The sequence below is a fragment of the Isoptericola sp. NPDC057559 genome, assembly GCF_042801555.1.
Lineage (GTDB): Bacteria > Actinomycetota > Actinomycetes > Actinomycetales > Cellulomonadaceae > Isoptericola.
Window position 1 is genome coordinate 1 of sequence record NZ_JBHVFQ010000001.1, and the last position, 452,322, is coordinate 452,322.

Annotated in this window: 404 protein-coding genes and 2 tRNA genes (1 of these 406 only partly in view); 183 read left to right on the plus strand and 223 right to left on the minus strand. The window is 74.2% G+C overall.

The window, feature by feature from the left end; all coding sequences use genetic code 11:
- From ACFU5J_RS00005 to hemL, 3 genes are all read left to right on the plus strand, one after another.
- Positions 1–432: uroporphyrinogen-III synthase (locus ACFU5J_RS00005; protein ID WP_430577392.1), on the plus strand; the 432-nt coding region annotated here is incomplete at its 5' end.
- Positions 429–1,433 carry a porphobilinogen synthase gene (gene hemB / locus ACFU5J_RS00010; protein WP_430577393.1) on the plus strand — a complete coding sequence of 335 codons (1,005 nt, stop codon included), beginning with the start codon at positions 429–431 and terminating at the stop codon, positions 1,431–1,433. The genes ACFU5J_RS00005 and hemB, both read left to right, overlap by 4 nt.
- Before the next feature lie 53 nt (positions 1,434–1,486).
- Positions 1,487–2,818, plus strand: coding sequence for a glutamate-1-semialdehyde 2,1-aminomutase (hemL, locus tag ACFU5J_RS00015; protein ID WP_430577394.1), 1,332 nt, complete (start codon positions 1,487–1,489; stop codon positions 2,816–2,818).
- 76 nt (positions 2,819–2,894) lie between these two features.
- On the opposite strand, the gene ACFU5J_RS00020 is transcribed toward hemL, so the two are convergent.
- A complete protein-coding gene (locus ACFU5J_RS00020; protein ID WP_430573251.1) occupies positions 2,895–3,452 on the minus strand; it encodes a TetR/AcrR family transcriptional regulator in 558 nt (185 codons plus the stop codon).
- Positions 3,453–3,593: 141 nt separating this feature from the next.
- Here ACFU5J_RS00020 and ACFU5J_RS00025 point away from each other — a divergent pair, with 141 nt between their 5' ends.
- The 9 genes from ACFU5J_RS00025 to ACFU5J_RS00065 all read left to right on the plus strand — a co-directional run bounded on the left by ACFU5J_RS00025 (position 3,594) and on the right by ACFU5J_RS00065 (position 16,840).
- Positions 3,594–5,426, plus strand: coding sequence for an ABC transporter ATP-binding protein (locus ACFU5J_RS00025; RefSeq protein ID WP_430577395.1), 1,833 nt, complete (start codon positions 3,594–3,596; stop codon positions 5,424–5,426).
- A gap of 204 nt (positions 5,427–5,630) precedes the next feature.
- Entirely contained in the window at positions 5,631–6,770 is a 1,140-nt protein-coding gene (locus tag ACFU5J_RS00030) for a LacI family DNA-binding transcriptional regulator (protein ID WP_430577396.1), read from the plus strand.
- Positions 6,771–6,915: 145 nt separating this feature from the next.
- A complete protein-coding gene (locus ACFU5J_RS00035; protein WP_430577397.1) occupies positions 6,916–8,580 on the plus strand; it encodes an ABC transporter substrate-binding protein in 1,665 nt (554 codons plus the stop codon).
- Between the two features lie 96 nt (positions 8,581–8,676).
- A complete protein-coding gene (locus ACFU5J_RS00040) occupies positions 8,677–9,657 on the plus strand; it encodes an ABC transporter permease (protein WP_430573255.1) in 981 nt (326 codons plus the stop codon).
- Positions 9,658–9,662: 5 nt separating this feature from the next.
- A complete protein-coding gene (locus tag ACFU5J_RS00045; protein ID WP_430573256.1) occupies positions 9,663–10,643 on the plus strand; it encodes an ABC transporter permease in 981 nt (326 codons plus the stop codon).
- Positions 10,640–12,343, plus strand: a complete 1,704-nt coding sequence (locus tag ACFU5J_RS00050) for an ABC transporter ATP-binding protein (RefSeq protein WP_430577398.1) — start codon at positions 10,640–10,642, stop codon at positions 12,341–12,343. The genes ACFU5J_RS00045 and ACFU5J_RS00050 overlap by 4 nt, the downstream gene beginning before the upstream one ends.
- Entirely contained in the window at positions 12,340–13,260 is a 921-nt protein-coding gene (locus ACFU5J_RS00055) for an alpha/beta fold hydrolase (protein ID WP_430573258.1), read from the plus strand. Before ACFU5J_RS00050 ends, ACFU5J_RS00055 begins: the two co-directional genes overlap by 4 nt.
- 52 nt (positions 13,261–13,312) lie before the next feature.
- Positions 13,313–14,488, plus strand: a complete 1,176-nt coding sequence (locus ACFU5J_RS00060; RefSeq protein WP_430577399.1) for a glycoside hydrolase family 1 protein — start codon at positions 13,313–13,315, stop codon at positions 14,486–14,488.
- A 111-nt stretch (positions 14,489–14,599) separates the two neighbouring features.
- On the plus strand, positions 14,600–16,840 hold the full coding sequence (locus ACFU5J_RS00065) for a glycoside hydrolase family 3 N-terminal domain-containing protein (protein WP_430577400.1): 2,241 nt from the start codon (positions 14,600–14,602) through the stop codon (positions 16,838–16,840).
- A 38-nt stretch (positions 16,841–16,878) separates the two neighbouring features.
- On the opposite strand, the gene ACFU5J_RS00070 is transcribed toward ACFU5J_RS00065, so the two are convergent.
- Positions 16,879–23,214 (minus strand): hypothetical protein, encoded by a 6,336-nt coding sequence (locus ACFU5J_RS00070; protein WP_430577401.1) that lies wholly within the window; start codon positions 23,212–23,214, stop codon positions 16,879–16,881.
- 104 nt (positions 23,215–23,318) lie between these two features.
- Between ACFU5J_RS00070 and ACFU5J_RS00075 the strand changes: the two genes are divergently transcribed.
- The 3 genes from ACFU5J_RS00075 to ACFU5J_RS00085 all read left to right on the plus strand — a co-directional run bounded on the left by ACFU5J_RS00075 (position 23,319) and on the right by ACFU5J_RS00085 (position 26,770).
- Complete coding sequence (locus tag ACFU5J_RS00075) at positions 23,319–23,663, plus strand: metal-sensitive transcriptional regulator (RefSeq protein WP_430573262.1); 345 nt, start codon at positions 23,319–23,321, stop codon at positions 23,661–23,663.
- A gap of 25 nt (positions 23,664–23,688) precedes the next feature.
- Entirely contained in the window at positions 23,689–24,060 is a 372-nt protein-coding gene (locus tag ACFU5J_RS00080; protein ID WP_430573263.1) for a heavy-metal-associated domain-containing protein, read from the plus strand.
- Between the two features lie 190 nt (positions 24,061–24,250).
- Complete coding sequence (locus ACFU5J_RS00085; protein WP_430577402.1) at positions 24,251–26,770, plus strand: heavy metal translocating P-type ATPase; 2,520 nt, start codon at positions 24,251–24,253, stop codon at positions 26,768–26,770.
- Positions 26,771–26,843: 73 nt separating this feature from the next.
- Here the strand turns inward: ACFU5J_RS00085 and ACFU5J_RS00090 are convergent, their stop codons facing one another.
- From ACFU5J_RS00090 to ACFU5J_RS00105, 4 genes are read right to left on the minus strand one after another with little or no spacing between them, the layout of a single operon-like run.
- Positions 26,844–27,641 carry an ABC transporter permease gene (locus tag ACFU5J_RS00090; RefSeq protein ID WP_430573265.1) on the minus strand — a complete coding sequence of 266 codons (798 nt, stop codon included), beginning with the start codon at positions 27,639–27,641 and terminating at the stop codon, positions 26,844–26,846.
- The gene (locus ACFU5J_RS00095; RefSeq protein WP_430573266.1) at positions 27,638–28,597 is read right to left on the minus strand and encodes an ABC transporter ATP-binding protein; all 960 of its coding nucleotides are present in this window, start codon (positions 28,595–28,597) and stop codon (positions 27,638–27,640) included. Before ACFU5J_RS00095 ends, ACFU5J_RS00090 begins: the two co-directional genes overlap by 4 nt.
- Entirely contained in the window at positions 28,594–28,896 is a 303-nt protein-coding gene (locus tag ACFU5J_RS00100) for a transcriptional regulator (RefSeq protein WP_430573267.1), read from the minus strand. The genes ACFU5J_RS00095 and ACFU5J_RS00100 overlap by 4 nt, the downstream gene beginning before the upstream one ends.
- Positions 28,889–29,560 (minus strand): hypothetical protein, encoded by a 672-nt coding sequence (locus tag ACFU5J_RS00105; RefSeq protein ID WP_430577403.1) that lies wholly within the window; start codon positions 29,558–29,560, stop codon positions 28,889–28,891. The genes ACFU5J_RS00100 and ACFU5J_RS00105 overlap by 8 nt, the downstream gene beginning before the upstream one ends.
- A 170-nt stretch (positions 29,561–29,730) precedes the next feature.
- On the opposite strand from ACFU5J_RS00105, the gene ACFU5J_RS00110 reads away from it, so the two are divergent.
- The gene (locus tag ACFU5J_RS00110) at positions 29,731–30,570 is read left to right on the plus strand and encodes a CPBP family intramembrane glutamic endopeptidase (protein ID WP_430577404.1); all 840 of its coding nucleotides are present in this window, start codon (positions 29,731–29,733) and stop codon (positions 30,568–30,570) included.
- 43 nt (positions 30,571–30,613) lie between these two features.
- Positions 30,614–31,852, plus strand: a complete 1,239-nt coding sequence (aroA, locus tag ACFU5J_RS00115; RefSeq protein WP_430577405.1) for a 3-phosphoshikimate 1-carboxyvinyltransferase — start codon at positions 30,614–30,616, stop codon at positions 31,850–31,852.
- Positions 31,853–31,866: 14 nt separating this feature from the next.
- Here aroA and ACFU5J_RS00120 read toward each other — a convergent pair whose 3' ends face one another.
- The 5 genes from ACFU5J_RS00120 to ACFU5J_RS00140 are packed head-to-tail and all read right to left on the minus strand — an operon-like array spanning position 31,867 to position 37,859.
- Complete coding sequence (locus ACFU5J_RS00120) at positions 31,867–32,322, minus strand: DUF3592 domain-containing protein (RefSeq protein WP_430577406.1); 456 nt, start codon at positions 32,320–32,322, stop codon at positions 31,867–31,869.
- A gap of 10 nt (positions 32,323–32,332) precedes the next feature.
- On the minus strand, positions 32,333–34,051 hold the full coding sequence (locus tag ACFU5J_RS00125; protein ID WP_430577407.1) for a dipeptide ABC transporter ATP-binding protein: 1,719 nt from the start codon (positions 34,049–34,051) through the stop codon (positions 32,333–32,335).
- Positions 34,048–35,148, minus strand: a complete 1,101-nt coding sequence (locus ACFU5J_RS00130) for an ABC transporter permease (protein ID WP_430573274.1) — start codon at positions 35,146–35,148, stop codon at positions 34,048–34,050. Before ACFU5J_RS00130 ends, ACFU5J_RS00125 begins: the two co-directional genes overlap by 4 nt.
- Positions 35,148–36,191, minus strand: a complete 1,044-nt coding sequence (locus ACFU5J_RS00135; protein WP_430573275.1) for an ABC transporter permease — start codon at positions 36,189–36,191, stop codon at positions 35,148–35,150. Before ACFU5J_RS00135 ends, ACFU5J_RS00130 begins: the two co-directional genes overlap by 1 nt.
- A 21-nt stretch (positions 36,192–36,212) precedes the next feature.
- On the minus strand, positions 36,213–37,859 hold the full coding sequence (locus tag ACFU5J_RS00140) for an ABC transporter substrate-binding protein (protein ID WP_430573276.1): 1,647 nt from the start codon (positions 37,857–37,859) through the stop codon (positions 36,213–36,215).
- A gap of 207 nt (positions 37,860–38,066) precedes the next feature.
- Between ACFU5J_RS00140 and ACFU5J_RS00145 the strand changes: the two genes are divergently transcribed.
- Both ACFU5J_RS00145 and ACFU5J_RS00150 read left to right on the plus strand, forming a co-directional pair.
- On the plus strand, positions 38,067–40,772 hold the full coding sequence (locus tag ACFU5J_RS00145; RefSeq protein WP_430573277.1) for a flippase-like domain-containing protein: 2,706 nt from the start codon (positions 38,067–38,069) through the stop codon (positions 40,770–40,772).
- Positions 40,769–41,686 (plus strand): helix-turn-helix domain-containing protein, encoded by a 918-nt coding sequence (locus tag ACFU5J_RS00150; RefSeq protein ID WP_430573278.1) that lies wholly within the window; start codon positions 40,769–40,771, stop codon positions 41,684–41,686. Before ACFU5J_RS00145 ends, ACFU5J_RS00150 begins: the two co-directional genes overlap by 4 nt.
- Here the strand turns inward: ACFU5J_RS00150 and ACFU5J_RS00155 are convergent.
- The 3 genes from ACFU5J_RS00155 to ACFU5J_RS00165 all read right to left on the minus strand — a co-directional run bounded on the left by ACFU5J_RS00155 (position 41,593) and on the right by ACFU5J_RS00165 (position 44,325).
- The gene (locus ACFU5J_RS00155; protein WP_430577408.1) at positions 41,593–42,879 is read right to left on the minus strand and encodes an MFS transporter; all 1,287 of its coding nucleotides are present in this window, start codon (positions 42,877–42,879) and stop codon (positions 41,593–41,595) included. The genes ACFU5J_RS00150 and ACFU5J_RS00155 overlap by 94 nt on opposite strands.
- A 185-nt stretch (positions 42,880–43,064) precedes the next feature.
- Positions 43,065–43,346 carry an HU family DNA-binding protein gene (locus tag ACFU5J_RS00160; protein WP_430573280.1) on the minus strand — a complete coding sequence of 94 codons (282 nt, stop codon included), beginning with the start codon at positions 43,344–43,346 and terminating at the stop codon, positions 43,065–43,067.
- A 232-nt stretch (positions 43,347–43,578) separates the two neighbouring features.
- Positions 43,579–44,325, minus strand: a complete 747-nt coding sequence (locus tag ACFU5J_RS00165) for a copper resistance protein CopC (protein WP_430577409.1) — start codon at positions 44,323–44,325, stop codon at positions 43,579–43,581.
- A 141-nt stretch (positions 44,326–44,466) separates the two neighbouring features.
- Here ACFU5J_RS00165 and ACFU5J_RS00170 point away from each other — a divergent pair, with 141 nt between their 5' ends.
- The gene (locus tag ACFU5J_RS00170; protein ID WP_430573282.1) at positions 44,467–46,515 is read left to right on the plus strand and encodes an NAD(+) synthase; all 2,049 of its coding nucleotides are present in this window, start codon (positions 44,467–44,469) and stop codon (positions 46,513–46,515) included.
- A 2-nt stretch (positions 46,516–46,517) separates the two neighbouring features.
- On the opposite strand, the gene ACFU5J_RS00175 is transcribed toward ACFU5J_RS00170, so the two are convergent.
- Positions 46,518–47,105 (minus strand): histidine phosphatase family protein, encoded by a 588-nt coding sequence (locus ACFU5J_RS00175; protein ID WP_430577410.1) that lies wholly within the window; start codon positions 47,103–47,105, stop codon positions 46,518–46,520.
- A 96-nt stretch (positions 47,106–47,201) separates the two neighbouring features.
- Here ACFU5J_RS00175 and ACFU5J_RS00180 point away from each other — a divergent pair, with 96 nt between their 5' ends.
- Together ACFU5J_RS00180 and ACFU5J_RS00185 are read left to right on the plus strand one after the other, a co-directional pair.
- Entirely contained in the window at positions 47,202–48,566 is a 1,365-nt protein-coding gene (locus ACFU5J_RS00180) for an AAA family ATPase (protein WP_430577411.1), read from the plus strand.
- A 50-nt stretch (positions 48,567–48,616) separates the two neighbouring features.
- Entirely contained in the window at positions 48,617–49,870 is a 1,254-nt protein-coding gene (locus tag ACFU5J_RS00185; RefSeq protein WP_430577412.1) for an amidohydrolase, read from the plus strand.
- A 47-nt stretch (positions 49,871–49,917) separates the two neighbouring features.
- Here ACFU5J_RS00185 and ACFU5J_RS00190 read toward each other — a convergent pair whose 3' ends face one another.
- A complete protein-coding gene (locus ACFU5J_RS00190) occupies positions 49,918–51,324 on the minus strand; it encodes a glutamate decarboxylase (RefSeq protein ID WP_430577413.1) in 1,407 nt (468 codons plus the stop codon).
- Between the two features lie 161 nt (positions 51,325–51,485).
- Here ACFU5J_RS00190 and ACFU5J_RS00195 point away from each other — a divergent pair, with 161 nt between their 5' ends.
- Both ACFU5J_RS00195 and ACFU5J_RS00200 read left to right on the plus strand, forming a co-directional pair.
- A complete protein-coding gene (locus ACFU5J_RS00195; protein WP_430573289.1) occupies positions 51,486–52,103 on the plus strand; it encodes a TetR/AcrR family transcriptional regulator in 618 nt (205 codons plus the stop codon).
- 80 nt (positions 52,104–52,183) lie between these two features.
- Entirely contained in the window at positions 52,184–52,963 is a 780-nt protein-coding gene (locus tag ACFU5J_RS00200) for a glucose 1-dehydrogenase (RefSeq protein ID WP_430573290.1), read from the plus strand.
- Positions 52,964–52,969: 6 nt separating this feature from the next.
- On the opposite strand, the gene ACFU5J_RS00205 is transcribed toward ACFU5J_RS00200, so the two are convergent.
- Positions 52,970–54,961, minus strand: coding sequence for a penicillin-binding transpeptidase domain-containing protein (locus tag ACFU5J_RS00205; RefSeq protein ID WP_430573291.1), 1,992 nt, complete (start codon positions 54,959–54,961; stop codon positions 52,970–52,972).
- A 38-nt stretch (positions 54,962–54,999) separates the two neighbouring features.
- Here ACFU5J_RS00205 and ACFU5J_RS00210 point away from each other — a divergent pair, with 38 nt between their 5' ends.
- Complete coding sequence (locus ACFU5J_RS00210) at positions 55,000–55,749, plus strand: M15 family metallopeptidase (RefSeq protein ID WP_430577414.1); 750 nt, start codon at positions 55,000–55,002, stop codon at positions 55,747–55,749.
- Here ACFU5J_RS00210 and ACFU5J_RS00215 read toward each other — a convergent pair.
- Together ACFU5J_RS00215 and ACFU5J_RS00220 are read right to left on the minus strand one after the other, a co-directional pair.
- A complete protein-coding gene (locus ACFU5J_RS00215; protein ID WP_430577415.1) occupies positions 55,746–56,987 on the minus strand; it encodes a MalY/PatB family protein in 1,242 nt (413 codons plus the stop codon). The genes ACFU5J_RS00210 and ACFU5J_RS00215 overlap by 4 nt on opposite strands.
- Positions 56,988–57,079: 92 nt before the next feature.
- On the minus strand, positions 57,080–57,787 hold the full coding sequence (locus ACFU5J_RS00220; protein WP_430577416.1) for a hypothetical protein: 708 nt from the start codon (positions 57,785–57,787) through the stop codon (positions 57,080–57,082).
- Positions 57,788–58,089: 302 nt separating this feature from the next.
- Here ACFU5J_RS00220 and ACFU5J_RS00225 point away from each other — a divergent pair, with 302 nt between their 5' ends.
- From ACFU5J_RS00225 to ACFU5J_RS00270, 10 genes are all read left to right on the plus strand, one after another.
- Positions 58,090–58,392: a hypothetical protein gene (locus tag ACFU5J_RS00225; protein ID WP_430573295.1), complete on the plus strand. Its 303-nt coding sequence runs from the start codon at positions 58,090–58,092 to the stop codon at positions 58,390–58,392.
- 97 nt (positions 58,393–58,489) lie between these two features.
- Positions 58,490–61,441, plus strand: coding sequence for an AAA family ATPase (locus tag ACFU5J_RS00230; protein WP_430577417.1), 2,952 nt, complete (start codon positions 58,490–58,492; stop codon positions 61,439–61,441).
- 150 nt (positions 61,442–61,591) lie between these two features.
- Positions 61,592–63,856 (plus strand): SpoIIE family protein phosphatase, encoded by a 2,265-nt coding sequence (locus tag ACFU5J_RS00235; RefSeq protein WP_430573297.1) that lies wholly within the window; start codon positions 61,592–61,594, stop codon positions 63,854–63,856.
- A 75-nt stretch (positions 63,857–63,931) separates the two neighbouring features.
- Complete coding sequence (locus tag ACFU5J_RS00240; RefSeq protein ID WP_430577418.1) at positions 63,932–64,990, plus strand: sigma-70 family RNA polymerase sigma factor; 1,059 nt, start codon at positions 63,932–63,934, stop codon at positions 64,988–64,990.
- Between the two features lie 54 nt (positions 64,991–65,044).
- Positions 65,045–66,322: an AI-2E family transporter gene (locus ACFU5J_RS00245; protein WP_430573299.1), complete on the plus strand. Its 1,278-nt coding sequence runs from the start codon at positions 65,045–65,047 to the stop codon at positions 66,320–66,322.
- Between the two features lie 2 nt (positions 66,323–66,324).
- Positions 66,325–67,539 carry a cation:proton antiporter gene (locus ACFU5J_RS00250; RefSeq protein WP_430573300.1) on the plus strand — a complete coding sequence of 405 codons (1,215 nt, stop codon included), beginning with the start codon at positions 66,325–66,327 and terminating at the stop codon, positions 67,537–67,539.
- A gap of 34 nt (positions 67,540–67,573) precedes the next feature.
- The gene (locus tag ACFU5J_RS00255) at positions 67,574–68,029 is read left to right on the plus strand and encodes a universal stress protein (protein WP_430573301.1); all 456 of its coding nucleotides are present in this window, start codon (positions 67,574–67,576) and stop codon (positions 68,027–68,029) included.
- Positions 68,026–68,460: a fluoride efflux transporter FluC gene (locus tag ACFU5J_RS00260; RefSeq protein WP_430573302.1), complete on the plus strand. Its 435-nt coding sequence runs from the start codon at positions 68,026–68,028 to the stop codon at positions 68,458–68,460. Before ACFU5J_RS00255 ends, ACFU5J_RS00260 begins: the two co-directional genes overlap by 4 nt.
- Positions 68,457–68,861 carry a fluoride efflux transporter CrcB gene (crcB, locus tag ACFU5J_RS00265; RefSeq protein ID WP_430577419.1) on the plus strand — a complete coding sequence of 135 codons (405 nt, stop codon included), beginning with the start codon at positions 68,457–68,459 and terminating at the stop codon, positions 68,859–68,861. Before ACFU5J_RS00260 ends, crcB begins: the two co-directional genes overlap by 4 nt.
- A gap of 58 nt (positions 68,862–68,919) precedes the next feature.
- Entirely contained in the window at positions 68,920–69,894 is a 975-nt protein-coding gene (locus tag ACFU5J_RS00270) for a 5'-3' exonuclease H3TH domain-containing protein (RefSeq protein WP_430577751.1), read from the plus strand.
- Positions 69,895–69,910: 16 nt separating this feature from the next.
- Here ACFU5J_RS00270 and ACFU5J_RS00275 read toward each other — a convergent pair whose 3' ends face one another.
- The 5 genes from ACFU5J_RS00275 to ACFU5J_RS00295 all read right to left on the minus strand — a co-directional run bounded on the left by ACFU5J_RS00275 (position 69,911) and on the right by ACFU5J_RS00295 (position 76,487).
- Entirely contained in the window at positions 69,911–70,600 is a 690-nt protein-coding gene (locus ACFU5J_RS00275) for a VOC family protein (RefSeq protein WP_430573304.1), read from the minus strand.
- Between the two features lie 21 nt (positions 70,601–70,621).
- Entirely contained in the window at positions 70,622–71,797 is a 1,176-nt protein-coding gene (locus ACFU5J_RS00280; RefSeq protein ID WP_430573305.1) for a macrolide family glycosyltransferase, read from the minus strand.
- A gap of 150 nt (positions 71,798–71,947) precedes the next feature.
- The gene (locus tag ACFU5J_RS00285) at positions 71,948–74,620 is read right to left on the minus strand and encodes a phosphoenolpyruvate carboxylase (RefSeq protein WP_430577752.1); all 2,673 of its coding nucleotides are present in this window, start codon (positions 74,618–74,620) and stop codon (positions 71,948–71,950) included.
- Between the two features lie 138 nt (positions 74,621–74,758).
- Entirely contained in the window at positions 74,759–75,424 is a 666-nt protein-coding gene (locus ACFU5J_RS00290) for a CatA-like O-acetyltransferase (RefSeq protein ID WP_430573306.1), read from the minus strand.
- Positions 75,425–75,467: 43 nt separating this feature from the next.
- Positions 75,468–76,487 (minus strand): LacI family DNA-binding transcriptional regulator, encoded by a 1,020-nt coding sequence (locus tag ACFU5J_RS00295; RefSeq protein ID WP_430577420.1) that lies wholly within the window; start codon positions 76,485–76,487, stop codon positions 75,468–75,470.
- A gap of 151 nt (positions 76,488–76,638) precedes the next feature.
- Between ACFU5J_RS00295 and ACFU5J_RS00300 the strand changes: the two genes are divergently transcribed.
- The 3 genes from ACFU5J_RS00300 to ACFU5J_RS00310 all read left to right on the plus strand — a co-directional run bounded on the left by ACFU5J_RS00300 (position 76,639) and on the right by ACFU5J_RS00310 (position 79,352).
- On the plus strand, positions 76,639–77,346 hold the full coding sequence (locus ACFU5J_RS00300; protein WP_430577421.1) for a ThuA domain-containing protein: 708 nt from the start codon (positions 76,639–76,641) through the stop codon (positions 77,344–77,346).
- Positions 77,331–78,419, plus strand: a complete 1,089-nt coding sequence (locus ACFU5J_RS00305; protein WP_430577422.1) for a Gfo/Idh/MocA family protein — start codon at positions 77,331–77,333, stop codon at positions 78,417–78,419. Before ACFU5J_RS00300 ends, ACFU5J_RS00305 begins: the two co-directional genes overlap by 16 nt.
- A gap of 156 nt (positions 78,420–78,575) precedes the next feature.
- On the plus strand, positions 78,576–79,352 hold the full coding sequence (locus tag ACFU5J_RS00310; protein ID WP_430577423.1) for a metallophosphoesterase family protein: 777 nt from the start codon (positions 78,576–78,578) through the stop codon (positions 79,350–79,352).
- Positions 79,353–79,362: 10 nt separating this feature from the next.
- Here ACFU5J_RS00310 and ACFU5J_RS00315 read toward each other — a convergent pair whose 3' ends face one another.
- The 14 genes from ACFU5J_RS00315 to ACFU5J_RS00380 all read right to left on the minus strand — a co-directional run bounded on the left by ACFU5J_RS00315 (position 79,363) and on the right by ACFU5J_RS00380 (position 98,627).
- The gene (locus tag ACFU5J_RS00315) at positions 79,363–80,397 is read right to left on the minus strand and encodes an NADP-dependent oxidoreductase (protein WP_430573311.1); all 1,035 of its coding nucleotides are present in this window, start codon (positions 80,395–80,397) and stop codon (positions 79,363–79,365) included.
- A gap of 31 nt (positions 80,398–80,428) precedes the next feature.
- Positions 80,429–81,634, minus strand: a complete 1,206-nt coding sequence (locus ACFU5J_RS00320) for an MFS transporter (protein ID WP_430577424.1) — start codon at positions 81,632–81,634, stop codon at positions 80,429–80,431.
- Entirely contained in the window at positions 81,631–82,611 is a 981-nt protein-coding gene (locus ACFU5J_RS00325) for an acetylxylan esterase (RefSeq protein ID WP_430577425.1), read from the minus strand. The genes ACFU5J_RS00320 and ACFU5J_RS00325 overlap by 4 nt, the downstream gene beginning before the upstream one ends.
- 57 nt (positions 82,612–82,668) lie before the next feature.
- Positions 82,669–84,153 (minus strand): polysaccharide lyase 6 family protein, encoded by a 1,485-nt coding sequence (locus ACFU5J_RS00330; RefSeq protein WP_430577426.1) that lies wholly within the window; start codon positions 84,151–84,153, stop codon positions 82,669–82,671.
- Positions 84,154–84,226: 73 nt separating this feature from the next.
- Positions 84,227–85,804, minus strand: coding sequence for a polysaccharide lyase 6 family protein (locus ACFU5J_RS00335; protein WP_430577427.1), 1,578 nt, complete (start codon positions 85,802–85,804; stop codon positions 84,227–84,229).
- Positions 85,805–85,832: 28 nt separating this feature from the next.
- Entirely contained in the window at positions 85,833–88,310 is a 2,478-nt protein-coding gene (locus ACFU5J_RS00340; protein ID WP_430577428.1) for a polysaccharide lyase 8 family protein, read from the minus strand.
- Positions 88,311–88,421: 111 nt separating this feature from the next.
- Positions 88,422–89,780 (minus strand): GDSL-type esterase/lipase family protein, encoded by a 1,359-nt coding sequence (locus ACFU5J_RS00345; RefSeq protein WP_430577429.1) that lies wholly within the window; start codon positions 89,778–89,780, stop codon positions 88,422–88,424.
- Positions 89,777–90,460 (minus strand): DUF624 domain-containing protein, encoded by a 684-nt coding sequence (locus ACFU5J_RS00350; protein WP_430573317.1) that lies wholly within the window; start codon positions 90,458–90,460, stop codon positions 89,777–89,779. The genes ACFU5J_RS00345 and ACFU5J_RS00350 overlap by 4 nt, the downstream gene beginning before the upstream one ends.
- Complete coding sequence (locus tag ACFU5J_RS00355; RefSeq protein ID WP_430577430.1) at positions 90,457–92,580, minus strand: DUF4962 domain-containing protein; 2,124 nt, start codon at positions 92,578–92,580, stop codon at positions 90,457–90,459. The genes ACFU5J_RS00350 and ACFU5J_RS00355 overlap by 4 nt, the downstream gene beginning before the upstream one ends.
- On the minus strand, positions 92,577–94,595 hold the full coding sequence (locus ACFU5J_RS00360) for a heparinase II/III family protein (protein WP_430577431.1): 2,019 nt from the start codon (positions 94,593–94,595) through the stop codon (positions 92,577–92,579). The genes ACFU5J_RS00355 and ACFU5J_RS00360 overlap by 4 nt, the downstream gene beginning before the upstream one ends.
- Positions 94,592–95,350, minus strand: coding sequence for an SDR family NAD(P)-dependent oxidoreductase (locus ACFU5J_RS00365; protein WP_430573320.1), 759 nt, complete (start codon positions 95,348–95,350; stop codon positions 94,592–94,594). Before ACFU5J_RS00365 ends, ACFU5J_RS00360 begins: the two co-directional genes overlap by 4 nt.
- A gap of 47 nt (positions 95,351–95,397) precedes the next feature.
- A complete protein-coding gene (locus tag ACFU5J_RS00370) occupies positions 95,398–96,327 on the minus strand; it encodes a carbohydrate ABC transporter permease (RefSeq protein WP_430573321.1) in 930 nt (309 codons plus the stop codon).
- Positions 96,314–97,264, minus strand: coding sequence for a carbohydrate ABC transporter permease (locus ACFU5J_RS00375; RefSeq protein WP_430573322.1), 951 nt, complete (start codon positions 97,262–97,264; stop codon positions 96,314–96,316). The genes ACFU5J_RS00370 and ACFU5J_RS00375 overlap by 14 nt, the downstream gene beginning before the upstream one ends.
- Before the next feature lie 79 nt (positions 97,265–97,343).
- Positions 97,344–98,627 (minus strand): ABC transporter substrate-binding protein, encoded by a 1,284-nt coding sequence (locus ACFU5J_RS00380; RefSeq protein ID WP_430577432.1) that lies wholly within the window; start codon positions 98,625–98,627, stop codon positions 97,344–97,346.
- 243 nt (positions 98,628–98,870) lie between these two features.
- Between ACFU5J_RS00380 and ACFU5J_RS00385 the strand changes: the two genes are divergently transcribed.
- A complete protein-coding gene (locus tag ACFU5J_RS00385) occupies positions 98,871–99,926 on the plus strand; it encodes a LacI family DNA-binding transcriptional regulator (RefSeq protein WP_430573324.1) in 1,056 nt (351 codons plus the stop codon).
- 13 nt (positions 99,927–99,939) lie between these two features.
- On the opposite strand, the gene ACFU5J_RS00390 is transcribed toward ACFU5J_RS00385, so the two are convergent.
- From ACFU5J_RS00390 to ACFU5J_RS00400, 3 genes are read right to left on the minus strand one after another with little or no spacing between them, the layout of a single operon-like run.
- The gene (locus ACFU5J_RS00390) at positions 99,940–100,677 is read right to left on the minus strand and encodes an anti-sigma factor family protein (RefSeq protein WP_430573325.1); all 738 of its coding nucleotides are present in this window, start codon (positions 100,675–100,677) and stop codon (positions 99,940–99,942) included.
- The gene (locus ACFU5J_RS00395) at positions 100,674–101,189 is read right to left on the minus strand and encodes a sigma-70 family RNA polymerase sigma factor (RefSeq protein ID WP_430573326.1); all 516 of its coding nucleotides are present in this window, start codon (positions 101,187–101,189) and stop codon (positions 100,674–100,676) included. Before ACFU5J_RS00395 ends, ACFU5J_RS00390 begins: the two co-directional genes overlap by 4 nt.
- Positions 101,186–101,995 (minus strand): YceI family protein, encoded by an 810-nt coding sequence (locus ACFU5J_RS00400; protein ID WP_430577433.1) that lies wholly within the window; start codon positions 101,993–101,995, stop codon positions 101,186–101,188. Before ACFU5J_RS00400 ends, ACFU5J_RS00395 begins: the two co-directional genes overlap by 4 nt.
- A 38-nt stretch (positions 101,996–102,033) precedes the next feature.
- Between ACFU5J_RS00400 and ACFU5J_RS00405 the strand changes: the two genes are divergently transcribed.
- Complete coding sequence (locus ACFU5J_RS00405) at positions 102,034–102,612, plus strand: hypothetical protein (protein ID WP_430577434.1); 579 nt, start codon at positions 102,034–102,036, stop codon at positions 102,610–102,612.
- Positions 102,613–102,618: 6 nt separating this feature from the next.
- Here ACFU5J_RS00405 and ACFU5J_RS00410 read toward each other — a convergent pair whose 3' ends face one another.
- Positions 102,619–103,443, minus strand: a complete 825-nt coding sequence (locus ACFU5J_RS00410; RefSeq protein WP_430573329.1) for a hydroxymethylpyrimidine/phosphomethylpyrimidine kinase — start codon at positions 103,441–103,443, stop codon at positions 102,619–102,621.
- Positions 103,444–103,513: 70 nt separating this feature from the next.
- Between ACFU5J_RS00410 and ACFU5J_RS00415 the strand changes: the two genes are divergently transcribed.
- The 4 genes from ACFU5J_RS00415 to ACFU5J_RS00430 all read left to right on the plus strand — a co-directional run bounded on the left by ACFU5J_RS00415 (position 103,514) and on the right by ACFU5J_RS00430 (position 106,320).
- On the plus strand, positions 103,514–104,206 hold the full coding sequence (locus ACFU5J_RS00415) for an ANTAR domain-containing protein (protein ID WP_430573330.1): 693 nt from the start codon (positions 103,514–103,516) through the stop codon (positions 104,204–104,206).
- Positions 104,203–104,901 carry a GAF and ANTAR domain-containing protein gene (locus tag ACFU5J_RS00420; RefSeq protein WP_430573331.1) on the plus strand — a complete coding sequence of 233 codons (699 nt, stop codon included), beginning with the start codon at positions 104,203–104,205 and terminating at the stop codon, positions 104,899–104,901. Before ACFU5J_RS00415 ends, ACFU5J_RS00420 begins: the two co-directional genes overlap by 4 nt.
- 46 nt (positions 104,902–104,947) lie before the next feature.
- Complete coding sequence (locus tag ACFU5J_RS00425; protein ID WP_430577435.1) at positions 104,948–105,745, plus strand: deoxyribonuclease IV; 798 nt, start codon at positions 104,948–104,950, stop codon at positions 105,743–105,745.
- A 125-nt stretch (positions 105,746–105,870) separates the two neighbouring features.
- Entirely contained in the window at positions 105,871–106,320 is a 450-nt protein-coding gene (locus tag ACFU5J_RS00430; RefSeq protein WP_430577436.1) for a helix-turn-helix domain-containing protein, read from the plus strand.
- Between the two features lie 474 nt (positions 106,321–106,794).
- Here ACFU5J_RS00430 and ACFU5J_RS00435 read toward each other — a convergent pair whose 3' ends face one another.
- Both ACFU5J_RS00435 and ACFU5J_RS00440 read right to left on the minus strand, forming a co-directional pair.
- Positions 106,795–107,466, minus strand: a complete 672-nt coding sequence (locus ACFU5J_RS00435) for a response regulator (protein WP_430573334.1) — start codon at positions 107,464–107,466, stop codon at positions 106,795–106,797.
- Entirely contained in the window at positions 107,463–108,722 is a 1,260-nt protein-coding gene (locus ACFU5J_RS00440; RefSeq protein WP_430577437.1) for a sensor histidine kinase, read from the minus strand. Before ACFU5J_RS00440 ends, ACFU5J_RS00435 begins: the two co-directional genes overlap by 4 nt.
- A 130-nt stretch (positions 108,723–108,852) precedes the next feature.
- Here ACFU5J_RS00440 and ACFU5J_RS00445 point away from each other — a divergent pair, with 130 nt between their 5' ends.
- Positions 108,853–109,764 (plus strand): ABC transporter ATP-binding protein, encoded by a 912-nt coding sequence (locus ACFU5J_RS00445; protein WP_430573336.1) that lies wholly within the window; start codon positions 108,853–108,855, stop codon positions 109,762–109,764.
- Complete coding sequence (locus ACFU5J_RS00450) at positions 109,761–110,567, plus strand: ABC transporter permease (RefSeq protein WP_430573337.1); 807 nt, start codon at positions 109,761–109,763, stop codon at positions 110,565–110,567. The genes ACFU5J_RS00445 and ACFU5J_RS00450 overlap by 4 nt, the downstream gene beginning before the upstream one ends.
- 33 nt (positions 110,568–110,600) lie before the next feature.
- On the opposite strand, the gene ACFU5J_RS00455 is transcribed toward ACFU5J_RS00450, so the two are convergent.
- The gene (locus ACFU5J_RS00455; protein WP_430573338.1) at positions 110,601–112,508 is read right to left on the minus strand and encodes a cation:proton antiporter; all 1,908 of its coding nucleotides are present in this window, start codon (positions 112,506–112,508) and stop codon (positions 110,601–110,603) included.
- Between the two features lie 204 nt (positions 112,509–112,712).
- Here ACFU5J_RS00455 and ACFU5J_RS00460 point away from each other — a divergent pair, with 204 nt between their 5' ends.
- Complete coding sequence (locus tag ACFU5J_RS00460; RefSeq protein ID WP_430577438.1) at positions 112,713–113,438, plus strand: PadR family transcriptional regulator; 726 nt, start codon at positions 112,713–112,715, stop codon at positions 113,436–113,438.
- On the opposite strand, the gene ACFU5J_RS00465 is transcribed toward ACFU5J_RS00460, so the two are convergent.
- The 7 genes from ACFU5J_RS00465 to ACFU5J_RS00495 form a co-directional block, all read right to left on the minus strand.
- Positions 113,409–115,124 (minus strand): PQQ-binding-like beta-propeller repeat protein, encoded by a 1,716-nt coding sequence (locus ACFU5J_RS00465; protein WP_430573340.1) that lies wholly within the window; start codon positions 115,122–115,124, stop codon positions 113,409–113,411. The two genes, ACFU5J_RS00460 and ACFU5J_RS00465, sit on opposite strands and share 30 nt — an antisense overlap.
- A gap of 9 nt (positions 115,125–115,133) precedes the next feature.
- Positions 115,134–116,780, minus strand: a complete 1,647-nt coding sequence (locus ACFU5J_RS00470; RefSeq protein WP_430577439.1) for a hypothetical protein — start codon at positions 116,778–116,780, stop codon at positions 115,134–115,136.
- Between the two features lie 57 nt (positions 116,781–116,837).
- Positions 116,838–117,077 (minus strand): hypothetical protein, encoded by a 240-nt coding sequence (locus ACFU5J_RS00475; protein WP_430573342.1) that lies wholly within the window; start codon positions 117,075–117,077, stop codon positions 116,838–116,840.
- A gap of 119 nt (positions 117,078–117,196) precedes the next feature.
- Entirely contained in the window at positions 117,197–118,183 is a 987-nt protein-coding gene (locus ACFU5J_RS00480; RefSeq protein WP_430577440.1) for a cytochrome d ubiquinol oxidase subunit II, read from the minus strand.
- Positions 118,180–119,496, minus strand: coding sequence for a cytochrome ubiquinol oxidase subunit I (locus ACFU5J_RS00485; RefSeq protein ID WP_430577441.1), 1,317 nt, complete (start codon positions 119,494–119,496; stop codon positions 118,180–118,182). The genes ACFU5J_RS00480 and ACFU5J_RS00485 overlap by 4 nt, the downstream gene beginning before the upstream one ends.
- A gap of 138 nt (positions 119,497–119,634) precedes the next feature.
- Positions 119,635–120,879 carry an ABC transporter permease gene (locus tag ACFU5J_RS00490; RefSeq protein WP_430573345.1) on the minus strand — a complete coding sequence of 415 codons (1,245 nt, stop codon included), beginning with the start codon at positions 120,877–120,879 and terminating at the stop codon, positions 119,635–119,637.
- Positions 120,876–121,769: an ABC transporter ATP-binding protein gene (locus ACFU5J_RS00495; RefSeq protein ID WP_430573346.1), complete on the minus strand. Its 894-nt coding sequence runs from the start codon at positions 121,767–121,769 to the stop codon at positions 120,876–120,878. The genes ACFU5J_RS00490 and ACFU5J_RS00495 overlap by 4 nt, the downstream gene beginning before the upstream one ends.
- A gap of 207 nt (positions 121,770–121,976) precedes the next feature.
- Between ACFU5J_RS00495 and ACFU5J_RS00500 the strand changes: the two genes are divergently transcribed.
- Positions 121,977–122,420 (plus strand): nitroreductase/quinone reductase family protein, encoded by a 444-nt coding sequence (locus ACFU5J_RS00500; RefSeq protein WP_430577442.1) that lies wholly within the window; start codon positions 121,977–121,979, stop codon positions 122,418–122,420.
- Between the two features lie 117 nt (positions 122,421–122,537).
- The gene (locus tag ACFU5J_RS00505) at positions 122,538–123,518 is read left to right on the plus strand and encodes a hypothetical protein (RefSeq protein ID WP_430577443.1); all 981 of its coding nucleotides are present in this window, start codon (positions 122,538–122,540) and stop codon (positions 123,516–123,518) included.
- Between the two features lie 39 nt (positions 123,519–123,557).
- On the opposite strand, the gene ACFU5J_RS00510 is transcribed toward ACFU5J_RS00505, so the two are convergent.
- Together ACFU5J_RS00510 and ACFU5J_RS00515 are read right to left on the minus strand one after the other, a co-directional pair.
- Positions 123,558–124,190: a response regulator gene (locus ACFU5J_RS00510; RefSeq protein ID WP_430577753.1), complete on the minus strand. Its 633-nt coding sequence runs from the start codon at positions 124,188–124,190 to the stop codon at positions 123,558–123,560.
- Positions 124,191–124,258: 68 nt separating this feature from the next.
- Positions 124,259–125,701, minus strand: a complete 1,443-nt coding sequence (locus ACFU5J_RS00515; protein ID WP_430577444.1) for a sensor histidine kinase — start codon at positions 125,699–125,701, stop codon at positions 124,259–124,261.
- A 63-nt stretch (positions 125,702–125,764) separates the two neighbouring features.
- On the opposite strand from ACFU5J_RS00515, the gene ACFU5J_RS00520 reads away from it, so the two are divergent.
- Positions 125,765–126,616, plus strand: a complete 852-nt coding sequence (locus ACFU5J_RS00520) for a hydrolase (RefSeq protein ID WP_430577445.1) — start codon at positions 125,765–125,767, stop codon at positions 126,614–126,616.
- 46 nt (positions 126,617–126,662) lie between these two features.
- Positions 126,663–127,652 carry a DMT family transporter gene (locus tag ACFU5J_RS00525; protein WP_430573351.1) on the plus strand — a complete coding sequence of 330 codons (990 nt, stop codon included), beginning with the start codon at positions 126,663–126,665 and terminating at the stop codon, positions 127,650–127,652.
- A gap of 100 nt (positions 127,653–127,752) precedes the next feature.
- Here the strand turns inward: ACFU5J_RS00525 and ACFU5J_RS00530 are convergent, their stop codons facing one another.
- On the minus strand, positions 127,753–129,153 hold the full coding sequence (locus ACFU5J_RS00530; protein ID WP_430577446.1) for an LVIVD repeat-containing protein: 1,401 nt from the start codon (positions 129,151–129,153) through the stop codon (positions 127,753–127,755).
- A gap of 142 nt (positions 129,154–129,295) precedes the next feature.
- Here ACFU5J_RS00530 and ACFU5J_RS00535 point away from each other — a divergent pair, with 142 nt between their 5' ends.
- Positions 129,296–130,015, plus strand: coding sequence for a DUF305 domain-containing protein (locus ACFU5J_RS00535; protein ID WP_430577447.1), 720 nt, complete (start codon positions 129,296–129,298; stop codon positions 130,013–130,015).
- A gap of 24 nt (positions 130,016–130,039) precedes the next feature.
- On the opposite strand, the gene ACFU5J_RS00540 is transcribed toward ACFU5J_RS00535, so the two are convergent.
- Complete coding sequence (locus ACFU5J_RS00540) at positions 130,040–130,867, minus strand: type II CAAX prenyl endopeptidase Rce1 family protein (protein WP_430577448.1); 828 nt, start codon at positions 130,865–130,867, stop codon at positions 130,040–130,042.
- A gap of 91 nt (positions 130,868–130,958) precedes the next feature.
- Between ACFU5J_RS00540 and ACFU5J_RS00545 the strand changes: the two genes are divergently transcribed.
- Positions 130,959–132,704 (plus strand): SpoIIE family protein phosphatase, encoded by a 1,746-nt coding sequence (locus ACFU5J_RS00545; protein ID WP_430577449.1) that lies wholly within the window; start codon positions 130,959–130,961, stop codon positions 132,702–132,704.
- 47 nt (positions 132,705–132,751) lie between these two features.
- Here ACFU5J_RS00545 and ACFU5J_RS00550 read toward each other — a convergent pair whose 3' ends face one another.
- The 8 genes from ACFU5J_RS00550 to ACFU5J_RS00585 all read right to left on the minus strand — a co-directional run bounded on the left by ACFU5J_RS00550 (position 132,752) and on the right by ACFU5J_RS00585 (position 142,234).
- Positions 132,752–133,786: a WxL protein peptidoglycan domain-containing protein gene (locus tag ACFU5J_RS00550; protein WP_430577450.1), complete on the minus strand. Its 1,035-nt coding sequence runs from the start codon at positions 133,784–133,786 to the stop codon at positions 132,752–132,754.
- A 7-nt stretch (positions 133,787–133,793) separates the two neighbouring features.
- The gene (locus tag ACFU5J_RS00555) at positions 133,794–135,479 is read right to left on the minus strand and encodes an HtaA domain-containing protein (RefSeq protein WP_430577451.1); all 1,686 of its coding nucleotides are present in this window, start codon (positions 135,477–135,479) and stop codon (positions 133,794–133,796) included.
- 59 nt (positions 135,480–135,538) lie between these two features.
- Positions 135,539–136,927 carry a hypothetical protein gene (locus tag ACFU5J_RS00560; protein WP_430577452.1) on the minus strand — a complete coding sequence of 463 codons (1,389 nt, stop codon included), beginning with the start codon at positions 136,925–136,927 and terminating at the stop codon, positions 135,539–135,541.
- Positions 136,924–138,291 carry a hypothetical protein gene (locus tag ACFU5J_RS00565; RefSeq protein ID WP_430577453.1) on the minus strand — a complete coding sequence of 456 codons (1,368 nt, stop codon included), beginning with the start codon at positions 138,289–138,291 and terminating at the stop codon, positions 136,924–136,926. Before ACFU5J_RS00565 ends, ACFU5J_RS00560 begins: the two co-directional genes overlap by 4 nt.
- A complete protein-coding gene (locus ACFU5J_RS00570) occupies positions 138,288–139,154 on the minus strand; it encodes a heme ABC transporter ATP-binding protein (RefSeq protein WP_430573360.1) in 867 nt (288 codons plus the stop codon). Before ACFU5J_RS00570 ends, ACFU5J_RS00565 begins: the two co-directional genes overlap by 4 nt.
- Positions 139,151–140,197: a FecCD family ABC transporter permease gene (locus ACFU5J_RS00575; RefSeq protein ID WP_430577754.1), complete on the minus strand. Its 1,047-nt coding sequence runs from the start codon at positions 140,195–140,197 to the stop codon at positions 139,151–139,153. The genes ACFU5J_RS00570 and ACFU5J_RS00575 overlap by 4 nt, the downstream gene beginning before the upstream one ends.
- Before the next feature lie 50 nt (positions 140,198–140,247).
- On the minus strand, positions 140,248–141,372 hold the full coding sequence (locus tag ACFU5J_RS00580; RefSeq protein WP_430577454.1) for a hemin ABC transporter substrate-binding protein: 1,125 nt from the start codon (positions 141,370–141,372) through the stop codon (positions 140,248–140,250).
- A gap of 214 nt (positions 141,373–141,586) precedes the next feature.
- Complete coding sequence (locus ACFU5J_RS00585) at positions 141,587–142,234, minus strand: heme oxygenase (biliverdin-producing) (protein ID WP_430573362.1); 648 nt, start codon at positions 142,232–142,234, stop codon at positions 141,587–141,589.
- Positions 142,235–142,394: 160 nt separating this feature from the next.
- On the opposite strand from ACFU5J_RS00585, the gene ACFU5J_RS00590 reads away from it, so the two are divergent.
- The 3 genes from ACFU5J_RS00590 to rlmC all read left to right on the plus strand — a co-directional run bounded on the left by ACFU5J_RS00590 (position 142,395) and on the right by rlmC (position 144,769).
- On the plus strand, positions 142,395–143,015 hold the full coding sequence (locus ACFU5J_RS00590; protein ID WP_430573363.1) for a DinB family protein: 621 nt from the start codon (positions 142,395–142,397) through the stop codon (positions 143,013–143,015).
- Positions 143,012–143,446 (plus strand): VOC family protein, encoded by a 435-nt coding sequence (locus tag ACFU5J_RS00595; protein ID WP_430577455.1) that lies wholly within the window; start codon positions 143,012–143,014, stop codon positions 143,444–143,446. The genes ACFU5J_RS00590 and ACFU5J_RS00595 overlap by 4 nt, the downstream gene beginning before the upstream one ends.
- A 69-nt stretch (positions 143,447–143,515) precedes the next feature.
- Positions 143,516–144,769, plus strand: coding sequence for a 23S rRNA (uracil(747)-C(5))-methyltransferase RlmC (gene rlmC / locus ACFU5J_RS00600; protein WP_430577456.1), 1,254 nt, complete (start codon positions 143,516–143,518; stop codon positions 144,767–144,769).
- Between the two features lie 15 nt (positions 144,770–144,784).
- Here the strand turns inward: rlmC and ACFU5J_RS00605 are convergent, their stop codons facing one another.
- From ACFU5J_RS00605 to ddaH, 4 genes are all read right to left on the minus strand, one after another.
- A complete protein-coding gene (locus tag ACFU5J_RS00605; protein WP_430577457.1) occupies positions 144,785–146,281 on the minus strand; it encodes a zf-HC2 domain-containing protein in 1,497 nt (498 codons plus the stop codon).
- A gap of 130 nt (positions 146,282–146,411) precedes the next feature.
- A complete protein-coding gene (locus ACFU5J_RS00610; RefSeq protein WP_430577458.1) occupies positions 146,412–147,551 on the minus strand; it encodes a hypothetical protein in 1,140 nt (379 codons plus the stop codon).
- Positions 147,552–147,731: 180 nt separating this feature from the next.
- Positions 147,732–148,919, minus strand: coding sequence for an ornithine cyclodeaminase (locus tag ACFU5J_RS00615; protein WP_430573368.1), 1,188 nt, complete (start codon positions 148,917–148,919; stop codon positions 147,732–147,734).
- Entirely contained in the window at positions 148,916–149,845 is a 930-nt protein-coding gene (gene ddaH, locus ACFU5J_RS00620) for a dimethylargininase (protein ID WP_430573369.1), read from the minus strand. The genes ACFU5J_RS00615 and ddaH overlap by 4 nt, the downstream gene beginning before the upstream one ends.
- A 115-nt stretch (positions 149,846–149,960) precedes the next feature.
- Between ddaH and ACFU5J_RS00625 the strand changes: the two genes are divergently transcribed.
- The 3 genes from ACFU5J_RS00625 to ACFU5J_RS00635 all read left to right on the plus strand — a co-directional run bounded on the left by ACFU5J_RS00625 (position 149,961) and on the right by ACFU5J_RS00635 (position 153,766).
- Positions 149,961–150,464, plus strand: a complete 504-nt coding sequence (locus ACFU5J_RS00625) for an Lrp/AsnC family transcriptional regulator (protein WP_430577459.1) — start codon at positions 149,961–149,963, stop codon at positions 150,462–150,464.
- 1 nt (position 150,465) lies between these two features.
- Entirely contained in the window at positions 150,466–151,416 is a 951-nt protein-coding gene (locus ACFU5J_RS00630) for a hypothetical protein (RefSeq protein WP_430577460.1), read from the plus strand.
- A gap of 172 nt (positions 151,417–151,588) precedes the next feature.
- On the plus strand, positions 151,589–153,766 hold the full coding sequence (locus ACFU5J_RS00635) for a hypothetical protein (RefSeq protein ID WP_430577461.1): 2,178 nt from the start codon (positions 151,589–151,591) through the stop codon (positions 153,764–153,766).
- A 94-nt stretch (positions 153,767–153,860) separates the two neighbouring features.
- On the opposite strand, the gene ACFU5J_RS00640 is transcribed toward ACFU5J_RS00635, so the two are convergent.
- The 3 genes from ACFU5J_RS00640 to ACFU5J_RS00650 form a co-directional block, all read right to left on the minus strand.
- Entirely contained in the window at positions 153,861–156,137 is a 2,277-nt protein-coding gene (locus tag ACFU5J_RS00640; protein WP_430577462.1) for a bifunctional metallophosphatase/5'-nucleotidase, read from the minus strand.
- Between the two features lie 130 nt (positions 156,138–156,267).
- On the minus strand, positions 156,268–156,654 hold the full coding sequence (locus ACFU5J_RS00645; protein WP_430577463.1) for a DUF3817 domain-containing protein: 387 nt from the start codon (positions 156,652–156,654) through the stop codon (positions 156,268–156,270).
- Between the two features lie 108 nt (positions 156,655–156,762).
- Complete coding sequence (locus ACFU5J_RS00650) at positions 156,763–157,347, minus strand: hemerythrin domain-containing protein (protein ID WP_430577464.1); 585 nt, start codon at positions 157,345–157,347, stop codon at positions 156,763–156,765.
- A 49-nt stretch (positions 157,348–157,396) separates the two neighbouring features.
- Here ACFU5J_RS00650 and ACFU5J_RS00655 point away from each other — a divergent pair, with 49 nt between their 5' ends.
- The 3 genes from ACFU5J_RS00655 to ACFU5J_RS00665 all read left to right on the plus strand — a co-directional run bounded on the left by ACFU5J_RS00655 (position 157,397) and on the right by ACFU5J_RS00665 (position 159,929).
- Positions 157,397–158,269, plus strand: coding sequence for an endonuclease/exonuclease/phosphatase family protein (locus ACFU5J_RS00655; protein WP_430577465.1), 873 nt, complete (start codon positions 157,397–157,399; stop codon positions 158,267–158,269).
- A gap of 78 nt (positions 158,270–158,347) precedes the next feature.
- Positions 158,348–159,244, plus strand: coding sequence for an alpha/beta fold hydrolase (locus ACFU5J_RS00660; RefSeq protein WP_430577466.1), 897 nt, complete (start codon positions 158,348–158,350; stop codon positions 159,242–159,244).
- A 19-nt stretch (positions 159,245–159,263) separates the two neighbouring features.
- Positions 159,264–159,929 carry an MBL fold metallo-hydrolase gene (locus ACFU5J_RS00665; RefSeq protein WP_430573378.1) on the plus strand — a complete coding sequence of 222 codons (666 nt, stop codon included), beginning with the start codon at positions 159,264–159,266 and terminating at the stop codon, positions 159,927–159,929.
- 7 nt (positions 159,930–159,936) lie between these two features.
- Here the strand turns inward: ACFU5J_RS00665 and ACFU5J_RS00670 are convergent, their stop codons facing one another.
- Positions 159,937–161,082: a GNAT family N-acetyltransferase gene (locus ACFU5J_RS00670; protein WP_430577467.1), complete on the minus strand. Its 1,146-nt coding sequence runs from the start codon at positions 161,080–161,082 to the stop codon at positions 159,937–159,939.
- Positions 161,083–161,177: 95 nt separating this feature from the next.
- Here ACFU5J_RS00670 and ACFU5J_RS00675 point away from each other — a divergent pair, with 95 nt between their 5' ends.
- From ACFU5J_RS00675 to ACFU5J_RS00685, 3 genes are all read left to right on the plus strand, one after another.
- On the plus strand, positions 161,178–161,729 hold the full coding sequence (locus ACFU5J_RS00675; protein WP_430573380.1) for a GNAT family N-acetyltransferase: 552 nt from the start codon (positions 161,178–161,180) through the stop codon (positions 161,727–161,729).
- 84 nt (positions 161,730–161,813) lie between these two features.
- Positions 161,814–162,410 (plus strand): SigE family RNA polymerase sigma factor, encoded by a 597-nt coding sequence (locus tag ACFU5J_RS00680; RefSeq protein WP_430577468.1) that lies wholly within the window; start codon positions 161,814–161,816, stop codon positions 162,408–162,410.
- Complete coding sequence (locus tag ACFU5J_RS00685; RefSeq protein ID WP_430577469.1) at positions 162,407–163,933, plus strand: hypothetical protein; 1,527 nt, start codon at positions 162,407–162,409, stop codon at positions 163,931–163,933. Before ACFU5J_RS00680 ends, ACFU5J_RS00685 begins: the two co-directional genes overlap by 4 nt.
- Positions 163,934–164,041: 108 nt before the next feature.
- Here the strand turns inward: ACFU5J_RS00685 and ACFU5J_RS00690 are convergent, their stop codons facing one another.
- Both ACFU5J_RS00690 and ACFU5J_RS00695 read right to left on the minus strand, forming a co-directional pair.
- Positions 164,042–164,968: a ribokinase gene (locus ACFU5J_RS00690; RefSeq protein WP_430577470.1), complete on the minus strand. Its 927-nt coding sequence runs from the start codon at positions 164,966–164,968 to the stop codon at positions 164,042–164,044.
- Positions 164,965–166,410 carry an MFS transporter gene (locus tag ACFU5J_RS00695; protein ID WP_430573384.1) on the minus strand — a complete coding sequence of 482 codons (1,446 nt, stop codon included), beginning with the start codon at positions 166,408–166,410 and terminating at the stop codon, positions 164,965–164,967. The genes ACFU5J_RS00690 and ACFU5J_RS00695 overlap by 4 nt, the downstream gene beginning before the upstream one ends.
- A 127-nt stretch (positions 166,411–166,537) precedes the next feature.
- On the opposite strand from ACFU5J_RS00695, the gene ACFU5J_RS00700 reads away from it, so the two are divergent.
- A complete protein-coding gene (locus ACFU5J_RS00700) occupies positions 166,538–167,608 on the plus strand; it encodes a LacI family DNA-binding transcriptional regulator (protein WP_430577471.1) in 1,071 nt (356 codons plus the stop codon).
- Here ACFU5J_RS00700 and ACFU5J_RS00705 read toward each other — a convergent pair.
- Both ACFU5J_RS00705 and ACFU5J_RS00710 read right to left on the minus strand, forming a co-directional pair.
- Entirely contained in the window at positions 167,596–168,528 is a 933-nt protein-coding gene (locus ACFU5J_RS00705) for a nucleoside hydrolase (RefSeq protein ID WP_430577472.1), read from the minus strand. The two genes, ACFU5J_RS00700 and ACFU5J_RS00705, sit on opposite strands and share 13 nt — an antisense overlap.
- A gap of 90 nt (positions 168,529–168,618) precedes the next feature.
- The gene (locus ACFU5J_RS00710; protein ID WP_430577473.1) at positions 168,619–169,026 is read right to left on the minus strand and encodes a YybH family protein; all 408 of its coding nucleotides are present in this window, start codon (positions 169,024–169,026) and stop codon (positions 168,619–168,621) included.
- Between the two features lie 67 nt (positions 169,027–169,093).
- Between ACFU5J_RS00710 and ACFU5J_RS00715 the strand changes: the two genes are divergently transcribed.
- Positions 169,094–169,693, plus strand: a complete 600-nt coding sequence (locus tag ACFU5J_RS00715) for a GNAT family N-acetyltransferase (protein ID WP_430573388.1) — start codon at positions 169,094–169,096, stop codon at positions 169,691–169,693.
- Positions 169,694–169,706: 13 nt separating this feature from the next.
- Here the strand turns inward: ACFU5J_RS00715 and ACFU5J_RS00720 are convergent, their stop codons facing one another.
- The 14 genes from ACFU5J_RS00720 to ACFU5J_RS00785 form a co-directional block, all read right to left on the minus strand.
- A complete protein-coding gene (locus tag ACFU5J_RS00720; protein WP_430577474.1) occupies positions 169,707–170,498 on the minus strand; it encodes an SDR family oxidoreductase in 792 nt (263 codons plus the stop codon).
- A 78-nt stretch (positions 170,499–170,576) separates the two neighbouring features.
- A complete protein-coding gene (locus ACFU5J_RS00725; protein ID WP_430573390.1) occupies positions 170,577–171,095 on the minus strand; it encodes a VOC family protein in 519 nt (172 codons plus the stop codon).
- Between the two features lie 63 nt (positions 171,096–171,158).
- Complete coding sequence (locus tag ACFU5J_RS00730; protein ID WP_430577475.1) at positions 171,159–171,842, minus strand: helix-turn-helix domain-containing protein; 684 nt, start codon at positions 171,840–171,842, stop codon at positions 171,159–171,161.
- Positions 171,843–171,846: 4 nt separating this feature from the next.
- Positions 171,847–172,632 (minus strand): YidC/Oxa1 family membrane protein insertase, encoded by a 786-nt coding sequence (locus ACFU5J_RS00735; protein WP_430577476.1) that lies wholly within the window; start codon positions 172,630–172,632, stop codon positions 171,847–171,849.
- Positions 172,633–172,762: 130 nt separating this feature from the next.
- Positions 172,763–173,050, minus strand: coding sequence for a hypothetical protein (locus tag ACFU5J_RS00740; protein ID WP_430577477.1), 288 nt, complete (start codon positions 173,048–173,050; stop codon positions 172,763–172,765).
- A 94-nt stretch (positions 173,051–173,144) separates the two neighbouring features.
- Positions 173,145–175,535, minus strand: coding sequence for an ATP-binding cassette domain-containing protein (locus ACFU5J_RS00745; RefSeq protein ID WP_430577478.1), 2,391 nt, complete (start codon positions 175,533–175,535; stop codon positions 173,145–173,147).
- A gap of 70 nt (positions 175,536–175,605) precedes the next feature.
- Positions 175,606–176,199 carry an MOSC domain-containing protein gene (locus ACFU5J_RS00750; RefSeq protein WP_430573395.1) on the minus strand — a complete coding sequence of 198 codons (594 nt, stop codon included), beginning with the start codon at positions 176,197–176,199 and terminating at the stop codon, positions 175,606–175,608.
- 22 nt (positions 176,200–176,221) lie between these two features.
- Complete coding sequence (locus ACFU5J_RS00755; protein WP_430573396.1) at positions 176,222–176,656, minus strand: YdeI/OmpD-associated family protein; 435 nt, start codon at positions 176,654–176,656, stop codon at positions 176,222–176,224.
- Between the two features lie 61 nt (positions 176,657–176,717).
- A complete protein-coding gene (locus ACFU5J_RS00760; RefSeq protein ID WP_430577479.1) occupies positions 176,718–177,182 on the minus strand; it encodes a nitroreductase family deazaflavin-dependent oxidoreductase in 465 nt (154 codons plus the stop codon).
- A gap of 5 nt (positions 177,183–177,187) precedes the next feature.
- Positions 177,188–177,607: a VOC family protein gene (locus ACFU5J_RS00765; protein ID WP_430573398.1), complete on the minus strand. Its 420-nt coding sequence runs from the start codon at positions 177,605–177,607 to the stop codon at positions 177,188–177,190.
- A 5-nt stretch (positions 177,608–177,612) separates the two neighbouring features.
- Positions 177,613–178,059: a helix-turn-helix transcriptional regulator gene (locus ACFU5J_RS00770; RefSeq protein ID WP_430573399.1), complete on the minus strand. Its 447-nt coding sequence runs from the start codon at positions 178,057–178,059 to the stop codon at positions 177,613–177,615.
- 46 nt (positions 178,060–178,105) lie between these two features.
- The gene (locus tag ACFU5J_RS00775) at positions 178,106–178,687 is read right to left on the minus strand and encodes a GNAT family N-acetyltransferase (RefSeq protein ID WP_430573400.1); all 582 of its coding nucleotides are present in this window, start codon (positions 178,685–178,687) and stop codon (positions 178,106–178,108) included.
- Positions 178,688–178,748: 61 nt separating this feature from the next.
- Positions 178,749–180,263: a multicopper oxidase family protein gene (locus ACFU5J_RS00780; RefSeq protein WP_430577480.1), complete on the minus strand. Its 1,515-nt coding sequence runs from the start codon at positions 180,261–180,263 to the stop codon at positions 178,749–178,751.
- The gene (locus ACFU5J_RS00785; protein ID WP_430577481.1) at positions 180,260–180,712 is read right to left on the minus strand and encodes a hypothetical protein; all 453 of its coding nucleotides are present in this window, start codon (positions 180,710–180,712) and stop codon (positions 180,260–180,262) included. Before ACFU5J_RS00785 ends, ACFU5J_RS00780 begins: the two co-directional genes overlap by 4 nt.
- Before the next feature lie 138 nt (positions 180,713–180,850).
- Here ACFU5J_RS00785 and ACFU5J_RS00790 point away from each other — a divergent pair, with 138 nt between their 5' ends.
- Positions 180,851–182,017 carry a sensor histidine kinase gene (locus ACFU5J_RS00790; RefSeq protein WP_430577482.1) on the plus strand — a complete coding sequence of 389 codons (1,167 nt, stop codon included), beginning with the start codon at positions 180,851–180,853 and terminating at the stop codon, positions 182,015–182,017.
- The gene (locus tag ACFU5J_RS00795; RefSeq protein WP_430573404.1) at positions 182,014–182,670 is read left to right on the plus strand and encodes a response regulator; all 657 of its coding nucleotides are present in this window, start codon (positions 182,014–182,016) and stop codon (positions 182,668–182,670) included. Before ACFU5J_RS00790 ends, ACFU5J_RS00795 begins: the two co-directional genes overlap by 4 nt.
- 15 nt (positions 182,671–182,685) lie before the next feature.
- On the opposite strand, the gene ACFU5J_RS00800 is transcribed toward ACFU5J_RS00795, so the two are convergent.
- The gene (locus ACFU5J_RS00800) at positions 182,686–183,342 is read right to left on the minus strand and encodes a DNA-binding response regulator (RefSeq protein ID WP_430573405.1); all 657 of its coding nucleotides are present in this window, start codon (positions 183,340–183,342) and stop codon (positions 182,686–182,688) included.
- 96 nt (positions 183,343–183,438) lie between these two features.
- Here ACFU5J_RS00800 and ACFU5J_RS00805 point away from each other — a divergent pair, with 96 nt between their 5' ends.
- The 8 genes from ACFU5J_RS00805 (at position 183,439) to ACFU5J_RS00840 (ending at position 190,551) form a co-directional block, all read left to right on the plus strand.
- Entirely contained in the window at positions 183,439–184,386 is a 948-nt protein-coding gene (locus tag ACFU5J_RS00805; protein ID WP_430577483.1) for an oxidoreductase, read from the plus strand.
- 136 nt (positions 184,387–184,522) lie between these two features.
- Positions 184,523–184,900 carry an ArsR/SmtB family transcription factor gene (locus ACFU5J_RS00810; protein WP_430577484.1) on the plus strand — a complete coding sequence of 126 codons (378 nt, stop codon included), beginning with the start codon at positions 184,523–184,525 and terminating at the stop codon, positions 184,898–184,900.
- Positions 184,897–185,814, plus strand: coding sequence for a cation diffusion facilitator family transporter (locus ACFU5J_RS00815; RefSeq protein ID WP_430577485.1), 918 nt, complete (start codon positions 184,897–184,899; stop codon positions 185,812–185,814). The genes ACFU5J_RS00810 and ACFU5J_RS00815 overlap by 4 nt, the downstream gene beginning before the upstream one ends.
- Before the next feature lie 85 nt (positions 185,815–185,899).
- A complete protein-coding gene (locus ACFU5J_RS00820; RefSeq protein WP_430577486.1) occupies positions 185,900–186,508 on the plus strand; it encodes a winged helix-turn-helix domain-containing protein in 609 nt (202 codons plus the stop codon).
- On the plus strand, positions 186,505–187,755 hold the full coding sequence (locus ACFU5J_RS00825; protein ID WP_430577487.1) for an MFS transporter: 1,251 nt from the start codon (positions 186,505–186,507) through the stop codon (positions 187,753–187,755). Before ACFU5J_RS00820 ends, ACFU5J_RS00825 begins: the two co-directional genes overlap by 4 nt.
- A 61-nt stretch (positions 187,756–187,816) precedes the next feature.
- A complete protein-coding gene (locus ACFU5J_RS00830) occupies positions 187,817–188,551 on the plus strand; it encodes a VIT family protein (protein WP_430573411.1) in 735 nt (244 codons plus the stop codon).
- A gap of 43 nt (positions 188,552–188,594) precedes the next feature.
- A complete protein-coding gene (locus ACFU5J_RS00835) occupies positions 188,595–190,211 on the plus strand; it encodes an alpha-amylase family glycosyl hydrolase (RefSeq protein WP_430577488.1) in 1,617 nt (538 codons plus the stop codon).
- A 49-nt stretch (positions 190,212–190,260) separates the two neighbouring features.
- Positions 190,261–190,551: a DUF1905 domain-containing protein gene (locus ACFU5J_RS00840; protein ID WP_430573413.1), complete on the plus strand. Its 291-nt coding sequence runs from the start codon at positions 190,261–190,263 to the stop codon at positions 190,549–190,551.
- On the opposite strand, the gene ACFU5J_RS00845 is transcribed toward ACFU5J_RS00840, so the two are convergent.
- Both ACFU5J_RS00845 and ACFU5J_RS00850 read right to left on the minus strand, forming a co-directional pair.
- A complete protein-coding gene (locus ACFU5J_RS00845; protein ID WP_430573414.1) occupies positions 190,532–191,104 on the minus strand; it encodes a DUF2127 domain-containing protein in 573 nt (190 codons plus the stop codon). The genes ACFU5J_RS00840 and ACFU5J_RS00845 overlap by 20 nt on opposite strands.
- A gap of 129 nt (positions 191,105–191,233) precedes the next feature.
- Positions 191,234–192,211, minus strand: coding sequence for an alpha/beta hydrolase (locus tag ACFU5J_RS00850; protein ID WP_430577489.1), 978 nt, complete (start codon positions 192,209–192,211; stop codon positions 191,234–191,236).
- 123 nt (positions 192,212–192,334) lie between these two features.
- Here ACFU5J_RS00850 and ACFU5J_RS00855 point away from each other — a divergent pair, with 123 nt between their 5' ends.
- Together ACFU5J_RS00855 and ACFU5J_RS00860 are read left to right on the plus strand one after the other, a co-directional pair.
- Positions 192,335–193,873, plus strand: coding sequence for an alpha-N-arabinofuranosidase (locus ACFU5J_RS00855; RefSeq protein WP_430577490.1), 1,539 nt, complete (start codon positions 192,335–192,337; stop codon positions 193,871–193,873).
- A 76-nt stretch (positions 193,874–193,949) separates the two neighbouring features.
- Positions 193,950–195,206: an MFS transporter gene (locus ACFU5J_RS00860; RefSeq protein WP_430573417.1), complete on the plus strand. Its 1,257-nt coding sequence runs from the start codon at positions 193,950–193,952 to the stop codon at positions 195,204–195,206.
- Between the two features lie 81 nt (positions 195,207–195,287).
- Here ACFU5J_RS00860 and ACFU5J_RS00865 read toward each other — a convergent pair whose 3' ends face one another.
- Positions 195,288–197,492 carry a heavy metal translocating P-type ATPase gene (locus ACFU5J_RS00865; RefSeq protein WP_430577755.1) on the minus strand — a complete coding sequence of 735 codons (2,205 nt, stop codon included), beginning with the start codon at positions 197,490–197,492 and terminating at the stop codon, positions 195,288–195,290.
- A 358-nt stretch (positions 197,493–197,850) separates the two neighbouring features.
- Between ACFU5J_RS00865 and ACFU5J_RS00870 the strand changes: the two genes are divergently transcribed.
- Together ACFU5J_RS00870 and galE are read left to right on the plus strand one after the other, a co-directional pair.
- On the plus strand, positions 197,851–200,145 hold the full coding sequence (locus ACFU5J_RS00870; RefSeq protein ID WP_430577491.1) for a HelD family protein: 2,295 nt from the start codon (positions 197,851–197,853) through the stop codon (positions 200,143–200,145).
- 90 nt (positions 200,146–200,235) lie between these two features.
- Positions 200,236–201,339, plus strand: a complete 1,104-nt coding sequence (gene galE / locus ACFU5J_RS00875; RefSeq protein WP_430573419.1) for a UDP-glucose 4-epimerase GalE — start codon at positions 200,236–200,238, stop codon at positions 201,337–201,339.
- 25 nt (positions 201,340–201,364) lie between these two features.
- Here galE and ACFU5J_RS00880 read toward each other — a convergent pair whose 3' ends face one another.
- From ACFU5J_RS00880 to ACFU5J_RS00895, 4 genes are all read right to left on the minus strand, one after another.
- On the minus strand, positions 201,365–202,354 hold the full coding sequence (locus tag ACFU5J_RS00880) for a TAXI family TRAP transporter solute-binding subunit (protein WP_430577492.1): 990 nt from the start codon (positions 202,352–202,354) through the stop codon (positions 201,365–201,367).
- Entirely contained in the window at positions 202,351–203,733 is a 1,383-nt protein-coding gene (locus ACFU5J_RS00885; protein WP_430577493.1) for an ATP-binding protein, read from the minus strand. Before ACFU5J_RS00885 ends, ACFU5J_RS00880 begins: the two co-directional genes overlap by 4 nt.
- Before the next feature lie 6 nt (positions 203,734–203,739).
- Complete coding sequence (locus ACFU5J_RS00890) at positions 203,740–204,465, minus strand: response regulator transcription factor (protein WP_430573422.1); 726 nt, start codon at positions 204,463–204,465, stop codon at positions 203,740–203,742.
- Positions 204,466–204,557: 92 nt separating this feature from the next.
- The gene (locus ACFU5J_RS00895) at positions 204,558–205,535 is read right to left on the minus strand and encodes a CorA family divalent cation transporter (protein ID WP_430577494.1); all 978 of its coding nucleotides are present in this window, start codon (positions 205,533–205,535) and stop codon (positions 204,558–204,560) included.
- Between the two features lie 164 nt (positions 205,536–205,699).
- Here ACFU5J_RS00895 and ACFU5J_RS00900 point away from each other — a divergent pair, with 164 nt between their 5' ends.
- Entirely contained in the window at positions 205,700–206,596 is an 897-nt protein-coding gene (locus ACFU5J_RS00900; RefSeq protein ID WP_430577495.1) for a hypothetical protein, read from the plus strand.
- A complete protein-coding gene (locus tag ACFU5J_RS00905) occupies positions 206,593–207,027 on the plus strand; it encodes a GntR family transcriptional regulator (RefSeq protein ID WP_430577496.1) in 435 nt (144 codons plus the stop codon). The genes ACFU5J_RS00900 and ACFU5J_RS00905 overlap by 4 nt, the downstream gene beginning before the upstream one ends.
- Before the next feature lie 10 nt (positions 207,028–207,037).
- On the opposite strand, the gene ACFU5J_RS00910 is transcribed toward ACFU5J_RS00905, so the two are convergent.
- Entirely contained in the window at positions 207,038–208,315 is a 1,278-nt protein-coding gene (locus ACFU5J_RS00910) for an MFS transporter (protein WP_430573424.1), read from the minus strand.
- Positions 208,316–208,374: 59 nt separating this feature from the next.
- Between ACFU5J_RS00910 and ACFU5J_RS00915 the strand changes: the two genes are divergently transcribed.
- The 4 genes from ACFU5J_RS00915 (at position 208,375) to ACFU5J_RS00930 (ending at position 212,061) form a co-directional block, all read left to right on the plus strand.
- Positions 208,375–209,388 (plus strand): DUF5937 family protein, encoded by a 1,014-nt coding sequence (locus tag ACFU5J_RS00915; protein WP_430577497.1) that lies wholly within the window; start codon positions 208,375–208,377, stop codon positions 209,386–209,388.
- 141 nt (positions 209,389–209,529) lie between these two features.
- Positions 209,530–210,669: an ABC transporter permease gene (locus tag ACFU5J_RS00920; RefSeq protein ID WP_430577498.1), complete on the plus strand. Its 1,140-nt coding sequence runs from the start codon at positions 209,530–209,532 to the stop codon at positions 210,667–210,669.
- A complete protein-coding gene (locus tag ACFU5J_RS00925) occupies positions 210,666–211,406 on the plus strand; it encodes an ABC transporter ATP-binding protein (protein WP_430577499.1) in 741 nt (246 codons plus the stop codon). The genes ACFU5J_RS00920 and ACFU5J_RS00925 overlap by 4 nt, the downstream gene beginning before the upstream one ends.
- A gap of 52 nt (positions 211,407–211,458) precedes the next feature.
- Positions 211,459–212,061, plus strand: coding sequence for a TetR/AcrR family transcriptional regulator (locus ACFU5J_RS00930; protein ID WP_430573428.1), 603 nt, complete (start codon positions 211,459–211,461; stop codon positions 212,059–212,061).
- A 9-nt stretch (positions 212,062–212,070) separates the two neighbouring features.
- On the opposite strand, the gene ACFU5J_RS00935 is transcribed toward ACFU5J_RS00930, so the two are convergent.
- Positions 212,071–212,643 (minus strand): TetR/AcrR family transcriptional regulator, encoded by a 573-nt coding sequence (locus ACFU5J_RS00935; RefSeq protein ID WP_430577500.1) that lies wholly within the window; start codon positions 212,641–212,643, stop codon positions 212,071–212,073.
- A 112-nt stretch (positions 212,644–212,755) separates the two neighbouring features.
- Here ACFU5J_RS00935 and ACFU5J_RS00940 point away from each other — a divergent pair, with 112 nt between their 5' ends.
- Together ACFU5J_RS00940 and ACFU5J_RS00945 are read left to right on the plus strand one after the other, a co-directional pair.
- Positions 212,756–213,070 carry a DMT family transporter gene (locus ACFU5J_RS00940; protein ID WP_430573430.1) on the plus strand — a complete coding sequence of 105 codons (315 nt, stop codon included), beginning with the start codon at positions 212,756–212,758 and terminating at the stop codon, positions 213,068–213,070.
- Between the two features lies 1 nt (position 213,071).
- Positions 213,072–213,467: a DMT family transporter gene (locus tag ACFU5J_RS00945; RefSeq protein WP_430573431.1), complete on the plus strand. Its 396-nt coding sequence runs from the start codon at positions 213,072–213,074 to the stop codon at positions 213,465–213,467.
- A gap of 56 nt (positions 213,468–213,523) precedes the next feature.
- Here ACFU5J_RS00945 and ACFU5J_RS00950 read toward each other — a convergent pair whose 3' ends face one another.
- Positions 213,524–215,041 (minus strand): MFS transporter, encoded by a 1,518-nt coding sequence (locus ACFU5J_RS00950; protein WP_430577501.1) that lies wholly within the window; start codon positions 215,039–215,041, stop codon positions 213,524–213,526.
- A 153-nt stretch (positions 215,042–215,194) separates the two neighbouring features.
- On the opposite strand from ACFU5J_RS00950, the gene ACFU5J_RS00955 reads away from it, so the two are divergent.
- A complete protein-coding gene (locus ACFU5J_RS00955; protein WP_430577502.1) occupies positions 215,195–215,839 on the plus strand; it encodes a TetR/AcrR family transcriptional regulator in 645 nt (214 codons plus the stop codon).
- 8 nt (positions 215,840–215,847) lie between these two features.
- On the opposite strand, the gene ACFU5J_RS00960 is transcribed toward ACFU5J_RS00955, so the two are convergent.
- From ACFU5J_RS00960 to ACFU5J_RS00970, 3 genes are all read right to left on the minus strand, one after another.
- Positions 215,848–216,603, minus strand: a complete 756-nt coding sequence (locus ACFU5J_RS00960) for an SDR family NAD(P)-dependent oxidoreductase (RefSeq protein WP_430577503.1) — start codon at positions 216,601–216,603, stop codon at positions 215,848–215,850.
- A 115-nt stretch (positions 216,604–216,718) separates the two neighbouring features.
- Entirely contained in the window at positions 216,719–217,549 is an 831-nt protein-coding gene (locus tag ACFU5J_RS00965) for an aldo/keto reductase (RefSeq protein WP_430577504.1), read from the minus strand.
- 47 nt (positions 217,550–217,596) lie between these two features.
- Entirely contained in the window at positions 217,597–218,790 is a 1,194-nt protein-coding gene (locus tag ACFU5J_RS00970) for an MFS transporter (RefSeq protein WP_430573436.1), read from the minus strand.
- Between the two features lie 151 nt (positions 218,791–218,941).
- On the opposite strand from ACFU5J_RS00970, the gene ACFU5J_RS00975 reads away from it, so the two are divergent.
- Positions 218,942–219,388, plus strand: a complete 447-nt coding sequence (locus ACFU5J_RS00975) for a MarR family winged helix-turn-helix transcriptional regulator (RefSeq protein ID WP_430573437.1) — start codon at positions 218,942–218,944, stop codon at positions 219,386–219,388.
- A gap of 25 nt (positions 219,389–219,413) precedes the next feature.
- Here ACFU5J_RS00975 and ACFU5J_RS00980 read toward each other — a convergent pair whose 3' ends face one another.
- From ACFU5J_RS00980 to ACFU5J_RS00990, 3 genes are read right to left on the minus strand one after another with little or no spacing between them, the layout of a single operon-like run.
- Positions 219,414–219,884: a macro domain-containing protein gene (locus ACFU5J_RS00980; protein ID WP_430573438.1), complete on the minus strand. Its 471-nt coding sequence runs from the start codon at positions 219,882–219,884 to the stop codon at positions 219,414–219,416.
- Between the two features lie 32 nt (positions 219,885–219,916).
- The gene (locus ACFU5J_RS00985) at positions 219,917–220,570 is read right to left on the minus strand and encodes a transcriptional regulator (RefSeq protein WP_430577505.1); all 654 of its coding nucleotides are present in this window, start codon (positions 220,568–220,570) and stop codon (positions 219,917–219,919) included.
- The gene (locus ACFU5J_RS00990; RefSeq protein WP_430577506.1) at positions 220,567–221,031 is read right to left on the minus strand and encodes a DNA-binding protein; all 465 of its coding nucleotides are present in this window, start codon (positions 221,029–221,031) and stop codon (positions 220,567–220,569) included. Before ACFU5J_RS00990 ends, ACFU5J_RS00985 begins: the two co-directional genes overlap by 4 nt.
- 99 nt (positions 221,032–221,130) lie before the next feature.
- Here ACFU5J_RS00990 and ACFU5J_RS00995 point away from each other — a divergent pair, with 99 nt between their 5' ends.
- From ACFU5J_RS00995 to ACFU5J_RS01010, 4 genes are read left to right on the plus strand one after another with little or no spacing between them, the layout of a single operon-like run.
- Entirely contained in the window at positions 221,131–222,327 is a 1,197-nt protein-coding gene (locus ACFU5J_RS00995) for a PEP/pyruvate-binding domain-containing protein (protein WP_430577507.1), read from the plus strand.
- Between the two features lie 54 nt (positions 222,328–222,381).
- Positions 222,382–223,515 carry an RDD family protein gene (locus ACFU5J_RS01000; RefSeq protein WP_430577508.1) on the plus strand — a complete coding sequence of 378 codons (1,134 nt, stop codon included), beginning with the start codon at positions 222,382–222,384 and terminating at the stop codon, positions 223,513–223,515.
- Positions 223,512–224,141: an SRPBCC family protein gene (locus ACFU5J_RS01005; protein WP_430577509.1), complete on the plus strand. Its 630-nt coding sequence runs from the start codon at positions 223,512–223,514 to the stop codon at positions 224,139–224,141. The genes ACFU5J_RS01000 and ACFU5J_RS01005 overlap by 4 nt, the downstream gene beginning before the upstream one ends.
- Positions 224,138–224,833 carry a DUF4166 domain-containing protein gene (locus ACFU5J_RS01010; protein WP_430577510.1) on the plus strand — a complete coding sequence of 232 codons (696 nt, stop codon included), beginning with the start codon at positions 224,138–224,140 and terminating at the stop codon, positions 224,831–224,833. The genes ACFU5J_RS01005 and ACFU5J_RS01010 overlap by 4 nt, the downstream gene beginning before the upstream one ends.
- Positions 224,834–224,865: 32 nt before the next feature.
- Here ACFU5J_RS01010 and ACFU5J_RS01015 read toward each other — a convergent pair whose 3' ends face one another.
- Both ACFU5J_RS01015 and ACFU5J_RS01020 read right to left on the minus strand, forming a co-directional pair.
- Entirely contained in the window at positions 224,866–225,360 is a 495-nt protein-coding gene (locus ACFU5J_RS01015; RefSeq protein WP_430577511.1) for a pyridoxamine 5'-phosphate oxidase family protein, read from the minus strand.
- Positions 225,361–225,475: 115 nt separating this feature from the next.
- Complete coding sequence (locus ACFU5J_RS01020; protein WP_430577512.1) at positions 225,476–226,141, minus strand: DUF4097 family beta strand repeat-containing protein; 666 nt, start codon at positions 226,139–226,141, stop codon at positions 225,476–225,478.
- A 230-nt stretch (positions 226,142–226,371) separates the two neighbouring features.
- Here ACFU5J_RS01020 and ACFU5J_RS01025 point away from each other — a divergent pair, with 230 nt between their 5' ends.
- Positions 226,372–227,130: a MarR family transcriptional regulator gene (locus ACFU5J_RS01025; protein ID WP_430577513.1), complete on the plus strand. Its 759-nt coding sequence runs from the start codon at positions 226,372–226,374 to the stop codon at positions 227,128–227,130.
- A gap of 10 nt (positions 227,131–227,140) precedes the next feature.
- Here the strand turns inward: ACFU5J_RS01025 and ACFU5J_RS01030 are convergent, their stop codons facing one another.
- Positions 227,141–227,656 (minus strand): LURP-one-related/scramblase family protein, encoded by a 516-nt coding sequence (locus ACFU5J_RS01030; protein ID WP_430573448.1) that lies wholly within the window; start codon positions 227,654–227,656, stop codon positions 227,141–227,143.
- 106 nt (positions 227,657–227,762) lie between these two features.
- Between ACFU5J_RS01030 and ACFU5J_RS01035 the strand changes: the two genes are divergently transcribed.
- On the plus strand, positions 227,763–228,827 hold the full coding sequence (locus ACFU5J_RS01035; protein WP_430577514.1) for a YihY/virulence factor BrkB family protein: 1,065 nt from the start codon (positions 227,763–227,765) through the stop codon (positions 228,825–228,827).
- A 12-nt stretch (positions 228,828–228,839) separates the two neighbouring features.
- Here the strand turns inward: ACFU5J_RS01035 and ACFU5J_RS01040 are convergent, their stop codons facing one another.
- The 3 genes from ACFU5J_RS01040 to ACFU5J_RS01050 all read right to left on the minus strand — a co-directional run bounded on the left by ACFU5J_RS01040 (position 228,840) and on the right by ACFU5J_RS01050 (position 231,265).
- A complete protein-coding gene (locus ACFU5J_RS01040; protein WP_430577515.1) occupies positions 228,840–229,250 on the minus strand; it encodes a nitroreductase/quinone reductase family protein in 411 nt (136 codons plus the stop codon).
- Between the two features lie 34 nt (positions 229,251–229,284).
- The gene (locus ACFU5J_RS01045; protein ID WP_430573451.1) at positions 229,285–230,430 is read right to left on the minus strand and encodes a VanZ family protein; all 1,146 of its coding nucleotides are present in this window, start codon (positions 230,428–230,430) and stop codon (positions 229,285–229,287) included.
- Positions 230,431–230,506: 76 nt separating this feature from the next.
- A complete protein-coding gene (locus ACFU5J_RS01050) occupies positions 230,507–231,265 on the minus strand; it encodes a GH25 family lysozyme (protein ID WP_430573452.1) in 759 nt (252 codons plus the stop codon).
- Between the two features lie 57 nt (positions 231,266–231,322).
- Between ACFU5J_RS01050 and ACFU5J_RS01055 the strand changes: the two genes are divergently transcribed.
- Entirely contained in the window at positions 231,323–231,505 is a 183-nt protein-coding gene (locus tag ACFU5J_RS01055; protein ID WP_430573453.1) for a hypothetical protein, read from the plus strand.
- A gap of 9 nt (positions 231,506–231,514) precedes the next feature.
- Here ACFU5J_RS01055 and ACFU5J_RS01060 read toward each other — a convergent pair whose 3' ends face one another.
- Together ACFU5J_RS01060 and ACFU5J_RS01065 are read right to left on the minus strand one after the other, a co-directional pair.
- Positions 231,515–232,183: a Type 1 glutamine amidotransferase-like domain-containing protein gene (locus ACFU5J_RS01060; RefSeq protein WP_430577516.1), complete on the minus strand. Its 669-nt coding sequence runs from the start codon at positions 232,181–232,183 to the stop codon at positions 231,515–231,517.
- Positions 232,184–232,217: 34 nt separating this feature from the next.
- Complete coding sequence (locus tag ACFU5J_RS01065; protein ID WP_430577517.1) at positions 232,218–233,228, minus strand: phosphotransferase enzyme family protein; 1,011 nt, start codon at positions 233,226–233,228, stop codon at positions 232,218–232,220.
- A gap of 37 nt (positions 233,229–233,265) precedes the next feature.
- Between ACFU5J_RS01065 and ACFU5J_RS01070 the strand changes: the two genes are divergently transcribed.
- Positions 233,266–233,790: a GNAT family N-acetyltransferase gene (locus tag ACFU5J_RS01070; protein WP_430577518.1), complete on the plus strand. Its 525-nt coding sequence runs from the start codon at positions 233,266–233,268 to the stop codon at positions 233,788–233,790.
- Between the two features lie 3 nt (positions 233,791–233,793).
- On the opposite strand, the gene ACFU5J_RS01075 is transcribed toward ACFU5J_RS01070, so the two are convergent.
- Positions 233,794–236,475, minus strand: a complete 2,682-nt coding sequence (locus ACFU5J_RS01075; RefSeq protein WP_430577519.1) for an MMPL family transporter — start codon at positions 236,473–236,475, stop codon at positions 233,794–233,796.
- The gene (locus ACFU5J_RS01080) at positions 236,468–237,163 is read right to left on the minus strand and encodes a TetR/AcrR family transcriptional regulator (RefSeq protein WP_430573456.1); all 696 of its coding nucleotides are present in this window, start codon (positions 237,161–237,163) and stop codon (positions 236,468–236,470) included. Before ACFU5J_RS01080 ends, ACFU5J_RS01075 begins: the two co-directional genes overlap by 8 nt.
- Before the next feature lie 170 nt (positions 237,164–237,333).
- On the opposite strand from ACFU5J_RS01080, the gene ACFU5J_RS01085 reads away from it, so the two are divergent.
- The 3 genes from ACFU5J_RS01085 (at position 237,334) to ACFU5J_RS01095 (ending at position 241,269) form a co-directional block, all read left to right on the plus strand.
- The gene (locus ACFU5J_RS01085) at positions 237,334–237,753 is read left to right on the plus strand and encodes a transferase (RefSeq protein WP_430573457.1); all 420 of its coding nucleotides are present in this window, start codon (positions 237,334–237,336) and stop codon (positions 237,751–237,753) included.
- A gap of 382 nt (positions 237,754–238,135) precedes the next feature.
- Complete coding sequence (locus ACFU5J_RS01090) at positions 238,136–239,221, plus strand: AI-2E family transporter (RefSeq protein WP_430573458.1); 1,086 nt, start codon at positions 238,136–238,138, stop codon at positions 239,219–239,221.
- Positions 239,218–241,269, plus strand: a complete 2,052-nt coding sequence (locus ACFU5J_RS01095) for a bifunctional lysylphosphatidylglycerol flippase/synthetase MprF (protein WP_430577520.1) — start codon at positions 239,218–239,220, stop codon at positions 241,267–241,269. The genes ACFU5J_RS01090 and ACFU5J_RS01095 overlap by 4 nt, the downstream gene beginning before the upstream one ends.
- Before the next feature lie 72 nt (positions 241,270–241,341).
- Here ACFU5J_RS01095 and ACFU5J_RS01100 read toward each other — a convergent pair whose 3' ends face one another.
- Positions 241,342–249,192, minus strand: a complete 7,851-nt coding sequence (locus ACFU5J_RS01100; protein WP_430577521.1) for a DUF5979 domain-containing protein — start codon at positions 249,190–249,192, stop codon at positions 241,342–241,344.
- Between the two features lie 307 nt (positions 249,193–249,499).
- Between ACFU5J_RS01100 and ACFU5J_RS01105 the strand changes: the two genes are divergently transcribed.
- Together ACFU5J_RS01105 and ACFU5J_RS01110 are read left to right on the plus strand one after the other, a co-directional pair.
- Positions 249,500–251,188 carry a SulP family inorganic anion transporter gene (locus ACFU5J_RS01105; protein WP_430577522.1) on the plus strand — a complete coding sequence of 563 codons (1,689 nt, stop codon included), beginning with the start codon at positions 249,500–249,502 and terminating at the stop codon, positions 251,186–251,188.
- A gap of 103 nt (positions 251,189–251,291) precedes the next feature.
- Positions 251,292–253,100, plus strand: a complete 1,809-nt coding sequence (locus ACFU5J_RS01110; RefSeq protein WP_430577523.1) for an alkyl/aryl-sulfatase — start codon at positions 251,292–251,294, stop codon at positions 253,098–253,100.
- Between the two features lie 52 nt (positions 253,101–253,152).
- Here ACFU5J_RS01110 and ACFU5J_RS01115 read toward each other — a convergent pair whose 3' ends face one another.
- Positions 253,153–253,824 carry a GAP family protein gene (locus tag ACFU5J_RS01115; RefSeq protein WP_430577524.1) on the minus strand — a complete coding sequence of 224 codons (672 nt, stop codon included), beginning with the start codon at positions 253,822–253,824 and terminating at the stop codon, positions 253,153–253,155.
- Between the two features lie 162 nt (positions 253,825–253,986).
- On the opposite strand from ACFU5J_RS01115, the gene ACFU5J_RS01120 reads away from it, so the two are divergent.
- Positions 253,987–255,876 carry an alkyl/aryl-sulfatase gene (locus ACFU5J_RS01120; protein WP_430577525.1) on the plus strand — a complete coding sequence of 630 codons (1,890 nt, stop codon included), beginning with the start codon at positions 253,987–253,989 and terminating at the stop codon, positions 255,874–255,876.
- On the opposite strand, the gene ACFU5J_RS01125 is transcribed toward ACFU5J_RS01120, so the two are convergent.
- The 3 genes from ACFU5J_RS01125 to ACFU5J_RS01135 are packed head-to-tail and all read right to left on the minus strand — an operon-like array spanning position 255,866 to position 257,292.
- Positions 255,866–256,519 carry a Pr6Pr family membrane protein gene (locus ACFU5J_RS01125; protein ID WP_430577526.1) on the minus strand — a complete coding sequence of 218 codons (654 nt, stop codon included), beginning with the start codon at positions 256,517–256,519 and terminating at the stop codon, positions 255,866–255,868. The two genes, ACFU5J_RS01120 and ACFU5J_RS01125, sit on opposite strands and share 11 nt — an antisense overlap.
- A 48-nt stretch (positions 256,520–256,567) precedes the next feature.
- Entirely contained in the window at positions 256,568–256,924 is a 357-nt protein-coding gene (locus ACFU5J_RS01130; protein ID WP_430573466.1) for a DUF202 domain-containing protein, read from the minus strand.
- 5 nt (positions 256,925–256,929) lie between these two features.
- A complete protein-coding gene (locus ACFU5J_RS01135) occupies positions 256,930–257,292 on the minus strand; it encodes a YidH family protein (protein WP_430573467.1) in 363 nt (120 codons plus the stop codon).
- Positions 257,293–257,404: 112 nt separating this feature from the next.
- Here ACFU5J_RS01135 and ACFU5J_RS01140 point away from each other — a divergent pair, with 112 nt between their 5' ends.
- The gene (locus tag ACFU5J_RS01140; RefSeq protein ID WP_430577527.1) at positions 257,405–258,202 is read left to right on the plus strand and encodes an isocitrate lyase/phosphoenolpyruvate mutase family protein; all 798 of its coding nucleotides are present in this window, start codon (positions 257,405–257,407) and stop codon (positions 258,200–258,202) included.
- Here ACFU5J_RS01140 and ACFU5J_RS01145 read toward each other — a convergent pair.
- Positions 258,177–258,644, minus strand: coding sequence for a hypothetical protein (locus ACFU5J_RS01145; RefSeq protein WP_430577528.1), 468 nt, complete (start codon positions 258,642–258,644; stop codon positions 258,177–258,179). The genes ACFU5J_RS01140 and ACFU5J_RS01145 overlap by 26 nt on opposite strands.
- 135 nt (positions 258,645–258,779) lie before the next feature.
- Here ACFU5J_RS01145 and ACFU5J_RS01150 point away from each other — a divergent pair, with 135 nt between their 5' ends.
- Complete coding sequence (locus ACFU5J_RS01150) at positions 258,780–259,436, plus strand: TetR/AcrR family transcriptional regulator (RefSeq protein WP_430577529.1); 657 nt, start codon at positions 258,780–258,782, stop codon at positions 259,434–259,436.
- Here ACFU5J_RS01150 and ACFU5J_RS01155 read toward each other — a convergent pair.
- Entirely contained in the window at positions 259,411–259,626 is a 216-nt protein-coding gene (locus tag ACFU5J_RS01155) for a hypothetical protein (RefSeq protein ID WP_430577530.1), read from the minus strand. The two genes, ACFU5J_RS01150 and ACFU5J_RS01155, sit on opposite strands and share 26 nt — an antisense overlap.
- Positions 259,627–259,667: 41 nt before the next feature.
- On the minus strand, positions 259,668–260,708 hold the full coding sequence (locus tag ACFU5J_RS01160; protein ID WP_430577531.1) for a S66 peptidase family protein: 1,041 nt from the start codon (positions 260,706–260,708) through the stop codon (positions 259,668–259,670).
- A gap of 115 nt (positions 260,709–260,823) precedes the next feature.
- Here ACFU5J_RS01160 and ACFU5J_RS01165 point away from each other — a divergent pair, with 115 nt between their 5' ends.
- The gene (locus ACFU5J_RS01165) at positions 260,824–261,255 is read left to right on the plus strand and encodes a hypothetical protein (protein ID WP_430577532.1); all 432 of its coding nucleotides are present in this window, start codon (positions 260,824–260,826) and stop codon (positions 261,253–261,255) included.
- Positions 261,256–261,293: 38 nt separating this feature from the next.
- On the opposite strand, the gene ACFU5J_RS01170 is transcribed toward ACFU5J_RS01165, so the two are convergent.
- The 12 genes from ACFU5J_RS01170 to ACFU5J_RS01225 form a co-directional block, all read right to left on the minus strand.
- Positions 261,294–262,547 carry an arginine deiminase gene (locus ACFU5J_RS01170; RefSeq protein ID WP_430573474.1) on the minus strand — a complete coding sequence of 418 codons (1,254 nt, stop codon included), beginning with the start codon at positions 262,545–262,547 and terminating at the stop codon, positions 261,294–261,296.
- Between the two features lie 34 nt (positions 262,548–262,581).
- Positions 262,582–264,042, minus strand: a complete 1,461-nt coding sequence (locus ACFU5J_RS01175) for a basic amino acid/polyamine antiporter (protein WP_430577533.1) — start codon at positions 264,040–264,042, stop codon at positions 262,582–262,584.
- A 79-nt stretch (positions 264,043–264,121) separates the two neighbouring features.
- Positions 264,122–264,661 (minus strand): hypothetical protein, encoded by a 540-nt coding sequence (locus ACFU5J_RS01180; RefSeq protein WP_430573476.1) that lies wholly within the window; start codon positions 264,659–264,661, stop codon positions 264,122–264,124.
- On the minus strand, positions 264,658–265,113 hold the full coding sequence (locus ACFU5J_RS01185; protein WP_430577534.1) for a DUF2255 family protein: 456 nt from the start codon (positions 265,111–265,113) through the stop codon (positions 264,658–264,660). The genes ACFU5J_RS01180 and ACFU5J_RS01185 overlap by 4 nt, the downstream gene beginning before the upstream one ends.
- Before the next feature lie 71 nt (positions 265,114–265,184).
- Positions 265,185–267,986 carry an HAD-IC family P-type ATPase gene (locus ACFU5J_RS01190; RefSeq protein WP_430577535.1) on the minus strand — a complete coding sequence of 934 codons (2,802 nt, stop codon included), beginning with the start codon at positions 267,984–267,986 and terminating at the stop codon, positions 265,185–265,187.
- A 51-nt stretch (positions 267,987–268,037) separates the two neighbouring features.
- Complete coding sequence (locus ACFU5J_RS01195; RefSeq protein WP_430577536.1) at positions 268,038–268,550, minus strand: flavin reductase family protein; 513 nt, start codon at positions 268,548–268,550, stop codon at positions 268,038–268,040.
- Entirely contained in the window at positions 268,547–269,974 is a 1,428-nt protein-coding gene (locus ACFU5J_RS01200; protein WP_430577537.1) for an LLM class flavin-dependent oxidoreductase, read from the minus strand. Before ACFU5J_RS01200 ends, ACFU5J_RS01195 begins: the two co-directional genes overlap by 4 nt.
- 48 nt (positions 269,975–270,022) lie before the next feature.
- Entirely contained in the window at positions 270,023–270,904 is an 882-nt protein-coding gene (locus ACFU5J_RS01205; protein ID WP_430577538.1) for an ABC transporter permease, read from the minus strand.
- Complete coding sequence (locus tag ACFU5J_RS01210; RefSeq protein ID WP_430577539.1) at positions 270,901–271,770, minus strand: ABC transporter ATP-binding protein; 870 nt, start codon at positions 271,768–271,770, stop codon at positions 270,901–270,903. Before ACFU5J_RS01210 ends, ACFU5J_RS01205 begins: the two co-directional genes overlap by 4 nt.
- Positions 271,767–272,900 (minus strand): ABC transporter substrate-binding protein, encoded by a 1,134-nt coding sequence (locus tag ACFU5J_RS01215; protein ID WP_430577540.1) that lies wholly within the window; start codon positions 272,898–272,900, stop codon positions 271,767–271,769. The genes ACFU5J_RS01210 and ACFU5J_RS01215 overlap by 4 nt, the downstream gene beginning before the upstream one ends.
- Before the next feature lie 215 nt (positions 272,901–273,115).
- Positions 273,116–273,574 (minus strand): nitroreductase family deazaflavin-dependent oxidoreductase, encoded by a 459-nt coding sequence (locus tag ACFU5J_RS01220; RefSeq protein WP_430573483.1) that lies wholly within the window; start codon positions 273,572–273,574, stop codon positions 273,116–273,118.
- Complete coding sequence (locus tag ACFU5J_RS01225) at positions 273,571–275,283, minus strand: FAD-dependent oxidoreductase (RefSeq protein WP_430573484.1); 1,713 nt, start codon at positions 275,281–275,283, stop codon at positions 273,571–273,573. Before ACFU5J_RS01225 ends, ACFU5J_RS01220 begins: the two co-directional genes overlap by 4 nt.
- A gap of 156 nt (positions 275,284–275,439) precedes the next feature.
- Between ACFU5J_RS01225 and ACFU5J_RS01230 the strand changes: the two genes are divergently transcribed.
- Positions 275,440–275,829 carry a hypothetical protein gene (locus tag ACFU5J_RS01230; RefSeq protein WP_430577541.1) on the plus strand — a complete coding sequence of 130 codons (390 nt, stop codon included), beginning with the start codon at positions 275,440–275,442 and terminating at the stop codon, positions 275,827–275,829.
- Here ACFU5J_RS01230 and ACFU5J_RS01235 read toward each other — a convergent pair.
- Positions 275,805–276,608 carry a response regulator gene (locus ACFU5J_RS01235; RefSeq protein ID WP_430577542.1) on the minus strand — a complete coding sequence of 268 codons (804 nt, stop codon included), beginning with the start codon at positions 276,606–276,608 and terminating at the stop codon, positions 275,805–275,807. The genes ACFU5J_RS01230 and ACFU5J_RS01235 overlap by 25 nt on opposite strands.
- A 137-nt stretch (positions 276,609–276,745) precedes the next feature.
- Between ACFU5J_RS01235 and ACFU5J_RS01240 the strand changes: the two genes are divergently transcribed.
- Together ACFU5J_RS01240 and ACFU5J_RS01245 are read left to right on the plus strand one after the other, a co-directional pair.
- Entirely contained in the window at positions 276,746–277,030 is a 285-nt protein-coding gene (locus ACFU5J_RS01240; protein WP_430573487.1) for a UBP-type zinc finger domain-containing protein, read from the plus strand.
- Positions 277,031–277,200: 170 nt separating this feature from the next.
- Entirely contained in the window at positions 277,201–280,554 is a 3,354-nt protein-coding gene (locus ACFU5J_RS01245) for a family 16 glycoside hydrolase (RefSeq protein ID WP_430577543.1), read from the plus strand.
- Positions 280,555–280,656: 102 nt separating this feature from the next.
- Here ACFU5J_RS01245 and ACFU5J_RS01250 read toward each other — a convergent pair whose 3' ends face one another.
- Both ACFU5J_RS01250 and ACFU5J_RS01255 read right to left on the minus strand, forming a co-directional pair.
- On the minus strand, positions 280,657–282,429 hold the full coding sequence (locus ACFU5J_RS01250; RefSeq protein WP_430577756.1) for a CotH kinase family protein: 1,773 nt from the start codon (positions 282,427–282,429) through the stop codon (positions 280,657–280,659).
- Positions 282,430–282,546: 117 nt separating this feature from the next.
- The gene (locus tag ACFU5J_RS01255; protein WP_430577544.1) at positions 282,547–285,105 is read right to left on the minus strand and encodes a family 78 glycoside hydrolase catalytic domain; all 2,559 of its coding nucleotides are present in this window, start codon (positions 285,103–285,105) and stop codon (positions 282,547–282,549) included.
- A gap of 133 nt (positions 285,106–285,238) precedes the next feature.
- Between ACFU5J_RS01255 and ACFU5J_RS01260 the strand changes: the two genes are divergently transcribed.
- On the plus strand, positions 285,239–286,357 hold the full coding sequence (locus ACFU5J_RS01260) for a GntR family transcriptional regulator (RefSeq protein ID WP_430577545.1): 1,119 nt from the start codon (positions 285,239–285,241) through the stop codon (positions 286,355–286,357).
- Positions 286,358–286,361: 4 nt separating this feature from the next.
- Here ACFU5J_RS01260 and ACFU5J_RS01265 read toward each other — a convergent pair whose 3' ends face one another.
- From ACFU5J_RS01265 to rpmG, 7 genes are all read right to left on the minus strand, one after another.
- Entirely contained in the window at positions 286,362–287,513 is a 1,152-nt protein-coding gene (locus ACFU5J_RS01265; protein ID WP_430577546.1) for a glycoside hydrolase family 76 protein, read from the minus strand.
- Positions 287,510–288,775 (minus strand): ABC transporter substrate-binding protein, encoded by a 1,266-nt coding sequence (locus tag ACFU5J_RS01270; RefSeq protein WP_430577547.1) that lies wholly within the window; start codon positions 288,773–288,775, stop codon positions 287,510–287,512. Before ACFU5J_RS01270 ends, ACFU5J_RS01265 begins: the two co-directional genes overlap by 4 nt.
- A complete protein-coding gene (locus ACFU5J_RS01275; protein WP_430573494.1) occupies positions 288,759–289,661 on the minus strand; it encodes a carbohydrate ABC transporter permease in 903 nt (300 codons plus the stop codon). The genes ACFU5J_RS01270 and ACFU5J_RS01275 overlap by 17 nt, the downstream gene beginning before the upstream one ends.
- Positions 289,658–290,608, minus strand: a complete 951-nt coding sequence (locus tag ACFU5J_RS01280) for a carbohydrate ABC transporter permease (RefSeq protein ID WP_430573495.1) — start codon at positions 290,606–290,608, stop codon at positions 289,658–289,660. The genes ACFU5J_RS01275 and ACFU5J_RS01280 overlap by 4 nt, the downstream gene beginning before the upstream one ends.
- Positions 290,609–290,645: 37 nt before the next feature.
- The gene (locus ACFU5J_RS01285) at positions 290,646–291,974 is read right to left on the minus strand and encodes a glycoside hydrolase family 125 protein (protein WP_430577548.1); all 1,329 of its coding nucleotides are present in this window, start codon (positions 291,972–291,974) and stop codon (positions 290,646–290,648) included.
- A gap of 130 nt (positions 291,975–292,104) precedes the next feature.
- The gene (locus ACFU5J_RS01290) at positions 292,105–292,377 is read right to left on the minus strand and encodes a type B 50S ribosomal protein L31 (protein ID WP_430573497.1); all 273 of its coding nucleotides are present in this window, start codon (positions 292,375–292,377) and stop codon (positions 292,105–292,107) included.
- On the minus strand, positions 292,377–292,544 hold the full coding sequence (gene rpmG / locus ACFU5J_RS01295; protein ID WP_430577549.1) for a 50S ribosomal protein L33: 168 nt from the start codon (positions 292,542–292,544) through the stop codon (positions 292,377–292,379). The genes ACFU5J_RS01290 and rpmG overlap by 1 nt, the downstream gene beginning before the upstream one ends.
- A gap of 218 nt (positions 292,545–292,762) precedes the next feature.
- Between rpmG and nhaA the strand changes: the two genes are divergently transcribed.
- Positions 292,763–294,586 carry a Na+/H+ antiporter NhaA gene (nhaA, locus tag ACFU5J_RS01300; RefSeq protein WP_430577550.1) on the plus strand — a complete coding sequence of 608 codons (1,824 nt, stop codon included), beginning with the start codon at positions 292,763–292,765 and terminating at the stop codon, positions 294,584–294,586.
- 20 nt (positions 294,587–294,606) lie between these two features.
- On the opposite strand, the gene ACFU5J_RS01305 is transcribed toward nhaA, so the two are convergent.
- Positions 294,607–295,116: a GNAT family N-acetyltransferase gene (locus ACFU5J_RS01305; protein WP_430577551.1), complete on the minus strand. Its 510-nt coding sequence runs from the start codon at positions 295,114–295,116 to the stop codon at positions 294,607–294,609.
- A 76-nt stretch (positions 295,117–295,192) separates the two neighbouring features.
- On the opposite strand from ACFU5J_RS01305, the gene ACFU5J_RS01310 reads away from it, so the two are divergent.
- From ACFU5J_RS01310 to ACFU5J_RS01325, 4 genes are all read left to right on the plus strand, one after another.
- On the plus strand, positions 295,193–295,792 hold the full coding sequence (locus ACFU5J_RS01310; RefSeq protein ID WP_430577552.1) for a TetR/AcrR family transcriptional regulator: 600 nt from the start codon (positions 295,193–295,195) through the stop codon (positions 295,790–295,792).
- Between the two features lie 37 nt (positions 295,793–295,829).
- Entirely contained in the window at positions 295,830–296,339 is a 510-nt protein-coding gene (locus tag ACFU5J_RS01315) for a nucleoside deaminase (RefSeq protein WP_430577553.1), read from the plus strand.
- A 19-nt stretch (positions 296,340–296,358) separates the two neighbouring features.
- Positions 296,359–297,222: a hypothetical protein gene (locus ACFU5J_RS01320; RefSeq protein ID WP_430573503.1), complete on the plus strand. Its 864-nt coding sequence runs from the start codon at positions 296,359–296,361 to the stop codon at positions 297,220–297,222.
- A gap of 70 nt (positions 297,223–297,292) precedes the next feature.
- On the plus strand, positions 297,293–297,727 hold the full coding sequence (locus tag ACFU5J_RS01325) for an arsenate reductase ArsC (RefSeq protein WP_430573504.1): 435 nt from the start codon (positions 297,293–297,295) through the stop codon (positions 297,725–297,727).
- A gap of 14 nt (positions 297,728–297,741) precedes the next feature.
- Here the strand turns inward: ACFU5J_RS01325 and ACFU5J_RS01330 are convergent, their stop codons facing one another.
- Positions 297,742–299,157 carry an FAD-dependent oxidoreductase gene (locus tag ACFU5J_RS01330; protein WP_430577554.1) on the minus strand — a complete coding sequence of 472 codons (1,416 nt, stop codon included), beginning with the start codon at positions 299,155–299,157 and terminating at the stop codon, positions 297,742–297,744.
- A 100-nt stretch (positions 299,158–299,257) separates the two neighbouring features.
- Here ACFU5J_RS01330 and ACFU5J_RS01335 point away from each other — a divergent pair, with 100 nt between their 5' ends.
- The gene (locus ACFU5J_RS01335; protein ID WP_430573506.1) at positions 299,258–299,647 is read left to right on the plus strand and encodes an ArsR/SmtB family transcription factor; all 390 of its coding nucleotides are present in this window, start codon (positions 299,258–299,260) and stop codon (positions 299,645–299,647) included.
- On the opposite strand, the gene ACFU5J_RS01340 is transcribed toward ACFU5J_RS01335, so the two are convergent.
- A complete protein-coding gene (locus ACFU5J_RS01340) occupies positions 299,622–300,926 on the minus strand; it encodes an MFS transporter (RefSeq protein ID WP_430573507.1) in 1,305 nt (434 codons plus the stop codon). The genes ACFU5J_RS01335 and ACFU5J_RS01340 overlap by 26 nt on opposite strands.
- 116 nt (positions 300,927–301,042) lie before the next feature.
- Here ACFU5J_RS01340 and ACFU5J_RS01345 point away from each other — a divergent pair, with 116 nt between their 5' ends.
- Positions 301,043–302,113, plus strand: a complete 1,071-nt coding sequence (locus ACFU5J_RS01345; protein WP_430573508.1) for a hypothetical protein — start codon at positions 301,043–301,045, stop codon at positions 302,111–302,113.
- 124 nt (positions 302,114–302,237) lie between these two features.
- Positions 302,238–304,961 (plus strand): M4 family metallopeptidase, encoded by a 2,724-nt coding sequence (locus ACFU5J_RS01350; RefSeq protein ID WP_430577555.1) that lies wholly within the window; start codon positions 302,238–302,240, stop codon positions 304,959–304,961.
- 77 nt (positions 304,962–305,038) lie between these two features.
- Here ACFU5J_RS01350 and ACFU5J_RS01355 read toward each other — a convergent pair whose 3' ends face one another.
- Positions 305,039–305,884 carry a LysR family transcriptional regulator gene (locus ACFU5J_RS01355; RefSeq protein WP_430573510.1) on the minus strand — a complete coding sequence of 282 codons (846 nt, stop codon included), beginning with the start codon at positions 305,882–305,884 and terminating at the stop codon, positions 305,039–305,041.
- An 89-nt stretch (positions 305,885–305,973) separates the two neighbouring features.
- On the opposite strand from ACFU5J_RS01355, the gene ACFU5J_RS01360 reads away from it, so the two are divergent.
- A complete protein-coding gene (locus tag ACFU5J_RS01360; RefSeq protein WP_430577556.1) occupies positions 305,974–307,248 on the plus strand; it encodes an MFS transporter in 1,275 nt (424 codons plus the stop codon).
- Here ACFU5J_RS01360 and ACFU5J_RS01365 read toward each other — a convergent pair.
- Positions 307,221–308,699, minus strand: a complete 1,479-nt coding sequence (locus ACFU5J_RS01365; protein ID WP_430577557.1) for an SH3 domain-containing protein — start codon at positions 308,697–308,699, stop codon at positions 307,221–307,223. The two genes, ACFU5J_RS01360 and ACFU5J_RS01365, sit on opposite strands and share 28 nt — an antisense overlap.
- Positions 308,700–308,824: 125 nt before the next feature.
- Between ACFU5J_RS01365 and ACFU5J_RS01370 the strand changes: the two genes are divergently transcribed.
- The 3 genes from ACFU5J_RS01370 to ACFU5J_RS01380 all read left to right on the plus strand — a co-directional run bounded on the left by ACFU5J_RS01370 (position 308,825) and on the right by ACFU5J_RS01380 (position 310,886).
- Complete coding sequence (locus tag ACFU5J_RS01370; RefSeq protein ID WP_430577558.1) at positions 308,825–309,610, plus strand: alpha/beta fold hydrolase; 786 nt, start codon at positions 308,825–308,827, stop codon at positions 309,608–309,610.
- 125 nt (positions 309,611–309,735) lie between these two features.
- On the plus strand, positions 309,736–310,320 hold the full coding sequence (locus ACFU5J_RS01375) for a hypothetical protein (protein WP_430577559.1): 585 nt from the start codon (positions 309,736–309,738) through the stop codon (positions 310,318–310,320).
- Positions 310,321–310,469: 149 nt separating this feature from the next.
- Positions 310,470–310,886, plus strand: coding sequence for a VOC family protein (locus tag ACFU5J_RS01380; protein ID WP_430573515.1), 417 nt, complete (start codon positions 310,470–310,472; stop codon positions 310,884–310,886).
- Between the two features lie 24 nt (positions 310,887–310,910).
- Here the strand turns inward: ACFU5J_RS01380 and glmS are convergent, their stop codons facing one another.
- From glmS to ACFU5J_RS01400, 4 genes are all read right to left on the minus strand, one after another.
- A complete protein-coding gene (gene glmS, locus ACFU5J_RS01385; RefSeq protein ID WP_430573516.1) occupies positions 310,911–312,749 on the minus strand; it encodes a glutamine--fructose-6-phosphate transaminase (isomerizing) in 1,839 nt (612 codons plus the stop codon).
- Positions 312,750–312,776: 27 nt separating this feature from the next.
- On the minus strand, positions 312,777–313,037 hold the full coding sequence (locus ACFU5J_RS01390; RefSeq protein WP_430573517.1) for a hypothetical protein: 261 nt from the start codon (positions 313,035–313,037) through the stop codon (positions 312,777–312,779).
- A gap of 87 nt (positions 313,038–313,124) precedes the next feature.
- A complete protein-coding gene (locus tag ACFU5J_RS01395) occupies positions 313,125–313,370 on the minus strand; it encodes a DUF2180 family protein (protein ID WP_430573518.1) in 246 nt (81 codons plus the stop codon).
- Positions 313,371–313,487: 117 nt separating this feature from the next.
- Positions 313,488–313,943: a MarR family winged helix-turn-helix transcriptional regulator gene (locus ACFU5J_RS01400; protein WP_430577560.1), complete on the minus strand. Its 456-nt coding sequence runs from the start codon at positions 313,941–313,943 to the stop codon at positions 313,488–313,490.
- 150 nt (positions 313,944–314,093) lie between these two features.
- Here ACFU5J_RS01400 and ACFU5J_RS01405 point away from each other — a divergent pair, with 150 nt between their 5' ends.
- Entirely contained in the window at positions 314,094–315,587 is a 1,494-nt protein-coding gene (locus ACFU5J_RS01405; RefSeq protein WP_430573520.1) for an MFS transporter, read from the plus strand.
- Between the two features lie 25 nt (positions 315,588–315,612).
- Here ACFU5J_RS01405 and ACFU5J_RS01410 read toward each other — a convergent pair whose 3' ends face one another.
- Complete coding sequence (locus ACFU5J_RS01410) at positions 315,613–316,665, minus strand: YdcF family protein (RefSeq protein WP_430577561.1); 1,053 nt, start codon at positions 316,663–316,665, stop codon at positions 315,613–315,615.
- Positions 316,666–316,770: 105 nt separating this feature from the next.
- Here ACFU5J_RS01410 and ACFU5J_RS01415 point away from each other — a divergent pair, with 105 nt between their 5' ends.
- Positions 316,771–317,190 carry a VOC family protein gene (locus ACFU5J_RS01415; protein WP_430573522.1) on the plus strand — a complete coding sequence of 140 codons (420 nt, stop codon included), beginning with the start codon at positions 316,771–316,773 and terminating at the stop codon, positions 317,188–317,190.
- A 14-nt stretch (positions 317,191–317,204) separates the two neighbouring features.
- On the opposite strand, the gene ACFU5J_RS01420 is transcribed toward ACFU5J_RS01415, so the two are convergent.
- Together ACFU5J_RS01420 and ACFU5J_RS01425 are read right to left on the minus strand one after the other, a co-directional pair.
- The gene (locus ACFU5J_RS01420; RefSeq protein ID WP_430577562.1) at positions 317,205–317,765 is read right to left on the minus strand and encodes a TetR/AcrR family transcriptional regulator; all 561 of its coding nucleotides are present in this window, start codon (positions 317,763–317,765) and stop codon (positions 317,205–317,207) included.
- Entirely contained in the window at positions 317,758–318,366 is a 609-nt protein-coding gene (locus ACFU5J_RS01425) for a sugar O-acetyltransferase (RefSeq protein ID WP_430573524.1), read from the minus strand. The genes ACFU5J_RS01420 and ACFU5J_RS01425 overlap by 8 nt, the downstream gene beginning before the upstream one ends.
- 156 nt (positions 318,367–318,522) lie before the next feature.
- Between ACFU5J_RS01425 and ACFU5J_RS01430 the strand changes: the two genes are divergently transcribed.
- Together ACFU5J_RS01430 and ACFU5J_RS01435 are read left to right on the plus strand one after the other, a co-directional pair.
- The gene (locus ACFU5J_RS01430; protein WP_430577563.1) at positions 318,523–319,383 is read left to right on the plus strand and encodes a CPBP family intramembrane glutamic endopeptidase; all 861 of its coding nucleotides are present in this window, start codon (positions 318,523–318,525) and stop codon (positions 319,381–319,383) included.
- 29 nt (positions 319,384–319,412) lie between these two features.
- A complete protein-coding gene (locus ACFU5J_RS01435; protein ID WP_430573526.1) occupies positions 319,413–320,261 on the plus strand; it encodes an alpha/beta hydrolase in 849 nt (282 codons plus the stop codon).
- On the opposite strand, the gene ACFU5J_RS01440 is transcribed toward ACFU5J_RS01435, so the two are convergent.
- Positions 320,200–321,429 (minus strand): low temperature requirement protein A, encoded by a 1,230-nt coding sequence (locus tag ACFU5J_RS01440; RefSeq protein WP_430573527.1) that lies wholly within the window; start codon positions 321,427–321,429, stop codon positions 320,200–320,202. The two genes, ACFU5J_RS01435 and ACFU5J_RS01440, sit on opposite strands and share 62 nt — an antisense overlap.
- Before the next feature lie 57 nt (positions 321,430–321,486).
- Between ACFU5J_RS01440 and ACFU5J_RS01445 the strand changes: the two genes are divergently transcribed.
- The 5 genes from ACFU5J_RS01445 to ACFU5J_RS01465 all read left to right on the plus strand — a co-directional run bounded on the left by ACFU5J_RS01445 (position 321,487) and on the right by ACFU5J_RS01465 (position 324,786).
- Entirely contained in the window at positions 321,487–322,152 is a 666-nt protein-coding gene (locus ACFU5J_RS01445; RefSeq protein WP_430573528.1) for a hypothetical protein, read from the plus strand.
- Between the two features lie 84 nt (positions 322,153–322,236).
- Complete coding sequence (locus ACFU5J_RS01450; RefSeq protein WP_430577564.1) at positions 322,237–322,716, plus strand: DUF2975 domain-containing protein; 480 nt, start codon at positions 322,237–322,239, stop codon at positions 322,714–322,716.
- The gene (locus ACFU5J_RS01455) at positions 322,716–322,967 is read left to right on the plus strand and encodes a helix-turn-helix domain-containing protein (protein WP_430577565.1); all 252 of its coding nucleotides are present in this window, start codon (positions 322,716–322,718) and stop codon (positions 322,965–322,967) included. Before ACFU5J_RS01450 ends, ACFU5J_RS01455 begins: the two co-directional genes overlap by 1 nt.
- A complete protein-coding gene (locus ACFU5J_RS01460) occupies positions 322,960–324,135 on the plus strand; it encodes an NAD(P)/FAD-dependent oxidoreductase (protein WP_430577566.1) in 1,176 nt (391 codons plus the stop codon). The genes ACFU5J_RS01455 and ACFU5J_RS01460 overlap by 8 nt, the downstream gene beginning before the upstream one ends.
- A 9-nt stretch (positions 324,136–324,144) precedes the next feature.
- Positions 324,145–324,786, plus strand: a complete 642-nt coding sequence (locus ACFU5J_RS01465; protein ID WP_430573532.1) for a LysE family translocator — start codon at positions 324,145–324,147, stop codon at positions 324,784–324,786.
- A gap of 2 nt (positions 324,787–324,788) precedes the next feature.
- Here ACFU5J_RS01465 and ACFU5J_RS01470 read toward each other — a convergent pair whose 3' ends face one another.
- A complete protein-coding gene (locus ACFU5J_RS01470; RefSeq protein ID WP_430577567.1) occupies positions 324,789–325,808 on the minus strand; it encodes a zinc-dependent alcohol dehydrogenase family protein in 1,020 nt (339 codons plus the stop codon).
- Positions 325,809–325,834: 26 nt separating this feature from the next.
- Positions 325,835–327,097, minus strand: coding sequence for a multidrug effflux MFS transporter (locus ACFU5J_RS01475; protein WP_430577568.1), 1,263 nt, complete (start codon positions 327,095–327,097; stop codon positions 325,835–325,837).
- Positions 327,098–327,209: 112 nt separating this feature from the next.
- Between ACFU5J_RS01475 and ACFU5J_RS01480 the strand changes: the two genes are divergently transcribed.
- The 4 genes from ACFU5J_RS01480 (at position 327,210) to ACFU5J_RS01495 (ending at position 330,900) form a co-directional block, all read left to right on the plus strand.
- Positions 327,210–328,088, plus strand: a complete 879-nt coding sequence (locus ACFU5J_RS01480) for a helix-turn-helix transcriptional regulator (RefSeq protein WP_430577569.1) — start codon at positions 327,210–327,212, stop codon at positions 328,086–328,088.
- Positions 328,085–329,296, plus strand: a complete 1,212-nt coding sequence (locus ACFU5J_RS01485) for a winged helix DNA-binding domain-containing protein (protein ID WP_430577570.1) — start codon at positions 328,085–328,087, stop codon at positions 329,294–329,296. The genes ACFU5J_RS01480 and ACFU5J_RS01485 overlap by 4 nt, the downstream gene beginning before the upstream one ends.
- Before the next feature lie 60 nt (positions 329,297–329,356).
- Positions 329,357–330,061 carry a hypothetical protein gene (locus tag ACFU5J_RS01490; protein WP_430577571.1) on the plus strand — a complete coding sequence of 235 codons (705 nt, stop codon included), beginning with the start codon at positions 329,357–329,359 and terminating at the stop codon, positions 330,059–330,061.
- A gap of 62 nt (positions 330,062–330,123) precedes the next feature.
- Positions 330,124–330,900 (plus strand): thioesterase family protein, encoded by a 777-nt coding sequence (locus ACFU5J_RS01495; RefSeq protein WP_430573538.1) that lies wholly within the window; start codon positions 330,124–330,126, stop codon positions 330,898–330,900.
- A gap of 216 nt (positions 330,901–331,116) precedes the next feature.
- Here the strand turns inward: ACFU5J_RS01495 and ACFU5J_RS01500 are convergent, their stop codons facing one another.
- From ACFU5J_RS01500 to ACFU5J_RS01540, 9 genes are all read right to left on the minus strand, one after another.
- A complete protein-coding gene (locus tag ACFU5J_RS01500; protein ID WP_430577572.1) occupies positions 331,117–331,479 on the minus strand; it encodes a DUF5808 domain-containing protein in 363 nt (120 codons plus the stop codon).
- 79 nt (positions 331,480–331,558) lie between these two features.
- Positions 331,559–332,755, minus strand: coding sequence for an MFS transporter (locus ACFU5J_RS01505; protein ID WP_430577573.1), 1,197 nt, complete (start codon positions 332,753–332,755; stop codon positions 331,559–331,561).
- A gap of 26 nt (positions 332,756–332,781) precedes the next feature.
- Positions 332,782–333,774, minus strand: coding sequence for a DUF5937 family protein (locus ACFU5J_RS01510; protein WP_430573541.1), 993 nt, complete (start codon positions 333,772–333,774; stop codon positions 332,782–332,784).
- Positions 333,775–333,789: 15 nt separating this feature from the next.
- Positions 333,790–335,136, minus strand: a complete 1,347-nt coding sequence (locus ACFU5J_RS01515; RefSeq protein WP_430577574.1) for an ABC transporter substrate-binding protein — start codon at positions 335,134–335,136, stop codon at positions 333,790–333,792.
- An 11-nt stretch (positions 335,137–335,147) separates the two neighbouring features.
- Positions 335,148–336,107, minus strand: coding sequence for a carbohydrate ABC transporter permease (locus ACFU5J_RS01520; protein ID WP_430577575.1), 960 nt, complete (start codon positions 336,105–336,107; stop codon positions 335,148–335,150).
- 13 nt (positions 336,108–336,120) lie between these two features.
- Positions 336,121–337,035 (minus strand): carbohydrate ABC transporter permease, encoded by a 915-nt coding sequence (locus tag ACFU5J_RS01525; RefSeq protein ID WP_430577576.1) that lies wholly within the window; start codon positions 337,033–337,035, stop codon positions 336,121–336,123.
- Positions 337,036–337,117: 82 nt separating this feature from the next.
- Positions 337,118–338,365, minus strand: coding sequence for a Gfo/Idh/MocA family protein (locus ACFU5J_RS01530; protein WP_430577577.1), 1,248 nt, complete (start codon positions 338,363–338,365; stop codon positions 337,118–337,120).
- Positions 338,366–338,388: 23 nt separating this feature from the next.
- Positions 338,389–339,567: an ROK family protein gene (locus ACFU5J_RS01535; RefSeq protein ID WP_430573546.1), complete on the minus strand. Its 1,179-nt coding sequence runs from the start codon at positions 339,565–339,567 to the stop codon at positions 338,389–338,391.
- 85 nt (positions 339,568–339,652) lie between these two features.
- The gene (locus ACFU5J_RS01540; RefSeq protein WP_430577578.1) at positions 339,653–340,498 is read right to left on the minus strand and encodes an alpha/beta fold hydrolase; all 846 of its coding nucleotides are present in this window, start codon (positions 340,496–340,498) and stop codon (positions 339,653–339,655) included.
- 62 nt (positions 340,499–340,560) lie between these two features.
- Between ACFU5J_RS01540 and ACFU5J_RS01545 the strand changes: the two genes are divergently transcribed.
- The 3 genes from ACFU5J_RS01545 to ACFU5J_RS01555 all read left to right on the plus strand — a co-directional run bounded on the left by ACFU5J_RS01545 (position 340,561) and on the right by ACFU5J_RS01555 (position 341,992).
- Entirely contained in the window at positions 340,561–341,205 is a 645-nt protein-coding gene (locus tag ACFU5J_RS01545; protein WP_430577579.1) for a TetR/AcrR family transcriptional regulator, read from the plus strand.
- 122 nt (positions 341,206–341,327) lie between these two features.
- Positions 341,328–341,699 carry a cupin domain-containing protein gene (locus ACFU5J_RS01550; protein WP_430577580.1) on the plus strand — a complete coding sequence of 124 codons (372 nt, stop codon included), beginning with the start codon at positions 341,328–341,330 and terminating at the stop codon, positions 341,697–341,699.
- Positions 341,699–341,992, plus strand: coding sequence for a DUF4287 domain-containing protein (locus ACFU5J_RS01555; protein ID WP_430577581.1), 294 nt, complete (start codon positions 341,699–341,701; stop codon positions 341,990–341,992). The genes ACFU5J_RS01550 and ACFU5J_RS01555 overlap by 1 nt, the downstream gene beginning before the upstream one ends.
- A 15-nt stretch (positions 341,993–342,007) precedes the next feature.
- Here the strand turns inward: ACFU5J_RS01555 and ACFU5J_RS01560 are convergent, their stop codons facing one another.
- Positions 342,008–342,325 carry a DUF4235 domain-containing protein gene (locus ACFU5J_RS01560; RefSeq protein ID WP_430577582.1) on the minus strand — a complete coding sequence of 106 codons (318 nt, stop codon included), beginning with the start codon at positions 342,323–342,325 and terminating at the stop codon, positions 342,008–342,010.
- A 128-nt stretch (positions 342,326–342,453) separates the two neighbouring features.
- Here ACFU5J_RS01560 and ACFU5J_RS01565 point away from each other — a divergent pair, with 128 nt between their 5' ends.
- The 3 genes from ACFU5J_RS01565 (at position 342,454) to ACFU5J_RS01575 (ending at position 345,056) form a co-directional block, all read left to right on the plus strand.
- Positions 342,454–342,912 carry a hypothetical protein gene (locus ACFU5J_RS01565; protein WP_430577583.1) on the plus strand — a complete coding sequence of 153 codons (459 nt, stop codon included), beginning with the start codon at positions 342,454–342,456 and terminating at the stop codon, positions 342,910–342,912.
- An 89-nt stretch (positions 342,913–343,001) separates the two neighbouring features.
- Entirely contained in the window at positions 343,002–343,625 is a 624-nt protein-coding gene (locus ACFU5J_RS01570; protein ID WP_430577584.1) for a DUF305 domain-containing protein, read from the plus strand.
- Positions 343,626–343,847: 222 nt separating this feature from the next.
- Positions 343,848–345,056 (plus strand): D-alanyl-D-alanine carboxypeptidase family protein, encoded by a 1,209-nt coding sequence (locus tag ACFU5J_RS01575; RefSeq protein ID WP_430577585.1) that lies wholly within the window; start codon positions 343,848–343,850, stop codon positions 345,054–345,056.
- Between the two features lie 93 nt (positions 345,057–345,149).
- On the opposite strand, the gene ACFU5J_RS01580 is transcribed toward ACFU5J_RS01575, so the two are convergent.
- On the minus strand, positions 345,150–345,932 hold the full coding sequence (locus ACFU5J_RS01580) for a hypothetical protein (protein ID WP_430577586.1): 783 nt from the start codon (positions 345,930–345,932) through the stop codon (positions 345,150–345,152).
- Between the two features lie 464 nt (positions 345,933–346,396).
- Between ACFU5J_RS01580 and ACFU5J_RS01585 the strand changes: the two genes are divergently transcribed.
- Together ACFU5J_RS01585 and ACFU5J_RS01590 are read left to right on the plus strand one after the other, a co-directional pair.
- Positions 346,397–347,395 carry a phosphotransferase family protein gene (locus tag ACFU5J_RS01585; protein WP_430577587.1) on the plus strand — a complete coding sequence of 333 codons (999 nt, stop codon included), beginning with the start codon at positions 346,397–346,399 and terminating at the stop codon, positions 347,393–347,395.
- On the plus strand, positions 347,392–348,771 hold the full coding sequence (locus ACFU5J_RS01590; protein WP_430577588.1) for an MATE family efflux transporter: 1,380 nt from the start codon (positions 347,392–347,394) through the stop codon (positions 348,769–348,771). Before ACFU5J_RS01585 ends, ACFU5J_RS01590 begins: the two co-directional genes overlap by 4 nt.
- Before the next feature lie 33 nt (positions 348,772–348,804).
- Here ACFU5J_RS01590 and ACFU5J_RS01595 read toward each other — a convergent pair whose 3' ends face one another.
- Both ACFU5J_RS01595 and ACFU5J_RS01600 read right to left on the minus strand, forming a co-directional pair.
- A complete protein-coding gene (locus ACFU5J_RS01595) occupies positions 348,805–349,971 on the minus strand; it encodes a trans-sulfuration enzyme family protein (RefSeq protein ID WP_430577589.1) in 1,167 nt (388 codons plus the stop codon).
- On the minus strand, positions 349,968–351,833 hold the full coding sequence (locus ACFU5J_RS01600; RefSeq protein WP_430577590.1) for a glycoside hydrolase family 2 protein: 1,866 nt from the start codon (positions 351,831–351,833) through the stop codon (positions 349,968–349,970). The genes ACFU5J_RS01595 and ACFU5J_RS01600 overlap by 4 nt, the downstream gene beginning before the upstream one ends.
- A gap of 54 nt (positions 351,834–351,887) precedes the next feature.
- Here ACFU5J_RS01600 and ACFU5J_RS01605 point away from each other — a divergent pair, with 54 nt between their 5' ends.
- Positions 351,888–352,919 carry a LacI family DNA-binding transcriptional regulator gene (locus ACFU5J_RS01605; RefSeq protein WP_430577591.1) on the plus strand — a complete coding sequence of 344 codons (1,032 nt, stop codon included), beginning with the start codon at positions 351,888–351,890 and terminating at the stop codon, positions 352,917–352,919.
- A 33-nt stretch (positions 352,920–352,952) separates the two neighbouring features.
- Here ACFU5J_RS01605 and ACFU5J_RS01610 read toward each other — a convergent pair whose 3' ends face one another.
- Genes ACFU5J_RS01610 through ACFU5J_RS01625 form a run of 4 tightly spaced genes read right to left on the minus strand, consistent with a single transcriptional unit; the run spans position 352,953 to position 358,591 of the window.
- Complete coding sequence (locus ACFU5J_RS01610) at positions 352,953–355,370, minus strand: TIM-barrel domain-containing protein (RefSeq protein WP_430577592.1); 2,418 nt, start codon at positions 355,368–355,370, stop codon at positions 352,953–352,955.
- A 44-nt stretch (positions 355,371–355,414) separates the two neighbouring features.
- A complete protein-coding gene (locus ACFU5J_RS01615) occupies positions 355,415–356,320 on the minus strand; it encodes a carbohydrate ABC transporter permease (protein ID WP_430573562.1) in 906 nt (301 codons plus the stop codon).
- A complete protein-coding gene (locus ACFU5J_RS01620; RefSeq protein WP_430573563.1) occupies positions 356,317–357,252 on the minus strand; it encodes a carbohydrate ABC transporter permease in 936 nt (311 codons plus the stop codon). Before ACFU5J_RS01620 ends, ACFU5J_RS01615 begins: the two co-directional genes overlap by 4 nt.
- Before the next feature lie 37 nt (positions 357,253–357,289).
- The gene (locus tag ACFU5J_RS01625) at positions 357,290–358,591 is read right to left on the minus strand and encodes an extracellular solute-binding protein (RefSeq protein WP_430577593.1); all 1,302 of its coding nucleotides are present in this window, start codon (positions 358,589–358,591) and stop codon (positions 357,290–357,292) included.
- A 224-nt stretch (positions 358,592–358,815) separates the two neighbouring features.
- On the opposite strand from ACFU5J_RS01625, the gene ACFU5J_RS01630 reads away from it, so the two are divergent.
- The 3 genes from ACFU5J_RS01630 to ACFU5J_RS01640 all read left to right on the plus strand — a co-directional run bounded on the left by ACFU5J_RS01630 (position 358,816) and on the right by ACFU5J_RS01640 (position 360,819).
- Positions 358,816–359,208, plus strand: coding sequence for an ArsR/SmtB family transcription factor (locus ACFU5J_RS01630; RefSeq protein WP_430573565.1), 393 nt, complete (start codon positions 358,816–358,818; stop codon positions 359,206–359,208).
- Positions 359,208–360,146: a cation diffusion facilitator family transporter gene (locus ACFU5J_RS01635; protein WP_430577594.1), complete on the plus strand. Its 939-nt coding sequence runs from the start codon at positions 359,208–359,210 to the stop codon at positions 360,144–360,146. The genes ACFU5J_RS01630 and ACFU5J_RS01635 overlap by 1 nt, the downstream gene beginning before the upstream one ends.
- 205 nt (positions 360,147–360,351) lie before the next feature.
- Positions 360,352–360,819 (plus strand): hypothetical protein, encoded by a 468-nt coding sequence (locus ACFU5J_RS01640; RefSeq protein ID WP_430577595.1) that lies wholly within the window; start codon positions 360,352–360,354, stop codon positions 360,817–360,819.
- Here the strand turns inward: ACFU5J_RS01640 and ACFU5J_RS01645 are convergent.
- Together ACFU5J_RS01645 and ACFU5J_RS01650 are read right to left on the minus strand one after the other, a co-directional pair.
- Positions 360,816–361,562 (minus strand): sulfite exporter TauE/SafE family protein, encoded by a 747-nt coding sequence (locus tag ACFU5J_RS01645; RefSeq protein WP_430573568.1) that lies wholly within the window; start codon positions 361,560–361,562, stop codon positions 360,816–360,818. The genes ACFU5J_RS01640 and ACFU5J_RS01645 overlap by 4 nt on opposite strands.
- Positions 361,563–361,599: 37 nt before the next feature.
- The gene (locus tag ACFU5J_RS01650) at positions 361,600–361,929 is read right to left on the minus strand and encodes a hypothetical protein (RefSeq protein ID WP_430577596.1); all 330 of its coding nucleotides are present in this window, start codon (positions 361,927–361,929) and stop codon (positions 361,600–361,602) included.
- Positions 361,930–362,100: 171 nt separating this feature from the next.
- Between ACFU5J_RS01650 and ACFU5J_RS01655 the strand changes: the two genes are divergently transcribed.
- Positions 362,101–362,769, plus strand: coding sequence for a Type 1 glutamine amidotransferase-like domain-containing protein (locus ACFU5J_RS01655; RefSeq protein WP_430577597.1), 669 nt, complete (start codon positions 362,101–362,103; stop codon positions 362,767–362,769).
- 19 nt (positions 362,770–362,788) lie between these two features.
- On the opposite strand, the gene ACFU5J_RS01660 is transcribed toward ACFU5J_RS01655, so the two are convergent.
- Entirely contained in the window at positions 362,789–364,093 is a 1,305-nt protein-coding gene (locus ACFU5J_RS01660) for a threonine/serine exporter family protein (protein WP_430577598.1), read from the minus strand.
- 180 nt (positions 364,094–364,273) lie between these two features.
- On the opposite strand from ACFU5J_RS01660, the gene ACFU5J_RS01665 reads away from it, so the two are divergent.
- Positions 364,274–364,939 carry a TetR/AcrR family transcriptional regulator gene (locus ACFU5J_RS01665; RefSeq protein ID WP_430573572.1) on the plus strand — a complete coding sequence of 222 codons (666 nt, stop codon included), beginning with the start codon at positions 364,274–364,276 and terminating at the stop codon, positions 364,937–364,939.
- A 64-nt stretch (positions 364,940–365,003) separates the two neighbouring features.
- On the opposite strand, the gene ACFU5J_RS01670 is transcribed toward ACFU5J_RS01665, so the two are convergent.
- From ACFU5J_RS01670 to ACFU5J_RS01680, 3 genes are all read right to left on the minus strand, one after another.
- Positions 365,004–367,349: a carboxypeptidase regulatory-like domain-containing protein gene (locus tag ACFU5J_RS01670; protein WP_430577599.1), complete on the minus strand. Its 2,346-nt coding sequence runs from the start codon at positions 367,347–367,349 to the stop codon at positions 365,004–365,006.
- A gap of 152 nt (positions 367,350–367,501) precedes the next feature.
- Positions 367,502–368,248 carry a phosphotransferase family protein gene (locus tag ACFU5J_RS01675; RefSeq protein ID WP_430577600.1) on the minus strand — a complete coding sequence of 249 codons (747 nt, stop codon included), beginning with the start codon at positions 368,246–368,248 and terminating at the stop codon, positions 367,502–367,504.
- A 94-nt stretch (positions 368,249–368,342) separates the two neighbouring features.
- Positions 368,343–368,684 carry a hypothetical protein gene (locus tag ACFU5J_RS01680; protein WP_430577601.1) on the minus strand — a complete coding sequence of 114 codons (342 nt, stop codon included), beginning with the start codon at positions 368,682–368,684 and terminating at the stop codon, positions 368,343–368,345.
- Between the two features lie 264 nt (positions 368,685–368,948).
- Here ACFU5J_RS01680 and ACFU5J_RS01685 point away from each other — a divergent pair, with 264 nt between their 5' ends.
- Together ACFU5J_RS01685 and ACFU5J_RS01690 are read left to right on the plus strand one after the other, a co-directional pair.
- A complete protein-coding gene (locus ACFU5J_RS01685; protein ID WP_430577602.1) occupies positions 368,949–370,196 on the plus strand; it encodes a hypothetical protein in 1,248 nt (415 codons plus the stop codon).
- Between the two features lie 77 nt (positions 370,197–370,273).
- Positions 370,274–371,176 carry a hypothetical protein gene (locus ACFU5J_RS01690; RefSeq protein WP_430577603.1) on the plus strand — a complete coding sequence of 301 codons (903 nt, stop codon included), beginning with the start codon at positions 370,274–370,276 and terminating at the stop codon, positions 371,174–371,176.
- A 131-nt stretch (positions 371,177–371,307) separates the two neighbouring features.
- Here the strand turns inward: ACFU5J_RS01690 and ACFU5J_RS01695 are convergent, their stop codons facing one another.
- On the minus strand, positions 371,308–371,694 hold the full coding sequence (locus ACFU5J_RS01695; RefSeq protein WP_430577604.1) for a hypothetical protein: 387 nt from the start codon (positions 371,692–371,694) through the stop codon (positions 371,308–371,310).
- 76 nt (positions 371,695–371,770) lie between these two features.
- Between ACFU5J_RS01695 and ACFU5J_RS01700 the strand changes: the two genes are divergently transcribed.
- Together ACFU5J_RS01700 and ACFU5J_RS01705 are read left to right on the plus strand one after the other, a co-directional pair.
- Positions 371,771–372,976, plus strand: coding sequence for an SAVED domain-containing protein (locus ACFU5J_RS01700; protein WP_430577605.1), 1,206 nt, complete (start codon positions 371,771–371,773; stop codon positions 372,974–372,976).
- Positions 372,973–374,313 carry a cyclic GMP-AMP synthase DncV-like nucleotidyltransferase gene (locus ACFU5J_RS01705; RefSeq protein WP_430577606.1) on the plus strand — a complete coding sequence of 447 codons (1,341 nt, stop codon included), beginning with the start codon at positions 372,973–372,975 and terminating at the stop codon, positions 374,311–374,313. The genes ACFU5J_RS01700 and ACFU5J_RS01705 overlap by 4 nt, the downstream gene beginning before the upstream one ends.
- Positions 374,314–374,489: 176 nt before the next feature.
- Here the strand turns inward: ACFU5J_RS01705 and ACFU5J_RS01710 are convergent, their stop codons facing one another.
- The 4 genes from ACFU5J_RS01710 to ACFU5J_RS01725 all read right to left on the minus strand — a co-directional run bounded on the left by ACFU5J_RS01710 (position 374,490) and on the right by ACFU5J_RS01725 (position 379,725).
- A complete protein-coding gene (locus tag ACFU5J_RS01710) occupies positions 374,490–375,914 on the minus strand; it encodes a Shedu anti-phage system protein SduA domain-containing protein (RefSeq protein ID WP_430577607.1) in 1,425 nt (474 codons plus the stop codon).
- Between the two features lie 99 nt (positions 375,915–376,013).
- Positions 376,014–377,048 carry a hypothetical protein gene (locus tag ACFU5J_RS01715; protein WP_430577608.1) on the minus strand — a complete coding sequence of 345 codons (1,035 nt, stop codon included), beginning with the start codon at positions 377,046–377,048 and terminating at the stop codon, positions 376,014–376,016.
- Positions 377,038–378,714 (minus strand): N-6 DNA methylase, encoded by a 1,677-nt coding sequence (locus tag ACFU5J_RS01720; protein WP_430577609.1) that lies wholly within the window; start codon positions 378,712–378,714, stop codon positions 377,038–377,040. Before ACFU5J_RS01720 ends, ACFU5J_RS01715 begins: the two co-directional genes overlap by 11 nt.
- 708 nt (positions 378,715–379,422) lie before the next feature.
- Positions 379,423–379,725, minus strand: coding sequence for a hypothetical protein (locus tag ACFU5J_RS01725; RefSeq protein WP_430577610.1), 303 nt, complete (start codon positions 379,723–379,725; stop codon positions 379,423–379,425).
- Positions 379,726–380,015: 290 nt separating this feature from the next.
- Here ACFU5J_RS01725 and ACFU5J_RS01730 point away from each other — a divergent pair, with 290 nt between their 5' ends.
- Complete coding sequence (locus tag ACFU5J_RS01730) at positions 380,016–380,711, plus strand: hypothetical protein (protein ID WP_430577611.1); 696 nt, start codon at positions 380,016–380,018, stop codon at positions 380,709–380,711.
- A gap of 74 nt (positions 380,712–380,785) precedes the next feature.
- Complete coding sequence (locus ACFU5J_RS01735; RefSeq protein WP_430577612.1) at positions 380,786–381,202, plus strand: hypothetical protein; 417 nt, start codon at positions 380,786–380,788, stop codon at positions 381,200–381,202.
- A 103-nt stretch (positions 381,203–381,305) separates the two neighbouring features.
- Here the strand turns inward: ACFU5J_RS01735 and dnaB are convergent, their stop codons facing one another.
- A complete protein-coding gene (dnaB, locus tag ACFU5J_RS01740) occupies positions 381,306–382,676 on the minus strand; it encodes a replicative DNA helicase (protein WP_430573576.1) in 1,371 nt (456 codons plus the stop codon).
- A 434-nt stretch (positions 382,677–383,110) separates the two neighbouring features.
- Between dnaB and ACFU5J_RS01745 the strand changes: the two genes are divergently transcribed.
- A complete protein-coding gene (locus ACFU5J_RS01745) occupies positions 383,111–384,415 on the plus strand; it encodes an MATE family efflux transporter (RefSeq protein WP_430577757.1) in 1,305 nt (434 codons plus the stop codon).
- Positions 384,416–384,457: 42 nt separating this feature from the next.
- On the opposite strand, the gene ACFU5J_RS01750 is transcribed toward ACFU5J_RS01745, so the two are convergent.
- Positions 384,458–385,156, minus strand: a complete 699-nt coding sequence (locus tag ACFU5J_RS01750) for a winged helix-turn-helix domain-containing protein (protein WP_430573577.1) — start codon at positions 385,154–385,156, stop codon at positions 384,458–384,460.
- A 389-nt stretch (positions 385,157–385,545) separates the two neighbouring features.
- Between ACFU5J_RS01750 and ACFU5J_RS01755 the strand changes: the two genes are divergently transcribed.
- Positions 385,546–389,517, plus strand: coding sequence for a carboxypeptidase regulatory-like domain-containing protein (locus ACFU5J_RS01755; protein WP_430577613.1), 3,972 nt, complete (start codon positions 385,546–385,548; stop codon positions 389,515–389,517).
- A 70-nt stretch (positions 389,518–389,587) separates the two neighbouring features.
- Here ACFU5J_RS01755 and ACFU5J_RS01760 read toward each other — a convergent pair whose 3' ends face one another.
- The 5 genes from ACFU5J_RS01760 to ACFU5J_RS01780 all read right to left on the minus strand — a co-directional run bounded on the left by ACFU5J_RS01760 (position 389,588) and on the right by ACFU5J_RS01780 (position 395,821).
- Positions 389,588–390,589: a phosphotransferase family protein gene (locus ACFU5J_RS01760; protein WP_430577614.1), complete on the minus strand. Its 1,002-nt coding sequence runs from the start codon at positions 390,587–390,589 to the stop codon at positions 389,588–389,590.
- A 118-nt stretch (positions 390,590–390,707) separates the two neighbouring features.
- Positions 390,708–392,648 (minus strand): beta-L-arabinofuranosidase domain-containing protein, encoded by a 1,941-nt coding sequence (locus ACFU5J_RS01765; RefSeq protein ID WP_430577615.1) that lies wholly within the window; start codon positions 392,646–392,648, stop codon positions 390,708–390,710.
- An 11-nt stretch (positions 392,649–392,659) separates the two neighbouring features.
- Complete coding sequence (locus ACFU5J_RS01770; RefSeq protein WP_430577616.1) at positions 392,660–393,580, minus strand: carbohydrate ABC transporter permease; 921 nt, start codon at positions 393,578–393,580, stop codon at positions 392,660–392,662.
- Positions 393,577–394,521, minus strand: coding sequence for a carbohydrate ABC transporter permease (locus tag ACFU5J_RS01775; RefSeq protein ID WP_430577617.1), 945 nt, complete (start codon positions 394,519–394,521; stop codon positions 393,577–393,579). The genes ACFU5J_RS01770 and ACFU5J_RS01775 overlap by 4 nt, the downstream gene beginning before the upstream one ends.
- A 10-nt stretch (positions 394,522–394,531) precedes the next feature.
- Positions 394,532–395,821, minus strand: a complete 1,290-nt coding sequence (locus ACFU5J_RS01780) for an ABC transporter substrate-binding protein (protein ID WP_430573583.1) — start codon at positions 395,819–395,821, stop codon at positions 394,532–394,534.
- 163 nt (positions 395,822–395,984) lie between these two features.
- On the opposite strand from ACFU5J_RS01780, the gene ACFU5J_RS01785 reads away from it, so the two are divergent.
- A complete protein-coding gene (locus ACFU5J_RS01785) occupies positions 395,985–396,983 on the plus strand; it encodes a LacI family DNA-binding transcriptional regulator (RefSeq protein WP_430573584.1) in 999 nt (332 codons plus the stop codon).
- Between the two features lie 93 nt (positions 396,984–397,076).
- Here ACFU5J_RS01785 and rplI read toward each other — a convergent pair whose 3' ends face one another.
- From rplI to ACFU5J_RS01810, 5 genes are all read right to left on the minus strand, one after another.
- On the minus strand, positions 397,077–397,526 hold the full coding sequence (gene rplI / locus ACFU5J_RS01790; RefSeq protein ID WP_430573585.1) for a 50S ribosomal protein L9: 450 nt from the start codon (positions 397,524–397,526) through the stop codon (positions 397,077–397,079).
- A 19-nt stretch (positions 397,527–397,545) separates the two neighbouring features.
- Complete coding sequence (rpsR, locus tag ACFU5J_RS01795) at positions 397,546–397,782, minus strand: 30S ribosomal protein S18 (protein WP_100422261.1); 237 nt, start codon at positions 397,780–397,782, stop codon at positions 397,546–397,548.
- An 89-nt stretch (positions 397,783–397,871) separates the two neighbouring features.
- Complete coding sequence (locus ACFU5J_RS01800) at positions 397,872–398,423, minus strand: single-stranded DNA-binding protein (protein WP_380318860.1); 552 nt, start codon at positions 398,421–398,423, stop codon at positions 397,872–397,874.
- 104 nt (positions 398,424–398,527) lie between these two features.
- Positions 398,528–398,818 carry a 30S ribosomal protein S6 gene (gene rpsF, locus ACFU5J_RS01805; protein ID WP_430573586.1) on the minus strand — a complete coding sequence of 97 codons (291 nt, stop codon included), beginning with the start codon at positions 398,816–398,818 and terminating at the stop codon, positions 398,528–398,530.
- Positions 398,819–398,975: 157 nt separating this feature from the next.
- Positions 398,976–401,528 (minus strand): transglycosylase domain-containing protein, encoded by a 2,553-nt coding sequence (locus ACFU5J_RS01810; protein WP_430577618.1) that lies wholly within the window; start codon positions 401,526–401,528, stop codon positions 398,976–398,978.
- A gap of 312 nt (positions 401,529–401,840) precedes the next feature.
- Here ACFU5J_RS01810 and ACFU5J_RS01815 point away from each other — a divergent pair, with 312 nt between their 5' ends.
- Both ACFU5J_RS01815 and ACFU5J_RS01820 read left to right on the plus strand, forming a co-directional pair.
- Positions 401,841–402,515 carry a PadR family transcriptional regulator gene (locus ACFU5J_RS01815; protein ID WP_430573588.1) on the plus strand — a complete coding sequence of 225 codons (675 nt, stop codon included), beginning with the start codon at positions 401,841–401,843 and terminating at the stop codon, positions 402,513–402,515.
- The gene (locus tag ACFU5J_RS01820) at positions 402,512–403,603 is read left to right on the plus strand and encodes an inositol-3-phosphate synthase (RefSeq protein WP_430573589.1); all 1,092 of its coding nucleotides are present in this window, start codon (positions 402,512–402,514) and stop codon (positions 403,601–403,603) included. The genes ACFU5J_RS01815 and ACFU5J_RS01820 overlap by 4 nt, the downstream gene beginning before the upstream one ends.
- A 138-nt stretch (positions 403,604–403,741) precedes the next feature.
- Here the strand turns inward: ACFU5J_RS01820 and ACFU5J_RS01825 are convergent, their stop codons facing one another.
- From ACFU5J_RS01825 to ACFU5J_RS01855, 7 genes are read right to left on the minus strand one after another with little or no spacing between them, the layout of a single operon-like run.
- On the minus strand, positions 403,742–404,800 hold the full coding sequence (locus tag ACFU5J_RS01825; protein WP_430577619.1) for a Gfo/Idh/MocA family protein: 1,059 nt from the start codon (positions 404,798–404,800) through the stop codon (positions 403,742–403,744).
- Positions 404,797–405,879, minus strand: a complete 1,083-nt coding sequence (locus ACFU5J_RS01830; RefSeq protein ID WP_430577620.1) for a Gfo/Idh/MocA family protein — start codon at positions 405,877–405,879, stop codon at positions 404,797–404,799. The genes ACFU5J_RS01825 and ACFU5J_RS01830 overlap by 4 nt, the downstream gene beginning before the upstream one ends.
- An 8-nt stretch (positions 405,880–405,887) precedes the next feature.
- Positions 405,888–406,775 (minus strand): carbohydrate ABC transporter permease, encoded by an 888-nt coding sequence (locus ACFU5J_RS01835; protein WP_430577621.1) that lies wholly within the window; start codon positions 406,773–406,775, stop codon positions 405,888–405,890.
- On the minus strand, positions 406,768–407,742 hold the full coding sequence (locus ACFU5J_RS01840; protein ID WP_430573593.1) for a carbohydrate ABC transporter permease: 975 nt from the start codon (positions 407,740–407,742) through the stop codon (positions 406,768–406,770). The genes ACFU5J_RS01835 and ACFU5J_RS01840 overlap by 8 nt, the downstream gene beginning before the upstream one ends.
- On the minus strand, positions 407,739–409,040 hold the full coding sequence (locus ACFU5J_RS01845; RefSeq protein WP_430577622.1) for an ABC transporter substrate-binding protein: 1,302 nt from the start codon (positions 409,038–409,040) through the stop codon (positions 407,739–407,741). Before ACFU5J_RS01845 ends, ACFU5J_RS01840 begins: the two co-directional genes overlap by 4 nt.
- A 29-nt stretch (positions 409,041–409,069) precedes the next feature.
- Positions 409,070–409,219, minus strand: coding sequence for a hypothetical protein (locus tag ACFU5J_RS01850; protein WP_430573595.1), 150 nt, complete (start codon positions 409,217–409,219; stop codon positions 409,070–409,072).
- Positions 409,219–410,472 (minus strand): ROK family protein, encoded by a 1,254-nt coding sequence (locus tag ACFU5J_RS01855; protein ID WP_430577623.1) that lies wholly within the window; start codon positions 410,470–410,472, stop codon positions 409,219–409,221. The genes ACFU5J_RS01850 and ACFU5J_RS01855 overlap by 1 nt, the downstream gene beginning before the upstream one ends.
- A gap of 211 nt (positions 410,473–410,683) precedes the next feature.
- Between ACFU5J_RS01855 and ACFU5J_RS01860 the strand changes: the two genes are divergently transcribed.
- Both ACFU5J_RS01860 and ACFU5J_RS01865 read left to right on the plus strand, forming a co-directional pair.
- Positions 410,684–412,036 carry an MFS transporter gene (locus ACFU5J_RS01860; protein WP_430577624.1) on the plus strand — a complete coding sequence of 451 codons (1,353 nt, stop codon included), beginning with the start codon at positions 410,684–410,686 and terminating at the stop codon, positions 412,034–412,036.
- A gap of 370 nt (positions 412,037–412,406) precedes the next feature.
- Positions 412,407–413,870 carry an MDR family MFS transporter gene (locus ACFU5J_RS01865; protein ID WP_430575323.1) on the plus strand — a complete coding sequence of 488 codons (1,464 nt, stop codon included), beginning with the start codon at positions 412,407–412,409 and terminating at the stop codon, positions 413,868–413,870.
- Between the two features lie 82 nt (positions 413,871–413,952).
- Here ACFU5J_RS01865 and ACFU5J_RS01870 read toward each other — a convergent pair whose 3' ends face one another.
- Positions 413,953–415,260 carry an MFS transporter gene (locus ACFU5J_RS01870; protein ID WP_430573598.1) on the minus strand — a complete coding sequence of 436 codons (1,308 nt, stop codon included), beginning with the start codon at positions 415,258–415,260 and terminating at the stop codon, positions 413,953–413,955.
- 99 nt (positions 415,261–415,359) lie between these two features.
- Entirely contained in the window at positions 415,360–416,841 is a 1,482-nt protein-coding gene (locus ACFU5J_RS01875) for a CCA tRNA nucleotidyltransferase (RefSeq protein ID WP_430573599.1), read from the minus strand.
- 83 nt (positions 416,842–416,924) lie between these two features.
- On the opposite strand from ACFU5J_RS01875, the gene ACFU5J_RS01880 reads away from it, so the two are divergent.
- The 6 genes from ACFU5J_RS01880 to trxA all read left to right on the plus strand — a co-directional run bounded on the left by ACFU5J_RS01880 (position 416,925) and on the right by trxA (position 425,442).
- Positions 416,925–417,575, plus strand: a complete 651-nt coding sequence (locus ACFU5J_RS01880) for an NUDIX hydrolase (RefSeq protein ID WP_430577625.1) — start codon at positions 416,925–416,927, stop codon at positions 417,573–417,575.
- A 10-nt stretch (positions 417,576–417,585) separates the two neighbouring features.
- The gene (locus ACFU5J_RS01885) at positions 417,586–419,868 is read left to right on the plus strand and encodes a DUF6049 family protein (protein WP_430577626.1); all 2,283 of its coding nucleotides are present in this window, start codon (positions 417,586–417,588) and stop codon (positions 419,866–419,868) included.
- Entirely contained in the window at positions 419,865–421,829 is a 1,965-nt protein-coding gene (gene murJ / locus ACFU5J_RS01890) for a murein biosynthesis integral membrane protein MurJ (RefSeq protein WP_430577627.1), read from the plus strand. The genes ACFU5J_RS01885 and murJ overlap by 4 nt, the downstream gene beginning before the upstream one ends.
- 148 nt (positions 421,830–421,977) lie before the next feature.
- Positions 421,978–423,915 carry a hypothetical protein gene (locus ACFU5J_RS01895; protein ID WP_430577628.1) on the plus strand — a complete coding sequence of 646 codons (1,938 nt, stop codon included), beginning with the start codon at positions 421,978–421,980 and terminating at the stop codon, positions 423,913–423,915.
- A 109-nt stretch (positions 423,916–424,024) separates the two neighbouring features.
- Positions 424,025–425,074 (plus strand): thioredoxin-disulfide reductase, encoded by a 1,050-nt coding sequence (trxB, locus tag ACFU5J_RS01900; RefSeq protein WP_430573604.1) that lies wholly within the window; start codon positions 424,025–424,027, stop codon positions 425,072–425,074.
- A gap of 35 nt (positions 425,075–425,109) precedes the next feature.
- The gene (gene trxA, locus ACFU5J_RS01905) at positions 425,110–425,442 is read left to right on the plus strand and encodes a thioredoxin (protein ID WP_430573605.1); all 333 of its coding nucleotides are present in this window, start codon (positions 425,110–425,112) and stop codon (positions 425,440–425,442) included.
- Positions 425,443–428,197: 2,755 nt separating this feature from the next.
- On the opposite strand, the gene ACFU5J_RS01910 is transcribed toward trxA, so the two are convergent.
- The 8 genes from ACFU5J_RS01910 to rpmH form a co-directional block, all read right to left on the minus strand.
- Positions 428,198–429,631, minus strand: coding sequence for a ParB/RepB/Spo0J family partition protein (locus ACFU5J_RS01910; RefSeq protein ID WP_430577629.1), 1,434 nt, complete (start codon positions 429,629–429,631; stop codon positions 428,198–428,200).
- Positions 429,632–429,794: 163 nt separating this feature from the next.
- A complete protein-coding gene (locus tag ACFU5J_RS01915; protein ID WP_430575324.1) occupies positions 429,795–430,739 on the minus strand; it encodes a ParA family protein in 945 nt (314 codons plus the stop codon).
- A 306-nt stretch (positions 430,740–431,045) separates the two neighbouring features.
- Positions 431,046–431,711 (minus strand): 16S rRNA (guanine(527)-N(7))-methyltransferase RsmG, encoded by a 666-nt coding sequence (gene rsmG / locus ACFU5J_RS01920; protein WP_430573607.1) that lies wholly within the window; start codon positions 431,709–431,711, stop codon positions 431,046–431,048.
- 78 nt (positions 431,712–431,789) lie between these two features.
- Positions 431,790–432,323 (minus strand): protein jag, encoded by a 534-nt coding sequence (locus ACFU5J_RS01925; RefSeq protein WP_430577630.1) that lies wholly within the window; start codon positions 432,321–432,323, stop codon positions 431,790–431,792.
- A gap of 22 nt (positions 432,324–432,345) precedes the next feature.
- Positions 432,346–433,278 carry a membrane protein insertase YidC gene (gene yidC / locus ACFU5J_RS01930; RefSeq protein WP_430573609.1) on the minus strand — a complete coding sequence of 311 codons (933 nt, stop codon included), beginning with the start codon at positions 433,276–433,278 and terminating at the stop codon, positions 432,346–432,348.
- Between the two features lie 61 nt (positions 433,279–433,339).
- Positions 433,340–433,669, minus strand: coding sequence for a membrane protein insertion efficiency factor YidD (yidD, locus tag ACFU5J_RS01935; protein ID WP_430573610.1), 330 nt, complete (start codon positions 433,667–433,669; stop codon positions 433,340–433,342).
- Complete coding sequence (rnpA, locus tag ACFU5J_RS01940) at positions 433,666–434,055, minus strand: ribonuclease P protein component (protein ID WP_430573611.1); 390 nt, start codon at positions 434,053–434,055, stop codon at positions 433,666–433,668. Before rnpA ends, yidD begins: the two co-directional genes overlap by 4 nt.
- 3 nt (positions 434,056–434,058) lie before the next feature.
- Positions 434,059–434,196, minus strand: coding sequence for a 50S ribosomal protein L34 (gene rpmH, locus ACFU5J_RS01945; protein WP_013840089.1), 138 nt, complete (start codon positions 434,194–434,196; stop codon positions 434,059–434,061).
- A gap of 405 nt (positions 434,197–434,601) precedes the next feature.
- Here rpmH and dnaA point away from each other — a divergent pair, with 405 nt between their 5' ends.
- The 5 genes from dnaA (at position 434,602) to ACFU5J_RS01970 (ending at position 440,558) form a co-directional block, all read left to right on the plus strand.
- Positions 434,602–436,017, plus strand: coding sequence for a chromosomal replication initiator protein DnaA (gene dnaA, locus ACFU5J_RS01950; RefSeq protein ID WP_430573612.1), 1,416 nt, complete (start codon positions 434,602–434,604; stop codon positions 436,015–436,017).
- Positions 436,018–436,648: 631 nt separating this feature from the next.
- The gene (gene dnaN / locus ACFU5J_RS01955; protein WP_380321040.1) at positions 436,649–437,782 is read left to right on the plus strand and encodes a DNA polymerase III subunit beta; all 1,134 of its coding nucleotides are present in this window, start codon (positions 436,649–436,651) and stop codon (positions 437,780–437,782) included.
- Between the two features lie 41 nt (positions 437,783–437,823).
- Complete coding sequence (gene gnd, locus ACFU5J_RS01960) at positions 437,824–438,720, plus strand: phosphogluconate dehydrogenase (NAD(+)-dependent, decarboxylating) (protein WP_430577631.1); 897 nt, start codon at positions 437,824–437,826, stop codon at positions 438,718–438,720.
- Between the two features lie 31 nt (positions 438,721–438,751).
- Complete coding sequence (gene recF / locus ACFU5J_RS01965) at positions 438,752–439,948, plus strand: DNA replication/repair protein RecF (RefSeq protein WP_430577632.1); 1,197 nt, start codon at positions 438,752–438,754, stop codon at positions 439,946–439,948.
- A 100-nt stretch (positions 439,949–440,048) separates the two neighbouring features.
- Positions 440,049–440,558 carry a DUF721 domain-containing protein gene (locus ACFU5J_RS01970; protein ID WP_430575325.1) on the plus strand — a complete coding sequence of 170 codons (510 nt, stop codon included), beginning with the start codon at positions 440,049–440,051 and terminating at the stop codon, positions 440,556–440,558.
- An 84-nt stretch (positions 440,559–440,642) separates the two neighbouring features.
- On the opposite strand, the gene ACFU5J_RS01975 is transcribed toward ACFU5J_RS01970, so the two are convergent.
- Entirely contained in the window at positions 440,643–442,199 is a 1,557-nt protein-coding gene (locus tag ACFU5J_RS01975) for an LPXTG cell wall anchor domain-containing protein (RefSeq protein WP_430577633.1), read from the minus strand.
- Between the two features lie 448 nt (positions 442,200–442,647).
- On the opposite strand from ACFU5J_RS01975, the gene gyrB reads away from it, so the two are divergent.
- The 8 genes from gyrB (at position 442,648) to ACFU5J_RS02015 (ending at position 450,166) form a co-directional block, all read left to right on the plus strand.
- Entirely contained in the window at positions 442,648–444,747 is a 2,100-nt protein-coding gene (gene gyrB, locus ACFU5J_RS01980; protein ID WP_430577634.1) for a DNA topoisomerase (ATP-hydrolyzing) subunit B, read from the plus strand.
- A gap of 103 nt (positions 444,748–444,850) precedes the next feature.
- Complete coding sequence (gene gyrA, locus ACFU5J_RS01985; protein ID WP_430573617.1) at positions 444,851–447,457, plus strand: DNA gyrase subunit A; 2,607 nt, start codon at positions 444,851–444,853, stop codon at positions 447,455–447,457.
- The gene (locus ACFU5J_RS01990; protein WP_430573618.1) at positions 447,457–448,374 is read left to right on the plus strand and encodes a DUF3566 domain-containing protein; all 918 of its coding nucleotides are present in this window, start codon (positions 447,457–447,459) and stop codon (positions 448,372–448,374) included. The genes gyrA and ACFU5J_RS01990 overlap by 1 nt, the downstream gene beginning before the upstream one ends.
- Positions 448,375–448,491: 117 nt before the next feature.
- A tRNA-Ile gene (locus tag ACFU5J_RS01995) sits at positions 448,492–448,565 on the plus strand.
- Between the two features lie 47 nt (positions 448,566–448,612).
- Complete coding sequence (locus ACFU5J_RS02000; RefSeq protein WP_430577635.1) at positions 448,613–448,750, plus strand: DLW-39 family protein; 138 nt, start codon at positions 448,613–448,615, stop codon at positions 448,748–448,750.
- Between the two features lie 33 nt (positions 448,751–448,783).
- A tRNA-Ala gene (locus ACFU5J_RS02005) sits at positions 448,784–448,856 on the plus strand.
- Positions 448,857–448,971: 115 nt separating this feature from the next.
- Positions 448,972–449,724: an MBL fold metallo-hydrolase gene (locus tag ACFU5J_RS02010; protein ID WP_430577636.1), complete on the plus strand. Its 753-nt coding sequence runs from the start codon at positions 448,972–448,974 to the stop codon at positions 449,722–449,724.
- 73 nt (positions 449,725–449,797) lie between these two features.
- Positions 449,798–450,166 carry a YciI family protein gene (locus ACFU5J_RS02015; protein ID WP_430577637.1) on the plus strand — a complete coding sequence of 123 codons (369 nt, stop codon included), beginning with the start codon at positions 449,798–449,800 and terminating at the stop codon, positions 450,164–450,166.
- A 36-nt stretch (positions 450,167–450,202) separates the two neighbouring features.
- On the opposite strand, the gene ACFU5J_RS02020 is transcribed toward ACFU5J_RS02015, so the two are convergent.
- From ACFU5J_RS02020 to ACFU5J_RS02030, 3 genes are all read right to left on the minus strand, one after another.
- Entirely contained in the window at positions 450,203–450,418 is a 216-nt protein-coding gene (locus tag ACFU5J_RS02020; RefSeq protein WP_430577638.1) for a helix-turn-helix domain-containing protein, read from the minus strand.
- On the minus strand, positions 450,418–451,068 hold the full coding sequence (locus ACFU5J_RS02025) for a DUF2975 domain-containing protein (protein WP_430577639.1): 651 nt from the start codon (positions 451,066–451,068) through the stop codon (positions 450,418–450,420). The genes ACFU5J_RS02020 and ACFU5J_RS02025 overlap by 1 nt, the downstream gene beginning before the upstream one ends.
- Positions 451,069–451,368: 300 nt before the next feature.
- Positions 451,369–452,322 carry the 3' portion of a hypothetical protein gene (locus ACFU5J_RS02030; protein ID WP_430573624.1) on the minus strand. It continues 33 nt past the right edge of the window, so 954 of the gene's 987 nt are visible here — the last part of the coding sequence; the start codon falls outside the window, past its right edge; it ends in the stop codon at positions 451,369–451,371.

Consider the following 452,322-nt stretch of genomic DNA (forward strand, 5'->3'; position numbering starts at 1 on the left):
CCCGGCACCGGCGCCGCCCGCGTCCTCCTGCCCCTCGGCGACCTGGCCCGCCCGACGCTCGAGCGCGGGCTGGCCGGGCGGGGCTGGGCGCCGCGCGTCGTGACCGCCTACCGCACCGTGCACCACGCGCTGCCCGCCGGCGTCGCGGACCGCGCCCGGGCCGGGGGCTTCGACCTGGTGGTCGTCTCGTCCGGCTCGGTGGCCCGCGAGATCGCCGCGCAGGCGGGCACCGGCGTCCGCGTCGTCGCCATCGGCGGCCCGTCCGCCGAGGCCGCGCGCGACGCGGGGCTGCGCGTGGTGGCCGTCGCCGACCACCCGACCGACGACGCGCTCGCCGCGGCCGTCGTCTCGGCCCTGCGCTCCCCCGGCACCACCGCGCCCGCCGCCGACCCGACGGCGGGCGTCCCCACCTCCACGAAGGAGCACCCGTGAGCACCTCGGGCATCGTCTACCGCCCGCGCCGCCTGCGCACCACGCCGCGCATGCGGCGGCTGGCCGCCGAGACCCGCCTGCACCCGGCGGACCTCGTGCTGCCGCTGTTCGTCAAGGAGGGCCTCGACGCGCCCGCCCCGATCACGTCGATGCCGGGCCAGGTGCAGCACACCGAGGCCTCGCTGCGCGACGCGGTGGCCGAGGCCGCGCGCGCCGGCGTGGGCGGCGTGATGCTGTTCGGCATCCCCGCCGAGCGTGACGCCACGGGCAGCGCGGGCGACGACCCCGACGGCATCCTGCAGCGCGGCATCCGCGTCGCGCGCGAGGCCGCCGCCGAGGTCGAGGCGGAGACGGGCCGGCCCGGGCCGGTCGTCATGGCCGACACCTGCCTGGACGAGTTCACCGACCACGGCCACTGCGGCGTGCTCACCGCGGACGGCGCGGTCGACAACGACGCGACCCTCGACCGCTACGCGGCGATGGCCGTGGCGCAGGCCCGCGCGGGCGCCGAGGTCGTGGCGCCGTCGGGGATGATGGACGGCCAGGTCGCCGTCCTCCGCGACGCGCTCGACGACGCGGGCTTCACCGACGTCTCCGTGCTCGCCTACAGCGCCAAGTACGCCAGCGCGTTCTACGGCCCGTTCCGCGAGGCCGTGGACAGCGCGCTGCAGGGCGACCGCCGCACCTACCAGATGGACGCCGCCAACTCCCGCGAGGGGCTGCGCGAGGCCGACCTCGACCTGGCCGAGGGCGCCGACATGGTCATGGTGAAGCCCGCCGGCACGTCCCTCGACGTGCTGCGGGGCGTCGCGGACCGGTCGGACGTGCCGGTCGCGGCGTACCAGGTCAGCGGCGAGTACGCCATGATCGAGGCGGCGGCCGCGCACGGCTGGATCGACCGGAAGGGCGCCGTGCTCGAGTCGGTGCTCGCCATCAAGCGCGCCGGCGCGGACGTCATCCTCACCTACTGGGCCGTCGACATCGCCGGCTGGCTGCGCTGACCGCGCGCCGCCCCGGCTCCCCCGCCCGCGAGCACCCCACCGGAAGGACCACGATGACGGACAACCACGCCGCGTTCCTGCGCGCCCAGGCCGCGATCCCCGGGGGCGTGAACTCCCCCGTGCGCGCGTACGGCTCGGTGGGCGGCGACCCGCGGTTCCTCGCGAGCGCCCGCGGCCCCTACGTCACCGACGTCGCGGGGCGCGAGTACGTGGACCTCGTGTGCTCGTGGGGCCCGGCGCTGCTGGGGCACGCGCACCCCGAGGTCGTCGCGGCCGTGCAGGACGCGGCCGCGCGGGGCCTGTCGTTCGGCGCCCCCACCGTGGCCGAGGTGGAGCTCGCGGAGGAGATCCGCCGTCGCGTGCCCGTCGCGGAGCGCGTGCGCCTCGTGTCCACCGGCACCGAGGCGACGATGACGGCGGTCCGGCTCGCGCGCGGCGTGACCGGGCGGCCGCTGGTCGTGAAGTTCGCCGGCTGCTACCACGGCCACGTGGACGCCCTGCTGGCGGAGGCCGGGTCCGGCGTCGCGACGCTCGCCATGCCCGGCACCGCGGGCGTGACGGAGGCGTCGGCGGCCGAGACGCTCGTGCTGCCGTACAACGACCTGGCCGCCGTGGAGGCCGCGTTCGACCAGCACGGCTCCCGCATCGCCGCGGTCATCACCGAGGCGAGCCCCGCGAACATGGGCGTGGTGCCGCCGGCCGAGGGCTTCAACGAGGGCCTGCGCCGCATCACCCGCGAGCACGGCGCCCTGTTCGTCATGGACGAGGTGCTCACCGGCTTCCGCGTGGGCCCGTCCGGCTGGTGGGGCCTGGAGAACGCCGCGATCCGGGCCGGCGGCGGCGAGGGCTACGCCCCCGACCTGCTGACGTTCGGCAAGGTCGTGGGCGGCGGGATGCCGGTCGCGGGCCTGGGCGGGCCCGCGGCGATCATGGACCAGCTCGCGCCCACCGGACCCGTCTACCAGGCGGGCACGCTGTCCGGGAACCCGGTGGCCGTGGCGGCGGGCCTCACCACGCTGCGCCTGGCCGACGAGGCCGTCTACGCGCGCGTCGACGCCGTCGCCGACACCCTCGCCACGGCGCTCGGGGACGCGCTCTCCGCCGAGGGCGTGGCCCACCGCGTGCAGCGCGCGGGCTCGCTGTTCTCCGTCTTCTTCGGACCGTTCGCCGCGGAGCACGGGGTGCGCGACTACGCCCAGGCGCAGGCCCAGGAGGTCTTCCGCCACCGGGCGCTGTTCCACGCGCTGCTCGACGCCGGCGTGAACCTGCCGCCGTCCGTCTTCGAGGCGTGGTTCGTCTCGGCCGCGCACGACGACGACGCCGTGAACCGCGTCCTCGAGGCCCTGCCCGCCGGCGCGAAGGCCGCCGCCGCGGCGACCGCCTGACCGTCGGTCCTCTTCGAGCACGGGATTTGTACCGTCATACCGACGTGCGGCGATACGGGTCCCGTGCTCGAAGCGGTCAGGGCGCGAGCGCCTTGTCGACGGTGCGCATGAGCTGCTGCACGACGTCGTGGCGGGACTCGCGGCCCTCGCGCAGGGTCTCCCAGGCCAGGTAGAGCTGCGCCCAGAGGGTGCCGATCACCCACTGCGGGCTGAGCTCGGGGTCGATGCTGCCGTCGGTCCGCCCGCGCGCGACGAGCGCCACCACGGGGTCGTCGACGCCGCCGTCGACGGCGGACTCGGGGACGACCTCGGTGAACAGCAGCGTGAGCAGGTCGCCGAGGAGCAGGTACTCCGGGCAGAGCCGGCGCAGCGCCTCGCGCGCGGTGCCGTCGGAGAGCCGGGCGCGGTCGTGCGCCTCCTGGAGCCGGGCCGCGGTCTCGGCGCCCACGGCCTCGAGCAGGTCGCCGCGCTCGGGGAAGTACCGGTGCAGCGTGGTGCGCCCGACGCCCGCGGCGTCGGCGATCTGGCCGAGGGCGGCGCCCGGGTCGCGCGCGAGCTGGGCGACCGCCGCCTCGACGATCGCGCGCCGGGTGCGCGCGCGGGCCCCGGTCTCGACGTCCTGCACCTCCGCCATGGCCGGAACGCTACACGACGGAATGGAATAGTGGTTGACCGAATTGGAACAGTCATGTTCCACTCTGGGGACTGGCCGATCCGACGACCAATCGTCAACCAGGGTTGACGAAGCCGAGGAGTGTCAACCATGGTTGACAGCATGACCGCGACCGAGCCCGACGCCGCCGACACCGACTCCCCCGCCCCGACCCCCGAGCGCTCCGGCCGCGAGCGCCTGCGCATCCTTCTCACGTTCGTGCGCCCGCACCGCCGCACCCTCGGGCTCGGCCTGCTCCTCGGGCTGGCGGCCACGGCGATGAGCCTCGCCACCCCGATGGTCACCAAGTGGGTGCTCGACACGCTGTCCTCGGGCGCGTCGCTGAGCGGGCCGGTGACCTGGCTCGTCGCGCTGATGCTCGTGGGGTCCGTCGTGGGCCTGTTCCAGTGGATCCTGCTGGGCCGCCTGGCCGAGGACGTCGTCTACGAGGCCCGCGAGTCCATCGTGCGGCGGTACCTGCGGGCCCGGGTCGGGGCGATCACGTCCCAGCCCGCGGGCGAGCTGGTCACCCGCGTCACCTCGGACACCCTGCTGCTGCGCGAGGCGACGTCGAACAGCCTGGTCAGCCTGGTCAACGGCTTCATCTCGCTGGTCGGCACGCTCGTGCTGATGGCGGTGCTCGACCTCATGCTGCTCGCCTCCACCGTCGCGGCGATCGTCGTGGTGGCGGTCGCGATGGCGCTGCTGCTGCCGGGCATCGGCAAGGCCCAGCACCGCACCCAGGAGGCGGTGGGCCGCCTGGGCGGCGCCGTCGAGGGCGCGGTGCGGGCGGTCCGCACCGTGAAGGCGAGCGGCGCCGAGGAGCGCCAGAGCCGCACGATCCTCGCCGACGCGCGCGACGCCCGCCGGCACGCCGTCACCGCCGTGCGCACCGAGGCCGTCGCCTGGACCGTGTCGTGGGGCGGCATCCAGCTCGCCATCATCGTCATCCTGGGGCTGGGCGCCTGGCGGGTCTCGCAGGACCTGCTCGCCGTCTCCGGCCTGGTCGCCTTCCTGCTCTACGCCTTCAACATCGTGGGCCCGATCACCGAGCTCACCCAGGCGTTCACCACCCTGCAGTCGGGACTGGCCGCCGCCGAGCGGATCCGCGAGGTCGGGACGATGGAGCTCGAGGAGGACGACGAGGCACCGCGCGCCGCCGCGCCGCCCGCACGCGCCGCGGGCGGGCAGACCGCGGGCGGCCCCGTCCTCGTGCTCGACGACGTCACCGCCGGGTACGCGGCCGACACCCCGGTGGTGCACGGCGTCTCGCTGGAGGTGCCGCGGCGCGGCCACGTCGCGCTCGTCGGCCCGTCCGGCGCGGGCAAGACGACCGTGCTCGCCCTGCTGCTGCGCTTCCTGGAGCCGGACTCCGGCGAGCTCCGGCTCGACGGCGTGCCGTACCCGGCCCTCAGCCACGCCGAGGTGCGCGCCCGCTTCGCGTACGTGGAGCAGGAGACACCCGTCGTGCCGGGCACCATCCGCGAGAACCTGCTGTTCAGCCGCCCCGAGGCCACCGACGAGGAGGTGCGCGCGGTGCTCGAGGCGGTGCGGCTCGCCGCCGACCTGGACGCCCTGCCCGACGGCCTGGACACCTCGCTGGTGTCCTCCGCCGTCTCCGGCGGGCAGCGGCAGCGCATCGCCCTCGCCCGGGCGCTGCTCAAGCGGCCGGACGTGCTACTGCTCGACGAGGCGACGTCCCAGGTGGACGGCCTCACCGAGGCCGCCATCCACGACGCCATCCGCGCCCACACCCGGCACGGCGCCGTCGTGACGGTGGCCCACCGGCTGTCCACGGTGCTCGACGCGGACCGGATCCTCGTGCTGGAGGCGGGGCGCGTGCGCGCCGCCGGCACGCACGAGGAGCTGTACACCTCGGACGAGCTGTACCGCGACCTGGTCGCCGCGCTGCGCATCGCCGTCGACGACCCGGAGACTTCCGCCGCGCACGCCTGACCCGAAGGTCGCCTTCGAGCACCCGATCCGTGTCGCCACACAGAGGAATGGCGACACGGATCCCGTGCTCGAAGGGTTCCAGGGCGAGGTGCGACCCCGGGCGGCATGCCGCGGACCTGCCGCGATGCGCAGATGTATGCGCTATCACTATCGTGGGACCGCTCGCACGGCCGTGCGGGCGATGCATGCGGTCAAGGAGTGACGGTGGCGAAGGCCCCCACGGTGTACGACGTCGCGCAGCGCGCAGGGGTCTCGATCGCGACGGTCTCGCGGGTGCTGCGGCGCCCCGACGACGTGCGCGAGCGCACCCGCACGGTGGTGCACGAGGCGATCCGCGAGCTGGGGTACGTGCCGTCCGGCGCGGCCCGCGGCCTCGCCGCGCGCTCGACCGGCGTGCTGGGCCTGTGCTTCCCCGACGTCGACGGCATCGACGAGATCGCCGACCTGCCCGACCCCGTCCGCGTGGGCGAGTCGGTCGAGGTGGTGCGCGACGTCGGCGGCCCGGTCACGGCGCGGTGGAGCAACCTGTACCTCGGCGAGGTGATGCGCGGCGCCGAGCTGGAGGCGTGGCGCACCGGGCACGCGGTGATGATCGGCGTGGCCCGCGGGCTGCGTCGCGCGGAGGCGGTCAACGAGCTCGCCGGGCGGGTGGACGGCCTGGCGGTGCTCGCGAAGTCCGTGCCCGACGACCTGCTGGCCCACATCGCCCGCCGGGTGCCGGTGGTCGTGATGGCCGGACCGCCGCAGGACGACGCCTACGACCACATCTCGGTGGACAACCGCGCGGGCACGCGGGCCCTCGTCGACCACCTGATCGCCGACCACGGCATCCGCGACCTCGCGTTCGTGGGCGGCCCCTTCGACTCCCCCGACGCCCACGAGCGGTTCCAGGGGTTCCGCGACGCGCTCGCCGCGGCCGGCCTGCCGGTGCCCGACGAGCCGGCGGCGCGCAGCGACTTCACGCGCGACGGGGCGCGCACGCTCGCCCGGCGGATGCTCGAGACCCACGTCACCGGCCGGGGCGGCGGTGCCGGCGGTGTGACGGGCGGCGCGCTCCCCCGCGCGCTGGTCTGCTCGAACGACCAGACCGCGCTGGGCTTCCTCGACGTGCTGACCGAGGCGGGCGTCGACGTGCCGGGGGACGTGGTCCTCACCGGGTTCGACGGCATCGACGCGACGCAGGCCTCCATCCCCCGGCTCACGACGGTGAGCCAGCCGATGGTCGAGCTGGGGCGTGCGGCGGTGGAGCTGCTGCGCTCGCGGCTCGCGGACCCGGGCTCGCCGGCGGCCACGGTGAACCTCCCCGTGCGGGTGCTCCTGCGCGAGAGCTGTGGCTGCCACTGATGCCCTCCAGGCGCCTGGCCTCGGGGTTTGCCCGGCGGTTTGGTGCCTCGAAATGTATGCGCATACACTCCCCAGGACGGCGCACGCCGACCAGGCGTGCACGGGCCCTCGCAGGAGAGGCCTCGACGAAGAGGAGTGGATGTCCATGACGCGCACAGCGCGCTCGGGGCGGCGTCTGGCCGCAGTTGCGGCCACCGTCGCGGTGCTGGCCACGGCGGCCTGCTCGGCACCGGTGCAGAACAAGGGGGACGACGGTGCCACCGGCGGCAGCGCGACGTCCATGCTCATCGCGGCGGACAACGGCTCCCCCACGTTCGACCGGAACTTCAACCCGTACTCGTCCGGCAAGCGCAACACGACGACGTACATGTACGAGCCGCTGGTCATCATCAACGAGATGAGCGGCGAGGAGACCCCCTGGCTGAGCACGGGCTACGAGCAGCCGGACGCCAAGACCGTCGTCTTCACCATGCGTGACGGCGTGAAGTGGTCCGACGGCGAGCCGCTCACCGCCGAGGACGTGAAGTACTCCTTCGACCTCGTCAAGAAGCACCCCGAGATGGACCTCAAGGGCGTCTGGTCCCACCTGAAGTCCGTCGAGGTCGACGGCACCAAGGTCGTCGCCCACCTGCAGACCGACGACGTCCCCGCCGCGAAGATCATCGCGCAGCAGCTGATCGTCCCCGAGCACGTCTGGAAGGACGTCAAGGACCCGGTCACCTGGACCAACGAGGAGCCCGTCGGCTCCGGCCCGTACACCCTCGGCGAGTTCACGCCCAACCAGTACACGCTCAAGAAGAACGAGACGTACTGGCAGGCCGACAAGGTCGCCGTCCCGGAGCTCGTGCAGCCCGCCGCCAACTCCGAGCTGGACATCGTCAACAACGGCTACGACTGGGCCTACGCGTTCATGAGCGACGTCGAGGACACCTGGGTCAAGGCCGACCCCGAGAACAACACCTACTGGTTCCCGGCCGGCGCGGCGATCTCGCTGATCCCGAACATGACGAAGGCGCCGTACGACGACGTCAACTTCCGCACCGGCGTCGCCTACGCCCTCGACAAGCAGGTCATCGCCGACAAGGCCGAGCAGGGCTACGTCGACAAGGCCAGCCAGACCGGCCTCATGCTGCCCAACCAGGGCGGGATCCTCGACGAGTCGATCCCGAACCAGGGCTACATCGACCAGGACGAGGCCAAGGCCCTCGAGTACTTCGAGAAGGCCGGCTACACCAAGAAGGGCGCCCAGCTCGTCGACTCCGCGGGCAAGCCGCTGAAGATCACGATCACCACCCCGAACGGCTGGTCCGACTGGCTGCAGGGCGTGGAGCAGGTCAAGGGCCAGCTCACCAAGATCGGCATCGACGTCACCGTCGTGCAGCCGCAGCCCGCGGCCTACCAGAAGGAGCTCCGCTCGGGCGACTTCGACATGATCATGGGCACCGTCGGCGGCTCCGGCCAGCCGTACCAGGACTACAACGGCCTCATGGGCTCCGAGTTCCGCCTGCCCGTCGGCAAGACGGCGGCCGGCAACTTCGGCCGGTTCGAGTCGAAGGAGGCCGACGCCGCCCTCGCCGAGCTGAAGTCGACCACCGACGAGGCGAAGCAGCTCGAGCTCACGCACCAGCTGGAGCAGATCACGTACGAGCAGCTGCCCATGATCGCCCTCTTCTACGGCGGCTCGTGGGGCCTGTTCTCGAACAAGAACTTCACCGGCTGGCCCAGCGAGGACGACCCCTACGCCTCCCCGAAGACGTGGGACTCCACCCCGCTGCTGATCCTCACGCACCTCAAGCCCGCCCAGGGCTGACCCCCCGCCGCCCGGCGCCCCCTGCCACGGGGCGCGCCGGGCGGCGCCCCCGCACGACCGCACACCGACCGACCGACCACCGACCCGGAGGCACCGTTGCGCTACGCGCTCCGCAAGCTCGGCCTGCTGGTCCTCACGCTGTGGGCGGCGGTGACGCTGAACTTCGTCATCCCGCGCCTCATGCCCGGCTCGCCCGCCGACGCGGCCATCGCCAAGCTCGCACAGAACGGCCCCGTGACGCCGTCGGTGCAGGCGGCGATCGAGGCCCAGCTGGGCGTCCCCGGCGGCAGCATCTGGGACCAGTACGTCCAGTACCTCAACAACGTCATCCACCTCGACTTCGGGGTGTCGTACACCTTCTTCCCGCAGCAGGTCTCCGAGCTCGTCGCCGGCGCCCTGCCCTGGACGCTGATCATGGTGGGCGCGGTGACCGTCATCGCGTTCGTGCTCGGCACGCTCATCGGCATCGGCGCCGCGTGGAAGCGCGGCACCTGGATGGACTCGCTGCCCACCGTGGGCGGCAGCTTCCTCTCCGCGTTCCCCTACTTCTGGACCGCGCTCCTCATCGTCTTCTTCCTGGGCTACGTGCTCGGCTGGTTCCCCACCTCGGGCGCCTACTCCGCCACCGCGGTGCCGAACCTGTCCTGGGAGTTCATCGGCGACGTGCTGTACCACGCCGCCCTGCCCGCGGCCACGATCCTCATCACGTCGCTCGGCGGGTGGATCCTCGGCATGCGCAACACGATGATCAACACCCTCGGCGACGACTACGTGACCTTCGCCGAGGCGAACGGCCTGCGCGGCCGCACGGTCGCCATCCGCTACGCCGCCCGCAACGCGATCCTGCCGAACCTCACCGGCTTCGGCATGGCCCTCGGCGGCGTCGTCGGCGGCTCGCTGCTGGTCGAGCAGGTGTTCGGATACCCCGGCGTCGGCTACCTGCTGTTCAACGCCGTCACCAACCAGGACTTCCCGCTGATGCAGGCGCTCTTCCTCATGATCACCGTGAGCGTGCTGCTCGCGAACTTCCTGGTGGAGATCCTCTACGGCGTCCTCGACCCCCGAACGAGGCGGTGACCCCGATGGCTGACACTGCTGCTGACCCGACCACCTCCGTGTCCTACGAGACGGCGGACCCCGAGGCCCCGGCCCCCGAGTCCGTGCAGGGCCCCTCCCGGCCCGCCCGCACCCGCCTCGGCCGCACCGCCCAGGTGCTCGGCCGCGCGTTCGCGACCGTCTGGGCGAACCCGAAGGCCCGCGTGGGCCTCGTCCTGCTGGGCCTGTTCGTGCTCATGGCGGTCTTCGCGCCCCTGCTCGCCCCGTACTCGCCGCACGACGACTCGTTCGCCCGCAACGAGCCCGGCAGCGCCGCGCACTGGCTCGGCACCACCGGCGCCGGCGAGGACGTGCTGTCCCAGGTGATCTACGGCGCCCGCGTCTCCCTGCTCGTCGGCTTCGTCGCCGGCGGCCTGTCGACGCTCGTCGCCGTCGCCATCGGCCTGTCGTGGGGCTACCTGCGCGGCTGGGGCAACGACGTCGTCAACTTCCTCGTCAACCTGTTCCTCGTGATGCCGGGCCTGCCGCTGATGATCATCATCGCGGCGTACCTGCAGAACGGCGGGCTGCCGATGATCATCCTGGTCGTCGTCATCACCGGCTGGGCGTGGGGCGCCCGCGTGCTGCGCTCGCAGACGCAGTCCCTGCGCTCGCGCGACTTCGTCACCGCCGCGATCTTCTCCGGCGAGAGCTCCACGCGCGTCATCTTCCGCGAGATCCTGCCAAACATGACCTCGATGATCGCGGGGTCGTTCTTCGGCGCCGCGACGTCGGCCGTGCTCGCCGAGTCGGGCCTGTCGTTCCTCGGCCTGGGCGACATGGCCACCGTGTCCTGGGGCTCGATGATCTTCTGGGCCCAGAACTCGATGGCCATCCTCACCGGCCAGTGGGTCCTGCTGTTCGCCCCCGGTCTGTGCATCGCGCTGCTGGCGACCTCCATGACCCTCGTGAACTTCGGCGTCGACGGGTTGAGCAACCCGCGCCTGCGGGAAGGGACCGGCCGATGAGCCTGCTCGAGATCCAGGACCTGTCCGTCGTCTACGAGCCCCGCGGGGCCGTCCCGACGCACGCCGTCAAGAACGCGAACCTCACCCTCGAGCAGGGCGAGTTCGTGGGCCTGGTCGGCGAGTCCGGCTCCGGCAAGTCGACGCTCGGCTTCGCCGTCACCCGCCTCGCCAAGGCGCCGGCGCGCATCTCCGGCGGCCGCATCGTGTTCGACGGCACCGACATCGCGCACCTGGACGCCGAGGAGCTGCGCGTGCAGCGCCGCGGCGGGTTCGCCATGGTGCTCCAGTCGGGCATGAACGCCCTCAACCCGGTGCGCACCATCGCGCACCACTTCGGCGACATCTTCGCCGCGCACGGGCACGTCCCGAAGGGCAAGCGCCGCCAGCGCGCCGTCGAGCTGCTCGACAAGGTGCAGCTGCCGTCCGGCGTGCTCGACCGCTACCCCGGCGAGCTGTCCGGCGGCATGCGCCAGCGCGTCTCCATCGCGCTGGCCCTGTCGCTCGAGCCGCGGCTCATGGTGTTCGACGAGCCCACCACCGCGCTCGACGTGCTCGTGCAGCACGCCGTCATGGACACCATCCGCGAGCTGCAGGCCGCGGAGGGCTTCACGGCCGTGCTCATCTCGCACGACCTGGGCGTGGTGCTGGAGTCCGCCGAGCGCGTCGTCGTCATGCACGACGGCGAGATCGTCGAGGACGGCGCCTCCCGCCAGATCTTCGAGGCGCCCGCGCACCCGTACACGCAGATGCTGCTGAGCCACTACGCCGACCCCCGGGCCGAGGTCGTGGAGCTGCCCGGCTTCGAGCGCAAGGCGCCGCAGGACCGCACCGGGCGGGACGGCGAGCGGGACGGCGAGCGGGACGGCGTGGCCCACCTCGAGCGCGCCGCCGCCCACGACGCGATCGTCGTCGACCACGTGTCGAAGGTGTACCCGCCGCCGCGCCGCGGCGAGACGGCGGTCACCGCCGTCGACGACGTGTCGTTCCGCCTGGAGCCGGGCGCCGCGATGGCGCTGGTGGGCCAGTCGGGCTCCGGCAAGTCGACCATCGCCAAGATGGTCACCGGCGTGGAGCGCCCGACGTCGGGCACCGTGACGTTCGGCGACCTGCGGGTCGACCGGCTGCGCCGCCGCCGGCTCAAGACGCTGCACGCCGACGTCCAGATGGTCTTCCAGGACCCGTACTCGGCGCTCAACCCGCTGCACACCGTGGAGTACACCCTCACCCGCCCGGTGGAGAACTTCACCGGGCTCAAGGGCGAGGCCGCGCGCGAGCGCGTGCTGGAGCTCCTCGAGACCGTGGGCCTCACGCCCGTCGAGCAGTACGCGGCCAAGCTGCCGCACCAGCTCTCCGGCGGGCAGCGCCAGCGCGTCGTCATCGCGCGCGCCCTGGCCTCCGACCCGCAGGTGCTCATCGCCGACGAGCCCGTCTCCATGCTCGACGTGTCGCTGCGCGCCGGCGTGCTCGGCCTGCTCGAGGACCTGCGCGCCGACCTCGGCGTCTCGCTGCTGTACATCACGCACGACCTGCTGTCGGCGCGCGTCGTGACCGACCAGATCATGGTGCTGCACCACGGCAAGGTCGTGGAGTCCGGCGGCACCACGCAGGTGCTGCGCTTCCCCGAGGACGCGTACACGACCCAGCTGCTCGACGCGATCCCGCAGCCGGCGCGCCGGTTCGCGGACGGTGCGGCGTCGTGACCCCCGTGTCCGCCGCGGCGGTCCGCGCGGGCGCGCCGTTCTCGGTGCTGCCGCTGCCGGACGGCGTCGAGCCGCTGGTGCTCGACGTGCCGGTGGGCCCGCTCACCGCGCTGCGGTCGGTCGTGCCCGCCGGGGTGGAGCGCCGCGCGGTGGCCCTGCTCGTGCCCGGGTTCACCGGGTCGCGGGAGGACCACCGGCTGCTGCTGCCGCTGCTGGCGGAGCGCGGCGTCGAGGCGTGGACGTACTCCCAGCGCGGGCAGGCCGACTCGGCCGCCCCGCGCGGGGTGGGCGCCTACCGTCGCGACGACTTCACCGGCGACGCGCTCGACGTCGCCGCCGTCGTGAGCGCGGCCGCCGGCATCCCGGCCGGCGACCTGCACCTGCTGGGGCACAGCTTCGGCGGCACCGTCGCGGCGGCCACCGCCGCCCGGGACGCCGCGCCGTTCGCCAGCCTCACGATGCTCTGCTCGGGCCCGCACGGCTGGCCCGGGCGCAAGGACGCCGAGCGCGACCGGCTGCTCGCCGCCGCCGGGCTGGTCGACCTGTGGACCCTCGACAACCCCGGGCTCGCCCGACGGCTGGCCGAGGACCCGCGGGAGCTGGCCGGCCTCGACGCCGACGCCCGCTTCCACCGCGACCGCTCGGTCGCGACCAGCACGGACAACCTGCTGGGCGCCATCGACGTGCTCGCCGACGTCCGCGACGTCACGCCCGACCTGGCCGCCACCGGACTGCCGGTGCTGGTCGCGCACGGCGTGGACGACGCCGCCTGGCCGCAGCCGTGGCAGCGCGCCATGGCCGAGCGGCTCGGCGCCCGGTACGCCGTGGTCGACGACGCCGGGCACCTGCCCAACGTCGAGAACCCCGCGGCCACCGCGGACCTGCTCGCCGACTTCTGGACCACCACCTCGCGCTGAGCCGCCGCGCTCGCGCCCCCGAACACCGCACCATCGACGTAAGGACCACCCCGTGCTGCACTTCCCCGAGGGCTTCCGCTGGGGCGCCGCCACCGCGGCCCACCAGATCGAGGGCAACAACATCAACAGCGACTGGTGGGTGCGCGAGCACGCCACCGGCACCTCGATCGTCGAGCCCAGCGGCGACGCCGCCGACAGCTACCACCGCTACCGCGAGGACATGCAGCTCCTGCGCGACGCGGGCATCGACACCTACCGCTTCTCCATCGAGTGGGCGCGGATCGAGCCCGAGGAGGGCTTCGTCTCCCGCGCCGAGGTCGCGCACTACCGCCGCATGGTGGAGACCGCGCTCGAGCTCGGCCTCACCCCGATGGTCACGCTGATGCACTTCACCGTGCCCCGCTGGTTCTACGACGAGGGCATGTGGCGCTCGCCCAAGGCCGCGGACCGCTTCGCCCGCTTCACCGAGCTCGCGCTGCCGATCCTCGGGGACGACGTCGACTACGTCTGCACCATCAACGAGCCCAACATCGCGGCGATGATCGCCGGCGGCGAGGACCCCGCCAACCTGGTGGCCTACGGCCTGCCCGCCCCCGACCTGCAGGTCGCGGACGCGCTGCTGGACTCCCACCGGCGCTCGCGCGAGATCCTCTCCGGCGTCGGCGGCATCAACTCCGGCTGGACCGTCGCGACCCAGGACTTCCAGCCCGAGCCGGGCTGCGAGGACGTGGCGCACGAGTACGGCTACCAGCGCGACGACTGGTACCTCGAGGCCGCCCGCGGCGACGACTGGGTGGGCGTCCAGGCCTACACCCGCACGATCATCGGCCCCGACGGCCCCCGCCAGGTGCCCGACGGCGTCGAGACCACGCTCACCGGCTGGGAGTTCTACCCGCTGGCCCTGGAGCACGGCGTCCGCGCCGCGTGGGAGAAGACCGAGGGCGTGCCGGTGTTCGTCACCGAGAACGGCATCGCCACGCAGGACGACGCCCGCCGCGTCGACTACACCGAGGGCGCGCTGGCCGGCCTGCACGCGGCGATCCAGGACGGCGTCGACGTCCGCGGCTACCTGCACTGGAGCCTGCTGGACAACTACGAGTGGGCCTCCGGCTACCGCCCGACCTTCGGCCTGGTCGAGTTCGACAAGGAGACCTTCGAGCGCCGCCCGAAGCCGTCCCTCGGCTGGCTCGGCTCCGTCGCCCAGGCGAACGGCCTCGCCGTCCGCTGACCCCTCTCCGCGAGATCGAGGTACCCGCCGCGGGGTCGACCCACTGAAGGTCGATCTCGACGCGGGTACCTCGATCTCGCGGGTCCTGCACCGATCGAGGACCGTGAACCCATGACCGACCTGCCCTACCTCGACCCGTCCCTGTCCCCGGCCGAGCGGGTCGAGGACCTGCTGAGCCGCATGACCCTGCCCGAGAAGGTGGGGCAGATGCTGCAGCTCAACGCGATGGACGACCTCGAGGACATCGTCGTGGGCCGGCTGGCCGGCTCGATCCTGCACGCCTCGCCCCAGCGGGTGGTGGAGGCGATCGAGCTCGCGCGCGGCACCCGCCTCGGCGTCCCGCTGCTGGTGGCGGACGACGCGATCCACGGGCACGGCTTCTTCCCCGGCGCGACGGTCTTCCCCAGCCAGCTGGGGATGGCGGCCACGTGGGACCTGGACCTCGTGGAGCGCGGGGCGCGGGCGACGGCGGTCGAGGCCGCCGCGACGGGCCTGCACTGGACGTTCTCCCCCGTGCTGTGCGCGACGCGCGACCTGCGCTGGGGCCGCGTCAACGAGACGTTCGGCGAGGACCCGTTCCTCATCGGCGAGATGGGCGCCGCGATGGTGCGCGGCTACCAGGGCGACGGGCTCACGGACCCGACGGCGGTGCTCGCCACCGCGAAGCACTTCGCCGGCTACTCCGAGACGCAGGGCGGCCGCGACGCCACCGAGGCCGACCTCACGCCCCGCAAGCTGCGCTCGTGGTTCCTGCCGCCGTTCGAGCGCGTCGTCCGCGAGGGCGTGCGCACCGTGATGATCGGCTACCAGGCCATCGACGGCGTGCCCATCACGACGAGCCGCTGGCTGCTGCAGGGCGTGCTCAAGGACGAGTGGGGCTTCGACGGCACCCTCGTCACCGACTGGGACAACGTCGGCCGCATGGTGTGGGAGCAGTTCGTCAGCCCCGACCACGCCCACGCGTCCGCGGCCGCCGTCGGCGCCGGGAACGACGTCGTCATGGCGACGCCCAAGTTCTTCGAGGGCGCGCAGGAGGCCGTCGCCGACGGCCGGATCGACGTGGCGCGGATCGACGACGCGGTGCGGCGCATCCTGCGCCTCAAGGTGGACCTCGGCCTGTTCGAGGACCCGCGCGCGCCGGTCGCCGAGCGCATCGAGGCCGTCGTCGGCTCGGCCGAGCACCGCGACCTCGCCCTCGACGTCGCGCGCGGCTCCCTCGTGCTGCTGGAGAACGACGGCACCCTGCCGCTCGACCCCGCCCGCCCGCACCGCGTCGCCGTCGTCGGGCCGAACGCCGACGACCCGCACGCGCAGCTCGGCGACTGGGCCGGCGCGTCGGGCCAGGTGAGCTGGATCCGCGACGGGCACCCGCGCGAGCTGACGGAGACGGTGCTGGACGGCCTGCGCGCCGTCGCGCCGGACTCGTGGGAGGTCACGTACGCCCGCGGCGCGGACGTCGTGGAGCTGGGCCCCGACCCGGACGGCACGCACTACCCCGACGGGCAGCCCCGGCCGCCGGCCGCGCTGCCCGCGCCGTCCGACCCCGCCCTGCTCGCCGAGGCGGAGGACGCGGCGCGCGCCGCGGACGTCGTCGTCGCCGTGCTGGGCGACGAGGTCGCGCTGGCCGGCGAGGGCAAGTCCACCGCGACCCTGGAGCTGCAGGGCGGCCAGGTGGAGCTGCTGGAGCGGCTGGTGGCGACGGGCACGCCCGTCGTCGTCGTGCTGGTCGCGTCCAAGCCGCACGTGCTGCCCGCGGCCGTGGGCCGCGCCGCCGCCCTCGTGCACGCCGCCAACCCGGGCATGCGCGGCGGCCGGGCCGTGGCCGAGCTGCTGCTCGGGCTGATCGAGCCGACCGGCCGCCTGCCGCTCTCGTACGCCCTGCACGCCGGCCAGCAGCCGGTGTTCTACCACCAGGTGCGCGGCCAGCACGGCACCCGGTACGCCGACCTCACGCAGCGCCCGCCGTACGTCTTCGGCGAGGGCCGGTCGTACACGACCGTCACGTACTCCGGGCTCGAGCTGGACGCCGCCGACGTCGCGGCCGACGGCGTCGTGCGCGGCCGCGTCACGGTGGCGAACACCGGCAGCCGCCCCGCCGTCGAGACCGTGCAGGTGTACGTGAGCGACCGCGTCACCTCGGTGACCTGGGCGGACCGCGAGCTGAAGACCTTCCGCCGCGTGCCGCTGGCACCCGGCGAGAGCGTCGTCGTCGAGGTCGAGGTGCCCGCCGCCGACTGCACCATCGTCGACGCCGACGGCCGCCGGGTCGTCGAGCCCGGCGAGTTCGAGCTGCTCGTCGGCCCCAGCTCGCGTCGTGACGACCTGCTGGCCGCGCCCTTCCGCATCGGCTGAGCCGGCCGCCGTGACCGGGCCGCGCCTCCCGGGCGCGGTCAGTCCTGCCGGCGACGGCGCGCGGCGGCGAGCAGCCCGAGCCCGACGGCCGTCACGACCAGCGCCGCGACCGCCCACCCGACCACCTGCGCGCCCGTGACCGGCAGCGGACCGGACGTCCCCGGCGGAGCGCCCGGACCGGGCGTCGCGTCGGGTGCGCCCGGGCCCGGCGGGACTGCGGGGCCGCTCGACGTCGGGCTCGGCGTCACGCTCGGCGACGGGGTCGGCGACGGGCTGGGCGACGTGTCCGGCCCCACGATGAGGATCCGTGCCCGGTCGGTGTCGTTGGGCACCACGGCGTCCGCCTCGCCGTGGGTGACGACGCCCTCCACGGGCAGCACGTCGCCGGGGCTGCCGGTGGTGGTCCCCACGACGCGGTACACGACCTGCTCTCCCGGAGCGAGGTCGCCGACGTCGAACGTCAGCGAGCCGACCACGCCGTCGGGCGGCTGCGGCCTCCCGGCCGGCCAGGACACCGCGACCCCGCTGTAGTCCGTGAGGCCCGGCGGCACGTCGAGCACGGCGACGACGTCGGTGGCGTCCTCGGGCCCCTCGTTGCGCACGGTCGCGGTGAGCTCCGCGCGCTCGCCGGACAGGTGGGTCTGCGTGGGCGGCGACAGCGCCAGGGAGACGTCGGTGGAAGGCGGGGCGGCGATCTCGTTGCAGCTCTCGCCCTCGTTGTCCACGGCGGCCGGGTCGAGGGAGCCGGAGCCGACCAGGGCCGCGTTGCACAGGGTCTCCCCCGCCGTGCCGGCGGCGACGTCGAACGTCACGACCACGGACGCCGTCTCCCCGACGGCGAGCCGCCCCACCGCGCAGCGCACGATCGTCTCCGTGTCGCCGTTCGCGAGGTCGTGCGTCTCCGGCACGGGGCAGTCGACGCCGTCCTCGCGCTGCGCGGACACGTAGGTCATGCCCCCGGGCACGGTGTCCGAGACGACGACGTCGTCGGCGACGGACGGGCCGGCGTTGCGCACGGTGAGCCGCCAGGTGGCGGGGCTGCCGGCGACCATCGGGTGCGGCTCCACGAGGTCCTTGACGAGGCTGGTGTCCGACACGTGCTGGACGGTCAACGTCAGCGCCGCCTCGTTGTCCTCCTCGGTGGTCTCCGGCGTGTCCGAGCGGATCACCGCGCGGCCGGAGTAGCTGCCGGCCGGCGTGTCGCCGGGCACGTACGTCGTCACGACGTTCGTGGTCGCGCCTCCGGCCTCCCACCGCGCTCCCGGCGTGACGGGCTCGCAGTGCAGCACGTACCGGAAGTCCTCCCAGGACGCCGTGGTGGGGTCGTCGGGCGGCGTGCGGTTCCAGGTGCAGTCGTTGAACGGGACGTCGACGCTGTCGGCGTACGGCACGAACCCGGGCGGGAAGACGGTGTCGCCGTTCGTCCCGTCGGCCGTGGACGGGCCGTTGTTCACGGCGAACCCGGTGAAGGTCACGTCCTGGCCCGCCGCCGGGGTCAGCGTGCTCGCGGAGGCCGAGATGCCGAGGTTGGTCACGCGCCGCACGTCGACGTCCGCGGTGGCGGTGTTGTCGTCCGGCGCCGCCTCGTGGGCGAGGATCCCGACCGTGGCGGTGTTGGTCGCCGTGCCCGCCGCGAGGGTGTCCGGCGTCGAGGCCACCACGTGGATCGTGACGGAGCCTCCGGCCGGGACCGCGCCCACGCGGCACGCGACCTCCTGCCCGGGCCCGTCGGGCACCTGCGGCTGCGCCTGGGTCTCGTCCACCGGCGTCGTCTGCGGGGGCGTGCAGTCCGACTGCGCGGCCACGAGCGTGAACCCGGCCGGCAGGGAGTCGGTGACGACGGCGTGCTCCACGCCCGACGCCCCGGAGTTCACGACGGTGAGGGTGTAGCCGACGGTGCCGCCCGCGTTCACGGAGGCCGCGTCGGGCGTCTTGACCAGGTGGAGGTCCGCGATCTCGACGACGTCGACGGCGACGTCGTCCTGCACGCTCGTCGCGCCGCCTGCCAGCGGGGTGCCGGTGGTGGCCGTGGCCGTGTTCGGCACCTGCTCGGCGAACCGGTCGCCCCCGTTGAGGTCGTTGGCGTCGGGGTCGAGCGTGCCGTGCACGGTGATCACGACGGGGGCGGGCTGCGTCGTGCCCGACCAGCCGTGCACCGTGCCGAGCGAGCACGACAGCGCGCTGCGCACTCCCCCGCCCGGTTCGGCCTCGGGGGTGATCGTGCACGTGCCGCTCCCCGTCGAGGCCCCGGTCGCGACGAGGCCGAGCGGCAGCAGGTCCTCGACGACGACGTCCTGCGCGTCCGCGTACCCGGCGCCCGGCGTGGTGGCCTCGGGCACGGCGACCGCGATGCGATAGGTGAACGGCCCGCCGGCCACGAAGGCGTCGTGCGGGTCGGCGGCCTCGTCCGGGTTGGGCACGGTGCCGGTCGCCGACTTCGTCACGGCCAGGTCGGTGACGGCGGGGCCGACCACCGTCGACGCCTGCTGGGTGTTGTTCGTGAGGTCGGCGTCCGGCGTGGAGCTCGAGGCCTGCGCCGTCTTCAGGTAGGTCCCCGGGTCGACGTAGCTCGCGACCTCGAGGACGTAGTCGATGTCGACCGACTCGCCGGGGGCGAGGTCCCGACCGTCGAGCGTGCAGACGATCTCCCGCGCCGTCGCGGTGCAGTCGGTGGGCAGCGTCCCGGTGTCCACGAGGATGCCGTCCTCGGCCCGCTCGATGCGCAGCGTCACGTCGCGGGCGACCGACGGCCCGTCGTTGGAGACGGTGAGGTGCACCCGTCGGTGGGTGCCGGGGCCGGTCGCGTCGGGGTCGACGGGCTCGAGGGTGAGGCCGGTGACGGTGACGTCCGCCTCGGCGACGACCGTGCTCGTGGCCTGCGCGGTGTTGTTCGCCAGGTTGTTGTCGGGGTTGGTCTCCATGTTCCCCGTGACGACCGTGGCCGTGTTCACGAGCGCGGTCCCGGCGGCGACGTCCGGGGCGACGTCCACCGTGACCTCCACCGTGACCGACGCCGCGGCGTCGAGGTTGGCCCCGAGCCGGCAGCTGAGGGTCTGCCCGCTGGTGTCGCACGCGACCGTCTGCCCGCCGCCCGACGTGACCTGCGCGCTCACGAAGCTCACGCCGGCGGGCAGCGTGTCCGTGAGGACCGGGCGGAGGGCGGCGAGGTTCTCTGTGACGTCGTCGGGGTCGTTCGTGTTGGTCACGACGAGGTCGTACGCGGCGGTCCCGCCCGCAGTCACCGTGGCGTCCGCCGCCTTGGCGAGCGACAGGTCCACGAACGGGAGGCCGCTCAGCGTCCAGGACGCCTCGTCGTTCGACGGGTCGGTGTCCCCCGCCGCGTCGATCGTCACCGCCTGCACGACGTCGGGGCCGCCCGCGAGCACCTCGTCCGCCTGCATCGCCACGGTGACGACGGCGGCGTTGCCGGGCGCGAGCGGGCCGGGCAGGGTGCACGTGAACCCGGCCGCGGTGAGGTCCGCCGCGCAGCCGGTGACGGGGTCCGCGCCCCGCAGGTCCAGCGCGTCCGGCAGGGCGTCCGTCACGTCGACGTCGCGCGCCGCCGACGGCCCGTTGTTGGTGACCGTGATGCGGTAGTCGACCGGTCGCGGCGCCTCGGCCGGCAGCGTCGTGCGGTTGGCCGTCTTGGTCACGGCGAGGTCGTACTCGGCGCGGACGTCCGTGTCGGCCGTCGCCGTGTCGTTCCCGCCCGCCGGGTCCGTGGACGTGGACGTCGCGGTGGCCGTGTTCCGCAGCGTGCCGGTCGCCGCGGGCGCCACGAGGCCGGTCACCGTGATCGTCACCGCGGCCCCCGCCGTGCCCGCGCCGGCGGACGGCAGCGCGCCGACCGGGCACGTGACGACCTGCTCCTCGACCGTGCACGCGTCGCCGCGGGACGTCGTCGCCCCGATCCCGGTGACGCCGTCGGGGACGGTGTCCGTGACCACGACACCGGCCGCGTCCGACGGTCCGTGGTTCGTGGCCGTCACCGTCCACGCGATGCTCGTGCCGGCCACCACGTCGGCGGGGCCGGACTTGGTGACGCGGACGTCGGCCTCGGGGGCGGCGGCCGTCACCGTCGCCTGCGCGGTGTTGTCGGCCGAGGACGCGTCGGGGGTCCCCGACGCGACGGTCGCCGTGTTGCCCACGGTCGTCCCCGCCGCCAGGTCCGTGGCGAGCGTCCCCGTGACCGTCACCGTCGCGGTCGCGCCCGCCGGGAGCTCGTCCACGGCGCAGCTCACCCCGCGGCCGGTCGGGTCCTCGCACGCGGGGGCCGTGCCGTCCGCGGACGTGATCGTCGCCGCGGAGAGGGTGGCGCGGCCCGCGTCGTCGAGGGTGTCGATGACCCGCACGCCGCGCGCGTCGGAGGGCCCGGCGTTCGTCACCCGGAGGGTCCAGGTCACCTCCGCGCCCGGGACGGCCGTGGCCGGCGCCGCCGTCTTCGTGATCGACAGGTCGGCCCGGCGCGCGAGCGTGACGGTGGCGCCGGAGACGTTGTTCGCGGGCGCCGGGTCCAGCGACGACGTGCTCACCGTCGCGACGTTCGTCAGCGACGTCGCGGCCGAGCCGGACCCGGTCCCGCCGCTGAGGGTCACGGTGGCGGTCGCGCCGTCGGCGAGGTCGCCGAGCGCGCAGGTCACCGTGCCGTCGTCCACCGTGCACGTCCCGGCCGTGGCGGTCGCGGTCACCCCGGTCCAGCCTGCGGGCAGCGGGTCCGTGACCGTGACGTCCGACGCCGTGTTCGGCCCGTCGTTGCGGACGGCGAGCGTCGCGGTCACGTCCTGCCCGACCGCCGCCGGGTCGGGGGACATCGTCTTGGCGACCGACACGTCGGCCTGCCGCGCCACCGTGACGCTCGCGGGCTGGGTCGTGTAGCGCGCCGCCGTGCCGGTGGTCGCCGTCGCGTAGTCGAGGTTGGCCAGGTTCGTGACCGTCGTCCCGCCCGCGGCGTCGTCGAGCGTCACCTGGAACGAGTACGCGGGCGCCGCCCCGATGTCGACCGTGCCCCCGGCCGACGCCGTCGCGCCCGTGCCCACGCGGACGCGCACCGTCCGCCCGTCGACCTCACCGCGGTCGTCGCCCGCGCCGTCGGTGAGCTCGCCCGGCGGCGACACCGGCGACGCCACGTACCGCAGCGACCCGGGCACGTAGGTCGTGCCGGGCGGCAGGTCGTCCTCCGACACGGCCTCGACGGCCGGGTCCTGCCCCGTGTTGGAGTAGTGGACCGTGTACTCCAGCGTGTCGCCCGGCCGGGCGGGGCTGTGCCCGCTGAGGTTCACCACCGTCTTCGCCGACGCCGTGAAGTCGGGGGCGTAGAGGTTGATCGCCAGGCCCACCACCCCCGGGTAGTAGACGTCGCCGTTGCTGGAGAACGTGAAGGTCGCGCTCGTGGCGCCGTTCGCGATCACCCCCGAGGCGCCGAGGTTCTTCACGTCGAACCCGAGCATGTTGCGGTGCGCGGGCGTACGGGTGGCGACCGACGACCCGTTCGTGTCGTTGGTGGAGTCGAAGAAGTTCGCGCCCGGCGACGCCGCCGTCGCCAGCTGGGTGCTGTCGAGCCTCGTGTAGTCGCCCGTCTGCGCCAGGTCGCCCTCGTACGCCAGCATCGTCAGCTGGGCGTCGACCGTGCCCGACCGCGGCGCGAGGAACCCCGAGACCTGCACCGACTGGGGGCTCTTGTTGCTCACGACGTCGAACCCGTCGAACACCGTGAGGTTGCGCAGCGGCAGCCCGGGGGCCGAGTACGCGACGGTGAGCGCCCAGCCCGCGTACCGGTCCTGGCCGGTCGCGGCGGCGACGTTCGCGCCCCAGTAGCTCCCGTTGCCCGCGGACCTGACGATCGCCGTGACGTCCGCGAACCGCTGGTACGCGCCGTAGCTCGAGGAGTTGGGGCCGAACTGGTCGTGGGCCGCCGTCGACGCCGCGACGGTGCGGTAGCCGGCGTCCCCCGGCGCGCGCAGCGACATCGTGCCGATCGCGCTCGCGGACGCGCTCTGGCCGCCCGACCCGGCGTCCAGGCGGGCGCCCCAGTACAGGCCGGCCCACAGCACGGTCGCGCCCTCGGGCAGGTCGAGGCGGGACGCCGAGGAGTTGGTCGTGCCGCCCACGCCGTCGGCGTCCAGCTGGGTCATCGTGAAGCCGTTGTTGTCCGCCGCCGCGCCGTTCTGCGCGCTCGTGCAGGACGACGACGCGCTGCAGGTCAGCAGGTTGTTGCCGACGGTCGTGAGCGCGCCGTTGGCATTGGTCGAGAACTTGACCGTGAACGGCTGCGTGGGAGCCGCCGCGGCCGGCGTGGCCGCGGGCAGCGTGAGCGTCACGAAGGCCAGCGCGAGCGCACCCAGGGCCGCAGCCGCCCGCCGGATCGCAGTGCTCATGCCGCCTCCGCCCCTTCATGGCGAGAGTAGGGGCAGACGGCGCTGCAGGCTCGGGGGAGCCGGCGGGCGCTTGACACGGTACCCCCTAGGGGTATGGTGGAGCCATGACCGACACCGGCGCACCCCTCCCCGACCTCACGCCCGACGGCGGGCACCAGCACGACGGGCCGCACGGCTACGCCTCGGACAAGGAGGCGTACCTCAAGCGGATGCGCCGCATCGAGGGCCAGGTGCGCGGCATCGCGCGGATGATCGACGAGGACGTCTACTGCATCGACATCCTCACCCAGGTCTCCGCCGTGACCAAGGCGCTGCAGGCCGTCTCCATCGGCCTCGTGGAGGACCACCTGGGACACTGCGTCGTCGACGCCGCCCGGGCGTCCGAGGCCGAGGGCGCCGCGAAGGTCAAGGAGGCCGCCGACGCCATCGGCCGCCTCGTCCGCAGCTGACCGATCCCCCACTGAAGGAGCACCGATGAGCACCGTCACCACCCTGGGCGTCACCGGCATGACCTGCGGCAACTGCGTCGCGCACGTCACCAAGGACCTGTCGGCCGTGGCCGGCGTCGAGGACGTCAGCGTCGAGCTGCACGTCGGCGGCACGTCCGAGGTCGCCGTGTTCTCCGACGCCCCGCTCGACGAGGCCGTGCTGCGCGAGGCCGTCGACGAGGCCGGGTACGAGGTGGCGTCGTTCGCCGTCCTGGCCGACGCTGTCGCCGCCCAGCAGGCCGCGCAGGCGCCCGCCCGCCAGGAGGCGCACAACTGCGCCTGCGGCTGCGGCACCGCTGAGGCCGCCGCCGAGCCGGCGACGAAGACCTACGACCTGGCCGTGCCCCCGCGCGCCTGAGTCCCCGGCTCCAGGGAGCCACCCCCGCGGACCGCTTGCCGAACCGTCGCCCGCCCGCCCCGTCGGGCCGCAGCGACCCAGGCCCTCCGCGCCGCGCCGTCGTCGACCCGACCGGCGCCCCCACCGCGACCCCGCCACCCCGGGTCGTCGCGGGTGACCTCCGACCCAGCACCTCAGGGAGTCACCCCTCATGAGCACCCCCACCGAGACGCCCCCCGGCGTCGCCGGTCCCCCGCCGGTCCCCGTCCTCGAGATCGACCTCGCCATCGAGGGCATGACCTGCGCCTCGTGCGTGGCGCGCGTCGAGAAGCGGCTCAACCGCGTCGACGGCGTGACCGCCACCGTGAACCTGCCGCTCGAGAGCGCGCACGTCGAGCTCACCGCGCCCGTCGACGACGCCACGCTGGTCGAGGCCGTCGAGAAGGCCGGCTACGGCGCCCGCGTCACCGCGCGCCGCGACGTCGCCCCGAAGGCCGCCCGCCCCACCCCGGCGCCCGCGGTGCCGGGCCCTGCAGCCCCGGCCCCCGCGCCGCCGACCACGGAGCACCCGGCGCCCGGGACGCCGCCCGCCGCCCCGGCGGACGAGCGCGGCACGGACCTGCGCCGCCGGCTGGTCGCGTCTGCCGTCCTCACCGTGCCCGTGGTGGCGCTGTCGATGATTCCCGCGCTCCAGTTCACCGGCTGGCAGTGGGTCGTGGCCCTCGCCGCGCTGCCCGTCGTGACGTGGGGCGCGTGGCCGTTCCACACGGCGGCGGCGCGGGCCGCCAGGCACGGCGCGTCGACGATGGACACGCTGGTCTCGCTCGGCGTGATCGCGGCGACCCTGTGGTCGCTGTGGGCGCTGACGTTCGGCGGCGCGGGCGAGCTCGGCATGTCCATGCGGCCGTCGCTGATCCCGTCGGAGTCCGGCGGTACGCCCGAGCTCTACTTCGAGGTGGCGGCCGTCGTCACGACGTTCCTGCTCGCCGGCCGCTACGCCGAGCACCGCTCCCGCCGCCGCGCCGGCGACGCCCTGCGGTCCCTGCTGGAGCTGGGCGCCAAGGACGCCGAGCGCGTGCTCCTCGGCCCGGGCGGTACACCGCTGACCGGGCCCGACGGCAGCCGCCGCACCGAGCGCGTGGCGGTGGCGGACCTCGCCGTCGGCGACGTGTTCGTCGTGCGGCCGGGCGAGAAGGTCGCCACGGACGGCGAGGTGGTCGAGGGCGCGAGCGCCGTCGACACGTCGCTGCTCACCGGCGAGCCGGTGCCCGTGGACGTGGGCCCCGGGGACGTCGTCACCGGCGCGACCGTCAACACGTCGGGCCACCTGCTGGTGCGCGCCACCCGCGTGGGCGAGGAGACGACGCTCGCGCAGATCGGGCGGCTCGTGTCGCAGGCGCAGACCGGCAAGGCCCCCGTGGCCCGGCTGGCCGACCGCATCTCCGCCGTCTTCGTGCCGGTGGTGCTGGGCCTGTCGGTGCTCACGCTCGTCGGCTGGCTGCTGGCCGGCGCCGACCTCCAGCTCGCCTTCACCGCCGCCGTCGCGGTGCTGATCATCGCGTGCCCCTGCGCCCTCGGGCTGGCCACGCCCACCGCCCTGCTGGTCGGCACGGGCCGCGGCGCGCAGCTCGGCATCCTCATCAAGGGGCCGGAGATCCTGGAGTCCACGCGCCGCGTCGACACCGTGGTGCTCGACAAGACCGGCACCGTCACCGAGGGCCGCATGCGGGTGGAGCGCGTCGTCGCCGGCACGGCCGGCGAGGGCGAGGTGCTGGCGTACGCCGGCGCCGTCGAGGCCCTGAGCGAGCACCCCATCGCGCACGCCGTCGCGGCCGCGGCCGCGGAGCCGTCAGGACGAGCGCCGGGCCTGCCGGGCGCAGAGCCCGACGGGTCCGCGGGGGCGGGGGCCGACGGCGGCGGCATCGGCGCGCTCCAGGCGTTCGACTTCCGCGCCACGCCGGGCGGCGGGGTCGAGGCGGTCGTGCGGCGGGCGCACTCCGGCCTCGCCGGGCTCGCCGCGGACGGCGGGCTGAACGCGCGCCGCGTCCTCGTGGGGCAGCCGTCGTGGCTGGCCGGCCAGGGCGTCGCCCTCGACGGCGACCTCGCGGCCGCGTTCGCCGACGCCGAGGCGACGGGGGCGAGCGCCGTCGTCGTCGCGTGGGACGGCGCCGCCCGCGGCGTGGTCGTGCTGCGCGACCCGGTGAAGGCGACGTCCGCCGAGGCCGTGCGCGAGCTGCGCGACCTCGGGCTGCGGCCCGTGCTGCTCACCGGCGACGGCGAGGGCGCGGCCCGCGTCGCCGCCCGCGAGGTCGGCATCGCGGACGAGGACGTCATCGCCCGCGTGCTGCCGCAGGACAAGGCCGCCGTCGTGGCACGGCTGCGGTCGGAGGGACGGGTCGTCGCGATGGTCGGCGACGGCGTGAACGACGCCGCCGCCCTCGCCACCGCCGACCTCGGCCTGGCCATGGGCACCGGCACGGACGTCGCGATCGAGGCGAGCGACATCACGCTCGTGCGCGGCGACCTCCGCTCCGCCCCCGCGGCCGTCCGGCTCTCGCGCGGCACCCTGCGGATCATCCAGCAGAACCTGTTCTGGGCGTTCGCCTACAACGTGGCGGCGATCCCGCTCGCCGCGGCCGGGCTGCTCAACCCGATGATCGCCGGTGCGGCCATGGCCGCGTCGTCCGTCATCGTCGTCGGCAACTCGCTCCGCCTGCGCCGCGCCGGCTGACCCCGGAGCGTGGTGGGGTCGTGGCCCGGCCCGAGACCGGTCCACGACCCCACCCGCCACGCCCCCGGGGCGGTCAGCGGAAGCGGCGGCCCTCGTCGCGGCGGTACGCGCCGACGGCGAGGACCGCGAACAGCACCGTCCAGCCGAGCAGCACCAGCCAGGCGGCGGGGTAGGCCGGCTGCCCGGTGAGGGCCTGGACCAGCAGGTCACGACCGGCGCGGGTGGGGGTGGCCTGCGAGATGGCGTCCAGCCAGCCGGGGAACATCTGCGGCGGCAGGAACAGCCCGCCCGCGAACGCCAGCGGGAACAGCACCACCTGCACGACCGGCAGCGCCGCCTTCGCGGACAGCGAGTAGCCCACGGCCATGCCGAGCAGCACGAACGGCACGGAGACCAGCAGGGTCGTGCCGACCCCGGCGAGCAGCTGCCCGAACGTCACCGACGCGGCCGTGAACAGCCAGCCGATGAGGATGAGCGGCACCAGCCCGAAGAGCGCGAAGATCGCGCCGTTGCCGATCCGCGCCACCATCCGCGGGCCGGGGCCGGCGGGCAGGGAACGCAGGAACGGGTCGAACGGGAGCTGGCGGTCCTCCGCCACGCCCAGCCCGTAGGTGAACAGGCTGGCCGAGCAGACGGCGAACAGGCCGAGGCTCGCGACCGCCATCGTGGACCACAGGGGGTCGTTCGCGACCTCGCGCTGCGGCACCACGAAGAAGAACATCGCCAGCGCGGGGAACAGCATGTTGCCCAGCACCGCGATCGGCACGCGCACCGTCTCGAGGAACTGGTAGCGCAGGTGCAGCCAGGTCAGCCGCAGCGGCCCGGGGGCGCCCGGCGCCCGTCCCGGGGTCGTGGTCGTCGTCGCGCTCATCGGGTCGCCTCCTGCATCACCATCTCCTCGAAGGCCTCCTCGAGGCTGGCGCCCCGGATCTGGAGGTCGTGGAAGTCCACGTCGCCGCGGACGAGGTCGCGCACGAGGGCGTCCGCGTCGGCGGTGTACAGCTCCTGCGCGCCGTCGTCCCGGCGCTCCGCGCGCACGACGCCCGGCCACGCGGCCAGGTCCGTCGCGGACCACAGGGCCACGCGGCGCAGACCGACACGGCGCAGGATGGCCTCGAGCGAGTCGTCGGCGCGCACCACGCCGCGGTCGATGACGACCACGCGCTGCGCCAGCGCCTGCACCTCCTCGAGGTAGTGGCTGGTCAGCAGCACGGTGCCGCCGCCCGCGTGGTAGGCGCGGATGGCGTCCCACAGCGCCTGCCGGGCACCGACGTCGAGCCCGGTGGTGGGCTCGTCGAGCAGCACGACGCGCGGGCGCCCCACGAGCGAGAGCGCCACCGCGAGCCGGCGCTTCTGCCCGCCCGAGAGCGCGCCCGTCTGGCGGCGGGCCAGGTCGGTGAGGCCGAACTGCTCCAGCAGCTCGCCGGTCGGCACCGGGCTCGCGAAGTGCCCACCTACGAAGTCGACCACCTCGCCCACGCGCAGGGTGGCCGGCAGGCCCGTCTCCTGCGGGGTGATGCCGAGGCCGGCGCGGCTGGCGGCGTCGCGGGGGTCGCCGCCCAGCAGCCGCACGGTGCCGGAGTCGGGGCGGCGCTGGCCGCTGACCAACGACAGCAGCGTGGACTTGCCGGCGCCGTTGGGGCCGAGGAGCCCGACGAGCTCGCCGGGTCCGACGTCGAGGCTGACGTCGTCGAGGGCGACGACGTCGCCGAAGCGCCGCGTCACGCCGTGGACGGCCACGACGGCGTCGGCCGCGGCACCCGGGGGCGTGGGGACCGGCGCGGGCGCGACGGCGGGCGCGCGCCCGGGCGGCGGGGTGCGGGTCATGATCCGGCTCCTCTCAGCAGGCCGGTGAGGGCCTCGGTGTAGTCCTCGAACGCCCGACGCCCGGCGGGCGTGAGGGCGAGGTACGTGGCGGGGGTGCGACCCTCGTGGGTCTTGGTGACGCGGACGTAGCCCGCGTCCTCGAGCTTGCGCAGGTGGGTGGACAGGTTGCCCGCCGTCATGTCGAGGAGCTTCTGCAGCTTGGGGAAGCTCAGCTCGTCGCCGGCGTCCAGGGCGGCGAGCGTCGCGACGACGCGCAGCCGGGCGGGGGCGTGGATGACCGGGTCGAGGGCGTCAGGCACGGCCGCCCCCGTCGTCGGTGCGGCGGCGCCGGCGCAGGATCCGCAGGTGCTCGACGCCCGCCATCACGACGAACCCGCCGCCCCCCGCGAGCGCCATCACGAGGTACGTGCCGGGCAGCCCGACGAGCGTCGCGGCCCCCGCCACCAGAAGGATCCACGCGCCGAGGACGAACAGGCTCCGGTCGCCGAACGCCGTGGCGCCGCCCAGGTAGAGCAGCCCGACGACGAGGCACGCGCCGCCGTTGCTGGCGAGGGCCATGACCTCGCCGTCCGCGCCCGCCCGGGCGAGGCCGCCGAGGAACACGCTGAAGGTGAGGAAGCCGAGCATCCACGACCAGCCGTACATCGCCCCGGTCCGGGCGGAGACGCCGCGCGTGCCCGCCGTCCGGCTGATGGTGTGCACCATCGTGAAGACGACGGCCGCGGCGATGGCGCCGGCGAACACCCAGAACGCCCACGGCTCGGGCTCCCCGTGGGCGCGGGCGCTGGCCCACAGGACGAGGTAGCCGGCGAGCCAGGCGACGCCCCAGGCGCCGTACAGCGCGCGGCCGTCCGGCTCGAGGGCGGCGCGGGCGCGGTCCTGCTGCTCGCGGATGAGGCGGAGCGAGTCGGCGGCGGCCAGCGGGGCGACGTCGTCGCCGGGCCGGTCGGGGGTGCTGGTCATCGATACCTCACAGAGAACTTTGTGTTGCAAACCTGTTTGTGAAGCATGCCACGGCACCCGCCCGCACACAACCCCCTCGACGCGCGACGACACGTGGCCGCCCGCGCCGCGACGAGCCGGCTGGCCGGCACCTGTGAGCCGGGCCGGGCGCGCGGACCTACCCTGGGCCCGTGACCGCCGTGCCGCCCGCCGTCCTGCCCGCCGTGGCGCCCGCCACCACGCCGTCCGAGCGCCGCCGCACCACCGCGGAGATCTGGATCGTGCTGGGCCTCAGCCTCGGCCAGAGCGGCGTGTACGCGCTGGTCAACATCATCGCGAGGCTCACCGCCGAGACCCGGCTCGCCGACCAGACGGCCACCCTCAACGCCAGCCAGTCCGACCGCTCGCTGCTCGACCTCACCTACCAGCTGCTGGGGATCTTCTTCGCGCTGGTGCCGGTCGTCCTGGCCCTCTACCTGCTGAGCGGGCGCGCGTCGGCGACCTGGACCGGCACGCGCCGGCGGATCGGCCTCGACTGGGGGCTCGACGGCGCCCGCCCCGGCCGCGACGTCGCCTGGGGGTTCGGCCTCGCCGCCGCCATCGGCATCCCGGGGCTCGCGTTCTACCTGCTGGGCCGAGCCCTCGGCATCACCGTGTCCGTGCAGGCCAGCGCGCTGAACGAGCACTGGTGGACCGTGCCGGTGCTGATCCTCGCCGCCCTGCAGAACGGGCTGCTGGAGGAGGTCGTGGCCGTGGCGTACTTGCGCGAGCGCACGCGCGACCTCGGCTGGTCCCGGCTGTGGTTCGTCGTGTGGAGCTCGCTGCTGCGCGGCTCCTACCACCTGTACCAGGGCATCGGGCCGTTCTTCGGCAACGTCGTCATGGGCCTCGTGTTCTCGTGGTTCTACACCAGCCGGTGGGGCCGGAACCGCGTGGTGCCGCTCGTCGTCGCGCACACCCTGCTCGACGTCGTCGCGTTCGTCGGCTACGCCCTCCTGCCGCAGGACTGGAAGGACGCGCTCGGCCTGTGACCACCCCGCCCGGACTGGTCGGCGGGCGGCTACCGTCGGGCGCGTGACCGTCGTCCCGATCCCCGGCTCCAAGTCCATCACCGCGCGGGCGCTGTTCCTCGCCGCGGCCGCGCGGGGCCGCACGACGCTGGTCGACCCGCTCGCGTCGGACGACACGGAGGCCTTCGCCGAGGGGCTGCGCGCGCTCGGGTACGCCGTCGACCGGCAGGCGTCGAGCTGGGTCGTCGACGGCTCGCCCGCCGGGCCGCCGCGTCGTTCCGCCGACGTGTTCGCCCGCGACGGCGCGACGACGGCGCGCTTCCTCCCGACGCTGGCTGCAGCCGGCCACGGCCGCTACGCGTTCGACGCGTCGGAGCAGATGCGCCGGCGGCCGATGGCGCCCCTCACGCGGGCCCTGGTGGAGCTGGGTGCCACGCTCGAGTTCCCCGGCGCCGCCGACCACCACCCCGTGACCGTGGCCGCCGCCGGCCTGCGCGGCGGGTCGCTCCGCCTGGACGCGGGGACGTCGTCCCAGTTCCTCACCGCCCTGCTCCTCGCGGGGCCGTTGATGCGCGACGGGCTGACGGTCGAGGTCACCGACCTGGTCTCCGAGCCGTACGTCGCCATCACCACCGCGATGATGGCCGCCTTCGGCGTCGAGGTGGAGCGGTCGGGACGGCTCTACCGCGTCGCGCCGGGCGAGTACACGGCCACCCGGTACGTCGTCGAGCCCGACGCGTCGTCGGCCAGCTACTTCTTCGCCGCGGCCGCGCTGCTCGGCGAGCCGGTCACCGTACGAGGCCTCGGCGCCGGCGCCCTGCAGGGCGACCTCGCCTTCGTGGACGTGCTCGCGCGGATGGGGGCCCGGGTCGAGCAGGACGCGGGCGCGACGACCGTCACGGGCACGGGCCGGCTCCGCGGCATCACCGTGAACATGCGCGACATCTCGGACACCATGCCGACGCTCGCCGCGATCGCCCCGTTCGCGGACGGACCGACGCGCATCGTCGACGTCGCCAACACCCGGGTCAAGGAGTGCGACCGCCTCGACGCCTGCGCCGTCAACCTGCGCGCCCTGGGGATCGGCGTCGAGACCGGGCCGGACTGGATCGAGATCCAGCCCGGTGTCCCGCGAGCGGCCGAGGTCGCCTGCTTCGGGGACCACCGGATCGCGATGGCGTTCGCCGTCGCCGGGCTGCGGACCCCCGGCCTCGCCCTGGACGACCCGGGGTGCGTGAAGAAGACCTTCCCCGGGTTCCACGAGCGGCTCGCGGCCACCGTGCGGGAGCTCGCCGCGCGCTGAGGCCGCCGACGCCGTCAGAACGGGGCGTCGGAGAGCATGCCCTGCGAGAGCACGACGAACCCGGCGACGAACGCGAGGAACACCAGCGCGAAGACGATCCGCCCCACCGCGCCGCCGGTGCCCATGCGGGCGCTCTTCGGCGCGATGAAGCGCTCCGGGAGCGCGGGGTCGTAGAGCACCCGCACGTCCGTGTCCGAGCGGTCGAGCATGCCGACGTCGGAGTAGGCGGGCACCCCGCGGACCCGGCGGCCGTCGAGGGTGGGGAACTCGACGGTCTCGACGAGGCGCGAGCTCACGGAGCGGCTCTCGCCCGACCCGCTGCTCGAGTGCTTGACGTGGGAGGCGACCACCCGTCCCCGCGTCTCCTGCCCGGACCTCTGGAGGGCGCGCACGCCCCCGATCTCGCGCGCGGCGCCCACCACCATCCACACGCCGACGAACGCCATGACCGCCGGCACGAGGACGAACATGACGCGCACGTCAGGCCTCTCGCAGGGCGGCCAGCCCGGCGCGGTGCTCCGCCTGCGCGGCGGGGTCCGGCACCGGCAGCGACGCGAGGAGCTGCTTGGTGTAGTCCTCGCGCGGGCTGCCGAGCACCTGCTCGCCCGTGCCCTCCTCGACCAGGTGGCCGCGGTACAGCACGGCGATCCGGTCGGCGAGGAGGTCGACGACGGCGAGGTCGTGCGACACGAACAGGCAGGCGAACCCCAGCTCCTTCTGCAGCTCGGCGAAGAGCTCCAGGACACGCGCCTGCACCGACACGTCGAGCGCCGACGTCGGCTCGTCCGCGATGAGCAGCTCCGGGTCGAGCGCCAGGCCGCGGGCCAGCGACGCACGCTGCCGCTGCCCGCCGGACAGCTCGTGCGGGTAGCGGTCGCCGTAACTGCGCGGCAGCTGCACCGCCTCCAGCAACGCGTCCACGCGGGCGCGCGCCGCCTCCGGGTTGCGGGCCCGCCCGTGCACGACCAGGGGCTCGGCCACGCACTCGGCGATGGTCAGCAGCGGGTTGAACGACGTGGCCGGGTCCTGGAAGACGAACCCCAGCCGCGGACGCATCGCCTTGAGGTCGCGCGCCCGGGCGCCCAGCATCTCCGTGCCGAGCACCCGCAGCGAGCCGCCGCTGACGGGCGTGAGGCCGGCGATGGCGCGGGCGATCGTCGTCTTGCCCGAGCCGGACTCCCCCACGAGCCCCAGCACCTCGCCGGGGCGGATCGCGAGCGAGACCCCGTCCACCGCGGTGAACGCCGGCTGCCGGAACCGGCCCGGGTAGGTGATGGTGAGGCCGTCGGCGCGCACCACCGGCTCGGCCGACTCCCAGCCGTCGGGACGCGCGGCCGCGCGCTCGACGGCGCGGACGGTGCCCTCGCCGACGCGCGGCACGGCCTTGAGCAGGGCCTTCGTGTAGTCGGCCTGCGGGTCGTCGAACAGCGCGCCGACCGGCGCCTGCTCCACGACCTTGCCCTGGTACATCACGGCGACCCGGTCGGCGAGGTCGGCCACCACGCCCATGTTGTGCGTGATGAGCACGATGGCGGTGCCGGTCTCGTCGCGCAGGTGGCGCAGCAGGTCGAGGATCTCGGCCTGCACGGTGACGTCGAGCGCCGTCGTGGGCTCGTCCGCGACGATGAGGCTCGGCCCCAGCACCAGCGCCATCGCGATGACGATGCGCTGCTTCTGCCCGCCCGAGAACTGGTGCGGGTAGTGGTCCACGCGGTGCTCGGGGTCGGGGATGCCGACCGTGCCGAGCACCTCGATCGCGCGGCGGCGCGCCTCCTTCTTCGAGACGTCGCCGTGCGCACGGATGCCCTCGGCGATCTGCCAGCCCACCGTGTACACGGGGTTGAGCACGCTGGACGGCTCCTGGAACACCATCGCGACGTCGCGGCCGCGCACCTGGCGCAGCTTCGCCGCGGAGACGTTGACGACGTCCGTCGTCCCGCCGTCGCGCCCCGTGAGGACGACGGCGCCGCTGGTGGTCGCCGTCTCCGGCAGCAGGCCGAGGATGGTCTTGGCCGTGACGGTCTTGCCGGAGCCCGACTCGCCGACGACGGCGAGCACCTCCCCCGGCTGGACCTCCAGGCTCACGCCGTCGACGGCCCGCACGGGGCCGGCGTCCGTGGCGAACGAGACCGCGAGGTCGGTGATCGTCGCCACGGCGCCGTTCGACGCGACGGCGCTGTTCGATGCGACGGCGCTCATGCGTCGTCTCCCTTCGAGTTCTCCTCGCGGTGCTCCGCCGACGCCGGGGTCTCCGGGTCGGAGGGGTCCGCCTCGACCGACTGCTCCACCGACGTGGCCACGACGGCGCCGGACACCTGCCCGGCGCGGGCGCGCGAGCGCAGGCGCGGGTCGGCCAGGTCGTTGAGCGACTCGCCCATGAGGGTCATGCCCATGGCCGCGAGCACGATGGCGAGGCCCGGGAACAGCGCGGTCCACCAGATGCCGGAGGTGACGTCCGCGACGGCGCGCTGCAGGTCGTAGCCCCACTCGGCGGCCGCCGTCGGCTCGATGCCGAAGCCGAGGAAGCCGAGGCCCGCCAGCGTGAGGATCGCCTCCGACGCGTTGAGCGTGACGATCAGCGGCAGCGTGCGCGTGGAGTTGCGCAGCACGTGGCGCGTCATGATGCGCCAGTGCCCGGTGCCGAGCACGCGCGCCGAGTCGACGAACGCCTCCGCCTTGATGCGCACCACCTCGGCACGCACCACCCGGAAGTACTGCGGCACGAACACCACGGTGATGGACAGCGCGGCGGCGAGGATGCCGCCCCACATGTCCGACTTGCCGCCCGAGATGACGATGGCCAGCAGGATCGCGAGCAGCAGGGACGGGAAGGCGTAGATGGCGTCCGCCACGACCACGAGCACGCGGTCGAGCCAGCCGCCGAAGTACCCGGACACCAGGCCCAGGAGCACGCCGACCACGATCGACGACAGCACCGCGACCAGCACGACCAGCAGGGCCGTGCGCGCGCCCCACACCACGCGGGACAGGACGTCGTACCCGCCCACGGTGGTGCCGAACCAGTGCTCGGCGCTCGGCGGCATCTGGGCGCCGAACGCGCCGTCCAGGTCGCGCAGCTGCGACCAGCCGTACGGCGCCAGCAGCGGCGCGAGCACCGCGACCAGCACGAACACGGCGGTCAGGACGAGGCCCGCGACGAGCATGCCGCGCTGGAGGCCCACGCTCTGGCGCACCTGGCGCACGACGGGCAGCCGTCGAAACCATGCGCCCTTGCCGCCGAGGTGCTCGGGGGTCGTGCCGGCGGTGCCGACGGTGGTGATCTCTCCCGCGGTCATCAGTACCTCACCCTCGGGTCGACCAGCGCCGCGATGATGTCGACGAGGAAGTTCGTCACCGCCACCACCACGGCCATGAGCACGACGATCCCCTGCACGGCCACGAAATCGCGCGCCTGCAGGTACTCGGAGAGCTGGAAGCCCAGGCCTCGCCACTCGAACGTCGTCTCGGTGAGCACGGCGCCCACCAGGAGCATCGCGACCTGCATGCCGGCCACGGTGATGATCGGGATGAGCGCGGGGCGCCACGCGTGCTTGCGCACGAGGCGGTTCTCCTTGACGCCGCGCGAGCGCGCCGCGTCGACGTACCCGGCGCCCAGGGTGCCGATCATGTTGGTGCGCACCAGCCGCAGGAACACGCCGGCCGTGAGCAGGCCGAGCGCCAGCGCGGGCAGGAACGCGTGGGACAGGACGTCGAGCACGACGGCCGGGTCCCCGGTCTTGAAGGCGTCGACCAGCATGAACCCGGAGTCCGCCCCGGCGAGCTGCATCGAGATCTCGCCGTCGGTGGACACGCGCCCCGCGACGGGGAACCAGCCCAGCCAGACGCTGAACACGAGCTTGAGGATCAGGCCCGCGAAGAAGACCGGCGTCGCGTAGGCGAGGATCGCGAGGATCCGCAGCGCGGCGTCGGGCAGGCGGTCGCGGAAGTAGCCCGCGAGCATGCCGAACGGGACGCCGAGGACCAGGGCGACGACGATCGCGTAGAACGCGAGCTCCAGCGTCGCCGCGCCGTAGGTGGTGAGCACCTCGGTGACCGGCTGGTTGTCGCTGATCGTCGTGCCGAAGTCGCCCGAGAAGATGCTGGTGAGGTAGTCCCAGTACTGGACCAGGATCGGTCGGTCGTAGCCGGCCGCGTGGATCAGCTGCTGGAGCTGGTCGGCCGGCAGCTTGCCGCCCAGTGCGGCGGTGATGGGGTCACCGGTCGCGCGCATGAGCACGAAGACGGTGGTGACCAGGATGAACACGGTGGGGATGATGAGCAGGAAGCGCACCAGGATGTAGCGTCCCAGTGCGCTTCCTGCCGTACTACGTGAGGCCACGAGAAGAGCTCAGTCCGTCTCTCAGCCCTTGGCCAGCGCGCCGTAGCGGAACTTGAACGACGCGTCGAGCGTGTCCTTGGTCCCGGTGACGTCCTTGCCCGTGACGGCGACCTGCGCACCCTGCAGGTACGGGACGGTCGACAGGTCGTCGGCCTCGGCGTCCTGGATCTTGCCCAGCAGCTCGGTGCGCTTCGCCTCGTCGGCCGTGACGGCCTGCTCGAGGATCATGTCCTCCACGTCCTGGTTCACGTAGTGGTTGCCCAGGAAGTTCTCCTTGAGGAAGAACGGCGTGAGGTAGTTGTCCGCGTCCGAGTAGTCCGGGAACCAGCCGAGCTGGTACGCCGGGTAGACGTCGGCGGTGCGGTCCTTCGAGTACTGCACCCACTCCGTGGTCTGCAGGTTCACCTTGAACAGGCCGCTGCCCTCGAGCTGGTCCTTGATGAGCGCGTACTCGTCGCCCGACGACGGGCCGTAGTGGTCGTTCGAGTACTGCAGGTTCAGCTCGACCGGCGTCGTGACGCCGGCGTCGGCGAGGGTCTGCTTCGCCTTGTCCGCGTCGGGCCCGCCCTGGCCGTCGCCGTACTTCTCCTTGAGCGGCTCCGTCGCGCCGGTCAGGCCGTCGGGCACGAAGGAGTACAGCGGGGTGTAGGTGCCCTTGTAGACCTGGTCGGCCAGCGCCTGGCGGTCGATGAGGTCGGCCACGGCCTGACGCACCGCGGTCGCCTTCTTCGGGTCGGCGTCGGACTGCTTCTCGCCGTACGGCTGGGTGTTGAAGTTGAAGACGATGTAGCGCGTCTCGCCACCGGGGCCCGTGACGACCTGGACCTTGTCGTCCTTGCCGAGGTCCTCGATGTCGGTGGGCGACAGCGAGCGGAACGCGACGTCGACCGAGCCGTCCTGCACCTCGAGCTTGAGGTTGGAGGCGTCGGTGAAGTACTTGACGTTGATCTTCGGCGTCTTCGCCGCGCCGAGGACGCCCTGGTAGCCGTCGTACTTCTCGTAGCTGACCAGCTCGTTCATCTTGTAGCCGCTGATCGAGTACTGCCCGGCGAACGCCTTTCCGTCCACGATCGTCTTGTCGTCGGTGACCGCGTCGGCCGAGAAGACGTCCTCGTCGACGATCGGGCCCACCGGCGACGACAGGATCTGCGGGAAGATCTGGTCGTTCGCGCTCTTCAGCTTGAAGACGACGGTCGTGTCGTCCGGCGTCTCGACCGAGTCGAGGTTGTACAGCAGCGACGACGGGCCGTTCTCGTCCGCGATCTTCAGCTGCCGGTCGAACGTGAACTTGACGTCCGAGGAGGTCAGGTCGTTGCCGTTGGCCCACTTCAGGCCCGGCTTGAGCTTGACCGTGTACTCCTTGGGCGACGTGAAGTCCGCCGACTCCGCGATGTCCGGCTGCACGTCCGGGCTGCCGTACGGCGTGTTCAGGAGGAACGGGTAGACCTGGTTCATCACGGCGAACGAGCCGTTGTCGTACGACCCGGCCGGGTCCAGCGACGTGATCTTGTCCGTCGTCCCGATGATCATCGACTCGGCGGCGCCGCCGCCGCCGTCCCCGCTGCCGCCGTCGCCGGAACCGCCGCCGCACGCGGTCAGCACCAGCGCCAGCACTGCCGTTCCTGCGGCGCCGGCGATCAGGCGTCGTGAGCCTCTGATGGCACTCATGGTCGTGGTCCCCTTCGTCCAGGCCGGCCCACGGCGGGTGGCCGCGGGCTCGTGGCGATGCGGGTGTCTGAGACACACCGGTGTGTCGCCCTGGTCACGGGCGTGGGTCACGTCCGGACCGGTGTCGCATCGTGGTCCGGGAACCTACCACTGCGCTCCGCCTCGTGTCACAGGCCACAGTGCCCGTTCCCGCCTAGACTTCCCCGCATGTCCGGAGCGAGCACCGCGGGTCCCGTCCAGGATCCGTCGCACCGGGATCGCCCGGCGCACCGGGGGCCGGCGTCCGACCCGACGCCGCCGACCGGTCCGCTGCAGGCGCTGCTCGGCGGGGACGCCCCCGGCCACGACCCCGCGACGGACCTCGTGCGCGTCGTCGACACCCCCGAGGCACGGGTGCGGCACCCGTCGGACATGCTCGGCATGGTGGTCAGCGCGCTGGCCGTGGCGCTCGTGCTCGTCCTGTCGGTCGTCGCGCACGCGACCACCGAGGGCGTCACGGAGGACGTCCAGAACTTCAGCACCCTGCTGGCCCGCATCCTGTTCGTGCCGGTCAAGGTCCTCGAGGGCCTCGTCACCCTGTTCGTGCCCGCCGCCGTGCTGATCGAGCTGGGCTGGCGCCGGCTGGGCCGGCAGGTGGTGGAGTCGATCTGCGCGGCCGCCCTCGGCCTCCTGCTCGGCATCGTGACGACGCTGACGATCTCGTACTTCGGCAGCGACGAGCTCGTCCGCGGGCTCTCGGTCTTCTCCGACGGCACGTGGCAGCTCCAGATCCCCGGGTACGTCTCGGCCATCGCCGGCCTGCTCACCACGGCCGGCCCGCGCACCCGCCGCCGCACGGTGCGCTGGTCGTGGAACGTGCTCTACCTGTCCCTGGCCATCGTGCTCATCACCGGGCAGGTGTCGCTGCCGGGCGTGATCGTGGCCCTGCTGCTCGGCCGCCTCGCCGGGCAGGCCGTGCAGTACGTGTCGGGCGTGCGCAGCGAGCGCGCCTACGGCGCCGACCTCGTGGCCGCCGTGCGGCGCGCAGGATTTCACCCGACGGCGCTGGTCCGGGTGCGCGACGTGTCCGCCGTCGTCGACGACGGCGCGGCCCCCGGCGAGGAGCCCGCCCCGCCCGAGGACCCCGTGGCCGCGTACGACGCCGACGGGGACGTCGTCGAGGCGTTCCCCGAGGAGGGGCAGGCCTTCCCGCCGTCCCCGACGACGGCGGACGCCGCCGCCGTCGCGCTCACCCGCGCGGGCGACAACCGCGTGTACGCGCTGTTCACCGACGACGGCGCGCCCCGCCGCGACATCGTCGTGCTGGACGGCGACCGCCAGGTCATGACCACCGTGCAGCGACTGTGGCGCGCGCTGCGGCTGCGCGGGCTGGAGGGCCGGGCCTCGATCTCGCTGCGCGCCGCGGCCGAGCGCACCGCCCTCCTCGCGTACGCGGCCACCGCGGCCGGCGTGCGCACCCAGCGGCTGGAGGGCATCGGCGTCGCCGACGACTCCGTGGTGCTGGTGCAGGAGCACGCGCGCGGCGCCGTGTCGCTGCGCGACCTCGACGCCGACGACCTCGAGGGCCCGCGCGGCGACGCCGTCCTCGCGGAGGCCTGGGAGCAGCTGCGGCGCGCCCACGACGCCGGCCTCACCCACCACTCCCTGACGCTCGACGTGGTGCTGGTGCACCGCGACGAGCACGGCGACCCGCACGTGTGGCTCACCGGCTGGGAGCAGGGCGAGATCGCGTCGGGCACGCTGTCGCGGCGGCTCGACCTCACGCAGATGCTCGCCCTGCTGGCGCTGCGCGTGGGCGCGCGGCGGGCGCTGGCCTCCGCGGTCCGCGCGCTGCCCGACAAGGAGATCGCCGCGATCGGCCCGCTCCTGCAGTCCGTCGCGCTGCCGAGCCCGACGCGCGAGGAGGTGCGCAAGGCCAAGGGCCTGCTGAACGAGCTGCGCGAGGCCCTCGTCGAGCGGCTGCCGCAGGCCGACGTGCAACCCCAGAACATCACCCGCTTCGGCGCCCGCACGATCATCATGCTGACCCTGACGATCGTCGCCGTCACGGTGATCGTCACGACGATGAACTTCGAGGAGATCGCCGCCGCGATCACCGAGGCGAACCCCTGGTGGGTGGCGGCGTCCTTCGCGTTCGGCGCGATCACGTGGTTCGGCGCGGCGCTCACGTTCACCGCGTTCTCGCCCGAGAAGCTGCCGCTGTGGCGCGCGACCCTCACGCAGATGGCCGGCTCCTTCGTGTCGCTCGCGGCGCCCGCCGGGATCGGGCCGGCCGCCCTCAACCTGCGGATGCTCACCCGCCGCGGCGTCGCCACCCCGATGGCGGTCGCGACCGTGGCGCTGGTGCAGCTGTCGCAGTTCGTCGTCACGGTGCTGCTGCTCGTCGTGCTGTCCGTGTCCACCGGCTCCGGCGGCCTCATCGACCTGCCCTCGACCACCGTGCTGCTCGCCATCGCCGGCGTGGGCGTGGCGGTCGTCGCGACCCTGCTGGTGCCCTCGGTGCGCCGGTGGGCGTGGGAGAAGGCGCGCCCCACGCTCGAGCAGGTGTGGCCGCGGCTGTCGCAGATGATCGGCCAGCCCACCCGGCTCGCGCTCGGCCTCGCCGGCAACGTCGTCATGACGCTGGGCTACGTGCTCGCGTTCGACGCCGCCCTGGCGGCCTTCGGGCAGGAGCTCAACCTCATCGACGTGGCGGTGATCTACCTGGTCGGCAACTCCGTCGGCGCGATGGTGCCCACCCCCGGCGGCCTGGGCGGCGTCGAGGGCGCGCTCATCGCGGGCCTCACCGCCGCGGGCATCCCGGCGTCCCTGGCGTTCTCCGTGACCATGCTCTACCGCGTCGTCACCTACTGGGCCCGCGTGCCGATCGGGTGGGTGGCGATGAAGCGCCTGGAGAGCACGGGCGACCTGTGACCGCCCTCGAGGACGCGCCCGGGTGCGGCGCGCCGGGCGTCACGTCCGCGTCCGCCGCGGCCGACGAGCTCGACCGTGTGCTCGCGGGGCTGCAGTGGCGGTTCGTCGCGCGGTCCCGGCACGCGCTCGACCCGGGCGGCTGGGCCGAGCACGCCACCGGCTCCGGCGCCCTGCTGCTGGTCACCGAGGGCCTGGTGCGGGTGCGCGGCGTGGGCGACGTGGCGGACCTGGCGCCCGGCGACTTCCTCTTCCTGCCGCACGGGCCGCGGTTCGAGGTGCACGCGCTGTCGGAGGCCGTCGTGGAGTGCGTGCAGGTCGCGCCCGTCGGCGCGGACACCGGCCGCGGCGTGCTGCCCGACCACGTGCTCCTCACCGAGCTGCCGCAGACCGAGCCGACGGCCGCCGCGATGCTGCGCGACCTCGTCGAGTCGTACCGCGCCCCCCGCAGCGTGCTGGGCGACCGCGTCGTCACGCTCGTCGCGTCGCTCGCGATCAGTGCCTGGTACGCCCGCGGCTGCGCGCCCGCCCGCTGGCTGATGCAGCGGGAGGACCCGGGGCTGGCGAGCGCCGTCGCCGCGATCCACGCCGACCCCGGCAGGGAGTGGAGCGTGGACGACCTGGCGCGGGTGGCGCTGGCGTCGCGGTCCGGGTTCGCCGCCCGGTTCCGCGACGCCACCGGCCAGACGCCCGGCCGCTACCTCGCGCAGGTGCGGGTCGCGCACGCGCGCTGCCTCCTGGCGGCGGGCGACCTGCCGGTCGCGGCGATCGCCCGCCAGCTGGGCTACGGCTCGGACACGGCGTTCGGCCGCGCCTTCCGTCGTCACACGGGAGCGACGCCGTCCGAGTGGCGTCGCGGGAGCGTGCTGCGCACCAGCACGCCGCCGGCCACCGCGACGACCGCGGCGACCAGGTAGGTCCAGCCCACCCCGACGGAGTCGACGCCCAGGCCGCCCACGGCCGAGCCGAGGATGATCGCGGTCTGGAACGCCGCCACGACGAGCCCGCTGCCCGCCTCGACCTGGTCGGGCATGATCCGCGTGATCCACACCTGCACCACGTTGAGCACGCCCCCGAACGCCAGGCCCCACAGGACGACCGCGGGGTACGCGAGCACGGGGAACGCCGCCGCCAGCCCCACCGCCGCCACGCCCGCGCCGATCACCACCGGCACGGCGAGCAGCAGCGCCGGCAGGTGCCGGTCCACGATGGCCCCGATCGCGAAGTTGCCGACCAGCCCGCCCGCGCCGAACAGGGCGAGCAGCACGGCGATGGTGCCGACGTCCGCCCCCGGCAGCGCCGACAGCGCCGGGCGCACGTACGTGAAGCCGACGAAGTGCCCGCCGATGACGGCGACGATGCTCACCAGGCCCAGCGCGACGCCCGGGGACCGCAGCGCCCGGCCCGTCGCCGACCAGCCGATGCCCGGCGTGGGCGCGACCGGCGGCAGCGCGGCCCGCATCGCGACCGCCGTCACCACCGTGACGACCGCGGCCGCGACGAACACGACCCGCCAGCCCGCCGCCGCGCTGAGGATCACGCCGAGCGGCACCCCGGCCACCGTCGCGACCGTCGTCCCGGCGTTCACGACCATCATCGCCCGGCCCACCCGGTCCGCCGGGACGAGCTGCGTGGCGATGACCAGGGACATCGACCAGTAGCCGCCGAGCGCCGCGCCGAGCAGCAGCCGGGCCGCCATGAGCACCCCGATGCTCGGCGCGAGGGCGACCAGCACGTTGGACACCACGGCGCCCAGGGCCAGGACCACCAGCAGCGTGCGGCGGTCCGTGCGCGGGAACAGGGCGCTCAGGCCCAGCGCGGTGGCGAGGGCCGTGAGGGCGGTGACGCTCACCGACAGCCCCACGACGCCCTCCGAGACGCCCAGGTCCTGCGCCACCGGCGTCAGCACCCCGGGCGGCAGGAACTCCGCCGTGACGAGCGAGAAGCTGCCGAGGAACATCGTGGCGAGCGCGAGGCCCGCGCGCCGCGGGGACAGGGGTCGGCGCGCCGGGGCCGGCGCAGGGGCGGTCGTGGGCGCCGCCGGGCCCGCGGTGGTGGCGGGGCGAGCCGTTGCCGGCGCGGCCGCCGTGTCGATCGGGTTCGTGGTCATGCTGGTCGCAACAACCGGCGTCCCGGTGCCAGCCGACCGGGACGCCGACGAACTCGATCGAGACGCCAGGCACGGCCGGCGCCGCGCGCGGCCCCGCCCGGGAACACCGGAGGCCCGCCGCTCGCGCAGGGCGAGCGGCGGGCCTCCGGGTAGCCGACCTGGCGCGTGGCCGGGTCAGCGAAGGGTCACTTGGTGACGGCCTTCTTCAGCAGCGAGCCGGCGCTGATCTTCACACCGAAGCCGGCCGGGATCTGGATCTCCTCGCCCGTGCGCGGGTTGCGACCGGTGCGGGCCGCGCGCTCGACGCGCTCGACCGAGAGCAGACCCGTGACCTTGACCGCCTCGCCCTTGGCGAGCGACTCCTCGAGCACAGCCTGGAAGGCGTTGAGGAACTTCTCCGCCTCAGCCTTGCTGAGCTCAGCCTTGCCGGCGATGGCCGAGACCAGCTCGGACTTGTTCAGCGACATGTGCATCCCTTCTCCGGTTCACGACGCACGCGACCCGCGCGTCGTCACGTTCACGATCCCGGCCGGCTCTCGCCGGGGGACCGGGGAACACACTAGGGAACATCCGCGGATTCCTGCGACTTTTCCGCGCGTGGCGTGCCGGACACTCGTCCCGGCTCACCCGTCGAGCGCGTGATCTGTCCCGCTATCGGGCCTCATGGCGGGACAGATCACGCGCTCGGGGAGGGCGGCGTCAGCCGCGCGGGCGGTCGCCCCCGCCGGGCTCGTGCGGCTCCTGCGGGCCGTCGTCCCCGGCGTCCGGCCCGTCGTCGTGCCGGTCGTCGTGCTCGTCGTCCTGCCAGCCGTCGGTGCCGCGCCGGCGCAGGCGCAGCACGACCGCCGCGGCCACGCCCACCGCGGCCAGCACCGCCACGGGGAACAGCCACGCCGTCGCCCACCCGGCCTCGCCCTCGGCGTCGAGGTCGGCGCCGGGGGTGCCCGTCCGGTGCACGTGCCCGTCGTCCGGCGCGCTCGCGGTGGGCGAGGGCGCGGACGACGTCGGGGTCGGCGTCGCCGTCGGCGTCGGGGTGGGGGTGGGCGTCGGGCTCGGGGACGCGGCCGCCACGGTGAACGACAGGTCGCCCTCGATGGGGTGGCCGTCGGAGGAGACGACCCGCCAGGCGACGTCCCAGTCGCCGCCGGGCAGGTCCGCCGGCAGCGTCGCGACGGCCTCCTCGCCGTCCACGGTGACCTTCGCGGGCGTCGTGCCGTCGGGGGTCGTGACGGCCACCTGGGCGCCCGAGTCGAGCATGGCGGCGCTGAACACGAGCGTGAGGGTGGTCGGGGGCTCGGCGACCTCGGCGCCGTCGGCCGGGTCGGACGAGACGAGCCGGTCGTGCGCGGCGGCGGGCTGCGCGACGGCGAGACCGAACGCGGGCGCGAGCGCGGCGGCGAGCAGGACGACGAGGGCGCGACGACGGCGCGCGGGTCGGGGGTGCACGGCCCGACCCTAGCGACCGCCGTCCTTCCCCTCACCCCACCCCGCGAGACGGTCCCGGACTCCCCGAGGCGGTCCCGGACCCGGAGCACCTCGGCACGGCCCTCCTCGGCGGTTCGTGGCGCGCGTTCCTACACTCGGGGGGTGGACTTCACCTCGGCCTACGCCCATGGCTTCGCCCGCGTCGCGGCCTGCACCGTCCCGGTCACCGTCGCCGACCCCCGCGCGAACGCCGCCGCGATCCTCGCCGAGGCGCGCGCGTGCCACGACGACGGCGTCGCGGTCGCCGTCTTCCCGGAGCTGTGCGTGTCCGGCTACGCCATCGACGACCTACACCTGGCGGACACGCTGCTGGAGGCGACGTCCGACGCCCTCGCGACGATCGTGGAGGCCAGCGCGGACCTCCGCCCGCTGCTCGTCGTCGGCGCCCCGCTCGAGGTCGGGAACCGGCTGCTGAACTGCGCGGTCGTCGTGCAGGGCGGGCGGGTGCTGGGCGTCGCACCCAAGTCGTACCTGCCGAACTACCGCGAGTTCTACGAGAAGCGCTGGTTCGCCCCCGGCGACGACCGGCGCGGCGCCACCGTGACGCTGCCGTTCGCCGACGGGCCCGTACCGTTCGGCCCCGACCTGCTGTTCGCCGCCGACGACGTCGCGGGCCTCGTCGTGCACGCCGAGGTGTGCGAGGACCTCTGGGTGCCCGTGCCCCCGTCGGCGGAGGCGGCGCTGGCGGGCGCGACCGTGCTGCTGAACCTGTCCGCGAGCCCGATCACGGTGGCGCGGGCGGAGGACCGGCGGCTCATGGTGCGCTCGGCGTCGCACCGCGGGCTCGCCGCCTACGCGTACGCGGCGGCGCAGGGCGAGTCGAGCACGGACCTGTCGTGGGACGGCCAGACGATGGTCTACGAGGTGGGGGACCTGCTCGCCGAGACCGAGCGCTTCCCCGACGGCGCGCGACGCTCCGTGGCCGACGTCGACCTCGACCGGCTGCGCCAGGAGCGGCTGCGGCAGGGGTCGTTCGACGACAACCGCCGCGCCCTCGCCGACCGTCTCGACGGCTTCCGCACCGTGCCGTGGACGGTGGACCCGCCGGCGGGCGACGTCGGTCTGCGCCGCAAGGTGGACCGCTTCCCCTTCGTCCCGGACGACCCCGAGCGCCTGGCCCAGGACTGCTACGAGGCGTACTCCATCCAGGTGGCCGGGCTGGAGCAGCGGCTGCGGTCGATCGGGCAGCCGAAGATCGTCCTCGGCGTCTCGGGCGGCCTGGACTCGACGCACGCGCTGATCGTCGCGGCCCGCGCGATGGACCGGCTGGGCCGGCCCCGCAGCGACATCCACGCGATCACGATGCCCGGCTTCGCGACGTCGGCGGAGACGAAGGACCGCGCCACCCGGCTCGCGACGTCGCTGGGCGTGCACTTCGAGGAGCTCGACATCCGGCCCGCCGCGGAGCAGATGCTGCGCGACCTGGACCACCCGTTCGGCGCCGGCGAGAAGGTCTACGACGTCACGTTCGAGAACGTGCAGGCCGGCCTGCGCACCGACTACCTGTTCCGCCTCGCGAACCACCGCGGCGGCATCGTGCTCGGCACGGGCGACCTGTCCGAGCTGGCGCTCGGCTGGTGCACGTACGGCGTGGGCGACCAGATGTCGCACTACGCGGTGAACACCGGCGTGCCGAAGACGCTCATCCAGCACCTCATCCGCTGGGTGGCGGACTCGGGCCGGTTCGAGGCGGAGACGAACGCCCTGCTCCTGGAGATCCTGGGGCAGGAGATCTCCCCCGAGCTCGTGCCGGCGGCCGACGGCGAGGCGCCGCAGTCCACGGAGGCCACGATCGGGCCGTACGCGCTGCAGGACTTCACGCTGTTCTGGACGCTGCGGCACGGCCTGCGGCCGTCCAAGATCGCGTTCCTCGCCTGGCACGCCTGGCGCGACGCCGACGCCGGCGGGTGGCCGCCGAACTTCCCCCACGACGAGCGCTCCGCCTACGACCTGGAGACCATCCGGAGGTGGGAGACGGTGTTCTTCCGCCGCTACTTCTCGTCGCAGTTCAAGCGCTCCGCGCTGCCCAACGGCCCCAAGGTCTCCCCCGGCGGCACCATGTCGCCGCGCGGCGACTGGCGCATGCCGTCGGACGCCTCCGCCGCCGCGTGGCTCGCCGAGCTGGAGGCGAACGTCCCGATCACGGTGTGAGGTCAGGGGCGCGCGACCGGCCCGAACCCGGTCCAGCGCAGCTCGGGCGGCAGGTGGCCCATGTCGTTGGAGAGGATCAGGGACGCGCCGCGGTCGTCGCGGTACTCGAGGGTCGTGAGGGAGGCGTTGCCGTACGGCATGCCCAGCCAGCTCTCGGGCGGGGCGGCGAGCGCGTCGCGCACCAGCCACGCGACCTGGAACGCGTGGGTGACCAGCACCTCGTGCGTCTCGGTCGCGGCGGGGCGGGCGAACCGCGCGGTGAGCGCGGCGGCCAGGCGGGCGCCGTCGGCGGCCTCGGCGCGGTCCTCGTCGTCGAAGAAGTCCTCCCACCCCGGCGGCACGGGGTCGGGCAGGTGGGGCACGTGGTCGGTCAGCTCGGGTGCCGCGGCGACGGGGACGCCGGGCAGCTGCGCCGCCAGGACCTGGGCGGACCGGGCGGCGCGGGGCAGCGGCGAGTGCCAGACGGCGTCGACCGGCAGCGCGGCGAGGCGGCGGCCGGCCAGCTCCGCCTGCCGCTCCCCCTCCCCCGACAGCTCTCCGAACGGGTCCGCGGCGCCGTGGCGCAGCACGTGCAGGTGTCGGGTCGGCATCCGCCGACGTTATCGGCTCGGCCGGCGTCGATGCAGGCAGATAGGGTGCTGCGGGCCGTTCCGCCGGGGACGGCGGCGGGAAGCACGGGGAGCACCATGAGCGAGCGACAGCCTTCGGGGACGACGACGGACGGCGTCGCGACGCCCGAGGAGCAGCAGGGCAGGCTCCTGTGGCCGAAGCTCGGCCCCTACCCGACGGAGGTCCGCCAGACGATCCGCGTGCTCGCGGAGATCCTCGGCGCCCCGCGCAAGAAGAAGAAGGGCACGCCGACGTCGAGCTCCGGCTGGGCGGCGCGCAAGCTGGGCGTGAAGAAGTCCCGGATGTCCGAGGTGAAGCGCGCCGTCTCCGACACGCAGCTGCTGCTGCACGGGCACGTCCTGGCCCGGTGGATGGCCGAGCACGAGGGCAGCTACCAGATCCTCGGGCCGCAGGGCCGCACGCCCGAGTGGCGGCCGCTGAGCCTGGGCGAGGACCACACGCTCTCGGTGCCCTACCACCTGTCGGCGTTCTTCCCCGCCGGCACCCTGCGCGACGAGCCGGTCGCGATCCACCTGTGCGGCGGGCACCCCGCGGACGTCACCGTCTACACGGGCGAGGGCCGCCGCGACCTCGCCGAGTCGGTGCTCGACGACTTCCTCACCGCCCTCAAGGGCGAGGGGAACCCGTACCGCGGCCGCATCCTGCAGGTGTCGGTGACCAGCTACGGCAACCAGGTCGGCTTCGAGCCCGTGCCCGCGACCCACGAGACGCGCGCCGACCTCGTGCTCGCCGACGCCGTCTGGGGCGAGGTGGACCTGTTCCTGTCGTCGGGCACCACGCGCCGCGCCGACCTGCTCTCCCTCGGGCTCCCCACCACCCGCGGGCTGCTGCTCGCGGGCAAGCCCGGCGTCGGCAAGACGAAGCTGGGCCGGATCCTCGCGGCGGAGGTCGCGGGCGCGATGACCGTGATGATCGTGGAGCCGGACGTGCTGCGACAGGCGTCGGAGAACCTCTACAAGGAGGTCGAGCGGCTCGGCCCCACCCTCGTCGTCATGGAGGACATCGACGGCGTCGCGAACGCGGAGATGCGCAGCTCGTCGGGCTTCTCGGAGTTCCTCAACGCCCTCGACGGCGCACGGGTGCGCAACGACGTCCTCACCCTCGCGACCACCAACGACCCCGGCTCCCTCGACCCCGCGGTGAAGCGGCCCGGGCGGTTCGACACCATCCTCGAGGTGCCGCTGCCGAGCCACGAGGGCCGCGTCGCCATCCTCAGGATCTACCTGCCGCGCCGGGGCGACGGCCTCGACCTCGCCGCCATCGCCGGCAGCCTCGACGGCGCGACGGGCGCGGAGATCCGCGAGGTCGCGCGCCGCGCCGTCCTCGAGCACGGCATCGAGGGCATGACCACGCGCCGCATCCTCGACATCACCGCGACGGGCCGCTGGAAGCCGAGCCCGTCCGTCGGGCACTACCTGTAGGTCCCGGCCCCGCCTGTTCGGCGCCCGGCGGCGGCGGCATGATGGCGGGCATGACCACTCCGATCCGCACCGTCCGCTCGTCCGTCGCGATCACCAACGGCTACGTCGTCCCCGTGGACGGCCTCCCGGTGGACGGCGGCACCGTCCTCGTCGTCGACGGCGTCATCGCCGCGGTGGGGGCGGACGTCGTCGTCCCCGACGGCGTGCGCACGGTCGACGCGGGCGGCCGGTGGGTGCTGCCGGGCTTCGTGGAGTCGCACGGGCACGTGGGCGTGCACGAGGAGGCCGAGGGCTGGGCCGGCGACGACACCAACGAGAAGACCGACCCGGTCGGCGCGCACCTGCGCGCGCTCGACGCGATCAACGTCGAGGAGGAGGGCTTCCGCGACGCCCTCGCCGGCGGCGTGACGTCGGTCGTCGTGAAGCCCGGCTCGGCCAACCCGATCGGCGGCCAGACGGTCGCGATCAAGACGTGGGGCGGGCGCACCGTCGACGAGCAGGTGATCAGCGAGGCCGTCTCGGTGAAGTCGGCGCTCGGCGAGAACCCCAAGCGCGTGTACGGCGAGCAGAAGAAGCAGCCGTCCACCCGGCTCGGCGTGGCCGCCGTCATCCGGCAGGCGTTCCTCGACGCGCAGCACTACGCGGCGCAGCGCGACGCCGCGGAGGAGAAGGGCGAGCCGTTCGCCCGCGACCTCGGCAAGGAGACCCTGGCGCGGGTGCTCGCCGGCGAGCTCGCCTGGGACCAGCACACCCACCGCGCCGACGACATCGCGACGGCGCTGCGCCTGGCCGACGAGTTCGGGTACCGGCTCGTCGTCAACCACGGCACCGACGGCGCCGCGATCGCGGACGTGCTCGCCGAGCGCGACGTGCCGGTGATCTTCGGCCCGATGCTCACCTCGCGCTCCAAGGTGGAGCTGCGCCACCGCGACATCGGGAACCTCGCCCGGCTCGCGGACGCCGGGGTGCGCGTCGCCATCACGACCGACCACCCGGTGGTGCCGATCAACTTCCTCGTGCACCAGGCGTCGTTCGCCGTGAAGGAGGGCCTGGACCCCCAGGTCGCGCTCGAGGCGCTCACCGTGAACCCGGCGTCGTTCCTCGGTCTCGACGACCGCGTCGGCGCGCTGACGCCCGGGCTCGACGGCGACGTCGTCGTCTGGTCGGGCGACCCGCTCGACGTCGGGTCCCGCGCCGAGCACGTCTTCGTCACCGGCACCGAGGTCTACACGTGGGACCGGGACGCCGACGGCGGCCGCGGCGCCGGCCGCGTGCGCGAGCGGTCGGAGCGCTTCGCCCGCTGACCTGCACGGCCGCCGAACAGGCAGAGGGTCTCGCCGCCCGGCCCGGGTCAGTGGATGAAGCCGGTCCGCTGGCCCTCGGTGGGCATCGGGCCGGTGAGGGCGTCGAGGTAGGCGACCTCCTCCTCGAGGTCGGCGAGGAACGACGCGGCGAGGTCCTGGCTGAGCCCGCTGCGCACGACGACACGCTGCACGGTGACGTCGGTGAGGTCGTCGGGCATGGGGTAGGCCGGCACGAGCCAGCCGCGCGTGCGGAGCCGGTCGGACAGGTGGTAGAGGTTCCAGTTCTCCGTGTGCCCCGGCTTCAGGCGCCACGCGAAGACGGGGATGTCGGAGCCGTCGTTCCACAGCTCGAACGCGGGCAGCTTCCCGACGCCCTCGGCGAGGAACCGCGCGACGTCGGACGACGCGTTCTGCACGGCCTCGTACCCCGCCCGCCCCAGCCGCAGGAACATGTAGTACTGCAGCAGCACCTGCGACCCGGGCCGGGAGAAGTTCAGCGCGAGGGTCGGCATGTCGCCGCCGAGGTAGCTCACGCGGAACACCAGGCTCTCCGGCAGCGCCTCCTCGTCGCGCCACACCACCCAGCCCAGGCCGGGGTACACCAGGCCGTACTTGTGGCCGGAGGTGTTGATCGACGCGACCCGCTCCACCTGGAAGTCCCACACCAGGTCGGGCTGCACGAACGGCGCGACCATCGCCCCCGACGCGCCGTCCACGTGGATGGGCACGTCCAGCCCGGTGGACGCCTGGATCCGGTCGAGCGCGGCCGCGATCTCGGTGACCGGCTCGTACATGCCCGTGTAGGTGACGCCGAGGATGGCGACGACGCCGATGGTGTCCTCGTCGACGTACGTCTCCAGGTCGTGGCCGTCGAGCACGCGGTGCTCCTCGCTGATGGGCACGTAGCGGGGCTCGACCTCGAAGTAGTTGCAGAACTTCTCCCAGCAGACCTGCACCGCGCTGGACATCACGAGGTTGGGGGTGCCGACGGGCTTGCCGGCGTCGCGCCTGGCCTGCTGCCAGCGCCGCTTGAGCGCGAGCCCGGCGAGCATGCACGCCTCGGAGGACCCGATGGTGGAGGTGCCCATCGCGTGGTGCGGGTCGGGGGCGTGCCACAGGTCGGCGAGCATGCGCCAGCACCGGTCCTCGACGGCGGCGGTGGCCGGGTACTCGTCCTTGTCGACCATGTTCTTGTCGGCGGCCTCGAGGTAGAGGCGGCTGGCGTGGTCGTCCATCCAGGTGCCGACGAACGTGGCGAGGTTGAGGCGAGCGTTGCCGTCGAGCATGGCCTCGTCGTGGACGATCTGGAACGCCGTCTCCGGCAGCGACTCCCCCGCCGGGAGGCGGTCGCGCGGCACCGAGCGCGTCTCTCCCGGGCGGACGAAGACGGGGTTGAGCTCGACGTCCCCGCTGCGGGGGCGGCGGCGGCCGCTCCCTCGGGTCCTGCTGACCATGGCGGTTCCCCTCGTCGGTGGCGGGTGCGGCACGTTCGAGCCTAGGTCGAGCCCGGTGGGCTCACCCGGGCAGCCGGGGTGAAGTGAGTTAGGCGACACGTGTTGCCTAACTGGTTTCTCCGGCGTAGCGTCGAAGACGTCGGAGAGCGGAGGTGACGGGCATGGACAAGCGGGTGGAACGCACCGCGGAGGCCCTGCGCACCGCCGTCCTCGAGCTGGCCGCGGAGCAGGACGTCGCCGACCTCACCGCGTCGGCCGTCGCCGCCCGCGCCGGCATCAACCGGGCCACCTTCTACGACCACGCCGCGAACCCGGCCGACCTGCTGGCCCGCGTGCTCGGCGCCGAGCTCGACCGCATCCGCGCGGAGTTCGACGCCGACGTGCGGGAGGTCGCCGGCCACGCCACCCACGACGACGCCGAGCACGTCGTGGCCCGCTACACCGGCGCGCTGCAGGCCCACGTCGAGGCGCACCTGCCCGTCTACGAGCGAGCGCTCGACGGCGGCCTCAGCGCGCCCCTCGCGCGGCTGCTCGCCGACCACGTGTCCGGCACGCTCGCCGACCACCTCCGGGCGCACCCCGGGCTCATGCCCCTCGACCCCGGCACCCCCGCCGACCAGGCCGACCGCTACGCCCGCGCCTTCGCGACGTACGTCGGTCTCGGCACCGTCGGCGCCCTCGAGGTCTGGCTCAGCGCTCCCCCGCCCCGCGACCCCGGGTTCTTCCCGCGCGTCGCCCACGACGCCCTGCCCGCCTGGTGGACCACGCCGTCCCCCTGACGTCCCCTCCGTCCCGGGACCGTCGCGTCCCAGGCGGGCAGGTGCACCCACTCACCGCAGAACCACGAAGGAGGGCCGACATGGCCGTCAGCACAGGAAGCCGCGTCCACAACAAGGTCGCGATCGTCACCGGTGGCACCGGCGGGATGGGCGTCACCCACGCCCGCGCGCTGGTCGCGGAGGGCGCCCGCGTCGTGATCGCGGACCTCGACGACGCGAAGGGCGAGGCGCTCGCCACCGAGCTCAACGGCACCCGGGGTGACGTCGCCCGCTACGTCCACCTCGACGTCACCAGCGAGGACGAGTGGGCCAGGGCCGTCGCCGTCACGCTGGAGGAGTTCGGCCGCCTCGACGTGCTCGTCAACAACGCGGGCATCGCGAACGGCGGCCCGATCACCGAGTTCGACACGGACGCCTGGCGCCGGATCATCGACATCAACCTCACGGGCGTGTTCCTGGGGATCCGCGCCGTCTCGCCGATCATGGCGAAGGCGGGCGCCGGGTCGATCATCAACATCTCGTCCGTCGAGGGCATGCGCGGCAGCGCCGGCCTGCACGGGTACGTGGCGTCCAAGTTCGGCGTCCGCGGGCTCACCAAGTCTGTCGCGCTGGACCTCGGCCCGTACGGCGTGCGCGTCAACTCCGTGCACCCCGGGTTCATCTCCACGCCCATGACGGCGTCCCTGAACCCCGACGACCTGCTCATCCCGCTGGGCCGCGCCGCCGACCCGGCCGAGGTGTCGCAGATGATCGTGTTCCTCGCCAGCGACGAGTCCAGCTACTCCACGGGCTCCGAGTTCGTCGTCGACGGCGGCCTCATCGCCGGCGTGCCCTCGAAGAAGGGCCACGGCCAGCTCTGACGGCCGTCACAGCCCGTCGAGGAAGTCCTCCATGACGGGCCCCGCCGTGTCCGACCCGCGGTGGCCGTCCTCGATGAAGACGGCCACCGCGAGGTCGTCCACGATGGCGAGCATCCACACGTGCTGCCGGGAGCCGTCGCCGTACTGCGCGGTGCCCGTCTTGGCGCCGACGATGCCGGGCACGTCCTGCAGCATGTCGGCGCTGCCCTCGGTGACGACGCCGTGCATGAGCTGGCGCAGCACCTTCGCCTCGTCCTCGCCGACACCCGGGGTCGAGGGCTTCGCCGCGTCCTTCTTCTTCTCGTCGCCCCGCACCAGCACCGGCTCGACCCGCTGACCGGCGGCGACGCTCGCGGCGACCGTCGCCATGCCGAGCGGCGAGGCCTGGACCTTGCCCTGGCCGATCATCGACGCCGCGTGCTCGGTCTCCCCCGCCTCCGCCGGCACCGCGCCGAGGAACGCGCCGACGCCCATCGACTCCGCCGCCACCTTCTCGTCGGCCAGGCCCAGGTCCGACGCCGCGGTCGCGAGGTCCGCCTGCGCGACCTTGTCGCGCTGGGCGATCATCGCCGTGTTGCACGAGTGCGCGAAGGCGGTGCTCAGCGGCACCTTCCCGGTGGCCGACGACGGGTAGCCGGGCACGTTGCCGAACGTGCGACCGTCCACCGTGATCGAGTCCGTGCAGGCCACCTTCGTGTCGGGGGTGATCCCCGCGCGCTGCATCGCGAGGGCGTCGACCACCTTGAACGTGGACCCCGGCGGGTACTGGCCGAGCGTCGCGGTGGACCAGCCCTCGCCGCCCGGGCCGCTCGCCGCGGCGAGCACCGCGCCGTCGGACGGCCGGATCGCCACGATCGCGCTGGCCGGGTCGACGTCGTCGAGCACGTCCTCCGCGTGCTCCTGCAGGTCCTGGTCGAGCGTGGTCCGCACGGGCGTGCCGTCCACCGCGTCGACGCGGTACAGCTCGCGCTTGTCGTCCTTGTCCTTCGAGGGCTCGCCGTCCAGGCCCACGTCGCCGTCCGCGCCGCCGGCGGGCACCACGGAGACGACCACGCCCGGCGAGCCCGTGAGCTGCTCGTCGTAGTCCGCCTGGAGCCCCGACAGGCCCACCACCTCGCCGGCCTGGATCGCGCCCTTCGACTTCTCGACGACCTCCTTGGTGGCCTCGCCCACCCGGCCCAGGATCGGCTTGGCGAAGGTGCTGGTGGGGCCCAGCTCCTGCGTGTCCTCGATCGCGCGCACGCCGATGATGTCCAGCGCGTCGTCGACCGTGAAGTCGACGCCCGAGCTCTCCTTGCGGATCGTGATCGCCTCGACGAACGCCTTGTCGCCCGCGGCCTCGACCTTGGCGAAGAACTCGTTGGGCTCCAGCCCCACGAGCTGCGCGAGGTCGCGCGCGGCCGACTCCTCGCCGAGGCCCTCGACCGCCGTCTTGTCGACCCCGAGGTGCCAGACGCCGCGGGACGTCACCATCGGCTTGTCGTGCCCGTCGAGGAGGTCGCCGCGGTCGGCGTCGAGCGTCTTGACGCGCAGGCGCTCGCCGGGCGCGAGGTCGGGCACCAGCACGTCCGGGCTCCACGTGGTGCGCCACGTGCCGTCGCCGTCGCCGCTCTCGGGCGCCGTGTACGCCAGGTGGGCGGTGGTCGAGTACGTCCAGGAGAGGTCGCGGCCCAGCGGCCACGCCCAGTCCAGCGTGACGTCCGCCGTCGTCGCCCCGTCCTTGGTGACCGCCTTGCCCACCTCCGCGACCTTCACCGTGCGCTCCCGCTTGCCCGCCGCGTCGACCAGCGGCTCCAGCACCTGCGTGAGCTGGGCCTGCGGGTCGACCGACCCGGGCGCCTTCAGCGGCAGGTCGCCCACGTCGCCGGCGAGCAGCGCGGTCGCGAGCGCCTTGGCCGCGGCATCGACCGGGGGGACGTCGGGGCTCGTGCAGGCCACCAGGGGCACGGCCACCACAGGGGCCAGGACGGCGGCGAGGGCGAGGCGGTAGCGGCGCACCTTGGCGAGGTTATCGGCTTCCTGGCAGTCTTGACGGCATGTCCCCCCGTGTCCTGGTAACGGTGCTGCATAGATTTTGTGCGGCCTCCGTCGCCGGTGCGGTGGTGGCCTGCGGAGTGATCGTCCCGGCGGCCGCGGCGGGCGCCGCGATCCCCGTCCCGCGGCCCGACGACGCGATGGTCCTGACCCGCGCGTGGACCCCCGTGGACGACCCCGCGGACCCCCTGGTGCTCGTCAACAAGTCCCGCCCGATCAGCCCGCGCGGCTGGGCCCCGGACGACCTGGTGAGGCCCGACGTCCCGGCCCTCGGCGGCCACGACCGGCTGCGGCCCCGGGCGGCCCGCGCCCTGGAACGGCTGGCCGCGGCGGCCGACCACGCCACGGGCCGCGAGCTGGTGCTGGCGTCGGCGTACCGCTCGGAGGCCGACCAGCGCCGCCTGTACGCGCGCTACGTCGCCGGGCACGGCCGCCGCGAGGCGGACACGTTCTCCGCGCGGCCCGGGTTCTCGGAGCACCAGACGGGGCTGGCCGTCGACGTGACCCAGCAGGGCACGTCGTACACCCGCTTCGGGCGCACGGAGACCGGGCGCTGGGTGGCCGCGAACGCGTGGCGCCACGGGTTCGTCGTGCGGTACCCGAAGGGCGCCGAGGACGTCACGGGGTACTCGGCCGAGCCGTGGCACCTGCGCTACGTGGGCACCGCCCTCGCCACGCGCATGCACCTGGCCGGGACCGGCACCCTCGAGGAGGCGTTCGGCGCCGCGGCCGCGGCCGACTACGGGCGCTAGGCCCCGGCGAGGGCGCGGCCGAGGCGCTGCGCCGCCTCGGTGAGCACCGCCGTCGAGGTGGCGAGGTTGAGCCGCAGCCGCCCCGCGCCTCCCGCGCCGAACCGCACGCCGTCCTCGAGGGCGAGCCGGCCGCGCTCAAGCACGAGGTCGGCGGCCCCGGCGGCGGGGACGCCGGCGGGCAGGGCGGCGCGGACGTCGAGCCACGCCAGGTAGGTCGCGTCGGCCGGCCGCAGCCGCACCGCCGGGGCGTGCTCGGCGAGCAGCGCGCCCGCGAGGCCGCGGTTGCGGTGCACGCCGTCGAGGAGCGCGTCGAGCCACGGGCCGCCGTCGCGGTAGGCGGCCGCGTGGGCCAGCACGGCGAGGTGGTTGACGGCGTGCCCGGCCTCCTCGGGGATGCGGCGCAGGTCGGCGGCGGCGCCCGGCCCGCCGAGCAGCGTGGCCGCGCGCAGCCCGGCGAGGTTGAAGGCCTTGGACGCCGACTGCACGACGACCGCCCGGTCCGAGCCCGCCACGGACAGCAGCGGCACGAACGGCGCGGCGCCCGCCGCGACGCGCTCGAACGTGAACGGCGCGTGGATCTCGTCGGCCACGACGCGCACGCCGTACCGGTCCGCGAGCGCCAGGACGCCCTCGAGCTCGGCGCGCGTGTGCGCGGTGCCGGTGGGGTTGTGCGGGTTGCACAGGAGCAGGACGGCGCGCCGCCCGGACCCGGGCCCCGTGCCCTGGTCGGCGGCACCCGTGGCGCGCGCGAAGGCGTCCTCGAGCGTGCCGGGATCGAGGCGCAGGTCCTCCGTGAGCGGCGCCTCCAGCACCCGGCGACCCTCGTTCCCGGGGAAGCCGTAGAACGGCGGGTACACCGGCGGCGTGACGACGACGGCGTCCCCGGGCGCGGTGAGCACGCGGAGGGTCTCGACGATCGCCACCATGACGTCGGGCATGGTGCGGCTCGACGCGACGTCCGGCACCCACCCCCACCGCTCCTCGGCGAACGGCGCGAGCGCCTCGGCGTACGTCGTCCCGATGTCGTACCCGGTGTCGCCGAGGTCGAGGGCGGCGCGCACGGCGTCGACGACGCAGGGCGCCACGGGCGTGTCCATCTCGGCGACGAACAGCGGCAGCACGTCCGGCGGGTGCACCCGCCACTTCACGGACGTGCGGCGGCGCAGGTCGTCCAGGGTGAGCCGTTCGAGGGGGTTGCCGACGGCGGTCGTCGCGGCGTCGGGCTGGTGCGCGGTCACGGATCCGGTCTACCAGAGCGGCCGACCCCCGACATGACGATTCCTCCGCGCCCTCGGTCGGGACGCGGAGGAATCGCTCCGTCGGTGGGTGCTCAGCCCGCGGCGGCCGCCGGCTTCACGACGGGCGTCCACTCCTCCTCGACGAGGGCCGGGCGGTCGTCGTCGGTGCGGCCGGCCCAGCGGCGCGCGTCCTCGATGGTGGCCGCGAGCAGGCCGCGCAGGCGGGCGTCGGTGTCGGGCACGAACGCCTCGCTGATGCCCTGCACGGCGGTCGAGACGACCGACGGGGCGGCGTCGCGCACGAACCGCTTGGGACGCACGCGCGTGCCCTCGCAGAACCGGTAGGCCCACTCGGCGGTCTTGGGCGACGCGGCCAGGGCGTCGGCGCTCTCCGGGGCGAGGGTGCCCTCGGGGCGCCCGTCCAGCACGTCGAGCATGCGCTCGGCGCCGATGATCGCCACGGCCAGCGTCTGCTGCCGGTCCGCGGGCGCGACGGGCAACGCCACCTGCGCCGCACGCAGCGCGATCTGCACGTCCCAGCGCGGGTCGGAGCTCGTCAGCCCGATGACGGACGGGATGAGCGGCGCGAGCTGCGGCCGGTTCCCGTCGGAGGTCAGGTCGTTCACGGCGCGGGCCAGCATCGCGAGCAGCGGGTGCGTGCACTGGGGATGGTCGCTCCAGCGTTCACCGGCCAGGAACGACGCGAGCTCCATGAAGCACGCGCCCTTCTTCGGGTTGCGGTGCTTGCCGCGCCCGAGCATCGGCAGCGCGTCGAAGGCGCCTGAAACAGATCCAGCCACGAGTCCACCCCCGTATCGGTCCGGTCCCCCTCAGTGTGCGTCCGCTGTGACCCACGTCGCAACGGATGCCGGGTATTGCACCCCCGACCGGGGGGCTCAGACCGCCGGGACCCCACCTCAGACGCACCCCGGACCCTCCCGGCCCGACGTCTGAGGTACCCCACGGCCGAAGACGGGACGGTTGCCCGATCCCCGCACCGGGGCCTCAGGACGAGCGTGGTCACCACGAGATCGGGAGAGCCGGCGGTGGCCGGCACGGAAGGCCGGGAGGACCGGCCGGTGAGGGGATCGAGATGGACCAGATGATCGGTTTCGACCGGGCCATCCAGGCGGAGCTGGAGTACCGGCGGGAGCGTCTCGCCCGCTCCTACCAGCGCGGCACGCCCGCCCCGGTGCGGGCGGTGGGCCGGTGGGCCGCGGACGCCGTGCGGCGGCTGCGCGCGGCGCGGGGCGCGGCGCAGCAGCTCGGCGCGACCCTCGACGCCGTCGCGGACCGAACCGACGCGTCGGCGTGGGAGCGCCAGGTGACGCGGCGGGCGGAGCAGATCGGGCACGGGCTCGACGCGTTCCGGCCGCAGGACGACGCCGGACGCCGGGCCGCCTGACCGGGGCGCCCCGACGATGAGCGGCACGACGGTCCGCGCGGCGACCGGCCCCGGAAAAGCAGCGGCGGGTGTGGGTGCGCGGTGGGACGATCACCTGGTGCGACGTTCCAGCGAGGTCCCCCTGATCGCCCGCCAGGAGGAGGTCACCGCCTTCCGCGGTGCGCTGGAGCGCGCCGCGGATGGCGAGCCCGGCGTGCTGCTGCTCGGCGGCGACGCCGGGGTGGGCAAGACGCGCCTGGTGACCCACCTCGCGGACCTGGCGCGCGACGCCGGCGCGCGGGTCGTCGTCGCCCACTGCGTGGACCTGGGCGACGTCGGCATCCCCTACCTCCCGTTCACGGAGGCGCTGGGCGAGCTGCGGACGGTCCCGGCCGTGGCCGAGGTGATCGCCGAGCGCCCCGCCCTGACCCGCCTGCTCGACCCGGCGAGCGGCTCGGGCACCGACCACGCGGAGCGGCTGCAGCTGCTCGACGGCGTCGCGGGCAGCCTCGCGGCCGCCGGGCGCGCGGGCTCCCCGCTGGTCCTGGTCCTCGAGGACCTGCACTGGGCGGACGAGTCCACGCGTGACGTGCTGCGGTTCGTCGTCGCGCGGATGCGGTCGGAGCACCTGCTGCTGGTCGCCACCTACCGCAGCGACGACGTGCACCGGCGCCACCCCCTGCGCCCCGTCATCGCCGAGCTGCACCGCCAGCGCCCCGTGGAGCACGTGGAGCTGTCCCCCTTCACGCCCGACGAGCTGCGCGAGTTCACCACCGCCACGCGCGGCGAGCCCCTGGACGAGGCCGAGTTCGACGCCGTGCGCAGCCGGTCCGACGGCAACGCGTTCTTCGCGGAGGAGCTGCTCGACGCCGGGCAGCCGTCGTCGGGCCTGCCGTGGTCGCTGGCCGACGTGCTGCACACGCGGCTGCAGCGCCTCGACCCCGCCGTGCAGCAGCTGGTGCGGCTGGCGGCCGTGGCCGGCCGCCAGGTGGACGAGTCCCTCCTGCGGGCCGCGGCGCCGCGCGTGCCCGGGCTCGACGGCCCCGGCGTCGCCGACGCGGCGCTGCGCGAGGCGGTGGCGCAGCAGGTGCTGGGCGTCGAGGGCCAGCAGGTCGCCTTCCGGCACGCCCTCGTGGCCGAGGCGCTCGTGCTGGACCTGCTGCCCGGCGAGCGCACCACGATGCACCGCGCGTACCTGGAGGCGCTGGGCGCCGACCCGGCGCTGGGCTCGGCCGCCAAGCGCGCCCACCACGCGCTGCAGGGCCACGACCTGACCGCCGCCCTCGTCGCGTCGCGGGAGGCGGCCCGCAGCGCCGCCGAGCTGCTCGCCCCCGCCGAGGAGCTGCGCCACCTGGAGCAGGTGCTGTCCCTGTGGGAGTCGGTGCCGGGTGCCGAGGAGCTGCTGGGCGCCGACCGCGTGGCGCTGGCCCTCGAGACGGCCGCGGCCGCCAGCTCCGCCGGCCTGTCGATGCGGGCGGAGCAGCTCGCCCGGCGTGCCGTGGAGGGCCTCTCCGGCGACCCCGACCGCCAGGCCCGCCTGCGCCACGTGCTCGTGCGCTACGTCCTGGACCTCGAGTCCCTCGACGACGCCCTGACCCAGTCCACCGGCGCCCTCGACGTGCTGCTCCCGGGCGCCACCGCCGCCGGCGTCTCGGGGCCGTTCCCCGAGGTCGTGGACGCCGACGCCACCCCGGAGCTCGCGTGGACGCTCGCCGTGCACGCGCGCGTCCTACTCACGGTGGACCGCGACGACGAGGCCGGCGTGTTCGCCCGGCAGACCGTCGACGTCGCCCGCCGCGCGGACGCGCCGGGCGCGGAGGCCGACGCCCTGACCACGCTCGCCGTGCTCGAGGTCGGCACCCCGGACACCGCCGCCGAGCTGGTCGACCGCGCCCGCGAGCGGGCCGTCGTCGCCGGCGACCTGCGCACCGAGATGCGCTGCTGGTACGGCCTCGCCACCACGCACTTCTACGCGGGGCACCTCGACGAGGCCGAGCGCGTCCTCGAGGCCGCCATCCGGCGGGGCCGCAGCACGGGCGTCATCTGGGGCGTCTACGGGGTGCAGCTGCTGGACCTCGCGCTGCTGGTGTCGTACTTCACCGGCGACCTCACCGACCAGCCGATCCTCGACGGCGCGCCCGCGCCGGCCCTCCTCTACCTCGACGCCGGCCGCCTCTACGCGACCACCGCCCGCGAGGGCGGCGACGCCGTCGCGGCGGCCGAGGCGCTGCGCCCGGCGTGGGGCGTGGACGGGCAGATCGCGCTCGTCGCGGGCGGCACGCTGGCCGACGCGCTGACGTGGGCGGGCCGGTACGACGAGGCCGTCGCGACCGCCGAGGAGGTCGCGGCGCACGTCGGCGCGACCTGGTCCGAGTACTTCCTGGGCCGCATCTGGCTGTCCGCCCTCGCGCTGGGGGGGCTCGCCGAGGACGCCGAGGCCGGCCCGCACGGCGCCGACGCCGCCCGGGCGCTGCTGGACCGCGGCGACGACCTCCTCGCCGTCGCGCAGGAGACGGCGCGCCGCGGACGCCCGCGCGGGGGGAGCCTCGGCCCCGAGGGGCGGGCGTGGCTGCGCCGCGCGGCCGCGGAGCACAACCGCCTGCGCGCCGCCCTCACGGACGACCCGGCCGACCCGGGGCTGTGGGAGGCGACGGTCAAGGAGTTCGACTTCGGCTACCGGTACGAGGTGGCCCGGTCCCGCTTCCGGTGGGCGCAGGCGCTGCGCGCGGCCGGCGACGTCCCGGCCGCCGAGGTCGAGGCGGCCGAGGCGCTCGGCGAGGCGACCGCGATGGGCGCGGTCCCGCTGGCCGACGCGATCCACGCCTGGGGCCGGCGCGCCCGCGTGCCGCTGCCCGGCACGCGCCGCACCTCGTCCGTCCTCACCGAGCGGGAGGAGGAGGTGCTGACCCTCGTCGCGCAGGGCCTGAGCAACCGCCAGATCGGCGAGCGCCTCTACATCTCGACCAAGACGGTCAGCGTGCACGTGTCGAACCTGCTCGCGAAGCTCGGCGTCTCGGGGCGGGCGGAGGCGGTCGCCGTCGCGCACCGGCGCGGTCTGCTCAGCGTCTGAGTGCCCAGGGTCCATACTGGGCGCGTGCCGGAAGCCCAGGCTGTCGGCTCCCCGCCCGGACCACCGCCCGGGCCCGTGCCCGGTCCCACGTCCGATCGTGTGCCCGGGCCGCCGGCCGGTCCCATCGTCGGTGAGCCGCTCGCAGACGAGGTGTTCGACCGCATCGCGCGGCTCGTGCACCGCCAGCTCGGTGTGCCCGCCGCCGCCGTGGTCATGCTCACGGACGACGGCGACGTCAAGACGCTGCCCGGCGCCGTCGGCTTCCCCGAGGCCGCGCAGCGCAGCCGCCGCATCGAGCTGCCCCGCCCCCTGACGACGATCGTCGCGCGGACCCGCACCCCCCTGGTGGTGCGCGACGCCGACGAGGACCCGCGCGTGGACGGCCGGCACGCCATCGGCGAGCTCGTGCTCGCCGCGTACGCGGGGTACCCGATCGAGGACGCCCGCGGGCACGTGGTCGGCGCCCTGTGGGCGGTGTCGTCGGAGCCGCGGACCTGGACGGAGACCGACCTCGCGACGCTGGCCGACCTGTCGGCGGCGGCCTCCGGCGAGCTGCGGCTGCGCGCCGAGCGCGAGCGCGCCCGGCTGGCCGAGCAGGTGGCGTTCCGCGCGCACCGCCGGTCGCGGTTCCTGCTGGGCCTGTCGGAGCGGTTCGCGCGCGTCACCACGCTGGACGAGGTCGAGGACGCGATCGCGCACGTCATCGGCACGGGCACGGGCGCCCGCTGGGTGTCGCTGGCGCTGGTGGACGCGGACCGCCGGCACCTGTCGTTCTTCACCGTCGGGCACCACCACCCCGGCGAGCCCGCGCTGCGCAGCACCCGCCTCGACGCGCCGCGGCCCGACACGCACGTGGTGCGGAGCCGCGCCGCCCTGCGGTTCCGCGACCACACGGAGATGGTGGCGAGCTATCCCGAGATGATGCCCGTGGGCTCCGTCTCGGAGGGGGCGCGGTCGTTCCTGCCCGTGATGTCGAACGGGATGGTCGTGGGCGTCATCGCCTGCGTGTGGGACCAGGCGCGCGAGCACGACGCCGAGACCGCCGCCCTCGAGTCGACGATCAGCCGGTACGTGGCCCTCGCCCTGGAGCGGGTGGCGCTGCTGGAGGCGCGGCGCCGGGTGGCGACGACGCTGCAGGAGTCGATGCTCACCGCGCCGCCCGCCGTGGCCCACCTCGACATCGCGACCACGTACTCCCCCGCCGCCCGCACCGACCAGGTGGGCGGCGACTGGTACGACGCCGTGGTGCGCGACGACGGCACCGCGATCGTGATGATCGGCGACGTCGCGGGCCACGACGTGCACGCGGCCGCGCAGATGGGTCAGCTCCGCTCCATGCTGCGGGCGCTCGCGTGGAGCCACGACGAGTCGCCCGCCGGGCTGCTGACCCGCCTCGACAAGGCGAACGCGCGCCTCGGCCCGCGGGCGATGGCGACGGCCGTCGTCGCGCGGCTGGACCGCGACCCGGCGCCGTGCCCCGAGGACCGGGTCGACGGCGCCGAGCCGCCCGAGCGCGCCTACACCCTCACCTGGTCGGTGGCGGGCCACCCGCCGCCGATGGTGCTGCGCCGCGACGGCGGCGTGGAGCGGCTGGACGCGACGCCCGACCTCCTGCTCGGCGTCGTCCCGTCCACAGCGCGCGTCGACCGCACGGCCCGCCTGCTGCCCGGCGACACCCTCGTGCTGTACACGGACGGGCTCGTGGAGCGCCGCGGCGTCCCCAGCGACCAGCGCCTGTCCGACCTGGAGACGGTGCTGCGGGGCGCGCACGGCGAGGCCACGTCCGCCGTCCCCCGCGCCCTCGTGCGCGGCCTCGTCGGCGACACGCAGCGCGACGACGTCGCCGTGCTCGCGGTGCGCGTGCGCGTCCCCGCCCCGTCCGGGCCGCCGTCGTCGGCCGGGCCCGCGAAGGCGGAGCGCCGCGTCGCCGACGACGACCTGAGCGACCTGGGGCCCGCGCGGCGCTGGGTGGACGACGTGCTCGAGTCGTGCGACGTCTCCGACGAGCTGCGGCGCACCGCGATGCTGCTGACCAGCGAGGTGCTCACCAACGCGCTGGAGCACGGCGAGGGCCCCATCACGGCGACCGTCGAGGTGGACGGGCGCCGTCTGCGGGTCGGCGTCCGCGACGGCAGCACGGCCGAGCCCGAGCTGCAGTCCCCGCAGCCGCAGGACCTGTCCGGCCGCGGCGTGCTGTTCCTCGACCGGCTCGCGTCGCGGTGGGGCGTGGAGCTCCACGACGGCTCCGACGCCGTGGGCCGCCACTCCGGCGTGGTCGAGGGCAAGACGGTGTGGTTCGAGATCGACCGGGAGGCGCGCCCGCTGACCGGCACCGTCAAGCGCGTCCGTCCCCTGACGCCCGCCTCGGGCACGGTCCCCCTGGTCGAGCGCGTGCTGCGCGACGACCGCCGCTGAGCCGCGCCGCCCGCCGTCCGTCGCCCCGGGCGACACCCCTGCGGAGCGTCGGAGGCCCGTCGTACCGTGTGAGACGTGACTCACACCGCCCAGCGCAGCGCCCCCACGCCGTCGACCACGGCCGCCGGCACCTCGGACGACGTCGGCGCCCTCCTCGAGCAGTACCGCCGCGAGCTCACCGGCTACTGCTACCGCATGCTCGGCGGCGCGTTCGAGGCCGACGACGCGGTGCAGGAGACGCTGCTGCGCGCGTGGAAGTCCTACGACCGGTTCGAGGGCCGCTCGTCGCTGCGCTCGTGGCTGTACCGCATCGCGACGAACGTCTGCTTCGACCACCTCGGCTCGACGAAGCGGCGCGAGCGCCCGATGGGCCTGGGCGGCCCGCAGCCCGCGGAGGAGCAGTACTTCGGCGACGTGCTCGCCGAGGACCGGTGGCTCGAGCCGGTGCCCGACGACGCCGTCCTGCCGCGCGAGGGCGACCCGGCGGACGTCGCGATCGGGCGCGAGTCCATCCGCCTCGCGTTCGTCGCCGCGCTGCAGCACCTGCCCGCCCGGCAGCGCGCGGTGCTCGTCCTGCGCGAGGTGCTGCGCTGGTCGGCCGCGGAGGTCGCCGAGCTCCTCGACACGACGGTCGCGTCCGTGAACAGCGCGCTGCAGCGCGCCCGCGCCACCCTCGGCAGCAAGGGGCTGCGGCGCTCCGGCGACGCCGCCGAGGCGGAGGACGCCGCGGCCGACGCGGAGGACCGGTGGGCGGAGATCGACCAGGACCTGCTGGAGCGGTACCTCGACGCCTTCGAGCGCTACGACATGGACGCCCTCGTCGCCCTGCTGCACGACGACGCCGTCCTCAACATGCCGCCGTACACGATGTGGGTGCACGGCAGCGGCGAGGTGATCCGCTGGATGACCGGGCCCGGCGCGGGCTGCCGCGGCTCGCGGTGCCTGCCCGTGCAGGCGAACGGCTCGATGGCCTACGGGCAGTACCGGCAGGACCCGGCGGGCGGCTGGTCGCCGTGGGGGCTCGCCGTGCTCGAGGACGACGGGAGCGGCCGCATCACCGGCATCACCACGTTCCTCGACACCGCCACCTGGTTCCCCCGCTTCGGGCTGCCGGACCGCCTGCCCGCGCTGTAGCCGCGCCGCGCGTAGCCCGCGCCCCGGACGGCCTGCTGGGCTACGTTTTCCCGCATGACCACGGACGCCCCGCAGCCCGAGGGCGTGCCCGGCTCGGCCGCGCCCCCGCCGCCCGCCCCCGACGAGGAGGTGGACGACTCCGTCCGCCCCGTCCAGCACGACAGCCGCAACCCGCCGCGGTGGCTGCCGCGGGCGCTGGCCATGGTCGTCGTGGCGGTGTTCGTCGCCACGTTCCTGTCGTACGCGTTCGGCCAGCTCGGGGGGCTGGCCGTCAACGTCCTCATCTCGTTCTTCGTCGCCCTGGCCCTGGAGCCGATCGTCGTGTGGCTGGTGCGGCACGGGTGGCGGCGCGGTGCCGCGGCGGGTGCCTCGCTGGGCGGGGCGATCGTCGTCGTCGCGGGCGTCCTGGCCCTGTTCGGCAACCTGTTCGTGCAGCAGCTGATCCAGCTGGTCTCCTCGCTGCCCGACCTCTACACGAGCATCCAGACCGGCATCGAGCAGCGCTGGGACGTCACCGTCCCCGACTCCGACGACCTCGTCGCGCAGGCGCTCGACCAGTGGGGGCAGGACGTCGCCACCGGCGCGATCAGCGTGGGCGCCTCCATCGTGGGGGTGCTCTTCGCGATCACCACGATCCTGCTCATCACGTACTACCTCATGGCCGCGGGGCCGAAGTTCCGGGCCGCCGTCTGCTCCTGGCTGCGGCCCGACCGGCAGCAGGAGGTGCTGACCCTGTGGGAGATCACGCAGGTGAAGGTCTCCGACTTCATCAGCTCCCGCGTGGTCCTCGCCGCGCTGTCGAGCGTCTTCACGTTCGTGTTCCTGCTGATCATGAACACCCCGTACGCGCTGCCGCTGGCCGTGTTCACCGGCGTGGTCTCTCAGTTCGTGCCCACCATCGGCACGTACATCGGCGGGGCGCTGCCCGTGGCCGTCGCGCTCGCCGCGCAGGGGCTGCCGCAGGCGCTCGCCGTGCTGATCTTCATCATCGCGTACCAGCAGGTGGAGAACCTGATCTTCTCCCCGAGGATCAGCGCCCGGGCGCTCGAGATGAACCCCGCGGTGTCGTTCGTCGGCGTCCTCGGGTTCGGCGCCGTGTTCGGCGCGCTCGGCGCGTTCCTCGCGCTGCCGATCCTCGCGACCGTGCAGGCCCTCGGGAACACGTACCTCCAGCGGCACGAGCTGGTCGAGTCGAGCCTGCTGCGCGACCCGGACAAGGAACCCAGCCGTGGCGACGGCCCGTGGTCGTCGCGCCGCCGCCGCAACCTCGAGGCCGGCGAGCGCGCCGCCCGCGAGGCCGAGGCCCGCCGCCGCGACGGCGCGGAGGAGTGAGCATGGACCTCGTCGGCGGGATCGCCCTCGTCGTGGCCGTCGGTGTCGCCGGCCAGGTGGCGGCGCGGGCGCTGCGGGTGCCGTCCATCCTGCTGCTGCTCGCGTTCGGCCTCCTCGTGGGGCCGGTGCTCGGCTGGCTGGACCCGGACGCCGTGTTCGGCGACGCCCTCTTCCCCCTGGTCTCGATGGCCGTGGGCCTCCTGCTGTTCGAGGAGTCGCTCAAGCTGGACTTCGGCCGCCTGCGCGGCGGCGCGCGCCGTCCCGTCCTCGGGCTCGTGACCACCGGTGCCCTGCTCACCGGCCTGGGCGCGACGGTGATCGCCCACCTCTTCCTCGACCTGTCGTGGGGGCGGGCGGCGGTCGTCGGCGCGATCCTCATCGTGTCGGGGCCGACCGTCGTCGGGCCGCTGCTCGCGATCATCCGGCCGCGCCAGCCCGTCGAGTCCGTGCTGGCCTTCGAGGGGATCTTCATCGACCCCATCGGCGCCACGGTCGCGCTCGCCGTCGCCAACGTGGTGCTGCACGCCGAGCCGGTGAGCCTCCTGGAGACCGGGGCGTGGGGCCTCCTCGTGGGGGCGGTGGCCGCCGCGCTGCTCGTCGTCGTCATCCGCTTCGGGCGGGTGCCGAAGGAGACCGAGGTGGTGCTCGCGGTCGCGTTCGCGCTCGGCGCCTACGCCATCGCCGAGGGCGTGCACGACGAGGCCGGCCTGTTCGCCACCACCGCCCTCGGCGCCGTGCTGGCCAACCAGCGGGTGGCACGCATCGAGCCCCTGCACGAGTTCGGCACCCACATCGGGCTGCTCCTCATCGGTTCGCTGTTCGTGGTGCTGTCCGCGCGCATCGACCTCGACGCGCTGGCCCGGTACGCCCTGCCCACCGCGGGCATCGTCGTGGTCCTCGTGCTGGTGCTGCGGCCGCTGGTCGCCGTCGTCTCCACCCTGGGCACAGGCCTGCGCTGGTCGGACCGCGCGATGATCGGCTGGATGGCGCCGCGCGGCATCGTCGCCGCGTCCACGGCCTCCGTCTTCGCGCTGCGGTTCGAGGACGCCGGCGAGTCGTTCCCGCAGCTCGTGCCCGTGATCTTCGGCGTCGTGCTGCTCACCGCGATCGTCTACGGGTTCACCGGTACCCCCGTCGCCAAGCTGCTCGGCGTGCGCGCGCCGGAGCCGGAGCGGCTCGACGAGGACGGCGTGCCCGTCGTCGACCGGGGCGTCTGACCCCCCGGCCACCGCGGCTGCCTACGATGGCCGTATGACTGGTCCCGTGCTCGTGGGCATCCCGCACGACCGGCACCCGAGCGTGCTCCGGCGGGCCGCGGGGCTGGCGGAGGCGCTCGGGACGGAGCTCCTGTGCGTCGCGGTCGACGAGAGCGCCGTGCGCGAGCCGTCGGGCGCCGTCGTCCCCGTGGACCCGGACGCCGGCGCGGAGCTCGCCGACACGACCGCCCTGCGCGAGGCCGTGGCCGCCGCCCTGGACGCCAGCCCCGTGCCGTGGCGCCTCGAGGTGACCGGCGGCGACCCCGCCGCGGAGCTCGCCCGCCTCGCCACGGAGCACGACGCCGTCCTCGTCGTCGTCGGGGCGCGTCGGCCCGGGATGCGCGGCTGGGCCACGCACCTCGTGGGCGGCACGGTGGCCGGCCACCTCATCCACGACCAGCCGCGGCCGGTCGTCGTGCTGCCCGACACGCACGCGGGCGACGCCTCGTGACGGCGGGCAGCCCGCCCGCCCGCGTGCGCCCCGCCCACCGGCGGCCGGGCCTCGTCGCGCTGGTCGCCGCCGGGGGCGCCGTCGGCACCGCCGCCCGCTACGGGCTGGCGGTGGCGTGGCCGGCGATCGACGGCTGGCCGGTCGCGACGCTCACCGCCAACGTTCTCGGCGCCTTCGTGCTGGGCTGGCTGCTGGAGTCGCTCGCCGCCCGCGGGCCCGAGACGCCCGCCGTGCAGCGGGTGCGGCTGGCCGTCGGCACCGGCGTCCTGGGCGGGTTCACGACGTTCTCGTCCCTGGCGCTGGAGACGGAGCGGCTGCTCACCGGCGGCGCCGTCGCCCAGGGGCTGGCGTACGCGGGCGGCACGCTCGTGCTCGGCTGGCTCGCCTGCCTGGCCGGGGTGCTGCTGGGCTCGCGCCGGCGGGCGCGATGAGCGCCGCGGTCGCGCTGCTGGTCGTGGCGCTCGCCGGCGGGCTCGGCGCGGCCGCGCGGTTCGTCGTCGACGGGGCCGTGCGCGCCCGGACGCCCGGTGCCGCGTTCCCGTGGGCGACGGTGGTCGTGAACGTCTCCGGCTCGCTGGTCATCGGCCTCGTCACGGGCGTGCTGCTCGGCGCCGGCGAACCGGACCGCCTGGAGCCGTGGCGGCTGGCCGTCGCGACCGGGTTCTGCGGCGGCTACACCACCTTCTCGACGGCGATGGTCGAGACCGTGCGTCTCGCCCGGTCCGGCCGCACGCGGCTCGCGCTCGCCAACGCCCTCGGCACGATGGCGCTCACCCTCGCCGCCGTCGCGCTGGGCATCGCGCTCGGCGTCCTGGCCGGCCGCGCGCTCTGACACGCGTGGCCGCGGCCTCGTCGTCGGAGGGCTGTGACACGCTGACCCGGTGAGCCTCATGCTGCTGGATTCCGCGAGCCTGTACTTCCGCGCCTTCTACGGCCTGCCCGACTCGCTGCGCTCCCCCGACGGCAAGCCCGTCAACGCGGTGCGCGGCCTGCTGGACATGATCGCGTTCCTCGTCACGGAGCACGGGCCCGACCGGCTCGTGGCGTGCTGGGACGAGGACTGGCGGCCGGCGTTCCGGGTCGAGGCGATCGGCTCGTACAAGGAGCACCGGGTCGCGCGGGTCACGCCCGCGGGCGAGCCGGACGTCGAGGAGGTCCCCGACCTGCTCACGCCGCAGGTGCCCGTCATCGTCGACGTGCTGGCCGCGCTCGGCATCGCCCGCGTGGGGGCGAAGGGCTACGAGGCCGACGACGTCATCGGCACGCTCGTGACCCGCGAGGTGGCGCGGAGCGCGGCCACCGCGCTGCCCGTGGCGGGCGCCGTCGGCATCGTCATCCCGGCGAGCGTCGACATCGTGACCGGCGACCGCGACCTGTTCCAGCTCGTCGACGACGCCGCCGGCGTCCGCGTGCTGTACCCGGCGCGCGGGGTGCGCGACCCCGACGTGATCGACCAGGCGCGCCTCGCGGAGAAGTACGGCGTGCCGAGCGGCCAGGCCTACGCCGACATGGCGACGCTGCGCGGCGACCCGTCGGACGGGCTGCCCGGCGTGCCCGGCATCGGCGAGAAGACGGCCGCGAAGCTGCTCGCCACGTTCGGCGACCTGGCGGGGCTGCGCGCGGCGGCCGAGCACGGCGCGAAGGGCCTCACGCCCACCCAGCGGCAGAAGCTGCTGGACGCCGCGCCCTACCTCGACGTCGCGCCCACCGTGGTCCAGGTCGCGCGCGACGCGCCCGTCGACGCCGTCGACGACGCCCTGCCCCGCGCGCCGAAGGACCCCGAGGCGCTGGACGCCCTCGCGGAGCGCTGGGGCATCCGGTCCAGCGTGGACCGGGTGCTCACCGCGCTCGCCGCCCGCCCCTGAGCACCGGGGCCCGGGCTCAGGGGCGGAAGACGCAGAACTCGTTGCCCTCGGGGTCGGCCATCACGGTCCAGCGGATCTCGTCGTCCTGCGGCCGCACCACGCGCGCGCCGCGGGCGACGAGGTCGTCGAGGGTGACGCCGTCGTTCAGCATCACGTCCCAGTGCCAGCGGTTCTTGACCGTCTTCGGCTCGGGCACGGGGACGAAGTCGAACGACTCGAACGGGACGCCGGCGCCCTCGTCGAGGTAGGCGTAGTCCATGTCGTCGTCCTGCGTGAGCGTGCCGCCCAGCAGCTCGTGCCAGAACGCGGCGACGGTCCGGTAGTCCGCGCAGTCGACGACGACGTCCTTGAGCCGGTAGTCCGGCACCTCGTCGTACGTGAAGACGCAGAACTCGCCGCTCTCGGGGTCGGCCAGCGTCGTGTAGTGGTACTGACCGGGCTCGGTGAGGCGCGGCCGGTCGGGGAACTCGTCGAGCGACAGCGCGCGCACGTCGGGGTGCACGCGGTGCTTCACCGTCCTCGCCTCGGGCACGGTGTTCACCCAGATCGTCCGCTCCGCCACCGGGTCGGGGCCCGGGTCGCGGAGCACGACGTCGCCGTCGTCCAGCGGCTCGGCCCGCAGCCCCAGCGTGCGGGCCCAGAACTCGCCCTGCACCCGCGCGTCCACCGCGTCGACGCACAGGTCCTTGAAGGTCACCAGGCTCATGCCCTGCAGCGTAGCCGCGCCTCAGCCCAGCGCGGCCTCGACGAGGTCGGCCGCCCGTCGGGTGCCGCCCTCCGCCCGCGCGGCGGCCTGCAGCGCGGCCGAGCGGCGCGCGACGTCGGGGTCGGAGGCGAGCTCGAGCAGCGCCGCACGCAGCTCAGCGGCGGTGGAGTCGGCGGAGCTGAGGCGGCGCGCGACGCCGAGCTCCACCAGCCGGTCCGCGTTCATGAACTGGTCGACGGCCTGCGGCACCGCGATCATCGGCACCCCGGCGAGCAGCCCCTCGCTGCTCCCGCCCATCCCGGCGTGGGTCACGAAGGCGTCGGCCTGCTCCAGGATCGCCCGCTGCGGCACCCAGGCGTGCACCTCGACGTTCGACGGGAGCTCGCCGAGCTCACCGGGGTCGACGTGCTTCCCGACCTGCAGCACGACGTGCCAGCCGGGCAGGTCGCCGAACGCCGCGAGGCACCGGCGGTAGAACTCCGGCTGCCGCGTGTACGCCGAGCCGAGGGAGATCAGCAGCACCCTCTCCGCGCCTGTCGGCCGGCTCCACCTGCCGCCGTCACCGCGGATGTCGAAGCACGGACCGACGAACGTCGCCACATCGGTGTCGACGCGGTCGGCCTGCGGCTGCATCGCCTTCGGAATCGTCGCCAGCACCGTGCCGGGCGCGCCCGGGAAGGCGTCGACGTCCGTGGTCGTGGCCCCGTTCGTCGCGAGCCAGCGGGCGAACTTCTCCCGGTACGCGTCGGCGCCGGGGAGCTGCCACAGCGGCGCCACGACCTCCTCGGCGTAGCCGTCCCACGCGACGAACGTGGGCGACACCTGGATCACGGGCCGCCCCTGGGACTCACCCAGCGCCCGCGCCGAGTAGCCGCCGATGTCGTACAGGTAGAGGTCCGCCGGGTCGTCGTCGTAGAAGGCGCGCAGCTGCGGCAGCACCTGGATCTGGTCGTCGAGGAACGTCTCCATCGCACCGATGGCGTCCTCGGGCCAGTCGTTGTCGGCGACCGGCAGCGTGGACGTGACGGGCACCAGCTCTGCGCCCGTGGCCACGATGAGGTCGGCCACCGGGGCGTCGTTCGCGTACGTCACCCGGTGCCCGCGCGCGACGAGCTCGCGGACGACCTCCAGGCTCGGCAGGACGTGGCTGACGGCGGGCACGCCGACCATCGCGATGTGGGCAGGACGACGAGACATGCGCTGATCACTCCAGGTCAGTGGGGGGCGTGCTGCCCATCGTGACCAGGCACGGACGGTCGTGCCAGCGCATTTCCCGACGTCTCCGTCGGTCGAGCCTGTCGAGCCCGGTGCCGGGTTGTCGACAGGCTCGACCGGCGACGGCGCGGGTCAGCCCGTGTTCTGCAGGCCTGCGGAGACGCCGTTCACGGTGAGCAGCAGCAGGTGCTGCCAGCGGTCCTTGTGGCCGCCGTCCACCCACTCGCCGTCGTCCACGGTGAGCCCTTCGCTGACGCCCTTGCTGCGCAGCGCGCGCAGGGCGCGGACCTGGAGCAGGGAGAGGGCGTCGACGTACGGGGAGCGCAGCTGGACGGCGCGGCCGAGGACGCGGCGGTTGGCGAGGGGCCACTCGTTGCCGGTGACGCGGAGCACCCACTCGCGGGTGAGGCGGAGCTCGCCGAGGACGAGCTCCGCGAGGTCGTCGCGGTCGCCGAGCGCGAGGTACTGCGCGGCGATGTCCTCCTGCGTCTTGGCGAGACCCATCTCGACGGTGTCGAGCAGCGTGGTGAACAGGGGCCAGTCGCGGTAGGCGGCCTGCAGCTCCTCGAGGCCGCCCTCCTCGGCGCCGCGCGCCTGGAGCGCCGTGCCGAGGCCGAACCAGCCGGCGAGGTTGATGCGCGCCTGCGACCAGGAGAACACCCACGGGATGGCGCGCAGGTCGTCGAGCGAGTTGACCGACAGGCCGCGCTTGGCGGGGCGGGAGCCGATCGGCAGCAGGCCGACCTCCTCCAGCGGCGTCACCTGCGAGAACCACTGCGGGAAGCCGTCGGACTTCACCAGGCCGTGGAAGGCGGCGCGCGACGACACGTCGAGGGCGTCGGCCAGCGGCGCGAACCGCTCCCGGGCCTCGGCGTTGCGCTTCTCGACGGTCGGCGCGGACGCGAGGAGCGTGGCCGCGGCGACCTGCTCGATGTGGCGGGCGGCGATCGTCGGGTCGCCGTAGCGGGCGAGGATGACCTCGCCCTGCTCGGTGAGCTTGAACCGGCCGTCCACGGAGTGCGGCGGCTGCGCGAGGACGGCGCGGTTGGCCGGGCCGCCGCCGCGGCCGAGGGACCCGCCGCGGCCGTGGAACTGGGTGAGCGTGATGTCGTGGCGCTGCGCCCACTCGGCGATCCGCGACTGCGCCTTGTGCAGGGCGAGGGTCGCGGCGACGGGGCCGACGTCCTTGGAGGAGTCGGAGTAGCCGAGCATGACCTCGACGCGACGGCCGTTCTCCGCGAGGCGGCGCTGCACCTCGGGGAACTCCAGCATCGCCTCGAGGATGTCGACGGAGTTCTCGAGGTCGTCGAAGGTCTCGAACAGCGGGACGGCGTCGACGACCGGAGCGTCGTCGGAGCCCTCGAACGCCAGCGCGGCGAGCCGGTAGACGGCGGCCAGGTGCTCGGGCGCCTGCGTGAAGGACACGATGTAGCGGCGGGCGGCGCGGATGCCGAACCGCTTCTGCACCGCGCCGAGGGCGCGGTAGGTGTCGAGCACCTCGACGGTGCGCTCGGAGAGCTCGCCGTGGATGCCCTTCTCGTCGATCTCGGCGAGGGCGGCGGCGTGCACCTGCGAGTGCTGGCGGACCTCGAGCTCGGCGAGGTGGAACCCGAAGGTCTGCACCTGCCACACGAGCTTCTGCAGGTCGCCGTACGCGGCGCGGGGGGCGCCGGCCTCGACGAGGGAGCGCTGCACGACCTCGAGGTCGGCGACGAGCTCCTCCGGGTCCCGGTAGGCGAGGTCGGCGTCGCGGCGGCGGGTCGCGGAGACGCGGCCGGCGACGGCGAGGACGGCGGCGCGGTGCGGCTCGTTCGGCGAGTCGGCGGCGGCACGGGAGACGAGCTCGTCGGAGAGCTGGCGCATCCGCTGCCAGAGCGCCTTGAGGTCGGCCGACGCCGGGGTGCCGTCCTCGTCGAGCGTGAGCTTGCGCCCGGTCTCGACGGTGGCCTTCTCGAGCGCGCCGAGCGCGTGCTCGGCGGCGAGGGTCGCGGCCTGGCGGGTGACCTCGGCGGTGACGTTCGGGTTGCCGTCGCGGTCGCCGCCGATCCAGGAGCCGAGGTGGACGAACGGGCGGGCGACGGGCGGGACGCTGCCCGCCTCGCCGTCCAGCAGCCAGTCGTCCAGGCGGCGGTACACCTCGGGGAAGGTGGTGAACATGGTGGCGTCGAAGACGCCCATCGCGGTCTTCACCTCGTCGAGCACCGACGGCTTGTGCGCGCGGATGGGCGACGTGCGCCACATGGTGTCGATCTCGGCGAGCAGGCGGCGCTCGTTCTCGGCGAGCGTGGTGCCGCCGGGCCGCATGGTGTCGCGGTCGGCGACGAGGCCGGAGATGCGGCGAACGGCGCCGGAGACGGCGCGGCGTCGGGCCTCGGTCGGGTGCGCGGTGAGGACGGGGCGGAACTCGATCTCGCCGAGGCGGCGCAGCGCCTCGTCCCGGCCCACCTCCTCCGCGAGCTGCGTGAAGGCCTGCGGCAAGGAGTCCTCGATGACGACGTTCCCCGCGGCGTCAGACTCGCGGGCCCGCAGCACGCGGACGCGGTGGAACTCCTCCGCGAGGTTCGCCAGGTGGAAGTAGCACGTGAAGGCCCGCGCGACCTGCTCGGCGCGCTCCGGCGTGAAGCCGGCCACGACGTCGGCGGCCTCGGCCAGGGTCGCGCCGCCGTCGTCCGCCCCGTAGGCGCGGATCGTCAGGCCGCGCAGCTTCTCGACGTCGTCGAGCAGGCCCTGACCGCCGGCCTCCTTGAGCACGGTGCCGAGCAGTCCGCCGAGGAGGCGGATGTCGTCGCGCAGAGGGTCGGGCATCTCGTGGCGTGCCACCACACGTTCGATCGAGCCGGTGGATCCCAGGTTCTCGCTCACGGGACTAGAGGGTAAGCCGTCTCGCCGTCCGGGCGCCTGGGCGTCCGGCTGGTGACCCTGTGCCGGGCCCCGTGGAGTGACTCAGGCCACCCAGGACGGGTCGGCGAACAGCTCCTGGAGCTCGGTGACGAGCCGCGCCGTGTGGAAGCCGTCGGCGGCGGCGTGGTGGATCTGGACGGCGAGCGGCAGCAGCACCCGGCCGTCCCGCTCCACGTACCGGCCGAGGGTGAAGATCGGCGCCAGGTGGCCCCAGGCGTCGCGGATGTTCAGCGTGAACCCGGTGAACGACGCCCACGGCAGGCTGGAGACGTCGAACGCGTTCGGCGGCGGCGCGCCCTGCGGGAAGAAGTCGGTGGCCCGGGAGTGCTCGGCCAGGAGCGCCGCCGCGACGTCGTGGAACGCCCCGAAGTCCGGGTCGTAGGGCGCCCACACGCACGCGAATGTCTCGCGCGTGGCGTTGAACACGGTGAACGCCGGGTGCACCACCGGCCAGGCGGCGGGGGCGCCGTCGGCGGTGAGGCACATCCGGAGCTCCTGGTGCCGGTTGACGACGGTCGCGAGCGCCCAGACCTGCGCCACGTACGTCTTGCGCGACGACGTGCGCAGCTCCTCGGCGAACGCCGTGACGTCCACCTCCACCGTCATCGCGTACGTGCACGGCGACGCCCGGTAGTGCTCGAAGTGCTGCCGGCGCGGCCACGTCGCCAGGTCGACGGGGACGGCCTCGACGGGGGCAGGGGTGTCCATGCGGTCATGCTCGCAGCCGCTCCCCCGCGCCGGGAGCGCTTTTTCACGGAGCCGTCGTCGACCCCCGCACGACGAGGGTGGTGGCGAGCTCCTCGCGCGGCGCGTCCCCCGTGGGCGCGGCCGGGTCCTCCTCGCCGAGGCGCAGCAGCATCCGCAGCGCCGCCGCACCCATCTGCGCGATCGGCTGGCGCACGGAGGTCAGCCCCGGCCGCACCCACTCGCTCTCCGGCAGGTCGTCGAAGCCGACGATGCTCACGTCCTCGGGTACCCGGAGCCCGGCGGCGGCCGCGGCGTCGTAGACCCCGAGGGCCATCCGGTCGGAGCACGCGAAGACCGCGGTCGGCCGGTCCGGGCCGGCCAGGAGGTCGGCGGCCGCGGCGGCGGCGCCCGCCCGCGACCAGTCGGCGTGCTCGACCGTGGGCCCGGGGTCGGTGCCCGCCTCGGCCGTGGCCGAGCGGAACCCGTCCACCCGCGCCTGGCTGTACAGGTGGGTGCGCCGCCCCGCGAGGACGGCGAGCCGGCGGTGACCGAGGCCGAGGAGGTGCTCGGCGGCGGCCCGGCCGCCCGCCCAGTTGGTGGCGCCGACGCTCGCGACGGTCCGGGGCGGCTGGGTGACCGGGTCGAGCAGGACGACGGGCACCCGCGCCGCGGTGAGGGTGGCGAGCTGCTCGCGCGTGGTGTCGACGAGCGCGATGACCGCCCCCCGCGAGTGGCGGGCGAGCAGGCGCGTGAGCCAGGCGTCGTCGGGCCGGCGCGCCACCGAGACGACGATGTCGAGGCCCGCCGCGGTGGCCGCCTCCTCGACCCCGCTGAGGGCGCGGTTCGCCCAGGTGCCGTCGACCCCGCTGAGCACGAGGTCCACCAGCGGCGGCCGGTCCCCGCTCGGTGCGAGGCCGCGGCCCGCCCGGCCGCGGTACCCGAGCGAGTCGACGGCGGCCATGACGCGGGCCCGCGTCGCGGCGGAGACGTCGGAGCGGCCTCGCAGCACCTTGGAGACGGTGGGCACGGTGGTGCCGGCGGCGGCGGCGACGTCGGCGAGCGTGGTGGGACGGTCGTCGGACACACGTGGACGGTATCCACCCGCACCAAAGTTGCGCAACAAGTTCACGGAGATCGACACGGCGATCACCCCTTGTCGCAGCAATATCGCCATGGAAGACTCGACGGACACATCAAGGATCCGACACCGAGTTGCGCAACATAGGAGTTGCCCCATGACAGACCTCACGCAACGACGAGCCCTGGTCGTGCGGGGCGGGTGGGACGGGCACCAGCCCGTGGAGACCACCGACTCGTTCCTGCCGTTCCTCGCCGGGCACGGCTACGACGTGCGGGTCGAGGACGAGACGGCGGTGTACGCCGACGCCGCGTACATGGCCGACGTGGACGTCGTCGTCCAGACCGTCACGATGAGCACCATCGCCCCCGACGAGCTGCGCGGCCTCACCGCCGCCGTCCGGGCCGGCACCGGGCTGGCGGGGTGGCACGGCGGGATCGCCGACTCGTACCGGAGCAGCTCGGACTACCTGCACCTCGTGGGCGGGCAGTTCGCGACCCATCCCGCCAAGGCGCCGAAGGAGGAGCTGCCGGGCGACGGCACCGACTGCTTCGTGCGCCACACCGTCGACATCGTGCCCGAGAGGGCCGACCACCCGGTCGTCGCGGGGATCTCCGACTTCGAGCTCACCACCGAGCAGTACTGGGTGCTGACCGACGAGTACAACGACGTCCTGGCCACCACCACGATCGCGGCGCCCGACCACGAGCCGTGGCACCGGCCCGTGACCTGCCCCGCCGTGTGGACGCGGCAGTGGGGCGAGGGCCGCATCTTCGTCTCCACGCCCGGCCACCGCCTGGACGTCGTGGACGACCCGAACGTCCGCACCATCATCGAGAGGGGCATCCTGTGGGCCAGCCGCTGAGGATCGGCATCGTCGGGGTCGGGGCGATCTCCGCCCAGTACCTGGGCACGATCGCGAGGCTCGAGGCGGTGCGGCTCGTCGCCGTCGCGGACCTCGACGCCGCGCGCGCGGCCGCCGTCGCCGCCGAGCAGGGCGTCCGCGCCCTCGCCGTCGACGAGCTCGTCACCGACCCCGAGGTCGACGTCGTGCTCAACCTGACGGTCCCCGCCGCCCACGCCGACGTCGCCCTCCGGGCGATCGCGGCGGGCAAGGACGTGTACGGCGAGAAGCCGCTCGCCGCCACGACCGACGAGGCGCGCGCGATCGTCGAGGCCGGCCGGGCCGCGGGCGTGCGCGTCGGGTGCGCGCCGGACACCGTGCTCGGCACGGGGGTGCAGACGGCGCGGAAGGCGGTGGACGACGGCCTGGTCGGCACGCCCGTCGCCGCCACGGCGACGATGGTGACCCCCGGCCACGAGCGCTGGCACCCGAACCCGGACTTCTACTACCAGCCGGGCGGCGGCCCCCTGCTGGACATGGGCCCGTACTACGTGACGGCGCTGGTCACCCTGCTGGGCCCGGTCGAGTCCGTGGTGGGCAGCGCGAGCCGCCCCCGCTCCGTCCGCACCGTCGGGTCCGGGCCGCGCGCGGGCGAGCAGGTGCCGGTCGACGTCGACACCCACGTCACGGGCGTGCTGCGCCACGAGTCGGGCGCTCTGTCGACCCTCGTCATGAGCTTCGACACCGTGGCGTCGCGCGCGTCGCGCATCGAGGTCCACGGGGACCAGGGGTCGCTCGTCGTCCCGGACCCCAACAACTTCGACGGGACCGTCGAGCTGCACCGCCTCGGCGGCGCGTGGGAGGAGCTCCCCGCGAGCGCCGGCTACCGCGACGCCGGCCGTGGCTACGGGCTGGCCGACCTCGCCGCCACCCCGCCCGACGCCACCGCCCGGGCGAACGGCGACCTGGCCTTCCACGTGCTCGACGTCATGACGTCGTTGCTCACGGCCGCCGACAAGGGGACGTCCGTCGCCGTCGCCAGCACCTGCGAGCGCCCCGCCGCGGTGCCGCTCCAGGACGCGCCGCGCGTCTGACCGCGCGGCGGTCCACGGTCGGGCGGCGTGCCCGCGGCGCGACGGCACGCGGCTAGGGTCGTCCCCGGCGGCCGGTCCCCCGGGCCGGTCCCGGTGGCCGGCCTCCCGACGCGGCCGCCCGACCTGCGGCAGGACGACGGACGGAACGACGGACAGATGACGAAGGTGTACGCGGTCAGCGACGTGCACGGCTACCGCGACGTCCTGGTGCAGGCCCTGGCCGCCGAGGGGCTCACGGACGCCGACGGCCGGTGGGCCGGCCTCGACGCCCGGCTCTGGTTCCTCGGGGACTACCTGGACCGCGGGCCGGACGGCGTCGGCGTCATCGACCTCGTCCGGCGGCTCGTCGACGAGTCCGAGGGGGCCGTCGGGGCGCTGCTGGGCAACCACGAGGTGCTGGCCCTCGGGATGCGGATGTTCGGGGAGGCGCCGGTCCCCGGGCCGGGCGACGCGGGGCGGAGCTTCGCCCGGTCGTGGGAGCGCAACGGCGGCCTCGCCACGGACCAGGCGCGCCTCACCGACGAGCACGTGGGGTGGCTCCGCGCGCTGCCGATGGCGGCGCACGACGCCGGTGCGCTCCTGGTGCACTCCGACACCCTCGCCTACCTCGACTGGGGCCGGACGCTCGAGGACCTCGTCGCCGCCGGGCGGGACCGGCTGGCGTCGGACGACCTGGACGTGTGGTGGGAGACGTGGCGACGCCTCACCTCCCGCGCGGCCTTCCGCGGGGAGGGCGGCCCGCAGGCCGCCCGCGAGCTGCTGGCCCACCTCGGGGGCGACCGGGTCGTGCACGGCCACAGCATCGTCGCCGAGATGCTCGGCCGTGCGTACACGGACGTCACCGAGCCGCTGTCCTACGCCGACGGGCGCGCGCTCGCCGTCGACGGCGGCATCTACGAGGGCGGGCCCTGCCTCGTCGCGCGGCTCGCCTGACCCGCCGCCGCTACGCCGCAGCCTCGGCGTCGTCGTCGTCGTCGGGCAGCTCGACCACGACCTTGCCCTTGGCGCGGCCGCGCTCCAGGTAGGCGAACGCGGCGGCGATGTCGGCGAGGGGGAACGTGCGGTCGACGACGGGCCGGACCTCGCCCCGGTCGACGAGGTCGGCCAGCGTGGCGAGGTCCGCGCCGCTCGGGCGCATGAACAGGTAGCGGTAGCGGACGCCCGCGTGCCGGGCCCGACGGCGGATCGCGGAGCTCGCGGCCCACAGGAGCGCCGCCTTGAGGGGGCCCGCGTCCAGGTCGACACGTGCCGTGGTCGCGTCCGGGAGGCCCGCCACGGAGACGACCGTCCGCCCGGGCCGGACGACCGTGAAGGCGTCGCTGAGGTCCTGGCCGCCGGTGAGGTCGAGGACGCCGTCGTAGTCGCGCAGGACGTCGGCGAACCGCTCGTCGCGGTAGTCGATCACGCGCTCGGCGCCGAGCGAGCGCACCAGGCCGGCGCCGCGGGCGGACGCCGTGGTCGTCACCTCCGCGCCCAGCGCGCGGCCGATCTGGATCGCGAGGGTGCCGACGCCGCCCGCGCCGCCCGTGACGAGCACCCGGTCCCCCGGCGCCACCTTCAGCTCGTCGCGCAGCGCCTGCAGCGCGGTGACCCCGGCGAGCGGCAGCGACGCCGCCTCGACGAAGCCGAGCGAGGCGGGCATCGCCGCGACCAGGCCCTCGGCGACGGCCGCGAACGGGGCGAACGCGCCGAGGCGCCGCTTGTCGACCCGGGCGAACACCCGGTCCCCCACCGCGAACCGCGTGACGCCCGCGCCGACGGCCACCACCTCACCGGCCAGCTCGCTGCCCGCCACCAGCGGCAGGCGGAGCCGGGTGATCACCCGCAGGCCGCCGTCCCGCGTCTTGAAGTCGATCGGGTTCAGACCCGCCGCCCGCACGCGGACCAGCACCTCGCCGGGCCGTACGGCCGGACGCGGCACCTCCCGCAGCTCCATCACGCCCGGGTGGCCGTAGCGTCGCAGCACGTAACCCCGCACCGTCAGTCCCTCCGTCGTCGTGCCCCGATTCTCACCCGCCGGTGGGAATCCGCACGTACCCGACGGCCACCCCCGCGCCGGCGAGGGCGAAGCCGGCCCAGGCCCAGCCTCCGCTCGCGAGCGGCCCGGCGAGCAGCGCGCCGACCACGGACGACCCGGCGACGCCGCCGACGGCGAGCGCCAGCCCGTTGACGCCGAATCGGGTGGCGACGGACGAGGCGGGCGCCCCGGCGGCCACCACGGCGCTCATCGCCGGCTGGAACACCATCTGGCCGAGGGTGAACACCACCATCCCCGCGACGAGGGACACGACGCCCGGGCCGCCGCCGAGGACGGCGATGCCGACGCCCATCGCGGCGACGCCGAGGGCGAGCACGGCGGGCATCCGCAGGCGCGCCTGCAGCCGTCGCGTGACGGGCACCGTGAGGACCAGGACGAGGACGGCGGCCGCGGCGTAGACCGCACCGACGCCGACGCTGCTGCCGAGCACGGCGTCCAGCCGCAGCGGCACCACGAGCTGGAGCTGCGTGAAGATCGCCCACGCGCCCGCGTTGAGCAGGCACAGCGCGACGAGCGCGCGCCGCGCCTCGCGCCGCATCGCGCCGCCGGCGGCGCCCGGAGCAGCGGGGGTGGGCGGTGCGTCGGGGACGGCGCCGGGCTCGGCGGCCCGCCCGAGGCCGAACCAGGTGAGGGGGGCGGCCGCGAGGAACAGGCCGGCGGCCACCCAGCACACGACGTCGAACCCGGTGGTCACCAGCAGGCCGCCCAGCAGCGGCCCCACGACGAACCCCGCGTTGCTCAGCGCCTCGCGCCGCGCGAAGACGTCGGGCCGCGCGCCGCCGAGCCGCGCGTACGCGGCGTAGGAGGCGGGGTGGAAGAGGGCGCCGCCGAGCCCGACGGCGACCCCGGCCGCGCCGACGGCCACCGGCGTCGTGGCGAGGGCGAGCGCCCCGAAGCCGGCGGCCCGCACGAGCACGCCGGCCACGATGGTGCGCCGCACGCCCCACCGGTCGGCGAGGAGGCCGGCAGGGAGCTGGAGGCCCTGCTGCGCGCCGGCGCGGATCCCCGCGAGGAGCCCGACGAGCGCCAGGCCGAAGCCCAGCCCGTCGGCCAGGTGCACGGCGAGCAGCGGCACGAGCACGTAGAAGCCCGTCGCCATGACGAACGTGTTGCCGTACAGGGCGAGCATGGCGCCGCGGGGCGGGGTCCGCCCCGCGGCATCGTCGGGGGGCGTCACCGGGGGCCGAGCACCCCCGCGAGCGCCGCGAGCTTGCGCGGCATGTCGTACGCCGCGCCGCCCTCGTGCCCGTTGTACGGGAAGACCTCCATCTGCGCGGGCCCGCCGTAGCGGTGGTAGGCCGCGAACACGGTGGACGGCGGGCAGATCTTGTCCATGAGCGCGACGGAGAACCAGCCGGGGCAGCGGGCGCGCGCGGCGAAGTTGGTGGCGTCGAAGTACGACAGGGTGCGCATCACGTCCTCGACCTCGAAGCGGTGACCCTTGAGGTAGCGCGCGATCTCCGCGTACGGGCCCTCGTCGGTGATCTGCGACGCGCGCCGGTAGTGGCTGAGGAACGGCACGTCGGCGACCATCCCGGCGAGGTCGTCGCGAAGGCCGGCGACGGCGAGCGCGAGCCCGCCGCCCTGGCTGCCGCCGAGCACCGCGACCCGGGTCGGGTCGATCTCGGGCAGCGCCTTGACGGCGTCGACGGCGCGCACGGCGTCCGTGATCAGGCGCCGGTAGTAGTGCTTGGCCGGGTCCTCGATGCCGCGGGTGAGGAAGCCGGGCGACGACGACCCGTGCCCCTCGGGCGCGACGTCCGGGGTGTCGGCGGTCGTCTTGCCGCCGCCGCCCTGGCCGCGGTTGTCCATGATCAGGTGCGCGTACCCCGCCGCGGACCACGTGAGCCACTCCCACGGGACGCCGCGCCCGCCGTTGTACCCGATGTACTGGACGACGGCGGGCAGCGGCCCGCTGCGCTCGCGCGGCAGCAGCAGCCACGCCTTGACGGGCTGCCCGCCCCACCCGGAGAACGTCACGTCCCGCACCTCGACGGTCGCGAGCCCGGCGTCGAACGGCGCCTGCTCGGGCTCCGTCGCGGCGGCCGCCGCGGCGTCGAGCGTCTGCTTCCAGAACGCGTCGAAGTCCGCGGGCTCCTCGGGCTCCGGGCGGTAGGCGCGCAGGTCGTCGAGGGGCTTGTCGAAGAAGGCCATGCGGGTGCTCCTGGGTGTCGTGCGGGTGGGGTGGTGCGGGTCGGGCGGGTGGTGCGGTCAGGGCGCCGCCGGGCCGACGTCGGCCGTGGTCAGCGGGTGGCGGGTGACGGCGGCGGCGGAGAGCTCGTCCGCGCCCACGTCCGGGCGGGAGTCGCGCGCCTGGCCGTCGACGTCGTCGCTCAGGAAGGAGTACGTCCCGGTGGCGGCGTCGACCGCGGGGCTGCCGGTGCTCAGCCGACGCAGGCCGCCGGAGCTCACCAGCAGCGGGTTCGCGACCCGCACCTGCGCGGCGGTCGCCGTGATGCCGACGGTCGCGCTGCCCGTCGGCCAGGCGATGTTCCCCGCGTAGGTGATGCCCGCCGGCTGCTTGAGCTCGGCGAACAGCGGCCCGGCGGTCCCGACCACGAGGTTGTCCGCGACGACCGAGTCCACCGGCGGGTACGTGTAGTTCGCGCCCACCTCGATGCTGGAGGTGTTGTCCACGAACGTGTTGTGGACGACGGTGGCCCGGTGCACGCGCCAGTGCGCCGACGTGGAGCCCGAGCCGTCCACGTCGCCGCCGTCGATCTGCAGCGCGGCGGTGAACCCCGAGCCCCGGAGGCCCTCGAAGTAGTTGTCGTAGACCACCTGGTCGTCGCCGTAGAGCCGCACGCCGCCGGTGCCCGCCTTCCCCTCCCCGAGGAAGACGTTGCCCTGGATGACGTTGCGGTCCCCGCGCCGGGCGCTGACGACCCCCGCCGACGACCGGATCGTGTTGTAGCGGACGGTGTTGTCGTCGCTCTTGAGGGAGACGATCTCGGCGTCCGAGTCGCAGTCCTCGAAGAGGTTGCTCTCGACCGTCGCGAACGAGCTGGAGTCCGAGAGCGTCGAGACGCCGAGCCGGATCGCCTCGCCGCCGTTCTCGGGCTGGGCCGGGCTGGTGCCGAAGTAGTTGTGGTCGATCCGGTCGTGCTGGGAGATCTGCGTGGCCCCGCCGTACACGGTGACGTAGTTGCCCAGCACGGTCTTGTCGTGGAACGAGTTGTGGTCGATGCGGTGGTACCCGCTGCCCTCGCCGGAGATCTGCAGCCAGTGCCGGGCCGAGGCCGGGTCGGCGGGCTTCGGGAACGTCAGGGCGAGGTCGTTGCGCGTGAACCGCACGTTCGTCGAGTCGGTGATCTTCAGCGTGCTCGCGTTGCGCCAGGCGAGGCCGCGCACCACGACGTGGCTGGACCGGGCGACCTCAAGCTGCCCGCCCGTGACGACGGCGCCGCCCAGGGTGGAGCCTTCGATCTCGATCGGGTGCGCGGCGGTCGCCGCCTTGTCGGCGAGCTTGACCATCGAGTACGTGCCGTCGGCCAGCACGATGCGGTCGCCCGGCAGCGCGTCCGCGAACGCGGCCGCGAGCTGGGCGCTGGTGGAGACCCGGACGGTGCGCAGCGGCTCCGGGTCGGCGGCCGTGGCCGCCGCCGCGCCCGAGGGCGCGGCGACGGGCACGGCGAGCGCCGCGACGAGCGTCACGGCGAGGGACAGTCCGAGCGGCAGGGCGAGGCGGTGCTTCATGGTGCTCACTCCAGTGCGGTCGGTCGGGTGGGACGGGCGGGCCGGTCGGGTGGGACGCCGGGCGGGGCAGGGATCAGGCGGCGGGGCCGACGTCGGACCGCTCGAGGGGCGTCCGCGTGACAGGCGCGTCGGACACCTCGTCGGCGCCGACGTCGGGCCGCCGGTCGCGCGGCTGGCCGTCGACGTCGTCGACGAGGAACGGGTACGAGCCGATCGCGGTGTTCGTGGCCGGGCCGGGACGCAGGCGCCACAGCCCGTCGACGCGCTCCAGACGCGGGTCGGCGACGCGGATCTCGCGCGGCCCGACGGCGAGACCCACGGTCGCGTCGCCCGTCGGGTACGCGATGTTGCCGGAGTACGTGACGCCGGCGGGCTGCTTGAGCTCGGCGAACAGCGGGCCGGCCGAGCCGACGACGAGGTTGTCGGCGACCAGCGAGTCCACGGGCGGGTAGAGGTAGTTGGCGCCGACCTCGATCGTCGACGCGTTGTCCACGAACGTGTTGTGGACGACCGTCGCGCGGTGCACCCGCCAGTGGGCCGACGTCGCCCCGGAGCCGTCCACGTCGCCGCCGTCGATCTGCAGCGCCGCCGTGTACCCGGAGCCGCGGAGGCCCTCGAAGTAGTTGTCGAACACGAGCTGGTCGTCGCCGTACAGCCGCACGCCGCCCGTGCCGGGCTTGCCCTCGCCGAGGAACACGTTGCCCTGGATCACGTTGCGGTCCCCGCGCCTGGCGACGAACGCGCCCGCCGACCGGCGCACCGTGTTGTGGCGCACCGTGTTGTCGTCGCTCTTGATCGAGACGATCTCCGGGTCGGAGTCCGTGTTCTCGAACAGGTTCTGCTCGACGACGGCGAACGAGCTGGAGTCCGACAGCGCCGAGACGCCGAGCCGGATCGCCTCGCCGCCGTTCACCGGCTGCGCCGGGCTCGTGCCGAAGTAGTTGTGGTCGATCCGGTCGTGCTGGGAGATCTGCGTGGCCCCGCCGTACACGGTGACGTAGTTGCCCATCAGCGTCTTGTCGTGGAACGAGTTGTGGTCGATGCGGTGGTGGCCGCTGCCCTCCCCCGAGATCTGCAGCCAGTGCCGCGACGACGTCGGGTCGGCCGGCGGCTCGAACCGCAGCGCGACGTCGTTGCGGGTGAACCGGACGTGGGTGGACGCGGTGATCTTGAGCGTCGTGGCGTTCCGGAGGGTCAGCCCGCGCACGACGACGTGGCTCGACCGCGCGACCTCCAGCTGGCCGGCCGTCACGACCGCGCCTCCGAGGGTCGCCGCCTCGACGACGACGGGCGCCTCGGGGGTGCCCGCCTTGTCGGCCAGCTTCACCATCGTGTACTCGCCGTCGGCCAGCACGATGCGGTCGCCGGGCAGGGCCGCCTTGAACGCGGCGGCCAGCTCGGCGCTGGTGCTCACGGGCACGGTGCGCAGCGGCGCCGGGTCGGGGGCGTCGTCGGTCGGATAGCCCGCCGTCGTCGCCGTCGTCGCCGTCGTCGCCGTCGTCGCCGTCGTCCCGGCGCCGGCGGCCGCGACCGGGGCCGGGACGTCGGCCGCGACGGCGGGCGCCGCGGCGCCACCGATCACGCCGCAGCTCAGCCCGAGGGCGAGGGCCAGGTTGAGGGCCACGGGCAGCCCGAGGTGCTTCGTCTTCATGGTTCCTCCAGGTCGGGTCGGGCCGTGGTCAGACGAACGAGGCGGTGACGGTGGCGCCGGCCAGGCCGGCGGTGGTGGCGACGATGCGCCACCCCGCGCCGCGCCGGGTGACGGTCACGCCCGGGTCGGCGGACACGAACCGCAGCCCGTCGCGGTTGAGGTCGACGACGACCTGCGCCCGGGTCTGCGTGGGGTCGCTCAGCGCGACCGTGGTGGGCCGGGTCCACTCCGTGCCCCCCGAGCCGGGACCGGACTCGTGCACGACGACGGACGCGGGGCCGTCCGCGTGCAGCGACCCGCCCTCCCCCGGCACCCCGGCACCCGTGGGCACCGACGCGGGCGCCCAGAAGTTGGCGGCGACCGTGCCGCCCAGGGCGACCGCGTGCACGGTCGCGTCCTGCCCGATGATCCGCAGCCCGAGGGCGGTGCCGCAGGCCTCCGCGAACGCCCGGGTGGCGGCGGCGTCGGCCGCCGGGAGCATGACGTAGGCGTACGCGGCGTCCGCGGGCGCGGCGCCGTGGTCGAGCCACGCCGTGACGTACGGGCGGGTCACCGGGGTGTCCGTGCCGTACTTGACGTTGATCTCGCGCCAGGTGTGCGTGCGGTCCTCGCGGAGGGCGTGCAGCCGCGCGCCGCCGGGGAACACGTAGCCCGCCGTGCCGGACAGGTGGCACCAGCGCACGTCGTCGAGCGTGGCGGACCAGCCGTTGCCGAGGCCCTGGGCGACGCCGTCGACGACGAGCGCGGCGCCGTCGCGCACCTTGCGGTTCTCGACGACCGTCTCGACGCCGCCCGCCGCGGGCGCCGTGATGCCGGAGCCGACGCAGACCACGGCGTCGTCGACGAGGAACCAGCTCTTGAGGGCTCGCAGGTCGGAGCCGCGGGCGCGCAGGTCCTGCCCGTACGCGCCGACCGTCGCGCCGGGCACCGCGGCCCCGCCCACCCAGGCGGCGTCGCTCGTCTCGCGGAAGTTCGCGCTGTTTGCCAGCCGCGCCGTGTCGACCGTGGTGCCCGGCAGGCGGTACGGGTCGACCGTGGGCCAGTAGTCCTCGCTGTAGTGGCCGAGGTCGTCGGTGTACAGCAGCACCATGCCGTCGGACAGGTGCCAGCCGTGCAGGTTCTCGTTCTGGATGGACTCGTAGTTGTAGACGCGGCTCGAGTACGCGCTGACGCTCACCGCGAAGCCCGGGCGGCGGTGCATCATCTTGTCCATCCCCGGGTACTGCCGGTGCGCGACGAGCGCGCCGCGCGGCGTGGGGGCCGCGGCGAGCAGCGCGTTCGCGGCGACGACGGACGCGGGCGTCGTGGCGGCGAGGAAGTCGCGGTAGGTGTCCTCGGTGATCCACTGCGCCACCAGCGACGTCAGCGTCACGGCCAGGTCCTGCGGCGCGGACGGGATGAGCCGCAGCGTGCCCTCGATGACGGTCTGCGCCGCCACGTGTCCCTGCTTGCTGGGGCGCGCGATCTCGCGCCCGCACACCGACGCGGCCATGTCGCCGCGCACGATGAGGGGGTCGAAGGCGTCGGTGACCCACGCGTAGACGTTCGCCAGCTCCGGGTCGGTGACCTGCCACGGCGAGTCGCCCAGCAGGTGCAGCAGCGACGACAGCGTGCCGAGCAGCTCCTTGCCGTAGCCGCCGTTGTACGGGTGCTTCCAGTGCTGCAGGAACGAGCCGTCGCGGAAGAAGCCCTCGCCGGTGCCCTCGCCCTCGGTGGTGCCGCCGTCCACGAAGGCCAGCACGCTGTTCGCGCCGCCGCCCTCGACGTCGCTCAGCGCGTCGCGCACCCGGCCGAGCGCGACCTCGTCGCCGTCGAGGCTCGCCCGGACGGCCACGACCGTCGCGATCCACACCCGGTTGGCGCCCGTCGCGATCTGCCGGTCGGCGCGCCACAGGTTCGGGTCGGGCGTGTAGTGGTCGATGGCGGCGGTGCTGCGGGCGAGGGCGTCGCCCAGGTGCTCGCGCAGCACGACCAGCGTGTCCACCAGCGCCGACGCCGAGCCGATCTCCCAGTCCCAGTCGTTGTCGAAGCGCGGGATGCCGGGGCCGTAGACGTGGTCGTGCATCCAGGTGATGCCGTCCGCGACGTCGGCCGCGACGGCCGGGTCGGCGGCCACCGAGGTGCCCGGCGTCGCCCACGCCACGGCGATCGAGCGCAGGCGCTTGAACGTGGTGGTCACGGTGTTGGACCTGGTCCAGTCCGCCAGGTCCGGCCACAGCGCGGTGCGCCCCGCGGACCGGTCCAGCGTCGTGAGGACGGTGGTCGCCGCGCGGTCGACGCGCTTCACGGCGGCCTTGACGTGCGCGTCGGTGAGGTCGAGCCCGGGGCCGCCGGTCTGCAGCACCGACCAGCGCTCCACCAGCTCGGCGGTGGTCGAGGCGGGCGTCGCCCGGGCGGGCAGGCTGAGCGCGGGGGCCAGCGCGGCGGCGCCGGCCAGCGCGCCGAGGCCGCGCAGCACGCTGCGGCGGCTCGGGCCGGTGAGCCCGCCCGGGCGGTCTGCGGGCATGCTCAAGGTGTCGATGTCCATCACGGTCCCTCTCGTCGTCGAGCAGGTGGGGTGGAAACGCAGGGTGGAACGCAGGGTGGAACGGTCGTGCGCGGTGGGTGGTGCGGGTCGTCAGCCCAGGAGGGCGCGGCGGGTGACGGCGGCGGCCATCGCCGCCGCACCGGCGGGGGTGGGGTGCAGGCCGTCGCCGCTGTCGAAGGCGGGCGCGAGCCGCGCCGGGTCCGCGGCGTCGGCGAGCGCGGACGCCACGTCGGCGACGGCGTCGAAGGCGCCCGTGCCGCGGCCGGCCTCGGCCAGCAGCGTCGCGTTGACCACGCGGCGCTCCTCCTCGAGCGCCGGCGTCCAGCGCTGCCAGCCGCCGAACGGCGTGATCGTGGTGCCGACCACGCGCAGCCCCCGGTCGCGGGCGCGCAGCACGAGCTGGCGGTAGCCGGCCAGCAGCACCGCCGGGTCGGTCTGGCTGGGCGGCTGCTGCAGGTCGTTGACGCCGAGCACCACGAGCAGGGTGTCGACGCCGGGCAGCGCCAGCGCGTCCCGGTCGAGGCGGGCCTGGCCGCTCGGGCCGAAGCGCTCGTCGTCGAGCAGCACGCGGTTGCCGCTGATGCCCAGGTTCGCGACGCCGACGGCGCCGCCGCGGGCCGCGAGCCCGCGCGCGAGGTGGTCGGTGAGCCGCAGGTCGGCGTCGTCCGGGGTGCCGACGCCCTCCGTGATCGAGTCGCCCAGCACGGCGACGCCGGGCACGCCCGGCCGCTCCACGTCCACCCCCACCAGCAGCACGGCCGACCTGGTGACCTCCGCGCCGTCGAAGCCGGGCCCGGCGTCGGCGGTGAGGTCGCCGGCGCCGACGTACCCGGTCGCGTGGGTGTTGCGGTGGAAGCTCAGCGCCCCGGTGGGCCCGGGCAGGTGCACGCTCACGACGAGGTCCCCGCCGTCGGGCACGTCGAGGGACGCCGGGTCGCTGACGAGCGTCGCGCCCGCCGCGAGCAGCGCGCCCCGCTCGCCGCCGAAGGTGAGGGTCGTGACGGTGGCGGGGTCGACGCCCGCGCCCGCCCCGGAGAGCCCGGGCGCCCGCCGCGCGACGGTCACCGCGCCGACCCGGACCGGGGCGGCCGAGAACGTGCCGGCGAGCCGCACCCGCAGCGTGCCCGGGCGGCCGCGGCCGCCGCCGGTGCCCCGGCTGCCCGCGCTGAGGCGCAGCACGTGGCGCACCGTGCGGTCGGTGACGCCGCCGAGCACCAGCGGGTCGGTCGCCGTGGGGCGCGTGTGGGCGGTGGTCCACGACGGCACCCACGCCGTCGTCCTGGCCCTGCCCGTGGCGGCGCCGGCCTCCGCCAGCGCCTCCGCCCCCGCGAGCGCGGTGGCGCGCGGCGCGAGGAGCAGCGCCCCGGTGGTGGCGAGCGCCCCCGTGAGCAGGGAGCGCCGGGCGACGGCGCCCGGGCGGGGAAGTACCTGGGCGGTGGTGCCGGTCATGCGTCGTCCTCCGTCTGGTCGAGGATCACGAGCCCCACCAGGACGGGGACGCTCGCGCACAGCAGCAGGGGGCCCGCGGGGATCACGAGCGAGAACACGGGCGTCGCCACGGCGGCGCTCAGCAGGGCGGTGCCGCGCGGCACCGAGGCGAACGCGAACCAGAGCGCGCCGGGCACCCAGGTCCGCACCGATCCGGCCGGCCGGGCGGCGGCGACCACCGCGAGCGCCAGGTGGTACGGCACGCTCGCGACCAGCAGGCCGATCGCGAGCGTCACGAGCACGAGGGCGCCGGGCCCGGTGCGCCCGACGAGGAAGACGACGTCGACGGCCAGCAGGGCGAGCCCCGCGGTGGACGCGACCGCGTGCCCGAGCAGCGGCCGCAGGTACGCACGGAACGCCCGGAACACGCCGGTGAACGTGCGCCCGTCGCCGTCCGAGCGCCACGCGCGCAGGGCGTGGCCGACGGCGGCGAGCGCCGGCAGCCACGTGACGACCCCCAGGCACAGGATCGCGAACGCCGCGCCCGCCGCCACGGGGTGGGCCAGGTACTCCAGCCAGCCCATGAGCGTCTGCGACCAGCGACGGGACCGGTCGGCCGTGGGCCTCGTGGGCCCGGTGGGCCTCGTGGGCCTCGTGGGCCTCGTGGGCGCGGCCGGCCGGGCGGCGGGGGCCGTCGTCATCGGCCGGTCCCGGCGGGCAGGACTGCGGTGACCTCGTCGTCGTCGAGGACGGCGGAGCCGAGCGCGGTGTGGTCGAACAGCGTGCGGCCGTCCCGCTCGACCCGCGTGGCCCCGACGACGGCGACCCGCTCGCCGGCCACCAGCACCGCTCGCGCCCGGGCGCGCACGCCGCCCGAGTCGATCACGCCGTCCGGCCCGGCGAGGTGGACCCGCTCGCCCCCGCCCAGGTCCACCCCCACCCCCGTGGTGGACGGGAGGAGGCGGGCGGCGGGGGGCGTGGGGCGGAAGGCGTCGAACGGCTCCACGACGGTCACGGCGAGCAGGTCGCGCGACGCGGGCGGCGTGACCCTCAGCGTGTGCAGCCGCCGGGTCACGACCAGCGACGGCGTGCTCGACGTCGGGTTCGCCTCCACGTCCGTGACGACCTGCTCGGCGCGCGTGCCGCCCGCCTCGGTGGTGAGCGCGTGGGTGGTGATCCACGCGCCCGCGCGGCCGTTGCGCAGCACGCGGCGCACGGCCCCGTCGGGGGGGACGTCGAGGCCGACCGGCTCCGACGGCTGGTCGGCGTGCAGCAGCACGGTCCACTCGCGCGGCTCGGCGGCGCGGCCGCGGTCGACGACGACGGTGCGCCCGGACGGCATGACGACCAGCGTGCGCTCCAGCGCCTGGACGCCCAGCTCGGCCGGGTACATCCGCCCGGTGCGGGCGCGGCCGTGCAGGAAGCCGCCGTCGGCGAGCACGTCGACCATGTCGGCGGTGCGGTCCGGCGGGGCCTCGGCGTAGACGTGGTACCGGCCCTCCCCCGCGAAGCCGTGCCCGTCCACGAGGACGAGGTTGTGGTGCCCGGCGCGCTTCTTGTTGGAGTACCCCTCGTCGACCAGCAGCCACGCCCCGCGCGACGCGAGCACGAACGACCCGGCATCCGGGTGGTGGTGGCCGGCGCTGAGGGTGTCCCAGCCGCGCTCGGCGTCGATCCGGCGCGACGTGTCCCACGCGGTGTGGCCGCCGCCGGGAGAGGACTTGAACGACACGAGCGTGGCGTCGTCGTCCCACGACGTGCGGTGCACCAGCAGGCCGAGGTCCTCGAACGCCGCCTGCGGGGCGACGGTGCCGGCCGGGTCGACCGGCGTCACGGACGCGTCGTACCAGAGCAGCTCGGCCCACGCCTCGGGCAGCACGCCCGGCTTCACGCCGCTCTCGTACGCCTCGCGCCAGAAGAACCGGTCCGCGACGGTGTCGGCCAGCCACTGCGCCTCGCCGAGCCGGTAGCGCGCGGCGAGGATCCGGTACAGCGCCACGCTGTGCCCGCTGCGCCGGTCGTGGCAGTCCCCGTGGTCGACGATCTCCTCGTAGCCGGGCGCCGCCTGGTGCAGCCGGTAGAAGAAGGTGCGCGCCAGGAAGCGGCACCGGTCCCACCAGTCGACGCCCTCGGCGTCCTGCAGCAGGTCGAGGTACGTCGCGAGCCACGGCACGCCGTAGCGCCAGTAGACGACGCCCTCCATGTCGGAGCCGTCGGCGGGCAGCACGTCGACGACGGTGCCCATCGCCTCCTTGGCCCGCTCCGTCCACGCCCGGACGCCGAGCGCGTAGCCGACGGCGGCGAGGCCGGTGTGGCAGATCCAGTGGTGGTTCTGCCAGTACGAGCTGGACCACCAGCCGCCCTCGCTCGCGACGGCGAAGTCGTACAGCCGCTCGCCCTGCAGCTCGAGCTTGGCGCGCAGGGCCTCGCGCCGCGCCGGCTCGAGGTCGTCGCCGAGCCACGAGTACGCCAGGGACAGGCCGTGCAGGATCCAGCCGGCGTCGAGGTCGTGGTCGGGCAGGTGGGCGCGGCCCCAGTGGTCGAAGGAGACGGCCGCGGAGATCCAGCGCCACGCCTCCTCGAGGTAGTGGCGTTGGCCCGTGAGCCGGTACGCCAGGGCGAGGTTCGCGGCCGCCGGGCCCAGGTAGGTGATGCTCGCGAGCGGGTGCTCGGCCGGCGGCTCCGTGCGGCGGTACAGGTCGCACTGCTCCGCGAGCCGGCGCCACTGCGGAGCCAGGTCGCCGTCGAGCCGGGACCGCAGGTCCGCCAGCCGGTCCTCGTCGAGCAGCAGCATCCGCGCCGGCGCGATCGTCTCCGTCATGCCGTCGCCTCCTCGTCCGTCGTCCCGTCCGTCGTCCCGTCCGTCGTCGTGCCGACCAGCTCCGCCGGCAGCGGGTGGACGTCGACCGCGCCGTCCGCGCGGTGCACCCGCACCTCGGCACCGGCGAGCTCGACGCCCGTCACCTCCGCGCCGCCGCCGCGCGCCTCGGCGTCCGCCTGGAACACGGACACCCAGGTCGCCGACGTCGCGGCCTCGGCCGCCCAGTCCACGTGCGCGCGCTCGCGCTGCGGGTCGTCCGCCGGGCCGGGGCCGGGCCGCACCACCGCCCGGACGGGCACGGGCCCGGCGGGCCCGGTCGCCCGCGCCGTGTGCACGCCGTCGAGCGCCTCCGCCCCGCGCCACGCGGTGCGCACGACGTCGGCGCCGTCCCCGCGGACGCCGAGGGGCACGTCGGGGCGCAGCCCCAGCGTCAGGCGGCGCGGCCGGTCGGCGCGGGCGTGCGCGACGTCGAGCAGGTAGCCGTCGCCGAGCACCACGTGCCGCACGGCGCGGGCGCCGTCGTACCAGGACGTCGCGTCGCCGCGGACCTCGACCGTCAGCGACCGCTCGGTGCGGGCCAGCAGGCGGCCGGCCGCCTCGGCGGGGTCGGCGTCGTCGACGCGGACCACGGGGTGCGCGGCCGCCGACGCGTAGTGCGCCCGCCACGCCGGGTGGCCGTAGGGCACCTGGCCCGGGTCGGGCTGCCAGGGGGTGCTCCGCCCGAACAGGGCGAGGGCGAGCTTGTCGTGGTGGCCGTGCGCCGCGCCGTGCGGGCCGTGGTCGAGGACGGCGTGGAGGCCCGAGCCGCGCAGGACGGCGATCCCCACCTCCTCGTCCAGGCTCACGGTGGGCCGCGGGGCCCGCTCGACCGTCAGCGGCGGGGCCGCGAACCAGGCCGTCGCTCGCAGCTCGTCCTCGAGGCCGTCCGCGGGCTCGTCGTCGCCGTCGCCGGCGGCGGCCTCCGTGCGGGCGTGCGCCGCCACCGCGTCCAGACCGGCGTCGGCGACGAAGCCGTCCGCCAGCGCGGCCAGCTCCGTCCACTCCAGCGCGAGGGACGGGCGCACGTACGGGCCGTCGTGCACCGACGGCAGCACGCCGCCGTCGGTCGCGAGGCCCGCGAGCACGTCGATCATCGCCACGAGCCGGTCGCGGGCCTCCGCGGGCAGCGCCGCGGGGTCGGTGCCGCGCAGCGACAGCAGGTACGCCCGCACGACGAACCCGTGGTAGTACGTGCTGGCCTCCCACTCCCAGCCCCCGCGGGTGCTGGCCGCGAGCGCGTGGGCGAGCTGCCCGTGCTCCCCCGCCAGCCACTCGTCGGCGGCGACGGCGGGCGCCGCGAGGTCCCCGCGCACGAGGGCGGCGGCACGGCTGCACACCCGGCCGGCGGCGTTCAGCCACGCCGTGTAGTTCGACGTGAAACGCCCGTCGGCCACCAGCCGCGCACGGGCGGCGCGAGCGGCCTCGGCGGTCGCGTCGAGCATCCCGAGCACGGGCTCCAGGTCCGCCGCCCGGTCGGGGTCGGCCTCCGCGAGGGACCAGACCGCGTGCCCGACGGACACCGCCCAGATGGCGTCGGTGAGCGCCTGGTGGAACAGCCGGCCGCGCAGCATCCAGTCCTGCGCCCGCTCGTGCTCGCCCCCGCCCGCGACCTCGGCGTAGACGTCGGCGTAGCCCACCAGCAGGGCCACGGCCTCCGCCCGCGCCGCCTCGTCCCCGGTGCGGGCCGCGCGGTGCGCCAGCACCCGGGCCCGCCGCGCCCACGCCTGGTGGCTGAGCACCAGCCAGGCGCCGCGCACCAGCTCCGTGTCGACGACGCAGCCGTGCGGGCAGCGCACGCCGCCCGCGGGCGGCACCGGCCCGGGCACCCCCGCGTGGGAGAGCTCCGTGCCGTGCGTCGGGCAGACGAGGTCGTGCCACCAGCCGCCCCGCTCGCGCGGGAGGCCGGCCGCGACGTCGGCGTCGTCCGAGGTGGTGTCCGAGGTGGTGTCCGAGGTGACGGGGGCGAGGGAGGTCATCGGGGCCAGGTCCCCCCGTCGATGTCGAGCGTGGTGCCGGTGATGTACGACGCCTCCCGCGAGGCTAGGTACTGCACCGCGGAAGCGACGTCCTCGACGGTGCCGGCGCGCCCGATCGGGGTGCCCGCGACCATCTTCTGCTGGGCCTCGTCCGTGCTGAACGTGCCGTGGAACGCCGTGTCGGCGATGTAGCCGGGGGCCACCGCGTTGACGGTGACGCCCTGCGGCCCGAGCTCCTTGGCCAGGCCCTTCACGAAGCCGCGCACGGCCGCCTTCGACGCCGCGTACACGACCGACCCGGGGCCGCCGCCGTTGTGCGCCGCCAGCGACGACACCGCGACGATCCGCGGCCGGTCCGACTCGACCAGGTGCGGGATCGCCGCCCGGGTCGTGCGGAACGTGGCGCCGAGGTTCACGTCGACCACCTTCGCGTAGTGGTCGTCGCTCATCTCCGCGACGGGCACGCGGCCCACGAGGTGGCCCGCGTTGCACACGACCACGTCGAGCCCGCCGAGGAAGGCCACGGCGTCCGCGACGAGCCGGTCGACGTCCTCGGTCGAGGTGACGTCGGCCTGCAGCGCGACCGCCTTGCGGCCGAGCGCCTCGATGTCCGCCACCGTCGCCGCGGCCGCGTCGGCCGAGCTGCCGTAGTGCACCACGACGTCCGCACCCGCGGCGGCCAGGCCGAGCGCGACGCCGCGCCCGATGCCGTGCCCCGCGCCCGTGACGAGCACCTTCGCGTCCGTCATGTCCATCGCCATCTGCTTGCCTCTCTGTCCGACGGGCGACCGTTCGCCGCCCGTCACTTGATGCCCGCGTTCGCGAAGCCGCGGACGAAGTACTTCTGGCCGAGGAGGAAGAGCACCACCATCGGCAGGGTCGCCAGCGTGGTGCCGGCCATGAGGAACGCCCACTGGGTGTCGTTCTCCGTGCGGAACACCGACAGGCCCACCTGGATGACGCGCATCGAGTCGGAGCGCGTCACGAGCAGCGGCCACAGGAAGTTGTTCCAGGAGCTCTCGAACGTCAGCAGCGCGACGGTGATGAACGCCGGCTTGACCAGGGGCGTCATGATCCGCGCCCAGATGCCCAGCTCGCTGACGCCGTCGAGCCGCGCCGCCTCCTCCAGCTCGACCGGCAGGTCCAGGTAGAACTGCCGGAACAGGAAGACCGCGAACGGCGTCACCGCGCCCGGGATGATCAGCGCCCACCAGGTGTCGAGCCAGCCGGTGCCGCCCTGGCCGAGGATGTCGTTGCCCCCGAACAGCGGCATGAACCGCACGATGAGGAACTCGGGGATGATCTTCGTGTAGGTGGGGATCATCAGCGCCGCGACGAACCCGAGGAACACGAGCTCCGAGCCGCGGAACCGCAGCCGGGCCAGCGCGTACCCCGCCATCGACGCGATCACGAGGTTGATGGTCGTGTGGCTCACCGCGATGATCAGGCTGTTGCGCGCGTAGGTGAGGAACGGCGCCGCGGCGAGCGCGTCGGCGTAGTTGTGCCACGCCCACTCGGTCGGGAGGAACGTCGGCGGCGTCGCCGCGATGTCGGCCGGCGTCTTGAGGGACGTCAGCACCATCCACACGAACGGCACCACCATCACCACGGAGATGACGGTCAGGGTCACGTAGAGCGCGGTCTTCGACAGGCGCCGGCGCGACGCCGGGGAGCGCCCGACGACGTCGAGCGTGGTGCGCGGCGAGACCGCGCCGAGGTCAGTTGCGGCCACTGTCGCCTCCGTTGAGCCGTCGGTTCGCGAGCGTCAGCAGCAGCAGGAACACGAAGAGGATGATCGACTGGGCGCAGGCGTAGCCGAGGCGGAACTCCCGGAACGCCGACTTGTAGATCTCGTACGTCATCATCGTGGTCGTGTTCGCCGGGCCGCCGTCCGTGAGGATGTAGATGAGGTCGAACGCCTGGAAGGCGGAGATGACCGAGGTGACGAAGACGAAGAACGTGGCCGGCTTCAGCAGCGGCAGCGTGATGCTGAAGAACTGGCGCGTCTTGGAGGCGCCGTCCACCGACGCTGCCTCGTAGACGTCCTTCGGCAGCGACTGCAGCGCCGCCAGGTAGATGAGCATCTTGAGACCGACGCCCTGCCAGATGCCGACGACGATGATCGCGGGCATCGCCCACGTCGTCGACGACAGCCAGTTCTGCGCGGGGATGCCGAAGAAGGCGAGCACCGCGTTGAGCAGGCCGTTGCGCGGGTCGTAGATCCACAGCCACACGAGGGCGACGGCGATGGTCGCCGTCACCTGCGGGATGAAGACGGCGGTGCGGAACAGCGCCCGGGCCCGCAGCTGCGTGTCGAGCATGAGCGCGATGAGCAGCGCGATCCCCATCGCCACCGGCACGGTGAAGAAGGCGTAGACCAGCGTGTTCAGCATGCCCCGGCGGAACACCGGGTCGGTGAGCGCGTCGACGTAGTTCTCGATCCCGTTGAACTTCGGCGGCGTGAGCACGTCGTAGTTCGTGAACGACAGCACGAGGGCCGCGATCATCGGGATGCCGATCCAGATCAGCGCGTGCAGCACCGCCGGCGCCAGCATGAGCATGCCGGCGCGGCGGCGGGCCTTCCCCGCCCGCCCGCGCTGGGACGCGGACGGGCGGGTCGGGACGGTGGGTGGTGCGCTCACGTCGCGCGGCGCGGAGACGACGGCCACGACGACCCCCTCTTCCTCGGTGGGACGGACCCGGTCACGGGACAGGACAGGGGTGCGACCGGGTCATGGGACGACCAGGTCACAGGCGCGCGATCGCGTCGTTCGCGATGCCGGCGAGCTGGTCGATGGCGGCCTGCGCGGACTGCTGTCCGACGATGGCGGTCTCGAGGGTCGGCTTGATCTTCTCCCGGATCTCCATCCAGGCCGGGGTGCCGCCCTCGGAGCGCGCCTTGCCGAGGTTGTCGAGCGCGAACGCGACCATCGGGTTGCCCTTGACGTAGTCGCTGTCCTTGAGGTTCGAGATCGCCGGCACGGAGCCGCGCTGCTCGCTCGACACCAGGACGGCGTCCGGGGAACCCATGAACTCGACGAACGCCCGCGCCGCCGCGGGGTGCTTGGAGGTGGCCGACTGGGACACCATCGTGCCGCCCTGCAGCATCGCGGGGTCGGTGTTGCCGAGCACGAACGTGCCGATCTTGTCGATCAGCTCGGGCGACTGCTGCTGCAGCTGCACGTAGAGCGAGTTGTTCGTCATCATGATCGCCGACGTGCCCTGCTGGAGGGTGGTGGGCTGCCCGGCCTCGGTCTTGAGGGCGAAGTCGGCCGAGCCGTCCGCCATCATGTCGAGGAAGAGCTGCAGCGACGCGACGCCCTCGGGGCTGTCGAACAGCACCTCGCGGCCGTCCGGGGAGAAGAGCTCGCCGGAGTTGCCGAACAGGAACGTCTCCCAGCACTGGCGCAGGTCGATGGAGAACGGGTCGAAGCCGACGCGCGTGACCTTGTTGCCGTCCTTGACGGTGAGCTGCTTCGCGACCTCGCGGAGCTCGTCCCAGTTCTTCGGCGTGTCCTTGATGCCGGCCTCGTCGAAGAAGTCCTTGCGGTAGGCCACGATGCGCGTGTCCAGCACCATCGGCAGGGCGTACAGCTTGCCGTCGTACCGCGACGGCTCGAGCACCCGCTCCTCGTACGTGTACCGGGTGGCGAGCGACTCGGGCAGGGGCGCGATCGCGTTCTTGAACGCGAAGGGCGGGATCCAGCCGACGCCGAGCGTGACCACGTCCGCCATGAGGCCGCTGGCCAGGCCCGTGGTGATCTTCTCGTTCAGCGAGCCGTAGTCCGTGTAGTCGACGGTGACGTTGACGTCCGGGTACTTCTCGTTGAACTGCTTGATGAGCTTGCCCTCGAGCGTCTCCTTGCCCGTGGCGCCCTCGAAGAGCGCGCAGAGGAAGGTGATGTCGCCCTCGACCGGGCCGTCGGGGTCTGCGGCGGACGAGCTCCCCGGGCTCGTCGTGCTGCAGCCGGCCACGACGGCCGCGGTCCCGAGCCCCATGGCCGTGAGGAAGCTACGGCGGCTGAAATCCATGACTAGCCCTTTCGATCGGCGTTGATCTCACGCAGGCGGTGGGAGTCGGCGACGACTCCGGTGTAACGATGCACCGACCATAGAGTGACGGCGCACACAGGTCAAGCGCCATTCGCCTGCGAGATCACGCCCATCGGAGGCAGGAGCCACCGCGGGCTCATGCACTATGATCGGCACCACACAGTCCATCGATGCACTGACCGGGTGGGCTGGTCCCGGAACCGGAGGAGGCCGCACGAGCGCATGGCTGGCATCACGATCCTGGACGTCGCACGCGCGGCCGGCGTGTCCACGAGCACCGTCTCGAACCTGCTGAACGGGCGCACGGGCCGGATGCTGCCCGAGACCCGCGAGCGGGTGGAGAGCACCATCAAGGAGCTCGGCTACCGCCCCAACCGCGCGGCGCGCCAGCTGCGCACCGGCAAGCCGCAGGTGATCGGCCTGGTCGTGCCCTCCGTGGGCAACCCGTACTGGGGCGCGCTCGCCCGCTACCTCGAGGCCGCCGCCCTCACCGAGGGCTACCACGTGCTGCTGTGCAACTCCGAGCGCGACCCCGCGCGCGAGCGGCAGTACGTGGACGAGCTGATCGCCGACGGCATCCGCGGCATCGTGCTGTGCTCCTCCCTGCCGTCGCTGGAGCACGTCTCCGGGCTGATCGACGACGGGCTGCGGCTCGTCGCCTTCGACCGCACCGCCCAGGCCGACGACCCGGTCGGCCTCGTGAACGTCAGCGTCGACAACACGATCGGCGCCGAGCTCATGGGCGAGCACCTCGTGGCGCTCGGGCACCGGCGCATCGCCTTCGTCTCCGGAGCCATCCGGTCCGTCAACCGCACCGAGCGGTTCGAGGGCTTCCTCCGCGCGCTCGAGCGCGCGGGCATCGCGCGGCCCGACGTCGTCACCTGGCCGGGCAGCAGCAGCGCCGACGGCACGTTCGGCGACGTCGAGGCGGCCGAGCTGGGCCGGGTCGCCGCCACCGAGCTCCTCACCGGGCCGACGCCGCCCACCGCGATCTTCGCCGTCAACGACATGACCGCCATCGGCGTCTGCCGCGCCGTCCGCGACGCGGGCATGGAGGTCGGCACGGACGTGTCCGTCGCCGGCTTCGACGACATCGTGCTCGCGGAGCTCTACTCCCCGCGCCTCACCACCGTGCGCCAGCCGATGAAGGAGATGGCCGCCGCCGCGTTCCGCGCCCTGCACGCCCCGGACGACGAGCAGCCGGCGTCGCACGGGTCGTCGCTGCTCTTCCGCCCGGAGCTCGTGGTGCGCGACTCGACCGCCGCGCCCGTGTCCTGACTCCCGACGCCCGTCACAGCGCGGCGGAGGCGAGCGTCTCGCCCCCCGCCCGCGCGATCTCGACGCGCGCGATGCGGTCCAGCGGCAGCGAGGACGCCGCGCCCAGGCCGGTGGACTCGGTCCCCGACCCCGTCCACGTCCCCGCGACCGTGCGGCCGCCGTCCTGGTCGACGAGGACCAGCGCGTAGCCCGTCGCGTCCGCCGGGTCGTAGCGGCCCGAGCGCGGCGGGTACGTGCAGCTCCACTCCAGGCTCGTGCCCCACGGCTTCGCCGTGGCGGTGAGCGACGCCCGCACGTCGACCGCGCCCACGGGCACGAGGTCCACCGCCCTCGACTGGGCGACGGGCGCCGGCGACGAGGGTGCCGGGACCGGGCCCTCCCCCGGCCCGCCGAGCGCCAGCCCGGCGCCGACCCCGCCCACCAGCAGCACGGACGCGGCGACGGCGACCAGGGAGCGCCGACGCCGCCGCGACCGCCGCGCCGCGCCCGCCAGCGCGGCGAGCGGCACGACGTCCGCCAGGTCGCCGTCGTCGTCCCCGCCCGCCACGACGCCCCGCGGGTCCGTGGCGAGCGCGTGCTCCACGGGCACGGACGCGAGCAGCCCGGGCACGCCCGCCAGCTCCGCGACCGCCGCGCGGCAGCCGTCGCAGCCGGCCAGGTGCTCCTCGAACTCGCGGCGGTCGGCCGGGCTGAGCGCCCCCAGCACGTACGCGGCGTCCCACTCGCGGTACGGGTCGGTCGTCGCGGTCATGGCGTCACTCCCTTCTCCTGCAGCGCGAGCCGCAGGGCGCGCAGGGCGTAGTGCATGCGGGACTTCACGGTGCCCTGCGGCACGTCCAGCTCGTCCGCCAGCTCGGCCACCGACCGTCCCCGGTAGTAGGCGCCCACGACGACGGCGCGGTGCTCGGCGGACAGGTCGGCGAGCGCGTCGGCGACGAGCCACGCGTCGAGCACGGCCTGCGTGCGGTCCGGCTCCGCCGGCTCCGGCAGCCGCCCGGTGGCGCGCTCCCGGCCGTGCCGCGCGCTGCGGAGCTGGTCGACGACGAGGTGGCGCGCCACGGTGAAGAGCCACGCGCGGACGGAGTCCTCCGGCCGCTCCAGCACCTCGGGGTGGCGCCACAGCCGCAGCAGGGACTCCTGCACCACGTCCTGCGCGTCGGCGCCGTCGGGCACCAGGCGGGCCACGAACCGCTGCAGGTCGGGGGCGTGCGCGGCGTGGACGGCCTCGAGGAGCTCCTCGTCGGCGCGGGACCGCGGCCTCACGACGACCGCTCCAGCCGCAGCGAGAACTCGACGGCCCCGTGGTCGTCCACGGAGACGAAGCCGAGCGAGGGCGGTGTCACGCCGTAGTCGGCGAAGGTCACCGGCACGCTGCCGACCACCTGCACCCCGCCGTCGCCGGCCGCGACCTGCGCCGGGACCTCGACGTCACGGGCGACGCCGTGCACGGTCAGGCGGCCGGTCAGGTCCACCTCGGTGGTGCCCGCCGTCAGGCGTGCCGGGTCGGTGACCGTGAACTCCGCGGTCGGGAACGTGCCCACCTCCATCACGCTGCCACGGAAGTAGGCGTCCCGCGGCGGCTCGTCGGTGTGGATGCTGGCGACGTCCACCCGGACCGTGCCCGCCGTCAGGCTCCCGCCCTCGACGGTGACCTGTCCGGTGACCTGGTCCGTGCGCCCGGTGACGGTCGCGTCCTCGCCCCGCAGCACCTCGTGCACGCGGTAGCCGGCGACCGAGCCGGCCGCCACCTCCCACGTGCCGTCGAGCGACGCCGGGTCGCCGAGCGGCGCGTCCGACGACGCCAGGGTGGGGACGTCGGCCGCCGCCCGGTTGACGTGGTCGGCGTACAGCCCCGGCCCGACGAGCACGGCGGCGCCACCGAGCACGACCAGCCCGGCGCCCACCCCGACCAGCACCTTCGTCCGCCTGCGCACGACCGGCCCCTTCCGTCGTGCCGCGCCCGCGGCGCGGCTCCTACCCGGCACGACGAGGCGGGCGCCGCCGAGGTTCAGCCGGATCCGGTGCCGCCGCGGATGAACCTCGCGCGCCGCGGTCTCGTCGTCCCCCATAGGTGCACCGAGCCGTGCATCGGAGCGGAGGAGACATCATGCGCACCACGAGCAGGCGACTCGCGGCCCTGGCCGCGACGGCGGCGCTCGCCGGCACCCTGGCCGCGTGCAGCGGGGGCGGCGGCGGCTACGGCGGCGGGGCGAGCACCCCGGCCGACACCACGACGGGATCGTCCACGGGCTCGTCCACGGGCTCGTCCACGGGCTCGACGTCGGACGGGGGCGGGTCGTCGAGCACGGCCGCACTGAGCACGGCCAAGACCAGCCTCGGCACGATCGTCGTGGACGGGAAGGGCATGACCGTCTACTACTACGAGCCGGACGATCCCGGGTCGGGCAAGAGCGCGTGCACGGACGCGTGCCTGGCCGCGTGGCCGCCGGTGCACGCCGGCAGCGGCACCCCGAAGGTGCAGGGCGTGACGGCCGAGGTCGGCACGATCACCGGCAACGACGGGAAGCCGCAGGTGACGCTCGACGGCCGCCCCGTCTACCTGTACGCGGGTGACGGCGCGCCCGGGGACGTCGCCGGCCAGGGCATCCAGGACATCTGGTGGGTGGTGGCCCCGGACGGCTCCGAGATCGAGACCATGGCGTCCGGCTCCGGGGGCGGCTACTGACGCACGTCAGGCGACGAAGGCGCCCTGCCACACGGTGTCGAACGGGGTCCGGGCGGCGACGCGTGCCTCGATGCCGCGGGTCACCATGTCCTTGGCGACGCGGACGGCCTCGGGCACGTCGGCGCCCTTGGCCAGCTCGGCCGTGATCGCCGCGGCGAACGTGCAGCCCGCGCCGGAGACGCGCTCCTCGCCCACCTTCGGCGCGGCGAAGACGGTGACGTCCTCGCCGTCGAACAGGACGTCGACGGCGTCCTCGCCGGGCAGCTCCACGCCGCCCTTGGCGACGACGTAGCGGCGGCCGGTGCCGTCGCCGAGCCGGGCGTGGATGCGGCGGGCCGCCTCGACGAGCTCCTCCACGGAGGTGATGTCGTCCATGCCCGCGAGGGTCTTCGCCTCGAACAGGTTGGGCGTCACGACGGTGGCCAGCGGCAGCACGCGCTCGCGCAGCGCGGTGTCGGTGTCGAGGGCCGCGCCCGGCTCCTGGCCCTTGCAGATGAGCACCGGGTCGAGCACGACGTGGCGCCACGGCTGCGACTCGAGCGAGCGGGCCACGACGTCGATCGTCGTCGGCGTGCCGAGCATGCCGACCTTGACCACGTCGAGCGCGTGGGTCGACGTGGCGGCCTCGAACTGGTCCGCGATGACCTGCGGGTCGACGGGCACGAACCGGTGGCCCCAGTCGTGCTTCGGGTCGAACGAGACGATGCAGGTCAGCGTGCCCACCCCGTAGGCGCCGAGCTGCTGGAAGGTCTTGAGGTCGGCCTGGATCCCGGCCCCTCCCGTGGCCTCGGAGCCTGCGATGACGTACGCGAGCGGCGGCGTGGTGCTCATGGGGGGACAGCCTACGACCGCGCCCGGACGGTGGAAGAATAGGTCGGGACGCGAGGAGGTGCGGGGGCAGGTGGACGGGTCGAAGCTGTTGGGCCTGCTGGCCGACGCGCTGGCGCGCATCGACGGGGACCTGCCGCTGGCGGCACGACTCTGCATCGCGTGCGTGGAGGTGGTCGGTGCCGAGAGCGGCGCCCTGACGGTGTCCCCCTCCCCTGACGAGCGCCTGGTGGTCACGACCTCCGACGGGGTCTCCGCGCGGATCGAGGACCTGCAGGAGGTGCTCGGCGAGGGTCCGGTCCAGCTCGCGCTCGAGCAGGACCGGATGGTGGTGACGCCGATCAACGGGGACGCAGGCAGCGCGTTCCCGGTGTTCTCCCAGATGGTGCGGTCCATCAGCGGCCCGGGGACGGCGTACGCCGTGCCGATGCGGGTCCGGGGCACGGTGATGGGGGTGCTCAGCCTGTACGCCGCCGACGACCACCTCGCCCGCACGCTCGTGGACGTGCAGTTCCTCGCCGACGCGGTCGGGACCTCGCTCCTCGACGATCTGGAGCCGCTCGACTGGTCGGTCCAGGCCCGCATCCACCAGGCTGCCGGCATGGTGACGGCACAGCTGCGGATCCCGCCCGCCGACGCCCTCGCCGTGCTCCGGGCGCACGCCTTCGCCCGGTCCTCGACACTGCAGGACGTCGTCGACGACGTCCTGGACGGTCGGCTCGACTTCACATCGGACGACGAGACAGAAGGAACCATGGAGCCATGACGCTGCGCACCCCTGCCGACTCGCTCGCCGACGTGGCGGCAGAGCTCCTCCGGGAGCACGACGTCGCCGACCTGCTCCTGCGCCTGACGCGGGACGCCACCCAGTTCGCCCGTGGTGACGCGGCGGGCATCCTTGTCCGCACCCACGACGGGCCCCTCGAGCTGCTCGCCGCCACGTCGCACCGGGCCACCTACATCGAGCTCTTCCAGACGCAGCGCGACGAGGGGCCGTGCGTCGACGTGATCAGGACCGGCCGGCCCGTGGCCGCCACGGGCCGTGACGAGATCGTCGCCCGGTGGCCCGGCGTCGGCCCGGCGATCGTCGGTGCCGGCTTCGAGGCCGTGCACGCCTTCCCGCTCGACTGGCAGGGCGGCGTGCTCGGCGGGCTCAACATCTTCGGCCGCGGGGCCGAAGCCCTCGACGACGAGTCGGCACGTGCGGCGCGGGCCCTGGCGAGCATGGTGACCCTGGTCATCGTGCAGCCGGAGCGCCTGCGCCCGGACGAGGTGGACCGGCGGTTGCGGCGCGCGCTGGGCGGGCGGGTCGTCATCGAGCAGGCCAAGGGGGCCCTCGCCTACCAGATGGGGATCGACCCGGCGAACGCCTACGAGGTGCTGCTGGAGCGGTCGGTCCGCGAGGGCATCCCCCTCACGCAGACGGCCCGCCAGGTGCTGCGGGAGGCGCAGCAGCGCTGACGCACCCGCCGCGTCGTCGTCGGACGCGCGCCCTAGGGTGGGGCGCATGAGCGTGAAGATCGGGGCCCACGTCGACCTGTCGGACGCCGTCGCGCAGGCGGCGGAGATCGGGGCCGAGGTGGTGCAGGTGTTCCTCTCGGACCCCCAGGCGTGGAAGGTGCCGCCGTTCGACGACTCCGCCCACCCGGGTGGCGCGGAGGCGTTCCGCGAGGAGACGGCGGCCGCGGGGATCGACGTCTACGTGCACGCGCCGTACGTCATCAACGTGGCGTCCACCAACAACCGCATCCGCATCCCGAGCCGCAAGCTGCTGCAGCAGATCATGACCGGCGCCGGCGAGATCGGGGCGCGGGGCGTCGTCGTGCACGGCGGTCACGTCACCGCGAAGGACGACCCGGACGTCGGCTTCGACAACTGGCGCAAGGCGATCGACGCGCTCGAGACCGACGTGCCCGTCCTCATCGAGAACACGGCGGGCGGCGACTTCTCGCTGGCGCGCCGCCTCGACCGGCTGGAGCTGCTCTGGGCCGCCGTGATGCGGGCGAACGGCGCGGAGAACGTCGGCTTCACGCTCGACACCTGCCACGCCTGGGCGGGCGGCATCGACCTCGCGACCGCCGTCGACGACATCCGCGCGATCACCGGCCGCATCGACCTGGTGCACGCCAACGACTCCCGCGACGCCGCCGGGTCGGGCGCCGACCGCCACGCACACATCGGCGACGGGAACATCCCCGCGGAGCTGCTGGTCGGCGTGGTCGCGGCGGCCGGCGCCCCCGTCGTCTGCGAGACCCACGGCGACATGGGCCCGGACATCGCCTGGCTGCGGGAGCGGCTGGGCTGACCACCGGGCGGCCGCGACCGTCGGGCGACGGCCGCGCCTGTGGACGAAGGCCCCGCCTGTGGACGAAGTCCGCGCCTGTGGAGGACCGGAGCGGCGGGGTACGCCGGTCCGCGAGCATGCCGGGCATGACCACCGACGCGACCACCGACCCCCTCGCCGACGAGACCGCCGAGACCGCCGAGGCCGTCGAGGCCGTCGAGGACGCGACGACCCGCCTCCGCCGCGCCACCGACCCCTTCTGGGTCCCCGCCACCGACCCGGACCTCGATCCCGACGTCGACGACGCCGAAGGCGGGCCCGGGGCTCCCCGACCCCGGAAGCGGCCCGCCCGCCGGCTGCTGCCCGACGGCCTCGCCAAGGCTGCCGCGGGCGCCGTCCGGTACGAGAGCGCCAGGCGAGGCATGACCCAGCAGGACCTGTCCCTGGCGCTCGGGCGCTCGCGCTCGGCGGTCTCCGCCCGCTACACCGGCCAGGTGCCGTGGTCGCTCGACGACGTCGGGCGGCTCGCCTCGCTCTACGGCTGCCACGTGACCGACCTGCTCACCGAGCCACCCCGCGTCCGCTCGCCCTGGTGAGCCCTGGGGATCGTCCCTTCAGGCGCCACTACCGGTCGCCGCAGACGGCCCCGGGCGCCTCCCGCCCGTCGGTCGGCTCGTCAGCGGGTACTCCCCGCGCGGCGTCAGCCAGCCCCGGCGTGTCGCGGCCCGGGCGCGCCGTCGCCGCCAGGACGTTGTCTTCTTTCGCTCCGTCGGCAGCCCGGGAGTTCCGCGCGCCCGACCGTCACCGATGCGGCCCCGCCCGCAACGACCGCCCCGCCGGACTCCCTCCGCCCCGACGGGCACCGTTCCCGTCCCGCGAGAGATGCGTGCTGCGCAGGATCCGCGCCCGCCTGGCGGGAGGCACTCTCGGTCTGCCGGCGGAGCGAAAGAAGACAACGTCCTCGAGCCGAGGACACGCCGGCACACGCGACACGCGACACGCGCGGAGCCTGCCTCTCGAGCTCGGGCGAGGCCTGCCCGGGCCCCGACGGCACGCGGGTCGCCGGGACCTCAGGCGTCCGCGAGCCCGGCGTCGTGCACGACGATCGCCGCCTGCACGCGGTTGGCGGCGTCCAGCTTGGTGAGGATGCGCGAGACGTGCGTCTTCACGGTGGGCACGCTCATGTAGAGCTCCCCGGCGATGTCGGCGTTGGACAGCCCGCGGGCGACGGCGAGCGCGACCTCCCGCTCGCGGTCGGTCAGCGCGTCGAGCCGCGCGGCCGCGGCCCGGCGGCCGTCGGGGGCGGAGCGGTCGGTGACGGCCGCGATGAGCTGCTCGGCCACGCGTGGAGACAGGGTCGGCTCCCCGGCGGCCGCGGCCCGGACGGCCTCCACCAGGCGCGCCGGGGGCGTGTCCTTGAGCAGGAACCCGGCGGCCCCGGCGCGGAGGGCCTCGACGATCATGTCGTCGGCGTCGAACGTCGTGAGCACGATGACGCGCACGTCGCGCAGGTCGCGGAGGTCGCGCAGCCGCCGCGTCGCCTCGATGCCGTCCAGGCGCGGCATGCGGATGTCCATGAGGACGACGTCCGGCCGCTCCCGGGCGACCACGGCCAGCGCCTCCATGCCGTCGGACGCCGAGGCGACCACCTCCAGGTCCGGGTCGCCGCCCAGGATGAGGGTCAGCCCCGACCGCACCAGCGGGTCGTCGTCGACCAGCACCACGCGCGTCGTCCCGTTCATGCCGTCCCTCTCGCCCTGTCCAGCTCTGCCGCGGACCACGGTAGCCAAGCCTCCAGCCGGAACTCCGCGCCGCGCCCGTCCGGCGTCGTGCCGTGCGTGAGCCGGCCCCCGACGAGGTCGACCCGCTCCGTGAGACCCACCAGCCCGAGGCCGGACTCCGGCGCGGCGGGGCCGGCGGGCGCCGGCCCCACGGTGCGCACCGGGTTGCGGACCACGATCGTCAGCCCCTCGCCCGGCGCGCCGCTCACGGCCACCGTCACCGGCGCCCACGGGGCGTGCTTGCGTGCGTTGGTCAGCCCCTCCTGCACGATCCGGTACGCGTGCCGGCTCACGACCTCGCCCAGCCCGTCCGTCCCGCCCGTGCGCGCCGCGAGGCGCACGTCCGCGCCGTTCGCCCGCGCCTCGGCGAGGAGCTCGTCGAGGTCCACGAGCGAGGGCTGCGGCGGCTCGGGGGCGGCCGGCGCCCCGGGCTCCCCGGGCTCACCGGGCGAGGTCGCGCGCAGCACGCCGAGCACCTCGCGCAGCTCGGCGAGCGCCGCGTGGGCGTTGTCCTGCACCACGGCGGCCGTCTCGGCGACCTTCTCGGGCGGGAGGTCCGTGCGATAGGCCAGCGCGCCGGCGTGCATCGCGACCAGCGAGATGCGGTGCGCGAGGACGTCGTGCATCTCGCGCGCGATCCGCGTGCGCTCCGCCGTCCGCGCCTGCGCGACGCGGCTCGCCTGCTCCCGCTCCGCCGTCTCGGCCCGCTCCCGCAGCGACACCAGGTGCTCGCGGCGCAGGCCGATGTACGCGCCGATCCAGACGAACAGGGCGTACATGACCACGCCACCGACCAGCTCGATCCACCGGTCGTACGACTCCGGGGTGACGTACGGGTGCAACGAGCTGTGCACACGCCCCGCGGCCACGAACACCACCCCGGCGACGGCGATCTTCCACCACCGCCGCCCCGTGGCCAGGGAGATCACCGCGATGGTCTCCGCGCCGACCACCAGGGACGAGACCGACGCCGCCGCGCACAGCACCAGGGCGATCGTCAGGGGCGCCCGGCGGCGCAGCAGCAGGAGCCCCAGGCCGGCCAGGCCGACGAGGAAGTCGAGCGCCCACTGGCCGTCGGTCATGACCCGCTGCCCGGTGTCCGCCTCCCAGGCGACGAGCAGCATCACCGTCAGCCCCGTGAGCAGCGCCACGAGCAGCCGCCATGCCTCTCCCCAGACGCGAAGGGCGCGGGTCGGGCGGGCGGGAGCGTCGGGCACGACGTCGAGCCTAGGCACCGGCGGGCCGCCGGGCATCCGCCGGGCGGAGGGGGCGCATCCTCCGGAAGGAGGACACGAACCATCCCCTCGCCGGACGCGCGGACGCCCACGCCCGGGCAGGCTGGAGCCCATGATCACCGTGGAGCACCTCACCAAGAGATACGGGCCGGCCGCCGCCGTGGACGACGTGTCGTTCACCGTCGAGCCCGGCCACGTCACGGGCTTCCTCGGCCCGAACGGCGCCGGCAAGTCCACGACGATGCGCATGATCTGCGGGCTCACGCCCGCGACGTCGGGCTCGGCACGCGTCCTCGGCAAGCCGTTCACCGCGCTCGCCAACCCCGGCCGGCGCGTGGGCGTGCTGCTCGACGCGGGCGCCCAGCACTCCGGCCGCACCGGCCGCGAGGTGCTCACGCTCGGCGCGCTCATGACCGGCGTCGACCGCCGCCGCATCGACACCACCCTCGAGCTGGTGGGCCTCACCGACCGGGAGGCCGCCCGCCGCGTGGGCCAGTACTCCCTCGGCATGCGGCAGCGGCTCGGCCTCGCGTCCGCCCTGCTCGGCGACCCCGAGGTGCTCATCCTGGACGAGCCCGCCAACGGCCTCGACCCGGCCGGCATCCGCTGGATGCGCGACCTGCTCGACGACTTCGCCTCCCGCGGCGGCACCGTGCTGCTCTCCTCGCACCTGCTGCGCGAGATGGAGGCCGTGGCCGACCGGATCGTCGTCATCGGCCGCGGCCGAGTCGTCGCCGAGGGCCACAAGGACGACCTGCTGCGGCAGGCCGGCACGTTCGTCCGCTCCACCGACGACGCCGCGCTGGCCCGCGCCCTGCGGCAGGGCGGCGCCGGCGTCGAGGAGCTCGTCACCGGCGGGCTCTCCGTCGAGTCGGAGCCGATCGACGTGGGCCGCGCGGCCGCCGCGGCGGGCGTCGTGCTCGCCGAGCTGCGCGCCGCCGACTCCCGCGGCCTCGAGGACCTCTTCCTCGAGCTCACCGCCGACGACGCCCGCGAGCAGACCCGGACGGAGGTGCCGGCATGACCACCGCATCGACGGTCGCGCAGGACGCGACCAGGACCCGCAGCTCCCGCGCGGACGTCCGGCCCATCTCCTTCGGCACGCTCACGCTGGTCGAGTGGCGCAAGCAGCTCGACACCCGCGCCGGCCGCTGGATGCTCGCCGTCATCGCGATCGTCACGATCGCGGTCCTCGCCGTGATGGTGGGCGTGAACGGCGGCAACCACTCGTTCAGCGCCTTCGTCATCGGCACGACGACGCCGTCCGCCATGCTGCTGCCCATCGTGGGCGTGCTCGCGGCGACCTCCGAGTGGTCGCAGCGCACCGCCCTCGTGACGTTCACCCTCGAGCCGCGCCGCACCCGCGTCGGCCTGGCGAAGGTGGTCGGCGCCATCGGGTCCGGCCTCGCGCTCCTCGTGCTGACCGTCGGCCTCGCCGCCCTCGCGCACCTGCTGGTGATCGTGTTCCGCGACGCCACCCCCGCGTGGGACCTGTCGTTCCAGTCGGTCCTCCTGCTCGCGCTCACCGTGGTGCTGTTCATGGCGCAGGGCGTGGGCTTCGGCCTGCTGCTGCGCAGCACGCCCGGCGCGATCGTGACGCTGCTCCTGGTGCCGACGCTCTTCGGCCTCCTCGCCGGGCTCGTCCCCGGCATGGCCGGCGCCATCCCGTGGATCGACCTCGGCACCGCGACCGAGCCGCTGCTCTTCGGCGGTGGGCTCGACGGCGAGGGCTGGGCGCACCTCGGCACCGCGGCCCTCATCTGGGTGGTCGCCCCGCTCGTCGGCGGCCTGTGGCGCGTGGCCCGCAGCGAGATCTCGTCGTCCTGATCATGGCGGCCTGACCGACCGACGCCGGCCGGATCAGCCGTCGAGGTGCCCCCGCATCTCGACGGCGATCTGGTCGGCGTCGAGCTGTTCCAGGGCCCTGCTCAGCAGGTCCGAGTCGTACGTCCCCACGGCCCGGGCCTCCAGCAGGGCCTTGCGCTGCGCGGCGATCGTCGCGAGGCGGAGCTCGAAGAACTGCTGGGACAGCTCCTCGGGCGTGGCTTCCTCCTCGTCCTGGTCGGCCTGCTCCCGCACGACGACCGACCGCACCCGCTCGACGACGTACGGCGCGTACGGGGTGCCGTCCTTGCGGCGCAGGTCGGGGTCGTCGAGCATCTCGCTGGCGGTGCCGTCGACGATCTCGCGCAGGCCCTCCGTACCCTCCACGAACCGGGAGGAGGTGACGCCCGACAGGCCCAGCCGGCGCACCACCCATGGCAGCGTGCCGCCCTGCACCAGCAGGGTGCCGGCGGCGACGCCGAACGCGATGAGGATGAGCAGCGAGCGCTGCGGGAAGTCGTTGGGAAGCGTCTGGGCCGCGGCCAGTGTCACGACGCCGCGCATGCCCGCCCACACGATGACCACGCCCTCCTTGGGCCCGAGCGGGGCCGCGAGCAGGTAGTCGACGTCGGCGATCCGCCGCGTGAACCGGCGCCGGAACTCCGTGACCCGGTCCATGCGGCGCTTGCGCAGCCGCTCCCGCTGGCCCTCGGACAGCGACCCCGCCGCCGCCCGCTTCGCCGCCTGGACGCTGCGGCGGCGCTGCTGCTTCTGCACCTGGCGGCGCACGTTCCCGAGCTCCCAGACCCGCTGGTCCCCCGTCGACCACGACGTCGCGAGCTCGGTGGCCGCCTGCGGCGTGATGATCCCGCGGGAGTCGCTGAGCTCGTCGAGCTTCGCGGAGACGCGCCGCTCCATCTGGTCGAGCGTCTCGCGCACCTGCTCCGCGCGCCGCCGCCGGGCCGCGAGGTAGCGCAGCAGCGGCAGCACGAACATCGCGCGCAGCGCGATCACGCACACCGCCGCGAGGGTCGCGACGCCCACCGCCAGCCAGAGGGAGCCGTGGGCCTCGCGCACGTCCTCGACGAGGCCGAAGACCTCGAGGCCCATGGCCAGGAACAGCCCGCCCTCGAGCAGGGTCTCGATGGTGCGCCAGTTCATGCGTTCCGCGACCCGGTCCTGGGGGCGCAGGTGCCGCGCGGAGAGCGTGCTGGTGACGAGGCCGGCCGCGACGGCGGCGACGATGCCGGAGGCGTCGAGCTCCTCGGCCGGCAGGTAGGCCGCGAACGGCACCACGAACGACACGGCGGTGGACAGGGCGGCATGCTTCAGGTGCTCGCGGACCCACAGGCCGAGGCGGCCCACGATCAGGCCGATGACGACCGCGAGGAGCACCGCCTTGACGAAGCTGCCGACCACGCCCCACACGCTGACGCTCACGGCCGTCGCCGCGATGGCGGAGCGCAGCAGCACCAGCGACGTGGCGTCGTTGAGCAGGCCCTCGCCCTCGAGCATGACCACGACCCGCTGCGGTGCGCCCAGCTTCTTGATGATCGACGTGGCGACGGCGTCCGTCGGGCTGACGATGGCGCCCAGGGCGATGCCGGCGGCGAGGTCGATGCCCGGGATGACCGCCGAGAAGACGAACCCGAGGAGGACGGCGGAGATGACCACGAGCAGCACGGCCATGCCGCCGATCGCGGTGAAGTCGCGGCGGAAGTCCATGGACGGGAACGACGCCGCCGAGGCGTAGAGCAGGGCCGGCAGCACCCCCACGAGGATGACCTCGGGGTTGATCGGGATGGCCGGGACGACGGGCAGGAAGCTCACGGCGACGCCGACCAGCACCAGCACCAGCGGCGCGGCGACCCCGGCGCGGGGTGCCAGGGCGGTGACGGCGATGACGACGACCGCCGCGAGCACGCTGACGAGGAGGACGTCCATGCCGAACAACGTAAGCGCCCGCCCGCGCGTTCTCCCGGGGCCGTCACCGAACCGGAATCAGAGTGACTCAGGTCACACGCCGTCAGGGGTTGCGTAACGATATATCGCGTCCTATCTTAGATACGTCGCCGCCCGAGGTAGAGGTGCCGCAGGCACTCCCCGGCCGACACGAACCCTGAATCCCACACAGTGAGGACACCGCTCATGCGTACCCCCCGAGACACGACCTTCGACCCCCGATCCTTCGATCCCCGGCCCTTCGACCGGCACCCCTTCGACCGGCAGCCCGGCCCCCGTGGCGACCGCCGCCGGCGCGGGGAGTTCCCCGGCCCCGACGGCTTCGGCCCCGGGTTCCCGCCTGTCCCTCCGGGCTTCGGCCCGGGCTTCGGCCCGCGCGGGCACCGGGGCGGCGGCCGCCGCGCCGGCCGCGGCGAGATCCGCGCCGCGCTCCTCCTGCTGCTCTCCGAGCAGCCCATGCACGGCTACCAGGTGATCACCGAGCTCGCCTCGCGCACCGACGGCCGCTGGCGTCCGAGCCCGGGCGCCGTCTACCCGGCCATCTCCCAGCTCCAGGACGAGGGCCTCGTCTCCGTGGCGGACGACGGCGGACGCCGCCTCGCCTCGCTCACGGACGAGGGCCGCGCCTACGTGGAGGAGCACCGCGACGAGCTCGGCAACCCGTGGCAGAAGGTGGCCGAGGACCCGCGCCGCCAGGGCCACGAGCTGCACGTCGCGATGCGCGCCCTCGGCGGCGCCGTCGAGCAGGTCGCCCGCGCGGGCAGCCGCGCCCAGGCCGAGGCCGCGGCCGCGGTGCTCGACAAGGCCCGGCGCGAGGTCTACCTCGTGCTGGCGGACGCGACCGACGTCACCGACGCCGACGCGGACGACACCGACGACCCGTCAGCCGAGGCCGACGATCTCGGTCGGTGACCACCGCACGAGCCGCCCGGCGACGGCGAGCTGGACCCCCCAGCCGTCGCCGCCGAGCTGCAGCTGCCAGAGCTGCCGTCCCGTGGCGGCGTCGAGCGCTACCCAGTGCACGACGTCGCCACGGGCGTAGTCCGGCACCACGAACGCGGCCAGCCGCCCGTCGGTGAACGCCGCCTCCACGAACCGCGGCCCGTAGGCGCCGAGCGCGTCGACCCCCTCCACGAGGTCGGGCCGCGACCACAGCACCTCGCCCGTGCCGAGGTCCAGCCCGTACACGCGGCGGCCCTCGTCCACGACCACCGCCACCTGCGCCGTCCGGACCAGCAGGTTCGAGGCGCGCAGGTCGGTGCTCCACAGCTCGTCGCCGTCGGCGTCGGTCGCCACCGTGGCGTCCCGGCGCCGTTCCAGCACCACCCCGTCGCCGCCGCCGTCCGTGCTCAGCGGCACCAGGTAGCGGCCCCGGAGCGCACGCACCTCGCTGCCGTCCGCGCGCAGCAGCCGGTCCGGGTCGTCGCCGCCCCGCAGGACGGCGTCCGCGTCGACCCCGGCCAGGTAGCCGCCCGTCGCGAGCGGCTCCACCGAGAACCCCTCGAACGTCGGCCGGTCCCCGGGCCGGTCCAGCCGCACACCGTCCGGCGTGAACCACGCGTCGACGCCGCAGCCGCCCAGCCACAGCACGTGGTCCGTGATCGAGGTCTGCACCCCGCCGCGCAGGTCCACCCCCGACGTCGTGCCGTCCTCCGCCCAACGCACGCACATCGCCGGGTCCACCGTGGCGTCGAACGGCATGGTCTTCTCCCAGCGGACCTTCCCGGTGGCGCCGTCCTCCAGGCGGACCCGCAGGTCGTAGCCGTCGGGGATCGCCCCCGCGCCCGCCGCGCCCGCCGCGACCTCGTCCGCCACCTCCGGGTCGACCGGCGCGGCGTCGCCCACCCACTCCGTCGTCACGAGGCCGCCGTCGGGCCCGGGGAACGCCATCGTCGACGCGAACCCCACCTCCCGCGAGCCCGCCACCGTCCCGTCGGCGTCCACCACCGTGACGGTGCTGCGGCCGCCCCCGGCGGCCGGCCGGGCCGACACGCACACGATCCGCTCCGTCGGCGACGGCTGGAAGTCGCCGGACCAGACCTGCATGCCCGGCCCGCAGGTGGTCGACCCGTCGGGCAGGGCCACGCTCCAGCGCCGGTCCCCCGTCTCCACGTCCAGACCGAGCAGGGCGGGCCCCTGCTGCGCCACCACCAGGCCGCCGAGCACCCCCACGAGGCCGCCGGGCGCGCTGCCCTCCGTCGGGACCCGCCACACCTCGCGCGGCTCGTCGGTGAGGTCCAGCACGCCGCCCGGCGCGGCACGGAGCGCCGCGAGCCGGCCACGGTCGCCCACCGTGTCCACCACGACCGCCGTCAGCGCCGCCGCGACGACCACCACCGCCGCGACCAGCCGCCGCCCCCGCAGGAACCCGCGGACACGGTCGGCCGCCTGACGCAGGGTCAGCCCGACGGGCTCCTCGGGCGGCAGCTCGTCGAGGTCGACGTCGTCCGCCGGGTCGAGGTCGATGAGGAGCGGGCCGTCCGACACGGCGGGCCGGCGCGTGGTCCGCACCTCGGCCGCAACCTCGTCCTCCTCGTCGCCGTCGGGCTCGAGGTCGAACGTGAAGGCGTCGTCGTCGGCGCCGTGCCGTCGGGCCACACCTCGAAACTAAGCCCGGCCGGTACCCCGCAGCGACCCGGGATCGCGATGCACCGTGATCCCGTCCTCGCTGACGTACGACGCCCCGTCGCCCTCCGTCGTCCGCAGCAGGAGGACGCCGCCGAGCGCCGCCGGGCGCTCACCGAGCCGCTCCGCGCGGGAGTCCTCCTGGAGCACCCGCCCGGTGGCCAGGTCGAGCCGCACCAGCGTGTACCCGTCGTCGTCCCCCGCGACCGTCAGCAGCGCCTCGCGGCCGTCCGTCAGCGCGCCCTGGAGCCACCGGTCGTCCTGCCAGCCCGGCACCGGCTCGGCGACCGACCAGCGCTCCGCGCCCGTCCCGGCGTCCAGGCCCACGAGCACCCCGTCGGGCTGCTGGAGCAGCACCGTGCCGGCCGTCCGCACCAGCACCTCGGAGCCGTCGTCGAGCAGGCCCGGCTCCTCCTCCGGCACGGGTCCGCCCTGACGGGGGCGTACCCACAGCGGGTCGCCGCCCAGGTCGGCGGGGTCCAGCGCCGTCAGGCCGTCGGCCGTCAGGACGAGCCGCGGGCCGGCCGAGCCGTCCGTGGCCGCCGGGTCGAGCAGGACCCCGGGCAGCACGACGTCCGGCCCGTCCAGCGCGGTCAGCCGCGACCGGCCGTCGTCCTGCGGCACGGCGACCCCGCCGTCGACGGACCGCAGGGCCGCCTCGCCGTTCCCGGGCGCCCCGACGACCGGCGCCGTCTCCCCCGCCCCCGGGGGCGTCCACACGAGGTGCGCGCCGCACCGGCCCAGCTCGACGAGGCCCGGCGACGAGCGCAGACCGTAGCCGGCGAAGTCCAGCTCGATCCTGTCGTTCATCCACAGGAGGCACTGGTCCGTGGCCGCCGGGTCGAACGGGACGTCCACGGTGGCGCGGACGTGGCCGCTCAGCGCGTCCTCGACCCGCACCCGCAGGCCCGGCCCGTCCAGCGTCTCGAGCGCGCGGAGCGCCGCGTCCTCGTCCGCGAACCCCCGGGCCTCGGGCAGCGGCCCGTCCGGCTCGACCACGAGGACCGTCCCGCCCGCGGCGGGGGCGACCGTCAGCCCGGAGACGTCGCCCAGGCCGCGCGTGCCGACGACCGTGCCGTCCGCGGCGATCACCGAGACGGCGCGGTCCGTCAGGTCCCCGCTGAGGCACACCACCTCGTCGAGGGGCATCGTCCACTCCACCGGGTCGACCGGGCCGGGGCCGCACTCGACCTGCTCGCCGAGGGGCTCCCGCCACGCCTCGTCGCCGGTCGCCGCGTCGAGGCCGACGGCGTCGGTCCCGTCCTGCGCGACGACGACGCCGCCGGCGAGCACCGCCAGCACGCCGCTGTCGGTGCCCGCGCTCCAGCCCTCGTCGGCCACGGCCGCGGCGGCGTCGCGCACCCCGCCGGGCGCGGCGACCAGGAGGTCCAGCCGGTGCCGCTCCGCCAGGGCGTTCCCGGCGGCCGTGCCGCCGACGGTGAGGACGACCGCGCCCGCGACCGCGCCCGCGACGATCCCCCACGTGCGCGGCCGCACCCGGCGGACCGCCGCGACCAGGCGCTCCCCCGCGCCGGGCGGGACGTCCTCGGGCTCCGCGGCGTCGTCGACCGTCTCCGGTTCGTCCGGCTGGAGGTCGAAGGTGGCCATCGAGCTCCGGCGACGCGACATGGACGGAGGGTAGCGGCGCTCCCACGGACCGGCGCCCCGCGTCCCGCGGCGCGCCGGTCAGATCACCCGGCCGCGCTCCACGCTGCGGGAGACCGCCAGCTCGAGCAGCGCCGTGCGGGCCCGGCGGCGCCGGTCGTCCGGGTCCACGGTGAGCCGGTCGCCGGGGTTGGCGCGACGGGCAGGGGCCTCGCCGACGGGGTGCGCCGGGCGGGCCGGCGCCGCCGCGACCGGCCGGGGCAGGCTCGGGCGGGTCGGCATCGTGAGGGGCGTCGGGACCGGCGTGGTGGACATGGACATCAGGGCCTCCTTCCGGCGGCCCGTCCGGCCGCACGCCCCCATGCTGCGCCGCACGCGTTGCGGCCGTGTTGCCCCGGCGTGACGTCCGCGTCAGGAGTGCCGCGGACGGGCTCGGCCGGTCAGAGGAAGACGACCGTGCGCGGCCCCAGCGGGCGCAGCAGCACCCGCCAGCTCACGGCCTGCGCCACCAGCACGGCGGCGAAGGCGCCCAGCACCGGCCACGTCAGGCCGTGCAGCACGGCGGGCGGCGCGGCGAGCGCGAGGACCGCAGGCCCCACGACGGCGGCCGTCGCCACGACGGGGACGACCGCGAGGACCGGCCCCGCGCCCCGCACCGCCCCCGTGCGGTGCACGCCGCGGTCGAGGTCGAACCGGGCCGCGAGCGCCAGCCCCGCCGTGGCGACGAGCAGCACCGCCGCGACGAGCGCGGAGGCCGTGCCCAGGGCGGCCACGGCCAGCGCGGCGAGCGCCGCGAGGGTGGCCAGGGCGGCGGCCGGCACCAGGGCGCGCCGCACGCGCCGCCGGGCCTCTACCGCGAGGGCGGCGGGCGCCCGGGCCGCGACGACGAGCCCGCCGTGCACCCGCGCCGCCGCGACGCCGAGGCCCGCGGTGACGACCGGGATGCCGACGGCGAGCGCCTGCGCGGCCCCCGAGCCGCCGTCGGCCTGCGCGCCCACCACCGACAGCTGCACCCAGGCGACCCCCGCGATCGCACCGAAGGCCGCCGGGAACGCGAGGGACGCGACCTGCGCGACGACGTCCCACCGCTCCCGCCAGCGCGGCCCCGCGAGCCGGCTGCGCAGCCACAGCGCGGCGTCGCGCACCACCCAGGCCACCAGCAGGGCCACGACGAACGGGTAGCCCGCCGACCAGAGGAGCGTCTCGGCGTGCCCGAACGCCGCGACGAGGACGCCCGCGGCGGCGACCAGCCACACCTCGCCGAGCAGCAGCAGCGGCGCGACGGTCGCGAGGACAACGCGGCGGCGCGAGTCCTCCCGGCCGCCGAGGGCGCGCACCAGCGGCACGCCGCCCTGCACCGCGCCGTCCAGCGCGGCCCAGCCCCCCAGGAGGACCGTCAGGAGCAGTCCCCAGCCGAGCGCGTTCATCGTGCACCTCCGAAGGTGAGGACGTCGGCGCGGTCCGCGGCGCCGGCTCCGGGAGCACCGGCGTCGTCCGGGCCGCCGTCGACGTCGCGCAGCACCTCCGCGGGCGGGGCGCCGAGCGCGAGCCGCGTCAGGCCGCGGCGGGCCAGGCGCGCCATGACCGTCCAGTCGACGACGGCGAGGGTGACCATCACGCCGACCAGCACCACGAGGGACGTGATGACGACCGCCGCGGACGCGCCGGACACCGCGTCCTCCGTGCGCAGGACGCCCGCGATCGCCCAGGGCTGCCGGCCGATCTCGCGCGCCGCCCAGCCCAGCAGCGCGGTGAGGAACGGGACCGGCAGCAGTGCGGTGAGGGTGGCGAACAGGCCGTTGCGCAGCGGGCCCCACAGGCGGAACAGCGCCTGGCGCGGCAGCAGGAGCAGCAGCACGCACCCGACGACGAACGTCAGCAGGCCCACGCCCTGCATCACCGCGTACGCGATGCCCACCACGGGCGGGTCGCCGCCCGGCACGGCCTGCAGGTACCCGAACTGCGCGTACCCGAAGCCGACCGCCACGAACGCCCCGACCGTCCCGGTGACCAGGCCGATGCGCATCGACCGCCGCCACACGTCGTTCTCCGGCGACAGCACGGCGCCCGGGACGCCGGCCGCGACGACCCCCGGCAGCCTCGTCGTCGCGCGGCGCAGGTGCCACGCGCTCACCCCGACCAGCAGGAAGGCGCCCGCCATGAGGCAGGCGCCCACCACGTGCAGCGCGGACAGCAGCGCCGCGGGGTTGGTGATGAGCGCCGCCACGTCGGTGACGCGGGCCTCACCGCCGGTCATGGTGAAGCCGACGGGGTTGCGGAGGAACCCGTTGGCCACCATCACCGTGAACGCCGACAGGTACCCCGTCACGACGACCGCCCAGAACGCCGCCGTGTGCGCCCACCGGGGCAGCACGTGCCACCCGAACACCCACAGCCCCAGGAACGTCGACTCCAGGAAGAACGCCGCCATCGTCTCGATGACCAGCGGGGCCCCGAACACGCCGCCGGCGACGTCGAGCAGGCCGGGGAAGTGCAGGCCGAGCTGCAGCTCCATGACGATGCCGGCGGCGATGCCGAGCGCGTAGTTGACGAGGTAGAGCTGACCCCAGAAGCGGGTCGCGCTCTCGAGCGTCGCCGCCCGGGCCGCGTCGCGACCCAGCGCCCAGCGCGTCTGGAGGATCGCCACGACGGGGCCCAGTCCCAGCGTCACCAGGACGAAGAGGAAGTGGGTCCCGGCGAGCAGCGCGAACTGCAGGCGGGCGGCGTCGACGGCGGTCATGAGGCCGACGCTAGACAGGGCGAGCCCCCCGATCCCAGGGTTTTGCCAGGGATCGGGGGACAACCCTGAGCGATTTCGGGGGACTCCCCTACCGTCGCTCGGTCGGGCGCCCGGTCGGTCGCTCGGTCGGTCGCTCGGTCACGCACGCGCGAGCGCGCGCTTCCAGGAGACCCGGCCGCCCGTCTGCAGCAGGGCCCCGCGGTAGGCCCGCTCCCCGACGAGGACGGCGAGGACGGCGAAGGCGACGAGGATCAGCAGCGACACGACCGGCTCCCACCACGCGGCCGACCCGGACAGCACGCGCACCGGCATCGCGACGACGTTCGCCACGGGGACGTACGACAGCACGGTCTGCAGGGTGCCGCTGGCGGAGAACGTCAGGAAGTAGACGCCCATGATCCCCATCGTCATCGGGGTGGTGGTGTGCTGCAGGTCCTCCATGCGCGACGCGAGGGCGCCCGCCACCGCGTACAGGGCGGCCAGGCCCAGGAAGCCGACGGCGAAGAACAGCACGAACCACACCAGCGACGTCGAGAGCGCGGGCAGGATCGACGCGGCCGGCGTGAACGACAGCGCCGCCAGGCCCACCGCCGCGAAGACCACGTTCTGTGCCAGCGCCACCACCGAGCTGCCCAGGATCTTGCCCGCCAGCAGCTGACGCAGCGGCACCGCGGTGGCCATGATCTCCACCAGGCGCGACTGCTTCTCCTCGACCACGCTGCCCGCGATCATCTGCCCCGAGCCGATGACGCCGATGAAGAACAGCAGCGCCAGGCCGAACGACGCGAAGAACAGCGCCTGCGGGTCCAGCGCCCGGCCGTCGAGCCGGTCCGTGGTCACCGTGCCGCCCGCGGTGAGCTCCGCCGTGGTGGTGCCCGCCGCCTCCGCGTTGGTCTCCAGCGTCTGCGCCGCCACGCCCGCCGTGATCAGGCGGGCGAGCGTCGAGTCGGGGCTCGCCTCGCCGGTCAGGACCCAGCCGTCGTCCCCGTCGGCGGGGTGCAGCCACGCGTCCGCGTCGCCGTCCGCGAGCGCCGCGCGCGCGGCCGCGTCGTCAGGCACGTCGAGGACCGTGAGCTCGGCGCCCCCGCCCTGCTCCTCCGGGACGGCGTCCGCCGCCTCGACCGCCGCCGTCGCCGTCGTGTCCCCCGCGCCGACCGCGACGGTGAACGTGTCCGTCTTGCCGCTCTGCCACGCGAAGAACGCCGACAGCGCCGCGATGATCACCACGGAGACGAGCAGCCCCACGAGGAACGTCTTGTTCAGGGCGCGCACCACGATCTCGCGGTTCATCACCACGAGCCACGCGCCGCGCGTGCCCTCGTCGTGCGGGCGGCCGGCGTCGGGCCGGTGCGTGTCCGGGCGGGTCGGGGTCGTGGTGGTCATGCCGTCACCTCGCGGTAGATCTGGGCCAGCGTGGGCCGGAGGGGGGTGAGCTCGCGGACGCCGCCGCGCTCGAGGGCGCCGGCGAGCAGGCGCTGCAGGGCGGCGTCGTCCGCCACCTCGAGCAGCGCGACCGGGCCGTCGACGTCCACCGCGTGCACGCCGGGCACGCCGCGCACCCAGCCGGCGTCGCCGTCGACCACGAGGCGGTGCCGCAGCGTTCCGGCCTGCTGCAGGTCGCTCGGGGCGCCGTCCGCCATGACGCGCCCCGCCTTGAGGATGACGAGCCGCTCGCACAGCCGCTCCACCAGGTCGAGCTGGTGGGAGCTGAACAGCACCGGCACGCCCCGGGAGGTGTGCTCGGCGAGCAGGTCGACCATGCCGTCGACGGCCGCCGGGTCCAGGCCGCTGAACGGCTCGTCGAGCACCAGGAGCCGCGGCGCGCCCATCAGTGCGGCCACGATCTGCACCCGCTGCTGGTTGCCGAGCGACAGCTTCTCCACGTGCTCCTTCGACCGGCCCGCCAGGCCCAGCCGGTCCAGCATGTCGAGCACCTCCGCGCGCGCCCTGGGGGCCGGGATGCCCCGCAGCCGGGCCAGGTAGACGAGCTGGTCCAGCACCGGCTGCTTCGGGTACAGCCCGCGCTCCTCCGGCATGTAGCCGAACGCCCGGCGGTCCGCGCGCGTCACGGGCGCCCCGCCGAACCGCACCTCGCCGGCCGTGGGCGCCAGGACGCCCATGATCATGCGCATCGTGGTCGTCTTGCCGGCCCCGTTGCCGCCCACGAACCCGGTCAGCTGCCCCGCCGGCGCGGCGAACGACACGTCGTCCACGGCGGTCAGGTCGCCGAACGTCCTGGTCAGTCCCCGTACCTCGAGGAAGTCGTTGTCCATGACCACGAACCTACGGAGCGCGCCCGCCCGGCGGATCCGCCCGGCGGCGGAGATCGACGCCTCCCCCTGGCGGCGGAGCGCCCACCCCCGACCTTCGTCGCGGCACGGTGGACGACGGTCGGTACCGGGCGGCGGCGAGCCCTGGCACCGTGCGTCGGGACGCACGAGCCACCTGCACCACGAGCCACCCGGACGAAGGAGCGCACGATGACGTTCACCTCCCCGCAGGGCACCCGCGGCGCCCGCCAGCCGCGCGGCCGCTTCCTCGCCGGCCGGAACCGCCGGATGGCGCGGCGCGCAGGCCGGACCACCGGCGACCTCCTCGCGCTGACGACGATCGGCCGGAAGACCGGTCGGGAGCGGTCCACCCCCGTCGGCGGCTTCCCGGGCGGGAACGGCAGCTGGATCGTCGTCGCGTCCGCCGCCGGCGCCGCGGCGAACCCGTCCTGGTACCTCAACCTCGCGGCCCACCCCGACCGCGCGACGGTCACGACGGGCGGTCGGACGGTGCCCGTCGTCGCCGAGGAGCTGCACGGGGCCGAGCGCGCCGCCGCCTGGCGGGCGGTCACCACCCGCTCCCCCGGGTTCGCCCGCTACCAGTCCCGCACCGACCGCGAGCTGCCCGTCATCCGGCTGACGCCCCGCGCGTGACCTCGACGTAGCGATCGGTCCTCGTCCGGACGCAGTACGAGGACCGATCGCTACGTCGACCTGCCAGGGCTGTGGATCACGTCCGGCCACCGCCCCGACTTCTGGTCTGCTTCCGGGATGCATCGTCGCCTCGTCGTCCCCGCGTCGCTCAGGCAGGTCGCCGCCGCGCAGGAGGGGCTCGTGTCGTCCGGGCAGTGCCACGAGCACGGGCTCACGAAGCAGAACGTCGCCGCGCTGGTCGGACGCCAGGACTGGGACCGCGTGGCTCGCGGGGTGTTCGACACCGGCGTGGCGGGCGGCACCACCGACCCCTTCGACCTCCCCCGACGACGGTCGGCGCTCGTCGGCGTCCTCGCCCGTCCCGGCTCGGTCGCCACCGGGCTGTGCGCCCTCGTGTGGCAGGGCGTGCAGGGCGCGCCCGCGGCCATCACGCCGGAGGTGACGTTCCCCGACGGCTCCCCGCGGTCCGGCGGACCCGGGCGGGTGCGTCGCGATCGGCTGCGGCGATGGGTCGTCGTCGGAGGCCTTCCCTGCGTCCCGGGAGAGCTTGCGCTGGCGCAGGCGGTCCCCGAGCTCGACCGGGGGCACGCCGTCGCGCTGATGGACTCCGCCCGGCACCGGCGGGTCGTCACGGAGGACGAGTTCCGCCGGGCCCGCGAGGCCGCGCGCGGTCGACGAGGGGCGGCGGGCGCGGCGCCCTGGTGGGACGAGTCGGACCCGCGGGCGGAGTCGCCGATCGAGACGGCGGCCCGGATCGCCTGCACGGACGCGCACTGCTCGCCCGACGCCCTGCAGCTCGTGGTGCGGGACGCGCGCGGCCGGTTCCTGGCCCGCGTCGACCTGGCGTGGCTCCTCCCGGGCGGCCGAGTCCTTCTCCTGGAGCTCGACGGACGCGACGCCCACACGACGCCGGAGGCCCTCTTCGGCGACCGGTATCGGCAGAACGGGCTGACGAGCCACGGAGCCGTCCTGCTGCGGTTCACCGGACGGGACGTCGCCCGCGGTGTGGCCGTCGACGAGGTGCGCCGCGTCCTGGCCGGGGCGGGCTGGTCCCCGCACCCCTGGCCCGCGGACCAGGCGTTCGTCCTGCTGACGTAGTGGTCGGTCGTCGTGCCGTCATCGGACGACGACCCGCCGCTACGTCAGGGTGCGGTGGTAGAAGACGACCGCCTGGACGCGGTCGCGCAGGTGCAGCTTGGACAGCACGTTGGAGACGTGCGTCTTGACGGTCGCCTCGCCGAGGAACAGCTCGGCCGCGATCTCGGCGTTGGACATCCCGCGACCCACCAGCACCAGGACCTCCCTCTCCCGCGGGGTGAGGTGCTCCAGCCGCGGGTCGGACGGTCGCGGGTCGGACGGCGCGGCCGCGGCGCCCGTGGCGCCCCCCACGACCGCGGCAGGGCCCTCCCCCGCGACCATCCGCTCGATGACGCGCCGGGTGACCTCGGGCGCGAGGAGCGCGTGCCCCTGCGCGACGGTGCGGACGGCGTCGACCAGCCGGTCGGCGTCGGAGTTCTTCAGCAGGAAGCCGGACGCGCCGGCGCGGAGGGCGTCGTCCACGTAGGCGTCGTCGTCGAAAGTCGTGAGCACGAGCACCCGGGCGAGGTCGTCGGCGACGATGCGCCGGGTGGCCTCGATGCCGTCCATGACGGGCATCTGCACGTCCATGAGCACGACGTCGGGGCGCAGCGCGCGCACCTGCTCCAGCGCCTGGGCGCCGTCGGCGGCCTCGCCGACCACCTCCACGTCGGGCTCGACGGACAGGATCATCGCGAAGCCGGAGCGCACCAGGCGCTGGTCGTCGACGAGGAGCACGCGCACGGGCGCGTCGGCGGGTGTCACGGGCGGTCCTCGGGCAGGGGCAGGCGTACCCGCACACGGTATCCGCCGGTGGCGCGCGGACCGACGTCGGCCAGCCCGCCGTGCGTCGCGACGCGCTCGCGCACGCCGACGAGCCCCAGCCCCGTCCCGGCGGAGCCCGGGCGGGGGCGGCCGTCGTCGAGCACCTCGACCTCGGCGAAGCCGTGCGGGAAGCGGTGGGCGTCCGGGTCGTCGCGCCGTGCGGGGCGGCGGTCGACGCGCACGACGACGCTCGCGCGTCGCGCGGTGGAGTGCTTGCGCACGTTGCTCAGCGCCTCCTGCGCGGTGCGGTAGAGGCTGAGCCCGACGGGCCCGGGCACGCCGTCGACGGCGCCCGGCTCGGCGACCACGCGCACCTCGACGTCGAGCCCGCCGGTGGTGTCGGCGAGGCCGGTGACGTCGGCCAGGCCCGGCTCCGGCGCACGGCCCGCGCCGCCGACGCCGCCGTCACGCACGGCGTCGCGCCCGCCGTCCTCGATGCCGCGCAGGGTGCCCAGCAGGCCGCGCATCTGCGTCACCGCCTCCCGCGACTCGCCCTCGATGGTGGCCAGCGGCGCCGCGGCGGCGGCCGGGTCGCCCGCGAGCATCCGGCGTGCGGCCGCGGCCTGGATGCCGATGACGGACACGTGGTGCGCGACGACGTCGTGCAGCTCGCGCGCGATGCGCAGCCGCTCGGTGACGACGGCCTGCCGCTGCAGCTCCGCCGTCTGCCGCTCGATCGTCGCGGCCTGGTCCTCGAGCTGCTCGCGCCGCCGGGCGCCGTGCCACATGAGCTGACCGGCCACGACGGCCCCGTAGAAGTAGGCGAAGTTGACCAGCAGGTTGTAGGCCGTGACGGCCACGCCGGGGTCCACGAGGCCGGGCCGCTCGTCGGCCAGCCCCATCTGCTCGACGATGCCGTCGATGCCCGCGCCGACCGCGAACTGCCAGGCCAGCCAGCCGAACATGACGAACAGCGCGGCGCCGACCACCACGACCATCGCCTGCCGGTCGCGCGCCCACGCGACCGCGCTGAACAGGGCGACGAAGTACACGACCTGCAGCGGGGCGAGCATCGTCACCATCGGGACGGTGAGCCCCACCACGAGGAAGTGGGCGTACACCACGGAGAGGACCACCAGGGGGTACCGCCGGCGCCACACCAGCGGGGCGGCGCCGGCGGCGGACAGCAGGTAGAGCACCCACGGCGGGGCCGGCTCGTCCTCGAAGTACCCGATGCTGCGGGCGAGCTCCGTGCCCACGACGGACACGACGACGAACGCCACCCCGAGCCAGAGGTCGTTCCGGTACGCGCGGGCCGGGTCGGCGGGGACCCGCTCCCACCCGGAGTCGATCCCCCACCAGGCGGCGAGGCGTCCGCTCCACCCCTGCTCGCCCGGTGCGGTCGCGGGTGCACGGCCCGTCACGGTCTGCTGCGGCATCCGCCCAGCGTAGGGAGCGCGGCGCGGTGGGCGCCTCCGTCGCGAGGTGGAAGTCTGGGCCCCATGACGACTCCCGGCTCGGACCGTTTCTGGATCTGCCGCACGTGCGCCGTCGAGCACGCCGACCGGCCCGACGTCTGCGCGATCTGCGCGGACGAGCGCCAGTGGGTGCCCGCGACCGGCCAGGCGTGGGCCACCCTCGAGGAGCTGGTGGCGGAGGGCTGCGCCGTCGAGGTGGCCGAGCTCGAGCCCGACCTCCTGGCCCTGCACACGACGCCCCACCTCGGCATCGGCCAGCAGGCCAAGGTGGTGCGCACGCCCGCCGGCGCGCTGCTGTGGGACCCGCTCGGCTTCGTCGACGACGCGGGGGTGGCCGCGGTGGTGGACGCCGCCGCCGGAGGGGACGTGGTGATCGCCGCCAGCCACCCGCACATGTACGGCGTCCAGGTGGAGTGGAGCCGGCGCCTCGCCGCGGCGACCGGGCGGCCCGTCCCCGTGCTGGTCAGCGAGGCGGACGCCGGCTGGGTGGCGCGGCCGGACGCCGTCGTCGAGACCTGGTCCGGCGAGCGCGAGGTGCTGCCCGGCGTGGTGCTGAGCCAGCCGGGCGGCCACTTCCCCGGCTCGGCGGTGGTGCACTGGGCCGGCGCGGACGGACGGGGCGTGCTGCTCTCGGGCGACACGATCTTCGCGAACCCCGACCGCGTCACGGTGAGCTTCATGCGCAGCTACCCCAACCGGATCCCGCTGTCGGGGGCGGTCGTGACGCGCGTCGCCGAGCACGTGGCGCGGCGCCCCTTCGACCGGCTCTACAACAACTTCGAGGGCGTGATCCCCGCGGACGCCCGTGCCGTCGTCCTCCGCTCGGCCGAGCGCCACGCGGCGTGGGTGCGCGGTGACTTCGACCACCTCACCTGATCCGCGTGCGGTCGCGCCGGCGTCCCCCGGCTAGGCTCCCGTGACCGTGGCAACCATCGTGACCGGGCGGCAGCGCGCCGCGGGCGTGGCGCTCGCGATCGTCGCGGGGTTCGCCGCCGCCCTGCAGAGCCGCGTCAACGGCACCCTCGCGGAGCGCACCGGGGACGCCTACGTCGTCGCCCTCCTGTCCTTCGGCTCGGGCCTCGTCGTGCTGCTGCTCGCGCTCGCGCTCTCCCGCCCGGGCCGCGCCGCCGTCGCGCGGCTCACGCACCGGCTGCGCGACGGCGGGCTGCGCTGGTGGGAGTGCCTCGGCGGCCTCGGCGGCGCGTTCTTCGTCTCGTCGCAGGGCCTCACCGTGGGGACGCTGGGCGTCGCCGTGTTCACCATCGCCCTGGTGGCCGGCCAGTCCATCAGCTCGCTCGTCATCGACCGGGCCGGCCTGGCCCCCGGCGGCGTACGGCTGATCACCGTGGGCCGGGCGCTGGGACCGGTGCTCACCGTGGTGGCCGTGGTGGTCGTCTCGGGGTCCGCGGCGTCGACGGCGGCGCTCGGGCTGGCGGTGCTCCCGCTGCTGGCGGGCGTGCTGCAGTCGTTCCAGCAGGCCCTCAACGGGCGGGTCCGCGCGGCCGTCCGGCCCACGACGGCCGCCGAGCGCGACGGCGGCGTCATGGCCGCGACCCTCGGGAGCTTCGTCGTGGGGACGGCGGCGCTGCTGGTCGTCTACGCCGTCTCGCGGGCCGCCGTCGGGCACCCGGACGGCGCCTGGCCCACCGACCTGCCCCTCGACCTGCTGCTGTACTCCGGCGGCCTGCTGGGCATCGTCTTCATCGCGCTGCAGGCCGCGGTGGTGCAGCGCATCGGCGTGCTGCTGCTGGGGCTCGGCATGATCGCCGGCCAGGTGGTGGGCGCCCTCGTCCTCGACGCCGTGTCGCCGGGCGCGACGCCGCCCGGGACCGCGACGTACGTGGGCGCCGCCCTCACCCTCGTCGCCGTCGCCGTGCCGCTCGTCGAGGGCGCGCTGCGCCGCCACCGCTGACGCCGCGGGCACGACGGCGGCCGGCCCACCCGAGGTGGACCGGCCGCCGTCGTCGTCCCCGGCCGCTGGTGCCGGCCGGCGCAGGACCGTGCTCAGGAGGTCAGAACTTCTCCTGCATCTGCGGGTTGAGGGACTTGAGGTGGGTCTTGGCCTTCCCGTCGATCGAGTCGTCGATCTTGAAGGTGTCGAACCCGATCCCCAGGTCGTTCGAGTAGGCGTAGCCGTTGTACCAGTAGGTGGACCAGGTGCCACCGCTGGAGACGCCCGCGCCGCGGTCGAACCAGGCGACCTCGGTCGGGTTCGACGAGTCGGTGAAGTCCATCACCGAGACGCCGCCCTGGTACCAGGACTGGACCATGAGGTCCTTGCCCTTGACGGGGATGAGGGAGCCGTTGTGCGCCACGCAGTTCTCGCTGGCGTCGTTGATGCGCGGGATCTTGTAGTAGCTCTTGAGCACGAGCTCCGTGCCCTTCTTCCCGCCCTTCTTCTTCACCTTCTCGATGTCGTAGATGCCGTTGGCACCCAGCTCCGGCGCGTACTCGCCGGTGCAGGTCGCGAGGCCGCCGCCGCCGAGCTCGTCGGTGAAGACCACCTTGGTCGCGTCGTTGTTGAAGGTGGCCGAGTGCCAGAACGCGAAGTTCTCGGTGTCGCGGACCGTGCTGATCACCTTCGGGTGCGCGCGGTCCTTGATGTCCATGAGGATCCCGTCGCCCATGCACGCACCGGCGGCGAGGTCGTACTTCACGTAGGTCGTGATGTCGTGGCAGCCGGAGGTCGCCGAGGCCCGGCGCGACGGGTCACCCTCGTAGCCGCCCTCGGGGAAGAGGTTCGGCGTCCCGACGAGCTTCGCCGCGGCCGGGTTCTTCACCGGGATCTTCACGACCGAGATGATGTCGTGCGGCGGCTGGCAGTCGGGGTAGGACGAGCTCGGGCTGTACGACGAGACGTAGACGAACAGGTCCTTGCCGTTCTTGGTCGGCGCCAGCGAGTGGGTGTGGGAGCCGCACGCCGTCTCGACCGACTGCACGTACTCGGGTGCCAGCGGGTCGGAGATGTCCCAGACCTTGATGCCCTCCCAGGCGTCCTTCTCCGTCGCGGGGCGGGTCGTCGAGGCGCACGAGTCGTCGCTGCGCGACGAGTCGGTGGAGAGCACCAGGATGTCGCCGTAGACGGAGACGTCGTTCTGCGAGCCGGGGCAGTACACCTGGAGCGCCTGGACCGGCTCCTCGGGGTCGGACAGGTCGTAGACGGTGAAGCCGTCGTAGTTGCCCGCGAAGGCGTACTTGCCCTGGAACGCGATGTCCGAGCCGGTGCCCTGCAGGGCGCCGTTCTTCGGGCTGTTGCTCAGGTGCGTGATCTTCGACGACGCCACCTCGCCCGGGGGGACGTCGGGCTCGAGGGCGTCGGACGCGGAGGCCGGGGCCACGAGCCCCAGCGCACCGGCCGTCAGTGCCAGCGAGAGGGCGACGCCGGCGGCGCCCCTCGCCCGTGAACTTCTCATCCGTGATCTCAGGTTTGGACGACGCACAGGCGCCACACCTCCTTGGTAGGTCACACTGAGTGTTGCCTGGAAGCATGCTCCCAACCAGGTGGGCGGGCATCTTTTTACGCGAAGGCAACAATCCCCAGGAGAGGATCGTCAGGTGACCACAGGCCCCCTGCCCCACCGCCCCCGCTGCCGCCGCGCCGTCCTGACCGGCGCGGTCGCGCTCGCCGTCGGGCTCGCCGTCGCCGGGTGCACCGCCGACGAGCCCGAGGCGACTTCGACGCCGTCGTCGGCCGTGCTCGCGCCCGGGAAGCCCGGCGAGCCCGCCCGGACGATCGCGCCCGAGGAGTACGAGGGCATGGGCGACGCGGACGTGGTCACCGACGCCGACGTCGACTTCATGACCCGGATGATCGACCACCACGCCCAGGCCGTGGAGATGTCGCGGCTGGTCCCCGAACGGTCGACGTCGGGGCAGGTCGCGAGGCTCGCCGAGCGCGTCCGGCTGTCGCAGGAGGGCGAGATCCGGTACATGGGCCGCTGGCTCGAGGACCACGACCTCCCGGTGCCCGCGGTCGCCTCGCCGTCGTCGACGGCGGACGGGAGCGGGCCGCGCGCCCCGCAGACCCACGACCACGGCTCCATGCCCGGCATGCTCACCGACGCCGAGATGGCGGCCCTGGCGGCGGCCGACGGCGCCGCGTTCGACCGCCTGTTCCTCGAGGGCATGATCAAGCACCACGCCGGCGCGCTGACGATGGTCGAGGAGCTCAGCTCCGCCGGGCGCGACGAGACGGTCCAGGAGTTCTCCTCCAACGTCGCGGCGGACCAGATCGCGGAGATCGACCGGATGTCCCGGCTGCTCGACGAGCTGTAGCCCCGCCCCGCCGGCCGTGCCGCGTCACGGCGCGGTGACGAAGACGTCGAACAGCTCGGGGTGGTGCCCGTGCACCAGGACGGCGAAGACGACGGCGTCGAACAGCAGGTGCACGGCCACCACGTAGGTGAGGCTCTTGTACCGGCTGAAGATCCAGCCCTGCACGAGGGCGAACGGCACGGTGAGCAGCGGGCCCCACTCGCGGTAGCCCAGCTCCCAGAGGAACGACACGAAGATCGCCGCCTGCAGCACGTTCGACGTCCACAGGCCGAAGTGGCGGCGCAGCAGGGCGAACACGGTGCACACGAAGAACAGCTCGTCCCAGATGCCCACCGCGTTGACGCCGACGAACAGCCGCGCCACGTCCTGCCCGCCCTCCAGCGGCGGCCAGTTGAGGTAGGCGCCGGAGCCGAGGAAGTACCAGGGCAGCACGAGGTAGCCGACGAGCACCACCACGGCCAGGTACGCGTACTGCCCCCGCGACCAGCGTCGCCCGGTCGCGACGGGGAAGCGCACCGCGCCCGCGCCGTCGTCGTCGCGGAACCAGAACCTCGACGCCGCCCAGGGCACCAGCACGGCCAGGGAGAGCACGACGGCGAAGCGCGCCATCCCGGCGTCGGACAGGTCCGCCTCGAGGGGGATCGTGGAGATGATGCCGAGCGCGACGGCGATGAGCGCGAGGTCGCGGCCGAGCCGCCGGTCGACGACCAGCCCCAGCGCGACGCCGGCCACGAGCGGGAGATAGGCCAGCGGGCGCACGTGCACCGCGAACAGCAGCACCGCCGATGCCGAGACGAGGCCCGCGGCGACGAACCGCCAGGGCGCGGCGCGGGCACGGCGGGCGACGTTCATCGTTCGCGAGGATATCCGGGAGACCGCGTGGAAGAATCCGGGACATGGTCGCGGGTCCCGGTGCGCACAACCGAGACGGGGGCGCGCACCGGTGACCCACGGACCCGCGATCGAGGCCCTCGTGGCCGCCGGCCTCGCCCGCCCCGTCGCGGACGAGTCGTTCGACCGCTTCGCGCGCCTCGTGCAGCGCCAGCTCGGCGTCCCCACCGCCCTCGTGACGCTCGTGCTGCCGGACGCCCAGGTCTATCCCGGCGCCCTCGGCCTGCCCGACCCGTACCAGGTCACCCGGCGCACCACCCTCACCCAGCCCCTGTGCGGCGAGACCGTCCGCGACGGGCTCCCCCTGGTGGTCGAGGACCTGCGCGCCGACCCGCGCTTCGCGAGCCGGGAGACCGTGACCGAGCTCGGCATGGGCTCGTACGCCGGCTTCCCCATCTTCGACCGGCACGGCGCGGCCGTCGGGACGGTGTGCGCGCTGGACGTCGAGCCGCACGCGTGGAGCGACACCGACCTCGCGACCCTGGCCGACCTGGCCGCCGCCTGCACCGCCGAGCTGCGGCTACGGCTGGAGCGGCAGCGGGCCCACCGCATCCAGCAGGTCGCGGTGCACGCCACGCGCCGCACCCGCATGCTGCTGGACCTCACCGACCGGTTCGCCTCGGCGACGACCCTCGACGAGATCGTGGACGCCCTGCGCGCGTCGGGGCCGGGGCTGGGCACCACCTGGGCGGCGCTCACCGTCGCCGACGGCAACGACACCGGGCTCACCCTCATCGAGCGCGAGGGCATGTACCCGTACCTGCCACGGCTGTGGAAGTACTCCGACCCGGGGGTCGCGGCCGTCGCCCGGGCCCGCCGGCCGGCGTTCTACCGCGACGGCTCGTCCGCGCTGCGCGACCTGCCGACCTTCGCGCCCTGGATCGACCCGTCGCTGGGCGGGCTGGCGCTGCTGCCGATGGTGGTGGACGACCGGCTGCTGGGCGTCGTCGTGCTCGAGTGGCGCGGCCCCCACGACCACGACGACGAGAGCCGCCGCACGGCCGCCACCCTCGCGTCGTGCGTGGCGCAGGCGCTGGTGCGGATCCGCGTGCTCGAGGACCGGCACCGCGTGGCCACGACCCTGCAGGCGGCGATGCTCACCGACCTGCCCCACGTGCCGTACCTCGAGCTCTCCTCCACGTACGCGTCGGCGACCCGCACCGACAAGGTGGGCGGGGACTGGTACGACGCCGTCGAGCTCGACCCGCGCTCCGCGGTGCTGATGATCGGCGACGTGACCGGCCACGACATGCAGGCCGCCGCCCGAATGGGCCAGCTGCGCGGCATGCTGCGCACCCTGGCGTGGTGCCAGGACGCGCCGCCGGCGCGGCTGCTGCGCGAGCTCGACCGCGCCAACCGCGGCCTCGGCCTCACGGCGACGGGCACGGCGACGGTGGCCCGCCTCGACCGCACGGGCCCCGGGGAGCCCGGCACCGGCGACGACGCCTGCCGCCTGTGGTGGTCCAGCGCCGGGCACCCGCGGCCGGTCGTCGTCCGCGCCGACGGGCACGTGGAGGAGCTGGCCGGCCGGCCCGACCTCATGCTCGGCGTCGATCCCTCCGCGTCGCGCCGCGACCACGCGGCCGAGCTGCGCCCCGGCGACACGCTGCTCCTGTACACCGATGGGCTCGTCGAGTCGCGCACCGTCAGCTACGCGGCCCGCGTGCAGCGCCTGGTCGGCGTGCTGGAGGAGCTGCACCACCGCCCGACGACCGAGCTGCCGCAGGCCGTCGTCGACCGGATGGTGCACGGCACCCAGCGCGACGACGTCGCCGTGCTCGCCGCCCGCGTCCGCTGAACCGCCCGGCCGCTCGCCGAGCGCCCCCCAGGGGGCGAGGGCCCGGGCTACGTTGCGGGGTCCAGGACTCCCTCGGCGAACCTCGGACGACCCCGGCGGGAGCGCCGGAGCGGCCAGGCGACGGCGGCGGCCGCGACCAGGACGACGACGGCGAGCAGGGACCACGGCACGGCCCAGGCGGTCGCGTCGGCGGTCGCGGTGGTCGCTCCCCCGCCGCCGACGCCGACGACGAGGCCGTCCGCGCGGACGTCGGCGGCGACGCGGAACGTCGGGCGCACGCCCCCGACCTCGACGGTGCGCCGCACGACCGCGCCGGGCAGCAGCTCCTCCTGGGGCAGGCCGCCGGCGCGCGCGCTCGCGCCGGGCCCGGTGAGCCGCACGGTCTCCGTGGGCACCACGCGCGCGTTGCCGGTGTTGGTGAGGGTGTACGTGACGGTCGCGCTCGTCGCGCCCACGGGGTTGAGGGCGGGGTGCACGACGACGGCGACGTCCGAGACGGCGAGGCCTGGGGCGAGGGCGCCGTCCACGCGGGCGTGCACGCGCAGCGCGAGGCGCCGGTCGACGCTCAGCGCGCCGTCGCCCACCCGCTGCCGCAGCGACGTGACGACGCCGCCGGCGTGGTCGCCGGGGGTCGCGTCGTCAGGCACGCGCAGCGTGAACGGCACCTCGACCGACGCCCCGGGGTCGATCGCGACGGTGCCGTCGTCGGAGCCCGCGTCGAGGGTGAGCCACGCGCCGAGGTCGGCCGGCTCCTGGCCGGCGGGCAGCAGGTCGAGGTGGCCGCTCGCGGTGGTCAGCGCGTCGGTCCCGTAGACGGCCAGCTCGAGCGGCGCGGCCGAGCGGTTGGTGACGACGAGGACGTCGCGCACCCGCTGCCCGGGCTCGACGGCGTAGGCGAAGTTCGCGCGCCCGTCGCCGTGCTTCCCGTCCTTCGGGGCGAGGGACCAGGTGAGGTCGTCGGACGCGGCGGCGTGCGCCGTCGTGGCGGCGGGCAGGACGAGGGCGAGGGCGGCGAGGACGGCCGCCGCCGCGGCGCGCAGGTGGGGTGCGCGCCGCGACGACGGACGGTGGTGCGTGCTCACGGGAGGGTCAGCCCACCGCGGTGAGGGTCAGCACGCCGGTGTAGTCGCCCGCGGGCGTCGACAGCGGGATGGCCAGGTCGAGCCCGGCGTCCACGGAGACCGACCCGGCGGCGTGGCCCTCGGGCGCGGAGACGAGCGTCGCGCCGCCCTTGAGGCCCGAGCCGGAGCCCGGGGCGACCGCGGCGCCGGCCACGGCCCCGCCGGTGTTCGTGCCGACAGCCGGGGTCCAGCCCAGCGCGGAGCCGCTGAACGACCGGCTGCCCGCGAAGAAGTCCGTCACCGTGCCGGTGAGGCTCCACGCCGGGCTGCCGGTCCGGGTGTCGGTGACGGTGACCTGGCGCAGGTCGCCGGACGCGGTGAACGCGGCGTCGCCCTGGGTCGCGGTGCCGAGGCTGATCGCGCCGCCGGACGCGATGGTCCAGGTGAGCTCGCCCGGCTCGCCCGGGCCGCCGGGCTCGCCGCCGTCGTCGCCCTCGGGCACGGTGACCTCGACGTCCACGTCCCCTCCGCCGCCGCCGGCCGGGGTGAAGGCCACGGGCACGGCCAGCTCCTGCGCCGCGTTGGCGGCCGCGCCGCCCGCTGCGTAGGTGTACACGCCGTAGACGCCGTCGGCGTCGTCGGTCTTCACCTGGAGGTCGGCCGTGAACGTGCCGTCGTCCTTCAGCAGCACGAGCTGGTCGGCCACGCCCGGGTTGGACGCCTTGAGCTGCGAGTACGACGGCTCCGGCAGCGCCCACCTCTGGCTGACGACCGTGCGGGCGGTCGACGCGGCGCCGTCCGACGGACGCCAGTCCTGCCCGAACTTGCCGAAGACCACGTAGACGCCGGTGGGCTGGCCCGTGGTGATCGGCGGTCGGGTGGCCGTGTTGGCGGCCGGGTCGAAGCCCGAGCCCTCGACCGTGAGCGTGCTCGTGGTCGCGGGGTCGAAGCCGGAGCTCTTCGAGAGCGTCACGGCCGGGTTCCAGGCCTGGGCCGGGGCCTCGAGGTCGGCGGTGACGGTGAGGTCGTCGAGCTCGGCCCCCTCCTGCAGGAAGTCCTGCACGGCGGACGCGCCGGCCTGGGTGAGGGTGACGCCGTCGGCGGTCACGGACACCTGGCCGCCCGAGACGTCGACCGTGGTGGTCGCGACGTCGCCCAGCACGACGTTGTCGCCGCCGTAGGTGCCGGCCTCGTACCCGAGGTCGTTCTCGGGGATCACGACGGACAGGTCGCCCACGACCTTCCCGACGCCGCCCGACACCTCGATCCCGACGTTCTCGACCGTCACGGTGAACGCGTGCGACGGGAAGTGGAAGACGGCGCCGCCGGACGACGTGACGCTGAGGGCGTCGGCGTCCGTGACGCTGCCGCCGGAGACGGGCAGCAGGTAGGGCAGGGTCTCGTTCGGCGGCGTCGTGTCGACGGTCGCGGCGGGGGTGCCGTCGGTGTCGAACTCGGCGGGGGCGACGAGGGTGATGCGCTCGCCTACGGGCACCGCGCCGACGGGCGGCAGCGCCGCCGTCTGGAGCCCGACGTAGCGGCGGAAGCTCTCGCGGAAGCCCCACGAGACGCTGCCGCTGTCCGCGACGACGTCGCGGGGGTCGGCGGCGTGCGCGGACGGCGCGGCGACGAGCGCCGCCCCGAGGCCGAGTGCGAGCGCCCCGGCTCCCGAGACCAGCCGGCCGTACCGGGCCGGGCTGTGGGTGATCGACATGTCAGTGGTCCGTTCAGTGTCGGAGGGATGACGAGGGGTGGGGGTCTGTGGGGGCGCGGCTACGGCCGGAAGGGCAGCACGAGCCAGCGCCGGCGGAAGCCGACGACGGCTCCCGAGGCGGTGAGGAGCAGGCCCGTCGTCGCGAGGGCCAGCCGGTCGGTGCCGGGGCCGTCGCCGGCCGCGAGGCCGGGCACCAGCGGGGCACCGCCACCACCGAGGGTGGCGGCCTGGACCGCCGGGAACGCGGTGGCCGCGAGCGGCGTCGCGGGCGGCGTGCCGCCCGCACCGGCCGGGCCGCCGAGCGCGCCGCCGGGGAAGGCACCGGCCGGTCCGCCGGTCCCGCCCGTCGCCCCGGCGCCCGCGCCGACCGTCCCGTCGCCGGTGCCCGACGGGGTCCCGGCCCCGGCGCCGCCCGTGCCACCGGGGTCGACGGGTCCGCCGCCGGAACCGACGCCCTGGGTGGGCGGCGTGCTGCCGATGCTCTGCGCGGCGTCGAAGCTCACGCCGACGACGGCGGGCGGCTTCGCCGCGTCGCGGTGCCCGGAGGAGTACCAGTACGAGGCCTGCCCGGTGCGCTGCTGGAAGTCGACGAGGCTCTGCGGGAACGCACCCCAGCACGAGCCCGCCGGGTCCTGCCGCACCTGCGCGGCGCTGTCGCCCGCGTCGACCCGCACCCCGCAGTAGCCGGGCTGCAGGAAGCCGCCCTTGCCGGCGAGGCGCTCCCCCGCGAACGTCGCGAGGGTGACCTTCGTCGCGGGCAGGCGCCGCCACCTCGTGACGTCGTCGCGGTCGGCCGCGTAGCCGCCGGCGGTCGCCGTGAGGGTGCCGTCGCCGTCGGCGTCGAGCGTGAGCACGGGGTCGCTGGCCCACCAGTACGTCATGCCGCCGTAGAAGACGACGCTGAACGAGCCGGTCCAGCGGATCGCGACGGAGCCGTCCGCCTTCCGCGTGCCGCGCCCGCCCGTGACGACCACCTCGGCGCCCGTGGTGGTGGACAGCGCCGCCTTCTCGCCCGTCGGAGTGGTGCACCGCGTCGCGAACGTGGACTGCTGCTGCCGTGCCTCCGCGCCGGTGCCGACCGTGCGCAGCACCCGGACCGCGCCGGCCCGGCCGTGGTAGAGCGCGGCGTCGGCGTCGCCCCAGATGCGGCTGCCGCCCGTGTCCCCGTCGGTGCCCGGGGTGCCGGCCATGAGGAAGTTGCAGCCCACGTAGTTGCCGGAGCCCGCCTCCGTGTTCACCGCCCAGCGCAGCTCGGCGTCCGTGAGGGTGGCGGCCCCGCCGCCGTCGCCGTCCCCGGTGCGGCCGGGCACCGTGACGGTCAGCGGGACGACGTCGTCCGGGTCGTCCGCGGCGGCGGCCGGGCCCGCGAGGGCCGCGGCCGCCAGCAGCGCCGCGGCCGCCGCGGCCGCGGCGACGAGGACGCCCGCCCGCACGCGCCGCGCCCTCACGCGCCCTCCCCCGCGGTCGCGGCGGTGGGGCTCGTCTCGGCACCCTCGACGCTCTCGGCCGGGGCCGCGCCGGCCTCCGCCCGCGCGGCCCGGCGGCGACGCGCGCCGGTGACGGCGGACGCCGCCACGAGCGCCACCAGCAGCAGGAACGCCACGCCCACGGCGAGCTCCGCGGGGCTGTAGGCGAGCCCGCCGGGTCCGGCGGGGCCCGCGCCGCCGGCGGCGCCGGCAGCCGCGACCAGGGCGTCCGAGGCCTCGGCCTCGGCGGGGTCGCGCAGCACGGTCACCTCGACCTCCGGCGTGCGCCCGGACGACGCGCCCGTCAGCTTGAGCACGTGGGTGCCGAGCCGCAGGTCCGACGGCAGCTCGAGCAGGCCCGCGACCTCGCCGTGGTTGCCCGCACCGAGGGGCCCGACGGCGAGCACGCCGCCGTCGAGCGTCGCGACCACCTGCTCCCCGGGCTCGAACCCCTGGCCCGCGAAGCTCAGCACCCGGCCGGCGACGGCGGTCGCCTTGTCGACACCCACGGTGGCCTTGCCCGGGAGCTCGGCCCTGCCCCCGCCGGCCGTGTCCTGCGCCGCGCCGTCGGTGCCGCGCTCCGCCCCGCCGGCCGGCGTGCCGGACCCGGATCCTGACCCGGATGCCGAGCCGGAGCCGGACCCGCCGGAGGAGCCGTCCCCGTCCTCGTCCGCCGCCGTGCCCGCCGCCGAGCCCGCCGTCGCGCCCGACGCCTGCCCCGAGGCCGCGGCACCCGCGCCGTCGAAGGTCACGGGCGTGAACGACTCGTTGGCGGCGTTGGCGACGCCGTGCGCGCCGATGGTGATGACGCCGCAGCGCACCTGCGTGCAGTCCACCTCCACGGCCTTGCCGGAGCGGTCGACGGTCCGGAAGCGCGCCCCGGGCACGACGAGCTTCGCCGACCACGAGCCGTCGGCCGTGATCGTGCCGCCGTTCGCCTCGGCGGCGGTGCTCGACCCGGGGAACGCCACGAACCGCTGGTAGCCCGCGTTGTCGGCGGCCTCCGAGTCGGGCACGTAGCGCAGCGTCTCGCCGGTGGCCCCGCCGGCGCTGGGCCGCCACGACCCGCCGGACGGGTCGGACACCCAGCCGAACAGCACGTAGACGCCGCCGAACGCGTTCTTCACCGACTGGAACCCGCTGCCGCGCAGGGTCAGCGTGGTCGGCTGGTCGGCGGCGGCGCGCGCGGCGCCCCCGAGGCCCGAGACGGCCACGCGCGCCGCGGCCTGCGCGGCCGGGGCCGTCGCGACGAGCGCGCCCCCGGCGAGCGCCACGGCCAGCAGCAGCACGAGCAGCGTGGCGAGCGGGCCCCCGGTCGGGCGGGCGGCGGGACGGGTCGGGTTCATGCGGGGTCCTCGGCGAGCGACGGGATTCGGGCGGTCGGGTCCTGCGCGGGCGGCTCCTGCGCGGGCGGGGCCCCGGCGCCGTGCCGGGGCAGCACCAGCAGCGCGCCGGTGACGGGGTGGGGCAGCACGTCCACGGGATGGTCGTAGACGTCGGTGAGCAGGGCGGCGGTGAGCACGTCGGCCGGGGCACCGAGCGCGGCGACGCGGCCGCCCGCGAGCACGAGGACGCGGTCGGCCCAGGCCGCGGCCAGCGCCAGGTCGTGCAGGACGACCACGACGGCGCCGCCGCCGCGGGCGTGCTCCCGGGCGCGGGCGAGCACCCGCTCCTGGTGCCGCACGTCGAGGGCGGCGGTGGGCTCGTCGAGCAGCAGCAGGCGCGGCTCCTGCGCCAGCACCCGGGCGTACGACGCGCGGGACTTCTCCCCGCCGGACAGCGTGGGGTAGCGGCGGGCGGCCAGGTGGGCGACGTCGGCCTCCTCCAGCACCGCGGCCACGACCTCCTCGTCGCGGTCCTCCGCGGCGGTGCCGCGCCAGGGCGCGCGCCCCATCCGCACGACGTCGACGACGCGGAACGGGAAGCTGACCAGGTTCTCCTGCAGCAGCACGCCGCGGTGCCGCGCGAGCTCGGCGGGCCGGACGGCGGCCACGGGCGCGCCGTCGAGCGTCACGCCGCCCTCGTCGGGCCGCCGGTCGCCGGCGAGCACCGCCAGCAGCGTGGACTTGCCGGCCCCGTTCGGCCCGACGACGACGAGCACCTCGCCCGCCCGGACGTCGAGGTCGACCCCGTCGAGCAGGACGGCGCCGTCGGCGCGGCCGTCGACGCGCACGGTGGCGGCGCGGACCTCGAGCAGCGGGCCGCTCATGCCCAGCCCCCCGCCTGCCGGCGGGTGCGCCGCACGAGCCAGAGGAAGAACGGCCCGCCGACCAGCGCGGTGAGCATGCCGATCGGGAGGTCCGCGTAGGGCACGGCGGTGCGCGCCACGAGGTCGGCGGCCAGGAGCAGGACGGCGCCGCCGAGGGCGCTGGCGGGCACCAGGACGCGGTGCCCGGGCCCGACGGCCATGCGCACCAGGTGCGGCACCACGAGCCCGACGAACGCGATGACCCCGCAGAACGCCACGGCGGCGGCGGTGAGCAGCGCGACCACGACGATCGCCACGACACGCAGCCGCTCGACGTCCACGCCGAGGTGCCGGGCGGAGCGCTCGCCGAGGGCGAGCAGGTCGAGCCGGCGCGCCATCGCGCACGCGGCGACGAGCCCGACCAGCACCAGCGGCGCGACGATCGCGACGTAGACCCACCGGGTGCCGTTGAGCGACCCGAGCTGCCAGAACACGATCTGCTCGCGCTCCTGGGTGTCGCCGAGGAAGGTGAGCAGCGCCAGCGCCGCGCCGCACACGGCGTTGATCGCGACGCCCGTGAGGACGAGGGTCACCACCTCCGTCCGCCCGCCGGAGCGCGCGAGGGCGTAGACCGCGAACGTGGCGACGAGCCCCCCGAGGAACGCGGCGCCGGCGGTGGTCCACGGCCCCGCGACGGTGGCGCCGAGCACGATGGTCGCCGACGCGGCCACGGCCGCCCCGGAGGAGACGCCCACGACGCCGGGCTCGGCGAGCGGGTTGCCGAACACGCCCTGCATGAGGGCGCCGGCCGCGGCGAGCGCGGCGCCCACGAGGACGGCCATGACCACGCGCGGGAACCGGATGGTCCACAGGGCGGCGTACCCGTTCGGGTGCGTCGGCTCGGGCCCGAGGTCGAGGCCCAGGCCGCGCGCGAGACCACCGAGCACCTCGGCGGGCGGGATGTGCAGGTGCCCGGAGCCCGCGGCGACGACGGCGAGGACCAGGAGCGCCACGGTGAGGCCGCCGAACAGCACGGCCGCGCGGGCCGGGACTGACGGGGGCAGCGGCCGAGGGCCGGGAGCGGGCTCCGTGGGGCGCGCGACGGCGGGGGCCGTCACCCGACGCTCCCGGGCGCGTAGAGCGCGCGGGCGAGCGCGTCGAGCACGGCGGCGGTGTCCGGGCCGAAGGCGAGGACCTGCGAGTCGTCCATCGCGACGACGCGGCGGTGCTCGCCGGCGGGCGTCTGCGCGAGGGCCGGCAGCCGCTCCAGCAGGCCGTCGACGCCGCCGGCGGACTCGAGCCCCTTCGACATCATGAGCAGCACGTCGGGCTGCGCGGCGACGATGCCCTCGTCGTTCACGGGCCGCATGCCCTGCCACCCGATCTCGGTGGCGACGTCGACCGCCCCGAGCGACTCCACGAGCGAGTCGGCGCCCGACCCCTCGCCGAACAGGTAGTAGACGCCCGCCTGCCCGCGCACGTAGAGGAAGGCGACGCGCAGCCGGTCGCCGTCCTCCGCGGGCGCCAGGCGCGCGATCTGCGCGGTGACGTCGTCGATGGCGGCCTGGGTGCGGTCGGCGAGCGCGTCGCCCTGCGCGGGGACGCCCAGCGCGTCGGCCACGGACCGGACGAGGTCGCCCGAGGTCTCCACGCTGCGGTGCGGGTCGAGCACGACGACGGGGATGCCGGCGTCGCGCATCTGCATGAGCACGTCCCACGGCCCCAAGGTGGTGTCCGTGAGGATCACGGTGGGCGCGAGCTCGAGGACCGCCTCGCCCGTGAGCTCGTGGCCGTTCGCCGTGACGAGCGGCAGGTCGGCGATCTCGGGGAAGGTCGACGAGGTGTCGCGCCCCACGACGCGGTCGCCCAGGCCGAGCTCGAAGACGGTGCGCGAGAGCGAGCCGTAGAGGTCGAGGGCGAGGATCCGGCTCGTGTCGGTGACGGTCACCTCGGTGCCCTGCGCGTCGGTGACGGTGACGGGCAGCTGCGGCTGCGGGTCCTCCGCGACGGGGTCGACCGGCGTCGCCGCGGCGCGCGCGGTGGTCTCGCCGGTCCAGGCCCTCGGGTCGTCCAGCACGTCGAGCTCGCCCAGCGGGGTCGTGTCGACGGCGGCGGCGCCCGGCGCCGCGGCTCCCCCGTGCGCGACGGCGGTGCACCCGGCCAGCGCGAGGGCGACCAGCAGGGCGAGCGGGGCGACGACGGCGCGGCGGGCGGCGCGGGCCGGCGGGCTCGAGGGCATCGGGCGTCCTCTTCCTGGGGAGTGTCCGGCGGTCGCCGGTCGGGGTGCGGCCGCGCCGCACCGGGGTCGTGCGTCGGGCGTCAGGGCCGTCCAGCAGTAAGGCTAGGCGGGCCTAACTTAGGCCAGCCTCGCCTTATTTGTCATCCTCCGCGCAGAGGTCGGCCCGGGTGATCCGCGTCACCCGGGCCAGGGGCCGCGCCGACGACGGGCCAGGTCAGCGGCGGGCGGCGCCCAGCTCGACGAACACGGCGCGGTTGAGACGGAAGGCTTCCTGCGCCTCCGACACGGCGAGGTCCACCTCGGTGTCGTCGAGCCGGAGTCCGTCGAGGCGCTCCCGGTACAGGTCCTTGAACGGCTTCGCCTTGGGGATCTCGGGGAAGTCGTAGAACTCGAGCCCCGCCGCGGTCATGCCGTAGTGCCGCTGCATCATCCGCTGGATGACCTGGCCGCCGGAGAGGTCGCCGAGGTAGCGCGTGTAGGCGTGCGCGGCGTAGCAGGCGACGTCGCCGCCGACGGCGTCGAGGCGCGCCGCGTACCGGAGCGTCGCGGGCAGGACGCGGACGGCGTCGCGCCAGCCGGGGCCGTACAGGTGCTCGAGGTCGCGCTCGATGGCGGGCACGCGGGTGAGCTCGTCGAAGACGAGCTCCCGGCCCCGCGCGTCGGCCCGCATCCGCTCGCTCGCGCGCTCCAGCGCCGTGTAGACCGCGTGCTGCTGCGCGGCGAGGTCGGCGTAGGCGGCGACGTCGAGGCGGCCCGCGAGGAGGAGCTCGACGAAGCCCTCCGACTCCGCCGCCGTGTGCTCGGCGCGCGTGCCCTCGCGCAGCCGGGTCGAGAGCGGGGCAACCTCCGCGAGCACGGTCATGGACGGACCTCCGGTCCTTCTGGCCGGGCATCCGGCAGCGTCGTCGTGACGGGTTGTCACGACCTGGCGTCACCATAACAGCATAGGTAAGGCTTGCCTACCCTCGTCCGCGGACGGGCCCCCCGCGCGCGATGTCGGAGCCCGTGGGCAGGCTGGGCCCATGACGACGACGCCCCCGGCCGATGCCAAGTCCGTGCTGCACCGCTATCTCCGCTCCACCCGGGAGGCCCTGGTCTGGAAGGTCGAGGGCCTGACCGAGCGCGAGGCGCGGCTGCCGCGCACGCCCACCGGCACCAACCTGCTCGGCCTGGTCAAGCACGCGGCGAGCGTCGAGCTCGGCTACTTCGGCGAGACGTTCGGGCGCTCCTGGCCCACGCCGCAGGAGGTGCCGTGGATGGCGCCGTGGACCGACGACTCGCTGCCCGACGACCCGCAGGCCGACTTCTACGCCACGGCCGACGAGAGCCTGGAGCAGGTGGTGGACCTCTACCGGCGGGTGTGGGCGTTCGCCGACGAGACCATCGAGAGCCTGCCGCTCGACGCGCCCGGCAGGGTGGCCTGGTGGGGCGACCGCGGCGCCACCGACCTCCGCACGATCCTGCTGCACGTCACCGTCGACCTCGCCCGGCACGCCGGCCACGCCGACATCCTGCGCGAGGGGATCGACGGGGCGGTCGGCATGCGCGGCGGCAACACCAACATCCCCGACGAGGTCGACTACCCCACCTACACGGCGATGCTGCAGGGCATCGCCGAGCAGTTCCCCGAGGAGGACCGATGACCGGCACCACCGAAGACCACGCCGTCCCCACGATCAGCCAGGTGGTGCTCGACGCCACCGACGCGCGCGGGCTGGCGGAGTTCTACCGGGCGCTGTTCGGGCTCGGCTACCGGCCTGGCGACGAACCGCCGGCGCCAGGCGAGCCGGACCCGCAGGGCGGGGACTGGCTGGTGCTGCGCAACCCGGGCGGCGTGCAGCTCGCCTTCCAGCCGGTGCCCGTGCTGCCGCCCGCCACGTGGCCGGAGGGCTCCGTGCCGCAGCAGCTGCACCTCGACGCGACCGTGCCCGACGTCGCCGCGCTGGACCGCCAGCACGCGCGCGCCCTCGAGCTCGGGGCGCGGCTGCTGAGGGACCGGTCCGACGACCCGGAGGAGCCGCTGCGGGTGTACGCCGACCCGGCGGGCCACCCGTTCTGCCTGTTCGTCGGCTGACGTCGGCGGCTCTCGGCGGCTCTCGGCGGCTCTCGGCGGCCGGCGGCGCGGTGGGGGGACAATGGTCCCGTGCAGTGCCCCCACTTCGACGCCGGCCGCTGCCACTCGTGCACCCTCCTCGCGACGCCGTACCCCACGCAGGTCGCGGAGAAGGAGGCCCACGTGCGGGCCCTGCTCGCCGACGACGGCGTGGAGTGGCTGCCCGCCGTGACCGGCCCCGAGTCCGGGTTCCGCAACAAGGCCAAGATGGTGGTCAGCGGCACGGTGGAGGAGCCGGTGCTCGGCATCCTCGGCTCTGCTGCCGGGCCGTTCGCCGGGCAGGGCGTCGACCTCACGGACTGCGGGCTGTACCCGCCGGCGCTGCAGGCCGCGTTCCCCGCGCTCGCCGGGCTGGTCACGCGGGCGCGGCTGCAGCCCTACGACGCGACGTCGCCCTCCCGCGGCGCCCGCCGCCGCGAGAGCCCGCGCGAGTCGGCGTGGCGCGGCGAGCTCAAGCACGTGCTCGTCACGCTGTCCGCCGACGGCGAGCTCATGGTGCGGTTCGTGCTGCGCAGCCAGGAGCCGGTGGCGCGCCTGCGCAAGCACCTGCCGTGGCTGCTCGCCGAGCTGCCCCAGGTCGCCGTGGTGAGCGTCAACGTGCAGCCGGCGCACGCGGCCGTCCTCGAGGGCGAGCAGGAGATCGTGCTCACCGAGCGGCAGGCGCTGCCGATGCGGCTCGACGGGATCACGCTGCACCTGCGCCCGCAGAGCTTCTTCCAGACCAACACCGCCGTCGCCACCGCGCTCTACGCGCAGGCCCGCGCCTGGGTCGACGAGGTCGCGCCCGCCTCGCTCTGGGACCTGTACTGCGGCGTCGGCGGGTTCGCGCTGCACTGCGCGGCGCCCGGCCGGGCCGTCACCGGCATCGAGATCTCCGCGGAGGCGATCGCCAGCGCCGCCACCACGCGCGACGAGCTCGCCCACCTGCCCGCGGACGCCGTCGTCGGAGCCCGGGACGCCGCGTGGTGGGCCGACGCCGTCCGCGACGTGTCGTTCGCCGCCGGGGACGCCACCGCGTTCGCCCGCGACGGCGGGGCGCCCGCCCCCGAGCTGGTCGTGGTCAACCCGCCGCGGCGCGGCATCGGCGCCGACCTGTCGCGATGGCTGGAGGAGTCCGCCGCCACGCACGTGCTCTACTCCAGCTGCAACGCCGTGACCCTCGCCGAGGACCTGGCCCGCATGCCGTCCCTGCGACCGCGGCGCGCGCGGCTGCTCGACATGTTCCCGCAGACCGGGCACTACGAGGTGCTCGTCCTGCTCGAGCGGGCGGCCACGCCCGCCTGACCCCGCCGGGCGGGGTCAGCAGGTCTGCAGCCAGCCCGGCCAGATTCCGGTGCGCACCAGGGAGACCGAGGGCGCGACGTCGGCCGGGGCGTCCACCGTCACGTCCACCGTGGCGGCCTTGTAGTGCCGCGACGAGACGTACCAGCTGCCGTCGCGGCACTCGCGCGCCCGGAGCCAGCCCTTCGACGTGGAGACGGAGACGACGTCCACGTCGTCCTGGCCCGGCGTCACCCGGAAGACGCCTCGCAGCCCCGGCAGGTCCGCCGCGACGGTGGACCGCACCGGGTCCGGGTCGGGCGTCGGGGTGGGCTTCGGCGTGGGGGTGGGGGTCGGCTTCGGCGTGGGGGTCGGCGTCGGCTTCGCCGTCGGCCTCGGCGTGGGCGACGGCGACGGGCGCGGCGGCGACGGGTCGGCCGTCGGCGTGGAGGTGGGCGGCACCGTCGGCGAGGTGGTCGACGGCGCGGTGGGCGTCGTCGTGCTGGGCGTCGTCGGCGTCGATGTGGTCGGGGTGGTCGGGGTGGTCGGGGTGCTCGGCGCGGTCGGCGTCGCCGGGGCCGGGCCGGTGGGCGTCCCGGTCGGTCCGGCGCCTCCCGGGTGCGCGGTCCCGTCGGCCGGCGGCGGGTCCTCCGGCACGGTCGTGGCGTCGGGCCCTGGCTCGGCCGGGGCCGCGGGCGACGTCGCCGCGTCGGGCGCGGGCGCCGCGACGGACGCGGTGGGAGCCGGCGCGACCGGACCCGCCGCGGGGCCGCCGCCGCCGCCGCCGCCCAGCGCCACGGCGACGACGGTCGCCACGACCACCCCCGCGACGGTGCCGGCGGCGATCAGGCCGCCCTTGCCGAGGTGCGCGAGGTCGAGGACGAGCGCCCGGGCCCACCCGGCCGTCGCGGCGAGGGCCGCACCCACGGGGCCGGACCACGCGAGCACCCCGGCGCCCGTCGTGCCGGCGCCGAGCGCGCCCACGACCACCGGCGCCGCACCGCCCGCGGCCACGCTCGCGGCCGTGCCCGCCAGGAGCAGCGGGCCCGCGTCGCGCACGGCCCAGCCGGCCTCGCGGACGTCGATGAAGGCCCGCATGCAGCCCTGGCAGCCGAACAGGTGCGCCTCCAGCACGGTGCGCCGCACCGGCGAGAGGCGGTGGCGCACGTAGGAGTGCAGCGACTGGCGCGTGTCGAGGCAGCCGGGCGGGCAGGCGCGGGCGTGCGCGGCCGCGAACGCCGCGGCCAGCCGTTCCTCCGCCCGGCGCAGCCGGTGCAGCACCGCACGGGCGTGCATGCCCAGCTCGGCGGCGATCGCGGCGGCCTCGTGCCCCAGCACGTGCCGGTCCCACAGCAGCCGCTGGTCGTCGACGGGCAGGGTGGCGAGCACGGTGCGCAGCACGGACGGGTCGACGCTCCCGGCCGCACCCGGCCCGTCGGCGCGGCCGGCGGCCGCCGCGGCGTCGCGCATCCGCAGGATGACGTCCTCGACGGCGCCCTGGCGCGCGGGCGCGTCGCCGTCGTGCGTCGTGGTCACGCGACGCCCCCGTCCCTGCCGTTCCGTGTGCGTTCCCGGCGCGGTCCGAGCCCGTCGCCGGGGGACATGATCGCAGCGTCGTGCGGGGCGATGGCAAATCCCCTGGCCGGTGGCGGTGCCCGGCGGCGGCCTACGCCGGCGGGTCGGTGGTGGACGTCGGGTCGTCGGTGGGCGTCGGCTCGGGCGTCGTGGGCTCCGTCGTCGGCTCCGTGGTCGGCGCGGTCGCGGTCGGGTCGGGCGACGGCTCCGTGGTCGGCTCCGTGGTGCGGTCCGGCGTCGGCGTGGCCGTGCTCGGGGTCGTGCGCGTGGGCCGCGGCGTGGACGCCGGCGACGTGGGCGTGGACGTCGTCGGCTCCGGCGCCTTCGTCGTGGCGTCGTCGGTCGGGTCGGCGGACGTCTCCGCGGGGTCGGGCTCGGCGGCGTCGTCCGTCGGGGTCGGCAGGGCCGAGGGGTCGTCGGTCGAGACCTCCTGGGTCGCGCCGGACGACGGCCCCGGCTCCGTCGCCCCGGGCCCGGGGGTCGCTCCGGGGGACGTCGGGAGCTCCGTCCTGGCCACGCCGGTCGTCGCGGGCGGGACGGGGGCCGGCCCCGGCTCGTCGCCCCCGCCGAGGGCGACCGCGACGGCCGCGACGGTGCCTGCGGCCAGCGTGCCGGCGGCGATGAGCCAGGCCCGGCGGCCGTGCGCCGACCGCGCACCCGCCCGCTGCACCCCGGGCCCTGCCGGCTCGGCCGGCACGGCCGGGGCGACCGGGCCCCAGCCGCTCGCGACCAGCACCGGCCCGGCGTCCCGCAGCGCCCAGGCGGGGTCGCGCACGTCCACGACGGCGCGCAGGCAGCCGGTGCACCCGACGAGGTGGTCCTCCAGGGCCGTCGCGCGGGCCGGGGCGAGCCGGCGGTGCGCGTAGTCCTCGAGGGCGAGCCGGGTGTCGCGGCAGCCCGGCGGGCACCCGTCGGCGTGGGCGGCGGCGAGCGCCGTGCCCAGGCGCTCCTCGGCCTGCGCGAGGCGGCGGGGCACGGCCCGCTGCGGGATCCCGTGCGCTCCGGCGAGGACGGCGGCCGCGTGGCGACGCAGGTACCGGTCGCGCAGCAGGCGCAGGTCGTCGGGCGCCAGGGTCGTCAGGGCCTCGCGCAGCACGTCCGGGTCCGCGGACCCCGCGGCGCCGGGCCCGCCCCCACGGCCGGACGCCGCGTCGACGAGACGGATCCGGCGGATCGCGTCGTCGGCGACCCCGTGGTGCACGGGCGCGTCGTCACCGTGGCTCGCGCTCACGAGGCGCCCCCGTCCTTGGTGTCTGAGCTGCCGGCACGCCCCGGAGGACGCGCTCGCGGGTCATGATGGCAGCGAACCGCAGGCGGAAGGCAAATCCGTCCGTGACGGACGCACGGGGCCGCCCCCGGAGGGACGGGGGCGGCCCCGTGCGTGGTCGGGGACGTGCTGGGTGCGGGCGGGTCAGCCGTGGGCGTGCGCGAGCGCCTCCACGTGGCCGCGGCCGGCCAGCCCCATGAGGCGGTCCAGCGCGTGCAGCTCGTCGGCGCGGTCGTCCTCCTGCGCCGCGAGGACCAGGGAGTACAGGTCCTTCGGGTCCTCGGGCTCGGCCACCAGGTCCAGGTGCTGCAGCAGGCCGGCGGGGACGTCGTCGCGCACGAACCGCAGGGCGGCCCAGTCCTCGACGGCGAAGCCGACCGAGTCGAAGACGGTGACGGTCCGGTCGTCGGGGGCGCTGCGGTCGCCCGCGTGCCGGGTGAACGCACCGCCGGGCCCCGCCGTGGCGGGGGCGCCCCGGCGGCCGTCCCGGCGGCCGGCCACGACCTCCCACAGCTCCGTGACGGCGAGGTCCGGCGTCTGCTGGATCTCGCCCTCGACCCGCGTCTGCGGCTCGTACTCGACGTACACGTCGGCGTGCCGCAGGATCGCGGGGTCCAGCTCCGTCTTGCCGGGGCAGTCGCCGCCGATCGCGTTGACGTGCACGCCGGGCCGCGCGAGGCCGACCATCTCCTGCGTCAGCACGGTCGCGTTCGTCTTGTCCGCGGTGCAGGTGGTGATCACGTCGGCGCCGGTCACGGCGTCGGACCCGTCGGACGCCTCGTGCACGACGAAGCCCAGGGCGCGCGCGTGCCGGGCGAGCTTGGCCTGCGCGCCCGGGTCGGTGTCCCAGACGCGCAGGTGCGTGACGCCGAGCGCGGCCCGCATGCCCAGCGCCTGGAACTCCGACTGCGAGCCGGCGCCGATCAGGGCGAGGGTCCGCGAGCCGGCACGGGCCAGGTAGCGCGCCGCGAGCGCCGACGTCGCCGCCGTCCGCAGGGCCGTCAGCAGCGTCATCTCGGCGAGGAAGGTGGGGTAGCCGTTGTGCACGTCGGCGAGGACGCCGAACGCGGTGACGGTCTGGAAGCCGCGGGCCGGGTTGCGGGGGTGGCCGTTGACGAACTTGAAGCCGTAGGTGTCGTCGTCGGCGGCCGGCATCAGCTCGATGACGCCGTCGCGCGAGTGGGACGCGACGCGGGGGCGCTTGTCGAGCTCGGGCCAGCGGGCGAAGTCGACGGCGAGCGCGTCGACGAGGCGCCCGATGACGGCCTCGGGGCCGCGGTGGGCCACCCAGCGCGCCGTGGACGCGACGTCGAGGAACGGGACGGTGGTCATGCGCGGGCCTCCTGGTTCGTCGTGGTGGTCGGGGCGGGGGTGGCCGGCGCGGGCCGGAGCTCGAGCGTGCAGCACTTCACGGAGCCGCCGCCCTTGAGCAGCTCGGACAGGTCGACGCCCACGGGCTCGAAGCCGCGCTCGCGCAGCCGGGCGTGCATCCCGGTGGCGCGGTCGGTGAGGAACACGTGGCGGCCGTCGGACACGGCGTTGAGGCCGAGCACCGCGGCGTCCTCGGGCGTCGCGAGGATCGCGTCCGGGTAGCGCTCCGCGAGCACCGCCCGCGACGCGGGGGTGAACGCCTCCGGGAGGTAGGCGATCGTGGCGGGGGCGGCGCCGGCGTCGAGCACGGCCAGCGCGGTGTCGAGGTGGTAGTAGCGGGGGTCGACGAGCTCCAGGGTCACGACCTCGACGCCGAGCAGCGCGGCCACCTCGGCGTGCGCCGTCCGGGAGGTGCGGAAGCCGGTGCCGGCCAGCATGACGTCGCCGGCGAGCAGGAGGTCGCCCTCGCCCTCGTTCTGCTCGGCCGCCTGCCCGAGGCTGGTGACGCCGTCGCCCGCGCCCGCGAACCACTTCTCGTACGCCACGCCCTCGGGCCGCCGCTCCGGGTAGGTGAACCGCGCCGCCAGCGCGCGGCCGCCCACCATGACGCCACCGTTGGCGGCGTACACCATGTCGGGGAGGCCGGGCACGGCCTCGATCACGTCCACCCGGTGCCCGTAGGCCTCGTAGGTGGCCCGCAGGTGCTCCCACTGGGCGAGGGCGCGGCCGGTGTCGACGGGCACGCTGAGGTCCATCCAGGGGTTGATCTCGTAGACCACGTCGAAGTAGGTGGGCGGGCACATGAGGAACTGGCGCGGCGTGGCCGTGCGCTCCGGGGTCCGCGCAGTCTGGGGCGCCGACGTCGTCGTCGGTGTGAGGGCCGTCATAGCCGGGACGCTAGGGCCGCGGACGTTGCGCCAGGCGGGCGATCCGTTGCGCGTCCCGGGCCCCGACCTGGCGAATCCTGCGCGCAGGTTGAAGAATTCGGGGCATGGAGCCGGCATGGACGCCCTGAACCGACGCATCGTCGGGCACCTGCTGCGCGACGGGCGCGCGACCTACGCCGACATCGGCGCCGAGGTGGGCCTCTCGGCGCCCGCCGTGAAGCGGCGCGTGGACGTCATGCTGGCGCGCGGCGAGATCACCGGGTTCACGGTGCGGGTGGCGCCCGAGGAGCTCGGCTGGGGCGTCGAGGCGTACGTCGAGCTGTTCTGCCGCGGCAACGTCTCCCCCGCCACGCTGCGCCGTGACCTCGCCACGATCCCGGAGATCGTGCGCGTCGACACCGTCACGGGCGAGGCCGACGCGATGGTGCAGATCATGGCGGGCGGCATGGCCGACGTGGAGCGCACCGTGGAGGCCATCCGCGCCAGCGCCCGGGTGGACAAGACGCGCACGTCGCTGGTCATGACCCGCGTCATCGACCGGCCCGCGCGGGCCGGGTCCCCGGCCGCCGAGCCCGGCTCCACGGCGCCTGCCGCGACGACGCCCACGAGCGAGGCGTGACGTGCGGGCGGGCCGCCGCGCCGCCGGCCTGCTGGCCGCTGCCGCCGTGGCGCTCGCGACCGGCGCGGCGTGCACCGCCCCCGACGACGCCGACCGCCTGCCCGACGACGTCGCCGGGCACCTCAGCGCCGAGCTGCGCCAGGAGCGCACCCAGTACGCCGACCGCCGCGCCGTGGTGCACGTGACGAACGGGTCGGGCAGCACGGTGACGCTGGTCGGCGGCACCCTCGACGCCCCCGGCTACGGGCCGAGCAGCCCCGACGGCCACCACCGCCCCCGCACGCTCGCGCCCGGCGCGGGCCGCGACGTGCGCATCCGGCTGGGCGACGTCGACTGCGACGCCGCCGCCCCGGAGACGCTGAGTGGCGCGGACGCCCAGACGACGCCCGTCGCGACGGCGACCGTGCGGCTCGTGCCGGGCGAGGCGAGCGCCGCCCCGGGCGCCGACGGCGGCTCGGGCGACACCGGCACCGCCGTCCGGGTCGACGTCACCGACCCGCTCGCCCGCCTCGCCGCCGTGCACGCGGAGACGTGCGCCGAGCGGCTCGTCGCCTCCGGGCTCGCGGTCCGCGTCACCGACGTCCGCGCCGCGCGGGTACGCACCCCCGACGGCGTCGTCGACGGCGGGCGCGTCACCCTCGCGGTCGAGCCCGTCCCGGGCGGCCCCGACGTGCGGCTGCTGCAGGTCGCGGGCACCACCCTGCTCTCCCCCGCCGCCGGGCACGCCTGGTCGGGCGACGACCTGACCCCCGGCGCCGACGGCCGCGTGGTGCTCGACCTCGTGCCCGCCCGCTGCGACCCGCACGTGGTCGCCGAGGACAAGCGCGGCACCTTCCTGCCCGTGCATGCCGAGGTGGACGGCGCCCGGCAGCCCGAGGTCTACGTGCCCATGACCGACGAGCAGCGCGCCGCGACCTACGACCTCGTGCACGACGCCTGCGGCTGGGACTGAGCCCCGAGCACATCACGCGCCGCCGCGAGCGGGTGAAATCTGCGCGTCCGCTCCTCTTATTGAGGCCGCATCAGTAGTCTCCCTCCAGACCCGTCGACGGCGACGGGCCACGGCGCGCGCCGTGCCGTGACCGCCCTGCGTCGACGACGACGCGGACCGGAGTGAGGCCCCGATGAACCCGAATCCCCCCGTGCCGCGCCGCGCGCACGCGCCCGCCCTCTCGGCAGCCGCCGCCGTCGCAGCGCTCGCGATCGCGGCGCTCGTCGCGCTCGTGGTGCTCGTCCTGCTCGACGGCAAGGTGGCCGACGGCACCACGCGCCTCGACGCCGGCGCCGCCCAGGTCGACGACGGGGCGACGCGGCTGTCGGACGGCAGCACGCAGGTCGCCGACGGCTCCCTCGAGCTGTCCGACGGCGCCGGCACCCTGTCCGCAGGTGCCGCCCGCCTCGTCGCCGGCACCGGCGACCTCACCGCGGGCACCGCCCGCCTCGCCGACGGCACCGCCGACCTGCGCGACGGCCTCGTGGACCGGCTCCAGCCCGGCACCGTCGAGGCGCTCGCCGGGATCCAGAAGCTCCACGCCGGCACCGTGAAGCTGCACGACGGCGGCGCCACGCTCAGCGACGGCGCGGCCGAGGTCGCCGGGGGCGCCGTCCGAGCGCAGGATGGGGCCGACCGCCTTGCGGCCGGCGGCGCGAAGCTCAAGGACGGCGCGGCCGTCCTCGCCGACGGGTCCGCGACGGCAGCAGGCGGCGCCGGTGCGGTGGCGAACGGCAACGAGGCCCTCGCAGACGGCGCGACCACGCTCGCCGATGGCGCCGGCGACCTGGCTGACGGCACCGGGCAGGTCGCCGCCGGAGCGAGCTCGCTCTCGGACGGGACCGACCAGGTCGCAGGAGGCACCGAGGCCGTCGCTGAAGGGAACCGGCAGCTGGCCGACGGGATCGACCGGCTGGTCGGTTCCGGTGGCGAGCTCGCCGACGGGACGAAGAGCGTGGCGTCGGGTGCTGCCACGGTGGCGGAAGGTACGTCTGCACTCGTCGACGGGACCGGAACGCTGAAGAGCGGGAGCCGTGCGGCCGCCGACGGAGCCTCCGGCGTGGCGGCGGGCGCCGCGGGGCTGGCCCAGGGCATCACGCAGGCCGCAGGCGCGGGCCGCTCGCTCGCCGACGGGCTGGAGTCCGTCGACGGCGGTGCCGGCCAGGTCGCGGCGGGCACCGCCGGCCTCGCGTCCGCGCTCGCCGACCTCGCCGCCTCGACGGAGGACCCCGAGCTCGCCGCGACACTGCGAGGCCTCACCGCCAAGGCCGAGGGCGTCTCCGCTGGCGCCACCCAGGTCGCCGTCGGGGCAGGCGCAGCGCGCGACGGCGCCACGCGGCTCGCCGGCGGGTTCGACGGCGAGGAGGGCCTCGTGGCCGGGGCGACGGCCCTGCAGTCCGGGGCGCAGTCGGTGGCGGACGGGACGGCAGCGGTCGCGTCCGGCGCCGAGAAGCTCGCCGGAGCCGCGACCCGCCTCGACGCGGGCGCGGAGCAGGTCAGCGCGGGCACCGTCCGGGTCCGGGACGGAGTCGTCGCCCTCCTCGACGGAGGTTCGAAGCTCCAGGCCGGCGCGGCCTCGACTCGCGACGGCGCGACCCGGGTGGCTGCCGGAGCGGCACGGGTCAACGTCGGTGCCGCGGATCTCGCGACCGGCGCGAGCAAGGTCGACACCGGAGCGGGTGCCGTGGCTCTGGGCAACAGCACGCTCTCCGACAACGCCTGGCTCCTCGCCGACGGCGCGAGCAAGGTGGCCGACGGCACGCGTCGGGTCGCGGGCGGCAACGCCGCCCTCGCCGACGGCAGCGCCAAGGCCGCCGACGGCGCGGCGGAGCTCGCCGGCAAGCTTCCCGAGCTGGTGGACGGGTCGGCGCGGGTGTCCGACGGCGCGGCGACCCTGACGGCCAAGCTGGGCGACGCGCAGGCCGGCGCGCTCGAGCTCGAGGCGGGCCTCGACAGGCTGTCCGAGGGCGCGAGCGACGCCGCGATCGGCATCCGCAAGATCGACACCGGCGCCCAGGACCTGGACAAGGGCGCCGTCGAGCTGGCCGACGGCTCGACCGTGCTCGCGGACGGGGCGGGCCGCCTGGCCACCGGGGCCACCCAGCTGTCCGACGGCAGCCGGGACCTCGCGGACGGGGCGGCCACGCTCGCGGCGGGGACCACCGAGCTCGCCGACGGGACCGGCACGATGAAGACCGAGGTGGAGGCCAGCCCTGCCGGCGGCGCGGCGCTCGGCGGCGGGATCCTCCTCGCCCTCGGGCTGCTCGCGGCGGTGGCCGCCGCGGCGCTGCACATCCGTCGTCGCGCCTGACGGCGGACGCTGGGGAAAGACCGGACGGCCCGGTCCGTCGCTCAGGGGAGCGTCGGGCCGGGCCGTCCGGGCGTCAGGCAGGTTCGGCGTCAGGTCAGAGACCGCCGAAGATGACCTCCCACAGGCTCTTCACGCGGATCGTCGTGGTGGTCGTGGCCGCCTCGGTGGCGTCGTCGCCCGAGTAGTGGAGCTCCACCTCGACGGTGCCGGGCTGGAACGGGCCCGCCCACAGCCGGGCGGCGCCCTTCTTGCTCAGCGTGTCGGCGTCCACCTTCTTGCCCTTGACGGTGGCGGTGACCTTGCCGGTCGGCCTGCCGTCCGGCGTGGTCACCTTGACGTCGATCCGTGCCGGCTGGAGCCAGGCGACCACCGTCTTCGGGGCGTCCACCGTGAGCGTCGGGGTGGCCTTGGCGGGCTTCGTCACCTCGATCGGCACCGTCACCTCGGTGCCCGTCGCGGCGCCCTTCAGCGTGAGGGCGGTCGCGCCGGCCGGGGTCCCGGCGGGGAGCCGGACGGAGACCGACGCGGTGCCGATCGTGTCCTCGGGCGTGGTGCCCGCGGCGGTCGTCACGGCGGCGGTGCCGAGCACCGTGTCGCCGAGCGACACGGTGAGCTCCGGGTCGGTGACGTCGCCCGGGGCCGACATCGACCAGGAGGAGACGTCGAAGGCGACGGCGTCACCCGGCGCGTACGCCTCGGGGGCGTCGGCCGGGAACGAGACGCCGACGGCGCGCTGGCTCGGGTCGACGGCGAGGGCGCCCTCGGCCGTGTGCGACGCCATGTAGTCGACGAACGCCGCCAGGTCGGCCTTGCCGGTGTCGCGGGCGCCGGAGCCGTCGGCGAAGGTGCGGAAGTTGTCGCCGCCCGAGGCGAGGAACGAGTTCACCGTGACGGAGTACGACGCGGCCGGGTCGAGCGCCGCGCCGTCGAGCCACATGCCGGTGATGCGGTCGCCCTCGGCGCGGTTCGCGTCGAAGGTGTAGGTGAACCCGTCGGAGACGCCGAGGCGCAGGAACGGGCGCGACGGCACGTTGCCGTCCGCGTCGCGCTGCCACTGCTGCTCGAGGACCGTCTTGATCTGCTCGCCCGTGAGGCTCATGTTGACGAGCGTGTTGGCGAACGGCTGCACGGCCGCCGCCTGCTTGTACGTGAGGGTGCGGGGGAAGGCGCCGGTGCCGGTGCCGACCATGTCGGCGCGCAGGCCGCCCGGGTTCATGAACGCGATCTGCGCCGCGCCGGACTCCTGGGCCTCCGTGGCCCACCGCTGCACCTCGGCGACGAGGTTGCCGAGCGTGGACTCGCCGCCGCGGTTCTCCGCGCCCGAGGACAGCTTGGCCCGGTTGAAGGCCCCGCCGATCTGGCCCAGCGGCTCCGCGCCGAGCACGTCGGCCTCGGCGACGGCGTCCGACACGATCGACGTGACGGCCGGGTCGGCCGGGTAGTTGCCCGCCAGCGGCAGGACGGCCGTCGTGACTCCGGCGACGTCGCCGGTCGCGGCGTCCACCGAGTACACGAGCTTGTTGAGGTTGTAGCCGTACTGGCCCGCGGAGACGACGGGACGCTCCGTCACGGCCCGGCCGGCCCACTCGGCCACGGGGAACTTGCAGTCGTACGCGAGGTGCGTGTGCCCGGAGACGATCGCGTCGACCTCGGGGCTGACGTCGTTGACGATGTCGGCGAACGCGTTGTCCGCGGTGGGCATCGCGGCGCAGTCCGTGGACTCCGCGCCCTCGTGCACCAGCATGACGACGACGTCGGCGCCCTCGGCCTTGAGGTCGTCGGTCTCCTCGTTCACCGAGTCGACGATGCCGCGGACGTCGACGTCCGCGATGCCGGCCGGGCTGACGAGCGCCGGCAGCTCCTCGGTGACGGCGCCGACGAAGCCGACCTGCACGTCGCCGAAGTCCTTGATCCAGGTGGCCGGGACGGCGTCGTCGCCGGTCGCCTTGACCTTGAGGTTGGCGGCCACGTACTGCCACTGGGCGCCGCCGTACGGGTTGGTCTCGGCGTCGTAGGGCGCCATCACGCGCTGGAGCAGGTCGTCGTAGCCCTGGTCGAGCTCGTGGTTGCCGACGGCCGACACGTCGAGGCCCGCGGCGTTGAGGGCGTCGATCGTGGGCTTGTCGTGCTGGATGAAGGACTCGAACGTCGAGGCGCCGATGAGGTCGCCCGCCGCCGCGAAGACGGTGTTCGGGTTCTCGGCGCGCAGCTGCTTCACCGCGCCGGAGAGCACGGCGGCGCCGGCCTCGGTGCCGTTCGCCTGGATGCGGCCGTGGAAGTCGTTGGTGGCGAGGATCTGGACGTCGACGATCGGGTCGGCGCTGGCGGACACGGCGCCGGCTGTGGCGATCCCCGCGAAGGCGAGGGTCACGCACGCGACGCCGGCGGTCCGCCGGCGAGCGAGAGGACGAGACACAGACATAGGTGCTCCTGGGTGTGCGGAGGTATCAGGGGCACCGTAGCGGCGGCGGGTGACGCCGGCGCGGCTCGCGGGGTAACGATCAGGAAACCGTGGCCTCCGCGGGGGCCGGGGTCGCGACCTGCTCGACGACCGGCTCGCTCAGGTGGCCCGTGCGGCGCAGCCACCACTCGGCGAGCAGCGTCGTCAGGGGCGGCACCGCGGCCGCGAGCGCCACCAGCGCGCGGAACCAGCCCCAGCGCAGCTTCACCGCGGCGACGAGCGCGACCACCACGTACGCGACGAACGCCGCGCCGTGCAGCCGGCCGAACAGCCAGACGCCCGCGTCCGTCGTCTCGGTGACGTACTTGAGGAACATCCCGACGAGCAGGCCCGCCCAGGTGAACGCCTCGATCACGGCGATCACCGCGTACACGCGGCCGGTGCGGGACAGGGGCTGGCGGGCGGGCGTCGCGGGCGTCGCGGGCATGGCTGACCTCTCGTGGGACGGGCGGTGGCGCCAGTCTGCCCGACGTCGGCGCCGACCCGGCGCGGGGAGGTGACAGCCCGTCCTGACCCGCGCCGGACCCGTGCGGGCTCAGCCCAGCGGACCCAGGGCGTCGCGTCGGTCGGTCCCCGCGAGCGCGGCCGCGAGGGCGGGCTCGTCGAGCGCCTCGACCAGCCGCTTCTCCTCGTACCGGAAGTGCGTCTCCATCACCGCGTCGATGCCGTCGAGGTGGCGCTCCAGGGTGGCGGCGTCGGCGTCCGCGTCGACTGCGCGGGCCAGCTCGCCCAGGAGGTGGTCGAGCATCGTGTGGTCGCGCTTCAGCTCGGCGACGACGCCCGCGAGGTCGGGGCGCAGGTCGAGGAGGGCGGCGAACACGCTGGTGTCCTCGCCGCGGTGGTGGCCCTCCAGCGCCTGGCAGAAGCCGTGGCAGTACAGGCCGAGCAGGCGGCGCGGGTCGGGCGACGGGGCGGCTCCGCCGTCGTCGACGGCGACGTCGGCGGCGTCGACGGCCCCGCGGGCCACCTCCAGGGCGTCGCGCAGGCGGGCGTGGACGGAGCGCAGCTCCTGCCCCCAGGCGACGAGCCGCGTGGTGTCGGACGGCGCGGGCGCGGCGGGCGCGGTCGGCGTGGTGGGAACGGTGGACGGGGTGGGGTGCTCGGGGTGGGGAAGGGTCACGGTGCGCCCGAACCTAGCAGCGGCGGCGCCCGGGGGTACGGTGACGGCCGTGCCCGACGCCCTCCCCACCGCAGACCGCCCCGCCGACCGCGCCCCGGCCCCGTCCGACGTCCCGCTGATCGGGGCGCCCGAGGCCGACCTGCTGCACGTCATGAGCCTCAACGTCCGCTGCGCCATCGACGACACGGTGCCCGGCACGCCGGACCACTGGCCCGACCGCGCGCCGCTGGTCACCGCGCTGCTGGCGCGCGAGCGCCCGACGCTCCTCGGCGTCCAGGAGGCGCATTTCGCCCAGCTCGTGACGGTCACCGGCGCGCTCGGCGACGACTACCGGTCGGTGGGGCACGGCCGCGAGGGCGGCGCCGCCGGCGAGCACTCCGCGATCGTGTACGACGCGCGCCGCCTCACGCTGCTGTGGTGGGACCAGTACTGGCTGTCGGACACGCCGCGGCTCGCGGGCTCCACCTGGGACCACCAGTGCCCGCGGGTGGTCACCTGGGCGCGGTTCCGCGACGAGCGCACGGGCCGCGAGCTGCTGCACGTGAACTCCCACCTCGACCACGAGTCCGGCGACGCGCGGGAGCGCGGCGCGCGGGTGGTGCGCGCCGAGATCGAGGCGGCCGGCCTGCCGGCCGTGTTCACCGCGGACACCAACGCCCCCGCGGGCCGGTCCGCCCCGTACGACGTCCTCGTCACCGAGGGCGGCCTGCTCGACACGTGGCTGGACGCGGCCGACCGCCACGGGCCCGACGTCGGCACGTTCCCCGACTACGGCGCGCCGCAGCCCGGCGGCGAGCGCATCGACTGGATCCTCACGACCCCGGACAGCGAGGTGCACGCCGCGGCGATCAACACGTGGACGCGCGACGGCCGCTGGCCCAGCGACCACACGCCCGTGCAGGCCCTGCTGCGGCTCGCCTGACGTCGGGCCGACGACCGGGCGACGAGCGGGCGACGAGCGGGCCGATGAGTCCGCCGGGCCCGGGACGTCCACCCGTGCATGACCCGAGGAACGGCACCTGACATCGGACCCGCCGACGGCGACGCGCTCGGCCCCGAACGGTTCGCCGCCGACGGCGACCTGCGGCTCTGCTACCAGGCCGCCGGGGACCCCGCCGACCCGACCGTGCTGCTGGTCGGCGGCGTCGCGTCGTCGATGGACTGGTGGCCGGCGGACCTGTGCGCGGCGCTCGCGGCCCGAGGGCGCCACGTCGTGCGGTACGACCACCGCGACACGGGCCGGTCCACCACCCGGCCGCCCGGCGCGCCGGGCTACACGGACCGGGACCTCGCCGAGGACGCGCTGCGGGTGCTCGACGAGCTGGGCGTGCGCCGGGCGCACCTGGTGGGCCTGTCCATGGGCGGCGCGATCGTGCAGAGCCTGGCGCTCGAGCACCCCGACCGCATCGCGTCGGCGACCCTCGTCTCCACCACCCGCGCCGTCCGCGGCCCCGACGACGCGGACCTGCCGCCCGCCGCGCCCGAGCTCGACGGGCTGTGGGACGGCCCCTCCCCCGACCCGGCGGACAGGGCCGCGCTGGTGGACGCCGCCGTCGCGGAGGAGCGCGCGCTGACCGGGCGCGGCACCTTCGACCCGGCCCGCGCCCGCGCCGTCGCCGCCCGCGCCGTCGGGCGCGCGACCGACCCCACCGCCGGGACCAACCACTTCGCCGCCGAGCCCGGCGCCCCGTTCGCCGGCACCCTCGCCGACGTCCGCGTCCCGACGCTCGTCGTGCACGGCACCGAGGATCCCCTGTTCCCCGGCCACGGGGCCGTTCTCGCGGCCGCGATCCCCGGCGCGCGGCTGCTGCTGCTCGACGGCGTGGGCCACCAGTCGCCGCCGCCGTCGTCGTGGGACGTGCTGCTGCCGGCGCTGGTCGAGCACACGAGCCGGTAGCGGGAGCAGGATGGGCGCCATGTCCTCCCTCACCCTCACCGCCTGGGGCCACGCCGCCCTCCGTCTGGAGCGCGACGGGCGCGCGCTCGTCGTCGACCCCGGCACGTTCACCGACCCGCGTGTCCTCGACGGCGCCGACGCGGTGCTCGTCACCCACGAGCACGTCGACCACGTGGACGTGCCGCGCCTCGTCTCCGTCCTCACCGCGAGCCCCGGCCCGGAGGTGTGGGGCCCGCAGGTCGTCGTCGACCTGCTCGCCGAGGCGGGTGCGCCGGCCGCCCGGCTGCACGCCGTCGCCGGCGGGGACGCCTTCGACGCGGCCGGGTTCGCCGTCCGGGCCCTCGGCGAGCGGCACGCGACCGTCCACCCGGACATCACGCCGCCCGCCAACGTCGCGTACCTCGTGGACGGCGTGGTGCTGCACCCGGGCGACTCGTTCACCCCGCCGCCCGCGGGGACGCGCGTCGAGGTGCTGGCCCTGCCGGTGGCCGCGCCGTGGCTCAAGGTCGCGGAGTCCGTGGACTACGCGCGCCAGGTGGGGCCCCGGACCGCCGTCCCCATCCACGACGCGATCCTCAACGACGCCGGCAAGGCGCTCGTCGACCGGGTGGTCGGCGGCCTCGCCGGCGACGTCGGCTACCGCCGCCTCGCGCCCGGCGACGCCCTCGAGGTCACCGTCCCCTGATCTCCGGTCAGGCCGGGCTGAGCGGCACGACGTCGGCCAGCGGGGCCTGCAGCTCCGCCGCCCCGCCGGCAGGGCGGAAGCCGAGGGCCACGTTGATGGCGAGCATCGGCGCGTTGGTCTCGTTGTTCCAGGTGGAGATCCGCCGCGTGCCGGGTCGGACCCGCGTGTGCTCGCGCAGGTTCACCGCCTTGAGCAGCATGCCGAGTCGGTGCCCGCGGTGCTCGGGCAGCACCACCGTGCTGTCCTGCTCGGTGAGCTCGGGGCGGTCGTGCGCGAAGACCAGCAGCGTCATCCCGGCGAGGGTGCCGGTGGCGACGTGCTCCGCGACGGCGACGAGGCCGCTCTTGCCGCGCTCGGCGCGCTTCGTCTCCTCGTCGCGGATCCGCCGTCCGTCCCACTGCTCGGCCTCGAGCTCGAGGCCCCCGTTCGGCTCGTCCTCCGACAGGCTCCGCTCCAGGCCCGCGAGCTGCTCGACCCACCGCTCCGGCGCCGGGTCCTGCCAGGTGTGCACGCGATACGCGTCGCCGGCGTGGGCCGCGGCGTCCGCGACGAAGCGGTCGACGACGTCGTCGGGCAGCGGCACGTCCAGGACGGAGCGGCGGGCGACGAGCTCCAGCGCGAGCCCGGCGCGCCGGGCGAATCGCATCCCCGGGAGGTCGGCCGACACGTGGCCGTCGCCCTCCTTCGGCGCGAGCGCGTCCGGGGCGCCCTGCGCCGGCTCGGCCGCGAACTCGACCTCCGCGAAGACCGTCGTGCGGCCCTCGGTGAGCGCGACGCGACGCAGCCGGTCCGCGATGGCGGAGCCGATGCCCCGGCCGCGGTGCGAGGGCAGGACGGCGATCCGCGGCACGGCGAGGTGCCGGTTGTCCGTCACGGGCAGCATGAGCACGCCGTGCCCGACGACCCGCGGGGCGCCGTCCGCGCCGTCCTCGACGGCGACCAGCCGGTGCCGGCGCACGTGCCCGGGGTGCAGGTCGCCCACCAGCATGTCGAGGGCACGGGGCGGGAGGTCGTCGTGGCCGAGGTCGGCGAGCGCGACGGCGCGCTCCAGCGCGGCGACGCCGTGGTACGCCCAGGCCTCGGGCGCGTCGAGTCTCGCGGCGGACGGCGGCTCGAGGAGACGCCACGTCGGCGGGGCGGCGGGGGTGCTCATCCCTCCACGGTGCTCCGCCCCGCGGGCCCGGCGCCATGCCTTTTCGACCGTCTGCCGTCGCGTGCCGGGCGCCGCGGCGCGTAGGGTGCCTGACCGTGACGACCGAGACCCCCCTGCCGGTGACCACGGGCCGCCTGGTCCTGCGCGCGCACCGCGCCGAGGACCTCGGCCCGCTGCTCGCCTACTACGCCGACCCCGCCGTGGCCCGCTACCTGCTCGAGGAGCCGTGGACGCCGGAGGTCGCCGAGGCGCAGCTCGCCAAGCGTCTCGCCCGCACCGCGATCGACGAGCCCGGCTCCGCCCTCGCCCTGGTCGTGGAGCACGACGGCGCGGTCGTCGGCGACGTCGCCCTGTGGACGACGGGCGACACGGTCTCCCGCGGCGAGATCGGCTGGGTCTTCCACCCCGACCACACCGGCCAGGGGTACGCGACCGAGGCGGTGCGCGCCGTCCTCGACCTCGCGTTCGGCTTCTACCGCATGCACCGCGTGGTCGCGCAGCTCGACGCCCGCAACGAGGCGTCCGCCCGGCTCTGCGAGCGCGTCGGCATGCGGCGCGAGGGGCACCTGCGCCAGGACTGGTGGTCCAAGGGCGAGTGGACCGACACCCTCGTCTACGGCGTGCTGAAGGGCGACCGGGCCGCCTGACCCGCCCGGGGTCCGGCCTCGTCGACAACCCCGCGCCCCCCGGCGGCGTCTATGGGACGTGACACCACGACACGGGCAGCACCCATGACGAGCGAGGGCGCGATGCCGCGCCTCCACGGCACGAGCGACGAGCGGTTCGGGATCGTGACGGCGGGCGCGTCCGCGGCGGAGCGCTTCACGGCGTTCGCCGCGGCGAGCACGCCGGCGCTCTCCCGGATCGCCTACCTCCTGTGCGGCGACGAGCACCGCGCGGGCGACCTGGTCCAGCTCGCGCTGGAACGGACCTACCGCGCCTGGGCGCGGGTCGAGGACGGCGACCCCTTCGCGTACGCACGCCGCGTGATCGCCACGGCGCGCATCGACGGGTGGCGGCGCACGCGCCGTGACGTGCTCTCCGACCCGGCGGACCTACGCCCCCCGCCCGTGCCCGACGGCACCCGCACGGTGCTGGACCGGGACCGGCTGGTCCGGGCCCTGCGACAGCTCCCGGAGGGGCAGCGACGCGTCGTCGTCCTGCGCCACCTGCTCGACCGCTCCGAGGCGCAGACCGCCGACGAGCTGGGGATCTCGGTCGGCTCGGTGAAGTCGAGCGGGTCCCGCGGCCTGGCCCGGCTGCGGGAGCTGCTCGGGGCCGACGGCGACCACGACGCGACACCGACGAGGAAGGGGACGGTCCGATGACCCTCCAGGACGATTTCGTGGCCGAGCTCCAGCACGCGGCAGACCAGGTCGGTCCGGTCGCCGCCCTCGACGGCGCGACGATGGGCCGCCGCGCCGTCCGGCGCGTGCGGGCCCGCCGCGCGGCCCTGAGCGGCGTCGGCGCGCTCGCCGCGGTGGGAGCGGTCGCGGGGGTGTGGCAGGTGGCGTCGCCGGACCAGGGCCTCAGCCCGGCGGGCCAGGACGTGCCCGACGGGTGGACCCCCGTCGCCGTCGGCGGGGTGGCCCTCGCGGTGCCGCCGGGCCTCGAGCCGCACGGCGCCGGCGTCTGGGAGGAGGGCCCCGCGCACGAGGGCGGGGACTTCGTGCAGGTGCAGCCGGCGGGGCCGGACCTGCCGCTCGTCCCGCCGGGCTCCGGGCTCACGCCCGTGGACGTCCGGGTCCCCGGGGCGGAGTCGGCCCGGTACGTCGTCGAGGAGCACGCCGACGACCCGACGTCCGCCCAGGACTTCGTCGGCAGGCTGCAGGTGACCCTCGGGTCGGGCGACGTGGTGCAGGTGACCCTCGTCTGGGTGGACGGCACCGAGGGGGAGGCGACGTTCGCCGACCTCGTGGCGTCCGTGTCGACGGACGAGGACTCCGCCCCCCTGCCGTCCCCCGGGGCGGAGGCGGTGCTGGAGCCGCTCGACGGGTTCGCCCCGGGGGTCCCCCAGGGCTGGGAGAGGACGTCGTTCGCCGGGCTGGAGTACGCGGTGCCGCGGGGCTGGGCCGCCGACGAGTCCGTCGCCGACGCGTTCCCCGCCGGCGAGCGGTCGCGGTCCGCGAGCGCCGACGGGTCGGCCGCCGTGACGGTGGCGCTGTCCGACGGCTCCGCGGGATGGCCGGGCTCGATCGCGTCGTCGCCGCTCGACCCGGCGTCCACGTTCCCGCTCGACGGCGCGGACGTGGTCCAGGTGGAGACCGGGTCCGAGGACGGCGGCGACGTGACCACCGCGCACCTGCGGCGCGAGGGCGGGCGCGGGTACGTCGTCACGATCGAGACGCCCGGTTCCGCGGACGGGCGCGCGCTGACGCGGCAGCTGCTGGGCACGCTCGGCTTCACCGCCGCGGCGGCGCAGGTCCCGGGCGCGCAGGACCTCCCGGAGCTCACGACGTCGGCCGTCCCTGACGGCTGGCGCGCGCTGTCCGCCGGTGCGACGGGGCTGCGGCTGGCCCTGCCGGGCGGCTGGGAGGAGACGTCGCCGGCCGACGGGATCGACTGGTCGGCGGGCCGCGTCGGGGAGACGGTGACGGTCACGGCCGGGACCGGCCACGCCCCCGGCACCGTCCCGTCGGCCGGGTACCGGTACGACGTCCCCGGCGCGGACGCCGTCGTGATCCGGGTGGGCGACGACACCACGGAGGACGGGGAGCCGTGCTTCCTGGGGACGGTGCAGCTCCGACGCGGCGACGACACGGTCTCGCTGGAGTACAGCGGGCCGCGCGACGCGGCCTCGCAGGAGCGGTTCGGCAGCATCGTGCGGTCGCTCGGGCTGTCCGGGAGCTGAGCCCCCGCGCCCCTTCGGCGGGCCGGTGCGCGTCGCGCGCCGGCCCGCCGTCGCGCGGGCGGGGCGGCCGGGCGGGGCGGCCGGGCGGGGCGACGGGGCCGGACCCGGTCACGCCGGCAGGAGCAGCTCCTCGACCTCGCGCCGGGTCGGGTACGACGACTGCGCACCGGGCCGGGTCGCGGCGCGGGCGCCCGCGGCGTTCCCGAGGCGCGCGGCGTCCGCCAGGGACAGGCCCTCCGCCAGCCCGGTCGCGAGCGCGCCGGTGAACGCGTCCCCGCTCCCCGTCGTGTCGACGGCCTCGACGCGCGGCGCATCGAGGTGCACGACACCGTCGGTGGTGGCCACGAGGGCGCCCCGGGCGCCCAGCGTGACGACGGCGCCGGGGATCCCCAGGGTCGCGAGGAACCGCCGGACGGCCTCGCCGTCCGACGTGTCGGACGGCGCCCCCGGCAGGCACGCCAGCTCGTGCTCGTTGACCACCAGCACGGTGGTCGCGCGCAGCAGCTCCGCCGGCACCGGCCGGTACGGGGAGAGGTTGAGCACGACGGTGGCACCCGCCGCCGCCCCGGCCCCCGCCGCGCGGACCACCGTGGCGGTCGGGGTCTCGAGCGCGAGGCAGACCACCGACGCGCCGGCGAACAGGTGCCCGGGCAGGTCCTCCGGGCGCAGCCGGTCGTTCGCCCCCGGCGACACGACGATCGTGTTCTCGCCCGCGTCGTCGACGACGACCAGCGCGGTGCCCGTCGTGGTGCCGGGCACCGCGACGACGCCCGCCACGTCGACGCCCGCGGTCGTCGCGGCGTCGAGCAGGAGCCGCGCGTAGGGGTCGTCCCCCACGGCCCCGACCAGCGTCACCGTGGCACCCAGCCGTGCGGCGGCCGCCGCCTGGTTCGACGACTTCCCCCCGGGCCCGACCTCCAGCGCGGACCCGACGACCGTCTCCCCCGGGAGCGGCAGGCGCCCGGTGCGCACGCCGAGGTCGGCGTTCATCGACCCGACGACGAGGATCCGGCCCCCGGCCGGGCGACCCGTCATCGGCGGACCTCCGCGCTCGCGGGCCGCGGGATGCGGAAGGACATCAGCAGGGCCCCGACGAGCACGACCGCGCCCGTGACCAGGCCGGCGACGTACCCGGCGGCCGCGCCGCCGTCGGTCGACGCGAACGCCGTCTGCACGGCGTAGACGACCACGAAGCTCACGCCCGCCCCGAGGTTGATGCCCCCGGTGTTGAGGCCGGGAAGGGACCCCGGGCGCGCGGCCGGGGAGAGCGCGACGCCGAGGCCGTTGAGCATGATGTTGGCGATCCCGGCGTAGGTGACGCCGACGGCGACGGAGAGCAGGAGGAAGACCAGCCGGGAGTCGGTACCGACGTTGAGGACGAACAGGACGAGGCCGACGACGGTCCCGCCGAGACCGACGCGGAGCATGGTGCGGTAGCCCACGGTCGCCGCGAGCCGGCCGCTGACCGGGCCCATCAGCAGCCCGGCGACGGCGTACGGCATGAGGATCCACCAGGAGACCTCCTCGGCGGACATGCCGAGTCCCACGGTCTCGTCCTGCGCGAGCGCCGGCACGATGCCGTTCATGACGGCGAAGATCCCGGCGAGGGTGAGCAGGGACGTGCTGACCGTCGCCCAGGTGGCCCGCTCCTTGAGCTGGGGGATCGAGACCAGCGGGTGCCGGCTCCTCGACTCCGTGCGCCAGAACGTCGCGAAGGCGACCACGGACACGACGACGAGCACGACGACGAGCACGAGGTCCGCGGCGCCCAGCTTCCCGAGCTCGTTGACGGCGACCAGCATCGCGCCGACGGACACCACGAGCAGCAGCGACCCGGCCCAGTCCATCCGCGGGCGGTCGGCGGAGGTGGACTCGGGCGCGAGCAGCCGCACGAGGAGGGCGGACGCGACCGCGACGCCTCCCATCGTCCAGAAGATCGACGCGAACCCGTGGTTCGTGGCGAGGTAGCCGCCCAGCAGGGCGTCGACGCCCGCGATGCCGCCGTTCACGGCAGTGACCACGCCCATGAGCGTGCCGTAGGTCCGCGGCTCGGCGACCACCACCCGCAGCATGACCAGGCACAGCGGGACCACGGGGCCGGACGCACCCTGGATGAGGCGGCCGACGAAGAGGACCGTGACGTTGGTCGCGAGCGCGGCGATCACGCAGCCGACCGCCATCGCCAGGAGCATCCCGACGAGGACACGTCGGCGGCCGACGAGGTCGCCGAGGCGAGGGAGGAAGAGCGTGAAGAGGGCCGCGGCGGTGAAGAAGGCCGTCTGGGTCGCCGCGATCTGGGCGCCGGTGGCGTCGAGCTCGCGCTCCATCGTGACGAGCGCGGGGCTCAGCATGCTCGCGTTGAGCTGGAACGCGAGGCACGCCGAGAGCAGCGCGACCATCAGCGTGACGACGGTCCGGCGGTCTCCGCCTGCGGTGCCCTCGACGGGCGGCGTGGTGGGGGTCGTGCGGGTGTCCATGGTGTCCACTTCGTCGTGTTCTGCCGTGCTGGACCCGCATTCTGCGTAATCCATTGCGCAGACGTTACACTCGGGTGCGGTACCCGGCAAGGGGCTCCGACCGCTCCGTCGACCCGAGGAGAAGAGCGTGGCGCGAGACGCCGTCACCCTGCGGGACGTGGCCGACGCCGCCGGCGTCTCCATCGCCACCGCCTCCCGCGCCCTGACCGGGAAGAACCGGGTCTCCAAGGCGACCACCGCGCACGTCCGGCAGGTCGCCGAGCGGCTCGGCTACCGGGTCAACGTCTTCGGGCGCGCCCTGCGCGAGGGGACCGACGGCGCGGTGGGCGTGATCGTGCCCGTGATCAGCAACCCGTTCTACGGGCAGCTGGTGCACAGCCTCGAGGAGCAGCTCGGCGCGCACTCCCTGGAGCTGATCGTCGCGGACTCCCACGGCGAGGTCGACCGGGAGCGCGACCGCCTGCGGATGCTCGTCCGGCGCCGCGTCGAGGGGATCGTCGTCGTGCCGTCCGACGCCACCAGCTCGCTCGACGCCCTCGTCGAGGCCGCCGACGACGTCCCCGTCGTCCAGCTCGACCGGCGCGTCGAGCAGGCGCCCACCGACTTCGTGGGCGTCGACAACGACCGCGGGATCGCCCTCCTCGTCGAGCACCTCGTCTCCCGCGGCGCCGTGCACATCGCCCTGGTCGCCTCGGACGACACCACGTCGGCGGGCCGCGAGCGGCGGGCCGCCTTCGAGCGGGAGATCGCGCGGCGCGGCCTGCCCGTGCACCCGCCGGTCCTGGACAACTTCACGCTCGAGTTCGGCCTGGCGGCCGCCGGCACGGTGGCGAGCCGGAGCCCGCTCCCCGACGCGATCGTCGCGGGCGACGACCTCATCGCCGCCGGGCTGATCACCGGCCTCAAGCGCCACGGCGTGGCCGTGCCCCAGGACGTCATGGTCACGGGGTTCGACGGCACGATGCTCGCCGACGTGTGCGACCCGGCCCTGACCACCGTGGTGCAGCCGTTCGACCAGATCGCCGCCGAGGCCGTCCGCGCGCTGCTCCGCCGCACGAAGGACCGGGACGCGCCGGCCATCTACAGCCGGCTCGCCCCGGCCCTGCGGGTGTCGATGTCCACGTCGCCGGCCCCGGCGACGCCCCCCGCGCCCCCCGCGCCCGCCGCGGCCCGCGCGACCCGCGCTCAGTCCAGCTGAGCGACCGCGTCGGTCACGAGCTGCCAGAAGCGGTCGACGTCGAGGGTGAGGGCGACGTCGACGTTCGGCTCCCGGCCGAGCATGTCGTGGAGGTCCACGCAGGTCGCCCCCGCGGTGAACTCCCCCTGCGTCTCCACGTCCACGTGGCAGCGCTGCACGGTCGCGACCGCCCGGTCGATGGCGATCGCCACGGTGATCGGGTCGTGCAGCGGGCCCTCGGGCATGGACTCGACGGCGTCGTAGGTGCTGCAGAAGAACCGCAGCAGCTCGACGCCGAACGCGCCCGTCCGGTTGCCGACCGCGGCGATCCGCTCGACCACCGGCTCGGTGATCAGCGCCTGGTGGGAGATGTTGAGGCCGACCATCGTGACCGGCAGCCCGGACCGGACGACGAGGTCCGCGGCCTCCGGGTCGACCCAGGCGTTGAACTCCGGGTAGGCGCCGACGTTGCCGCGCCCGGTCGACCCGCCCATCCAGATGATCTCCCGGACCTTCTCGCGCAGGTGGGGCTTCTGCTCCAGGAAGGTCGCCACGTTCGTCAGGGGCCCGGTCGGGACCAGGGTGACCGGCTCGGGGGACGCCTCGAGGAGGTCGGCCATGAGCTCGACGGCGCTGCGCGGGTCGAGCGGGACCGTCGGCTCCGGCAGCTCAGGCCCGCCGAGGGCGTTCTCGCCGTGGATCCACGAGGCCGGCGTGAGCGTGCGCTTCAGCGGCCCCGAGGCACCGGCGGCGACGGGCACGTCGTGGACGCCGGCGACCGTGAGCGCGACCCGCGCGTTGTGCGTGGTGTGCTCCAGGTAGCCGTTGCCGCTCACGGTCGTGACGCCGCGCAGGTCGATCTCGGGGTTGCCGGCGGCGAGCCAGAGGGCGAAGACGTCGTCGTGGCCGGGGTCGCAGTCGAGGATGATCGGGGTGGGCATGGTGCTCCTTTGCGGGTGCCGAGAACGCGGTGCGATGCGTAAACGATTGCACTCGTGTCGCGCACCCGTCAACCCGTCCCGTGCGCCGGTTCAGTCGTCCCCGCCGGGCCCGCCGTCCGCGTGCCGGTGCACGACCTTCCACCCGTCGTCCTCGCGCCGGTAGACCTGGGTCACGCGCAGCACGTAGTCCCGCGGGCGGCCGTCGACGCGGGTGGACGTGATCTCCCGGTGGACGGTGTAGGCCAGGTCGCCGCTCACGTCGGCGGCGACCAGGTCGACCTCCGCGGACCCGACGCCGGAGAACGACTCCGCCAGGCGGGCGAACACGGCACGCGCCTCGGCGGGCCCGACGGCTTCCATCCACGCGCCGAAGAGGGTCACGGGCGCGTGCCGGGACCAGGTGCGGTCGCGGGGCCGGTCGTCCCCGTCGTGCAGCGCGTCCTCGGCCGCCCGCCACGTGGTGCCGAACCAGTCGAGGAAGTCCTCGCGGTCGCCCATGGCACCAGTGAACGCCCGCGCGGCCGCGCTCGGTACCGCCGTCGGGGGCTCGGGGCACGATGGGGCGATGACGTCCGACATCGTGGTCCGGCCGGCGAACGAGGCCTCCTGGGAGGACCTGCAGGCCGTGCTCGGCGAGCGCGGCGAGGGCGCGCGCTGCCAGTGCCGGTGGTTCCAGACGCCGTCGTCCGCCTGGCGCGAGTCCGCGCGCGAGGAGCGGGCCGCCGCACTGCGCCGCGACGCGCACTGCGGCGAGCCCGGCTCCCCCAGCACCAGCGGGCTGGTCGCCTGGCTCGACGGCGAGCCCGTGGGCTGGTGCGCCGTCGAGCCCCGCACCGCGTACGTCCGCCTGCGCACCGCGCGCGTGCCGTGGTCGGGTCGCGACGAGGACAAGGACGACGACGGGGTGTGGGCCGTCGTCTGCTTCGTCACCCGCGCCGGCTTCCGCCGCCGCGGGGTCAGCGCCGCGCTCACCGCCGCCGCCGTCGAGCACGCCCGCTCCCGCGGGGCGCGCGCCGTCGAGGGCTACCCGATGGTCGTGGGGCCCGGGTACAGCGACTCGTGGGGCGAGCTCTTCGTGGGGGTGGCGTCCGTGTTCGAGGCCGCCGGGTTCCGCGAGGTGAGCCGCCCGACGTCGCGCCGCGCGGTGATGCGCGTCGACCTCTGAGGCGCGGGCGCGCTCAGCGGCGCGCGGCGTGCTCCGCGAGGAACTCGGCCCACGTCTGCTTGCCGACGGCGCGGTCGGGGGCCAGGTTGCCGCCCGCCGCGTACGCGCGCGACGCGGCGCCGGGGACGCGGACCGGCATCGTGGGGCGTCGTGAGCCGACGGCGTCCAGGTAGTCCCGCACCATGCCGCGGAACGTGAGCACCTCCGGGCCGGCGAGGTCGGGCACCCGGCCCTGCGGGTCGCCGAGGGCGAGTTCGACCAGCCGCGTCGCGACCTCGTCGGCCGCGATCGGCTGCGCCCTCCAACCGCTGGGCGTCGGCACCACCGGCAGCTTGGCGAGCGCCTGGGCGGCGATGAGCACCAGCTCGTGGAACTGCGTGGCGCGCAGGTTGCTCCACGCGATCCCGGACCTCTCCAGCACGCGCTCCTGGGCCAGCTTGCTCGCCATGTAGCCGAGCGCGCGCCGGTCGAAGCGCGACCGCACCGGCACCTTCTCCGCGCCCACCACCGAGACGTTCACCAGGTGCGGCTCGGTGCCCGCGTCGCGGACGGCCCGCACCAGGGCCGACGCCATCGGCTCGTTGTGCAGCTGGTCACCGGCGAGGTGCACGACGACGTCCGCGTCGCCCACGGCCTGCGCCAGCCCCTCGCCCGTGGACCAGTCCGCGACGACGTACCGCACGCCGTCGCCCTCCGCGTGCGGGCTGCGGCTGACCACCCGCACCTCCGCGCCCGTGCGGACCAGCCGCGGCACCACCAGCCTGCCGATGTGCCCCGTGCCGCCGGTGACCAGGATGCGTGCCATGCCGTCCTCCTCCGTCGCCGCGCCCCGTCGGCGCGTCTGCACTCCCGACGAGGCGGCGGACGAGGACGTGACCGCGGCTCAGCCGACCGGGTCCTGCAGGCGGGGCAGGGCAGCGACGAGGGTGTCGCGGATGTAGACCAGCTCCGGCGTCGGCTCCCACTCCGCATCGGCGGGCTCGTCGCCGTCGCCGGCCTCCGCCCACTCGCCGGCGGCGTCGTCCGTCGGGGTGGAGTACACCCACCACAGGTTGTTCCAGGGGTCGACGAAGCGGGAGAAGACCTCGCCGAAGAAGGCCGTGGGCTCCGTCACGACGTCCGCGCCACCGGCCCGAGCCCGATCGAGCACCGTGTCCACGTCGTCCACGTAGACCTGCAGCAAGGACGGGGTGAACGGCCAGCCGGGCTTGCGCTCGCCGAACATGACGGTGGTGCCGCCGATCTGGAGCTCGGCGTGCAGCAGCAGCCCGTCATGGTCGACGGTCCGCGCGTCGGGGTGCTCGACGCCGTCGAACACCTCCGTGAGGAAGAGGATGAGGTTCTCGGCGTCGCTGCTGATGATGAACGGGTTGATCGTCGAGAATCCCGGCGGGACGGCCATGGTGGCTCCTTTCGTCCCCACCATCACACCCCGCCGGCGGGGGCCCGGTCTTGAACGAGAACGTCACCCCACGGGAGGCCGACGGCGGGCGGCGGCCGCGAGCACCGCCGCCGGGGTCCGCCCGCGGATGAGGCGCAGGCTGCGGGTCAGGTGCGCCTGGTCGGCGAACCCGGCCCGCGCCGCCGCCTCCGCCGGCGCGACGCCCGCCTGCAGGAGGGCATAGGCCCGCTCGGCCCGCCTGACCTGCTCCACCTGCCCGGCCGTCAGCCCCACGGTGCGCCGATAGCGGCGCTGCCAGGTGCGCGGGGACGCGCCGTCCCGATGCCCGTCCAGCGCCGCGCGCACGCCCTCGTCCACGCCCAGCGGGCCGAGGCGCACCATCTCGTCCACCCAGTCCTCGAGCTCGTCGAAGGCCGGCAGCGTGGTCCACCGCTCCCCGAGCCGGACCTGGCCGGAGCGTACCGGCAGGTCGACGGTGGCCCCGAGCACCGGCTGCTTGTCGAGGCCCGTGACCACCACGAACGGCGCCAGCTCGACGCCCCAGTAGCTCTCCCCCGCGACGCTCGTCGTGCTGCGGGCGCTCATGCTCGGCCCGTCGAGCTCGCCGCCGAGGCTCCCGTCGGCGCGGCGGATGAAGGAGATCCCCCAGAACTCCGACCCCGCCACGAGGTACTCCCCCGCCTCCTCCACCGTCGCCCGCCACACCGTGCGCACCGCCGGGGTCGAACCCGGCCGCTCGAACCACATGACGTCACGGTATCGACGGCCGCACGCCGCCCTCGGTGCCGAGCGGGAAGCGGCGCCGCAGCAGGATCCTCTGGACCAGGGTCCATGTCACGGTCACCAGGAGGTACAGCCCGGCGGCGAGCGGGACGAAGCACGCCACGACAGCGGTCGCGAACTGCAGCGCGCCCAGCACGCCCTGGATCCCCGGGTACCCCGGCGGTGCGGCGGACGGCGTGGGCACGGCGAGGGGGCCTCCGGGAAGGGTCGCTCGTCTCGTCAGCTCGCCCACGAGGGCGATCGCGAGCACCAGCACCCCCAGCACGACCGCGGTCGCGACCGGCGGCACGCCGGCGGACAGCGCGCCGACGAGGCTGGTGCCGAGCGGCACCCCGAACAGCGTGTGGCCCAGCAGGGCGTTCGCCCCGCCGGCGATCTCCGCGTGGACGAACACCGCGTAGATCACCCCGACCACCGGCGCCTGCAGCAGCATCGGCAGGCAGCCGGCGAGAGGCGTGGTGCCCTCGTCGGCGTAGAGCTGCATCGTGGCGCGCTGCAACGCCTCGGGGTCCTTGCGGTGCCGGCGCTGCAGCTCCGCGACGCGGGGGGCGAGGCGCATCCGGGTGCGCTCGGCGCGGGCCTGCGAGACGCCGACGGGGACGAGGGCGGCCCGGACGACGAGCGTCAGGGCGACGACGGCGGCCGCTGCGGCGCCGGCGCCGAGGGCCGGTTCGAGCAGGTGGGACAGGCCCATCAGGGCGTGGTACGCGCCACCGAGCACGGCGGCGACAGGGGGCAGGGCGAAGAGATCCATGGGGTGTCCTCGGTCGAACGGAAGGGGTTCACGTTCGCCGAGCACCCCGCGGGCACGCGGGGTCGCCGCGCACGGCGCGCGACGGCGAGCCGTCCCGGCGGGGACGGTCGAGGGGTGGCCCGAGGGGTGCTCAGCCGGCGAGGACGCCGGGTGCGCGCGGCCGGGGGCGGCCGGGCGCGTGGGGATCGCTCTGGGTGGCGAGCGGCGGGGCCGCCGTCGCGTCACGCCGCACGGCGGGCGCGGTCACGGGCAGCAGCCGCGGCGCGACCGCGGTCGTCCGCGCGACGAAGCTCAGCGCCATCGCGGCGAGGCCGGCGGCGCCGACCAGGAGGAGCAGGGTCGTCAGCGTCGGCGTCCCGAGGAGGACCGCGAGCGACGACGACACGTCGCGCGCCAGCACGATCAGGGCGTCACCCATGCCGTCCTCCCTCCTGGTCCTCGGGCCGTCCCGTCACGATAGCGCGCCCCTCGGGTCTCGTCGGCGGGCCGGGCGACCGCCGCGAGGCGGTCCGTCAGGCGCCGACGTAGTCCGCCAGGTGCTCGCCGGTGACGGTGGAGCGGGCGGCGACCAGGTCGGCGGGCGTGCCCTCGAAGACGACGGTCCCGCCGTCGTGCCCGGCGCCCGGGCCGAGGTCGATGATCCAGTCGGCGTGCGCCATGACGGCCTGGTGGTGCTCGATGACGATGACGGACTTGCCGGCGTCCACCAGCCGGTCGAGCAGGCCGAGCAGGTTCGCGACGTCGGCCAGGTGCAGGCCGGTCGTGGGCTCGTCGAGGATGTAGACGCCGCCCTTCTCGCCCATGTGCATGGCGAGCTTGAGCCGCTGCCGCTCGCCGCCGGACAGCGTGTTGAGCGGCTGGCCGAGCTTCACGTAGCCGAGCCCCACGTCCTCCAGGTGCGCCAGGATCTTGTGCGCGGCGGGGATCTTCGCCTCCCCCTCGCGGAAGAAGGCGTGCGCCTGCGCGACGGACAGGTCGAGCACGTCGGCGATGTTCTTGCCGCCGAGGGTGTACTCGAGCACGGACGCCATGAACCGCTTGCCGCCGCAGTCCTCGCAGGGGGTCTCGACGGTCTCCATGAACCCGAGCTCGGTGTAGATGCGGCCGTTGCCCTTGCAGGTGGGGCAGGCGCCCTCGGAGTTGGCGCTGAACAGGGCCGGCTTGACGCCGTTGGCCTTCGCGAACGCCTTGCGGATCGGCTCCAGCAGCCCGGTGTACGTGGCGGGGTTGGAGCGGCGCGACCCCTTGATCGCGCCCTGGTCGACGACGACCACGCCCTCGCGCCCGGCCAGGTTGCCGTGGATGAGGGAGCTCTTGCCGGAGCCGGCGACACCCGTGATCACCGCGAGGACGCCGGTGGGCACGTCGACGTCCACGCCCTGCAGGTTGTTCTGGTCCGCCCCGCGGATCTCCAGCGCGCCCGAGGGCTCCCGGACCGACTCCTTGACGCTCACGCGGTCGTCCAGGTGGCGGCCGGTGAGCGTGTCGCTGGCCCGCAGCCCCTCGACGGTGCCCTCGAAGCAGATCGTGCCGCCGTCGGTGCCGGCGCCCGGGCCGAGGTCGACCACGTGGTCCGCGACCGCGATCGCCTCGGGCTTGTGCTCGACGACGAGCACCGTGTTGCCCTTGTCGCGCAGGTCCTGCAGCAGGGTGTTCATCCGCTCGATGTCGTGCGGGTGCAGGCCGATGGTGGGCTCGTCGAAGACGTACGTGACGTCGGTCAGCGCGGACCCGAGGTGCCGGATCATCTTGGTGCGCTGCGCCTCGCCGCCGGACAGCGTGCCCGCCGGCCGGTCCAGGGACAGGTAGCCCAGCCCGATCTCCACGAACTTGTCGAACAGGTGCAGCAGGCTGCCGATCAGCGGGGCGACGCCCGGGTCGTCGACGCCGCGCGCCCACTCCGCGGCGTCGGAGATCTGCATCCGGCACACGTCCGCGATGCTGGCGCCGTTCACCTTGGCCGACCGCGCGGACTCGTTGAGCCGGGTGCCGTCGCACTCCGGGCAGGGCACGAACACCGCCGCCCGCTCCACGAACGCGCGGATGTGCGGCTGCAGCGACTCGGGCGCCTTGCTGAACATCGACTCGCGCAGCTTGGGGATGAGGCCCTGGTAGGTCATGTTCATCCCGAGCGCCTTGACCTTGCCCTTCTCCCGGTAGAGGAAGTCGTGCCGCTCGGCCTCCGTGTAGTCGCGCACCGGCTTGTCGCCGTCGACGAAGCCGGACTCCGAGAAGCCCCGCACCATCCAGCCGTCCGCCTTGTAGCCGGGCACGAGGATCGCGCCGTCGTTGAGGGACAGCGACTCGTCGACGATGACGGACAGGTCGAGGTCCGACACGGTGCCGCGCCCCTCACACTCGGGGCACATGCCGCCCAGGTACACCTGGTTGCGCACGACCTTCTTCTCGACCTCGCCGCCCGCCTTGCCCGTGCTGAACACGCCGCTCGCCGTCGACGTCGGGATGTTGAACGAGAACGCCGTCGGCGGGCCCACGTAGGGGTCGCCGATGCGGCTGAACAGGTTGCGCAGCATCGCGTTCGCGTCCGTGACCGTGCCGACCGTGGACCGCACGTTGGCGCCCATGCGCTCCTGGTCCACCAGGATGGCGGTGGTGATGCCCTCCAGGACGTCCACGTCCGGGCGCGGCAGCGACGGCATGAACCCCTGCACGAACGTCGAGTACGTCTCGTCGATGAGGCGCCGCGACTCGGCGGCGATCGTCGCGAACACGAGCGAGCTCTTGCCCGACCCGGACACGCCCGTGAACACCGTGAGCCGCCGCTTGGGGATCTCGACGTCCACCTCGCGCAGGTTGTTCTCGCGGGCTCCGCGGACGCGGATCAGGTCGTGCGCGTCGGCGGCGTGCGACGTCGTCAGGCCGGGGGTCTGCGTGGCGGTCACCGGGGCTCTCCTTCGATCGGGGTGGCGCGGGAACGCCGGGGGCGGTCGGGTGCGGTCGACGCCGTCGGCGTCACACGCGGGTCAGGGGCAGGTGGGGAGGCGCCGGCAGCACGACGTCGACCGGGTCGCCCGGCCGGACGGACCCGCCGCGCGAGACGATCCCCATGACACCGGCCAGGCGTACCACCTCGCCGTCGTCGCCGCGGCGCAGCACCTGCTTGAGCAACCCCGGCCGGAAGTCGTTGATCTGCTGGCACGGGTTGCGCAGCCCGGTGACCGTCACGACCGCGTCGCCGACGGTCAGCCGCGTGCCCACCGGCAGCGCGAGCAGGTCGAGACCACGCGTCGTGAGGTTCTCCCCCAGGTCGCCGGGCGCCACGTCGTGGCCGGCCTCGCGCAGCAGGTCGAAGAGCTCCGCGTGGATGAGGTGCACCTGACGCACGTTCGGCTGCGACGGGTCCGCCGCGACCCGGCTGCGGTGCTGCACGGTGACCCCCGCGTGCGCGTCGCCCTCGACCCCGACGCCCTCGACCAGGACGACCTCCTCGACGGCCGGCTTGCTGAAGCCGTGCACGGCGCTCGCGTGCACCGAGACGACGCGGGGCGCCGTCCGGGGCGCCGTCCGGGAGGACGGGCTGGTGGTCGAGGGCTCCGTGACGGTCACGCGGTCTCCTTCGGTCGGGGTGTCAGCCGTGCAGCTCGGCAAGAGCCTTGTCGATGCGGCGGGCCCGCGTCGAGGCCTGCTTCGCGCCGTCGACGTCGAGCACGATCCGGCGGCGCCGCCCTTGCGGGAGGGCGTCGTAGGCCGCGCGGGCGGGCGGGTCGGCGTCGAGCGCCCGGGCGAGGTCGTCGGGCTCGACGACGACGCGGGGCTCGGTGTCGAGCGCCAGCTCGACCTCGACCTCCGCGCCGACCTCGAGGCCCGCGGCCTCCCGGTTCGCCCGGCTGAGGCCGAGCAGGTGGCGGCCGCGCATGATCGCGACGCGGCTGCGCCAGGTGTGGCCGTTGACGGTGATCCGCACCGGCGGCCTGGCGCCGCCGCCGAGGGCCTCCACGACCTGCGGCGGGACCTCGAGGCCCTGCATCTTCGCGGCGGGCTCGACGACGGACCGGAACCTCATGACCGCTCCTTCGTTCTCGGTGGTGATCCTGGTGATCCGCGGGATCCCGGGGACGCACACCTCAGGCCCCGGCCGGGACGAGCCGGACGACCGGGTACCGCCGGTCGCTCTTGCGCTGGTGCTTGTCGATGGTGGGCGCGGCCGCCGCGATCGTCGGCCAGGCCCGGGCGCGCTCGGCGTCATCGAGCACGTGCGCCGTGACCGGGACGGTGCCGGACCCGTGCAGCTCGACGGCCACCTGGTCCGGGTGGGCGGCGAGGTTCGCGAACCAGCCGGGGTTGCGGCTGCCGCCGCCGGAGGCGACCACCAGGCGGCCGCCCGCGCCGTCGTCGAACCAGGCCAGCGGGTTCTCCCGCGCCTCGCCCGTGCGGCGCCCGACCGTGTGCAGGACCAGCAGGTCCATGCCCATCATCTGCCCGCCCTTGCGGCGGATCTTCTTCGCCGTGCTCGCGTTCGCGCGACGCTGGATCCACAGAGACAGCGCGCCGGGCGCGCCCTGGGGGCGGGGCTGCGTCTGCTGGGTCACCGCGGTCACCCGACCTGGTCGACGCGGACCATGTTGCCCGCCGGGTCGCGGAAGGCGCAGTCGCGCACGCCCCACGGCTGCTCGGTGGGCTCGGACACGACCTCGGCGTCGGCGGCCTGCAGCTTGGCGAAGACGCCGTCGAGGTCCTTGGTGCCGAGGATGATCGACTGGTAGCTGCCCTTGGCCATCAGCTCGACGATGGTGCGGCGCTCGTCCTCGGTGATGCCGGGGTCGGCGGCGGGCGGCGCCAGCACGAGGCGGACGTCGGGCTGCGCCGGCGAGACGAACGTCAGCCAGCGCATGTCGCCCTGGCCCACGTCCTGGACCAGCTCGAAGCCGAGCAGGTCGCGGTAGAAGCCCAGGGAGGCCTCCGGGTCGACGTGCGGGAGGAAGGTGGTGTGGATGCTGATGTCGATGTCGCTCATGGAAATCACGCTAGGTGCGCGCCCCTGTCGCTCGCTTCTCGATTCCTGACCGGTCGCGTCACCTGCTTCGCGACGCACGACGGCAGCTCCCCCGGACCTGCCGTGCGGGCGCGCCGGGCGTACTCGCTGGGCGACATCCCCACCAGCTCCGTGAACCGCGTGCTGAACGTGCCCAGCGACGACGACCCCACCTCGAAGCACACCTCCGTGACGCTCAGGTCGCCGCGGCGCAGCAGCGCCATCGCGCGCTCGATCCGCCGCGTCATGAGGTAGCTGTACGGCGACTCCCCGAACGCCTGCTTGAACTGCCGGCTCAGGTGCCCGGCCGACATGTGCACTCCGCGGGCCAGCGCCTCCACGTCCAGCGGCTGCGCGAACTCGCGGTCCATCCGGTCGCGCACGCGCCGCAGCCGCGCAAGGTCGCGCAGCCGGTCGGCGTCGCTGCTGGTCACGGTGCGATGCTTCCACGAGCCGCCGACGCCCGCCCGGTGGCCCCCGTCACCTGCCCGGGGCCGCCACGCGGGCGTGCAGGTGCATGTCGTGCCAGCCGTCGAGGTGGCGCACGGACTGGCGCAGCACGCCCTCGGCGGCGAAGCCGGCCTTCTCCGCCACGCGGCACGACGGCGCGTTGTCGACCGAGTGCACCAGCTCCAGCCGCCGGAAGCCGGCGTCGAACGCCCAGGCCGAGGCGACGGCGGCCGCCGCGGGGGCGACGCCGCGGCCGCGCGCGGCCGGGGCCGTCCAGTACGCGACGGCGCCCACGCCGTGCGGGTCGAACGTCTTGACGGCCATGCGGCCCAGCACCACGGAGTCGTCGGCGGCGTCCGCCACCGCCCAGCTCGACTCGCGGTCCTCGGCCCAGCCGGCCCGCCAGCCACCGATGACCTCGCGCGCCTCGTCGTCCGAGTCGAGCACCCGCACGTGCCAGCGCTGGATCGCCGCGTCGGCGTACACGGCGCGGACCGCGGGGGCGTCGTCGTCGCGCCACGGCCGCAGCCGCGCGCCCGCCGCGGGCACGTCGAGGGTGGGTTGCTCCGCGTCGGTGAAGGGCGCGAACGTCACGGGCAGGAGGGTGGGCATGCCCCGATCCTGGCAGCCCGGCGCACGCACGGCCAGGACGTTTCCGCTGGTCGTCGGCGGCTCAGCCGTGGCCGTGCCCGCCGTCGTGCCCCGCCAGACGCTCCGACGGCCCGGGGCGCGCCGTCGACCCCGGCTCGACGACGAGGAGCTGGCCCATCATCCCCTCGTCCTCGTGGAGCAGCATGTGGCAGTGGTACATGTACGGCCGCACGTCGTCGGCGTAGTCGTCGAACCGCATCAGCAGCCGGTAGGTGCGGCGCGGCTCCAGGTAGACGGTGTCCTTGCGGCCGGCCAGCTCGGGCGGCGGCGCCTCGCCGTCGACGGTCAGGACCCGGAACTGCACGTCGTGCACGTGGAAGCTGTGCGGCATGGGGACGGTGTTGCGCACCTCCCACACCTCGGTGGTCCCGACGACGGCGACCTCGTCGATACGCCCGGTGTCCATCGTCTCGCCGTTGATGGTGCGCTCGGCGAGGTCGAACGTGCGGGTCACGGTGGCGTCGCCCTCGTGCAGGGCGTCGCCGGCCGCGTGCTCCGACGGCTCCCACGCGGGCGCGGGTGACGGCGCCAACCGGTCGGCCGCCCGCAGCTCGAGCACGTCGAACGCGTCGTTGCCGCCCATCGCGAACGGCACGGCGACTCCGCCCAGGTCGGCCTCGAAGGAGCGCAGCCGGGTGGTCTCGCCGGGCTTCATCACGACCACCACTTCCGCCCGCTCCCCCGGGGCGAGGCGCACCCGGTCCAGGCGGACGGGCGCGTCGAGCAGCCCGCCGTCCGTGGCGACCAGGTCCAGGTCCCGGTCGCCGAACCCCAGGGCGTACGTGCGCGCCGTCGACCCGTTGACCAGGCGCAGCCGCACCCGCTCGGTCGTGACCCGCTGGTAGGCGCCGGCGACGCCGTTCGTCACCACCGTGCCGCCCAGCGCGCCCGGCTCGCCGCCGTCGTGGTCGAGGACGAGCTGCCCGTCGTCGTCGAGCACCTTGTCCTGCACGACCACGGGGACGTCGTCCACGCCGTACTCCCGCGGCAGGTCGGCGGCGCGCGACGCGTCGTCGTCGAGCAGGAACAGCCCCGCGAGGCCGCGGTACACCTGCGCCTCCGTCTCTCCGTGCGGGTGCGGGTGGTACCAGAGCGTCGCGGCGGGCTGGTCGATCGCCCAGGTGGGCCGCCAGGTCGCGCCCGGCTCGACCGGCTGGTGCGGGCCGCCGTCCATCGCGGCGGGCAGGTGCATGCCGTGCCAGTGCACGGTGGTGGTCTCGTCCAGCGCGTTCGTCACCTCGACGGACACCTTCTCGCCGCGCTCCGCCCGGAGGGTGGGGCCGAGGTACGCGCCGTCGTAGCCCTGGGTGCGGGTCTCGACGCCGGGCAGCAGCTCGGTCGTCCCCTCCTGGGCGGTGAGGCGGAAGGTGCGCACGCCGTCGACCACCCGCGACTCCGCGAGGGGCGGCACGGGCAGCTCGCGCGTGAACCCCGGCTCGTCGACCGACGTCACCGAGCCGGGGATCCCGCCGCACCCGGCGGCGAGCAGCGCGACGACGGCGGCGAGCGCCGCGGCCGTCGCCCGCCGGCCCGTCATCGCGCGCCGTCCTGCGGGGCGCGCACGCCCCGCGCCCGCTGGATGCCGAGGGCGGCCACGCCGGCCACCGCGCCCCAGCCGACGTCCATCGCCAGGGCGGGGAGCGCCGTCCACGCCGCGCCGGCCGTGCCGCCCGTGCCCCCGAAGAGCGTGGACACCAGCAGCGTCACGACGCCGGACGCCAGGCCCGTCAGGGTCAGCGTCGCCACGGGCCGCGGCACCCGGCCGAACCCGACCACCCCGATCCACACGACGGCGGTGAGCGCGACGATGCCCAGCGCCCTCGGCGCTCCGGTACCCCCGACGCCCGTGAGGCCGGTGAGCGGCCAGAGCAGCGCGAGCGACGCCAGCCCGGCCACCAGGGGCCAGGAGATCCCCGCGCGCCCGGGGGTCTCGGGCGGGGCGGCGGGCTGGGGACGGGGCCGGGGAGAAGGCTGGTGCGAGGTCATGCCACGACCATCCCCGCGGGCCGGGGTCGGCCACATCGGCCCTGGAGCGTCTCCCGGTGTCGCCCCGGGGCGACACCGACCCTGACCGAACCCCCACACCCGCGGCACCCTGCGGGGGTGGCACCTAGCCTGGCAGGCATGACCTCGTCCGCGACGGCGCCGCCGAGCCCGTGGGTGACCGACGTGGTCCTCGCGCTGGCCTCGACGCTCGTCGTGGCGGTCGTCATCGCGGCGGACCCGGCGGGCGACGGCGGTGCGGGCCCGGCGGCGTACGCGTTCGCGGCGGGGCTGGGCGCGCTGGTGCTGCTGCGCCGGTTCGCGCCGCGCACGATGCTCGTGCTCACGTTCCTGGGCGTGTGCGCCTACTACGCGCTCGGCCTCGCGCCGGTCGGCATGGTGCTGCCGGCGGTGGCCGCGCTGTACTCGGCGGCCGAGCGCGGGCGCGCCGGGTGGGCGGTGGGCACCGGCGGCGTGCTCGTGGTGGTCGCGACGTACTTCCGCCTCACCGACGAGGACGTCGACCCCAGCGCCGCGCTCACCGCCTACGACCTCGTCACCAATGTGGCGCTCACGGCGGCGGCCGTCGCGCTCGGCGTCGCCGTCCGGCTGGCCCGCGAGGCCCGCGAGCGCACCGCGCTGGTCCGCGACCTCACCGCCGCCGAGGAGGCGCACGCCGCGCAGGAGCGGCTCCAGGCGGAGCGGCTGCGGATCGCCCGCGACCTGCACGACGCCGTCGGGCACAACCTCTCGGTCGTGGCGCTGCACGCGGGCGTCGCGGACGAGGCGGTCGGGCGCGACGACGACGCGGCGCGCGGCGCGCTCGCCCGGGTGCGGGAGGCGGCGTCGGGCACGCTCGACGACCTGCGCGCCACGGTGCGGGTGCTGCGCGCCCCGCTCCCCGGGACGGCGCCCCGCGGCGCGGTCGGCCTCGCCGGGCTCGACGCCCTGCTCGCGCCGGTGCGGGAGGCCGGCCTCGAGGTCACGATCGACGACGCCGTCCCGCCGGGCGCGCTGGCCGGCGCGATCGACGCGGCGGCCTACCGCATCGTGCAGGAGGCGCTGACCAACGTGGTGCGGCACGCGGGCGCGCGGCACGTGCGCGTCGAGGCTGCCGTGGCGGACGGGCGCCTCCGGCTGGCCGTCACCGACGACGGTCGCGGCGCCGGCGGGGCCGCGGGCTCCGGCGCGGGGCTCGCGGGGATGCGCGAGCGCGCGGGCCTGCTGGGCGGCGCCCTCAGCGCGGCCGACGCGCCGGGCGGCGGGTTCGCCGTCGTCGCCGACCTCCCGGCGAGGCTGGAGCCATGATCCGGGTGGTGCTGGTCGACGACCAGGAGCTGGTGCGCGCCGGGCTGCGCCCGCTGGCGGAGCTCGACGGCGACGTCTCCGTCGTCGGCGAGGCGGCCGACGGCCGCACCGGGCTGGCCCGGGTGCGGGAGCTGACGCCCGACGTCGTGCTCATGGACGTGCGGATGCCCGGCCTGGACGGCATCGAGGCCACGCGCGCGATCGCTGCGGACCCGGCGCTCCGGGACGTGCGCGTGCTGGTGCTCACGACGTTCGACGAGGACGAGCACGTGGTCGAGGCCGTCCGCGCCGGCGCCGCGGGCTACCTGCTCAAGGACGTCTCCCCCGGCGACCTGCGCGCCGCGATCCGCACCGTCGCCGCCGGCGGGTCGCTCCTGTCCCCCGCCGTCACCGCGACCGTGCTGCGGGCGGTCGCGGCGGCGCCACGGCGGCTCGACGACGGCGTCCTCGCGCGCCTCACGGACCGCGAGCGCGAGGTGCTCGAGGGCGTCGGCCGCGGGCTCACCAACGACGAGATCGCCCGCGACCTGTTCCTCAGCCCGGCGACGGCGCGCACGTACGTCAGCCGGCTGCTCGCCCGGCTCGACGCGCGCGACCGCGCCGCGCTCGTCGTCCTCGCCTACGAGACGGGCCTGGTCACGCCCGGGCGGTGACGGCGGGCGCGACCCTCAGACCAGCCCGAGCTCCCGCGCCCGCACGCCCGCCTGGAACCTCGAGTCCGCGCCGAGCGCGGCCATCAGCTCGGCCACCCGGCGGCGGTAGGTGCGCACGCCCAGCCCCATCGCGCGGGCGGCCGTCTCGTCCTTGACCCCCTGCCCCAGCAGGTCGAGCACCTGGGGCGCGATCGCGCGGATCTCGGCGATGCGCGCGTCGAAGACGTCGAGGTCGACGGCCGAGCGCCACACCGCCTCGAACAGGGACGCGACCCCCTGGACCGCCTCCGGCTGCGTGACGATGCCGTAGCTGCGCCGCCCCGCCCGCACGTCGCCCGCCAGGATCGCGAGCCGCCGGTCGAAGAGGATCGTCTCGTTGACCTCCTCGGTCGTGATGCGGATCTGCGCGCCGTGCAGCTCCCGCGCCCTCGCGAGCCCGCGGGCCGCCACCGGGTCCAGGAGCACGCCCGGCCGGTAGACCTTGCGGAGGCGGACGTCGTCGCGGTGCGCCCGCGGCGCGTCCTCGACCTCCTGCGGCCCGTGCGTCACCACCCAGGTCCCGAGGTCGTTCGCCGCGCACGAGATCTCGGTCGCGTGCGCGAACAGGTGCGCCGTGCGGGAGAGCAGCTCCTCGTCGCCTTGGACGACGGTGACGGCCTCTCCGGTCTGCATGCCTCGATCCTGCACCCGGGGCGGGGACGCCGCCAAGGTCGGCAACAACCTGCCACCGCGGCCGCCAGGGCGCCCTGCGTGCCGATGCTGGAGCACATGACGACCACCACCGGCACCACCACGACCACCCCGACCGGCACCGCCGACGCCGGCGCCGCCGGCACCTGGCGGCTCGGCGACCTCACCGTGAACCGCCTCGGCCTCGGCGCGATGCGGCTCATGGGCGCGCTGGGCGCGCCCGCGCCGCGCCCTCGCGAGGAGTCGATCGCCGTGCTGCGTCGCGCCGTCGAGCTCGGCGTGAACCACATCGACACGGCGGCCTTCTACTTCCTGCCCACCCGGTCCGCGAACGAGCTGATCGGCGCCGCCCTCCAGCCCTACGCCGACGACCTGGTGATCACCACGAAGATCGGCGCCGCCCAGTCGCGCGACGGCCGCTTCGAGCCGTACGCCCGCCCCGACCAGCTGCGCGGCCACGTCGAGGAGAACATCCGCCAGCTGGGCCTCGACCACCTCGACGTCGTGAACCTGCGCTGGGGCACCGGCCTCGTGCGCGAGCCCGGGTCGGTCGCCGAGCACGTGGGGGCGCTCGCCGACCTGCGCGACGCCGGGCTGGTCCGCCACGTCGGCGTCTCGAACGTGCTGCCGGAGCAGCTCGACGAGGCGCTGTCGATCACGCCCGTCGTGTGCGTGCAGAACCGGTACGGCCTCACCGAGCGGGACGACGACGGCCTGCTCGCCCGGTGCGGCGAGCTCGGTATCGCGTTCGTGCCGTTCTTCTCCGTGGGCGCGTCCGTGGCCGGGGCGATCCCCGACGGCACGCACCACGACGCCGGCGAGGCGGAGGTGGCGGCGGTCGCCGCGGCGCACGGCGCGACGCCCGCCCAGGTGCGGCTGGCCTGGACCCTGCACCGCGGGCCGCACGTGCTCGCCATCCCCGGCACGGGCAGCGTCGCGCACCTGGAGCAGAACGTCGCCGCCGCGGCGCTCCGGCTGACCGACGACGACCTCGCCACGCTCGACGGGATCGCCCCGGCGGCCTGACACCTCCTCCGCCGAACAGGCAGTTGACACCGTTATCGGGCGAGTTCCGCCGCGATAACGGTGTCAACTGCCTGTTCGGCACCCGGCCCTGTCGGCCCCGTGTCGTGAGTACACCGGCGGATGTACGGTCGGCCTCATGGAGACCGTGACGCTCACGCACACCGCGGCGCTGGCGCGGCTGGGGCACGCGCTGTCGGACGGCACGCGCACCCGCATCCTGCTCGCGCTGCGCAACGCGCCCGCCTACCCGTCCGACCTGGCGGCGAGGCTCGGCGTCTCCAAGCAGGTGATGTCCAACCAGCTCGCGTGCCTGCGCGGCTGCGGGCTGGTCGTGGGACGTCCGGACGGGCGGCGCACGGAGTACCGGCTGGCCGACCCGGCGCTGTCGCACGCGCTCGGCGACCTGCTGCGGCTGACGCTCGCCGTCGACCCGGCCTGCTGCGGGCCGGACTGCACGTGCGCGACGCCGGCGGACGGCGCGCGCGGGAGGCCCGAGCCCGCGGACGCGGCATGACGCACGACCACGACCACGCGCACGCCGCCGCGGACCACCGCGGCCGGCTGGCGGTCGCGTTCGGCATCACCGCGCTCATCCTCGTGGCGCAGGCGGTGGGCGCGCTGCTCACCGGCAGCCTCGCGCTGCTGGTGGACACCGCCCACATGCTCACCGACGCGGGCGGGCTGGCCCTCGCCCTGTTCGCCGCGCACCTGTCGTTGCGGCCGCCGTCGTCGCAGCGCACGTGGGGCTACCGGCGGGCGGAGGTGCTGGCCGCGCTGGCGCAGGCGACCGTGCTGCTCGTGGTGGGCGTGTACGTGCTGGTCGAGGCGGTGCTGCGGCTCGCGCACCCGCCGGAGATCCCGTCCGGGCAGCTCGTCGTCTTCGGCGTCATCGGGCTGGTGGGCAACCTCGCGTCGATGGGCGTGCTCGCCGGCCGCCGGGACGCCAACCTCAACCTGCGGGCGGCGTTCCTGGAGGTGGTGAACGACGCGCTGGGGTCGGTGGGCGTCATCGTCGCCGCGGTCGTCATCGCCACCACGGGCTGGCAGCGGGCCGACTCCGTCGCCGCCCTGCTCATCGGGGCGCTCATCCTGCCGCGGGCGGTGCGGCTGGCGCGGGCCGCCGGGTCCGTGCTGCTGGAGTCCACGCCGCCGGGGCTGGACCTGGAGCAGGTGCGGGCGCACCTGTTGCGCGTCGAGCACGTGCGCGACGTGCACGACGTGCACGCCTCCCTCATCGCCACCGGACTGCCGATCCTGTCCGCGCACGTCGTGGTGGACTCCGGCTGCTTCACCGACGGGCACGCCGGCCGCATCCTCGACGAGCTGCAGGAGTGCGTGGCCACCCACTTCGACGTCGCCGTCGAGCACTCCACGTTCCAGGTGGAGCCGGACACCCACCCGGGCCACGAGCACCCCACCCACGCCTGAGCCGCCTCGGAGCCGAGGATCGGCATGATTCCGCGGTATACAAGAAGTCTTGTACTCCTCCCCGCCCGCGCCTAGCGTCGTCGGCATGGAGCAGATCGAGGCGATCACCGCCGTGCACCACCCGGTGCGACGGCGCATCTACGACTACCTGAGCCTGCACGGCACCACCCAGGTGACCACGCTGGCGCGCGAGCTCGGGCAGCAGGTGGGCAGCGTCAGCCACCACCTGCGGATGCTGAAGCGGGCCGGCGTCGTCGAGCAGGCCCCGGACCGCACCGGCGACCGGCGCACGAGCTGGTGGCGGGCGTCGCGGCAGGGTCTGAGCTGGTCGGCCGACGACTTCTCCGGCTCCCCCGCCGACGCGCTGCTCGCCCGGGAGGCGGAGCGCGCGAACGTCGAGACGCACGTCGGCCGGCTGCGTGCCTGGCACCGCCGCACCGCCCCGCTGCCGGAGTGGTCGCGCGCCGCGTTCAGCATCGACACCGTCGCCTGGGCCACCCCCGACGAGCTGGCGGCCCTCTCCGCGGCGATGCGGGAGACGTTCGCCGCCTGGCAGGCCGGCCTCGCCGCCGGCGACGGCCCGGACGACGGCCCGGATGACGACGCGGACGACGACACCAACGACGACGCGGACGACCGCCCCGAGCGCATGCCCGTCTTCGTGTTCGCCCACGGCTTCCCCACGGTGCCATGACCAGCACCACGAGCGCCGCGCAGCCCGTGCTGCTGCGCGAGCCGCCGACGTTCTCCCGCGACCGCGCCGTGCACGCGTGGATCGGCGTCAAGGCGCTGTCCGACGCCGGCGACGCCATCTGGTCCATCGCCCTCGCCTGGACGGCGGTGCAGGTGGCCTCCCCCGCCGTCGCCGGGCTGGTCGTGGCCGCCGGGACCGCGCCGCGGGCCGTGGTGCTGCTGTTCGGCGGCGTCCTCGCCGACCGGGTCGACGCGCGGCGCGTCATGATCGTCTGCAACGTGCTGCGGGTGGCCGTGCTGGTCGGCGCCGCGCTGTGGGTGCTGTCCTCGCCGCCGACGGTGCTGCTGCTCACCCTCGCGGCCGTCGCGTTCGGCGTGTGCGACGCGTTCTACGAGCCGTCGGCGAGCACGATCGCGCGGCAGCTCGTCCGCGCCGAGGACCTCCCCTCGTACACGGCCGTCGCCCAGACCGCGTCCCGGCTGGCCACCATGGCCGGCTCCGCGGTGGGCGGGTTCCTGGTCGCCCGCTCCGGGCTCCTGGGGAGCGCCGGGGCGAACGCGGTCACCTTCGCCCTCGTCGTGGCGTTCATCGCCATCTGGCTCCGCCCGCGGTTCGCCCTGCCCCGCGCCGACAAGGAGTCCGCGTTCCGCGGGATCCGCCGCGGCTTCGCCCACCTGCGCGACGTACCCACCACCCGCACGCTCGTCATCGCGCTCTCGGGCCTCAACCTCGCCGTCGGGCCCGCCGTCGGCATCGGGATCGCCCTGCGCGCCCACGACGCCGGCTGGGGCGCCCGGGCCGTGGGGATCCTGGAGGCCTGCATCGGGCTGGGCGCCGCGATCGGCGCGCTGTCGGTCGCCCGCTGGCGGCCCCGGCGCGAGGCGCGCGCCGGGTTCGCGGCCCTGGCCGTGCAGGGCGCGGCCGTCGTGGCGCTCGGCACCGGCCCGGTCGGCGTCGCCGGGGCGGCGTGCCTCGTCGTCGGGCTCACGGCCGGGTACGCCTCCGCGCTGCTCGGCGCCACGTTCGCCGGCACCGTCGACCCGTCGTACCTGGGGCGGATGGCGTCGATCACCCGGCTGGGCGACGACGTCTTCATGCCGCTGGCGATGGCCGCCTTCGGGGTCCTGGCCTCGGCCACCGCGCTGTGGGTGCCGTTCGCCGTCTTCGGCACGGCGATGGCCCTCCTCATGGCCGTCCCGCTGCGCAACCCGCTGTTCCGCGAGCTGTCGCTCGGCAAGCGCACGTGAGGCGCGCCACGGGGCCGGCCGCCCCGTGGCGCCCCCGGGCGGGCGGTGCTGTGCTGGGCACATGTCCACCCGCGCCGAGACCACCCCGACCGGTCACCCCGACGAGCCGCACGCCGGCGGGCTCGCACAGCGCCTCAACTGGCTGCGCGCCGGCGTCCTCGGTGCCAACGACGGCATCGTGTCGGTCGCGGCGGTCGTCGTGGGTGTCGCCGCCGCGACGCCGGAGCGCGCCCCGGTGCTCACGGCCGGCCTGGCCGCCCTCGTCGGCGGCGCGATCTCGATGGCGCTCGGCGAGTACGTGTCGGTGTCCAGCCAGTCCGACAGCGAGAAGGCCCTCATCGCCAAGGAGCGGCACGAGCTCGCGACCATGCCGGACGAGGAGTTCGACGAGCTCGTCGGCCTCTACCGGCAGCAGGGCCTCAGCGAGGGCACCGCGCGGCAGGTGGCCACCGAGCTCACCCAGCACGACGCGCTGCACGCCCACCTGGCCGCCGAGCTGAACATCGACCCGCACGACGTGGTCAGCCCCTGGCACGCGGCGTGGGCGTCCCTGCTGGCGTTCCTCGCCGGCGGCATCCTGCCGATGCTGGCGGTGCTGTTCATCCCCGAGCCGTGGAAGATCGCCGGGACGTTCGTCGTCGTGCTCGCCGCGCTGGGCGCCGCCGGCGCCATCGCGGCCTGGATCGGCGGCTCGTCGCGCACCCGCTCGGTGTCGCGCGTGGTGATCGGCGGCGCGCTGGCGCTCGGCGTCACGTTCGCCCTGGGCTCCCTGCTGGGCACCGCCGGCGTCGCCTAGGCTCGCGAGCCCCACGCCTCCCCACCCGCGAAGGAGCAGCACGTTGGCAGCATCGACGTCCCCGCACGCCGCGACCGACCTCGCCCCGCGCCTCGGACGCACCGTCCTCTACCAGCTGTACCCGCAGAGCTTCGCGGACTCGGGCCGCGCAGGGGCCGACGGGATCGGCGACCTCGCCGGCATCACCGCGCGCCTCGACTACCTGAGGTGGCTCGGCGTGGGCGCCGTGTGGCTCGACCCGTGCTTCGTCTCGCCGTTCGCCGACGCCGGGTACGACGTCGCCGACTTCCTCACCATCGCGCCGCGGTACGGCACGAACGACGACCTGGCGGAGCTCACCGAGGAGGCGGGGAAGCGCGGCATCTCGGTCCTGCTGGACCTCGTGGCCGGGCACACCTCCGACGAGCACCCGTGGTTCGTCGCGTCGGCCGACGACCCCGACGACCACCGGTACGTGTGGAGCGAGGCCCCGGTCGACGGGTTCCAGCCCGGCCCGGGGAGCCGCGGCGGCTACTACCTGCCGAACTTCTTCCCGGTGCAGCCGGCGCTGAACTTCGGGTACGCGCGGCAGCACCCGGACGAGCCGTGGCGCCAGCCCGTCGACGCCCCGGGCCCGCGGGCCAACCGGGCCGCGCTGCGCGAGATCATGGCGCACTGGTTCGACCTCGGCGTCGCCGGCTTCCGCGTCGACATGGCCGCGTCCCTCGTCAAGGACGACCCGGGCCTCGTGGAGACCGGGCGCCTGTGGCGCGAGACGCGCGAGTGGCTGGACGCCACCTACCCGGGCCGCGTGCTCGTCAGCGAGTGGGGCGACCCGCGCGTGTCCGTGCCGTCCGGGTTCCACGCCGACTTCTTCCTCCAGTTCGGGGGCGACGACGACGGCCTGCCGCTGCGCTCCCTGTGGAACAACGGCGCCGGCACGGTCAACCCGTCGTGGGGCGAGGTGCCGAGCTGGGCCGACGCCGAGGCGCGCGGCGACGCCGCGACGTTCGTCCGCGCCTGGGAGGAGGCGACCGGCGCGATCGCCGCGGCGGGGCGCGGCGGGCTCACCGGGCTCCCGACGTCGAACCACGACTTCACGCGGCTGGTGGCCGGGGCGCGCGACGCCGAGCAGGCGCGGGCGGCGCTGGTCCTCACCTTCACCTGGCCCTCGATGCCGTCGGTGTACTACGGCGACGAGATCGGCATGCGGTTCGTGCCCGGGACGCCGACGTTCGAGGGGTCGCGGCTCAGCCCGACCTACGACCGCGCGGGCTCCCGCACCCCCATGCAGTGGGGCGACGTCCCCGCCGGGCGGCTCGGCCCCGCCGTCGCCGAGTCGCGGTACCTGCCGCAGGACCCGGACCCGGACCGCCCCACCGTGGCCGCCCAGCTCGACGACGAGGCCTCGCTGCTGCACCTCGTGCGGCGGCTGGCGCACCTGCGCACCGCCGACCCCCGCCTGGACGCGTCCGCCCCGGTCGAGGTGCTGGCCACCGGCTACCCGTTCGCCTACCTGCGCGGCACCCTCGCCGTCGTGCTCAACCCGGGCCGCGAGCCCGTGTCGATCGCGGTGCCCGGCGCCGCCGGGGCGCGCCCCGTGGAGGCGCGCGGCCACCGCACCGAGGGAGACGTCGTGCACCTCGACGGGCACGGGTACGCCGTCCTCGACCTGGCCTGACCGCGCGTGCCGCTCGCCGGGTGTCACCGGCGGGCGGCAGGCTGGGCGCATGGAGCTCGAGGTGCGCGGTGAGGTCTTCCAGTGGCGCGGCCCCGCGCCGTACTACTACGTCGCGGTGCCCGACGCCGAGGCGGAGCAGATCGCGTCGGTCGCGGCGCTGGTCACCTACGGCTGGGGCGTCATCCCGGTGACGGGCCGCCTCGGCGGCACCACGTTCACCACGTCGCTGTTCCCCCGGGACGGCGGCTACCTCGTGCCGCTGAAGGACGCCGTCCGCCGGCCCGAGGGCGTGACCGACGGCGACGAGGTCGTCGTACGGCTCACCCTGGACGGGGTGTGACCCGCCCGGGGAACCACCCCTGCAGCACGCTGCGCCACGCGTCACGGAACGAGCGTCCGCGCCGCCACTCGTGCCACGTCAGCCACAGGACGAGGGCGTCCAGCAGGGTGAGGAGCGCGACGCCCACCCCCGGCGAGATCACCGTCTGCACGACCTGGACCACGAGGAACGCCGCCAGCGCGCCGACCGCCCACGGGTAGACGCGTCGTGACCCGGCCAGCAGCGCGCCCACGATCGCGACCTTGACCACCCCGTGCAGCAGCAGGAACAGCCCGGCCACGAGGGCGGTGCCGTGGCTGAGCGCGGACGCCTCGTGCAGCAGCAGGTGGGCCACCAGGTCGTGCGGGTCCTCCTGCAGCTCCTGCGCCACCGCCGACCGCGTGAGCGCCAGCACCTGGTCCTGGCGCAGGACCAGCAGCGCCGCGCCCGCGACCAGCTCGACCAGCCCGTCGAGCCCCTTGAGCAGGATGCCCACGACGAACGCCGTCTCGGCGACCAGCTCCCGCCGCCCGCCACGCGCCCTCGCCTCCGGGGCCTGCCGTCCGCCCGTCACCCGTCCCACTCTCGTCCCCCCGCCGCCCGGTCACCAGCAGCCCGGTCACCAGCAGCCCGGTCACCAGCAGCCCGGTCACCAGCAGCCCGCCGACGTCGTGGACGGTCCACCACCGCGGCGGCAGAGGGACTAGCGCGCGGAGGCGAGGCGGTCGACGAACGCGACGGCGGCGGCGGAGATCCGCGCGCGGGCGTCGTCGTGGCTGATCGTCGGGGTGCCGTCGCCGGGCTGGGGGCCGTAGTCGCCGAACTGCGCGTGCACGGCGCCCTCGACGACGGTGAACGTGCTGTCCGCGGGCAGGTCGGCGCGCGACGCGTCGATCTTCGCGGGCGTCGCCAGGCCGTCGCGGCTGCCGGACACGGACTCGACGGCGGCGGTCAGGGTGCCGCGGACGTCGCCGGCGGGGTACGACGCGAACAGCAGCAGCCCGACGGCCGGCGCCTCGCCGTCGTCGGCACCGGGGTCCCCTGCGTCGGCCTCCATCGCCGCGACGGTGCCGCCGAGCGAGTGCCCGCCCACCACCCAGCGCTCCTCGTCGGGGAGCGCGGCGCGCGCGCCGTCGAAGGCGCCGACGGCGAGGAACGCGATGCCGAGCGGCTGCTTGGCGACGACCACCGTGTGCCCGGACTCGGCGAGCGGCCGCAGCACGGCGGCGTAGGCCCGCGCGTCGACCCTGGCGCCCGGCTGGAAGAAGACGGCCGTGCCGTCGCCGCCGCCCGCGGGCGCCAGCTCGTACCGCGTCGCGCTCTCGGTGACGGTCACGGCGCCGTCGGAGCGCATCGCGGCGAGCGCCGGCTCGACCGCGCCGAACGGCCGCAGCCACGCGACCAGGGCGACCCCCACGGCCCCGGCGACGAGCAGCACCACCCGGCCGGCGCGCCGCCAGCCCCGCCGCGCGGGGCGGCGGCGCAGGGCCCGCACGCCGGCGACCAGCGCGAGCGCGAGCGTCAGCGCCAGCAGCACGGCGTACGCCGGGTGCCCGTGCACGACGGCGCCCCACGACGTGGCGCACGCCCACGCGACGACGGCGACGGCGGCGGCCGCCACCACGAGCGTCGCGATGCGGAGCCACGTCGGCGCGGTCGGCGCGGGCGGCGCGGCCGGCACGGCTGTCGACGGTGATGGGGCGGGGGTCTCCTGGTCGTCCGGCACGCGACGAGTCTGGCACCACCGGGGCCGCGCGCGGGTAAGGTCTGGCCACCACCTACAACGTTGCAGGAGAGAGCCCCCGTGACCGACCCGACCTCGACCACCCTCGCCCTCGACGCCGTCGTCGACCTCGACGTCCCGGGCCCCACGATCAGCCGCCACCTGTACGGGCACTTCGCCGAGCACCTCGGCCGGTGCGTCTACGAAGGGTTCTGGGTGGGCGAGGACTCCGACATCCCGAACGTCGGCGGCATCCGCACGGACGTCGTGGAGGCGCTGCGGGAGCTCGCGATCCCCAACCTCCGCTGGCCCGGCGGCTGCTTCGCCGACACGTACCACTGGCGCGACGGCGTCGGCCCGGCCGCCGACCGCCCGCGCATCGTCAACACCCACTGGGGCGACGTCGTGGAGGACAACTCGTTCGGCACGCACGAGTTCATGGCCCTGTGCGACCTGCTCGGCACCGCCCCGTACATCTCGGGGAACGTCGGCTCGGGCACGGTGCAGGAGACCGCGGACTGGGTGGAGTACCTGACCCGCGGCGACGACTCGCCGATGGCGCGCCTGCGCCGCGAGCACGGCCGCGACGAGCCGTGGGGCGTGTCGTTCTTCGGCATCGGCAACGAGCCGTGGGGCTGCGGCGGCAACCTGCGCGCCGACCAGTTCGCGTCGCTCGCGCGGCAGCACGCGACCTACGCCCGCGACCACGGCGGCAACCGCCTGGTCCGGGTGGCCGCGGGGGCGTCGGACGACGACTACGCGTGGACCGAGACCCTCATGCAGCAGGTCGCGAAGCTCGGCGACGCCGACCCGCGCGACCTGTGGCAGATGGTCTCGTTCCACTTCTACACGTTCGCCGGGACGTGGGGGGACAAGGGCGCCGCCACCGAGTTCACGCGCGACGAGTACTGGGCCACGATGCGCAAGGCGCTCGACGTGCGCCGCATCATCGCCGGCCACTCGGCGGTCATGGACGCCTACGACCCGCAGGCGAAGATCGGGCTGGCTCTCGACGAGTGGGGCACGTGGTGGAACGTGGAGCGGGGCACCAACCCCGGCTTCCTGTACCAGCAGAACGCGATGCGCGACGCGCTGGTCGCGACGGTGCACTTCGACGCCTTCCACGACCACGCCCGCCGCCTGCGCCTGGCGAACATCGCGCAGACGGTCAACGTGCTGCAGTCGATGCTGCTCACGGACGGCGCGCGGATGATCCGGACGCCCACGTTCCACGCCTTCGCCATGAGCGCGGGGCACCACGACGCCGCGAGCCTCCCGGTCCGCGAGCGCGCCGCGCGGGCCACGCGCGACGTCGACGGCACGGCGGTGGGAACGGTCTCGGCGTCGGCGTCCACGAAGGACGGTGCGGTGCTCGTCTCGCTGACGAACCTCGACCCGGACGCCCCCGCGTCGGTGCGCGTCGACCTGCGCGGGCGCGCGGTGAGCGACCCCGTCGCCACGGTGCTCGCCGCCGACGACCCCGCCGCGCACAACACCTTCGACGCGCCCGACGCCGTCGCGCCGCGCCCGCTGGACGGCGTGCGCCTCGAGGGCGGCGTCCTCACGGTGGAGCTGCCGCCGGCGGCGTTCGCGACGGTGCGCCTCGCGCTCGCGTCGTAGTCCCCGCGCGCGAATGCTAGCCATGATGTGAGACAGATGGTCCCATCCACTGGATGGTGGGTGTAGACCAAGGGGTGTGACCAGCCCCGCGGTCGACCACCGCTCCCCCACCGACCCCGCCGTCGCCGAGCACCCGCACTGGCGGCGCAACCTCGCCGTCGGCACGGCCGGCTCGTTCACCACCCTCGTCGCGATGACCCTGCTCGTGCCGTTCCTGCCCGAGTACGTGCGGCAGCTCGGCGTCGAGGACCCGGGCGCGGTGGTGCGCTGGTCAGGGATCGCCTACGGGGCCACGTTCCTCACGGCGGCGCTCACCGCGCCGCTGTGGGGGGCGCTGGGCGACCGGTTCGGCCGCAAGTCGATGCTCGTGCGCGCGAGCCTCGGCATGGCCGTGGCGATGACGCTGCTCGGGTTCGTGCAGAGCGTGGAGCAGCTCGTCGCCGTGCGGCTGCTGGTGGGGCTGCTCGGCGGCTACTCGTCGGGCGCCACCATCCTGGTGGCCGCGCAGACGCCGAAGGACCGCAGCGCGTGGGCGCTCGGCGTGCTGTCGTCGGGCATCCTCGCGGGCAACGTCGTCGGGCCGCTGGTGGGCGGTTTCGTGCCGGACTGGGTGGGCATCCGGCCGACGTTCGTCGTGTGCGGTGCGGTGATCTTCCTGGCGTTCCTCGCCACCACGTTCCTGCTGCGCGAGCCGCGCGCCGTCCCCGGCGCCCCGCGCACGGCCCGCCGCGCCCCCGGCGGCGTGTGGCGGCAGGTGCGGCGGCCGGGCGCCGTCGCCGTCCTGATCGCGACGTCGAGCCTGCTGCTGTTCTCGACGATGTCGATCGAGCCGATCGTCACCGTGTACGTCGAGGACCTCGGTCAGCTCTCGCGCGCGGCGGGGGTCGCGGGGATCCTCGTCGCGCTCACCGCCGTGGGCAGCGTCGTCGCGGCGCCGCGGGTCGGCCGGCTCGCCGACCGGGTCGGGCACGCCCGGGTGGTGGTGGCCTGCCTCGCCGCCGCGGGCGTGCTGGCCCTCGCCCAGGCGCTCGTGACGAACGTCTGGCAGCTCGGCGTCCTGCGGGTGCTGCTGGGGCTGAGCCTCGGCGGCCTGCTGCCGTCGATCACCGCGGCGGTGCGCCACCTCGCCCCGCCGGACGCCGTCGGCCGCGTGCTCGGCCTCGGCGTCTCGGCGCAGTACGTGGGCCAAGTGACCGGCCCGGTCCTCGGCGGGGTCGTCGCGGCCCGGCACGGCCTGCGCGCCGTCTTCGTCGCCACCGCCGTCGTGCTGCTCGCGGCGGCCGCGCTGAACCTCGTCGTCGTGCGGCGGGCCGACCGCCGAACAGGCGGTTGAGCACGGAATGCGTCCGTGTTCCGTGCTCAACCGCCTGTTCGGCGACCGGTCGGGGGGACAGGCCGGGTCGGGCTGAGCCGTTCAGCGACCCAGGACGGCCCGGGTCGCGACGTCGGGCCGCAGGTCGAGCCGCCGCAGGAGCTGCGCGTTGAGCGCCACCACCACGGTGGACAGCGACATGAGCAGCGCGCCGACGGACATCGGCAGCACGAACCCGACCGGGGCGAGCACGCCGGCCGCCAGCGGCACCGACAGCAGGTTGTAGCCCGCCGCCCACCACAGGTTCTGCTTCATCTTGCGGTAGCTGGCCCGCGACAGCTCGATCACGGACAGCACCGACCGGGGGTCGTCGCTGGCCAGGATGACGCCGGCCGAGGCGATGGCGACGTCCGTGCCCGCGCCGATGGCGATGCCGACGTCGGCCTGCGCGAGCGCCGGGGCGTCGTTGACGCCGTCCCCGACCATCGCGACCCGCTTGCCCTCGGCCTGCAGCTCCGCGACGCGCGCCGACTTGTCCTCCGGCCGCACCCCCGCGAACCAGCGGTCGACGCCCAGCTCGTCGGCAACGGACCGGGCCACGGCCTCGGCGTCGCCGGTGATCATCACGACCTGCACGCCCCGCCGGTGCAGCGCCTCGACCGCCTCCGCGGACTCCGGCCGCACCTCGTCCGCGAGCTTCAGCCCGCCGACGACGACGCCGTCGCGCAGCACGTGCAGGATGATCGCGCCGTCCGCGCGCCACCCGTCGGCCTCGGCCACCTCGCCGGCGCCCTGCTCCTCGAGGAGGCGCGGGCCGCCGACGCGGACCTCGTGCCCGCCCACCGTCGCGACCACGCCCACCGCCGGCGACGAGGTGAAGTCCGCCGCCCGCGGGACGTCGAGGCCGCGGGCCTCCGCCGCCCGGACGATCGCCCGGGCCAGCGGGTGCTCGCTGTCCGCCTCCGCGGCGGCGGCCAGCGCCAGGACGGCGTCGCCGTCGAGCGCCGCGCCGGTCGCGGCCACGGCGGCCACGGTCGGCTCGCCCTTGGTGAGGGTGCCGGTCTTGTCGAAGAGGACGGTGTCCACGGTGCGCATGCTCTCCAGCGCCAGGCGGTCCTTGACGAGCACGCCGCCGCGGGCCGCCCGCTCGGTCGCGATGGAGACCACCAGCGGGATGGCCAGGCCCAGCGCGTGGGGGCAGGCGATGACGAGGACGGTGATGGTGCGGACGACGGCGTCGTCCGGCAGCCCGAGGGCGGTCCAGGCGATCGCCGTGACGACGGCGGCGCCCAGCGCGAACCAGAACAGCCAGCCCGCCGCGCGGTCCGCGAGCCGCTGGGCCCGCGACGACGACGCCTGCGCCTCCGCGACCAGCCGCTGGATGCCCGCGAGCGCCGTGTCGTCACCGGTGGCGGTGACCTCGACCCGCAGGCCGGAGTCCGTGGCGACCGTGCCCGCCGTGACGGCGTCGCCCGTCGTGCGGGCCACCGTGCGCGACTCGCCCGTGACCATCGACTCGTCCATCTCGGCCCGGCCGTCCACCACGCGCCCGTCCGCGGGGACGGAGCCGCCCGGCCGGACCAGGACGACGTCGCCGACGCGCAGGTCCGACGGTTGCACCGTGACGACGCGCTGGTCCGCGCCGTCCCCCTCGACCCGCTCCGCCTCGTCCGGCAGCAGCGCCGCCAGCGAGTCCAGCGCGGACGTGGTCTGCGCCAGGGACCGCATCTCGATCCAGTGCCCCAGCAGCATGATCACGACCAGCAGCGCCAGCTCCCACCAGAAGTCGAGCTGGTGGTCGAGCACCCCGAGGCTGGCGCCCAGCGACGCGACGAACGCGACCGTGATCGCCAGGCCGATCAGCAGCATCATCCCGGGCTTGCGCGCCCGCAGCTCCGACACCGCCCCCGTGAGGAACGGCTTGCCGCCCCACACGTAGATCACCGTGCCCAGCACCGGGGACACCCAGTCCACCCACGCCGCGGCGGGGAGCTCGTAGCCCAGCACCATCGCGAACATCGGCGACAGCGCCACCGTGGGCACCGCCAGCGCCAGCATGATCCAGAACAGGCGGCGGAACTGGCCCACGTGGTCGCCGTGACCACCGTGGCCCCCATGGCCCGACATGTCGTGCCCCGCGTGCGCGTCGTGGCCCGCCATGTCGTGACCCGCGTGCGGGTCGTGGCCGGCACCGGCATGCTCGGCGTGGTCGTGCCCGTGCTCGTGATGGGCAGGGTGGCCCTCGTGGCCCTCGTGGCCCTCGTGGCCCTCGTGACCCTCGTGCTCGTCGTGACCGTGCTCCAGCACGCGCGCGGCGTCGTCGGGGCGGCGGTGCCCCGGGTGCTGGTCGGGAGTGGTGTGGTCCACGGCTCGATCCTCGTCTCGTCAGGATGGTTCGCGACTCGATTGATACCCCTAGGGGGTATCTCCTGCTCGGAACTCTATACCCCCTCCACGTATTCCGCCAGGGCTCGATGCCGACCGCCCGTCCCTCCGACCTGCGCGTTCGCCGCGACCACGGACGCCGAACAGGCGATCGCGCACCGTCTGAGAGCCCAGAACGTGCACAACCACCTGTTCGGCGCCAGGCCTGCGCCGCGGGGAACAATCCCGAGGGGGCCCGCGTTGGGCGATGGCCGCCGTACGCCGTACGAAAGAAGGTCCCGTGCCCCAGCCCGCCCCGCAGACCGCCAACACGACGCCCGCCACCGCTCCCACCGGCCCCGGCAGCACCCCGACGACCGCCCCGAGAACCGACCCGGGAGCCGCTCCAGACCCCGCGGCGCGCGCCGTCGCGGAGGAGCAGGCGACGCTCGACGCGGCGTGGGCACGACGCGCCACGGTGCTCGACGAGCTGGAGGAGACGCTCGCCGCGGCGCGACCGGAGGACGTCGCGGCGCGCGTGCGGGTCGCCCGGCTGCGGGCGCGGCGGGCGGAGCTGCGGCAGGCGGACCACGGCCTGGTGTTCGGCCGGGTCGACGGCGACGACGGCTCGGTGCGCCACCTCGGCCGCGTGGGCCTGCCGGGCGCCACGGAGGACGACGACCCGCTCGTCGTCGACTGGCGCGCCCCCGTGGCCCGGCCGTTCTACACGGCCACGCCGGTGGACCCGCAGGGGCTGCGGCGGCGCCGGCACGTGCGCACGGACGGCCGCCGGGTGGTGGGCGTGGACGACGAGCCGCTCGACGGCAGCCTCGACGACTCGGGCCTGGTCGGCGAGGGCGCCCTCCTCGCCGCCCTGGACGAGCGGCGCACGGGCCGTATGGGCACCGCGGTCGCGACCCTGCAGCGGGAGCAGGACGACGTCGTGCGCGCGGACGCCCGCACCCCGCTGGTGGTGCAGGGCGGGCCGGGCACGGGCAAGACGGTGGTGGCGCTGCACCGGGTCGCGTACCTGCTGTTCGCGCACCCGCACCTGGCGGAGCGCGGGGTGCTGGTGCTGGGCCCGTCGATGCGGTTCCTCGACTACATCGCGCAGGTGCTGCCCGCGCTCGGGGAGACGGCGGTCGTCTCGGCCACGTGCGACACGCTCGTGCCGGGCGTCCGCCCGACGCGCGCGGAGGACCGCGACGTCGCCGAGCTCAAGGGCCGGGCGGCGTGGCTGCCCGCGCTGCGCCGGTTCGTCACGTCGCTCGAGCCCGCGGACGGCCCGCTCGCCCTCGTGCTCGACGGCGAGGAGTACCTGCTGCCCGCCGCGCAGCTCGCCGCGGCCCGCCGTGCGGCGGCGGGGGCCGGGTCGTACCACCGCGCCCGCGACCGCGTCGTGGACCGGGTGCACGACCTGCTCACGGACGCCGTCGCCGACCGCCAGGCCGAGCTGCTCGCCCGCGCGGAGGAGGGGTTCGAGGACGTGCTCGGCCGGCTCGACGCCGCGCTCGCGAGGTCCGACGACCGCGCGCTGCACACCGGCGCCACCGGCTCCGACGTCGACGGCGTGCTGTCCGACGCGGACCTCGACGCCCTGCGCGAGCGCGTCGCCGCCGACCGGGGCGTCGCGGCGGCGCTCGACGCCTGGTGGCCGCGCCGCGTCGCCGCCGACGAGCTGACCCGGCTGCTCGGCGACGCCGACCTGCTGCGCGCCCACGCGGGCCCGGGCACCGGGTCCGGTCTCACGGACGCGGACGTCGCGCGCGTGGCCGCCGAGCCCGCGGGCGGCGCCGCCGGCTGGGCGAGCAGCGACGTCCCGCTGCTCGACGCGCTGGCCGAGCTGCTCGGCTCGCCCGCGGACGACGGCGCCGGCCGGGACGACCCCCGGGCCAGCGTCGACGGCAGGGACGACGGCACGGACGACGAGGACGGCGTCTTCGTGGCCGGCCGTGCGGCCGCGCGGCGGGACTGGACGTACGGCCACGTCGTGGTGGACGAGGCGCAGGAGCTGTCCGGGATGCAGTGGCACATGGTGGTGCGCCGCTGCCCCACCCGGTCGGTGACGGCGGTGGGCGACATCGACCAGGCGTCGTCCGCGCACCGCCAGACGGACTGGGGCGAGGCCGTGGGCGACGCCCTCGGCGACCGCTGGCGGCGCGCCGACCTCACCATCTGCTACCGCACGCCGCGCGAGGTCATGGAGCTCACCGGCCCGGTGCTGCGCCGCGCGGGGAGCCGCAACGACCCGCCGCGCGCGGTCCGCTCCGCGCCCGTCGCGCCGTGGCGGCGCGCCACCACGGAGGACGGGCTCCCGGCCCTGGTCGCCGACGCGGTCACCGGCATGGCGGCGCGGTACGAGGGCGGCACGGTGGGGGTGGTCGCGCCCGTCGCGCGGCTCGCGGGGCTCCGCGCGGCCCTGCCGGACGGCACGCCGGCGATGTCCGCCACGGACGCGAAGGGCCTGGAGTGGGACGGCGCCGTCGTGGTCGACCCGGACGGGATCGCGGCGGAGCCGCGCGGCTGGAACGGGCTGTACGTGGCGCTGACGCGCTGCACGCAGGAGCTCGGCCAGGTGGTGGTGGGCTCCCTCTGACCTTCCTCAAATCGACTGCGCGCCCCGGGCACCGGCCAGCAAGATGACGGCGCGACATCATCTGCCGTGATCGCCGAGGTGAGGAGTCCCATGCGCGTCCTGGTGACCGGAGGCGCCGGGTACGTCGGGTCTCACACCGTGCTCCGGCTGCTCGGGGCCGGGCACGACGTCGTCGTGGTCGACGACTTCTCCCGGGGCGCCCCCGCCGCGCTGGAGCGGGTGGAGATCCTGGCGGGCCGGCCGGTCCCCGTGCACGTCTTCGACAGCGCCGACATCGACTCCCTCGAGCGGCTCTTCGACGCCGAGGGCTTCGACGCCGTCCTGCACCTCGCGGGCGTCAAGCGCCCGGGGGCGCCCGGCGTGCGGCCCCTGGACAGCTACGAGACCAACCTCGGCACCACGTTCACGCTGCTGCGCTGCATGGCCTGGTACGGCGTCGACCGGCTCGTCGTGTCGTCGTCGGCCGCGGTGTACGGGGAGGGCCGCGACCTGCCGCACCGGGAGGACGCGCCCCTCGCCCCGTCCGGCCCGGTGGGCCGCAGCCACGCGATGAACGAGCAGATCCTGCGCGACGTCGTGGCCGACGCCGGCCCGCGCCTGCGCGTCGGCGTCGTGCGCCACTTCACCACCGCCGGGGCGCACCCGTCCGCGACGCTCGGCCCGGACCGTCCGGGCATGGCGGCGGGGCTGCTCACCGCCGTCGCCGAGACCGCGGCGGGCACGCGCGACCGGCTCGACGTGCACGGCGACGACCACCCGACGCCCGACGGCACCGCGATGCGCGACTACGTGCACGTGGACGACCTGGCCGCCGGGCACGTGGCCGCCCTGGCCGGGCTCGACGACGCGGACCAGCAGCTGTCCACCTGGAACCTCGGCAGCGGCCGGCCCACCAGCGTGCTCGAGGTCGTCCGGGCGTTCGAGTCCGTCACCGGCCGCGCCGTGCCGTACCGGGTCACGGGCCGGCAGGCGGGCGACGTCGCCGTGTCGTACGCCGACCCCGGCCGCGCGGAGGCGGAGCTGGGCTGGCGGGCCACCCGCGGCATCGAGGACATCTGCCTCGACCTGTGGCGCTGGCACCAGCGCAACCCCGGCGGCTACCCGGCGGCGCTGGCCCCGTCCACGCCGTGGCGCGGGGGCGTCGGGCACCGGCTGCGGCTCGTCTCCGCCGTGCCTGCCGCGTCCTCCTGGTAGGGACGACGGCGGGCGGCCGGGATCGTCAGTCCTTCGTCTCGCGGTAGTACCGCAGGGCGCCGGGGTGCAGCTCGACCGGGTCGGTGAAGATGGCGCGGACACGGTCGAGGTTCGCCGCCGACGGCACCTGGGCGGCGATCTGCGACCGCGCGTCGAACAGGGTGGAGACCAGGGTGCGGGCCTCGGCGTCGGGCATGTCGCCGCGCACCATGAGGAAGTTCGGCACGGCGAGCGTCTCGACCGCGGCCGACGAGCCGTACATCCCCTTCGGCACGATGCCGTGCCGGTAGCCGCTGCCGTACCGTGAGCGCACCTCCTCGACGAGGTCCCCCAGGGGCACGAGGCGCACGGGCACGTCGTCCGCGAGCGCCGTCAGGCCGGGGGTGCGCAGCCCGCCCGACCAGAAGAAGGCCTCGATGTCGCCGTCCCGGAGGGCCGCGATCGAGTCGTCCAGGCCGAGCCTGGTGTCCGTGAGCGCGGCGCGGGGCACGTCGGCGGCGGAGAGCAGGCGTTGCGCGATGAGGGCCGTGCCGGACCGCGGGGCGCCGAGCGACACGCGCTTGCCGCGCAGGTCGGCGATCGAGCGCACGTCGGAGCCGGCGGGCACCACCAGGTGCACGAAGTCGTCGTAGACGCGGCCCAGCGCGCGCACGTCGAGGGGCTCGTCGAACTCCCCCTCGCCGGCGACGGCGTCCCGGGCGGCGTCGGCGGCGCTGAACGCCACCTGCGCCGTGCCGGCGTCGAGGCTCTGCAGGTTCTCCACGGAGCCGCCGGTCTCGTCCACCTCGACGGGCAGGTCGTACCGCTCCTCGAGCACCTTCGCGATGGCGACGCCGTACGCGTGGTAGATGCCGGTGGATCCGCCGGTGGCCACGGTGAGCGTGTCGGGCTGGTTCCCCTCCCACGGGTCGCCCGCCGCGTCGTCGCCCACGCAGCCCGCGAGCAGCGGCAGGACCAGCAGCGCGGCGGCGAGCGCCGCGAGCAGGGGGCGGCGCGTCGTCGGCCGGGTGCTCACGACACCGCCTCCGGCGCGAGCGCGGGCATGCGCAGCCGCACCTCGAAGCCGCCGCCGTCGGGCAGGGCGAGGCGCAGTCCCCCGCCGCCGGTGGCGAGCAGCTCCGACGCGATGGCGAGGCCGAGCCCCGAGCCGCGGACGGTGCCGTGCCCGGGCGAGCGCCAGAACCGTTCCGCCAGCCGCTCCAGCTCCTCGGGCGGCACGCCCGCGCCGTGGTCGCGCACGGTGACCTCGACCATGCCCGCCGCGTCGCCGTCGTCGGGCACGCCGACGGTGACGTCGATGCGGCCGCCGTCGGGCGAGAACTTCACCGCGTTGTCGAGCACGGCGTCGAAAGCACACTCCAGGGCGATCTCGTTGAGCTCCGCCCACGCGCCCTCGGGGGCGTCGTCGAAGGCGAGGTGGCGGCCGACGGCGAGGAGCCGCCAGCTCTCGACGCGGCGGGCGACGAGCTCCACGACGTCCACCGGGCGCGCGCCGGCGGCCAGGTTCGCGTCGTCGGCGAGGAGCAGCAGCGCGTCGAGGATGTGCGCCATGCGCACGGCCTCGGCGCGGACGTGCGCCACCTCGGTGGCGTGCTCGTCCGGCGCCGAGAGCGCCAGGTCCTCGACGCGCAGCATGAGCGCGTTGAGCGGGTTGCGCAGCTCGTGCGACGCGTTGGAGGCGAACTCCTGCTGGCGGTGCATCGAGTGCTCCACCTGGGCGGCCATGGCGTTGAACCGCGTGATGACCTCGCGCAGCTCCGGCGGGCCGGTGGACGGCGGGATGCGAGCGTCGAGGCGGCCGCGGCCGATCTCGCCCATCGCGGCGTCGACGGCGCGCACGGGGCGCAGCACCCAGCCCGCGGTGCGGTGCGCGATGACGACGGCGAGCACGCACATGACGAGGCCCGCCGCCACGAGGATCCCCCAGCTCGACCAGATGCTGCGGGAGACCGACGAGGCCTCGGAGACGGTGAGGACCGCGCCCACCAGGTCGCCGCCGTCGTAGACGGGCTCGGCGACGACGATGCGGTCGGCCTTCCACGGCAGGGTGCTCAGCGCCGCCTCGCCGCGCCGGCCCGCGAGCGCGGCGTGCCGCTCGTCCAGGTCGTCGGCGTCGAGCCCGTTGGACGCCCACACGGCGCCCGACTGGTCGAGGACGGCCGCCCCCACCCCGTACACGTCGCGGTACCGCTTGAGGTCGCCCGCGACGATCGCCGGGTCGTCGGCGGTGAGCGACTGGCGTGCCGTGATCACGAGGTAGCCGGCGTCGGCCAGGCGGTCCAGGTAGACCTCCTGCTGGTTGGCGCGCGCCACGTTGCCGGAGTACGCGGCGCCGAGCAGGACGAGCACGAGCACGCAGGGCACGAACAGGATGATCGCCAGCCGGGTCCGCATCGACGTCTAGGCCCCCGCGCCGCGCGGCGCGGCCGCGTCCCCGCCGTCGGGCGCGACCATCCGGTAGCCCACGCCGCGGACCGTCTCGACCAGGTCGGGCTCGCCGAGCTTGCGGCGCAGGGATGCGACGTGCACCTCGAGCGTGCGGCCGAGGCCCTTCCAGCTCGACCCCCACACGTCGCGCAGGATGCGCTCGCGCGTGAGGACCGACCCCTGCTGGCGCACGAGCAGCGCGAGCAGGTCGAACTCTTTGCGGGTCAGCTCGACGACGGTGCCCGCCGCCCGCCGCACCTCGCGCCGCGCCAGGTCCACCACCACGCCCCGCACCCGGATGCGCGCGTCGGGGGCCTCGGCGCGCTGTCCGTCCCACTCGCGGCCGCGGCCGCGGCGGAGCACGGCGTCGATCCGGGCGAGCACCTCGCGCACGTCGTAGGGCTTGGTCACGTAGTCGTCGGCGCCGAGCTCCAGCCCCTGGATGCGCGCGTCGAGGCGGGTACGGGCCGTGACCATGATGATCGGGGTGTCCGAGACGCGGCGGATGCGGCGGCACACCTCGAAGCCGTCGATGTCGGGCAGCGTGAGGTCCAGCAGCACCATGTCCGTGCGGGGGCTGACCTCGCGCAGGGCGGACGCGCCGTCGCGGGCGCGGACCACCTCGAAACCGTGCCGCCGGAGCACGGACACGAGCGCGCCTGCGACGTGGTCGTCGTCCTCGACCACCAGCAGCTGCACGTGTCCGTCCCTCCCTCGGGCGCCTGGAGCGCACAGGCTAGCCGAGCAACGTTTCGGTGCCCACCGCCCGACCGGCTCCCGGGACCGGCGCGTCAGAGCCAGCCGACGCGCCGGAAGACCCGGTAGAGCACCACGCAACCCACCGCCATGAGCGCCAGCGCGAACGGGTACCCGAGCAGCCAGTGCAGCTCCGGCATGTTGCGGAAGTTCATGCCGTAGATGCCCGCGATCACCGTGGGGTAGACGAGGATCGCCGCCCAGGCCGAGATCTTGCGCATGTCCTCGTTCTGCCGCACCGACACCTGGGAGAGATGCACCTGCAGCATGTCGGAGAGCAGTCCGTCGTGCGCGTCGAGGTGCCGGTCGATCCGCTCCACGGTGGTCGCGACCCGCTCCAGCGGGCGCCGGTCCGCGACGACCCGGCGTCCGTCGCCGTCCGTGAGCTCCGGCAGCTCGGCCGCCACCGGCAGCAGCGCGCGCCGCGCCTCGGTGATCTCGCGCTTGAGGTCGTACAGCCGCTGCACCGGGTCGGAGACCGAGCGGTCGAAGACGAGGCGCTCCGTGTCGGCGACGGCGTCGCCCAGCGCGACCTCCACCTCCGACGCCACGCCCACCAGCCCCAGCACCACGGCGAGCGCCACGCGCTGCGCGCCCGACCCGTGCGCCGGGCCGGGGCCGCGCAGGCGGTCCAGCGCCCGGTCGTGCACCTGCGCCCCGCCCGCCTCGAACGTGAGCACCGTGTCCGGGCCGGCGAGGACGCCGAGCTCGCCGGTGTGCACCTGCCGGTCGTCCTCGGTGTACCAGACCGTGGGCGTGAGCACCGCGACCCAGTCGTCGTCGAGCCACCGCACCGCCGCCGTCGGCCGCTTCGGCACCTCCCGCGTGACGGCGTGCACCGCCGCCAGTCGTTCCCGCAGCGCCGGGTCCAGCTCCTGGGCCGCCGCCAGGAACCCGTGCTTGTCCGTGACGTGCAACCAGCGCGCCGGGTGCTCGTCGTCCCGCGCGTCCACCGGCGGGCCGTGCGTCCCGACGAACCACTGCCCCGCCGCCCGGCCCTCGTCGTCCGTCACCCCCGCATTCTCCGGCCCCGCGGGCCGGACGGCACGGCAGGCTCGCCCGGGGCGGCGACGTCGGCCCCGAACTGCCGATCACGACGCGGGTGCGGGTGGCGGGTCTTGACGTGCCGGTCCGTAAAGATCATAGTTCATGATCAATACTCAGTTGGAGGTGGCAGATGTTCGGTGTGCTCGTCGGAGACGTCGCCGTGGAGCCGATGGCGCTCCTGCTCGTCCTCACGCTCGCCGCGGCGGGCCTGCTCTGGTGGGACGGTCGGCACGCCGTCGCCCCGACCACGTCTGCCCGGCGCGCGGTCACCCACGCGACGATCACGGTCGGCGTCGCGGTGTTCCCCCTCGCAGTCGGACTGGCGTCGCCGGTGCTCGTGTATTACTTCGGGCTGCTGGTGCGGCTCGAGCCGCACCTCCTGGCAGCGCTCCCTATCGTCGGCCTGTGGGCGTTTCTCGCGGTTCACGGGGTCGGCGAGCTCACCTGGCCCGGCCCACGCGGCACCCATCGGGAGGCACGGCTGGTCGCCCGGACGACGTCCGACGTCGCCGGCCGAGCTTCCCGTGGACTCCTCTGGGCCACGGTCGCGGCACTCGCCGTCACCACGGCTGCACTGGGCCTGGCAGCGGACGGCCCTCGGACGATCGCTCGCCTCGACGGCAGCACCGTCGCAGCGGAAGGCTCGTTCCCCGGGTGGTCGTGGACGCTGCCCCTCCTGGCGGCGGCCGTCGTCGCCGGTGCAGGCAGCGAGGTGGTGCTGCGCCTGGTCGCCTCCCGCCCGGCCGTGGAGGGCGTGGACGAGGCCTGGGACATGTGGCTGCGGCGCCGGGTCGCCCGACGGGTGCTGCGCGTCGCCCTGCTGGTCCTCGGACTCTCCCTGGCAGGGATCGTCGGGCTCGCCGGACTATCGCTCCGCTGGCTCGACCTGCACGTCACCCTGGGAACCGTGTTGTTCTGGATCGGGATCGCTATCGCCGCCGGCGCCCTGCTCGTGACGGTCTGGCCCACCCGTGACCCCGCTCCCCGGCCGGCCATCGGGCAGACTCACCCCGTGGTGCACTCGTGACTCTCACCGTCCGCATCGACACGACGTCGGCGGTGCCGCACTACGAGCAGCTGCGGTCGCAGCTCGCCGCGCTGATCACCGCGGGGACGCTCACGGACGGCGAGCGGCTGCCGACCGTCCGCGCCCTGGCCCACGACCTCGGCATCGCCCCTGGCACGGTGTCGCGCACGTACCGGGACCTGGAGGCAGCGGGGCTGGTGGTGTCGCGTCGGCGGGTCGGCACGCTGGTGACCGCCCCCCCGGCTGCGCTCGACCGTGCGGTCGTGACCGAGGCCGCGCGCCGATTCGTCCGGCTCGCGCGCGACCACGGGCTGACGGACGCCGAGGTGCGGGACGCCGTCGCGGCCGAGCTGGTGCGGTCGACGGCCCCGAGCCACGAGGGCGGCACTTCCGGACGAGGTCGGCAGCTCGAACTGCCGACGTCGTCCTGAACTGCCGATGTCACCCCACGCTGGCGGCCGGGACCGGCTCGACGACCGGCCGGCGCTGCGCGGCCCGTGCTGCGAGGGCCGCCGCGCCGGCGCCGGCGGCGACGAAGATCGCGCCGAGCACGAGCCAGCCGGGGGTGCCGTACCGGATGGGCAGCATCGTCACGACGACCGGAGCAGCCATGCCCGCGAGCGCGTAGCCGGTCTGGGACAGGCCCTGGTAGGCGCCCGCACGACGCTGGTCGGCGAGCTCGAAGGCCATGCCCCAGCCGCCGGCCTCGGACACCACCTCGCCGAGGGAGTGCGCGACGGCGGCGAGGACCAGCAGGGCGGTCGCCGCGACGAGGCTGCCGTGACCGGCCGCCGCGTACAGCACGCAGGCGACCGCGAGCAGGACGGCGCCGCGGCGCACGGCCCGGCCCGCGCCCCGCACGTCGTGGGTGCCGCGGGAGGCGCGCACCTGCAGCAGCGCCACCAGCACGGTGTTGACCACCAGCAGCGCGGACACGACGGCCGTGGGCGCGTCGGTGGTCGCGACCCACAGCGGCACGCCCACGGTCATGACCCCGAACTGCATGGCCACGACGGCGTTGAGGACGACGCTCGCCACGTACGTGCCGTCGCGCAGGGGGTGGCGGGCGGGCGCCTCCTCGACGAGGCCGCCGGCGCCCTCCGGGGCGGGCGGGTCGGCGAGGAGGCGGGCGGCCAGGTCGGGCACGCGGCGGGGCAGCACGGCGAGCGGCGCGACCGCGGCGAGCAGCAGCACGGCCGTGGCGACCATCGCGGTGCGGTACGCCACGGCGGTGTCGAGCAGCAGGGCGACGGCGGCCGCGAGCGTGCCCAGCCCGATGAAGACGTTCATCACCACGCGCAGGCGGGCCCGGACGTCGACGCGCTCGGGGCCGGTGAACCAGCGGGCGAGCAGCGCCTGGCGCGCCGTCGAGTGCACGCCGCGCGCGCCGCTGGCGACGATCGCCACGGCGGTGAACGTCAGGGCGTCGCCGGCGAACGAGTAGGCCGCCAGCGCCAGCGCCTGGACGGCGACGCCCCACACCTGCACGCGGTGCGCCCCCTGCCGGTCGGACCAGCGCCCGGCCAGGAACGCCCCGAGCACGCCCGCGCCGCCCGCGATCCCCAGGCCGAGCCCGACCGTGGCCGCGGGCAGCCCGACCACCCGCGTGAAGTACAGGACGGAGACCGCGTAGAAGACGCCGTTCGACGCCGCGAGCGCCATCGTCGAGAAGGTGAGGGCGCGCGCGACGGGGTTGCGCGGGAGGAGGGTCCGGAGCACGGCACCAGTAGGCGGCACCCGGTGCCGGGGCAGAACGGATGTAGCGGAACGCTACATCTATGCTCACCCTGCGGGACGGGCCCGCGGCGACGGAGGCACGCATGGGCTGGATGCACTACGAGCTCGCCGGCATGGACCTCGCGGACGTGCGGTTCGCCGTCTCCCCGCTGAACGAGCTCGTCCTGTCGCTGCGCGCGTGGCGCGACCCGGGCCGCTACCCCGTCCACCTGCCGTGGCTGCGCCGCGTCGAGGAGGCGCGGCCGTCGCTCGACGGCGACATGCTGCTGGCGCTCACCAACGAGTCGATGTGGACGCCGGACTACCTCACGCCCCGCCCGGGCAGCCCGCTCACCCGCATCGACGACGAGCTGGCCGCCGTGGCCGCCGTCGACGACGCGGTGGTGACGCACGACCTCGAGGCGGTGCACCCGGGCGGGCTGCCTGCCGCGCTGCGGGGGCCGCTCCCGGCGGTGCGGCGGCGGGTCCTCGACGCGCTCTCCGGCTACTGGGACGCGTGCTTCGCCCCGGCCTGGCCGCGGATGCGCGCGGTGCTGCAGGCCGACGTCGTGCACCGCGGCACCGTGATCTCGGCGCACGGCGCGGGCGCGATGTTCGCCGACCTGTCCCCGCGGGTCTCGTTCGCCGACGGCGTGGTGAGCGTCCGCCTGGGGACCCTCAACGCGGCGTTCCGCCGCGCCACCGCGGGCGTGGGGCTCACGCTCGTGCCCACGCTGTTCACCCGTGGGGCGTCGGCTCCGATCTCGCCCGCCGAGCCGCCGGTGATCATGTACGGCGCGCGCGGCACGGGCACGCTGTGGCAGGCGGAGCGGCAGGTGGCGGACGACGCGCTCGTGGCGGTGCTGGGGCGCGCGCGGGCCGGGCTGCTCACCGCGCTGGAGCGACCCGCGTCCTCCACGGAGCTGGCGCGCCGCCTCGACGTCACGACCAGTGCCGTGAACCAGCACCTGCGCGTGCTGCGCGACGTGGGCCTCCTCACGTCCGCCCGCGCCGGACGGTCCGTGCTGTACCTGCGCTCGGAGGTCGGCGACGCCCTGGTGGGCCCGCCGCGCTGACCGGACTCCGCCACCACCGGCGACACGCCCGCATGACCCATGTCACACGCCGGCGGCCCCCCGTCGCCAATGTTCCCGACGCACCGTTGGTATCGTCCCAACGGTGCGTCGGCAACTGGTGCCGCCGCGGAAGGGAGACGCATGTTTCTGGCGTGGCGCGAGCTCGTGTTCGCGCGCTCACGGTTCGGCCTGATGGGGGGTGTCGTCGCACTGGTCGCGATCCTGGTCGTCATCCTCTCGGGCCTGTCCTCCGGCCTGGTGAACGACGGGGTCTCCGGGCTCAAGAACCTCCCGGTCACCGCGTTCGCGTTCGACGACGGGACCGCGGCGGACTCCGCCTTCTCCCGCAGCACCGTCGACCGGGGCCAGGCCGACGCCTGGTCCGAGCAGGACGGCGTCGGCGAGGCGGCCCTCTTCGGCAACCAGCTCGTCAACGCGGAGGGCCCCGACGGCGAGGCGGTCGACCTCGCGCTCTTCGGCGTCGAGGCAGACTCGTTCCTCGCCCCGGCACCCGACGCCCTCCTCGACGGCACCGGCCTCGCCCGGCCCGACGGGATCGTCGTCAGCGACACGGTGACGGACCTCGGCCTCGGCGTGGGCGACACGGTGACGATCGACCGCCTGGGCACCGACCTGACGATCGTGGGCGTCCTGGACGGCCAGCACACCTTCGGGCACGTCGACGTGGCCTACGTGCCGCTCGCCACCTGGCAGGAGATCCACGCCGGCGCGGAGCCCAGCGCCGACGTCCGGCCCGAGGCCTACGACGAGGCCACCGCTGTCGCGCTCCGCGCGGAGGACGGGGCCACGATCGACCTCGCGGCCGGTGACGACGCCGCGGGCACGACGGCCGTCCCGCTCGCGGACTCGTTCGACTCCTCCCCCGGGTTCACGGCCGAGACGCTCACCCTCGACCTGATCCAGACGTTCCTCTACGCCATCTCGGCCCTGGTCGTGGGCGCGTTCTTCACCGTCTGGACGATCCAGCGCAAGCACGAGATCGCCGTCGCCCGCGCGATGGGCGCCTCCACCCGTTACCTCGTGGGCGACGCCCTCGGGCAGGCCGCCGTCGTCCTCGTCGGCTCGACCGTCGTCGGGCTCGCGGTCGGCGTCGGGTTCGGCGCGTTCCTCACGTCCACGCCCATGCCGTTCTCGCTCGAGGCCGGGCCCGTCGCCGCCGCCGCCGCGCTCCTCGTGGGGCTCGGGCTCGTCGGCGCCGCGGTCGCCGTCGGCCGCATCGCCCGCATCGACCCGCTCACCGCGCTCGGAGGACAACGATGACGCACCCGACCACGCCCACGACCTCCTCCGTGGCGGCCGCCACGGAGACGGCAGCCCCCGTGGCGGGCGGGCTCCGGCTGACCGACGTCACGCTGAGGCTCGGCGACGGCGACTCCACCGTGACCGCGCTCGACCGCGTCCACCTCGCCGTCCCGCCGGGCGAGCTCCTCGCCGTCGTGGGGCCGTCGGGCGCCGGCAAGTCGAGCCTCCTGGCCGTGGCCGGGGCGCTCACCCGTCCGGACTCCGGCACCGTCCTCGTCGACGGCGCGGAAGTGTCCTCGCTCCCGGCCGCCCGGCAGGCCGACCTGCGCCGCGACCGGATCGGCTTCGTGTTCCAGTCCGGGAACCTCCTGCCCTCGCTCACGGCGGTCGACCAGCTGCGGTTCGCGCTGCACGTCACGGGTGCCCGCGCGCGGCGACGGACCACGCGGTCGCCCCAGGAGCTCCTCGACCAGGTGGGGATGGGCCACAAGGCGGACCGCCGTCCGCACGAGCTCTCGGGCGGTGAGCGCCAGCGGGTGGGGATCGCGCGGGCCCTGGTCACCGCGCCCGCGCTGCTCCTCGTCGACGAGCCGACCGCGGCCCTCGACCGCGCACGCAGCCACGACGTCGTCGCACTGCTCGCCGCGGAGACGCACGACCACGGCGTCGCGACCGTCATGGTCACCCACGACCACGACGTGCTCGAGCACTGCGACCGCGTGGTCCGGATGGAGGATGGGAGACTGGTCGACTGACCGTCGCGCCCCGGGCCCTCGCGGCCCGGGGCGCCCTGCCGCAGGAGGAGCCGTGCCGCGCATCAGCGCACCCACCGTCGCCGAGCACCGCTCGGCACAGCAGCGCGCGCTCCTCGACGCGGCACGGGCGATCCTCGCGGAGACGGGCCGCCCCCCGACGTTCACCGCCCTCGCCGAGCGGGCCGGCCTGGCACGCCCCAGCGTCTACCAGTACTTCCGCTCGGCGGACGACCTGCTGCAGGCCATGGTGGAGGACGTGTTCCCCCGGTGGGCGGCCACGGTCGCCGACGCCATGGACGCGGCCGACGACGGCGGCTCCCGCGTGCTCGCGTACGCGCGGGCCAACCTCGAGCTGGTGGCCGCGGGCGAGCACGCGCTCGCGACCGCGCTCGCCGACGTCGGGCCGGCGGCGGCGGTCGCCCAGGGGGTGCGGTCCATGCACGACGAGCTCCTGCGGCCCCTGATCGACACCCTGCGGGCGCTCCAGGTGCCCCAGCCCGCCAGGACGGCGGAGCTCCTCAACGCGGTCGTGAACACCGCGTCGCGGATGATCGAGGCCGGCGCCCCCCTCGAGGAGGCGTGGGCCGGCGTGGAGCAGCTGGTGGCGCCGTTCGCCGAGCGGGCGGGCCACGCCGCACCCGCCGCGCAGGGCTGACCCGGGCCGTCAGCGCCGGGTCACCGCCCGGGCGAGGTGCGCGTCGAGCACGTCGAGCGCCCACGCGGGGTCGGCGTCGGGGTCCTGCCGCACGACGTGCAGCGCGAGGCCGTCGACCAGCGCGTGCAGCTCGCGCACCTCGACCTCGGCGGCGGGTCGGCCGGCGAGGGCGGCGAGCGCGGCGGCGCACACGTCGCGGATCGCGTCCTGGGCGGCGCGGTGCCCGTCACGCAGGGTCGGGTCGGTGAGGGCCGCGGTGCCCAGGGCGAGGTAGACCTCCATCTCCGTGCGCCGCTCGGCGTCGAGCGGCAGCAGCTGCGCCAGCACGGCGCGCGGGCCGCCGGGGGCGGCGACGTCGACGGTGTCGACCCGCTCGCGCAGCCGCTCCACGACGAGCGACACGGCGCGCTCGCGCACGCTCGCGACGGTGGGGAACGTGTACCGCAGGGAGCTCTGCGGCAGGCCGGCCTCGGCGGCGACGTTGCGGACGGAGAGCGCCTCGAGGCCGTCGCGCACGAGGACGCGCCACGCGGCCTCGGACACCTGGCGACGGCGTTCGTCACGGTCGAGTCTCTGGGGCACGCGCCCATGTTCGCACAGTCGTGCGAGGTGTGATAGAACTTTGTTCGCACGGTCGTGCGAAAACATGGCGCGACATCATCCGAGCTTTCCCGACCGAGAAGGAGTGAGGGCCGTGGACTGGCTGATCCTGATCCTGGCCGGCGTCATGGAGGCGGTGTGGGCCACCGCGCTCGCCGCCTCGCACGGCTTCCGGCGCCCGGTGCCGACCACGGTGTTCGTCGTGGGCCTGGCGCTGAGCATGTGGGGCCTGGCCCACGCGATGCTCACCATCGAGGTGGGCACCGCCTACGCGGTGTGGGTGGGCATCGGCGCGGTCCTCACCGTGCTGGTCGCCATCGTGCGGGGCGACGAGCGGCTGACCGTCGCGCGGGCGCTGCTGCTGGTCGGCCTCGTCGGGTCGGTCGTGGGACTCAAGGTGGTGAGCTGACATGAGCACGAGCCCGAGCGCGAGGAAGAGCCCGACCTCGGTGGCCTGGGGGGTGCTGCTGGCCAGCGCGGTCCTCGAGGCCGTCTGGGCCACCGCCCTGCACGCGAGCCGTGGCTTCACGGTCCCCGCCGACACCATCGTCTTCGTCGTCGCCCTGTCGCTGAGCATGCTCGGCCTGGGCTACGCGGCCAAGCACATCCCCATCGGCACGGCCTACGCCATCTGGACCGGCATCGGCGCGGCCCTCACCGTCGCCTGGGCGATGCTCACCGGCACCGAGACGGCGTCGCTCCTCAAGGCCCTCTTCCTCGTCGGCATCATCGGCTGCGCCATCGGCCTCAAGCTGGTCGGCGACAAGGCCGACCGCTCCGACCGGCCGGGGCCGGCCGGCGACTGACACGAGACCCCCGGGGCACCGGCCCCGGGGGTCTCGACGTCCACCCGCGCGACCGTTCAGGCCGCCGCCTCCCCCGCCGCGACACCGCCGGGACGGCGCGGGCGCAGGAACATCACCGCCGCGGCGACGCCCAGCAGGACGAGGCCCGCGTTGACCGCGACCGCCACCGCCACGCCGTGCTGGACCGCCGCCACGGTCGCCGCGCCCGCCGAGGCGGCGGTGACCACGGCGGACATGATCGGCGTCCCGAGGGTGATGCCGACCTGCTGCGACATCGAGGCGAGGCCGGTGGCCAGGCCCTGCTCCGTGTCGGGCAGGCCGTTCGTCGCGGTCACCATGAAGCCGACGATGACGAGCATGTTCCCCACGCCGCCGACGAAGGTCGCCGGCAGCAGCAGCGCGAGGGACGCGGCCGCGCCCGTGCCCGCACCCAGCAGGAGCAGCGCCGCCGTGGCGACCGCCTGCACGACGCCGCCCGCGACGAGCGCGGCGCGGGTCGACGTCCGCGCGATCACCCGGGGCGCCGCGAGGCCGCCGAGGACGGTCCCGGCGCCCAGCACCCCGAACGACAGCCCGGCCGCCAGCGGCGTGAAGTCGAGGGCGCGCTGCAGGTACAGGGTCAGCAGGTAGACCAGCGACGTCTCCGTGGCGAAGGCGATCACGCCGATCACGTTCCCCCAGGCGACGTTGCGGCGCCGCAGCACGCGCAACGGCACCAGCGGCTCGGGCACGCGCGCCTCGACGAGGACGAACGCGACGAGCAGGAGGGCCCCGGCCGCGAGGCCGACGACGGCGCGCGGATCGGACCAGCCGTGCTCGCCCGCCTGGGTCATGCCGAGGACGAGGCCCAGCAGGCCGAGCGTGACGGTCAGGGCGCCGGGCAGGTCGAGGCGCGGCCGCACGGCGGGCCGCGACTCCCGGATCACCACCGGGGCGACCGCCACGACGACCAGCGCCACGGGCACGTTGACGAAGAACGCCCAGCGCCAGGAGAGCAGGTCGGTGAGGACGCCGCCCAGGACCGCCCCCGCGGTGAACCCGGCCGACATCAGCGCACCGTTGATCCCGAGCGCCTTCTGGCGCAGCGGCCCCTCCGGGAACGACGTCGTGAGCAGGGACAGGCCCGCCGGCGTGGCGGCCGCGGTGGCGAGCCCCTGGGCGACCCGGGCGGCGAGGAGCATCTCGGGCGAGGTGGCCAGGCCGCCCACCAGGGACGACGCGCCGAGCAGCGCCAGGCTGCCGACGAAGATCCGCTTGCGCCCTACGAGGTCGCCGATCCGGCCGAAGAAGAGGGTGAACCCGGCGGCCGCGAGCGCGAACGACGTCGCGACCCACTGGAGCCCCGAGAGCGGGAAGCCCAGGCCGTCCCCGATCGCGGGGAGCGCGACGTTGAGGATCGAGAAGTCCACGGCCAGCATGAACTGGGCGACCAGCAGGACGGCGAGGACGAGCCGCAGCCGCCCGGTGAGCCGCGGCGGGGCGGGCAGCGCGGGCGGGGCAGGCGTGGCGAGCACGGCGGCGCGGGGCGAGGTGGCGGCGGGAGCCGGCCCCCGCGCGGAGCTGACGGCGGTCATGACGATCGGTCCCTTCGGTCGAACGGACAGGCCCTAACGGGTCTGCTGTTCCGTTATCGCCGAACGTAGCACCGCGTCGCCACAATGGGAACCACAGTTCCGATAGTCTGGCCTCGCGGGTCGGCCCCCGACCCGCCGCGAAGGAGGTCGCCCATGCCCACGCCCCCACCCCCGGGCGCGCCGACGAGCCCGGTCCCCGCCGAGACCGCGCCCGGCACGGTGCGCCCCGGAGGACGCACGGCCCGCGTCCGCGAGGCGGTCCTGCGCGCGGCCGGGGACACCCTGGCCGCCGAGGGGTACGCCGCCCTCGACCTCGCCGAGATCGCGCGCCGCGCGGACGTCGGAAAGACCACCGTCTACCGGCGGTGGGGCACGCCGGCGGCGCTCGCCGCGGACCTGCTCGTGGAGATGGCCGAGACGTCCGTCCCGCGCGCGGACACCGGCACGCTCGACGGCGACCTGCGGGCCAACGCCCGGCTGGTCGTGAAGACCCTCACCGACCCGCGGCAGGGCCCGCTCTTCCGGTCGCTCATCGCCGCCTCGCTCTGCGACGCGCAGGCCGCCGACGCGCTGCACCGCTTCTACGCGGTCCGCATCGCCGAGTGGGCGGGCTGCGTCACCGACGCCGTCGCCCGCGGCGAGGTCCCCGCGGGCACCGACGCCGGGGCCGTCGTCGCCGCCGTGTCGGCGCCCCTGTACTACGCCATGGTCAACGTGGGCCGGCCGCTCGACCAGGGCGACGCCGACCGGGCGGCGCAGGGCGCGGCCGCCGCGGCACGCGCCGGCGTCTGGGCGTAGCGGGCGGGTCAGACCTCCCGGCGGTGCACGACCTGCGCCGCGGCCTGGTCGCGCGGCATGAGCAGCACCTGGTCGACGTTGACGTGCGCCGGGCGGGTGGCGATCCACGCCACCGTCTCGGCGACGTCCCCGGCCGTGAGCGGCTCGACGCCCGCGTACACGGCGTCGGCGCGCTCCTGGTCGCCCTTGAAGCGGACCAGGGAGAAGTCGGTGTGGACCATGCCGGGGTCGATCTCGCTGACGCGCACCGGCCGGCCGAGCAGCTCCAGGCGCAGCACGCGGGTCAGCGCGGCCTCGGCGTGCTTCGCCGCGTTGTACCCGGCCCCGCCCTTGTACGGCTCGCGGCCGGCGATGGAGCCGATGGTGATGACCTGGCCGTCGCCGCTGGCGACGAGGCTCGGCAGCAGCGCCTTGGTGACGCGGACCGTGCCGAGCACGTTGATGTCGTACATGCGCTGCCAGTCGGCGAGGTCGGCGTCGGCCACCGACTCCGTCCCCAGCGCGCCGCCCGCGTTGTTGACGAGCAGGTCGCAGCGGCCGAGCCGCTCGTCGACGGCGGCGGCGAACGCCTCGACCGAGGCGTCGTCCGTGACGTCGAGGGGCAGGGCGGTGCCGCCGGTCTCGGAGGCCACCTGCTCGAGCCGGTCCATCCGCCGGGCGCCGAGCACGACGTGGAAGCCCGCGGCCGCGAGGGCGCGGGCGCTGGCGGCCCCGATCCCGCTGCTGGCTCCGGTGACGACGGCGACGCGGGTGGGGACGGGCATGAGGGACTCTCCTCGGGAGCGGGGATGCCGGTCGGCACGGCGTCGACCTCGGGCTCTCCCGATCGTAGTCGTCGACGCCGCGCCGGACCGGCGGCAGGTCAGGCCCTGGGGGCCGTCAGCCCTGGAACTCGGCCGGGTGCGGGCCGGTGCGGCCGTCGCGCTCGAGCCCGTCGACGGCGGCGAGCTCCGCGTCGGTGAGGTCGAACCCGAAGACGTCGAGGTTCGCGGCGATCCGCGCGGGCGTCACGGACTTGGGGATGACGACGCGGCCCTGCTGCAGGTGCCAGCGCAGCACCACCTGGGCCGGCGTCACGCCGTGCGCGCGGGCGGCGTCGACGACCGGCGCGTCGCCCAGGACGGCCCCCTGCGCCAGCGGGCTCCACGCCTCGGTGACGGCGCCGTGGCGGGCGTTCGCGGCGACGGTCTCGCGGTTCTGCAGCGCCGGGTGCAGCTCCACCTGGTTCACGACCGGGGTGCTGCCGCCGAGGGCGGCCACGCGGTCGAGGTGCTCGGGCAGGAAGTTGGACACGCCGACGGAACGGGCGAGGCCGGCGTCGCGCAGGTCCTCCAGGCCCTGCCAGGCGTCGAGGTAGGAGTCCGTGGCGGGGGTCGGCCAGTGGATGAGGAACAGGTCCACGTGGTCGAGGCCCAGCTTCTCGAGGCTCTCCTCGAGGCCCTCGCGGGCGGCGGCGCGGCCCAGCCTGTCGACCCACAGCTTGGTGGTGACGAACAGCTCGTCGCGGGCGACGCCGGACTCGGCGAGCGCGCGGCCCACGCCGCGCTCGTTGCCGTACACGGCGGCGGTGTCGATGCTGCGGTAGCCGGCGTCGAGCGCGGCGGCGACGGCGGCCGTGGTCTCGGCGTCGGGCACCTGGAAGACGCCGAAGCCGAGCTGGGGCATGGTGCGGCCGTCGGAGAGGGCGACGGTGGGGACGTTCGCGGTCATGGGGAGGTCCTTCCGGTGGTGCGGTACCGAGGTTCTGGGAGTGCAGGTCAGACGGCGGCGGACGCGAGCTCGCGCTCGGCGCCGCGGGGCCGGGCGAGCTCGCCGCCGCGGGACCGGACGGCGACCAGCAGCACGCCGAGCCCGGCGACCGTGACGGCCGCGCCGACCCACAGCGGCGAGGTGTAGCCGGCGCCCGCGGCGAGCGCGAGGCCCGCGGCCCACGCGCCGAGGGCGTTGCCGACGTTGAACGCGGCGATGTTGGCGCCGGAGCCGAGCGTGGGCGCGGCCTCCGTGTACCGCATGATGCGGGCCTGGAGGCCGGGCACGGTGGCGAAGCCGAAGCCGCCCATGAGCAGCAGCGCCACGACGGTCGCGACCTTGCTCTGCGCGGTGAGCGCGAAGAGCACGAGGACCACGGCGAGCACGGCGATGACGGTGACGAGCGCCTTGACGAGGTCGCGGTCGGCGGCGCGGCCGCCCAGCACGTTGCCGGCGAAGAGGCCGACGCCGAAGACGACGAGCAGCCACGGGACGGCGGCGCTGCTGAAGCCGCTGACCTCGGTGAGGGTGAAGGCGATGTAGCTGAACGCGCCGAACATGCCGCCGTAGCCGAGCACGGTGACGGCCATGGACAGCCACACCTGGCGGTCGCGGAAGATGCGGAACTCCGACAGGACGGAGCCGGTGGAGCGGTGCTCGGTGCGCGGCACGAGCACCGCGATGCCGACGAGGCCGATCACGCCGATCACGGTGATGGCCCAGAAGGTCGCCCGCCACCCGGCCGCCTGGCCGAGGAAGGTGCCGAGGGGCACACCGGCCACGTTGGCGACGGTGAGGCCGGCGAACATCACGGAGATGGCGGCGGCGCGGCGGTTCGCGGGCACGAGGTCGGCCGCGACGACCGCCCCGATCCCGAAGAAGGCGCCGTGGCACAGCGCCGCGACGACCCGGCCGAGCATCGTCATCCCGTACGTGGGGGCGACGGCGGACAGCAGGTTGCCGGCGATGAACAGGACCATCAGCAGCATCAGCGCCCGCTTGCGCGGCACCCGGGAGAGGGCCGCCGTCAGGGCGATGCCGCCGACGGCGACGGACAGGGCGTAGCCGGAGATGAGGTAGCCGGCCACCGTCTCGGTGACGCCGAAGTCGGCGGCCACCTCGGGCAGCAGGCCCATGATGACGAACTCGGTGAGTCCGATGCCGAAGCCCCCGAGGGCGAGGGCGTACAGCGCGGCAGGCATCGAGGCCTCCAGGATCGGGGAAACGGGAACGTTGCGTGTGCAGTAGTTGCACGCGCAACGTTCTAGATAGTTGCACGCGCGCTCTATCGGCGCAAGGCGCTATGCTGTGATCCGGACGACGGGCCGCCACGAGGCCCGACGAGGAGGCCCCATGGGAATCGCCGACGACGCCGTCGAGATCCGCGCCCGCGGCTGGCGCACGCTCGCCGCGCTGCACGGGATGATCGAGACGGACCTGGAGCGCGCCCTGCAGAAGGAGCACCAGCTCTCCGTGGTGGAGTTCACCGTGCTCGACGCGCTGAGCCGCCAGGACGGCTGGCACATGCGCATGCAGCAGCTCGCCCGCGCGGCCGCCCTGTCCAGCAGCGCCACGACGCGCCTCGTCACCCGCCTCGAGGACCGCGGCCTGCTCACGCGCATCCTGTGCGCCGACGACCGGCGCGGCATCTACACCGAGCTCACGCCCGCCGGTCGCGCCCTGCTGACGAAGGCCCGGCCCACGCACGACCGCGCGCTCGAGGACGCCCTCACGCGCGCCGAGGACATCCCGGAGATCGCCCCGCTCGCCTCGTCCCTGCACGAGGTCGCGGCGGTCTGAGGCCCCGCGGCGCCGGAGCGCTCCGTCAGGCCCGCGGCCCGTACAGCCGGACGTCCACGCCGTCGAGCGCGCCCAGCGCGGCGACGACCCGTGGCCGCACGTCGGCCCAGTCGAGCCCCCCGAGCCCGGCGCCGAGGGCCGGCACCGCGACCGAGCGGATCCCCTGCGCCCGGATCACGGCGGCGAGGTCGACGAGCCCGTCGTCGACGAAGGCGAGGCGCGACGCGGAGCGCCAGTGCTCCTTGGTCGGGAAGTTCACGACGAAGCGCGGGCCGGACGTCGCCCCCGTCTCCCAGACGTGCATCCGCCCGACACGCACGTCTCCGGCGCGGCACGCCTGCCGGTAGTCGTCGAACATCGCGGGGAAGGCGCGGCGGAACTGCAGGGCGAGCCCCTTGCCCATGACGCCGACCGTGTTCACGGCGTTGACCAGGGCGTCGACGTCCGCCTCGAGCAGATCGCCGCTCTCCTCGCTGACCACTGCTCGTCCCGTCACGAGCCCAGGGTGCCAGCCGGGTCCGACACCGGTCAGCCGGACTCCGTCGTCGCACCGCGCGGGACGCCCGCCGTCGCCAGCAGGTCCTCGTGCAGCTCCATCCACACCCCATGGACGGAGGCGGCACCCACCCCGGCCACGCGCGCGCCGTCGCCCTCGCGCGCCGCCGCGAGCGCGTCGTCGAGCCGCTCGGCGTAGCCCGAGAACCGGTCCAGCTCCGCCGCGAGCCCGGCGAGCAGCGGCCGCGCCTCGGCGGCGACGGCCCCCAGCTCGTCGAGGACGCGCGCGTCCCAGGCGGCGTCGCGATGGTCGTTGAGGTCCAGCCGGCCGCCCGCGGCGGGCCTCAGCTGCCAGTCCGTGCAGGCCTGCAGCAGCCGGGCGTTGAGCGGGTCGAAGGTCGGGAGCGCCGCGCGCACGACGGCGGCCGCGCGCCCGGTCGGGTCGGCCGCGAGCTCCGCCGCGAGGCGCCGCTCCCCCTCGGCCCGACCGCGCTCCGTGAGCGACCAGGCACCCGTGCCCGCGAACTCCGACCACGTCAGGCACCCGAGGGCCTCCAGGTCCAGCAGCAGCTCGCGCGCGACGTCGGGGGCGAGCCCGGCGCGGTCGGCCACGGCGGCGTCGTCCGCGGCGCCCCGCACCCGCACGGCGTGCAGCACCAGGAGCTCCGGGTCGGACGGCCGGCTCACGCCGCGGCCCCGCCGTCGCCGGTCCCGCCCGACCGCGAGACGAGCCGGTCGAGCCGCTGCTGCACCGCCTGCGGGGAGCCCAGCCCCAGCGCACCCGCCATCCGCCCCCACGTGTGACCGGCGGCACGCGCGGAGAACAGGGCCGCCGTCTCGAGCTGCTCGGCCTCGGCGCGCGCGGCGGGCACCAGCGCGAGGGCCGCGAGCGCCCCCGCGGCATCCTCCTCGGCGGTGAGCGTCCCGCCCGCCGACCGCCACAGGTAGTGCCGCACCAGGTCTGTCGCCGACGGCGGCACGGCGCCCGGCTGCCACGGGCGCGCGGTCAGCGCGTCCGCACCGAGACCGAGCAGCACGCGCCGGGCGCGCGCCTCGGCGTCGGCGGCACCCTGGTCGCGCTCGTGGTCGGCGGCGCGGTCGGTGGCGTGATCGGCGGCGCGGTCGTCCGGGCGGGTCTTGCGTTCCATCCCGCGACCGTGCACCATCAACGAACTGTTGTCAACGAAGTGTTGATGCCGCGCCACGGCGACGGCGCCGAAGACGAAGGTCAGGGACGGAGGTGCGGCATGGACACCGTCGTGCCGCTCGACGCCGCGACGGCGGCGCACGGCGCCAAGGCGGCCGGCCTCGGCGCGCTGCGGCGGGCCGGGCTGCCGGTGCCGGTCGGCGTCGTCGTGCCGGCCTCGCTCGAGGGCGTCGACCTGCGGGCCGCCGTCGACGGCGCGCTCGACGCCCTCGGACGGCGCGCACCCCTGGCCGTGCGGTCGTCCGCGACGGACGAGGACGGGCCCACGGTCTCGGCGGCGGGCCAGTACGAGACGGTGCTCGGCGTCACCGGCGCGAGCGACGTCGTCGCGGCGGTGCTCGCCTGCCGGGCGTCGGCCGCCGGGCCGCGGGTCACCGCCTACCGGGCGGCGACGACCGGTGCCCCGGCTGCCGGGACGCCCGCCCCCGAGGTCGCCGTCGTCGTCCAGCGGCTCGTCGACGCCCGGGCGGCGGGCGTCCTGTTCACGGGCGGCGGGCGCACCGTGGTCGAGGCGTCGTGGGGGCTGGGCGAGAGCGTGGTGCGGGGCGCCGTCGACCCGGACCGGTGGACCGTCGCGGACGGGCGCGTCGTCGAGCGGCGCACCGGCACCAAGCGCACCCGGGTGGACCGCTCCCCCGCCGGGGTCGCCGCCCGGGAGGTCCCCGGCGCGGACCGGGGCCGCCCGTGCCTCGACGAGGCCACGGTGCTGCACGTCGCCGCGCTGGGCGACCGGGTGGCGAGCCTGCGCGGCGGGCCGCAGGACGTGGAGTGGGCGGTGGACGACGACGGCGCGGTCTGGCTGCTGCAGGCCCGCCCCGTCACGGCCGCCCTCCCCCCGGACCGGGGTGAGCGTGATCCCGGGGGGCCACTGGCGCCGCGTTCGCCCCGGGACCGCGCCGACGACGGGAGAGCCGTGCTGCGGGGCACGGGGGCGAGCGGCGGGCGGGCCTCCGGGCCGGCGCGCGTGGTGCGCGGGCCGGACGAGTTCGGCACCGTCCGCCCCGGCGACGTGCTGGTGTGCCGCGGGACGGACCCGGCGTGGACGCCGCTGTTCGGCGTCGTCGCGGCCGTCGTCACCGAGACGGGAGGGCTGCTGTCGCACGCGGCGATCGTCGCGCGCGAGCTGCGGCTGCCGGCGGTGCTCGGCGTGGCCGGCGCGACCGACGCCCTCCGCGGCGCCGGGTCGCTCGCCGTCGACGGCGACGCGGGCACGGTGGTCGTCGCCGCACCCGCCTGAGCGCGTCCTGGACACCCCATGGACGGGCGAGCGTGCCCGTGGAAACATCCGGCCATGACCTCGACGGCGCCGGCGGCGCCTCCGGCGACACCTCCGGGCCCGCTCCCTCCGGTCCAGGACCTGCTCGGGCCGTTCACGGACGAGCGGCCGCGGGCACCCTGGGGGCTGCGGGTCGTCGCGACGCTGCTGGACTCGGCGCTCGTCGCGTCCGTCGCGTTCCTCGCCACGGGTGACACGCCGTCGTTCGGCGCGCTCCCCGGCCTGGGCCAGGCGGGGACCGCCCCCCTCGACGCGCCGACGGCGGCCTGGGTGGCCGGCACGCTGCTCGTGCTGGGCGCCTTCCAGGCGTACACGGGCATGACCCCGGGCAAGCGGGCCGTGGGCATCTCCGTGGTCGACGACCGGTCGGGGCGGCCGATCGGGCTGCCGGGCACGATGGTGCGCTGGTTCGCCCACGTGCTCGACACGATCCTGCTGGTCGGCTACCTCCGCGCCGCGTTCCACCACGAGGGCCGCACGTTCGCCGACTCGCTGCTCGGCACCGTCGCCGTCCGCACCACGACACCCCTGCCGCACCCGCTCGTCGCCCGCGTCCGCGCGGCCCGCGACGCCCACGCGCCGTGGCTGCGCTGGCCCCGGCGGGTCACGGGCGCCGTCGCCCTCGTCGTGTGCGCGGCGGCCGCGGCGGCCAGCGTCACGTCGAGCGGCGGCGGCAGCCGGCAGGCCGCGCAGGACGAGACGTCGTGCGCGAGCACCGGGGACTTCGCGGCGACGGCGATCGTCTCCGGTGCGCGGGACACCCGGTGGGACTCCAGGCTCGGCATCACCCGCGTCACCGAGCAGGACTGGAGCGTCTCGGTGGCCTGGTCCACGGGCCTCGGCGTCGACGCGAGCGACAACCCCGACGTGGGCGCCGCCACCGCCGCCGTGGCGGTGACGTCGTCCGAGGGAGACTCCTTCACCTCGGGCGGCCCGTTCGGCGGGACCGTCGACGACGGCGTCGATGACGGGGTCGATGACGGGGTCTCGGTGTCCGACGAGGTGGCGTCCGCGACCGTCGCCGTGCCCCGGGACCCGGGCGGCTGGACCGCCCGCGTGGCGCTCATGGACGAGCACGGGTCGGTGGTGGCCGAGTGCTCGGCCCCGGTGCCCACCGTCGACGCGGACCCCCTCGAGGAGCACTGGTGACCGGCCGCGGCATCTACGTCGAGGCGAGGATCGCGGCGCCGCCGGAGACGGTCTGGGCGCTGACCCAGGACCCGGAGCAGCACGTGCGGTGGGACGTCCGGTTCTCGCGGATCGTGCCGACGACGCCCACCGCGGGCGGGGCGACCCGCTTCACCTACACGCGGCGCACGCCGGTCGGGACGGTGGCGGGCGACGGCGTGAGCATCGGCGAGACGGAGCGCCCGGACGGCACGCGCACGTCGGCGCTCCGCTTCGCCACCACCGACCGTCGCTCCCCCCTCCGCGCCGGCCGGGGCTACTGGCGGTACGTGCCGGACGGCGACGGCACCCGCTTCGTCACGGGCTACGACTACGCGCCGGGCTGGGGCCGCCTGCTCGACCGCCTGGCCCGGCCGCTGCTCGGCTGGGCCACGGCCTGGAGCTTCGACCGCCTGCGGCTGTGGGCCGAGCAGGGCGTGGAGCCCGAGCGGTGGCCGCTGCGCAGCGTGCTGTGGGTGTGGCGCGCGGACCGGCCGCGCGCCGCGCGCTGCCGCCGCGCGCCGGAGCACGGCCGCCGCCACGACGACCACCTGCGCGACGCCCCGCGCACCCTCGACTCCCTGCCCGCCCCGGAGGCCGCACCATGACCGGCACACCCCACGACACGACCGCCCCCTCGATCTTCCGCCGCGCGATGGGCGCCGAGTTCGAGCGCCTGCACCCGATGCTGCAGCGGCGGTTCGACGTCGGGCTTGGCGCCGGGGAAGCGTGCATCGGGACCGGCGTCATGACCGAGATCCGGCGCGGGCCGTGGTGGACGGTGCCGTTCCTGCAGGTGGGGCGCCTGCGCAACATCCTCGTGCCGGACGTCGGCACCGACGTGCCGTTCACCATCGAGAACTACCCGTACCTCGACCCCCTGGGCCGCGAGACCGTCACGTTCGTGCGGTCGTACGACATCCGCGGCCACCGGCGCCGGTTCGACGCCACGATGATCGACGTGGGCGGCGCCGTCGTGGACTACCTCGGCACCCACCAGCACCTCGCCGTCGACCTCGACCTGCACGCCGACGACGACGGCGGGCTGGTGCTCACGTCCGACGCCCAGCGCTTCTACGAGGGCCCGCTGGCCTTCCGCTTCCCCCTGCTGTTCAGCGGCCGCGCCCTGCTGCGCGAGCGCTACGACGACGCGGCCGGGCGGTTCGAGGTGGACCTGCGCGTCACGAACTCCCGCTTCGGCTTCCTCTTCGGCTACCGCGGCTGGTTCACCTGCACCTGGGAGCCCGCGACGGACGCGCCCGACCGGCTCAAGCCCGTGCGGCACGAGCGCCGCACCTGATCCCGCGGCGGGCGGGCCGGGGGACGGCCGCCTCAGGGACGGAACGTCGTCTGGCCGTGCGGCGACTTGGCGAACGCGAGCACCTTGGCGGGCACGACGCGGTAGACCAGGGCGCGCTGGCCCTGCGGGTCGAACGACTCGTCGTCGTTCTCGAAGTCCCAGGCGGAGCCGTACTTGGCGCGGAAGGCGTCGGCGAGGCGGCGCAGCTCCGGGCCCCCGGTCACGCGCTCGGCGGCGCCCTCGACGACGACGTCGAGGCCGTCGTCCCACGCCCCCGACCCGAGCGTGACGGCGGTGTGCGGGCCGTGGCCGAGGTTGCGGGCCTTCTGCTCGTCGGGCCCGGTGCAGAACACGAACGCCTCGCCCGTCCACAGCCCGACCAGCGGGGTGACGTGGGGGCGGCCGTCGGCGCGCACCGTCGTGAGCTGGTAGCCGGTGGCGCCCACCAGCGCGGCCTCGACCTCGCCCCAGGGCGTCGGGGCGGTGGCCTCGCTGAAGCGGGGGTCGAGCTGTCCGGTGAGTGTCATGACGGGCAGACCCGCCCCGGCGCCGAGACTCGTCGGTCCCGGCGGGAACGACGGACGCGGCCGTGGGAACCCCACGACCGCGTCCGTCCTCCGGCGCCGTGCCGGAACCGTCGCCTCAGAGGCTGTGGGCGGAGATGTCGCCCATCGCCGTGGTGGCGCGGATCTGCAGCGCGACGGCGCCGCCCGTGTTGGCGAGCGCGTTGCGCACCCGGCCGAGGGCGGTGCCGGAGTCGAGCGACGCGGTGACGCCGGCGGCGGCGCCGACGGAGACGTCGCCCAGCTGGGTGGCGAGCTCCAGCGCGCCCTGCGTCGCCTCGTCGACCGTGATGTCGCCCTTCGCGGTGCGCAGCGTCGAGGTGCCGGTGACGCGGCCGACCGTGATGCTGCCCGCCTGCGTGCTGAGCCGGGCGGTCGCGGCCTCGTCGACCTTGATGTCGCCGTGCGCGTTCTCGACCACGACGTCGCCGAGGCGCCCGACCCCGCGGACCTCCGCGCTGGCGACCTTCGCCTCCAGGCCCGAGCCGGACGGCAGCTGGACCGTCACGTCCACGAAGCCGCTGCTGCCGAGGGCACGGTGCTCGGCGGGGGTCGTGACGCGCAGGACGCCGTCGGCGAAGGCGACGGTGGTGCGCTCGGCGGCCTCGACGTCGCGGCTCTTCGACGGGTTGGCGGGGCGGACGTCGACGGTGGCGTCGGAGCGCTCAGCGGCGACGACGGTCAGCCGGCCGGCGGGGAGGTCGACGACGGCGGTGACGGGGGTGGTGGTCTCGAACGTCTGCATGGCAATCAGCTCCTGTGGTGATCTGCGGTTCTCTTTCTGACATGAGAAACGCTACGTTGCGTTCGCAGGTTCGGCAAGACCATTCATTGCACGTGATGTACATAGACGCAGGTCAGACCACATAAATCGTTGCACCCGGCGTGAACAGTAACGCAATCTCAAGCGCTCGGGGCGTTGCATCCGATGTACGATGAACGCGACGGGAGCACCACGACGCCGAGGAGGACGCCATGCCGGGAGGCCGGCTCACCGCACAGGAACGCCAGCAGATCGCGCTCGGCCTCGCCGACGACCTCGCGTACGCGGAGATCGCACGACGCCTCGACCGGCCGACGTCGACGGTCACCCGCGAGGTGATGCGCCACGGCGGCCCCGGCGCCTACCGCGCCGACCTGGCGCACCGCAGCGCCCAGCAGGCCGCGCACCGCCGGCGCCCCTCCGCCACCGCCCGCAACGCCAGGGTGTCGCGCGCCGCGGGACGGGGCACGGGCCAGGACGACGCGGCGCTGCGCGCCTACGAGGAGACCTTCACGACGCTCCTCATGCAGTCCGGGCTGCCCCGCATGTCCGCCGGCGTGCTCACCCTGCTGTACGTGGCGGACTCCGGCAGCCTCACGGCCGCCGAGCTCGTCGAGCGGCTGGAGGTCAGCCCGGCGTCGGTCTCCAAGGCGGTCGCGCTCCTGGAGAACCTTGGCCTGATCCGCCGCGAGCGCGTCGAGGGGCGCCGGGAGCGCTATGCGGCGGACGGCGACGCCTGGTACCAGTCGATGGTCGCGGCCGCCCGGTCCAACGCCCAGCTCGCGCAGGCCGCACGCGAGGGCGTCGGCGTCCTCGGGCGCGAGACGCCCGCCGGCGCGCGGCTGGAGAACATGGCCCGGTTCATGGACTTCGTCGGCGAGAGCATCACCCGCGCCGCCGAGCAGGCCCGCGAACTGCTGCACACGCCCCCCGCGCCGGCCGCGGACGGCGAGGAGGCGCCCGGCGCCTGACCCGGCCGGCTCAGCCCGCGTCCCGCTCCACCCAGCGGTCGACGGCCCACAGCACCGCCAGGGCGAGCCCGGGGTCCGTGCCGTCGGCGACGTCGAGCGTGTAGGTGTCGCGGACCGTCACCCACTTCTGGGTGATCGCGACGACGGGCGCTCCCCCGGCGGTGACCGTGTACTCCTTCTCGATGAAGTTCCCCTGCAGCTCCCACTCGGGCCCGTCCGGCCGGTGGAGCGTCATCCGCGAACGGATCGGGGAGAACAGCTTGCCGTGCAGCGCCGCGACCTCCGTGCCCGCGGGGTCGGTGATCGTCATGCGCTTGGGCAGGTTGATCACGCGGCCGGTCACCCGGTAGACGACCGAGCCCGCGGCGTCGAGCACGTCGGCGCGCTCGCGCGGCCCGACCTTGCCGTCGACGAGGAAGGCGTCGGCGCCGTCGACGTCCGTGACGCGGAAGTCCCGCCCGACGGAGACGACCTTGGCCTTCACGACGAACCGGGTCCAGCCGGCCGGGGGCGGAGGGAGTGCCATGCCGACCAGGATGCCCCACCACCCGCGGGCCCGCCCAGGGCCACGCGACGTCCGTTTGCGGGCATGACCTGCACCGTCGAGCCTGGAGGTGACCGAGGAGGCCAGCATGACCGAGACCGGCGAGCAGCAGACCGGCGCCGACGACGGCGCCCACGACACCCCGCGCGCGCCGTCCGACGCGCCGAAGCCGTCGTGGGGGCGGGCGCTCAAGGGCACGTTCCGCGAGTTCGGGGCCGACCAGTGCACCGACCTCGCCGCCGGGCTGACCTACTACGCCGTGCTGGCCTCCGCGCCCGCGTTGCTGGCGTTGGTGTCGATCCTCGGCCTGGTGGGTAACGCCGAGAAGGCGGTCGATTCCGTGACGAGCACCGTCTCGGAGTTCATGCCGAAGGAGACCGTCGCGATCGTCGACCCGCTCGTCGCCAACGCGGCGAACTCCACCGGCGCAGGGGTGACGCTCGTCGTCGGCCTCGTCCTGGCCCTGTGGTCCGCGTCCGGCTACGTCGGCGCGTTCGGCCGGGCCCTGAACCGCATCTACGACGTCGAGGAGGGTAGGCCGGTCTGGAAGCTGCGCCCCGTGATGCTCGGCGTCACGCTCGTCGTCGTGGTGCTCGTGGCGCTGGTCGTCGCCAGCCTGGTGCTGTCGGGTCCTGTCGCGCGCGCCGTCGGCGAGGCGGTAGGCCTGGGCGACACGGCCCTCACCGTCTGGAACATCGTGAAGTGGCCCGTCGCACTGGTCCTCGTCGTCGTGGCCGTCGCACTGCTGTACCACGCGACGCCGAACGTGAAGCGGCCCAGGTTCCGCTGGGTCAGCGCCGGTGCGCTGGTGGCCATCGTCGTCGCGGCGATCGCCTCCGCGGCGTTCGGGTACTACGCGGGCAGGTTCGGCAACTACGGCTCCTACGGCATCCTCGCCACGTTCATCGTGCTGCTGCTGTGGCTGTGGATCGTCAACCTCGTGCTGCTGTTCGGCGCGGAGCTCGACGCCGAGGTGGAGCGCAGCCGCGAGCTCAACGACGGCCTGCCTGCCGAGGAGGACATCCAGCTCCCCCCGCGCGACACCAAGGCCAGCGACAAGAAGGCCGGCAAGCGGCGCGACGCCGTCGCCGAGGACCGCGCCATCCGCGTGGCCGCCGCCCGCGACGACGACACCCGCGGCGACGCCGACTGAGCCCGGGGCGCCTCAGCGGCGCACGAGGCGGATCACCGGGATGACGCGCGACGTCCGGCGCTCGTAGCCCGCGAACCCCTCGGAGCGGGCCTTGAAGCGGTCCCACGCCACGTCGCGGTCGTCGTCGTGGAGCTCGTCGGCGAGGACGTCGACGACGCCGTCGTCCGGGGTCTCGATGCTCACCTCGGGGTGGGCGAGCACGTTGTGGTACCAGGCGGGGTTGGTGTCGGAGCCGCCCGCGGACGCGGTGACGAGCCACGTGTCGTCGTCGTCGCGGATCGCCGCGAGGGGCGACACCCGCTCGGCCCCGGTGCGCGCGCCGCGGTGGTGCAGCAGCACCAGCCCGCGCCCGAACCCCCTCGTCGCGACGTTCCCGTCGTTGGCGCGGAACTCGTCGATGATGGGCTGGTTCCAGTCGGCCATGACAGCAACGTATCCCCCGCGGCCACGCCGGCGGTCAGCCCCGCGTCGACGCCGGCGTCCGTGCGTCGACCAACCGCGCCCCGGTGATCGCGCAGGCCAGCCCTCGCCGGTCACGGGTGGCGACGACGCCGACCAGCGCGGCGAGCAGCACCACGTTCTGCAGCGCACCGGCCCACGCGTTCGACGCGTCGCCGGGCGGCACCGCCTCGACGATCGAGAGCGCCCCGTACAGGCCGAGCAGCAGGTAGCCGCGGGCGACGCGGCGCGGGAGGGACCCGCGCCGCAGCCTCCCCGCGCCGTCGGGCCAGCGCGGCTCCAGCCACACCGCCCGCTGCCCCAGCGACGCGCCGCTGCCCACCCACGGCGGCACGAGGAACACGACGACGGCGGGCAGCACCGTGCCGAGCAGCACGTCCGCCCAGGTCGTGGCCGACGACAGCTCGCGGCCGGACGCCAGCATCCCCACCCGGTACGCGAGCTGCAGCGCCGCGCCGAGCACGAACGCCGCCAGCAGGTCGGTGACCATCCCCAGGAACCGGCGCCAGAACGTCACCGGCCGGGGCTCGAGGCGCGCGGCGGCGAGCTCGCGCGACTGCGGCATCCAGCGCAGCACGACCGGCGCGAGCAGCGCGCCGGCCAGGCCTCCGAGCGTGTTCGCGAGGACGTCGTCGACGTCGGCCACGCGGTAGGAGCACGGGATGAGGCCGAGGATGCCCGTGTACTGCACGGTCTCGACCGCCACCGACGCGACCAGCGCGCTCAGCGTCGACGCGGCCACGCCCCAGCCGAGGTAGCGCCGCGCCAGCACGCCCCACGGCACGAAGAGCAGCACGTTGAACGCCACCTGCAGCACCGCGACGCTGCGCAGCGTGGCCGCCAGGCCCAGGCCGGCCGTGTCCCGACGGATGTCGTCCAGCGAGTGCAGCGGCGTCAGCTCCGCGCCGGAGACGCCGTGGGCGGCGCACCAGGCCACCAGGTCGCCCGACGGCAGCGGCAGCATCGTGTACGCCAGCAGCGTCACGACGTACACCGCGAGCGCCGCCGCGCCCAGCACGCGCCGCGCGTCGAGCCGCCCGTACCGGCGCTGCTGCACCAGCAGCACGGGGACCAGCACCGCGAAGAACGCCGCCACCCCGAACCCGATGCCGATCGCCGCCGGCCACGTCCATCGCTCTACCACTCGGCCGACCGTAACGGCCGTGCCCGCCCGCCGCCGGTCGGACGGCGCAGATCACACGGGCGGCCGCCACGACGTGTCAGGGCTGGGTCAGGGCGCGGAGGTCGTCGAGGGTGCCGTCGAAGACGTTCATGTCGATGTACTGCTCGTCGCCCGAGTAGCCCGGCAGGGTGTCGTGGTCGGAGTACTGCCAGAACTCCCAGTCCCGGCGCGGCAGGTCGGGGCTGCTCACGACGGACCGGATCCACAGCGGGTACCGGTCGTAGCGGGCGCCCAGGTAGTCGGCGCGGATCTGCTGCGTCGTGTAGAGGATCGGCGGGACGCCGTAGTGCTCCTCGAGCGCGTCGAGCAGGGGGTCGAGGATGCCGCGCAGCTCGTCGACGGTCGGGGGGTCGGCCGCGAACTCGCCGTAGTACTCGACGTCGACGACGGGCGGGAGCGTGCCGCTCTCGGCGGGGACGACGTCGATCATGTGGGCGGCCTGGTCGGCTCCGGGGCTCTCGAAGCTGAGGAAGTGGTACGCGCCGACGAGGAGGTCGGTGTCGCGCGCGGCCGCCCAGTTCGCCGCGAACCGCTCGTCCTCGTGGCCGGACCCCTCGGTGGCCTTGATGAACGCGAAGTCGATGTCCTGCGACGCGAGCGTCGGCCAGTCGATCTCCCCCTGGTACGCGGAGACGTCGACGCCGCGGACCGCGAACTTCGCCGCCGTGACCCGGTTGGGCCACAGCACCCCCGACCACACGAGGGCCGCGAGCACCGCGACCACCAGGACGACGGCCCCGCCGCTGATCAGCAGGACGCGCCGGCGGCGGCGCGGGCGGGGGACGTCGTCATTCATCCCCCGATCCTGCCGGACCACCGTGTCCGCGGTCGCTCTCGCGCGTACCGTGGACACATGACGGCCGAGACCGTGGGCTCACCCGGTGAGCCCGACCCGCGCGAGCGCTTCCGACACCTCGACGCGCCCGTCCCGCCGGACCAGCTGCGCGCCGCGCAGGACGTCGCCCCCGTCCCTGACGAGAAGGACGACGAGCTGCGCGAGGCGGAGTGGCTGCTCCGCAACATCGGCGTCGGCTGAGCCCCGGCCTCATCCGGCGAGCGTGAGCTCCGCGCCCTGCTCGTGAACCGTCGCCCCGGCACCCCGCACCACGCGGACCGGGTCGGGCCCGAGCACGCGTGCACGGTCGCCGTCGACCGCCAGGCCGGATGCCTCCGGGATCGCCACCACCGTGCGGCCGAGGCCGCGGGCCCAGGCGGCGCTTGATTCGGGGCCGAAGACGTCGGCGTGAGGGAGCACGGCAGCGCCGTGGAGCAGCCCCAGACCGGCCTGCCCGGTGGCATCCTCGTCGCCGTCGGCGAGGGCGGCGATCTCGAGGGACTCCCCGCACAGCACCGCGCCGGCGCTGCCGCCGTAGTAGCGCCCGCCGCCGCGGACGTGGTCACGGACCGCGTCCGCGAACCCGTGCTCGCGCACCTGCGCGGCCAGCCTCGAGGTGAGTCCGCCACCGACGAACAGCAGGTCGGCCCGGGCGAGCTCGCGCGGACGTCGCCCGTCCAGGCTCGGCCAGACGTCGAGGTCGTCGACGGCGAGGCCCAGCCCGGCCAACGCCGCGGCGAACCACCCCGCCGCCCCGCCCGCCATCGTCGACGGCAGCGCGAACGGCCAGTAGACGACACGACCCGCACCGGCGAACGCCTCCGCCCACACGAGGCTCTCCTGCTCTGGCGTCCCACCGCCGGCGAGGTACATGGTCATGCGCCCATCCTGGCGGACGTCCGGGACTCGTCGTCTAGGCGGCCGTCACCTCGTCGAGCATGACGAGCGCGGCGTCGTGCCGCTGCCGCGCGTACGTGCGGAGCGTGTCGTCCACGGTGCCCGGCTCGTGGACCGGCGCCCCGAGCGGGTAGGTCGACGCGAGCGTGTAGGCGCTGCCCGCGGCGACGACCGCCGCGAGGTCGTCGGGGCGGACGGCGGGGTGGGCGAGCCGGTACGCGTCGAGCAGGGCGGGCAGCCCGTCCCGCCACCCAGGGTTCGTCACCAGGGTGCGCGGGTCGCACGCGATGCGTGCGACCTCCCACGCGAGGTAGCCCTCCGTCGGCGGCTGGAAGTCGATCACAGCAGCCACCGCGTCCCCGCGCAGGAGCACGTTCGGTGCGGCGAGGTCGCCGTGCAGCGTCTGGACCGTCAGCGGCGGCAGCGCCGCGAGCATGCGCCCCACGCGCGGCAGCAACGCCCTGCGTTCCGCGAGCGCGTCACGCGCCCAGGCCTCGAAGTCGTCCTCGACCCCTCGGCGGCGGTACTCGTCGAGCAGCCGGTCGTAACGGGCCGTGGCCGCACCCACGTCGACCAGGCCGGCCGCGGGGCGGGTCGTCGGCAGGGCGGACGGGTGCGTGGCCAGGTGGCGGTGGAGCCTGCCCACAGCCGTCCCCACTGCGCTCCAGAGGTCGCCACGGAGGCCCCCCTCCGCGGTCCGCGCCCCGTCGACGAATGCCCAGACCGAGGCGACGAGGCCGTGCCCGCGCGCGATCACCTTCCCCCGCGCCGTCCGGTGCAGGTGAGGCACCGGGGTGCCGCCCCGGCCGGCGAACTCCGTCAACGCTGCCGCCGCCCGCGCGGCCGGCACCTCCGCGAGGGTGCGGTACGCCTTCACGAACAGGCGTGTCCCGTCACCGCCGGTCGCCACGAAGTTGTCGGTGGCCGTGCCCGCCGGGACCCGTTCGACGCGGCCGACCCGGACCCCGTACGCCTCGGCGAGCAGCGACGCGACCGGGCCGGCGGCATCCAGGTCGGCGGCGTCCACGCGCCCACCCTCTCACCGTCGTGATTCGATGCCGTCCATGACCGACGACGAGGCGATCGAGCTCCGGCGGACCGACGGCGCCGGCGCGGCGGCGCTCGCCGAGCAGGTGTGGTCCTGCTACGACGCCGTGTTCGGCGACGTCGCCGACCCGGTGGAGTGGCGGACCGGGCGGTACGACCGGCACGCCGCTCACGACGGGTACCGCCTCGTGACGGCGCACGCGGACGGCGGGCTGGTGGGCTTCGCCTGGGGCTATGTCGGCCAGCGGGGCCAGTACTGGTCCGACCTCCTCGTCGAGGCGCTGCCCCGCGACGTCGCCGACGCGTGGGTGGGCGACCACTTCGAGCTGGTCGAGCTGGGCGTGCTCGCCGCCTGGCGGGGTCACGGCGTCGGCCGCCGGCTCCACGACGCCGTCCTGGAGGGTGTCGGGCGGCGCAGCCTCCTGCTCACGTCGGAGGCGGAGGACGATCCGGCCGTCGGGCTCTACCGCCGCTCCGGCTGGCGGCGGCTCGGCCGGCTGGGGCCGGGCACCCAGGTGATGGGTCGCCCGGCCCCGGAGTGAGCGCTACCGTCCCGGCTGCGTCGCGGAGCTCACCGGTCGCTCCGTCGGCTCGACGTCGCCGTCCACGTCCGCGGCGTGCGGGTGCTGACGCTCGAGGGCCGCACCCTCGACGTCGACGTTCGGCAGGATCCGGTCCAGCCACCGGGGCAGCCACCAGGCGGCGTCACCGAGCAGGTGCATGAGGGCCGGCACCACGAGCATCCGCACGACGAACGCGTCGACGAGCACGCCGAACGCGAGGGCGAACCCGATCGGCCGGATCATCGCGGACTCGGAGAACACGAACCCGCCGAACACGGAGATCATGATGATCGCGGCCGCCGTGACCACGGAGCGGCCGGCCCGGAAGCCCTGCACGACGGCGACGCGCGCCGGGGCGCCGTGCGCGTACGCCTCCCGCATCCCCGAGCCCAGGAACAGCATGTAGTCCATCGCCAGGCCGAACAGGATGCCGACGAGGATCGTGGGCAGGAAGTTGAGGATCGGCCCCGGGTGGTCGACCCCGAAGACGCCGGACAGCCAGCCCCACTGGTAGATGGCGACGACGCCGCCGAGGGCCGCGAAGTACGACAGCACGAAGCCGAGCGTCGCGATGATCGGCACCAGCAACGACCGGAACACCACGATGAGGATCAGCAGCGACAGGCCGATGACGACGCCGAGGTAGAGCGGCAGCGCGTCGGACAGCTTCTGCGAGATGTCGATGTTCCCGGACGCCGCGCCCGCGACGCCGATCTCGACGTCGCCGCTCACGGTGTCCGCGCCGTCGGCGGACGCCGCGTCGATCGACAGCGGCGACAGGTCGCGCAGGGTGTGGACGAGCTGCTCGGTGGACTCGCTCGTCGGCCCCTCGGCCGGCACCACCTGGAAGGCGATCATCGTGCCGTCGTCCGACGTCCCCGCGGGCGCGACCGCGACCACGTCGTCCTGGTCGGCCAGCTGCGTGGCGACGGCCAGCTGGGTCGCGACCTCGTCGTCGTCGGTGACCGCCTGCGGCAGGTCGGCCACGACGAGCAGCGGCCCGTTGACGCCCGGCCCGAACTCGTCGGCGATCGTCGTGTACGCCTGGAACGTCGTGGAGTCCGGCGAGTCCGACGACCCGTCGGGCAGGTTGATCCGCAGGTCCATGGCCGGGACGGCGATCGCGCCGAGCACGGCGACGCCGAGCACCACGCGGCCCACGGCCACGGGCGTCCGCATCGGCCGCACGGGGCCGGCGGACGCGGAGGCCGCGTGCCTCGCGTCGTGCGCGGCGTGCTCCTCGGCGCCCGCGTGCAGGCGTCCGCGCTCCTTGCGGCTGAGGATGCGCATCCCGATGGCGGACAGCAGGGCCGGCGTGAGCGTCACGGACACGAGCACGGCGACGGCGACGGACGCCGCGCCGACGGTGCCCATGAGGCCGAGGAAGGGGATCCCGGTGACGTTGAGGGCCAGGAGCGCGATGACCACCGTCGCCCCGGCGAACACGACGGCGTTGCCCGAGGTGCCGTTGGCGAGCGCCACGGACTCGCGGACCTCGTAGCCGTCCTTGAGCTGGTGACGGTGCCGGTTGACGATGAAGAGCGCGTAGTCGATCCCGACGGCGAGGCCGAGCATGAGGCCGAGCACCGGCGTCACGGACGACATCTGCACCACGCCGGAGAACGCGAGCGCGCCCAGCGCGGCGATCCCGACGCCGACGAGCGCGGTGACCAGCGGCAGGCCGGCCCCGATGAGGGTGCCGAGCATGACGACGAGCACGACGGCCGCCACGATCAGCCCGATGACCTCGCCGGGCCCGACGATCGCGGGGGTCTCCATGGCGAGGTCGGAGCCGAGGTCGGCGTGCACCCCGTCGACGTCCGCGACGCCGTCGGTGATCGCGCCGATGGCGGCGTCCTTCGTCTCCTGCGAGATGTCCATCTGGTCGTCGGCGAAGATCACCGTGGCGACCGCCGTCGACCCGTCGTCGGAGACGAGCTTGATCCCCGAGGACAGGTCCAGCAGCTCCTTGCCCTGCTCCAGCTGGGTGGCCTGCTCCTCGAGCTCCGCCGTGCCGTCCTTCAGCTCGGCGGACTTCTCGTCGAGCGTGTCCTGCTGCTTGTCCAGCTCCGCCGTGCCGGCGTCGAGCTGGGCCTGCTGCGCGTCGAGCTGCGGGGCCGCGGCCTCCGCCTGCCCGGCGGCCTCCGCCTGCGCGCGGGCGTCGTCGAGCTGGTCCTGCCCGGCCTCGAGCTCGGCGCGCGCGTCGTCGATCTGCTGCTGGCCGGCGTCGAGCTGGTCCTGCCCGTCGGAGAGCTGGTCACGGCCGTCGGCGAGCTGCTTCTCGCCGTCCGCGAGCTTGTCCGCCTGCTCCTGCCGGTCGGCCTCGCTGGCGAACGGGTCGACGACGTCCTCGACCCCGTCGACGTCCCGCACGTCGGCGAGGACGCCGCGGAGGGCCTTCTCCTGGCCCGCGGTGAGCGATGAACCGTCGTCCGTGGTCAGCACCACCGTCCCCGTGCCGCCCGCGGCCTCCGGCATCTCGTCCGCGAGCCGGTCGGTCACCTCCTGCGTCGGGGTGCCGGGGATCGTGAAGCTGTCGGACAGCGTCCCCGCCCCGACGGCGTACCCGGCGCCGGCGACGGCCAGGATCACCACCCAGACGGCGATCACGGTCTTGACGCGCCGGGACGCGAAGCGTCCGAGGCGGTAGAGGAGCTCAGCCATGGTGTCCTTCCGAGGGGCGGGCGGAGGTGCCCGGGGCGATGTGGTCGAGCAGGTCCGTCCAGAGGCTGCGGGAGGCGGCGTCGGTGGCCGCCCCGGTCCGGGCGAACCAGTGCCGGTGCAGCACGACGAGGCTGCTCATGGCCTGCGCGACGAGGAGGTCCACGTCGAGGGGATCCACCCGTGGGTGGCGGTGCACGAGGTCTCCGGCGAGGTCCTCGCTGACGTCCGACAGCGACCTCAGCAGCAGCATCGCCTGGTGCGAGGGCACGCCCGAGACGTCCTCGGACCGGCCCTGCAGCCCGAGCCCGCGCGTGAGGGACGCCATCGGGCCGACGAGGTCCGCGCGGCGCAGCGCCCCGACGAGGTCGGCGAGGGCTGCGGCGCGCGGACCGTCCGCGCCGCCGGGCCGGGCGTCCGGCGGGTCGACGGCGAGGAGCGCGTCGCGCACGGAGGCGAAGATCCCCGCCCCGACGGCGGCCACCACGTCGTCGAGCGACGCGAAGTGGTTGAAGACCGTGCGCCGGGACACGCCCGCGCGGTCGGCGAGGTCGTCGACCGAGAAGTCGATGCCCGCCGACTCGTCCATGAGGGCGGTGGCGGCGTCGACGATGCTCCGGCGGGTGCGGGCCTTGAGGCGCGCACGGGTGCCGAGGGTCGCGTCGTCGTCCGGGCGGAGGTCGGGGGGCACCCGGCGACGGTAGACACTTCGCTGCACTGAGTGCAACGAATCGTCACCGTGATCCCGGTCACCGAGCCCCACCGGGCAGGCCGCCGTTGCCTCGGGATCCCACTCCCGGGAACAAGGGACGCCGCTTGCGCGTTATGTCACAAGATTGCCACGCACCTCTAGGAGCACTCTTGCGACGCATCCCCCGAAAGGTCGAGATCGAGCACGAGCCGGGGAAGTACACCCGATACCTCCGGCACGACAACGGCGAGGGCTTCGTCTCGCCGCACGCGAGCGTCCACCCCGACGCCACCATCAGGCCGGGCGCCTACGTCGAGGCCGGGGCCCGCGTGGGCGCGCGCGCCCAGGTGGGGCGGTTCAGCTGGGTGGACGTGGACGCCGTCGTCGGGCAGGGCGCCCGCGTGGACGAGAACGTGCACGTCGGCGTCCGCGGCGTCGTCGGCGACGGCGCGCGGGTCGGCGCCGGCAGCCGGCTCGGCGCCGACAGCCGCGTGCCCGCCGGCATGGTGGTGCCGCCCGACGCGATCGTCCCCGACGGCGAGACCGCGCACGGCACGCGTCGCCGCAAGGACTTCGGCACGGCCGCCTGACGCTCCCTCCCGAGCCGTTCCCGGGGCCGCCCTCCGCGGCCGGCCCACCGCCCCCAGGACGTTGCTATGGTGGCCGGTTCATCGACCCACCTGGAGGCGAGTGGAGGTGAACTCACGTGGCCAAGAGCTCGAAGAAGCAGCCGGCGCTCACCCTCAAGGAGAAGCGCGTGCAGAAGCGCGAGAGGACTGCCGAGACCACCGTGAAGGCGCGTAAGCGATAGACCCCCCTCAGGCCGGGCCGGCCGTCCCCGCGACGGCCGGCCCGGCCGTCTCGTGCCCGCACGACGGCGCCACCTGCACGGACGCCGTCGACGCCTCCGACTGCGACGCGCGCCGCGAGCCCCCGCGCGGGATGATGCTCGGGACCGACCCGAGGAGCCCCGTGCCCGACCACGCCCCCGAGACCGCCCGCCGGACCGGCGCCGTCGTCCTGCGCCTGGGCCGGGTGGGCTGGGCCGTCGTCGGCATCGCCGCCGCGGCGGTCGTCGTCTACGCCGCCGTGTCCGCGATCAGCGGCCTCGTGGTTCCCCTCGTCGTGGCGGCCGTGCTGGGCGTGCTGCTCCACCCGCTGGTCGACCGGCTGGAACGGCTGGGGCTGCGCCGCGGGCTCGGGTCGCTCGCCGTGCTCGTCGCGCTGGGCGGCGTCCTCGCGCTCGCCGTGGGGGTGACGGCCGACGGCATCGCCGACCAGTCGGCGGAGATCGCCGACCGGCTGAGCAGCGGGCTCGCCACGCTCCAGCAGGAGCTGGCGGGCACCACGCTCGACCTCACGGGCATCGACCTGGGCGACGCCTCGTCCTCGCTCAGCGGGGGCCTCGCCAGCCTGTTCGGCAGCGTGTTCTCGAGCGCGGCGGCGTTCGTCGTCGGCACGTTCATCGCCGTCTTCTTCCTCTTCTACGTCATGGCCGACTGGCCCCGCATCGAGGCGTTCGCCGCCAGGCACTCGTCGGTCGGCGCGACCCGGGGCGACGTCGTGATCGAGGAGGCGACCCTCACGCTGCGCCGCTACTTCGGCGCGCTGACGTCGTCGAGCCTGGTCACCGCCGTGCTCATCGCGATCGGCGCGATCGTCCTGGACGTCCCCCTCGCGTTCTCCATCGCGCTCGTGACGTTCGTGACGTCGTACATCCCCTACCTCGGGGCGATCATCTCCGGCGCCTTCGCCGTGCTCATCGCGCTCGGGTCGCAAGGGCTGCCGCAGGCGCTGATCCTGCTGGCGGTGATCCTCGTGGTGCAGAACGTGGTGCAGACGCTGATGCTCACCAAGCTGTCCTCCGACCAGCTCCGCCTGCACCCCATCGTGAACCTCGGCTCGACGATCGTCGGCGCCGTCCTCGCCGGCCTGCTCGGCGCCATGCTGTCCGCCCCGGTGACGGTCATCCTGCGCGACGTCCTCGGGCACGCGCGCGGAGACGAGCGCGCGGCCGACGGGCACGACGACCAGGCCGTGGCCGAGGCCGGCCCATGACCCTGATCCGCCGCGCGCCGTTCACCCTCGCCGTCGTGGCGCTCATGCTCGTGCTCGGCGTCGTGTCGCAGGGCCTGTGGAGCCCGCTGAAGGACTCGTCGTGGTTCGACGTCGTGGCGTTCGGCGCCCCCGCGTTCCGCGACGGCCGCTGGTGGACCCCGGTGACCGGCTCGTTCTTCGCCCCCGTCCCCTGGGGATACGTGCCGGTGGTGGGCATCTTCCTCGTCCTGGTCGGCTGGACGGAGCTGCGCCTCGGCACCCGCCGCGCCGCGCTCGTCACGGCGACGACGCAGCTGGTGGGCGTCGTCGCGACGGCCGCGGGCCTGACCCTCCTCGCGCGCACCGGCTGGTCGTGGGCCGTGGGCCTGGCGGACGACCTCGACGTCGGGTTCAGCGCCGGCGTCACCGGCGCGATCACGGTGACCGCGCTGAGCTTCCCCTCGCCGTGGCGCCAGCGCGCCAGCGCGGTCGTCGCCGCGTACGTGCTCGTCGGGCTGGTCGTGGGCGGTGGCATCGCCGACGTGGAGCACGTGCTGGGCTGGCTGGCCGGCCTCGTCGTCGCACGGCCGCTGCTCGGTCCGCGCCTCGGCGGCCGCACCCGCGCCGGGAGGGTGCAGCGCGACCGCGTCACGGCGGCGGGCTACTTCGCGCTGTCCGCGCTCATCGTCGTGCTCGCCGCGTTCGCCGCGGGCCCCGCCGGCGGGCCGCTGGGCAAGGTCGAGAGCGACGACTGGCCCACCGGCCTCATCTCGCTGACCGTCGACCTCGTCCTCGCCGTCGGCCTGTTCCGCGGGCGGCGCGTGTGGTGGCGGGTAGCCGTCGCCCTCACGGTGCTGGGCGTGCTCGCCGAGACGGTGCTGGTGCTCGCGTCGGCCGTGGAGCTGCCCCAGCAGCTGCCCCTCTACCTGCTCATGCTGCTGCTCGACGCCGGCGCGCTGGCGCTGCTCGTCGTGCGGCGGGCGTCGTTCCGCACCCGGCGGCACGCGCGCCCCTGGTCCCGGGACCAGCTCGACCAGGCGGAGGCGCGCGCCACCGTCGCGCGCCTCGGCGCCGGGCAGCGGCTCGCCTGGATGACGACGTGGGACGGCAACGAGCGCTGGACCTCCCCCGGCCTGCCCGGGTACGTCGCCTACCAGGCGCACGCCGGCGTCGCCGTCGCGCTCACCGACCCCGTCGGCGACGGGCCGCAGGGTCGCGCCGAGCTCATGGACGCCTTCGTCGACGCCGCGTCCGCCGCCGGGTCCGGCTCCTGCTTCTTCTCCTCCAGCCCCGAGCTCGCGGAGCTCGGCAGGCAGCGCGGCTGGACGGTCGTGCGCGTCGCGGAGGAAGCCGTCGTCGACCTCCCGGGCCTCGAGTTCCGCGGCAAGAAGTGGCAGGACGTGCGGACCGCCGTCAACCAGGCCGCGAAGCACGGCGTCGAGCACCGGCTCGTCACCCTCGCCGACGAGCCGCCCGAGACGCTCGCGCAGGTGCGGGCCATCTCCGAGGCGTGGCTCGGCGACTCCGACCTCCCCGAGATGGCGTTCACCCTCGGCGGCGTGCGCGAGGCGCTGGACCCCGCCGTGCGCGTCGGGCTCGCCACCGACGCCGACGGGCGCGTGCACGGCGTCACGAGCTGGCTGCCCGTGCACGCCCCCGGCGGCCAGGTGGTCGGCTGGACCCTCGACGTCATGCGCCGCGCCCCCGACTCGTTCCGCTACACGATGGAGCTGCTCATCGCGGGCGCGCTCACCACGTTCCGCGACGAGGGCGCCCTGGAGGCCTCCCTGTCCGGCAGCCCGCTGGCGCGCGACGACGACGGCACGCCCGGCGGCGTCGACGCCGCCCTCGACCGCCTCGCCGAGGCGCTCGAGCCGCTGTACGGCTTTGACTCCCTGCACCGCTTCAAGCAGAAGTTCCAGCCCCGCAGCGTGCCGCTCAGCCTCGTCGTGCCGGAGCCCGCGACCCTGCCGCTGGTCGGCCTCGCGCTCGTGCGCTGCTACCTCCCCGAGGCGCGCGCCCGCGACCTCCTCGCCGCGGCCCGCTCGGCGAGCCGCGACGCCGCCTGAGCGGCTCCTCCCCCGCACACGACGACGGCGCCGGCCCCGGTGAACCCGGGGCCGGCGCCGTCACGTCGACCGTCAGTGCTGGCGGCGGCGCCGGATCCCGACGAGGACCGCCCCGGCCGCGAGCAGCAGCACCGCGATCCCCACCCACATGACGATGTCGGCACCGGTGACCGGCAGCGAGCCGCCCCCGTGGTCGCCACCGTCGCTCGGCGGCACCGGCGGGGCCGGGAACACGTTGGTCACCGTGAGCTGCGCCGGGTCGGCCGCGACGGTCGCCGCGCCCGGGTCGCCGTCGCCGATCGTCGAGACCGTCGACGACGTCGCGCCGCCGTCGTCCGTCTCCGTGACCACGCACTCGGCGCCGATCGGCAGCCCCGCGTACGTGACGGTGTCGCCCCCCGCGATCTCGCGCGCCGCGCCGCCCGGGACCGTGATGTCCTCGCCCTGGAACGTGCAGGCGAGGGTCACCTCGAACGGGCCCACGTCGTAGGAGCTGCCCTCGAAGTCGACCACCTTCTCCACCGCGATCGACCCGACGTCGAACGTGTTGGTCACGGTGATCACCGCCGGGTCGGCGTCCGCGCCCGGCACGACCACCTGGCCGGGGTCGCCGCCCTCGACGGTCGTGGAGACCGTCGACGACGCCGCGCCCGCGGCGTCGGTCTCGGTGACCACGCACTCCGCGCCGACGGGCAGCCCGTCGTAGGTCGCCGGCTCGTCGGGCGTCACCGTGCGGGTGGCTCCGCCCGGCACCTCGATCGCCTCACCCAGGAAGGTGCAGGTGAGCGAGACCTCGAACGGCGCGGTCACGAACTCGGCGCCGTCGCCGTCGAGCACCTTCTCCACCTGGATCGACCCGGCGTCATAGGTGTTCGTGACCGTCACCACCTGCGGCGGGGCCGGCAGCACCCGGTCCTCGTCGACCACGAACGGGCTCGGCTCGATCGTGGTGGAGGTGGCGCCGCCCGTCTCGGTCTCCGTGACGGTGCAGGTCGCCCCGACCGGCAGCCCGAAGTACACCCCCGGCAGCCCCGGGCCGAACGGCCGCACCGCGCCGCCCGGGACCGGGATCTCCGCCCCCTGGAACGTGCACGAGAGGGACGCGCGGTACGGGATGCCCTCCAGCGGGAACTGCGCGTAGAAGTCGTCGAGCTGGGCGATCAGTGCCGCGAGCTCCTCCGGCGTGACGGGCTCGTCCGGCAGCTCGGGCAGCGGCGGGATGTCGGGCATGCCGGGCGCGAAGTCCGCGGCGTCGCCGTCGACCGTCTTCTCCACCAGCACCGGGGCCGTGAGGAAGGTGTTGGTGACCGTGACGGTCACGGTGGTCGCCTCCCCGCCGTCCGCGGGCGGCACGACGACGTCCGCCGAGTTCCCGTCCACGGGCTCACCGCCGTCCACGCTCACGGACACCTCGGTGGCACCGAAGTCGTCCGTCTCCGTGACGGTGCACTCCGCGCCGACCGGCAGCCCCTCGTAGACGGCCGGCTGGCCCGGGACGAACGTCCGGACCGCGCCACCCGGGATCACGATCTCGACCGGGTCGCCGTTGCCGTCCTCGCCGTAGGTGCAGGCCAGCGTGACCTCGAACGGCCCGGGGCCGTAGAGGGCGCCGAGACCGTCGAGCTCCTTGTCCACCTCGATCGTGCCGAGGTCGAACGTGTTGGTGATGACCACCTGGGCCGGCTCGTCCGCGTCCACCGTCACGGTGTCGGGCACGACGACCGCACCGGTGGCCCCGCCGTCGTTCGTCTCCGTGATCGTGCACTCGGCGCCGACGGGCAGGTTGGCGATCTGCGCGTCGAGCGGTCCGGCGCCGCCGAGCACCACCGTGCCGTCGTAGACCGTGCCGGCCTCGCCGGGCCCGTCGCCGTCGGCGTCGTAGGTGCAGACCACCTGGATCGTGAACGGCCCCGCGCCGTAGGCGGGCCCGCCCTCGCCGTCGACCACCTTCTGCAGGTTGATCACCCCGACGTCGAAGGTGTTCTCCAGCGCGATCTCCGCGCCGGCCGTGCCGTCCTCGTCGGGCACGACCGTGACGTCGGCCGACGTCCCGTCCGTCTCGACCGGGTCCTCGCCCGGGGTCGTCACCGTGATGGTGGTGCCCGCCGCGTCGGCGGTGTTCGTCTCGGTGACGGTGCACTCGGAGTTCACCGGCAGGCCGGTGAGCTCCACGGGCGTGCCGTCCTCGTCGAGCTCCACGACCATCGGGGTGTCCGCGTCGTACCCGTCGGCGAACACCGGCTCGCCGAGGAACGTGCACTCCACGGTCGCCTCGAACGGGCCGTAGGACACCGGGTTCCCGTCCTGGTCGACGGCGTCGCTCTCGACCGACTTCGACAGCACCAGGCCGCCGAGGTCGTAGATGTTGAGGGCCGAGATGGTCGTCGGGTCCTCGTCCACGGTCTCGGAGTCGATGGTCACCGTGCCGACGACCAGCGCGGTCTCGCCATTCACCCCGGAGTCCTCGGTGATCGTGCACTCCGCGCCGTAGGGCAGGTTCGGCACCACCGTCGGCGTGCCCGGCACCACGGTGATGGGTATCGGGTCGAGCTCCTTCTCCACCCACGAGCCCGGCGCGGACGTGCACTGCACGTTGAGCTGGAACTCGTCCGGCGCGTAGGCCGCCCCGTCGCCCTCGACCAGCTTCGTCACCGCGAGCGGGCCCGACGCCGTGGCGACGCCGACCTTCTGGCCCTCTGCGGGCAGGAGGTTGTGCATCGTCCCGTCCGACCGCTGGTACGAGGCCGACACGGCGGCCGAGTTCCACGCGATCGAGCGGTCGCCCGCCGCGGGCACCTCGGGAGGTGTGGTCGAGGTGGCCTCGATGGCCACGTACTCGCCCGGCTCGAACGGCTCGTCCTCGGGGAAGGTGAGGACGAACTTGATCGCGGTGATGTCGTCGAAGACCGACACCGGCGTGTCCTCGGTGAACGGTGCCCAGCCCGTCGCCGGGTCCGTCGGGCAGATCGGCTCGTTCAGCGGGTTCTCGATGTCGTCGTTGCACAGCGCGTCGGCGGTCGTGTAGGCGAACGCGACCTCCGTGCCTGCCGGCGCGTTCACGAGCGCCGGCGGCGGGTCGGCCTTGAGGATCGCCGCCCACTGCGACCCGCGCTCGGTCCCCTCACCGGGGCGCGCGTACGAGCTCGTGTCCCCAGGCGTGGGGAACCGGTCGTAGCCGACCACCTTGGTGAACGGGTTGTTGCCGACGTTGTCGATCCGCACGCGCCAGGTCTCGTCGTGCCCCGGCGCGATGACCGGGACGCACGGGTAGGCGTAGAAGCCCGCGACGTTCGGCTGGCAGACCACCGGCGAGCCGGTGTAGTCCGGGTCGACGATGACGTCGAGCTCGTCGTCGTTCGTCGCCTTGACGAACTTCGACTGGGCGAGCACGGCGCTCTCCGTAGGACGGACGTCGGAGCTCGCCTCGCAGGCCCCGGTCTCCTCGTCGATGGTGCCCGCGGGCGGGTTGTCACCGCTCACGGCGTTCCAGCACTCGTCCCAGGGCCGGTCGCCGATGACGCCCGCGGTGTTCGCCACGCGCGTGTCCGGGGCGAGTCCCACCCGGAACCGCACCATGACGGTGATCGTGTACGTCTGGTTCGGCTCGAGCACCGAGCCGTCCGGGAACGAGAACCCGAGGCTCGCGATGTCTCCCGTCTGGTCCACCGTCACCTGCGCGGCGTCGGTCGGGAGGTCGGGGGTGCCGGGGTCCGGGTCGTCGCCGGTCAGCGCGTACGAGAACGGCTCCGCGACGTCCGCCAGCCGCAGCTGCGCACCCTGGCCGTCGGTGGGCATCGGGTCGTCGACGATCGTCGGGTCCACGATCGGCCGGTCCCCCGTGTTCTTGATCGTGATGTTCATGGGGAACACCGCGTTCGGGTTCTTGGTGCCGCCCGTGACTGTGCCGTCGAAGTCCTTGACGATCGCCACCCCGTTGGTGGCGTGCCGGTACAGGATCGACGACTCCGCCTCGTCGTCGGCGCTCACGGGCCCGATCTCGCCGGTCCCCGGGTCGACGACGAGGTCGGCGCCGGTGACCGTCCCCTGCACGGAGTTGCTCGCCACACCCGGGTCGCTCTCGCCGGGCCCGGGCGGGTTGGCCGCCAGGTCCGGCAGCACCGGGCCGCCGGAGCGCATCTCGTCACGGCGCAGGATCTCGATCGGGACCGCCTGCGTCGGGGTCGCGGGGTTCTCCCAGACGGACCCGTCCGTGCGGCTGAAGGTGAACCGCAGGCCCTGCACGTCCTCCGGATCCACCGTCGAGGGAAGCGTGAAGGTGCTCGACGGCGCGCCGGTCACCCACTGCCCGCCGGTCACCGTGACCGGGTCGGCGGAGCCCGGGTCGCCGGTGAACGTGCCGCCCACGAAGGCGTCGACCTGCACCTGCTGGATCGGCGCCGTCAGGGTGGCGCCGTCGAACCCGACGAAGTCGTACTGGTTCCAGAACTGCGGGTCGTCGTCGGTGAGCACCATCTCCACCGCGCGCGACGGACCGAGCGGCTGGCCGGTGAGCGTCATGATGACCGGCGCGTCGTCGGCGCCGCCCTGGCCGTGGTTCGGCTCGACCACCGTGTCCGGGCTGAACGACTTGCCCACGGCGATGTCGATCGCCGCCGTCTGCAGCAGCATGTCGTCGCTGTCGTTCGCGAGCCGGTCGTCCTGGCCCGGGACTCCACCCGGGTCGTTGATCGTGGCGGCCGCGCCGTTGGGCACCGGGTTCTGGTCGACGTCGATCGCGCCGTCGTCGCCGTAGACCGGATCGCCCGTGTACCGATCGGTCGCCCGGAGCTGGAGCGTGAGCTCCATCGTCCCCGTCGCGCCCGGCTCGACGAGCCCGTCGTACGCCACCTCGATGCCGACCGCGTCGGCGAGCTGCGCCGGCGTGAGCGCCTCGGCCCCTGCCTCGTCGAACGTCGCGGTCTCGCCCGCCGTGTTGGTCAGCGTCACCGTGGTCGACGTCGCCCCGTCCGGGGGGGTGAGGTCGATCGCGGTGAGCGTGAACGTGTCGAACGGGTGCGTCCCCGCGGCCGTCTGCACGGTTCCCGACCCCTGGTCCGTCGGGTCGACGAGCCGGAGCTGGTCGACCTTGGCGTTGGACGCGTTGGTGCCGGTGACGGTCACCGTGGTGCTCGGGTAGAACTGCGCGGGGGTGCCCGGCGGCGGCACGGAGATCGGTCCGCCCGTCCAGTCCTTGCTCACCGTCACGTTGAGCGGCTGGTCGATGATCAGCACGTCGTCGTCGTCGGTGTCCGTGTACTCGTCGCCGTCGAACGTGCCCGTGGCGCGCGCCGTGTCGTTCACGAGCCCCGCGTCGTCGGTGTTGTAGATCGTGCCGTTCGTGGACCCGAGCGCCGGGCTGCCGTCGCTGCGCTTGGTGTCCCGCACCTGGAACGTGAGGTTCAGGTGCCGGCCGTCCGACAGCGTGGACCGCGCCACCCCGTCGCCCGCCGCGGGCTCGGTCGGGTCGTCCGGCGTCGCCGTGCGCGACGGCGACTCCGTGTAGACGATGCGCACGGAAGTCGTCGACGCCTGCTCCGCCTCGGTGAGGTCCACCGCGGGCATGCCGCCGTCGCACGGGGCGGTGGTGGTGCAGGTGGCGTTGGTCGCCTGGACCCAGGCGGTCCCGTTCCACAGCTCGACTCCGACGATCGCGTCGTACGGGATCAGCGGGTCGAGACCGCTGTCGATCGCCGGGATGCTGACCAGGTCGAAGGCGTCGTAGAACGAGTCCGCGATCGGCGTCGTCTCCGGGTCGGCGATGTCCGAGATCACCATCGGGTCGACGCCCGAGAAGCCGTTCGTGGACCAGGTGATCTGTGCCGTCGCCTGGTCGTCGGAGCGGGCGAGGACGCTCACGGGCTGCTCGCCGAGGAAGGTCTTCTCGATGAAGTCGAGGTCGCCCTCACCGTCCACGGGGAACGGGTCCACGGTGGCGCACCCCTCGGCGGGGTCGGTCGGGCTGACCGTGCCGGACGACGCGCTGGAGGCGCCGCAGTTCTCGATCGGGTCGTCCCGGTCCGTAGGCCCGGTGTACTCGGCGACGAAGTTCGGCTGGAAGCTGGTGCCGGGCGGGAACCCGTCAGCCGTCGAGTCGTAGACGAACTGGACGCCCTCGGCGTCGTCGGGGAGGGTGCAGCTCACGGTGTCCGGCCCGGTGAACGGTCCGCAGCCCGGCGCCGGCACCCACGCGGTGCCGTTCCAGTAGTTGACCGTGAGGGTCGAGTCGGCCGGCACGTCCGTCGACCGCACGGCGGTCGGGACGAAGTTCTCGGACCATTCGTCAGGGCTGGTCGGGTCGCTCGGGTCGGAGATCACGACCTGGTCGGCGTTGGTCGTCGAACCGTCAGGGCCGAACGGCAGCAGCTGGGTGGGCAGCTGCACGATGACGCTCTGTCCCGGCACCGCGGGGATCGTCGACGGCGAGATCTGCTTGTCCGTCTCGGTGGCGAGCCGGTCCACCAGGGTGAGCAGGCCGTCCGACGCGTCGGCGGGGTCGGCGTTCGGCACCGTCGCCTCGACGGTGTTGTCGTGGGTGACGTTCTCGGGGTCCTGGTCGGGGTCGGTGTCCGCCGTGAAGGGCACCGTCGCCTCGGCGCCGGTCACGATCGTGCCCGTGTACTCGATGCTGAACCCCACCACCGTGCAGCCGGCGGGCGGGTCGGGCAGCGTGTCCGGCGCGGTCGCCGGGATGGGGTCCGTGGTGGTGCCGTCGGCGCAGGTGAACGTCACCGCCGCGGCGTCCGCGTCGGCCGGCCACTGCACGCCGGCGCCCGCGCCGTCGGTGCCCCAGCCGGTGAACGTGATCGGGTCGTCGCCCGTGAACGGGTTGTTCGTGTTCGGCGCCGGCTCCGTGATCGTCATCGAGTCCGTGGGCGTGCCCGTGTTCGTGGCGCCCAGGGTCACGGTGGTGGGGTCGCCCGCGCTCACCGTGGCCGGGTCGAAGCTCTTGCTGGCGGTCACCGAGTTGTTGGGCGGCGTGATGACGTACGTGTCGTCCGCCGTCGTCGGGTCGGACTCGTCGTCGCCGTGCGTCACGTACGACGACGCGTCGTTGGTGACCGTCGTCGGGTCGGTGAGGTCCGCGACGGCGTCGCTCTGCTGCACGTCGACCGGGATCGTGGCCGTGGCGCCGGGCTGGATGTCGCCGCTGAACGTGTAGCGCACCCCCTGCACCGTGGCGGGGTCGACGGAGTCGTCGAGCGGCTCCCACGAGTCGCCGTCCCAGTACTCCTGGGTCACCGTGTCGGCGTTCGGCGGCAGCGTGATGTCGCCGGTGCTCACGTACTCGAGGTAGGTGAAGGGGTTCGGGTCGGCCGTCGGGTCGACCGGGTCCTGGACCACCAGGGTGTCGACCGGGTCGTTCGACGTGTTCGTCGCGCCGATGGTCATCGTCGCGGCGGTACCGGGCGCCGCGAGCGCCCCCTCGGGGTCGATGGACTTGGTGGTCTCGGAGTCGAGCACGAGGTCGACGTCCGGCGCGATGGTGGCGTCCGCCGAGTCCTCGGCCGCGTTGTCCGCGACGACGGTGGCGGTGTTGACGATCGGGACGCCGTTCTCGCTGTACGGGAGGTCGGGGTCGATCTGGACGGTGATGACGATGGTGGCCTGCTCGCCGTTGGTGAAGCTGGGCCACGTCGCCGTCACCACGTCGCCGTCGGTGTCGATCGTGAGGTCACCCGCGGTGCCGCTCGGCTGGTCGACGATCTCCGCGGTGACGAGCTCCAGCCCGTCGGGCAGGTCGTCCGTGAACACGGTGTTCTGGCACGGCGAACTGGGGTCGGAGCAGGAGATCTGCACCTCGTAGGTGACCTGCTGTCCCGGCGAGTACGGCCCGGGGGTGGTGGCCTCCTTGCTGATGCTCCACGTCGCCGCGGACGCCGTGGTCGCCGGGATGATCGCCCCGGCCAGGCCGAGCGCGAGCACGCCGAGGACCGACCAGCCGCGGCTGAACCGCCTGCCCTGCCGCCTCCGTGCGTGCCGTCCGCCGTGCCTCGTCGCCGCGCGACCACTAGCCATCGAAGTTCTCCCCCACCCCGGTGTCCTCACGCGCGCGCCATAAGGTGCGCGCACGCCACCTCCGAAGGTGTCAGAGATGAGGGGAGATGGCGCGGTGAACGGCGATATGTCCGGGTCCTCGGGCCGGACGCGTCACGCGGGCTGCGGTCGCGGCGTCCCCGCTGGTGGGGCAGGGTGCTGCGTGCATCCCCGGCCACCACAGGAGGGCACCCCAGTGAGCGACGCCACGTCGGGCCGGAAGGCCCGGAAGCTGCCCCGGCCGACCCCACGCGACGTCGTCTCCGGCTTCGTCACCGGCCTGTTCTCCATCCCCGAGGGCATGGCGTACGCGACGGTCGGCGGGTTCGCCGCGCCGATGGGCCTGTGGTCGGGCGCGGTGTCGACCGTCGTCGGCTCGGTGTTCTCCCGCACGGTGCTGATGGTCACGACGCTGACCAGCGCCATCGCCCTGTCCGCCAAGAGCGTGCTCACCGACGCGGGCCTGGACCCCGGCGACCTCGGCGCGGTCGCGGCGCTCACAGTCGTCGTCGGGCTGTGGATGCTGCTGCTCGGCCTGCTGCGGCTCGGGTCGGTGATGTCGTTCGTCTCCACGGCGGTGATGACGGGCTTCACCGCCGGCATCGCGGTCCAGATCGTCGCCGGCGTGGTGAAGGACGCCACCGGGTACGAGCCGCAGTCGCACAACACGGTCGCGAAGCTCGTGGAGGCCGTGGTGCACGTGGGCGACTGGGACGGCCCGACCGTCGCCGTCGCCGTCGCGACCGTCGCCGCGTGGGCCGCGCTGAGCCTCGTGCCCCGCCTGAAAAAGACGGCGACGCTGCTCGCGCTGGTCGTCGTCACCGTCGTCGTCGCGCTGCTGGGCACGACGGTCGAGCTCGTCTCCGACATCGCCGCGATCCCGCGCTCGCTGCCGCCGTTCACTCTGCCGGACGTGGGGTCCATGGGCGCCCTCGTCTCCGGCGGGCTCGCGATCGCGCTCGTCGCGCTGGCCCAGGCTGCGGGGATCGGCGCCGCCGTGCCGAACCCGGACGGGTCGCGCACCGACGTGTCGAAGGACTTCACCGCCCAGGGCCTCGCCAACGTGGCCGGCGGGTTCTTCGGCGCCCTCCCCACCGGCGGGTCGCTGTCCCGCACGGGCGTCGCGACGAGCGGCGGCGCGCAGACCCGCTGGGCGGGCATCTTCTCCGGCCTGTGGCTCATCGTCATCGTGCTGGCCGTGGGGCCGCTGGCCGGCTTCATCCCCATGGCCGTCATCGGCGGCCTGCTGCTCGTCATCGGCGGGGAGCTCGTCGTCGGGCGCTGGCCCGACATCGTGCTCGTGTTCCGCACGTCGTGGCTCTCCGCCGCCGCGCTGGTCGTGACGTTCGTCGCCACCACGCAGCTGCCGCTGCAGCAGGCGATCTTCCTCGGCGCCGGCCTGTCCATCGTGCTGTTCGCGGTGCAGTCGGCCAAGCGCGGCCGGATCGTCGAGCTCGCGCCCACCGGCGACGGCGGCTTCCGCGTCGCCGACGCCCCCACGACCCTGCCGAGCGGGCGCACCACCGTGCTGCACTACATGGGCTCCGGGTTCTTCGCCGAGGTGAACCGCCTCGAGGAGGAGTGGCCGCACACCGCGGACTCCCACGACGCCGCCCTCGTGATCTCGCTGCGCGGCTCCGCGGGGATCCCGTCGACGACGTTCCTCAAGTCGCTCGACCGCCTGCTGGACCGCTGGCACGACCACGGCGTCGAGGTGGTCGTGTGCGGCGTCCCCGACGCCCTGGCCCGCCGGTTCGCCACCGGCGGCGTGTCACGACGGCTGCAGGACTCCGTGGTGCCCGAGTCCGAGGTGCTCTTCGACGCCGTGCGCGAGGCCTACGACCTCGCCGAGCGGCGCCGCCGGGAGCGCGCCGCCTCGTCCTGACCCACGCACGTCGGTACCCGCCGCGCGCATTCCTTCTTCGCTTGCGACAGTGAAGCCGGGCGCCGGGCAGACCGCGCTCATGGACGGGACGAAAGGCAGCGCTGTGGCACTCGACTACACCGACCGCACCGACTTCGACAACGCCGAGCGAGGGCTCGTCGACCGGCTCGAGCCCTGCACGATCACGGACGCGACAGGGCGGGTCGTGTTCGACATGGAGCAGTACGCGTTCCTCGAGGGCGATGCGCCGGAGACGGTGCACCCGAGCCTGTGGCGCCAGGCGCAGCTCTGCGCCGTCCACGGCCTGTTCGAGGTCGCCGACGGGATCTACCAGGTGCGGGGCCTGGACATCTCGAACATGACCATCGTCGAGGGCGACACCGGCATCGTCGTCATCGACCCGCTCATCAGCGTGGAGACGGCCGCCGCCGCCCTGGCGCTGTACCGCCGCAACCGGGGCGACCGCCCGGTGACGGGGCTGATCTACACCCACTCGCACGCCGACCACTTCGGCGGCGCCGGCGGGGTCCTTCCCGACGGCGCCGGAGACGTGCCGATCCTCGCCCCGGCGGGCTTCCTCGAGCACGCCGTGTCGGAGAACGTGTACGCCGGCACCGCGATGAACCGGCGCGCGTCGTACATGTACGCGGCCATCCTCGCCGCGAGCCCGACGGGCCAGCTCAGCACCGGGCTCGGGATCGCCACGTCCACCGGCACCGTCTCGCTGCTCCCGCCCACCGTGGACATCACGCGAACGGGCCAGGAGGAGGTCGTCGACGGGGTCCGCATCGTGTTCCAGATGACGCCCGGCACCGAGGCGCCGTCCGAGATGAACTTCCACTTCCCCGACCGACGTGCGCTGTGCATGGCCGAGAACGCGACGCACAACCTGCACAACCTGCTGACCCTGCGCGGTGCCCTCGTGCGCGACCCCCGCATCTGGGCGCGCTACCTCGACGAGTCGATCGAGCTGTTCGCCGACTCGTCGGACGTCGTCTTCGCGTCCCACCACTGGCCCACGTGGGGGCAGGACGAGATCGTCACATACCTCTCCCAGCAGCGGGACCTGTACGCCTACCTCCACGACCAGACCCTGCGGCTCCTCAACTCCGGCCACACCGGCGCGGAGATCGCCGAGGAGATCCGGCTTCCGGCGGTCCTCGACGACGCCTGGCACACCCGCGGGTACTACGGCTCCGTGAGCCACAACGTCAAGGCGATCTACCAGCGCTACATGGGCTGGTTCGACGGCAACCCGTCGTCCCTGTGGGCGCATCCGCCCGTCGAGGCCGCGACCCGCTACGTCGACGTCATCGGTGGCCAGGAGGCCGTCAGGGCCAAGGCCGCCGAGTACGCCGAGCGCGGCGACCTGCGGTTCGCCGCCGAGCTCCTCAAGCACGCCGTGTTCGCGGACCCTCAGGACGCCGCCGCCAAGGAGGCGCTCGCCGGGGTCTACGAACGGCTCGGCTACGGTGCCGAGAACGCCACGTGGCGCGGCTTCTACCTCTCCGGGGCGCGCGAGCTGCGCCACGGCGTCACGCCGCCCCCCATCGGTGACCTGGGGGCCGGGCTGGCCGCAGGCCTCTCGGTCGACCAGCTCTTCGACACCCTCGCGATCCGCGTGGACGGGATCAAGGCGGCACGGCAGCCCCTCGTCATCGACTGGTCGTTCACCGACACGGGCGACACGGTGCGCACCGCGCTCTCGAACGGCGCCCTGATCCAGACGAAGAACCCGACCCGCGCGGCCGACGTCGACCTCACCCTGCGCCTCACCAAGACCCAGCTGCTCGGCATCCTGGTCGGCAAGGGGCTGGACGGCGTCGACCAGGACGGCGACGCCGCCGCTCTCGACCGCCTCCTCGGCGTGCTCACCGCGTCCGACGGCGCGTTCGCCATCGTCACGCCCTGACCGCCGGCGGCACGCTCGCCCCGGAGCCCCGCACGACCTGCGGGGCTCCGGCTCAGAGCGCGGTGATGCCGTCGCCGATCATCTTGGCGCCGATGACGAGCAGCAGGACCGCCATGATCACGGCGTTGTTCTGGACCATCCAGGTCTTCAAGCCGTCGAGGACGGCCGCGGCCCGGTCGCCCATCGCCAGGTAGATCACCAGCGGGGTCACGACGCCCACGCTGGCGACGAGCGCGAAGACGACGGCCGCCACGACCTGGGCGTTCGTGTCCCTAGGAGCGGCCGCCGCGATGGCGGCGCCGCCGGAGACGACCAGCAGCAGGTTCTTCGGGTTGACGGCGCTGAGCAGCACCGCGAGGCCCAGCGCCTTGCCGGGCGTGAACCCGTCGATGGCCGCCATCCACTTCGGTGTCTCCGGCTCCACGCCCTCGCGCGGCCGCCCGCGCCACTGCCTCACCGCCACCAGCAGGAGCAGCAGGCCCAGCACGACCTTGACGAGCGCCGCCCACAGGGGCGTGCCCTCGTCGTCGGGCACCGCCGACCCCGCGAGCACCGCGACCAGCCCGACGACGACGAGCACCGACACGAACCAGCCGACCAGGAACGCCCCCGCGTTCGCCCTCGCGCGCTCGCTGACGAGCATCAGCACCACCGCCACGATGGGCAGCGGGCTGATCAGCACCCCCACCGCGACGGGAAGGGACTGGCCGATCGCTGCACCCACGTGGTCTCCTCAGCCGGCGTCGTCGACACCGCGATGCGGGCCGCCGCTCAGACGGTAGGCACCCGGCAGGGAAACCGCAGGTCGAGACAGCACGTCAGCGCGTCACAGCGGTGACGGCACCCTCGCCGCGCGCACGTGGCGCTCCGGTGCCACCCTGGCGCCATGCCGAGCACACCGAAGCCAGCCGCGCCCACGATCGCCGCCCAGCAGCGGGAGCTGCTCGGCACCCTCCCCTTCTCGGACACCCAGGACTTCGAGGACGCCTCACGCGGGCTCGTCGCCCGCCGGTCGCCGAACGCGATCACGGCGGAGGACGGGCGGGTCGTGTGGGACAACGACACCTACGCGTTCCTCACCGGTGACGCGCCGGACTCCGTGAACCCGAGCCTGTGGCGGCAGTCGCGGCTCGTCGCCGAGCAGGGCCTGTTCGAGGTGGTCGAGGGCATCTACCAGGTGCGCGGCTTCGACCTGTCGAACGTGACGTTCATCGAGGGCGACACGGGCGTCATCGTGCTCGACCCGCTGATCTCGACCGAGACCGCGGCCGCCGCCCTCGCCCTCTACCGCGAGCACCGCGGGGACCGCCCGGTCACGGGGATCATCTACACCCACTGCCACGTCGACCACTTCGGCGGCGTCAAGGGGGTCACCACGCAGGAGGACGTCGACGCGGGCCGCGTGCCCGTCGTCGCGCCCGCGGACTTCACGGAGCACGCCGTCGCGGAGAACGTCTACGCGGGCACCGCGATGGGCCGCCGCGCCGGCTACATGTACGGCGCCGCGCTGGCCCGAGGCCCGCGGGGCCAGGTGGGCGCCGGCCTCGGGCAGACGACGTCCACCGGCACCGTCACTCTCATCGCCCCCACCCTCGACATCACGACGACGGGGCAGGAGGAGACGGTCGACGGCGTCCGGATGGTGTTCCAGATGGCGCCCGGCACCGAGGCCCCCGCCGAGATGCTCATCTGGTTCCCCGACCGCGGCGCCCTGTGCACGGCCGAGGACGCCACCCACACGCTGCACAACCTGCTCACCCTGCGCGGCGCCGTCGTGCGCGACCCGCACGCCTGGGCCAACTACCTCACCGAGACGATCGACCTGTTCGGGGCGGACGTCGAGGCCGTCTTCGCCTCGCACCACTGGCCCACCTGGGGCAACGAGCGCATCGTGACGTTCCTGTCCGAGCAGCGCGACCTCTACGCCTACCTGCACGACCAGACGCTGCGCCTGCTCAACAAGGGGTTCACGGGCGCCGAGATCGCCGAGCGGCTGCCGCTCCCGCCGGCGTTGGAGAACGCGTGGCACGCCCGCGGCTACTACGGCTCGGTGAGCCACGACATCAAGGCGATCTACCAGCGCTACATGGGCTGGTACGACGGCAACCCGGCCCACCTGTGGCAGCACCCGCCCCAGGAGCAGGGCAAGCGCTACGTCGAGTTCATGGGCGGCGCGGACGCCGTGGTGGAGAAGGCCCGCGCGTCGTTCGACGCCGGCGACTTCCGCTGGGTGGCGGAGGTGCTGAGCCACGTCGTGTTCGCGCAGCCGGACCACGCCGGGGCGAAGGAGCTGCTCGCCGACACGTTCGAGCAGCTCGGCTACGGCGCCGAGAACGGCACGTGGCGGTCGGTGTACCTGTCGGGCGCCACCGAGCTGCGCAGCGGGAACTTCGGCACCCCGACGCAGACCGCGTCGGCGGACATCGTCGCGCACCTCTCCCCCGAGATGCTGTTCGACGCCCTCGCGATCCAGATCGACGGCCCGAGGGCGTGGGACCACCGCGTCACCGCCGACGTCGTGCTATCCGACGCCGACGCGCGCTACCGGCTCCGCCTCGCGAACGGCGCCCTCACCTACAGCGCCAAGCCGCAGCCCGACGCCGCCGACGTCACGATCACCACCACGCGGGCCGCCCTCCCCGCGCTCGCCGGTGGCCTGGACCCGGCGCGCCTGGCCGCGGCCGGCATCGAGCTCACGGGCGACACCGCCGCCCTGGACAAGGTGCACGGCATCCTCGACCCCGGCGACCCGGACTTCGCCATCGTCACGCCGTGAGCTGAGGGTCCCTGACCCCAGGGACCACCGCCCCGGGGACGACGGGGCGGGCGGGGAGCAGCCGGTCGACGCCGACGATGAGCAGCCCGAGCACGTAGAAGGCGCCGCCGTAGACGACCAGGTTGACACCCAGCCCGCCCCACCCGAGCGCGTCGAGGTCGATGAAGCCGTACGGGTACGCGCTGCCCGGGCTGACCTGCCCGCGCACGAGGATCGCCCCGAAGTACAGCACCGGGAACAGCATCCACAGGCCCGCGTGGCGCAGGCGCGCGCGCCGGTGGGGGTCGAGGAGCAGGAAGTCCAGCACGACGGCGACCGGCAGCGCCCGGTGCTCCACCTGGCCGTCGGTCAGGCCGAGGAAGACGGCGGGCGCGTCGGGCGACTCGGGGGCGAGCACCAGCCACGCGACGAGCCCCGTGATGGTGGCGGCCAGCGTCACCAGCCCCTTCGCCCACACCGGCGGCTGCGGGCGGCGCAGCAGCGTCACGACGGCCGCCCACCCGAACACCGCCACCGCCAGGAAGCTGGTGAGGTTGGTGAAGTAGACGAACCCCTCGACGTCGCCGTCGCGCCAGATGGCGCGCGTGCCGACGAGGCCGAGGACGACGACGAGGAGCCGGAACAGGCCGACGATCACGAACATGGGCGTCAGTGAAGCAGACGCCGCCTCCCCCGCGGCCCGACGTCCTGCCTAGAACACCAGCACCGCGACCAGCCCGCCGAGGCCGAGCAGGGCCGTGCCCGCGCACATGAGCACGATCCGGCGGCCGTGCCGCAGCCGCGGCTCGTCGGCCTCGAGGTGCAGCGCGGTGTGCCGGGCGTGCCGCTTCGCGAACCACCACAGCGGCGGCGTGAGGGCGAGGGCGACCGCCGCGGCCAGCGCGAACGACGTCGAGCCGTCCACGCCAGGAAGCGTCTGCCACGCCACGGCGCAGGCGGCCGTGAAGGACAGCAGCGTGCGCCGCCACGCGAGCGAGGTGCGCTCCACCTGCAGGCCCCGGTCGCGCTCGGGGCCGACGAGCGGCGGGTCCAGCGGCGGCTCGGCCATCGCGGTCAGTGCAGCAGCAGCGCGAGCAGCACGAGCACGCCCACGACGGTGATGGTCAGGACCAGCACGAACCCGGTGGTCGCACCCGGGAGCGGCCCGTGCTCCCGCATCGCCCGCTCGGCGCGAGCCCACTCCACCGCGGCCGCGACCGGGACGACGGCGCCGGCCACCAGGAGCACGATCGCGGCCGTGAGGCGCAGGTGCGGCTCCATCGGCAGGTCGAGCGTCTCGAGCGCGGTGCCGCCGGCGATCAGCCCCAGGGCGGTGCGCAGCCACGCGAGGATCGTGCGCTCGTTGGCGAGGGAGAACCGCGGGTCGGGCTCCGTGCCCTGCTCGTAGACCCACCGGGGGAAGCGCTCGCGACTCACGAGGCCCGAGCCTATCGACCGCCACGGGGCGCGTCGCGGCGACGGCGGCGGTGACCTGGGCGTCGGCGGCGGCCGACGGGGGGCGTCGGGGGCGGTGGCTAGGTTCGGGCGCATGACGTCGACCCTGCGCGCGGACTTCCTGGCCCTGCACCGTCCCGGCGACCCGCTCCTGCTGCCGAACGCCTGGGACGCGGGGTCGGCGCGCATCCTCGCGACCCTCGGCTTCGCCGCCGTCGCGACGACGAGCAGCGGGTTCGCCGCGACGCTCGGCCGCCCGGACGGGGCGACCACCCGCGAGGAGACGCTCGCCCACGCCGCCGCGCTCGTGGCCGCCGTCGACGTCCCCGTGAGCGCCGACCTCGAGAACGGCTTCGCCGACTCCCCCGCCGGCGTGGCGCGCACGGTGGCCGACGCCCGCGCGGCCGGGCTCGCCGGGTGCTCGATCGAGGACGCCACCGGGCAGCCGGACCATCCGGTCCTCGACCGCGGCCTCGCCGTCGAGCGCGTGGCCGCCGCGGCCGAGGCGGCGGGCGACCTGGTGCTCACCGCCCGCTGCGAGAACCACCTGTACGGGCGCGACGACCTCGCCGACACGATCGCGCGGCTGCAGGCCTACCAGGAGGCCGGCGCCGACGTCCTCTACGCGCCCGGGCTGCGGGACGCCGCCCAGGTCGCCACCGTGTGCCGGGAGGTGGACCGGCCCGTCAACGCGTTGCTCGTCGCCGGGGGCCCGACGCCCGCGGCGCTGGCCGAGGCGGGTGTCGCGCGCCTCTCCGTCGGGGGCACTTTCGCGTGGGACGCCCTGTCCGCCCTGGTCGAGGCGGCGCGCGAGCTCCAGGCCGGCGAGATCGGCTTCCTCGACCGCACCGGCCCGGCGCGCGAGGTCATGCCGCAGGCGTTCCGGGGCTGACGCGCGGCGCCCGCCAGAGCAGCACGACGGCGACGGCGCCCGCGACGCACGGCAGGAGGCCCGCCCAGCCGAGCGCCGGCGCCAGGCCCACGTCCCCCGACGTGTCCCGGGTGAGCAGCGCCGTCAGCGCGAGGACGAGCGCGAGCGCGAACGCCGCCGTCGCGGCCCCGCGCGCCCACCGTCGGCCCGAGCGGACCGCGCGGATCGCCCACAGCCAGGCGACGACGCCGACGACGCCGACCCCCGCCAGCAGGTACTGGTAGGCGGTGACGGCCGCCCGCACCTCGTCCGGGCCGTAGCCGGGGTAGCCGGCGCGCACGTGGTCGGCGAGCAGGTGGGTCGTGCCGTCGAGGAACGGGGCGACGGCCACGAGGACGGTGAGCGCGAGCCCCCCGACCATGGCGGCGGTCGTGCGGCGCTGCGCGGGGCGGGTGGTCGTCATGAGGCCTCCTGGGTCTGGGTCGGACGGGCCTCCCGGGCGGACGTTCCGTGGGACACCCCGTGAAACCTACGGTGTAGGACACCCTCGACAGGCTAGGTTCTACGTCGTAGGTTTCGCAAGGGGAGAGGACGGACGATGACCGGGCGCGCACGCGGCACGTCGGCAGGACTGGACCGGACGAGGATCGCCGCGGCCGCCGTCGCCCTCGTCGACCGGGACGGGCTGGAGCGGTTCGGCGTGCGGCGCCTCGCCGACGAGCTCGGCGTCGACCCGATGTCCATCTACCACCACGTCAAGGGCAAGGCCGCGCTGCTGGACACGGCCTCCGAGGCCGTGCTCGCCGAGCTCGACGTCCCCGCGGCCGGCGACCCGGCGCCGGACGTCCCGTGGCAGGACGTCGCCCGCGGCCTGGCGCACGCCTACCGCGACGCCGCCGCCCGCCACCCGCGCGTCTTCCCCCTGCTGGTCACGCGCGCGCAGACCTCGCCGGCGGCCCTCGCCGCCCTCGAGGCGCTGACCACCGCGATGCGCCGCGACGGCCTGCCCGACCGGGTGGTCGCCGACGCGCCGATGGTGCTGTTCGGGTTCCTCAACGGCCACCTGCTGGCGCGGACCGTCGAGGACCGCTCCCCCGTGCCGACCTTCGACCCCGACGAGCACCCCACGCTCGCCGCCCTCGCGCCACGCTGGGCGGACTTCGGCTCGCCCGCCGAGCTCGACCGGATGCTCGACGCCGTGCTCGCGGGGCTGGCGCGGCAGGCCGAGGTCAGGCCGCGGGCGACCCGCTCCTGAGTCGCGGCGTGACCACGGCCAGGCGCGCGTGCACGGCGACGGCGGCCCAGCCCGCGAGCAGGACCGCCACGACGACGTCGTCGACGATCCACCCGCCGCCGAGCCGCTGCCGCAGCACGAGCGCGGGGGCGCCGAACGCGACGAGCAGCAGCGTCAGGGCTCGGGCGACGCGGGCTCCGGGGTGCGGCACGGGGTCATCCTGCCACCGAGCGGCGCTCCCGGTCCGTGTCCCTACGGCACCAGCCGCTGCGTGATCGTCGACTCGTCCGGCCCGTGCTGCACGCGCGCGAGCGCGCCGTTCACCAGCGCGAGCTGCGGCGGCACGTGCCCGCACTCGACGTCGGCCAGCAGCGGGATCCCCAGGTCGCCCAGGGCGTCGCGGACCGCGTCGTGCTGGCTGAGGTCCCCCGTCGCGGGCGCGTGCGTGCGGCTGACGAGCACCGCGTTCGCGGCGTCGAACCAGCCCGCGTGACGCAGCGCCCACAGCGCCCGGGCGACGTCGGCGGCGCCCCACTCGAGGATGTCGAGGTAGACGACCAGGCCCTCCGCCGCGTGCTCCGCGGCGAACCGCGCCACGTCGCCGTACGCCGTCCCGGCGAGGAACGACACCGTCTCCACGCAGCCGCCGATCAGCCGTCCCGAGACGTCGACGGGCGCGGCCGGGTCCGCGGCGTCGAGCCGCAGCCACGGGCCCGCCGCGTCGAGCGTCCACGTCGAGACCTCGGGCTCCTTCTCGTAGTCGTCCCAGCCGCCGGAGCGGTGCCGGCGCGGCGAGCGCTGGAGCAGCTCCCCGCCGTCCTGCGCCGACGCTGCGACGTCCCACCAGCCGAGGATGCCGCCCGGGACGTCGTACGGGGTGTCCATGAGGTTCTGCCCGTGCAGCGTCGCGACCCCGGTGCGCAGCGTGAGCGGCAGCAGCAGCGTCGAGACGTCGGAGTACCCCACCAGCCACGTCGGGTCCGCGCCGAGGGCGTCCCAGTCGAGGCGGCCCAGCAGGTCGACGGCCAGCTCCCCGCCCCATGGCGGCACGACGGCGCGCACCCGAGGGTCCGTGAGCATCCCCGTCAGCTCCGCCGCCCGGACGTCCGCCGGAGCGCTGACCATCCCCTGGCCCGACGGCGTGGCGCCGACCCGCACGTCGAAACCCTTGGCCCGCACGACCTCGACGGCGTGGTCCAGCCGCCCGAGCAGCGGGGTGGGCACCCCCGACGACGGCGCGGTCACGCCGATCGTGTCGCCGGGGCGCAGGGGGCGGGGGTAGCGGATCGTCATGGCCGGACTTTGCCCGAGCCGCACGTCCCGATCAACGGGAATCCCGCTGACACGGCGCCCGCAGGCGCGGCACACTGGGCCCGTCGCACGCGCGACGCCACCACCAGGAGGAACGATGCGGTTCCCGCGCACGACGTCCGCGCTCGCCCTGCCCGCCGTCCTGACCGTCGCCCTGCTCGCCGCCGGGTGCGCCCCGACCGGCACGTCGGCGGGTGCGTCGTGCGCCGCTCCCGCCGTCGACGTCGAGGACGGTGCCCTCACCGCGGGCGGCGCCGTCCGGCTCGCCGGCACCGCCTTCGTCGAGGGCTGCGCGGACTTCCAGGGCGTCTCCGACGGAGAACCCCTCCCCGCCGAGTCGACCGCGCCGATGAGCGACCTGGCCGTGCGGTGGGTGCAGGGCACCCACGACGTCGAGCTGGCCACCGTCGACGCCGACGCGCACGGCGAGTGGTCCGCCGTCGTCATGGTGCCGGACGACGCCGCGCCCGGCGACGCGGTGATCCGCGTCGCGCCCGCCGCCGACGTCGCGGTGACCGTCGCGCGCTGACGCTCCTGCCGCCCCGTCTGCCCGGCGGCTGCCCGGCGTCAGTCCACCGGGTCGCGAGAGATGGGGCAGGTCATGCAGTGCCCGCCGCCGCGGCCGCGGCCGAGCTCGGCGCCGACGATGGTGATGACCTCCACCCCGGCGCGGCGCAGGGCGGCGTTGGTGAGGGTGTTGCGGTCGTAGGTGAAGACGACTCCGGGCTCGAGGGCGACGGCGTTGTTGCCGGAGTCCCACTGCTGCCGCTCGGAGGCGTACGCGTCGCCCGCGGTCTCGACGACACGCAGCTTCGGCAGGCCGAGCGAGCGCGCCACGACGTCGACGAACGGGGTGTCGCCCTCGTCGGTGACCTCGACGCCGGGCGCCTTGTCGGACGGGCGCAGGGTGAAGGCGTGGATGCCGTCGACGATCGTCGGGTGCACGGTGACGAGGTCGCGGTCCGCGAACGTGAACACCGTGTCCAGGTGCATGGCCGCGCGCAGGCGCGGCATCCCGGCCACCACGACCTGCTGCACGTCCCCGCCGTCGAACAGCGCCTTCGCGAACTGCGTGATGCCCTGCCGCGACGTGCGCTCGCTCATCCCGACGAGCACGGTGCCGTTCCCGACGGGCATGACGTCGCCGCCCTCGATGGTGGCCTGCGCCCAGTCCTGCTCCGGGTCGCCCCACCAGACGGTCGAGTCCCGGTACTCCGGGTGGAAGGAGTAGATCGCCTTCATCAGCAGCGTCTCGTCCTTGCGCGCCGGCCAGTACAGCGGGTTGAGGGTGAGGCCGCCGTAGATCCAGCAGGTCGTGTCGCGCGTGTACAGCGTGTTGGGCAGCGGCGGCAGCAGGTACTCCGGCGTCCCCGTGGACTCGCGGGCGAGGTTCACGTAGTCGCTGCGGAAGTCCGCGGGCAGGTCGTGGGTGGACAGGCCGCCGACGAGGAACCGCGACAGCTCGCGGTCGGTCAGGGAGTCCAGGTACGCCCGGGTGCCCTCGACGAGGCCCAGCCCCACCTGGTTCGGCACCACCTTGCGGTCCAGCAGCCACGACCGCGCCTCGCCGATCGCCATCGTCTGCGCCAGCAGGTCGTGCAGCTCCACGACCTCCACGCCCCGGTTGGTCAGCTTGTTGACGAAGTCGAGGTGGTCCCGCTGCGCGGACTCCACCCACATGACGTCGTCGAACAGCAGGTCGTCCGAGTTGGTGGGGGTGAGCCGCTCGTGGGCGAGCCCGGGCGAGCAGACCAGCACCTTGCGCAGCCGGCCGACCTCCGAGTGGACGCCGTGGGCCGGGGCGGAGGGAGCGGAGGTCATGGGGAGAACCTTTCGGTCGGACGACGGACGTGCGTTAGATCGAGATCCAGCCCGCGACGAGGCCCACGACCGCGAGCACGGCGATCGCGACCACCGCGACGAACAGGGCGAGCTCGGGCGGGCTGAACACCCGGCGCCCCTGCTCGCGCCGCGTCATGACGAACAGGATCGTCGCGGGCGCGTAGAAGAGGAACGAGACCAGCACGAGGCTCAGGCCGGCGGCGAAGACGAGGAAGGCCGTGTAGACCGTCGCCAGGGCCGCGACCACCAGGTCCCCGCGCAGGGTGGACGGCGGCGCGCCGTCGTAGGTCTCGCGGGTGGCCCGCAGCTTCACCGCGTACAGCGCGGCGAGCAGGAACGGGATGAGCGTCATGACTGCGGTCATGTCGAGGGCGAAGTCGAACGCGTCCTCGGAGAAGTAGGTGAGGATCAGCACGACCGTCGACAGGGAGGTGCTGAGCAGCAGCGCGTTGACCGGCACGTCCCGGTCGGTCTGCCGCGAGAGGAAGCGCGGCATGTCGCGGTCCTTGGCGGCGACGAAGAGCACCTCGGCGGCCATGAGGGTCCACGCCAGGTAGGCGCCGAGCACGGAGATGATGAGGCCGACGCCGACGAAGACGCTGCCCCACTCCCCGACGGCCGCCTCGAGCACCCCCGCCATCGACGGCTGGCGCAGCTCGGCGATCTCGCCCATCGGCATGATCCCGTAGGACACGATCGTCACCGACGCGAAGATGGCGAAGACGCTCAGGAAGCCGAGGATCGTGGCGCGGCCGACGTCCTCGCGGCGCTTCGCGTGCCGGGAGTAGACGCTGGCCCCCTCGACGCCGAGGAACACGAAGACCGTCACCAGCATGGTGCCGCGCACCTGCTCGAACAGGCTCCCCGCGTAGTCGGCGCCGCCCCAGTTCGCGGCGAACGCGCTCGGGTCGAACACGAACAGCGCCAGCAGGACGAAGACGATGATCGGGATGATCTTGGCGACGGTGACGATGCGGTTGATCGCCGTCGCCTCCTTGATGCCCCGCCGCACCAGCAGGAAGAACAGCCACAGGCCGACGGCGGAGAGCGCGAGCGCGAGCACCGTGTCCCCCGCGCCCAGGGCGGGGATCCACTGGCCCAGCGTCGACATGATGAGCACCCAGTAGGTGACGTTCCCGACGCACGCGCTGGCCCAGTAGCCCGCGGCGGCGAAGAAGCCCGTGTACTCGCCGAAGCCCGCCTTCGCGTAGGCGTAGACGCCGGCGTCGAGGTCGGGCTTGCGCATCGCGAGCCGCTGGAAGACGAACGCGAGCATCAGCATGCCCGCGCCCGCGACCACCCAGGCGATGAGGGCGCCCATGACGCCCGTCTCCTGCGCGAAGCGGCGCGGGAGCGAGAACACGCCGGCGCCGACCATCGACCCGACGACCATCGCGGTGAGGGTCAGCAGCGAGACCTTCGTGGTGGCGGAGGCGGTGCTCCCCGTGGTCGCCGTCGTGCCCTCGTGCGCCATCCTCGGTGTCCCCTCCTGGGTCGGGTGCCGCGACCGATCGTCGCACCGTCGTGGCAGGTCCGCGCGCCGAGGAGGCGGCTCAGCCGTGCGCCAGCACCTCGAGCCCGACGACGGCCAGGCCGAGCGCGACCTCGGTGAGCAGCAGCAGCCACTTCTGCCACCAGGGCAGGGCGACGACGCGCACGGCCACGTACCCGACGAGCCCCAGGCTGACGATCAGGGCGACCGTCGACGCGGTGAGCGCGCCGGCCACCGTCCACGCCCCGCGGCCGGCCAGCCAGAGGAACACCAGCGGCAGCACGACCACGCCCCCGGCGCTCGACACCACGCCGAGCATGTGGCGCCGCTCGGCCCGGGTGGGCAGGGCGCCGTGCACGACGACGTGCGACACGAAGTCGGCGAGGAAGACGGCGAGCAGCGTGCCCCCGACGGTGATGACCAGCGTGAGCGCCGCCCGGCCGGCCTCGAGCCCCTCGACGTGGCCGCGCAGGGCGAGCACCACGGCGAGCGCCGCGAAGGTGACGTAGACGCGCTCCTTGAGCCGGTCGGCGCGCTGGTCCGGGGTGAGCTGCTCGCGGCGGCGCCGACGACGCTCCCGGGCTTCGGACGCGCGGCTCATGGGGTGACGGTACGCGCCCCTTCGACGACGCGGCGCCGGGCGCGCACGGCGGACGCGACGGAGTACACCCGCTCGCCCCAGGACGCACGGCGGGCGCGGAGGCGGAACGTGGTCGCGGCGGCGGCGTCGGACACGACCTCGGCGACCCGGTCGGGGGCGCAGGCGCCGTACTTGGCGCGGTAGGCGTCGTCGAGCAGACCGTGCAGCTCGGGCTCCACCTCGGCGAGGACGACGGCGCGCTCGGCGCCGTCGACGCGCACCCGGCCGCGGCCGGCGGCGAGGCCGGCGGGCCAGCGGGCGCCGGGGGCGGAGCGGACGAAGAGGTCGCCGCCCACCTGCACGACCCAGGTCGGCAGGGCGGCCGCCCCGTCGACGACGAGCTTGACGGAGCGGGCGGCGGCGAGGGGCACGAGGTCCGGCAGGGCGGTGGCGGGGTTCGCGGCTGAGTTCACGGCGGGGGCTCCTCTCGGACCGGCGGGCCGGAGCAGCACGCCGCCGTGCACAACCGTGACCTGGGCCACGTCTATTCCCGCGGGCCGGCCCCCGCCCGGCGGCGCGACCGGGCCCGGCCGACGGCCTTGACGACCTCGACCAGGAGGAAGACGACGACGGCGAGCCCCACCGTCTTCGCCCACTGCAGCCCGCTGATCGGCGCGGAGTCGAACCAGGAGTGCATGAACGGCGCGTAGACGAACACGCACTGCAGGGCCACCAGGGCGACGGCCGAGATCCACACCACCCGGTTGCCGCGCAGCACGTCGACCGTGAGGCTCGAGCGGTCCAGGAAGCGGCAGTTGAAGAGGTAGGCGAGCTGCCCGAGGGCCAGCATCGTCACCGCCGCCGTCTGGGCCTCCGCGATCGGCGCGCCCTGCGCGCGCTCGGCGTAGAACACGAGCAGCGTGGCGCCGCCGATGAGCAGCGAGACGATGAGGATGCGGCGCACGAAGACGGCATCGAGGATCGACGCCCTCGGGTCGCGCGGCGGCCGCGCCATGACGTCGGGCTCCGCCTTCTCGTACGCGAGGCCCAGCGACAGGGTGACCGCCGTGATCATGTTGATCCACAGCACCTGCACGGGCGCGAGCGGCAGCGTGAGGCCGAACAGGACCGCGACGAGGATGACCAGCGACTGCGCGCCGTTGGTGGGCAGCAGGAAGAGCACGGACTTGCGGATGTTGTCGTAGATCCGCCGCCCCTCCTCCACCGCGCGCTCGATGGTGGCGAAGTTGTCGTCGGCGAGCACCACCTCCGCGGCCTCCTTGGTCGCCTCGGTGCCCTTGATGCCCATCGCGACGCCGACGTCCGCCTGCGTGAGCGCGGGGGCGTCGTTGACGCCGTCGCCCGTCATCGCGACCACCTCGCCGTGCGACTGCAGCGCCGACACGATGCGGATCTTGTGCTCCGGGCTGGTACGGGCGTACACGGACACGTCGCGCACGACGGCGCGCAGCTGGTCGGTGCTCATCGCCTCCAGCTCGGCGCCGGTGAGCACCGGGGCCGCCTCCCCGTCGCCGGCGGGCCGGTCGACGATCCCCATCTCCCGGCCGATCGCGACGGCCGTCCCGGCGTGGTCGCCGGTGATCATGGTGACCCGTACGCCCGCGGCGCGGCACTGGGCGATGGCGTCGATCGCCTCCGGTCGGGGCGGGTCGACGATGCCGACCAGCCCGCACAGCTCCAGCCCCTGGTCGACGTCGGCCGCCGCCAGGGTGGTGGTGCCCGCGACCCGCCGGGCCCGCGCGGCGGCGAGGACGCGCAGCCCGCGCCCGCCGATCTCGTCGATCTGCGCCTCCCAGAACGCGCGGTCGAGCGGCTGGGCGGACCCGTCCGCGGCCGTCTGCGTGGCGCAGCGGTCGAGCACCCGGTCCGGCGCGCCCTTCACGTGCACCAGCAGCGCGCCGTCCGGGGCCTGGTCGAGCGTCGCCATGTACTTGGTCTCCGACTCGAACGGCACGACGGCCAGCCGCCGCCAGCCCGCGGTGTCGAAGCCGGCCTTCATGCCCAGGCTCCGCAGCGCGCCCTCCGTGGGCTCGCCCACGAGCCGCCAGCCCTCGCCGTCGCCACCGTCGTCGCCCTCGCCGCCGGGCACCACGCGGGCGTCGTTGCACAGCATCATGGCGGCGACCACGCCGCCGAGGTCCTGGTCCGACGCGAGGTCCGCGTGCCGGGCGGCCGGGCCGCCCGCGCCGCCCGCGCCGTCGCCCGAGCCCAGCGTGACCTCGCCGTGCGGCGCGTACCCCGCGCCCGCGACGTCGTACGCGCGGTCGGCGGTGCGCACCAGGCGCGCCGTCATCTCGTTCTTGGTGAGCGTGCCCGTCTTGTCCGAGCAGATCGTCGTGACGGAGCCGAGCGTCTCGACGGCGGGCAGCTTGCGGGTGATCGCGCGACGCCGGGCCATCTGCTGCACGCCGAGCGCCAGCGTGATCGTCACCAGCGCCGGCAGCCCCTCCGGCACGGCCGCGACCGCGAAGCCGATCGACGCGGACACCAGGTCCGGGACGGAGAAGTCGTGCACCACCCGGCCGATGACGACCATCACCACGGCCATCGCGAGGATGAGCCCGGCGAGCAGCTTGCCGAACCGGTCGAGCTGCTTGGTCAGGGGCGTCTCCAGGCTCGCGACCTCGGAGATCATCGTCTGGATGCGCCCGATCTCCGTGCGCTCGCCGGTGGCCGTGACCACCCCGACGCCCTGGCCGGCGGCCACGAGGGTGCCGGAGAACAGCATGCTGGTGCGGTCCCCCACCCCGGCGTCCGGGTCCACCGCGTCGACCCGCTTGCTCGCCGCGACCGACTCCCCCGTGAGCGCCGACTCCTCGACGCGCAGGTTGACGGCCTCCAGCAGGCGCACGTCGGCGGGGACGCGGTCGCCGGAGCGCACGCGCACCACGTCGCCGGGCACGACGTCGTCGGCGTCGACCTTGGCCCAGGCCCCGTCGCGCCGGACCTCGGCGTGCACCGACAGCATCTTGCGGATGCCGTCGAGCGCGCTCTCCGCGCGGCCCTCCTGGACGAAGCCGATCGCCGCGTTCACCACCGCGACCAGCAGGATGACGGTGAAGTCCACCCAGTCGCCGAGGATCGCCTTGAGCACGGCCGCGACCAGCAGGATGTAGATGAGCACGTCGTCGAAGTGCACGAGGACCCGCTTCCACAGCGGGTCCCGCTGCGGCGGGGGGAGCCGGTTGGGGCCGACCTCCGCGAGGCGGGTCACCGCGTCGGCGGTGGTCAGGCCGCCGTCGTCGGCCCGCAGCCCGGCGAGCACCTCCTGCGGGGGCGAGGCCCACGGCGTCGGCGAGGCAATGACGTCCCGGACCTGATCCATGGCCCCCATTTCACCCGCGTTGCCCCGCCCCCGCGCGCCAGGCGCCGAGGGTCACACCCGGCTGCCGTCCCCCAGCCGGTGGTAGCCGCGGTCGTGGAACACCAGCGGGCTCGCGCCCTCGCGCACGTGGCGCTGCACCGCCTGCAGCGTCACGAGCCGGCTCGACCCGACGGCCGTGCGCTGCACCACCAGCGCGCGCACCCACGCGACGGCGCCGTCCAGCACCGGCTCGCCCGAGTCGAGGGCGTGCCAGCCGCCGCCGGCGAACCGGTCGATCCCGCTGGTCGCGAACCGGGCGGACAGGTCCGCCTGGTCGTGCGCGAGGAAGCTCACCGCCACCGTGGCCGCCCGCGACACCGCCGGCCAGGAGGAGGACGCCGTCGCGAGCGAGAACGCCAGCAGCGGCGGGTCCGCGGACACGGAGATCACCGACGTGGCGGTGAAGCCGACCGGCCGGCCGCCGTCGAGCAGCGCCACGACGGCGACGCCCGCCGGGTGGCCGCGGAACACGGACCGGAACTCGTCGGGGCTGATCGCGAGGGCCCCGCGCGCCACGGCGGTCACCGCGCGGCCTCCGCCACGCGCTCCACCTCGTCGACCCGGGTGCGGTCGGCGACGGTGGCGACGACCGGGCTGTCGGACGTGCGGGCGGTGGCCCGGGCCGCCGTGTACCGGTTGGCCGGGACGTCGAGGCCCAGGTGGTCGCGCAGCGTGCTGCCCGCGTACTCGGTGCGGAACAGACCGCGCTGCTGCAGGATCGGCACGACCTGCTCGGTGAACGCCCCCAGCCCCGACGGGAGGGCGGGCGGCATGACGTTGAACCCGTCGGCGGCGCCCTGGGTGAACCACTCGGTGATGGTGTCGGCCACCTGCTCGGGCGTGCCGGCCACGACGCGGTGCCCGCGGGCGCCGGCGAGCCGGTGCAGCAGCTGCCGCAGGGTGGGGCGCTCGCGCTGCACGATCCCCGCGACCACCTGGAACCGCGACTGGGCGTTGTTCGTGACGTCGCCGGCGTCGGCGAAGATCTCGAGCGGCACGGGTTCGTCGAGCTCCAGGTCCGACAGGTCGACGCCCGCCTGGCCGCCCAGCTGCCGCAGGCCGTACTCGGGCACCGTGAGCTCGTTGAACTCGCGCTCCAGGGCGCGCGCCTCGGCCTCGGTGGAGCCGATGAACGGGCTGATCCCGGGGAGGACCTTCACCTGGCCGGGGTCGCGGCCGTACCGGCGCGCCCCGTCCTTGACGTCCGCGTAGAACGCCTGCGCGTCCTCGAGGCGCTGGTGGGCGGTGAAGATCGCCTCCGCCCAGCGGGCCGCGAAGTCGCGGCCGGCGTTGGACGCGCCCGCCTGCACCAGGACCGGCCGCCCCTGGGGCGAGCGCGCGAGGTTCAGCGGGCCCGCGACCCGCAGGTGCTCCCCCTCGAACGCGGCCGGGTGGATGCGCGTCGGGTCGGCGTACCGGCCCGCCTCGCGGTCGACCAGGACGGCGTCCGCCTCCCAGGAGTCCCAGAGCCGCGTGATCGCCTGGAGGAACTCCTCGGCGCGCGCGTACCGCACCGCGGGGTCCGGGTGCGCGGCGAGGCCGAAGTTCGCCGACGCCTGCGCGGACGACGTGGTCACGATGTTCCACCCGGCGCGGCCGCCGCTGACGTGGTCGAGCGTGCCGAACAGGCGCGCCAGGTTGTACGGCTCGTAGTAGGTGGTGGACGCCGTCGCGATCAGGCCGATCCGCTCGGTGCGGGCGGCGATGGTCGCGAGGGCCAGGATCGGCTCGAGGGTCCCGACCGCGTTGTGCTCGACGCCGCCGTGCAGCACCGGCCCGTCCGCGAAGAACACGGCGTCGAGCTTGGCGGCCTCGGCCTGCTGCGCCAGGCGCACGTAGTAGTCGGGCGTGAAGAGCCGGTCGGGCTGCGTGGACGGGTGCCGCCAGGCGGCCTCGTGGTGGCCCACGTGGTGCAGGAAGAGGTTCAGGGTCAGGGTGCGTGCGGGCATGGCTCCGCCTTTCGAGGGGCGTACGGGAGAGGAAGGGGGCGGGGCGCGTCAGGCGGCGCGCCAGCGCATGAGACGGCGCTCGAGCAGCACGAGGCCCGCGTTCACGGCCACCCCGACGAGCGCGATCGTCACGATCCCCGCGTACATCTCGGGGATCTGGAAGTTGAACTGGGTGTAGGTGATGAAGTAGCCGAGCCCGGCCTTCGCCCCGACCATCTCCGCGGCGATGAGCACGAGGATCGACGACGTGGCCGCCATCCGGACCCCGGTGAACACGGTCGGCACCGCGGACGGCAGCACCACCTTGACGAACAGCGCGAGGCTGCCGAGGCCCAGCGACCGGGCCGAGCGCACCAGCAGCGGGTCGACGGTGCGCACCCCCGTGATGGTGCTGAGCAGCAGGGGGAAGGAGCAGGCGTAGACCACGATGGCGACCTTCGACGTCTCCCCGATCCCCAGGACCAGGATGAACACCGGGAGCAGCGCCAGGGCCGCGGTGTTGCGGAACAGCTCGAAGAACGGGCTGAGGTACTGCGCGGCGCGGGCGTACCAGCCCACGACGAGCCCCAGCGGGATCGCCACGAGCACCGCGATCGCGAACCCGGCGCCGGCGCGGGCGAGGCTCGTGCCCACCTGCGTGCCGATCGTGCCGTCGGCGACCAGCCCGAGGAAGGTCGTCGCCACGGTGCTGAACGGCGGCAGGAACACCGGGTCGGCCAGGCCGGCCCGCGGCGCGACCTCCCAGATCGCGAGGAAGGCCAGCAGGGCGACGGACGAGCGCAGCACCACGGCGGCCGCGCGCCCGGTGCGGGCCGCGGCCCGGCCCCGCTGCCGCGACGCCACCGCGACGGCGTTCTGCCGCCCGAGGGTCGGCGGGTCGGAGAACGCGGCCGCCTCGCGGGCGGGGCGCCTGACGTCGGTGGCGGTCATCGCGCGACCTCCCCGTCGGCGTGCCCGGGCGCGTGGTGCAGCGCGTCCCACACCCGGTGGCGCAGGGCGACGAACTCCGGGTCCGCGCGCACGTCCCGGCCGGGCTCGCCGCGACCCGGCAGGTCGACGTCGAGCACCTGGCGCACCCGCCCCGGCCGGGGCGTGAGGACCACGACCCGCTGCCCCAGGTAGACGGCCTCCTCGATCCCGTGCGTGATGAAGACGATCGTCTTGCCGGTGGCCCGCCAGATGCGCAGGAGCTCGTCCTGCAGCGTCTCGCGGGTCTGCGCGTCGAGGGCCGCGAACGGCTCGTCCATGAGGAGCACCTCGGGGTCGAACGCGAGGCTCCGGGCGATCGCCACCCGCTGCTTCATGCCCCCGGACAGCTCGTGCGGGTAGCGGTCCTCGAACCCGGACAGGCCCACCAGCTCCAGGTGCTCCCGCGCGATCCGGCGCCGCTCGGCCCTCGGCAGCCGCCGTGCCTCCAGCCCCAGCTCCACGTTGGCCTGCGCGGTGCGCCACGGCAGCAGCGCGTACTGCTGGAAGACGATCCCGCGGTCCAGGCCCGGGCCCGTGACGGGCCGGCCGTCCAGGAGGATCCGCCCCGACGTCGGCTCGGACAGCCCGGTCACGAGGTCCAGCAGCGTCGACTTCCCGCACCCGGACGGGCCCACGAGCGTCACCAGCTCCCCCGCGGCGACGTCGAGGGTGAGGTCCTCCAGCGCCACGAGCGTGCCGCCCGAGCCGCGCACGGCGAACTCCTTGCGCACCCCGTCGAAGCGCAGCCGCGGCGTGGCGCCGTCGGCCCCGGCGCCCGTACCCGCGGCCCGCGCGGTGGGCACGGTCGGCACGGTGAGCGCGGTCATGACGCCGCCTCCTCGCCGTCGGGCCCGGCGTCCGGGGCGAAGGTGCCGTCGGCGTACGGGTTGAACTCGTTGGTGAACAGGTCGTCCACCTGCAGCGCGCCCTGGTCGAGCTGGCCGTCCTTCTCGAGCCAGTCGACCCAGACGGAGATCTCGTCGTCCTGGATCACGCCGCCCGGGGTCGGGACCGACGACGACTTCCAGTACGGCACCAGGTCCGTGGTCTCGCCGGTGCGGTGACGCTCCTCGATGATCGCCGTGAAGCGGTCGCGCACCTCGTCGACGGGCGTGGTCTGCGCCCAGCGGATCGCGCGCGCCGTGCCCTGCACGAAGTCCTGGACGGCGTCGCGGTGCCGGGCGATGAAGTCGTCGCGCAGGATGTACGTCCCGTAGGCGAACTCGCCGTAGAGCTCGTTCTCCCCCACCAGCAGCGTGAGGCCGCCGCGGTCGAGCGCCTTCTCCTTGATGACCCCGCCGAGCGACGCCACGTCGATCTGCCCCTCGCGCAGGGTCTGCTCCGCGTTCACGGGAGGGACGACGACGAGCTCGACCTTGTCGGCCTCCTCGGGGGTGAGGCCCTCGCGGGACAGCCACTCCCGCAGGAGCGTCTCGGACTGCGCGCCGAGGGTGTTGACGCCGACCTTCTTGCCGACGAGGTCGCGGGCCGAGGCGATCGGGCTGCCCTCGACGGTGTAGAAGCCGCCGAAGGTCTGCTCGTCCGCGCCGTAGTACGAGATCACGGACGTGACGGGGGCGCCGGTGGACTGCAGCTTGGCGATCGCGCCGTTGAACGCGCCCCCGAACTCCGTCTCGCCGGTGACGGCGGCCTGGATCGACGCCGGGCCGCCGGTGACGTCGCCGATCCAGTCGAGCTCGATGTCCTCGAAGTAGCCGAGGTCCTCCGCCAGCTCGGGGTAGGAGACGGTGCCGGTGCCGCCCTGGTAGCGGAAGACGGTCTTGCCGGATGCGGACTCCTGCGCGGCGGTGGCGCCGGCGCAGGCGGACAGGGTCAGCCCCAGGAGGGCCGCGGAGAGCGCGGCGGCCCCGCGGCGGGCGCCTCGGGCGCGGCGGGTGCGGGGTTCAGGGTCGCTCGGGCGTGGGTCGGTCAGGCGGGGGTAGGCGATGGTGCTCACGATGCTCCTCGGTGTGTCGGCTCGGGCGGGTGAGGGCGCCCGGGCGACACGGCTCGCCCGCGGGTCGCGGGGTGAGCCTGAGGAGTGCCGTCGTGGTCATGCCGGGGACCGTAGCGCATTCCCTACCACTCCGGTCGGATTTATCTCGAATACTGGGACCAGCATATGGACACAGCGGGGCGGAGGTCGTGCCCGGGGGTGCCGAGCACGAGGCCTCAGCGCTGCGCGTCGTACGGGACGAGCTCGAACACCGGGTGCCGGTCCGCCTCGGCGACGAAGTCCGCCACCGGGGAGTCGGGCGTCGCGGTGAAGTACGGCCGGGTGGGCCGCGACAGGCGCACGTACCGCTGCAGCACCGGCCCCGCCTCCTCGGCCGACGCCGCCCGCACGACGCACACCTGCCGCGCGAGCCCACGGCGCAGCAGCACCCGCGGGTCGGCGCCCACGTTGTGCACCCAGGAGACGACGCCGTACGGGGCCACCAGCCAGCGTCGCCCGTCGTGCTCGACGAGCGTCGCGGGGTTCGTGCGGGGCAGCCCGCTGCGGCGGCCTCGGGTGGTCAGCAGCCACGTCGAGGGCACCAGCCCGAGCCGGACGAACCGGCTGGTCACCGCGTCGCCGACGGCGCGGGCGCGGCTGCGCCGGAACGTGCGGGGCGTGGTCGGGCCGGTCATGACGGGTCCCCTCCGCCGAACTCCTGGGCGCGCACCCAGGCGAGGTGCGCGTGCACGAGCGGCAGCACGGACGCCCCCTCGCCGCTCGCGGACGCGACCCGTTTCATCGATCCCGCGCGCACGTCGCCGACGGCGAACACGCCGCGCAGGGTGGTCTCCAGGCTCGCGGGCGGGCGGCCGCCCAGCCAGTCCTCCTGCGGCACGTCGCGGCCGGTGAGCACGAAGCCGTGGTCGTCGCGGGCGAGGCCGTCGGGCAGCCAGCCGCAGTCCGGCTCGGCCCCGAGCAGGCAGAACAGGCCGTCGGCGTGCGTCTTCGACCGCTCGCCGGTGTCGAGGTCCTCGGTGATCAGCCACTGCAGGCGGCCGTCGCCGCCGCCGTCGGTCACGACCGTGCGCGGCCGCACCGCGATGGTCGGCGTCGCGGCGATCTCCCGCACCAGGTAGTCCGACATCGTCTCGGCGATGCTGCCGCGGCGCACGAGGATCGTCACCGACCCGGCGAACTTCGCGAGGTGCACGGCCGCCTGCCCCGCGGAGTTCCCGCCGCCGACCACGCACACGTCCCGGTCCGCCATCTCCCTTGCCATCGAGCTCGCCGCGCCGTAGTAGACGCCCGCGCCGACGAGGTCGTCGAGCCCCGGCACCCCCAGCCGGCGGTACGAGACGCCCGTCGCGAGGACCACCGTGCGCGCGCAGAGCTGCGCGCCGTCGACGTGCACGTGGTGGTGCTCGGGCTCGTCGGCCGGACCGGGCTCGATCCGCACGGCGGCGCGCCCGGTGTAGAACCGGGCGCCGAACCGGCCGGCCTGGATCCGCGACCGCTGCGCCAGCCGCATCCCGGAGATCCCGCGCGGGAAGCCGAGGTAGTTGCGGATCATCGAGCTCGACCCCGCCTGGCCGCCGATCGCGTCCCGCTCCAGCACCACCGTCGCGAGCCCCTCGGACGCCGCGTACACCGCCGCGGCCAGGCCGGCGGGACCGGCGCCGACGACCGCGACGTCGGCGATCTCGCCGGGCGGGATCGAGTCGTAGCCGCCGTACATCGCCTCCGCGACGGCGGCCGGCGTCGCGCCCGCCAGCACCCGCCCGGCGAAGGTGCGCACCACGGGCAGCGCGGCGTCCGGGTCGGCCTCCCCGAGGATGGCGCGCGCGTCCGGGTCGTCGGGCGCCAGCACGCGGTTCGGGACGCCGAGGCGCTCCAGCAGGTCCCGGACGGCCGCGGCGTCACGGTCGCCCGCCTCCGCGACGATCTCCGTGGACGTCACCGTGGGCCGCGCCACCGACCAGCCCCACTCCGAGAGCAGCTCCACCAGCGCGGTGTGGAACTCCTCGTCGCGCGCGCCGCGCGGGATCCCGACGAACGTGTCCATGTCCCGGCGCAGCAGCGCCGCCCGCATCTCGTCGAGGGCGTCCGCGTACTCGTCGCCCGAGATCAGGGCCACCCGCCGCGCGGTCGACACCACGGCCGGCACCTGGTGCAGCAGCTCGAGGCCCGTCGCGTCCGGCAGGCGGCGCTCCGCCGCGATCATCGCCACCGGCTCCCGCGCCGCGACCAGCGCGCGCAGCCGCTCGAGGGCCGCGTCGGCGGTCCGCACCAGCTCGATCCGGTAGTCGCGGTCGTAGCGCGCTCGGAACTCGTCCTCGACCTGCGGCGCGTGCTCGTCGGCGACGAGCAGGACGACGGGACGGTCCGCGGGGGTGTCGGGCATGCGGCCAGGGTAGGGGCGCCCGTGCGTCGGGGCACGGGGGCGCCCGACAGTAGGCCCGGGACATCTTGATCCGATCCTGAGGCGAACTGCAGGGCAGCCGGAGGCCTGACCCGCAGGATCGTGGCGTCGGAACCGGACCACCTCGGAGAGCGCACCATGACCGTCCCGCCGGACGAGCCCCCACGCCTGGGGCCCGAGGCCGCCTGGGAGCAGCTCGCCGCCGACCTGCACGGCGACCGTGCCGCCCTGGTCGGGTTCGCGACGTCATGGATCCGCCTCGTCCCGCGCCGCACCGAGGGCCTGGCGGCCGCGCTGCGCGACGGGGACGCCGACGCCGCCCGCGGCCTGCTGCTCACGTTGCGCAGCACGGCGACGATGCTCGGCGTGGGCGACCTCGTGGACGCGGCCACCCACGCCCTCGCGGCCCTCGGCGCGGGCGGCACGGACGGCGCCTGGGACCACCTGGAGGCCGTCGCGTCGGCGGCGGACACGGGCGCGATCGTGATCGCGGGGATGATCGCTCAGGAAGGGTGGTCGAACCGGTAGCCGACGCCGCGCACCGTGCGGATCCACCGGGGCTCGGACGGGTCGTCGCCGAGCTTGCGGCGCAGGTTGGCCATGTGCACCTCGACGCTGCGCCGGTCCGGGTCGGCCACCCTCGTGCCGGTGTCGTACTCGTCGCCCCACAGGACCCGCACCAGGGCGTCCTTCGACAGCACGCGGCCCGGCGTGCCGCCCAGCGCGGCCAGGAGGTCGAACTCGCTGCGCGTGAGGTGCACGGCCCGGCCCTCCACGACCACCGTGCGCCCCGCGACGTCGACGACGAGACCGTCCGAGACGATGGTGTCCGACAGCGCCGCGGCCGCCAGGCCGACGACCGGGGCCGGCGCCGGCAGCGGGGCCGCGGGCAGGACGGGCCGCCGCGGCCGGCGCAGCATCGCCTCGATGCGCGCCCGCAGCTCCCGCGGCCGGAACGGCTTGGTCTGGTAGTCGTCGGCGCCCGCGTCGAGGCCCATCAGCGCGTCGATCTCGTCCGTGCGCGCGGTGAGCATCACGACGTACGTGTCCGACACCGTGCGGATGCGACGGCACACCTCGAACCCGTCGATGTCGGGAAGGCTCACGTCGAGCGTCGTCACCAGCGGGTCGGTACGGCGCACCAGCTCCACGCCCTCGAGCCCGGACCCGGCGGTCGCCGTCGCGAAGCCGGCCTGGGTGAGGACCACGTCGAGAAGGTCCCGGACGTCCGGATCGTCCTCCACGATCACCGCGGTGCGTTCGACGGTGACCCTCACGTCGCTCGGCTGCGCGGATCCAGCGGACATGGCGACACCGTAGTCGCGAGGCGCGAGGGCCGCAGCGTGCCTCGCCGTGCTGCCTCTTGCCCCGGGCGCCCGCCCGGCGCACCCTGGTCGGTGCCCGGGAGCCCCCGGGCCCACCGGCCGAGGGCGAGGACCGCGACATGACCAGCACCTGCGAGCACCTGGACCAGATCGTCCCCGTGGCTCCCGAGACCGCCGGCGAGTGCCCCGAGTGCGTGGCCGCGGGCGGTACGTGGGTGCACCTGCGCACCTGCCTGCAGTGCGGGCACGTGGGGTGCTGCGACTCGTCGCCCGCCCGCCACGCGACGGCCCACTTCCACGCGACCGAGCACCCCGTGATGCGGTCCATCGAGCCCGGGGAGCACTGGGGCTACTGCTTCGTGGAGGAGCTGCTCATCCCCGGGCGCGAGATGCCGGCGAGCTAGCCGGCCCGTCGGAGCCATGCGCTCCGACCCGCTCGCGCGGGCTTATGCCAAACACGCGACAGAAGTTGTAGACAGAGCGTCAGAAGGCTCGGTACCGTCAAGTCTTCTCATCGGCGGGGACGTCAAGGGGAGCTTCGCCGACCCGATGAACGGCTGACGAAGGAGCAACGATGCTCGAACGCACCAGCCTGCCGGCGGCCCGCCGGTCCAGGTACCGACGCGGCGCGGCCGCGCTCACCCTCGGCGCGCTCGTCGCCGCGGGCTGGGCCGCACCCGCCGCGGCCGACCTCCCCGAGCAGGAGCCGGGCCTCACGCTGCGGACCTTCCAGCTCGCCCAGAAGCCGGACGGGATCTGCACCCTGAAGTCGGGCCAGACGCCGAACGTCGACAAGCTCATGCCCACGATCGACTGGTCGACCGCCGAGCAGTTCGGGGCGGAGGACAACTTCATCTCGCAGGCGACCGCGAACCTCACCGTGCCGACCGACGGCGAGTACACGTTCCGGCTCACGAGCGACGACGGCTCCAGGCTCTCCCTCGACGACGAGCTGGTCGTCGACCACGACGGGCTGCACGAGGCGACGCCCAAGGAGGGGACCACGACGCTCACCGGCGGGGTCCATTCCCTGCTGGTGGAGTTCGTCGAGGCGGGCGGCGGCCAGGAGCTGCACCTCGAGTGGAAGACGCCGGGCAGCTCGGCCTTCGAGCTGGTCCCGACGTCGGCGCTCAGCACCGAGGCCGGCGTCGTGCGCGTGACCGCCCCCGGCTTCAAGTACTGCGAGGGCGCGACCGACACGGCCGGCGACGGCCTGCGGCTGGACGCCGTCAACCCGAACTACGAGCTGGTCGACCTGCGCCCGGAGGGCTTCGAGCCCAAGGTCTCGGGCCTCGCCTTCACGCCCGACGAGCAGCTCGCGGTCGTCACCACCGGCGAGGTCAGCTCCGGGGGCTGGGAGCCCGACCCGGTGTCCGGCGAGGTGTACTTCCTCGACGGCGTCGTCGACGCGGAGGGCCCGGAGGACGTCACGACGACGCGGGTCGCGGACGAGCTGCTCAACCCGATGGGCATCGAGGTCGTCGACGACTCGATCTTCGTCTCCGAGCGCTACCAGCTCACCCAGCTCACCGACCCCGACGGCGACGGCTTCTACGACAAGCACACGAAGATCGCGGAGTGGCCCGACGGCGGGAACTTCCACGAGTTCGCGTTCGGCCTGATCCACGACGAGGACTACTTCTACGTCAACCTCTCGGTCGCCATCGACAACGGCGGCGCCACCACCAACCCCCAGCCCGGGAAGAACCGCGGCACGTCGCTCAAGATCGACCGCGAGACGGGCGAGGTCACGTACGTGGCGGGCGGGCTGCGCACGCCGAACGGCATCGGCTTCGGCCCCGAGGGCGCGATCTTCGCGACCGACAACCAGGGCGCCTGGCTCCCGGCGAACAAGCTCATCCACGTCCAGAAGGACCACTTCTACAACCACTACACGAACCCGGCCGGCCCGTTCGACTCGCAGCCGGTGTCCCCGCCCGCCGTGTGGCTCCCGCAGAACGAGATCTCCAACTCCCCCGGCAACCCGATCCTCGTCAAGGACGGCGAGTTCGCGGGGCAGATGCTCGTCGGCGACGTCACGTACGGCGGCATCCAGCGCGCGTTCCTCGAGAAGGTCGACGGCGAGTTCCAGGGTGCGGTCTTCCGCCACACCGCGGGCCTCGAGGTCGGCGTGAACCGCGTCGTCTACGGCCCCGACGGCGCGCTGTACGCCGGTGGTACCGGCGAGGGAGGCAACTGGGGCGAGCCCGGCAAGCTCCGGTACGGCCTCCAGAAGCTCGTCCCCGTGAACGAGGACTCCTTCGACATGAAGGAGATGCGCGTCGTCGAGGGCGGCTTCGAGATCGAGTACACCGACCCCGTCTCCGACGACGTCGTCGCGAAGCTGGCCGACGCCTACAAGATCCGGCAGTGGCGCTACGTCCCGACGCAGCAGTACGGCGGCCCGAACGTCGACGAGGAGCCCCTCTTCGTCGACAGGGCGACCGTCTCCGCGGACCGCAAGACCGTCACGCTGAAGATCGACGGCCTCCTGCCCGGTCACGTCGTGCACGTCCGCTCGCCGCGCCCGTTCGCCTCGGCGAGCGGCGCCGAGCTGCTCAGCACGGAAGCCTGGTACACGCTGAACTCGCTGCCCGGCTACGTCGCCCCGGGTGACCGCGGCTGGTACGAGGCGGAGCTGGCGCAGCCGCTCGGCGGGTCGAGCATCGCGACCGACCACAGCAACTGGTCCGGCTCCGGCTTCGCGGCCGGCATGTCGTCCGTCGGCTCGGGCCGCACGTTCTCCGTGACCGTCCCCGAGGCGGGCGCCTACCCGGTCAACGTGCGCTACGCCAACGGCACGAACCCGTACCCCGACCTGCGCTCCAAGCGGGTCTCGCTGTACGTCAACGGCGAGGACCTGGGCCAGTGGACGTTCCCGACCACGGGGAGCTGGAAGGACTGGGGGGTGCAGACGCGCGACCTCGACCTCCGGGCCGGCGCCAACACCATCAAGCTCGTGTACGAGGACGGCGACGAGGGCAACATCAACATGGACGTGCTGTCCGTCGGCAAGGACAACCTGGACATCTGCACGCCCGGCAAGGTCGAGGCCGGGTACACGGCGATCTACGACGGCACCCTCAAGAGCCTGCAGGACGGCTGGCGCATGGCCGGCCCGGGCGGCTTCGGCCGGCAGGACGACTGCTCGATCAAGGCCTCCGGCGGGATGGGCCTGCTCTGGTACCAGAAGGAGCTCGGGGACAGCTACAGCCTCCGGCTCGACTGGAAGCTCTCGAAGGACGAGAACGGCGGCGTGTTCGTCGGCTTCCCGAACCCGGGCAACGACCCGTGGGTGGCCGTCAACAAGGGCCAGGAGATCCAGATCGACGCCACCGACGCCCCGGACCGCACCACCGGCGCGGTCTACACCTTCCAGGGCGCCGACCCGGAGGCCGTCAAGGAGTCGCTCCAGCCGGTCGGGAAGTGGAACGCCTACGACCTCCGCGTCGAGGGCGACCGCATCCGCGTGTACCTCAACGGCAGGCTCGTCAACGACTACACCGACGTGGACCCCGAGCGGCTCGTCAACAGCTTCGTCGGGATCCAGAACCACGGCAGCGCCGACGCGGTCAAGTACCGCAACATCCGCTTCATGAAGCTGTCGCCCGACGGCGACGTGCCCAGCGCCGTGCAGGTGCAGGTGCGCCCGGCGTCCGTCGTGGCGGGCACCGACGCCCGGGTCGACGTGCGGGTCGGGGCCAAGGACGACCGCGGTTCTTCGCCGAAGGCGACCGGTGCGGTGACGGTGAAGGTCGGCGGGCGGGAGATCGTGGCGCCCCTCGTCGACGGCGCCGCCACGGTGGCCATGCCGACGACGGGTGTCGACCCCGGCGTGCAGAAGGTCGTCGTGAAGTTCGACGGCGACGCCCGGTACACGCCGAGCGAGAAGACGGCGACCCTGAACGTCCGGGCCGCCCAGCAGTAGGTCGACCAGCAGGAGGAGGTCCGCCCCGGGCGCCACGGCGCCCGGGGTGGGTCCCCGCCCACGACGGCGACGTCGGACCCGACGGCCGGGGCGGGCAGCGGACTAGCTGCTCGCACCGGCCGTCGTGCCGTCCGTGGCACCGTCCGTGGCGCCGTCGTCGGCGTCGTCCTTCGACGCACCGCCGGCGGCGCCGAGGCCGCCCTGGCCCTGGCCGCTCTGCACGGCGTCCGCGGTGAGCATGTCGGAGACCGCCTTCGACTCGCTCGTGAGGGTGTCGGCGTCCAGCAGGTCGGACGCGTCGTCGGACAGCGTCGACACCAGCGAGTCCAGGTAGTCCTGCGCGTCGCCGCTCTCGTAGACCGACGCCGTGAGGTCCTCGACGGCGGAGTCGTACGCCGCCTTGAAGTCGTCGTCCGCCAGGAACCGCGTCACCAGGGCGTTCTCCTTGCCGCCGAAGCCGTCGCCCCCGCCGCCCCCGCCGGGGCCGCCCTGCGCGCCGTCAGGGAGGTCCGCGCCGTCAGGAAGGTCCGCGCCGTCGGGCGGCGTCGCGCCGTCGGGGAGGTCCGCGCCGTCCGGGGGCTCCATGCCCTCGGGCGCGCCGTCCGGCCTTTGCCCGCCCTGCCCGTCCTGCCCGCCCTGACCCCCGCCCATGCCGCCGCCGAGGCCGCCGTACGACAGGTTCTGGTCCCACGCGACGACCTCGACGAGGCCCGTCTCCGGGTCGTAGTGCAGGTAGGCGTTGTTCCCGGGGCCGTCGATGTCGTCGGAGTTCGCCACCAGGTCCTGCACCGCGAGGTACCGGGCGAACGAGTCGACGTCGAGGTAGTCGCCCAGGTTCGCCGCGAAGTCCGCGTCCGACGAGTCGTTCACGAACTCGAGGAACGTCGCCAGCGGCTGGTACGCCGCGTCGTCGTCCGTCGAGCCCTCGCTGTCGTACTTGGCCTCGAACGCGTCGGCGTAGTCCGCGAGCGTGTCGCGCACCGACCAGTCGCCGTCCGCGTCCGCCTTGTACGTGATGCCGCCGTTCGGGTAGGTCTCCTCGTTCCACAGGTCGTCGTCCGGCAGGTCGATGATCAGGCGGAGCACCTCGTCGCTGCCGTTCACGCTGAACCGCGTGTACGTCGCCTGCTCCGCCGGCACGTCCGCCAGCTCCAGCACCTTCAGCGCCACCGCCTCGTTGAGCGACGACTCCGTGTTGTTGCCGCGCACCACGAAGTCCGCGCGGCCGTCGTGCTCCTGGCCGTCCACGTACTTGTCCAGGCGGATCAGCCACGGCAGGCCCGCCGGGTCGTCCGCCGACGCCGTGCCGTCGCCCTCGCCGAACCCGCCCGGCACCTGTCCGCCGTCCTGCTGGTCGTCGGTGGCCGTGTCGTCGGCCGTGTCGTCGGTCGTGTCGTCGGTGGCCGTGTCGGCCGTGGCCGTGTCGTCGGTGGCCGTGTCGGCCGTGGCCGTGTCGTCGGTGGCCGTGTCGTCGGCCGTGTCGTCGGTGGTCGTGTCGTTCGTCGTGTCGTCGGCCTTGCCGCCGCCCTGGCCGCCGAGGCCGCGGAGGCTGGAGTTGCCCTTGAGCCGCAGCCCGACGTCGTCGTACTCCTTGCCATCGATGGTGACGGAGGCCTTGATCCAGTCCTTGTCGCCGGAGTCGGCGAAGGTGTCGAGCATCTCCTGGTAGTCGTCCTCGTCGTACTCGACGGAGACGGTGTGCACGGTGCTCGTGTCGAAGAAGTCGCCCGCCTCGTCGGCCGAGGCGGTCGTGTCGCACGCGGCGAGCGTGCCGGCGAGCGCCACGACGCCGGCACCGGCGGCGAGCGGGCGGGTGATGAGGGGGAAGCGGCCGGAGGCCCGGCCGTACGGGGAGGTGAGGTGTCGACGCATCATGCCGCTCACGTCATCATCCCGGCCTGGGAGGGTGCTCGGCGGGCGGTGGGAGGTCCATGACGTCGCGGTTCGTCGTCGTCCTGGGCGCGGACGACGACGAACCGCGACGTCGACCGGTCAGGACCGCGGCACCCGGTCGCCGGCCACGTGGTGCGTGCCGGGCCCGACGGTACGGACGGGGCCGTCGAGCGGCAGGTCGAGGTGGGCGACCGTCCCGGGCGGCACGTCGAGGTCCAGCTCGAACCGGCCGCCGTCCAGCCGCCACGCGACCCGGACCGGCCCGTACGGGCTGTCCAGCCGGGCCGACGCGCTGGTGAGGTGTCCGGTCACCAGCGGCCGCACCCGGATCTCCCGGTAGCCGGGCGCGGCGGGGGCGATGCCGGCGACGCTGCGGTGCAGCCAGTCCGCCACCGCGCCGTACGCGTAGTGGTTGAACGACGTCATGGTGCTGGGGTTGATGGTCCCGTCGGGCAGCATCGAGTCCCAGCGCTCCCAGATCGTCGTGGCGCCCATCGTGACGGGGTACAGCCACGAGGGCACGGTGCGCGTGAGGAGCATCTCGTGCGCGAGGTCGGGGTGGCCGGCCACGCACAGCGCGTCGAGGACCACCGGCGTGCCGAGGAACCCGGTGCTCACGTGGAAGCCGGCCTCCCGGACCAGGGTCGCCAGCCGCTCGCCGGCGCCGCGCCGCCGCGCGTCGGTGTCGAGCAGGTCCCAGGCGAGCGCGAGGGCGTACACGGTCTGGCAGTCGCTGCGGACCGTGCCGTCGGCGTCCACGTACGCCGCGCGGAAGGCCCGCCCGACGTCGTCGGACAGCCGCGCGTACCGCTCCGCGTCGGCCTCGCGGCCGAGCACCTCCGCCGCGCGCGCCAAGAGGTGGGAGCTGCGCGCGAGGTACGCCGTGGCGACGACGGCGGGGTCGGCCTTCACCGCGGCCGAGTCGTCCGGCGGGGCGTCCGGGTCCAGCCAGTCGCCGAACTGGAACCCCGTGTCCCACACCAGGGACTCGCCCGCGAGCGCGCGCTCCTTCTCCACCCACGCCCGCATGGAGTCGTACTGGCGCTCCAGCACGCCCACGTCGCCGTAGCGCTCGTACAGCGTCCACGGCACGTGCACGGCGGCGTCCGCCCAGCCGGCGGCCGGCGTCTGCACGCCGCCGTCCGGGCCGGGTCCGCGCAGCTCGCCCACGACGTCCGGCACGACGTAGGGCACGCCGCCGTCGGGGCGCTGCTCCGCCGCGAGGTCCTGCAACCAGGAGCCGAGGAACCCGCCCACGTCGAACAGGAAGGACGCGGTCGGGGCGAAGACCTGGATGTCGCCGGTCCAGCCGAGGCGCTCGTCGCGCTGCGGGCAGTCCGTGGGCACGTCGAGGAAGTTGCCGCGCATGCCCCGGACGACGTTCTCGTGCAGCCGGTTGACGTCCGGCTCGGAGCACTCGAACCAGCCGGTGCGGCGCAGGTCGGAGCTCACGACCACCGCGTCCGCGTCCGCCGGTGTCACCTCGGCGCCGGTGACCTCGGCGTACCGGAAGCCGTGGAACGTGTACCGCGGCTCGAGCACCTGCTCCCCGCCGGCGAGCACGTAGGTGTCCGTGGCCGTCGCCGCACGCAGCGGGCGCACGCCCAGCTCGCCGCGCTCCAGCACCTCGGCGTGCCGCACGGTGACGACGTCGCCGCGCGCTCCGTCCACGCGCAGGCGCGTCCACCCGACCACGTTCTGTCCGAAGTCGACGAGCTGGGCGCCGCTCGGCGAGGCGAGCACCGCGCGCGCGGGGACGGTCTCGACCTCGCGCACCGGCGGGCCGGTGGGCGCGACCAGCCGGCCGGGGTCCGTGTCGAGCACGTCCACCGGGCCGTCGGCCGCGGCGTCGGGCACGAGGGGCAGCCGCAGGTCGGTGGCCTGGCCCGCGTACAGGTCGTCGGCGAGGACGCCGGTGGTCCCGGCGCGCCAGGACCCGTCGGTGGCGACGGTCGCCCGGCGGCCGTCGGCGTAGGTGATCTCGAGCTGGGCGAGCAGCGCGAGCCGGTCGCCGTACGAGTCGCGCTGCAGCGTCCACGTGAGCTGCCCGCGGTACCAGCCGTTGCCCAGCCCCACCGCGAGCCGGGTCGAGCGGCGCCCCCGCAGGTGCTCGGTGACGTCGAAGGTCTGGTACCGCAGCCGCGCGTCGTAGGCCGTCCACCCCGGGTCGAGGTGGTGGTCGCCGACGCGACGGCCGCCGACCCACGCGTCGTACACGCCGTGCGCGGTGACGTACAGGCGGGCGTCGACGACGTCGCCGTCGAGCTCGAGGTCGCGCGCCAGCACGACCGCCCCGCCGTCGAGCCCACCGACGTCGCGCGGGCTGACGAGGCGTGCCACGACGTCGTCGGGCGCGAGCAGGCCCGCCTCGATCGCGAGGGGGTCGCTCCAGGGGGACCAGGCGCCGCCCGCCTCGACGCGCACCTGGACCTGCACGCGCTCCCGCGAGCGCAGCGGCCGGAACGGCCACGCCACGAGCACCTGCTCGGGGCCGCCCAGGCGGGCCGTCCCGGTGCCGCCGTCGGAGGTCCGGAGCCGCAGCTCGACGGCGGTCTGCTCCCCCGCGCCGCCCGAGCGCGTCCAGGACAGCCGCGGGGTGGCCGTGCCGATCCCCGCCTCGGGAGCGCCGTACTCGGTCACGAACCGTTCGATGCGCATCGTCGCGCCTCCTCGCGGGGCCGACCCGCCGTCGGGAAGTTCGGGTTCCTGCGTCCTGCGGTGCCCCACAATGGACCAGGATCAGAGATCATATTCATTCTGCTGTTCGACCGGTCCGATGACGGGAGCTGGCTTGACCGAGGCGCTGTATGCCCAGGTGCACGACGCGCTGCGCGCCCGCATCCTCGACGGCGAGCTCGGCGTGGGCGACCGCCTCCCGACGCAGGCCGAGCTCGTCGAGCAGTTCTCGGTCAGCGCGATCACCATCAAGCGCGCGCTCGACATCCTGCGGGACGAGGGCTTCGTGACCCGACGCCCGCGCATCGGCACGATCGTCGTCTCGACGACCCCGACGGGCGGGCCGGCCCACGCCGCCGCCGACCACCTGCCGCTGGTCGGCTACATCGTGCCGGGGTTCGACGACGCCTTCGGCTCGCACCTGCTCGGCGGGCTCCTCGACGCGTCGAGCGAGCGCGCGCACGTCGTGGTGGCGATGTCGCGCGGGGACTCCGACCTGGAGGAGCGCCTCATCCAGGAGCAGCTGGACCGCGGCATCGACGGGCTCGTCCTGCTGCCGACGTCGTCCCAGGCCATCCCGCAGAGCGTCGCGACGCTCGTCGGCCGCGGCTTCCCCATCGTCATCGTCGACCGCACCCTCACCGGCGTGCCGGTGAGCACGGTGACCTCCGACAACGTCGCCGGCGGGCGGCTGGCGGCGGAGTACCTGTTCGGGCTCGGTCACACCCGGATCGCCCTCGTCCAGTCCCCCAACGCGGTGTCGACCCTCGACGAACGACGGCGCGGGGTGGTGGCCGCGCACGCCGCGCACCAGGTGCGGCTGGAGGAGTCCCAGGTGTACTCCGGCGTCCGGTCGGTGGTGCCGGGCTCCGCCGTCACGCCCGAGGACGACGTCGACGGTCTGGTCGCGTTCCTCGGGGCGCGGCCCGACCTCACCGGGTGCGTCGTGACCGAGTACCACTCGGCGCGCCTGGTCCTGCAGGCCGCCGAGCGCCTCGGCCGGGCCGTGCCGGACGACCTCTCCGTGATCTGCTTCGACGCCCCGCCGGAGTACGTGGACGCCGCGGTCCCGCTCACGCACGTGGAGCAGGACCAGGCCGCGATCGGCGCGCGCGCCTTCGAGCTGGTCGGGCGTCAGCTCGCCGAGCGGGGCGACGTCTCGCAGGACACGGTGCCCGTGCGGATCCTGCCGGGCGGGTCGACCGCCGACGCCCCCCGCCCGGCGGGCTCGTAGCCGGTCAGGCACGCCGGGCGCGCATCTCCAGCGCCATGACGGCGCTCAGCAGGGTCGAGTAGCCGACCTGGGACGGCGCCGGGCGCGCCCAGTCGTCGCCGGGCCGGAGCACGACGCCCGCTCCCCGCAGGGCCTCGACGGCGGCCGGCGGGGCCCCGTCGGCCGCCCGGACGTCGTCGACGGGCACCGTGCCGTGCGCCCACAGCGCCTGGGCGCTCGACGCGAGCAGGTCGTCGACCGCGGGGACGGCGCGCTCCTCGAGCAGCGCCGCCGCGTAGCGGTACCAGACCCCCTTGAAGAGGCCGACGTCGCCGCCCGCCGTGTCCGGCACGTCGTCGTCGACCAGCTCCCCCTCCCGGCGGAACACCCCGCCCGTGGCGAGCTCGCGCACCGACGTCAGCGCCGTCCGCTCCGCCTTGTCGAGCCACGCCGCGTCCCCCGTGGACCTGTACAGCTCGGTGCAGGCACCGATGTACAAGCCCTGGTTGTAGGTGAAGCGCCAGTGCGTGTCGACGTCCGTGCCGCCCTCGCGCCCGAGCCCGTCCTCGACGAAGCCGTCCGGCCCGACCAGGTGCTCCTCGAGCCACGCGACCGTCGCCAGGGCGCGGTCCAGGTAGCGCCCGTCGCCCGTGCGCCGCGCCAGCCTCGCGCCGAGGATCGCCAACGGCCCGTTGGCGGGGGTGTTCTTGTAGTCCGGCTGCTGCTTGCGCCACGACAGCGACGGGCCGTGCGTGTCGTTCCACCCGAGCTCCACGACGTGCTCCCACAGCGCCAGCACGTCCGACTCGACGGCGGCCTGCTCGGCCTCGTCGGAGGTCGCCTCGACCAGCCGCAGCAGGGCCAGCGCGTACCAGAGCATGTCGTCGAAGTAGTCGTTGAACAGGCTGCCGCCGTTGCGCTCACGGATGTTGGCCGCCGTCGCGCGCGCGGCGTCCAGCCAGGCCTCGTCGCCCGTGCGGGCGAAGGCGTCCAGCCGGCAGTCGACCACGTGCGCGAGCCACCAGTAGTTGAACGTGTCGTCGGTGGGCTCCGGGTGCGCGTTGTGCAGCAGCTGCGGCGACGGCGCCCCGTAGAGCAGGTCGACGCTGTGCTGGGCGACGTCGGCGCGCCGCGCCCAGGTGCGCACCGCCGTGTCGCCGGTGGTCGTGGTCGTCATCGGTTGGCCTCCAGGATGCGGTCGCCCTGGGCGGCGGCGTCGGCGAGGGCGGCGCTGCCGCCCAGGTCGCCGGACATCACCTGCTGCAGGGCGGGGATGAGGGCGAGCGTCTCGACGTCCGAGTAGCCGGGGACCGGCGGACGGACCTTCGCGACCTCGATGGTCTTCACCATCGGGCGGAACCGGTCGTCCACCGCGTCCACCGCGCGCCTCGACGCCTCGACGTTCGCGGGGATGTTCTTGCTGATCTTCGAGAACGCGAGGCTGTTCTCCTGGTCCACGGCCCACCACTTCATGAGCTCCCACGCCCCCTCGGGGCAGGGCGCGTCGGTGGGGACGACGAGCCCGAAGCCGCCCATGGACGCGCCGGTGTCGCCCCGGGGCCCGACGACGGCGGGCACGACGCCGTACTCGAGCCCGTCGACGGCGTCCCACGTCGGGAAGTTCCACGGGCCGTCGTACTTCATCGACACGGCGCCCTGCGCGAAGGCGTCGATGCCGTCGGAGAAGCCGAGCTCGTAGACGCGGCGCTCGTGCAGCAGGTCGTCCCAGAAGTCCAGGACCTCGAGCCCCTGCGGGGAGTCGAACGCGGTGTAGCGCTCCGTCGGGTCGAGCAGCCGCCCGCCGGCCTGGCCCAGCCACATCGAGAACAGGCCCACGTCCTGGATCTCGAACCCGGCGCGCTCGAGCCGCCCGCCCTTGCGGACCGTCAGGGCCTCCGCGGCGTCGGCCAGCTCGGCCCAGGTCGTCGGCGGCGCGATGCCGGCCTCGTCCAGGTGCGCCTTGTTGTAGAAGATCGCGCGGGTGTCGACGATCAGGGGCAGGCCGAACGCCTGCTCCCCCACGCTCATCTCGCGCACCGCCTCGGCGTAGAAGTCACCGAGGTCCACGCCGTCGCGCGCGGCCCACGCGTCGATCTGCTGCAGCGCCCCGCGGCGCCCGTACTTGGCGGTCTGCCACCGGTCCCACAGCACGAGGTCGGGCACGTTCCCCGACGCGATGCCCGTGAGCATCTTCTCCTCGAGCGCGCCCTGCGGCACGTAGTGGAAGGCGAAGTCCTGCTGGGCGGCGTTGAACGCGTCGAGCTGGGTCTGGATCTGCGTGGCCTGGTCGCCGGACCAGCTGCCCCACATGGTGAGGCGGCGCGCCCCGTCCGCCGTGTACCGCGGCCGGTTCGGCGCGGCGCAGGAGGACAGGGCGGCGGCGCCGGCACCCAGGCCGAGCGCCCGCAGCACGGCGCGGCGGCTAACGAGCGTTGACATGGGAGACCCCCTCGATGATGTAGCGCTGGGCGAAGACGAACAGGAGCAGCACCGGCAGGCTCGTGATCACGGTGCCGGCCATGAGCGGGCCGTAGTCGGTCGCGTAGTCCGTGACGAACGACGCGAGCCCCACCTGGACCGTCCACATCTCCTGGACGTTGAGCACGATGAGCGGCCACATGAAGGCGTTCCAGCCGGCCTGGAAGGTGAGGATGGCCAGCACGGCGGCGCCCGCCTTCGCCAGCGGGAGGTACACCTGGGCGAAGATCCGGAACTCCGACGCGCCGTCGATCCGTGCGGCCTCGCCGAGCTCGTCGGGGATCGACGAGAAGAACTGCCGCATGAAGAACACCGCGAACGCGCCCGCGGCGCCGGGCAGGATGATCGCCCAGTACGTGTTGAGGAGGCCGACGCCGCCCTGGCCGAGGACGTTGTTCCCGCCGGCGAACGGGATGGCCCGCAGCACCAGGAACGAGGGCACCATCGTCACGATGCCGGGCACCATGAGGGACCCCAGCAGCGTGACGAACAGCGCCCGGCGCCCACGGAACTTCAGCTTGGCGAACGCGTACCCGGCGAGGGAGCCGAAGAACAGGTTGAGCACCACGCCGCCGACGGCGAGGACCATCGAGTTGAGGAAGTACCGCCCGAACGGCACCTCCGTGACCACCCGCTGGTAGTTCTCGAGGGTCACGGTCCGCGGGATCAGGTCCAGCGCCCCGGAGAGGATGTCCCCGGCGGGCTTGAGCGACGTGACGAGCGTCCACAGGAGCGGGAAGACCGTGAGGATCGCGACAACCACCACGGCCACCCACCACAGGGCGACGGACACGTGCTGGGCGGGGGTGCGGCGGCTGTGCTGGAGGGGGACGGCCTGGGCGCTCACGTGTTGTCCTTCCCCGTGACGCGGGCGTTGATCACCGCGAAGACGGCGATGATCAGGAACAGCACGAAGGAGATGGCGGACGCGTAGCCCATCTCGAGGTTCCCGAAGCCCTGCGTGTAGATGTAGTAGACGAGCGTGATCGTCGAGTTGCCGGGGCCGCCCTTGGTGAGCACGTAGGCCTGGTCGAAGACCTGGAACGCCCCGATGACCAGCAGCGTCGAGACCAGGAACGTGGTGCGCGACAGGCTCGGCATCACGACGTACCGCAGCTGCTGCCACCACCCGGCGCCGTCGATGCGCGCCGCCTCGTAGAGCTGCGGGGGGATGCCCTGGAGCCCGCCGAGATAGATCATCATGTTGGTGCCGAAGCCGGCCCAGACGCTCATCATGACGATCGCCGGCATGGCCCACGCCGAGTCGTACAGCCAGGCGGGCCCGTCGATGCCGAACCAGCCGAGGGCCACGTTGATCATCCCGAACTGCGGGTTGAGCATCCAGTACCAGATCGTCGCCGTCGCGACCGTAGAGGAGACGACCGGCACGTAGAAGAACGTGCGGAACAGGGACGCGACCCGCACGTTCCGGTTGAGCAGCAGCGCGGTCGCGAGCGCGACGACGATGCCGAGCGGCACGAACAGCAGGGTGTAGTAGGCCGTGTTCCGCAGCGCGATGGCGAAGTACGGGTCGAGGAGGAGCCGCCGGTAGTTGTCGAGCCCGAGCCACTGCGAGTCACCGATGACCGAGTAGCTCGTGAAGCTCATGACGAGCGCCATGCCCGCCGGGACGAGCACGAAGACGGCGAACAGGAGCATGGGCAGGGCGACGAACAGCCACCCCCACCGCTCCTGGATCCGCCATTGCCGCGAGGGTCCTCGCGATGCCTGGGGCGGGGGCGCGGACGCCTCCCGGTTCCCCGGCGGCGCCGTTGCCGCCGTCGTCACCGTCATGGTTCAGATCGCCTCCTTCGCCGATCCGCACGTCCGCCTATGCGGCGTGCCTGAACACTTCCGCCCCGGGTGCCCCGGGGACGTGGTACCCGATGACGTCGAGCACGAGCTCGCAGAACATCGAGTCCGCCCAGCTGAACCACTCCCGGGTGAACTGCTCGGGACGGTCCACGTGGTACGACTCGCACATCCGCCCGCGCTCCGCGTTCACGGCGAGCAGGTCCGCGACGACGGCGCGCTTCCGGGCGGGGTCCGTCGAGGTGAGCCCGCGGACGGCGGCCGCGAGGGGCCACACGTAGCGGTCGGGGGTGTGCGGACTGGCCAGACCGTCGCCGGTCGTGCCGCGGGTGTAGGTCGGGTTGTCCTCGCTGAGGACGAAGCGCCGCGTCGCGACGTAGAGCGGGTCGTCGAGGGCGATCCCGCCGGTGAGCGGCAGCGAGAGCAGGCTCGGCATGTTGGCGTCGTCCATCAGCAGGTGGTGCCCGAGGCCGTCCACCTCGTAGGCGAGCACCGGCCCGTGCCGGGGGTGGTCCACGACCCCGTGCCGCCGGGTCGCGTCGTCGAGCTCGGCCGCGAGGGCGTCGGCGTCGGCCGCGAGGTCCGGGTCCGGGAGGGGGCCGCGGGCGAGCTCGGCGAGGTCGCGCAGCGACGCGGCGGCGAAGAGGTTCCCGGGCACGTTGTAGTGGTGGACGCACGCGTCGTCGCTGGGCCGGAACGCGCTCCACGTCATCCCGGTGACGCCGACCGGCGACCCGTGGCCGCCGTGCGTGAGCGTGTCCGTGGGAGCGCCGTCGAACCGTTGGAACCGGTACGACGAGCGGGCGGCGTGGTCCTGCTCGGTCCGCAGGGTCGCGACGACCAGCGCGGCGGCGTCGCGGAACGCGCCGTCGAGGTGGTCGGTGCGCCCGGTGGCCTGCCACAGCTGGTGCGCGAGCTGCAGCGGGTAGGCCAGCGAGTCGACCTCGTACTTGCGCTCCCAGACCTCCGGCGCCATGTCGGTGTCGTCGCTCTGGTGGCCGGCGCCGTCGGGGCCGCGGTTGAACGCGTTGGCGTACGGGTCCTGGAGGATCTGGCGGCTCTGCCGTCGCACCAGGGCCGCGACGACGTCCCCCAGCCGGGGGTCCAGGCCGAGCAGCGCCAGGTAGGGGCGCATCTGGGCCGCGGAGTCTCGGAGCCACATCGCCGGGATGTCCCCGGTGAGCACGAACCCGGTGCCGTCGGGCTCGAGGAGCACCGCGTCGTCGAGCGTCCGTCGCATCGCGTCGGCGAAGACGACGCCCGTGCGGTGGTCGAACGCCGCGGCGACGCGGGCGGTCACCTCCTCCAGGACGCCGTCGTCCAGCATCGGTGGGCCTGCGTGGTCCATGCACTCCCGCTTCCTCGTTTATATATATCTAATAGATGGAACATATCAGCGACGCGGTGCGGTGACCAGACCCGCGCACACGACAGGGCCCGCGGCATGTGTCGTGCCGCGGGCCCTGCAGGTCGTGCGGTCAGCGCTGCCCGTAGCGGCGGCGGAACTTCTCCACGCGGCCGGCGGTGTCGACCACGCGCGCGGCGCCCGTCCAGAACGGGTGGCTGGCGCTCGAGATCTCGACGTCGACCACGGGGTAGGTGCGGCCGTCCTCCCACTCGATCGTGCGGGCGGGGCGGCCGGGGCCGGAGGCGGCGTCGCCCGCCAGCGTCGAGCGCGTAAGGAACGCGGTGCCGGCGCTGGTGTCGCGGAAGACGACGGGTCCGTAGGTGGGGTGGATGGTGCTCTTCATCAGCGTGCCTCCCTGAAGTCGACGTGGCGGCGGGCCACGGGGTCGTACTTGCGCAGCACGACACGGTCGGGGTCGTTGCGCCGGTTCTTGCGGGTCACGTACGCGAAGCCCGTCCCCGCCGTCGAGCGGAGGGTGATGATCGGGCGCAGGTCCGTGCGGGATGCCATCCGGCTGCTCCTCGTGCCTGGTCGGGATGAGAACGATTCTCAACTTCCGTGGTCCACAACCCGGGCGGGGGGTCGAACATTCCCGGTTCCCCTCCGCGCACTCCCGCCTCGCCCCCGGGAACACCCGCGGCCCGCACGGATGTTCCCCCAGCGGCCGGCGGGCCGGGAGCGTCGTACGCTCCTCGCGGACCCGCACCCACCACGGACGGGAGACACGCATGGCGGTACGCGCGCTGGCCGAACGGCTGCGCACCGAGTCGGGCGCCGCCCTGCTGCTGGTGGGCGTCACGCTGCTCGCCCTGGTGTGGGCGAACTCGCCGCTGTCGGGCGCGTACGAGCAGCTCTGGGCGCTGCCGATCCACGTCGACATCGGCGACCTGCGCTTCGACATGGACCTGCACCACTGGGTCAACGACGGCCTCATGGTGCTGTTCTTCTTCGTCGTCGGCCTCGAGGTGCGCCAGGAGCTCGCGATCGGCTCCCTGCGGCAGCGCAGCCAGCGCCTCGTGCCGCTCGTCGCGGGCACCCTCGGCGTGATCGTGCCGGCGCTGATCTTCCTCGCCGTCGCCGGCAACGCCGACCCGCACGGCTGGGGGGTCGTGGTCGGCACCGACACCGCGTTCCTGCTGGGGGCGCTCGCGCTCGTCGGGCCGGCGATGTCGAGCCAGCTGCGCGTCTTCCTGCTCACCCTGTCCGTGGTGGACGACTTCCTCGCCGTCGGCATCATCGGCGTCGTCTACTCCGAGGACGTGCGCGTCGCCCCGCTCGTCGTCGCGGCGCTCAGCCTGGGAGCCCTGTGGCTGCTGGGCCGGATGCGCGAGTGGCGCAGCTCGCCCTACGTGCTGGTCGTCGTGGTGCTGTGGGGCGCCACCGTCCAGGCCGGCGTCCACCCCTCGATCGCGGGCATGCTCGCGGGCCTCCTCGTGCCCGCCGTCGCGACGCGGCGCGACGACGTGCTCCAGGCCAAGAGCCTGTTCCGCGACTACTGGCAGTCGCCCAGCGCCGCCGTCGCCCGCAACGCCCGCGCGGGCCTCGCCCGGTCCATCTCGGTCAACCACCGCCTGCACGACGTGCTGCGCGGCCCCGTGTCCCTCGTCGTCGTGCCGCTGTTCGCCCTCGCCAACGCGGGCATCGACCTGCGCGGCGGCGCCCTGGGCGCCGCGCTCGGCTCGGTGATCACGTGGGGTGTGGTGGCCGGCCTCGTCGTGGGCAAGCTGGTGGGCATCGGCATCGGCACGTGGGGCGCGATCCGCGCCGGCCTCGGCCGGCTGCCCGACGGCGTCGGCCCGGGCAGCGTGCTGGGCGGCGCGGCCCTGTCCGGCATCGGCTTCACCGTGTCGCTGCTGGTCGTGGACCTCGCGTTCGACGGCACGCCCGCCGGGCAGGCCGCGACCGTCGGCATCCTCATCGCGATGGTGCTGTCCACCCTGCTCGGGTGGGCGATCTTCACCGTCGCGCGCGTCCGGTACGGCGAGGCGAGCGCGGACCTGCCCGTCGCCCTCACCCCCGTCGTCGACCCCGAGCGCGACCACGCGAAGGGCGACGCCGACGCCGCGCACACCGTCGTCGAGTACCTCGACTTCGAGTGCCCGTTCTGCGCCCGCGCCACCGGCATGGGCGCCGAGCTGCGCGCGCACTTCGGCGACCGGGTGCGGTACGTCGTGCGGCACCTGCCGCTGGAGGACGTGCACCCGCACGCCTACCTCGCCGCCGTCGCGGCCGAGGCCGCCGAGCGGCAGGGGCGGTTCTGGGAGATGCACGACCAGCTGTTCACGCACCAGTCGCGCCTGGAGCCCGGCGACCTGCGCGAGCACGCGGCGGAGCTCGGCCTCGACCTCGAGCGGTTCGACGCCGACATGGTCGACGAGACCCTGCACGCCCGCGTCCGGGCGGACGAGGCGAGCGCGATCGCGTCCGGCGCGCGCGGCACCCCGACGTTCTACCTGGACGGCGTCCGGCACCGCGGACCGCACGACGCGCGCACCCTGATCGCCGCGCTCGAGGCGCACGAGGACGACCCCGCGCTCCGTCGGCGGTCGTGACCCGGCCCAGGCCGGTCGGCTCAGGTCAGAGGGAGCGACCAGGTCTGGCCGACGAGGTCATGGCCGAAGCTGTGGTGCGGCTGCTCGTCCACCAGCGCGAACCCGGCAGCCGCGTAGATGCGGCGCGCGGAGGCAAGCACGTCGTTGGTCCACAGGTCCACGCGCTCGTAGCCGGCGTCGCGCGCGAAGCGCAGGCACTCGGCCACGAGCCGGGTGCCCACGCCGAGGCCCCGTGCCTCCGGGGTGACCAGCAGGATGCGCAGCCGAGCCACCCGGGGCTCGGGATCGGCGACGAGGAAGACGCAGCCCACCCGCTCGCCGTCGGCCTCCGCGATCCACCCGGCCTCGCGGCGCGGGTCGTGCGACCCCGCGAAGTCGGCCACGATCCGCGCGACGAGCGCCTCGAACCCGGTCTCCCAGCCGAGCTGGCGGTGGTACACCTCGCCGTGCGTCTGCACCACCCACCCGAGGTCGCCCGGCCGGTCCGCGCTCCGCACGACCACGTCTCTCGCGATGGCTGCCCCGGTCATGCGCCCCTCCGTCCACCGTGTCGGCAGGCTGCCGCCGACTGAAACGACTGTTTCACTGCCGACTAGGATAGCCCGCATGACCCGCCAGGCACCACCCCCCTCCCCCCGCCGGGCCGAGCTGCTCGAGGCCGCCTACCGCTACACCCTGGAGCACGGCCTGGCCGACATCTCGCTGCGCCCGCTCGCGGCCGCCGTGGGGTCCAGCCCGCGGGTGCTGATCCTGCTGTTCGGCTCCAAGGACGGGCTGGTGCGCGCGCTGCTCGCCCGCGCCCGCGAGGACGAGATGGGGATCCTGGGGCGGCTCGGCGCGGCGGGCGACGGTGCGGACGCCCGCGGACTGACCGACGCGGCGGGGCACGTGTGGGACTGGCTGGCGGACCCGGCGCACCGGCCGCTGCTGCGGCTCTGGGCGGAGTCGTACGCCCGGTCCCTGGTCGCCACGGAGGGGGCGGACGGGCCCTGGCACGGTTTCGCGCGAGCCACGGTCGAGGACTGGCTCGGCGTCCTCGCCGGCCACCAGCCGCCGGCCGAGCGCGGCTCGGCCGGCGGGCTGGCCCGGCGCACCGCCGTCCTCGCGCTGCTGAGGGGCGCGCTGCTCGATCTGCTCGCCACGGGTGACGACGCTCGGGTCACCGCCGCCGTCCGGAGCCAGCTGGCGGCATCGCCCGCCGCCTGACCTCCCGGACGGGCGGGCCGTGGGCGATGATGGCCACATGGGATACCAGAGCTCTCCGGCACCGACCGCCGACGACCTGCCGCACCTGCGCCGGTGCGTGGACCTCGCCCGCGAGGCGCTGGAGGACGGGGACGAGCCGTTCGGCTCGCTCCTCGTCGACGCGGGCGGCGTGGTGCGGTTCGAGGACCGCAACCGCGTCAAGGGCGGCGACCAGACCCGCCACCCGGAGTTCGAGATCGCCCGCTGGGCGGCCGAGCACCTGACGCCGCAGGAGCGGCGCGAGGCCACCGTGTACACGTCCGGCGAGCACTGCCCCATGTGCAGCGCGGCGCACGCGTGGGTAGGGCTCGGCCCGATCGTCTACGCCACCGGCACCGCACAGCTCGGCGCATGGCTGCAGGAGTGGGGCGTCCCCGCCGGCCCGGTCGCCCCGCTGCCCGTGGGCGAGGTCGCGCCCGGGGTGCCGACCCGCGGCCCCGCCCCGGAGCTCGCGGACGAGGTCCGCGCCCTGCACGCACGCCTCCACGGGGTGCACGACCCCGCCTGACGGTGATTGCCTGGGGAACATGAGCACCTCCCCCGAGCCCACCTCCCCCGCCCGCAGCCCGTGGACCTGGCGGGTGGTCGTCGTCGTGGCGGTCGTGGCGGTCGCCGTCGTCGCATGGCTGGTCGTGCGCGGCAGCGGCGGCGGGGCGCCCGCCGCCGCGCCGAGCCCCACGGCCACGACGTCCGCCGACGACCCGGCCACCGGCGCCACGGACCCCACGCCCGACGGGACGGGCACCCCGGACGCCTCGACCGACCCCACGGGCGCGGCGGGCTGTCCCGCCACCGACGACGGCACGCCGTCCGGCGCGGACACCCACGAGGTGGTGGACGTCGACGGTGACGGCGAGGCGGACACCGCCTGGCTCACCGGCGGCCCGGACCGCCGGTTCGGCATCACCACGGCGTCCGGCGCCACGTTCTCCGTCGCCGTCGACTCCGCGAGCCCGCAGCGCGCGTCCGCCGTGGTGAACGTGGTCGCGGCGGGCGACGGCACGGCGCCGGTCGCCCTGGTCGACACCGGCCGCGAGGTCCAGCTGTACTCCGCGGCGGACTGCGACCTCGCCGCCACGCAGAACCTCGCCGGCGACGCCTACACGTTCGACAAGGGCTTCACGGGCCACGGCACCGGCGTCGGCTGCACGGAGGTCGACGGCGCTCTGCGCCTCGCAGGCCTGAACGCCACGACCGGCAAGGGCGAGACGTTCACCGTGACGCGCACGTTCGTGGACCTGGACGACGACGCGCTCGCGGCCACGAACGGCGAGGAGTCCACCGTGGCGCGCGGCGCCGGCCCCGACGAGCCGGTGGTCGTCACGGCGCAGGAGACCAGCTGCGGCGAGCTGGTGGCCGGTGAGGACGGGCCGGTCGAGCCGCAGTCCTGACCGGCACCCCCGGACCCGCGCGTCCGCGCAGGCCTTGCGCCCGCAGATCGACATCGATCAATATGAGGGCATGCCCGACCGTCCCGACGCCGCCGACCGGCCGTCCGCCCTGTTCGTCTGCGTGCACAACGCCGGCCGCTCCCAGATGGCTGCGGGCTTCCTGCGCAGCCTGTCCGGCGGGGCCGTGGAGGTCCGCTCCGCGGGCTCGATGCCCGCCGACCGCATCAACCCCGTCGCCGTCGAGGCGATGACCGAGGCCGGCATCGACATCACCGCCGAGCAGCCCAAGATCCTCACCACCGACGCCGTCCAGGCCTCCGACGTCGTCATCACCATGGGCTGCGGCGACGCCTGCCCGATCTTCCCCGGCAAGCGGTACGAGGACTGGGAGCTCGACGACCCCGCCGGGCAGGGCATCGAGGCCGTGCGCCCCATCCGCGACGAGATCAGGCGCCGGGTGCTCGAGCTGCTCGCGTCGCTCGGCGTCGACCCGGTCGCCCACTGACCCCGTCGCCGCCTTCAGGCGTCCTCGCCGTCGCCCGCACGGCCGTGCGCGACGCCCGAGGCGAAGCCGACCCCGGCGGGGGCGCCCACGCCGAGCGTGACGAGCTGCGGCTCGCTCGGGGCGGTGCCGCAGCACGAGCCGCCGGCCTCGTCGTCGGCCGTCAGGGCCAGGTCGGAGGAGCACACCCCGGTGGCGGGGAGGTCCAGCTCGACGGCGTCGGCGGCCGCCCGGTCCCCGGCGAGCGCCGCGGCGACGGAGCGCACCTGCTCGTACCCGGTGGCCAGCAGGAACGTCGGCGCGCGGCCGTAGGACTTCATGCCCACGAGGTAGAAGCCGTCGTCCGGGTGGGACAGCACCGCCTCGCCGTGCGGCGGCACGGTGCCGCAGGAGTGCTGGTTGGGGTCGATGAGCGGCGCCAGCGCGCTCGGGGCCTCGACGACGGGGTCGAGGCCGAGGCGCACCTCGCGCAGCATGCCCAGGTCGGGGCGGAAGCCGGTGGCGTTGACGATCGCGTGGACGTCCAGGGCCAGGGGCTCCTGCTTGGCCGTCCCGAGCACCTGCACCGACTCGGGGCCGGGGACCAGCCGCTCGATCGACACCCGGGTCAGCAGGCGCAGCCGCCCGGCGTCGACGGCCTCGCGCAGGCGGGTGCCGAGGAGCCCGCGGGCGGGCAGCTCGTCGTCGACCCCGCCCCCGAACAGACGGCGCGCCGAGCCGCCGCGTATCGCCCACGTGATCGTGGTGCCCGGCGCGGCCTCCGACAGCTCGACCAGGTTCAGCAGGGTGTTCGCCGCGGAGTGCCCCATCCCCACGACCAGCGTGTGCCGCCCGGCGAACCGCTCACGGTCCGCGCCGAGGACGTCGGGCAACGGCCCCGTGACGAACGGCGCGGCCTCGCCCTCGCCCGCGGCGGGCAGGCCGCTCACCCCGAGCGGGTTCGACGTCGAGAACGTCCCCGAGGCGTCGACGACGGCGCGCGCGAGCACGTCGGCCACGCGGCCGTCGGCGCCCACCGTGCGCACCCGGTAGCCGCGCCGCTCGCGGCCGAGCGAGCGCGTCTTGTCCGCGCCGTCCCGCGCCACGGCGAGCACCCGCACGCCGGTACGGATCCGCGGCGCGAGCTGCGGCGTCGCGGCCAGCGGCGCGAGGTAGGCGTCCACGAGCTCGCGGCCCGTCGGGAGCGCGTCGGGGTCCGGCGCGTCCCAGCCCGTCGGCTCGAGCAGGCGCCGCGCCGCGGCGTCGACGTCGTACCGCCACGGCGAGAAGAGCCGCACGTGGCCCCAGGACGCGATCGCTGCGCCCGCCCGCTCCCCCGCCTCCAGCACCAGCGGTTCCAGCCCGCGCTCCAGGAGGTGCGCCGCCGCCGCCAGGCCCACCGGGCCCGCACCGATCACGACCACCGGCAGCTCGTTCCGCACGATCTCGCTCATCACCGCTCCTGACATCTCCGTCGGCATGCATCGACGTCCGTCGATGGGTCGATGGTGATGCACCTATCGACGGTTGTCAATATGTGCGAGGATGGCGGGCATGACGACGATCGAGCTCCCTCTGGCGGACCGGCCGGACCCCGGCGCCGTGGCAGGCTGCTGCGCCCCGTCCGTGGGAGACGTCATCGACCCCGGAACCGCCCGGGACCTGGCCCGGCAGCTCAAGGCCCTGGCCGACCCCACCCGAGTGCAGCTCGTCTCGATCGTGGCGGCGCACGACGGGCACGAGGCGTGCGTCTGCGACCTCACCGAGCCCGTGGGCCTCTCGCAGCCGACCGTCAGCCACCACCTCAAGATCCTCGTCGAGGCGGGCCTGCTCGAGCGCGAGCAGCGCGGCCGCTGGGCGTACTACCGCGCGGTGCCCGGCGCTGTCGACGGCCTCGTCCGGTCCCTGTCCGCGGCGCTCACGCCCGCGCCGTCCCGCGGGTGAGGAACAGCACCGGGATCAGCAGCAGCGACAGGATGCCGCCGCCGAGGGCCAGGGTGGCGTAGCTCGACCCGGCCATGACGACGCCGGACATCGCGCCGCCGCCCGCGCCCGCGAGGGCGATGAGCACGTCGACGGTGCCCTGCGTGCGGGCGCGCGTCGCGGGGGTGGTCGCGTCCACGATGAGCGCGGTGCCCGAGATGAGGCCGAAGTTCCAGCCGAGGCCGAGCAGCGCGAGCGACAGGATCAGGAGGCCCATCGAGTCGCCCGGCGCCACGGCGCCCGTGACGCCCGCGAGCAGCAGCGTCACGCCGGCGGCCACGGCCATCGGCACCCGCCCCACCCGGTCCACGAGGGCGCCCGTGACGAGCGAGGGCAGGAACATCGCGGCCACGTGGATGCCGATGACGAGGCCGACGTCGCTCAGGTCGTGGCCGTGGCCGCGCATGTGCACGGGGGTCATCGTCATGATCGCGACCATCGCGACCTGCGTCAGCACCATCACGGTCGCGCCGACGACGACGCCCGCGGGCACCCTCCGACCGCGCCCGTCACCGTCGGGCACCGCGGCGACGGGCGCGCCGTCGGACCGCGCGAGCTCCTGGGCGACGAGGAACGGGTCGGGCCGCAGGAACGCGAACAGGGTGGCCCCGGCGGCGAGGAACGCGACCGCCGCGAGCAGGAACGGCCCGGCCAGGGCGGGGAGGCCCAGCGACGTCGCGAGGCCGCCCAGCGGCTCCACGAGGTTGGGGCCGGCGACCGCGCCGAGCGTCGTCGAGACCATGGCGACGCTCGCCGCCGTCGCCCGGCGGTCGGGCGCCGCGAGGTCGGTGCCCGCGTACCGGGCCTGCAGGTTGGTCGACGTGCCCGCGCCATAGACGAACAGCGACACCAGCAGCAGCGGCACGACGTCGAGCGCCGCCGCGGTGACCACGCCGACGGCGCCCAGGCCGCCCGCCGCGAAGCCCAGCCCGAGGCCGACCCGTCGCCCGGCGCGCTGCGTGATCCGCCCGACGAGGAAGGCCGCGAGCGCCGACCCGAGGGTGAACAGGGCCGTCGGCAGCCCGGCGAGGCCCTCCCCGCCCAGCATCTCCTGCGCGAGCAGCGCGCCCACGGTGACGCCCGCCGCGAGCCCCGCGCCGCCCAGCACCTGGCTCGCGACGACGACGGTGAGCGTGCGGCGCTGGAGCCGGCGGCGGAGGTCGTCGTCGGTCGCGACGCGCGCGGCGGCCTCCACGACCCCGGCTCGGCCGGGGCGCGGGACGGGCTGGGGGGATGCCATCGCAGGCCTCTCGTTCGTGGTCGCCGGGCTGCGGTCGCCGAGCTGCGGTCGCCGGGCTCGGGCAGCGTAGCCCGCCCGACACGCCGCCGTGACGTGCACGCGGTACGTTCTGGCCGATGCTGACAGAGCGTGACGCCCCCGACGACGCGGGCGCGGTCCCGGGCCCGCCGATCGCGGCCCTGACCGGCTTCGACGCGGGTCAGGACGCCGTCTACCGACAGCTCGTGGACCAGCCGGGCAGCACGGTCGCCGACCTGCTCCCGCCGGGCGCCGGGCCGGCGCTGCCGGCGGCCGTCACCGCGATGCTGGAGCGACTCGTCGCGCTGGGGCTCGCCGTCGCCGAGCGGGACGACGTCGTCGTCCGCTACCGGGCGACGTCCCCGACCCTGGCGCTCGCTCCCCTGCTGGACGCCCGCCGCGCCGCGCTGCGGGAGGTGGAGGAGGCCGTCGCGGAGCTCACCGACCGGCACCGGGCCGCGCAGTCGCGCACCGGGGGCGGGCCGGTCGAGGTGGTCGTGGGGCAGGCGGCGATCCGCCGTCGGCTGCTGACGATGCAGCACGAGGCGCGCCACCAGGTCCGCACGATGATGCCGACCCCGAGCCGCACCGTGGTCATCACGTTCGCGGACAACTTCGACGAGGCCGAGCGCGGCGCGATGGAGCGCGGGGTCGCGATCCGCACCGTGATGGACGTCCGCTGGCTGGACGAGCCGGCCTCGCTGCGCGCCCTCGGCGGCTTCGTCGAGCTGGGCCAGCACATCCGGGTGTCGGAGGACGTGCCGATCAAGCTCGTGCTCGCCGACGACGACGTGGCACTCCTCCCCCTCGACCCGGTCCGCGACCAGACGGAGGAGCCGGTGTCGCTGGTGGTGCACCGCAGCGGCCTGCTCACCGCCCTGAGCACCCTGTTCGAGCAGTCGTTCCGCGGGGGCTGGCCGCTCGGGCTGCCCCGCGACGACGGCGAGGACGAGGGGGACGCCCGCCCCGACGTGGTGGACCGACGCATCCTCGCGCTGCTGCGTGTCGGGCTGACGGACGCCTCGATCGCGCACCGGCTGGGCATGGGGCACCGCACGGTGCAGCGCCGCCTGCAGACCCTCATGTCGGCGGTGGGCGCGGCGACCCGGTTCCAGCTCGGCTGGCGGGCCGCGGACGCGGGCTGGCTGGACGACCTCCCGCAGCCGTGACGGCGGCTTTGCGCCGTGGCGCCTTTGCGCCCGGCGCAGGTCCTTGCCCGGGGCTCCGGCCCCGGAGAGCCTTCTCGGCATCGAGCGCGAGGGCACGCCTCGCGCACGGGACGGGAGGGTACTGGTGACGACACGACGAGCACGACGCATCCTCGCTGCGGGCCTCGCCACGGCGACGACCGGCGCCGTGGTGCTGGCCGCGCCCGCGTGGGGCGACGAGACCCCGGCACCGACGACGGCGGCGCCCGCCGGGGTGGCGGTGGCCCCGGCGACGACGCAGGGGCTGGACGACGCACCGCGCGCGGGGACGCCGCGGCAGGCGGCACTGGCCTACATGGCCGACCACGAGGACCTGTACGACGTCCCCGCGGCGGACCTGCAGGTCGTCCGCACCACCACCGACGGCGCGCAGACCGCGGTGCGCCTCCAGCAGCGGCACGACGGCGTGCCGGTGTTCGGCGCGCAGTACGCGGTGCAGACGGAGCGGTCCGCGACGGCGCGGTCCGCGGCGCCCGCCCAGGAGGTCACCTCCGCCACGGGCACCCTGTACACCGACCTCACGGTGGCGACGACGCCGACCGTGAGCGAGGCGACCGCCCAGGGTCGCCTCACGACCCTCGACCCCACGCTGCGCCGCGTCGTCGGCGCCGAGGTGGGGCGCGGCGGGCTCGTCGTGCTGCCCGACGCGTCCGGCGGCTCCCTGACCTGGCACTTCACGGTCCGTGGCGCGCTGCCCGACGGCAGCCCGGTGCGCCAGGAGGTGTACGTCGACGCGCACGTGGGCGGCGTCGTCCTGTCGTACAACAACGTGGACGCCGTCGACGCCGACCCGGTCGAGGCGACCGGCACCCGCATGGACGGCAGCGCGGTGACCCTGCAGGCGAACCGCGAGGGCGACGGGACGTTCACCCTCGTCGACTCGTCGCGGTCGATGTTCGACGCCACCGGCGGCCAGCTGCGCACGTACGACGCGGAGCGCGCCCCGTACCTCGACCTGGCCGGCGGGCCGGTGCCGGAGTCGGTGCCGCTCGTCTCGTCCGCCACGGACGTCTTCGGCGGCGCGAGCACCACCTCCGGCGCCGTCGACGCGCACGTCAACGCGGGCAAGGTGTACGAGTTCCTCGCCGACGAGCTCGGGCGCGACGGCGTGGACGGCGAGGGCGGCACGATGTACTCCGTCGTCAACGTGTCGAGCAACGGCAAGGACTACGCCAACGCGTTCTGGGACGGCTCCAAGATGGTCTACGGCCACATGGACGGCGTACCGCTGTCGGTGGGCCTGGACGTCGTCGGGCACGAGATGACCCACGGCGTCACGGAGCACTCGGCCGGCCTCGTCTACCTCAACCAGTCGGGCGCGCTCAACGAGGCGATCTCGGACTACTTCGGCAACGCGATGGAGACCGCCGACAAGGGCATCGCCATGGACGACCCGACGTCCGGCTACGTGGGCGAGTACCTGTGCAACGGCGAGGGCACGCTCGAGGACTGCGCGCTGCGCGACCTGAACGACGGGCGCACCACGCAGGACGACTACGAGATGATCACCCTCGACATCGACAACGGCGGCGTGCACTACAACTCGACCATCGTGGGCGGGGCCCTGTGGGACCTGCGCAAGGAGATCGACCCGCGGCTCGCCGACCAGATCGTGTACCGGGCGGCCCAGAACTACCTCACGCCGCTGTCGGGGTACACCGCGATGCGCGACGCCGTGACGCTGGCGGCACAGTCGCTCGACGTCTCCGACGACGTGCTCGACGCCGTCGACGCCGCGTTCGACGCGCACGGCATCTCCGAGGGCTGGGAGCAGCGCGCCGGCACCCAGGACGGCACCGTCCTGGCGACGCAGGTGATCCCCGCCTACGAGCTGTACGGCGGCGTCGACCAGGAGGCCGCGCAGGTCTCCGGCGACACGTACGTCATCAGCCACGGCGACGCGATCGCCTGGGACCAGGGCGCGAACAGGTTCGGCCTCACGGTGGGACGGTTCAGCAAGCCGCACGGCAGCAGCGGGCACGAGGTCGCCGAGGAGGGCGCCTTCCTGCTCGACCCGTCGGTCGACTCCCGGCGCGTGGTCTTCACCAGGATCACCGCGGACGGCGTCGGCATCTACGGCGTCGGCGACAAGGGTCAGGGCGCGATCAAGCGTGTCGTGGACGAGCCCGGCGCGGACGAGACCGAGCCCGTGACCGCGAACGGCACGCTCGCGTGGCTGCGCACCACGCCCGACGGCGAGACCGACGTGATGGTCCGCACCGACGACGGCACCACCACCAACCTCACCCCCGAGGCGGGCACCGTCGCGAGCACGCTGACCATGCGGCAGGGCACGGTCGCCTGGGCGGGCGACGACGGCACCTGGGTCTACGTGCACGACCTCGCGTCGGGCGAGACGCAGAAGAAGCGCATCAGCGGCTTCCTCTTCGGGCTGGTCTCGGACATCCAGCTCACGTCCGACCGCGTCTTCTACAGCGACGACCAGCACTTCCTCCTGCCGTCCACGTCGCTCTCGTCGGCGCCGCTGGCCGACCTGTCGCAGGCGGCCAAGGTCAGGACCGCGGCGTCGCTCTACCTGGCGCAGTTCTCCGTGACGGACTCGTACCTCGCGTACTCGACGTACGACATCTGGGGCGCGCTCGGGTCGTGGCAGGGACCGCCGAAGGTGAAGGTCGCGCCGACGGCCGACGTCGTCGCCGGCTCCGCCGTGTGGGGCGCCGTGACCTGCTCGACCGGCGCGCAGCTGGCGCCGGCCCTCGGCGACGGGCAGCGAGCCGTGTGGCTCGACACGTCCGCCGCGGACACGGACGTCGTCACGCGCGCGACCTTCGCGGGCACCTGCGCCTGACGAGGGGCTGACGACGGCGCGGCGCCGGGGTGGGACCGTCCGGGGGGGCGGGCCGCCCCGGCGTCGTGTCGCGAGGATCAGGAGAGCAGCCCGACCACCGCGGGCTGGCGTGCCCGGTCGGGCCAGGCCACGCCGAGCCGGCGGGTGGTGCGGGGGCGCAGGGGCACGTAGACGGGGTCGGCGGCGTCGGGCCGCTCGGGGCGGGGCAGCACGGCGACGCCGAGGCCGGCGGCGACCAGCCCGCGGATGGTGTCGACCTCGCTGGACTCGAAGGCGATCTCCACCTCCACGTCGTGCGCGCCGAGCATCCCCTCGACGACGCCGCGCAGCTCGGTGGTGCGGGAGAACGCGACGAACCGCTCCCCCTGCAGGTCGCCCACGCCGACCCCGGCCCGGCCCGCGAGCCGGTGCCCGGGCGGGACGGCGACGCACAGCACCTGCTCGTGCAGCAGCCGCCAGCCCGTGGGGCGGGTCGTCGGCGGCGGGGTGACGAGGGCGAGGTCGAGGACGTCGTCGTCGAGCCAGCCGAACAGGTCCTGGGCGAAGCCCTGGCGCAGCTCGAAGCGTCGCGCCGGGTCGTCGCGGCGCAGGTCGGCCACGACGCGCGGCACCAGCCAGCGCGCGACGGACTGCAGGAAGCCGAGCCGCACCGTCCGCGCGCCGAGGGCCTCCTGCCGCACGTGCCGGCGGGCCACCTCGATCTCGTCGAGGACGCGCGCGGCGTCCGCCCGGAACCCGAGGCCCGCGCGGTTGAGGGCGATGCGGCGGCCGTGCCGGCGGAACAGCTCGACGCCGAGCCCCGCCTCCAGCCGCGCCAGCGTGCGCGACACGGTCGACTGGTCCACCCGCAGCAGCGCCGCCGTGTCGCGGGTGCTCTCCGTCTCGCACAGCGACAGGAACACCCGCAGCGTCTGCTCGTCCATCCGGCCTCCTCGACTCAGATGCGATTCTGGCATCAGACGACGCGTCCGGACCATTTTGCGCATCGACGCGCCGGGGGCACCGTGGACCGGTGACCGCCGCCCCCGAGCTCTCCGGCTCCCCGCGCTCCGCCGTCGCGCCCCTGGAGGGCCACCGCCCCGGGTCGCGGGCGTACCGCCGCACGCTGCTGGGCCTGATGGCCGGCGGGCTCGCGAACTTCTCCCTGCTCTACTACGTGCAGCCGCTGCTGCCGCAGGTCGCGGCGCACTACGACGTGTCGGCGGGCGCGTCCGCGCAGGTCCTGTCCGTGACGACGGCGGCGATGGCGGTCGCGCTGCTCGCCGTGGGCCCGGTCGCGGACCGGTTCGGCCGGGTCGAGGTGATGCGCTGGTCGCTGCTGGCGTCCGGCGTGCTGGGCCTCGCGAGCGCCTTCGCCCCGACGTGGGGCAGCCTCCTCGTGCTGCGCGGCCTGGCCGGCGTCGCGCTGGCCGGCCTGCCCGCCGTCGCGCTCGCCTACCTGCGCGAGGAGATGCACCCCGGCGCCCACGCGCGCGCCAACGCCGCGTACATCGCGGGGACGGCGGTGGGCGGCGCCGTCGGCCGCCTCGTGCCCGGCCCGCTCGCGGCGATCGGCGGCTGGCCGCTGGCCACCGAGGTCCTCGGCGTCACGACGCTGCTGGCCGCCGGCGCCCTGTGGGTGCTGGTGCCGAGGCCGGCCCGGTTCACGCCGCGGCCGCTGCGCCTCGCGAGCGTGGTCACGGGCACGGCGTCGGCCCTGCGCGACCCCGTCGTCGCGCTCCTGTGCGCGGTGGGCTTCGCCAGCATGGGCACGTTCGTCGGCGTGTACAACGCCGTCGCGTTCCGGCTCGAGGCCCCGCCGTTCTCCCTCGGTAGCGCCGTCACCCTCGTGTACCTGGCGTACCCGGTGGGGATCGTCACCCCGTCCGTCGCGCAGCTGCTGGCGCGACGGCGCGGGCGCGGCACCGCCGTGGTCGTCGGGCTGCTGCTCCTCGCCGCGGGCGTGGCCCTCACGGCGCCGCCGTCCGTGACGACCGTCGTCCTGGGCCTCGGCGTCCTCACCGTCGGGTTCTTCTGCGCGCACTCGCTGGTCAGCGGCTGGGCGGTGGACCGCGCGCACCGGCAGGGCCGCGGCACCGCGCAGGCGTCCAGCGCCTACCTCTTCGCCTACTACGTCGGCAGCGCCGTCATGGGCGCCGTCACGACGCACGTCTGGGACGGCGCCGGGTGGGGCGGCGTGGTCGCCGTGTCGACGGCCACCAGCGCCGTCGCCGTCGCCGCGGCGGCCGGCGCGGCCCGCCTGGACCGGAGGCCCGCGGCTCAGCGCGGCTTGGTCGCCGACAGGTAGGCGGTCGAGACGAAGCCGGTGCGCTTGCCGACGGTCACCTTCTGCCACCCCTTCGACGCCGCGCCGACGTGCGTCACCTTGGTGCCCTTCGCCAGCCGGGCGAGCACGGACGACGACGTCGACGCCTTGGCCCGCAGGTTGAGCGACGCGACGGTCACGTAGGAGACCTTGGCGGCGGGCGTCGTCGTGCCGGGCTTGGTCGCCGGCGCCTTGGTGGTCAGGTAGGACGTCGCGACGTACCCGGTGCGGGTGCCGGCCTTGACCTTGACCCAGCCCTTGGACGGCGCGGCCACCTGCGTCACCTTGGTGCCCTTCGCCAGGCGGGCCACGACGGCCGACGCCGTCGACGGCTTCGCGCGCAGGTTCAGCGACGCCGCGTTCACGTACGCCACGGTCGCCGTCGGCGCGGTGGGCGTGGTCGGCTTCGCCGGGGCCGTGGAGGTCAGGTACGCCGCCCACACGTAGCCGGTGCGCCCGCCCGTCGTGATCTTCACCCAGCCCTTCGACGGCGCGGCCACCCGCGTCACCTTCGTGCCCTTCGCCAGGTGCGCCACCACCCCGGACGACGTCGAGGCGCCCGTGCGCAGGTTGAGCGACGCGACGTTCACGTACGCCGTCTTCGCCGTCGGCGCGGCCGGCGCGGTGGTCGTCGGCGGGGCGGTCGCGGGCCGGCGCGGGGTCACGTAGGAGGCGGAGACCCAGCCGGTGCGCGCTCCGTACGTCACCTGCCGCCAGGTGCCCGACGCGGCGCCCGGCTTCGCGGTGAGCGTCGCGGCCCGCGGCACGACGGCGAGCACGGGCGACGTGGTCGACGGCCCGGAGCGCAGGTTGACCTGGCTGCTCGCGTAGTACGTGCACGACGTGGGCGTGCTGCGCACGGCGACCCGCGTCGCGGTGGCGCGCAGGTCGACCCCGCGGCCGCGGAGGTAGGTGAGCGGGTCGGTGTGCGTCGCGCCCGCGCCGTAGACGCCGTTCCACACCTCGAGGTGCAGGTGCGGGCCGGTGGAGTTGCCGCTGGAGCCGACGTCGGCGATGCGCTGCCCCGCGGAGACCTTCTGGCCCGCGCGCACGTACCGGTCGCCGTCGACCACGTGCCCGTACACGGACGAGACGGTGCGCCCGCCGATGGTGTGCCGCACCACCACGACCTGGCCGAAGCCGGGGGTCGCGCCCGCCTTCAGCACGACGCCGTCGGCGATGGCGCCCACGCGGACGCCGCGCGCGGCGCCCATGTCCTGCCCGAGGTGCCACGTCGACGCGCCCGCGACGGGCATGCAGCGGGGCCCGTAGTACGACGAGAGGGAGTACGTCTTCGCAGGCAGCGGCGCCACGACGCCGGAGGACGCGCCGGCCGGCGGGGCGACGAGCACGGAGGCCACCCCGACGCCGAGGGCGAGGGCGGCGGCCCCCAGGACCGCGCCGAGGCGCTGCTGAACCGACGATGTCTTCACTGCGCCCCCTGGCACCAGTCCGGTCACGATCGACGTGTCGGGTTGACACCGTCATCAGGACGGTAGGTCGAAACGCTTCGTTGCGCGCGGCGAACGTCGACCCGGGCCCCCCTAGGGTGGTCCCCGTGCCGTTCGCGATCGCCGAGGACTCCGCCACGATCGCCTACCAGGTGCACGGCGAGGGCCCGCCGCTCGTGCTGCTCGCCGGCCAGGCCAACTCGCACCGCTGGTGGGACCCGGTCCGCGCCGGCCTGGGCGACGGCCGCCGCACGATCACGCTCGACTGGCGCGGCACCGGCGCCTCCGGCCCCACGGACCGGGAGCTCACCGCCCGCCGGCTCGCGGGCGACGTGGCCGCCGTCCTCGACGACCTGCGGCTCGAGCGCGCGGACGTCTACGGCACCTCGATGGGCGGGCGCGTGGCGCAGTGGTTCGCCGTCGACCACCCGCACCGGCTCGACCGGCTGGTGCTGGGCTGCACGACGCCGGGCGGCGCGCACGCCGTCGAGCGCACGCGGGAGGTGCGGCGCGCGATGGTGCAGCCCGACCGGCGCGCGGCGCGGCGCGCCCTGCTCGACCTCATGTACACGCCCGCCTGGCTCGAGGCCCACCCCGGCCCGACGACGGTCGAGGGCGACCCGTCGATGACGCCGCAGGCCCGGCGCGACCACCTGCGTGCCAGCGACGGGCACGACGCCTGGGAGCACCTGCCGCGGGTGCTGGCGCCCACGCTGGTGCTGCACGGCGCGGACGACGTCCTCGCCCCCGCGGTCAACGCGACGCTGCTCGGCGACCGGGTGCCCGGCGCCCGCGTCGAGGTGCTGCCGGGGCTGCGGCACGCCTACTTCCACGAGGGCGCGGCGGTGGCGACGCCGCTGGTGCGGGAGTTCCTGGCGCCCGCCGCGCGGTGACCCCTCGGGGTGACCCCCTGAGCCGCCCCTGAGCCCGGCGTCCTCCCCCGGTCGTACGCGCGGCCCCGCAGGTTCCGCTCCCGGGCCGACGACGGCGCCCCCTGCCCGTTCGTAGCGTCGTGGACATGACGCACCACGAGCCCCGCCACAGCACCCCGACCGACCTCTCCACCGTCACGACCTCCGCCTCCCGGCGCTACCGCGGCGTCGGCGTGCTGGCCCTCGCCTCCGTCGTCGCCGTCACGACCACGGCCTGCGGCGCGATCACCGAGGCGCTGCAGGACCGGAGCTCGGGCCACACCCGGGCGTTCTCGTACGACAGCGGCGCGAGCGGCAAGGCCGCCGACGTCCTGCCGTCGTGGGTGCCCGACGGCGCCGCCGACGTCCGCGGCGTCTTCCGCACCACGGGCGACGAGGTCATCCTCACGATGGACGCCGCCCTGGCCGACCTCCCCGCGGAGTGCGCGGCCGTCGACGCCGACCACCCGCTGGTCGCGAAGCCGGCCCGCGACGGCCTCACCGTCGACGACTACCGCGTGGACGCCACGCTCAAGGCCGCCTGGTGGCCGTCCGGCCAGGAGCTGGACTCCACCCGCGTCTGCGGCGGCTGGTGGGTGGGCGCCCAGGACGGCGCGCTGTTCGCGTTCACGCCCGAGCTCAAGGCCGTGAAGGTCGAGGAGCAGCCCGACCCGTCGGACGCCCCGGCCTGACGCGCCCGCGGCGAGGGCGAGGTTTTCACCCGGCGCTCCCCCGGCGGGAGCGGCGTGCGCGCCCAGCCGGACGGATCCTGGAGGGGTCCGGCACCCTCGTGGCGGCTCCCCACGCGCGGGGACCGGCGGCACGAAGGAGTGGAACGGCGATGGTCACGACTCGGCGCGGGTTCTCCAGCTTCTCGGTGGACGACCTCGACGCGGCACGCAGCTTCTACACGGACACCCTCGGGCTCCGCGTCACCACCCTCGACGAGGGCATGGGCCTGGTGCTCCACCTCGGCGCGGGCGCCCCGGTGTTCGTCTACCCGAAGGAGGACCACACCCCCGCGGCGTTCACCGTCTTCCACCTGGCGGTCGACGACGTCGACCCGGTGGTGGACGACCTGGTCGCCAAGGGCCTCACCCTGGAGCGGTACGACGGCTTCGACCAGGACGAGAAGGGCGTCGCGCGCGGCTTCATGGAGGGCGGCGACGGCGCCTGGTTCACCGACCCGGCCGGCAACGTCATCGGCCTGATGGACGGCGAGGGGGTGCGGCAGCTCCTCGACGAGATCGGCGGCTGAGCCGCACCACCCCCGCCGCCGTCGTCACTCGACGGTGACGGACTTGGCCAGGTTGCGCGGCCGGTCCACGTCCTCCCCGAGGGCGACCGCCGCGTGGTAGCCGAGCAGCTGGGTGGGGATCGTCAGCAGGATCGGGTCGAGCTCCACCTCGTTGCGCGGCACCTCGATGCGGCGCGTGGCCGCGTCCCCGAGCTCGACGCCCGGGTGGGTGATCGCGACGACGGCGCCCCCGCGGGCGCGGATCTCCTGCGCCGCGGTGATGTTGCGCTCCAGCAGGTCGTCCGCCGGCATGATCGCGACCGTCGGCAGCTCGGGGCTGATGAGCGCGAGCGGGCCGTGCTTGAGCTCGCTGGTGGGGTACGCCTCCGCGTGGCGGTAGGTGATCTCCTTGAACTTCTGTGCGCCCTCGCGCGCCACCGGGTAGCCCCGGACCCGCCCGATGAAGAACAGGCTGGGCGCCTCGGACAGCTCCTTCGCGGCCCCGGCGAGGTCCTCCTCGCCGCCCAGGATCTCGGCGATCTGGCCGGGGACCGCCCGCAGGCCCGCGATGATCCGCTTGCCGTCCGCGAAGGACAGGTCGCGCACACGGCCCAGCGCCAGCGCGAGCAGCGCGAACCCGACGCCCATGTGCGTGAGCGCCTTCGTCGACGCGACGGCCACCTCCGGGCCGGCGTGCAGGTAGATGCCGCCGTCCACCTCACGGGCGATCGACGACCCGACGGCGTTGACGAGCCCGACGACGGTGCCGCCCTTGCGCTGCACCTCGCGGACGGCGAACAGGGTGTCCGCGGTCTCGCCGGACTGGCTGACCACCACGTACAGGGTGCTCGGCTCGATGATCGGGTTGCGGTAGCGGAACTCGCTGGCGGGCTCGGCGTCGGCGGGGATGCGCGCCAGGTCCTCGATCATCGACGCCCCGAGCTGGCCCACGTAGTACGCGGAGCCGCAGCCGAGGATCTTCACGCGCGCGAAGCGGCGCAGCTGGCGCGGGTCCAGGTTGAGGCCGTCCAGCTTGGCGGTGCCGAAGCGGTCGTCGAGGCGGCCGGAGAGCATCCGCTCCACGGACTCGGGCTGCTCGTGGATCTCCTTGTGCATGAAGTGGGCGTGGCCGCCCAGCTCCAGCTCCTCGACGGTGAGGTCGATCGTCACGGCGTCGCGGGCCGTGTGCTCCTCGTCGGCCGTGAACGTGCGGAACCCGTCGGCGGAGACGGAGGCGAAGTCGCCGTCGTCGAGCAGCACCACCTGGCTGGTGTGGCGCACGATCGCGGCGGCGTCGGAGGCCACGAACATCTCGCCGTCGCCGACGCCGAGCAGCAGCGGCGAACCGTTGCGCGCCACGACCACGCGGTCGGGGGCCTGCACGTCCACCACCGCGAGGGCGTAGGTGCCGTCGATCTGCGCGACCGCCGCCCGCACGGCGTCCTCGAAGCCGAGGCCGGCCGCGAGCTCGCGGGCCACGAGGTGCGCCACGACCTCCGTGTCGGTGTCCGAGGTGAGCTCGACGCCGTCGGCCGCGAGCCGCGAGCGCAGCACGTGGAAGTTGTCGATGATGCCGTTGTGCACCACGTGCACGCGGCCGTCGTACGAGGTGTGCGGGTGCGCGTTGCGCTCGCTGGGCTCGCCGTGGGTGGCCCAGCGCGTGTGCCCGATCCCGACGGTGCCGGTGAGGCGCGCCGGGAGCGCGGCCTCGAGGTCGCGCACACGGCCCTTGGCGCGCACCACGCGCGACGGGTGCGCCGTCGAGCGCGGGTTGAGCACGGCGATGCCCGCCGAGTCGTAGCCGCGGTACTCCAGGCGCGTGAGGCCCTCGACGAGGACGGGTGCTGCCTGCTGGGGGCCGACGTAGCCGACGATTCCGCACATGGGACGGTTGCTCCTAGCCGTAGGTGTCTAGCCGTAGATGGCGCGCCGGACCTGGCGCTCCGTGAGCTCCGGCGCCGCCACGAGGCGGTCGCGGAGCTCGGCGGCGATCTGCGTGTAGATCTCCTCGTTGCGGCGCCCGTAGGTGCGCAACGTCGCGTGCCGCCGACGCACGTAGTCCTCGACCGGTTCGCGGTACCAGGCGAGGACGTCCTCGACGACCCGCGCTGCCTCGGACGGGGAGAGCCCCGTGGAGGTCGCGATGCGGGCGACGAGATCGGCGTCGGTCACCGGGACATCATGCGCGCGTCCCCCGCGACATGCCAGATCCTGCCCGAAATCGGGCAGGATCTGGATCGAGCCGCGGCGACGCGGCCGTCAGACGCTCGGCTTCTCGCCGGCGGCGACCTCCTGCCAGGTCACCGATCCCGGCGGGGCGCACGTCACGTCGTACAACCGTCGCCCCGGCAGCCGGTACAGGGTGGGGTTGCCCGGCGTGTGCTCGTGCACGACGGCCGCCCCGACCCGCACGTGCTCCAGGCAGGCCCCGGCGCCGCACGTGGAGCAGGTCGCCACCGCCGGCGTCACGCGGTCGAACCCGGTGGCGCACTCGTAACAGTTCATCGCTCGCTCCTTCCGACGGGCCGTCGGCGGCCCTGCGGTCGATCTGACGATGCCTTCACGGTACGACCGGACACCCGCGCTCGCCGGTGGTCGACCGGGCCCGCCGGGGAGCCTCGGCTAGGCGTCGCGGACGGCCTCGCCGTAGGCCTGCGTGAACCGTTCGAGGAGGTCGAGGAACGCTCCCGCCTCGTCGCCGAGGACGGCCAGCCCGTCGGCGTAGGCGCCGAGCGCGCGGGTCGTGGCCCGCTCGAAGGCGGTGAGCCCCTCGGCCGTGGGCTCGATCAGGCGGGCGGGCCGGCCGGCCTCGGTGAAGCGGCGCAGGAACCCCGCGGCGAGCGCCGCGTTGACCTGGCGGTTCACCGTCGACTGCTCGAGCCGCAGGGCGTCGGCGATCTCCCGCAGCGTGCGGGGGCGACCGTCGGAGAGGAGCCACAGCAGCCGCCCGTCGGCCGTGCCGAGCTCGCTGTGGTGCTCCGCGATCCGGCGGTTGACGTCGAGGCGCACGAGGAGCGACGCCACGCGGCGGTCGGCGGGCAGGTCGGGGCCCGTGCCGAACGGCGCGGACGCGGTCATGGGACGGGTCGCGGCGGGGCCGCGGGCTGATGTCGACGACGCGGACGACGGTGTCTCGGACGGCATCGGGATCCCTCCAGGGTTGACGCGGGGAGATATGTAGGTAGCATACACATGGTCTTATGTAACTTACACATCCCGAGGTGTGCCGTGAGCTCGTCCCCCTCCCCCGACGCCCCGCCGGCGTCACGGTCGTCCGCCCGCGCGGTCGCCGTCATCGTCGTCCTCGCGTTCAGCAGCCTGTGCGCGGCCCTCATGCAGTCCCTGGTGATCCCGATCCAGAGCGAGCTGCCCGACCTGCTCGGCACCACCGCCAGCAACACGTCGTGGGTCGTCACGGCCACGCTCCTCGGCGGCGGCGTCGCCATGCCGGTCACCGGCCGCCTCGCCGACCTGTACGGCAAGAAGCCGGTCCTCGTCGTGTCGGCCGCGATCCTCGTGGTCGGCTCCGTCGTCTGCGCCCTGTCCGACTCCGTGGGCCCGATGATCGTGGGCCGCGTGCTGCAGGGCGTCGCCATGGGCTACATCCCCGTCGCGATCAGCATGGTCCGCGAGACCGCCCCCGCGCACCTGCGCAACACCGCCGTCGCCGGCATCAGCGCCACGCTCGGCGTCGGCGGCGCGCTCGGCCTCCCCCTGGCCGCGTGGATCGCCCAGGACTTCGACTGGCACGTCCTGTTCTGGGTCTCGGCCGGCCTCGCCGCCGTCATGACGGTGGCCACCCTCGTCGTCGTGCCGCACGTGCGCGACGCCCACCCCGGCCGGCTCGACGTCGTCGGCGCCATCGGCCTGGCGATCGGCCTCGTCGGCGTGCTCGTCGGCGTGTCCAAGGGCAACGACTGGGGCTGGGACCAGGCCAGCACGCTCGGCATGATCGTGGGAGGCGTCCTCGTGCTGCTCCTGTGGGGCTGGTACGAGCTGCGCCACCACGACCCGCTGGTCGACCTGCGCACCACGGCCCGCCGGCCGGTGCTGCTCACCAACATCGCCGCCGTGCTCATCGGCTTCGGCATGATGGCGCAGTCCATCGTCGTGCCGCAGCTCCTGCAGATGCCGGAGGCCACGGGCTACGGCCTGGGCCAGACGATCCTCGAGGCCGGGCTGTGGATGGCCCCGGCCGGGCTGATGATGATGGCGTTCACGCCGGTCTCGTCCCACCTCCTGACCCGCCTCGGCGGGCGCAGCACGATGGCGATCGGCGCGACCGTCCTGGCCCTCGGCTACGTGGTGGCCGTGTTCCTCATGGACGCGCCGTGGCAGCTCATGCTCGCGTCCTGCGTGGCGTCGGCCGGCGTCGGCATCGGGTACGCCGCGATGCCCACGCTGATCCTCACCAACGTGCCGGCCACGGAGTCCGCCGCGAGCGTCGGCCTCAACAGCCTCATGCGCTCCATCGGCACCACGGTGGCCGGCGCCGTCATGGCGATCGTCCTGACCAGCCAGACCACCGTCCTGGCCCCGGGCACCCCCGCCATCCCGACGGGCGGGGCGTTCCAGCTCTGCTTCGTCATCGGCGCCGTCGCAGCGGCCGTCGGCGCGGTGATCGTGCTGTTCATCCCGCGGCCGCGCGGCAGCCGGCCCGACGAGGGCCGGCACCTCCAGGCCGTGCCCGACGCCGAGGGCGACGCCGTCCTGGTCGGCTGAGGCCCCTTCCTCGCCGTCCCCGGGCCTACCGCCCGGTGACGGCGAGGAACGTCACCAGCGCCGTGACGAGGACGACGCCGACGGCCGCCACGACGTGCACCGCCGGGCGGCGCCGCAGCACCGCGACGAACTCGCGCAGGTACGCGCTGGGGAAGAAGTAGCCGGCCGTCGGTGCGCCCACCGCGTGCACGTCGAGGCCCAGGTCCATCGCCTCGAGCGCGGCGCGGGGGGCGTGGAAGTTGTTCGTCGCGACGAGGTACGGCCCCGGGGCGCCGTGCTCGCGCAGCAGCGCGACGCCGAGCGTGAGGTTCTCCCGGGTGGTGCGCGCGCGGTCCTCGACGAGCACGCGGTCGGCGGGCACGCCGTGGTCGGTGAGCCACTCCCCCATGGCGACGCCCTCGGGCCGGTCCTCGTCCGCGCCCTGCCCGCCCGACGGCACGATCGGCACGGGCCCGCCGTCGGCCCCCAGCCGCTCGGCCGCCTCGACGCCGGCCCGGAGCCGCGCCGCCAGCAGCGGCGGCACCCGGCCGCCGACCACCTTGGAGCCCAGCACGATCACGCCGTGCGCGGGCACCCGCGCCGCGAAGCGCCGGTAGAGCAGCGTCTGCGCCACGAAGCCCAGGAAGACGAACCCGAGCCAGGCCGTGCCCAGCATCAGCCCGACCACCAGCCCGAGGGTCCAGGGGACGTCGAGCACGAACGGCGCGACGACGACGAACGGCGCCGCCAGCATCGCCAGCCCCAGCAGCAGCGACATCAGGTTGCCCAGGCTGCGGCGCTCCCGGCGCACCATCGTCAGCCCGTTGACCACGAGGAACACCGGCAGCACCAGGACGCCCAGCGCGAGGAGGCCGACCACCAGGAACGAGGCCACCCCCATGACGGTCTCGCCGCCGGGCGCCAGGGCCACCAGCTGCCCGACCAACGCCGTCGCCGTGTACACGACGGCGAGCGCGAGGAAGCCGTTGCGCAGCCGGCGCGGGTCGACGCGCACGGAGTGCGCGAGCCACACCGCCCAGAACGCGCAGGCCGCCACCGACAGGGCGACCGACCAGAGGGTGGCTTCGACGTCGGCCATGCCGGGGGACTCCAGGGGTGAGGTGCGGGGACTGAACGCAGGATAGGGGGACGCGCGGCGATATGGCCTGGGGAGCCGGGGCGATGACGTGCTCTGATACCCCGCATGACCTCACGCATCTCGCACACGACCTTCGACGCCCGCGACGCCTACGCCCAGTCCCAGTGGTGGAACCAGGTGCTCGGCTACACGGACGTGCCGGGCGACCCCAACCTGCCCGGCCACGAGGAGTGCATGATCGTGCCGCCCGCCGACCACGACGCCCCGGCGGAGAGCCACGGCCACGTCCTCTTCATCGAGGTCCCGGAGCCCAAGGAGATCAAGAACCGCCTGCACCTCGACCTGCGCGCCACCGACCGCACGCGCGACGAGGAGCTGGAGCGCCTGCTCTCCCTCGGCGCGACGGTCGTCGCCGACCGCCGCACGCCCGACGGCGGCGGCTGGGTCGTGCTGGCCGACCCCGAGGGCAACGAGTTCTGCATCCTGCGCAGCGCCGCCGAGCTGCAGGCCGCCGGCCTGGCCTGACGGTCCGGCCCGGCTCAGGCCCGGGTGATCCGCGCGACGGCGTCGGCGAGGAGGGCCGCGTCGTACGGGCCCTGGCCCTCCGGCCGGTCGAGCGTCCGGTGCACGGCCAGGCCCTCGATCAGCGCGTCGAGCATGCGCGCCGTCGTCGGGTCGAAGTGCCGCTCCAGCGCGCGGCGTGAGCGCGCCATCCACGCGGTGGTGAGGTCGCGGAACGCGGGCTCCCGCGCGGCCAGCGTGTAGAGCTCGTGCGTGAGGACGAGGTCGCGCCGGGTGCCGGCCACGTCGGAGACGAGGCCGACGACGGCCGCGCGGGCGTCGTCGGCGTCGGCCGCGGCGCCGAGGCGGCGCTCGAACTCGTCGCTCACCGTGCGAGCGAACCGCCCGAAGGCCTCGCGCAGCAGCTCGTCCATGCCGGCGAAGTGGTAGGTCATCGACCCGAGCGGCACGTCCGCCGCCTCGGCGACGCGGCGGTGCGACGTGCCGGCGACGCCGTGCGCGACGACGACGTCGAGGCACGCGTCGACGATGCGGTCGCGCCGCCCCGGGTCGGTACGGCGAGGGCGGCGGTCAGGCACCGGCGCCGCCGTCGTCCTCCGCGATGCCGCGCACGACGCGCGCGGGGTTGCCCACCGCGACGACGTTCGCCGGGACGTCGCGCGTGACGACCGCGCCGGCCCCGATCACCGAGTTGTCCCCGATGGTCACGCCGGGGCACACGATCACGCCGCCGCCGAGCCACACGTTGTCGCCGAGGGTGATGGGCCGCGCCGCCTCGAGCTTGTCCCGGCGCGGGGTGGGCTCCACGGGGTGCGTCGGGGTGAGCAGCTGCACGTTCGGGCCGATCTGGCAGTCCTCGCCGATGACGATCGGCGCGACGTCGAGGGCGGTGAGGTGGTAGTTGACGAAGGTCCGCGCGCCCACGTGGAGGTTCTCGCCGTAGTCGACGTACAGCGGCGGCCGCACCACGGCGTCCTCCCCCAGCGTGCCGAGCAGCTCGGCGAGCACCGGGCGGGCGCCGTCGGGGTCGGCGGGTGCGGTCCGCGCGTACTCGTCCTGGAGGCGGGCGGCGCGCCGGGCGCGGCGCTCGATCTCCGGGTCGTCCGCGACGTAGAGGTCGCCGGCGAGCATGCGGTCGTGGTTGCTGCGGGGGTCGCCGGCGAAGTGGTCGGTCGTCATGCGCGGCAGCCTACCCGCGATATGTACGACCGTACATATCGTGGACGAGGGCCGGCGGGGCGGGCACCGCGCCCTCCGCGCGCGGCGGGGCCGCGCCGCGTCTACCGTGCCCGCAGGGGCGACCGCCCCGGTCGGCGCGAGCGGCATGGAGGCGGCATGGTCGACGGGACGGGCGACACCTCGCCGTGGCAGGGCTTCTGGGAGCGCGGCGGGCTGTGGCGCGCCGTCCTCGCCGCCGCCGCGTACCTCGCGCTCTACCTCGGCGCGAGCCGCGTGATCGGCGTGTGGTTCGCCCACTCGGTGGACCCCGACGACCTCTTCGCGACCCCCACGGGCGTCTTCGTCGCCCTCGCCCTCCCGCTGCTCGTCGGGGCCGTGGTGCTCGTCCTCTTCGTCGCGTCGCTGCGGTGGTTCCCCGTGCTGTTCGGGCCCCAGCCCGCGGGCCGCGGCTGGATGTGGGTGGCGCCCGCCATCGTGCTCGTGCCCGTGCTGCTGCGCGCGGCCGGCGTGGACTACGGCTCGTACGCGGCCGGCGTCGTCGTGACCACGCTGTTCGCCGGGCTGCTCGTCGGGTTCGTCGAGGAGGTGCTGTGCCGCGGCGTCGTCGTGACGCTGCTGCGCCGCGGCGGCTCCACGGAGTGGGTCGTCATGGTGGTGTCGTCGCTCGTGTTCGCGCTGCTGCACTCGGCGAACGCCCTGTCCGGGATGGCGCCCGCCACCGTCGCGCTCACGGTGGTCTACACGTTCGGCTTCGGCGTCGCCATGTACCTGACGCTGCGCGTCACCGGGAACCTCGTCTGGCCGATCCTGCTGCACGGCGCCTTCGACCCGATGCTGTTCCTCGCCACCGGCGGGATCGACGAGACGACGACCCTCGCGCCCGTGAGCCCCCTGCTCGCCCTCGCCACCCCCACGAACTTCCTGTTCATCGCGCTCGGCCTGGTCTCGCTGTTCCTCGCGCGCGCCGTGAACGGTCGCGCCAAGGGGCACGACACGCCCCGCCCGGCCGCGGCCTGACGCCCCTCGCCTCCGCTAGGTTCGCCGGCATGTCCCCCACGTTCGTGCTGGTCCACGGCGCTTTCGCCAACTCGTTCTCGTTCGCGCCGCTGCAGGCCGAGCTGGCCCTGCGCGGCCTCCGCTCGCTCGCCGTCGACCTGCCCGGGCACGGCTTCGAGGCCACCTTCCCGGCCGCCTACCAGGCGCCGCAGGACCCGGCCGCGCTCGCGACGGCGCCCGGCGCGATCCAGGGCGTCACCCTCGCGGACAACGCCGCCCACGTCGTCGGCGTCCTGGAGCGGGTGCGGGAGCACGGGCCCGTGGTCCTCGTCGGGCACAGCCGCGGCGGCGCCACCGTGACCGCGGTCGCGAACGCGCGACCCGACCTCGTCGACCGCCTCGTATACGTCTCCGCGTGGGCGCCCGTGGACCTCGACGCCGCCGCGTACAACGCCGAGCCGGAGATGGCGACGGTGGACGCCGCGGCGCTCGCGGGCGCGCTCGCCGCTCACCCGGCCGACGTCGGGCTGCTGCGCTGCAACTTCCGCACCGCCGACCCGGACGTGCTCTCCGGCCTCAAGGCCCTCTTCCTCGCCGACGGCACCGACGACGAGTTCCGCACCTTCCTCACCACGTTCCAGCCCGACGAGAACCTCGACGTCGGCACCTCCGACGACCGCGCCCAGGCCGCGACGTGGGGCACCGTGCCGCGCACCTTCGTGCGCCTCAGCGAGGACGCCAGCATGCCGCTCGCGATGCAGGACCGGCTGATCCGCGAGGCCGACGCGCTCACCCCGGACAACCCCTACGACGTGCGGACGCTGCGCGCCAGCCACCTCAGCTGGCTGGTGCACCCCGCTCCGGCCGCCGACCTGCTCGCGGAGCTCGCGGCTCGCTGAGCGGGGGGTGCAGCACCAGCACCACGACGATCAGCACCATGATCACGGCGGTGAGGGTGACGGGCACCGGGATCACCGGGTCCAGCAGCACCAGGACGGCGCCCACCGGCACCACCGCGTTGACGACGCGGTCGGCGTTGTCGCGGATCGCGATCCACCAGATGCCCAGCACGAACACGGCGATGGGGATCGTCACCGTGAACGACGCGGCCACGTCGGACAGCGCGGTGTGCCCGGTGAGCGCGTCGATCTCCACCTCGATGCCCGCGGAGAACGCGCCGGCCGCGGCGAACACGAAGTAGTGCACGTAGCCGTAGCGCAGCGACCGCGACAGCCGGGCCTCGCCGAGGGCGCGGTGGTGCGGCGGCCAGAAGTAGATCCACCACAGCGCGGCGGTGACCACCACCGTCAGCACGGCGATCGAGACCAGCGAGGCCAGGTCCTGCTCGTCGTGCAGCGCCTCGATGATGGCGTTCGACGACGCCAGCAGGCTCTCGCCGAGCAGGATGAGCGTGAACAGGCCGTACCGCTCGGTGATGTGGTGCGGGTGCCACGGCGTCCGGCCGCGGGTCTCCGCGACCACCGGTACCGCGACCTCCGCGACGATCAGGAGGAGCACCACGGGCGTCTGCGCCGCCTCCGGCAGCAGGAGCATGCCCAGCCAGCAGACCTGCACCACCGCGATGCCCAGGGCGTACGCCCGCGTCGCCCCGCGGGTGGGGCCCGCCGTCCGCGACGCCCGCAGCCACTGCGCGATCATCGCCGCGCGCATGACCACGTAGGCGAGCACGACGACGGTGAGGTCGCCGTCGACGAAGACCGGCTCGATCCCCGCGGCGAGCACCAGCACGCCCGACATCTGCACGATCGTGAGCACGCGGTAGAGCCAGTCGTCCGTGTCGAACGACGTGGCGAACCACGTGAAGTTCATCCACGCCCACCAGATGCCGAAGAAGACGATGCCGTAGGACGCCAGGCCGCCCGCGACGTCGCCGTCCGTGAGCGCGTGGTGCAGCTGTACCGACGCCACGCTCACCGCGACCACGAACACGAGGTCGAAGAAGAGCTCGAGCGTGCTCGCGGTGCGGCCCGGCTCGTGCGGGTCGCGTGCGCCCATCCGCACCAGGCGGGAGCGGGCGGGGGTCTCTGGCGTGCTCACGCGAGACATCGTGCACCCGGCGGGGGCGACGGGCCACGCGCCCGGCCCGCGGTTACGCTGCCGGGGATGTTCTCGGACCGCAGGCGCCGGCGCGCAGCCCGGCGGGTGAAGCCCGGCGACGGGCACGCCCTGCAGCGGTTCCGCTGGTGGCAGCCGCTGTCCCGCGCGCTGTTCCACCTGCGCGTCGCGGGCCCCGAGGGTCGGCCCGAGACCTGGTCGGTGGACGTGCGGCTCTGGGGCGACTCCGACGACGGCGAGGTGCGGTCCCGGCTCTACCTCGACGGCGCGCACCAGGCGACGTCGAAGCTCCCCGCCGAGTTCCCGGTCACCGGCGGCACCGTGCAGGTCGAGACGAGCGGCTACGGGCTGCGCCGCTGCCACTACGTGACGCCCGACGGGCGCGAGCGGCAGCTGGTGCCCGACCCCGCCTCCGCCGAGGGCCGCCGGGCCCGCCTCGACCGCGAGCGCCCGGGCCTGAGCCGCGGCATCGGGGCCCTCACGTGGGTCGTCCTCGCGGTCGCCCTCGTGCTCGGCGTCCCGCAGCTCGTCGAGGAGATCTCGCAGATCCCGCCCGTCGCCGAGCGGTTCGGCACGTTCACCTCGCCGGTCCGGCTCCCCGGGAGCCTCAACGTCGCGCTCCTGGTCGCCACCCTCCTGGCCAGCACCGAGCGCGCGCTGCGCCTGCGCTATCACTGGCTGCTGGACGGCGGGCTGTTCGACGGCGACGGCTAGCCGTCGGAGGAGATGCTGCGAAGAACCTGCAAAGCGATCGATATCTATTGACTTTCGATAGGTGTGGACGCCAGGCTCGGCCGCATGTCACGCACCCAGCGCCTCGTCGGGCCCCTGCGCGCCCTGCTCGTCGCGGTCTTCGCCGCCCTCCTCGCCGCCCAGGTCGCCGTGCTGCCCGCGGCCTTCGCGCGGATGGCCGTCGAGTCGCCCGACCTGGCCCCCCTGCGCTGGCCGCTGCTGGTGCTCGCCGTCGTGGGCCTCGCGTGCGTGCAGGCCGTCATCGTGTGCACGTGGCGGCTGCTGACGATGGTCCGCGACGACCGGATCTTCTCCGAACACGCCCTCGTCTGGGTGAACGGCATCGTCACGGCGGCGGCTTCCGCGTGGGTGCTGGTGCTGGCCGCGTTCGCCCTCCTCGTGGCCGCCGAGGGGCTGGCCGGTCTCGCCGCCCTGCTCCTGCTGGTGCTCCTGGTGGGCGCCGCCGTCGGGCTGCTCATGGTGGTGCTGCGGGCGCTGCTGCGGCAGGCCACGGAGCTGCGCACCGACCTCGACGGGGTGATCTGATGGCGATCGTCGTCCGCCTCGACGTGGAGCTCGCGCGCCGCAAGATGAGCGTCGGCGAGTTCGCCGAGCGCGTCGGCCTCACGCCCGCCAACGTCGCCGTCCTCAAGAACGGGCGGGCCAAGGCGGTGCGGTTCGCGACGCTCGACGCGATGTGCCGGGTGCTCGGGTGCCAGCCGGGCGACCTCCTGGAGCGGGTCGACGACGACGAGACCGTCGACGAGACGGTCGACGAGGGCGGCGACGATGCCTGACGTCCTCGTGGTCGGCGCCGGCCTGGCGGGGCTGTGGACGGCCACCGAGCTCGCCCGGCGGGGACACGACGTCGTCCTCGCCGACCGGCGCACCAGGCTCGACGCCTCCGTGCGCACCACCGGCATCTTCGTGCGCCGCACGCTGGAGGACTTCGACCTCCCGCCGGAGCACCTCGGCCCGGCGGTGCGGCGCATGGTGCTCTACCCGCCGTCGCACCGGCGGCCCGTCACCCTCGACAGCGCCCACGACGAGTTCCGCGTGGGCGACATGGCCGCCCTCTACCTGACGCTCGCGGAGCGGGCGGTCGCGGCGGGCGTGCGGCTCGAGCTCGGCACCCGGTACCTCGGGCGGCGCGGGGACGCCCACCTGCTGCACGGCCCGCGCGGCCCGCAGGAGGTGTCCGCGACGTTCGTCGTGGGGGCCGACGGGGCGCGCTCCGCCGTCGCGCGGGAGCTCGGCCTCGACCGCAACCGCGAGCTGCTGGTCGGCGCGGAGGAGGTGTACGCCCTGCCGCCCCGCGACGCCCGGCCCGGAGTCGTGCCCGCCTTCCACTGCGTGCTCGACCCGCGCCTCGCTCCCGGGTACCTCGCGTGGGTGCTGGACGACGGCCGGCACGCGCACGTGGGCGTCGCCGGGTACGCCGACCGGTACCCGCACGGGCTGCGCGACGCGCTGCGGCGCTTCGCCGCGAGCGCGCCGGGCCTCGCGGGCACGGGCCGGCCGGAGGCGGTCGAGCGGCGGGCCGGGCCGATCCCCGTCGGAGGGTTGCTGCGCCGTATCGCCGGGCCGCACGGGCTCCTGGTCGGCGACGCGGCGGGCGCCGTCTCGCCGCTCACGGCCGGCGGTCTCGACCCGTGCCTGCGGCTGTCCGAGCATGCGGCCGACGTCCTCGACCGGGCCCTGCGCACCGGCGACCGGCGGGAGCTGGCGCGGTACGACGGCGCCGCGCTGCGCGCCCGCTTCCGCGGGCGGCTCACCCTGCGCCGCGGGCTGTCCCTGGTGCGCACGCCCGCGGCGGCGGGGGCCGGGGTCGCGCTGCTGCGCACGCCCCCGGGCCGCGCCGCCGCGCGCCGCATCCTCTTCGGGCACGGGTCGTTCCCCGACCCCCGGCCGGCGCCCGCCGTCCCGCGCGAGATCGCCCTCGCCACGCCGGGCGCGCGGGGCTAGATTCCCCCTGTGCCGCCCGTCGAGTCGCTCCTCGCCTTCGCGCTGGCCTCGGTCGTGCTCATCGCGATCCCGGGGCCCAGCGTGCTCTTCGTGGTCGGCCGCTCGCTGTCGCTCGGCCGGCGCAGCGGCATGGTGAGCGTGCTCGGCAACGAGCTCGGCGCGCTCGTCCCGGTCACCGCGGTGGCGCTGGGGGTGGGCACCCTGGTCGCGCAGTCGATCGCGCTGTTCACGGTGCTCAAGCTGCTCGGCGCCGCCTACCTGGCGTACCTCGGCGTCCAGGCGATCCGGCACCGGCGGGAGGGCACCGACGTCGGGGCGGACCCGCGCGCGCGGCCCGCGTCGTCGTGGACGGTGCTGCGCCAGGGGTTCGTGGTCGGGGCGACCAACCCCAAGACGATCGTGTTCTTCGTGGCCGCGCTCCCCCAGTTCGTCGACTTCCACGGCGAGGCCGTGCCCCTGCAGATGCTGGTGCTGGGCCTCGAGTTCACGCTGATCGCGCTCGTGCTCGACGGCACGTGGGCGTTCCTCGCCGGCACGGCCCGCGCCTGGTTCGCCCGGTCGCCGCGGCGCCTCGCGGCGATCCGCGGCACCGGCGGCGGGATGATGCTGGGCCTCGCCGGCGCGCTGGCGCTCACGCCGGCGAAGTCCTGACCTCAGACGGTCAGCAGCACCTTCGTCGCCCGGCGCTCGTCCATCGCGGCGTAACCCTCGGCCGCCCGCTCGAGGGGCAGCGCGAGGTCGAAGACCTGTCCCGGGTCGATCACCCGGTCCCAGATCAGCCGGACCAGCTCGGGCAGGAACCGGCGCACCGGCGCAGGGCCGCCGTGCAGGTGGATGCCGGCCATGAACATGTCGTCCCCGGGCAGCGCGACGTCGTGCGAGACGCCGACGAAGCCCATGTGGCCGCCGGGGCGGGTGGAGTGCACGGCCTGCATCATCGACTCCTGCGTGCCGACGGCCTCGATCACCGAGTGCGCGCCGAGCCCGTCCGTCAGCTCCTTGACGCGAGCCACGCCCGCGTCCCCGCGCTCGGTCACGATGTCCGTGGCCCCGAACCGGCGGGCCAGGGCCTGCCGGTCGGCGTGCCGGGACATGGCGATGATGCGCTCGGCGCCGAGCTGCTTCGCGGCGAGCACGCCGAGCAGCCCGACCGCGCCGTCGCCCACCACGGCGACGGTCTTGCCGGGGCCCGCCTCGGCGGCCACGGCGGCGAACCAGCCGGTGCCGAGCACGTCGGAGGCGGCGAGCAGCGAGGGCACGAGGTCGTCGTCGGGCATCCCTGGCGTCGCGACGAGAGTGCCGTCCGCCAGGGGGATGCGCGCCCGCTCGGACTGCGTGCCGAGGGTTCCCATGAGCACCCGGTGCACGCAGTAGGCCTGGTAGCCGGAGCGGCAGATCTCGCACGTGTTGTCGGACGCCCAGAACGAGCCGACGACGAAGTCGCCGACCTTGACGGTCCGCACGTCGTCGCCGACCTCCTCGACGACGCCGACGTACTCGTGGCCCATCACGGCGTCGTGCACGTCGTCCGCACCGCGGTAGGGCCACAGGTCGGACCCGCAGATGCAGGTGGCGGTGACGCGGATGACCGCGTCGGTGGGCTCGAGGATCCTCGGGTCGTCACGCTCGACGACGCGCACGTCGCCGGGGGCGTGCAGGATGACTCCGCGCATGGTGGTGCTCCGTTCTGAGGGGTTGTTCAGGAGTGGACGGTGTCCGCGTCGAGGGCGACGCGGTGGACGGAGGGCGCGCCCGCGCCGGCGCGGGCGCCAGGCGCCAGCAGGGCGACGGTGGCGAGCGAGACGGCGGTGACGGTGACGAGGCCGAGCGGCAGGATCGCCGCTGCCCCGCCGAGGCCGACCAGCGGCGCGGCCACCCCGCCGAAGCCGAACCGCACCATGCCCAGCAGGGACGACGCCGTGCCGGCGAGCCGCGGGTAGCCGACCAGCGCGAGCGTCGTCGCGGGCGGTGAGGTCGTGGCGACACCGCTCGCGAGCGCCAGCAGCGCCACGACCACCACCCACACGGGCATCGTGGTGGTCCCAGCCAGCAGCAGCCCGAGGGCGCCGAGTCCCGCGAGGCCGGTGCCGACGGCGAGCGTGCCCGGGACGCTCCAGCGCTCCGCGGCGCGACCCGCGAGGAACCCGCAGGTCATGAACCCGGCGGAGTTGAGGCCGAAGGCGAGCGCGTACCCCTGAGGGGACAGCCCGTAGACCCCTTGCAGCACGAAGGTCGCACCGGCCAGGTAGGCGAACAGCGCGGCGTACGCGAAGCCTTGGTGCAGCACCGCGGCCACGAAGACCCGGTCGGACAGCAGCACGCGGAAGTCGCGCCCGGTCCGGCCGAAGCCGCCGGCGATGCGCCGGTCGGCGGGCAGCGTCTCCGGGAAGGCGACGACCACCGCACCGAGGACGACGACACCGACGGCCGCGAGGAAGACGAACAGACCGCGCCAGTCGGTGACCGTGGTCAGCTGCCCGCCGAGCAGCGGCCCGACGACCGCCGCCAGGCCGCCCGCCACCGTGAGGCGGCCGTAGAAGCGGATCAGCGCGCCGCCGTCGTAGACGTCGCGACCCGCGGCCTGCGCGACGACGATGCCGACGCCGCCGGCCAGCCCCTGCACGAGCCTCGCGACGACCAGCAGCTCCACGGTGGGGCTGGCCGCGCAGAGCGCGGAGGTGACGACGTACGCGACCACGCCGACGAGCAGCACCCCGCGCCGCCCGAGCCGGTCGGAGAGCGGCCCCGCCACGAGCTGTCCGGCGGCGAGGCCCACGAGGCAGGCGGTCACCGTGAGCTGCGCGACCGAGGTCGTCGCACCGAGGTCCGCCGTCAGGGCCGGGAGGGCCGGGAGGTACAGGTCCATGGAGATCGGCCCGAACACGGTGAGCAGGAGCAGCAGCGCGGGCAGCGTCCGGGCGAACCGGTGCTGCGGCGCGGCGGGCTGGACGGGTGCGGGCATGTCCACCAGCGTGCGTCGTCCGACCGGCGCGCGGGAGTCACTGACGAGACGTGTACCGCCAGGGCACCCCTCGCGCCCGTCGCCGTCGACGGTCCGCACCTAGCCTGGCGACATGGACAACCGGGCCGAGGTGCGCGAGTTCCTCATGTCGCGCCGCGCCAAGGTGACTCCCGAGGAGGCGGGCCTGCCGGCGGGTTCGCACCGCCGGGTGCCGGGCCTGCGGCGCGGCGAGGTCGCCATGCTGGCCGGCGTGAGTGTCGAGTACTACGCACGGCTCGAGCGCGGCGCGGTGGCCGGCGCCTCGGCGTCGGTCCTCGACGCTGTGGCTCGAGCCCTCCGGCTGGACGACGCCGAGCACGCCCACCTGCTCGATCTCGCGCGCGCCGCGGACGGCGTCCCGACGTCGGGGCGTGCCCGGGGTCGCGCGACCCGGCCCGGCGTTCCGCGGCCGAGCCTGCAGTGGGCCCTGGACGCCATCACCGACGCGGTCGCGTTCGTCCGCGACCCGCGGCAGAACCTGCTCGCGACCAACTCCTTGGGCCGCGCGTTCTACTCCCCCGTCATCGGCGACGGCGGCCGGGTGCCCAACCTGGCGCGGTTCCAGTTCCTCGACCCGGCGGCGCCCGACTTCTACCCCGACTGGGACGTCATGGCCGAGATGTGCGTGGCGGTCATGCGCGCGGAGGCCGGCCGGAACCCGCACGACCGGGCCCTCCAGGACCTGGTCGGCGAGCTCTCCACGCGGAACGAGGTCTTTCGTACCCTCTGGGCCGCACACGACGTCCGCATCCACGGCGCAGGCACCAAGCGGTTCCGGCACCCCGTCGTCGGCGACCTCACGCTCGCCTACGAGGAGCTGGGGGTGACGGCCGAGCCCGGCCAGGTGCTCCTCGTCTACACGGCCGAGCCCGGATCGCCGTCCGCCGAGCGTCTCCGGCTGCTCGCGTCGTGGGGCGCCGACGCCCGCGGCGCCGTTGGGCGGGCCGGATGACGGCCCGCGTCACCCGGGACGACGTCGTCGCGTTCCGCCTCGCCGCGCACGGCCTGGCCGCGCGGGCCCCGGCCGGCGACCTCGCCGTCGTCGCGGGCCGCTGCGGGGTGCAGGACAGCCCGCCCGGGTCGGCGCTGCTCGCACTGCACGCGCGGGCGGAGGAGGTCACGCGCGAGGGCGTCGACGCCGCGCTCGGCGAGGAGAGGTCGCTGCTGCGCACGTGGGCGATGCGCGGGGCGCCGTTCGTCGTGCCGACCGCCGACGCCGCCGCCTTCACGGCCGGGGTGCTGCCGCCCGCCGAGGAGGCCCGTCGGCATCTGCTGCTGGGCGTCGGGCCGTCGCTGGACAGGCTCGGGCTGAGCCTGACCGATGCGGTCGACCTCACACGCGCGGAGCTCCGGGGCGTGCTGGCCGGTCGTCGGCTCGCGATCGGCGAGCTCGGCGCGGAGCTGGCCGCGCGCGTCGCCCCCGGCCTGCCGTCCGCCCGCCGGGCCGTGTGGGAGGCGGAGGGCCCGTACGCCGCCGGACAGCCCCTCGGGGAGGGCGTCGTGCACTTCTGCCTGCGCGTCCTCACGCTCGAGGGCGTGCTCTGCTTCGCCCCTCGCGACGGCAACCAGGCCCCGTTCGTGCTGGTCGACGAGTGGCTCGGCCACCCGCTCCCCGAGGTCGACCCGGCCGCGGCGCGCGCGGAGCTGCTGCGGCGCTACCTGCACTGCTACGGCCCGACCACCCGGGCGGCCTTCGCCACGTGGGCCGGCGTCCGCGCGGGCGACGTCGGCCCCTGGTGGGACGAGGTCGCCGACGAGCTCGCTCCGGTCGAGGTGGCGCCCGCCGCCGGCGGGCGAGCCTCCCGGGGGTGGCTCCTCGCCGACGACGTCGACGCCCTGGCCTCCGCCACGATGCCGACAGGCGTGCGCCTCCTGCCGCCCCGCGACCCATACACCCAGCTCCGCGACCGCGCGACGATCGTCGCGAAGGAGCACCACCGCGCCGTGTGGGCGCCCGTCGGCGACCCCGGCACCGTGCTGGTCGACGGCGAGGTCGCCGGCACCTGGCGGCCCCGCGCGAAGGGGTCCCGGCTGACCCTCGCCGTGACGACGTTCGGACGGCTCCCTGACCGCGCGACCGCCCTGCTGAACGACGAAGCCGTGCAGGTCGCGGCGCTGCGCGGCTCGTCCACCGTGGACGTCGAGCTCACGACAGCCTGACGACGACCCACACCCCCTTTTCACCCGGGCCGCCACGACGCTGCGGGGTACTTTCCCGGCATGCGCATGAACGACCTCTCGGCGGAGCCCGTGCTGATCCCGGTGCGCGGGCGCGCCGTGGGCCCCGTGGCGTGGACGCTGGCCTGGTCGTTCGCCCCGGCGCGCGGCCGGCGGGCGTGGGCGGCTGTGACCTGGCCGGTGTGGGTCGCGCTCGTCGTGGTGCTCGGCGGGTTCGCCCACCGGGACGCCGAGGTCGTGGCGCGGGTGACGTACCGGCGGTCGTGGCCCTCCCCCCGCGCCGTCGGGAGCGTGCTGGCGATCTCGGTCTCGACCGGCGCGGCGTTGGGCATCGTCTCCGGCCTGGCGGCGGGGATCGGCCCGGCCGCCGACGCTCTCGTCACCGCGGCGGTCCTTGCCTGGCCGGCGACCGCGCTGCTCCTCCTGGTCGTGGCGGCAGGCCGCGCGGGCGTGGCGATCGCGAGGGCCCAGCGCCCTGCGCGGCTCGCCGCCTCGCGGGAGCAGCGCCGCGCCGACGTCGCGGCGATCCGTGCGGCGAACTGGACGGTCGACTACGCCGCGTCCCGGGGACCTGGCGGCGGGATCGCCCTGATCGCCCGCCACGTCGGCGAGGTGGTCCCGCCGGGCGAGACGGTGCGGACCCTCGCCGCCTCGGCCCGGCACGCCGCCGTCTACCGGCGCTTCGGCCTCGAGCCGCTGCCCAGCCGGCCCCTGCTGCTGGTGGGGACGGTGCCGTCCACGCACTGAGGCGAAGGACGCCGCCGTGCCCTGGCAGGATGGCCGTCACTCCCCACGAAGGACGGACACCCATGGCCTACTTCCGCCGCACCGGCGCGACGACGTTCCAGCCCACCGAGCACGTCGGAGGGGCGTGGAGGACGGACGAGCAGCACGTGGCGCCGACGCTCGGGCTGCTCGCGCACCTGGTGGAGGCCGACCGGGAGAAGCGCGGCCGCGACGACCTGGCCGCCACGCGGCTGACGTTCGACATCCTCGGCCCGTACCGCCTCGAGGAGATGACCACGGACGTGCGGGTGCTGCGCCCGGGCCGCGGCGTCGAGCTGGTGCAGGCCGACGTGGCGTGCGGCGGCCGCCCGGTCGTGACGCTGCGCGCGTGGCTCACCGCCGTCGGCGACACGCGGGACCTCGCGGCCGGCGCGCCCGCGCCGCTCCCCCGCCCCGACGACACCCCGGTGTGGGACCCGACCACGGACTGGCCCGGCGCGTTCGTCGCGTCGATCGACGTGCGCCGCACGCTCGCCGAGCCCGGGCGCGGCACGGTGTGGGTGCGCACCGACCACGACCTCGTCGAGGCCGAGGAGGTGGGGACGCTCGCCCGCACCGTCGGCCTGTTCGACGTCGCCAACGGGATGTCCGTGCGCGCCGACCCCCGGAAGGTCGCCTTCCCCAACGTCGACCTCTCGGCGCACCTGCACCGCGCCCCCGCGGGCGGGTGGCTCGGGTTCGACACGTCCGTGGTCTTCGGAGCCGGCGGCGCGGGCCTCACGTCCAGCGTGCTGCACGACGAGCACGGGGCGTTCGGCACCCTCGCGCAGGGCCTGGTGGTCCGCGCGCTCGACGCGTGACCGCCCGGGCGCGTCGGCGACCTGAGGACGTTGTCGTTTTCTGCTCGGTCGGCAGGGCGGGAGCCGTGCCCCCTCAGCCGGCGCGACCCCAGGCGAGCGGGAAGACCCCGCTGAGGCGCAAGGGGTGCGGCCCAGCGGGCGCCCCTCCTGTTCTCCCGACGGAGCAGAGAACCACACCGTGCTCCGAGCGACGACTCGCCGTGCGGCGCGCGGCCGTCAGGCCGAGGCTTCGGCCTCGCGCGCGTCCTCGACCTTGCGGCGCACCAGCTCGACGATGCGGCCGAGGTTGAGCGTCCACCCGACGCCGAAGACGTGCGGGCTGAGCAGGTGCTCGCCCTCCGGGTCCCAGACCCGCTCACGGACGCGCGCGAGGGTGGGGACGCGGAACTCGTAGGGGACGAACCCGGCGACGGTGCCGTGCCAGGTGCGGTCCTCCTTGTCCTTCTGCAGCTCCTTGGTGATCGCCGCGACCACCAGCGCGACCATGATGAGCTGGAACAGGTTGGGGCCGCCCCGCTTCCTGCCGTGCTGCTTGTCGAGGTGCTGCTTGCCGTGCTGGATCTCCTGCTTCTTGCCCATCTCGGCCTCCGCTCGTCGTGGTGCTCGTCGTGCTGCTCGTCGTGGTCCTCTCCCATCGTGCACCAGGAGACGCGCCTGGTCAGCGCGGGGGGCGGGTGAGCACGACGGCGACGGCCGCGACGACGCACACCGCCGCCGTGGTCAGCAGGCCCACGGAGAAGCTGGTGCCCGCCGCGATGAAGCCGACGACCAGCGAGCCGAGCCCCGTGCCGGCGTCGAACCCGATGTTCCACACGGCGCTGGCGGTGCTGTGCTGCCGCGCCGGCACGGCGGCGAAGGCGGCGACGAGCGTGAGGTTCTGCAGGCTGCCGTAGGAGACGCCCACCACCGTCATGCCGAGCACGAGCAGCGCCGGGCGGGCGCCGCCGTCCGCGATCGCGGCGGCGCACAGCGCGAGTCCGCCCGCGCAGACGAGGAGCAGCGGCGCGAGGAAGACGCGCGGCCCGAAGCGGTCGGCGAACCCGCCCACGCCCCAGCGCGCGAGGGCCGTCGCGGCCGTGAAGCCGAGCAGCCCCGCCACCGCCGCGCCCGCGCCGCCCGCGAACTGCGGGGCGAACGTCAGCAGCGCGCCGCCCGGCGTCGTCACCGCGAGGAGCACCAGCGACGGCATCAGCAGGGCGAGCAGCGTGCGGCCCCGGCCCGTCGCGGCGACCGTGTCGGGCGCGGCGCCGGTCGTCGCGTCCGCCGCCGCGGCGTCGAGCCGCCGGCCGAGCCGCGCCGCGAACGGCGCCGCGAGCACGGGCAGCGCCCCGAGGGCGAAGACGACGCGGAAGTCGAGGGTCTCCGCCACCCACGCCGAGCTCGGCACCAGCACCAGCTGCGGGAACGCGATCGACAGCCCGTACAGGCCGATCGCGCGGCCGTGCCGCGGCCCGTCCACGAGGGCGGCGACCGCCGTCGACCCGCACACCGTCAGCACCGCGAACCCGGTGCCACGGACGGCCGACAGGGCGAGCAGCCAGCCGAGCTGGTCGGTGGCCATGAACAGCAGCGACGGCGCGCCCAGCAGCACGACGCCCACCACCATCGTCAGGCGCCACCCCACCCGGTGCAGCAGCCACGGCACGGTGGTCTGCGTGAGCACCGTGGCCAGCATGAGCACCGCGTTGACGAGGCCGGCGCCGCCCTCGGTCGCGCCGCCGCGCACCGCCCACAGGGGCGCGGCCGGCAGCAGCAGCGCGTACCCCGAGAAGCCCAGCGCCGACATCGCCAGCAGCGGCCGGAACCCGGGGACGCGGGCGACGGACGACGACGAGCGGGGGGCGGGACGACGCATCGGGCGAACCTACCGCGGGCCGGGTGTCACGCCCCGACGAGCGCCTCCCCGAGCGGGGTGCGCACGTGCAGCACCCGCGGACCCTCCCGGCGCGAGTCGACCAGGCGGGCGGCGCGCAGCAGCGTGAGGTGGTGCGACGCCGTCGAGACGGCGAGGCCGCCGGCGGCCGCCACCTCGGTCGTCGACAGCGGGCCCGTGAGGGCGAGCAGGACGCCCGCGCGGCCGGCGCCGAGCAGGTCGGCGAGCGCCCCGGACGTGTCGGGGGCGTCGTCGGCCCAGCGCTCGGAGATCCCCAGCGCGGGGTAGAACAGCGTGGGCTGCGCGGGCGGCTCCGTGACCACCGAGCACCGCGGCGCCATGACCGACGGCACCAGCACCAGGCCGCTGCCCGCGCAGTCGAGCACCTCGCCGTGCATCCGCAGCCGCACCTGCACGGCGTCGGGCGCCCAGGTCACCGCCTCGTGCAGCGTGTCGACCATGGCGCCGAGGCCGAGGGTGGTCACCCGGCGCGACCGCGCGCCGATGTCGGCGCGCAGCAGGCGCTCGAGCTGCGGCCACGTCGGCGCGAGGACGGCGTCCCACACCTGCACCCAGGCGTCCGCCGCCAGCGCGCGGGCCCGCTCCGGGTCGTCGGCGAGGGCCCGCAGCACGCGCTGCTCGGCGCCCTCGGTGCGGTCCACCCGCTTGAGGAGGTCGACCCGCACCGACGCGAGGTCCGCCTCCCGCATCCTCGCCACCTCCTCGTCGGGGCCGAGGTCCCAGCCGGGCGTGGAGGTGAGGAAGTCCGGCAGGTACCCGTCCGGGCCCACGAGCAGGCGCAGCAGGTCGAACGCGCGGGCGGGGGCCCGGCCGCGAGCCCGCCGCAGCCACCCCCACTGCAGCGGGTGGTACTGCGGCCGCCCCAGCACGCGCACCGCGTGCGCGAGCTCGTGGCCGGGCGAGACGCCGAACCGGATCGCCGAGACGTCGTCGGGGGCGAGACGGAGCTCGACGACGTTCCGGCGCTGCTGGCTGGGCACGGCGTCACCGTAGCCTCACTTCAGCAGGCCGTTGATCCGGTCGTTCACCTCCGTGAGCGTGGAGACGTCGCGGTCGCCGATGTAGATCTCGTCCATGATCGGCGTCATCATCGAGTCGATCGCGCCGAACTGCTCCGTCACCGGGAAGAAGAGCGTCTGCTTCTTCTCCACCAGGTCCGTGAACACCGAGACGTCCAGGCCGCGGTCCGCGAACGCGTCGATCGCGGCCGCGGTGCCGGCGGGCCGGGCCGGGAACACCACCCCGGCCTCCCCCACGAGGCGCTGGCAGTCGTCCGAGCCGAGGAACTCCACCCAGCGGGCGGCCTCCTCGGGGTTCGGGGACTGGGCGCTGATCGAGTCGGCGAGGCCGTTGTACATGGAGACCGGGTGGCCGACCGGGCCGCTCGGCAGGCTCGCGATGCCCAGGTCGACGCCGTCGAGGTTGGCGTACGTGCCGAGCATCCACGACCCGTTCGCGGAGATCACGGCGCGCCCCGAGCCGAGGGCCTGCTGCGGGTTGGGCTCCGTGCCGACCTCCTCGTACGGCGCCATGAACCCCTTGTCGACCAGGCCGAACAGCCACTTCAGCGAGGACTGCACGCGCGGGTCGTCGAAGTGGTACTCCGTGCCCCACACGTCCGCGTCGGTGAACTTCCAGCCCGTCGCCCCGGCCAACCACGACCACGTCGTCTGACCGGAGGTGCCGCCCGACCCGTTCGAGGCCATGCCGTACACGGCGACGTTCTTCGGGTCGAAGCCCTCCTCGTCGCCGCGCACCCCGTTCTGGTCGACGCTGAGGTGGGCGAGGACCTTCTCGAAGCTGCCGCCGTCCTCGGGGTTCCAGTCGAGGCCCTCGAGGTCCGCCGGGCCCAGACCGGCGTCGGACAGGACCTTCGTGTCGTAGAACAGCGCGACCGTGTCGAAGTCCTTCGGCATGCCGTACTGGGCGCCGTCCTGCCCCACCCACAGGTCCGCGAGGCCCTCCTGGAACCCGCCGTAGTCGACGTCGCGCGTCGCCCCGAGGGTGTTGAGGTCCAGCAGCAGCCCCTTCTGCGCGAAGCCGGGGTACTGGGTGAGGTGGTCGGTGAAGACGTCCGGGCCGGCCCCCGCCACGAAGCCGGCGGTGAGCTTGCGCCAGTAGTCGCCCCAGCCGTACTGGCTGATCCGGACCTCGAGGTCCGGGTTCTCCTCCTCGAAGGCGTCCGCGCAGCGCTGGTAGGCGGGCAGCTGGTTGGCGTCCCACAGCCAGTAGTCGACGACGACGGAGTCGTCCGCCGCGCCGGGTGCCGCGCACCCCGCGAGGGCCAGGGTGCCGGCGGTCAGTGCCGCGGCCAGGGACGCCGCGGTTCGACGTGTACGCACGATGGGCCGCCTCACTTGATCCCGTTGAAGCCGATGGAGTTGACGATCCGTCTCGCGAACGCGAGGAAGAGCAGGATCATCGGCAGCGCGGCCACCAGGGTCGCGGCCATCAGCCCGGCCCAGTCCGGCCCCGTCTGCGGGGTCTGCGCGTTGAAGTTGCCGAGCGCCACGGTGAGCACCCGGGAGTCGTCGGTGTAGGAGACCATCAGCGGCCAGAAGTAGTCGTTCCACGACCCGATGTAGGTGAGGATCGCGATGGTCGCGATCGGCCCCACGGACATCGGGATGATGATCGCGAAGAAGACCCGGACCTTGCTGGCGCCGTCGATGAGCGCCGCCTCCTCCACCTCCGTGGAGACGTTCATGAAGAACTGCCGCAGGAAGAAGATCGCGAACGGCGTCATGAACAGCCCCGGCAGCATGATGCCGAGCAGCGTGTCGATCAGCCCCAGCTCCCGGACCAGGATGAAGTTCGGCAGCAGCGTGAAGATCACCGGCACCATCAGCGACAGCAGGAACACGGCGAACACCGCGTTGCGGCCCCGCCAGTGCAGGCGGGAGAACGCGTACGCCGCCATCGCGGAGAAGAACACCTGGCAGACGGTGACCACGGTGGCCACCACCACCGAGTTGCGCAGGTAGAGCCAGAAGTCGATGGACGCCCCGGAGCCGCCCTGCGCGATGGCCTCCTCCGTGGACTGCAGCCCGAAGACGCGCTCGAAGCCGCCCCAGCTGAAGTCGACCGGCAGCAACGAGGTCGCGTTGGCGTACAGGGCCCCGTTGCTGGACAGCGCCGTGCGCAGCATCCAGTAGAAGGGGAACAGGGTGATGAGCAGCAGCAGGCCCATCACCACCCAGGCCACCACCTTGCCGATGCTGGGCGGGCGGCGGCGGCGCGGGGCCGGCACGTCCTGCGAGGTGGGTGCCGCGGAGGTCGCGGGTGCGGCCGGAGCCGTCGTGGTCTCGGTCATGGTCGCCCGCTCCCTAGTTCAGGTCCGTCTGGCCGGCCCGCGTCATGCGGTACTGGAAGAAGGTGACGACCACCAGGATCAGCAGCATGGCCACGCTCAGCGCCGACGCGTAGCCGAAGTCGAACTGCGCGAACGCCTTGTCGTAGATGTAGAGCTGCAGCACCCGGCTGGCGTCCACGGGGCCGCCGTTGGTCGTGACCGCCACGGTGTCGAACACCTGGAACGAGCCGATCACCGAGATGATCAGGACGAGGCCGAGGATCGGCCGCAGCAGGGGCAGGGTGATGCCGAAGAAGGTGCGCGTCTCGGAGGCACCGTCCACGCGGGCCGCCTCGTACGTGGTGTGCGGGATGGTCTGCAGGCCGGCGAAGATCAGCAGCGCCGTGTAGCCCATGTGCCGCCAGACGTTCACCACGGCGATGGTCGGGATGGCCCACTCCTCCGAGGTGAAGAAGCCGATGCGGTCCAGGCCCATCCACTCCAGCACCTGGTTCCCGATGCCGAGCTGGTAGTCGAGGATCCACAGGAACACCAGCGCGGCGACCACGTTCGAGACGAGGTAGGGGGCCAGCACCAGCGAGCGCAGCAGCGTGGAGCGGCTCAGGCGCTGCATCAGCATCGCGAGCAGCAGGGCCACCACGGTCTGGAGCACGATGTTGATCACGACGTACTCGAGCGTGACCCGGACGGCGTTCCAGAACACCGGGTCCGCGACCATCTCCCGGTAGTTGTCCAGGCCCACGAACCGGGCCGGGCTGAGCAGGTCCCAGGACGTGAAGCTCAGCCAGATCCCGCGGACCAGCGGCCAGAAGTAGAAGACCACCAGGCCGATGGTGGCCGGCAGGATGAACGCGAGGGCGAGCCGGGTGTCGTCCCGGCGGCGCCCCACCCGTTCTCCTCGGACGGTCGGTGCGGACGGTGCAGCCATCGATGTACCTCCTTGCGTCGTTGCAGGCGGTGCTCGGGGAACGGCCCGGCGTCGCCGATGACGCCGGGCCGGTGGTGCGCGCTCAGTCGCGGGCGGGGCGGCTCCCGAAGTCGGGGATGGGCAGCCGGTGGCCGCCCGCGAGGGCGGACTCGTGCGCCACGATGCCGGGCGCGGTGAACGCCGCGGACCGCCAGGCGTCGACCGGCGGGTGCTCCCCGGTGACCACGCCGCGCACGAAGTCGTCGGCGAGGAAGTGGTGCGAGCCCTCGTGCCCGTTGGGGGCCTCGGCGTACGCGGCGGGCAGCCGGGTGCGGTCGTGCACGGGCGCGGACCCGGACGTGAACGCCTCCCGCAGGGCCGGGTCCACGTCGGCGAGGTCGGCGTCGTCGCCGTCCCCGCGGACCGGGACGAAGTCGGCCGAGACGTCCGTGGACGTCTCCTTGTCGTTCCACACGCTCTGGTGCGCGAGCTGCTCGAAGCTCGCCTCCGTGCCGAAGAAGCGGAACCGCGACTCGCGGATGTGCGACGGGTAGCCCACGCGGCGCATCTCGTTGGTGCGCATCGCGCCGCCGTCGGACAGCTCGAAGAGCGCCGTCGCGTTGGAGAAGCTGTTGCCGAACTGGCTGACCTCCCGGTCGAAGACGCCGTCCCCGCGCTGGTCCTCCACGCCGATGCAGCTCACGCTGACGGCGCGCGTCGGCAGGGCGCCGAGGACGCCGCCGATCGCGTGGGTCGGGTAGAGCATGGGCGGGTAGCTGGCGGTGGCCTTCCAGTTCTCCCCGCCGCTGTACTGGTAGGCGGCGTAGAACCCGAGGTCCATGTCGTGGACGTAGTCGCCCTCGGCGTAGAAGACCCGGCCGAGCGCGCCCTCCCGCACCTTCTCCCGGACGAAGACCGTGGCCGGGTTGTAGTAGCTCGTCTCGCCCATCATGTAGGTGAGGCCGGTGCGCTCGACGGCGTCGATGATCGCCTCGATGTCGGTGAGCTCGGTGGCCATCGGCACGGCCGAGTACACGTGCTTGCCCGCCTCCAGCGCGGCCAGCACCAGCGGCGCGTGCGTCCACCGCTGCGTGAAGATCGCGACGGCGTCGACGTCGGAGTCGAGCATCTCCTCGAAGCTGTCGACGACGGTCGCCCGGTCGTAACGGTCGGCCAGCGCCTTGGCGCGCTCGGGGACGAGGTCGGTGATGGTGAGCCGGTCGACGTTCGGGTGCAGGTCCCAGAGCGTCGCGAAGCTCCGGGAGAACTGCCCGGCGCCGACGATGCCGATGCTGATCGAGCCGGCGTCCTCGGCGAGCGGGACGGTCGGGTCGAGGGGAAGTGCGGACAACGGTGCCTCCTGCGTGGGTCGGGTCATGCCGGTGCGGTGTGGTGGAGCGGGGGGTCGACGAGCATCCACTGGCAGGCCACGACGGCGGCGCCGCGGGCCCACTCGTCGAAGCCGGAGGAGAAGGCGACCACGGTCGGCGCGGTCGCGTTCGGGTCGAGGTGGTCGGCGATCGCGGCGTCCATGCGCCGCCGGGCGTGGGCGATCATTCCCAGCCCGTCGCCGGCGAGGATCACCGCGGGCAGCCCGAGCATGTTCGCGAGCTCCGCGACGAGGACGCCCAGGGCGTGGCCGGCGTCCTCGAAGACGCGCAGGGCGGCGGCGTCGCCCGCCTCGGCGAGCCCGAGCGCCTCCTCCAGCCCGAGGTCGGCGCGGCCGTGCGGCACGCCGATGCCCCGGGTGATGGAGGCGGTGGTGAGGAAGGCCGAGGCGCAGCCGCGGTGCCCGTGCGTGCAGACCGGGCCGGAATCGGCGACGCGGGTGTGCCCGATCCGGCCGACCTTGCCCGTCGGGCCCGCGAGCACGCGGTCCTCGATGACGATGCCCAGCCCGACGCCGACGCCGACGGTCAGGACGGCGAAGTCGCTCATCCCGCGGCCGGGCCCGGACCAGTGGACGCCGGCGGTCAGCGCGCGGGCGTCCTCGCTGAGGACGGTGGGGATGCCGGTGGCCTCCTCCAGGATCCGCGCCAGGGGGACCTGGTCCCAGCCGAGGAAGGCGTTGGCGCGCACGGTGTCGTCGAACCGGGACATCTGGCCGGCGAGGCCGACCCCGAGCGCCTGGATCTCCCCGGGGCCCGCGAGTTCGTTCACCAGTTCAATGATCTCGGCCACGACGGTGGCCTGCTCGACGTCGGCCAGGGGGCGGTGGGCGAAGGCCTGCACGCTCCCGGCGGCGTCCGTCCGGACCGCGTACGCCTCGTCCGCGGTCACCTTGACGCCGAGGAACCGGTGGTGGTCCGCCCGCAGCGCCAGCGGCGCGCCCGGGCGCCCCGGGCTCTCGGCGGCCGTCAGGGCCGTGACCTCGCCGATCAGGCCGGCGGCGAGGAGGGGCTGCGTGATCTTCGTGATGCTCGCCGGCGACCGCTCGAGGCGCCGCGCGAGCTCCGCCCGCGAGAGCGGCCCGGCCAGCAGCAGGGCGCGCACCACCGCCCGGGCGGAGGGCCCGAGCGAGCCGAGGCGAGGAAGGTCTGCGCGGCGCTGCACCCCCACACCCTGGCGCCTATTCCTTCACCGTGTCAATGAATTGGTCCGGATCCGTGTCCCGGGCGCCGTCACGCGCGCGTCGGGCTCACGATGCGCGGACGTCCGGCCGGGCCGCGAACTCCGCCAGCAGCCGCGCGAAGAGCTCCGGCTGGTCCTCCCCGAGCAGCGTCGACGAGCCCTCCACCACCTCGAGCCGCGCGTCCGGGTAGAGCGCCGCGAGCCGCGGCCCGTGGTCGGCCGGCATGAGCCGGTCCTGCGCCGCCCACACCACGAGCACCGGCCGGGTGAACGCGCCCCACCCGGCGGCGAGACGCAGCAGCTCGTCGCGGGGCGGGGCGCCCCGCGCGAACCTGGCGAAGTCGCGCCGCACGCGCCGGTCGCGGGTCGCCGGGCGGAACCAGTCCACGAGGAGGTCGTCGGGGATGCCGGCGACCGACATCCCGCCGTACCCGCCGGGCATCCGGCGGAACGCCCGTAGGCGGAACAGCTGGAGCAGGAGCCACATGCCGCCGGGCACCCGCGCGACGACCCCGAGCGCCTTCGCCGGCCCGGGCGGGAAGTTGTCGAACGCCTCGCAGGCCGCCAGCACGAGGCGCCCGACCCGCTCGGTGCGGCCCTCGTTGATGAGGAACTGGCCCCCGCCCCAGTCGTTGAGGACCAGGGTCACGTCGGTGAGGTCGAGCGCGTCGAGGAAGTCGCCGAGCAGGCGCGCGGTGCCCCGCTGGGTGAGGTCCGCGTCCGGCCGCAGGGGCATGCGGTGCCCGCCGAGCGGCAGGGTCGGGGTGATGACCCGGAAACCCGGGAGCAGCGGCACCACCTTGCGCCAGACCCGCGAGTCCATCGGCGGCCCGTGCCCCAGCACGACCACCGGGCCCGGGCCTCCCGTGTCCTCGTACGCGACGGGTCCCGCCGCCAGCTCCACGACCGCCATGTCGCGCCTCCCGGCCTCGATTTGATAGATCGTTCTAGTCATCGCCACCGTAGGCTGGTGCCATGACCGCGGCAACCCCCACGCCCCCGATCCCGCTCCTCGGGCCCGCACCCGACGGCGCCGGGACGCGCACCCGGATCCGGCACGCGGCGGCGCGGCTCTTCGCCCGCCAGGGCTACGCCGGCACCGGCCTGAAGCAGGTCGCCACCGAGGCCGCCGCGCCCTTCGGCTCGATCTACCACTTCTTCCCGGGCGGCAAGGACGCGCTGGCGGAGGACATGATCCGCACCACCGGGCCCGAGTTCATGGCGCTCGTGCTCGGGCTCCTCGACGAGCGGGACGACCCGGTCGACGCCGTCCTGCACGCCTTCGACTCCGCCGCCCGCGACCTCGTGGCGGGCGACTACGCCGACGGCTGCCCCGTCGCCACCATGGCCCTCGACGTCGTCGACACCCGCCCCGCGCTGCGGGCCGCCGCCGCCGACGTGTTCGCGGACTGGCTGGCGGGCGGCACCGCCTGGTTCGCCCGGCACGTCGACGCCGACCGGGCGCGCGACCTCGCGCTCGCCATGGTCATGCTCACCGAGGGGGCGTTCCTGCTGGCCCGCACGACACGCGACCCCGAGCCGCTGCGCGCGGCCGGCCGCAGCACCGCTGCCCTGCTCGAGGCCGCGCGGGCGGCGTCCGGGCGGCCGTCCGGGAGCTGACCGGGGAGCGACCTTTCGACCGACGTCGAAACGCTCGTGCGGCGCTGCGGTCGTCACGAGGCTGGGGACACGTCGCGGGCACCGGCCCGACGACGGCCCGCCCTCGCGAAGGAGGACACACCATGACCTCGGTGGTCACCGCCGACACGATCCGCATCCCCGGCTCGCGCACGCTGCGCTTCGAGGGTCGCGACCACGGCTCGGGCGTCTCGTTCTTCCTCGTGACGAACGACCCGGGCCAGGGCCCTGACCTGCACCGCCACCCGTACACGGAGACGTGGTCGGTGCTGGAGGGCGAGGCGACGATCGGCATCGGCGACGCGAGCGTCGTCGCTCACGCCGGCGACACCGCCGTCGTAGGGCCGGACGTGTGGCACGGCTTCACCAACACCGGCACCGGCGTGCTGCGCATGATGTGCATCCACGCGTCGGCGACGATGATCCAGCAGTTCCGGCAGGACGAGACCCAGGACGACACCAAGGAGACCGACTGATGTCCTTCCAGGCGTACCTCGACAACGTCGAGACCACGACCGGCCTCACCCCGCGGGAGCTGGTGGCCGCCGCCGCCGAGCAGGGGTTCGGCCCGGACAGCAGGACCACCCCCGTCGTCGCCTGGCTCAAGGAGACGTACGGGATCGGGCACGGCCACGCCCAGGCCGTCGCGCACGTCATCGTCAAGGGCGACCGCATCAGCTCCAAGCACGTCGGGTCGGACGGGTCGCACCGCGACGCGAGCGACCGGCTCTGGCTCGACGGCAAGGACTCCCGGCCGGCGGACTGGTGACGGCCGGGCGACGCGTCAGTCGCCCGGCCACTCCCCCGTCCACCGCTCGAACGCGCGCGCCCCGCCGCGGTCGATGATTGCCTTCACGACGGCGAAGATCGCGCCCTGCAGCAGCGAGGCCAGCAGGATCTCCCGCAGGCGGTACTCGGACTGCAGCGGGGTGGGCGCGTCGTCGGGATGGCCGGGCGCGACCCGCTTGTAGACCTGCTTGAAGACCTGTGCGGCCACGATCCCGCCGACGATCGAGCTCACGATGCCGACGGGCCGGTACAGGATCTTCGCGGCCTTGCCGCCGCTCTTCTCGGTGCGGACGTCGTCGATGTCCTCGCTCATGCCTCGACGCTAGGCCCGGCACGCCCGTCCCGCACGGGACGTCGGCCGCCGCCGACGTTCGTTACAGTGCCAGGGTCGCCGCGGCCCCGCCCGTGGCCGACCCCAGGACCGACCGCCGAGGAGGACGCATGATCCGCACCGTGCGTCCCCTGCTCACCGGGCGGCACGGCCGGCTCGCCGGCGTCCTCCTCGTGCTCACGCTGATCGCCGGCGTCGTCGTCATGCACGCCATGAGCGGCTCCGCGACGCGGCACGGCGCCCCCCACACGGTCGCCGTCGCCGCGGAGCAGCACGTCGCCGCGCAGGCCGGCGCGTCGCCCGGAACCACCGTGACGCCCGCCGCCCCGACCGTCGCCGGCGACTCCGAGCGCCCCGCCGGGTGCGGCGACGGCGGCTGCGGCAGCCACGACATGGTCACGGCGATGTGCCTCATGATCCTGGCCGTGCTGCTGGTGCTCGTCGGCCCCGGCGCCCGCTCCCTGCTGCGCGCTGAGGGGCCTCGGACGGGGCCCTGGCACCCGCTCGCCGCCGCCTCCCGGCCGGTGGCCGGCCCCTCGCTGCACGCCCTCGGGATCTCTCGGACGTAGGCCCGCCCGTCCGCGGCGCCGTCGCGCCCGGACACCGGGGCCCGCACGGGCCCGGCAAGCGGAAGCCCACCGAGAGAGGTACCACCCCCATGAAGCACACCTTCCTGGCGCGCGCCCGCGTGCCCGCGCTCGCGCTCGTCGTCGCCGTCTCCCTCGCCGCGTGCACCGGCGGCGGCAGCGACGACGGGAGCGGCCACGACATGGCCGGGATGTCCGGCGCGTCGCCGTCGACGGAGGACCCGTCCGGCTCGGCGTCCGAGGCCGGCGCGGCCGACGTGATGTTCGCGCAGATGATGGTCCCCCACCACGAGCAGGCGATCGAGATGGCCGACGCCCTGCTCGCCAAGGACGGGACCAGCCCGGAGCTCGTCGACCTGGCGGAGCGGATCAAGGCCGCCCAGGGCCCCGAGATCGAGACCCTGACCGGCTGGCTCGAGGCCTGGAACGCCGAGCCCGCGGCCGACGGGCACGCCGGCATGGGCGACGGGATGATGACGGCCGACGACATGCAGGCGCTCGACGACGCGCAGGGCGCCGACGCGGAGCGGCTCTTCCTCGAGCAGATGGTGGTGCACCACGAGGGAGCGGTCGAGATGGCGCAGGCCGAGGTCTCCGACGGCGAGGACGCGGACGCGGTCGCGATGGCGCAGGCCATCGTCGACACGCAGACCGACGAGATCCAGCAGATGAAGGAGCTCCTCGCGTCCCGGTGACCGCCGGCGGTGCGTCGGCCCTCGGGTCGGCGCACCGCCCGCGGTCGCCCCGGCGGCGGGCACCCCCTGCCGTGATCGTTTCGTGACTTTTGACCGGCCGGTGCGATACCTTCTGCCCGGCGGTCCAGGCACTGAGAGAGGTCGCATGACACCCCACGTTCTTCGGGACACCGCACGACGCGGCGCCCCCGGCTCCACCTGCGCTGCCGCACGGTCCGCGCGATGACGACCACAGAGGCCGCCCCGGCCCCCGCACGGGCGTACCCGAGCCGGCGCGACCCCGGCCGCGGTGGCCGCCCCCGCCCCGTCGCCGCCGAGCGGCCGCACACCCCGGCACCCCTCGTCGTCGAGCCGGTCCGCGTCGCCGAGCCGGTCCGCGTCGCCGAGCCCGTCCGCGTCGCCGCATCGCTCCGGGAGGCCGCGCCGGTCCGCGAGGCCCGCATCCCGCGGCCCGTGCAGACCGCGGCACCCGCCCGCGTCGCCGAGCCCGTCCGCGTCGCCCAGCCGACTCCCGAGCCGCCGCCCGCGTTCCCGCACGTCCACGTCTTCGGCCCGACGCACGTCGCCACGCCCGGGCGGGCCCCGTCGCACGTGCCGAGCCGCGTGCCGGCCCGCAAGCCGCGCAAGGGCCGGGGGCCGAGCCGCTGGACGAGCCTCGGCGTCGGGCTCACGGTCGCCGTCGCCACCACGACGACGCTCACCGCCATCGCGCCGCAGGCCATGGCGCCCGAGGGCGACGACCAGCCCACGACCGGCGCGCTGGAGTCGATCACCGCCGCGGCCGCGGCGGCGGTGGACGACCGCGACGGCGCGGCCTCCCGCAGCGGGGCGCGCTCCGACGCCAAGGCGGGGGCCAAGGCCGCCGCGCAGGGCGCGGCGAAGGCCAGCACCGTGCGCACCACCGCGGGGGGCGCCGCGCAGATCACGGTGTCCGACCAGGCGACGATGTCGGTCGAGACGCTCGACGGCGGCGAGATCGAGGCGGCCCCGCCCGTGCTGCCGGGCTGCGACGGGTTCGCGGCCGGCACGGGCACCAACGGGCAGATCCCGACCACCGAGCTCTGCACGCTGTGGGACGGCCGCTCCCAGATCCGAGCCGACGCGGCGGTCGCCCTCGCCAACCTCAACGAGGCGTACCAGGCCGCGTGGGGCGAGCCGATGTGCATCACCGACGGCTTCCGCAGCTACGCGCAGCAGGTCGCGACGAAGGCTGCCAAGGGCTACCTCGCCGCGCCGCCCGGCACGTCCAACCACGGCTGGGGCCTCGCCGTCGACATCTGCCCCGAGACGTACGCGGGCGCGCGGTGGGCCTGGCTCGCCGCGAACGCCCCCGCCTTCGGGTGGGACAACCCCGACTGGGCCCGCCCCGGCGGCTCCAAGTACGAGCCGTGGCACTGGGAGTTCACGGACGCCGTCGCGCGGATGGGCTGAGCCCTGTCGGGCTCCTGACAGGCCAGAGGGCCTCCGGCCCGGGGACGTGGGACGTCCCCGGGCCGGAGGCCCTCTCGCGCGTGGTGCGAGGCGTCAGATCTTCGGGGTCGCCGTGGTCGTGCCCCCGGCGATCTTCGTCGTCGGCGCGATCGAGATGCGGTACTTGTACTTGTGCGAGGCCGTGAACTTGTAGGTCCGCAGGCCCGACTTGTCCAGCGTGATCGTCTTGCGCGTGTGCCAGCCGGTGGAGTTCTTGTACTGGACCTTCACCTTGGCGTACGAGTACGAGTGCCAGCCGGAGGTCGTGAACTTCTTCAGGCCGACCTTCACGGTCTTGTGGCTGCCGCTCGAGGTCACCCGGATGACGTTGCCGTACTTGAGCTTGCCGTCGATGTCCGAGCGCATCTTGAACGTGCCGCCCGAGTACTTCCCGTCCTTGAGCGTGATGCTCGGGGTCGACGTGTCGTAGTCGTGGTCGATCACGACGCGGACGTTCTTGAGCTTGAAGTCGCCGCGCCCCCACCAGTTCTTCGCCTCGAGGTACTGGTCGAGGCTCTTGTAGTTCTGCGAGGCGACGACCCCGAGCTTCGCCTTGGACGCCACGCGCTGCGAGCCCTTGTAGACGTCGGCGTAGATGTCCGCCCACCAGTACTTGCCGAAGCCGCTGAGGTCACCGACCTTGACCGTGGTGCGGACGTCGTAGCCCTTGGTCTTGTAGTTGATCGCGTACCGGCCGTTGGACGGCGTGACCTTCACGGAGGTCACGTCGATCGCGGGGCCGGTCGCGGCGGTCGCGGTCGCGGGCGCGACGGCGGTGCCGAGCAGGAGCGACGCCGCCGCCACCGTGGTGACCGCGAGCTTGGACAGGATGCGCATGGGGACCCTTTCGAGGGGAGAGGTGAGCCGCGCGGATCTTATTCAGGCGCCCGTGATATGTGCCTGCTGAAACCGCCTCCCGGACCGCCCGGGACCGGCGGTACCGGGAACCGGCGCCCGGCGTCGTCGCCGGGGGCGTCGGGGGCGCGGAAGCCCGGGATGCCGGGGCTCGCGGGGCCCGCCCGGTCGCCGTCGAGCCCCCGACCCGCCGTCCCGCGGTGCGCGGCGTCGGCGTCCGGCGCGCGAAAACTTCACCCGCTCAGCAGTCTCTCAGCCGCTTCCCGGGCCCACGCGCACCCTGCGCAAGGCCGTCCGATCTTTCCTTACCGATCGGTAGGCATAGCGTGCGGGCTCGTCTATGCTCGCGGGGTACCCCCTCGCCGACGAGGGACCGGGCGCGCCTCTGGAAGCGCTCCCATCCCTGGTCGCGCGACGCCGCCGCACCCCCCCGAGGACGAGGACCGATGGAGAGCGTCACCAAGAACCGCCAGCCCACGGCGACCCTGCGCGCGATGATCGAGCGCGCCTACGGAGCCGACCTCGTGCCCGAGGGCGACGACTTCGCCACCGAGCTGACGTACGGCTTCTTCAACGCCCTGTACCGGCTGGAGCTGCGCGACGGGCGCCGCGTCGTGCTGAAGATCGCCCCGCCCGCGCACGTCGAGGTGCTCACCCACGAACGCGGCATGATGCGCAACGAGCTCGCGGCGATGGCGCTGGTCGAGCGGGAGTCCGCCGTGCCCGTGCCGCGCGTCGACCACGCCGACCTCTCGCACGACCTCGTCGACGCGGACTGGTTCGTCATGGAGCACGTGGACGCCCTGTGCCTCGGCATCGCCGCCGAGACCGGCGAGCTCACGCCCGCGGAGGTCGAGGTCGGCTTCGAGCGCCTCGGCGAGGCCAACCGGGCGCTCAACGCGATCGTCGGACCACACTTCGGGCCGCTCCAGGGTCCCGGCTTCACGACCTGGCGCGAGGCGTCGACCGCCACGTTCCACGGCGTGCTCGCGGACGGCGAGCGCGCCGGCGTCGAGCTGGGCTGGGACCCGGACGTCGTGCGCGCGACGTGGGCCGCGCACGCCGACGTGCTCGACGAGGTGACGGAGCCCCGGCTCGTCGAGATCGACCTGTGGATGAAGAACTCGATGATCCGGGACGGCCGCATCGTCGCCGTCATCGACCACGAGCGCGCCATGTTCGGCGACCCGCTCATCGAGGCAGGGCTGACCGGCCTCGACCTGCCCGTCTTCCCCGACCCGGCGCCGTTCCAGCGCGGGTTCGGGCTCACCGAGCTCACCGACGGGCAGCGCACGCGGCGCCGCCTGTACACGCTGTGGCTGGCCGTCGTGATGCTCGTGGAGACCACCTACCGGCAGCAGACCCCCGAGCAGTACCGCTGGGCCCGCGAGCAGCTCGACGTCGCGATGGCCCTCCTCGGGCGCGCCCGGTCGCAGGCGGCGTGACCACCGCGGCCGCCGCCGACACCCTCGGCACCCGCCCGGTCGGGCGGCTGCTGTGGCACGCGTGCACCCAGACCACCCTGTCCGTGGGGGTCTACGGCGTCTACGCGCTCACCAACGCGTGGTTCGTCGCCCGCGGCGTCGGCCCGACGGCGATGGCGGCCGTCAACCTGGTCGCGCCCGTCCTGCTCGCGCTGGGCGCGGTCTCCACGACGGTCGGGATCGGCGGCGCGTCCCTCGTCTCGCGCAGCCTCGGCGCGGGCGACCCGGCCCGCGCCGCCCGTGCCGCGGGGAACGCGTTCGTCGTGTTCTGGGGCGCGGCGGTCGTGACCACGGTGGCCGGCCTGGCGCTGCTCGGACCGCTGCTCACCGGCCTCGGCGCGACCGGCGCCACGCGCGGCTACGCGCGCGACTACGCGGTGGTCATCCTGGCGGGCGCGATCGTGTCCACCGGCTTCTCCGCCCTCGTGCGCGCCGAGGGTCGGATGCTGTTCTCCACGCTGCTCTGGCTGGTGCCGGTGCTGGTCCAGATCGCCCTGGACCCGCTGCTGATCTTCGGCCTCGACATGGGCGTGCGCGGGGCGGCGCTCGGCACGGTCGGTGGCCAGGCGGTGTCCGCGGGGATGAGCGTCTGGTTCTTCTTCCTCCAGCGGTGCCGGCCGTACCGGGTCCGGTGGCGCGACCTGCGCCCGCACGGCCCCACCCTGCGCGCCGTCCTCGGGGTCGGCGCGCCGTCGTTCCTCGCCGGCCTCGGCACCACGCTGCTCACCGTGCTCGTCAACCTCTCGCTCGCGCGCGACGGCGCGGCGGGCGGCGCCGTCGCGCTGGCCGCGTTCGCGCTGTGCGCCCGCATCCAGACGTTCGTCACCATGCCGCAGACCGGCATCAGCCAGGGCCTGCAGCCGATCGTCGGGTACAACGCCGGGGCGCGGCTCGGCGCCCGCGTCGCCCGCGCCCGCAGGCTCGCGCTGCGCGCGACCGTGATCTACGGCGCCGGCGCGGCGGTCGCCGTCGCGCTGCTGGCCGAGCCGCTCGTGCGGCTGTTCGTCGACGAGCAGGACGTCGTGGACGTCGCGACCGGCGCGCTGCGCACCCTCGCCGTCGGGTTCGCCGTGGCCGGGGTGACGCCGCTGGTCTCCGCCTACTTCCAGGCGCTCGGCCGCGCCCGCCCCTCCTACGTGCTGTCGATCGGCACCCTGCTGGTGGTGCGGATCCCGCTGGTGCTGGTGCTCGGCGGCCACGGCCCGGCCGCCACCTGGGCGGCCCTCGCCGCCGGCGAGGTGCTGTCCGCGGCCTGCGCGTGGGTGGTCCTGCGGCGCGTCCGCGGCGCGGACCGGACGGCCCACGAGCTGCCCGTCGTCGACCTCCCGCGGCGCTGACCGCGGCGCGCGACCCCCGGCCGGCGCGGGATCTCAGAGCAGCGCGAGCGCCCGGTCGAGGTCGTCGAGCTGCGCGTCGGCGCCCTCGAGCCCGACGGACAGCCGGACGAGGCCGGTCGAGAGCCCGTCGGCCCGCAGCCGGTCGGCGTTGTCCGCCCGCACGGGCGAGCTGACCAGGCTCTCGTAGCCGCCCCAGCTCACGCCGATGCGGAACACCCGCAGGGCGTCGACGAAGCGTTCGACCGTCGCGAACGTGCCGCCACCCAGCTCGAGGCTGAGCAGCCCGGAGAAGCCCGTGAGCTGCGACCGGACCAGGGCGTCGCCCGGCCCGGGGTCGGCGTACGGGTGGTGGACGGCGGCCACCGCGTCCTGCCGCTGCAGGTGCTCGACGACGCGCAGCGCGTTCGCCTGGTGCCGCTCCATCCGCACCGGCAGCGTGCGCAGCCCGCGCAGCACCAGCGACGCCTCCATCGCCGACATCACGGCGCCGAAGAGCTGGTGCCCGCGGTAGAACACCTCGCGGAGCAGCTCGGCCGAGCCGATCACCGCGCCGCCGGTCACGTCGCTGTGCCCGCCCACGTACTTGGTGAGCGAGTGGATCACGAGGTCCACGCCCAGCTCGAGCGGCTTCTGGAACAGCGGCGTCGCCCACGTGTTGTCGATCGCGGTGCGGATCCCCCGGCCGCGGGCGAGCGCCGTCAGCGCGCGGAGGTCCACGACCCGCATGAGCATCGTGCCCGGGCTCTCCACGTACACCAGGGCGGTGTTGTCGCGGAGGTGCTCCTCGAGGTCGGCGTGCGGGTCGGTCACGACCGTGTGCTCGACGCCGAACCGCTCCAGGTGGCGGGCGAGCTCCAGGGTGGGCCCGTAGACGTTGTTGACGAACAGCACGTGGTCGCCGCTGCGCAGCAGCCCGCCCAGCACGGCCCCGATCGCGCCCATGCCCGAGCCGAAGCACTTCGCCGCCTCCCCCCGCTCCAGGAGGGCGAGCTGCCGCTCGAGGAACGCGACGGTCGGGTTGGTGCCCCGGCTGTAGACGAAGTTCTCGTGCTCGGCCGCCTGCTGCCGGACGAACTCGCCGAACGTGGGCTTGGTGAAGAGGCTCGTCTGGAAGACCGGCGGCGCGACGGCGCCGGGCTCGCCGCCGGGGCCGACCCACGGCCCGGCGCAGATCTCCCGGTCGAGCTCGCCGACCGTCACCGCTCGCCCGTCACGGCGCGACGGATCCGCTCCACCGGCACCTTGGGCTCGCGGTCGGCGGTGAGCAGGCCGTTGGTCTCCTGCATGGTGTCCGTGAGCTGCGTCCAGCAGGAGCCGGCGAGGAAGCCGCTCGCGCGCACGGCGTCGTACAGCGCCGTGACCCGCGCGACCCAGTCGTCGCCGTCCTGCGCGGCCGTGTACCCCCAGCCGTCGGCGCGCTGGTCCCCGGGCTGGTAGTTCACCCCGCCGAACTCGGTGAGCATGACCGGCTGCCCGGCGTCGGACCACCCGCCCACCAGCTGCCGGCGGCCCGACGGCGCGATGCCCCCGACGACGCGCGCCCGGGCGTCGTCGTCGGCGTACCGCCGGGCGAGCACGGCGCCGTCGCCCTCGTAGTCGTGCACGGTGAGGATGTCGGTGTTCTGCTGCTCCCACCCGTCGTTGGAGATCACGGGCCGCGACGGGTCGAGCGCGCGCGTCAGGTCGGTCAGCGCGCGCGAGTACGCCTGCTGGGCCGGGTCGTCCGCGACGTGCTGGATGCCCCACGACTCGTTGAACGGCACCCAGGTGACGATCGACGGGTGCGAGACGTCGCGGTCGACCGCCTCCATCCACTCGCGGGTCAGGCGCTGCACCGCGACGGGCGAGAACTCGTACGCGCCCGGGGTCTCGCCCCACACGAGGATGCCGAGGCGGTCCGCCCAGTACAGGAAGCGCGGGTCCTCGATCTTCTGGTGGATGCGGCACGCGTTGAACCCGAGCTCCTTGATCAGCTCGGCCTCGCGGCGCAGGGCGGCGGCGGACGGCGCCGCGAGGTGGCTCTCGGGCCAGTAGCCCTGGTTGAGCACGGACCGCACGTCGTACGGGTACCCGTTGAGCAGGAAGGCGCCGTCGCCCACCCCGAGGCTCCGCACGCCCAGGTAGGACGAGACGGCGTCGAGCGTCGCGCCGTCCGCGTCGTGCAGCGACACGACGGCGTCCACCAGGCGGGGCCTCTCGGGCGACCAGGTCAGCTCGTCCTCCGCCTGGCCGTTGCGCTGCCGGGCGAGCGGCACGCTGACGTCCACGGCGGACGTCGTGCGGACGGTCGTGACCTCGACGGTGCCGAGGTCCTCGTCGCGCTCGTCGAACCGGAGCGCGACGCGCACCCGCGTCCCCGCGGCCACGGGCCCGCGCAGCCGGACGGTCAGGTCGACGGCGGCCGGGCCGGCGGGCAGCCAGCGCAGGTGCTCGACGCTCGTGGCGGGCACGGCCTCCAGCCAGACCGTCTGCCAGATGCCGGTGGTGCGGCGGTACCAGATGGCGTGCGCGTCCTCGTGCCAGTCCTGCTTGCCGCGGGGCTGGGTGAGGTCGTGCGGGTCGTCCTCGGCCCGCACCACGAGCAGGTGCTCGGCGTCGTCGGCGAGGTGCGCGGTGACGTCGAGGGTGAAGGGCGTGTGGCCGCCCTCGTGCTCGCCGACGAACGCCCCGTCGACCCACACGGACGCGCGGTGGTCGACCGCCCCGAGGTGGAGGAGGACGCGCGGGGCCGCGGCGGACCGGCCGGCCGCCTCGAGGTCGGCCTGGCGGATCGTGCGCGCGTACCAGACCACCGGGTGGAACCCGGGCTCGGCGACGCCCGACGCGGCCGACTCCGGCGGGAACGGCACGGTGATGTCGCGGCTCTCGCCGAGGCCCGACGCCCAGCCCGCGGCGAGGCCCGCGTCGGCGTCGTCGTGGCGGAAGTCCCACGTGCCGTCGAGCGAGGCCCACCCGGCCCGCATCAGCTGCGGCCGCGGGTACGTGCCGTCCTGGCGGGAGGCGAGCGGGAGGTGGTCGAGCGCGTGGCCGGCAGTCGTCGCCGCGGTGGTCGTCGTCGTCACGACCGCGACTATACAGCGCTGTAAACGGGTCGTGCCGACGCTACGGTGAACCCCGTGAAGAGAGTGACGCTCCAGGACGTCGCGACGCACGCGGGCGTGTCGATGAAGACCGTCTCCAACGTCGTCCGCGACTACCAGCACGTCAGCCCGGCGATGCGCGAGCGGGTGCGGGCCGCGATCGACGAGCTCGGCTACCGGCCCGACGTCCGCGGGCGCAGCCTCGCCACCGGCCGCTCGAACATGCTCGCGCTCGCCTTCCCCGACCTGCGCTGGCCGTACTTCGCCGAGCTCGCGCACCTGTTCGCCCGCGCGTGCGCCCAGCGCGGGTACCGGCTGCTGCTCGAGGAGACCGGGGGCAGCCGCGACGGCGAGCTGGCCGTGCTGCGCGACCGCGACGCCGGCATCGTCGACGGCATCGTGCTGCACCCCCAGGCGCTGTCCGCCGGGGAGCTGGCGGAGCACGGCCGGGGCACCCCGATGGTCCTGCTCGGCGAGGCCCCGCGGGCCGCGGGGGTCGACCAGGTCACCATCGACAACGTCGCCGCCGCGGGCGAGGCGGTCGCGCACCTCGTCCGCTCGGGGTGCCGCAGGATCGGCTTCCTCGGCCACGAGACCGGCGAGCTGTCGCACACCTCCCGCCTCCGGATCGAGGGCTACCGCCGGGGCCTCGAGCAGGCCGGGCTCGCCGTCGACGACGCGCTCCTCGTCCCCCGGCCCGCCGGCGACGCGCTGGGCGCGGAGGACGCCCTCGGGGCCGCCCTCGACCGCGGCCTGCCGGTGGACGCCCTGCTGTGCCGCGACGACCACGCCGCCATCGGCGCGCTGCGCGCGCTGCACCTGCGCGGCCGCGACGTGCCCGGCGACGTCGCGATCGTCGGCTGGGACGCCACGGTCCTCACCGCGAGCACCACCCCCAGCATCACGAGCATCGCCCCGGACACGACCGCGCTCGCCGCGCGGACGCTCGACCTGCTCCTGGAGCGCGTCGACGGCACCGACGCGCCCGGCCGGCACGTGACCGTCGGGCACAGCCTGCTCGTGCGCGAGAGCGCCCCGGGGCCGGGCGCCGCGCCCGGCCTTCGCTGAGGCGTACCCCTCCGCGAAGGCCGGGCCGTCAGGTCACGCCGGGGCGTCCACCACGGTCGCGAGGAGCTCGACGACGGCGGTGCGGACGTCGTCGGGCAGGCCCACGCCCTCGAGCTCCGCGACCCGCTCGACCGTCGGCCTGCCGCTGGCCACGACCTCCCAGGCCGCGAGCTTCTCCGGGTTGCCCGTCTGGGCGCGCTCCAGCACCGCGCGCACGGCCTCGGCGGGGTCGGCCCCCACCCGGAGCGGCGCGCCCACCCGGACCACCGCGCCGGCACCGGCCGCGGCGGTGAACGTGACGCTCCAGCGGCCGTCCTCGCCCGTCACCGGCACCACGGCGCCGTCCACGGTCACCTCGCCGGCGGGCAGCAGCGCGAGGAACGTGACCGTCCACTCGCGCTCGGCGGGCACCACGTCGCCGCGCCCGGTGACGGCGCCGACGGTCAGCTCGCGCCGGTCGCGGTCCCAGGCGAGCGGCGTCCTGGCCGCAGGGCCGGCGCCGTCGCCCGGGCCCGCGGCGTCGTCCTCGGCGTCCTCGGCCAGGTCCAGGTGCCCGGAGGCGCCCGGGGCGACCAGCACCTCGAGGGCGGTGGGGTTGCGGGTCGCGTCCCGCTCGGACGGCGCCGCCAGCGGCAGGATCCCGCCGTCGCGCAGCAGCACCGGCACGGACTCGATCGGACGGTGCAGGTCGACGTGGCGGTCGCCCCCGTAGACGGCGCCCGTGACGACGTCCGTCCAGCGGCCGGCCGGCAGCCAGGCCCGCGTGCGGCTCAGCAGCGACTCCCGGCTGCGCGGCGTCACCACCGGCGCGACCAGCAGCTCGGAGCCGAAGGCGTACTCGTTCGGCACGCCGTACGCCTCCTGCCGGTGCGGCTCGAGGTGGTACATCGGCCGCACCAGGGGCGTGCCCGCGGCCGCGCGGTGGTTCATGGTGTGCAGGTACGGCACGAGGCGGTGCCGCAGGCGCAGCGCGTCGCCCATCGCCCGGCGGTGCTCGGCGGGGAACGCCCACGGCTCCTTGCGGATGAAGGGGTTGTTCGCCGAGTGCAGCCGCAGGACCGGCGAGAACACGCCGTACTGCACCCACCGCGTCGCCAGCTCGTCGTCGCGCACGCCGCGGGTGTGGCCGCCGATGTCGTGGCTCCACCAGCAGTACCCGATGTTCGACGCCGTGGCCGTGAACTCCGGCTGGAACGCGAGCGACTCCCAGGACACGACCGCGTCGCCGGAGAACCCGACCGCGTACCGGTGGCTGCCCGGCCCCGCGTACCGCGAGAACGTCATCCCCGGGCCGCCGTGGCGCGCGGCGTCGAGGTGGTGGAAGTGGTTGAGCAGCCACAGCGGGTCGACGCCCGGCAGGGAGGACGTGCCGCCCTGCTGCCAGTCGATCCACCAGAAGTCCACGCCCTGCTCCTCGAGCGGGTGGTGCAGCAGCTCGAAGTAGGCGCGCAGGAATGCCGGGTCGGTGAGGTCGTGGGGCACGGGCGTCTCGGACGCCGGGTCGATCCCCACCGCCTCGGCCACCGCGGGGTAGGCGTCCTCGAACGCGCGGACGCCGTCGGCGGGGTGCAGGTTGAGCGTGGTGCGCATGCCCCGGGCGTGCAGCGCCCCGAGGAACGCCTCCGGGTCGGGGAACAGCGTGGGCTCCCACGAGTACCCGGTCCAGCCGTTGCCGAACCGCTCCGGCACCGACCCCACGCGGTGCCAGTCCATGTCGATGACCGCGACGGAGAAGGGGACCCCCTCCTCGTCGAACCGGTCCATCAGCTCCAGGTACGACTCGGCGGAGTACGGGTGGTACCGGCTCCACCAGTTCCCCAGCGCCCAGCGCGGCAGGCGGGTCGGCGCGCCGGACACGGCGTACAGCTCGCGGACCGCGCGGGCGTAGTCGCGGCCGTGGGCGAAGACGTAGAGGTCCCGGCCGCCCTCGGGCCGCGTGCCGATCCAGCCGTCGTCGGTGAACAGGAACGACGCGGAGTCGTCGACGACGCCGATCCCGTTCGGCGACACCACGCCGGGCTCGAGCGGGAGGCGGCCGTCCGCGTCGTCGAGGGTGCGCGCCGTGCCCCCCAGGTCGTGGGTCGGCTCGCCGAAGCGCCAGCGGCCCGAGTCCGCGCCGCGGAGCTCGACGACGAGACCGTGGGCCGAGGGCTCCCGGCCGTCGTAGCGGAGCCACGCCCGCGCGGTCGTGATCTCGACGCCGTCCCCGACGGGCCGCGCGGAGAACTCCGCCGCCCCGAGGTCGCGCCGCACGGCGAAGGTCGAGGCGCGGTCCTCGACGGCGCCGTCGGGCGACCACTCGACGCGGAACAGGCTGTCGGTCAGGACGGTGACGCGCCAGCCGTCGCCGCGCACCTCCTGGTCCGCGCGGCCCCGCGGGGCGGACCCGGGCAGCGGGCGGACGGTGGGCAGGGCCGGCGTGGTGTCGAGGGTGTCGACGGTGTCGGTCACGGGAGCTCCTCGGGTGGTGCGTGCTGGTGGTCGTGCCGGTCCGGTCAGCTCTTGACCGCGCCCTGGGTGATGCCGCTGATCACCCAGCGCTGGGCGAACAGGTACACGACGATCGTCGGCGCCATCGCCATGAGGTACGACGCGAACGCCACGTTGTAGTTGGTGCCGAACTGGCTCTGGAAGATGTTCTGCACCACGGGCAGCACCTGCATCGTCGGGTCGGAGACGATCATCGACGGCAGCATGAAGTCGTTCCACGAGGCGAGGAAGGCGAAGATGCCGACCGTGGCGATCATCGGGCCCAGCAGCGGCAGGACGATGCGCCAGAAGACCTGCCACGTCGTCGCGCCGTCGATGCGGGCGCTCTCCTCCAGCTCGACCGGGATCGAGCGCAGGTACGCCGAGAACAGCAGCACGCTGAAGGCGAGCTGGAACATGGCGTGCAGGATGGCGACGCCGAGCGGGTTGTCGAGGCCGGTGAGCGCGGTGAGCTTGATCTCCGTCAGCGCGATCACGGGGAACGGCAGGAACATCGACGCCAGCAGGTACACGAACGACCACCGGAAGAAGCGGTGCGACCAGTATCGGACGATCGCGTAGGACGCCAGGGAGCTCAGCAGCAGCGTCAGGGCGACCGTGAGCGCCGCGACGCCGACCGAGATGCCGAACGACACCGGGAACCGGGTCAGCTGCCACGCCTCGGCGAAGCTCTGCGGGTTGAACGGCGCCGGCAGGGCGAACGCGTTCCCGTCCACCGACTGGCCGCTGGTCTTGAACGCCATCGTGACGGTGACGTACAGGGGCGCGAGCACCGTGAGGGAGCACAGCGCGAGCGCGACGGTCAGGGGCCAGCTCGTGCGCCGGGACCGGGCGGAGGCGGGGCGGCGGCGCGGCGGGCGGCCGGGCGACGCCGGGGAGCGGCGCTCGCTCGTCGTGGCGATGGCGGTCACAGGCGGATGTTCCTTCCACGGGAGACGACGAGCTGCAGCACGGAGATGAGCACCGTGATCACGAAGAAGACCGTCGCGTTGGCCATCTGGTAGGCGTAGTCGCCGCCGGTGAAGCCGCCGAAGATCGTCATCGCGACGCTGCTCGTCGCGTTGCCCGGCCCGCCGCCGGTGAGGCCGACGATGACGTCGTAGACGCCGAGATATCCCTTGATGCCCAGGATCGTGTTGATGAGGACGAACCCGGCGATGAGCGGGAGCGTGATGGAGCGGAACTGCCGCCAGGGGCCCGCGCCGTCCAGCGAGCTGGCCTCGTACAGGTCGCCCGGGATCGACGTGAGCCCGGCCGTGTAGACGAGCAGCGCGCCCGGGATCGTCTGCCAGGCGGAGACGACGACGATCGCGAGCCAGGCCAGGTCGGGGTTGCCGAGGATGCTGTCGGTCAGCGGGTCGAGGCCCACCGCCGTGGCGAACGCGGGCAGCGTGTTCGAGAACAGGTAGTTGAAGACGTAGGCGACGACGATCCCGGAGACGACCATCGGGATGACGAAGATCGCCCGCAGCCCCGCCGCGAACCGGATCCGCTTGGACAGGCCGATGGCGAGGACGAGCGCGATCACCTGCGCCAGGACCACCGTCACGAGCGCGAAGCCCAGGGTGAACCCGTACGCGCTGCGGATGCCCGGGTCCCCGAGCAGCGCCACGTAGTTGCGCACGCCGAGGAACGACCAGCCCCCGAAGCCGACGTAGTCGGTGAAGCTGTAGAAGATGCCGACCAGCGCGGGCCCCACCACGAAGACGGTGAACACCACCAGCGCGGGGACGAGGAACAGGTAGGCGATCGGCTCGGGCCGCCCGCGGCGCCGGCGGACGCGGCCGCGCGGGGCGCTCGGTGCCGGCGCGGCGACGCGCGCCGCCGTGGTCTGGGTGGTCACGCTCGGTCCTCTCGATCGCGGGGGTGGGCGGGGCGGGTCATACCGTCGCCGCCCGTCCGGCCAGGCGGCGCCAGTCGGCGTCGAGCTGCGCGAGCATCCCGTCGAAGTTGCCCGTGCGGATCGCCGTCTGCAGGTAGTTGCCCAGCGGGATCGACGTCGGGACGAAGGTGCCGGCGCCCTGGTAGAACGCGGCGTCGTCGACGTAGGACTGGAGCCCGGCGAGGCGGTCGTCCTGCTGCGCCGGGGCGTCCGTCAGCGTCGAGTACGCGAGGTTGTCCGCGTTGTACGCGTTGATGATCTCGGGCTGCATGAGGAACTCGACGAGCTGCTCGGCCTCGGCCCGGTGCGGCGTGGCGGCGGGGATGTACAGGCCGAGGTCGATGTTGACGCGCACCTGGCGCTCGTCGGGGTCGTCGCTCACCGGGAGCGCGAAGGTGCCGACGTCGAGGGAGTCGTCCACCATCGCGATCTGGCTCAGCGCCCACGGGCCCTGGAGGTACATCGCCGCCTGGCCCTTGCCGAACGCGAGGTTGCCGTCGGCGTACGAGCGCACGGCGTGGTCGGGGTTGAAGAACGTCGAGATCGTCCTGGCCCGCTCCATCGGCACGGCCAGGGTCGTCGAGAACGACACGTCGGAGTCCGGCCCGACGTCGGTGCCGAGCTCGTTCATCCGGCCGAAGAACGCACCGGTGTCGACCAGGCTGCCCACCGAGTAGTCGAACAGGCCCTGCCAGAGGGTCCAGGTGTCCCGGTCGGTGGCGTAGACCGGCGTGATCCCCGCCTTCTGCAGCGCGGTGCAGACCTCCACGAACTCGGTCCACGTCGTGGGGACCGGCAGCTCGTGCTTCGCGAAGATCGCCTTGTTGTAGATGACGCCGGCGGCGGCCAGCGAGTACGGCAGCACGCTGGTGCGGCCGGGGTACGTCGCGTACTGGTCGGTGAGCCCGCTGATGTCCGTGCGCACGCGGGCCGCGGAGGGCAGCCCGGAGAGGTCGCCCATCTGTCCGCGGGAGATGTACCGGGCGAGCTCCAGGTTGTCGTTGAAGCAGCCGACGTCGCCCGGCTCGCCGCGCACGAACTGCGGCGCGATGGCGGTGGTCGAGTCGTGCACGACCCGGATCCCCGGGTGCTCACCCTCGAAGCGCCGCAGCAGGTCGTCGAAGTAGGCGATGACCTCCTGCTTCTGCTCGTAGAAGGTGATCTCCGTGCGCTTCGCCCCGCTGCCTCCGGGCGCGGCGCACGCCGCCAGCGGGACGGCCGCCAGCACCCCGGCGGCCCCCGCCAGGAACGAGCGCCGGCTCACCCTCGGCGGAGGGCCGGCAGTCGTCTTCGATCCCACGTGACGTCTCCTTCGACCACGGTCATACCCGTCTCGGCGACGGGCCGGAGCGAACATACAGCGCTGTAAATTTGAGAGTCAAACGTGACCGGGACAACCACCGCGCCGCCGCAGGTCGGGAGACCGGAGGGGCTTCGCGCGGGTCACGGGGGAGGCGCCGGCGGGATGACCGCACGGCGGGTCGGCCGATGGACGGGATAGCCGAGCGGCGATAGCATCGCCGTATGACGATGCAGATTCCGGGGGCGAGGCCGGCGATCGACCGGGTGGCCACCGGCGCGTTCGCCGACCTCTTCCACGCGCTGTCCGACTCGACCAGGCTCGCGCTGCTGCAGCACCTCGCCTTCGGGGAGCACCGCGTGCGCGACCTGGTCGAGCACCTCGACCTCGCGCAGTCCACCGTGAGCAAGCACCTCGCCTGCCTGCGGGAGTGCGGCCTGGTCACGGTGCGCACGGAGGGCCGCGCGTCATGGTTCTCGCTCGCCGAGCCCGACCTGCTGGCCGGGCTCCTGGCGGGCGCCGAGCGCCTGCTCGACGCCACCGGCGACCAGGTGACCCTCTGCTCGCACCTCATGCACCCGCACGAGCACGAGCACACCTCGGTGGAGGCCTCCTGATGGGTGCCGGGCACAGCCACGGCCCCGCGGGCGACGCCGCCGTCGCGCCCGCGCACCGCCGCCGGCTCGCGATCGCGTTCGGCATCACCGCGACGATCGTCGTCGCGCAGGCCGTCGGGGCGGCGGTCACCGGCAGCCTCGCCCTGCTCACCGACACCGCGCACGCGCTCACCGACGCGGTGGGGCTGCTGGTGGCCCTCGTCGCCGCGACGCTCATGCAGCGGCCCGCCGACAAGCGGCGCACGTGGGGCTTCCGGCGCATCGAGGTCATCGCCGCGCTCGGCCAGGCGACGCTGCTCGTCGCGGTCGGCACCTACGCCGCGGTCGAGGGCGTGCGCCGGCTCGTCGCGCCGCCCGACGTGCCGTCCACGGAGCTGCTCGTCTTCGGCGTCGTGGGCCTCGTCGCGAACGTCGTGGGGATCGCGATCCTGTCGTCGAGCCGCGGCGCGAACCTCAACATGCGGGCCGCGTTCCTCGAGGTCCTCAACGACGCGCTCGGCTCGCTCGGCGTCATCGTCGCCGCCGTCGTCATCGCGACCACCGGCTACCAGCGGGCCGACGCCATCGCCGGCCTGTTCATCGCGCTGCTCATCGTGCCGCGGGCGTTCGCGATCATGCGCCAGACGTTCCGGGTGCTCATGGAGTACACCCCCGAGGGGCTGGACCTCGACGAGGTCCGCGCGCACATGCTGTCGCTCGACCACGTGCGCGACGTGCACGACGTGCACGCCTCGACCGTCGCCACCGGGCTGCCCGTCATCTCCGCGCACGTGGTGGTCGACGACGCGTGCTTCGCCGACGGGCACGCACCCGCCATCCTGCAGCGCATCCGCACCTGCGTCGCCGAGCACTTCCCCGTCTCCGTCGAGCACTCCACGATCCAGCTGGAGACGGCCGCCCTGCGCGAGCGCGAGCACGCCACCGCCGGCCACGCCTGACCGCCGCCCCCGGGACTCCATCGAGCGTGCTGGATTGATCCTCATCGGGATGTGTGAGGAGCAATCCAGCACGCTCGATCCGTCCGGACGGTCTGCGGGTGCCGGTCAGACCGCAAACCGGGCGACGACCTTTCACCCCGTCGGGGCTCGTTCCCTCCCGCGCGGTTCCGCCAGGATGTGACGGCGTCACGCGAGAGGAGGGGCCGTGGGTCACGGAGTGGTGCTGCCGGCCCGGCGCGCGGTCTGCCTCCGCCTTGTCGTCCGCGGGGCGCTCCTGTGGCTGCTCGTCGCCGCTCTCGTGGTTCCGGGGCTGTGGCCCGGCGCCTGGGCGGCGCTCCAGCTGCTCATGCTGGGTTCCGTGGACGGCGTGTCGCGCGGCCTCTCGGGGGTGCTGGTCCCGCTGCGGCCGGTGCGGGTCGTCGTCGGCGCCGGGGGCGCCCCCGCGACGGTCGTGGTGACGGGACGCGGGGCGTCGTCGCGCGCTCTGCACCGCTACCTGAGGGACCGCGACGTGCCCCGCGCGGTGCGGGGCACGCTCCGGCTGGCCGGGTTCGAGCTGGACGTGGAGCCGCACCGGGTCGCGCCGCTCGTCCGGAAGCTCAGCCTCCTCGGCTGCGAGCCGAGCCGCAGACCGCTCGCCCGCGACGGCGCCTCGACGGACCGACCTGGCTAGAGCAGGAGCAGGATCAGGGCCGCGACCGCCACGAGCACGGTGACGAGGCGCTCGAAGAGGCGCTGGTCCACGCGCCCGATGACCTTGCGCCCGGCCCACGTGCCCACCAGCACGAGCGGCACGAGCACCGCCCACAGGGCCACCGTCTCGGCGCGCACGATCCCGACGCCGACGGCGACGGGCAGCTTGATGACGTTGACCGTGAAGAAGTACCACGCCGACGTGCCGAGGAAGCGCCACTTCTCGTACCCGGCGGCGAGGAGGTAGAGGCTCATCGGCGGGCCGCCGGCGTTGGCCACCATCGTGGTGAACCCGGCGAGGCCGCCGTACCCGACGGTGGCGGCGCGGGACTCGACGGACAGCCGGTCGCGCCACAGGGAGAGCACCAGGAGGCCGAGCAGGATCGCACCGATCGTGCGGCGCATGACCTCGTCGTCGACCAGCCGCAGGAAGACGGCGCCCAGGGCCACGCCGACGAGCACCGGCGCGAGGAGGCGCCCGATGACGCGGAAGTCGGCGTGGCGGCGGTACGCCCAGATGGCGACGACGTCGCCGGTCACCAGCAGCAGGAGCACGGCGCCCGTCGAGTCCTTGGCGGGGATCACCAGGGCCATGAGCGCCGCGGCGATCATCCCCAGTCCGCCCAGCGCCGTCTTCGAGAAGCCGACCAGGAGGGCGACCAGGGCGGCGACGGCCCACCCGGTCCACGGGAGCCCGGCGATCAGCGGGGCGGGTTCGAGCACCGGGGCAGCGTAGGCGCGGGCGGGCCGTCGTGGGGCGTCAGCTCGAGGCGCGGAAGCTGCGGCCGTCGAACCCGGCGAAGCTGTGGATGTCGGCGGTCGGGAAGTGCAGCGCGGGGCCGCTGCAGTCCGTCGTCGCGTACACGTCGATCCCGGACGCGCTCTCGTTGAGCTCCGCGTGGGCGACGAACGGCAGCGCCGTGCAGCCGTCGGCCGCCGGGAGCGTGACCGAGGTGCCGGTGAACGACGCGCTCGCCCAGAAGGTGACGCCGCCCTGGGCCGCGGCGGCGGCCGACGTCGCCGTGGCGACGAGCCCCGCGCCGAGTCCCAGCCCGACGACGGCGGTGAGGATCTTCCTGGTGACGACCATGTGCGGTGCTCCCCCTCGAGTCCTGGGCACGGCGGACGGTTGCGTCGGGCACCGTGTGCGGCGAACCTACCTCAGCGGGACACCGAGCACCCCTCGCCCACGGCCGCGGCGATGAGTCCGCCCGTCCACCGGGGTCTACGGTGCGTCCACCTCGACCCCCCGGGAGGCATCGTGCGGCTCCTGCTCACCTCCGCCGGCGTGCGGAACGCGACCATCCACGACGCACTGCTCCGGCTCCTGGGACGACCCGTCGCCGACTGCACCGCGCTGTGCATCCCGACCGCCCTGTACGGGCACCCGGCCGTCGGCCCGGGCCCGAACGTGTGGGGCTTCGTCTCCGGCGCCACCGACCACATGACCGGGCTGGGGTGGAGGTCGGTCGGCGTGCTCGAGCTGACCGCGCTGCCCTCCATCGACGAGGACCTGTGGGTGCCGCGCGTCCGGGACGCCGACGTCCTCCTCGTGTCGGGCGGCGACTCCCTGTACCTGCACCACTGGATGCGGGAGTCCGGGTTCGCGGACCTCCTGCCCTCACTGACGGACACGGTCTACGTGGGGATGAGCGCGGGCAGCATGGTGACGACCCCGCGCATCGGGCAGTACTTCGTCCAGTGGACCCCGCCGTCGGGCGACGACGCCACGCTGGGCCTGGTCGACTTCTCGCTCTTCCCGCACCTCGACCACCCGATGCTGCCGTCCAACACCCTCCCCGCGGCCGAGCGGTGGGCGGCGGGCCTCGGCAACCCCGCGTACGCCATCGACGACGAGACCGCGATCACCGTCGTCGACGGCGACGTGGAGGTCGTCTCCGAGGGGCACTGGACGTCCCTCGGCGGCTGACCCGCCGGACGGCTCGCCGTCACGCGGTCTCCCCGGCCGGGCGGCCGCGCACCGTCGCGTCGGCGAGCAGGGCGCCGATCTTCACGCCCAGGCAGAGGCTGACGAACGTCATCAGCGACGACTCCAGCGAGCCCAGGTCCGTGGACGCCAGCGCGACCAGGCCCACCGTGCCCGGGACCAGCAGCAGGAACGCCGGCTGGAACGTGGCCGCGCTGGGCAGGGCGACCATCCCCTGCTCGATGAGCCGGGCCGCGACGAAGAGCAGCGCCGCCGTCACGCCCGCCGCGACCTCCGGCCCGATCCACGGCGACAGGACGGACAGGAGACCGAAGGTGCAGGTCATGACGCCCACGTTGAGCACGGTGAGGCGCCGGCCCGACCCGAACGCGAGGCCGACCCCGATCGCGAGCACCACCACCCCCGCCCAGGACGCCCACTGCGGCGGGATCGCCAGCCACCCGCCGGCGTCCGCCGTCGTCGACCGGACGTCCCCGACCAGCGCGGCCGACGACGGGTCGAGCGTGAGCCCCGTGAGCGCGGAGCCGGCGGAGATCCCGACCGCCATCATGCCGAGCACGATGACGCCGTAGGCGAGGCGCCCCGCGCCCGTCACGATGTCGGACGCCGTGAGCTCCAGGAGCGCGTTCGTCACCAGCGCCCCCGGGACGAGGACGGCGACCGGGGCGCACACCGCGAACAGCGGCACCGGCCCGAGGTCCAGCGCGGACGCCACCGCGCCCACCGCCGTCGTCGACACGAGCGCCACGAGGAACGGGACGACGGCGGTCGCGCCGTCGAGCCGCCGCAGCAGCAGCGAGAGGATCCCGACGAGGGCGCCCGCGAGCACGCTGACCACCACGGCCCACCAGGGGCACCGGAACACGATGGCGAGCCCGGCCGCCACGGCGGCGCTGCCGAGCACCCACCCGGCCGACGCGTGCGGGCGCGCGAGCCGCCGGATCGCTTCGATCCGGTGGGCTGCCGCGGCGACGGGCACCGCGCCCGACTCGACCTCGCGCGCGAGGCGCCCGGCGTGCGCCGCCTGCCGGAACGACAGGTCGTCGCCCTTCGCCCCCACGAGCGTCACCTCGCCCGTGGCGTCCCGGCTGACGAGGACGACGTCGGGCAGGACGTCGAACCGCAGCCGCTCGTGGGTCGCGCCTGCCGGCTCGCGGGCGGACCGCGCCATGCCGTGCCGCAAGGACCGTTCCAGGGAGAGGCGCACGTCGGTGACCGAGAGCCCCGCGTCGAGCAGGAGCGCACCCAGCTGCCCGAACGCGTGCGCGCCCCCGGCGTCCCGAGTGCCCTGACCTTCAGAGTGCAAGGAGCCGTCCACTTCCTCGTCCCGCCACGTTGCGTGCCCTTCCTACCCGGTCCGGCCGAGCGTGTCTCGCCGAGTCCGGGCACCCCGGAAGGTACCCGACCGTGCGAGCTCCGACGAGCGGCCCGGCGCGGCCACTGGGAGCGGTCCCGGCGACGGGCGCGGCGTCGCTAGGCTCGGAGGATGTCCCGCGCCGACCTCCGCGCAGTGCTCGACCCGTCGCCGCCCCAGCTCGCCCTCATGACCGCCACGGAGCGGCTCGTCGCACGGTACGGGCTCGAGGGCGCCAGCTCGCGGGCGATCGTCCGCGAGGCGGGGCACCGGAACAACTCCGCGGTGACGTACCACTTCGGCTCGCGCCAGACGATGCTCGACGCGATCTTCCACTGGCGCACGAAGCCGATCAACGAGCACCGGGCGCGGCTGGTCGCCGAGCTGGTCGCGGCCGGGGACGAGCGCGACGCCGAGGCGCTGGTCCGCGCGTACGTGATCCCGTTCGTCGACGCCGTGGACGGCATGCGACCCAGCGCGTGGGCGCGGTACCTCGCCGCCGTGCTGCAGCAGCGGCCGCTGATCTACATGGACTGGGTGCGGCGCGACGTGAAGCGGTACGAGGGCGTGGAGGTCCCGCTCGTCACGACGCTCGACCTCACCGACCTGATGCGTGCGGTGGCGTGCGACGGCATCGAGCCGCTGGCGGGGCTCCGCGTCGCGATGGTGTCCCGCATGGTGGTCGCCACCCTCGCGTCGTGGGAGGCCGACGACGAGCACGGCGACCTCGACACCCCGCCGCTCGGTGTGCTCAAGGAGCAGCTGGTGCGTACGGCGACGGGGATGCTCACCGCCTGACCACGCGGCCGGGAGACCGCGTCGTGGCCAGGCGGCGAACGGTGACGCCGCCCCCCGGACGGCGTCAGCCCTCGGCCCGCGCCCGTCGCCGTGACGCGCGCAGCGCCAGCCCGCCCGCGGTGACGAGGAGCAGCGCGCCCAGCGCGGCGCCGCCCACCGCGGCGCCCGTCACCGGCAGGGCACCGAGGCCGCCGGGACCGCCCGCGGTGCCACCGCCCGGGTCCACCGGCGTGGCCGACGACGGGGTGGGAGCGGGCGACGACGGGTCCGGCGACGGCGTCGGGCTCGCCTCCTCCGCGGCGAGCACGAAGTCCAGCCCGGTCACGCCCGCGTCGTCGACCGTGAACTCCACCGCGGCGTCGCCGTCGACCACGTACCCCTCGGGCGGCGTCACGGTGGCGGTGTACTCACCGGCGGGCAGCTCGGCGGTCCAGCTCCCCTCGTCGTCGGTGGTGGCACTCGCGGCCTCCTGACCGTCGGCGTCGGTCACGACCACCTCCGCGCCCGCGACGGGTTCCCCGTCGGAGTCCGACACGGCACCGCTCACCGGGTGCACGGTGGGCTCGACGGGCTCCGCCACGAGCCCGAAGTCCTCCGCCAGGAAGCTCTCCCCCGCCGCCGTGACGGTGACCCGCCGCTCGGTCGCGTCCGCCGTGTAGCCGTCGGGCACGGTGAGGGTGATCGTGTGGTCGCCCGGCGGGAGGTCGTCCAGGAAGTAGTCGCCCGCCCCGTCCGTGGTCAGCACGACGGGGCCGTCGGGTCCCTCGACCGTGACGGTGGCCCCTGCCACCGGGTCGCCGGCGTCGTCCGTCACCGTGCCGCCGACCGCCCCGGGCCTCGCCAGGGCGAAGTCGACCCCCGCGACGTCGTCGGTGCCCACGGTCACGGCGCGCTCGCCGGGGCCGTCCGGCGCGTAGCCGTCCGGGGCCTCGACGCTCACGGTGCGCGCCCCGGCGGTGACGCCCGCGAACGCGTACGTGCCGTCCGCCGCCGTGGTGGTGCGCACGGGCCCGTCCGGGCCGTCGATCGTCACGACCACCCCCGCGACGGGCTCGCCGCCCGCCGTCACCGTGCCGGACACGGACGCCGGGCCCTGCAGCACGACGTCGTTGCCCGTGCTCGGGGTCGTGTCGTCCACCCCGACCGTGATCGGGTCGGGCGTGCCGGTCACCGTGTACCCGGCGGGCACGTCGGTCACGGCGAAGGTGTACTCCAGCGGCTGGTCGTCGTCGGGGTCCGCCGGGTCGCCCACGTCCCACGGCACGTCGTCCACGAGGTAGCGGCCCTCCGAGTTCGTCACGGCGGTGAAGGGGGTGCCGCCGCCGGCCGGGGTGAGCGTCACGGTCACCCCGGGCACGGGGTTGCCGTCGTCGTCGAGCACCCGGCCGCTGACGGCGATCGGCTCGATGTCGCGGGCCGTGAAGTCCACCCCGGTGGCGTCGTCGGAGCCGAGGTCGAGGTCGCCGATCGTCGTCGGGCCCTGCGCGACGAGCCCGAAGGGATGCTCGTCGGACGCCTCGGGAAGCGTGGTCAGCTCCACGCGGTATCCGGGCGCGGCCGTGTAGCCCGCGAAGCCGTAGCCGCCGTCGGCGCCCGAGGTCGTGGTGGCCAGGGCCGTGCCGTCCGGGCCGAAGAGGGTGAGCGTCGCGCCCGCGAGGGGACCGCCGTCGTCGAGGACGACCGTGCCCGCGACGTCACGGGCGAGCGAGGCGAACCACGTCTGGTAGACGGGGAAGCCCGACCGCCAGGAGAACGCGATCGTGAGGCTCGTGACCGGCACGGTGGGCCGGAACCAGCCGCTCGCGCCGTTCGTGTCCGTCGCCGTCGCGTTCCCGGTGAGGGTCGTAGTGGCCGGGTTCCAGGTGGGCACCTCGGTGTCGGTGCACGACGGCGTCCCCGCACCCTGGCAGTAGTTGAACGCGCCCTGCCAGCCGAGCTCCTCGCTCGTGAGCGGCTCGCCGTCCGCACCGAGCGCGCGGACCGTGGCGCTGTCGGCGTCGATGTCCCCGAGCACGAACGCCCAGCCGCCGCCGGGCGTCGGTCGCTCGAAGGTGTAGGTGGTGACGGACGGCGACCCCGTGCGGTCCGCCTGCGGCCGCAGGTTGACGTACGCCTGGTCGCGGCTCGAGCCGAAGACCGCACCCGGCGGGGTCGACCCGGCCAACCACGTCGACGCCCCGGAGACCACGCCGACGCCCCCGCGCGAGTCCGACGTCATGGCGGCCGCGGGGAAGCCGGCCGCCGGCAGCCGCATCGTGGTCGACCAGCCCCCGGCCGATCCGGTGAGCGGGTCCCACGCCCCCCAGCCGGCGGTGGTCGCCGCGGCCCCGGACGACGCCGGCGCCACGACGGCGGCGCCCGCGAGCGCCGTCACCGCCAGAACGTGCAGGATCCCCCTGGCTCGCTTCACGAGGAAAAGAGTATGAGGCAGCTGCCTTAACCGCGCGGGATGCTGCGCACCCCAGGGAACTCGCCCCAGCAGGCGGCACCGCCCCCGTCGGCTGCGAGCGGTCCACCTCGCTGGGCGCGACGAGCGGCGGTCTCGGTGGTGCGCCGGTCGTCCTAGGAGTCCCGCATCCGGGACCGGAGCACGTCGAGCTCACACCCCGGCGCGTCCGGGTCGAAGCCGTGCTCGATCAGCCACCGCGACGCCACCAGGCTGCGCAGCGACCACCAGGCGCGGATCACGGCCCGGTCCGCGCCGGCGCCGTAGCCGGCCAGGACGTCGTCCAGGCGTTCCTCGTGCCCGAGCGTCAGGATCGCGAGGTCGAACATGGCGTCGCCGGGGGCGGCCTCGGACCAGTCGATGATGCCGGTGACCTCGTCGCCGTCGACGAACACGTGGGTGATCTGCAGGTCACCGTGGATGAACGCCGGCGTCCACGGCCGGAGCGCGACCTCCGCGATCGCGCGGTTCTTCCGGACCACCTCGGCGGGCACGACGCCGCTGGCGAGCAACCACGCGCACTCGCGGTCGAGCTCCGCCGCCACGTCGTCGAGCCTGCGTCCCGTCCACGGCGGCAACGGCGCGTCGTGCAGCGTCCGGACGGCGGCACCCGCCGCCGCCCACGCCGCCGGGGACGCCGCCGACGGCTCGCCGAGGACACCGAGCGCCGTGCCCGGCACGGCGGCGATCGCGAGCACGGGCGGCTCCCGCCAGAGGACCTCCGGCGTCGGGACCGGCGCCATGGCCATCGCGCGCGCCTCGACCTCGGAGTGCGCCGGGTCGCCGTCGACCTTCAGGAACACGTCGCCGACGCGCAGCGTCGCGCGCTGGCTGTGGGCCACGACGACCTCGACCTCGTCCATACCGACCATCTTGGCGAGAACTGCCGCGATGTCGCCTGGATTTTGGCACCGGGGCGCCGCGGGCGGTGCCGGCGGAAGGAGGTCGCCCGCAGGATCACAGGGCCAGAGTCGGCTCCACGGAGCTGACGAGCTTGCCCCGCTCCCGTGCGTACGCGATCTCGCGGCGCGTCGAGGCCCCCACGTAGCCGCCCTCGCTCACCACGCGGACCTCGTCCGCCAGGTCGATCCGCCTCAGGTGCAGCTCACCCAGAGCCGCACGCCTGGAGGGCGTCAGCTCCTCGTCGGTCGCCTCGGGACCGAGCACGATCACGCCGCGGGCGGTCAGGCGGCGCCGATCCGACGCGAAGAGGTCCTCAAAGCGCAGCGAGCCGCACAGGCAGACCACCCGGGGTCGTTCGACGGCGCCCACCTCGCGTCGCTGGGACTCGTCGTTCATCAGGTCGCCGGATGGAAACGCACGAGCACGGGACGACTGTCGACGTGCAGCGCAGATTGCGCGGACACGCCGCTCTGCTTCGCATGAACTCGGGCGTGTCGCATGGGTCGCGAAAAGTAGGCTGCACGTCGTCCGCGGGGGCGGCGTCACCACAAACGCCTGCGGACCCGCAGACAGGCCGGTCACGCCATCATTGGAGTCGGCGCCGGGTGACTCGGTGCGTCCTGCCATTCCAAGGTGTACCCACCGCGATCGGAGACCGTCGTGAAGAACAGCGTGCTGTGGCGAGTCGTCGACAACGGCAGTGGTGCCGAGTCCATCGTCAGTACGCCCGCCGAAGCGGTCGCGTTCATTAACAGCCGGTTCGACACCGATGAGCACGACTCCCCGTTCAGCGTCAGGGAGGTCGGCCCGTTCGTCCCAAAGCCCCTCGGCGTCATCACCGCGTGGGCGGCCAAACAGGACGACGAGCGGACCGACGGGAGAACAGCACCAATCACGATCAGGCCGATCGTGGCGGACGGCGCCATCGACCAGTGCGACGACGTCGTCCTCTGGGGCGACGTACACGTCACATGGGACCACGACGTCTACACCGTCACCGGAGCCGACGGCTTCGAGTACGACGAGGCCGACAGCGCCGCCGAGTTGAGCAGGATCCTTGACGAGTACGCCACCGACTACGAGTACGCGGAACCTGAAGCGTCCGACCGCCACGCGGGACCGAACCAGGAAGAGTTAATCCGGTACGGCGCCCAGGAGTGCGCCCGTCGGTTCGGGCACCTCGACGACGACGCACTGCTGTGGCTCGCAGCCACCCACATCACCCTTGCCCTTTGGCGCAACACGCCCGTCGAGGACTGGCACGCTGGGACGAGCCCGCTGCCCGACGGCACGATGATGCGGATCAACGCGGCCACGACCCGTCTCGTGCGCTCGATGCTGTCGTTCGACCACATCGACTGGGTCGCCGTCGGCCTCGCGATCGTCAACCCGTCGCGGGGTCTGCCGACCGGACAGTCCGTGCTCGAGCTCGGGTTGGCCTGCCACAACCCCGACGACCCGGTGCACGAGGACGATCCGCGCGACGACGTCGCGGAGATGGCACAGGACGCAATCGCCTGGGGCCGCGCGTGCCGTCTCCACGAGCACGAATTCGGCCTGCGAACCGTGATCGAGTGCCTATGCGCGTTCGACAACGGCTGGTTCGGCGCACCTGCCTGGGGGCGCATCGTCGATCGGTTCGTGGCTGCTGCGGACGACCGGGAGCACGTCCACTGGCGCGCGCACCGGGACAAGCCTTGGTTCGACGAGTGGTTCACCAACCGTCCGGCCGAAATCGCGGACACCACCGAGCTGCGTCGGCTGCTGCTCGCTGGGCCCGACCTGCTATCTGACGACGCTGCCGAATGGTGCGTGGACGGTGCCATCGGGTACGTCTGCCGGGACAACCACGCGGACGGATGCTCTCGCTGCGACATCCCGTCGGCGACGGCGTCCCCGGAGGTGTGACCGCGCGCATCGGAGCCTCTAGGGCACGCCAACGCTGACTCGGACATGCACGACTCTTCACCGGTGATGGTGTCGTGGTGTCCACGCCGTCGTGGGCCATGCTCAACAATGTGTGGATGCCGTTCGCCAAGCAGGTATTCGAAGTGCGCGCCCGCCGGTTCGAGGCACTCGACGTCACGTCGCTCTCACCAGACGAGCTCTATGCAGAACTGATGTGGGTGGTAGCGACATCGTCCGCGCGGCCGGGCGACCCCTATCACGTGTCGTTACCGATGCTGACCCTCCGGCCGCCCGCCGGAACGATCCTGTGGAGGGCGCGCGCTCTCGCCCCTGACGACCACACGCTGCCACTCAGGGGGATGCACCACGTTGCGGACGCGTGGGAGCCACCCGCTCAGTTCATCAGGGCTGCTGGCCGGCTCAACAAGCCGAACGAGTCGCTCCTCTACACCTGCATCGGGAGCCCGATGGCGGCGCCTCGAGAGATTCGTGCTGAGGACGGTGCACGGTTCAGCCTGATGAAGTTCGAGGCAACCGAGGACTTGTCACTGACCGGCGTGGGCCTGCCGGCTGCCCCGGACGCAACGGAGCTGCACATGGACGAGAGCAGTCGCCTCATTTCGGAGTTCTTCGCTCGGCAGTTCCTGCGACCAGCGCGCGACGCGAACGGCTCGGAGTACTACCTCTCCGAACTCGTAGCCAAGCTCAACTATGACCTTCCTCCGGCGGTTCACGACGGCTGGACCTATCCATCCACACAGACAGCGGGCGCAATCAACGCAACCTTCTACCCCAAGGCTGCACACCAGAAGCTCGCGCTCCGAGGTGTCGCCGTATGCACCTTCGACTCCGCTTCGGACTCATTGCAGGCGTGGTGCTATTCAGATGCAGACGGGGGCTCGGCCGAGTTGACCTGGCACACGCAGGGCAGCCCGGTCCAGCTCACGGCCTTTCCGGAGTTCTCGACGCCCTCTCGGTAGCCGAGCCAAGTTGACACCAGTACGCCGACCCAGGGCTGACCCGTCAGCGACATCGCCAGGGAGGACGTCGGTCTCGTTTGCGTAGCCATTGCCGACAGACGGGCCGCCACCAACCGGCTCGGCTCTACGATTCAGGATTCCCGAACCAGGGCGAGGATCTCCCGGACAGGCATTGGGCATGCCTTCGCTGTGCCGACGGCTACGACCTCCACCAGCTTGAGGCCGTAGCCACCGTCGACCACGAGGACGGCAACCTTCTCGGTTGCCGACGTACCAATGAGGCTGTGGGCGGCGCGGGCAACGTCCTCCGACGTGGCCAAACGAACCTCATCGGTCTCCCGCGATCGCCGGCTGCCGACGGCGAACGCCGCGGCTATCCGCGCAGCCTTCGCAGGGCCCACGCCCGCTTCCCTGGCCAGCTCCTCTGGGCGCGCCGTCGCGAGCCCAGCGACTCCACCCCACGCAGCCAGGAGCTTCTGCGCGAGAGTCTCTGGACCGGCGCCGCGCTCGGCTTTCACCCGCCCGTCGTAGGGCCAGCCGGCTTCGATTGTCGGCGGGTCATGGTTGGCTCCTGCCAGGTTAACGGAGGCACCTATGACATCGAGCCCGAAGACAGGACCCAACGTCGCGGTCGACCCCGACGGCGCGACGCGCACCATCCCCGAGCGGGTGGCCCGCCGGGTCTGGGTCGTGGCAGGCGGGCGGTGCACCTTCTGCAACCGCTACCTGCTGAGCGAGGAGCACACGGGACAACCGGTCGCAGTGGGACAGCTGGCACACATCGTGGGCTGGACTACCAAGGACGGGTCCCCTCGCGGCAGCGACCCTCTCCCCCTCGAAGACCGCAACCTCGAGGACAACCTCATACTCATGTGCCACGACCAGCACCGCGTGATCGACAACCGATCTCTGTGGGACACCTACGACGCCGAGACGCTGCGGATGTTCAAGCACGCCCACGAACGACGCATCAAGCAGCTCACCGGACTGACCGAGGAAGACCGCAGCACCGTCCTGCGCGTAGTCGCCCACGTGCACGGCGCCGCAGCAGCGCTCAGTACGTCCGCCGTAGCCAGGACCTTGCTGGCCGACGGCCGCTTCCCCGACTACGCCCTGGCCGGGATCGACGAGTTCGAGGTCGACCTGCGGAGGATCCCGGGAGAAGACATCCCGGGTCAGGGCTACTGGACCTCCGCGACTGCCCACCTGCGCGACAGCGTGCACCGGCTGACAGCGCACGTCGCCAGGGAGAAGATTCACCACGTCTCACTCTTCCCCCTGGCCCGCGTGCCGCTCCTCGTGGCCCTCGGCACAATGCTCGACGACACCGTCCCCACCGAGATCTACCCCAAGTGCCGCGGACGGGATGAACGATGGGGGTGGACGAACGGCGCACCCACGATCGACTTCACCCACCGGGCCGTGGACGCCCCAACCGGCGCCACCAACGTGCAGGTGCTGTTCTGCGTGTCCGGCACCGTCGACCCGGGACGGCTGCCCACCGCGCCAGCACCCGCGGCACGGTATGAGATCCGCCCAGTGTCCGCGGCACCCGGGCCGGAGCTGATCGCCTCACGGGGATCACTGGACGCGTTCGCCAGCGCCTGGCGCACCCTGCTGGCCGAGCTCGAGCACACCCACCCCGGGCTCGAGAGCATCGACGTGTTCGCCGCGGTGCCCCTGACCGCTGCGGTCGCGATCGGGCGCGTCCCGATGCGCGCCATCCACCCGCGCCTGCGCGTGTTTGACCGAGACACCACCAGCGGTACCTACCAGTTCGCGCTCGAGGTCGGTCGGTGAAGCTCACCACACACTTCGCGCACTTCCTCACCTCGTGCGTCAACCTCAACGACAACCGGATCGCGCGCCTGAACGCCCGGGTGGACTCGATCACCTCGTTCCTGAAGTCCCACCCGGTCTTCGAGGAGCACTTCCTGGACGTCATACCCCAGGGGTCCTACGCCCAGCGCACCATCATCAAGCCCGTAGGTGGCCGCGAGTTCGACGCCGATGTGCTCCTGGCCCTCACCGAGCATCCCGACTGGACCCCTGCCCAGTACACGGCGGAGCTGAAGAGGGCGTTCGAGCACAGCACCACCTACCAGGGCAAGGCGCACAAGCGCACTCGCTGCGTCTACATCGACTACGCCGACGACTTCCACATCGACATCGTCCCCTACGTCGAGTCCCGCAAGAGCATCACCCACAACAAGGACGACGCCTGGGTGCACACCGACCCGGAAGCGTTCACCGCATGGTTCGAGGCCAAGAGCCGGGTCGTGGGCGCAGGGCGCCTCGAAGCAGCGCTGCGACTGATGAAGTACCTGCGCGACACCAAGACGACGTTCTCCATCAAGTCCGTACTGCTGACCATCCTCGCCGCAGACCAGGTCGACTCCTGGCGCACCACCATCGACACGAAGTACTACGCCGACCTGCCCACCGTGTTCGTGCACGTCCTGGAAGACCTGGACACCTACCTGCAGGCCAACCCCACCATGCCCGACATCTGGGACCCCGCCGGCACCGGGCAGAACTTCAAGGAACGCTGGACCCCCGACGGCTACGCGACGTTCCGGACCAAGATCCACGATTACGCCATCAAGGCCCGCGCCGCATACGACGACCCGAACAAGGTCACCAGCCTCGCGACGTGGCAGGAGATCTTCGGCCCGGAGTTCACCGCACCCCCGGTCCAAGAGAGCGCGGCCACCCTGCGCGCCTCTGCAGCCAGCGACCCCGGCGAAGAGTTCCTCGACACCGACCGCCAGGTCCCGATCCGGTTGACCCAAACCGTCAAGCTGATCGGCCGTGTTCGCAAGGCCGGCATCATGCGGCCCTACGACCTGCCCACCCGCGGAGATCGCGTAGCAAAGAACCGCGACATCGACTTCCGCCTCGAACACTGCACCGCACCCAAGCCCTACACCGTCATGTGGAAGGTCAAGAACACCGGCACCGAAGCGCACGACGCCCGCCAGCTTCGGGGAACGATCGAACACGGAGACACCGGCCGTCACGAGCACACCAGCTACGCCGGCAGCCACTACGTCGAGGTCTACATCATCAAGGACGGCGTGTGCGTCGCCACAGATCGCCAGCCCGTGATCGTCCTTCAACGTCACCCGCGCCCCTGAGACATCCCCGAGTTCGGCCAACCCCGGCATTCTCATGCGGGCACCCTTGCTGTGGGGATCGCGGACACGACGGGGGGACTGCTGCACGGACAGGTGGCACCCGACGTCTGGTGTCGAGTTGACGCGATATCGAGGGACCGTACGTGACTCGCTGAGCAGGTGTTCATCAGGGATGCTCAACGCACTTCCGATCTTGGCGGGTCGGACGTTGGAGCCTTAAGCACCTCGCGCAGCGTCCGAAGGCGCGCCAAGACCTCGTCATAGCCCAGAATGCTGACCGACGACAGGCCTGCCCGGTACCGCAGGAACGACTCGCGCTTCTCGGGCGAGAGCCGCGAAACCTGTCCGACAATCACTGCGCCGCGGACCTCATTCCATGGGTCTAGTTCGACATCCGGCGTCTCCCGAAGTCGCCCGGCGAGATCCCTCGGCACGGAGGCCAGCTGGGATTGCAGCTGGCTGACTGCGCCGCTCAGGTCTCGATGCGGTGCGTATACCGCCGCAGTACCCTTGCCTCGATACTCACGCCTGTCCATCAGTTCGGTCTTCGGCGTCTTGATCTCTACAACAAATGCCGTGCGGGTCACCGTGTTGACGCACAAAAAGTCGGCGATCCGCGATCCTCGACCGTCGATGTCTGCCGGCTTCACATGTGCCTGCTGGCGTGCGACGACAATCGGCATCGAGAGGATCTGCTGCAGGGCGAACTCGTTCGTGCCGAAGAATCCCTGCCAGTGGGACTCGTTTCCCGAGTCACGCCCCTTCATGCCCTCCTCGAACTGCTCGATGAGAACCTCCAGCGATACCAGTTCGACACTCTGCCGCAAACGGCCGAATCGTTCTGGGTTCTCGTGTGCTGCGGCCGGCGCAGCTCGCGTGGCGTGCTCGACCAGCGCTGCCCGGTCGCCGGCATCCACGACGTGACCTGTGAACGCCTCCTCTGTGATCGCGCGGATGACCTCATTTCTCCCGTACCGCGGCTCGACCCGTGCTTGGCCGAACAGGTCTGCAACTGCGTTATGACGCTCAGCGTCAATCACTCGCCTCACTGCGGTTTGGGCACGCGAGCGATCGCGGTCCACGGCTGCACGGAACTTGTCGAAGCGATCGAGCGAGACGCAGAATGTCACGCCGTCGTCGCTGACTCCTTCGTCGCCTGACAGCACAAACCTGATCACCGTGCACGCGGTGCGGGCCTCGATCTCGTCTACAAAACCGCGATAGTCGCGCTTTAGTCCCAGGCCGTACTCATATGTAGCACCGAACCCCTTCGGTAGCCCATTCGCGCAGAGCAATCCATAGCGCTCACCCTCAAACGAGTGGTCCGCTGCATCCCACGAAGGGCTCTCGACCTGGAGTTCTCGGACTCGATCGAACTGATCAGCCCAGTCGCCCATGCTGAGCGTCGTAGGGAAGATCCGCATGAGCCCTTGGCTGCGGACGAAGCGAAGCATCTCTCTCGCAGGGCGCACGTCTCCCCGCGACGTCCTCGTCAGTACTAGTTCGTCCCCGTCGATGCGCGGCTCGATCGCACCGAGCCGGTCTTCGAGGTCAAAATCTCCCACTTCGTCCGCATCACCGTGGACGTCCCAGCTGCTCACTCGCGCCTCCGTTGACCCGGTCGAAATCCGCTGTACCGATCCCGGGTCCATGCGACCTGGGAGCCGCGTCGTGCAATCCTCTATCCACCTACAGGCGTGCTACGCGCCATGGCGGAGGCGTCGGGCCTCGACATGCATGTTGACCGGCGTTGTCTCGAGTACGTGGTTGACCATTATCGCGAGGAAGGTCGCCGGGGAGAGGTTGGCCGGTGTCCGCGTGTGGTCGATCCGGACCCACGGGAGCTGTGCGAGCGTGCGGTCGATCTCCGACTCGGGCACCTCGACGGGCTCGTCCTCGTCGACCGAAGCAGAATCAATGCCAGCGGCCACCGCGCGGTCTTCATCGTCGCCTCCGGCGTCAGGCACGGGCGGGATGTCCTGGCCATACTCCATGAGGATCACGCATGTCGCGTGGTACGCGTCGTCCTCGCGGCCCAACTTGCCGAGGAGGTCGAGGAGCCACTCTGCGGTGAGTGGCTCCTTCTCGAACACGTCGTTGCGCAGGCCGAATGCGAACCCAAGCGCGGAGAGCGGGTGCCGCAGCCTCAAGTTCTTCGCGTCACCGTACGACTCCTCGACGCGGTTCGGCGCGTTCTTCCCGTACGAGGAGTCCATGCGTTTGGTCGAGATCATCAACTCCGGCCCCGTGGACCAGTCGGCCATGATGACGTCGACCTGCTTGCTGTAGTTCTTGCCGAGGATGCTCGCGCTCGATTGCGTGACGCCCCGGACGTTGCCCTCCTTGGCAAGCCGCTCACGCAGTTCGGCGGCTTGCCCCTTCGGCAGAGCCTCGAGCAACGCCGTGATCGTCGCGGGCATGATCCGCGGGTGCGTGGCGCGAGGCCAGACCGAGTCCGGCGCGAAGCCCGCGCGACGCAGCTCGTACGCGAGCCACACGTCGAGCGCCAAGGCCGGCACACCCGTCGTCGTCTCGGCCTTGAGGTGCAGCGGCACGCCGAGAAGCCGCTGCAGCGTTTCGTAGTCAGGCTGGTATCGCAGGGACCCGTCGCTCTCACGTACCCAGGGATTGAAGTACGTGCCCCACTCGCTCAGACCGTCGGCGACGATCCGGTCGAACAGAGGCCACGCGAGTGCCTTGGCCGACGGCTTCTTGGGCTTCTTCTCAACGGCCACTCTGGGATCTCACCATTCGTCTACGAGCCATCGCGGCCCGTGCGTCGCGTGCGTCGGCAAGCTGTTCGAGGTTCAGCCGGCCAGGGTCAACAAGAAGCGCTTCGTCGACCACGGCAACGGCTTCGAGCAGTCGGCCTGTTTGCAGCTTTCGAGCTACCTGTTCACGCACCGCGCGCAGCGAGTCAGCCCGCGCAGCTACCAGCGCAGGCGAGGGCATGGCCCACACGTCAGCCTCTCGCGGCTCGATCTTGAGGATGCCGCCGCCGTACGCCCGGCCGACCATCTCAGCGTTGAGCAGCGTGAGGGAGTTCAAGCTCGCAAGCGGCAGCAGTTCCCGCCCGAGCTCGCGGTGCTCGTCCGCGAGGTAGACGCCGTGCACTGAATTCAGGTGGTACGCGCGCGCTTGGTTGGTCGTCAGACGCGGAGTGTCGGCGTTCATGCACGTCAACAGCAGGTCGGCGGGGTTCACCAGCGGCACCTTGTGCCACGGCTTTCGGACCCGGCACTTGTATGCCTCGTTGACCCCGGTCTTCTCACCGGCCTGGATGTACGCCAGAGCCTCAGGCGACGGATGCTCGCCTGGGTAGAAGAGGTACGTCGCCTTGCCCTGGCTGCCGAGACTCGTGAGCATCTGTGAGGACAGCACGAGTCCACGCAGGTGAGAACTGCCAGGCGGCGAGAGCCGCAGCACCTCCTTGCGGGACAGACCGAGCTCAGCGACCCGTGCCGGGGAGAGCGTGAAGTAGTGATTGCCGCCCGTCACGATCCCTAGGGTCGTCTCGCCCCAGGTCTGCAAGTTCGTGAACGCGCCCGAGTCGAGCAGCGCACGCAGCGGCGCGGTGGCCTTGGGGCCCACCAGCGAGCCGGTCCACTTCCCTGCCGGGTCTAGCGGGGCCCACGGCTGTCCCGCGGCGAGATTCGACAGGTCCGCGCCGTTGCGGGCCTGTCGGATCACGGCGTGATCGGTCGGCCCTTGTCGGTAGCCCGACGCGAGGAGGAGCACGACGTCAGCCTCGGCCTCGGGGAAGACCTGCTCGTCGAAGAGGACGAGCTCGACCATGGCGAAGTGCTCGAACAGGAAGCTGCGCACGGGGGCCGCGTAGTTCACACTGAGCAGCTCCGCGGGAAGAACCAGACCCAGCCGGCCGCCATCCTTCAAGAACTGTGCGCTGTGCACGGTGAACGCGGCCCACGATGACGCCAGTCCGGTCAGCGCAACGCCGGCCCGCAGCGCGGCTTCACGCGATTTTGAACGCGCCTCGCCGGTCCAGCCCTGGTACCGCACGTACGGCGGGTTGCCGATCACGGCCGCGTACGTCGACTCTGGGACGACGTCGAAGAAATCACGTACGCGAACGTGTGCCCGACCACCTGCGTCGCGCACGCGCTCACGGCCGACGCGCGCCGAGTAGTCGTGAATCTCGACGCCGTCAACCTCGGGCACGGCGTCCGGGGCTGACGAGAGCTTGCGCAGCCGCTCGACTGCTGCCGTGAGGAACGCGGCGTCTCCGGCGGACGGCTCCAACACTCGATCGTCGGCCGACCTGATCGCCCACTCGGCGATGAACGAGGTGATCTCGTCGGGCGTGAAGAACGCCCCTCGCGCCTTGCGCAAGACGGGCGTGTCATCAGGAGCCAAAGCCTGGGCGAGCGGAGGGGACACCACGGACGCCATCATCGCGCATGGGACCGACGTACCCCGAACGACCCGCAGGTTGAAGAGCGATCCTGGCTGCGCGATCCCCGACGGGGTCCTTCAAGTATGGCAGCGACATCAATCACGGCTCAAGAGCGCGGGCACCACGCCGCCTAGACGGTCGCAACGCGCAGGAAGTCCAGCCGCAGACTGTGCTCCCCGAGATCTCCACTGATCTGCTCGCGACGCCAGGCCCGCGGTCAGAACCTTCCGGGGAATGGCCGAGGTCGCCCGGCGGCTTGAACCTCATTGGCGCGAGCGCGGTCGCACCACTGAGCGTCCACCATCGGCCACACCAGCTCCTCAGCTGCCCGTCCACGGCGTGACAGTGGCTTGTAACAAACGTGGACGATTTTGCAATGTAGGCCGCACGTCGACAGGCCGACTGTCGACGTGCAACGCAGATTGCGCGAACACGCCGCTGTACCCTGCACGAACCCGGGCGTGGCACGCTGGTCGCGCAGTCGCGCAAGATAGGCGTGCGCGCCGCTGTGTCCGTGTGGGTCTTTCCGCGCCGCCTGCCGCGCGTGCACGAACTGTTCAGAGTTCATCAGCGGTGTGCTGAGGTACCGCTCGCCGGGCATCACGGGGATCCACACCCAGGCGGCCAACACCCCGGTGGGCTCGGGCTCCGGCGTCGGCAGACGTGCCTGGAGAGCGAGGTGTATCCCTCCAGATTCAAGCCGGCGTGCAGCCGCGCCAGCTCGGACACCAGCGCACCCGGAGCACGGCAGCCACCTCGACCACCACCAGCTCGTCCTCGCCGATGACGGCGAACTCCGTGTGCACAACGAACGCCCCTCTCCCCCCGAGCGCGGCCACCACAGTGCGGTTGAGGTCCTGGGCGAGCCCGGCCAGGGGGCTGTCCTGCGCGACGGCCAATCCTCCGAGACGGCGCCCGCCGGGCCGGTCAAGCAGCGGTCCGAGGTAGCTGCCCGTCTGGACCGGAGTCGTGATGCCCTCGGGCACCAGGCTGTTCACGTGGTGGAAGGTACCGTCAAGGGACTCCTCGCCTGCCAGCCGGGCTCCCCCGAATGCTCGGACAGCCAGACCCGCAGCTCCACCTCGTGCGCAGGATGCTCACACCGCCGGAATTGGCCTCCCTGAGCGGCTTCGCCACCGCCGGCAGCCCCAGGCGCCAAGACTTCTCTAAACACCGCCTCGAACTCCCGCGCACCGTCGTCGGGCATGGCCAGGAACCGCGGGACGCGAATCCCGGCTGCCTCAAGAACCGGGAGGCCGACGGCTGGCGATCCCACTAGATTAAGCGCGTGCGCGACGAGGTCGATCCGAACCCGACAGCTCCTTGGTCACGTCGCTTGTCCGTGACGGCAGGTGATGGCGAGCGTGTCGAGCCATCCGACGGATATCGAGTCGTCGTCGTGGACACGGCTTCCAGCGGCGAGGTTCGCGATCTTGCGAGTTATCGTCGCGATCTAGAACTGGCGCGGGTTTACGCAACGGAGTCCGGCAGACACGACCCCGGCGAGTTCCCAGATGGCCACGATCCGCGGCTAGCCTTTTGGCTCGCAGCGATTGTCTGCTACGGCCGTGCTTTTAACTCTGGTGTGCGAAAGTACAGGATCGACACGGCCGACCTTGACGAGAGCAGGCTCGAGGCACATAAGTACTTCCTCGACCTGCGCAACAAGCACGCCGCTCATGCTGTGAACGACTTCGAACAAACGTTTGTGATCGCCTATCTTACTGACTCCGCCTTTGCAAGACGCGCCGTGACCCGCACAGGGCAAGCTCACATTGAATACCACACTGCCACCGAAAACGATCTAGCAACGCTCGTGCAACTATGCGACCATCTTGTCAAAGTGATAAATCGCCGACTCGAATCTCTGCAATCAAAAATCGGCCTGGAACTTGCACAGATGGGCGAAGAGGCCGTCTACGCTTTGCCAGACCTGGTAATGCCCAGCCCACAGCGGGAACGGGTCGCGAAGCGCCGGAGGTAGCCTCACCCACGATCCCGACCGGATCGACGAAGCGCCGATTGGCTCTTGCGGGGAGAGTCAGGCAAAGTGGGTAGATGACTTGGCTCGCTCCCGTTCTTGCCCTCTTCGGTGCTTTGGTTGGTAGCCTCGTGGCACCGTGGTTCACCCGTAGATTGGACTCGAAGACCGCGAATCGCGCACTGATCTATACAGCGATTGACGCAGTAACATCGGCCCAGGTGTGGCGCTGGAACGCGACCAGCGTGGGCGCGGCGATCCCCACTCTGTCCAGCGACGCTGCACAGCAACTACATGACGATCTGAACCGTGAGAGACTTAGCGGCTTCGTGGAGTCGATGAACTCCGCTCGCTTGAGTTTGTCAGTGGTCGCCGCGCGCCGACCGCTCCGGACTTGGCAGGCCGACACTGGTTGGGAGATCACCGAGGCCCAGGCGCCTGTGATCCTCGATGAATTGCGGGAGCTGCTCAAGGAGCGGCGGCCGCTGAGCTAGCCAGCCAGAATTCGCGCGACGGCATGCTGAGAGTCAAGCAACCTAGACGGAAGATTCGGCAATCTAGGCTGCATCTCGACAAGGAACTGCTCAACCAAGACGATCACGACTGCATGTCGACGAACCGCGAGTAGTGACCCTGGAACGCGACGGTGATGGTGTCGGTGGGGCCGTTACGGTGCTTGGCGACGATCAGGTCCGCCTCGCCGGCGCGGGGTGACTCCTTCTCGTAGGCGTCCTCGCGGTGCAGCAGGATCACCATGTCGGCGTCCTGCTCGATCGACCCCGACTCGCGAAGGTCGGACATCGCCGGCTTCTTGTCCTGGCGCTGCTCGGGACCACGGTTCAGCTGCGACAGCGCGATGACCGGGACGCCGATCTCCTTCGCCAGCAGCTTGAGCGCGCGGGAGAACTCGGAGACCTCCTGCTGTCGTGACTCGACCTTCTTGCCGGAGGTCATGAGCTGCAGGTAGTCGATGACGACGAGCTTGAGGTCGTGCTTCTGCTTCAGCCGGCGGCACTTGGCGCGGATCTCGGTGAGGGACATGTTCGGCGAGTCGTCGATGAACATCGGCGCCTCGGAGACCCGGCCCATCACCTTGGCGACCTTCTGCCAGTCGTCCTCGCCCATGGAACCGTTGCGCAGCTTCTGCAGGTGGACGCGTGCCTCCGCGGACAGCAGACGCATCGTGATCTCGTTGCGGCTCATCTCCAGCGAGAACACGACGGACGACTGCCCGTGCTTGATCGACGCCGCCCGCGCGATGTCGATGGCGAGCGTCGACTTGCCCATGGCGGGACGCGCGGCGATGACGATCATCTGCCCGGGGTGCAGGCCGTTGGTCAGCCGGTCGAGGTCGGCGAAGCCGGTGGGGACGCCCACCATGCCCTCGCCGCGGTTCCCGGCGGCCTCGATCTCGTCCATGGTGCCGCCGATGATCTCGGCGAGCGGCAGGTAGTCCTCGGAGGTCTTGCGCTCGGTGACCGCGTAGATCTCGGCCTGCGCGGTGTTGACGATGCCCTCGACGTCGCCGCCGTCCGTGGCGTAGCCGAGCTGCACGATCTTGGTGCCGGCCTCGACGAGGCGGCGCAGCACGGCGCGCTCCTGGACGATGCGCGCGTAGTAGCCGGCGTTGGCGGCGGTGGGGACGCCGGCCATGAGGTCGTGGATGTACGGGGCGCCGCCGACGCGGGTGAGCTCGCCCCGCTTGGTGAGCTCGGCGACGACGGTGATGGCGTCGGCGGGCTCGCCGCGCCCGTACAGGTCGATGATGGCGTCGTAGATCGCCTCGTGGGCCGGGCGGTAGAAGTCGTTGCCGCGGATCTGCTCGACGACGTCGGCGATGGCGTCCTTGGAGAGCAGCATGCCGCCGAGGACGCTCATCTCGGCGGCGACGTCCTGAGGAGGTGTGCGGTCGAAGGTGGCGCCGGAGGACGCCCCCTGATATCCCGCCTCGAGCTCCTCGATCGACATGCTCACCCTGCTCCCCCGCCGTCGCCGGCGTCCGGTCCGTCACCGGACTCCGACTCCCTGCTGTCAGGTCCACGTTCTACCGTGGGGCACTGACACCGCGGACGACGCTAGGCGCGCCCGCGACCCTGCGCAACGGCCGTTGTGGACACAGGTGTGGACCGACCTGTGGACAGGGTGGTCGAGCCTGTGCACGGGCGGTGGAAAGCCCTGTGCACAACTGGGGATATCGGCTGTGTACAACTTCTGGCGGGCCGCTGACCTGCGGCGTCGTTACCCTCAGGCTGTGGAGGAGAAGAAAGTTGGGTGACGTGCACCGCACCCCCGATCCGGACGCCGGACACCCCGGCGACACCCCTCCTTCACCGACGCCTCCCGACGGTCACACGCCGGACGCCGCGCCCCGCACGGTTGTCCACAGGGACGACCGACGGCGCATCGACCGCGACATCCTCGCCCTCGCCCTGCCCGCGCTGGGCGCCCTCGTCGCCGAGCCGCTGTTCGTCCTCGTCGACAGCGCGGTCGTCGGCCACCTCGGCACCGACCAGCTCGCCGGCCTGTCCGTCGCCTCGACGCTCCTCGTCACGCTCGTCGGGCTGTGCGTGTTCCTCGCCTACGCCACCACCGCCGCCGTGGCCCGGCTGGTCGGCGCGGGCCGCACCCGCGACGCGCTCCAGTCGGGCGTCGACGGCATGTGGCTCGCCCTCGGCCTGGGTGTCGTGCTCGCCGCGCTCCTCGCCGTCGGGGCGCACTGGGCCGTCGGGGCGATGGGCGCCGGCCAGGACATCGCGGGGTACGCGGCCACCTACCTGCGCTGGTCCGTGATCGGGCTGCCCGGGATGCTCGTCGTCCTGGCGTCGACGGGCGTGCTGCGCGGCCTGCAGGACACCCGGACGCCCCTGTGGGTCGCGTCCACGGGCGCGGTCGTCAACGCCGTCCTGTCCGTCACCCTCGTGTACGGCGCGGGCCTCGGCATCGCCGGCTCGGCGATCGGCACGGCGGCCACGCAGCTCGGCATGGCCGCCGTGCTCACGGTCGTCGTGGTCCGCGGCGCCCGCCGCCACCACGCGTCGCTGCGCCCGCACCACGCGGGGATCTGGGCGAACGCCCGGGCGGGCGCGCCGCTCTTCGTCCGCACGGCGTCCCTGCGGCTGGCGATCCTCGTGACGGTGGCGGTGGCGGCGAGCCTCGGCGCCACCGCCCTCGCCGGCTACCAGGTCGTCAACAGCCTGTGGGGGCTTGCGGCGTTCGCGCTCGACGCCCTCGCGATCGCCGGGCAGGCGCTGGTGGGCCACGGGCTCGGCTCGGGCGACGTCGGGCGGGTGCGCGCCGTCCTGCGCCGCTCGCTGCAGTGGGGCGTCGGCGCGGGCGTCGTCATCGGCGTCCTGTTCGCCGTCTCGGGATGGTGGGTCGCCCCGCTGTTCACCTCCGACCACGACGTGCGCGTCGCGATCACCGCCGGCCTCCTCGTCACGGGCGTGCTGATGCCGATGGCGGGCTGGGTGTTCGTGCTCGACGGCGTCCTCATCGGCGCCGGCGACGGCCGGTTCCTCGCGTGGGCGGGCATGGTGACCCTCGTCGTCTACGTGCCCTTCGCCCTCGCGGTGCGGGCCTGGGCGCCCGACGGTGCGGTCGGCCTGGCATGGCTGTGGGGCGCGTTCGCCGGCGTCTTCATGGCGGCCCGCGCCCTGACGACCGGGCTGCGGGCGCGCGGCGACCGGTGGATGGTCACGGGCGCGTGACGCCGGCGGACCGCCCCGTGAACGCGGTGTGACGGCAGCCGGTCAGCCGGGCACCCGCAGCCGGTACCCGATGCCGCGCACGGACATGACGCGCAGCTCCGGGACCACCCGCAGCCGCTTGCGGAGGCGCTTGACGGCCGACGTCACCGGGTCCGGGTCGCCCAGGTAGCCCGTGCGCCACACGGTGCGGGTGAGCTCGGCGAACGACCAGACCCGGTCCGGCGCGGAGGCCAGCGCCGCCAGCAGGTCGAACTCGCGCATCGACAGGTGCACGGACACCCCGCCCGCGGTGACCTCCCGGGCCGCCAGGTCCACCGCGAGCTTCCCCAGCACGATCCGGCGCGCCCGGTCCGCCTCGCCCGCGAGCGCCCCCGGCCCGCCGGCGCGCGGCCCGGCGCGGTCCGGGGCACCGCGGCCCCCGGCGGGCGGGCTCGGGACGAGGACGTCGCCGCCCTGGTCGTCGTGCGGGGCGAGGGCGACCACGTGCGACGTCGGCCGGTCCTCCGCGGACGCGACCGCGGGCGCGCGGGCGTGCACCTCCAGCGCGTGCGGCGACCCGTCGTCGGGCATCACCGCGACGGCGGGCGGGCCGAGGAGCATCCGCGCCCCGTCCGTGTCGGCGGTCGCGATCACGGCCACCTTCCCGCGCAGCAGGCGGGCCACCTCGCCGACCCGGTGCAGGGGCAGGCCGATGCACAGGACGTAGCCGCCGGCCGGCTCGACCGGGTTCTCGTGGGGCATCGCCGTTCTCCGTCCGACACGTGCTCCGAGTAGGTCGTGGACACCGTTTACCCAGGTGCCTATCAGAGTTCAGCCGGGATCGCCCGGCGACCGGTGCCCGGGGCCCGACCCGGAGCTGTCCCGGGACTGACCGGAAACTGGCCGCCGCCCGCCCTTGTCCGCCGGAGGATCCCCGGCTGACCTGGAGGGTGGGCCCCGACCGGGCGCCCGTCACGACGTCCCCACACCCGGGGACTCCCCCACCGGGAGGAAGCGTGCACTCATCAACTCGCACGAGGAGGGGGTGGGTCGCGACGAGCGCGGCCCTCGCCCTCCTCGCCACGTCCGCGGCCGGGGTGGCGCCGGCATTCGCCGCCACCGCCGATCCGCCCCTCGCACCGTCGGGCACCGTGCCCGACCCCGAGGACAAGATCGCGTCCGCCGTCGAGAAGGACCTCGACGCCGGCCCCGCGGACTTCTGGCTCGAGCTCACCGACACCGCCGACCTCGGCGCGGCGCAGGACATCGCCGACTGGGACGAGCGCGGGCAGTACGTCTACGACACCCTCACCGCCGTGGCCGACCGGTCGCAGGCGGACCTCGTGAAGGCCCTCGACGCCGCGGGCACCGACTACGAGACCTTCTGGATCTCCAACCGCATCCTGGTGCGCGACGGCAACGACGCCCTCGCCACCTCGCTCGCGCGGTCCCCGGAGGTCACGCGCATCACCGCGCCCACGAGCTTCGACCTCGTCGAGCCGGTGAAGCGGGACAAGTCCGGGGAGCACGCCAAGCAGTCCGTCGAGTGGGGCGTGCAGGCGATCAACGCGGACGACGCCTGGGGGCTCGGCTACACCGGCCAGGGCATCACCGTGGCCAACATCGACTCGGGCGTGGCGGGCGACCACCCGGCGCTCGCCCCCCACTACCGCGGCCTGCAGGCCGACGGCAGCGTCGTGAACGACTACAACTGGTTCGACTCGTCGAACGCCTGCGCCGGTGACTCCCCCTGTGACACCGACGGCCACGGCAGCCACACGATGGGCACCATGGTGGGCGACGACGGCGCCGGCAACCAGATCGGCGTCGCCCCCGGCGCGGACTGGATCGCGGCCAACGGCTGCTCCACCTGCTCGGACGCCGACCTGCTCGAGTCCGGCCAGTGGGTGCTCGCGCCCACCAAGGTGGACGGCAGCGACCCCGACCCGAGCAAGCGTCCCCAGGTGGTGAACAACTCGTGGGGCCTGGACGCGTCGGGCGCCATCGACGACTTCATGGCCGCGGAGATCGCCGCGTGGGAGGCCGCCGGCATCTTCGGCACCTGGTCGGCGGGCAACGAGGGGCCGGCGTGCCGGTCCACGTCGTCGCCGGGCGCGAACTCGGCCACCTACTCGGTGGGCGCGTTCGACTCGTCGGGCAACATCGCGGCGTTCTCGTCGCGCGGGCCCGGTGAGAGCTCCGGCGTCAAGCCGAACATCGCCGCGCCGGGCGCGAACGTCCGCTCCTCCCTGCCGGGCGGCAGCTACGGCTCGTACTCGGGCACGTCGATGGCGGCCCCGCACCTCGCGGGCGCGGTCGCGCTGCTGTGGAGCGCGGCACCGAGCCTCGTCGGCCAGATCGACGAGACGCAGGCCCTGCTCGACGGCGCCGCGGTCGACGTCGACGACACGACCTGCGGCGGCACCGCGGACGACAACAACGTCTGGGGCGAGGGCAAGCTCGACGTCATGGCGCTGCTCGACGCCGCCCCCGTGGGCGACACGGGCACCGTCGCGGGCACGGTCACGGACGCCGACGGCGCTCCCGTCGCCGGCGCCGAGGTGACGTTCGACGGCGCCCGGGACCGCACCGTCTCGACGGGCACGGACGGCGCGTTCGCCGCCGAGCTGCCCGTGGGCGGCTACGCGGTCAGCGCGAAGGCCTTCGGGTACGTCGCCTCGGCGTCGACGGACGTCACGGTCGCCGTCGACGAGACGGTCACCGTGCCGATCACGCTGCAGAGGGCGGCGACCCGCACGGTCTCCGGCACGGTCACGGAGAAGGACGGCTCGCCCACGGCGGGCGCGGTCGTCAAGCTCTCCGGTCCGCTCGACGCCGTCACGACCGGCGCCGACGGGAAGTACTCCGTCGCCGGCGTCCCCGACGGCACGTACACGCTGAGCGTCTCGGCGGGCACCTGCGCCGCGCCGTTCAGCACCGAGGTGGTCGTCGACGGCAACGAGACGGTCAACGCCACCCTCAAGCGGCTGCTCGACGGCTACGGCTACTACTGCACCACCGGTGACGCCGGCGTCGCGACCGGCGACACCCTGCTGGCTCTCACCGGGGACGACAAGGCCGCCCCGGTCGACCTGCCGTTCAGCTTCCCGTTCTACGGCGAGTCGTACGACAGCGCGTTCGTCTCGACCAACGGGTTCCTGAACTTCCTCGCGTCGTCGACGAGCCTCTCGAACGGTGCGCTCCCGAGCGCGGCCGCGCCGAACGGCGCGATCTACCCGTTCTGGGACGACCTGAACGTGGACGCGGAGTCGGCCGTCTACACCGGCAGCACGACCGTCGACGGCGTCGACGCGTTCGTCGTCGAATGGCGCAACGTCCGCAAGTACACGCCGGCGACCGACCGCGTGAACTTCTCGGCCACGCTCCTCGCCGACGGCCGGGTCGTGCTGGGCTACGGCGCGACGACGGACACCGACACCGCCCGCGGCAGCTCCGCGACGATCGGCATCGAGGACGCCCGGGGCGCGGTCGCGTCCCAGTTCTCGTACAACGCGCCGGCCGTGCGCGACGGGCTGTCCGTCACGTACGACGTCACCGGCATGGGCGCCGTGAACGGCACCGTGACCGACGGCAACACGAAGGCGCCGCTCGAGGGCGTCACCGTCACGATCACGTCGAAGGACGACGGGGACGAGACGGTCGTGACCACGGGCGCGGACGGCACCTACACCGCTCGGCTCCCGCTCGAGCGGTACGGGATCACCTACGCGAAGGACGCGTACGCGGGCGCCACCCGCAACGCGGCCCTCACGGAGGACGGCCAGGTCGTGACGCGGAACGTCGCGCTCGGCGCGGGCCGTCTCGAGGTGAACAAGGAGAGCATCTCCGCCGCCCTCGGGATGGGTGGCACGGCGTCCCGCGCGTTCCGCGTGACGAACACCGGCACCGAGCCGGTGGACGTCTCGCTGGGCACGGGCGGCGGCGGGTTCGAGATGCTCGGGGTCAAGGGGACCGAGGGCGCCGTGATCAACCACGTCACGGACGACGCCACCGTGCCCGCCTCGGCCGAGCCGGCGCGCGGCACGAACGGCTCCGGGTTCGGCACCGCGGACGGGAAGACGAAGGGTCTCGCGTCGTCCGGTGCGAAGTTCGGCACCGTGACGCCCGACCTGGCGGCCGTCCCGCTCGACGAGACCACCCTGACCCACTCCGCGTCGCAGGACATCGTCGCGAACAACTCGGCGGCCTGCACCAACCAGGTGACCACGGAGAACAACGCGTACCTGCGCACGTTCACCCTGAGCGACTTCGGCATCGACGGCGCGTTCGACGTGAAGAGCGTGTCGTTCGGCGTCGAGACCGTCCAGTCCGCCCAGCCGGTGACCGTGAACCTGTACACGCTGGACGGTGACCTCACGTACGCCAACATGACGAAGGTCGGCAGCGCCGACGCCACGGTCGGGACCGACGCCGGCGGCACCGTCGTGTCGGTGCCCGTCACGGGCGACGTGCCGAAGGGTGGCACGCTCGTCGTCGAGATCGACGTCCGGGCCACCGGGTTCTTCTTCATCGGGTCGAACGACGCGGGCCAGACCGCGCCGTCCTACCTGCGTGCGGAGGGCTGCGGGCTCACGGAGCCCACCGACGCCGTCGAGATCGGCTTCCCCGACATGCACATCGTCATGAACGTGTCGGGCGAGACCTCGGGCGGCGCCGGCGTCTCGTGGCTGGACGTCCAGCCGCCGACGCTGACGCTGGCACCGGGGGCGTCCGTGCAGGCCGCGGCGACCCTCACCGCCGCGGTGGAGCAGCCGGGTGCCTACTCGGCCACCATCACGGTGGGCGGGGACACCCCGTACACCGCTCCCACCGTCGCCGCCCTGATGACCGTCAAGGCGCCGGCCGGCTGGGGCAAGGTCACCGGCACGGTGACCGGCAGCGGTGCGCCGATCGACGGGGCCGTGGTGCTCCTCGACGGCAAGGCGTACGACACGACGCTCGTCACGGGCGCCGACGGGAGGTACGCGTACTGGATGCCCAAGGCGAACGGGCCGCTCCAGCTCGTCGTCGCGGCGAACGGCTTCGTGCCGGCCGTCCGGACGGCGCAGGTCGTCGCCGGCCAGACGACGGTCTACGACGTCGACCTGAAGCCGCTCAAGTGACGACCTGACGGGAGGAACGACGACGGCCCCGGCCCCCTCGAGAGGGGTTCGGGGCCGTCGTCATCGTGGCCTACCAGACGAGCCCGTCCAGATGGTTGTGGCCGGACAGCAGGCGTGCGACGCGAGCCTGCGCCGCGTCACGGGCGTCGGGCCACGGGTGGTGTGCGGACAGCGTGAGCTCTCCGTACATGTCGTAGAAGTTCAGCCGCTCACGCAGGTGCTCGCGCTCGAACAGCTCCGGGTACGCGCCGTGCAGCCAGCCGGGAACCTCCGCCAGCGTGGTCTCGTCGAGCCCTCGGTCGTCCGGCGTGGGGGGGAACTCGCGCGCTCGGGCGCACCAGCGGAGGAGGGTGTCGAGCTCGACGTCGGCCGGCTGGGCCACCGCCTCCGCGAAGTCGATGATGCCGGTGACGCGTCCGCGGTCGACGACGAGGTTCGATCCGTGGAGGTCGCCGTGGACGAGGACGGGCCGGTCGGCGGCGAACAGGTCCAGCCGCTCCCGGACCCACGCGTCGACGTCCGCGAGCAGGCGCGGGTCGTGCCCGGGCCGCCGCCGGGCAGCCTCGACCTGCTGGAGCGTCGCGCCCACCACGGGCGGGTGGAACGCCGGCCACGGGCCGCCGGCGAGCGCACCGGTCAGCCAGGGCGGCATCAGTCCGGCGGGGACGGGGACGCGGTGGAGCGCGCGCAGCGCGGCCCCGAGGCTCTCGATGATCGAGCGTCGCGTGCGCCGGTCCGCCGTCGGCCACGCGTCGTAGAGGGTCCGGCCGGGCAGCCGTCCGGAGACGTACCACGGCCCGTCCGGGCCGTCGCCGTGGGCGAGGCGCCGCGCGTGCGGGACCTCGCTGCCGGCGAGCAGGTCGACGACCCGCGCCTCGTGGCGGTACGCGTCGCGGAACCGTGCGTCGGCGTTCAGCCGGACGACGAAGGCGTCGCCGACCCACGCGGTGCTCACCCAGCCCGCCGTGCGGACGAAGCGCCCCGTGGCCGGCAGGCCGGCGGACGCCAGCGTCCGCAGCAGCGCCGGGTCGGTGGCCGGCTCGCCGGCGGGGGTGGTCGGTCGGGGGGTCATGGCTCCTCGGAACGGGGCGTCGGGCGGCGGCGTCGCGTGCAGGCGGGCGCCGGCCCGCGGGCACGACGGTCCCGCCGGCGAGGCGGCCGGCGGGAACCATCGGCACCCATCATCGACGTCAGGCGTACTGCGGGTCGTCCGGGTCGTCGCGGTCGGCCCAGCTCCCGACGACGGGGAACTCGGCCACGCGCAGGCGCGCGAGGCCGTAGGGCACGAGGGTCACGTCGTCCCCCGCGCCGCGCTCCAGCAGCGGGCTGGGCGGCGGGGGCGGCGCGTCGACGCCCTGCGCGCGCCACTCGGTGGCGCGGGCGCCCGGGGCGTGGACCTTCACCGGGGAGCCCTCCCCCGGCCGCGGCCCGCCGAGCCCCCACGGGACCTCCCGGACGGGGGCGCGCTCGACCTCCCACGACGCGGCGTGCGCGACGTCGGCGAGCGCCTTGTTCCACGACGTGCGGCGATGGACCTCCCACTCGCCGAGGCCGGGCGCGCCCGGCACCTCGACCCAGTTCTCGCCCAGCGGGTGCACCATCGACAGCGGTCCGAGGAACACGGCCGCCGCCTGGCGCGCCCGGCGCACGACCCGCGGGGCCATCGGCAGCACGAGACGCACGTCCGCGGCGTCGGCCCACGACCGTCGCAGCGTCACGTACCCGTCCACGGGCTCGGCGTCGACGGCCTCGCCGTCCACGGTGAGCTCGAACGACGACGCCCAGCCGGGCACCCGCAGCTGCAGGTCGAACGGCTCGGCGCGGTCGGTGACGACGTCGACGGCGATCGTCTCCTCGAACGGGTAGGCCGTGCGGACGGTCACCTCCACCGGGTCGCCCCCGACGTCGGTGCGCACCACGGCGGGCGCGTACGCGACGGCGCGCAGGCCGCCGTCGTCGGCCCGCATCCACAGGTTCCGGACGAACTTGGGCCAGCCCTGGTGGAAGTTCGCCGTGCAGCACCCGAAGTGCGGCTCGAGGCCGAACAGGTTCGCGTCGTCGGAGGAGAACGACCAGTCGCGGCGTGCCACCGACACCTCGAGCTGGGTGGCCTGCTGGTGGTACTGGTGCGCAAGCATGCGCGGGTCGCACGACGCGGGCAGCAGGTTGAAGGCCAGCGACTCCAGCCGGTCGCCGTGCACGCCGTCCCCGAACGTGGCGGCGAGCACGCCGCACGTGAACATCATCTCGACGACCTGGCACGTCTCGATGCCGGCCGCCGCCTCCGGGCCGCCGAGCCACTCGTCGCCGGAGAACCACCCGTGCGCCTGCCCGTGCCAGCGGTCGAGGTTCGCGAAGGAACGCTCCGTGGCGGCCCGGTGCGTGTCGTCGCCGTCGCGCACCCAGTCGACGGCGCCCTTCTTGAGGCCCATCGCGACGTTGGGCCCGTGGATGCGGTGCGAGAAGACGCGCGCGGCGCCGGTGATGAGGTCGCCGCCGAGGTAGTCGTCCCAGCGGATCGTCTGCGCGTCGAGGACGTCGACGAGGTCGAGGAGCCACTCCTCCCCCGTGCGGTGGTGCAGCCACCACACCGACAGGGCGTTGTCGGCGCCGCGCGCCCGCCCCCACGAGCGCAGCGGGCGCCCCGGCAGCTGCTCGAGCTGGTGCCGGAAGTACCGCTGGAGGAACGGCACGACGCGTTCGTCGCCCGTGGCGTCCGCGTGCTGGGTGAGCACCTTGAGGGCGACCATGCGCGGCCACCAGTCGTCGTTGGTCGCCGGCCCGAAGAAGCCGTCCTCGCGCTGGGAGGCGAGGATCGCCTCGACCCAGGGCTGCACCTGCGCGAGCAGCCCCTCGTCCTCGAGCACGTGCGCGAGGGGCAGCAGGCCGTCGAGGTAGTACGGGCCGCGCTCCCAGTCCTCGCCGTCGACACCGCCGCGCCAGGCGTTGGTCGGGCCGACGTCCGGCCAGATCTTCTCGAGCTGGCCCGTGAGGCCGTCGGCCTGGAGGCGCAGCTGGTCGCGCAGCCAGCCCCGCGGGGTGATCGCGCCGAGGGGCAGCTCGCGCCCGGCGGGTGCCCGCGACGTGGTGCCCGACGGCGTAGTGCCCGACGGCGTGGCAGGAGTGTTCACGGTGGAGCCTTTCACTTGATCGAACCCCCGATGAGGCCCTTGGTGTAGTAGCGCTGGAGCGCGAGGAAGAGGATGACGACGGGGACGGTGGCGACGCAGGCCGTCGCCGTGAGGAGCCCGGGGTCGACGATCTGCACGCCCGGGATCTTGAACGACGTCGTGATGTTCGTGAGCGCGAGGGGCAGCGTGTACTTGTCCTCGCTCGACAGGAACACCACGGAGCTGAGCAGGTCGTTCCAGCCCGCCATGAAGCCGAACAGGCCGACGGTGACGACGCCGGGCCACGCGAGGGGAACCATGACGGACCGCAGCAGCCGGCCGAGGCCGGCGCCGTCGAGCTGCGCCGCCTCCTCCAGCTCCACGGGGATGCCGTCCAGCGTGTTGCGCATGACGAACACGGAGAACGGCAGCTGGAGCGTGACCAGCACGAGGACGACGCCCGTGAGCGAGTCGAGCAGGCCGAGCTTGCCGAGCACGATCGACAGGGGGGTGAGGAGGCCCTGGTACGGCACCACCATCGGCCCGAGAAGGACGACGAAGACCAGCGCCGCGAGCGGGAAGCGCAGGCGGGAGAGCGCGTACCCCGCGAGCGTGGCGACGAGCCCGGTCAGCAGCGCCACGCTGATCGCGACGACGAACGAGTTGCGCACGTACGTCGTGATGCCGACGGACGGGTCGAAGATCCGCGCGTAGTTCGCGGCCGTGAGGTCGAGCAGCGACCCCCAGCCGATCCCGTCGGCGTCCGCGGACGGCGGCAGGAACGACCGGAGCGCGATGTACAGGACGGGCGCGAGGGACGCGAGCGCCAGGACGGTCCCCCCGACCACGTACGCGGCCGAGGACAGGGACCGGTGGCCGCCGTGCGCCCGCGGCTCGCGCCCGCGACGGACGGGGGCGGCGGCGCCCGGGACGGTCCGGGTGAGCGTGGTCATGACTGCGCCTCCCCGCCGCCCGCCCGCAGGGCGCGCAGCTGGATCACGGCGAGCGCGAGGATGATCGCCGTGATGATCATCGACAGCGCCGCCCCGTAGCCGAGGTTGTACCGCACGAACGACTGCGCGTACGTGTACATCACGGCCGTGGTGGTGGCGCCGCTCGGGCCGCCCTTGGTGAGCACGAAGAACTGGTCGAACACGAGCAGGGTGCCGGACACCGCGAGGATGAGGCACAGCGCGAACTGGCGGCGGATGAGCGGGAAGGTCACCGACGCCTCCCGGCGCCACCAGCCCGCGCCGTCGATCTTCGCGGCGTCGTACACCTCGCCCGGCACCGCCTGCATGCCGGCCATCAGCAGGATCATCGCGACGCCCATCCCCTTCCAGACCGTCAGCACGACGATGGCCCAGAACGCACGCGTCGGGTCGGTGAACCAGGCGGTCTGGCCGTCGGACAGGCCGAGCGAGCGGAACAGCACGTTGAGCACCCCGGTGCCCGGCATGAGCATCACCGACGCCATGTAGGCGGCCGCCGTGAAGCCGATGACGACGGGCACGAAGAACGCGGTGCGCACGAACGACACCACGCGCCCCTCGCCGCGCACCATGACCGCCGCGGCGTAGGAGACCAGCAGCGAGAGCGGCACGAGGGCGACGGTGAAGAGCACGGAGAACACGAGGGCGCGCGCGAAGGTGTCGTCGCCGAACGCCCGCGCGTAGTTCGCCAGGCCGGCGGGACGGACCTGGCCCAGCAGGGGCCAGTCGGCGAACGACATGACCACGAGCAGGACGAGCGGCACCACGAAGAAGACGAGGGAGAGCAGCAGCGCCGGGGAGACCAGCAGCAGACCGAGCGCCGCCCTGCGGCCCGCGGCCCGGCGGCGTCCGACGCCGGGCCGCGGGAGCGCGCGGGTCACGGGAGCGTGTGCGACGACCATGGGGACCGCCTCAGCCCACCTGGTTGTACGCGTCGGCGATGAGCTGGTCCGCCTGCTGCGTCGCCTTGTCGAGCGCGGTCGTCGGGTCGGCGCCCTGGAAGATCGCCGCCTGCGAGTTCTGCGCCCACGGGCCGTTCGGGTCGTTGATGGTCGCGAAGTAGGCGATCGACTTCGGCAGCCTGCCGACGGCGAGCGACCCGACCCGGTGGGTCGCCCACTCGTCCTCGGCCAGATCCTCGGCGAGCTTCAGGTCGGGGGCGATCCAGCCGGCCTCGCCGTTGATCGTCGCTGCCTCGCGGTCGGTGACGAGCCACTCGAGGAGCGTCCACGCCTCGTCCGGGTGCTCCGAGCCGAGCGGGATGGCGGCCTGGTTGCCGCCCAGGAAGGACGCGAGCTCGCCGTCCGTGCCGGGGATGCCCGCGGCGGAGCCGAACTCGTCCTCCTGGCCGGCGAACACGTTCGCACCGGTGAACATGATGCCGACCTTGCCCGCGAGGGCGTTCTGGCTGCCGACGTTGCCCGGGTCCTGGTTGGGCTCGTCGGTCGGCTGCATCAGCCCCGACTCCCACATGTCCTGGTACCAGGACACCATGCCGACCATCGCCGGGTCGTCGAAGGTGCTCGTCTGGTCCGGCCCCGCCTCGGTGAAGACGTCCCCGCCGTCGGCCCAGCCGCTGGGGAACCCGGTGAACGCCTGTCCGACGCCGCCGATGGTCGAGAAGCCCGTGACGTCGTCGCCGAGCGCCTGGATCTTCTCGGCGTACGCCTTGACCTGGGCGAGGTCCTTCGGCGGGGTGTCGGGGTCGAGCCCTGCCTCGGTGAAGAGCTTCTTGTTCCAGAACATCTGCGACCCCGTGAGGGCCACCGGCAGGGAGTACACGGCGTCGTCGAGCGTGCCGATGTCGACCCCCGCCTCCGCGACGTCGGCGAGGTTCGGCAGGGCGTCCGCCTTGTCGGTGATGTCGAGCAGCTGTCCCTGCGTCGCCAGGAGCGGCGCGTTGATGATGTCGAAGTCGATGAGGTCGGGCACCGAGCCGGCGCGGATGGAGTTCGCGAACTTCGTCAGGTACTGGTCGTTGTTGACCAGCGTGACGTCGACCGCGATGTCGGGGTGCGCCTTCTCGAACGCGGCCACCTGCTTGTCGAGGGAGTTGTCGCCGTCGCGGGCCCACACGTCGAGCGTGACGGGCCCGCCGTCGCCGGCACCGTCGTCCGCGCCGCAGGCGGCGAGCACGGGGGTGGCGGCCAGGGCGGTGACCACGAGCAGGGCCAGCCTGCGTCGCCGGAGGGAAGGCTTCATCGTCGATCTCCTTCGTCGGGAGACGCCCGGCAACTGTGCCGCGCGTTTGCGGCAAACTATTCCGTCCGTTGCCGCGCTGTCAACGGCACAGGCGGGCGAACCTGCCCTATGATGCGGAAACGTTGCCGTCACGAAGGTCGGCAGAGCGAGGGAAGGACGGGGCATGGCGCACGGACGCGTGACGTTGGCGCAGGTCGCCGAGTCCAGCGGCGTCTCGATCGGGACGGTCTCCAAGGCGCTCAACGGTCGCGGCCAGCTGAGCGACGAGACGCGCCGGCGGGTGCTCGACGCCGCCGCGGCGCTCGGCTTCGAGCCCAGCCCGGACGCGCGGGCGCAGGCGGAGGGGCGGTCGTTCATCGTCGGCGTGCTCTCGACCGACTCCTACGGCCGGTTCACCATCCCGATCCTCACCGGCGCGGAGGACACCTTCGGCGCCGGCGAGATCTCGATGCTCCTCGCCGAGAGCCGCGGCGACCCGATCCGCGAGCGGCACTACGTCCAGACGCTCCGGAGCCGTCACGTCGACGGCATCATCGTCGCCGGCCGCACCAGCGACGCCCGCACGTCGATCACGTCGCTCCTCGGCGTCCCCGCGGTGTACGCGCTCTCGCCGTCCCAGGACCCCGACGACGTCTCCGTGGTCCCGGACGACGCCGGCGGCGCCGCGCGGGCGATCGCGCACCTCGTGGGCACCGGCCGCCGCCGCATCGCCGTCGTCGTCGGCCCCCGGCGCCACACGGCGAGCAACCACCGCGTCGAGGGAGCGACCCGCGCCCTGGACGAGCTCGGCGCCGAGCTGGCGGGGGGCGAGGTCCTGTACGGGGAGTGGACCGAGCGGTGGGGCTACGAGGCGGCCCGTCGGCTCCTCGAGACCACCACCTTCGACGGGGTCTTCTGCGCCAACGACCAGATCGCGCGCGGCGTCCTCGAGTGTCTGCGCGAGAGCGGTGTCGCCGCGCCCGACGCCGTGGGTGTCGTCGGCGTCGACAACTGGGACGTCATCGTGGAGGCCGCCCGGCCCAGCATCACCTCGGTTGACCTCAACCTGCGGGCGGTGGGCCGCCGCGCGGCCGAGCTGCTCGTCCGCAAGATCGGCGGCGAGGACGTGCCCGGCGGCGTCGAGCTCGTCGACTGCATCCTCGTGCCCCGGCTGTCGACCTGAGCCGGCCGGGGCTCCCCCGCGCCGTCCCGGGAACGACGAAGGTCCCGGCCCCCTCGCGGGGACCGGGACCTTCGCGCGTCAGGCGTCAGGCGTTCAGCCGGCGACGACCTTGACGGAGATCTTCGCCGAGACCTCGGGGTGCAGGCGCACCGACACGGTGTACTCACCGGTCGTCTTGATCGGCTGGCCGATCTCGATCTTGCGCTTGTCGACCTGCGGGCCGTTGGCGGCCACGACCGCGTCGGCGATGTCACCGGTGGTGACGGCACCGAACAGACGGCCGGACTCGCCGGCGTGCGCCGAGACGACGACCGTCTTGGCGGCCAGCGAGTCGGCCACCGCCTTGGCCTCGTCCAGCGTGGCGATCTCGCGGGCCTTGCGGGCCTTGCGGATCGCGGAGACCTGGGACTCGGCGCCCTTGGTCCAGGGGGTGGCCAGACGACGCGGGATGAGGAAGTTCCGGGCGTACCCGTCCTTCACCTCGACGACGTCGCCAGGCTCACCGAGACCGGTGACCTCGTGGGTCAGGATCAGCTTCGACATGATTCAGTGATCCTTCCGGTCAGCGGGCCGAGGACGAGTACGGCAGCAGCGCCATCTCACGGGCGTTCTTCACCGCACGGGCGATCTGGCGCTGCTCCTGGACGGAGACGCCGGTCACGCGACGCGCGCGGATCTTGCCGCGGTCGGAGATGAACTTGCGCAGCAGCGCGGTGTCCTTGTAGTCGACGGACTCGATCTTGGCCGTCTTGAGCGGGTTGGCCTTCTTCTTGGGCTTGCGCACCACAGGCTTCGCCATGGTGTTGCTCCTTCTCAGGTGCAGTCCTCACGGCCGTCCGGCCACAGGGCCGGCGTCGGAGGACAGGATGATCTGGGGACTGGCGTCGATCAGAACGGGGGCTCGTCCGAGAACCCGCCACCAGAGGAGGCGGGACCGGCCGTGGCCCACGGGTCGTTGCTCTGACCGCCGCCGGAAGAACCGAAGCCTCCGCCGGGCTGGCCGCCACCCTGGGAGCCGCCGTAGCCGCCCCCCTGGTTGCCGCCGCCACCGCCGAAGCCGCCGCCGCCACCGGAGCGCTGGGCGCGGGTGACCTTCGCCGAGGCACTCCTCAGCGACGGGCCGACCTCGTCGACCTGCAGCTCCACGACGGTGCGCTTCTCCCCCTCGCGGGTCTCGTACGAGCGCTGCGTCAGACGGCCCTGCGCGATGACGCGCATGCCCTTCGTCAGCGACTCGGCGACGTTCTCGGCCGCGTCCCGCCAGATCGAGCAGCGCAGGAACAGCGTGTCGCCGTCCTTCCACTCGTTGGTCTGGCGGTCGAACAGGCGCGGCGTGGACGCGATCGTGAAGTTGGCGACGGCAGCACCTGACGGGGTGAAGCGCAGCTCCGGGTCCGCGGTCAGGTTTCCGATCACCGTGATGACGGTGTCACCAGCCATGCCAAGCTCCTTCGTTCGTCCGAGAGTCGTGAGGGGATCCCATCACGGGGCGCTGACATCCCGGAGGACGTCGCCCGCGACGGGGCAGAGTGTCGGTTCAGGTCTCAGCGGGCGTCGTTGCGCAGGATCTTGGTGCGCAGCACGGCCTCGTTCAGGCCGAGCTGGCGGTCCAGCTCCTTCGCGGTGTCCGGCGTCGAGGTGAAGTCGACGACGGCGTAGATGCCCTCGGAACGCTTGTTGATGTCGTACGCCATGCGGCGACGACCCCAGATGTCGACCTTGTCGACGGAGCCACCCTCGGTCGAGATGACCGACAGGTACTTCTCCAGCGACGGGGCCACGGTGCGCTCCTCGACCTCCGGGTCCAGGATCACCATCAGCTCGTACTGACGCATGTGTTCAACCCACCTCCTCTGGTCTCAGCGGTCACGGTCGTTCCGTGACAGGAGGGTTCATTCGTGCGTCGGCCGCGCCCCGCCCCGGAACGATCCGGGGTGGCGGGCACAGCCAGTCGACCAGGATACCCGCCCGTGCGGGTCTCCCGGAAATCGGTCAGTCGTCCTGCCCGACGCCGTCGAGGATGCCGCCCCCGTCGTCGGTGGGCGTCGGGTCGGGGCTGGGCGAGTTCCCGTTGCCGTTCCCGTTGCCGTTGCCGTTGCCGTCGTCCTTCGGCCCCTTCGACACGGTGATCGTCACCGGCGTCCCGGGGTCGACGCTGTTGCCGGAGCCGGGGTTCATGGCGATGACCACCCCGACCGGCTCGTCGCTGAACTCCTCGCGCACCTTCGGCTCCAGACTGTCCCCGCGCAGCATCTGCTCGGCGGACGTCCGGGGCTGGCCGACGACGTTCGGCACCACGACCTGCTCGGGCTGGTCGGGCTGTCCCGTCGAGACGACGATCGTGACGGTGGAGTTCTTCGGCACGTCCGTGCCCGCCCCCATGATCTGCAGCACGACGCCCTTGCGCTGGTCGCTGTTCTGCGCCTGGGTCCGGACGACGAGACCCAGCTTCTCCAGCTCGCTGGTCACCTTGGCCACGTCCTGGCCGGTGAGGTCCGGGACGGTGACCTTCTCCTCCTCGGTCTCCGTGGGCGTCGGCGTCGGCGTGAACGTGGGCTGCGCCGGCACGTACTCCGGGAAGGTCTCCTCGTCCATGCCCTCGGTCGCGACCTGCATGAAGTCGGTCCACGCGCGCACCGGCCACGAACCACCGGTGATGCCGAGCCCCTGTTGCTTCCACTCGCCGAACGGGTCGATCGTCGCCTCGCCGGCCAGGATGCCCTTCTCGAGGTCGACGTCCTTGTACTGGCGCAGCCCGACGACGGTGGTCAGCTGCGGCACGAAGCCGGCGAACCACGCCGACCGGTTCTTCTGCGACGTGCCCGTCTTCCCGGCCACCGGCCGGCCGAGCTCCAGCGCCGTCTTGCCGGAGCCCTTCTCGACGACCTGCGTCATGGCGTACGTCGCGGCCGTCATGTCGTCCGCGTCGAACTCCTTCTCCTGCTCGACCGGCCCGGCGTAGACGTCGGTGCCGTCCAGGGTCTGCACCTTCTCCACGAAGTGGGGCGTCGTGCGGTAGCCACCGGCCGCGATGGTCGAGTAGGCGCGGGCCATGTCGATCGGGTAGACCGACGCCGTGCCGAGCACGTTGGAGGGCACGGCCTGGATGTCGGTCGACTCGCGGATGCCCGCCTTGTGCGCGACCTCCGCGGTCTTCTTCGGGCCGATGTCCAGGTTGAGCTGCGCGAACGCCGAGTTCACGGAGTTGGCCGTCGCGTCCGCGAGGCTGATCGACGACCCGTAGTCGTAGTAGCCGAAGTTCTCGGGCTCCCACCGCTTGCCCGTGCTCTCGTCGACCACCGGTTGCCCCGTGTCGGGGTAGGTCGGGTGGCCCGGGGAGTTGCCGTCGAACCTGTCCTCGAGGGTGACGCCCTTCTCGAGGGCACCGATGAGGGTGAACGGCTTGAACGTGGAGCCGGCCTGCATGATGTCCTGGGTGGCGGTGTTCAGCGACTGCTTGACGTAGTCCGGCCCGCCGTAGATCGCCTTGACGGCCCCGGTCTGCGGGTCCATCGAGACGAGCGACATCCGCACGTTCTTGCTCGCGTCGTCGGGCAGCGACTTGGCGACGTCCACGGCCGCGTTCTGCAGCTTCTGGTCGATCGTCGTCGTGATCTTGAGGCCGCGGGTGTCGAGGTCCTGCTCCGTGAAGGGGCCGTCCGGGTTGGCGTCGGTGCGGATCAGCTCCTTGCGCACCGCGGCGAGCAGGTAGCCCTTCTGCCCGCCCCAGGTGTTGGTGGCTTCCTTCTTCTTCTGGAACTTGGGGAACTCCGCCTTCGAGTGCTCCTCCTTGGTGATGTACCCCTGCTCGTACATCCGCCGGATGCCGCGGTCGAAGCGGACCTTCGCCTGCTTCTCGTTGACCGACGGGTCCCAGTTGTTCGGCGACGGGATGATGCCGGCCAGCAGGGCCGCCTCGGAGGGCGTGAGGTCCTTCGCGTCCTTCTTGAAGTACTCCTGCGACGCCGCCTGGATCCCGTAGGTGTTGCGGCCCCAGTAGATGGTGTTGAGGTAGTTCTCGAGCACCTCTTCCTTGGACTGCGTCTGTCCGACCTTGAGCGCGATGATCGCCTCGCGGGCCTTGCCGGCGTAGGACTTCGTGGTGTCCATGTAGTACCGCTCGACGTACTGCTGCGTGAGCGTGGACGCACCCTGTGTGCCCCCGCTCGTGACGTTGCTGTAGGCGGCGCGGGCGATGCCCTTGATGTCGACGCCGCTGTTCGTCCAGAAGGTCTTGTCCTCCGACGCGACGACGGCGTTGCCGACGTACGGCGGCAGGTCCGCGAGCTTGACCAGCTCGCGCTTCTGCGCGCCGAACGTGCCCATGACCTTGCCGTTCGCCCAGTAGACGGTCGTCGCCTGGTCGTTCACCTGCTCGAGGTTGTCGGGGATCGTCGTCGTGCTCCACGCGGCCACGAACAGGCCGGCGCCGAGCGCCGTGCCGGTCAGGGCGGTGCCCACGACGATCCGCCACGAGGGCAGCCAACGCCGCACCGGGCCCTTGTTCGGGCGCGGGTAGTTCCAGAAGCGACGTCTCCTCGCCACGTCAAGCCTTTCGTCGTGCGGGACCGGCGGCGCTCTCGTACCGCGCTCGGCCGGCCTGCGGACCACAGGGAACACTAGGCGATGGCGAACGGCCGACGGGAGCCCCGTGCGCTCCGGGCGACGGTTTGCGCCGAGCGTCCCCATGCCTTTGGCCCGCGCTTCGCGGAACCTTCACATCTGGGCGGGCGTGCTGTCCGGACCTCTCCCGTTGCACGACCGTGTCGACGCGTCCTATTCTCACGATGTATCGACTCGATACGTCGTGACGACGGGTCGGCAGGGACGGGACATCGGACAGGGAGGGGAACCCTCGTGCGCAGCAGGTCTGTGGTGCTCGAGACGGCCATCCTCGGCCTGCTCAACTCCGCCCCGCTGCACGGGTACGAGCTGCGCAAGCGGCTCAACCTGCTGCTCGGCTCGTTCCGCGCGTTCTCCTACGGCACCCTCTACCCGGCGCTGAAGTCTCTCGTCGCCCGCGGCCTCATCGAGACCACCGAGCGCGAGGCCCCCGCGGCCGCGGTCCGGACGCCGGGGACCCGCCAGGCCGGTGCCAAGACCTCGGGCAAGGCACCCCTGACGGGCCGGCGCGGCAAGATCGTGTACCGGCTGACCGCGGACGGCAAGGAGCACCTCCAGACCGTCCTCGCGTCGTCCGGTCCGGCCGCCTGGGAGGACGAGAACTTCGACGTCCGCTTCGCGTTCTTCGCGCAGACGGACGCCGAGACCCGCATCCGCATCCTCGAGGGCCGGCGCACCCGGCTCACCGAGCGGCTGGAGGCGGTCCGGGAGTCCGCCGCACGCACCCGCGAGCGGCTCGACGAGTACACCCTCGAGCTGCAGCGCCACGGGCTCGAACAGGTCGAGCGCGAGGTGCGCTGGCTCGACGGACTCATCACCACGGAACGCGACCGTGCTCTCGGCCGCGACCGCGACCACAGCGCCGGGGTGCAGGATGCCCCGGCCCAGAGAAACAAGGAGCGAGGATGACCTCCGTCCGCGTTGCCATCGTCGGTGTCGGAAACTGCGCATCGTCCCTGATCCAGGGCGTGCACTACTACCGTGACGCCGACCCGACCGACACCGTCCCCGGCCTCATGCACGTGCAGCTCGGTGACTACCACGTGCGGGACCTGGAGTTCGTGGCGGCGTTCGACGTCGACGCGAAGAAGGTCGGCTTCGACCTCGCCGAGGCGATCCACGCCTCGGAGAACAACACCATCAAGTTCGCCGACGTGCCGCCGACGGGCGTCGTCGTCCAGCGTGGTCACACGCTCGACGGCCTCGGCGACTACTACTCCGCGACGATCGACGAGTCGGACGCCGAGCCCGTCGACGTCGTGCAGGCGCTCAAGGACGCGAAGGTCGACGTCCTCGTCTCCTACCTGCCCGTCGGCTCCGAGGCGGCGGACAAGTTCTACGCGCAGGCCGCGATCGACGCGAAGGTCGCCTTCGTCAACGCCCTGCCCGTGTTCATCGCCTCCGACCCCGAGTGGGCCAAGAAGTTCGAGGACGCCGGCGTGCCGATCGTCGGCGACGACATCAAGTCGCAGGTCGGCGCCACGATCACGCACCGCGTGCTCGCCAAGCTCTTCGAGGACCGCGGCGTCGTGCTGGACCGCACGTACCAGCTGAACGTCGGCGGCAACATGGACTTCAAGAACATGCTGCAGCGCGACCGCCTCGAGTCGAAGAAGGTCTCCAAGACGCAGGCGGTGACCTCGAACCTCACCGGCGCGCTCGGCGGCAAGAAGGAGGACCGCAACGTCCACATCGGCCCGTCGGACTACGTCGCGTGGCTCGACGACCGCAAGTGGGCGTACGTCCGCCTCGAGGGCCGCGCGTTCGGCGAGGTGCCCCTGAACCTGGAGTACAAGCTCGAGGTGTGGGACTCGCCCAACTCGGCCGGCATCATCATCGACGCCGTCCGCGCCGCGAAGATCGCCCTCGACCGCGGCGTGGGTGGCCCGATCCTGTCGGCGTCGACCTACTTCATGAAGTCCCCGCCCGTGCAGATGGAGGACACGGCCGGCCGCGCCCAGCTCGAGGCCTTCATCCGCGGCGACGTGGAGCGCTGAGCGCACTCCTCCCGCGTCCGACGACCGTCTGACGACGGCCTGACGACCGCGCACGACCGCGCACGACCGCGCACGACCGCGCACGACCGAGGCCGGGCACCGGGACACGGTGCCCGGCCTCGGTCGTGCCCACGACGCTCAGGCGTCGAGGCGCACCACGCTGCCGCCCTCGGCGACGGACCGTTGCGCCGCGACGACGGCGCGCAGCGTGCGCAGCCCCGTCCGGCCGTCGGGGCCGGGAGCGGCACCCGACCGCACGCACCCGAGGAAGTGCTCGAGCATCAGCGCGTCGAGGTTCTCGCCGAACCCGAGCCACGCCTGCCGGCCGCCGCCGGCCACGAGCCCGCCGACGTGCGCCCCGAACGGGTCGATCTCGACGGTGCCGCTCGTCCCCACGACCTGCAGCGTGAGCCCGCCCCAGGTGGCCGCGCCGTCGGGGACCGACCAGGAGCAGTCCACCGTCACCTCGGCGCCGCCCGCGTACGTGAGGCTCACCAGTCCGCCCGTCTCGGCGCGCACCCGCGGGTCGTCGCCGTGCAGCACGCGGTTGGTGACGGCCCGGACGGCCACGACCTCCTGGCCGAGCAGGGCGTCGAGCAGGTCGGCCACGTGCACGACGTGGTCGGCGAGCGCGCCGCCCCCGGCGAGCTCCGGGTCGGTGAACCACGCGCGCCCCGCCGGGACCTTCCCGTTGTTCGTGCCCGTGCCGCCCAGGACGGTGCCGAGGGCGCCGTCCTCCACGAGGCCGCGCAGGGTCGCGAACTCGGGGCTGAAGCGCACGGGGTAGGCGGTCATCAGGTGCACACCGGCGGCGTCGCAGGCCGCGACCATCGCCTCGGCGTCCTCGACCCGCGTGGCCAGGGGCTTCTCGCAGAGCACGTGCGCCCCGGCCCCCGCGGCGGCCAGGACGACGTCCCGGTGCCGCGCGTTCTCCGCGCACACGATCACCGCGTCCGGGCCCCAGGCGAGCGCCTCGGCGTAGGTGTCGACGTAGGGCGCGCCGTGCTGCGCGGCGAACTCCCGCCCGCGCAGCTCGTCGGCCGGCGCCGAGGCCGCGTCCGGGTCGGCGGTGAGCAGTTCCACCCCGGGCCGGTCGCGCAGGAGCGCGATGTACGACGCGGCGTGGACGTGGGCGAACGACAGGACGGCGACCCGCAGCGTGCGGGCGCCCCCTCCCGGCGTGGTGGTGTCGGTCATGCTCGGCTCCCGGTGGTGGCGAGGGTGGGGGTGGGCACCGGCGTGCTGCCGAGCTCGCGCGCGCGGGCGGCGGTGTCCACGGGGACGGGCGCCCCGGAGTCGATGGAGGCGAGGGCCGCCTCGGCGAGCTCGACGGCGACCACGCCGTCGACCGCGCTGACGCGGGGCGTGCGGGGGTCGTCGGGGGCCAGCGCCGTCGGTGACGCCGCGAAGGCCCGGGCGAACTCCCGGATCTCGGTGAGGTAGGGGCTCTCCCCCGCGGCCGGGGCGGGCCGGTCCTGCCCGCCCGTGGGCACGGGCGGCAGGTCGGACCGGACGCCCCTGGCCTCCGCCGAGTCGAAGCGCAGCACGCCGGCGTCTCCCGCCACGTGGAACGACGTCCGGAAGGTGGTGTGCGGCGCGCCCCACAGCCCGCGGACGTGGGTGATCGCCCCGCCGGCGTGGGTGAGCACCACGTGCGCCAGCGTGTGCGGCCGCCCGTCCTCCTCGAGGGACCGGCGGGTGGCGAAGACGCTCGTGACCTCGCCCGCGACCCATCGGGCCACGTCGATGTCGTGGATCATGAGGTCGAGGACGACGCCGCCCGACGCCGCGTCGTCGGCGAACCACGGCGACCAGACGGGGAACATCCCGCCGCGGGCGAAGCGCAGCACGGCCGGGCGGCCGATCTCCCCGTCCTGCACGGCGCCCCGCATGAGCGCGTACTCGGGGAAGAACCGCACCACGTGCCCCGGGTAGAGCTGGCGGTCGGCGGCGCGGGCCGCGTCGAGCATGGCCACGGCGTCGGCCGAGGTGCGCGCGAGGGGCTTCTCGCAGAGCACGTGCCGGCCGGCCGCGAGCGCCGCGGCGGCCACGTCGAGGTGCGTCGGCGTGGGGGTCACGACGTCGACGACGTCGACGGTGTCGAGCAGCTCGTCCAGGGTGGCGGCCGCGCGGCCGCCGTGCGCGGCGGCGAGCTCGGACGCGCCGGCGACGGAGTGGACGACGAGGTCGGCGCCGAGCGCGCGCCACGCGGGGGCGTGCGCCCGCGCGATGCCGCCCGCTCCGACGAGGCCGACCGTGAGGGTGGGGGAAGGCATGGTGCTCCCTACTTGAGTCCGGAATGGGCGAGGCCGTCGATCACACGGCGCTGCATGACGACGAAGAGCAGGAGGATGGGCGCCATCGCGAGCACGCTGGCCGCCATCATCACCGTGTAGTCGGTGGTGGTGCGACCCGCGAACGTCGCGATCCCGGCCGCCAGCGGCATGCTCTCGGCCCGGGTCGACACGACGAGCGGCCACAGGAGGTCGTTCCAGGACCACAGCACCGTGATGATCGTCAGCGCGCCGAGGCTGGGCCCGGCGAGCGGCAGCATCACCCGCCAGAAGACCTGGAACGGGTTGGCCCCGTCGAGCCGGGCCGCCTCCTCGAGCGAGTCGGGCACGCCCTTGAAGAACTGCATCATCAGGAAGGTGCCGAACGCGCTGAAGATGCCGGGCGCGGCGATGCCGGCCACGGTGTTCAGCCAGCCGAGCCCGTTGATGATCTGGTACTGCGGGATGAGGTACACCTGCGACGGCACCATGAGGATCGACAGGACCAGCGCGAGCAGCACGCCGCGCAGCGGGAACCGCATGCGGGCGAACGCGTAGCCGGCCATCGAGCACAGCACGAGCTGGCCCGCGGTCCGCACCACGGTGATGGAGACCGAGACCCAGAACTCCTGGAGGAACGGGAGCTTGGAGAACACCTCGGCGTAGTTGCCCCACTGGAGCTCCCCCGGCCAGAACACCGGGGGCACGCTCATCACCTGCGCGTTGGTGGACAGCGACGTGAGCAGCTGCCACACGAACGGGAACACCATGACCACGCCGCCGACGGCGAGCAGCACGTGCGCCCACGTGTTCGACCCGTGGCGCGACGTGCGGCGGCGGGGCGTCCCCGACCGTCCCGCGAGCAGCGGGCCGGTGGTCGTGAGGGTCGCGTCAGGCATAGGTGACCCACCTCCTCTGCATGCGGAACTGGAGCAGGGTGACGGCGCCGACGATCAGCAGGATCACCATGGCGATGGCCGCGGCGAAGCCCTTGTCGTTGCGCAGGAACGCCTCGTTGTAGAAGAGGTAGACGAGGGACTGCGTCTGCCGCATCGCGGGGTTGCCCTGCCCCATGAGGGCGTACAGCAGGTCGAACAGCTGGAAGCCGTTGATGACCGTGATGACGGTGACGAAGAAGACGCTCGGGGTGAGCAGCGGCGCGGTGACGGAGCGGAACTGCCGCCAGGCCGACGCGCCGTCGAGCGAGGCCGCCTCGTAGAGCTCCGGCGGGATGTTCTTCAGGCCGGCGGACAGGATGATGATGGCGAAGCCGAGCGACGTCCACAGGCCGACGACGGACACGGCGACCAGCGCGAACCCCGGCGTGGAGGTCCACGCGGGACCGTCCACGCCCACCAGCCCGAGCGCCCAGTTGAGGACGCCGAAGTCGCCGTTGAAGATGAGCCGCCACACCATCGCGACCGCCGTCGGCATCGCGACGTACGGCATGAAGTACAGCACCCGGTAGAACGCGGTGAACCGCATCCCGGGCCGGTTGAGCAGGCTCGCGACGAACATCGCGATCGGGATGCCGAGCAGCACGATCGCGGTGTAGACGAGGGTGTTGACGACGGCCGTCCCGAGGTCGGGGTCGCGGGCGAGGCGTTGGTAGTTCTCCACGCCCACCCACGTCTGGCCCCCGAAGGCGCCCCACTCGGTGAGGCTGAAGTAGCCGGTCTGGATGATCGGCCACAGGTAGAACAGGACGACGCCGAACATCGTCGGCAGCACGAAGAGGACGGGCCACCAGCCGTCGTACCCCTGCCGGGGCCCGCGTGGTGCGCGGGCCCCGGCCGAGGCCGGAGGGGTGGAGCCCCGGGCGGGCGCGGCGACGCCCGCCCGGGGGCTGCGGTCGACGGAGGTCATTCCTTCGCCAGCTCCTCGTTCATGGCGTCGGCGAGCTCCTTGGCGACCTCCTCGACGGGCCGGTCGCCCGAGAACGCCTGCGGGAGGAGCTCGTTCTCGAGCGCGTTCCACGCCGCCGTGTTCTTGGAGATCGGGTACGGGAAGGACATCTCGTCCGCGGACTGCAGGAAGACGTCGATCCCGAAGCTCGGCACGGAGTCGACGAACGCCTGCTGCGTGCCCGTGTAGGCGGGATTCGCGGCGCCCATCTCCGCCTGCGTGCGCTGCGCCTCCTCGGAGCCGAGGTAGGCGAGGAACGCGTTGGCGGCCTCCTTGTTCTCGCTGTCCGCGGCGACGACGTTCGCGAGGCCGTGGATGACGGTGGCGCGTCGCTCGGGGCCCTCCGGCAGCCGCACCGTGCCGAAGTCGTCCTTGTTCGGCGAGTCCTTCATCTCCGCGACCGACCAGTTGCCGGACCAGAACATGGCGGCCTTGCCGGAGCTGAACCAGACGTTCGGCTTGGTGTCGGACATCTGCTCGAGGGTCGGCGCGGACCCGTCCCCGACGAGGTCCGCCCAGAGCTGCAGCCCCTCGATCGACGCCGGGTCGTCGTACCCGGACGTCGTGCCGTCGTCCGAGATGACCTGGCCGCCGGCCTGCAGGATCGAGTCGTAGTAGCTGCTCTGCCCCGCGCTGTTGAGCTCGGTGACGACGCCGTAGACGCCCTGGTCGGCGAGCTCGTCGGAGATCGTGCCGGCCGCGGCGCTGAAGTCGTCCCACGTCCAGTCGTCGGTGGGGAGGTCGACACCGGCCTTCTCGAAGAGCGCCTTGTTGTACCAGAGCGCCACGGTGTCGAAGTCCTTGGGGAGCCCGTACTGGGCGTCCTCGAAGGTGTACAGCTGGTTGAGCGCGTCGGGGTACTTGGTCGGGTCCAGCTCGCCGGAGTCGACGAGCCCGGTGAGCGGCTCGAGCAGGTCGTTCGCCGCGTAGAGCTGGACGTTCGGGCCGTTCATCCAGAACACGTCGGGGAGGGTGCGCGACTCGCCCTGCGTCTGCAGCTTGGTGAAGTACTGCTGGTACGGGGTCAGGTCGACGGTGACCTTGATGTCCGGGTACTTCTTGTTGAAGTCCTTGATGTTCTGGTCGATCGCGGGCTTCTGGTTCTCGTCCCAGATCGAGTAGGTGATCTCGGCCTGGGCGTCGGTCGACGCGACCGCGCCGTCGGCCTCGGCGGCGTCGCCGCCGCTCGAGCAGGCGGTGAGCGTCAGTGCCACGGCAGCGACGCCCAGGAGGGCCGAGCTGCGGATGAGGTGCTTCATCAGGGTGCTCCTCCGGTGGGGTGGGTACCTCAGGACCCGGGCGTCCTCGCCTCGGGCTCGACGACGTCGTCGAAGTGCGCCGCGACCTCGGGGGCCACGGGTCGGACACGCTGCGGCGCCGAGCCGGCGCGCAGCGAGACGGTGGCGGCGATGCCGGTCGCGACCGCGTCGCGCGCCATCACCGGCGAGGTCGTGGTCGGCGTGCCGTCACGGGAGCCGCGGCGGTGGTCTGCGTCCGCGCCGCGGCGGCGAGCGCGTCGGCCAGGGACGCGGCCGGGTCGGCCACCCGCAGCGAGGGCGCCGCGATCTCGGCACTGCCGAACACCGCCTCGGAACCCACCTCGAGCGCGCGGACCAGCGCGCCCAGCGCGGCGCCGTCGGCGGCGAACGCCGACGTCACCAGCGGGGCGGCCGCCCGGGGGTGGACCAGGCGGTCGACCTCGGCCTGCAGGGGTGCGCGCAGCAGCTCGCCGGCGCGCGAGAGCCCGCCGCCGAGCACCACGCACTCCGGGTCGACGACCATCGCGAGCGTCGCGACCCCGGGGGCCACCCGCCGCACGTACTGCTCGAGCAGGTCGAGGGCCGTGCCGTCGCCCTGCTGGGCGCGGAGCGCGACCTGCTCGGCGCCGCCCGCCTGCTCGATCTCCCGGAGCAGGCTGCCCTCGTACCAGCCGTCCCAACCCGTCCACGAGAAGTCCCCGACCTCGCCCGCGGCGAAGCGGTTGCCGCGATAGAGCTGGCCCCCGAGCACGAGGGCGGCACCCACGCGGTAGCCGAGCTGCACCAGCACGACGTCGTCGGCGAGCCGCGCCGCGCCCAGCGCGTGCTCGGCGAGCGCCGCCATGTTGATGTCGTTCTCGATCACGACCGGGTGGTCGCCGCCCGTCGAGAGCCGCGCCGCGAGGTTCACGCCCGTCCAGTCGGCGATCGGCAGGGAGAGCCGCACCCGCTCGCCGTCGACGATGCCGGGCACCGCCGCGGCGACGGCGGCGAGCCGCGACCGCGGCGCGTCGACCTCGTCGAGCAGCTCGCGCTGGACGTCGCGCGCGACCTCGAGCCGTGCCACGCCGTCGACCGGTCCGTCCACCGTGCGCCGCACGACCGCGCGGACGTGACCGGCCAGGTCGGCCACCATCCCCGTCACCGAGTGGACGCCCAGGTCGAGCCCGACGACGTACCGCGCGTCGGCGGCGAACGCGAAGTGCCGCGCGGGGCGGCCGAGCGTGGCCTCCTCCCCGCCCGGCACCTCGCGGGCCAGCCCGCGCTCCACGAGCTCCGCGACGATCGACTCGACGGTGGGGCGGGAGAGGCCGGTGTCCTTCGCCAGGGCCGTCAGCGTGCTCGTGGGGCTGCCCCGCAGCACCTCGATGCAGCTGAGCGTGTTGCGCCGTCGCACGTCCATGACGTGCCGGTCCCCGCCGCTGCGGACCATGTGCCCTCCTGTCGGTGCGCGTCGCCAGGGTGTCCTGGGTCACATCCCTCGTCGCGACTTCTGGAAGGTATCTTCATAAGTCGGTGCGCACAAGGGAATCGACGAGGAATTTCTTCCACAGAGCACTTTCACAACTCCCGGGAGCCTCGACGCACGGACCGGGGGGACCGCCCCAGCGAGGCCCGCGGGGCCGACCGCCTAGGCTGAGCAGGTGGGAGCGATAAGCGAGACCTGGCACGAGCTGCGCGCGCTGCTACGGCTGGAGGGCTTCCGCAAGCTCTTCACCGTGCGCCTCGTCTCGCAGGCGGGCGACGGGATGTTCCAGGTCGGCCTGGCGTCGCTGCTGTTCTTCTCCCCCGAGTCGCAGGGCACGGCCGCCTCCATCGCCGGGGCGTTCGCCGTCATGCTCGCGCCGTTCACGATCGTCGGGCCGTTCGCCGGCGTGCTCCTGGACCGCTGGCAGCGGCGGCAGGTCCTGGTGTGGGGCAACGCCGTGCGCGTGGCGCTCACGCTCACGATGGCCGGCCTCATGCTCGCCGGCGGCGTCAGCGGCTGGATCTACGCGGTCGGGCTGGCCGCGCTCTCCGTCAACCGCTTCCTCCTCGCCGGCCTGTCCGCGGGCCTCCCCCGCGTGGTCGACGGACCGCTGCTGCTCACGGCCAACTCGCTGTCCCCCACGCTCGGCGCGGGCGCGGCGTTCGTGGGCGGCGGCATCGGCTTCGTGCTGGGCCTGATGTTCGAGCCCGGGCGCGTCAAGGACTCGTCCGCGCTCGTGTGCGCGGCCCTCGTCTTCGCCGTCGCGTCGCTGCTCGCGACCCGGCTGGGCCGCACGCAGCTCGGGCCGGAGGCCCCCGCCGAGACCGGTCTGCGCAGCGAGATCGCCAAGGTCGCCCGCGGCCTGGCCGACGGCGCCCGGTACCTCGTCGCACGCCGCACCCCCGGCCAGGCGCTCCTCGCCATGGCCGTGCACCGCTTCCTCTACGGCGTCGTCTTCATCGCGTCGATCCTCATCTCCCGCAACCTGCTCGACCCGGGCAGCCAGAGCGCCGGGATGGGCACGTTCGCCGTCGTCATCGGGCTCACCGGCGCGGGCGGCGCCGTCGCGATGGTGCTCACGCCCACGCTCTCGCGCCGCACCGGTCCGCAGGGCTGGATCGCGATCATGCTGCTCCTGGCCGCGGCCAGCCAGCTGCTCCTCGTCACGACGCCGGAACGGGCCGTCGTCTACGCCGGCGCCACCCTGCTGGGCCTGGCCGCGCAGGGCACCAAGATCGCGGTGGACACGATCGTGCAGCGCGACGCCGAGGACGAGTTCCGCGGCCGCGCGTTCGCCTTCTACGACGTCCTCTACAACGCGGCGTTCGTCGGCGCCGCCGCCCTGGCCGCGTTCACGCTGCCCGACACGGGCTGGTCGCGCGGGGTGTTCGTCGGCCTCGCCGTCGCGTACGTGGTCGCGGCGCTCCTCATGGCCACGCGCGGCGCGCGCACCGCGGCCGAGCTGCCCCCGCGGCTCCGCCGCGCGGGCGGCGCCGGTGGCGCCGAGGACGCGGCCGCCCACGCCTGACCCGGGCGCGGCCGGCCGTCGCCGGCGGAGGGTGCGGTCGCAAAAGACCCGTCCGCCGGGCACCGACGAGTTCGGTCGAGAAATCAGGTCGTCACGGGTGCGGGAATATCGCAGGATGGTTCGTGGTCGTACACAGTACGGTCTCGCCCTCCGGCGACCGCACCGAGGGTGACCGTCCCCCGGACCACGACCGACCACGACGACGTGCCGCGCCCACGGGCGTGGTTCTTGACCTGCCCTCCGCCGGGCTCACCCGGCACCGACGCGAGCGGAGCACCGCGTGCCAGCCCCCCGACCGACAGACACCACCGTCCCGTCCGACGCGAGCACCCCGGAGGCCACCCTGACCCCCGCCACCACCGACGCGGCCATGACGACCGGCATCGTCATCGACGAGGCCGTGCCGCAGCGCCTCACGCGGCAGCAGTTCACCGTCATCGCGCTGCTGCTGGGCTCCGCGTTCGTCGTCATCCTCAACGAGACGACGATGAGCGTCGCCCTGGCGCCGCTCATGACCGACCTCGGCATCACCGCCAGCACGGGCCAGTGGCTCACCACCGCCTTCATGCTGACGATGTCGGTGATCATCCCGGCCACCGGGTTCCTGCTGCAGCGTCTCGGCACCCGCGGCGCCTACCTGCTGGCGATGTCGCTGTTCAGCGCGGGCACCCTGCTCGCCGCCCTCTCCCCCGGCTTCGGCTGGCTGCTGGGCGGCCGCATCGTGCAGGCGTCGGGCACGGCCATCATGATGCCGCTGCTCATGACCACCATCATGACGGTGGTGCCCCCGGGCATCCGCGGCAAGGTGATGGGCAACATCTCGATCGTCATGGCGGCCGCGCCGGCGCTCGGGCCGGCGATCTCCGGCGTCATCCTCGACCTGCTGAGCTGGCGCTGGGTCTTCGGCATCGTGCTCCCGATCGCCGTCCTCGCCCTGGTCATGGGCTTCCTGTACATCCGTGACGTGGCCGACCGTACGCACTCGCGCCTCGACCCGCTGTCGCTGTTCCTCGCGGCCGTGGCGTTCGGCGGGCTCGTCTACGGCCTGTCGAGCATCGGCGAGGCCGCGCGCCACGCGCCGCCGGTCGCGCCGTGGATCCCGGTCGCCGTCGGCCTCCTCGTGCTCGGCCTGTTCATCTGGCGGCAGCTGGTGCTCGCCCGCGACGACCGCGCCCTCCTGGACCTGAGCGTCTTCCGGTTCCGGGGCTTCAGCCTCGGCCTCGGCATCATGGCCGTCGGCATGATCGCCATGTTCGGCTCCCTGATCCTGCTGCCGCTGTTCCTGCAGCAGGGCATGGGCCTCGAGCCGCTGGAGACCGGGCTCGTCGTGCTGCCCGGCGGCCTCCTCATGGGCCTCCTCGGCCCGACGGTCGGCCGGCTCTACGACAAGGTCGGCCCGCGCCCGCTCGTCACGCCCGGGCTGATCGTCGTGTCGATCGCGCTGGCGCTGTTCACGCAGGTGCACGCGGACTCGTCCCCCTGGTACGTGCTCGGGCTGCACGTGACGCTGAGCCTCGGCCTGGCGTTCATGTTCACGCCGCTGTTCACGTCGGCCCTGTCGTCGCTGACCCCGCCGCTGTACTCGCACGGTTCCGCCGCGATCGGCACCGTGCAGCAGCTCGCCGGCGCCGCCGGCACGGCGATGTTCGTGGCCGTCATGACCACGCGCTCCGTCGCGCTCGCCGCCGACGGCGCGTCGGCCCAGGTCGCGCTCTCCGAGGGCGTCGGCGACGCGTTCGTCTGGGGCACGGCGATCATGCTCGTCGCGGTGGGCCTGTCGTTCCTGCTGCGCCGGGTCCCGGACGGCGCCGACGGGGCGCCCGCGGCGCACTGAGCCGGCCGCCGGCCACGTCACGGGCCGGCCCCGGTCACGGGCGGCCACCGTCGTACGACGGTGGCCGCCCGTCGTCGTCCCGTCAGGCGGTGGACGTGGGGGCGTGCGCCGTGTCGCGGGCCGCGACGCGGAACGCGGGCGCCAGCACGACGACGCCCAGCGCCAGGAGCGCTGGCACGGCGAACGCGAGCCGCAGGCTCAGCAGCTCCGCCACACCACCGATGAGGCCGGCCCCGACGACGAAGCCGACGTAGTTGAAGAGGTTGACCCGTGCGACGGCGATGCCGGTGCCCTCGGGGTCCAGGCGCCCGGCGACGGAGAACGACAGCGGCACCACGACGCTCAGCCCGAGGCCGGTGAGCGCGAAGCCCACGACCGCGACCCACGCGCTCGGGGCGAGCGTCACCGCGGTGAGCCCGGCGGCGCCGATCAGCCCGCCGACGGCCACGGGCACCACCGGGCCGAACCGGTTGACCTGCCGGTCCGCGGCGAGGCGACCCACGAGCTGGCAGCACAGGTATGCGGCGAGGCCGAGCGGGGCCACGTTGGCCGCGGCCCCGAGCGCGTCCTGGATGTACTTGGTGGACCAGTTCGACGTCGCGGAGTCGGCGACGTAGACGATGGTGACGGCCAGCCCCACCAGCACGAGGGGGCCCCACGGCGGGGCGGCGGGCTTCGGCGTCCCACCCTTCGGCTCGGCGCGGGCCTCCGCCCGGGCCGCGCCCGGGTCCGCGGCCGACGACGACCGCCGGTCCGGCACGACCAGGCCCGGCACCGCGCCGACCTCGGGCGCCGGCGGCCGCACCGGCCGTGACAGGACCGTCGCGACGAGGTCGACGGACACCCCCACCGCGGCCACGAGGCCGAGCCCGCCCGCGAGGGACCACCCCGCCGAGTGGGCCAGCACCGCGGCGAGCGACCCGAGGATGCCGCCCACGCTCCAGGCGCCGTGGAACGAGTTGAGCAGGCTGCGGCCGTACCTCTGCTCCACCTCGACGCCCTGCATGTTCATGCTGGCGTCCACGAGCCCCAGCAGCAGGCCGACGGCAGCGACCGTCGGGTACAGGGCGCCGACCGTGGGCGCCAGACCCGCCCCGAGCACCGCGAGCGCCACCAGCGGCCCGCACACCCGCAGCAGGCGCGCGCTGCCGACGCGCGGCGCCAGCGCCCCCGCGAGCACGCTGCCCACGCCGGCCACGACGGGCACCAGCAGGAGGATCAGCGTCAGCGTGCCGTCGGAGATGCCGAGGTCGTGCTGCAGCGTCGGGACCTGCGCGAGCAGCCCCGCGAAGCACATGCCCTGCACCAGGTAGAACGCGGCGACCACCAGCCGCGCCCGCCGGTCCCGGTGGTCCTCCGTCGTGGCGACCGCGCCCGACAGCCCGCTCATGTCCCGCCTCCGCTCGTCGCGCGACAGGGCTCGCCGTCGGGCCCGTGCGCGAGCCCGAGGATAGACCCGACCGACCGCACGAGGGGAAGGGGTGCCGGCTCAGGCGTCGCGGCCGTCCCACCAGGTGCGCAGCTCCTGGACGGCGCGCTCCTCGCCGAGGGGGCCGTGCTCCATCCGCAGCGCCAGCAGGTGCTTGTACGCCTGCCCGACGACGGGGCCGGGCGCGACGCCCAGGACCGCCATGATCTGCGAGCCGTCGAGGTCCGGTCGGATCGAGTCGATCTCCTCCTGCTCCCGCAGCGCCTCGATGCGCTGCTCGAGGCTGGTGTACGTGTCGGCGAGCCGCTGGGCCTTGCGCCTGTTGCGGGTCGTGGAGTCGGCGCGCGTCAGCCGGTGCAGGCGCTCCAGCAGCGGCCCGGCGTCGGTGACGTACCGGCGCACGGCGGAGTCGGTCCACTGCCCCTCGCCGTAGCCGTGGAACCGCAGGTGCAGCTCGACGAGCCGCGCCACGTCCTTGACCACCTGCTTCTCGTACTTCAGCGCGCGGAGCCGCTTGGCCACCAGCTTGGCGCCCACCACCTCGTGGTGGTGGAAGCTCACGCCGCCGCCGGGCTCGAAGCGGCGCGTGGCCGGCTTGCCGACGTCGTGCAGCAGGGAGGCGAGGCGCAGGACGAGGTCGGGCGCGGGCACCGGGCCGTCCGGGCCGGTCTCCTGCGCGATCGCCTGCTCCAGCACGGTGAGGGAGTGCTGGTAGACGTCCTTGTGCCGGTGGTGCTCGTCGATCTCGAGGCGCAGCGCGGGCAGCTCGGGCAGCACGTGGTCGGCGAGGCCCGTGTCGACCAGCACCTCGAGCCCGGCCCGCGGCCTGTCGCTCAGCAGCAGCTTGGTGATCTCGGCCTGGACCCGCTCGGCCGAGACGATGTCGATGCGGCCCGCCATGTCGACGATCGCCTGCCGGGTCGCCGGCTCGACGTCGAAGCCGAGCTGGGCGGCGAACCGCGCGGCGCGCATCATGCGCAGCGGGTCGTCGTCGAACGACCGCTCGGGCGCGATCGGCGTCCGCAGCAGCCCGCGGGCCAGGTCGGCCAGACCGTCGAACGGGTCGACGAACGTGAGCTCCGGCAGCCGCACCGCCATCGCGTTGACGGTCAGGTCGCGCCGGGAGAGGTCGCCCTCGAGGGTGTCGCCGAACGCCACCACGGGCTTGCGGGAGGCGGGGTCGTACTCGTCGCTGCGGTAGGTCGTGACCTCGACGACGACGTCGTCCGACCCGCCCGTGCCACCGCGCGCGAACCGGCGCGCGCCGATGGTGCCGAACTCCTTGCCGATGTCCCAGTGGGCGTCGCCCCAGCGCGCCAGCAGCACCTGCGTCTCGTCGGGGCTCGCCGACGTCGCGAAGTCGAGGTCGGCGCTCGCGCGGCCGAGGAAGGCGTCGCGGACGGGGCCTCCGACGAGGGCGAGCTCGTGCCCCGCGGCGCGGAACACCTCGCCCAGCTCGACGGCGGCGGGGGCCATCTCGGTCAGCACGGCGAGGGCGCGGCGCAGCAGCGAGGCGGGGGCCGGAGGCTCAGGGGTCGACACGGCGTCCCATCCTCCCAGATCCTGGGCGTCGGCGCCCCGGAGGCTGAGCCGGCGGACGGCCGCAACTCGGTAGGGTGGGGCGCATGTCAACCCCGGCCCCGGTCCCCGCCCCCCGGCGCGGGCGCCCGGCCGCAGGTGTCCCCGTGCCGCCGGGAGGGCACCCCCTCAAGGTCGACCCTGCCCGGCTCGCCGGGCCGCGCGGCACGACGACGCCCGCCGTCGTCGGTGTCGCGCCCTCGGGCACCACCACGCACCTCCCCGTGCACGAGGAGACGTCCGCCGGCGGGCTCGTCGTCCGGCCGGCGCCGGGCGGCCCGCAGGCCGCCGTCATCGTGCGACGCAACCGCGGCGGCCGCCTCGAGTGGTGCCTCCCCAAGGGGCACCTCGAGGGCGAGGAGACGCCGGAGGAGGCCGCGGTCCGCGAGATCCGCGAGGAGACGGGCATCCTCGGCACCGTCCGGACCCGGCTCGGCGTCATCGACTACTGGTTCAGCGGCGAGGACCACCGCGTCCACAAGGTGGTGCACCACTTCCTCCTGCGCGCGGAGGGCGGCACGATCACCGCCGAGGGGGATCCCGACGGCGAGGCGGAGGACGCGCTGTGGATCCCGGTCGACCAGCTCCCCGACCGGCTGTCGTACCCGAACGAGCAGCGGCTCGCCGTCGCCGCGCAGCAGGCGCTCCGCCGCACGCCCGACGTCCTCGGGCGCACCGACCCGGGACCCGTCGAGTGAGGCCTGCCGCGTGACCACCTCCCGTCGTCCGGGTGCCGTCGTCGCACCCGTGCCCCCGCCCGCCCGCCCGGCCCGGGTCCTCGTCGTGCTCCTCCTGCTGCTCGCCGTGCTCACGACCGTGGCGCCGGCCGTGCTCACGGCGCGCACCGCGGCCGCCGCCCCGCAGCCCGGCGCGGCCACCGTGGAGCTGCAGACGTCCACCCCCACGCTCGCCCGGCCCGGCGACACCGTCGAGCTGTCCGTCCGCGTCACCAACGGCACGGACCGGCCCCTCGACGGCGCCGTCGTCGACCTGGGTGTCTCGTGGCGGCCGCTCACGTCGCGGGCCGAGCTCGCCGCCTGGGCCGACGACGGCGGCACGCGCACGGCCGTGCGGCAGCTGCCGTCGGAGCCCGTCGACCGCCTCGCGCCCGGCGAGTCCGCGCAGGTGAGCCTCGAGCTCGACGTCGACGCCCTCGGCTTCGAGGCCGAGAGCCCCTGGGGCCCCCGCGAGATGTCCGTCGCCCTGGTGCAGGGCGGCAGACCCCTCGACGTCGTCCACACCTTCCTGCTCTACGCCCCCGAGGGCGGCGCGCCCTCCCCGGTCGCGGTGAGCGTCGCCGCGCCGGTCACCGGGCCCGCCGTCGACCCGCTCGACGCGGACGGGTACGACGCGCAGCTCGCCGAGCTCACCACGTCCGGCGGGCGGCTCGAGCGGCTCCTCGACGCGGCCACGGTCAGCGGCTCCTCGCCCGGGATGTCCCTCGCCGTCGACCCGGCGCTCGTGGCCGCCGCGGAGTCCTCCGACGACGCCGACGTGCAGGCCTGGGCCACCCGCCTCACCGGCCGTACCCCGCCGGCGGCCGACGACGACGGCGACGACGGCGGCGGCGCCACGGACGCCACCAACGCGGCCGCGAGCACCGGCGCGGCGGGCGACGCGGCCGACGTCGCCGTCCTGCCCGGCTACGACCCCGACCTGGCCGCCGTCGCGCACACCCGACCGACCCGCGCCGACGTCGCCGCGGCCACAGGGGGCGAGGCCGCGCTCGGCAGCTCCTGGCAGCGGCCGCAGGGCTGGTCGTTGTCCCTCGCGTGGCCCCACGGGCGCCCCGACGCCGCCACGCTCGCCACCGGCCGCGACGCGCCCGTCGACCAGGTCGTCGTGGCCTCGGGGCTCGCGCCCACCTCCGACGTGCCCGCCTCCGCCCGCACCGCCGTCGACACGCCCTCCGGCAAGGTGTCGGCCCTCGTCGCCGACGCCGGGCTGTCCGCCGCTCTCGCGTCGCTCACCGACGACGCCGGCGCCCCCACCGCCGCCGAGGGCGCGCAGCGCCTGCTCGCCGACACCGCCCTGCTCGCCCTCCAGGCGCAGGAGGCCGGCACCGGGGACCTGCACGTCCTCGCGGCCCTCCCCCGCGACTGGTCGCCCGACGCCGCCCTCGTCGGGCAGGTGCTCGCGGCCCTCCAGGGGGCCACCTGGGCCGACGTCGTCCCGCTGTCCGACACGGTCGCCGCGCCGGCGTCCCGCGTGGCACGGCACGGCCTCCCGCGGAACGACGTCGCCGACGCCGAGCTCGCGCCCCTGTCCGTCGACCGCCTGCTCGGCACGCACCGGTCGGTCAGCGCGTTCGCGACCGTCGCCGACGACCCCGTCGAGCTCAGCGGCGACGTCGACCAGGCGCTCGTCGCCCCGCTGGCCGTCGCCGCGCGGAAGGACCTCGTCGCCCGCGACCAGGCCGTCGACCTCGCCGTCGAGCGCGCCGACGACCTCCAGCAGGGCATCGGCGTCGCCGACCGGTCCGACGTCACCCTCGTCAGCGACACCGGCAAGCTGCCCGTCAAGGTGACGAACGAGCTCCCCGTCGACGCGACCGTCACCGTCGTGCTGCGGCCCAACGTGTCCCGGCTCGTCGTCGAGTCGCGGCCCACCGTCGTCGTGCCCGCCGGCACCTCCATGAACGTGCACGTGCCCGTGCGCGCCATCGGCTCCGGCGACGTCGACCTGCAGGTCGAGGTCCTCGCACCCAGCGGAGCCGTCGTCGCGGGCCCCACCAGCTTCTCCGTCCGCGTCCGCGCCGGCTGGGAGACCGCCGGCACCGCGGTCGTCGCCGCCGCCATCGCCCTCCTCTTCATCGGCGGCATCTGGCGTACCGTGCGTCGCGGCCGATCCTCCGCCCGCACCACCGACGAGGGCGTCGCCGACGCCGTCGACCCGCAGGGTCCCGACGCCGGACCTCAGGACGGCACCGCCGCCGCTACCCCCGCCGCTACCCGGACCACGGAGCACGACACGGAGAAAGACCCCTCATGACCGACCCGACCGCCTTCCCCGACGACGGCCGGCCCGAGCGTCCCCGCGACGGGTCCCCCGTCGACCCGGCCCTGCCGCCGAGCTTTCCGCCGGCCAACCCGCCCGCGCCCCGGCACACCTCGTCGCGGCCGACGCGACCCTGGCAGGAGGCTTCCGGGAGCAGGCCGTCCGAGAACGCCGCTCCCGACGCCGCTCCCGACGCCCCCCTGGACGGCGAGGACCAGGCCACCGGCGCGGCCGAGCCCGACGCCGGCGCGGCGGAAGCAGCGGCCTCGGCCGACGTCGAGGCCGGCAGCGGCTCGGCCGCCGGCAGCCCGGCCGACGCCGTGCGCCGCACCAGCCTGGGCCGCGGCTCCATCGTCATGACGCTCGGGACTGTCGCGTCCCGCGCGTCGGGCCTGATCCGGTCCATGTTGCTCGTGGCGTGCGTCGGCGCGCTGGGCACGGTGGCCGACGCGTTCGACATCGCGAACAAGCTGCCGAACATGCTGTTCGCGCTCATCTCCGCGGGCGTGCTGCAGGCGGTCCTCATCCCGCAGATCCTGCGCGCGATGAACGCCCGAAACTCCCGCGAGAGGCTGGACAAGCTCCTCAGCATCACCGGGCTAGGGCTGCTCCTGCTGACTGCCGTGCTGGTCGTCGCCGCACCGCTGATCGTGTGGTTCTACACGACGAGCCCGCAGTGGACCCCGGAGGCACGTCACCTCGCGACGGTCTTCGCCTACTGGTGCATCCCGCAGGTCTTCTTCTACGGCCTGTACATGCTGCTCGGTCAGGTGCTGAACGCCCAAGGCCGGTTCGGGGCGTACGGCCTGGCCCCCGTCGCCAACAACATCGTCTCCCTCGTCGGCTTCGGCGCGTTCCTGCTCGTCTGGGGAACCGCGCCCGGCGGCGGTATCTCCGATCTCTCGACCTGGACCACGGCACAGACATCGCTGCTCGCCGGCACCGCCACCCTCGGCATCGCCGCCCAGGCGGTCGTGCTCGTCGTCGCGCTCCGGCGCACGGGTTTCCAGTGGCGCTTCCGGTTGGGTCTGCACGGGATCGGTCTCCGCTCGGCCGGCACGGTCGTCGGCTGGACCATCGGGTCGGTCGTGCTCGAGCAGCTCGGAATCCTCTATCTCACCAACGTGCTCGGCGACGCGGCACGCACCGCGGAGGCCGCCGGGGACCTCGCCGCTGGTAACGCTGCCTACACGCAGGCCATGACGATCTACCTTCTGCCCCACTCCCTCGTCGTCGTCTCCATCATCACCGTCCTCTTCCCGCGGATGACGGCGGCCGTGCACGCGGGCAACCTCGACGCCGTGCGCGCGGACATGTCCCTCGGGATGCGTTCGGCCGGTGTCTTCTCAGTCTTCTCCACCGCCGCCCTGGCCGTGCTCGCCGTCCCGCTCACCGACGCGCTCCTGCCGTCGCTCAGCCCGGAGGAAGTTGCGGGCATCGCGCCGATCATCCAGGCGATGTCCCTCGGTCTCGTCGCCCTCGGCGCCACGGTCATGGTCCGCCGCATGTACTTCGCGTTCGAGGACGGCCGGTCGATCTTCGTCATCCAGGTGATCGCGACGGTGTCGATGGTCGCCGTCCTCTGGGCCGCCATCAGCTTCCTCCCCGTCACCTGGTGGGCCGTCGCCGGAGGCGGCGCGTACGCGGTGTCCACGTGGATCTCCCTCCTGCTGCGCGTGCGCGGCATGCGGCACAAGCTGCACGGCATCGACGGTCGCAGGGTGATGCGGCTGTACGTCCGGGCGACGATCGGCGCAGGCGTCGCGGCACTGCTCGGGTGGCTGACCGTCCGCCTCATGGACGGTTACGTCGTCACGTCGTGGGGCCACTCGGTCCTCGTCACGTCCGTCGCCGGCATCGTCATGATGCTCGGCTACGTCCTGTCCCTCAAGGTGCTGCGCGTGCGCGAGCTCGACGACGCGCTGGCACCCGTCCTCCGCCGGATCAAGCGATGACGGCACGCGAGTGCCCGGCTCGGGAAGGTTCCGTGAGGGCCCTGCAGGCGCGCCCGTCGGGCACCGCCTCGGGGCCGGCATCCCGCCCGTACCATGGTCCGATGGACCGGAGGACACCCTCCCCCCGCACCCCCACCGAGGAGTCCAGGTGAGCACCGCCCATCCCGGGACAGTCATGGTCGACCGCTATCGGCTCGTGCAGCCCGCAGCCACCGACCTCGCCGCAGCAGAGGCGTGGGAGGCGCACGACCAGATCCTGGACCGCCCGGTCCGGGTGACCTTCATCGACGGCCCGTACGCGTCCGCGGCGCTCGACGCCGCCCGCCGTGCCGCGCTCGTGGCCGACCCCCGTCTCTCCCGCGTGCTCGACGTCGGCAGCACCGACCTCGGCGACGGGCAGCGCAGCTACATCATCTCCGAGCCGTACCGCGGCTCGTCGCTGACAGAGGTCGTCTCCAGCGGCCTGGTCGACGCCCAGCAGGCCCGCGCCGTCGTCGGCGAGGCGGCCGCGGCGCTCGAGGCCGCCGGCCAGCGCGGCGTCCACCACCTCGCCCTGCGCCCCGAGGCCGTGCGGGTGGACGGGCACCGTGTCGTCGTCACCGGGCTCGGCATCGACGCCGCGCTCGCCGGTGTCGACGGCGGCCGGACCACGGTCGGCGCCGCCGCCGCGGCGGCCGACGCGCGCGACCTCGTCGCCCTCGCCTACTACGCGCTCACCGCGCGGTGGCCCGGCGACTCCCTCGACGAGCCCTGGATCGCCGGCGACTCGGTCCGGCCGCTCCCCGCCCAGACGGACGCGAACGGCGTCGTCCCGGTCTCCGCGCTCGTGCCGCACGTCGACCCGGAGCTGGACACGCTCGTCCGCCGCACGTTCGGCACCGAGACCCCGGACGCGCCCGGCAACCCGGGCGACGTCGTCGCGGCGCTCGCCCCCTGGGGAGAGGTGTCCGTGGTCGCGTCGCTGCCCCAGTTCGTGCAGCCGCCGACCGAGCCGCCGGTCCGCTCCTCGGTCCTCGGCGCCGGGAGCAACGGGGCGGGCCTGCCCGGCACGCCCCCGCCCGCGCCGCCCGTCCGCCGGCCGTCGAGCGGCCGGATCGCCCGGTCCGCCGCCGTCGGGGGCGCCGTGGGCGGTGCTGCCTACGCCGGTCAGGCCGCAGCGCAGTCCACGCAGGCGATGCCGCCGGCCGGCGCGCAGACGGCGCCCCAGTCGCCCGTCCCGCCGCCTCCCGCCCAGGCGACGGCCGCGATGGCGCCGGTGCAGCAGGGTGCGCAGGTCCCGCAGGGCGCCCCGGCGCAGCCGCCCGCCCAGGCCTACGGCGCCGCCCCTGAGGGCTACGCCACGCAGGCGTACGCCGCCCCGCAGCAGCAGACGGCGCACGCCCCCGTGCCCCCGCCGCCGGGTGGCGGTGAGCCGCGCACCGACACGGGCGGCTTCGCGTCGTCCCCTGCGCCGAAGCGGCGCGGCGTGAACCCGACGCCGATCGTCCTCGGCCTCGTCGTCGTGCTCGTCCTCGCGGGCGCGCTGTGGGCCGTGTCGAACGCCCTGTCCCCCGTGGACAACACCCCGGTCGCCGCGAGCCCGACCCCGACGCAGGCCGCGAACCAGGGCGGCGGCGCCGAGGAGCCCAGCGACGGCGCGTCGGAGCCCTCGGAGACCCCGGAGGCCCGCCCGGTCATCAAGTCGGGCGACCAGCTCGACCCGGAGGGCGACGGTCAGCACCCGGAGGCCGTGGACCTCGCGTACGACGGCGACCCGTCGACGTTCTGGTACACGATGTACTTCAAGTCGCCCGACTTCGCGGGGCTGCGCAGCGGCGTCGGATATGTCGTCGAGCTCGAGAAGCCCGCACCGGTCTCTTCCATCACGCTCAACACGAACTCCTCCGGCGGTCACGTGGAGGTCCGGGCCACGTCGCGGGACAAGCCGACCGATGGTGCGGTGCTCGCGGAGGGCTCGTTCAGCTCGGAGACCAAGCTCGAGCTGTCCGAGGAGACCGTCGCGGACTCCTTCGTGCTGTGGATCACCGAGCTCCCGGTGACCAACGGCAAGAACTACCTGGAGCTCAACGAGATCGTCCTCTCGTGACCCGTTCCCGGGCGGCGTCGGTCGTCGCCCGGGAACACCACACCGCCCCGCCTTGTTGACGGCGATGGCGCCCTAGCGCGCGACACACCAGCAAAGACCAGGAGAAGACGTGACCGATCAGCCGACCACCACCACCGCTGAGGGCACCGTGCACGACATCGTGATCGTGGGCTCGGGCCCCGCCGGCTACACGGCGGCCGTGTACGCGGCGCGCGCCGGCCTGGCACCCGTCGTGATCGCCGGTTCCGTCACTGCCGGTGGCGCGCTGATGAACACGACCGAGGTCGAGAACTTCCCCGGCTTCCCCGCCGGGATCCAGGGCCCCGACCTCATGGAGGCCATGCGCGAGCAGGCCGAGAAGTTCGGCGCCCGCGTGCTGTGGGACGACGCCGAGCAGGTCGAGCTGACCGGTGACGTCAAGACCGTCGTCACCGGCGGCGGCGAGACCTTCCGCGCCCGCGCCGTGATCCTCGCGACCGGCTCCGCGTACCGCGAGCTCGGCCTGCCGGAGGAGAAGCAGCTCTCCGGTCGTGGCGTGTCCTGGTGCGCGACCTGCGACGGCTTCTTCTTCCGCGACCAGCACATCGCCGTCGTCGGTGGTGGCGACTCCGCGATGGAGGAGGCGACGTTCCTCACGCGCTTCGCGTCCAAGGTGACGATCGTGCACCGTCGCGACTCCCTGCGGGCGTCGAAGATCATGGCCGACCGTGCGCAGGCCGACCCGAAGATCGAGTTCGCCTGGAACAGCGAGGTCGCCGGCATCTCTGGCGAGGACAAGGTCGCCGGCGTGACGCTGCGCGACACGGTCACCGGCGAGGAGCGCGAGCTCGACGCGACGGGCCTCTTCGTCGCCATCGGCCACGACCCCCGCACCGACCTCGTGAAGGGCCAGATCGACCTCGACGACGAGGGCTACATCCTCGTCGAGGGCCGCTCCACCCGGACCAACCTCCCCGGCGTCTTCGCCTGCGGCGACGCCGTCGACCACACCTACCGCCAGGCGATCACCGCCGCCGGCTCCGGGTGCGCGGCCGCGCTCGACGCGCAGTCGTACCTCACCGAGGTCGCCGACGACGAGGGCGAGCGTTCCCTGGCCGGCACCCCTGCGGTGCCCAACCCCGACGGGCTGCCCACGGCGCTCGACTCGGTCGCAGGCTGACCCCTTCCTCCCACTACGCATCGAAGGAGCGACACATGGCTACCGTCGCCGTCACCGACGACACGTTCAAGGCCGAGGTTCTCGAGTCCGACGTCCCGGTCCTCGTGGACTTCTGGGCGACCTGGTGCGGCCCGTGCCGCATGGTCGCCCCGATCCTCGAGGAGCTCTCCGACGAGTACGAGGGCAAGATCAAGATCGTCAAGCTCGACACCGACGCCAACCAGGCCACCACGATGGCCTACGGCATCACGTCGATCCCGACGCTCAACGTCTACTCCGGTGGCGAGCTCGTGAAGTCCGTCATCGGCGCCCGCCCCAAGCGGGCCCTCCAGGAGGAGATCGACGCGGTCCTCGCGCCGAGCGTCTGATCCTCACTGAAGGCCGGGCCTGTTTCACGTGAAACAGGCCCGGCCTTCGGCGTCTCCGGCCTCGGGACGACGGCCCTGCCGAGCCGGCGGCGGTCCCCCGGTCCCGGCGCCGCCGGCCTCGGCGCGCATCTGCGGACGTCGCTCCCGGCACGGGCATTCGGGCGTGACGACGACGTGCCCGCCCAGGCATCGCGGCCTTCCCTCACGACCGGGTCCGTGTCGGTCCTCCCGGAGCGGGCAGCAGTAGAACGAGCCCCCACCACGCCGCGTGCACCGCCACCTGCACCGGGCCCCGACCGAGTCGCGGCCCGCATCGAAGCACCCGGGCATCCTGCGCCCCGCCCGGAACCATGCAGGCGCCCGAGAACAGATCGCTCGCCGTGCACGCGGCGGAACGCGGGGGCCGCGCGACCGACGCTGCGCGTGGTCTCCCGTCACCGATGTAGCCCGCGTGGAGCGACGACCCTTCGCTGCGATGCCGCCACCTGCCTCGGCCGCGCGCTGGCTCGTTCCTGCCCTGGCCCGCACGGGCCCGTCTCGCAGGGATCGCAACGACAGCGGTCCTGAAGGCTCTCACCGCGTTCTCTCCCCTTTGAGGCGAGATCTCCGGTTGGCCCAGTACCGGCTGATGTGCGCACTCTCTGCCCCGCACACCATCCCGACGCCGCCGGCCTTCGTCGCGCCTCATCCCACGCCCAGGACCACCGTGGTGCGCTCCGCACCCCACTCGATCGGCGGGAGGGAGGTTGCGAGGGGATCGGCTCCTGCCTGATCCGGGACGTCCCGCACTCACGGCCACACGGGGATGGCCCAGCGAGGACGACCACCGACGCGCGCAGTCCCGGCTGCCACGCTGTGCGCGGGCAGCGCCGAAGCAGGGCGCAGTCACTACCGAGCCGTACGCCTGAGGGCGGCGAGCTCGCCTGCCGTCCGCGATGCCGCCCTGTCGTGCCGTCGTGCCGCCGTGCCGCAGGAGGCATCCCTGGCGGGGGGCAGCGCGGTCCGCCTCACTGGCAGCATGCCCCCGGCGCCCGTGCCCATCGAGCTGGTCGATGTGCGTCCCCCGGCGGGGCCGCCAGCACGCGGTGGCCCCGCGCCGGCTCCTCTCCCCCATCGGTCGCGGTGCATTCGTCCCCTTCCCGCCCCTCTGCCGGAAATCGCCGTCACGGGACGGTCAGGACTGGCAGCTCGGTCCTGACTGGTACGACCGGCCCCGCGGGCGCGCGGGGATGGAGGTCGGTACGGCGCGCCGGCCTTCCGGGCGGGCGGTCTGACGAGGCTCACGACCCTCGACCGGCGCCTGGCCCGACGACTCGCCGTGGGTCGCGTGAGCCGGACCCGGCGGCACTCCACCTGCCGCGCCGGTCTGGCGAGCACTCGCGGATGAGGACAGATCTGGCCCCTCAAGCGACCGGCTCCACGTGACCCGGCGTACGCCTGCGAACGGTGCCCGGCGCGAGCGTGCCCAGCGAGCGACGAGGCCATGCCGTCGGGCCCTCACCGCCACGAACCCGCAGGTCAGAGACTGGTGCGTGTTTCAGGGGCGCGGGCGATCGCGCTCCCTGCCGGGCGTCGTCGAGGAGAGGTTCGCCCGCCTCTCGCGATCATCCCGAGCGCGCCCTTCCCTATCGCAGCCACTCGCGTGTTCGGCTCCGCCCCGTCCGCAGGTTGGTGCTCCACCCGAGACAGTGCCCGGTCCTCCGACCGCCACCTTCCGTCGTTGCGGGGCATGAGCACTCCCCTCCAAGCCGCCTGTCAGGCCTGCCGGATCAGCGCCTGCCTGACGCCAGCCACCCACGCCCCTCGCATCGATCGGGTCCCGCGTCTCCAGCCGCGTCGCACATGTTTCACGTGGAACGTGCCTCTGCTCGTGAGCCGACATCCGACGTGCATCACCGCGCCCACCGCGACCCTCAACCCGCTCGCTCACACGGCTGCCGCGAGCACGGCTCATGTCTCGTCAGCTCTGAACAGCGCTCACGTCTCGTCCCCGCTCAACAGCGGCTTCGCCTCGTGCCCGTCGGTGTCGACTGGGGGCTCCCTCCGCAGCCTGCGTCATCCCCTCCCCCGCGTTCAGCGCGTGCCGTCACACCCGGCGACCATTCGCCGGACCATGCCGCCAGGTTCCCTGGGACGACGACCGAGCGACCGTGACCCCTGCCTCGCCGCCCGCCGGCGTCGAACCCTCGTCTGGCTGCGTCGCCACGCGACAACCAGACCTCCGCGCGGACCCGCCGTGCCCTCCGACCTGCAGACCGCCGGTCGGTGCGGCTGCGCGTCATCGGCGTCGGGGCTGGTCACGTGAGGGAATGAACGGCCGACCCACAGCACCGGTGGCGAGGGCCGCCGACACACCAGTGCCCTGGGCTCGCTGGGAGGCGGCGCTCCGAAGCCCCCAGCCATCGCCCCGAGCCCCTTGCTTCCTGGGGGCCGGTCGGCCCGCCGCCCAGTCCGGGACTGCCCCGACAGGGGACACCCCGCATCGAGACGAAACCCAGCCCAGTCGCGGGACGACCACCTCCCCGACACAGGGCGCCGGACCGTTGCCTTCACGGCCCCTGTTTCACGTGAAACAGGGACACCGGGGACGTCGGCGCGTCACCCAACGTCCCGCACCGCGCCAGCCCAGCTCGATGAACGAAACGGCCATCGGCGACAGCCAGCCGCGGCGGCCGTCACGACGGCCAGGACTCGCTACACACGAACGGGCGCCGCCTCTTCAACAGAGGCAGCGCCCGTCGAACGTGTCGGGTGATCAGGAACGCAGGAGACCGGGGTCCTCCGGCGCCATGACGCCGAGGATCCGGTTGAGGTCCTCGACGGAGGCGAACTCCACCGTCAGCCGCCCCTTGGTCTTACCGATGTTCACCTTCACGCGAGTCTCGAACCGATCCGCAAGCCGTGTGGCGAGGTCGTCCATCGCCTCGCTCCGCTGGCCCGCGCGAGGCGCGCGGCGAGCCGAACGCTCGGCGTCGCCGCTGGTCAGCAGCGTGACGATCTCCTCCGTCGCACGCACGGACAGGCCCTCGGAGACGATCCGCTGGGCCAGTCGTTCGATCTCAGCACCGTCGCTGAGCGAGAGAAGCGCTCGGGCGTGCCCCGCCGACAACACCCCAGCGGCGACCCGGCGCTGCACCAGCGGCGGGAGCTTCAGCAGGCGGAGCGTGTTGGAGATCTGGGGCCGCGAGCGAGCGATCCGAGTCGCGAGCTCCTCGTGCGTGCACCCGAAGTCGTCGAGGAGCTGACGGTAGGCCGCCGCCTCCTCGAGCGGGTTCAGGGCGGCGCGGTGCAGGTTCTCCAGCAGCGCATCACGGAGCATGTCGCTGTCGTCGGTCTCGCGGACGATCGCCGGGACCGTTTCCAGGCCGGCGACCTGCGACGCACGCCAGCGCCGCTCGCCCATGATGAGCTCGTATCGGTCCGGGTCAGCCGCATCCGGCCGCACCACGACGGGCTGGAGGACGCCGATCTCGGAGATCGACGCGACCAGCTCGTCGAGCTCGCCGTCGTCGAACACCGAGCGAGGCTGCCAGGTGTTCGGACGGATCGCATCGACCGGGATCTCCGCGAACCGCGCGCCCGGAACCGGGGCCAGCTCCGTTTCACGTGAAACGGCGCCGTGGATGGGCGCGTCGTCGCCCCAGTCCCCGTCTCCGCTGGCCTGCCCGTCGTCACTGCTCTGCGGGTTCGGCTCGGACTTCGACTCGAGGCCCGTTGCAGCCACGTCCTCGTCCAGGTCCGGCAGGGCGATGCTGGTGATCAGGCCGAGAGACAGGGAGTCAGCACCGAACGCGTCGCCGCCGTCGTCGTCCTGTTCACGGGTCAAAGGTGTCGCCTCGCGAGCAGGCTGAGGATCGACCTCCGTCAGGAGCGCGCTGGCGCCCGGCTCAGTGCCCGAGACGTCGCGCGCGTCGCTCTTGACCTGCGACTCGCCGCCCGTCCGAATGCTCAGCCGCCCGCCGGCGATCGCCGAGTCCCATGAGGCTGCGCGACGCGTGGTCCGTCCGCCCTCGTCTGCGGCGTCGGCGCCCGAGCGGTCGGCCGGCGCGGTGGCGAGCGCCCCGCTTCCCGAGCCACCCTCCCGGGGCTCCCCCGCGGGGAAGAAGACGTCGACCGGTCGGTCGCCTTCCGGACCCGACGGGATCAGCGCACCGAGCCCGCGGCCCAGACCACGCTTCTTCTGACTCATGCTCCAGCCTCCTGAACCATGGGGCCCCGCGTTCCCCTAGTCGTCGTCGAAGTACGGTCGCGTCGTCGCTGGGACGAACCACGCGATGTGTCAGCCCCCGCGGCGCGGCGTGACGTGAAGTCTTCGGGCGTCGTTGCGCCCGTTCCCTGGCGTGTCATCGGCCTTATCCCAGGTCAGCACGCTGCGGCGCACGATCAGCCAGCTCGCGGGCCGCTTCGAGGTACGCGAGCGAACCTGTTGATCCCGGGTCGTACGTCATGACCGTCTGTGCGTGACTCGGAGCCTCCGAGATGCGCACGGAGCGAGGCACGGTGGTCCGTAGGGTCTGGTTCGGGAAGTGCTCGCGGACCTCGGCTGCCACCTGTTGGGCGAGGTTCGTGCGCCCGTCGTACATGGTGAGCAGGATCGTCGAGACGCGAAGCTCCGGGTTCAGGTGCGCCTTGATGAGCTCGATCGTCTTCAGAAGCTGGCTCAGCCCTTCCAACGCGTAGTACTCGCACTGGATCGGGATCAGCACCTCGCGACCGACGACGAAGGCGTTCACGGTCAGCAGCCCCAGGCTGGGTGGGCAGTCGACCAGCACGTAGTCGATCCGCTCTTCCCCGCGCTCCTCACGCTGGGCCAGGTAGCTGTCCAGCGCCCGCCGCAGGCGTGTTTCACGTGAAACCAGGGAGACCAGCTCGATCTCGGCGCCCGACAGGTCGATGGTCGCCGGGACACCGTACAGACCCGGAACGGTCGGGCACTCCTGCACGGTGTTCGCCAGCGGCTCGTCCTCGACGAGGACCTCGTAGATCGACGGCGTTCCCGCGCGGTGCTCCAGCCCGAGTGCGGTCGACGCGTTCCCCTGGGGGTCGTTGTCGATGACCAGCACCTTCAACCCCGACTGGGCAAGGCCCGCCGCGATGTTGACGGTCGTCGTCGTCTTCCCGACGCCGCCCTTCTGATTCGCCACGGTGATGATGCGCGTGTGATCCGGGCGGGGGAACTGCCTCCCTTGGAGCTCGATCCGCCGCCGTGCGTCGATCGCGAGCTGGGCGGCCAGCGGCGTCGACTCGTCCGCCTCAGGGACCGACGCGACCAGGGCCGCTCGGTGACCGTCGATCACCGGAGGGAGCCCTCCGGGCGCCCAGTCGAGGCCAGGCGCTGTTTCACGTGAAACGTGCGGATCGCTCGCCACGGTCCCGTCGTTGCGCGGGACGTCGTCGACGTGCTCCGTACTCGTGCTCACGTGCCACTCCTCCGGTTCGCCACAGAGACTTCGTGACCGGCCCGACGCGAGCGCTGCCGTCGTCGACCGGATGCTCCGCGCTCACTCTACGGCCTCACGGACGGCGCGCCGGGGCAAAACTCCGGCCGACAGAGATCGATCAGACAGGGCCGGGCGAGCATGACCCGTGGGTCCGCTCCCTGTTCAGGGGCGACGGATGCGCAGGATCGTCGTCGCCTCGACGTCGTCGATCGTGCGGCCCTCGAGGATCTCCGGCTCGGCCGTCTTGAAGGACCGCAGCACCTTGCGTGCGGGCTCGATCTCTCGCTCGACGTTGCGGCCCTTGAGAACGACCATCGCTCCACCGTGGCGCACCAGCGGCATGCTCATCCGCGCGAGCTTGCTGAGGGCAGCCACCGCACGCGACGTCACGATGTCGACCTCGAAGGCGTCGTGGTACTCCTCTGCCCTCCCCCGATCGACCTGCACGTTCGCAAGCCCGAGGTCGTCCACGACCTCCTGGAGCCACGCCGTACGTCGCTCCATCGGCTCGATCAGACGGAAGTCGACGTCCGGCCGCTGGATCGCGAGAACCACACCAGGGAGCCCCGCGCCCGAACCGATGTCGGCGACCGAACGCGCCTCACCCAGGTAGGGCGTCACCGCTGCGGAGTTCAGGATGTGGCGCTCCCAGAGACGGGCGACCTCCCGCGGCCCGATCAGCCCGCGCAGCTCGCCCTCCGCGCGCAGGCTCGCGGCGAATCGAGCGACCAGGTCGTATCGGTCGCCGAAGTACGCACGGACCGCGGCGCTCCGGCCGAGCGCCTCGTCCCGCGCACCGGCCGCACCATCCGTCGCGTCGTCGGTCATCTCGGGCACCTTTCGTTCGTTCGTCTCATGACGAGGGCCCGTCGTTTCACGTGAAACAACGGGCCCTCGAGGTCTACATCAGGACGCGGGGGTCTCTCCCGGCTCGACGGCCGCGGGCTGCACCACGACGTACCGCGCCGGCTCCACGCCGCGGGAGTCGCTCACCAGCCCGGCAGCAGCGACGGCGTCGTGCACCACCTTGCGCTCGAACGCGTTCAGGGGGTCGAGCTCGACCTCCTGACCCGACTTACGAACCCGCTCGATGGCCTCCTCGGCCAGCGTGGTGAGCTCCGCGCGACGCTCGGCACGGAAGCCGCCGATGTCGAGCATCAGCCGGCTGCGCTCGCCGGTGCGGGCCTGCACGGCCAGGCGCGTGAGCTCCTGCAGGGCCTCGAGAACCTCGCCGTCCTGGCCCACGAGCACCGAGAGGTCCTCGTCCTCGTCGGCCACCACCTCGACCGCGGCGCGGTCGTGCTGGATGTCCAGGTCGATGTCACCGTCCAGGTCCGCGATGTCGAGGAGCTCCTCGAGGTAGTCGGCGGCGATCTCGCCCTCTTCCTCGAGACGCGCCGTGCGCTCGGGTCCCTGGTCCACGGGAGTGTCCGTCGTCATCGGTGTCGATTCCTCTCGCTGCTCAGCGGCGCTTCTGGCGGTTCTTGCGCTTGGGCTGCTCGCGCTGCCCGCGGGCCTGCTCGGGCTCCGGCTCGGGAGCGGCCTCGATGGCGCCCTTCGCGGCGGCCTTGCGGGCCTGCTTCTCCTTGAGGAGGCGCTCGGCCTCGGACCCGGGCGCCGGCATCTTCTTGATCGTGTAGAACTGCTGGCCCATCGACCACAGGTTCGAGATCACCCAGTAGATGAGCACACCCACGGGGAAGTTGATGCCCGAGATCAGGAAGATCACCGGGAGGATGTAGAGCATCATCTTCTGCGTGCTCGCCATCGGCCCCTCGAGGGCGGCCTTCGGCATGTTCTTCATGGTCAGCTGGCGCTGGGTGAAGAACATGGTGGCGCTCATCAGCACGATGAGGCAGATGACCACGATGCGCGACGTCGTCGAGTCGGTGGTGCGGAAGACGTCGGAGAGTTGGGCCCCGAAGAGCTCGGAGTGCTCGATGTCAGCGGCGACGCGCTGGTCGATCGGACCGATCGTGCGGTAGGAACCGTCGGCGATCGCCGACAGGTGGTTGAGCACCCGGAACAGCGCGAAGAAGATCGGCGACTGGAGCAGGATCGGCAGGCAGGACGCCATGGGGTTGGTGCCGTGCTTGCGGTACAGCTCCATCGTCTCGCGGCCCATGGCCTCACGGGACGCCGGGTCCGTCTTGCCCTTGTACTTCTTCTGCACGGCCTGCAGCTCCGGCTGCATCATCTGCATGCCGCGCGAGGCCTTGATCTGCTTGAAGAACAGCGGGATCAGCGCGATACGGATGACGATCGTCAGCGCGACGATCGAGAACACCCAGGCCCAGCCCGGACCGTCCTGCATCCCGAGGGTCGTGAAGAGTGCGTGGGCCCCGTACATGATCCAGGCCACGACCCACTCGATGGGGTAGAGGATGGTATCCATCCCGATGTGTCTCCTCTGTCGGAAAAGTCTCTGCGGTCCCCGGCGGCGCGGTCCGGGATGGTCAGTGGCGAGCTGCGCCGCGGTGCTCGTGAGCCGGCGCGTCGACGGCGTCGTCGGCGTGCTTGTCACGAGCGGGCGGTACGTCGTCGACGCCGCCGAGGCTCCAGGGGTTGCATCGAAGGATGCGCCAGAGCGCGAGACCGGTCCCCCGCAACGTGCCGTGCGTACGGATCGCGATGACCGCGTACTGCGAGCACGACGGGTAGTACTTGCAGGTGGGACCCGTGAGCGGGGAGATCACCGACTGGTAGACCCGGATCACACCGATGAGGACGGCCGCAGGAAGGTTCCGCAGCACGTCGCGGCCATGCCCGAGCGTGGGGGCGGTCACGACGCCCTCCGTCCGCGCGCGAGAGCGCGGTCGAGGCTGCTCGCCAGGTCGCGGTCGAGCTCCGCGTACGTGGCGGAGCTCGAGGCCGGGAGCGCTCGCACGACGAGGCGGGAACCGGCGGGGAGCACCGAGAGGTGCCCCGCGGCGGCATGCCGGAGACGGCGCTTCACCTGGTTGCGGTGCACGGCGTTCCCCACGGCCTTGGATACGACAAGACCGACCTGTGGCGGTTCATCGCCCGAGACACCAGAGACACCGGCCTGTGAGCCGGTGTCGGGGTCGACGAGGAGATGGACCACCACGGTCGATCGACCTGCACGCGTGCCGCGGCGCACCGCCCGTTCGAAGTCGACGGAACGGCGCAGTCGGTGCGCCGCGGGCAGCATTCGTCAGGCAGAGAGCTCGGCGCGACCCTTGCGCCGACGGTTCGCCAGGATGGCGCGGCCGGCACGGGTGCGCATGCGCAGCCGGAAGCCGTGGGTCTTGGCACGACGACGGTTGTTCGGCTGGAAGGTCCGCTTGCTCACGAGGTACTCCAAGAAACGTCGGGGAGGCACACCGTCAGTTCCTCGACGATGCCGGTCTTGTTCTCGGTCGACGCACGCGTACAGGACGTGAGGCGTCGACCGGGCCGACCCGAGGACCGGCAGCCCAGTTGTGGGCGCGCGAAAGGACCTGGAACGGCTGTATGACGTTACGCCGTGCGGGCCCCTCAGGTCAAACCCGCCCAGGGGCGTCGCGGCGCCCCCGGTGGCTACGATGTGGAGGACCTCACGCACCACGGCGCGACGTCGCGCCGCCCGCCCCGGTACGGTCGTCACCCACAGCATTGTCCACAGGTTCCACAGCATGTGGACAACGCTGTGGACGGAGTCTGGGCGTGGCAGACTCGCGACCCGCTGCCCATCCAGAACGACAGAAGGACGACGCCCGTGGCCCAGCCGGACGAGAACATCACCGATGTCTGGGCACACACGCTCGCCACCCTCGAGGCACGGCCCGACATGTCGGCCCGCCAGCTCGCCTTCATCAAGCTCGCGAAGCCGATGGCCATCCTCGAGGACACCGTCTTCATCGCGGTCCCGCACGAGCAGACGCGCGCGTACCTCGAGACCAGCGTCCGGGACCAGCTCGTCTCCGCCATGGCGTCGACGCTCGGTCGCGACATCCGGTTCGGCATCACCGTGGATCCCGAGCTGAGCAGCGACACCCTCACCGGCCCGTCCCAGGACTACACCGCTCCCCCGGAGCCGGGAGTCCCCGACGAGCCCGAGGCCCCGCCACTGCCCGCGAGCCCGAAGCAGTCGGCCGAGCCGACCCGGCTCAACCCGAAGTACATCTTCGAGACGTTCGTCATCGGCGCCTCCAACCGGTTCGCCCACGCGGCGGCGGTCGCGGTGGCCGAGGCGCCGGCGAAGGCCTACAACCCGCTCTTCATCTACGGCGACTCGGGCCTGGGCAAGACCCACCTGCTGCACGCCATCGGGCACTACGCCCACAACCTCTATCCCCATGTACGGGTGCGGTACGTGAACTCCGAGGAGTTCACCAACGACTTCATCAACAGCATCGGTGAAGGCCGCGCGGGTGCGTTCCAGCGCCGCTACCGGGACGTCGACGTCCTCCTCATCGACGACATCCAGTTCCTGCAGGGCAAGGAACAGACGATGGAGGAGTTCTTCCACACCTTCAACGCCCTGCACAACGCGGACAAGCAGGTCGTCATCACCTCCGACGTCCCGCCGAAGCAGCTCAACGGGTTCGAGGACCGGCTGCGCTCCCGCTTCGAGTGGGGCCTCATCACGGACGTGCAGCCGCCGGACCTCGAGACCCGGATCGCGATCCTCCGCAAGAAGGCGGCGAGCGAGCGGCTCGACGTGCCGGCCGAGGTGCTGAGCTACATCGGATCGCGCATCTCGACGAACATCCGTGAGCTCGAAGGTGCCCTGATCCGCGTCACCGCCTTCGCGAACCTCAACCGCCAGCAGGTCGACCTCGCCCTCGCGGAGATCGTCCTCAAGGACCTCATCACCGACGACGACACCGCGGAGATCACTCCTTCGATGGTGATCGCGCAGACGGCCGCCTACTTCGGCCTCACGATCGACGACCTGTGCGGGTCCTCCCGCTCCCGAGTCCTGGTCACGGCGCGACAGATCGCCATGTACCTGTGCCGAGAGCTGACCGACCTGTCGCTGCCGAAGATCGGCCAGCAGTTCGGCGGCCGCGACCACACCACCGTCATGCACGCGAACAAGAAGATCGCGGGCCAGATGGCGGAGCGTCGCTCCACCTACAACCAGGTGACCGAGCTCACCAGCCGTATCAAGCAGCAGCACCGCGGCTGACCTGCTCCACGCTCCTCGCGGGCCCGACCACGCTCTTCACAGGGTGGGGCGGGCCCGCAGTCGTTTCTCCACATCACCGCCCACAGCCTCGACCGCGCCAGTCCGCCGATCTGTCGTCGCCGTCCCCATCCCTGTGGACGGACATCGTGGACAACTGGGCGTTATCCCCAGGCAGCGAGATTCACACCTGTGGACAAGGTTGTGGACGCATGTGGACCAGGGGGCCAAATCGGTGGACGACGGCGCCCGGATCGGTGGACGGCTGTGGGTACAGAATCCGTCGCCCACAGGCACAAGGCGTCGTCCACAGCGTCGCCCCCACTGCCTCCACATGCAGGGAAGTGCTCTGACCTGCGGAAACATCCGTCATCCCCAGAATCCACAACCCCTATGACGATGACTAACGTGTTCTCATCAAGAAATTCCCCACGCCTTCATCAGGGCGGCCGACGACCCGACCCACGCCCGAGCACAGGTCCGCAGATCGAGTGCCGAAGATGCCACGTCTCGCGTAGGGTTTGGCTCGGACGACGAGGCGGGTCGGATCGCGTCGGCGGGCCCCCACCGGGTCACAACGACACCCTCGACCGCCCACATCGATCGACAACAAGTCGACAACGCGAGGAGTGGGATGAAGTTCCGGGTTGAGCGTGACGTCCTGGCCGAGGCCGTGACCTGGACGGCGCGCACCCTCCCCACGCGCCCGCCGGCGCCGGTGCTGGCAGGGGTCCGCATCGAGGTCGACACGGCGGGCACGATCTGGCTGTCCAGCTTCGACTACGAGGTCTCCGCGCGCGCCGAGATCCCGGCCGAGGTCTCGGAGCCGGGCACCGTCCTGGTCTCCGGCCGGCTGCTCGCCGAGATCTCCCGCGCGCTGCCCAACAAGCCGGTCGACGTCACGCTCGAGGGCACCAAGGTCGTGCTGACCTGCGGCGCCTCGCGCTTCACGTTGCTGACGATGCCCGTCGAGGACTACCCGACGCTGCCGCAGATGCCGGAGCTCTCGGGCACCGTCACCGGGGACGCCCTCACCCACGCCGTCGCGCAGGTGAGCGTCGCCGCGAGCCGGGACGACACGCTCCCGCTGCTCACGGGTGTGCGGATGGAGATCGAGGGCGAGCGCATCACCCTCATCGCCACCGACCGGTACCGCCTGGCGCTGCGCGAGCTGACCTGGACCCCGGCCACCCCCGGCTACTCCGCGGTCGCCCTCGTGCGCGCCCGCACGCTCACCGACGTCGCGAAGTCGCTCGGCGGTGGCGGCGGCCTGGTGAACGTGGGGCTGTCCACAGGCCAGGGCGTGGACCTCATCGGCTTCGAGGCCGGCGGGCGCCACACGACGTCGCAGCTCGTGGACGGCGACTACCCGCCGGTGCGCCGCCTGTTCCCGGACGCGACGCCGATCCACGCCGTCGTCGCCACCGCGCCGCTCATCGAGGCGGCCAAACGCGTCTCCCTGGTCGCCGAGCGCAACACGCCCATCCGCCTGTCGTTCACCGACGGCCAGGTGGTGCTGGACGCCGGGCAGGGCGACGACGCGCAGGCGTCGGAGGCCCTCGAGGCCGTGCTCGTGGGCGAGGACATCCAGGTCGCGTTCAACCCGCAGTTCCTGCTCGACGGCCTCGGTGCGCTCGGCACCGACTTCGTCCGGCTCTCGTTCACCCACCCGAACAAGCCGGTGGAGTTCACCGGCCAGGAGTCGCTCGACGGCGAGGACTCGTCGGAGTACCGCTACCTGCTCGTGCCCATCCGGTTCGCCGGCTGACGCACGGCAGCCCTCTCGCCCGCACCCTCCTGGAGGTACCCATGGTCAGCCACATCGGACTCGTCGGTCTGGGCAAGATGGGCAACAACATGCGCGAGCGCCTGCGCCGCGGCGGCATCGAGGTCACGGGGTACGACCCGCGACCCGAGGTGTCCGACGTGGCCTCGCTCGCCGACCTCGTGGCCACCCTGCCCGCCGATCGGCGCGTGGTGTGGGTGATGGTGCCTGCCGGCGACCCGACGCGCGGCGTCGTCCAGGAGCTCGGCACGCTGCTGGGCGAGGGCGACGTGGTCGTCGAGGGCGGCAACTCCCACTACCCGGAGGACCAGGCGCGGGCCGCCGAGCTCGCCGAGCGCGGTGTCGGCTACGTCGACGTCGGCGTGTCCGGCGGCGTCTGGGGCCTCGAGAACGGGTACGGGCTCATGTGCGGCGGCGACGCGACGCACGTCGAGGCGCTCATGCCGGTCTTCGACGCGCTGCGGCCCGAGGGTCCGCGCGAGGAGGGCTTCGTGCACGCCGGCGAGGTCGGTGCCGGGCACTTCGCGAAGATGGTCCACAACGGCATCGAGTACGGCCTCATGCAGGCGTACGCGGAGGGCTACGAGCTCCTGGCGGCCAAGAAGGAGATCGTCACGGACGTGCACGGCACCATGAAGGCATGGATGCGCGGCACGGTCGTGCGCTCGTGGCTCCTGGACCTCATGGTCAAGGCGCTCGAGGAGGACCCGGCGCTGGCGGCCATCGACGACTGGGTCGACGACTCGGGCGAGGGGCGCTGGACCGTCGACGAGGCGATCGACAACGCGGTGCCGCTGCCCGTGATCTCTGCGGCGCTGTTCGCCCGCTTCGCGTCCCGGCAGGAGGAGTCGCCCGCGATGAAGGCCGTGGCCGCGCTGCGTCAGCAGTTCGGCGGGCACGCGGTCAAGCCGGCGCAGTGACCCGGCCGGTCGCCGGCCGTCGAGATCGCTGATGTACGTCTCGCACCTGTCCCTGCTGGACTTCCGGTCGTACGCCGCGGCCGACGTCGAGCTCGAGCCGGGCCCCAACGCCTTCGTGGGCCGCAACGGGCAGGGCAAGACGAACCTGGTCGAGGCCATCGGGTACGTCGCGACGCTGAGCAGCCACCGGGTCGCGAACGACACGCCGCTGATCCGCGCGGGCGCCGAGCGGGCCGTGGTCCGCACGCGGATCGTGCGCGCCGAGCGGGCGTCGACCGTCGAGCTGGAGATCACCGCCGGCAAGGCGAACCGGGCGCGGGTCAACCGCGGTCAGCTGGGCCGGGCGCGCGACGTCCTGGGGATCCTGCGCACGGTGCTGTTCGCACCTGAGGACCTGACCCTCGTCAAGGGCGACCCCGACGGCCGCCGCCGCTTCCTCGACCAGCTGGTGGTGCAGCTCCTCCCCCGCGCCTCGGGTCTGCTGAGCGACTACGAGCGGGTGGTGCGGCAGCGGTCCGCGCTGCTCAAGTCGCTGCGCGGCGTCCGCAGGTCCGGGGGCGGGGTTGTGGACACCAGCACGCTCGAGGTGTGGGACGCCCGCGCCGCCCAGCTGGGCGGGCAGGTCCTCGCGATGCGGCTGGCGCTGGTGCAGGCGATGTGCCCCCATGTCGCGGCCGCGTACGAGCAGGTCAGCGACGCGGACGGCGACGCCGAGCTCACGTACCGCTCGAGCGTCCCGGAGGCGGGCGACGGCACAGGGCAGCTCCCGACGGCGGAGGACCTGGAGAAGGCGATGCTCGCGGCGATGGCCGCCGCGCACCCGCAGGAGCTCGAACGCGGCGTGAGCCTGGTCGGCCCGCACCGCGACGACCTGGTGCTCACCCTGGGCGGGCTGCCCGCCAAGGGGTACGCCAGCCACGGCGAGTCGTGGTCGTTCGCGCTGGCGTTGCGACTGGCGTCGTACCGGCTGCTCGGTGGCGGCGACGATCCGGAGCACGTGCCCGACGCCGCGTTCTGGGACCCCGACCTCGACACCGACGCCGACCCGGTGCTCATCCTCGACGACGTGTTCGCCGAGCTGGACGTGCGCCGTCGGGAGCGGCTCGCGGAGCTCGTCGCGCCGGCGCGCCAGGTGCTCGTGACCGCGGCCGTGCCCGGCGACGTCCCCGAGGGGCTCATGGGCGCGCGGTTCGAGGTGACCCCGGGACAGGTGCGTCGTGCGGGGTGACGACGACGCCGTGGACGACGGTCCGGAAGGTGTCTCCGACGGCGTCGGGGACGAGCCGCCCGGCCCGCGCTCCCGGCCCGACGCCGACCCCCGGCCGGTGCTGGACCGCACGGAGCTGACGCCGCCCTCGGCGGTGGCCCGCGAGGCCCTCAACCGCGCCAAGGCTGCCGCCCGTGCCAAGGGCCTGCGTCCCGGCTCGCCGGCGCGCCGCTCCCCCCTCGCGGAGCCGCGGATGTCGGGCCAGGGGCCGGGGGCGCGCGACCCGCAGCTGCTGTCCGAGGTGATGGGCCGCCTCATGCGGGACAAGGGCTGGACGGCGGACGTCTCCGTGGGCGGCGTCATCGGCCGCTGGCGGGAGGTCGTGGGCGACCAGGTCGCGGACCACTGCCAGCCGGAGACGTTCGAGCAGAAGGTCCTGGTGGTGCGTGCGGACTCGACGGCGTGGGCGACGCAGGTGCGCCTGCTCGTACCCACGCTGCTGAGACGTCTGGCCGAGGAGGTCGGCGAGGGCGTGGTCGAGCAGGTCACGGTGCTGGGCCCGGCAGGTCCGGGGTTCCGGCGCGGGCGCCGTTCCGTGCGCGGGCCGGGGCCGCGAGACACCTTCGGCTGAGTCCGGGCCTTGCGGGGCGACCCGCGTGGTGGAACGACGAAGGCCCGGTCGCCGTGCGACCGGGCCTTCGTCGTGCTCAGCGCGTCAGTGCTGCACGCGGCGGCGCAGCCAGAATAGCGCGCCACCGCCGGCGACCAGCAGCAGGGCCAGGCCGGTGATCACGCCGACCGTGGCGCCGGTCTGCGGCAGGCTGTCGGCGCCGCCCGCGGCGTCGTCCGACGGCGTGTCCACGGAGTCCGCGACCGTCTCGGTGTCGGGGCCGCCGACGCCGATCGGGTTGGCGCACTCGGACGAGGCCGGCGGGTAGTCGACCACGGTGGAGTACTCCGGGTTGACCTCGAACAGCACCTGCACGCCGTCACGGGTCCAGGCGTAGTTCCCGTCCGTCTCGACGTAGGAGCCGTCGTCCTGCTGCTCCCAGCCCGGCCACTGCTTCGGCGCGGTGTCCGTGGCGCCCGGCCAGAGGAGCCGGCCCTCGAGCGGCTGGTCCGCGGCCACGTAGTCCTCGCCGCCGTCCGGGTTGATGAACGTGATCGTCAGCGGCGTGTCACCGTCGACCTCGACGCCCTCCGGCAGGGAGACGCCGTACGAGAGGTACGGGGTGTCGCCGTCGCAGACGGCGGCGATGTCACCGGGGACCAGCGCGCAGTCCTCCGCGGCCGGGACCAGCTCCGCGATCGGGAAGATCACGTCACCGCCCTCGGTACGCGTGTAGCCGGCGAGGTCCTCGCCGAACGTGTGACCCTTCGTCGGCACCGCGAGGACGCCCTGCTCCGTGCGCAGGTACGTGATCTCGGCGCTGTCCGCGGGAAGGATCACGTCGGACGAGTCCGCACCGCAGACCTCGAGCGCCGCCGGCGCCTGCGGCACGACGACCTGGGGCTCCTCGACCTCGGGAACCTCGGGGACCTCGGGCTCGGTCGGCGTCGCGCAGTCCTCGGCGGTCGGGAGCTCGATGCCGAAGTCGCTCAGCTCCTGGTGCTGCCAGTCGACGAGGTGCCCGTCCATGGAGGACCCGTCGGGGTACGTGATCGTGTCGGGCATCGTGTAGTCGTCGGGCCCGCCGCGCACCAGGTCCTGCTGGATGCCCCAGCCGGTGCACAGGTCGATGTCGTCGAGCGCGTCGGTCTCAGGGAGCTCCGTGTACCAGTGCTCGTCGTTGGTGAGCTCGTCCTCGGGGAGGGTGAGCGTCGTGGTGCCGAGCAGCTCCTGCTTCCCGGAGTTCTCCCACGCGGCGCCCTTGTCCTTGTCGAGCTTGGGGTACAGGTAGATGCCCACCTGGACCTCGGTGCCGTGCGGCGGCTCCGGCGTCGTGGGCGTGCAGGCCTCGGTGACGCCGCGCTCGTGGGCGTCGTACCGGTCGCCGTCGTGGGCGTCGACGTCCACGGTCCACTCGTGCCCCGTCGATCCGTCGAGCTCGAACGTCCGGTGCCAGGAGTCGCCGAAGCCCTCGCCGGCGACCTTCTTCCCGTCGATGGTGACGACGACGTCGGCACCCCGGTACTGGGTGAGGTTCACCTCCAGGCTGGTGCAGGTGTCCTTGACACGGGGGGTGTGGGCGGAGGCCGGCGCCGCGATGGCGACCAGCATCCCGCCGACGGCGAGCGTCGTCGCGGCGACGCCCGCCAGGATCCTCTTCACAGTGGTGTTGTCCCTTCGGTGGTTGACGGCGCGCGGAGACCGACGCCGATCGACGTGCGAGATGGGGATTCGTGGGGTAGTACACCAGTTTTTGGAGTAAATCGGGAGAGTCGTTGATAACGGTCAGAGCACGAAAGCCGGACACATCACCATGAGTGGTGCTCATCCCCCACCAGGTGTGGACAAGCCTGGGGAAAACCCTGTGGACAAGTACCCGCGGCAGGGCCCGTCCACCGCCTGTGGACAACGTGTGCGGAACTTCTCCCCAACGGCGTCAATCCGCCGTTTCCTTGCCTCCGGCAGGTAGACTGGGAAGGTCATTCCGGGTCGTGGTCCGACCTCTCTCGCACGGCTCGGTCGGGTGCGTGCCCGGAACCTGAGAGCCGCGCCGCGCGCACACCGCACGAAGCGCCGGCGCGTGCACGACGACCGAGGAGCAGCTCCGCCTGTGGCAGACCGAACCGACACCCCCCGTCCTGATGCTGTCGCCGCCGACGGAGCCACCGGACCGGGGAACGGGTACGACGCCGGCAACATCACCGTCCTGGAGGGCCTCGAGGCCGTCCGCAAGCGCCCGGGCATGTACATCGGCTCCACCGGTGAGCGCGGCCTCCACCACCTGGTGTACGAGATTGTGGACAACTCTGTGGACGAGGCCCTGGCCGGCCACGCCGACACCGTCGAGGTGACACTGCTGGACGACGGCGGCGTCCGCGTCCGCGACAACGGTCGCGGCATCCCCGTCGCGATGCACCCCACCGAGGGCAAGCCCACGCTCGAGGTCGTCATGACGATCCTGCACGCCGGCGGCAAGTTCGGCGGCGGCGGGTACGCGGTCTCCGGCGGCCTGCACGGCGTGGGCATGTCCGTGGTCAACGCGCTGTCCACGCGCTTCGTCTCCGAGGTGAAGCGCGACGGCTACCACTGGCAGCAGGAGTACCGCGACGGCGGCGAGCCGGTCACGGGCGTCCAGCGGCTCGAGCCGCTGGCCGACGGCGAGTCCACCGGGACGACGCAGACCTTCTGGGCCGACGGGTCGATCTTCGAGACCACCGACTACGACTTCGAGACGCTGCGCTCGCGCTTCCAGCAGTACGCCTTCCTCAACAAGGGCCTGCAGATCACGCTGCGCGACGAGCGCGCCGGCCACGTCGTCGCGGACGACGAGGTGGTCGGGAAGCCCGCGTCGGAGGTTTCCGTCACCGCCGCCGACGGAGGGACCGGCCCCGAGGCCGCGAACCCCGTGCGCACCGTGACGTACCGCTACGACAACGGCCTCACGGACTACGTGGCGCACATCAACGCGGCCAAGAAGTCCGAGCTCATCCACCCCGAGATCATCGACGTGGAGGCGGAGGACACCGAGCGCAAGATCTCGGTGGAGATCGCGATGCAGTGGACCAGCTCGTACAGCGAGTCGGTCCACACCTTCGCGAACACCATCTCCACCACCGAGGGTGGCACGCACGAGGAGGGCTTCCGCGCGGCGCTCACCACGCTGGTGAACAGCTATGCCCGCGAGAAGACGATCATCAAGGAGAAGGAGGACAACCTCACGGGTGACGACATCCGCGAGGGCCTGACCGCCGTCATCTCCGTCAAGCTCGGCGAGCCGCAGTTCGAGGGCCAGACGAAGACCAAGCTCGGCAACACCGAGGCCAAGACGTTCGTGCAGCGCGTGGTCCGCGAGAAGCTCGTGGACTGGTTCGACGCGCACCCCACGGAGGCGCGAGACATCATCCGCAAGGCGGTCCAGGCGTCGCAGGCCCGTATCGCGGCCCGCAAGGCCCGCGAGGCCACGCGCCGCAAGGGGATCCTGAGCTCGGGCGGGATGCCCGGCAAGCTCAAGGACTGCCAGTCCAACCGTGCGGAGGACTGCGAGGTCTACATCGTGGAGGGCGACTCGGCCGGCGGTTCCGCCGTCCGGGGTCGCAACCCGCACAACCAGGCGATCCTGCCGCTGCGCGGCAAGATCCTGAACGTCGAGCGGGCGCGCCTGGACAAGGCGCTCTCCAACCAGGAGATCCAGTCCCTGATCACGGCGTTCGGCACCGGCATCGGCGAGGACTTCGACCTCTCCAAGCTCCGGTACCACAAGATCGTGCTCATGGCCGACGCCGACGTCGACGGCCAGCACATCTGCACCCTGCTGCTCACGCTGTTGTTCCGGTACATGCGCCCGCTCATCGAGCACGGCCACGTGTACCTCGCGCAGCCGCCGCTGTACCGGCTCAAGTGGTCCAACGCGCCGCACGACTACGTGTACTCGGACCGCGAGCGGGACGCCTTCCTCAAGGAGGGGATCGCGGCGGGCAAGCGGATCCCCAAGGAGAACGGCATCCAGCGGTACAAGGGCCTGGGCGAGATGGACTACACCGAGCTCTGGGACACCACGATGGACCCGGAGCACCGCACGCTGCTGCAGGTCACCATGGACGACGCGGCCGCGGCCGACGAGATCTTCTCGGTGCTCATGGGCGAGGACGTCGAGTCCCGCCGCAGCTTCATCCAGCGCAACGCCAAGGACGTCCGTTTCCTCGACATCTAGCGGTACGGACACCGTCGTACAGAACGTGCGACTGCTGTTGTACATCGAGCTCGAGGACACGGAACCCGCGCCCCGGCGGCGCAGGACAGGAAGAAGGTAGACGGTGACGGACGAGACCCCCGGTCCCGACATGACGGACGGCGCCCCCGGCGACGAGGCGATCGAGACGACGGACGGCCAGGTCGCCGTGCAGCACGGCCGCATCGACCAGGTCGACCTGCAGCTGGAGATGCAGCGCAGCTATCTCGACTACGCGATGAGCGTCATCGTCGGGCGCGCGCTGCCGGACGTGCGGGACGGCCTCAAGCCGGTGCACCGCCGCGTGCTGTACGCGATGTACGACGGCGGTTACCGCCCCGACCGCGCGTACTCGAAGTGCTCGCGCGTCGTCGGCGACGTCATGGGCAAGTTCCACCCGCACGGCGACACGGCGATCTACGACACGCTCGTGCGCCTCGTGCAGGACTGGGTGCTGCGGTACCCGCTCGTCGCGGGACAGGGCAACTTCGGCTCCCCCGGCAACGACCCGGCCGCGGCGCCGCGGTACACCGAGTGCCGCATGGCCCCGCTGGCCATGGAGATGGTCCGGGACATCGACAAGAACACGGTCGACTTCCAGGACAACTACGACGGCCGCACGCAGGAGCCCGTCGTCCTGCCCGCCCGCTTCCCGAACCTGCTCGTCAACGGGTCCGCCGGCATCGCGGTGGGCATGGCGACGAACATCCCGCCGCACAACCTGCGCGAGGTCGCGGAGGGCGTGCGCTGGCACCTCGCGAACCCCGACGCGTCCCGCGAGGAGCTCCTCGCCGCCCTGATGCTGCGCATCAAGGGTCCGGACTTCCCCACCGGCGCCACGATCCTCGGCACCAAGGGGATCGAGGAGGCGTACCGAACCGGGCGCGGGTCGATCTCCATGCGCGCCGTCGTGAACGTGGAGGAGATCCAGAACCGGATCTGCCTCGTCATCACGGAGCTGCCGTACCAGGTCAACCCGGACAACCTGGCGTCGAAGATCGCCGACCTCGTCAACGACGGCAAGCTCGCCGGCATCGCGGACATCCGCGACGAGACCTCGGGCCGCACCGGCCAGCGCCTGGTCATCGTGCTCAAGCGCGACGCCATCGCCAAGGTCGTGCTGAACAACCTCTACAAGCACACGCCGCTGCAGTTCAGCTTCGGCGCGAACATGGTGGCGCTCGTCGACGACGTGCCGCGCACGCTCAGCCTCGACGCCTTCGTGCGGCACTGGACCACGCACCAGATCGAGGTCGTGCGCCGGCGCACCGAGTACCTGCTGGCCGAGGCCGAGCGCCAGATCCACATCCTGCGCGGCTACCTCAAGGCCCTCGACGCGCTCGACGAGGTCATCGCGCTCATCCGCCGCTCCCCCGACGTCGAGCAGGCCCGCAGCGGGCTGATGGAGCTGCTCGACGTCGACGAGCAGCAGGCCAACGCGATCCTCGCCCTCCAGCTGCGCCGCCTCGCGGCTCTGGAGCGCCAGAAGATCATCGACGAGCACGACGCGCTGCAGCGGGAGATCGAGGACTACAAGGACATCCTCGCGAAGCCGGAGCGCCAGCGGACCATCGTCCAGGACGAGCTCGACGACATCGTCGAGCGCTACGGCGACGAGCGCCGCACCACGATCCTGCCGTTCGACGGCGACATGTCGGTCGAGGACCTCATCCCCGAGGAGGAGGTCGTCGTCACGATCACGCGCGGCGGGTACGCCAAGCGCACGCGATCGGACAACTACCGGGCGCAGCGCCGCGGCGGCAAGGGCGTGCGCGGCGCGGCCCTGCGCGAGGACGACATCGTCGAGCACTTCTTCGTCACGACGACGCACCACTGGCTGCTGTTCTTCACCAACCTCGGCCGCGTGTACCGGGCCAAGGGGTACGAGCTGCCGGAGGGCGGCCGCGACGCCAAGGGCCAGCACGTGGCGAACATGCTGGCCTTCCAGCCGGGTGAGCGGATCGCCCAGGTGCTGGACCTGCCGGACTACGAGGCCGCGGACCACCTGGTCCTCGCGACCCGCCGCGGCCTGGTGAAGAAGACGCGCCTCGGCGAGTACAACTCGCCGCGCTCGGGCGGCCTCATCGCCATCAACCTCCGCGAGGACGAGCAGGGCAACCCCGACGAGCTCGTCGCCGCGCGTCTGGTCAACGCGGACGACCACCTGATCCTCGTGTCGCGCAAGGGCCAGTCGATCCGGTTCCCCGCCGACGACGACACGCTGCGCCCGATGGGCCGTGCCACGTCGGGCGTCACCGGCATGAAGTTCCGGGAGGACGACGAGCTGCTCAACGCGGACGTCGTGACGCCCGGCACGGACCTGTTCGTGGTGACCGAGGGCGGCTTCGCCAAGCGCACCGCGATCGGCGAGTACCGGGTGCAGGGACGGGCCGGCTACGGCATCAAGGTCGCCAACCTGGTCGAGGCTCGTGGAGACCTCGTGGGGGCCCTGGTCACAGAGGCGGACGACGAGGTGCTCGTCATCATGGAGCGTGGCAAGATCGTGCGCTCGGCGGTCGCAGAGGTGAACCTCACCGGCCGTACCACGCAGGGCGTGACCTTCGCCAAGCCCGACCGCGGCGACCGCATCATCGCGGTGGCCCGGAACGTCGAGCGTCGTGCTGACGACGAGTCGGTTAGCGTGGACGAGCAGGCCGCCGACGAGCAGACCACGAGCGGGGACGAGGACTGATGACGGAGAACCACGCGTCGACCAGGGCGTCGTCGGCGCCTCCCGTGCGGGGGGCCGAGATCGACGACGCCACGCACCGGCGGGCGCCCGTGCCTCCGCCTCCGCCTGCGCCCGGGTCCACGTCGCGCGGCGTGACCGTCGGTGGCGCGGCGGCGCAGCGGGGCTCCTCGGCCACCTCCGCCCCGGCGTCGTTCCAGACGACGCAGGTGCAGGCCGCCGTACCTGCGCCGGCTCCCGAGGCGCCGGCCACGGCGTCCGCTGCCGCACAGGCTCCCTCGCAGGGCGCGTCGCCGGTCAAGGAGGGCGCCGTCAAGGCGGCCGCCGCGGCTCTCGCCGCGGCACGCAACGCCGCGAAGAAGGTCCAGTCCGTCATGCCGGACGGTTCGGCCAAGGACCAGGAGCCGACCGGCAACGGCGCGGCGCCGGCGGCGAAGCCCCGGCAGGCCGAGCCGCGCCCGGAGATGCACTACTCCGCGGGCGGGGTGCACGGCACCGCGGCCCCGACGCCGGCGCCCGCCGCCGCGGCGCCGATGGTCGGTGCGGGCGTGGCCGGCAACGGCCCGCGCCGCGTGCGCCTGTCGGTCTCCCGTGTCGACCCCTGGTCGGTCATGAAGCTCGCGTTCCTGCTGTCAGTCGCGATCGGCTTCATCATCGTCGTCGCCACGATGGTCGTCTGGTACGTGCTGAACGACATGGGCACCTTCGCCACGATCCAGTCCTTCATGAGCGACACGATCGGCCCGCAGGCCGTGAACCTCATGCAGTTCGTGAAGTTCGACCGTGTCGTGTCGCTGTCGGTGCTGATCGCCATCGTCAACGTGGTGCTGATGACCGCGCTGGCCACGATCATGGCCATCCTCTACAACATCACGGCCGCGCTGGTCGGCGGCGTGCACCTCACGCTCACGGACGAGTGACCCCTCGCCCCGGACCGGGACCGACGTCACACCACGTGAGGGCGGTCCCGGTTTGGGCCGGGGACTCCCGGTACGGTAATGTTCCGTGCTGCACGCGCTCCTTCTGGGAGCGCGCTCGGGGCTATAGCTCAGACGGTTAGAGCGCTTCCCTGATAAGGAAGAGGTCGGAGGTTCAAGTCCTCCTAGCCCCACTCCAGGCCACAACAGGCCCGGGCCCGACACGCACGGCCTGACGGTCGTGACGAGGAGGCTGATGATGAAGAAGCTGTTCGTCGTCCTGCTCGCGCTCGGCGCGGGCTACCTGGTCTGGCGCCGGCTCAACGAGGACTCGGCAGACCGGGACCTGTGGTCCGAGGTCACCGACACCATCGACTGAGCCTCTCCCCCTTGCCCTGTCCACGGGCTGCTCGGGGCCATGGCGCAATTGGTAGCGCACCTGCTTTGCAAGCAGGGGGTTAGGGGTTCGAGTCCCCTTGGCTCCACCCTCGGCGAACGGCCGCCGACCCGATGTCCTCGGGTCGGCGGCCGTTCGCGCGCCCGGGCACGTCGAGCGGGACGGCGCTGCCGTGGGCGCCGGCCCGCCCTACAGTGGGCGCCGTGCGCCTCGTCGTCGTGGGTTCCTCCGGATCGGTCCCGGGCCCCGACTCGCCGTGCTCCTGCTACCTCGTCGAGGACGACGGGTACCGCCTCCTCCTCGACGTCGGCCCGGGCGCGTTCGGCGCCCTGCAGGCCTACGCGGCCCCGCACGAGATCGACGCGGTCGTGCTCTCCCACGCCCACGGCGACCACTGGGAGGACCTGAAGCACCTCGCCTACGCCCGCACGCACCGGCCGCTGTACCCGGACCCCCTGCCGCCCGTCACGGTCGTCGGGCCGCCGGACCTCCCGGAGGTCGTGCGACAGCTGCCCGACGTGCTCGCCGTCCAGGAGACGACGGAGGGCGCGCTCCGCCTGGGCCCGTTCGACCTGCGCCTGGCCCGGGTGCCCCACACCGACCACAGCTTCGCCGTGCGGGTCGGGGACGCGCTGTGCTACACCGGCGACTCCGCGCCGTGCGTCGCGCTGGAGGAGCTCGCTGCGGGGTGCGAGGTCCTGCTCGCCGAAGCCTCCGGGTTCGACGACGGGCGCGAGGCGGTCGAGGACGGCGCGTGGCAGCACCTCACCGCGGGCGACGCCGGCCGGCTCTCCGCACTCTCCGGGTCGCGGCTGCTCGTGCTCACCCACCTGCGGCCGTGGCACGACCCCGCGGCGCTGCTCGCGGAGGCGGCGGCCCACGCGTCGTGCCCCGTCGTCGTCGCGCGGACCGGGCTGACGGTGGCGCCGTCGACGGCGTCCGCCGGCCGCGGCTGAGCGTCGAACACGCACGGGGCGCAGGGTGGAGGGGATCCGCCGGCCACCATGTCGGCACGACCGAGGAGCCACCATGACGCTGTACCTCCTGTCGGTGCCGCACGACTCCGCCACGGAGCCCACGATGACGTCCATGGACCCCGCGGAGCTGGAGGTCGCCCTCGCGGCGGTCGGGGCCCTCAACGCGGACCTGGAGGCCGCGGGCGCCCTGCGGTTCGCGGGTGGTCTGCACCCGCCGAGCACGGCGACGACGATCGACGGGGCGGTCGACACGCCCACCCGGACGCCCGGTCCGTTCGTGGAGGCAGCGGAGTACCTCGGCGGCCTGTGGGTGATCGAGGCGGACGACGAGGACGCGGCGCTCGAGTGGGGCACCCGCGCTGCCCGGGCGCTGCGGGGCCGGATCGAGGTCCGCGCCTTCCAGGACGTGCCGGAAGCCTGACGCTCCCGAGCACGGCGGGGTGGCGCGGCAGGGGCGTCAGGCGGCGGGTCCGTCGACGTGCTCGAGCAGCTCGCCGGGCTGGCAGTCGAGCTCGCGGCAGACGGCGTCGAGGGTGGCGAGCCGAACCGCCTTGGCCTTGCCGGTCTTGAGGATCGACAGGTTCGCCACGGTGATGCCGACGCGGTCGGCGAGCTCCGTGAGCGTCATCCCGCGCTCGACGAGCATCCGGTCGAGCCGGACGACGATCGGCATCAGACCGTCAGCCTGCGCTCGTCCTCGATCTCCGCGCCGTGCCGGAAGATCTCGGCCACCAGCAGCACCAGGACGCCCAGGGCGACCTGCGCGAGGCTCACGCCGCCGGGGTAGCCCTCCGTGCCCACGGGCTCGAGGACCGGCTCTCCGTACGACGCGAAGTGGAGTCCCCCGACCTGGTGCGCGCCGGTGAAGTGGTCCAACGCCGGGGCCAGCACGGCGGCCGCGATCGTCAGCCAGCCCAGCGCGCGGAGGAGGCGCACGGTCCTGGAGCTGAACGCGTCCCCGGCGGCCGATGCGGCGAGCAGGCGCCACAGCAGGAGCAGCCACGTCGTGATCACGGCTCCGATGACCACCTTCTTGACGACTTGTGCAGCCACCCAGGAGTTCCAGCCTCCCGTCGTGGCGAGGCGCACCTCCCCGGTGAGCATCGCCTCCGTCGGCCGGATGCTCTCCTCCTGGGAGACGACGCCGTCGTGGATGATCTGCTCGCCACCGTCCTGGACGAGCTTGTAGCAGAAGTCCCCGTTGCCCGGGTACTCGTTCGGCAGGAGCCTGCGGATGTCGAACTCCTGGCAGACCGGCGACGCCGTGACGACCTGGACGGCGAGTGCGTCCCGGAAGTGCAGCGGCCCGGCGCTGTAGTCCACCGGGTAGGCCGCCTTCCCGGTGAGTGCGAGGACCCGAACACCCCCGCGGTCACGGCCGTCGCGGCGGCGAGGACGGCGGCGACCAGGGCGGCCCAGCCGCCGATCCGGAACAAGCGTCGCGCCATGACGGTGGTGTCCTCTCGGGCGTCTTCGACCACGGGGCCATATCGAGGCGCGATGATTCCATATCGACTTGCGATATGTCATCACCCTCCGCGGGACGGTGGACATGCCGAAGGCCCCCGCCGTCGGGCGGGGGCCTTCGAGTGCGGTGGGGTGCCGTCCTGTACGGCGTGCGGGTCAGGCCTTGTCGCCTTCGCCCTCACCGGCGTCGTCGTCCTTCTTGGCGGTGGACCGGGTGCGGTTGGTCGCCTTCTTCGCGGCGTCGGTCGCCTTGTCCTTCGCCTTGTCCACAGCCTCGGAGACCTTGTCCCCGACGTCCTCGCCGAGCTCGGCGGCCTTCTCGCCGGCGCGCTCGGCCGCCTCGCGGCCCTTCGCGACCGCGTGGCCGGCGGCCTCGCCCACGGCCTCGGCCGCGTCGCCGACGGCGTGGCGGGCGTCCCGCGCGGCGCCGTCGAAGTCGGGCCGGGACTGCTGCTCCCAGGGCTCGGCCCACGGGTCGTTCTGCGGCTGGGCACGACGCCAGAACGCGTACCCGGCCACGGCCGCACCGGCCAGCGCGAGGAACCAGAAGAGCCCCTTGCCCTTGCCGGAGGACTTCTCGGCCTCCTTGGCGGCCTTCTCGGCGGCGGCCTGGGCCTTCGCCGCCTCCTTGGCGGCCTTCTTCGCGGCCTTCTTGCCCGCGCGGCCGGCCTTCTCGGCGGCGTCGCGCGCGGCGTCGGCCGCCGCCACCCCCGCGGCCCCGGCCGCCGCCCCCGCACGGGTCGCGGCCTCGTTGAAGGCCGTCACCACGCGCGGCAGGTACTCGTCGACGATCTTGTCGTGCGCGGTGTCGACGAGCGGCCCGGCCTTGTCGGCCGCCTTCTCGATCCGCGGGGCGGCGGCGAGCACGCTCTCGCGCCACGCCTTCTCCGCCCGCGGGACGAGCCACTCCAGGAAGTTGTCGACGCGCGGCTCCGCCCAGTCCTTGGCCTGAGAGGCGGCGTCCTTGGCGCCACCGGCGGCCCGGGCGCCGACGTCGACCAGCACGGCGGCGGCCTCCGTCGCGGAGCCCTTGAGCTTCTCGGTGTCGATCTCGTTGACCTTCTCGCTCACCTTGGTGGCGAGCTTCTCGTTGAGGTCCTTGGCACTGTC

What these genes read in the sequence shown, in the direction of transcription:
- hemL (WP_430577394.1), top strand. Translation starts at nt 1,487, where the DNA reads ATGACGGACAACCACGCCGCGTTCCTGCGCGCCCAGGCCGCGATCCCC.
- ACFU5J_RS00020 (WP_430573251.1), bottom strand. Translation starts at nt 3,452, where the DNA reads ATGGCGGAGGTGCAGGACGTCGAGACCGGGGCCCGCGCGCGCACCCGG.
- ACFU5J_RS00025 (WP_430577395.1), top strand. Translation starts at nt 3,594, where the DNA reads ATGACCGCGACCGAGCCCGACGCCGCCGACACCGACTCCCCCGCCCCG.
- ACFU5J_RS00035 (WP_430577397.1), top strand. Translation starts at nt 6,916, where the DNA reads ATGACGCGCACAGCGCGCTCGGGGCGGCGTCTGGCCGCAGTTGCGGCC.
- ACFU5J_RS00045 (WP_430573256.1), top strand. Translation starts at nt 9,663, where the DNA reads ATGGCTGACACTGCTGCTGACCCGACCACCTCCGTGTCCTACGAGACG.
- ACFU5J_RS00050 (WP_430577398.1), top strand. Translation starts at nt 10,640, where the DNA reads ATGAGCCTGCTCGAGATCCAGGACCTGTCCGTCGTCTACGAGCCCCGC.
- ACFU5J_RS00065 (WP_430577400.1), top strand. Translation starts at nt 14,600, where the DNA reads ATGACCGACCTGCCCTACCTCGACCCGTCCCTGTCCCCGGCCGAGCGG.
- ACFU5J_RS00070 (WP_430577401.1), bottom strand. Translation starts at nt 23,214, where the DNA reads ATGAGCACTGCGATCCGGCGGGCGGCTGCGGCCCTGGGTGCGCTCGCG.
- ACFU5J_RS00075 (WP_430573262.1), top strand. Translation starts at nt 23,319, where the DNA reads ATGACCGACACCGGCGCACCCCTCCCCGACCTCACGCCCGACGGCGGG.
- ACFU5J_RS00080 (WP_430573263.1), top strand. Translation starts at nt 23,689, where the DNA reads ATGAGCACCGTCACCACCCTGGGCGTCACCGGCATGACCTGCGGCAAC.
- ACFU5J_RS00085 (WP_430577402.1), top strand. Translation starts at nt 24,251, where the DNA reads ATGAGCACCCCCACCGAGACGCCCCCCGGCGTCGCCGGTCCCCCGCCG.
- ACFU5J_RS00090 (WP_430573265.1), bottom strand. Translation starts at nt 27,641, where the DNA reads ATGAGCGCGACGACGACCACGACCCCGGGACGGGCGCCGGGCGCCCCC.
- ACFU5J_RS00095 (WP_430573266.1), bottom strand. Translation starts at nt 28,597, where the DNA reads ATGACCCGCACCCCGCCGCCCGGGCGCGCGCCCGCCGTCGCGCCCGCG.
- ACFU5J_RS00105 (WP_430577403.1), bottom strand. Translation starts at nt 29,560, where the DNA reads ATGACCAGCACCCCCGACCGGCCCGGCGACGACGTCGCCCCGCTGGCC.
- ACFU5J_RS00120 (WP_430577406.1), bottom strand. Translation starts at nt 32,322, where the DNA reads ATGTTCGTCCTCGTGCCGGCGGTCATGGCGTTCGTCGGCGTGTGGATG.
- ACFU5J_RS00125 (WP_430577407.1), bottom strand. Translation starts at nt 34,051, where the DNA reads ATGAGCGCCGTCGCATCGAACAGCGCCGTCGCGTCGAACGGCGCCGTG.
- ACFU5J_RS00130 (WP_430573274.1), bottom strand. Translation starts at nt 35,148, where the DNA reads ATGACCGCGGGAGAGATCACCACCGTCGGCACCGCCGGCACGACCCCC.
- ACFU5J_RS00140 (WP_430573276.1), bottom strand. Translation starts at nt 37,859, where the DNA reads ATGAGTGCCATCAGAGGCTCACGACGCCTGATCGCCGGCGCCGCAGGA.
- ACFU5J_RS00145 (WP_430573277.1), top strand. Translation starts at nt 38,067, where the DNA reads ATGTCCGGAGCGAGCACCGCGGGTCCCGTCCAGGATCCGTCGCACCGG.
- ACFU5J_RS00155 (WP_430577408.1), bottom strand. Translation starts at nt 42,879, where the DNA reads ATGACCACGAACCCGATCGACACGGCGGCCGCGCCGGCAACGGCTCGC.
- ACFU5J_RS00160 (WP_430573280.1), bottom strand. Translation starts at nt 43,346, where the DNA reads ATGTCGCTGAACAAGTCCGAGCTGGTCTCGGCCATCGCCGGCAAGGCT.
- ACFU5J_RS00175 (WP_430577410.1), bottom strand. Translation starts at nt 47,105, where the DNA reads ATGCCGACCCGACACCTGCACGTGCTGCGCCACGGCGCCGCGGACCCG.
- ACFU5J_RS00180 (WP_430577411.1), top strand. Translation starts at nt 47,202, where the DNA reads ATGAGCGAGCGACAGCCTTCGGGGACGACGACGGACGGCGTCGCGACG.
- ACFU5J_RS00185 (WP_430577412.1), top strand. Translation starts at nt 48,617, where the DNA reads ATGACCACTCCGATCCGCACCGTCCGCTCGTCCGTCGCGATCACCAAC.
- ACFU5J_RS00190 (WP_430577413.1), bottom strand. Translation starts at nt 51,324, where the DNA reads ATGGTCAGCAGGACCCGAGGGAGCGGCCGCCGCCGCCCCCGCAGCGGG.
- ACFU5J_RS00195 (WP_430573289.1), top strand. Translation starts at nt 51,486, where the DNA reads ATGGACAAGCGGGTGGAACGCACCGCGGAGGCCCTGCGCACCGCCGTC.
- ACFU5J_RS00200 (WP_430573290.1), top strand. Translation starts at nt 52,184, where the DNA reads ATGGCCGTCAGCACAGGAAGCCGCGTCCACAACAAGGTCGCGATCGTC.
- ACFU5J_RS00210 (WP_430577414.1), top strand. Translation starts at nt 55,000, where the DNA reads ATGTCCCCCCGTGTCCTGGTAACGGTGCTGCATAGATTTTGTGCGGCC.
- ACFU5J_RS00225 (WP_430573295.1), top strand. Translation starts at nt 58,090, where the DNA reads ATGATCGGTTTCGACCGGGCCATCCAGGCGGAGCTGGAGTACCGGCGG.
- ACFU5J_RS00245 (WP_430573299.1), top strand. Translation starts at nt 65,045, where the DNA reads ATGACCACGGACGCCCCGCAGCCCGAGGGCGTGCCCGGCTCGGCCGCG.
- ACFU5J_RS00250 (WP_430573300.1), top strand. Translation starts at nt 66,325, where the DNA reads ATGGACCTCGTCGGCGGGATCGCCCTCGTCGTGGCCGTCGGTGTCGCC.
- ACFU5J_RS00255 (WP_430573301.1), top strand. Translation starts at nt 67,574, where the DNA reads ATGACTGGTCCCGTGCTCGTGGGCATCCCGCACGACCGGCACCCGAGC.
- crcB (WP_430577419.1), top strand. Translation starts at nt 68,457, where the DNA reads ATGAGCGCCGCGGTCGCGCTGCTGGTCGTGGCGCTCGCCGGCGGGCTC.
- ACFU5J_RS00270 (WP_430577751.1), top strand. Translation starts at nt 68,920, where the DNA reads ATGCTGCTGGATTCCGCGAGCCTGTACTTCCGCGCCTTCTACGGCCTG.
- ACFU5J_RS00275 (WP_430573304.1), bottom strand. Translation starts at nt 70,600, where the DNA reads ATGAGCCTGGTGACCTTCAAGGACCTGTGCGTCGACGCGGTGGACGCG.
- ACFU5J_RS00280 (WP_430573305.1), bottom strand. Translation starts at nt 71,797, where the DNA reads ATGTCTCGTCGTCCTGCCCACATCGCGATGGTCGGCGTGCCCGCCGTC.
- ACFU5J_RS00285 (WP_430577752.1), bottom strand. Translation starts at nt 74,620, where the DNA reads ATGCCCGACCCTCTGCGCGACGACATCCGCCTCCTCGGCGGACTGCTC.
- ACFU5J_RS00290 (WP_430573306.1), bottom strand. Translation starts at nt 75,424, where the DNA reads ATGGACACCCCTGCCCCCGTCGAGGCCGTCCCCGTCGACCTGGCGACG.
- ACFU5J_RS00300 (WP_430577421.1), top strand. Translation starts at nt 76,639, where the DNA reads ATGACAGACCTCACGCAACGACGAGCCCTGGTCGTGCGGGGCGGGTGG.
- ACFU5J_RS00310 (WP_430577423.1), top strand. Translation starts at nt 78,576, where the DNA reads ATGACGAAGGTGTACGCGGTCAGCGACGTGCACGGCTACCGCGACGTC.
- ACFU5J_RS00325 (WP_430577425.1), bottom strand. Translation starts at nt 82,611, where the DNA reads ATGGCCTTCTTCGACAAGCCCCTCGACGACCTGCGCGCCTACCGCCCG.
- ACFU5J_RS00330 (WP_430577426.1), bottom strand. Translation starts at nt 84,153, where the DNA reads ATGAAGCACCGCCTCGCCCTGCCGCTCGGACTGTCCCTCGCCGTGACG.
- ACFU5J_RS00335 (WP_430577427.1), bottom strand. Translation starts at nt 85,804, where the DNA reads ATGAAGACGAAGCACCTCGGGCTGCCCGTGGCCCTCAACCTGGCCCTC.
- ACFU5J_RS00340 (WP_430577428.1), bottom strand. Translation starts at nt 88,310, where the DNA reads ATGCCCGCAGACCGCCCGGGCGGGCTCACCGGCCCGAGCCGCCGCAGC.
- ACFU5J_RS00345 (WP_430577429.1), bottom strand. Translation starts at nt 89,780, where the DNA reads ATGACCGGCACCACCGCCCAGGTACTTCCCCGCCCGGGCGCCGTCGCC.
- ACFU5J_RS00350 (WP_430573317.1), bottom strand. Translation starts at nt 90,460, where the DNA reads ATGACGACGGCCCCCGCCGCCCGGCCGGCCGCGCCCACGAGGCCCACG.
- ACFU5J_RS00355 (WP_430577430.1), bottom strand. Translation starts at nt 92,580, where the DNA reads ATGACGGAGACGATCGCGCCGGCGCGGATGCTGCTGCTCGACGAGGAC.
- ACFU5J_RS00360 (WP_430577431.1), bottom strand. Translation starts at nt 94,595, where the DNA reads ATGACCTCCCTCGCCCCCGTCACCTCGGACACCACCTCGGACACCACC.
- ACFU5J_RS00365 (WP_430573320.1), bottom strand. Translation starts at nt 95,350, where the DNA reads ATGGACATGACGGACGCGAAGGTGCTCGTCACGGGCGCGGGGCACGGC.
- ACFU5J_RS00380 (WP_430577432.1), bottom strand. Translation starts at nt 98,627, where the DNA reads ATGGATTTCAGCCGCCGTAGCTTCCTCACGGCCATGGGGCTCGGGACC.
- ACFU5J_RS00385 (WP_430573324.1), top strand. Translation starts at nt 98,871, where the DNA reads ATGGCTGGCATCACGATCCTGGACGTCGCACGCGCGGCCGGCGTGTCC.
- ACFU5J_RS00390 (WP_430573325.1), bottom strand. Translation starts at nt 100,677, where the DNA reads ATGACCGCGACGACCGACCCGTACCGCGAGTGGGACGCCGCGTACGTG.
- ACFU5J_RS00400 (WP_430577433.1), bottom strand. Translation starts at nt 101,995, where the DNA reads ATGGGGGACGACGAGACCGCGGCGCGCGAGGTTCATCCGCGGCGGCAC.
- ACFU5J_RS00405 (WP_430577434.1), top strand. Translation starts at nt 102,034, where the DNA reads ATGCGCACCACGAGCAGGCGACTCGCGGCCCTGGCCGCGACGGCGGCG.
- ACFU5J_RS00410 (WP_430573329.1), bottom strand. Translation starts at nt 103,443, where the DNA reads ATGAGCACCACGCCGCCGCTCGCGTACGTCATCGCAGGCTCCGAGGCC.
- ACFU5J_RS00420 (WP_430573331.1), top strand. Translation starts at nt 104,203, where the DNA reads ATGACGCTGCGCACCCCTGCCGACTCGCTCGCCGACGTGGCGGCAGAG.
- ACFU5J_RS00425 (WP_430577435.1), top strand. Translation starts at nt 104,948, where the DNA reads ATGAGCGTGAAGATCGGGGCCCACGTCGACCTGTCGGACGCCGTCGCG.
- ACFU5J_RS00430 (WP_430577436.1), top strand. Translation starts at nt 105,871, where the DNA reads ATGACCACCGACGCGACCACCGACCCCCTCGCCGACGAGACCGCCGAG.
- ACFU5J_RS00435 (WP_430573334.1), bottom strand. Translation starts at nt 107,466, where the DNA reads ATGAACGGGACGACGCGCGTGGTGCTGGTCGACGACGACCCGCTGGTG.
- ACFU5J_RS00445 (WP_430573336.1), top strand. Translation starts at nt 108,853, where the DNA reads ATGATCACCGTGGAGCACCTCACCAAGAGATACGGGCCGGCCGCCGCC.
- ACFU5J_RS00450 (WP_430573337.1), top strand. Translation starts at nt 109,761, where the DNA reads ATGACCACCGCATCGACGGTCGCGCAGGACGCGACCAGGACCCGCAGC.
- ACFU5J_RS00455 (WP_430573338.1), bottom strand. Translation starts at nt 112,508, where the DNA reads ATGGACGTCCTCCTCGTCAGCGTGCTCGCGGCGGTCGTCGTCATCGCC.
- ACFU5J_RS00460 (WP_430577438.1), top strand. Translation starts at nt 112,713, where the DNA reads ATGCGTACCCCCCGAGACACGACCTTCGACCCCCGATCCTTCGATCCC.
- ACFU5J_RS00470 (WP_430577439.1), bottom strand. Translation starts at nt 116,780, where the DNA reads ATGTCGCGTCGCCGGAGCTCGATGGCCACCTTCGACCTCCAGCCGGAC.
- ACFU5J_RS00475 (WP_430573342.1), bottom strand. Translation starts at nt 117,077, where the DNA reads ATGTCCATGTCCACCACGCCGGTCCCGACGCCCCTCACGATGCCGACC.
- ACFU5J_RS00480 (WP_430577440.1), bottom strand. Translation starts at nt 118,183, where the DNA reads ATGAACGCGCTCGGCTGGGGACTGCTCCTGACGGTCCTCCTGGGGGGC.
- ACFU5J_RS00485 (WP_430577441.1), bottom strand. Translation starts at nt 119,496, where the DNA reads ATGACCGCCGTCGACGCCGCCCGCCTGCAGTTCGCGCTGCTCGCCGGG.
- ACFU5J_RS00490 (WP_430573345.1), bottom strand. Translation starts at nt 120,879, where the DNA reads ATGACCACCACGACCCCGACCCGCCCGGACACGCACCGGCCCGACGCC.
- ACFU5J_RS00495 (WP_430573346.1), bottom strand. Translation starts at nt 121,769, where the DNA reads ATGGACAACGACTTCCTCGAGGTACGGGGACTGACCAGGACGTTCGGC.
- ACFU5J_RS00500 (WP_430577442.1), top strand. Translation starts at nt 121,977, where the DNA reads ATGACGTTCACCTCCCCGCAGGGCACCCGCGGCGCCCGCCAGCCGCGC.
- ACFU5J_RS00505 (WP_430577443.1), top strand. Translation starts at nt 122,538, where the DNA reads ATGCATCGTCGCCTCGTCGTCCCCGCGTCGCTCAGGCAGGTCGCCGCC.
- ACFU5J_RS00510 (WP_430577753.1), bottom strand. Translation starts at nt 124,190, where the DNA reads ATGATCCTGTCCGTCGAGCCCGACGTGGAGGTGGTCGGCGAGGCCGCC.
- ACFU5J_RS00515 (WP_430577444.1), bottom strand. Translation starts at nt 125,701, where the DNA reads ATGCCGCAGCAGACCGTGACGGGCCGTGCACCCGCGACCGCACCGGGC.
- ACFU5J_RS00520 (WP_430577445.1), top strand. Translation starts at nt 125,765, where the DNA reads ATGACGACTCCCGGCTCGGACCGTTTCTGGATCTGCCGCACGTGCGCC.
- ACFU5J_RS00530 (WP_430577446.1), bottom strand. Translation starts at nt 129,153, where the DNA reads ATGAGAAGTTCACGGGCGAGGGGCGCCGCCGGCGTCGCCCTCTCGCTG.
- ACFU5J_RS00540 (WP_430577448.1), bottom strand. Translation starts at nt 130,867, where the DNA reads ATGAACGTCGCCCGCCGTGCCCGCGCCGCGCCCTGGCGGTTCGTCGCC.
- ACFU5J_RS00555 (WP_430577451.1), bottom strand. Translation starts at nt 135,479, where the DNA reads ATGTCGATCACCCACAGCCCGGCCCGGTACGGCCGGCTGGTCTCGGGA.
- ACFU5J_RS00565 (WP_430577453.1), bottom strand. Translation starts at nt 138,291, where the DNA reads ATGAACCCGACCCGTCCCGCCGCCCGCCCGACCGGGGGCCCGCTCGCC.
- ACFU5J_RS00570 (WP_430573360.1), bottom strand. Translation starts at nt 139,154, where the DNA reads ATGAGCGGCCCGCTGCTCGAGGTCCGCGCCGCCACCGTGCGCGTCGAC.
- ACFU5J_RS00580 (WP_430577454.1), bottom strand. Translation starts at nt 141,372, where the DNA reads ATGCCCTCGAGCCCGCCGGCCCGCGCCGCCCGCCGCGCCGTCGTCGCC.
- ACFU5J_RS00585 (WP_430573362.1), bottom strand. Translation starts at nt 142,234, where the DNA reads ATGACCGTGCTCGCGGAGGTTGCCCCGCTCTCGACCCGGCTGCGCGAG.
- ACFU5J_RS00590 (WP_430573363.1), top strand. Translation starts at nt 142,395, where the DNA reads ATGACGACGACGCCCCCGGCCGATGCCAAGTCCGTGCTGCACCGCTAT.
- ACFU5J_RS00595 (WP_430577455.1), top strand. Translation starts at nt 143,012, where the DNA reads ATGACCGGCACCACCGAAGACCACGCCGTCCCCACGATCAGCCAGGTG.
- ACFU5J_RS00615 (WP_430573368.1), bottom strand. Translation starts at nt 148,919, where the DNA reads ATGACCACCGTCCCGTTCCTCGACGTCGCGTCCACGGCGCGCTGGGTG.
- ddaH (WP_430573369.1), bottom strand. Translation starts at nt 149,845, where the DNA reads ATGACGGCCCTCACACCGACGACGACGTCGGCGCCCCAGACTGCGCGG.
- ACFU5J_RS00625 (WP_430577459.1), top strand. Translation starts at nt 149,961, where the DNA reads ATGGACGCCCTGAACCGACGCATCGTCGGGCACCTGCTGCGCGACGGG.
- ACFU5J_RS00635 (WP_430577461.1), top strand. Translation starts at nt 151,589, where the DNA reads ATGAACCCGAATCCCCCCGTGCCGCGCCGCGCGCACGCGCCCGCCCTC.
- ACFU5J_RS00645 (WP_430577463.1), bottom strand. Translation starts at nt 156,654, where the DNA reads ATGCCCGCGACGCCCGCGACGCCCGCCCGCCAGCCCCTGTCCCGCACC.
- ACFU5J_RS00660 (WP_430577466.1), top strand. Translation starts at nt 158,348, where the DNA reads ATGACCCGAGGAACGGCACCTGACATCGGACCCGCCGACGGCGACGCG.
- ACFU5J_RS00665 (WP_430573378.1), top strand. Translation starts at nt 159,264, where the DNA reads ATGTCCTCCCTCACCCTCACCGCCTGGGGCCACGCCGCCCTCCGTCTG.
- ACFU5J_RS00670 (WP_430577467.1), bottom strand. Translation starts at nt 161,082, where the DNA reads ATGAGCACCCCCGCCGCCCCGCCGACGTGGCGTCTCCTCGAGCCGCCG.
- ACFU5J_RS00680 (WP_430577468.1), top strand. Translation starts at nt 161,814, where the DNA reads ATGACGAGCGAGGGCGCGATGCCGCGCCTCCACGGCACGAGCGACGAG.
- ACFU5J_RS00685 (WP_430577469.1), top strand. Translation starts at nt 162,407, where the DNA reads ATGACCCTCCAGGACGATTTCGTGGCCGAGCTCCAGCACGCGGCAGAC.
- ACFU5J_RS00690 (WP_430577470.1), bottom strand. Translation starts at nt 164,968, where the DNA reads ATGACGGGTCGCCCGGCCGGGGGCCGGATCCTCGTCGTCGGGTCGATG.
- ACFU5J_RS00695 (WP_430573384.1), bottom strand. Translation starts at nt 166,410, where the DNA reads ATGGACACCCGCACGACCCCCACCACGCCGCCCGTCGAGGGCACCGCA.
- ACFU5J_RS00705 (WP_430577472.1), bottom strand. Translation starts at nt 168,528, where the DNA reads ATGCCCACCCCGATCATCCTCGACTGCGACCCCGGCCACGACGACGTC.
- ACFU5J_RS00710 (WP_430577473.1), bottom strand. Translation starts at nt 169,026, where the DNA reads ATGGGCGACCGCGAGGACTTCCTCGACTGGTTCGGCACCACGTGGCGG.
- ACFU5J_RS00715 (WP_430573388.1), top strand. Translation starts at nt 169,094, where the DNA reads ATGACGTCCGACATCGTGGTCCGGCCGGCGAACGAGGCCTCCTGGGAG.
- ACFU5J_RS00720 (WP_430577474.1), bottom strand. Translation starts at nt 170,498, where the DNA reads ATGGCACGCATCCTGGTCACCGGCGGCACGGGGCACATCGGCAGGCTG.
- ACFU5J_RS00725 (WP_430573390.1), bottom strand. Translation starts at nt 171,095, where the DNA reads ATGGCCGTCCCGCCGGGATTCTCGACGATCAACCCGTTCATCATCAGC.
- ACFU5J_RS00730 (WP_430577475.1), bottom strand. Translation starts at nt 171,842, where the DNA reads ATGTGGTTCGAGCGGCCGGGTTCGACCCCGGCGGTGCGCACGGTGTGG.
- ACFU5J_RS00735 (WP_430577476.1), bottom strand. Translation starts at nt 172,632, where the DNA reads ATGGATCTCTTCGCCCTGCCCCCTGTCGCCGCCGTGCTCGGTGGCGCG.
- ACFU5J_RS00740 (WP_430577477.1), bottom strand. Translation starts at nt 173,050, where the DNA reads ATGGGTGACGCCCTGATCGTGCTGGCGCGCGACGTGTCGTCGTCGCTC.
- ACFU5J_RS00755 (WP_430573396.1), bottom strand. Translation starts at nt 176,656, where the DNA reads ATGAGGTTCCGGTCCGTCGTCGAGCCCGCCGCGAAGATGCAGGGCCTC.
- ACFU5J_RS00765 (WP_430573398.1), bottom strand. Translation starts at nt 177,607, where the DNA reads ATGAGCGACATCGACATCAGCATCCACACCACCTTCCTCCCGCACGTC.
- ACFU5J_RS00775 (WP_430573400.1), bottom strand. Translation starts at nt 178,687, where the DNA reads ATGCCCACCCTCCTGCCCGTGACGTTCGCGCCCTTCACCGACGCGGAG.
- ACFU5J_RS00780 (WP_430577480.1), bottom strand. Translation starts at nt 180,263, where the DNA reads ATGACGGGCCGGCGGGCGACGGCCGCGGCGCTCGCCGCCGTCGTCGCG.
- ACFU5J_RS00785 (WP_430577481.1), bottom strand. Translation starts at nt 180,712, where the DNA reads ATGACCTCGCACCAGCCTTCTCCCCGGCCCCGTCCCCAGCCCGCCGCC.
- ACFU5J_RS00790 (WP_430577482.1), top strand. Translation starts at nt 180,851, where the DNA reads ATGACCTCGTCCGCGACGGCGCCGCCGAGCCCGTGGGTGACCGACGTG.
- ACFU5J_RS00795 (WP_430573404.1), top strand. Translation starts at nt 182,014, where the DNA reads ATGATCCGGGTGGTGCTGGTCGACGACCAGGAGCTGGTGCGCGCCGGG.
- ACFU5J_RS00800 (WP_430573405.1), bottom strand. Translation starts at nt 183,342, where the DNA reads ATGCAGACCGGAGAGGCCGTCACCGTCGTCCAAGGCGACGAGGAGCTG.
- ACFU5J_RS00805 (WP_430577483.1), top strand. Translation starts at nt 183,439, where the DNA reads ATGACGACCACCACCGGCACCACCACGACCACCCCGACCGGCACCGCC.
- ACFU5J_RS00810 (WP_430577484.1), top strand. Translation starts at nt 184,523, where the DNA reads ATGGAGACCGTGACGCTCACGCACACCGCGGCGCTGGCGCGGCTGGGG.
- ACFU5J_RS00815 (WP_430577485.1), top strand. Translation starts at nt 184,897, where the DNA reads ATGACGCACGACCACGACCACGCGCACGCCGCCGCGGACCACCGCGGC.
- ACFU5J_RS00820 (WP_430577486.1), top strand. Translation starts at nt 185,900, where the DNA reads ATGGAGCAGATCGAGGCGATCACCGCCGTGCACCACCCGGTGCGACGG.
- ACFU5J_RS00825 (WP_430577487.1), top strand. Translation starts at nt 186,505, where the DNA reads ATGACCAGCACCACGAGCGCCGCGCAGCCCGTGCTGCTGCGCGAGCCG.
- ACFU5J_RS00830 (WP_430573411.1), top strand. Translation starts at nt 187,817, where the DNA reads ATGTCCACCCGCGCCGAGACCACCCCGACCGGTCACCCCGACGAGCCG.
- ACFU5J_RS00840 (WP_430573413.1), top strand. Translation starts at nt 190,261, where the DNA reads ATGGAGCTCGAGGTGCGCGGTGAGGTCTTCCAGTGGCGCGGCCCCGCG.
- galE (WP_430573419.1), top strand. Translation starts at nt 200,236, where the DNA reads ATGCGCGTCCTGGTGACCGGAGGCGCCGGGTACGTCGGGTCTCACACC.
- ACFU5J_RS00885 (WP_430577493.1), bottom strand. Translation starts at nt 203,733, where the DNA reads ATGCGGACCCGGCTGGCGATCATCCTGTTCGTGCCCTGCGTGCTCGTG.
- ACFU5J_RS00900 (WP_430577495.1), top strand. Translation starts at nt 205,700, where the DNA reads ATGTTCGGTGTGCTCGTCGGAGACGTCGCCGTGGAGCCGATGGCGCTC.
- ACFU5J_RS00915 (WP_430577497.1), top strand. Translation starts at nt 208,375, where the DNA reads ATGCTCACCCTGCGGGACGGGCCCGCGGCGACGGAGGCACGCATGGGC.
- ACFU5J_RS00920 (WP_430577498.1), top strand. Translation starts at nt 209,530, where the DNA reads ATGTTTCTGGCGTGGCGCGAGCTCGTGTTCGCGCGCTCACGGTTCGGC.
- ACFU5J_RS00925 (WP_430577499.1), top strand. Translation starts at nt 210,666, where the DNA reads ATGACGCACCCGACCACGCCCACGACCTCCTCCGTGGCGGCCGCCACG.
- ACFU5J_RS00945 (WP_430573431.1), top strand. Translation starts at nt 213,072, where the DNA reads ATGAGCACGAGCCCGAGCGCGAGGAAGAGCCCGACCTCGGTGGCCTGG.
- ACFU5J_RS00950 (WP_430577501.1), bottom strand. Translation starts at nt 215,041, where the DNA reads ATGACCGCCGTCAGCTCCGCGCGGGGGCCGGCTCCCGCCGCCACCTCG.
- ACFU5J_RS00955 (WP_430577502.1), top strand. Translation starts at nt 215,195, where the DNA reads ATGCCCACGCCCCCACCCCCGGGCGCGCCGACGAGCCCGGTCCCCGCC.
- ACFU5J_RS00960 (WP_430577503.1), bottom strand. Translation starts at nt 216,603, where the DNA reads ATGCCCGTCCCCACCCGCGTCGCCGTCGTCACCGGAGCCAGCAGCGGG.
- ACFU5J_RS00965 (WP_430577504.1), bottom strand. Translation starts at nt 217,549, where the DNA reads ATGACCGCGAACGTCCCCACCGTCGCCCTCTCCGACGGCCGCACCATG.
- ACFU5J_RS00970 (WP_430573436.1), bottom strand. Translation starts at nt 218,790, where the DNA reads ATGCCTGCCGCGCTGTACGCCCTCGCCCTCGGGGGCTTCGGCATCGGA.
- ACFU5J_RS00975 (WP_430573437.1), top strand. Translation starts at nt 218,942, where the DNA reads ATGGGAATCGCCGACGACGCCGTCGAGATCCGCGCCCGCGGCTGGCGC.
- ACFU5J_RS00990 (WP_430577506.1), bottom strand. Translation starts at nt 221,031, where the DNA reads ATGGAACGCAAGACCCGCCCGGACGACCGCGCCGCCGATCACGCCACC.
- ACFU5J_RS00995 (WP_430577507.1), top strand. Translation starts at nt 221,131, where the DNA reads ATGGACACCGTCGTGCCGCTCGACGCCGCGACGGCGGCGCACGGCGCC.
- ACFU5J_RS01000 (WP_430577508.1), top strand. Translation starts at nt 222,382, where the DNA reads ATGACCTCGACGGCGCCGGCGGCGCCTCCGGCGACACCTCCGGGCCCG.
- ACFU5J_RS01010 (WP_430577510.1), top strand. Translation starts at nt 224,138, where the DNA reads ATGACCGGCACACCCCACGACACGACCGCCCCCTCGATCTTCCGCCGC.
- ACFU5J_RS01015 (WP_430577511.1), bottom strand. Translation starts at nt 225,360, where the DNA reads ATGACACTCACCGGACAGCTCGACCCCCGCTTCAGCGAGGCCACCGCC.
- ACFU5J_RS01020 (WP_430577512.1), bottom strand. Translation starts at nt 226,141, where the DNA reads ATGCAGACGTTCGAGACCACCACCCCCGTCACCGCCGTCGTCGACCTC.
- ACFU5J_RS01025 (WP_430577513.1), top strand. Translation starts at nt 226,372, where the DNA reads ATGCCGGGAGGCCGGCTCACCGCACAGGAACGCCAGCAGATCGCGCTC.
- ACFU5J_RS01030 (WP_430573448.1), bottom strand. Translation starts at nt 227,656, where the DNA reads ATGGCACTCCCTCCGCCCCCGGCCGGCTGGACCCGGTTCGTCGTGAAG.
- ACFU5J_RS01035 (WP_430577514.1), top strand. Translation starts at nt 227,763, where the DNA reads ATGACCGAGACCGGCGAGCAGCAGACCGGCGCCGACGACGGCGCCCAC.
- ACFU5J_RS01040 (WP_430577515.1), bottom strand. Translation starts at nt 229,250, where the DNA reads ATGGCCGACTGGAACCAGCCCATCATCGACGAGTTCCGCGCCAACGAC.
- ACFU5J_RS01050 (WP_430573452.1), bottom strand. Translation starts at nt 231,265, where the DNA reads ATGAATGACGACGTCCCCCGCCCGCGCCGCCGCCGGCGCGTCCTGCTG.
- ACFU5J_RS01055 (WP_430573453.1), top strand. Translation starts at nt 231,323, where the DNA reads ATGACGGCCGAGACCGTGGGCTCACCCGGTGAGCCCGACCCGCGCGAG.
- ACFU5J_RS01060 (WP_430577516.1), bottom strand. Translation starts at nt 232,183, where the DNA reads ATGACCATGTACCTCGCCGGCGGTGGGACGCCAGAGCAGGAGAGCCTC.
- ACFU5J_RS01070 (WP_430577518.1), top strand. Translation starts at nt 233,266, where the DNA reads ATGACCGACGACGAGGCGATCGAGCTCCGGCGGACCGACGGCGCCGGC.
- ACFU5J_RS01075 (WP_430577519.1), bottom strand. Translation starts at nt 236,475, where the DNA reads ATGGCTGAGCTCCTCTACCGCCTCGGACGCTTCGCGTCCCGGCGCGTC.
- ACFU5J_RS01095 (WP_430577520.1), top strand. Translation starts at nt 239,218, where the DNA reads ATGACCCTGATCCGCCGCGCGCCGTTCACCCTCGCCGTCGTGGCGCTC.
- ACFU5J_RS01120 (WP_430577525.1), top strand. Translation starts at nt 253,987, where the DNA reads ATGCCGAGCACACCGAAGCCAGCCGCGCCCACGATCGCCGCCCAGCAG.
- ACFU5J_RS01125 (WP_430577526.1), bottom strand. Translation starts at nt 256,519, where the DNA reads ATGTTCGTGATCGTCGGCCTGTTCCGGCTCCTCGTCGTCGTCCTCGGC.
- ACFU5J_RS01130 (WP_430573466.1), bottom strand. Translation starts at nt 256,924, where the DNA reads ATGGCCGAGCCGCCGCTGGACCCGCCGCTCGTCGGCCCCGAGCGCGAC.
- ACFU5J_RS01140 (WP_430577527.1), top strand. Translation starts at nt 257,405, where the DNA reads ATGACGTCGACCCTGCGCGCGGACTTCCTGGCCCTGCACCGTCCCGGC.
- ACFU5J_RS01145 (WP_430577528.1), bottom strand. Translation starts at nt 258,644, where the DNA reads ATGACGACCACCCGCCCCGCGCAGCGCCGCACGACCGCCGCCATGGTC.
- ACFU5J_RS01150 (WP_430577529.1), top strand. Translation starts at nt 258,780, where the DNA reads ATGACCGGGCGCGCACGCGGCACGTCGGCAGGACTGGACCGGACGAGG.
- ACFU5J_RS01160 (WP_430577531.1), bottom strand. Translation starts at nt 260,708, where the DNA reads ATGACGATCCGCTACCCCCGCCCCCTGCGCCCCGGCGACACGATCGGC.
- ACFU5J_RS01165 (WP_430577532.1), top strand. Translation starts at nt 260,824, where the DNA reads ATGCGGTTCCCGCGCACGACGTCCGCGCTCGCCCTGCCCGCCGTCCTG.
- ACFU5J_RS01170 (WP_430573474.1), bottom strand. Translation starts at nt 262,547, where the DNA reads ATGACCTCCGCTCCCTCCGCCCCGGCCCACGGCGTCCACTCGGAGGTC.
- ACFU5J_RS01175 (WP_430577533.1), bottom strand. Translation starts at nt 264,042, where the DNA reads ATGGCGCACGAGGGCACGACGGCGACCACGGGGAGCACCGCCTCCGCC.
- ACFU5J_RS01180 (WP_430573476.1), bottom strand. Translation starts at nt 264,661, where the DNA reads ATGAGCCGCGCGTCCGAAGCCCGGGAGCGTCGTCGGCGCCGCCGCGAG.
- ACFU5J_RS01190 (WP_430577535.1), bottom strand. Translation starts at nt 267,986, where the DNA reads ATGGATCAGGTCCGGGACGTCATTGCCTCGCCGACGCCGTGGGCCTCG.
- ACFU5J_RS01200 (WP_430577537.1), bottom strand. Translation starts at nt 269,974, where the DNA reads ATGCCCGCACGCACCCTGACCCTGAACCTCTTCCTGCACCACGTGGGC.
- ACFU5J_RS01205 (WP_430577538.1), bottom strand. Translation starts at nt 270,904, where the DNA reads ATGACCGCCACCGACGTCAGGCGCCCCGCCCGCGAGGCGGCCGCGTTC.
- ACFU5J_RS01210 (WP_430577539.1), bottom strand. Translation starts at nt 271,770, where the DNA reads ATGACCGCGCTCACCGTGCCGACCGTGCCCACCGCGCGGGCCGCGGGT.
- ACFU5J_RS01220 (WP_430573483.1), bottom strand. Translation starts at nt 273,574, where the DNA reads ATGACCGGCCCGACCACGCCCCGCACGTTCCGGCGCAGCCGCGCCCGC.
- ACFU5J_RS01225 (WP_430573484.1), bottom strand. Translation starts at nt 275,283, where the DNA reads ATGCCCGACACCCCCGCGGACCGTCCCGTCGTCCTGCTCGTCGCCGAC.
- ACFU5J_RS01230 (WP_430577541.1), top strand. Translation starts at nt 275,440, where the DNA reads ATGACCGTCCCGCCGGACGAGCCCCCACGCCTGGGGCCCGAGGCCGCC.
- ACFU5J_RS01235 (WP_430577542.1), bottom strand. Translation starts at nt 276,608, where the DNA reads ATGTCCGCTGGATCCGCGCAGCCGAGCGACGTGAGGGTCACCGTCGAA.
- ACFU5J_RS01240 (WP_430573487.1), top strand. Translation starts at nt 276,746, where the DNA reads ATGACCAGCACCTGCGAGCACCTGGACCAGATCGTCCCCGTGGCTCCC.
- ACFU5J_RS01245 (WP_430577543.1), top strand. Translation starts at nt 277,201, where the DNA reads ATGCTCGAACGCACCAGCCTGCCGGCGGCCCGCCGGTCCAGGTACCGA.
- ACFU5J_RS01250 (WP_430577756.1), bottom strand. Translation starts at nt 282,429, where the DNA reads ATGATGCGTCGACACCTCACCTCCCCGTACGGCCGGGCCTCCGGCCGC.
- ACFU5J_RS01255 (WP_430577544.1), bottom strand. Translation starts at nt 285,105, where the DNA reads ATGCGCATCGAACGGTTCGTGACCGAGTACGGCGCTCCCGAGGCGGGG.
- ACFU5J_RS01265 (WP_430577546.1), bottom strand. Translation starts at nt 287,513, where the DNA reads ATGACGACCACGACCACCGGCGACACGGCGGTGCGCACCTGGGCGCGG.
- ACFU5J_RS01270 (WP_430577547.1), bottom strand. Translation starts at nt 288,775, where the DNA reads ATGTCAACGCTCGTTAGCCGCCGCGCCGTGCTGCGGGCGCTCGGCCTG.
- ACFU5J_RS01280 (WP_430573495.1), bottom strand. Translation starts at nt 290,608, where the DNA reads ATGACGGTGACGACGGCGGCAACGGCGCCGCCGGGGAACCGGGAGGCG.
- ACFU5J_RS01285 (WP_430577548.1), bottom strand. Translation starts at nt 291,974, where the DNA reads ATGGACCACGCAGGCCCACCGATGCTGGACGACGGCGTCCTGGAGGAG.
- ACFU5J_RS01290 (WP_430573497.1), bottom strand. Translation starts at nt 292,377, where the DNA reads ATGAAGAGCACCATCCACCCCACCTACGGACCCGTCGTCTTCCGCGAC.
- rpmG (WP_430577549.1), bottom strand. Translation starts at nt 292,544, where the DNA reads ATGGCATCCCGCACGGACCTGCGCCCGATCATCACCCTCCGCTCGACG.
- nhaA (WP_430577550.1), top strand. Translation starts at nt 292,763, where the DNA reads ATGGCGGTACGCGCGCTGGCCGAACGGCTGCGCACCGAGTCGGGCGCC.
- ACFU5J_RS01305 (WP_430577551.1), bottom strand. Translation starts at nt 295,116, where the DNA reads ATGACCGGGGCAGCCATCGCGAGAGACGTGGTCGTGCGGAGCGCGGAC.
- ACFU5J_RS01310 (WP_430577552.1), top strand. Translation starts at nt 295,193, where the DNA reads ATGACCCGCCAGGCACCACCCCCCTCCCCCCGCCGGGCCGAGCTGCTC.
- ACFU5J_RS01315 (WP_430577553.1), top strand. Translation starts at nt 295,830, where the DNA reads ATGGGATACCAGAGCTCTCCGGCACCGACCGCCGACGACCTGCCGCAC.
- ACFU5J_RS01320 (WP_430573503.1), top strand. Translation starts at nt 296,359, where the DNA reads ATGAGCACCTCCCCCGAGCCCACCTCCCCCGCCCGCAGCCCGTGGACC.
- ACFU5J_RS01325 (WP_430573504.1), top strand. Translation starts at nt 297,293, where the DNA reads ATGCCCGACCGTCCCGACGCCGCCGACCGGCCGTCCGCCCTGTTCGTC.
- ACFU5J_RS01330 (WP_430577554.1), bottom strand. Translation starts at nt 299,157, where the DNA reads ATGAGCGAGATCGTGCGGAACGAGCTGCCGGTGGTCGTGATCGGTGCG.
- ACFU5J_RS01335 (WP_430573506.1), top strand. Translation starts at nt 299,258, where the DNA reads ATGACGACGATCGAGCTCCCTCTGGCGGACCGGCCGGACCCCGGCGCC.
- ACFU5J_RS01340 (WP_430573507.1), bottom strand. Translation starts at nt 300,926, where the DNA reads ATGGCATCCCCCCAGCCCGTCCCGCGCCCCGGCCGAGCCGGGGTCGTG.
- ACFU5J_RS01345 (WP_430573508.1), top strand. Translation starts at nt 301,043, where the DNA reads ATGCTGACAGAGCGTGACGCCCCCGACGACGCGGGCGCGGTCCCGGGC.
- ACFU5J_RS01355 (WP_430573510.1), bottom strand. Translation starts at nt 305,884, where the DNA reads ATGGACGAGCAGACGCTGCGGGTGTTCCTGTCGCTGTGCGAGACGGAG.
- ACFU5J_RS01375 (WP_430577559.1), top strand. Translation starts at nt 309,736, where the DNA reads ATGACGCACCACGAGCCCCGCCACAGCACCCCGACCGACCTCTCCACC.
- ACFU5J_RS01380 (WP_430573515.1), top strand. Translation starts at nt 310,470, where the DNA reads ATGGTCACGACTCGGCGCGGGTTCTCCAGCTTCTCGGTGGACGACCTC.
- glmS (WP_430573516.1), bottom strand. Translation starts at nt 312,749, where the DNA reads ATGTGCGGAATCGTCGGCTACGTCGGCCCCCAGCAGGCAGCACCCGTC.
- ACFU5J_RS01395 (WP_430573518.1), bottom strand. Translation starts at nt 313,370, where the DNA reads ATGAACTGTTACGAGTGCGCCACCGGGTTCGACCGCGTGACGCCGGCG.
- ACFU5J_RS01400 (WP_430577560.1), bottom strand. Translation starts at nt 313,943, where the DNA reads ATGACCGCGTCCGCGCCGTTCGGCACGGGCCCCGACCTGCCCGCCGAC.
- ACFU5J_RS01410 (WP_430577561.1), bottom strand. Translation starts at nt 316,665, where the DNA reads ATGGCCGACGTCGAAGCCACCCTCTGGTCGGTCGCCCTGTCGGTGGCG.
- ACFU5J_RS01415 (WP_430573522.1), top strand. Translation starts at nt 316,771, where the DNA reads ATGACCTCACGCATCTCGCACACGACCTTCGACGCCCGCGACGCCTAC.
- ACFU5J_RS01425 (WP_430573524.1), bottom strand. Translation starts at nt 318,366, where the DNA reads ATGACGACCGACCACTTCGCCGGCGACCCCCGCAGCAACCACGACCGC.
- ACFU5J_RS01430 (WP_430577563.1), top strand. Translation starts at nt 318,523, where the DNA reads ATGGTCGACGGGACGGGCGACACCTCGCCGTGGCAGGGCTTCTGGGAG.
- ACFU5J_RS01435 (WP_430573526.1), top strand. Translation starts at nt 319,413, where the DNA reads ATGTCCCCCACGTTCGTGCTGGTCCACGGCGCTTTCGCCAACTCGTTC.
- ACFU5J_RS01440 (WP_430573527.1), bottom strand. Translation starts at nt 321,429, where the DNA reads ATGTCTCGCGTGAGCACGCCAGAGACCCCCGCCCGCTCCCGCCTGGTG.
- ACFU5J_RS01445 (WP_430573528.1), top strand. Translation starts at nt 321,487, where the DNA reads ATGTTCTCGGACCGCAGGCGCCGGCGCGCAGCCCGGCGGGTGAAGCCC.
- ACFU5J_RS01450 (WP_430577564.1), top strand. Translation starts at nt 322,237, where the DNA reads ATGTCACGCACCCAGCGCCTCGTCGGGCCCCTGCGCGCCCTGCTCGTC.
- ACFU5J_RS01455 (WP_430577565.1), top strand. Translation starts at nt 322,716, where the DNA reads ATGGCGATCGTCGTCCGCCTCGACGTGGAGCTCGCGCGCCGCAAGATG.
- ACFU5J_RS01460 (WP_430577566.1), top strand. Translation starts at nt 322,960, where the DNA reads ATGCCTGACGTCCTCGTGGTCGGCGCCGGCCTGGCGGGGCTGTGGACG.
- ACFU5J_RS01470 (WP_430577567.1), bottom strand. Translation starts at nt 325,808, where the DNA reads ATGCGCGGAGTCATCCTGCACGCCCCCGGCGACGTGCGCGTCGTCGAG.
- ACFU5J_RS01475 (WP_430577568.1), bottom strand. Translation starts at nt 327,097, where the DNA reads ATGCCCGCACCCGTCCAGCCCGCCGCGCCGCAGCACCGGTTCGCCCGG.
- ACFU5J_RS01480 (WP_430577569.1), top strand. Translation starts at nt 327,210, where the DNA reads ATGGACAACCGGGCCGAGGTGCGCGAGTTCCTCATGTCGCGCCGCGCC.
- ACFU5J_RS01485 (WP_430577570.1), top strand. Translation starts at nt 328,085, where the DNA reads ATGACGGCCCGCGTCACCCGGGACGACGTCGTCGCGTTCCGCCTCGCC.
- ACFU5J_RS01490 (WP_430577571.1), top strand. Translation starts at nt 329,357, where the DNA reads ATGCGCATGAACGACCTCTCGGCGGAGCCCGTGCTGATCCCGGTGCGC.
- ACFU5J_RS01495 (WP_430573538.1), top strand. Translation starts at nt 330,124, where the DNA reads ATGGCCTACTTCCGCCGCACCGGCGCGACGACGTTCCAGCCCACCGAG.
- ACFU5J_RS01500 (WP_430577572.1), bottom strand. Translation starts at nt 331,479, where the DNA reads ATGGGCAAGAAGCAGGAGATCCAGCACGGCAAGCAGCACCTCGACAAG.
- ACFU5J_RS01505 (WP_430577573.1), bottom strand. Translation starts at nt 332,755, where the DNA reads ATGCGTCGTCCCGCCCCCCGCTCGTCGTCGTCCGTCGCCCGCGTCCCC.
- ACFU5J_RS01520 (WP_430577575.1), bottom strand. Translation starts at nt 336,107, where the DNA reads ATGACCGAGACCACGACGGCTCCGGCCGCACCCGCGACCTCCGCGGCA.
- ACFU5J_RS01525 (WP_430577576.1), bottom strand. Translation starts at nt 337,035, where the DNA reads ATGGCTGCACCGTCCGCACCGACCGTCCGAGGAGAACGGGTGGGGCGC.
- ACFU5J_RS01540 (WP_430577578.1), bottom strand. Translation starts at nt 340,498, where the DNA reads ATGGCGGTCGTGGAGCTGGCGGCGGGACCCGTCGCGTACGAGGACACG.
- ACFU5J_RS01545 (WP_430577579.1), top strand. Translation starts at nt 340,561, where the DNA reads ATGACCGCGGCAACCCCCACGCCCCCGATCCCGCTCCTCGGGCCCGCA.
- ACFU5J_RS01550 (WP_430577580.1), top strand. Translation starts at nt 341,328, where the DNA reads ATGACCTCGGTGGTCACCGCCGACACGATCCGCATCCCCGGCTCGCGC.
- ACFU5J_RS01555 (WP_430577581.1), top strand. Translation starts at nt 341,699, where the DNA reads ATGTCCTTCCAGGCGTACCTCGACAACGTCGAGACCACGACCGGCCTC.
- ACFU5J_RS01560 (WP_430577582.1), bottom strand. Translation starts at nt 342,325, where the DNA reads ATGAGCGAGGACATCGACGACGTCCGCACCGAGAAGAGCGGCGGCAAG.
- ACFU5J_RS01565 (WP_430577583.1), top strand. Translation starts at nt 342,454, where the DNA reads ATGATCCGCACCGTGCGTCCCCTGCTCACCGGGCGGCACGGCCGGCTC.
- ACFU5J_RS01570 (WP_430577584.1), top strand. Translation starts at nt 343,002, where the DNA reads ATGAAGCACACCTTCCTGGCGCGCGCCCGCGTGCCCGCGCTCGCGCTC.
- ACFU5J_RS01575 (WP_430577585.1), top strand. Translation starts at nt 343,848, where the DNA reads ATGACGACCACAGAGGCCGCCCCGGCCCCCGCACGGGCGTACCCGAGC.
- ACFU5J_RS01580 (WP_430577586.1), bottom strand. Translation starts at nt 345,932, where the DNA reads ATGCGCATCCTGTCCAAGCTCGCGGTCACCACGGTGGCGGCGGCGTCG.
- ACFU5J_RS01585 (WP_430577587.1), top strand. Translation starts at nt 346,397, where the DNA reads ATGGAGAGCGTCACCAAGAACCGCCAGCCCACGGCGACCCTGCGCGCG.
- ACFU5J_RS01630 (WP_430573565.1), top strand. Translation starts at nt 358,816, where the DNA reads ATGACGATGCAGATTCCGGGGGCGAGGCCGGCGATCGACCGGGTGGCC.
- ACFU5J_RS01635 (WP_430577594.1), top strand. Translation starts at nt 359,208, where the DNA reads ATGGGTGCCGGGCACAGCCACGGCCCCGCGGGCGACGCCGCCGTCGCG.
- ACFU5J_RS01650 (WP_430577596.1), bottom strand. Translation starts at nt 361,929, where the DNA reads ATGGTCGTCACCAGGAAGATCCTCACCGCCGTCGTCGGGCTGGGACTC.
- ACFU5J_RS01665 (WP_430573572.1), top strand. Translation starts at nt 364,274, where the DNA reads ATGTCCCGCGCCGACCTCCGCGCAGTGCTCGACCCGTCGCCGCCCCAG.
- ACFU5J_RS01675 (WP_430577600.1), bottom strand. Translation starts at nt 368,248, where the DNA reads ATGGACGAGGTCGAGGTCGTCGTGGCCCACAGCCAGCGCGCGACGCTG.
- ACFU5J_RS01680 (WP_430577601.1), bottom strand. Translation starts at nt 368,684, where the DNA reads ATGAACGACGAGTCCCAGCGACGCGAGGTGGGCGCCGTCGAACGACCC.
- ACFU5J_RS01700 (WP_430577605.1), top strand. Translation starts at nt 371,771, where the DNA reads ATGACATCGAGCCCGAAGACAGGACCCAACGTCGCGGTCGACCCCGAC.
- ACFU5J_RS01735 (WP_430577612.1), top strand. Translation starts at nt 380,786, where the DNA reads ATGACTTGGCTCGCTCCCGTTCTTGCCCTCTTCGGTGCTTTGGTTGGT.
- dnaB (WP_430573576.1), bottom strand. Translation starts at nt 382,676, where the DNA reads ATGTCGATCGAGGAGCTCGAGGCGGGATATCAGGGGGCGTCCTCCGGC.
- ACFU5J_RS01750 (WP_430573577.1), bottom strand. Translation starts at nt 385,156, where the DNA reads ATGCCCCACGAGAACCCGGTCGAGCCGGCCGGCGGCTACGTCCTGTGC.
- ACFU5J_RS01760 (WP_430577614.1), bottom strand. Translation starts at nt 390,589, where the DNA reads ATGACCCCCCGACCGACCACCCCCGCCGGCGAGCCGGCCACCGACCCG.
- ACFU5J_RS01770 (WP_430577616.1), bottom strand. Translation starts at nt 393,580, where the DNA reads ATGACCACGCTCACCCGGACCGTCCCGGGCGCCGCCGCCCCCGTCCGT.
- ACFU5J_RS01775 (WP_430577617.1), bottom strand. Translation starts at nt 394,521, where the DNA reads ATGGTCGTCGCACACGCTCCCGTGACCCGCGCGCTCCCGCGGCCCGGC.
- ACFU5J_RS01780 (WP_430573583.1), bottom strand. Translation starts at nt 395,821, where the DNA reads ATGAAGCCTTCCCTCCGGCGACGCAGGCTGGCCCTGCTCGTGGTCACC.
- ACFU5J_RS01785 (WP_430573584.1), top strand. Translation starts at nt 395,985, where the DNA reads ATGGCGCACGGACGCGTGACGTTGGCGCAGGTCGCCGAGTCCAGCGGC.
- rplI (WP_430573585.1), bottom strand. Translation starts at nt 397,526, where the DNA reads ATGTCGAAGCTGATCCTGACCCACGAGGTCACCGGTCTCGGTGAGCCT.
- rpsR (WP_100422261.1), bottom strand. Translation starts at nt 397,782, where the DNA reads ATGGCGAAGCCTGTGGTGCGCAAGCCCAAGAAGAAGGCCAACCCGCTC.
- ACFU5J_RS01800 (WP_380318860.1), bottom strand. Translation starts at nt 398,423, where the DNA reads ATGGCTGGTGACACCGTCATCACGGTGATCGGAAACCTGACCGCGGAC.
- rpsF (WP_430573586.1), bottom strand. Translation starts at nt 398,818, where the DNA reads ATGCGTCAGTACGAGCTGATGGTGATCCTGGACCCGGAGGTCGAGGAG.
- ACFU5J_RS01820 (WP_430573589.1), top strand. Translation starts at nt 402,512, where the DNA reads ATGACCTCCGTCCGCGTTGCCATCGTCGGTGTCGGAAACTGCGCATCG.
- ACFU5J_RS01825 (WP_430577619.1), bottom strand. Translation starts at nt 404,800, where the DNA reads ATGACCGACACCACCACGCCGGGAGGGGGCGCCCGCACGCTGCGGGTC.
- ACFU5J_RS01830 (WP_430577620.1), bottom strand. Translation starts at nt 405,879, where the DNA reads ATGCCTTCCCCCACCCTCACGGTCGGCCTCGTCGGAGCGGGCGGCATC.
- ACFU5J_RS01835 (WP_430577621.1), bottom strand. Translation starts at nt 406,775, where the DNA reads ATGCCTGACGCGACCCTCACGACCACCGGCCCGCTGCTCGCGGGACGG.
- ACFU5J_RS01840 (WP_430573593.1), bottom strand. Translation starts at nt 407,742, where the DNA reads ATGACCTCCGTCGACCGCAGCCCCCGGGCGGGCGTCGCCGCGCCCGCC.
- ACFU5J_RS01845 (WP_430577622.1), bottom strand. Translation starts at nt 409,040, where the DNA reads ATGAAGCACCTCATCCGCAGCTCGGCCCTCCTGGGCGTCGCTGCCGTG.
- ACFU5J_RS01850 (WP_430573595.1), bottom strand. Translation starts at nt 409,219, where the DNA reads ATGGCGCGCGACGCGGTCGCGACCGGCATCGCCGCCACCGTCTCGCTG.
- ACFU5J_RS01855 (WP_430577623.1), bottom strand. Translation starts at nt 410,472, where the DNA reads ATGGTCCGCAGCGGCGGGGACCGGCACGTCATGGACGTGCGACGGCGC.
- ACFU5J_RS01865 (WP_430575323.1), top strand. Translation starts at nt 412,407, where the DNA reads ATGACGACCGGCATCGTCATCGACGAGGCCGTGCCGCAGCGCCTCACG.
- ACFU5J_RS01870 (WP_430573598.1), bottom strand. Translation starts at nt 415,260, where the DNA reads ATGAGCGGGCTGTCGGGCGCGGTCGCCACGACGGAGGACCACCGGGAC.
- ACFU5J_RS01880 (WP_430577625.1), top strand. Translation starts at nt 416,925, where the DNA reads ATGTCAACCCCGGCCCCGGTCCCCGCCCCCCGGCGCGGGCGCCCGGCC.
- murJ (WP_430577627.1), top strand. Translation starts at nt 419,865, where the DNA reads ATGACCGACCCGACCGCCTTCCCCGACGACGGCCGGCCCGAGCGTCCC.
- trxA (WP_430573605.1), top strand. Translation starts at nt 425,110, where the DNA reads ATGGCTACCGTCGCCGTCACCGACGACACGTTCAAGGCCGAGGTTCTC.
- ACFU5J_RS01910 (WP_430577629.1), bottom strand. Translation starts at nt 429,631, where the DNA reads ATGAGTCAGAAGAAGCGTGGTCTGGGCCGCGGGCTCGGTGCGCTGATC.
- rsmG (WP_430573607.1), bottom strand. Translation starts at nt 431,711, where the DNA reads ATGACCGACGACGCGACGGATGGTGCGGCCGGTGCGCGGGACGAGGCG.
- ACFU5J_RS01925 (WP_430577630.1), bottom strand. Translation starts at nt 432,323, where the DNA reads ATGACGACGGACACTCCCGTGGACCAGGGACCCGAGCGCACGGCGCGT.
- yidC (WP_430573609.1), bottom strand. Translation starts at nt 433,278, where the DNA reads ATGGATACCATCCTCTACCCCATCGAGTGGGTCGTGGCCTGGATCATG.
- rnpA (WP_430573611.1), bottom strand. Translation starts at nt 434,055, where the DNA reads ATGCTGCCCGCGGCGCACCGACTGCGCCGTTCCGTCGACTTCGAACGG.
- dnaN (WP_380321040.1), top strand. Translation starts at nt 436,649, where the DNA reads ATGAAGTTCCGGGTTGAGCGTGACGTCCTGGCCGAGGCCGTGACCTGG.
- gnd (WP_430577631.1), top strand. Translation starts at nt 437,824, where the DNA reads ATGGTCAGCCACATCGGACTCGTCGGTCTGGGCAAGATGGGCAACAAC.
- recF (WP_430577632.1), top strand. Translation starts at nt 438,752, where the DNA reads ATGTACGTCTCGCACCTGTCCCTGCTGGACTTCCGGTCGTACGCCGCG.
- ACFU5J_RS01990 (WP_430573618.1), top strand. Translation starts at nt 447,457, where the DNA reads ATGACGGAGAACCACGCGTCGACCAGGGCGTCGTCGGCGCCTCCCGTG.
- ACFU5J_RS02015 (WP_430577637.1), top strand. Translation starts at nt 449,798, where the DNA reads ATGACGCTGTACCTCCTGTCGGTGCCGCACGACTCCGCCACGGAGCCC.
- ACFU5J_RS02020 (WP_430577638.1), bottom strand. Translation starts at nt 450,418, where the DNA reads ATGCCGATCGTCGTCCGGCTCGACCGGATGCTCGTCGAGCGCGGGATG.